Raw genomic sequence first — 461373 nt, forward strand, 5'->3', positions numbered from 1 at the left:
GTTCGGCTGGCGAGCCCTGGAGATCGACGGCCACGATCCAGCCGCCATCTCCGGCGCCTACGCCGAAGCGCTCGGCGCCTCGGACGCGCCCGCGCTGATCGTCGCGCGCACGGTGAAGGGAAAGGGCGTGTCCCTCGTCGAGGACAAGGACGGCTGGCACGGAAAGGCGCTCGACGAGGCGCAGTGCGCGAAGGCGATCGAGGAGCTGGGGGGCACGCGCGACATCGTCATCGAGCCAGAGGCGCCTGCGCCGGGTGAGCCTGCTCCGCGGCCCACCGCCGGGCCGCTGAGGCTCCCCGTCTACGAGCGCTCCACGGCCGTCGCGACGCGGAAAGCCTACGGCGACGCGCTCAAGGCGCTCGGCGCCGCGCGCGCGGAACTCGTCGCCGTGGACGCCGAGGTCAACAACTCGACCTTTGCCGAGGAGTTCGCGAAGGCTCATCCAGACCGCTATTTCGAGATGTTCATCAGCGAACAGCAGATGGTGGCCGCCGCCGTCGGGCTGAGCGTCCGGCGCTGGTCGCCCTTCGCGTCGACGTTCGCGGCTTTCCTCACGCGCGCCCACGATTTCCTCCGGATGGCCGCGGTGTCGAGGGCCGATATCCGCGTCTGCGGCTCGCACGCGGGCGTATCCATCGGCGAGGACGGCCCGTCGCAGATGGGGCTCGAGGATCTGGCCATGATGCGCGCCGTCCACGGCAGCACCGTGCTCTATCCTTGCTGCGCCAATCAGGCCGCTCGGCTGGTGGCCGCCATGGCCGACCAGAAGGGCATCGTCTATCTCCGAACGACGCGCGAGAAGACGCCCATCCTGTACGATGCGACCGAAGCGTTCCCCATCGGCGGGAGCAAGGTGCTGCGCGAGACACCCCACGATCGCGTGACGATCATCGCCGCCGGCATCACCGTGCACGAGGCGTTGAAGGCCCACGCAGAGCTCGAGGCGAGCGGGCTCTCCGCTCGAGTCCTCGACGCGTATGGCATCAAGCCGATCGACGCCGCCGGCATCCGCGCGGCGGTGCAGGCCACGGCGGGAAACGCCGTCGTCGTCGAGGATCACTGGGCCGAGGGCGGCCTGGGCGACGCCGTGCTCGAGGCCCTGGCCGGCGAAGAGCCCGTCGTCGCGCGCGTCATCCACCTCGCCGTGAGGGAGATGCCCGGCTCGGGCACCCCGGCCGAGCTCCTGCGTGCGGCGGGGTTGGACGCTTCCTCCATCGCTGGCGCGGCGAAGCGGCTCCTCTCCGGCGACGCACGCCGCGCGCGATAGCCCTGGCCTCGCGCGCTGTTCGCCGAGCTGGCGTGATGCACCACCTGGGCAGAGCGTGCCACGCAGCTCGTCTTCGGTGACAGAGGCGTGCCCTGCGTCTCGCGGTGACCCGCCTCGGCACCCGCGCGAGTGCCGAGGCCGAGGCGCGGACAAAAAGAAAAAAGAGCGCCCGTCCGACGGTGTGGGGGGGGAAACCGTCCCTCAGGCGCTCCGGGGGCAGGGCTATGCAGGAGCTGGGCCAGGAATCTCCTGACGTGGATCCGTGAATTTACGTAGGCGCCGTACGGGTGAAGCTTTCGTTTTTGGTATGGCGGATTTCGTTGGTGAAGCGTCGGGGCGCCATCTTCCGCGCAGGCGGCGGCACGGTGGCGCTCGCCCGAGCGCGAGGCGAACCGCCTGGGCAGCCAGGCGAGCGCTGCGCCTAGGCAGGGCGGTGGGGCGTGCCGGCGATGGCTCCGACGCGGCGCGTCTTCGCAACGCGCCTCGCCTGCTGCCGGATGTGCTCCACGGCCTTCTCGAAGAAGGGCTCGGGGGAAGCCTTGCTGACGGTGATCTGATCTCCGCCGATGAGGACGACGAGGAGGCCCCTGTCGGTCCTGCCCACCGCGAAGAAGTCGACGGTGAACGGCAGCTCTTCCTCGACGGTGAGGGACAGCTGGCACTTCAGGACCTCGCCGACGCCGGGCTGATTCTCGACGACGAACCGCTGCAAGAGCCCGTTGGCGTGGGCGTCTCCGGTGATCCGGTTGAGCGCCCACTTGTCCCTCGGCCAGGCCATGTGGTCACGGAGCTCGTATATCCACTGCAAGAGCTCCTCGGCGACCTGGCCGATCGCCGCCTTGGACGCCTCGTAGGACAGCTTGATCTGCTCGTATTTCGTCATCGGGGCTCCATCGCTCTCCGGCGCGCGCCCTCGAGGCTACCAGATCGCCGCGCCTCGCCGCACGCGGATCGGGCCCCTCGGCCTCGCCGACGCCGCGGGATTCGTCGGCGCAGCGCGCGGCGCGCGGCGTCGCGGACGGCCTCGAGGCGCTCGCGCCCCCTGGTCTCCGCGCGCCGCGGCCGACGGGACCGGCCGGGCTCGCTCAGGCGTATTGTTGCAGCAGCGCGCCGCGCATGGGGTTATCGCAGGCCTTCACCGCCGCGCGGAGCGCGTCCCTGTCGACCGGCACCCTGTGCAGGCTGACGTTCACCGCGCCGCCTTGCGCCTCCACGGTCGCGTACTCGGCGTGGTGCAGCAGCGTCGGCGGCCCGCCGTTCGCGTACTCCTTGAAGGGGAGCCCGACGCTCCCCGGATTCACGAGGAGCGTGCCGCGGTGCTGGCGGAGCATCTGGAGGTGCGTGTGCCCCCCGGCCATCACCGTCGCAGCGTGGCCCGCGAGGCGGCGATCGAGCTCCTCCGGCGGGGTGTTCGCGAGGAGGTCCTCCATGTGAGACCGCGGCGAGCCGTGGAACACGAGGAGCGTCGAGTGAGCGTCGAGCGGGATCTCGAGGCGCGCCTGGAACGTGCGCAGGAAGGCGAGCTCGTCTCTCGACAGCCGATCACGGCACCAGTCCACCGCGTCGACGACGATGGGGGCCTCGGTGTAGGTGCGGATCAGCTCCGGATCCAGCATGAACTCGTCGTGGTTCCCGAGGATGCACGGGCACTTGAGCTCCTGCAGCATGTCCAGGATGGCCGAGGGCCGCGGTCCCAGCGTCGCGACGTCGCCGAGGCAGATCACCTGATCGACGCCCGTCGCCCGGATGCTGGCCAGCACGGCCCTGAGCGCCACTTCATTGCCGTGAATGTCGGATATAAGCGCGATCCGCATGGCAAGACCCCCTTCAGCAGCCATCGAGACGTTGGAGCGGCTCTCGGCGCCTCGCGGCGTCCGATCGGCGGACTCGTGACGATAGACCATGTCCGCCGGCGCCTCCAGCCCTTCGCGCCCGGCCCGGTAAGGCGGCGCGGCGGCGCAGCGGCGTGGCCGCTGGCGGCGATGGACACGCGCGTCACGGCCGCGAAGTTTCCCCAGTCTCCCTGCACGCTCCCTGCACGCGCCGGACCACGAGCGGGTAGGATCGGCGCGTGCGCGCGCTCTGGCCCGTGGACATCGTCGCCTTGAACCCCGTGTCGTGCGGTGCGGTCCTGTGGCGCATCGGCGGCGTGCTGCGCGTCACGATCCTCGTGAAGGCGACGTTCACCCTCGGCGCGGGTGACGACGCGGATCTCGTGGCGCCCGAGCCCGTCGAGCGCGAGGACCGCTTTCACGACGACGACCCCTCGCGGAGCCTGCGCACCGCGAGCGACACCGCGCCGTACCTCCCCGGCGCCGGCGTCGTGCTCACCGGGCACGCGCATGCGCCGGACGCCACCGGGCCGGTGATCGGCCTCTCGGCGAGGCTCGCGCTCTTCCGCGATCGGCCGCTGCTCGACAAGACGATCCACGTCTTCGGGGACCCCACGCCGGGCAGCATCGCGCCCACGCCGTTCCAGAGGATGCCGCTGGTGTACGAGCGCGCGGCGGGCGGGCCCAGCCATCCGTGGAACCCGGTCGGCGTCTCCGAGGCCGGCGAGGGCGCGCGCGCCGACGCGCTGGATCCAGCGATGGGCGCAAGGCGAGCGCGCCCGAACCTGGTCAATCCGACGAGCCCCCGCCGGCCCGCGTGCTTCGGGCCGATCGCGCCTCACTGGGCCTTGCGGAAGCGGCTCTTCAACGGCTTCGAGCCAGGCGCCACGCGGCGTGCGGCGCAGCTCGGCTCGCCCGGCGCGGACCCCGCCGCCGCGGGGCGCGCGGAGGTGCTCGACATCCCGGCAGACTTCGACTTTCGCGCCTTCAACCCGGCGCCGTTCGATCAGCAGATCCCCTTTCTGCAAGGCGATGAGCGCATCCTCCTGGAGAACCTGAGCGCGGAGAGGGCGTTCGTCTGGACGCGCCTCCCCTCGGCGCGCGCCCGTGTGCGCCGCTACCGCATCGACGCCGCGCGAGCGGGCGCATCGCAGGAGATCCCGCTGGTGGCCGACACGCTCGTCATCGACGGTGATCGACAGATCGCCTCGCTCGTGTGGCGGGGCAACTTCGCGATGGAGAGCGAGGAGGCGCTTCAGGGCATCCGCCTGTTCGCGGGTGTCGAGACGCTCAAAGGGACCATTTCGTGGCCGGAACACGGCGCGCCGCTCCCCGGGGACCCTGCGGCGACGCACCGGAGTTCGGCGCCGGCGGTGCTGCTTGCAAGGCCGATCGTGGCGCCCGCCGGGCTGGTGGAGACAGGCCCGCTCTCGAAGAGGAAGATGGAGATGCCGGTGCTCCCCTTTCGTGATTTGCCTGCCGCGCCGCAGGCTCCTGCTCCTGTCGCCGTGAGCGGAGGCGTCACGGGACCGCTGGGCCAGAGGATGCCGATCCCCGAGGACAGGCTCGCGGAGGTCGGGGCAGAGCGGGCGCAGTTCCCGGTGGCAGCGCCGGGGACGAGCGCGTCGCGCGGGGAGGACCCCATCCCGGGCGCGCCGTGGAGCCTGATGGCCGCGCCTCCGGTCGTCAGCCCCGCTGGCGCCGGGGGCTCGCGGGCCGGGCGCACGCTGGTCGACTCGGGAGATCCTGAGAGCGGTGTCGTGGAATCGACGCCGCCGCCGGAGCCGCATCCCGTGGCGGCTCCTCGGGCGGAGTCGTCCGGGTCGACGCTCGCGGCGCGAGAGCCATCGAGGCGGGAAGCGGCCTATCCGGCGGTGGAGGTGGCACCGCCGGAGAAGGTGAGTCTGCTGTTCGAGGTGGCGCCGCCGGCGCTGGCCGAGGCGGCAGCGCCGGAGAGGGTGAGTCGGCCGCCCGAGGTGGAGTCGCCGGCAGCCGTATCGCCGCCTGTGACGAGCGAGCCGCTCGCCGGGTTGGAGGCGCGAAAGCACGCCGAGGTGAGGCTCGCCGAAGGCGGCGATTTCGATGGAGACGACCTGTCGGGCGGCGACCTGTCGGGGCTCGACTTCAGCGGGCGCTCGCTCGCGCGGTGCGCGCTCCGCGGCGCGAGGCTCCGTGGTGCCCGCCTCGCGGGGGCCAGCCTCGCCGAGGCGACGCTCGACGAGGCCGACCTCCGCGGCGCGGACCTGTCTCGCGCCGATCTCACGAACGCGCGCGCCGACCGCGCGGAGCTCGTCGAGGCTTCGCTCGAAGAGGCGGACCTCCGAGGCGCCTCGCTGCGCGGGGCGAACCTGGAGCGAGCGCGGCTCGCTCGTGCCCGCGGCGACGGCGCGATCCTCTCCGCGGCGAACCTGGCAGGCGCCGACCTGGAGGATGCGCGCTTCGTGGGCGCGTCGTTCGCCGGCGCCAACCTGCGTGATGCGAAGGCCGATCGCGGCGATTTCATGTCGGCGCGGTTCGACCGCGCCGACCTCGGCGCAGCCTCGTTCTGCAAGACCCGCCTCGTCGCCGCGGTGCTGGCGCACGCGAAGCTCGATCTGACCGATCTCCGCGGCGCCAATCTGGAGCGTGCCAATCTGCATGGGGCCTCGCGGAGGCGGGCGAAGATCGCGGGCGCCAACATGAAGGAGATCGACGAGACGGCGCCGGTGAGCCCGGAAGATCCGGAAGGCTCGTGAGCGATGGGGAGGCGACTGGCACGCCGTACCGGTGACTGCGACGGGGCCGGGCCGGGTGACGGTTCGAGGCGCGCCGGCACCGGCACCTCCCTTGGCCAACGCCCTCAGGGCGCCAGAACGAGCACGTTGGTGACGCTGGGCACGATCTTGGCGCCTGGCGCATTGGTGTTGTTCTGGATGGTCATGCTGGTGAGCCGCGCCAGCGGCATCCCCCCGACCACCACGGTGAACGCCCCGGTCACCGTGCGTGCAGGGCCCATCACGGTGCCAGACGCGACGCCGGTCGCCAGGCCCGCGTTATCGCCGTTCGTGAGCATGGGCATCGTGGCCATGTTGTGCGCCGGCGTGCACGTCATGAGGACGTTCGGCACGAACCCCACGTCGGTGGGCTCCATCGCGATGTTCGGATAAGGCACCGGGACCGGAGCTGGCGCAGGTGGGGCCGGGGTGAGGCACACGTCGGGAAACGCCAGGCACATGCCGCCAGCGCTCGTCTTTGCCAACATATCGGGCTCTCCTCTCTTCGCGTAGCGGTCAGCCGAGGTGGATCTGCTCGCCATCGACCTTAGCAAGGACACGGGCCGAGATGATCGCGTTCTCTCCGCGAATGCCGATCATGTTCTGGGCGCGTAGATCGACGGTCCCCGCGCGTGTCTGATCGATCTCCTCCACGAAGCGGAACACGCGCTTGGCGCGCTGGGTCAAGCGGGTGAGGATTGTGTCGGCCTCCTGCGCCACGAGCGCGATCTTCGTCACCTCGGCTTGCACGAGCCTGCCGAAGAAGCCGAGCTCATCGATCGCGATGGCTCCCTTCTTGGCGCGCACGTGCACCTCGGCGCCCGTCATGGCCACCTCGCGGGCGCCCACGATGTCGACGCGTTCCGACGCGCACACCGCGATCCGCCCGCCCCGCGCCTGGACCTCCAGGTCGCCGTCGGTCGCCAGCTTCGTCGGCGCTCCGTCGCGACCGTCCAGCACGGCCAGCACATAGACCCCCTCCGGCTCGATGGCGCAGAGCACCTTGTCCCCGGCCTCGGGGGCGACGAGGCAGCTCTTGGCGCGCCGTGCCTCGCAGCTCGACGAGGCGAGGCGCACCAGGAGCGTCGCGCCGACCCGCTCAACGCTCCCCGTCTCGAGATAGGCCTCCGGCCTCGCAAGCTTCTTTACGGCTGTCACGGTATCAACCCTTTCTCCACGTCGTCTGTGCTGTCCCTTGCGGAACGTCTCCTGAACGACCTGCTCCTCGCCTCGATTGCAACCTGCTTCACGTCTTCACAGGGGGCGCCGCGCCGTGCGTCGGCTGCCATCGTTCCACCCTGGCCAGCTCCTCGTCGTCGCCAAGCCACCCCGAGAGCCGCGGCAACACCGCGCCGTCGCGCTTCGCGAGGTGGAACCGGGTTCGATACAGGCCCGCTCCCGAGAAGTCGGCGGCCGACACATCGGCGTGCGAGAAGTCCGCCTCCCGGAGCCTGGCATCGACGAACCGCGCTCCAGCTGCCAGCGCGCGACCAAAGTAAGCTTCCTCGAGGAACGCGCCGGAGAGGTCCGCTTTCAGCAGCTCGGCCTTGTCGAACACCGCCTGGGGGAACTGGCCGTTCGAGAGGCGCGCCCCATGCAGCTTCGCCTCGCCGAAGAAGCACTGCGGCCCCCTCGCGCCTTCCAGCCGGGCCTCGCGCAGGTCGGCGCCCATGAAGTTGCACTGCGCGCAGTCTGCCCCGGCGAAGCTCGCGCCGGCGAGATCGCTCTTCATGAACTGCGTGCGAAAGAGCTTCGTGTCGGCGAAGGTCTTCGGCCCGAGTCTGGCCTCGATGAGCGTCGTCAGCGCGAGGTTCGCGGCGGCGAGATCGGCCGTGCGGAGATCGGCCCGGAACAGCGTCGACTTCTCGAGGTTCGCCCCGGTGAAGCTCGTCCGGTCTGCGTCGATGTCGACGAGGTTCGCGCGGTCAAGATTTGCGCCCGCGAACGACGCTCCCCGGAGCGAGGTCTTCACCCAGCTCGCGATGGGCGCCTCGACGAGCGCGAACGACGCGCCGTCCGCGGCGCACTCGACGAAGGCCGCCGCGATGTGCCTGCCGCCGTCGAGGCGCGCCCCTTCCAGCCGCGATCGGTAGAAGCTCGCGTGGCGCAAGTCCGCGTCGCGCAGATCGCACCCGGTGAGATCGCACGCGATGAAGCTCGACTCTTTGAGGAGCGCCGCGCGCATCGCCGCGGGGAAGCGCACCTCTTCGAAGCTCGCGCCTGACAGATCCGCCCCGTCGAGCGCGAGGTGCGACAGGTCGACGTGGCGCACCGGCTCGCCGTGCCGGAGCTTGTCGAGGAGCTCATCGCGGTTCATGAGCCACCTCGCTGGGCGTCCGCTCTCGGGAGGAAGCGCACGTGGCCGACCTCTGCCTCGGCGAACGTGGTCCGCTCGTCGCCGGCGACCCGCGACAGATCGGCGCGGAACAGGTTGGCTCCGGTGAAGTCGGCGCCCGCCAGCCGGGCCTTCGAGGCGAGCGCGTCCATCAGATTGGCCCCTTGCAGCGACGCGTTGACGAGATCGGTGCGGATGAGCAGGCCGCCCTGGAGAACGGCGCGCTCCAGGCTGGCCTCGGAGGCGTCGCATCCGGAGAGATCGGCGCCGCGCAGGTTCGCCCGATCGAGCCGTGCGCCTGCGAGGACGGTGCCGCGCAGGTTGGCCCTCTCCATGTCGGCGTCGCTGAAGTCGGCCTCGGGAAAGGACGACCCGTGGACGACGACGCCCTGCTGAAGACACGCTGATCGAAACGACACACGCTCTCCGTGACAGGCGACGAAGGTCGTTTTCCGGAGCGTGGCGCTCGAGAAATCGGCCCCGTCGAGCGTGCTCTCCACGAGGTTCGCCTCGGACAGGTCGGCGCCCGTGAAGCGGACTCCGGACAGGTCGACCTTCAGCAGGTTGCATTGCCCGAGCGTGGCGCCCGTGAAGTCCGCGCCGCCCGGCTTCGTCTCGAACCAGTCGGCGCCTGTGAGATCCGCGCCGGAGAAGCGCGCCCGCTCAAGCTCGGCGCGGCTCAGCACCGCCTCCTTCAGGTCGGCGCGATCGAGCGATGCGCCGCGCAGCGCCGCGCCGCCCAGGTTCGCGCCGCGGAGCCGAGCGTCGGCGAGGTTTGCGCCAGCCAGGTTCGCCCTGGCGAGCACTGCGCCCTCGAGGTTGGTCCGGGAGAGATCGCAGCCCGAGAGGTCGGCCGACTCGAGGAAAGCGCCGGAGAGGTCCACGCCGGACAGGCACATTCCCGCGAGGTTCGCGCCCGTGAAGTCGCGGTTCGCCAGGGACTCGCCCACCTCCAGGGCGAGCCCGATGACCACGCGCGCGCGCTCCGAGGCCTCCGGCTCCATCGCCGCGGCCGCGGGCTGCAGGTGCCCCATCCGCCGGTACATCTCGACCAGACCCCGCTCCTGCTCCTCGATCTGGGCGTGATATCCCGGGTCCGCGAGCGTCTGTTCCACGTCGTCCAGCACGACGCCCGCCTCGCGCGCCTCCGCCGCCATCGAGCGCAGCGCCGTGAGGTGCGCCTTTGCCGAGAACTTGGGCGGCCCTGCGCCCTCCTTGGCCGCCTTCTCCATCGCAGCATCGAAGTCCTCGCCCCTCTCGGCCCAGGCTCGTCTCGCCTCCTGGCGGGCCTGCGCCTCCGTTGCTCTGGCTCGCTCCATCAGCTCGTCGGTCCTCAGGGACGCGGCCTCGACATAGGCGGCGAGGGCATCGAGGTCGTCTGGCGGCGGCTCGGGCAGGGCGGGTAGCTCCTCGAGGCCGTGGTCCTTCGGGTCGAGCCCTTCGGCCACGATCCTAGCGCGCGCCTCGGCGAAGCTTCGCTCCTGGCCCCGACGCAGGTTCTGGGCGGCCAGGTTCTCGCTCTTGACCCAGCGTCCCATGTCGCCAAGGTCGATGTTGGGCGCGACGCCCGACGCGCGCGGCGGCATGAGGTCGCCGTCGGAGATCTCCGCGACCGCGCCCTTGTCCTTGTCGAGGCGCCGCGCGAGGGCTACCTGGTAGTGCTCGATTGGCCGCGGCGACCCTGACTCCTCGCAGGCGCCGACCAGGTGCACGATGTCGGCCGCGTCGTCCTCGGCGATCGCGAGCACGCCGTGGAAGACGACGACGCCGAGCTCCTCGGCCGGAAACACCCAGACGGTGTCGGGGCGCATCGGGACCTCGACGAAGCGATCGCCTTCCGACGTGCGGTGCGTGACGAACGATCGCGTCACGAGGTCGGGCAGCCGCGCTTCGAGGCGAGGCTTCTCTGGGTGCATGTTCTCGATGAGGAGCTCTTCGTCCCCGCGGAAGAGCCCGTCGAGCCACTGGTCCTCGGGTGCCACGTTGAAGAATGTCGGATCCGTGTCGGCGGGTATGCCGGGGAAGTTCTCGTCGAGCCAGCGTTTGTCGTAGGTGCCGGCGCGCCTCCTGCGCTGCGCGAACGTGATGTCCATCGGCAGGAAGCCGGCGGGCTCCGGGCGCTCCGACGGCGTGCGGATCATCGCGCCGTAGAGCTCGACGTTGGGCAGCGGGTGGACGGCGCGACCGCCGAGGTCGAGCGGCTGGGCGCCTTTGCCGTGAGGGTTCCTGTCGTAGCCGGCCCCTCCGAAGGCGTGTGCCCAGTCGATGCGCAGGGTGGTCATCGGCGCGGGCTCGGTCGGCACGCCGTCGCGCCACGTCCGGTCGCCGACCACGGCGAGGCGCTTGTCGACGCTTCCGATCTGCGCCCTCACGTACGAAGCGCGGGTGGGCACGCCGCCCGGGGCGTGGAAGCTGCCCGCGACGAGCAGCTCGCCGCGCGTCTTGGCGAAGCCTTCGTCGATGGCCCCCTGCTCACCGAGCGCGCCGGTGACGGTGCGCCAGAACGACAGCTCGTCGACGAGCGCGCGAGGGCTCGCGAGCGGGAAGCCCAGCATGGAGGTCACGTGGAAGTAGCAGCGGCGCCGGAACTCCAGCACGCGGGTGAGCATGGGGACCTTCATGGGCTTGACGATCTTCACAGGACCTCTCGTCGAACGTGGGGCCAAGAGCCACGATGACCTGTCGAGCGTTGCAGCGGTTTCATCGATCAACTGCGATAGGGCGGGCCCTGAGGGCGCCGCAGATCGTGGATGTGCTTGAAATCGACGGCGAGGCGCTCCTTCAGGTAGAACTCGACGTAGCCGCACTGCTGGCAGGCGTACGCCTCAATCTTCCCGCTGCGGGCGTAGGGGCCATTTCCGGTAACCGCGAGCTGAAACGTGGGCTGCTGCTGAGACGTGCCGGTATCCTCATTCGCTGCCACGTTCTCCACGTGCCATAGAACATTACATTGGCATTTCGGACAGATTCCCGATGATTTCATGTTGATCTCGACCGACGATGGAAGTAGCTCCGGCGCCGGAACTCCAGTACGCGGGTGAGCATGGGGACCTTCATGGGCTTGACGATCTTCACGGGACCTCTTGTCGAGCGTGGGTCTGAGAGAGACGATGACCTGTCGAGCCCCTCTGCGCCTGCATCGATCAGCCGCGGTAGGGCGGGCCCTGCGGGCGCCGCAGCTCGCGGATGTGCTTGCCGTCGACGGGGAGGCGCTCCTTCAGGTACAGCTCGACGTAGCCACACTGCTGGCACGCGTACGCTTCGAGCCTTCCGCTGGTGCCGTCTAGGCCTAGCTTACCGGTGACCGCGAGCTGAAATTGGGTTGCTTTATTCTGGGTACCGGGGTTCGGATCGTTGTTCGCGACGTACTCCACGTACCAGAGGGCCGTGCAGAGACATTTGGGGCATGTTCCCGTCGCTTTCATGAAGACCTCCGTCGCGAGCTGTTTCAGGTGACTTCCGGCTCTCTTAGCCTAGCTTCGTGATCGCAGCGTTCAACATTCGCGCTGCCGAATTCCAGGCTTCCGTTCCGGATTTTCTCATGTTGGCGCCTAATGTCTCGAAGAGTGTTGCGAACTTCAGTTGGTTGTTGATCCAGATTTCTCCCTTGTAACCACCCTTCGCTGCCGCGTATGCGGTGAATTCAACCTTGAGGTTATTGCGGGCAAAGTTGACCCCGGTGAAGTCCGCCTTCTGAATACCGAAGGAGTTCTTGGAGCCGAACGTCTCAATGTAGAGGTTCGTGTGCTTGTGCACCTTGCTAGGCGCGTCAAGGGTCACCTCCTGGGCCTTGAGTGTGATCTTCGTCGGGCTCTCCACGTGGATGGTCCCGCTCGTGCTCTCGATCCTGATGTCGCCCTTCACGGTGTGCGACCACGCCCCCTTGATGTCCGCCGTCCACCCCAGCTTGACGTCGGTCTTCCACGAACCGTAGTCGTCGTGGTTCTGGCCGCTGATCTTTTGCAACCAGCTTCCCAGCACATCCTGCTTGCCGCCGGCCTCGATGGTCTGGGTGAACCCGCCGTGGATGTCCTGCGTCATGCCGCCGCTCTCGACCTTGTCGGTCCGGCCCGAGCGCACCTTGATGTTCTGGTGGCTGTTGTAGAACTCGTTCGAGTCGCCGTCGACGTTGATCGTGTGGACGCCGGCGTAGTGGATGGTCGCGTCGTCGCTGACGTCGACGTGGTACTTGCCGCCGACGTTCTGCCACCACTCGCCGCACACGTTGAAGCCGGCGTTGCCCTCCGTGGAAACGTAGAACATGCAGTCGACGGGCTGCATGTCGGGGTTCGCGTCCGGCGTCTTCGGGGGCACGACGAACGCCTGGTGGGTGGGGCCGCCCATGTGGACGTTGGTCGCGCCGACGGGAGTGAACAGGTCGATGTGCTGCTTGCCCTCGAGGTCCTCGACGACCATGTGGTTGCTGCCGCCCGTGCGCAGCACGTTCTGGGTCAGGTTGCGGCTCGTGACCGTGCTCGGCCGGTGGGCGTTCGGCACCACGCCGGCGATGAACGGCCGGTCCGGGTCGCCGCCCTGGAACGACACCATGACCTCGGTCCCCTTGCGCAGCGGGAAGTGCCAGCCCTCGACCGTGCCGCCGTGCGGCTGCATCATGCGCAGGTACGTCGACGTGGCGCCGTCGGGCAGGTCGCTCGCGTCGAACTTGAGGCGGAGCAGGTAACGACCCATGTCGTCGATCTGGGCATACTGGCTGTCGCCTGGCCCGTCGACGACGCCGTTCTCGAAGCCGTAGATGCGTGGCCACGGCGTCGCCTGAGCCGCCCTGAACTGCACGTCGGCCGGGATCGCCACCACCTCGACGCGGTACGTCTCGTTCACGGCCATCCCCGTGAAGCGCGTGATGTCGAACGAGCCGCCCGTGATCGCGGCCGCGTGCCGCACCTCGACGGCCAGGTAGCGGGTTGGCATGTCCGAAGGCCCGTCCTCCAGCTCGAAGACGTAGCCGGCCCGCAGCCCTGTCGCGTTGCCGGTCGCATGCAGGGTGAGCTCACGGCATGCCATCGACTCCGCCTTGACCTGGGCCAGCCGCGTCGCCTCGTCCTGCGTGAAGACGCGGTAGCCGTACTCGCGCACCTCACCGTGCCCGCTCTTGGACACGGCGTGCTCTCCCGACACCGAGGCGGCCGGGTTCGCGTAGTTGTAATCGTTGATCCGCACCGCGGCCGGCAGCGCGCTGAGATCGACGTGCACCTCCCGGAAGCACTCGCCCGCCGACACGTCGTGGCTCGAGGTCGGGTGGTAACGAACCCGGCCGTTGCCGCTCAGCGGCTCGTGCTGATCCTTGCTGTCGACGATGACCATGACCTCGGCGCCCCCGTCGTCGACCGGGTGCTCGAAGTGGTAGTAGAGCCCCTCGCGCTCGAGCCATCGATGGGTGAAGTCGAGGTGGCTCTCCCGGTATTGACAGACGAACTCCTCTTCCGGATAGCGGTCCGTGTCGACGCTGAACCGGAAGTCGCTCGTCGTGAGGCCGCCGTGCGTGAGCGTCTTTGTCAGGAAGGCGTCGATCTTGCTCTTCGTATGGACGAAGCTGCGCACCGAGTGGCGCTGAAGCCACAGCCTGGGCACGAGCGACCCATGGTAGAGCGCGCGGTCGGCCGACTCGCGCAGCAGCCGGAGGCGCACGAACACGCCGTGCCAGCACATCGGCGGCGCGTCGGCGCCGCGCTGGAGCGTGAGCGTCGCCCGGGCGTTGATCGCGGCGCGGACGTCGGTGCCTGCCGGCACGGTGAACAGGACGTCGAACTCGAACGGTCGGCACAGCGCCTCGGTGCCCTTGAAGCCGACGGCACGGGCGGCCGGCAGCGCTGCGCAGTGCATGGCAAGAACGTCCACGCTCATGAGCTCCCCACCAGGTTGTGGTCCACCCGAGGCCCCCTTGAACGCAGCGGCCGCGCGCGGACGGTGTCGCGACCGCGAACCATACACAGAAGCGCGCCCGACGTGCAAGGTCGTGGATGTCACCGCACGACACCGTCGCGTGCTGGTACCCTGGCCGAGCGAGGAGGCGACGCCGATGGACGCGGATCCCGAGTCTGAGCTCGTTGGGCACCCTCGTCCGCGCGACGAGTCCCGGCATCGATGGACGTTGGCCCAGCACGCCTTCCACGTTAACGTGATCCCAGCGCTGTCACGTTCACGGGGAACCAGGACAGCGTCTCGCTCCGGGGGCCATCGAACCCGGAGCGGTGGCGTCGAACGAGCGAGATGCTCACCAACACCGTATCGTCATCCGCACATGAAATGCCTTCGCTGCCAAGCTGCCCTCGACCTCTCCAAGACGCAGTGCGCCGCCTGCGGTGCGCCGGTCGACGCCGACGGCGACGGCGTGCCCGACGTCCTCGCGAAGATGATCGAGGACAAGGCGCGCGCCCTCCTCGCGACGGAGAAGCAGCGCGAGGAGGAAGCCGCGCGCGAGGCGTTCCGCATCCAAGCCGATGCGGCGGAGGCCGCGGCGCGGCGCGCAGATGAAGCACAGCTCGCGTACCTCCGCGGCAGGCGCGACGCGAGCCTCAGCACCGTTCCCAGGCTGTGGTACGCGAGTTCCGGCATGCTCGTCCTGTTCGCCCTTGTCGCCGTGGTGATCGGTGGGTGTATGTTGCCCTTCGGCCTGGAGACCACGATCGGCCGCTCGATCGTGGCGGCGCACGTCTTCTGTCCGAGCGTGTGCCGTGGGTGCCGCGGCCCGGGGCGAGTCGTCGCATGGCGCGAGTCGGGCAGCTGGTATGAGGCGGATGTTTCGGCAGAGATCTGTCACAACCGCGCTGTCGACATCGACCGCCTCACGTGGAACGACATTACCGATCGTGAAGACAAGGATCTTGCGCCCTACCGCCTCACCCGCTGGGCGAGCGTGCTGATGGATTTCGGGCTCGTATTCCTCCCCTTGCTCCTCGTTGGTCCCCTCGTCGCGGCGCCCCGCCGCCGGCGCCAGATCGAGCGCGACTGCTCCTGCTGGGAGGTCGAGATCGACGAGCTCGAGCGTAAGCTCCACCATGGCGGCACGCGGAGCCCAGGCGACTCACCATAATCTGGGGCCTGTCTGCTCACGTCGGGAAATGAGAAATCATGCAGCGCTGGTCGCGCCCGACCCCGAGAGCGCCTTCGGATGTAAGGCATCATGCAGATCTGCCTGCGAGAACCGATTCGAGAGTAATGCAGTATACATCGCTGCCTGCTGGAATCGACTTGATAGTAGTTCATCACACGGAATTGCCTGCGAGAGGAGGCACCCTATGTAGCGCGATATACAGACCTGTCTTCTGCGGCGCTCCTACGCCCCCTCTGGAGGCAAGGCTGCCTGATTTTCCACCGCCCGGGTCCAGCGCCGCTGGGCTGCCGCGCAAGGGGCTGCCGCACCCGATCACGGCGCGCGGCGGAGCGCGCCGCGCTGCCAGACGTACCGGCCGCGGGTGTCGCAGATACGCCGGTCGGTGGCACGCGCGCGCTGCCAGGAGGCGCTGTTCCAGCCGGAGGCGCCCGGGAGGGGCTTGTTCGCGGCGATCGAGGGGTGGTCGCACGCGGAGGTCGTCCTGTTGGCTGTCTCCTCGAATCGGACCGCGTCTCCCTCGACGCGGACGTCGAGCGCGACGGAGCAGGGGATCGGGGACCTCGGCCCGCAGTCGTCGAGCGTCACGCTGGTGGGCACGTCGAGCACAGTCCGGATCGCGCCGCCGCGCGCTGCGTAGAGCACCGTGTGCGTCACGAAAGGCACCGCCGTGGAATCCTGCTCGCGTGCGCGCGAGCACTCGATCAACTCGACCTCGGGCAGGCTGAGCGCCCCGTGGCACGAGCACATTCGCTGCGATGATCGCCGCGAGCACGACGAGGGTGTGCGATGCGACGGCGCGTTTCACGAGCGCCGCCCCCGCTCAGGGCTCGAACTTGACCGCGACCGGCGAAGGCTGGTCTCCGACCCCCTGGCCCACGCCGAGCTGCCCCTCGGCGTTCTCGCCCCAGCAGAGGATCTCGCCGGTCGCCTTGAGCGCGCACGTGTGCTGGTAGCCCCCGGCGAGCTGCGCCACGCCGTCGATGGGCACGTCGACCGGCTGCGTGGACAGCATCCCGTTGCCGTTGCCCAGGAAGGCGACTCCCCACATCTTGAGCGCCCGCGCGTCGCCGGACACCGCGCCGCTCCGCTCGCGGCCCACGTCGATGCGCGTCGCGCGCGGCACGGCGACGAGCGTGGGCTCGGGCACGGGCCCGTAGCGATTGGCGCCCACCGCGCCGTTGTAGTCGTTGCCGAAACAGTAGACCTCGGCGCCCTTGCGCGCGCACGTGTGCCGGTCGCCCGCGGCCACCTCGTCGACGCCTGCGGCGAGCGGCGCGAGGACGTTCACCGGAGAGGGCGAGCTCGTCTGTCCGCCGTTGCCGAGCTGTCCATCGAAGTTCCTGCCCCAGCAGAGCACGCCCCCGTCGGAGGCCTTGATGGCGCAGGTGTGATCCTGGCCGGCCGCGACCTGCCGGATATCGCTCCGGACGAGGAGCGGCGTCGCATAGCCCGACTGCTCCGCCGCGCCATTGCCGATCTGGCCTTCCTCGTCGGAGCCCCAGCAGTACAGCTCATCGCCCGTCTTCACGGCGCACGAGTGCGCCGCGCCCAGCGAGATCTGCACGACGTTGATGAGGCTCGTCACCCGCGTCGGTCCGACGGAATCGAGGTACGAGCCGTTGCCGATCTGCCCGCGCACGCCGTGTCCCCAGCAGACGACCGTCGTGTCCTCCATCACCGCGCAGGAGTGCCCAGGGGCAATGTTGTCCGTGCGCGAGAATCCGCCGCCCGCGGCCACGTGGATCGCCTTGCCGGGCAGCGACACCCGCGCGGGCCAGGGCAAGGTCGGCTGATCCACCGGCGCTCCGGCCTCCCCGAACGTGTTCCTCCCCCAGCACCAGACGCTGCCGTCCCCTCGCAGCACGCAGGTGTGGGCGAACCCGGCCGAGATCTCGACCGGGTCGTTGCAGAAGGCCCCTTCGGCCCCGTCCACGCACTCCATCGCGCAGCGGCGGCCGCAGGCGCCGCAGTGCTGGGGATCGCGCGCGCTCGTCTCGCAGCCCGGGGTCGCGGCGTCGCAGTCGAGGAAGCCCGCGTCGCACGCGAGGGCGCAGACGCCGTCCTCGCACGTGGGCGCCGCGTTCTCCCCGGCGGGGCAGTCCTTCGGCGAGGTGCAGGCGACGCCCTGCCCGCCGGCGCCGCCCTGGCCGCCGGCGCTGCCCTGGCCGCTGGCCCCACCCTCGCCCCCGGCGCTGGCGCTGCCGTGGCCGGCGCCGCCGCCCTGACCGCCTCCGGCCGACGCGAAGTTGCGCTCGGAGGGCGAGCAGCCGGCGCAGAGGGCGATTGTGGCGATCGTGAGGAATCCCAGCGCGGTCATCGGCAGGCGAAGCCTGTGCATGATCGAAGCTCCCGAAGCGGCAGGTGTCCCGGAGCAGCGAGTTGCTCCTTGGTCAGCTTTTTACGCTGCTGCTCTCCGCGCGGAAAGCCGCTCCCGCCGGCGGGCGCGGTGGTCCCGTCCTGCGGGCGTGGGCGCCGGGCGTTGGCTCGATGCGCTCGCGGCGCGGGGCGCGGCGTTCGCCGTGCGCTGCTGGGACCTGCTCCGGCGGCCGACATGAAGTAACCTTTCCCCCAGCGCGGATCGACGCGGTGCGCCGCGCCCGCGCGACGCCGAGAGCCCCCTTCGAGATGAGATGCAGCGCATGAGCCCCGACGGCCGGGATCCCGGCGCCGCGGCCCCCTTCGACTGGAACCGCGCCGAGCCGGCGCCCGGGGAGCACCCGCCGCGCCCCGGCGGGCGGCTGTCGCCCCCTGGCGGGCAGCTGTCGCCCCCCGGCGTGCAGCCGCGCCCCGGCGGGCTGCAGCCGCCCCGCGGTGGCCTGCAGGCGCCCCGCGGTGGCCTGCAGGCGCCCCGCGGTGGCCTGCAGCCGCCCCCCGGCAGCCTGGCCCCCGACGCGTGGGGCGCCGCGCCCGCCGAGGGCGAGGCGTGGCTGCCCTTCGACCGGGGAGCCCGGCCCGTCGAGGTGCTCGACGAGACGCTGCGCGACGGCATCCAGGGCGTCTCCATCGTCAACCCGCCGCGCGCGCGCAAGATCGAGCTCCTCCATGCGATGGCGAGCGTCGGCGTCGACGTCGTGAACCTCGGCATGCCGGCGACCGGGCCGCGCCAGTTCGACGACGCGTGCCTGCTCGCCCGGGAGATCGTCGCCTCCCGCCTGCCGCTCGGCCTGACCGCGGCCGCGCGCACCCTGGCCGCGGACGTCGACGAGGTCGCCCGCGTGGCCGAGCGCGCCGGGGCGCCGATCATGGTCTACGCGTTCATCGGCAGCTCGCCGATCCGGCACTTCGTCGAGGGGTGGGGGCCTGATTTCCTGGCCCGCAGCGTCGACGAGGCCGGGCGGGCGGCCGCGGCGGCTGGCCTGCCCTTCTGCCTCGTCGCGGAGGACGCGACCCGCTCGCCGCCCGACATGCTCCGCACGCTCTTCCGCGCCGCCGTCGACGCCGGCGCGGCGCGCCTCTGCCTTTGCGACACGACCGGCCATGTCACGCCGCCGGGGGTCGAGGCGCTCGTCGCGTTCGCCCGGCGCGAGCTGGGCGCGCTGGGGGCGACCGGGATCGAGCTCGACTGGCACGGCCACAACGATCGTGGGCTCGGCCTCGCGGCCGCGCTCTGGGCGGTGGCGAGCGGCGTCGAGCGGGTCCACGCCACGGCGCTCGGCGTCGGGGAGCGGACGGGCAACACCTGCCTCGAGCTGCTCGTCGACAACCTCGGCCGCCTCGGCGCGCGCCCCCCGGTGCCGCGCGAGCGCCTGGTTGCGTACTGCGCGGCCGCGTCGCGCGCGCTCGCCTGGCCCGTCGCGCCGGACCATCCGATCGCGGGGGCGCTCACCCGCCAGGGGTGACGCTGCCCCCGCCGACGCGCGCCAGGGCGGCGCGGACGATGGGCGCAGCGGGCGCGAGCGCGTCCGCGAGCTCGCCGACGCGGCCCGCCGCGCGCTCGGCGCGGGCCCACGCCGACGAGAAGCCGAGCGTGCCGGGCGGATGGGCCTCGGCGAGGGCGATCGCTTGCCGGAGGTCGTCGCCGACCGCCGCGATGGCGTGGAGATCTGCCACGCTCGCCCCGCGGGTGCGCGCCTCGGCGTAGAGCGCGCGCACGATGCCGAGCAGGTCGCGGGCGGCCTCCAGCGGGAAGGGGTCGTGGCGGATCGAGAGCACGCAGGCTGCAGATCAGGGATACCGGGCGGGGGCGTCAAGCTGGGGAGCGTGCGGGTGATGCGGTTTGAAAATTGCAGCGAAAGGTCGTCATGAACCACAGCACGCATGAGCTCGCAAAGACGGACATTCCCGGCGATGACGAGGATGCCCCGCTGCCGCCGAACCCGGGGGATCCGGGGCCGGAGCAGCCGGAGCCACCGTCGCCCGATCCGACGGAGGACCCGCGCTTCCCGCCGCTGGGCGACTTCCCGCGAGGGGTTTGAGGCGAGGTGAGGGCGGTACCTGGTCGCGTGAGCGAGTGTGAAATAAGCTCGGACAGGCCGCAGTAGGTGGTTCTCTCGTCAAGCCATTCAGCGACGCCAAAATTCCTCGGGTCACACCCAGGTCACAGAGGCAAAAAGGACACGGCTCTCGCCGTTTCTCCGTGGCGGAGGCGCTGGGAATCGAACCCGGAGATGAACTGATGGACAGCATGCGTAAGAGACACGGCAGACGCCACGTCGGACGCGTCGGAGCGGTGTCAGAGGCCATCGAGGGCTCGATCCTATCGTATACCCGAGTGCCCTCTCGTGGAGCCCCGTGCCCTGGAGTCGGGGCACACGGAGGTCACACGGCGGCAAACAAGCCCAGCCGACGCCAGGAACGGGACGGAGAGCCGTCGAGCGATCCGCATCGGACGTGGTGAACGGGACGGTGCCGAACTCGCTGACGCACACCTTGACCATCCACGTTGCCGGTCGCGCTCTGGCCCTCGTGTGCAAGGACCGCCTGGACGTAATGTGGCCCAGGTCGCCTGTTGACGCCGCCTTCCGTTAGGAGAAGCATCCGGGATCGGGGGAGGGCATGGGGCATGGGCTGAAGGCAAAGGCGCGCGTGCTCGTGCTGTGCGGCTGTGCCTGCGCGCTCGCCAGTAGTGCTCCGGTGCCGGCACACGCACTCGAGTTCAGCGGCGGCGTCAGCGTGGGCGGGATCCAGATCGGGATCGAGCCCAGGCTGGCCGTGAGCCCCTTCGCCGGGTGGCTCTGGCGCAGCGAGGGAGACTTCAGGCTCGAAGCCCACAACATGCTCAGCATCGTTCCAGGCGCTGGTGTCGGGCTCTACGACCGAACGGCCGTCACTCTTGGGTATGCTACGAAGACAACGACCGTCAGCCTCGGGCCGTCCCTTGCGATTTACTCAATGCCGGTGTGTTGGTGCCGTGATCTGTGACCGCGTGGTGGGGGTTGCTCCAGGTGGCCGCGCTCAGTCCGAGTGGTACTTCGCCGGGCCCTTGGGCGTGTCCTCCAGCGTCCATGTGGACTGGGCTGGCGGCAGTAGTCGCGTTCTCCCCGGAAGTCTGGTTGTGATGGTGACCGCTGGACCTGTTTGGAGATTCAGGGCGAAGTCAAAATGAACAAGCTATATATTATTCTCTGCTTCGGTCTCACGGCATGCAACTACGATGTGGGAGAGTGCTATGTCCGCGGTGAGGGGAACGAAGGCGCCGGCGGTAGCATCATCACCCCGACAGGAGGGGATGGGGCCTTCGGCTATGTGCCGGCAAGGCCGCAGAACGCACCGGTGGGAAGCGGATCCTCGGAGGCGATGGCAGGGTGCACCCCCGACTGCCTAGAGGCGTGCAAGGAAAAGTGTGACAAGATATGGGAACTCTGCCGTGACAACTGCCCAAGGGGCGACACGAGCTGCCTAAAACGGTGTACTGATGAATATAGTCAATGCCTCAAAGACTGCGACAGGAGATGTAAGTGATGCTCGAGCTGACCTTTAAGCTGACCCCAGAAGAGGGCGAGCCGCGCGACATCGTGGTTCGCATCCACGAGCCGACGCGAAACCCTCCGGAAAAAAAATGGCCTTGGGCTGTCACTGTTGACATCGATGGGCGCCCATCTACTACATACGGGGTAGACCCTCTCGATGCGGTTGAAAACGGAGCCCAGCACGCCGCGATCGTGTTGCGCGGGGTCCATGGCGATGCGCTCGATCCGCCCATCGAGCCGCGGATGAAGGAGGGCCAATAATCGACTCACAGATGCGCCAAGCCTGCCCATAGCCGGGACCGAGGCGTACTCGGCTTCGGCTCCCTGGGTGCTGCTCGAAGGCGGCCGGCTCGATCGGCTGTGAGGGTTAGCCTCCGGCAGGGGACCGGCCTGCGTCGCGTCGCCTGGGGTTGGGGATCTCCGCGGGCCCGCGGCAGCGCGGGAGCGCGTCCTCGCGAGCACCGACCTGGCGGAGCTGGATCGCTGGATCGGCCGAGCGTAACCGCCCGGCCATCGCCATGGGCACGGCCCCTTGCGGCTCTCGCCGGGGTCGACGATGCTGGGCGCGGGGCGCCGTCGGCCCACGACTCGGCGCGGGCACAGGCGGTCCTGAGAGAAGGCCCGGCGAGGTGGCCTCCGCCTGCGTCGCCGGCCGAAGCTCGCGTTGTTCAGGTCGCGTCGGCGTCGCCGGCGCTCGGAGCAGCGCGCGACGATCTCGTCCATGCGTCGGGCAGCAACTCGTCTAGCCGGTCACGCGGCCAGCCCGCCTGCAGCTTGCCGATGACGTCTGTCGCCCAGGCGAGCGGGTTGACTCCGTGCATCCGACACGAGCCGAAGATCGTGTAGCCGATGGCCAGGCGCTGAGCGCCCTTATCGGAGCCCGCGAACAAATAGTTCTTTCTTCCGAGGGCTACACGTCTTAGCTGCCGCTCGACCTCGCCGTTATCTATCTCGAATCGTCCATCCGTGAAGCAGCGCCGCCACGCAGCCTCCTGATTGATGGCGTACTGGGTAGCAGTATAGAGCGGCGTGCCCGGCACGAGCCGCATGTGCAGCTCGTGAATCCACTGATACAGCTCGTCGACGATGGGGAGCGACCGCTCCTGCCGGCGCGCCAGGCGCGCGTCCGTGGACATCGCCTCGTCTTTGCTGCTCGCCTCGATTCGGTAGATGGCCTTGAAGTACGAGAGCGCCACTGCCGCTCGCGCGTCGCCGCCCTTGGCCGCCTTCTCGAACTTGGCGCGGATGTGCATCCCGCAGCCAAGCCGGCGCTCCTCGGGCACGATCATCTCGCCGTCGTCGCCTCCGCGGAGCATCGCGCCATAGCCCGCGTACCCATCGCCCTGCAAGTAGCCGGTAAAGCCATGCAGCAGCGCGGCTGGATGCTTCGCCTTCCAGTCCGGTGCGTACAGGAACGCCACGAGATCCGCGCCGACGAAGGCCCAGATGTGGCCTCGCTTCACCCCCGCAGGATGATCTCGATCCAGCACCCGCATCCCCGTGTCGTCGGCGCGCAGATAGGACGAGTCCAGCACCCGCTCCCCGATCCTCTCGGCCACGGGAGCGAGCACAACGCGAGCGCGAACGCGGACCAGTCTCCCAGCGTCGACGGCGACAGCGACACGCCGAAGCGCGCGTACTGCTGCGTCTGCCGGTACAGCGGCATCGAGTCCTCGAACTTCTCAACAAGGATGCTGGCGAGCAGCCCCGGTCCCGGACGCCCTCGGTCCATCACCTTCTTGCTGTCCGCCGTCGTTACGCCCTGCTCCGGGCAGCGCGGGCAGGCGAGCTTCTCCCGCTTCTCCTCGATGATCTTGAACTGCGCCGGCACGAACTCGAGCACTTCGCTCGTACGATGGCCAATGCACTTCTTGTCCGCGCCGCACTGCGGGCACGTCCGCTCCGCCTCGGGGACGGGCACCACGCGCGTCTCAAGCGGCAGGTGCTCGGGGAGCGGCGCGCGCCCGCCTCGTCCTCGCGGCGGCTTCGGCGGCTCAGGGGGGCTGCGGCACCAGCCCCTGCTCCGGCTGCGGCGGAGCGTCGATGCCGAGCTCCGAGCCCGCCGCCCCCGGCGGCGCTTCCGCCCCGAGCTCGGCGAACATCAGCATCAGCTGCTCGGTCGAGACCTGCTGGCTCTTGCGGCCGTACAGCTCGCGCAGCGCGCTCGCGAGCCGCGCCAAGCGCGCACCCGCTCCGTCGGAGACGCGCGCAGCCACGCAATCGACCAGGCGCCGGACCGTACAATAAATCGATAACCGCAGCAAACGTCCTCGCTGTGACAATACCGATCAGCGGGCCCTACTGTCCCCACTGTGACGGTATTCCTGCCGAGATTGATGCTGTCTAAGGCGTCCCTTCAGGTGTAGCGTCGCTGGTGGAGGCGAGGTGTCCACCGTCGCCGCCTGACCTTTGCCAGCAGCCAGCATCGGGGGAAATCGATGGAACCTCACGAGACGGTTCTCCAAACGCACCATGGCGAGCTTGCCGCCCTGCGCGCTCGTGTGTCCAGGCTCGAGCAGATCGAACGGGACCTGCGTGCCGAGCTCGGCCGTACGAACGCCGTGCTACAGGCAATTCCGTACCTGCTCTGCGTCCACGATCCGGTCGAGCAGCGCAAGCTCTACGAGAACCGCTCGCTGGCCGGCGAGCTCGGATATGCGGCGGACGAAGCGGGCCTCGCCGGCCTCGATGCGTTCGTGACGCTCGCGCACCCCGACGACCAGACCCGGGCTCGCGAGCAGCTCGACCACGCCGGAGAAGGCCAGGCGAGCGACTCGGAGGAGCTCGCGTATCGGCTGCGCAAGGCCGACGGGTCCTGGTGCTGGGTCACGAGGCGCGAGATCGTCCTCGCGCGGGATGGTGCCGGCAAGCCGCGCCAGGTCATGAGTGTAGTCCAGGACATCACAGGTCGAAGGGACATGGAGGTGGAGCAGCGCCGCCAGGCCGAAGAGCTCGGCGTGTCGAAGACGTTGATTGACAATGCGCTAGATGGCATCACATTGACGTCCATGAGCGGGCAGGTCGTCTACGCCAACGCCGCCTTCAAGGCGATGAGCGGCTTCGGCGACGGCGCGGTCGGCTGCGGGCTGACCGACTTCTATGCTCCCGAGAGCTTCCACGTGCTCTCCAACGAGGTCTTGCCAGCCCTGATGAAGGACGGCGCATGGCGCGGCGTCCTCAAGATCCGGCGCCCCGACGGGAGCGAGTGGATGGGGCAGACCAGCGCCTTCGTGGTCGTGGGCCCGGCGGGCGAGCCGACGGGCATGGCGGCGTTCTTCAGGGACATCACCGAGCAGCTCCGGTACGAGGAGGAGACGCTCGCCCAGATGCGGGTGATCCAGGCGCAGCAGGCGGCGCTCCGGGAGCTCGGCACGCCGCTCATCCCGATCGCCGACGGCGTGATCGCGATGCCCCTCATCGGGGCGATCGACAGGGAGCGCGCGCAGCAGATCCTGGAGACGCTCCTGAACGCCCTCGGCGAGAAGCAATCGGCCGTGGCGATACTCGATATCACCGGCGTGAAGGCCGTGGACGGAGAGGTGGCGGCTGCGCTGGTCCGCGTCGCGCAGGCGGCGAGGCTGCTCGGCGCCGACGTCGTGCTGTCAGGCGTCCGCCCCGTCGTCGCGCAGGCGCTCGTCGATCTTGGCACCGAGCTCAGAGGGCTCGTCACCTGCGGCACCCTGCAAAGTGGTATCGCCTACGCGCTGAAGCGCAAGGCACGCTCGATGACCGTCTGAGCTCCCACGCATCGTCCTCTGCAGTTCAACGGGGAGGTTCGATCATGCGCGCTCACGCGACACAGGCACGTCTGTCCCACGCGCCGGGGGAGCTCCCGCGCGAGCTCCCCGCGCTCGATCTCGCGACCGATCGCCCACGCCCGCCCGCGCCTTCGCGATGTCGCGCGTCGGCGTCGCGAGAGCTGCCGCCTCGGCTCGCCCTGGAGCTCGACCGCGTGCGCCGGGGCTCGGGCGCGACGCTCTTCGTCACCCTGCTCTCCGCTTATGCGGCGCTGCTCTACCGCCATACCGTTCAGAGCGAGATCCTGATCGGGACACCCTGGCCTCGCCGCGGCGGCCGGTGGGGCCGGCGCGCCGCGCCAGGGCCTCGCCATCCGCTCGTCCTCGGCGCCCGCATCGACGAGGAGCTCGGCTTTCGAGACCTCCTCGCGCAGATCGGCGCGCAGATCGCCTCGGCCGAGGCCCGCCGCCACGTGCCTCTGGACCAGCCGCTCGCGGGGCTCGGGGCGGCGGAGGACACAAGCGATCACCCGACGTTCCAGACCACCTTCGAGCTCGTGCGACCTGGGGATGTCCTGCGCCGCGCCGCGATCAGGGCGGCGGCCGCGGCGCGGCGCTCGCGCGCCCGCCGCCCGGCCGTGCCGGTCGATCTGTCGCTGTCCGTCAGGGCGCGGGAGCGAGGGCTCGTCGCGACGATGACGTACAGCACCGACGTGTTCGATCGCGGGACGATCGAGCGGATGCTGGACCACCTCGGTCTCCTGCTCGCGGGCGTCGCGGAGGACGCCGAGCGGCCGATCGCCGAGATTCCGTTGCTCACGCCGGAGGAGCGGCGCCGGATGACCGTCGTCTGGAACGCGACGCGGACCGCCTATCCGCGCGACGCGTGCATTCATGCGCTCTTCGAGGAGCACGTCGCGCGGGCGCCCGACGCCATCGCCATCATCGAGGGTAATGAGGCGCTCACCTACCGCGAGCTGAACCGCCGCGCCAACCGGCTCGCCCATCGGATCTCCGCGCGCCGCGCCGGCCCCGACCTGCGCGTGGCCGTCCTCGCCGAGCGGTCGTCGCGCGCGCTCGTCGCCCTGCTCGGCGTCCTCAAGGCCGGCGGCGCCTACGTGCCCCTGGATCCGAGCATGCCAGACGAGCGGCTGCGCTTCATGCTCGAGGACGCGGCGGTGAGCCTCGTGCTCGGGCGGCGAGCGCTGGTGACGCGGCTCGACTTCCGCGGGGACGTCATGTGCCTCGACGAGGACGACGGGACGCCCGGCGACGACAGGAACCCGGCCATCCCTGCTGCCGCGACGGATCTCGCCTACGTGATGTTCACCTCGGGCTCGACCGGCCGGCCCAAGGGCGTCGCTGTCCCGCACCGAGGGGTCGTCCGCCTCGTACGGGACACAGGCTATGTCGCGTTCGGGCCGTCGGATCGCGTGGCGCACGCATCCAGCCTCTCGTTCGACGCGTCGACGTTCGAGATCTGGGGCGCGCTGCTCAACGGCGCTTGCCTCGTCATCGTGTCTCACGAGACGCTGCTGTCGCCGGAAGCGATGCCCGCGCTCCTTCGCCGCGAAGGCATCTCCGTCCTGTTCCTGACCACGGCGCTCTTCCACCACCTCGCGCGGGTGAGCCCGGACGCCTTCCAGGGGCTCTCCTACCTCGTCGTCGGCGGCGACGTGCTCAATCCGACGCTGTCGAGAGAGGTGCTCCTGAAAGGCGCCCCGAAGCACCTCGTGAACGGCTATGGTCCGACCGAGAACACGACGTTCTCCACGGCTCACCTCGTGCGCGCGATCCCGGAGGGCGCCTCCCGCGTGCCGATCGGACGGCCCATCGCGAACACGCGCGCCTATGTCCTGGACCGCCGGCACCAGCCGGTGCCCGTGGGCGTGCCCGGCGAGCTCTACGTCGCCGGCGACGGGCTGGCCCGAGGCTACCTGAACCGACCCGATCTGACCGCCGCGGCGTTCGTCCAGAACCCCTTGCCCGAGGAGCCGGGAGAGCGCCTGTACAAGACGGGCGATCAGGTCCGTTATCTGGCCGATGGGTCGCTCGAGTTCCTGGGCCGAATCGACTGCCAGGTGAAGATCCGTGGCTTCCGCGTCGAGCTCGCGGAAATCGAGGCGGCGCTGTGCGCGTGCCCCACCGTGCGCGAGGCCGTGGTCGTGCTCCACGAGCACGCGCCCGGCGACATGCGCCTCGTGGCGTACGTCGTCTCGGACTTCGGCCTGAGCGGCCCTCCGTCGCGCCCTCCGTGCGAAGCTCGGTGGCAGGGAGCGGAGGCCGGCGTGGACAGCTGCGGCCCCGCGAGCAGCGGCCCCGCGTCCCGCGACCTGTCGAGGAGCCTGCGCCGGTCTCTGCAGGAGAAGCTGCCCGACTACATGATCCCGGCCGCGTTCGTCGTGCTGCCATCGCTGCCGCTCGCCGCGACAGGGAAGGTCGATCGCCGGGCGCTGCCGCCGCCCGACGCCGGCCGGCTGCACACCGGAGAGCCGGAGAGCGCCCGCTCTCCGATCGAGCGCCGGGTGGCCGAGATCTGGGCGTCCGTCCTCCATACCGACCGCCCGGAGGTGGACGATGACTTCTTCGAGATCGGCGGAAACTCCCTGCTGGCGGCGCAGGTGCTCCTCCAGGTGCGGACGGTCTTCCAGGTCGATGTGCCCGCGCGCCGGCTGTTCGAGTCGCCCACCCTGGCGGGGCTCGCCCGCGCGGTCGAGGAGGCACGGCGCTGGAAGGCGCGCGGCGCCGCGGCGTCGATGGGCGCGATCGACCTCCGCGCGGAGGCCGCCCTCTCTCCCGACATCCGCCCTTGCGGCGCGTTCGTCGACACGGGCGCTCCGCCTCGCCACGTCTTCCTCACCGGCGCCACGGGGTTCCTGGGCGCCTTTCTCGTGCGCGAGCTCCTCACGCAGACGCGCGCCACGGTCCATTGCCTTGTCCGCGCTCCCGACGCCGCCGCAGGCCTGGCGAGGCTCCGGCGGAGCCTCTCGGCCTATTCGCTCTGGGATCCCGCGGCGAGCGCGAGGATCGTCGCCGTGCCCGGCGACCTGAGGGAGCCGCTGCTCGGGCTCACCCCGGCTTGCTTCGAGGCGCTCGCGCGGCGCGTCGACGCGATCTACCACGCCGGCGCCGAGGTCAATTACATCAAGCCGTACGCGTCCCACAAGGCGGCGAACGTGCTGGGGACACAGGAGATCTTGCGGCTCGCTTGCCTGGGCCGGACGAAGCCGGTGCACCACGTCTCGACGATCGGGGTCATCGGCCAGATCGGCTATTTCACCGGCGCCCAGACCGCGCGGGAGAGCGATGATCTCGATCGCTGGGTGGACCACCTCCACACGGACATGGGGTATTCCCAGAGCAAGTGGGTCGCCGAGAAGCTCGTGTGGATCGCGCGCTCGCGCGGGGTGCCCGTCACCGTCTTCCGCCCTGGGTCCATCCTGGGTCACAGCCAGACGGGCGCCGCCAGCGTGACCGACTTCGTAAGCAGGATGATCAAAGGCTGCGTCGAGATGCGCTGCGCCCCCGACTTGCCCGCGCAAAGCAAGGAGCTCGTGACGGTCGACTACGCCAGCCGGGCGATCGTGCGCCTGTCCTGCCGGCCGGGCTCGCTGGGGAAGGCGTTCCACCTGGTGCCCCCGCCACGTCGGCGGCTCGATCTGAACGGCTTCTTCGATCTGCTTGTCTCCCGCGGCTATCCGCTGGCGCGGCTGCCGTACGCGCAATGGTGCGAGCAGCTGCTGGCGCGGGTACGGCGATCGGGCGACAGCCCGTTCCTTCCCCTCTTGCCGATGCTGACCGAGAAGGTCCACGGCGACCTGACCCGATGGGAGCTGTACGCGCGGATGCCCGCCTTCGACTGCCAGAACACGATCGACGGGCTGGCCGGCACGGGGATCGCGTGTCCCCCCATGAACGCCCGGCTGCTGGACACGCTCCTGGAGTATTATCTGCACAGCGGGCACCTGAGCGCCCCGGCGCCGGCCGAGAGCGGCGTGCGCCACGCCGCGCGGAGGGCCCGCAGCCCGCTGCGATGGCAAGACGTCGCGCGCCTGCCGCGGCGGAGCGCGCACGGCTGAGCGCGCCTCCCACGCGCGCCACGCGCCCCTCGCGGAGGCCGCGCGGCGCTACCCGCGATCCTCTTCCCGACGCACCTTCACCGCGCAGGCCTTGTACGACGGCTGCCGGGAGTACTGGTCGAAGGCCGGGAACGTGAGCTTGTTCGTGATCTCGTAGTGCATCGGTACGAAGATCTCCCCGGGCTTCACCGAGTTCGTGACGAACGCGCGCGCCTTGATCTCCGCGCGGCGGGACGCGATGACCACCCACTCGTTCATCTCGATACCGATCCTCTTCGCGTCGACAGGGCTCAGCTCGACGTAGATCTCCTTCGGATAGAGCCGCTGCAGCACCGCCGACTTCTTGGTCCGCGTCTGGGTGTGCCACTGGCTGGAGCTCCCTCGCCCCGTGAGCAGCGTGAGCGGATACTGCTCGTCGGTCGGCTCCGGCAGCTGGCGGGGCGCCTGGAAGGCGAACTTCGCCTTCTGATCCGGGCGGTAGTACTGGCCATCCTCGAAAAGCCGCCGCTCGTTCGTCTCGAAGGCCGCTCCCTCGGGGTAGGGCCACTGGATGCCGCCGCGCTCGTCGAGCATCGTGTAGCCGTCGATGCCCGTGATGTCGCACGGCTGCCCCTTCGAGAGCCGCTTCAGGATCTGGAAGACCGCCTCCGGGCTCTTCCACTCCTTGAACAGCTCGCCGCAGCCCCAGTACTGGGCGACCAGCTGGAAGATGTGAAAGTCCGCCAGCGCCTGTCCCGGGGCCCGCGCGACCTTCTTGACGAGGCCGATGCGCCGCTCCGAGTTGATGAACGTGCCCTCCTTCTCGGCCCACGAGGCCGCCGGGAGGACGAGGTGGGCGCGCTCCGCCGTCTCCGTCGTGGCGTACATGTCCTGCACCACGAGGAACTCCAGGCGGCCGAGGAGCTCGTGCAGATCCTCCTGGTTGATCCAGGAGTGGGCCGGGTTCGTCGCGATGATCCAGAGGCCCTTGATCTTCCCCTTCAAGATGCCTTCGATGATCTGGTCGTAGGCCAGGCTGTTCCGGGTCGGGATGACCTCCTCCGGAATACCGAGGATCCCGGCGATCTTCTTCCGGTGCTCCTCCTTCGTGAAATCATGGCCGGCGAACAGGCCCGTCGTGTTGCTGAACATCCGCGAGCCCATCGCGTTGCACTGGCCCGTGATGGAGTTCGCCCCGGTGCCGGGGCGGCCGATGTTGCCCGTCATCAGCGCGAGGTTGATGAGGGACTGCGCGACCCGCACGCCCTCGTGGCTCTGGTTGACGCCCATGGTCCACCAGAACGACACCCGCTTCCCGTGATGGATCTTCTCCGCGAACGACGCGAGCTGCGCCTCGCTGAGCCCCGTCGCCTCGGAGACGCGCGCCGGCGTGAAATCCGCGACGTGCGCCTTGAACGCCTCGAAATCGACCGTGTGCGCCTCGATGTACCCCGGGTCGATCCACCCGCGCTGGATGAGGATGTGGGCGATCCCGTAGAACAGCGTCAGATCCGACTTCGGCTTGAGCGCATAGTGCGCCGTCGCCGCCATCGCCGTCTCGGTCTTGCGCGGATCCACGACGAGGATCTCGGGGCGGTTCTTGTTCTTGCAGAGCCGCTCCCACATGATCGGGTGGGCGATGCAGAGGTTCGAGCCGACGAGCACCACGACGTCGGACTCCTCGAAATCGCGGTACGTGTAGGGCGGCGCGTCGAACCCGAACGCCTCCTTGTACGCGACCACCGCCGTCGCCATGCATTGCCGGGTGTTGCCGTCCCCGTGCAGCATGCCCATCCCGAACTTCGCGAGCGCCCCGAGGAAGGCCATCTCCTCGGTGACGATCTGCCCGGTGCTGATGAAGGCGATCGACTCCTTGCCGTGCGCCTCCTGGATCGCCTTGAACCGATCGACGAACGTGCGGAGCGCGACGTCCCACTCCACGCGCTCCAGCTTGCCGCGCGCGTTCCTGAGGAGCGGCGTTGTCGCGCGATCGGTCGCGCGGAGCGGCGTGAGCGCCTCCCAGCCCTTCGGGCACGCCATCCCGAGGTTCACGGGATAGTCCGTGTTGGGCGAGAGGTTGATCGCCTCTCCGTCCTTGAGGTGCACGTTCAGCCCGCACCCGGTCGAGCAGAACCCGCACACGACCGTCGTCGTCTGGTCGGGCTTGAGCCGCGCAGGCACCCTCCCGAGGCCGAACTCGCCGGGCGTGAGCAGCAGCTCGCGCGTCAGCGGCCCGTTGCGCTGCAAGAGGAGGTTGTCCGCCTGCTTGGGCGCCGGAGACGTCTTCTTCGCATCGCTCGCATCGCTCGCATCGCTCGCATCGCTCGCATCGCTTGCATCGCTGGTCGTCATCAGGAGAGCCCTCCGGGCATCTTGGAGGCGGGCGCCGCTGCGAAGAAGAGATACCGCTCGAGGAACTCGCCCGCGAGGCAGAACAGGAACGCCACGACCGCCATCGCCATCAGGACTTCAGAGCTCACGCCGCTGTTCGGCGCCGAGAAGAGGCTGAGCGCCGGCAGGACGATCCCGCCGAGCACCCCGCAAGCGAAGCGCCACCCCGTCGCGCCCTTCAGCTCCCCCGTCATCAGGATCGCGCTCCGCTTGAGCGTCGAGTGGCTCCGCTTCCGGAGGTGCCGGAACATCGAGAGCTCGACGAGCAGCTTGAGCGCCGTCGTCACGCACAGGAATGCGCTCAGCGCGCGGAAGCCCCGCGTCAGGAGCAGCGCCGCGTGCTCGGCGCTCAGCAGCAGCCCGATCATCAGGACCGTCGAGCTCCCGAGGATGGCCGCCGTCGTCGCGAACTTGAAGCCCGTCAGGGCCCCGCGCCAGTGCTCCCGCTGCGTCGCGGCGTACACCATCACGGAGCAGAAGACCCCGAGGATGCCGCTCAGCGCGACCGCATACGAGAGCGGCGCCTGCGCGAGGTCGACCGGGGGCAGCGCCGAGACCACCGGGGCGAGCGCCGGGATGGCGGGCACCCAGAAGGACGCCGCGTACAGCGTCGCGGCCCCGGCGAAGAGCGAGAACCCCAGGATCTCCCGGCTGAGCCACGACGTCTTGAGCCCCAGGAAGGCCCGGAACGCGAACTGCGGCCGGCCGAGGTGAAAGAGGCTCGCCTTCAGCGCGGCGATCCCGAAGACGAGCGCGAACGTGGCGCTGTGGCCGCCGAAATCCCGCGTCGCCTGCGCGCCGAGCAGCTCGTTGAGGGCCAGGCTCACGCAGAACGCGCCCACCGAGAGCTGCGTCAGCACCAGCATCGCGACGAGCGGAGGGTGGGAGTGCTCCCGGCTCACCTGGTAGAAGTCCGCGGGGAGCATGTTGCGCGGGAGCGACCTCTGCGTCTTGTAGGTCGTCGTCGGGATCGTGATCTCCGGCGCCGCCGCCCCCGGCAAGAACAGGCTCGTCTGGCTCTCTTGCACGGCCTGCTGCTGGTCGACCATCGTGATCCGGATGGCGCCGTTCGGGCACGACTGCACGCACGCCGGGGCCTCGTCGTTGGCCAGCCGATCGCTGCACATGTCGCACTTGCGCACGATCCCCCGCTCCGCGTTGAACTTCGGAGCGTCGTAGGGGCACATCAGGATGCAGTACTGGCAGCCGATGCACTGGTCATCGAGGTGCTTGACGATGCCGGTGATCGGGTCCTTCTCGTAGGCCTTGACCGGGCACCCCGACATGCACGCCGGGTCCAGGCAGTGGTGGCACGCCGTCGTCACGCTCTGCTGCGCCGGCGTCTGGGGCGTGCCGCCGTGGAGGAGCCCGACCGAGCGCCACACCTCGTTGTCGTCGAGGCCGTTCAGGCTGTGGCAGGCGGTGACGCACGCCTTGCAGGCCGTGCACGCGTCGAGGTCGACCTCGAAGCCGTACTGCTGGCCGGGCTTCGGCTTCTCGAGCGGGATCAGGTCGCGGTAGTACTTGGACTGAGCCGGGAGCGCGTGCTCCTCGTGCATCTTGGAGAACTTCTCGACCGCCGTGAGCTTCTGCTGGTCGGCCAGGAGCGAGTCCAGCAGGCTCTTGTTGTTGTCGTGGATCTTCGGCGCCGAGTTGACGATGGGTAAGCGAAAGTGAGTGTCCGAGACCTTTGCAACGCTCATCGAAATTCCCTGTTTACCCGGCGCGGAAGCCCAGCCCCGAGAACTCCAAGAGAGACACCGCGAACGGCGGCGCTTCCGCCGCACGGGAGCGCCTGGCGCTGGCTCGCCAGGTCATCCCGTCAGCTCGCCGCCGCGAGCGGCTCCGCCGCGGCCTGGATCTCGACACGCCCGTCCCGGATCCGGAGGGGATACACGGGGATGCTCACGCCCGGGTCGTCCAGGCACCGACCCGACCGCAGATCGAAGTTCTGCTTGTAGATCGGCGAGGCGATCTTGGGGACACCCCCCTTGTCCCCGACGATCCCGCGGGAGAGGACGAACGCCTTGCTGAACGGGTCGAAGTTGCTGATGGCGTAGACCTCCTCGCCCTCGCCGACCCGGACCAGCGCGATCTGACGCTTCCCGACGAGCGCGCAGACGCCCGTGTTCGGGATGATGTCCTCTACCCCGCAGACGTCGACCCAGACCTGGGCCGTGGTCTCGCTCCGAGGCGCTTTCGAAGTGTGCAGCTCGCTCATGACGGTTTCCCTCAGACAAGGCCCCTCGGCCCTGCCGTCAGATCATCTCCTCGACGAGGTTCGACTTCTCCTGCCACGCCGCGGGGCGGTGCTGCGCGCGCTCGCTGACGAACACGATGCTCCGGTCGGGCTCCCCGACGTTCACGAACTGGCGGAACTGCTTGAGCTTCTCGGGGTCGTTGACCGCGGCCTTCCACTCGCACTCGTACGTGGCGATGAGGTGGGCCATCTCCTTCTCGAGCTCATCGCAGATCCCGAGCGAGTCCTCGATGATCACCTGGCGGAGGTAATCCATGCCGCCCTCGAGGTTGTTGAACCACACCGACGTGCGCTGGAGCCGGTCCGCCGTGCGGATGTAGAACATCAGGAACCGGTCGAGGTACTTGATGAGCGTCGCCTCGTCGAGATCCGAGGCGAAGAGCTGGGCGTGCTGCGGCTTCATCCCGCCGTTGCCGCAGAGGTAGAGGTTGTAGCCCTTCTCCGTGGCGATGATGCCGAAGTCCTTGCCCTGCGCCTCGGCGCACTCGCGCGCGCAGCCGGACACCGCGGATTTCAGCTTGTGGGGGCTGCGCAGCCCCTTGTAGCGGTTCTCGACCGCGACCGCGAAGCCCACCGAGTCCTGCACGCCGTAGCGGCACCAGGTGCTGCCCACGCACGACTTCACGGTGCGCAGCGCCTTGCCGTACGCGTGCCCCGACTCGAAGCCGGCGGCGATGAGCTCGCGCCAGATGTCGGGCAGCTGCTCCAGCCGCGCGCCGAACAGGTCCACGCGCTGGCCGCCGGTGATCTTCGAGTACAGGTTGTACTTCTTCGCGACCACCCCGAGGGCGATGAGCTGATCCGGCGTGATCTCGCCGCCCGCCACGCGCGGGACCACCGAGTAGGTGCCGTCCCGCTGGACGTTGGCCAGGTAGCGATCGTTCGTGTCCTGCAGCGGGAGGTGCTTCTTGCTCAGGATGTGCTCGTTCCACGTCGACGCGAGGATCGACGCCACCGCGGGCTTGCAGATCTCGCAGCCCTTGCCCTGGCCGTGGCGGGCGACCAGGTCGTCGAACGTCTTGATCTGGTGGATCCGGACGAGGTGATAGAGCTCCTGGCGCGAGTGGTTGAAGTGCTCGCAGATGTAGTTGTTGACCGCGACGCCGGCCTTCTTGAGCTCCTTCTTCAGGATGTCGGAGATCAGCGTGGTGCACGAGCCGCAGCCCGTGCCGGCCTTCGTGTGCGCCTTGATGCCGGCGACCGTGACGTGCTTGTCGTCGCAGATGGCCGAGCAGATGGCCTTCTTCGTGACGTTCAGGCACGAGCAGATCATGGCGGTGTCGGGCAGCGCGTCGACGCCGAGGCCCGCCGGCTTCGCGCCGTCCCGCGCCGTGACGATGAGGTCCTCCGGGTGCGGCGGGAGGACGATCTTGTTCTGCACGAGCTGGAGCAGCTGGCCGTAGTTCGCGGCGTCGCCGACCAGGATGCCGCCGAGGAGGAGCTTGCCGTCCCCGCTGACGACGAGCTTCTTGTAGACGTTCGACGTCGCGTTCATGAAGCTGAGCACGCGCGCGCCCTGCTGGGTCGCGAACGCGTCGCCGAAGCTCGCGACGTCCACGCCCATCAGCTTGAGCTTCGTGCTCATGTCGAAGCCGCTGAAGGTCTCCTTCCCGCCGGTGAGGGCGTCGACCGCGACCTTGGCCATGTGGTAGCCGGGCGCAACCAGGCCGTAGAGCTGGCTGTTATAGCTGGCGCACTCGCCGATGGCATAGATGTCCGGATCCGACGTCTGACAGCGCTCGTTGATGGCGACGCCGCCGCGGTTCCCGAGCGCGAGATCACACGCCCTCGCGAGCTCGTCCCTCGGGCGGATGCCGGCGGAGAAGACGATCATGTCGGTCTCGAGCTCGCTCTGGTCGGCGAAGACCATCCTCGCCACGCGGCCGTGCGCCGCGACGATCTCCGTCGTCGACTTGCTCGTGTGCACGTTCACGCCGAGCGACTCGATCTTCGCCCGGAGGATCGCGCCGCCGGCGTCGTCGACCTGGAGGGCCATCAGGCGCGGCGCGAACTCCACGACGTGGACCTGGAGGCCCATGTTCTTGAGCGCGTTGGCCGCCTCCAGCCCGAGCAGGCCGCCGCCGATGACCGTGCCGACCTTCGCGACCTTGGCGTAGGCGTCCATGGCCTCGAGGTCGTCGATCGTGCGGTAGACGAAGCAGCCCTTCGCGTCTTTGCCCTTGATCGGCGGGACGAACGGATACGAGCCGGTGGCGAGGATGAGCTTGTCGTAATAGACCGTCTTCCCCTTCGCCGACGTCACCGCCTTCTTCCGCCGATCGATCGAGACGGCCTTGTCGTTGAGGTGGACCTGAATGCCCGCCTCCTCGTAGAGGCCGGGCTTGACCATCGACAGATCCTCGGCCGATTTGCCGTTGAAGAAGGCGGACAGGTTCACCCGGTCGTAGGCGAGCCGCGGCTCCTCGCAGAAGGTCGTGATGTTCCACTCGCGCAGGAAGCCGCCGAGAACCATGTTCTCGATGAACTTGTGCCCGACCATGCCGTTGCCGATGACGAGGAGGTCCTTCTTCTTGCTCATGAAACCCACCTTTGGACCCGGTGAGTCCTTCTCACCGTCACTGCCGCGCTGCCGTCCGAACCAGGCGTCAGCCACAGTCCCGGACCAAAAACTGTGTACTGTGGGCTCTGTTTCGCAACTGTTTCGCAGGAATAAATTGTCGGCCCGGCGCGCGCTCGGCCTCTTACGCAAAGGCCTCTGCCATCTCTGTTTCATGCATGTTTCGCGGTCATCAACAGGCACAACAAGGCCCGGAGCGAGCCTGGACGCGACAGCGCCGATGAAAGGAAATGGGCGCAACGTTCAGAACTGGAAGAGTCTGTTTCAGCGACGTATCGCGCGCCTGGCGGGAGGCGCGGCTGCATTGCACTTCTGAAATGGAGCGCGGGCCGATCAGCCGCGCGGGGCGGCTTCGGCGAGCAGGGACAGGAGCTGCTCCGTCGCGACCGGCTTGGTGAGGTGCGCGTCGAAGCCGGCTTCGCGCGAGCGGCGGCGGTCCTGGTCTTGTCCGTAGCCGGACAGGGCGGCGATGTAGGGGCGCGTGAGCTCGGGCTCGGCGCGCAGGCGCCGGACGACCTCGTAACCGTCCATGCCGGGCAGGCCGATATCGAGCAGGACGAGATCGGGCCTCGACGCGCGCGCGGCCTCGAGCGCCGCCGGGCCGTCGTGGGCCATCGAGACGGCGTGGCCGTGGAGCTGGAGGACGCGCCGGAGGCCCTCGGCGGCGTCGACGTTGTCGTCGACGAGGAGGACGTGGAGGGGGCGCGTCGTGGCGCGCGGAGGGCCGGCGCCGGGCGCGGGCGGAGCGGGGGCTTCGGCCGGCGCGCTCGGCGCGCCCGCGAGCGGGAGCCAGACGCTGATGGCCGTCCCCTCGCCGGGGCCCCCGCTCAGCGCTTCGACGCGGCCGCCGTGCAGCTCGGCGAGCCGCTTGACCAGCGTGAGCCCGATCCCGAGGCCGCCCTGGGAGCGGTCCAGCGTGCGCCGGGCCTGCATGAACGGCTCGAAGACGCGCGGGAGCAGCTCGGCGGAGATGCCGACGCCGGTGTCGGTCACCCGGATCCGCGCGTCGCCGGCGATCGCGGCGCAGGCGAGCGAGACGCGGCCGCCGGGGTTCGTGTACTTGATCGCGTTGTTGAGGAGGTTGACGACGACCTGCTCGAGCCGGACGCGGTCGCCGTGCACGAAGACGCCCGGATCCACCGACAGGACGAGATCGTGCCCGCGCTGGACGAGCAGCGGGCGGACCGACTCGACCGCGGCCATGACGACCGAGGCGACGTCGAGCCGCTCCCGCTTCAGCTCGATCTTGCCCCGCGTGATCCTGGAGACGTCGAGGAGATCGTCGACGAGCCGGACGATCGTCTTCACCTGCCGCTCGAGGGTCGCAAGGATCTGCCGGTCGTCGCGATCGGCGCGCTCGCCGGCGCTCATCTGGGCGCTCATCTGGGCGCTCATTTGCAGGAGCTCGAGGCCGGTGGTGAGGGGCGCCAGCGGGTTGCGGAGCTCGTGCGACAGCATCGCGATGAACTCGTCCTTGCGCCGGTCCGCCTCGTGGGCCTCGCGGTAGAGCCGGGCGTTCTCGAGGGCGACGCGCCGCTCGCGCTCGACGAAGGCGGCGCGCTCCTCGTGCAGGCGGGCGCGCTCCATGGCCTGCGCGCACTGGCGCGACACCGCGACCAGGAACTCCTGCTCTTCCTGGTCGAACGGGCGCGGCTCCGCGAAGCTCAGCCCGAGCACGCCGATGGGCCGCTCCTGGACGACGAGCGGGAGACAGCAGAGCGACACGGTCGCGCCGGACAGCACGGCGCTCGCGATGAGCGGGTAACGGGCGGAGCACTCCTCGCGCGAGCGCAGCCAGACGGGCGCGCCGGTCCGCAGCGCGTCGGTGAGCGGGAGGGCGGCGTCGAGGGGCATCTGCCGGAAGCGCTCGACGGTCTCGCGCCCGTAGCCGACCTCCTTGAGGCACTCGAGCTCGTCGCCCGCCGTCACGACGATGGTCCCGGCGTACGCGCCCGCGGCGGCGACGCCGATGTCGACGACGACCTGCGCCACGGCCTCGCTGGTGAGCGCGTCGGCGAGCGCCGCCGTGATCCGCTGGAGGCCGGCCATGCGCTGCGCCGCGCGCTCGGCGGCCCGGCGCGCCTCCTGCTCGGCCAGGAAGCGCCGCCGCGCCTCGGACTCGGCGTCGCGGGCCATGTCGTAGAGGCGCACGCGCTGCAAGGCGACCTCGATGCGCTGCGAGAGCTCCTCGGCGAAGGCGAGATCGGCGGCGTCGAACGTGCGCTCCGCCTCTGCGGACGCGAGCGTGAGCGCCGCGAGGACGCACCCGTCGCCGCGGATGGGCACGATCACCGCGGAGCGGCAGCCGAGCTCGCGCAGGACGGCGAGGTGGTCCTCGCCGGCCAGCGCGTGGCCGGCGAGGTCGGGGAGGAGCCGGCCGTGGCCGCCGTGGAGCACCTCGCGCAGCGGCGATGGCGGCGTCCCCGGCGCCGGCAGGGGGTGGCCGCGCCGGGCCAGACGGGCGGCGAGCTCCGCCTTGGCCGGATCGGCGTGCGCGACGACCCGCGCGTGGACGGAGCCGTCCGGTTCGAGCGTGTGGACGGCGCACAGATCGGCCACCGAGGCGACCGCGAGGGCCGCGACGCGCCGGAAGCCCGCGTCGCGGCCCTGCGCCGGATCGAGCGCGGCCGACGCGTCGGCCAGGAAGCGCCGCGCGTCCTCGGCGCGCTTCTGCTCGCTGACGTCCGCGACGAGCGCGAAGAAGCCGCGCACGTCGCCGCTCGCGCCGAGGTGGGGGATGTACTGGATGCGCACGTGGCGCCGGCGGCCCTCCCGGTAGGTGAGCCGCGACTCGAAGTCCTGCGGCCGTCCGGCGAGCACCGCGGTGATGTGCGGCTTCACGGCGGCGTAGGCGGCGTCGCCGATCACCTCGCGCACCTGCCGGCCGACGACCGAGCCGCTGTCTTCGCCGAACCAGCGCTCGTAGGCCCGGTTGACGACGCCGTAGCGCTCGTCGCTGCCGATATACGAGATGAGCGCCGGCAGGGCGTCCAGCAAGCGCTGGAGCTGCTCGGCTTCCATCGTCACGCTCGGCTCGCCGGCGCTCATGAGGCCGCTCTCGCGCGCCGTGGCGGGGGCTTCCGGCCTACGCATCTCGGCGTAGGCATATCCGCAATCCTCGCGGGTCGCCACTCGTCGGTTCGCTGCGGTCCGGCTCGAGCGTGCTATGGTCGCCGCCGATGCGGATCCTCGTCGTCGGCGCGGGCGCGGTGGGCGGCTATTTCGGGGCGCGGCTGACGCTCGCCGGGGAAGACGTCACCTTCGTCGCGCGCGGCGCGCACGCCGAGGTGATGCGGTCCCGCGGGCTCATCGTCCGCACGCCGTCCGGCGAGCTGCGCACTCCGCCGCTCCGCGTCGCCCCGCTCGACGGGGCGCGCGGGCCGTTCGATCTCGCGCTCATCGCCGTGAAATCGCCGTCGCTCGCCGCGGTGAGCGCGAAGCTCGCCGGGCTGCTCGCCGCGGACGGCCTCGCCGCGCCCCTCCTGAACGGGCTCGACTCCGAGGACGTGGTCGCGCGCGACGTCGGCGCGGCGCGCGTGATCGCCGCGATCGCGTACATGTCCTCGGGCGTCGCCGGGCCTGGCGAGATCGAGACGCTCGCGCCGACGCGCGCCGGGCTCGCGCCCTACCGGCCCGGGCAGGAGGCGCGGGTCGAGGCGACCGCCGCGCTGCTCGAGCGCGCGGGCATCCCGGTCCGCCGCGGGGCGGACCACCGCGCCATGCTCTGGGAGAAGATGGTCTGGAACGCCCCCTTCAATGCGATCTGCGCGCTGACCGGCCAGCGCGCCGGCGTGGTCGCGGAGCGGATGGAGGACCTCACCCGGGCGGCGATGCTCGAGGTGATCGCGGTCGCGCGGGCGGAAGGGGCGGAGATCTCCGAGGCGACCGCGGACGCGATGCTCGCCCTCACGCGCTCCGAGTTCCCGCTCACCGAGCCCTCGATGCTGCAGGACGTGCGGGCCGGCCGCGCGACGGAGGTCGATATCCTCCAGGGCGCGGTGGTCGAGCGCGCGCGCCGGGCCGGGATCGACACCCCGGTGCTGCGCACGCTCGCGACCCTCGTCCGCGGCCTGTCGCCGCGGGCGAACGCGCCGTCCGCGGGCCGATAGACAGATCTCGCGCTCGCGACGGAGAGGGGATGGCGACGGCGGCGCGCGCCGCTCGCTGGGCGCGTGGGAGCCCTGGGAAGCGCGTCGTCGCGACCGCCACCGCGGTGTCTCGGGTGCTTCGAAGAAGGGGAGTGGAACGCGAGGCGCTCATCTCACCTCCTGGAGTCGAGAGGAGATGAGATGAGTGCCTGTCTTGAGACTCAGCGATCAGGCGCCGCCAGCGCCGCCGGTGCCGCCAGCGCCGCCGGTGCCGCCCGTGCCGCCCGTGCCGCCCGCGCCGCCGGTGCCGCCCGTGCCGCCCGCGCCGCTGGTGCTGGCCGCGCTGCTGGTGCTGGCCGCGCTGCTGGTGCTGGCCGCGCCGCCGGTGCCGCCGCCCGCGCCGCCGTCGCTGCCGCCCGCGCCGCCGGTGCCGCCGCCCGCGCCGCCCGCGCCGCCGGTGCCGCCGCCCGCGCCGCCGTCGCCGCCGCCCGCGCCGCCGCTGCCGCCCGCGCCGCCCGTGCCCTCGTTGCTCAGCGGGTACAGCGGGTCGAGGCAGAAGAAGCCATCAGGCGTCTCGGCGCACTCGTCCGGATCATCGCAATCGCTGTTGTCCTCGCACGGCAGCTTCGTGAAGATGCAGAAGCCGTTGTCCGGAAGGCGGAAGTCCTCGCAGCGGGCGTTCGGCAACAGGCAATCGTCGTGCGCCTTGCACGCCCTGGTGCAGGCGCCGAAGTCGCCGGCGCCGACGACGTCCGCGAACTGGTAGAGGCAGAGACCGTTCTCGAACCCGCCGCAGTCGGACTCGAACACATCGCCGCCGAAGCCGCAGAACTCGGTGCATGCGCCGACGTCGCCGGGGAAGCCCACGCAGTATCCGGCGCACGGATCCTCGTCGGCGTCGCGGTCGCACGCGGCCCCCATCGGAAGACCCTCGTGCGGCGTGTCGACGCACGCGTTCTGCCTGGGATCGCAGCTGCGGCCGGACTCGGAGCACTGGGAGTCGGATCCGCAGTTCGGCATGCAGACCGACACGCCGTCATCCACCTCCTCACAGCGCAGCTCGTCGCGGCCGTGGCACTTGAACGGATCGAGCTCCTCGTCGAGGGCCGTGATCTCGGGCTCTCCGAGGACGCAGCCCAGGTAACAGATGTCATTGATGCAGGCGCTGCCCTCGCCTTCACAATCGCCGTCGTCGATGCACTCCATCGTGCAGTACCCGCCCGCAGGACCGGCGTCCCCCTCCGACTCCAGGGCGCACACGCCGCCCGGCCCGCAGTCGGCGTCGGCCGTGCAGCGGGTGCCGAGGAACTCGACCCTGCTCCCGCCCCCGCCCGTGCTCGCGGCGACTCCCGATGACGAGCTCGTGGTCGAAGAGGAAGAGCCGCCGCCTGCGCCCCCGACCGAATCGTCGTCGCCGCAACCGATGAAGCCTGCAGAGAAGGCGACCGAGGTGAGCAGGATCGCCGAAACGCGTTGCACTTTCATTACTGTCTCCCGAGCCAGGAGGCCCTGCCCACATCGGGCGCGCCTTCGTGTGATTTCGGGACGGTAACGGAATCGGTGCGGCTCCGCCATACCGGACGGGCGGGGGCGCGCTCGATCTCGCGCTCCGCGGAAAGCCTCCGTGGGAGCGGATGGCGCTCCAGGTGGGCCGGGATCAGGACGTCAGTGAGACGACTGATGGTCTATTTTTCAGGTGATACCCGACTGGACCGCTACGCGGACTTCGTGATTTTTGACACGTACCGTACGGCCCTCCCGTCGGCGCCGGTGAGCGCGCCAGCGATACCTCAGGTCGATCGCGGGCTCCCGTGCCAATCGCCGTCCGCAGGAATGCGACGCGCTTCTGCGGCGGCTCGCCTGCGGCCCGCGGCCACCAGGCTGGCCGGGATCACCGCGCGCGTCGCGGGCGCACAGGCTCGCGCCGCGCGGGCCCGCGCTCCGCGCCGGCGTCGCCGAGCGGCAGCGCGCGCTGCGCGCCGACGTCGTAGATCAGGTGGCCGGCGCCGTCGGGCCGGGCGGCGGGGTTCAGCGCGTGCGGGGCCCGCGCGCCGGGGCCGAGCAGGTGGACGACCGCCAGCCCGCGCGCGACGAGGGCGTCGGCGATGAGGCGGCGGTGGCACCGCCACCAGAGCGTCTCGGCGCACAGGAGGGCCATTCGCCGTCCAGCGCGCGCTTCCGCCTCGAGCTCGGAGAGCGCGCGCTGGAACACGGCGGTCTCCATGTGATCGGCGTAGGCCCGGAAGCTCGCGTTCTCCCAGGCGACGTGCGGCGAGTCGGCCCGCCCGGTCCGCCGTCCGCCGAGGGCGTCGCCGCGGAAGACGTAGGTCACCCCGAGCCGGGGCAGCGCCTCGGCGAGCGCAGCGCGGCCGAGGTGAGGGGAGCGGCTCGATCCCGGGAACCTCCGGACGTCGATCAGCGTGTCGGCCGGCCCCTCGCCGAGCAGCTCGACGAGCTCCTCCACGCTGCGGGTGCCGTGGCCGACGGTGAAGACGGTGTCCACGGGGAAGAGCTTTGCGCCCCGGCGGCGCGCGGGCAACGCCGGCGGCGCGGCGCCCGCGCGCGCTACCCGATGGAGCGCAGCAGATGATCGAGCGCCCGGCGCTCCTCCGCGTCGGTGACCGACTGGAGCGCCCGGTTCACCTCGCCGACGGCGGCCGCCGCCAGCAGCGCGACGGCCGCCGGGTCGGGCGCCCCGCGCGCGCGCAGCCACGCGAGCGCTTCGTGCTCGGTGTTGACGACGATGTGGCCCCGGCTGGCGTCGTAACGGATCGGCCGCCCCGAGCGGCCCTCGACGACGGCGCGCACCGGGGACCCCTCGAGGTTCATCCGGACGATGGCCTCGTGGAGCGCGGCCGCGAGCGGGCTCCCGGCCGCCGCCTCCTGCCCCTCGGGCGTGGCGCCGGGCACCGGCGCCGCCTCGCCGCCGAGCAGGCCGAGCACGCTGCGCCACAGCGCGATCGCCCAGGCCCGCGCGCCGCTCGAGTCGGGCGGCGCCTCCGCGGCGGGCGCCTCCGCGTCACGCATGGCCGCGGGGGCCTCCGCGCCGCGGGCGCCCGCCGCGGGAGGGCCCGCGCTCGCGGCGGGGAGGCCCGTCCCGGAGGCGGGCCCGCTCTCCGCCGCGATCGCCACGGCCGGGGCGGGCGTCGCCGCGAGGGCGCCGAGCTCGCGCAGCGCGCCGGGGGCGGCGCGGTGGCGCAGCACCTCGACGAGCGGCGAGCCGTCGTCGAGCAGCACGAATGGCGGCGAGCCGTCCGGGAAATCGCCGTCCGCGCTCCCCCGGCGATCGGTGATCCACAGGCAGCCGCTCGCCGCGAGCTCGGCGCGGACCGCCGCCGGGCCGACGCTCTCCCCGGAGGCGGTCCGCGCCGCGAGCTTGCCGCCGGAGAGGCGGCCGAGCAGGTGCAAGTTCCACAGGTACGGCGCCGCGGCCGCCTGATCCGAGAGCTCGGCCGCCATGGAGGCCGCGGCCTCCATGGCGAGCTCCGCGATGGCGTCCCAGCGCGCCTCGCGCAGCGGCCACACGAGGAGCCTCCCCTCGACCGGCGCGAGCGGGGCCACGCCGGTCGTCCCGGAGCCCACGCCCGCCCTGCAGCGCAGCGCGCGCGGGGTGAAGCCGCCGCCGTCGCGCTCCTCGCCGCCCTCGCCGAGGATCGCCGCGGAGGGCGCGGCGACGAGCACCTCGGGCGCGCGCGGCCACCGCGCGGGCAGCCACAGCGCGCCGGTCACGAACAGCGGACGGGGCCAGGTGGTGGCGACGTCGATCCACCGCGTCGCGAGCGCGTCGCCGGGCGGCGCGAGCCGGGCGCGCAGCCACCGCGCGGCGGCGTCGCGCACCGCCTGCCGGAGCCTCGACGCGTCCCCGCGGGCCTTGAGCCCGTCGAAGGCGCGGTTCGGCTCGAGCGCGTCGTCGTTGACGGCCGCGCACAGGGGCCACCCGTCGCCGGCGTCGAGCGCGCAGAGCGGGCGGCGCCCCACGTGCACCGCGATGCCCGCCGCCCCGGCGTGCTCCGGGGCGAGCAGGCCGATCTCGCCGTGCGCGGCCGGCGCGCCCTCCTGCGCGCCGGCCGGCCGCTCGAAGGGCAGGATCGCGAAGCACGCCGCGCGCGCGGCCGCGTCGAGGCCGACGGCGGCGAGCGGCGGCGCCGTGAGGCGCTCCTCGGCCGCGCGATCGCGCGCGACCGCGTCGGTGATGTCCTTGACGAGCACGGCGGCCGCGAGCTGCAGCCGCTCGGGCCTGCTCAGCGCGAGGACCGGCCGCTCGTAGCGCTGCTTCGGGTAGGGCGGCGGCGTCGAGGTGCACAGCCACTCGGCGCGCGGGTCGCGCCGGAGGTCGTCGAGCGAGAAGAGGTTCCCCTCGATGTCGTGGAAGAGCCGCGCGCGCGCCGCCTCCGCGACGACGCGCTTGCCCTGGGCCAGCGTCTTCAGGACGGCGCGGCGCGCGTGGCCCCGCGCGAACGGCGGCAGCTCGTCGAAGCGCGGCGCCAGCGCGATCAGGTGGCGGCCAGCGGCCTTCGCGAGGCGCGTCAGGATCGCGCGCGAGGCGTCCCTCGACGGGTCCGCCGCGCCGGCCCGCACGAGGAGGCGGAGCGGGATCGGCAGCTCCACCTCCACGCGCCGCTCCGCGCCGTCGGGGCCGACGAAGCGGGCGTCCGACACCGGCCCCTCGACGATCTCGATCTCGCCCTCGAGCCCCTGCACGCCGAGCGCGGCGGCGCTCACCCGCAGCAGCGGGTGCGAGGGCGCGCCTGGCAGCGCGAGCGGCGCGCGCGGCGGGCCGGCGGCTCCGCGCGGGCCATGCTCCTGCTGCGCCTTGCCGGCGGACGCGCGGCGCTCCTGCTCGGCGGCGGCGCGCTGCCGCCGCGCCGGCACCCCGCTCTGCGCCAGGAGGGCGCGCCCGCCGGCCCACCGCATCAGGGCCGCGCGCTCTCGCGGGTCGCGGGCGACGAGGGGGTGCCAGGAGAGCGTCTCGAAGCCGGGCGCCGCGTCGAGCACCGGGATCGGCGCGGGCGCCGGGTGCGTCGCGTCGAGGGTCTCGAGCGAGCACGCGACCTCCTGGCCGCGCGCGTCCAGCATCCCGAGCAGCGGCAGGCGCCGGATGCGGGCGGCGAGCTCGCTCGGGGCCGCCTTGAAGGGCGCGCTTCCGAGCGCCCGCGCGCGCGCCTCGAGCGCGTGCGCGCTGTCGAGGAGGTAGGCGCTCACGCGGGCGTCCGGCCTGCCGCGCTCGCGGCGCGGATCGCCCCGCAGGCCGAGCCGCGCGCGCGCCGCGGCGTCGCCCTCCAGCGCCGCCACGAGCGCCTCGCAGAGCGCGCGCTCGACCGCGTGGACGGCGGCGTTGTTGCGTGGCGACAGGAGGCCGTCCCAGCCGCTGTTCGGCGCCGCCGCGTCGTCGTCGATCGCGATGGCGGCGGGGCCGAACAGCGGCGCGGCCTCCAGGGTGGCGAGGGGCCGCGACGCGTGGTGCCACACCTCCACCGTCGCGTCGCTCGGCGTGGCGAGCGCGAGGAAGCCGGGGCCGCTGACCTCGAGGACCGGCGCGCCGGCGGGGAGCGCCCCGAGCCTCTCCAGGGACGCCGCGAGCGCGCGCCGCCGCGCCGGCCCTCGCGCCGCGAGCTCGTCCTCGGTGAAGAGCCCCGGGCCGTAGGGGACGAGCTCGCGCTCCGGGAGCGCGGCGGCGAGCCAGTCGAGCTCGCGCTGCGAGACGGCGAGCACCGGCCTCCGGTCGGCCGCGCGCCCCCGCGCCTCGGGCGGCGCCGCGCAGAGGCCGCGCGTCGTCCGGGAGAGCGCGGAGAGGCCGTTCAGGCTGACGAACCACCCCGCCGTGAGCGTGGGCCAGATCCGCGCGTCCAGGAGGCCTTCGAAGCTCGAGGGCGCGAGGCCGTCGTCCGGGGCCGGCGCCGCGCCGCCTCCGCGCCCGGAGCCGCCGTCCCCGGCGCCGAGGCGCCGAGGCGCGCAGAACACCGCGCCGATCGCGGCGCGCAGTGCGGGCCTCACGCGCGCGAGCTCGCTCTCGGGCGCAGGCGCGGGCGCCGTCGAGCGCGCGCCTCGCCGAGCGTCCCCCGGGCCGAAGAGCCGCCTCGCCTCGCGGTCGGCCGCGGCGATCGCGAGCTTCAGCGCATGGCGGACGGCGCGCCAGAAGCGCGCGTCGCGCTCGACCCCGTCGTACGCGAACCGCGGCCGCACGCGCCCCTTCCACGCGAGCGCGATCTCGACGGGCAAGGGGACGGCGGCGGGATCGAGCTCCACGGTCTCGAGGTGCCGCCCGTCCACGAACACCCGGACCTCCGCGCCGCGCGGGGGCTCGCGGGCGTCGGCGAAGACCGCGAGCTCGCCGCGGAGGCCGGCGAGCGGCCCTTCGTCCACCTGGAAGGCGTCGCGGAACGCGTGCTCCGGGGAGGGCGGCACGACGGGATCGCCGGTCGCGTGCAGGAGGAACGCCCTGCGGCGCTCGGCGCCGAGCTTCGCTTGCTCGATCATGGCCTCGGCGTCGGCGAGCGGGAGCCCGGCGAGCGCGCGCTCGACGAGGCCCCCCGGGCTCCACACCACGTCGCCGGCCCAGGGGGCGAGCTCCTTCGGGAGCCTCCCGTCGCCGCGGAACAGGAAGAGCCGCGGCGCATCGTGCGCCTCGAGCGCCGCGAGCGACGTCGGCCGCCCGCGCCCGTCGCGGAGCAGCGGGAGCTCGCGCACGGCCCGCGCCTCGGCGGGCAGCTCGGCGCCCGCCCGCGCCGCCCCGGTCGCGACGCAGGCGAAGGCCGCGAGCGCGTCCGCGAGCCGGCCGCGGTCCTCGTCGACGACGAGCGCGCCGTCGGGGACCGCGCCCTCGCCGCAGACGAGCGCGGCGAGGGCCTGGATGGCGTCGAGCAGCGCGCCGGCCGCCGCCTCGCGGAGCCGCGCGCGGAGGGGCGCGTCCTCGCGCACCGCCGAGCGCGACGCGTTGGTGGGCAGCGCGTCCGCGTCGACGACGACGCGGACCGGGAGCTCGACGCCCTGGTAGGGCGCCGACGGGAACCGCGGGGCGAAGCTCCAGCGCTCGCGGACGAGCCGCACGCCGTGCTCGAGGTAGTCGACGGCGGGGAGGCCCGAGGGCAGGGGAGCGGAGATGGGCGCGGCGAGGGGGCGCGAGCGGGGCGCCGAGCTGACCGGCCCTCCTGCGGGCTCGGGGGGCGCGACGATCTCCAGCGCGGCGCGGCGCGCGCCGCGCACGTGGAACGGCACGCGCACGAGCACCTGAAGATCGCCGCCCGGGAGAGCGCGGCGCAGCGGCTCGCCGGCGAGCGCGATCGGGATCGGGAAATCGCCGGTGGCCGCGGCGAGGTGCGCGAGCTCGGGCGGGCTATCGCCCGTGATCGCCCGCCGGAGCACCGACCAGCCGAGCCTCCGCCGCACCTCGATGCGCAGGCCGGCCGCGGGCATTCCGGGCGGCCTCGGGACCTCGTCGCAGGCGGGGCCGGCGGCCGGCGCGGGGGCCTCGGCGGGCGCCTCGATCAGGGCGGGCGTGAAGCGCACGCGCGTGCAGCTCGCGCCGCTGGCCTCGCTGGACGGCCCGGTCGTGAGCAGGTCGACGCGCGCCGGGCGCAGCCCGAGCGCCGCGTTCACGCCGAGCGCGAGCAGGCGGAGCCTCCGGGACGCGGCGTCGGGCGCGGCGTTGAGCACGTGGTCGAGGAGGCGCGCCAGGGCGGGCCCGTCGGGCGGCTCTCCGTCGAACGTCACGACGACGTCGTCGGCGTCGTAGCGGAGATCGATCTGCGTCGCGCCCCCGGCCGCCGCGGCGCGGACGAGCTCGAGCAGGTAGAGGTCCAGGTCGACGAGCAGGTGCTCCCGGAGCTTCTGGACGGCGCGGCGGGCATCGACGCGGATCGCGCCGCGGGCGACGACCCGGCTCACCGCAGGGGCCCCCTCGGCGCGGGGCGCGCGCCGCCTGCGGGCGCCCTCTCGCCGCGCGCCGCCCCCGCGCGCGGCGGCGGGCTCGCCGAGAGGTCGAGGAGCCGGTCGCTGTCCTCGGGATCGAGCGACCCCTTGGCCTCGACGAGCAGCGCGCGGGCGAGCAGGTTGCCGGCGGTCACCGCGTCGACGGCGGCGCGCCTGCGCGCGAGGGCCACCGTGTCGCTCTCGACGTTGAGGTAGAGGGCGTGTCCGGGCGGGAAGCGCGCCGCGCGGCGCACGACCTCGCGCGCCGCGTGGCAGCTCTGCTCGGACCCGGCGCGCTCCCCGCTCCCGGGCAGGAGGAACCCGCTGCGCTGGCGGAGGGCGCCCTCGACCCGGCAGAGGCTCACCCGGGCGACCCCGTGCCGGGCGCGCGCGAGCGCCTCGGCGATCACCTGGAGGAGCGCGGCGTCGGCGGCGCGGGCGCGTTTCGGCTCCTCGCGCTCCTCGCGCACGAGCAGGTAGGCGGCGTGCGCCTTCTCGACGCGCGCCGCCGGGAAGCACCGCTTCAGCAGCGCCCTGGTCGCCGGGTGGTTGCACAGCACGACGGGCAGCCCGCCGCGGGCCATGGCCGCGGTCAGCGCGTCGGAGCGCCTGGCCACGAGCAGCGGCTCGCGCCCCGGCGCGAGCGCCCGGAGCCCCGCGCGGCTCCGGTCGCCTGCGACGGGGCTCGCGAGCGGGAACGGGATCTCGTCCGGATCGAGCGCTGTCGGCGGCGACAGCGCCGCCTCGAGCATCGCCGCGTAGGCGGCGGCGCCCTCGGCCTCGCCGGCGGCTGCCGCGGCCGCGGCCTGCGGGAGGCGGGCGGCGAGCTCGCGCCGGAGCGGACCTTTGACGAGCTCCCGCACGCGCGCGATCGCGTCCCAGAAGGCGTCGTCGCGGCGCACGTTATCGCGGCTCAGGGTGTGCTGGAGGTGGGGGCTCATCACCTTGAACCGCACGCCCGAGAGCCCGCCGAAGAGCTCGTCCGCGGTCTCGAACAGCGTGAGCCCGCGGTTGTAGAACCCGGCGAAGCTCTGGCCGTGCTCGACGGCGGGGTCCCCGCTCCTCGGCTGTGCGAGGTGCTGAGCGCCGGCGGAGGGGCCGACGACGACGGTGGTCTCTTCCTCGACGGCGGTCACGGAGACGGGCGCTGCGACGGCGAGCGGGGCGTCGATGCGCACGGCGCCCGTCCGGGAGCCGCCTTCGTGGTCTGCGATGCTCAGGGTGATCTCGCGGTCGGCGTGGCGGCACCAGCGGCGGAGCGCGGCGTGCGCGCGCCGCGCGTGCTCCACGAACGCCTCCCGGTCGAGCCGCTGGATCAGGGTCACGCGGGTGCCGCTGCCCTGGCGCGGTCCGGCGTCCTCGAGCTCGTAGCTCGTGTCGCTGTGCAGCCGGAGGAGCCATGCTTTTCCGTCGCGCCACGTCTCCACGTCGACGTGCTCTGGCTGGAGGGCGAACACGGAGACGAAGCCGACGCCGTATTTCCCGATCTTCGTCGGGTCGCCTTCCTTCGACGAGCTGAAGAGGGTGAGCAGCGGGCCCTCGATGTCCTCGCGGCTCATGCCGCACCCGTCGTCGGTGACCGAGGTAGCGCACGCGCCGGGCAGCGTCTCGACGCGCACGGCGATCTTCCGCGCGCCGGCGTCCATGCCGTTCTGCACGAGCTCGCGCAGGAAGGCGTACGGGTCGGCGAACTGCTGCACCATGTCGGCGACCGGGCCCGGGGGCGGCGGCGGGGGCGCGGCGCGGTCCTCGCGAGAGGAGCGGTAGGGTGCCATGCGTCCTGCGAGGCTATCACACGGTGGGAGCCGCGGTTGGAGGGGGCCTGCGGGGGCTGGAGGGTGGAGTCGCCGCGAGCGGAGACCGGCCCTATGGCCGGCGCAGGTGCGACCGGTGCAAAGCTCAAAGTGGAGAGAGCGGGGGAGACCTGCGTCAGGACATGAGACCGAGTACGAAGAGAGCGTCGGACCAGAGCGGCCAAAGCGTGCGGAAGGGGTGGGTGGCCAGCAGCAGGCCGCCGTTCGGAAGGCGCCGGACGTAGTAGGGCGAGTGGCGCTCGATGAAACGGACGTGTTTTCCCGTGGCGACGTTCACCTCGTAGGAGGCCTTGCCCTCCCTGGGCTCTTCGATGATCTCCTGAACGAGCTCGCGCGCGCGAGGCTCCACGGAACGCCATGCTTCGCCCGGCACCGCCGAGGCTTCGAGCGCGTCGACCAGCGTGGCCGGCGGCATGGAGAGCGCCGCGAGCACCTGTTCGCGCGTGAGATCCTCGTCGCCTACGAGGCGGGCGCGTGGGACATGCCGAATGGCGTCGGGGCGAGTCGGGCGGTCTGCCCGCGATCGGGACGCATCGCGGTCGAGGTCGTCGTGCTCGTCGACGCGCTCGACGGTGCTTGCGACCCCGACGCGCGCCCCTCTGGGAGCCGCTTCGACGCGCGCATGCAGCGCGTCCAGGGATAAGCCCGCAGCGCGCCGCACGATGTCGCCGTCGTGGATGTGCAACCACGACAGGGCGAGATCCCGCGCGACACTCGCGGCATCGGCGTGATAAGTCGCGCACGCCTCGACAGGCGCGGGCCAGCTGAAGACCGCCGAGCACGCGCCCGTCGTCACGCGGGGACGCGCGTCCGGCGCGCACAGGCCGAGCAGGATCTCCTCCATGTCCTGCTCGAACTGCATCGAGATCATCGCCGCCTCGGCCTCCACGGAGCGCGCATCGTTGCCGATGGCGATCTCGAGGCGATACGGATAGAGCCCCTTCCACTCGTAGGTGTGTACGCGCAGAGGGCCGCTGGCCCACCGGCGTTCGTGTTCTTCACCATAGCAGTCCAGGCTCAGGCCATACCTGGCCAGCCATCTCCACTTCGTGCCGAAATCCACACATATCTGCGAGCGTGCCTTGAAGGCGGGACGTGTCACCGCGATGACCTCGTCGAGGGGAACCCTGCTGCGCCACAGGTGTTCGGAGGATTCAGGCGTGGAGAGGCTGACGTCGCAGAGTCCCCCCGGGTAGACGAGCGCGGAGAGGGCCGCCGCGAAGGCGTCGAACCGGTCCGCCTCGTCACACCACGCATAGAAATCGGGTCCCCGTTCACTCCGCGCTTGGTTCATATCCCGACGCATCGAGAGCACCTATCTGATTTCCAGAGCTCCGACCACCGCTCTTCGCACGCCGCACCGCGAGACCACGCTGCGCGTCTCTTGCCGCGAAGAATAGCACAAGCTCCGCGCCTGGAGCATGTCACGGTGAGCGGCCCGCCCGTGTACCGCCGAGCCCGTAGGCACAAGGTTGCCGCTCCCCGTGAGAAATTTCGGCACAACAACGCAATACGTCCGCACGAACCCGGTGATCCGGTTCTGCGCCTTCAGGAACGCGTTGGTCTCCGCGAGCGAGACGCCCATCCGGTCGCGCAGCGCGATCTCCAGCGCCGCGCTGTTCGCCCGCCACGCTCGCACGTTCGCCACGAAATCGGCCCGCGCCCCCACCGCGCCCCCGCTCACGTCCTTCTCCAGCGCCGCGATCACGCCGTCCGCGTACGCCGCGTACGGGTCTCTCCCCTCGTCGAACGCACCGTCCACCTCCGCGATGTCCGGCACCTCGACCCACGGCACCTCGCTCTCCCCGAGCGCATACGCCCACGGGTCGTCCGGGTCCTACCGTGCAGTGTTGATCGATGAGGATGGCTCCGAAAGAGCGGAGAACGGCTGAGAGAGAGTGGATGCCCACCCCCGGTCCGTGCTCGGCGCTGCGCGCCTGCGCGCGGCCCGCCCCTCCCAAATCGCGCGCTCTGCGCGCTCAAGGGAGGGGTGCGCCGTCTGGCACCTGCGGCCGGGGTGCGAAGTCCGGAGAAGGGAGCGCGTGCACGAACTGCGTCAGGACATCAGGCCGAGCGAGGAGAGCGCGTCGACCCAGAGCGGCCAGAGCGTGCGGTACGGGTGGGTCGCGAGCACCACGCCGCTGCTCGGCAGGCGCCGTACGTAGAACCGGGCGTGGTGGACCAGGAACTCGAAGTGATCGATGGTGATCTCGACCTGCGAGAGGGGCGAGCCGTTGCCCGTCTCCGTGCCCTGCTCGTCGCGCCCCCTGAATGGGAGCGTCCGCTCGTAGATCTCGCGCGCGCGCGGCTCTGCGGCGCGCCACGCGCCGTCGGGCGCCTCCGCCGCCGCTTCGAGCGCCTCGATCAAGGCGGAAGGCGGAGTTTCCAGCGCCTTGAGGACGGCTTCACGGGAGAGCGAGCTCGAATGCGCGCTGGCATGTCTCAACGCGACGCACGCGCCGGGCGGCGCGGCTTCCACCCGCGCGCGGAGCGCTTCCAGCGACAGCCCCGCGGTGCGCGACACCCTGTCCTTGTCGTGGAGGCAGATCCACGAGAGGGCGAGATCACGCGCGATGTCGCGGGCGTCCGCGTGGTACGTCGCGCACAGGGCGACCGGCGCGAGCCAGGTCCGCGCCGTCGTGCAGCCGCCGGTCGGGACGCGCCCACTCGCGTCCGGCGCGCAGAGGCGGAGCAGGACATCCTCGATGTCTTCCAGCGCCATGTGCCACGCGAGCACGGCCTCGGTCTGCACGGAGCGCGGGCCGCGGTCCAAGGCGAGGTCCATGTGCGTGGGGGAAAAATCCTCGATCTCGCGGGCGTGCATGTGGAGGGGGCCCATCGGCTTGAGACGTTCGCTCCTGTCGGTGAAGCAGCGAAGGATGCAATGGACGAAGTGTTCGTAGCTCAACGATGCGACGAAGTAGGCTTCGGCGTCGGTGCGCCCGAAGTGGGTGCGGAGCATCGTGACCACCTCGTCAACGGAGGTCGTGTTGCATTCCGTGTCACGGTTCATGATCGCGCGGATGCTGTACTGTGGCTCCTTGATGAGGGCCGACAGCGCCGCGCCGAACGCATCGACCCTCTCTGCCTCGTCACACCAGGCGAAGAAAAACGGCCCTTCTCTCATCGATCGATCATCCTCATGAGGTAGCCTGCGTCAGGACAGGAGGCCGAGCACGAAGAGCGCATCGGCCCAGAGCGGCCAGAGCGTGCGGTACGGGTGCGTGGCCAGCACCACGCCGCCCCTCGGGAGGCGGCGGACGTGGAAGGGGGCGTGCTCCTCGAGGAAGCGGGTGTGCTCGCGCGTCGTGACGTCCACCCAGAAGGCGGGGGGGACCTCCCCCGCGTCTTCGTCGTCGAGCTGGCGGCGTAGCTCCAGGAGCTCGCGCGCCTGGGGCTCGGCCGCGCGCCACGCGTCGTCGGGCACCGCCGCGGCCTCGAGCGCATCGAGCAGGGGGGCCGGCGGCGTCGCGAGCGCCTTGAGCACGGTCTCGCGCGAGAGCGAGCCCGTGAGCTCGCTCGTGCTTTTCATGGGCACGCGTGCGCCGCGCGGCGCGGCTTCCACCCGCGCGCGGAGCGCCCCCAGCGACGTGCCTGCGATGCGCGAGACGCTCTCCTTGTCGTGGAGGCTGACCCACGACAGGGCGAGGTCGCGCGCGAGCTCCGCGGCGTTCGCGCTGTAGGTCGCGCACATCTCGACCGGGGCGATCCAGTCCTCCTCGCCCGTGCAGGCGCCGGTCGGCACGCGCCCGCTCGCGTCCGGCGCGCAGAGGCGGAGCAGGAGGTCCTCGATGTCGCCTTGGACCATGTGGTAGGCGGCCGCGGCCTCGGCCTCCACGGAGCGGGGGCGCCTGCCCACGGGGATCTCGTACGGGTAGAAATCCCACTTGCGCTCGCCCGCCTTGGCCTCAAGAGGGCCGAAAGGATGGTCATCTTCGCTGTCTTCGGGGTAGCAAGCGAGGCTGAACACCATAACGCGCTTTGATCCCCGCAGTATCACGCCGGATGATACGTGAGCGCTATTCCGTCCTCCGAAGTTAGCGCGGACCGTGGCAAGGACGTCTTCGGCGGAGCGTGTCCTGCACGTTATGGTAGCGCTCATACCCAGGCTGATGAGATCCCCCGGAATCATCAGCGCAGACAATGACGCCGCGAGCGCATCGATCCGTTCTGGCTCGTCGCACCAGGCGAAGAATCGAGGTCCTGAGTAGCTCATAGCCGGATCACCATGATGGGTATATTGAAGCCATCGAGGGTAAGGGGCATGCCAGCGTCCGAATCGAACAGGTAGCCGTCCTTGACTGTGAACTTCTTCGGTTTGAACTTCGCCCCCTGCTCCATGATGAGCTCGACCCGCTGCACGTCGCCAGCGAGCCCCCACTTGTCCTTCAGCGCCCTCATCGCATTCAATAGCTGATCGCGCACATCAAAGGCGTCGATCGTTCCGCCGCCCTTCGCCTCGCTCAGGATGAGCTTGTGCCCGCTGGACACCGACAGGAAATCGGGCGCCTTCCCCTCGATGGTACCTGTCCGTGACTCCCTCGGAATGTCGAGCACCGTGCGCACCCCGTCGTCGCCGACCCCGACGAGCGACCTGCCGTCGTCCACCAGGAACTTGGCCGCTTTCTTCTCGAAAATGTCGATTTTTTCTGCTTGGTGATCGCGCCGCGGAGGTTCTTGTACCCCCGGACGCGTTTCGTTTTCACGATCTTGGCGAAAACCTCCTCGATCTCGGCGATCTCCCCGGCCACCCGGATCGCGGACGGCCGCAGCCCGCTGCTGATCTTGACCGCGCGCCACATCGGCCCGACCGCGCCGAGCCCGAACCCCATCCCCGAGAAGATCCGCTCCTCGTCGCTCAGCTCCTCGCCCGACGGCAGGCACCACGCCTTCCCCGTCACCGCCTCGCACAGGTCGAGCGCCGGCCCGACCACGGGCACGAACCCCACCCCGATGCGCGTCGTCGCGTGCACCAGCGTCTGCATCACCTCCGCGTACGCCTCGAAGCCCTCGGCGACGGTCGACATCGCCCCCGCGAACGCGCTGATCGTCTGGTAGAGCTGCGTCTGCTCCAGATCGAGCCCGTCCCCCGTCCACTGGTTCAGGCTGTCCTTCATCTGGTCGGCGAGCGCGTCGAACCGCGGCTTGAGCACCGTGTCGACCTGCGCCCGCAGGTCCGGCGGCACAGGCGTCTCGATGAACCAGTCCGACGCATCCATGAACTTCCGCACGAAGCCGGTGATCCGGTTCTGCGCCTTCAGGAACGCGTTGGTCTCCGCGAGCGACACGCCCATCCGGTCGCGCAGCGCGATCTCCAGCGCCGCGCTGTTCGCCCGCCACGCCCGCACGTTCGCCACGAAGTCCGCCCGCGCGACGACCACCCCGCCGCTCACGTCGGCCTCCAGCGCCGCGATCACCGCGTCCGCGTACGCCGCGTACGGGTCCCTCCCCTCGTCGAACGCCCCCTCCACCTCCGCGATGTCCGGCACTTCGACCCACGGCACCTCGCTCTCCCCGAGCGCATACGCCCACGGATCGTCCGGGTTCCATCCCTCGGCGCGCGCGTCCTGCGTCGCGAGGTCCGCCACCTCGTCGGCCTGCGCGCCGAACTCGTCCATCAGTCGCGCGAGCTCGTCCTCCAGGTCGCTGACGCTCTTCTTCAGGTCGTCGACGAGCTGCTCCATCGCCGCCCGCGTCGCCGGGTCGACAACGTCCTTGTAGCGGTCGAGGATTGCGTCGAGCTCGGTCCGCGAGATCTCGTCCAGCGGCCGCGTCACCAGGTCGTGCAGCTCGGTGTCGAGCTGCCGCAGCAGATCCATCCGCGCCCGGAGGTCCGCTATCTTGGCGGCGTTCCGGAGGATCGCCTCCATCAGCTTGCCGATCGCGACCTCCAGCTCCGCGATGTCGCGCGCGAGCGCGGGGTTGATCTCAGCGAGGCTCAGGTCGACGTCCGTGTCGCCCTCGAAGCCGGTCCCGTCGCGGCGGATGTCGAAGAGCGGTTTGTTCAGCCCGAGCGGCTCCGAGACGATGTGCACCACGTCGTGCGCATGGGTACACCAGTCGCCGCCGTTCACGTGGACCCCGAAGTGGAAGTCGTTCGCGCCCATGCGCAGCAGCACCGAGTCGAACTCCGCCTCGAGCGTGTTGCTCGCGGAACCGTCGCCGTAAATCTCCACCGCGCCCGGGATCCCATAGGTGGGCAGCGGCGTCTGGTTCACCTCGAAGATGGCGGCGCCCTCCGTCTCCAGCTCGGGGTCCGCGCACGAGGTGGCGTCCTGGCGGCTCATCCACAGCACGGTGTATGGCGTGGTGGCCCAAGCGAACGACGGCGCCAGCACCGCCAGCGCCGTGATCAGCGCGACCAGCTTGTGGAACACGGCAGCGCTCCGGCCGCGCAGCGCGACGTCCTTCGAGCTTCTCATGTCCCCTCCGCCCCGCGCACGGCGGCGTCATACGCGATCGCGGCGCCCTTCACGTCGCCCGCGTCGAGCCTCGCCTGCGCGGCGTCGAGCTCCGCCGCGCCCATCCCCTGCTCCCGCAGCGCCGCGAGGCCCGCGGCGATCTTCTGCGGCAAGCCCGTCCTGAGCTCGGCCTCCGCGGCGTCGAACTGCCCTCGGAGCGCCGCGCATCCGGCCTCTCGCCACGAGGACGGCGCCGCCTCGCAGAGCGGCCGCATCTGCACCAGCGCCACGAGCTCCCCGCACCGCTCGGCCAAGAGCGGCAGCCCGAGCTTCTCGCTCACCGGCGGCGCCGCCGACAGCGCCGCCGCCCGCGCGCGCGCTCCCTCGCTGAACGCCTCCGAGGCCCGGCGGATCCGCGACCGCGCGCTCGCCTCGCGCGCTCCCTCATCCATCTGCAGCGCGCCGAGCGCCTGCCGGCGCAGCGCAATGCCGCCGAGCAGCGCCGTCGCCGTCGCGTCGCTCCGGGCGACCCGCCGCCGCACATACCCCAGCATCGCGCTCAGCGAGCGCAGCGCCCCCGACGTCATGTCAGGCACCACCGCGCCGTGCGTCGCGAGGAATTCCTTGTGCGGCGCGATCGCCTCCTCGAACGAGACCGCGAACGCCCGGAGCTCCGCCGACAGCGTCATCAGCTCCGCGGCGAGCTCGCTCGGCGCGCGGCTCGCCTCGCGCCCCGCCGCGAGCACCGCCTGCTCCACGCCGTCGAGCTCGTCGATCGCCGCTCGCGACGCCTGCGCCGAGAGCGCCGCGTACGCCGCCGTTTCCGCCGCCTCGGTCGCGCGGTAGGCGGCGAAGCGCGCCGCCGCGCCCGCGTACCTGGATCGCAGCGGCGCGCCCTCGTCCCGGGCTCGATCGAGGATGGCCTGCACGGCGGCCATCGCCTGCTTGTCCGCCGCGATCGCGGCGACGAGCGGCTCCCTCTCGGCGCTCGCCTTGCCGGTCATCGCCTCCTTGAAGGTGTCGGCCGCATGGATCGGCTCGGCCTGGAGGGCCTCCTCCTGCCTATCCCTGATCAGCCGGAGCAGCTTACCGAGCTCGCCGTGGAGCGTCGCCCGGAGCGACTCGGCGTGCTTCTGTTCGTCGCGCACATAGGACACGACACGATCGACGGTGTCGAACCAGGCCCCGAGCTCCGCCTCGCTCGCGATGAGCTCGTCGGGCGTCACGCGACCCGACCACCGCGCCCACATGAAGATCGGCAGCTCGCCGTCCGCCTCGGCCTTGCTCCACGCGCTGGCCGGGCCCTCGCTCGCATCGACGCAGCGCTCGACGACGCCGGTGTTCGGAATCGCGCAGATCCTCCCGCTTAGCGGTTCGTCGTCGCGATCCCACAGGCACCCGGGCGCCGTCGCACCAAGCACCAGGGCGGCAAGGACCGCCGCAACGATCGTCGCCAATCGCACCGCTCTCATCTCATTGCCTCCACCCCGCGATTTTTCTCGCCCAAGCACGCTCGCGCGCTCGTTCTCCAGGGGCAAGCGTGCTCACGAAAGCGGTGGGACATTGCTCGGCCGAGGAGCACGCCGCTCCACAGGCGACGAGCCCGGGGCGAGACGACGCTGGAGCCGCTCCACAAGCGACGAGCCCGGGGCGAGACGACGCTGGAGCCGCTCCACAAGCGACGAGCCCGGGGCGAGACGACGCTGGAGCCGTCAGAAAGGCGAGCTCCGGCGGCCCCGAGGCCGCCGATCGCTTCGGAAGGGTTGCGCCAGCGGCGACGCCCGAGGGGAACGGTTCAGAGCGCGCTTTGCCGCGGGATCATCGCGTTTCCCGGCCGTGGCAGCGCGAGTTGGGGAGCGGAGGGGCCGCTTTCAGGCTCGGCCGGCGCGGACGGCCGTCAGTCGCCTTCGAGCGCTGGAGGCGATCCGGGCGAGGCGGGCGCCTCGGGGGGCAGCGCGTCGTCCTCCTCGGCCGCGGTCCGGCCGGGCCTGCGGCCGGAAGGGCGCACCTTGGCGGCGAGATCCTCGAGGCCGGCGAACGTGAAGCTCGCGGCGAGCAGCGCGGCGCCCTGGCCGAAGCTCCTGTCGCTCTTGCGCATGGCGCTCTGCTTCGCGCGCAGCGTGGCCTCCTTCTCGCGCTCCTCGGTCGCGACCTTCGCGAGCGCCTTCTTCAGCGCCGGCAGCTCGGCCGCGATCTCGTCGGCGAGCGCGGCGCGATCGAGCTTCATCGACGCGCGCCTCGGCTTCGGGAGCTTGATCTCCGCGTCCCGCAGGGCGCTCGCGACCCCTTCGCCGGTCGTGACGAGCACGGAAGGGTCCTCGGCGACGGCCCCGTCCAGCCGCAGCTTGCGCAGGCCCGCCGGCCCGAACGCCGCGTCGACGGCGGCGCGCCCGTCGACGAGCACCGAGCGCAGCCGGGCGGCCGCCTCGTCGCGCGCCTCGCGGGGCGCGGCGTCGTCGGCGAGCTCGCGCTCGTGCGCGTCGTCGGCCGCCACGAGCGCGGCCGTGTCCGTGGCGAGCCGGCGCGCGACGAGGCGCATGAGCAACGCCACGTCGGGCATCTTCTCGCCGGACCTCAGGCAGGGCGCGAGCTCGCCCGCAATCCCCTTCGCGATCTCGTCGGCGTGCGTCTCGGCCGACGCGGCCACGGCGCGGCTGGACTTGTCCCTGTCGGTCACCAATTTCGACGCCATCCATCCCTCCTTGTCGGGGAACGCGGCCAGAACGGCCGCAATATGGCCCGACAGGCTCGTTGATCCCTGGGCGCATCGCAAGAGCCGGCGAGCGCCGGATCGATGCTCACCGCTGCCGGCTGGAGCTCCTCGGAGCGCGCGGCGCCGGGAGGTTCCGCGATAGCGACTCGCGGCTCGAGCTCTCTCCACCTTTGCACCGGCGCTGGGTTCACCTTCCTTCGCCCGTTCCCCACCTGCTCCGGCGTCGATATCCTACCCGGCGCTTCCGGGTGGAATGGCTCCCCCTCCACGCCTCGGTATCGACGACAACCCGCTGCTTTCGTTACGCTTCCTCAACCTGCTCCTCCACGGCATCGGGCCGAGCGCCGACGAAGGGCAGCCGCCCATCGAGACCCGGGACAGCCTCGCCGCCGATCCGGGCGCCCGCTACTCCATGGTCCTGACCAACCCGCCGTTCGGGAAGAAGTCGAGCGTGATGGTCCTCACGGAGGAGGGCGATGAGTCCCGCGAGGCGCTCACCGTCATGCGCGAGGACTTCTGGGCGACGGCGAGCAACAAGCAGCTCAACTTCGTCCAGCACGTGAAAACGATCCTCGCGATCCACGGGCGCGCGGCCGTCGTCGTGCCCGACAACGTGCTCTTCGAGGGCGGGGCAGGGGAGACGATCCGCCGCAAGCTGCTCCACGACTGCGACGTCCACACGCTGCTCCGGCTCCCCACGGGCATCTTCTATGCGCAGGGCGTGAAGGCGAACGTGCTGTTCTTCGACAAGAAGCCCGCCAGCGAGAAGCCGTGGACCAGGAAGCTCTGCTCTCTGTGTGACCGCTCGCGACCGCTGAGCTACCCTGCCGCCGTCGCCGTCCTGCACCGTCAACGAGAGTGTGCTTGGGGTGCGTGGCGCCACGGGCTACGGACCGGCCTCGGGGTCGAGGTGGACGCCGGCGAGCGCGCGATCGCGGCACCTCGCGGGCTTCACCTCAGTCACGCCTGGTTGGTCGGCTTCAACGGGGCCGCCGCCTGCGCGGCGGAAGGTGGCCGACTTGAGGAAAGGGAAGCGTCCGGACAGGTAGGCCCCTACCGCCGCGCCCCGCGACAGGGCAGGCTGATCTCGGCATCACGCGGCGTTACACTCCCCGGTCAAAGCCGCATCGACAAGCGAGTTCATCCATGGAATCCAGCCCGAACAACGATCTCTATGTTGCCGTTATCCTCTACGAGTCTTGGTCACCGGACCCGTCGTACACACCCATGTACGAAGAGTGCTTCGCGCTGGTGCGCGCCGAAAGTGAGGAGCAGGCACGCGCGCGCGCCGAGCAACACAGCCGTGCGCACGAAACGTGCTTCAACAATGTTCTAGGGCAGGAGATTCACTGGAGGCTGAAGCACGTTGTGGATGTAAGCCGTGTTCTTTCGGACACTCTTGATGACGGCGCGGACATCTACGCGCGGCACTTCAAGAGCTACGAGGCTTACCACGCGTTCGAGCCGTTGCTCGGCGGCAGCATCGACTGACAGATGAATTGGAAGGGGGTGGAGCGTGCGCAGGGCCGTCATCGTCGGGATTGTGCTCTCAAGCCTATTTGGGATTCTTGCGCCGATTCCGCCCTTGTTTGGTTCCTCGCTCGCGCTGGCTCAGAGCTGCAACGCGAACGAAAACCTCGACGATATTGCGATGTTGTTCATCGGCAGATGTTGCAAGGGATCCATTCTTCGTGAGTTCCCAGGCCAGCTGCTGTGGACAACGATCCGAGAGATCCGACGTGGAACAACAGCGGACCACAAGAAGGCTTGGAAGCTGCTGAACGACCGTCGTTTCAGGAGGTAGCTCGAGGGGCGAAGGCTAGCGCACCGAAGCGTCGGCGATCACCGGCGCGACCAGGACGATCGCAGCCACGGCGGCAAGCGCCCACGGCAGGGAGATAGCGTGGTGACCTGATTCAGGAGACCTCCGAGAACCTGCCGGCGCCGGACGTGATCGCCGGAGAGATCGTGGAGGACCTGCGGTCCGCCCTCGAGCACCGCACCTCTCACCACCTCTCCCGCCCCGGTCCACGCAAGCGGCGCCTCCCCGTCCTCGGCCCACCTCGCCGTAGCTCATTCAGCGGCGAGCCGGCTCACCTTCTTGCCGCGCAACGCTCGCCACGCTAGCGCTAGCGCCCCCACGTCGTGGCGCGTTTCTCCCGGATCAATCGCATGACGGCCGCCAGGGAGCTCTTTCGCAGCCTGCTCCGTTCACGCTACACTTATCCTTCTTTGCTCTCTGAGGAGTCGTGAGACTGATGGAATCTGCCTCCAGTGTGTTGCTCGGCGAGCTCTTCGCCCGCTCTCCCGATCTGCTCTTCATCGCCTCGGCCGACGGAGCGCTGCTCCACGGGAGCGGCGGGCTCCGCGAGGCGCTGGGCCCCGGCGTCGAGGGGGGCGCGCGCCTCGCGGATCTCGCGCACCCGGACGATCGCGCCGCGCTCTCGGCGGCCTGGTCGTCGCTCCTTCAGAGGGACGAGCCCGTCTCGTTCAGCGTGCGCCTGCGCGACGGCGGCGGCGCCTACCGGCCGCTGTCATGCAGCGCCAGCCGGTCGTCCGACCGGAGCGCCGTCCTCGGCTCGCTCCGCCCCGCGCCCGCGGCCGCCGCTGCGACCCCGATGACCGAGGACGAGCTGAGCACGCTCCGGCTCAAGGCGCGCATCCTCGACGGCCTCGCCGAGCACGTGGATCCCCTGACGATATGGGCGCTCGACGGCGACGGGATCTACCTCTATCACGACGGCAAGGCGGTCGCGAAGGCCGGGTTCACACGAGGGCAGCACGTCGGGCGCAGCGTGTACGACCTCTATGCGGCCTCCCCGGAAGCCGCCGCCGAGATGCGGAAATGGTACGACGGCCAGGTGCGCCGCGGTCGCGGCGAGGCGCACGGCGCCGACTGGGACACCTGGCTCATCCCGCTCCGCAGCGAGCCCGGCGGCCGCGTCGACGGCGTGCTCGGGGTCTCGCTCGACGTGTCGGACTCCAGGCTCGTCGAGAAGGAGCTGCGCATCCAGCTCGACCAGATCGCGGCGCAGCAGAAGGTGATCCGCGATCTCTCGACGCCGATCATCGAGGTCTGGGACGGCGTGCTCACGCTCCCCATGGTCGGCACGGTCGACAGCGTCCGCACGGCCGAGGTCATGGACAGCCTGCTCGCGCAGATCGTGGAGAAGCGGGCGCGCTTCGCCATCCTCGACCTCACCGGCGTCGAGGTCGTCGACACCCGGGTCGCGAGCCACCTCATCCAGCTCATCACCGCCATCCGCCTCCTCGGCGCGGACGGCATCGTCGCCGGCATCAAGCCGACGGTCGCCCAGACCATGGTCGCGCTCGGCCTCGACCTCACCCAGCTCAACACGCAGCGCAACCTGCGCGCCGCCCTCAACTACGCCATCCGGGCCATGACAGGCGCCCAGGGCGCCTCCCCCGCCGCGAGCCCGACGCCTGGCAAGAAGCCAGCTCCCTGAGCGGCGTCATCGAGGCGGCTCACTCGTCCACGAGATCGAAGACGATGCCTCCCTGCGTCTTGATCCGGTGAGTCGACCGGTTCGCGCTGTTGACCGGAGAGGGCGTCAGCGGGTTGGGCGCGGCGCCCACGATGACCGGCCGATCCGGGTCGCCGTTCACGAAGGCGATGAGCACCTCGGTCCCCGGCTTGAGCGGGAAATGCGTGCCGTAGTTCGCTCCAGCGTGGTTCTGGAGCATGCGCACCGGCCTGGACGACACGCCGCCGGCCGCCCCCGTGTCGAACAGGAACCGGACCATGTACCTGCCCTGATCGTCGATCTGCGCGTTGTTGCCCCCGCCCCCCGGCCCGGCGTCGACGATCCCCGTGACGACGCCGGCGATCCGGGGCGTCGGCGTGACGCGCGGCGGCCGGTACGTGTTCTTGCCCGGGATCGCGCGGAAGGTGTTCACGTAGCGCCGCGGCTCGTCTCTGCCGGTCAGCAGCGTCGCGCGGTGCTCCACCTCGACGAAGAGCAGGTCGAGCGACTCCAGGTTCGGGTGCCCTTCCAGCGTTGATCGCGCGCCCGCGCCGAGCCCGCACACCGCGCTCCTGCCCGCGTACACGAGCTGCGTCGCCTGCCGCTCCTCGGCCCGGACCTGCGCCAGCGCCTTCCCCTCCGCCGGCGTCTTGTAATGGCCGCCGTACTCGATCACGCCCCCCGCGTACCCCGTGGGGAGGACGTGCTCCGACGTCAGATCGAGCATCGGTTGCCGGTAGTTGTAGTCGCGGGCGACATACACGCTCGGCACCAGCCGCGATCTCGCCTCGAGCTCGAAGACGTCGCGCGTGTCGCTGTTCTCGCGGAACTGGACGGACTCGGCGCCGGCCGCGGGCTCGAAGCCGGCGCCGTCGGTGAAGACCATCGTGTCCTGCCCGTCCTGGTGCTCGAAGAAGAAGCTGATCCCGGCGTGCTCGGCCAGGCGGCTGATGAAGGCGAGATCGGTCTCCTGGTACTGCACCACGAACTCCCGCGGCGCGTACGTGCCCGTCAGCCTGAGCTCCACGTCGCTCCCGCTCAGGCCCACGAGCTCGAGCTTTTGCTTGATGAGATCCGGCACCGCCTTGTTCATCGAGATCTCCGTGGTCTCGACCAGCGCCAGCCGGTAGGCGCGCGGGACGATGTGCAGGCGGTACGCCCGGTGGTCGCGCAGGTTCGCGAGCATGTCGTGGACCTCCGCGACCATCCCGTGGACGCGCCGCACCTCGACCCTGTTCTGCTCGAAGACGATCGCGACGCTCTCTCCCGTGAAGGTCTGTCCGTCGACCCCGGCGTCGCTCGGACAGATCACCTCGACGTCGAACGTGAAGAGCTGGGAGATCGCTTCGCGCCCCGACAGCCTGCTCACCTGGAGGAGGTCGGACGAGAAGCCGGAGAGCTCGAGTCGAATGTTCAGCAAATCGGCGAGCCCGCTCGCCGTCCCCGTCGATCCCTCCTTCGTGACCTGGGAGAGGGTCTCCTGCCGAGGGGCGCTTGAAACGGCGAGCCTGCTCATCGTCGTCGTCGAACCATCGTTCGTGACGGGGGAGGGGGTCTCCTGCCGAGGGGCGTCTGAATCGGCGAGCCTACTCACCGTCTTCGTCGGTTCAACGTTCGTGACGGGGGAGGGGGTCTCCTGCCGAGGGGCGTCTGAATCGGCGAGCCTGCGCACCGACCTCGTCGGTTCAAGTTTCGTGACGGGGGAGGGGGTCTCCTGCTGAGGGGCGTGTGAATCGGCGAGCCTGCGCACCGACCTCGTCGGTTCAAGTTTCGTGACGGGGGAGGGGGTCTCCTGCTGAGGGGCGTGTGAATCGGCGAGCCTGCGCACCGACCTCGTCGGTTCAAGTTTCGTGACGGGGGAGGGGGTCTCCTGCTGAGGGGCGTCTGAATCGGCGAGCCTGCGCACCGACCTCGTCGGTTCAAGTTTCGTGACGGGGGAGGGGGTCTCCTGCCGAGGGGCGCCTGAATCGCCGAGCCTACTCACCGTCTTCGTCGGTTCATCATTCGTGACGTGGGAGAGGGTCTCCTGCTGAGGGGCGCCTGAATCGCCGAGCCTACTCACCGTCTTCGTCGGTTCATCATTCGTGACGTGGGAGGGGGTCTCCTGCTGAGGGGCGTCTGAATCGGCGAGCCTACTCACCGTCTTCGTCGGTTCAACGTTCGTGACGTGGGAGAGGGTCTCCTGCTGAGGGGCGTCTGAATCGGCGAGCCTGCTCGCGGTCCTCGTCGAATCATCGTCCGTGACGTGGGAGAGGGTCTCCTGCTGAGGGGCATCTGAATCGGAGGGGCTGCGCGTCGTCATCGTCGATCCATCCTTCGTGACGTGGGGGAGGGGCTCCTGCTGAGGGGCGCCTCGCCCGCGGGCGCCCCTCACGCATCATCGATGCGGGCTCGGCGAGCTACCGTTTGCGATCGAAGCGTTCGTAAAGGCTCCTCCTCAAGGCGGGGGAAGGGGTCGGCAGCGCGGGGCGCTCGGGCGGTGGAGGCGGCGGCCTGCGGGGCGGCGGGGCCGGCGGCGGCTCGTCCGCCTCGGGGGAGCGCGCAGGCGAGGCGCTCAGCGTTGGCCTCGGCGGGGGAGGCGGCTCCGGCAGCAGCGGCTCCGGAGGTGGCGCCGCCGGCTCAGGAGCCGGGAGCGGCGCTGCCGCCGTTTCTGGCGCTTCCACGGCGGCTGGCACGAGCGCAGGGGGGGCCGCGAGCGCGCCGGCGCCGGAGGGGCCGGGCGCGCCGGCGACCGGCTCCCAGTCGTCTTCCATCGCGAGCGCGAGCGTGCCAGAGCCCGCGCGCTCCTCCGCCGTGACCGGCTCCCGGCTGATCATCGAGGGAGGCAGCGCGCCGCCCGGGGGCGCCGGCTGGAACGGGAGCGCCGGCTGGTCCGTCGCGCCGGCGTCCTCCTCGGGCAGCAGCGCCAGCGTCGCGGCGGGAGACCCCTTCGGCCCTTCTTCCACCGAGGAGATCGAGAGGGTCCCCGTGTCGACCCGCGGCCCGTGCGCGCCCTCGGCCGGCCCGGCGATGTCGCCGGGAGCCGACCCGGGGCGGAACGGCGTCGCCGCCGCCGAGGCGAGGGCAGCGGCCACCGCGCCAGCGTCCGAGAGGCTCACCGTGCGCGCCCCGGCGGCCGGCGCGGCCTGGGTCGCGCCCAGGGGGTCGCCGCCGTCGCCGTCGCCTCCCACGCCGCGCGCGCGGCCAGCCGCGTCGGCTGCCTTCGCGGGATCCTGGGCCGCGGCGCCCTGCTCCGCCGGCCGGTCGGGCCACTCGAGCGGCTCGCCGGGGAGCTCGACCCCCGCCACGAGGGTGGCCGCCGCGAGCGCGGCCTCGCCGGGGACGACCAGGTTGCCCCGGAAGACGAGGGTGCAGCGCTGCTCGTCGCCGTCGATGCGCAGGATGTCCGCGTTCAGCTCGAGCGGGTGGCCCTCGCCCACGCCGAAGGCCGAGAGGCCGTGGACGCGCGCTCGGCCGCGCGCCTCGGGCAGCCGCGTCCGGAAGCGCGGCAGCGTGGGGTGGAGCCCGTGGAGCTCGATCCACTCGCCGCCGCGCAGGTAACGTGTCCGCTGATCGGGTGGCGCCGCCTGGTAATAGGCCCACTCGAAGGGATCGGGGATCTCGGCGATGGCGGCGTCGAGCGCCTTGCGGGGCGTGGCCCCGAGCAGCCGCCTGCGCGCGGGCCAGGCGCGCGCGATGGGCCCGAAGCCGGCCGCGCGCGCCGGCTGGAGGGGATCGACGATGTTCGCCTCGGGCTCGGACGCGTCGCCCGTCCCCTGCACGCCGAGGAAGTTCTCCTGGTCGTTCTCGCCGCGGAGCGCCCGCTCGTACACGAGCGGCATCCGCTGGAACCCGGCCCTGTCCTTGACCAGCAGCTCCTTGTCCAGGAGGGGCCCGTCCTCATCGGAGATCGCGAGTCGCACGGGCAAGGCGTGCACGGGCGCGCCGGGCGGAGGCGCGTGCGCGTGGCCGGTAAAGAGCACGTCGGCGCGCTCCAGGTGCGGCGCCAGATCGCTCGTGAGCCGGACGCTTCGCCCAGGGTTGTTGCCGTGATGGACCTCGCCCTGGACGACCTGCTGCGGCTCGACCCTGGGCATCTCCGCGTCCGCCGCGAAGGCGAAGGTGGCCTTGACGATGACGGTGATGTGGAGCTCGCCCCGGCTGCGCCACGCGACGGCGGCGGCGGCTGCTCCGTTCAGCGGCATGACCCTCACGGGCCCGGTCGCGCCGCTCGTCCCACGGTTCATCGCGCTCTTCGCCGCGTCCTTCGCCGCACCGTTCGCCATTCCGCGGCGTTATAGCACGGCTCTCGTCACGAACTTGCCGCCGCACTGCGCCCATGCCACCCACGGCGATCATGAAGCCGGCTGGAAACGCTCGTGCGCTGGGATCGGCGCTCGCCCTCCTCGTCATGATTGCCTCGTTCGGCTGCGACACGGTGGCGACGCTCGTCGCGCCCGCGGTGCCGGTGGTCATCGAGAAGGCGACCGCGCCCGGGGAGCCGGCCGCGCCCGAGGATCCCGCCGCGCCCGAGACGCCCGAGAGCCGGAAGTGCTGCTTCCGGAGCGGCGAGGGCGCCGCGAAGGTGTGCGAGAGCCAGGAGCGCTGCTGCTCTGGCAGGTACGACCGCAGCGCGTGCGAGGACTCGGGCGGTCTCTGGTTCAACAGCGCCGACGGCTGCGCCGGCGCCTGCTGAGCGTCTGACTCGCTCCTGCACCGGGTGCGCGACCTCGACACCGACGCCCTGCTCCGGCTCGTCCAGCGGGCCACGGGCCATGTCCCGTCGTCGATGGTCCCGCTGCGCGGGGGCGCGTCGTGCCGGCGCTATCTGCGCGTCGTGACGCCGGCCGGGACGGCGGTCGCGATGTTCGCGCCGGGCGCGGGGGCCGACGGCGTCGCGGTCGGCGCCGCTCCCCCGCGGTGGCCGTTCCTGGAGGTGCACGCGCTCCTCCGGGAGCGCGGCGTCCGGGTGCCGGCGCTGCTCGCCGAGGACTGCGAGCACGGCCTGCTCCTCCTGGAGGATCTCGGGGACGCGACGCTCTCGGCCTTCGTCGAGCGCGCGCCCGCCCGCCGCGCCGAGGTCTACGCGCTGGCCGCGCGCGATCTCGCCCGGGCGCAGCGGGCGCTCGCGGCGCTCCCGAGCGGCTCGATCGTCGACTCGTGCGCGCTCGACGAGACGCTCCTGCGCTGGGAGCTCGACCATTTCCGCGCGTGGGCGCTCGACGCGCGCGGGCTCCGGCTGGGCGACGCCGCCCGGGCCGAGCTCGACGCCGTCTCGGAGCGCCTCGCCCGGCGCATCGCCGCGTGGCCGCGGGGCTTCGTTCACCGCGATTACCAGAGCCAGAACCTCATGGTCGTGGACGCGGCGGGCGGGGGCCTCGAGATCGCCTGGCTCGACTTCCAGGACGCCCTCCTCGGCCCGCGCGCCTACGATCTCGCGGCGCTCCTCAACGACAGCGCCCAGGACCTGGATCGCTCCTTCGTCGAGGCCCGGCTGGACGACTATGCAGCCGCCGCCTCGCTCGATCGGCCGGCGCGCGACGCGCTCGGCCGGGAGTTCGATGTGCTCACGGTCCAGCGCAAGCTGAAGGACGCCGGCCGTTTCGTCTTTCTCGACCGCATCGGCGTGGATCCTACGTGCCTGCGCTACGTCGAGCCCGCGCTCGCGAGGGCGCGCGCCGCGCTCGCGAGGATGGGCGACGACGAGGACATGCGGGTGCTGGCGCGGCTCATCGCGTGGTGAGAGAATTTACATGCCCGGTCGTCGGCCGGCCGGATCTCGGCCTCGGTGCGGCTCAGAGATCCGACTCCTCCAGAAAGCGCTGGAGGAACGTGACGGCGGCTTGCCCTCCAGCCTCCGGGAAGCCCCCGAACATCGCGAACTGGTGCCATACCCAGCCGGCGTTCAGATAGGTATCCTTCTCGCTCGCCTCGAGCGAGGAGCACACGTGATCCCAGCGCGGGTTCGCCCCGGGGAGATAGCCGCTCTTGTCGGGCGGCAGGCTGGTCAGGCGCGCTTCCTTCGAGGGGCCGGGGAGCTTCTGCTGGAGGGCGGCGTTCGCCTCGAGCTGGTGGCCGCCGGTCATCCGCAGGCGGCGCGAGGCGTCGCCGCCGAGCCAGCGCACGAGCAAGGCCTCGTTCTTGGCGATGCCGCGGGCGTCGAACGCGAACACCTCGCTCACGCGGTCCTTGTTGGCCGCGAGCGCCTGCCACAGGGCCAGTCCGCCGGCGCTGAAGCCCGCGAGGCCGAGCTTCCCGAGCCGCGGCCCGCCCTGCCCGAACCCGATCTTCTGCGCGCCGCAGAGGAAGCGGAGCGCCGCCTCGGCGAGGCCGGGCAGGCTCGCTGTCGTGGCGGCGCCGAAGCTCGCCCCGCTCGGCCACGGGTGCAGCATGACCACCGCCCTGCCGCTCGCGGCGAGCGCCTCCTCGAAGCCGCAGCGGACATAGACCCAGCGGGACTGGTCGCGCGGATCGCGCTCGAACACGTCGCGCGCCCAGAACGACGCGCCGGGAGACGGGTCGGGCGCGAGCAGGTATCGATTCAGCCCGAACATCTCGTGGCGCTGGTCGACCCGGGTATAGGCGTACCCTTCCGGCCGGTAGAACACGAGGGCCGAGATCCCGCCGTCCGGCGGCGCCTTGCAGGCCTCCGGGACGCTCGCGAACCAGATCTTCGGATCTCCCGCGGTGGCGCCGAGGGCCACGAGCTCGGTCCCGGGACGGTGCTCGCGCCGGTACTCGTCCGCATACCCGGCGTAGGCCATCCAGAACGGGGTGATATCGACGAAATCCGTCCTGATCTGGGCGAGCGCGAGGCCGGGCGCCGATTGCACGTCGACGAGCGGGTGAGCCTGCCCGAGCTCCGGGTCCGGGGCGGGGCTGAGCGCCGTCCCGCCGCTCGCCACGTCGAACGCCTGGTCGATCGACAGGACCTCTTCCTCCAGGGCGGGGACGTCCTCGAAGGCGTCGAACGCCGCCGAGAAGCGCGCGCTGAGCGCGACGCGCGCCGCCCCGGCGGGGATCACGAACTCGCGCCGCCCCGGGCCCGAGCCGGCGAGCGGCAGCGGCGCGTCGTCGGCCGTCGCCTGCACGTCGGCGAGCGCGTCGGGCAGAAGCGGGCTGCCCGCATTGCGCCAGGTGACCCGGAGCCTCAGCGCCATGCGGCGCCCCGGATCGGACGGCGCGTCCGGCGAGGAGGGAGCGCGGCGGCGTGGAGGGGGTCGACCGGGCCATTGCCGGCGAAGGGGGAGCGCTGCGGGGCGGAGGGCACGGGGCGCCCACGGTACCAGAGGGCGCGGGCCGCGGGCGAGCGCGACCGGGCGCGGAGGCCGCGCGGGGAGCCGCGAGATGGGCGCTTCCCGTGTCGTTCGGCCGATCCTGCCGGCCGGCGCGCCGCGCCGCCGGGGGCTGTCTGGCCCCCTCGGCTGGCGCGGCGCCAATCGACTGGAGCTCAGCGGTTGCCGTTCGCGCAGTATCCGAACTCGACGTTCGTTCCAGGTCTGATCTTCGCGTTCCAGCTCACGCCGGTGAACACGAAGTCGGTGCCTTGCTTGACGGCGTTGGTGTTCCAGAAGTCACGGAGCGTCGCGCCGTTCGAGGGCACGTAGAGCTTCCACGTGGTCTCGCCGCTGTCGGTCTTCGTCAGCTTGATGTTGTTGCAGTAGCCGCCCGTCCACGTCGAGTTGGGGGTGATGCTGACGGTGATGTTGCCGCCCTCCACGCGCACGCCGGTCCCGGGGTTGCCCCCGCCGCTGCCGCCGCCGGTGCTGCTGCTGCTGCTGCTGCTCGACGAGGACGTGGTGGTGCCGCCGCCGCCGCCACCGCTGCCGGAGGTGCTCGAGCTGGAGCTGGAGGTGGTGCTGCTGGAGCTGGAGGTGGTGCTGCTGGAGCTGGAGGTGGTGCTGCTGGAGCTGGAGCTGCTGGAGCTGGAGCTGCTGCTGCCCTTCACCCGGGCGATGAAGCTGTCATAGCCGGCGACGTCGCCCGTCTGGGAGAGCATGACGATCGCGACGCCCATATCGACGGCCTTGGCGACGTTGCTCTCGTTCAGCCAGGTGGAATCGACGTTGATCGGGCCGCCGCCGAACGTGTACGCGTCCACGATGACGAGCGGCAGGCTGAGCGCGGTGGTGATCTCCTTGTAGGTGAAGTTGTCGATCTTGCCCGTGGTGAACGGGAATTGCTTGCCCGTGAGGCCGACGTACTTGACCACGCTGCGATCCCAGCCGTCGTAGAAGTCGCCGACCGACGACGCCCATTTTGTGGCCGACGGGCTGAACCACGGGCTGAAGTCGATGACCACCTTGCACGAGGGGCAGCCCGACTTGATGGCGCCGAGGATCTGGTTGATGTAGCTGTCGGACTCCGTCTCCGTGAGCGCGTTCTGCTGCGCCGTCTGCGAGAACTGGTACCAGTCCGGCTCGATGTGGATCAGCGCCTCGCGCCCTCCGAGGGCCGCGCCGATCCCTGCCGCCGCCTTCTGGTAGGCGCTCGCCATCGAGCCGATGTTGGCGCGCACGTACGCCGCGCCCCTCTGGCACAGCGGTGCGCCGCTGTTGCCGTCGCAATCGTTCTCGGATCCGAGCCCCTTCTTCGTCATGTCCGTGGCGATGTAGCCGAAGAAGTAGGGGGTCTTCCCCGCGTTGACGATCTGCTGAAGCTTGGTCTTATGTGTGCTGGTGAAGCCGCCAGATTGCAGCCAGTCCCCGACGGCGACCACATCGACGTTGGCGGGTCCGGACTGGGGCGGCGACCAGGTCTGGCTCCACTGCGGAGCGACGCCGAAGCGCATCTGCGATGCCGCCGCGGCCGCCGCTGCCTCATCGGCGAAAATCTCGTCCTCTTCGGAGGCGCTGGAACCATCGTCCGCGACAACGATGCACCCGCCGACAGCGGCGAGCAGGCACAGAGCTGCCCCAGCACCGAAAAGCGAACCCTTGATCTTCGTCATTGTCAATCTCCAAGTGTCCGAGCGGCTCCGCGCCGCATCGGATTTTTCCACTCCCGAGTGCCAGCATCGGCTTGGCACGGGGCGCTTGTTGAAAGGAAGGTTCGGAGAGCGTTGCAACGGTCGGGCCACCGTCTCTCCAGAGCGGAGAACGCCGGTTCACGGGCGCATTCCGACGGTGCCTGTCCGCGAGAGATGGAGAGTGGGCCGATGGAGTGGATCGCCGAACCGGGGCACGGATGATCCACCGCGAACGGCCTGATTTCTCGGTGCGGGACGCCGGCAAGCGGGTAGTCTGCGCGCGATGAACCAGGACCGTGGAGTGGAGCGATGAGCGCGCCCGCGCTCATCGAGATCGAGGACGCCGAGGTCTTCCGCGGCGACACGCGCGTCTTCGAGGGGCTGTCGCTGCGCATCGAGCAGGGCGAGAACACCGCGATCCTCGGGCCCAACGGCGCCGGGAAGTCGACCCTGCTGAGGCTGCTCTCACGGGAAATCTATCCGGTCCACCGTGAAGGCTCGCATGTGCGGATACTCGGTCGCGAAAGGTGGGAGGTGTCCGCACTGCGGCGCAGGTTAGGGCTCGTGTCGTACGAGCTGCAGATGGCCTATCCCCGGGGTGTGCGGGGCTCCGACATGGTGCTCTCCGGCTACTTCGCGAGCGCCGGGCTGCACGAGCACGAGCCGGCGACGGACGCGCAGCGCCGGCGCGCCGAGGAGGTGCTCCGCGATCTCGGCGTCGCGCACCTCGGCGACAAGGCCATCGCGGAGATGTCGGCCGGCGAGCAGCGGCGCTGTCTGCTCGGGCGCGCCCTCGTGCACGACCCGGAGGCGCTGGTGTTCGACGAGCCGACGACGAGCCTCGATCTGAAGGCCGCGTTCGAGCTCATCGATCTGCTCAGGCGCCTCGCGCGGCGGGGCAAGACGCTGATCCTGGTGACGCACCATGTGCAGGAGATCCCGCCGGAGATCGGGCGGGTCGTCCTGCTGCGGAGGGGCCGCGTCTTCGCCGATGGCCCGAAGCGCGCGGTGCTGACCGACGACAACCTGTCGCGCCTGTTCGACGTGCCGCTCACCGTGGTCGAGCGCGACGGCTTCTTTCAGGTCTTCCCCCGCTCGCCCTGAGCGGCGTCTCGAGGCGTCTATCGCTGGGACGCGCGGCGCGAGCGGGAGCCGCTCGTCGCGCGTCAGTCAAATGGCTCACCCTGAATCGCGAGGACAGGTCATGACCATCGTGGCCTGGTACGGCGTGCTCCGATCGGAGGGCTCCGGGAGCAGGATCTCTCGATTGCAGCTGACTTCGTAGTTGTGCTCCACGGCGGTCGACCAATTGTTGACCGCTTCGTCGTAATTCTTCCACTCCAAGACGGCGGCGCAGGTGTTGGTCCGACAATCTACGTCGCGCACGTCAAAGCTCCCCGAGCCGACGGTGCGTATCTCCTTCAGCAGGGAGGCTCGTGCTTGGGGAGCCCACGTGGCATCCTCGGCCGCACGCTGATGCGCCGCGATGATCTCGCGATGGTGACTTTCTTTCTGGGCTTTCCACTCCACGGGGTCGGGCATCTCGGTACGCTCGTGGGAGTCCTTTTGATCCGAGTCTTGCTGCTCGTCTCGCTCTTCCAGCGCCGATAGACGCTGCTTCAGCTCCCTCAGGTCCGTCGCGCCGATCCCCGGGTTCACGCTGCTGATAGATCGAGGAACATAGTGCGTTCTGGATTCGCCGGCGACGGCCGTGCTCTTTCGCGACTTTTCGTCCGTGGCTTCACGGGAGACAATCACTGTCGCTATCGCTCCGGCGAGAGCGCCCGCCAGAATGGGCATCATGGCCGAGATGACGCTACGAAAAGAAATCACGGACATCTCCTGTTGTTGGGATGCGGTCGACGAGGTCGAGCGCATCCGCTTCAGTAAACGGCGCGCCTGCTCGAATGGCGCCCGGCGCTGGGCTTCGCTGTTTGATTGTAATGAATAGAAGGGGGCAACTCGGCGTTCCCTCTCGCGATACGCAGCTCGTCGCCCCCTTCTGGTGTTATCGCAGATCTTGTCTGCTAGTCCGCGGTGTAGTAGCCCCTGACGGTGCTCGCGTTGGTCCCCTTCGGCGGCAGTTTGATACGAATGTATCCGAAGTCCGCGTAGTTGGAGCTCGTCCAGTACGTCAGCGGCGGGCTGAGCGTGTAGTTTCCGTTCCCCGACGTGCTCACCGGCGTGGTGCAGGCTCCACCCGTGGATCCATAGTACTGCACGCAAGTGGACGCGTCGACCTCGGCCGATTGACCCGAGATGCTGATGCCGCCATTGTAGCCGTGAATGTTCAGCGTAGCGATGTCCTGCTTACGGAAGCGATCATCGTCGGTGACCGGGCAAGAGACGCTCTCCGCGCCGCTCGTTGAACTGTTGGAGATGGCGCCCCCGATGGCAATCAAATTGCCGGTCGAGGTTCCATTTCCGTAGGCGCAGTTGGTCCCCGAGACGCGCTCGTGCAGCGCCGCCGCGTCGGAGGAATTGGCCAGAGCTGCGCTTACGACCGCGCCGACGATGAAGAGGGGAATCGACTTGTACATTTAGCGTTCCTTCGAGGTTGTTATGTGCAATGTGAAGTGATGGTGATTGGAGCGCAAACCGAAGAGTCCTGGCAGATTTACGGCAGAACTCCTCAGCGTCAGCATGGACTCCGAGCTCGGCCTGCAGCGCGACGATCTTCCGGTCTTTGCCTGTGTGAGCGGCCGCCATGGTTCCATGAGCGGAGACCTTTCGTGTCACGCCGAGCACCGGCACAGCGCCAAGCGACACGCTATGTTCTTACAATTGGTGTGCCAGGCTCGTGGGCGCCCCGCCTCGGCCACGAGGGGAACCATCAGCCTCCCCAGGGCCTGCAAATGGCGCAGCAGGAAGCCCTCGAGGTGCCGGTGCGGATGGTTGAGGGGCGGGCCCGCCACACTTCCATGTCACGGTGGCGGCGTGACATGTCACGCGACATGTCACGATGGCGGCGTGACATGCCATGGTGGCGGCGTGAGATGTCGGCACGAGCGGAGTCCCGCTAGCACGTGAGCCGGCGAGGTCGCGCGCAGATCACCGCGTCTTCGAGGAATGCAGCTGAGCAGCTCGCCGAGGGGGCGGCTTCAACGTCGTTATCCGATCTCCACCTTGCTCCACATGTCGCGCCGCATCCGCTCCTTCCGCCGGTCGGTCCGGGTGACGAGCCTCGCTGCGCCCCAGGCGGCGAGCAGCTGGCCCTCCTGGCCGAGGCCGGGCAGCACGCTCCGGCCGACGAGCAGCGTGCGCTCGATCGGCCCGCGGATCGGCTCGCCCGCGAGCCCGAGGTAGCCGGGCGGGTCGACCTCGAGCTGCCGCACCATGGGCTCGGCGCCCGGGGCGGCGCCCTTCAGCGCGGCGCGCTCGATGAGGCGGCGGCGCTGGCCGTCGTAGAGCCACACGGGCAGCCCGTCGTGCACCGAGTCGACGAGCACGAGGTGGCGCTCGAGGAAGGGGAGCTCGGCCGCGAGCGCGTCGAGCACCGCCTGGCGCGCCTCGAGCAGCGACAGCGGGCCCCGATCGGGAAGCAGGATCTCCGCCACGAGCAGCGTGTCGGTCGAGGGAGCCGGCAGATCGCAGCGCTGGAGGTGGACCACGGGGCGCCCGGACCCGGTCGGCCGCGTCTGCCGCGGCGAGCTCGGACGGCCCCCGGAGGCGCCGTCGCTCGACACGCGCGGCGGCGCGGGCGAGCGGCCCGCCGACGCGGACGGGAAGGGGAACAGCAGCGCCTCGGGGCCGAGCGGCTCGGGCAAGCCCTCGCGGCGCACGATGAGCGACACGACGAAGCGGCCCACCGAGGAGGTGATCCGCGGCCACTCGCGCAGCGCGCGCTTGTGGATGCCCTCGCCGCCCGAGAGGCTCGCGAGCGTCTCGCCGTCCATGTCGGTGATGACGAAGCTGCTGCCGTTCGGGTGATCGTCGCCGTCGAGGACGACCCCCGCGGCGGTGCCGCGGCGGACGTGGACCGACGCGGCGCGCTCGTCGAGCAGGCAGCGGCCGCCGTGGGCGAGGATGCGCTCGACGAGGAACTCCTCGAGCTCCTCCTCGCCGCGCGGCAGCATCATCAGCCCGCGCGTCCACGCCCCGTGCAGGCGCGCGACCGCGAAGGGAGGCGGGAGCGCCGAGAGGTCCGTGGCGAAGAGGACGGACTGCGTGACGATCGAGCGGAACAGGTGGCCGCGCGGGAACTCGACGAGCAGGTCGGCGTCGGGCTCGGCGCGCGCGTACGGCAGCATGCCGGCGTAGCGCGCGGTCTCGCGCCGCTCCCAGAAGGTGCCCGGCGGCCAGAGGGCGTCGTGCGAGAAGGCGTCGTCCGCGGCGCCGTTGACGTGGGCGAGCTCGGCGTAGAGCTCGTCGACGACCCGCCGGAGCTCGGGGAACTCGCGGTCGATCTCGCGGCCGAAGAGGACCATGTCGGGCGGCACGTCGAGGCGTCGGCGCGGCGCGACGGCCTGCAGCATGGGCATGGCCGGGACGATGCGGCGCTTCCAGGTCTGCGACTGGGCGAGCTCGACGAGGAAGCGGCGCCACGCGGGCGAGGGCTCGGCGAGCATCGTGAAGGCGCGCCGGCGGAGGACGTGCTGGTCGAGGCGGTAGGTGGGCGGGCGCTCGCCGTGCCCGACGACCATCACGGTGAAGTCGCGGCGCGCGAGGAGCGCCGCGGCCGTGAGCGCGCCGATGGACCGGCCGAGGACGATGACGTCGTAGTGCTTGTGGATCACGCCCCTTCCCCGACTTCCCCGACTTCCCCGACCTCCCCGACGTTTCCGCGAGCGCGGTCGCTCTGGGCGAGCCCGAGCGCGGTCTCGACGCCGGCGAGCGTCGCGCGCGCTCGCCCGCCCGGCACGTCAGGCGGCGCGATCTGGAGGCGCCCCTCGGCGATCCACGAGAGCGCGCGGATGAGCAGGGCGTGCTCCTGGACGAGGATACGCGCGGCGAGCGCGTCGCGGTCGTCCCCGTCGAGCACGGGCACGGCGGCCTGCGCGAGGATGGGCCCCGTGTCGGTGCCGGCGTCCACGAGGTGGACCGTGCAGCCGGTGACGCGCACGCCGTGATCGAGCGCCTGCTGCTGGGCGTCGACGCCGGGGAACGAGGGCAGGAGCGACGGGTGGATGTTCACGACCCGGTGCGGGAAGGCGTCGAGGAAGGTCGTCGTGAGCAGGCGCATGAAGCCCGCGAGGACGACCCAGGTCGCGCCCGCCCCGCGGAGGGCGTCGACGACGGCGGCGTCGAAGCTGTCACGATCGGCGAAGTCCCGGTGCGCGATGACGCGCGTGGGGACCCCGGCGCGCTCGGCGCGCGCGAGGCCCTCCACGTCGGGCCGGTTGGACAGGACGAGCCGCACGCGGGCGTCGAGGTGGCCGGCGGCGATCGCGTCGAGGATCGCCTGGAGGTTCGAGCCGCGGCCGGAGATGAGGACGCCGAGATCGAGGGGGGGCATGGGGGGCAGATACTACGGCGGAGGCGGGCGCGGGAGAGATCCGGGGCGGAAGCGGCCGCCCGGGTCCTACGACCGCGCCGCGGGGCCCGTTTCCATGGCCGCCGAGCGCGCGCCGCGTGACGCGCCGGGCCATCGCGCGAGCAGGGCAGGCGCGAGGGCTCGGGTGGGACGGCGGGCGTGGATCCGCCGCGTCGCCTCGGCCGCCCGGGCTCGGCCTCGCGACCCGCGCCCCTCGGCACCCCGCTGTTCGCGAAGACTTCGGCGATGTCTGGAGAGCGATGCTTCCGGGGGCGCGCCCTGGTCACCCGGTCGCGACGATCGCTCTCGAGCGGTCTTCGCGTGGCATGTCACGGTGAAAGCGTGACAGCGACCGTGACATGTCACGCCCTCGATCGTGACATGTCACGGTCACGACCCTCCGCTTCGGTAGCTATCCACCGCATCTCCGCCCATGGCCGTCACGGAAGCGAACGCTCACAAGGCGGCATGCGCCTTGCTCGACCGAGCTGGCTCGCCACACACACGAGCTTCTCATTGCTTGGAGGGTAGACAGATGGTCAAAAAACTCTTGATGAACGGGCTCTTGGCCCTCGTTGCGATCGGCGCCAGCGGCTGTGTCGCGGGGGCTGCCGAGGAGGACGATGACAGCGAGGAGACCGGCGTCGCCGATCTGCCCCTGGGGTGGGTGAGCGGGGGCGTCTGGGCGGCCGGCAGCGGGCCGGTGGACATGGGCGACGCCTCGAACAGGACCTGTTTTCTGACAGGGATCCTGGGGGACTTCGAGTCAGGCAACGAGTGGGTGCACGCGTACATCTCGGATGGGCGATGGTACCTCCACGGCAACAACACGCATGGAAGCGCCCGCGTTTTGGCCACCTGCGTCTCCTCGACCCTCGGCAGAACGGCCGAATTTTCGTGGTCGCAAGGCGATCCGGGCGTCGATCTCGGGTCGGACAAGACGCCTGCCGGCCTTCCGCGGGCGTGCTTCCTCACACGGATGGGCGGCGATTTCAACGGCATGAGCGAGAGCGTGTCGGTGTCCTCGTCTTTCGGCCACTATTGGCTGACCGGCCTCTCGAGCAGCACAGGGGTACACGCCAGGGCGCGCTGCATCACCGTCTCAGCGATGTCCACTCGAGCGACGCTCGCGCACCAGTTCGGTGTTCCTGCAGAAGACGACCCGATCTCCATGGCGATGACGCCGGCGAACACCTTCGACACCCAATGCATGCTGACGGGAGTCGCGGGCGAGTTCAGCAGCGACAACCAGAATGACCACAGCATCATCGTCTGGCGCCACCAGCAGCTACAGGCCCAATATTTCAACGTATGGACGACGAGGAGCCGGATCCAGGGCAACGCGCTCTGCGTCAAGTAGGTTGACCGAGCCCCGTTGCGGCTTCTGCACGCGAAGCGTGTACCTCCGCTCACGGCCGGTGTCGTTGACGTGCTGCATGCCGCGGCGCAGGCCACCCGGCGTCTCGTGGCGCGTCGTCGCCCCGTGAGGCGCCCCGAGCGGTCCGGCGACCTACCAATGCCGCGCCGCTCGGGGTAGGGTGGCGCCGCCACGATGTCGGAACGCCCGCCCCAGCCGCCCCTTACCGCCGACGAGGCCGCGAAGCACCGGGCGAGGTCCTACCTCGGGCGGGTGATCTCGAAGCGCTACCGCATCGACGAGGTCATCGCGATGGGCGGCATGGGCGCGGTCTACCGCGGCGAGCACGTGCACATGCACAAGCGCGTCGCGATCAAGATCCTGCACCCCGACACCGAGCGGCTCCCCGAGCTCGTGCAGCGCTTCGAGCGCGAGGCCATCGCCGGCGCCCACATCCAGCACCGGAACGTCGCGACCGCGACCGATTTCGGCGAGGCGGAGGACGGCTCGTTCTTCCTGGTCCTCGAGTACGTGCGCGGCACGACGCTCCACGAGATCATCCGGCGGGGGCCGGTGCCCGCCGCGCGCGCCGCCCTGATCGCCAGGCAGCTCGCGGCCGCGCTCGACGCGACCCACGCGATGGGCATCGTCCATCGCGACGTGAAGCCGCGCAACGTGATGGTCGTCGAGCCGCAGGGCGACCTCGTGAAGCTCATCGACTTCGGCCTCGCGAAGGTGAGCGTCGATCAGCTGCGCCGGTCCGTCGCGTCGCCGGAGTCCGCGCGGGCGGGGGCCGACTCGCTCCCGGTCCGGCTCACCACGGCCGGCGTGATCTTCGGAACCATCGCCTACCTCGCCCCGGAGTCGGCGCTGGGGATGGATTTCGTCGACGAGCGCGCGGACCTCTACGCCCTGGGCCTGATCTTCTACGAGATGCTGGCCGGCAAGCACCCGTTCCTCGCCAAGGATCCGGTCGAGCTCTTCAACCAGCAGCGGAGCGCGCCCGTGCCGGCGATCGCCGCGCACTCGCCCGGCGTCGTGGTCCCGCCTGCCCTCGAGGCGGTCGTGCGGCTCCTCCTCGAGAAGAATCCGCGCGCCCGCTTCGGCACCGCGGAGGAGCTGATCGCGGCGCTCGACGACGCGTGCGCCGCGTCGGGGATCGCGGTGCACGAGCCCCGGGCGGAGATGTCGTCGAGGGGGGAGATGTCCTCGAGGGCGGAGATGACATCGGTGCCCGCGATCGCGGACGCGGCGCGCGTGCCGAGCAACCGGCCGCCCGTGCCCAGCGCGCCGTCGCGTGAGCTCGAGGCGGGCTCCGGCGGCTCCTCGGCGATCCTCCTCGGCGATTCGTGCCTGGTCTCGCTGGAGGACGTCGCGGATGCGCTGGCGCCGGCCGGGAGCGGCGCGGGCGCGCCGGAGGCAGCGCGAGCGCGCGCGTCGAGCGAGCCGGGGGAGGGCCGCGCGGGCAGCGTGGAGCTGGCGGGGATGACGGCGGGCGTGGAGCCGGCGGGGGCGGCGGCCTCGGAGCCGCCGGAGGGCGACGAAGATGACGAGGACGCCCTCAGCCACTCGCGGCCGACGCCGGTGCGCAACACGCCGACCCTCGTCGCTGAGCTGACGCGCGACTCGCGCCCGACGGCGATCGGCGGAGCGGCGTTCATGGCGCAGATCGCCTTCGCGCAGGAGGCCGCCAGGGCCGACGCTGCCGCCGCGGCCGACGACTCGAGCGTGCCGGAGGACGCGCGCCCGACGACGGTGGGCGGCGCGGCGCTCATCGCCCAGGCGGCTTTCGCTCGCGAAGCCGCCGGCGGTGGCGCTTCTTCCGAGACCGATGAACCGCGGCCGCCGCGCGAGTCGTGGCAGCTGCTCGACGCGGCGGCGCCGTCGCCGGAGCCGGCGGCACCGCAGGAGCCGGCGCTGCCGGTCTCGACGGATCCAGCGCCTGGGGACGCAGCGCGGTCCGTCGAAGCGCCTGTGGCGACGGCGGCAACGGGACTCAGCTCCCTACGGCTGTCGCTGGACGATCTCTTGTCGTCGCCGGGTCAGCCGGAGCGTCGTCCGGTAGAGCCCTCGGCGAAGAGGCCGTCGCCGTCGGGCGTGGAGGAGCCGTCGTCGCCTGAAGCGGAGAAGGCGCCATCGAAGCCGCCGTCGTCGCCTGCGGCGGAGCGTGCGCCGTCGAAGCCGCCGTCGTCGCCTGCGGCGGAGCGTGCGCCATCGAGGCCGCCGTCGTCGCCTGCGGCGGAGCGTGCGCCATCGAGGCCGCCGTCGTCGCCTGCGGCGGAGCGTGCGTCATCGAAGCCGCCGTCAGCGGAGCGTGCATCATCGAAGCCGCCGTCCACGTCCGCTGTGGAGCCGGCGTCCGTCGCGAAGCCGGCGTCGTCGAAGCCGCCGTCGTCGCCTGAAGCAGAGCAGGCGCCATCGAAGCCGCCGTCGTCGCCTGCGGCAGAGCGTGCGTCATCGAAGCCGCCGTCGTCGCCTGCGGCGGAGCGTGCGTCATCGAAGCCGCCGTCCACGTCCGCTGTGGAGCCGGCGTCCGCCGCGAAGCCCGCGTCGTCGAAGCCGCCGTCCACGTCCGCTGTGGAGCCGGCGTCCGTCGCGAAGCCGGCGCCATCGAAGCCGCCGTCATCGTCTGCGGCGGAGAGTTCGCCATCGAAGCCGCCGTCATCGTCTGCGGCGGAGAGTTCGCCATCGAAGCCGCCGTCATCGTCTGCGGCGGAGAGTTCGCCATCGAAGCCGCCGTCATCGTCTGCGGCGGAGAGTTCGCCATCGGAGCCGCTGTCCGCATCCGCTGTGGAGCCGGCATCCGTCGCGAAGCCGGCATCGTCGAGGCCGCCGTCCGGGGCCGTCGCGAAGCCCGCGTCGTCGAAGCCGCCGTCCGGGGCCGTCGCGGAGCCCGCGCCATCGCCGTCACCCGCGCCGTCCGTGACGGCGCAGCCGCCGCAGAACGAGCCGGCTCCCGTGGCGCCCGCGTCCCCGCCGCCGGACGAGCCGCCCGCAGAGGATGCGGCGCCCGTCTCGGAGCCGACGTCCGAGCGGATGAGCGGCTCGCGGCCAGCGTTCGCCCCGACGCTGCTGCGGGAGCTGGAGGCCGCCGAGGCAGAGCGCGTCGCCCGCGAGCGCGAGGAAGAGGCCAAGCGGAAGCTCGCCGAGGAGGCAGAGCGCGCCGCGCGCGAGCGCGAGGAGAAGGCCAGGCGAAAGCGCGAAGCCCGGGAGGCTCGCGCGTCGCGGCTGGGCCCCGAAGGCCTCGGCGGCCGCGTGGGCCGGCTGGCCCCGTACCTGGGCGGCGGTATCCTCGCGGCGGCCGTCATCGCGGCGCTCGCCGGCGGTGGGCGCGCCCCGCCCGAGCCGGAGCCTCAGCTCGGCTCCGCGAGGCCTCCCGCGAGCGCGCTCGCCACGAGCGAGCCGGCCCCGGCCGACGTCGCCGCCGTCCCCGAGACCCCCGCGCCCACAGCGCCGGCGCCCGAGGCCGCTGCGCCGGCGGCGCCCGACGCGCCGGCCGAACCCCCGCCCGATGAAGCGGCCCGGAAGGCGCTCACCGACGCCGTCAGGGCGCGCCGCTGGGTGAAGGCCGCCGACGCGATCCAGCAGCTCGCGGAGCGCGATCCGGCGGCGCTCCGCGAGCGCGCGATCGCGATCGCGGCGCGCAACGTCGCCATCGCCATCGCGAAGACGGGCGAGGAGCACGCCGACAAGGTCTTCGACGCGCTCTCGAGCCGCTTCGGGGCGGCGGGCATCGACGTGCTCTACGAGATCGTCGAGACCCGCGGCCGCTCCACGCCGGCCACCCGGGCCGCGAAGCTGCTCCGCGATCCGGAGATCGCGGCCCGCGGGACCCCCGCGGTCCGGATCTCCTTCGAGCTGCGCGACGCTACGTGCGGCGAGAAGCTCCCGTTCCTCGAGCGCGCCGTCTCCGAGGGCGACGAGCGCACCCTCGTCGTGCTCGAGACGACGGTGAGGCCCTGTTACAAGAAGAGCCGGGCGATCGACGAGGCGATCAAGAACCTGCGATCGCGGCTCGAAGGCGGCTGAGCTCGCGCCGCGCGGCCCGCGCGGGCCGCTCGGCGCACCCGGGCCCGCGCGCCGCGCATCGCCCTCACCGGCGCCGGCGCCGGGCCGCTCATCCGAACAGCACGCGCTCCTCGAACGGCACGTCGCCGACCGACACCACCTCGCCGAGCACCCAGGCCTGCTCGCCGCTCTTTGCGAACGCCTCGATGGCCCGGTCCGCGGCGCCCTTCTCCACGACCGCGACCAGCCCGACGCCGAGGTTGAACGTGCGCCGCATCTCGGCCTCCTCCACGGGGCCGCCGCGCTGGAGCACCTGGAACACCGCCGGCCGCTGGTAGGAGCCGAGGTCGAGCCGCGCGCCCAGCCCGTCCGGCAGCACGCGCGGCAGGTTCCCCGGCAGGCCGCCGCCCGTGATGTGCGACAGCCCCCGGACCGCATCGCCGCAGGCCGCGAGGAGCGCCGTGATCGCGCGGGCGTAGATCCGGGTCGGCGTCAGCAGCGCCTCGCCCACGGTGCCGCCGAGGTCGGCCACGCGGTCGCTCATCGTGAGGCCCATCTCCTTCTCGAGCACGCGCCGCGCGAGCGAGAAGCCGTTCGAGTGCAGCCCGCTCGACGCCACGCCGATGACCGCATCGCCGGCCGCGATCCGCTTGCCGTCGAGGATGCGCGACCGCTCGACGACGCCGACGGCGAACCCGGCGAGGTCGTACTCGCCGTCCGCGTACATGCCCGGCAGCTCGGCCGTCTCGCCGCCGATCAGCGCGCAGCCGGCCTGCTTGCAGCCCTCGGCGATGCCGCGGACGACGGCCTCGCCCACGTCGACGTCGAGCTTGCCCGTCGCGAAGTAGTCGAGGAAGAACAGCGGCCGCGCGCCGACGGTCAGCACGTCGTTCACGCACATCGCGACGAGATCGATGCCCACCGTGTCGTGGACGCCCGTCGCGAACGCCACCTTCAGCTTGGTGCCGACCCCGTCCGTGCCGCTGACCAGCACCGGCTCGGACAGCCCGCCCGGCAGCGCGCACAGCCCGGCGAAGCCGCCCACGTCGGCGAGCACCTCGGGGATGCGCGTCGGCTTCGCGAGCCGCTTGATGCGCTCGACGAGCGCGTCCCCTGCATCGATATCGACCCCGGCTTCCCGGTACGTGACGCTCATGGCAGGCGCATCCCACACCTCGGCGGCAAAGGGAAGCGGGCTCGCTCTCCGGCTCTGGCCTCCGGGCGGCTCCGGGGCCGGCGGGCGGCCGGGCTCCCCGTGCCGCGGGGCCGCCGCCGGCAGGCGCGCCACCGCTTGGCCGGGCGAGCGCTCGTGCTTCCCCCAACGTACGGCGAAAGCCCGCTCTACCAGCGCACGACGAGCGGCACTTCTGCGGGGAACTGGTGAGATTGCCCCTCGTGACCGTGATCCCACTCCAGCTCGAGAGAGCAGGTCGCCCCACGATCGATCGAGAGCATGCCCTGGTCCACGAACCAGCGCACGCCCGACGAGAGCGGCGGGTCCTCCGCTGGCAGTTGCAGCCGTACACGCGTCAGCGTCCGGCGCGCGCCACGATGCGACCGCGACTCGATCGGGGTGATCCGCCTGATCGTCTGTGGGGCCACGAATATCATGGGCTCCGCCAGGGACCCTCGCGGCGTCACGATGGGCATGCTCATGCCCGTCGGCATGTATTTCGGCTTGTAGTCCCAGGTCTCGAAGGGCCAGCCCCCGGCGCCTCCGGCATCGATGGTCCTGAAACAGATGCCAAACGGGCATGCGCCGGTCTCGGCCCAATGAATGCGTTCGTGTAGCCCCAGCGGCCGAACGATCTCGGTCTGCAGCTCCTCCAGATCGTGGACGCCGAGGACCTCGAAGAACGCGTTCTCGAAGGCCGCGCACGCATTCGCGGTCCCCTGCCCCTCGTGCACCGCGTGGCGGCTGAAGCTCAGGCCGAACTCGGCGAGCATCCGCTCGGCGATGCCAACGTCGGGCGTCGCAAGGAACACATGATCGATTTCCCAGCCCATCGGCCGCCTCCGGCGAGTGGAGCCGGCGTCCCTGGCTCGCACGAGACTGTAGCGTGAAAAGCGACGCCATATCAACAGCACCACATCTGATCAGGCTGTGTCGCGACCGGGACAGCTGGCGGGTTTGCAGACCGTCGCGTACGCCTGACGTTGCTTCGGGGTATGGGGCTGTCTACGATCCCGATCCCTGCGGCAAGGACGGCATCGGGCTCCTCGTCAACATGGGATCTCGCGGAAGCCACCTCGAAGGTGGTCATCGGTCCGGAGACGGGGTGGTCCTATCCCCCGACGCGACGGGCCGCGCTGGCCTGCCGGAGGTGCTCCCGGTCCTGCCGCTGCTGCCGATCGCGCCCCCGCTCCCGCCGCCACCGGCGCACGAGTCCGAGGGTGAGAAATCCCAGCCGCGCAAGGCAATGGAGACGCCGGAGGGATGTGCCGCGTCGAGCGCGCCGTTCGCCCTTGTCTTGCGCGCCACGACCGACATCCTACGCGCCCATGTCCGCCACGCCCGTCCCCGCTCCTCCCCCGGTCCTCGTCGCCGCCGCCGTCATCATCGAGCGCGGCCGCGTCCTGCTCACGCAGCGCAAGGCGGGCGCGCACCTCGAGGGCGCCTGGGAGTTCCCCGGCGGCAAGGTCGAGGCCGACGAGGATCCGCGGGACGCCCTGATCCGCGAGCTGCGCGAGGAGATCGGCGTCGAGGCCCAGGTCGGCGACATCGTCGAGGTGACCTACCACCGCTATCCGAAGAAGCCGGTGCTCCTCCTCTTCTACGCCGCCGCCCTCGCCGAGGGCTCGCCCGCGCCTGCAGCGCTCGACGTCGCTGCCGTGCGCTGGGCCGAGGCGGCCGATCTCCGGGACGAGCTCTTCCCGCCCGCCGACGTCGCGGTGCTCGCCAAGGTGCGCGCGCGGCTCGCGGCGACGTAGCCAGTCGTGGAACGATGTCTCCCGCCTGAGCGCTGGTACACGGCGCTCCGCGAGGCTCGGGCGGCCTCCGGGATGAAGGGGGCAGCGAGCCCCGCCGTCGGGGCTCACATGGCAGGGGGGCACGCCTCGCCGCGGACGTCGCCGATGAGGCTCGCGAGCCGCTGGGCGGGCAGCTCGCCGACGGCGCGCTCCACCTCCTGCCCGGCGGCGTCGACGCTGAGGAACGTCGGCACGAAGCGCACGCCGTAGCGGGCGGCGAGGGCCCGCCCGCGCGGATCGTCGACCTGGATGCGCAGGACGGTGCCGGCCTCCTTGGCGCAGCGCCCCTCGAGCTCCTTCACGAGCGGCGCCATGCGCTCGCACACCGGGCACTGCGCGCTCTCGAACTCGAGCAGCCGAGGCATCCCCTCGGGCAGCGCGACGTCGCCCTGCGCCACCGCGCCCTCCGGGGCCGCGCACGCGCCGGCGGGGCCGACCTCGCAGGGCGCGCCCGCATCCACGGCCGTCGCGGGCGCCGGCGAGAGGGCGTCCAGGCGGCCGTCGGCGACCGCGATCCCGGCGGCCACGAGCAGCGCCCCCGTCACGCGCTGGAGGGCCGGCGTGGCCGGCATCAGGCGGCGCGCGAGCGCGACGGCCGCCGGCCCGACGAAGGCCGCGGCGACGAGCGGCGCGGCGAGGCCCGCGGCGTAAGCGCCGAGCTGGATCGCGCCGGTGAGCGGGCTCGCGCCCGCGCTGGCCGCGTAGGTCAACGCCGCGCCGAGCACCGGGCCGACGCACGGCGTCCACCCCGCCGCGAAGGCGATCCCGAAGAGCATGCCCCCCCAGAAGCCGCCCGCGGCCGGGAGGCGGGAGAGGAGCGGGCGCGCCTCGCGCTCGAGCCACGGGAGGCGCAGCACGCCCAGGAGCTTCGCGCCGAAGAGCGCCAGGAGCACGCCGGACGCGACGGTGAACGCGCGCCGGTGGGGCGCGAGGACCGCGGCGATCGCCGAGGCGCCGGCGCCGAGCGCGACGAGCACGATCGCGAGGCCGATCGCGAAGCCGATGCCGGCGAGGCGCACGCCGCGCCTCGCCGCCGCCGGGTCCGGGCCGCCGAGCGCCCCGGCGCCGCCGAGGGCCGACAGGTAGACGGGGAGCATGGGGAGCACGCAGGGCGACGCGAACGTCAGGAGCCCCGCGCCGAAGAGCGCCAGCAATGAACCGATCGTCATGGGTCCTCGTGATCGACGGGCTCAGCGCCCGAAGAGCGCCGGCGCGAGCGCCGCTGTGTCCACTTCAGCCACCGCGAGCACCGGCTGCTCCACGCTCCTCGCGCAGATCGCGTTGCCGAGCGGCCCCCGGGTGCACCCCACGCCGCGCCCCGCGAGCGCGCGCGCCGCCGTCGCGGCGCCGGACCCGGGCGGCGGCACGAACACCGTGAGCGGCTTGTCCCCGCTCGCGTACATGAGCGCCGCCGTGCGCGTGCCGCCGATCTGGCAGAGGCGCGCCCCGAGCAGCCGGGCGCCGGACACCGCCGGGACGCTCACCGCGTAGCCGAGCTTCCCCTCGAGCCACCCGGCGACGGCGCCCGGATCGGAGGACTCGAGGTCGCACGGGCGCTCTCGCGCGAAGCCGCGCACGTGGTGGCTCACGAGCTCGTCGGCCATCGCCGCGCTCACGCCCCGGCTCGGGCTGCCGACGAGCAGCGCGGCGGCCGCCGCGGCCGCGGCGAGGGCGGCCGTGATCGCCCAGGGGCCGCGCCGCCGCGCGCGCGCGTTCCGCGCCGCGGCCTCCGCCCGATCGCGCAGGCGCTCCGGGACCTCCCCGTCCGCCTTCGCGACGAGCGCGCGCCGCACGCCGCCGAGGACCTCGGCTGCGCGCCGGCAGGGCGCGCAGCCGGCGACGTGCGCCTCGATCCGCGCCGCGTCTTCGGGCGTCACCTCGCCGTCGTGCCACGCCGAAATGTTCTCGAACCACTCGCGGTTGCAGCCTGCCATGACGCCTCCTCGCATCGTTCGGAGAGGCCCTCGACGAGCGCGAGCCGCGCCCTCGAGAGCCGTGATCGCACCGTGCCCACCGGGCACGCCTGGAGATCGGCGATCTCCTCGTAGGAGAGCTCCTCGACCTCCCGCAGGAGCAGCGCCTCGCGCCACTCCGGGGGCAAGCGCGCGAGCGCGCGCTCGACCTCGTCGGCGAAGCCGCGCTCGAGCAGCTCCGCCTCCAGATTGCCCTGCGGCTCCGGCACCGACTCGGCGCCGCGGCCGCCCTCGATCACCTCGAGCCGCTGCCGCGCGCCGCGCGTCGCGTTGAGCAGCACCGATCGCTCGATGCGGAGCAGCCACGCGCGCATGCGATCCTCTTCGCGCAGGTCGGCGTGACGCTCGATCGCGCGCACGATCGTCGCCTGCGCCAGATCCTCGGCGTCCTGCTCCGAGCGCGTCAGGCGGCGCGCCGCGCGCAGGAGGCACGGGAGCTCGGCGAGGAGCCGATCGAGGAACGAGGCGTGGGGAGACGTGGGCATGGGCTGGACCGGGAGCGGGAGGGCCGTGCGCCGCCTCGCTCTCCGGACACTCTCAGGACACGGCGAGCCCCGAGAAAAGTTCCTGACGCGCGGGATCTCGGCGGTGATGAGGCCCGGCTCACATCGACGGTGGCGGGCGACGGCGCAGGGGGCTCCCGCGGCGCGAGGGAGCCCGTGCTCGGGACGACCGGGGTCGGGGGCGGCTAGGGCGCGCCCGCGTGCGTCAGCGTCTCCCAGCCGATGTGGTTGCCGACCCGGGTCCCGGCGCTGCTCATCGCCCTGACGCGTGTGATGAGCTCCTCGGTCTTCGGCATGCCGATCCCGCGCCGATTGCGGAATTCGTTGTACCCGATCTCCCAGCCCATGACCGCCGAGCCGCCGCCGGCGGTCTCGGCGAAGCTGCTGCACGGCCAGTTTCGCGCCGGCATCCAGCCCGCGGGCGTCACCTTCACGCCGACCCGATTGCCCGTGTTGTCAAGGTATTGCAGCACGTAATCGGCGTTCAGCTCGAGCGCCGCCCGCAGGCGGTTCTCGTGATGGACCGGGTCGTCGCCGTAGGCGCTGCGAGCGTCGCCCTGGATGCGGAGGGTCTCTGCCATGTTCGCCAGCGAGCTCGTGCCCATCTGCATGTGCCCGAGGTCGCGGCAGGTCTCCTGCTCCAGGCCGGCGATGTAGCGCGTCGGCTTGCTCCAGATCCCCGCGAGATCGCCCTTCGCGTCGTTGGTGTAGCGCGGCCGGCCCTGATACATGGGATAGAGCGGCTGGCCGCCGTCGCTCGGCATGTAGATCATGGCCTTGCTGGAGTGCTCTACCTGGCTCACGACGTACTCGTACTTCTCGCGATCGTTCGTGAAGATCGCGATGCCCAGCGCCGTCTCGTTCATCACGGAGGTCCGGTTCGCGCCGCCCGTCCAGCCGTCTTTCACCAGGTCCCAGTAGACGGTCTTGAAGTGGTTCTCTTGCAGCGCCGTGTCTTCGGCCGTCCAGCCGCTGTACGTGTAACGCAAGATCTCCGCGGCCCGCAGGAAGTTGGTGCCTCCCCAGCCAGCGACGAAATGGCCGTTGGCGTAGACCTGACCGTTGGTGTCCGGGAAGCGGGGCTGATCGAACAGGATGGCGGTCATCGTGCGCGCCCAGGCGTTGAGGATGCGCCGCGCGTTCTCGGCATACTGTGCGTCGCCGCTGTAGTACCAGAGCAGCGCCTGCGTATAGGCGGCGTTCGCGTCGTCGACGATCTCGCTGCAGCCCGCTTGCTCGTAGCCCATATCGATGGCTTTTTGCTTCGAGCCGGGCGTGGAGCACTTCACGATCGGCACCGGGCTGGCGACGTAGTCCCGCTTCGCGTGCCTCGAGCCCCTGGCGAGCTGGTACTCCTTGGTCCAGGGCTGCGCACCGCCGCCGATCTTCGTCTTGACGAAATCCAGCTGTCCCTTGCTGACCAGGATGCCCGGATGGACGAAGGCGCTGGCGGGGGCCGCGCTGGCGGTGATCTGAAGCTCCGTCACGCTGGCGTAGTCGTTGACGGTATTCCCGTTGACGGTGAGGCGGACGTACCGCGCGTCGACGGCCTCGAATTCGATCGGCTGGAGCGAGGTGCTCGGCAGGCTCTTCCCCGCGGAGAGCGGCGAGAAGGTGCTGCCGTCCGTGGACGTCGAGAGCGCGTAGTCGTAGATGCGCCCATCGACCCCGCTGTTGTACCAGCCGAGAGAGATGCCGCAGATGCGCTGGGTCGCGCCCAGGTCCGCCGTCACGTAGGCGCCCTTGCCGCGGCCCGACCAGCGGGTGGCCAGGCTGCCATCGCCGACGTTCGCCGCCGGGTTCTCGGCCTGCGCGACGCTCGCGACGAGGCTCGCCGGCGTGAGGAGAACCGTGCAACCCGCAGAGAGCGACGATGATTGCTGGCCGCCGACTTCATCGCTGCCTGTCACAGAGCCCTCGACAGCGCCTGTGTCGGCGCCTACGACGCAGCCCGCGAGAACAGCCGCCATGGCGACGCACAGTGTGGGAACGGCAGTGCGTAAGTTCAAGGTGTTCTCCTTTCGGTGGATCATTTCACCGACCTCAAGGCAGTGTGCGTGATGATGCCACCAAGCAAGATCAAAGTTCTGAAGGAGATGAGATACGATATTCCCCGGCGATGTCAAGCCGGTGCTGGGGAGCCTGCTCCTGGTCGACGGCTCATTGCCTTGCTTGTCTGGCCGCCCTCCTGGAAAGAGGATGTCTGTCAGCATCTTGTCTGCTGTCCGAATGGGCTGTGGTCGATTCACGGCTGGCGAACGAGGCTCCTCGATGAGCGTTTGCCTCGCGAGGGAGCTCAGCGGGGTACCACCCTCACGCTGGCGTCGTTCCCATCGGGCAGAGTGTCCAGCGGGCTCAGGCGCTGTCGCGCCGAGCAATCACGAGGGTCTCCGCGCATCAATGCTTGCGCGGACGACCTTCAGCTCGCCGCGCCAGGTGCGCACACCTCGCCGTCGCGCTCAGCCGGTGATGCCGGCTCGCCTGGCGGAGAAGGGCGACAGATCGAGCGGCGGCTCCTCTCCCGCGATCAGCGCCGCCACGATCTTCGCGGTCACCGGGGCGAGCAGGACGCCGTTGCGGAAGTGCCCTGTCGCGAAGATCAGATTCGCGATCTCCCCCTCGCCGAGGATCGGCAGCGCGTCCTTCGGGTGGGGCCGGAGGCCGGCCCACGTCCTGCCGATCGGCGCGTCGCCGAGCGCGGGCGCGAGCCGGAGCGCCGCGGTCAGGAGGTCGCGCACGGCGCGCGACGTCACCGCGGTGACGTAGCCGGCGAACTCCATGGTCGCGCCGACGAGCACGCGCCCGTCGTCGCGCGGCGACAGGTAGCAGCCGGGGCCGTAGACCACCTGCGAGAGCACCGGCGACGCCGGCGTGAGCTCGACGATCTGCCCGCGCACCGGGCGCACCGCCGAGGGCGCGAGGCCCGACGCCTCGAGGAGGGACGACCAGCTCCCGGCGGCGAGCACCGTCCAGCCCGCCTCGATCTTCGTGCCGTCCTCGAGCTGCGCGCCGCGCGCGTGCTCCCGCTCGACCACGATGCGCCGGACGGTCGCCCCGGTGCTGAACAACACGCCCGCGCGCTCCGCCGCGATGCGCAGCGCGCGCATGAGCGACGGCGGATCGATGCGCGCCTCGTCGGCGAGCCACGCGCCGCCGGCGACCTCGTCGCAGAGCGCCGGCGCGCGCGCGCGGGCCCCGTCGCCGTCGCAGATCTCCACGGTGAGGCCGGCTTCCCGCTGCCACGCGAGCTCGCGCGCGATCTCCTCGCGTCCTTCGGCGGTGAACGCCACGCGCAGGGCGCCGCTCTGCCGGTACCCGACGTCGATCCCCGTCGCCTCGACGAGCGAGGCGGCGAGCTCCGCGTACAGGGCGCGGCTCGCGAGGCAGAGCCGCGCGAGGGGGCCGTCGCCCGCGGCCTCGAGCTGGGGCCCGATGATCCCCGCCGCCGCCCACGAAGCGCCTTCGCCCTGGTTGCGCTCGAGGACGCGGACGGACAGCCCGCGCCGCGCCAGGGCCAGCGCCGAGGCGCACCCGGCCACGCCGCCGCCGATCACCACCACGTCGCTCATCGGCGCGTGCATAGCACGCCGGGCGCCGGGGGCAGCCACACAACCTGGAGCGCGGCCCCGCGTCGACCGCGGCGCACTGCGACATGGGAGCGGGGGCTGGGGCGCGGGATGCGCCGGCGCAGGGGACGGTTGTCGACGAGCGACCGGGGCGGCGTCGGGGCGTGCGCGTTCCGGAGCACCCGTGCTGGGGAGACCCGGCAGGGGTGGGCGAAGCGTTGCCGAGACCGGGGAGGCGCAGGGGGAGGCGCTGCGGAGGGTTCGGCACAGGGGCAGGAGGAAGCGCTGCCGGGGCTCGGCGCTGACTGGACGACGTGCTTGCGGGGAAGATAGGGCTAGGGAACTACCGCATCCTCATCTCGTTTGGTGGGCGCAACCTGCCAGTCACTCAGGAGATCGCAAGAACCTGAGGCCGCCTGTCCGTGCCCGACAGACTGCCAATCGCCGATGGTCTCTTCGCCCCCCCCACGGCCCTTGTGCACAACCTCATCCTGGTCAACCGCAACATCTGTGACGTCGCGTGTACCGGCGTGTAGCTCCTCAATCCTTTCGACGAAGCCGCTTCAACGCCTTAAGAACATACTCACGCCCTGATACAAGGCGTCAGAGGCGCGAGGAGCTTCGAGCCAACAGGCCCGTCGACCTCTCCGCCTCCGCTCGCGTCAGCGCTGCGTGTACGCGCAACGATCGCTATTCCGACGCCCCTCCGCCGGTCTCCTTGGCTGCCGTTGCAGGTTCGGGCGCCTTTGCCGCGGCCTCGGGTTCCGGGGCTTCTGGCGCCTTTGCGGCGTCGAGGGTCGCGATCTCCATCGCATTCGCAGCAGGGTCCGTCACCGCGCCCTCCGGCGTCGTCGCCACGGCGTCGGGTGTCTTCGCCGCGGCCTCCGGCGCCTTGGCGGCAGGCTCCGGCAGCGTGGCCTCTGGCGCCTTGGCGGCGTCGGGCGCCGCTTCCTTCGGCGCCTTCGCAGCAGCCTTCGGCGCCTTTACGGCCGCGGAGGCCGCGCCCTCCGCCGCCGCCTCCGGCGCCGCGCCCTCCGCCGCCTTCGCCGGGGCTGCCTTCGCCTTCTTCTCCTTCGCGGCCTTTGCCTCGAGCGCGCCCGCCGCGATCGGCTCTCGCTTGCCGTGGCCGACCGCGCGCGGATCGCCGTACGGGAACGCCGCGCTGCCGCTCGCGTCGATCGGCTTGCGCGGGGCCTCCGGATCCGTCGCCGGGCTCGGCGGCGGCGCGATCGGCCGCGGCGCGCGCAGCCGGTTGCCAGGGCCGGCCTGGGTCCACACCTGCACGTCGCCGAGCACGCGCGTCCTGTTCGCCATCCGGCGCTGGCCCCGCGCGCCGAGCAGCTTCTCGAGGAACGTCGGGGGCGACGTCGCGCCAGGCTCCCCCTTCACCCAGCACGTGTAATCGCCGATGCCGGTGCCCCGGAACGCCTCGCGGCAGACCGCTATCCCGAGCTCGGCCGCGATGTCGCTGAGGAGACGACCCGGCGCGGCCTCGACCGTCCTGTGCTCGTTGACGAAGGTGACCTTGGGCATCGGTGGGCAGGGAGCGTCCTGCTCCCCTGCCGCGAGCGCGTCAAGAAGCGCGGCGCGCGTCGTCCCGCACGCGGTGCAGCACCCGCGCGATGCCGAACAGGTTCCAGCCCGCGAAGCCCAGGAACAGCGCCACGAGCGCGACCGCCCAGCGCGACGCGCGCGGCGAGCTGCCGTCGATGAGCAGCCAGGCGTCGTCCGTCACGGCCATCCCCGCCTGCTCCTCCACCTCGGCGGCCAGCCGCGCGTGCCGGATGCCCGCCCTCTCGAACGGCACGAGCCGCCCCGCGAACGTGCTCGGCGGGACGAAGCGCGGGCCCTCGAAGCCCTCCGGCACCCGGATCTCCACCCACAGCCCCGGGTTGCCCGCCACCGGCGCCAGCCGGAACGAGTCGCCCTCCGCGGCGCGCCCGTACCGGATCGCGCCGCGCGTCCCGAGCAGGCCGACAGCCCGCACGTAACGGTTCGCGAGGTCCGCCTGCGGCCGCAGCGACGCGAGCTCTCCCACGTCCGCCGGCTGGCCCGGCGACAGCGCGTAACGCGCCTCCCCGAGCAGCGCGACGGCCATCCACAGCGCGGCGATCGCGGTCGCCGCCATCAGCGCCACCGTGACCGTGCGCTCCTGCTTCGGCGGCGACGGCAGCGCGAGCAGCTCCGGATCGGGCCCCGCCACGTCGAGGCCATCGCCGCCCGGGCCGCGCGGGCCGGACGTCATGGATTCCAGGGTCGAGGTCGGGTCGGTGGGCACGCTTCATCGAGTATATAGCCGGAGCGCCGGCCGCGGTGCACCCGCCGTCTCGCCGGTCCTCGGGCGAGGGGAGGAGCGGGCTCGGGCGTGGCGGACCCGGGCGCGCAGGACGTCGGGCGCGGCGCGCGAGGCACGGGCGAACGACACGCTCCCGGCGCGCGTGCGCGGGCTCAGCACCAGCACACCGGGTTGCCCGTGGCCACCGAGGCCTCGAAGACCCGGCGCAGGGAGCCGAGGATCTGCTCGAAATCGGCGACGCCCAGCGCGCGCTGCGCCACGTGGAAGGAGCGCGGATACGCGGACCGGACGCGCCCCCTGTCGTCCTGCATTCGACCGTCGGGCCAGGGAATGCACCCGCCGGGAACGGCGACCCTGGACTCGAACTCGCGTCCCGTGTCGAGGTCCCGGAGCAGCACGCGGCCGCCCTCGTGGGCCTCGGTGCGCTCGGGCTCAAGCAGGATCTGCTCGACGCGCAGGGCGCGGAACAGCTCGCGGGGAGGCGCTCCGCGGCTCCGCACGAAGAAGCCATTCACGTCGAAGCCGAGGTTGACCTGCTCCGAGCCGCTCATGACGAAGATGCCTTCGTACTGCGGAACGAAGTCATAGAGCTCATCACCGGTCCCGGAGTCGACCAGGAAGGCCGAGCGGACGGAGGCGACGAGCTCGGCGAACCGCGCGAGCTCTCCCAGCGCGCGCGCGCTGGCTTCGGCCGGCATCATGCCGCCGTTCGCCGCCGGCAGCTCGGCCTGCAGCGTCGGGAAGTGCTGCCAGCCGATCCGATCGAGCGCCGCCTGGAACGCCCTGAGACCTGCCCAGTTCGAGATCCACTCGGAGGCGAGCCACATGCGTGGGTGCGGGCAGCAGTCCTCCATCCATGCGTAGAACGCGTCGTGCGCGTCCTGACGCTCCTCTGGGAGCGTCAGGCAGAGCTGCCCCTCTTCATCGAACCCCACGTGCTCCGCGTGCGGGGGCGGCGTGCGCGTCGTCCCGTCGAGCCAACACCTGCACATCACGGTCGCGTCCAGGCCCATTCGTGCGCCTCTTGCGTGGCTCGCGGCAGCCGGCGGGATCCCCGCCGCGCGAGCGTCCATCGGCGGGGCGCCGAGTCTAGCCCGTGCCTTCGCCCGTCAGGAGCCGCGCGACGCGATCGCCGGGCCGGCGCCCGAACACGCCTCGGGGGGCGGCGCGTGGCGGCACCCTCCACGCGCCCGTGTGTCTGCCGCCGGCCCGCGAGCCTCGTACCGCCCGCCTCCGGGCGACCGGTCGCGGCCCCGCCCATCGTTCTCGCGGGCCGCCCCTGAGCTCGCCGCGCGCTCGCCCGGCCGCGGCGCGGGGGGCCGCGTCGCGCGCTTGCCCGCACGCGGCGCCTTGCCTAGCCTAGCCGCGATGCCCTCGAAGAACGACAGCTCCATCGTGTGCCCGTCGTGCGGCGCGAACAACGCCTCCGTGACGGCGAGCGGGCGCTGCATCGCGTGCGGCGCCAGGATGGGCTCGCTCGCGCCTTTCCGCGACTCCGAGCTCGACCGCCACCGCCGCTACCAGCAGGAGGGCTTCTCGATCCTCTGGTGCCTCATCGCCCTCGTCCTGCAGAGCGTGCTCACCGCGGCCCTCGTCGGCGGCCTCCCCATGATCGTGCAGCAGCTCGACTTCGAGGGGTCGAACGGGATGATCGTCGCCATCCCCGTCTGGTTCATCGGCGGCGTCCTCCTCGGCATGATCTCGCCCGGAAAGACGTTCCTCGAGCCGGTCGTCGCGTCGTTCCTCGTCGCGATCCCGACCGTCTTCTACCTCCTGCACAGCCAGACCGTCCGGACGATGCCGCTGTTCATGTACGTGATCATGGCGCTCATCGGCGTGCTCTTCACGCTGATCGGCTCCTACCTCGGCGAGCGCATCCAGATGGGCCCGCCCGCGAAGCCGGCCGACTGAGGGCGCCCAGCGTGACGACGAGGCCCGGCGCGACGGGCAGCGCAGGGGCGGCCGGCGCAGCAGGGGCGGCGAGGGCGGCGAGGGCGGCAGCGGTGGCGGGCGCAGCAGGGACGGCGGGCGCAGCAGGGACGGCCGTCCGGCGGATCGCCGCGGCGAAGCGGATCGCCGCGGCGCTCGCCGCCGTCGCCATCGTCCAGGCGGCGCCCGGGTGCGGCCGATCGGCCGAGCAGCAGGAGGCGGACGCGCTCCTGCACGCGATCGACGTCCTCCGCGACGCCCCGAGCGAGCCGCGCGAGGCGCGCGAGGCGCTGCTCGCGGAGCTCGAGCGCCAGCCCGCATCGACGCCGCCCGCCGCGAGCGCCAAGGACACGTGCGCGCGGGCCTACCGCCTGCTGCTCGACGCGACGGCCGCCGAGGCGCGCGTCCGCGCCCTGCTCGAGGCGCCCGACGGGGCCGCCGGGCCCGGCGCGCTGGCGGATCTCGTCGCGGCGGACGCCAAGGTCAAGGAGAGCGCCGAGGTCATGCCGAGGTGCGCCGAGGCGCTCGCGATCCTCCGCCGCTCGGGCCGGCGCGGGATGTGACGTCCCGCGTCGTCCGCGCCCGCGCCCGCGGCGTCCGCGCCGGTCGAGGCGCCCGCGCCGCGCGCCCCCGGGGAGGGGCGCCGGCCGCGCCCGCGCCGCGCGTCGCGCGGCGTTGAAGAGGGCAAGGGGATCCGCGCTCGCGGTCCCCTGTGCTAAGACCCGCCCTGCCATGTTCGACACGCTGACACGGGGCTTTCGTCAGGCCAGAAACCGCCTCGCCGGGCTCACGGAGCTCACCGCGGGCAACATCGACGCCGCGCTCCGCGAGGTAAGGCTCAGCCTGCTCGAGGCCGACGTCGAGATCGGGGTGGTCAAGGCGTTCCTTGCCCGGGTCAAGGAGGCCGCGGTCGGCCGCACCCTGGAGACGCGCGTGAAGCACGCCGGCGAGGTCCACCAGGTCTCGGCGAGCGACCACTTCATCAAGATCTGCCACGACGAGCTCGAGGCGATGATGACCCACGAGGGCGACGAGATCGCCTGGGCCGACAGCGGGCCCACGGGCATCATGATGGTCGGCCTCCAGGGCTCCGGGAAGACGACGAGCTGCGCGAAGCTCTCGCGCTACCTCGAGAAGCAGGGGAAGAAGCCGCTGCTCGTCGCGGCCGACATGCAGCGCCCCGCGGCCGTCGAGCAGCTCAAGGTCCTCGGCGAGTCGCTCAAGATCCCCGTGTTCAACATCCCGGGCGAGTCGCCGGTCGCCATCTGCGCCGCGGCCCGCGGCGAGGCGAAGCGGCTCGGCCGCGACGTCATCATCTACGACACCGCCGGCCGCCTCGCGATCGACGAGCCGCTCATGCAGGAGCTCGCGCAGATCAAGGACGCGACCAAGCCGGAGAACGTCTTCCTCGTGGTCGACGCGATGATCGGCCAGGACGCCGTGAAGACGGCGCGCGGCTTCAACGAGCGGCTGTCGATCGGCGGCGTCGTGCTGACGAAGCTCGACGGCGACGCCCGCGGCGGCGCGGCGCTCAGCATCAAGGAGGTGACGGGCGCGCCCGTCCTCTTCACCGGCATCGGCGAGACGACGGACAAGTTCGAGCCGTTCCGCGCCGACGGCATGGCGAGCCGCATCCTCGGCATGGGCGACGTCGTCGGCCTCATGCAGGACTTCGAGGAGGTCGTCGACCAGAAGAAGGCCGAGAAGGACGCCGCGCGGATGCTCCAGGGCGACTTCACGCTCGAGGACTTCCTCGATCAGGTGCGGATGATCCAGAAGATGGGATCGCTGAAGGATCTCGTCGACAAGCTGCCCCTCGGCGGCATGTTCCCGGGCGGCCTGCCCCAGGACGTGAACCTCGACGACCGGGAGCTCGTCCGCATCGAGGCGATCATCCAGTCGATGACCCGCCTCGAGAAGAGCGACCCGTACGCGCTGGTCCGCGAGCCGAAGCGGGTGGAGCGCATCGCGAAGGGCTCGGGCTCGAAGCCCGAGGCGGTGAGCGAGCTCGTCCAGAAGTTCCTGTTCATGCGCCAGATGATGAGCGGCCTCGGCCAGAACATGGGCCTCATGGGCAAGATCCCCGGCATGAAGCAGATGGCCATGGCCAAGAACATGCGGGAGATGCAGAAGCAGATGATGGCCGGCGGCGGCCTGCCCGGGATGGGGATGCCGGGCATGGGCTTTCCGGGCATGGGCTTCCCGGGGATGGGGATGCCCGGGCTGGGGATGCCGGGCATGGGCGGCTTCCCGGGCGCCGGCGCCGGGGGCCCGAACATGACGAAGATGAAGACGCTCAGCGCCTCCGAGCGCAACGCGAAGAAGGCGCAGCGCAAGCGCGAGCGCGACGCCCGCAAGAAGGGGCGCAAGTAGCGGCGGCCGCGTGCGAGGGCCCTGCTGCCGGCGGCGCGTTGCTGACGGTGCGCACGGCGCGCACGGCGCGCATGCTCGCGTGCGGGCGCTCGCGTTTGCCGCCGTGGCCTTCGCCACCGCGTGCTCCCGGGGCGGCGGGGGCGAGCAGGAGGCGGCGCCGTCCGGGGCGACGGGTCGCGCGCCGGCGAGCAGCGGCGCGGGGGCCGGACAGAGCCAGAGACGACCGCCTGCCGTCGTGAAAGAGCTCTCGGTGCGCAAGCTCGCGCCCGGCGCGGCGATCGTCATCGACGGCCGCCTCGACGAGCCGGCGTGGCAGGCGGCGGCGACGACAGGTCCGTTCGTCAACGTGGGCACGGGCCGCGAGGATCGGTCGCTGCCGACGCAGGGCGAGGCGCGGCTGCTCTGGGACGATGGGTTTCTCTACGTCGGATTCGACGTCAGCGACAGAACGATCACCGGCGGGTTCCCCGAGGGCGCGCGCGACCCGCACCTCTGGGAGCGGGACACCGTCGAGGTGATGATCGATCCCGACGGCGACGGAGATAATAAAGACTACTACGAAATTCAGATCAACCCTCAGAACCTCGTCTTCGACTCGCAGTTCGACGACTACAACGCTCCAAGGGGCGGCCCGAGCGGGCCTTTCGGTCATGAGGCGTGGAGCGCGGGGCTCGCGAGCGCGGTCGCGCTGAGAGGGACGCTCGACGACGACTCGGACGAGGACCGGGGGTACGTTGTCGAGGCGAAGATCCCGTGGAGCTCGTTCACGAAGGCGAAGGCGGCGCCGCCGTCGCCGGGGGACGCGTGGCGGATGAACTTCTACGCCATGCAGAACAACGGCGGGGCGGCGTGGTCGCCGATCCTGGGCGAGGGGAACTTCCACCGGGCGCGGCGGTTCGGGCGGGTCCGGTTCGTCGCGGCCGAAGGTGACGCGGGCGGCGCGGGGGCGCCCGCGCGCGACGCGGGCCCGGCGCCCGCGACGGCGCCCTCCGCGCCGGCCGGTCCGAAGCCGGGCGACCGGGCCGATCCGCTGGACCGCTGAGCCGCGTCCGGCGTTTCGAGCGACAGAACAGCGAACCCCGTTGCGGCGCGAGCCCTCCGTGGAAAGGGAAACAGAGGATGTTCACGAAGCTCGGACTCCGGAATTTCAAGTCCTGGCGTGGCGCACATGCGTTCGACCTCAGGCCGCTCACGCTGGTGCTCGGCGTCAACTCGGCCGGAAAGACGAGCCTGCTCCAGCCGCTCTTGCTCCTGAAGCAAACCATCGAGTCGCCCGACCGGCTCCTTTCGCTCAACCTGGGCGGGCAGCCCGGTGAGATGCTGGACCTCGGCAGGCTCTCCGACGTCGTCTCCGGGGGCGACGTGCGCGCCGGGCTCGGCTTCCACCTGACGTTCGGCCCCGTGAGCATCGGGAAGGGGGCCGCGCCGCGCACGCTCGGCTCCGTGGACTACGAGGTGGAGGTTGGCGCCGGCGAGGACGAGAATCCCTACGTGGAGCGGCTCTCGTACGCCACCGTCGAGGGCGCCTATGCCGTCGCGCGCCAGCGAGACGGCGCCTACGCGCTCTCCGCGCCGGGCGGCCCTTTGCCCGACGACCGGCGAGCTCGGCGGACCTACGAGCCCGAGCGGTCCGTCGGCTTCTCGGCCGATGCGGTCGCCGCCCTCGGCGCCGCGGGGGCGGACGCGCAGGATCTCGCGCTCGCGCTGACGCGGGAGCTCCAGCGGCTCGCCTACCTCGGGCCCCACCGGAGCGTGCCCACGCGCCATTACGCCTGGACGGGGCGCTCGATAGGACAGCTCGGATCGAGCGGCGAGCACGCGATCCCGGCGCTGATCGCGAGCCTCGTCGGCCGCCACGCCGACGGGTCCGAGCGGGGTCGCCTCGTCGAGCAGGTCTCCGCGGGGCTCGCGCGGCTCGGGGTCGCGGACAGGATGGAGATCGAGCGCCAGGCGACGACGTTCTTCCAGGTCATGATCACCTTCCAGGGCCACCGGACGAACCTGCTCGACGTCGGCTTCGGGGTCTCCCAGGTCCTGCCCGTGGTCACCGCGGCGTACTTCGCGCCCGAGGGCTCGACGGTGATCATGTCGGAGCCCGAGCTTCACCTGCACCCGCTGGCGCAATCCGCGCTCGGCGATCTGCTCATCGAGGCCGTGCGAGAGCGCGGGGTGCAGCTCCTCGTCGAGACGCACTCGGAGCACCTCTTCCGGCGGATCCAGACGTTGATGGCCGAGGAGCGCATCACGCCGGACGAGTGCGCCATGTACTTTGCCCGGTGCAGCGGAGGGGATTCGGTGCTCGAGCCGCTCCAGGTGAACGAGTACGGGCGGGTCGCGAACTGGCCCGACAAGTTCTTCGGTGACACGGTGGGCGAGGTCGAGCGGCAGATGGAGCGGATGCTCGACCGCATGGAGAAGGACGAGCAACGTGGCTGATCATGTCGTCGACACCAACGTGCTCATCGTCGCGAGCGCCGCCGATCCTGCCTCGCCGTTCAAGGACACCCACGTGCCGACGAGCGAGCGGAGGATCGTCTTCGCGTGGCTCAAGGATTTCCGCGCCGATGACGGGCGCCGCCTGATCATCGACAGGGCCCGCGGCATCCTGCGCGAGTACAGGAAGAAGCTGACGGCCCAGGACTACGGCATCGTCGTGGCGATGGAGAAGCTCCGGACGGCGGCGTTCGTCTCCGTGCAGTACGACGGCGAGTATGCCGTCGTGCCCGAGCGGCTCGCTCGCTTCGACAACTCCGACAAGAAGCTCGTGGCGGCGCACCTCGCGCACCGGGCGGAAGGCGGTCAAAGCACCATCGTGAACGCGTGCGACACCGACTGGCACGAGCACGAAGAGGCGCTCTCCGCAGAAGGGGTGATCGTGGAGCAGCTCCTCCCGGCGTGGTGCCAGAGAGAGTTCTGGCGCAAGAACCCCGAGAAGATGCCTCCCGGCGCTCGATGATGCGCTTGCGGTGGCGCCGGCGCACCGTGACCTCGTTGTTCTCCACCCGGACCGTGACGTCGCTCCCCATGGGGTCGCGGTGCGTCGTGGGGCGATGCGTCGTGGGCTCGTACGAGGCGAGCTCAAGGTGGGCGTGCTTCCTGAAAGCGAAACGCTACATCAACAGCATTCGTGAGGTCCGCGGCTTCCTGAAAACGAAACGTTATATCAACAGCATTTGTGGCCCGTGATGCTGTACATTTCGCGCGGCGGGGTGGCGTCGCCGTGCAATGACACGACGCCTGCTGTCAGTAGCCTCCATGCGAGAGCGCGATCGAGCTATTGCGTCGACGCGAAAGATCGTTGAGAGTCGTGACATGCAATTGCATGCCTCGGATCGTGGCTCATCCCGACATACCGGGATGAGCGCCCGTGGGCAGGCTGGATGGATGGAGGTTCATGCGATGACACGGTTCTTCACTCTTGTTGGAGCGATCCTTTTGGTGGCCTGCGGCGGTGCGGGGGAGGGCACCGGCGCGGAGAGCGGGACGGGCTCGGCGGGCGGAGACGATACGAGCTCGAGCGGCGAGGGGCCGACCACGTCGGGCACCACGACGAACACGACGGGCACGGGGATCGAGGACCCGATGAGCGGGTCGGGCAGCACGAGCGGTTCAGGCGACGCGACCGGCTCGGGCGGCTCGGGTGGCTCCGGTGGCTCGGGCGCCGCGAGCGGCTCCGGCGGCACGGGGGGCACGGGCGGCGATGATCCGTTCGCGCACGCTCCGGTGTGCAGCAGCGACGAGCACTGGACGATGGGCGATCACGAATCGCCGCTCATGCACCCAGGCATGGCGTGCCGGACCTGTCACTCGACGAAGGAGCCGCGGGTCGCGACGCGCCTGCCGATCGTCGGCACCGTCTACCCGACCGGGCACGAGCCCGACGACTGCCTCGGCGTCGACGGGGAGGCCGAGGACGTGGTTGTCGAGATCACGACCGCCGACGCTCGGGTGATCCAGCTGCCGGTCAACGCGTCAGGCAACTTCCTCTTCGATACCGCACGAGATCGCACGCCCATCAAGTTCCCGATCACCGCACGGGTGGTGAAGGGCGACAAGGAGCGCAAGATGCTCGCCGCGCAGATGAGCGGCGATTGCAACAGCTGCCACTCCCAGAACGGCGCCGAGGGGGCGCCCGGACGGATCGTCGCGCCCTGACGCTGTCGCTGGCGCCCGCCGGCCGAGAGCATCTCGTGGATCACGAAGGTGGGTCGCGCCGGCGCCCTCGGCGACCGGAGAGAACCCTTCGCCTCGTGCTGGGGTGATCCCGAACATGGTGATTCATCGGATCGACACAGAAGAGCCTGCTTCGACCGCCTTCTGCCTCCCGTCGCGGAACACCGCACATCCAGCGTCCCATCAGGGCTGCGGCGGCGCCGCGCCCCTCGGGGCATCCGGCCCTGGACCCAGCCCCCGGCCCAGCAAAGCCGGCCCACACCCCGCCGGCTGCGCTAAGCTCCGCGCCCTGTGCCCGTCCTCACCGCTCACGATCTCCACAAATCCTTCGGTCCGCAGACCATCCTCGACGGCGTCTCGGTCAACATCCGCACGGGCGAGCGGGTGGGCCTCGTCGGCGTCAACGGCTCCGGCAAGAGCACGCTCGCCCGCATCCTCGCCGGGGTCGAGCAGGCCGACAGCGGCACCATCGCGCGCCGCCGCGGCGCGGAGATCGGCGTCCTCTCGCAGGATCCGGTCTTCGAGCCGACCGACACCGCGCGCGACGTGGTGCTCGCCGGGCTCTCCGCCTGGCACGCCGCCAAGGCCCGCCACGACGAGGTGAGCCGGGCGCTCGCGGCCGGCTCGGGGGACGCCGAGGCGCTCCTCGCCGAGCAGGCCGAGGCCGGGGCCGACGTCGAGCGGCTCGGCGGGTGGGACATGATGCACCAGGTCGACGCCATCATCGGCCACGTCGGCGTCACCCGGCCCGACGCGCCCATGAGCGTGCTCAGCGGCGGCGATCGCAGGCGCGTCGCGCTCGCCCGCCTCCTCGTGTCGCGGCCCGCCCTCGCCGTGCTCGACGAGCCCAGCAACCACCTCGACGTCGAGACCGTCGAGTGGCTCGAGCGCTACCTCGTCGAGGAGCACCCCGGCGCGCTCCTCCTCATCACCCACGATCGCTACCTGCTCGACCGCGTCGCGGAGCGCACGCTCGAGATCGACAAGGGCAAGGTCTACAGCTACGACGGCGGCTACGAGGAGTACCTCGAGCAGAAGGCCGAGCGCCTCGCGCTCGAGGCGCGCACCGAGTCGAACCGGCAGAACTTCCTGCGCACCGAGCTAGAGTGGCTCCGGCGGCAGCCGAAGGCGCGCACCGGAAAGCAGAAGGCCCGCATCCAGCGCGCCGAGGCGACCAAGAGCGCGCCGCCGCCCAAGGCCGAGCGGACCGCGCAGCTCTCGGTGGAGTCGGTGCGCACCGGCAAGACCATCCTCGAGCTGAAGAAGCTCGGCCTCTCGCTCGACGGAAAGTGGCTCGTGCGCGGCCTCGACTTCACCCTGACCAAGGGCGAGCGCGTCGGCATCGTCGGCCGCAACGGCACGGGCAAGACCACGATGCTCCGCGCGATCCTCGGCCAGCTCGGCGCCGAAGGCGACGGCGCGGCCGCCGAGGGGCCCCGCATGGAAGGCGAGGTCGTGCTCGGAAAGAACTCGAGCGTCGCGTACTTCGACCAGCACAGGAGCGGGCTCGACCTCGACAAGTCGATCTTCGAGAACATCGCGGGCTCGCACACGCGCGTCGAGGTGGGCGGCCGATCCATGGACGTGCGCAGCTACCTGGAGCGGTTCCTGTTCGATCCGAACAAGGCGCGGCAGCCTGTGGGCTCGCTCTCCGGCGGCGAGCGGGCGCGGGTCGCCCTGGCGAAGATGCTGACCCAGAGCGTCAACGTGATCATCCTCGACGAGCCCACGAACGATCTCGACGTGATGACCCTCGCCGCGCTCGAGGAGATGCTCATCGAGCTCGACGGCTCGGCGCTCGTCGTGACCCACGACCGCTGGTTCCTGAACCGGGTGGCGACCTCGATCCTCGCGTTCGAGGGCGACGGCCGGGTCGTGCGGTACGCGGGCAACTACGACGCCTACCGCGAGCAGCGCGCGAACGCCGCGCTCGAGACGGAGGCCGAGGCGCGGGCCGCGAAGGCCCAGGCGGAGGCCCGGCCGGCGGCGGCGCCGGCGAAGGCCGCCGCGCGGGCCAGCGACAAGCCGAAGCTCACGTTCGCGGAGCGGACCGAGCTCGACGGCATCGTGGGGCGGATCGACGTGGCCGAGCAGAAGGTCGCCGAGCTCGAGGCGAAGCTCGCCGACCCGACGCTCTACGCGAGCCGCGGCGCGGACGTGGCGGGGCTGCTCTCGGAGCTCGAGCGCGCCAAGCAGGAGGCGGCGCGCCTGGTCAGCCGCTGGGAGGAGCTCGAGACGAAGCGCGAGGCCGCCGGCAAGGCGTGACCGGGCGCGGCGGAGCGCGAGGCCGGCGGCAATCGGTCCAGGGGCGCAGGGGCGACCTGTCTCGCACGACGACCTTGTCGGCGCGGCGCCGCCCGGCGACCATGGCCTCATGATGACCGTGTTCGAGGTGCACCTCGCCGAGGGATCCGACGGCGCCGGCCTGCTCAGCGACGAGGTCCTGAGCGAGACAGGCGCGCAGGTGATGACGCTCCAGGAAGCAGCGCTGGTCGGCTTCCAGGGCCTCCAGGCGCTCGACGGCTCCGGCAACGTCCGGCTCATCGCCGTGCGCGCGCGTGACGCCGCCTGGATCCACCGCTGCCTGGAGACCCACGGGGCCGTCGCCGGGTTCCGGGCTCACCAGGTCGACTGAGCCACATCGCCCCCGCTGCTCGACCGACACCCGCGCCGCTCTGGCGCGGCGTCCCTCCTGCGTGCTGTGGCGGGGGACTTCGGCCGAAGGTGGAAGGCTTTGGAGCCGCCAAGGCGCCAAAAGACGCCAAAGGACGCCAGATTTTTTTTGTATTTTTCTTGGCGTCTTATGGCGCCTTGGCGGTTCCATTCTCTCTTCCATCCTTCCGTCAGGGTGGGGGAATTCCCTCACCACCCCGCGCGCCTTGTCCAGAATGCCGTGGATGCCAGTCCCGCCGCCCGGCGCACGGAACATGAAGTCCCGACAAGCCCGCTGAAGCAGGCGAAGCTCGCCTCCACGAACATCGATGAGATCCGGTGTCCATCACCACGCATGGCACGCCTCGCGCGCCGCCTTCGCGCGTCCCTGGCCCGCAGGAGGCTCGTTCTACTGTATCTCGTATCACTAGAAAGTTGGCGTGTGGTTGCACTGTCTACCGACGATGGTAACAACACCGCATGTCTCACTCCTCTCTACGTAGTCATACGCTCCTGGCGTTGTTCGCGGTCTCCGCGTTCGCGCCGGGTTGCGGCTCGGAGCGGCCGCAAGCGGGCGATACCAGGCCGCCGGGCTCCGAGCCCGGTCAGGGGGCGCCCTTCGAGAACCCCGGCGGGATGTGGATGCCGGAGCAGATGCGGCAGCACAAGGACCAGCTCAAGGCGCTCGGGCTCGAGATCGATCCCGAGTCGCTCGCCGATCCCACGGCGTCCCCGCTCGGCGCGGTGGTGAGCCTGGGCGGCTGCTCGGCCTCGTTCGTCTCTCCCGATGGGCTCATCGCCACGAACCATCACTGTTCGACCAGGGCGCTCCAGTACAACTCCACCCCGGAGCAGGACCTCCTGACGAACGGATACCTCGCGAAATCCCGCGCCGAGGAGCGATGGGCCGGCCCCACCGCGCGCGTGCTCGTGACCCGCGCCTTCCGCGACGTCACCGCCGAGGTGCGGCGCGGCATCGAGGCGATCCAGGGCGATCTCGAGCGCTACGAGGAGATCGAGAAGCGCAAGAAGCAGCTCGTGACCGCGTGCGAGGAGGGGCGCCCCGAGATCCGCTGCTCCATCGCCGAGTACTTCGGCGGTGGCCAGGTCTCGTTGATCGAGCAGCTGGAGATCAAGGACGTTCGCATCGTCTATGTCCCGCAGGAGGCGATCGGCAACTTCGGCGGGGACATCGACAACTGGCGCTGGCCGCGCCACACCGGCGATTTCGCCTTCTTCAGGGCCTATGTCGGCAAGGACAACCGGCCTGCGGCCCACGCCGAGGACAACGTGCCTTACCGGCCGGCGCACCACCTGAAGCTCGCGTCGTCGCCGCTCCGCCAGGGCGACCTGGTGATGGTCGCCGGCTACCCCGGCACGACGAACCGGCTCCGGACCGCGGCAGAGGTCGAGTCCGCGGTCTCATGGCTGTACCCGAAGCGGGTGTCGTTCTACGAGCAGTCGATCGCCCTCCTGGAGGAGCTCGGCAAGAACGACCCGGCCCTACGGATCAAGGCGGAGCCGACCATCCAGGGCTACGCCAACTACCTGCTCAAGACGCGCGGCCTGCTCGACGGGCTGGTCCAGGGCGGCCTGGCCAAGGAGAAGGCCAAGCAGGAGGGCGACCTCAAGGCCTGGATCGACGCCGACCCGGAGCGCAAAACGGCCTACGGCGGCGCGATCGAGCGGATCGCCGCGCTGCACGCCGAGCAGCGGGCGACGCGCGACCATGACGCGGCCGTGTCGGAGATCGCCTCGTCGGCGAGGCTCCTCGACGCCGCGGTCACCATCGTGCGCATGGCGGAGGAGCGGCCGAAGGCCGACGCCGAGCGCGAGGCCGAGTACCAGCAGCGCAACTGGGAGCGCCTCGAGCAGGCGCAGGCGTCGCTGCAGAAATCGTACGACCGCGCGATCGATCGGAGCACCTTCAAGCTGGCCACGCGGCGCGCGCTGCAGCTCGATCCGAAGGACAGGCCCGCGCTGCTCGCGGCCCTCGCGGGCGGGCAGGCACAGACGGAGGCGGGCATCGCCGCGGCGATCGACGCGATCTACGAGAAGACGGCGCTCGAGGACGCGGCGACCCGGGTCCAGCTGCTCAAGACGGCGACGCTCGAGGAGCTCCAGGCGAGCCGGGATCCGATGATCCGCCTGGCGCTCGAGCTCGCGCCGGTCGACAAGGCCATCGAGGCGCGGGACAAGGCCTACGCCGGGGCGATGGCCCTCGTGAAGCCGCGCTTCGTCGAGGCGCTCCGCGCGCACCGGGGCGGCCTCCTGGCGCCCGACGCGAACGGCACGCTCCGCGTCACGTACGGCACCGTGCGGGGGTACCGTCCGGAGGCCGACAAGCCGGTGGTTCGCCCGTTCACCACCCTCAGCGAGGTCGTGAAGAAGAGCACCGGCGAGGCGCCGTTCGACACCCCGGGGACCCTGCTCGAGGCCGCGCGCGAGAAGCGGTTCGGCCCGTACGTCGACAAGGACCTCGGCGAGGTGCCGGTCTGCTTCCTGAGCGATCTCGACATCACGAACGGCAACTCCGGCTCTGCCACGCTGAACGCGCGCGGCGAGCTCGTGGGCCTCGCCTTCGACGGCAACTACGAGGCGATGGCGTCCGACTGGCTGTTCATGCCGTCGATCACCCGGACCATCCACGTCGATCACCGCTACATGGAGTGGGTGATGGACGCGGTGTCGGGCGCGGACGCCGTGCTGAAGGAGATGGGCGGCAAGCCGGCCATCGACTGAGCGCGACGTAACCTCGAGAGCACGATCGCGAGGACGCCGGCGCGGGTCACGCGCCGGCGTCGTCGGACGAGACCCGCACCTCTCCCTCGGCCACCGTCCAGAGGATCGACGTGCAGCTCCGCCCGAACGCCCTGTCGTGCGTGACGAGGAGCAGCGCGCCCGGGTAGTCGGCGAGGGCGCGCTCCAGCCGCTCGATCGAGGGCAGGTCGAGGTGGTTGGTCGGCTCGTCCAGCACGAGCGCCCACGCGTGTTGCCCGAGGCCCAGCGCGATCATCAGCTTGCGCGCCTCGCCGGGCGACGGCCGCGCCGACCCGAGCAGCGGCCCAGGCTCCACCCCGAGCGCGGCCACCAGCGACATCACCCGCCCGCGCTCCTCCGGAGGCAGGCGCCGCGCCCTCGCGAGCAGCGCCTGCTGCTCTGCCTCGCCGAGCTCCTGCGGCACATGAAGCACCTTGTCCGCCGGCACGCGCGCGCCGGCGAGCAGCGCGTTCACCAGCGTGGTCTTCCCAGCGCCGTTCGGGCCCGCGATCCGGATGCGGTCCTCGCGGCCGACCGAGAGCCGCACGTCCCGCAGCAGGGGCCGCCCCTCGCGCTCGCCGCCGGCGTGGATCCGGGGCGCGTCGAGCACGAAGAGCCACGGCGCGGGCGATCGCTCGTAACCGACGAACACGCTGCGGCCCACCGCCTTCTCGAGCTCGAGCTCTCCCGCCTCGGCCGACACCTTCTCGAGCTTGCGCCGGGTCACGCTGACGTTGCGCGACAGCCGCGCTTCGGCCGACGACACGCGGAAGTCCGCGAGCAGGCCCCGGGCGTCGCTGTCGCGCGGGCCCTTCATCCGCCGCTTCGTGCTCCGGTCCGCGTCGGCCGAGGCCTGCGCCCGCCGCTCGTCGCCGAGGCGGCGCCGGAGCTGCCGCTCCTCGGCGCGCAGCCGCTGGTGCGCCTCCTCGCGCCCGCGCGCCTCGGCCTCCCAGAGCGCTTTTGCCGCGCTGTACCCGCCGGGATAGAGCCTCGCCGCGGCCCGCTCGACCCGGATCGTGCCGGTGGTCAGCGCGTCGAGGAGCTCGCGATCGTGCGAGACGCACGCCCCGATCCCCTGGAACCCCGCGAGCGCGCCGGCGAGCAGCGCCCGCGCGTCCGCGTCGATGTGGTTCGTCGGCTCGTCGAGCAGGAGCAGGTCCGGCGCCGCGGCGAGCGCCGCGCCGATCTGCCACCGCTTGCGCTCGCCGGGCGACAGCGTGGCCCAGCGCCCGAGCTCCGCCGGATCCAGCAAGAGCTCGCCGCGCAACCTGCGCGCGGCGCCGTCCTCGGCGTCGGCCAGCGCGTGGATGGCCGCGTCGGCGTGCTCCACGGCCTGCGGGCAGACCGCGACGGTCGCGCCCCGCGGCTCGAGCCGCAAGCTCCCCGCCTCGGGCGTGAGCTCGCCGGCGAAGAGCCGGAGGAGCGTCGTCTTGCCGGCGCCGTTCGGCCCGACGATCCCGTACCACCCGGGGGTCAGGCACAGATCGACGTCCGCGAGGATCGTGGACGCGTCGGAATAAGAGAAGGAGAGGCGCTGCGCGCGCAACAACGACATACGAGCTCCTGAATCCTGAGGGCCACATGGCCCGGTCACGGGACGGGCAGGCTGCCTCGCGCGGCCAGGGAGCAGGGATGCCACCTGTCGCGCTCGCGACCTGCGACGGAGACCGATTCAGGAGCTGATCTTCACCGGAGCACTCTCCTCTTGCGTCAGCCGTGCTCTCTAACAGACGGCCGAGGCCCACGCAACCGCCGCTCCGCGGTCGCGCTCGTGGTCGCCTTCGTCATGCCCTCGCGCCCCGCGCCGGCAGGGCCTCAGGGAAGCGGCTTTGCAGCGCGCTCGGGCTCTCCGGCGAGGGTGCCTCTCGGCGCGCTCACGCGGCCAGGAAGCCGCCGTCGACCGGGATCGCGCCGCCGGTCACGTAGCCCGCGCCCTCGGAGCACAGCCACAGCGCGGCGCCGGCGATCTCGTCCTCGGTGGCCATCCGCGCCATCGGATGCTGCGCCACCAGCGCCTGGACCAGCTCGGGCGCGAACGCCTCGGCCTGTTGCATGGCGGGCGTGCGGGTGACGCCGGCGCAGAGGGCGTTCACGCGGATCCCGAGCGGCGCCACCTCGAGCGCCACCGAGCGCGTCATCCCGACGACCGCGTGCTTGGACGCGACGTAGGCGTGGTGCGCCGGCTTCCCGGCGACGCCGTAGATGGAGCTCATGTTGACGATGGCGCCCCCGCCCGACGCCAGCATGGCCGGGATCTCGTGCCGCATGGCCAGCCAGATCCCGCGGGCGTTGGTCGCCATGACGTCGTCCCACACCGCCTGATCGGCGCGCTCGAGGCGGGCCATGTCGCCCCCGATGCCCGCGCAGTTCGCCGCGAAATCGAGCCGCTCGAAGCGCCTCATCGTCTCTTCCACGGCGCGCTTCATCGAGGCGTCGTCCCGCACGTCGGTCTGGACGAACAGCGCCGGCGCGCCCTCTCGCACGAGCGCGGCGCAGGCCCGCTGTCCGGCGTCGCCGTCGCGCGCGGCCACGGCGACGCGCGCCCCTCCTCGCGCGAACGCGCGCGCGGTCGCGAGGCCGATGCCCGAGGTGCCCCCGGTGATGAGGGCGACCCGTCCGGCGAAGTCGTAGGTGATCATGAAGCTCCCTTTCCTGGTGGAATCACGCAGTGCTCGCGCCAAGGCCGCGCTGGATGAACTGGACCGCCTGCTGGGCGAGGCGACGGCGGCGCTTCGGGCCGAGCTGCTTTCGCAGCGCGTCGGAGGCCAGCACGTCGTGGAGCTCGGCCCCGAGCTCCTGGAGCACCGCCTCGGTGAGCCCGGGGCCGATGACGGCGGCGACCAGCCGGGTCGCCACCTCGAGGCTCGTGTCGGTGGAACGGACGGCGCCGCTCGCGACGCCCTCCTCGAGCAGGGCCCGGAGCTCCGCGGCGCCGGCCTCGCAGATGGCCTTGTGGAGGCCGCGGACCTCGACCGTGGCGCTCGGGTCGGCGGCCGCGGCCGACAGGCGGGCGAGGCGCGGGTGCTCCACGAGGAACGCCATGCCGCGCTCGATGTGGACCTCCAGGCGAGCCCAGAAGTCGCCCTCCAGGCACGCGGCGCCGAGGAACGCGCGCTTCTGCCGCGGCACCTCCTCGGTCAGGAGCCACCGGTAGAGATCGAGCTTGTCCTCGAAGTACTGGTAGAAGCTCCCCTTGGGGATGCGCGCGCGGCGCGCGATCTGCGAGAGCGAGGCCTCGGCGTACGGGTGATCCCCGAACTCGGCGATCGCCTCGCGCACGAGGCGGTCCCGCCGCTCCTCGGGCAACCCAAAGAACGTGCTCTTCGGCATGCGACCGGTCAGTCATATGACCGATCGGTCGCATCGTCAAGGCGGGGCCGTGCGCGCCTCCTCGCCGCTGCTCAGCGGTTCAGCACCGGGCACGCCCTGAGCACGACGAAGGAGATCCCTGAGCGCAACCCGGCAGTGCCCAGAGCGTGACCCCGATCCCGAACGGGCCTCGTCCCAAACGCGCCTCCGGCGTGGGTCGGCGCGCGTCCGGAGAAGGTGTGGTTCCAGGGAGAGGCCCCCTCTTTCGAGGTCACGAGATCGAGCCGAGCGTGACATCGAGCGACGCGCATCATGGCCGGCGACGCTGGGAAGCGTGACCGCGCTCCGCTCGAGCGAGGCGTTCATTTTGCATAGCGGGCCGGCGCACTCTCGTGCGGCCGTGCATTCCTGCAATGCCCGTCACATCGATGGCGAAAACCTTCGCCGTCAGCATTCCAGGCCGACGCCTCGGGCGTTCGCGCCGACGCACGCCTGCAGCGTTCTCGTCATCCACGGCTCGCTCCATCCGGAGCGCAGCGCGGCGGCTCCGGGTCACGCGCCATGCCTTCACGGATGAAACCCGAGTCGACTGCATCTTGCATTGCTGCACAGCCGCTCGCGATAGACGACGTCGATCATCCAGAGATCATTGCGCTCATCGATCGCAACGCATCTCTATCGGAGGACCATCGAGGTGTCGCTCGGGGGCAGTCGATGTTCTCGGCGCCTGCTGGCGCGGCGGGGGCCGCAGGCTCTGAAATGTATTTTTATTCACGCGGCATGTCGTGGCGGCTCGGCCATCGCATTGAAGCGTTGGAAGATTCGTTGTCCGCGGTGTTTCGATCACGACGAGGTCGTCGTGTGAAGTCCGCAAATAAGAATACAGTTGCGCATTCGTCCGCATGGTATAGGATGCTGTCATCAGATGGAGGAGCACCCACAAACCATCGGACCCCTGCAGCCATGAAGAGAGCCTAGCGGCTCTCTCGCTTGCTCTGGTCTCATGATGCACCGGGAGATGCCCTGGAAGCAGTCCAGGCGCTCGTGAGTCGCATGCTCGCATCCTGGCGGGCGTAGCGACGACCGAGGAGTGCAGCCGTGTCGTGCGGATGCCGAGCGTTGGCTCGGGCCGCGTGGCGGCTGTTCAGCGCCCTGCTCGCGGGAGAAGCGCCCAGGTGACCACGCGCTGGAGCATCGCGGAAACGCGGCTTGCGGGTTCCGTTTCGTCCTCCTTTCAGCGCTAGGGGCCAGCTGCCTCTGGGCAGCACCGAATCGACGCCGTCGCGTCGCCCAGCGCGCCATCCGAGGCAACACCACACTCCAGGCTTATCGACGTGTGCCGCCATGGCGTTGCGGCTGCGTCCTGCCTTCGCCACAGGAAGAGCGCAATGACTCGACTTAATCTGTTCGCCCCCGAGGTCCGAGAGAACCCGTACCCCTTCTACGCGGCGCTGCGCCGCGAGTCGCCCGTGTGTCAGGTGGACCCCAACGGGATGTGGGTGGTCACCCGGTACGATGACATCGTGGCGGCGTTCAAGAACACGCAGGTGTTCTCGTCCGCGGGGCTGCGCATGGCCACCGAGCCTCCTTACCTGCGGCGTCAAAATCCATTGTCCGGATCCATGATCCTCGCGGACCCGCCGCGGCACGGACAGCTGCGCAGCATCAGCAGCCGTGCGTTCACCGCCAACATGGTGAGCACGCTGGAGCACCACATGCGAACCATGGCCGTGCGGCTCACGGACGACCTGGTGCACCGTCGCGTCGTCGAGTTTATCTCCGAGTTCGCGAGCCGCGCGCAGGTCAGCGTCCTCGCCAAGTTGATCGGATTTGATCCAGGACTAGAGGGGCACTTCAAGCGATGGGCGACTGACCTGGTCATCGTTGGCGTCATACCTCCGGAGGATCATGCGCGGATCGCCGAGGTGCGCAGGACCATCGATGAGATGGAGCAGTACATGCTGGGCCTGCTGGCGAGCCGCCGGCGTCAGTTGGAGAACGATCTGGTAAGTGAGCTGCTCCGGTCTCGGAGGGACGACGATGGCATCACGGACCAGGACCTCGTGTCCCTCCTCTCGCTGCTCCTCGTGGCAGGGCTCGAAACGTCGACATCGCTGATGACCCATATGGTCTTGATCCTCGCCCAGCGGCCGATGTGGATGGATCGCCTACGTGCGGAGCCCGCGCTCATCCCGCATTTCATCGAGGAGGTGATGCGTTTCGAGGCGCCTGTGCATGCCACGATGCGACTGACCGTCACCGAGACGGAGCTCGGCGGTACGCGTCTGCCCGCCCACGCCGTGGTCGCGCTGCTCATCAGTTCGGGTCTGCGCGATGAGGCGAGGTTCCAGGAGCCGGACCGCTTCAACCCAGAGCGTGGCGATCAGGCCAACCTGGCATTCGGCCATGGTGCCCACTTCTGCCTCGGGGTCTTCCTGGCCCGGGTGCAGGCCCGCATCGTGCTGGAGGAGCTCCTCCGTCGGTGCCACCGCATCGTGCTTCGTACCGACCGTCTCGAGTGGCAAGCGGCTCTCAACACGCGCTCGCCGGTGGCGCTGCCCATCGAGGTGATCCCCGTCTCAACTACCGCCGCACGTGAGTCGCCGGTCGTCCAGGGCATCTGGTAGGGCCATGCTCTCGTCGCGAGGATGTCTCTATTCTATGGAATCGTCTTGTGGCGGAGTGCGTCATGTCATCTGATCGAACTAGCGTTGTCGTCAGCAAGCGCGACGCTGGTGGATTCGAATATCCGTTTGCTGCGTCGTGTCACCCCGGGAGAGAGGTCACGGAGCAAAGGACCCTGGCGTGGGTTCGCCGGTTGCGTCTGGTGCCAGACGGTCGGTCGCTTTCACGTCTCAAGGCGACGAACTTCTCCCACCTGGCGGCATGGCTCTTACCGTCTGCGAGCACGCAGACGCTCCAGCTGGCATCGGACTTCACGGCCGTGCTGTTCCTCCTGGATGATGCGTACGACGAGGGGCAGCTCAGCACGGACCCGGAATCCGTCGAGTGGCTCAATGAGAAGTACCTGGGTGAGCTCTTCGGGTACACCGAAGCGGACATGAGCGACCCCCTGACGCGCGGGATGCTCGATGTACGTGAGCGCATCCGACGCAGCCATCCGCACTTCTTCCTGAATCGCTGGCTCTCGCACTTTCAGTACTACTACGAGGCCAACCTGTGGGAGGCGAATAACCGAAAGCAGATGAGGGTGCCGCATCTTGAAGAATATTTGATGATGCGGCGCTACAGCGGCGCTGTCTATACCTACTGTGACCTGCTCGAGCTGATGCTCGAACGGCCGCTGCCGCTCGAGGTCGTCCAGCACCCGTTGATTCAGACGGTTCGAGACATCTGTAATGACATCCTCTGCTGGACGAACGACTACTTCTCGCTCGGGAAGGAGCTGACCAACGGCGAGACGCACAACCTGATCGTCGTTCTACGGAACGAATGCGTGAGCACGCTGGAAGAGGCGATCGACCGGCTCAAGGACATGCACGACCGCCGGGTCGCGGAGTACCAAGGCGTGAAGGAGAAGGTGCTCGCGCTCTGGGCGGACGACGAGATCCGCCTCTACCTGGACGCGGTCGAGGCCATGATCGCCGGGAATCAGCGCTGGGCGCTCGAGGCCGGTCGCTATTCTGGACTAGAAAGTTTGATCGTGCGCGCTGGATGAAGGCAAGACGGCCTACCGGGCGCGTGCCTTGCGAGGGTCTCGCCCGGTGTCACTGGGCGCGCTGCGAGAAAGGGGGCTCCCTACGCGTGCAATCTCGTCGCCGTCCGACGCATCGCGTACGCGATACCTGCCTTGAGATTGGAGCGGGTCTCTATCGAGCCGAGGTCCACGCCGAGCGCGACCAAGCTCTGCGCCACCGCAGGGCGGAGCCCCGTCAGAATAGCCTTGCTTCCGAGCAGTCCCACCGCCTGGGCCAAGCTCATCAGCCTGCTCGCGACGCTCGTGTCCACGCTCTTGACCCCCGTGACATCGACGATCACGACCTTCGCGGAGCTGGACGCGACCCCTTGCATCGCGGTTTCAATCATCTGCGCCGCGCGTCTTTCATCGATGGTCCCGATGATCGGCATCACCATGACCTGATCGGTGATCGGTATGCAGGGCGTCGATAGCTCGAAGAGCCGATCCCGCTGCGTCTGAATGATGGCTTCCTGCATCTGGACGCGCTCTTCCTGCAGCCGGACCCGCTCGCCCAGCTCCACCTGCAGCTGGTCGTTGACGTCGCGGAGCTGCTCGTTGGACAGCCGGAGCTCCTCCGTGCGCGCGGCGACCTCCTGCTCGAGCCTCTCATAGAGCTTTGCGTTCTCGATGGAGATCGCGATCTGCGTGGAGAGGAGCTTCAGGAGATCGAGGCGATTCTGCGTGAATACGCCGGTGGACAGGTTGTTCTCGAGATAGAGCACGCCGACGAGCCGATTCTGACGGATGATCGGAGCGCAGATGACCGACTTCGGACGCATCTCTCGGATGTAAGGGTCGGCAGAGAATCTGGCCTCCTCCGCCGCGTTGTCCAGCAGGATGGCTTTCTGGGTACGCTGCACGTAGCTGATGATCGACAGCGGTGCTCTGCTGAACGAGACGACTGGCGCGGACTTGAGGACGTAAACTTGCTTTGGCTGAAAGGTCCCTTCCACCTCGACGAAGAGGGCATCGCCACGCGCCACAGCCAGCATGCCGGACTGCGCGCCGACGTTCTCCAGCACGATCGTCATGAGGTTTTCCAGGAGCCTCTCCAGGACGATCTCGCTCGCCACGGCCTGCGACGCCTTGACCACGCTGAGCAGATCCAGGACCGCGTCATCGTGGGTGGAGGTCACCGTCACCGACGTCGATTGATCTGGCCTTCCCTCGAGCCTCAGATGAGGGAACGCGGCGACGAGGCTCTGGCACTTCGCATCAGCGCCCCACAGCGCATAGCCACGGTAGGCCATCGTCATGTAGTGCTGGGCGATCTCGCTCCGACCCATTCCCCGATAGAACGACGACGCAAGCTCGCACCCTAGCGCCTCTTCCTGGATGTATCCGTGCTGTCGAGCTCCCTCGATCGCGCGATCGTAGAGGGCCATCGCCTCGATCATCGAGCGGCCCACGCGGGCCAGCTCCGCGCTCACCAGGTCGTGCTTGTGCTGGCTGTTCTCCGGAGCGTGGCGTGCCCACATCCCGAGCTTCTGCTGATTCGCGTCCACCTTGGCGAGCGCCGCGTCTTGCTCCTCCTTCGTGAGGCGATCGAACGCAGCGAGAACCGAGAGCGAGCTGTAGAGGTTCTGTTCCACGACGGTGGCAAACCCCACCGCATCCTGGTACTCCTCTCCGGCGCGAAGGCACTCGTAGGCGAGCTTTGGCTCGGCGAAATAGTAGAGCATCATGCCCTTCGCGAGGTGCAGGCAAAACAGCGATGTCCTGTTGTGCTCGAGACAAGGGATCATCGACGTTTCATCGAAGCTCTCGCCGACCAGCCGCAGCTTCTCTGCAGACGGATCTCGAAGGCTGCGCACGAGCTGTTTCCAGATTTTTACATAATACAGCGGATACTGCTGCTTGAGCTTCATCGCTAGCTCGATAGCATGTGTCATTCGCTGCTCGGTCGTTCCCAGATCCTCCCCAGCAAATAAGGAGTATGTGGGGTGCTGGCAGGAGCTGTATCCAGCGTATTCGATGTCTCCTGTCTCCAGCCCGACCTGGACCGCGTGGCGCGCCGGTTCGATGGTCTCCTTCAGGTGCCGCTTCCAGTGATGAATCGCGATGTAATGGAGGGTGTAGATCTTGGGTTCGAGCTCGATCGCCCCGAAGCGATGCGTGAGCTCAATCGCGAGCTGGCCGAGCGCGAACCCATGATCTATATTGTTCATCACGCTGCACTGAATATGGCCGTAGATCGCAAAGGCGTATGCCGCGGAAGGTGAAATTCCGTGCTGTGCGCATATTTCCATCATGGTGAATGCGATCAATGGAACGACGTGGGGCTTTGTCAGGACAGCCGCTGGAAAGGCAGAGACGAGGATCCGGTTCGCGGCGAGCATCCTCCGATCGGCGAGCACCGGCAGTTCCGCCAGCCGAGGTATGTCGATGTCAGCCGGCGGCGCCTCGCAGAGCGGCACCTCCAACATGGCGAGCACAGCCAGGGCGATGTCGAGAGCATCCGCCAGTCGATGCTGCGACATGTGGAATTGAATACGGGTCTCGTAGACCCGGATCTTCTCCAGTACGTCCCTCGCATGGTCCACGACGATCTTCGCGCACGCCTCTGCGCGGTCGAAGTTGATCGTCAGGTACTCCAGCTCGACGAGATCCGTGTAGATGGCGAGCGACAGCTCGTGGTTCGTCTCCCACGAGTCCTCGGGCAAGAACGCCGCGGCCGCGCGGAGGCACTGCACCCCGGGGCCGTACGCCGTGGAGCGCCTCGCCTTCTGTCCGGCTCTCAGGTTGAGCGTCGCGGCCTCCTCGCGCTCCTTCCTGTCCACGATCATCTTTGCCCCCATGTTGAGGTGCATCACGATGTCGTAGATCCGGTCCTCGACGGACGCGGGAGGGCTCTCTCCGAGCATGAGCCGCCCCAGCTCCAGGTGGATCCGCTCCTGCTCGCCCTCCGTGAGCAGCTTGTAGGCCGCCTGCTGCACGCGGTCGTGGAGGAACTTGAACGTGACCGCGTCCTCGTCCGCGTCGTCGAGGAAGCGCGCGATGCCGTACTCACCGTCGACGGGCACGACGAGCCCCGCGTCGAGCGCGCCCCAGAGGTCCTCGTCGGTCGCGCGCCGGTTCTTCTGGTGGATGAGGGCGAGCATCCTCAAATCGAACTGGTTGCCGATGCACGCGGCGAGCTTCAAGACCCGCTGCGTCGCCTCGCCCAGGCCCTGTATCCGGCGGACCATCAGGTCGACGACGTTGTCCGCGACCGTCATTCGCTGGATGTCGGCGATGTTCCATCGCCAGGCGCCCGTCTCCGAGCTGAAGCGCAGGTGGCCTTCGCGGCAAACGCTCTCGAGGTACTGGATGGTGAAGAACGGGTTCCCGTGCGTCTTGGCGAAGATGACACCCGAGAGCTCGCGACACTCCTCCCGAGGCGCGTCGAGCGTGTCCGACACGAGCTGGTTGACGTGATCGGGCCCGAGCGGCTCCAGCGTGATCGTGCGCACGCGGGCGTCGCTCTTCCGGAGCGCGCCCAGCATCATCGTCAGCGGGTGCGCGTCGTCGACCTCGTTGTCGCGGTACGACCCGATCAGCAAGAGGTGGCGGATGTCCGGGTCCTCCAGGAGCACGCTGAGGAGGTTCAAGGACCCCGTGTCGGCCCACTGGAGATCATCGAGGAACAGCACGAGCGCCCGCGTCTTCAGCGCGATCGCGCCGATGAAGTTCCGGAACGTCAGGTTGAAGCGGTTCCGCGTCTCCATCGAGCCCAGCGCCGGGGCGGGCGGCTGCTCGCCGATGACGAGCTCGATCTCCGGGATCACCTCGGCGATGACCCGCCCGTTCGGAGAGACCGCCGCGAGGATCCTGGCCCTCCAGTCGGCGAGCTCATTCCTGCTCTCCGTGAGGATCTGCCGGACGATCTCCCGCAGCGCCGCGAGGATGGCCGCATACGGAACGTTGCGCGTGAACTGGTCGAACTTGCCAGCGGCGAAGTAGCCCGCCTCCTTCGCGATCGGCTTGTGGATCTCGTTGACGACCGCCGACTTGCCCACGCCGGAGTAGCCGGCCACGAGCACGAGCTCCGAACGGCCGCCCTCCGCCGCCTCCGGACCCGACCCGCTGATGTCCCTGAAGGCCGCCATCAACGCGCCGACCTCGCCCTGCCGGCCATACAGCTTCTGCGAGATCTGGAGCCGCGTGGGCTTGTCCCGCCTCCCCGGCACGAAGTCCGCCGCCGGCGCTCCGTGCTCCAGCATGTCGAGGCAGGCCTTCAGATCGGCCTTCAGGCCGAAGGTGCTCTGATACCGATCCTCCGCTGTCTTCGAGAGCAGCTTCATGATCACCCGGGAGAGCGCCTCCGGGATCGCCGGCCGGATGAGGTGCGGCGCGACAGGCGTCTTCGCGATGTGATGGTGCACGAGCTCGAGCGGATCCGTCGTCTCGAACGGGAGGCGCCGCGTCGTGAGCTCGTAGAGCGTGACCCCGAGGGAGTAATAATCCGAGCGGAAGTCGATCGACCGGTTCATCCGGCCCGTCTGCTCGGGCGAGATGTACTGCAGCGTGCCCTCGCCGACCGACCACGGGTCGACCACCGCCGCGCGCTCCCCAGGCAGGAGCGAGGCGATGGAGAAATCCGTGAGCTTCGACGTGCGCACGTCGCTGTCGACGATGATGTTGCTCGGCTTGATGTCCTTGTGGACGATGTTCCGCTCATGGATCGCCCCGAGCGTGTCCGCGAGCTGGAGCGCTATCCTCACCGCCTGCGCGAGCCCGACGCCCTCCCCATTGCCGTCGAGGATCGCCCGCAGCGAGCGACCGGCGAAGTACTCCATGACGAGCGCGGCGTAATCGAGCCGGACCTCGAGCTCGTGGACCCGCACGACCCCATCGAGGTCGAGGTGCTTCGTGATCTCGTACTGGCGCTTCAGGATCGCCACGTTGCGGGTGCCATTGACGCCCTTCCGCGCGACCTTGATGACGCACATCTTGCCCGTGCTCTTCTTCCGGCCGAGATAGACGCTGCTGCGGGCACCATCGTGCAGCGTCTCGAGCAACTCGTGATTCAACAGCTCCACCATGACGGCGACCCCCTGGAGTGACAGGGCTATTTACCCAGCGCGGCGTTCAGTCGGTATCTCGGTCCGCGTCAAGCTGCAGTCCCCCGCTTCACGGCAGCTCCTCGGGGCGCTGAGCTCAAGGACGGCGACAGGCGACCGCGCGATCCGTCGAGGGAGCGAACGTGCTCGGCGGGGCGCATCGCCCTACGCAATCGAAACGGACGGGTTGTGTCAAGGTCGAACCGCCGCGGCGCCGCGCGCGGATCGAGCGCTCCCGGCTGGCTCCGCCGCCGAGACGCCGCGCGCGGATCGAGCGCTCCCGGCTGGCTCCGCCGCCGAGACGCCGCGCGTCAGGCGCCTCCCTGAGGCGCGGCGCTTTTCCTCATCGATAAGCAAGATTGAAATGAGCAACGATCGGCCCCTGACAGAGAAGTAAGGAGACGCCTGACCGAGTGACCGTTGCCATGTCGACCCGACAACATGCGTCGCCCGGCGGGCGACAACGGGGTCGGGTGGGTCGGTCGACGCGGGCGTGGCGCGCTGTCGAGGCCGCCACCCGGCGGCGCTCCCGAGCGCGCCGCGGCGTCGGTCTGCCGGTCCGGCCATGGAGTCCGCCCTGTTGTGGGATGGGCTGGTGTCGCGTGAGCCGATGTGGGGAGCGGCGCCCCGCCGGCGCTACTTCCCGGCGGCCGCCTCGGAGCCGGGTCGCCGAGGCTCCCGCGCGCCGGCGAACGCGGCGCCCTCGCGGCCGATCGACGGGGCGTCGGCGATGTGCCCGCGGTCGTCGAGGGTGTGGCCCATTGCGCCGAGCGCGCTCCTCAGCTCGTCGGGGAAGCCGCCCTGCTCGACGAACAGCTTGTCGGGGTAGTCCTGGTGGTGGAAGCGCGGCGCGTTCACGCCCGTGGTCACGTCGAAGCCGAAGTCGACGACGTTCGAGAGGATCTGGAACACCGCAGTGAGGATCGTCGGGCCGCCCGCGGCGCCGAGCACGAGCTCCACGCGCCCGTCCTTCCCGGTCACGATCGTCGGCGACATCGACGAGAGCATGCGCTTGCCGGGCGCGATGGAGTTGGCCTCCCCCTGCACCAGACCGAACTGGTTCGGGGTGCCGGGCACGGTGGCGAAGTCATCCATCTCGTTGTTCAGCACGAATCCGGCGCCGGTCACCGTCACCCCCGAGCCGTACCAGCCGTTCAGCGTCGTGGTCAGCGCGACGGCGTTGCCCTGCGCGTCGACCACCGAGAAATGCGTCGTGTGCGGGCCGCGCCCGCCCGAGTCCTTGACCGCCGCGCCGCGGGCGAGCTCGTCGGTCGGCGTCGCGCGGTCGGCCGCAATCGTGGCGCGCTGCTTCTCGGCCCACGCGACCGAGAGCAGCTCCTCCACCGGGTTCTTCACGAAATCGGGATCCCCGAGGACCTCGTTGCGCGCGAGGAACACCCGCCGCATCGCCTCGGCGACCACGTGCACGTGCGACGGCGAGTGCCAGCCGAGCTTGGCGACGTCGAGCCCCTCCAGCTGGTGCGCGATCATCGCGAGGGCGAGGCCGCCCGACGACGGGAGCGGCATCGAAGCGACGCGGCGCCCGCGGTACTCGAACACGATGGGCTCGCGCCACTTCGCCTTGTAACCCTTGAGGTCCGCGGCCGTGATGATGCCCTTGCCCCGCCGCATCTCGGCCACGAAGAGCTCGGCGGTCTTGCCCTCGTAAAAGCCCGCGGGCCCCTTCTCCGCGATGCGCTCGAGCGTCGCCGCGAGCTCGGGCGATTTCCACGTGGCGCCGATCTCGATGGGCGCGCCGCCCGGCAGGAACAGCGCGACCGACGCCGGGAAGCGCTTGAGCTTGCCCGACGCGGCCTTGACCGTCGTCGCGAAGTTCTCGTCGACCGAGAAGCCCTCCTTCGCGAGCCGGATCGCGGGCGCGACGAGCTCGGCCCAGGTCTTCTTCTTGGAGCCGAGCTTGTCGTACGCTTCCCAGAGCCCCGCCACGCTGCCGGGCACGCCGACCGCGAGGTGGCCGACGCGCGCGCCCTCCGTGGCCTTGCCGTCCTTGCCCCGGTACATGTCGTGGGTCGCCTTGCCCGGCGCGGTCTCGCGGAAGTCGAGCGCGTGCTCCTTGTCGCCGACGCGCGCGACCATGAACCCGCCGCCGCCGAGGTTGCCGGCCGTCGGGTGCACGACGGCCAGCGCGAACGCCGTCGCGACCGCCGCGTCGACGGCGTTGCCGCCCGCGGCGAGGACCTCCGCGCCCACCTTCGTGGCGAGGGCGGCGTCGCTCGTGACCATCGAGGGGCCCCGCACCGGCGGCGCGCCCTCGGGGTAAGGCCACCCGGCGGGGAACCGCGACGCCGGCGTGGCCGGCGCGGCCGGCGCGGGCGCAGGCGCCGAGGCGGGGGCGGCGTTCGGCGACGGGGGCGGGGGAGGCGCGGGCGGAGGGGGCGGGACGGCGGCCTCGCAGCCCGCGAGGAGGACGACGGCGAGCAATCGATGCCAGGCACGGAGCTTCATCGCGGCGGCTTATAGCCCAGGCTCCGCGCCGCTCGAAGGCCAGAGGCGCGGCCGCGCGAGCGCGACCGGAGGGTTCTCCACGGTGATCCGTCACAGCTGTTCGGGCATCTGCTGATCAGCTGTACCGCTCTCTGGCGAACGGGAGAGCGACGCGCCGTACAGGGCGCGTGGAGCATGGGCTCGTACCGAGGCGCCCGGGGGCGCCTCCCGGCGCCGCGAAGTGATCGGTCTTGGTCGTTGGCTTGGGGGCTTCGCCCCGCTTGGGTATGATCGGCCCCGGATGTTTCCGACGGAGCCCGCTCCCGAGACGATTGGGGCCTACAAGATTCTCCGGCGCCTGTCCGGTTCTGGGCCTACCAGCGTCTATCTCGGGCGACTGGATGGGCCGCTCGGGTTTCGCCGCGTCTGCGTGCTGAAGCTCGTCCCGAACACCGCCGAGGGGGATCCGCGCTTCGCCGACGAGCTCGCCCGCGAGGCGTCGATCTGCGCGACGATGAACCACCCGGCGATCGTGCGGATGTTCGACTTCTTCGAGCACGCCGGCCGGCTCGTCCTCGTGCTCGAGCACGTCGAGGGCGTGAACCTCAATCGGCTGCACCAGCACCTCGCGGCGCGGCAGCAGAAGCTCGCCGACGCGGCGGTCTACTACCTGGTCCACTGCATCGCCGGGGCGCTCGCGCACGCGCACGGGTCCGTCGACGAGCACGGCAGCCCCACGCCGATCGTCCATCGCAACCTCCACCCGGAGAACATCGTGATCGGGTGGGACGGGCAGGTGCGGCTGACGGGGTTCGGCATCGGCAAGATCCTCGGGCGCACGCCGGATACGATCGCGGGCGTGGTCAAGGGCGCGCCGGGCTACATGGCGCCCGAGCAGGCGCGCGCCGAGCGGGTCACGGTGAAGGCCGATATCTATGGCGTGGGGCTCCTGCTCTGGTCGTTGCTCACGGGGCGGCGGCCGCCCGCGGACGGCACGCGGCCGCAGGCGATCGCCACGATCCGGCCGGAGATCCCGCGCCCGATCGTGGCGCTGCTCGACACGGCCCTCGCGCCGGCCCCGGACGATCGGAAGATCACCGTGCACGAGATCGAGCAGGCGCTCGCGAAGGTCGCTCGCCCGGAGAAGGGGAAGGCCGAGCTCGTGACGCGCGTGCAATCGGCGCACGCGACGATCGAGATCGAGGACGCGGATCACGAGGAGGACCGGCGGCCGACGATCCCGGTCAAGGGCAAGGGAGGTCAGACCTCGAGGCCCGCGGCGGACGCGGCGAAGCGGCTCGCGAAGGATCTCTTCGCCAAAGATCAGGCGGCCAGGGACGGCGGCGCCGCGAGGCTGCGGACCCCGGGCGCGCAGGCGAAGACCGCGCCTCCCTCGGCGGGGGCGTCCGAGGCGCTGATCGGGTCGGCTCGGCAGGACGGCAAGGCGTCGATCGGCGCGCCCGAGCCGATCACGATCCCGGTGCCGGCCTCGTCCGAGGTGAGGGCCGACGGCGCGAAGGGCGTCGAGGGACGGAGGCCCGCGCTGCCGGATCGCGAGACGTTCGGCCGCCTGTTCGAGGCATCGAAGCGCGCGGCGGAGCGCGACGCGGCGGCGGCCGACGAGGGGCCGCCGGAGGGCGGGCCGCCGACGTTGACCGAGGTCGACCCGATATTCGAGGAGGACGGCACGACGATGCCTGGCACGGGCGCGGAGGCGGCCCGCTTCGTGCCGGCCCCCTCGGTGATCCCGGAGGCGATCCGGTTCGGTCCGCCGCCGGCCCTGCCGGCGGATCTCGCGCCCGCGTTCCTGGGGGCGCCGCCCAAGCCGCCTTCCGGCTCGCCGGTGACCCCCTCTGGCGTGACCGTGCCGATGAGCGCAACGGGCCTGACGCCGCCCGGGGTGACGGTGCCAGTGGACGGCTCATCGGGCCTGACGCCGCCCGGGGGCGTGCCGTACCCGAGGCCGAGCGCGGCGGGCCGCGGCGGCTCTCCGGGGGAGTCGTCGCCCCCGGCGGGCGCGTCGTCGCGGCGCCCGCGGCTGCCCGGGCTGCCATGGCAAGTGCCGCGTTCGCTGTCGCCTATCGGGACGATCGCGGTGTCGGCGATCACGGCGACGGTGGTGGCGGGGCTCTGGATCTACGTGGCGCGGCGGGATCGGCCCGAGCCGGCTGCCCCTGCCGCGGTGGAGCTGGCGCCCGCGCTCGTCGAGCCCGTCGCCGCCGCGGCGTCCGCGGCGAGCGAGCCGCCCCCCGTGAAGAAGGCTCCTGCCGGGAAGGCGCAGGCGGCGAAGACGCTTTCAGCAAAGGAGGCGGCGGCGGCGAAGGAAGCCGCGGCAAAGGAGGCGGCGGCGGCGAAGGAGGCTGCCGCGAAGGAGGCGGCGGCGGCGAAGGAGGCTGCCGCGAAGGAGGCCGCGGCGGCGAAGGAGGCTGCCGCGAAGGAGGCGGCGGCGGCGAAGGAGGCTGCCGCGAAGGAGGCCGCGGCGGCGAAGGAAGCCGCGGCGAAAGAGGCGGCGGCGGCGAAGGAGGCCGCGGCGGCGGCGAAGGAGGCCGCGAGCCAGGCGCGGCAGGGGGGCAATCCTGCGTCGCTGCCCAAGGATCAGGGCCTGATCACGGTGGGGTTTCCGCAGCCGGGGGGCGTCTACATGACCGGCAAGTACGCGGGGGACGTGAACCAGGCGCTGGCCGTGCGCTGCGGCCGCTTCTTCGTGCGCGTCGGCCGGGCCGGGAAGACGAAGTTCCCCGAGTGGCTCAGCGCGGGTGTGACAGCGCAGGTGCCGTGCCAGGGGGCCACGAGCATCGATATCAAGCCGAGCGCACCGCCGAAAGCGAAGAAGAAGCGGTAGCCCCGGGGCTCGGCGCCCAGGCCGCCTCGGCGCGGCGGCCGGAGCCCTCCGCGGCGATGGCGCGATGGCCGCGCGCCCCTATCTCCTACAGACCGCCTCCAGGTTGTTGCCGTCGGGGTCGTGCAGGAAAGCGGCGTAATACGTCGGGCCGTAATCCGCGCGCACGCCGGGCTTGGAGTGAGGGATGCCCTGGCGCTCTTGGAGAATCTTGCGGTGACGCGCGCCGCGCCTCCACGACGCTCGGGGAGGCGCGCGCGGCTCAGGCGGCGTCGATCGTCCTGAGCAGGGCGTCGAGCTCGAAGGGCTTGCTGAGCACCTCGCGCGCGTGCGCCGGCATCGGCTGCTTGATGTTCGACGCCGCGGTCATGATGACGACGGGGATCTCCTCCAGCGCGGGGATCGCGCAGAGCTCGTCGCACACCTTCCAGCCGTTCATCTTCGGCATCATCAGGTCGAGCAGGATCACTCCGGGCCGCTCGCCGTCGAGGAGCCGCTCGAGCGCCTCTCGCCCGCTGAAGAAAGGCGTCGCCTCATAACCGAGGTCGCGCAGCGTCTCGGCCAGGGTCGTCGCCAGATCCACGTCGTCATCGATGATCAGGACAGACTTGTTCATGTAGGAAGAGGGCGTTCGCTGGTGAATGTGGGCCGACGTCGAGGCCGCTCGGCGCGGAGATGCGGCCTCGCTGCCACAACATTGCATGGGCTCCCATGGCATTTGCTAGTAGGACGCCGCGCGGCCGCAAGGAGAAACGCGGCAGAGCCAGGCACGTGCGCTCGCCTTGCGCGCTTGCCCGGCTGCTTCAGCGCGGCCTTGCTCTATGCTGTGGCGCCATGCTCGACACGCGGGAGTTGCCGCTCCTCCGGGCCCTCGCGGGCCGATACCCGACGACCGAGGCCGCGCTCTCGGAGATCGGCCATCTGCGGGCGATCCTGTCGCTCCCGAAGGGGACGGTGCACGTGGTCAGCGACGTCCACGGCGAGCACAGGAAGCTGAAGCACATCATCAACAACGCCTCGGGGAGCCTGCGGCCGCTGGTCGAGCGGGTCTTCGGCGACCGGCTCACGGCGGCCGAGGAACGCGCGCTGCTCTCGGCCGTCTACTACCCTCGCGAGAGGTACGCCCGCGTCGCGTCCCACAGCGAGGGGGCGCGGTGGGCCTTCCTGATCTGGACGCTCGCGCGCGAGGTCGAGGTCATCCGCGCGCTGTCGCTGCGCTACACGCTCCGCCAGGTGGAGGCGGCGTTCCCGGAGGACATGCGGGGCCTGCTCCGCGAGCTCGTGTCGGCGCGCGCCACCCTCGGCGAGGGCGGCTACCTCGACGCGCTCCTCGATCCGTTCGTGCAGCACGGCCGCGAGATCGAGATCTTGCGCGCCACGGCGCGCGCCATCCGGAACCTGACGGTCTTCGAGCTCGTGGTGGCCGGCGATCTCGGCGATCGCGGTCCCCGGCTCGACAAGGTGATCGAGTACCTGATGCGCCAGCCGCGCGTGCGGGTCGTGTGGGGCAACCACGACGTGAGCTGGATGGGCGCGAGCCTCGGCCAGGAGGCGCTCATCGCCACGGTCGTCCGGCTCTCGCTGCGGTACGGGCGCCTGTCGCAGCTGGAAGAGGGCTTTGGCATCTCCGTGGCGCCGCTCGATCGGCTCGCGCGCACGGCCTACGCCGACGATCCGGCGGAGCGCTTCGCGGTCCGGGGCGAGGGGCTGCGCGACGCCCTGCTGATGGCGCGGATGCAGAAGGCCGCGGCCGTCCTCCAGTTCAAGCTGGAGGGGCAGCTCTGCCGGCGCCGCCCGGAGTACGCGCTCGAGCACCGCTGCCTGCTCCATCGCATCGACGCGCGCGCGGGCACGGTCGCGATCGACGGCGAGGTGTTCCCGCTGCTCGACGCGCGCTTCCCGACGCTCGACCCCGGCGATCCGTACGCGCTGACGCCGGACGAGGCGGCGTGCGTCGCCCTTCTGAAGGAGTCTTTCCTGAGGAGCCCGGCGCTGTCCCGCCAGATGCGCTGGATGGTGCAGCAGGGGACGACGTGGCTCAGGCGCGACCGGGCGCTCATCTTCCACGGCTGTGTCCCGGTGGACGGCGAGGGCGAGCTCCTTCCTTTCGTGGTGGACGGCGAGGTTCGCCGCGGCAGGGCGCTGTTCGACGCGCTGGAGCGGACGGTGCGCCGGGCCTTCCGGGCGGGCGCGCAGGAGGACGTCGACATGCTCTGGTACCTCTGGACCGGGCCGCTCTCGCCCATGTTCGGCAAGGACCGGATGACGACGTTCGAGTCGTATTTCGTCGCCGACGAGAGGACGCACAGGGAGACGAAGAACCCTTATTTCCACCTGATCCACGACGCCGCGTTCTGCGGCCGGGTGTGCCGCGAGTTCGGTGTGGACGAGGAGCGCGGGCTCATCGTGAACGGGCACGTGCCGGTCCGGGTCGAGCGGGGGGAGTCGCCGATCAAGGCGTCGCGCCGCGCGGTGACGATCGACGGGGCGTTCTCGGAGGCGTACGGCGACAAGGGGTACACGCTCGTGCTCGAGGCGAGCGGGGCGCGGCTCGCGCAGCACCACCATTTCACGTCGGTCGAGCAGGCCGTCGAGGCGGGGGAGGACATCATCCCCGTGATCTCCGACGTGGAGGTCTACGAGGCCGAGCGCCGGGTGGGAGACACCGAGAAGGGGGAGGAGATCGAGCGGGAGATCGAGCTCCTGGAGCGGCTCATCGAGGCGTATCGAGACGGAGCGCTCCTCGAGCAGCCGAGGTGACGTGAGGCGCGGCGGGGGCCGCGCCTCCTCGGATCAGTCGAGCTGGCCGTCCAGGATCCAGTCCTCGAGGGTCTTCTGCTCCTCCGCGGTCAGGCAGCGCGCGTTGTCGGCGTCCTCCACCGGGTCGCCGGTGCATCCACGGGTGCGCGGCATGCGGGTGGCTGAGTCGAGGTCGTGGATGCGGATGATGGTGCACGCCCCCTGCGTCCTCGGAAGCTCACCCGCGTCCACGGCGCACTGGGTCGAGCTCGAGGCAAGCTGCGAGGACTCGTAGGTGATGGCGAAGCCGCTGGCCGGCGCGGGATCCGTGCGGGTGTGGCAGGGCGAGCACTTCGCCAGCAGGATCGGCTCCACGTCGGCCCACCGTACCGGCTCGCCGCCGGCGCCGCCGGCGCCGCTCGTGCCGCCCTCGCCGCCTGCGCCGCCGGTGCCTGGAGCGCCGCCGGTGCCGCCCTCGCCGCCTGCGCCGCCCTCGCCGCCGGTGCCTGGAGCGCCGCCTGCGCCGCCCTCGCCGCCCTCGCCGCCCTCGCCGCCGGTGCCTGGAGCGCCGCCGGTGCCGCCCTCGCCGCCTGCGCCGCCCTCGCCGCCGGTGCCTGGAGCGCCGCCGGTGCCGCCCTCGCCGCCGGTGCCTGGAGCGCCGCCGGTGCCGCCCTCGCCGCCGCTGCCGCTGGTGGTGCCGCCGCCAGTTCCTGCGCTGGTGCTGGTGGAGGTGCCGCCGCCGGCCTCTCCGCCTGCGCCGCCTGCGCCAAAGTCGACCTCGTCGTCACCGCACGCGGCGAGCGCGAGGAGCAGCGTACCGGTGGTCATGAAGAGACGAATGGAAGTACGCGGGATAGAGACCATGCGCGGAGAATAGGCACGTGCAGTCTCCCGGGTAAATACTGCCGCACAGACGCCACGATTCTATCATTGTTCCCTTGACGGAATATGCTTCCGCTGAATCGCGACGGTAGAAGCTCCGGCCCGCCCGTCGGCTCGTGCTGCGTGAGCCCATGGCTCTGTCCGGTGGTCCCGTTCGACGGCGCCGATAGCGCCGCGCCCGGCTGGAATCGGCATTGCGGGGGGTCGACCGCGCGTGGGCGGCCTCGACGAGCTGACGCTCGCGCGCGGCGTGGTGCCGCGTTTGCCTCGTATCCCCGAGGTGCCACGGCTCATGATAGCTGTTCGTCGTCCTCTTCATGATGGATCGTCGAGCGCAGGCTCCCTCGACGCCGACGGCATGCAGGTAATGTCAACTCCTCTGAGCGTCTCTCGTCCTCGCGCGAACGCCAGCGCTCCTCCTTGTCTACCTCGCGCGGTCTCTCGATCCTCGGATCGGAGATGATGTGCTCGACCCCGGTGAGCCCGCATCCATCGATGAGCCCGTCGCGTGCTCGCTCGTGCACGGGTTGTCGCGTTATGCCACGGGTGGATTACCGCGCCGCGCCATCGGGTTTGTATATTGCGGCCCGACTCGGACTATGGTTAACCGGTGGCGTCCCAGGACGCACCGTGTCATCCGGCGCGCCACGAGGCACGAGGGAGGCCTGGCTCGGGCTCATGGCGACGGCGCGGCGGCGACGCACGCGCGGTCACGTGGTCGCGCGGGCGAACCCTCGTTCGCGGCGTGAGGGGGGCTTGCGTGCGGGGGGAGTCATGGATTAGAACGTTCCCTCTCTGTCTTATATTTCTTACACGTCCCGATCGACGCTTTACTCGACTGTCACGGTTCACCTTAAAGCCCATCCTTCATCTCATCGACAAGAGAGGGGAGCACCCATGCGCCTCACACGGTATGCAACATGGATCATGGCGGCGGCTGTCGTTCTCGCGCCGGCCGCCTGCGGTGACGACACGTCCGACAACCCGACCGGCTCCGGAGCCAGCTCCGGCGCTGGTGCTGGCTCCGGCGCTAGCTCCGGCGCCGGCGCCGGCTCCGGAAGCGGCTCTGGCTCCGGAAGCGGCTCTGGCGCTGGCGCTGGCTCCTCCGGCAGCGGCTCCGGGACCGGAGGCAGCGGCACCGGCGGCAGCGACAGCACCGGCGGCGGCGGCAGCGGCGCCGGCGACAGCGTCGGCCTCCTGCCCTGCGACAACGGCTGGCCCGAGGTGCGGAGCGCGATCGCGCAGGATCCGGCGATCGAGGCGGCCATCGCCGAGCTGCTCGGCAAGATGAAGGTGGAGGAGAAGGTCGGCCAGATGGTGCAGGCCGAGATCCAGAAGATCACGCCGGCCGAGGTGAAGCAGTACAACATCGGCTCCGTGCTGAACGGCGGCGGCTCCTGGCCGGGGAAGAACAAGAACGCGACGGCGGCGGACTGGGTGAAGCTCGCCGACGACTTCTACAACGCCTCGGTGGACACCAGCGGTGGCCGCGTGGGCATCCCGATCATCTGGGGCATCGACGCGGTGCACGGGAACAACAATGTCCGCGGCGCCACGCTCTTCCCGCACAACATCGGCCTCGGCGCGGCCCACGACCCCGATCTGCTCGAGCGCATCGGCGCCGCGACGGCCAAGGAGGTCCTCGCGACCGGGCTCGACTGGACCTTCGCGCCGACGCTCGCGACCGTGCGCGACGACCGCTGGGGCCGCACGTACGAGGGCTACTCCGAGGATCCCGAGATCGTGAACGCCTATGGGGGCCGGATCGTGCAGGGCATCCAGGGCGCCGCGAACAGCCCTGATCTCCTCGGCGCGACGCGCGTCATCGCGACGGCCAAACACTTCATCGGTGACGGCGGCACGGACAAGGGCGATGACCAGGGGAACAACCTCGCCTCCGACACCGAGCTGTGCACGATCCACGCGCAGGGCTACCTGTCTGCCATCCCGGCGGGCGCGCAGACGGTCATGGCGTCGTACAACAGCATCCGCGGCCAGAAGATGCACGGGAAGGGTGATCTGCTCACCGGGGTGCTGAAGGACAAATTCCACTTCGACGGGTTCGTCATCGGCGACTGGAACGGTCATGGGCAGGTGTCGGGCTGCACCAATTCCTCGTGCGCCGCCTCGATCAACGCCGGTGTGGACATGATCATGGTCCCGGACGACTGGAAGGCGTTCTACGAGAACACCCTCAGCCAGGTGAAGGGGGGCCAGATCTCGATGGCGCGGGTCGACGACGCCGTGACGAGGATCTTGCGGGTCAAGATGCGGGCGGGGCTCCTCGGCCCGAAGAAGACCAAGCAGGCGCCGTCGAAGCGGATGTTCGCGGGAGATCAGTCCGTGCTCGGGCAAGCGGAGCACCGGGCCCTCGCGCGCGAGGCGGTCCGGAAGTCTCTTGTCCTCCTCAAGAACGCCCGCGGGGTCCTGCCCCTCGCCGCCTCGGCCAAGGTGCTCGTCGCGGGCAAGTCCGCGGACAGCATCTCGAACCAGTCCGGCGGCTGGTCGAGGACGTGGCAGGGCACCGAACTGACGAACGCCGACTTCCCGGGCGCGACGTCGATCTTCAAGGGGATCCAGGACCTCGTGTCGGCCGGCGGCGGCCAGGCGACGCTGAGCGCCGACGGCTCCGGCGCCAGTTCGGGGAGCTTCGACGCGGCGATCGTGGTGATCGGCGAGACGCCTTATGCCGAGATGCAGGGGGACATCCAGGTCGCGACGGACGACACCCCGCACGCGAAGACGCTGGAGCACGCGGCCTACCACCCCGAGGATCTGCAGGTCCTCCAGGCGATCCGCACGGCCAAGTCGGATCTGCCGATCGTGACGGTGTTTCTGTCGGGCCGTCCGCTCTACGTCAACAAGGAGCTGAACCGCTCGGACGCCTTCGTGGCCGCGTGGCTCCCGGGCTCCGAGGGCGGCGGCGTGGCCGACGTGCTGTTCGGCAAGCAGCAGTTCCAGGGCAAGCTCTCGTTCTCCTGGCCTGCGACCGAGTGCCAGCGGGTCAACCGCGGGGATGACGGCGCGCTGTTCCCGTACGGCTTCGGCCTGACGACGGAGAACAAGGAGACGCCCGCGGCGCTCCCGGAGCCGTCCTCCGGCGGCGGCTGCAACTGAATCCATCCTCCGCGCCGCTGCCGCTCTCCTGAGCGGCGGCGGCGTTCGTGAGATAGGCCGAGGACCCAGCCCGCCGCGCGGCGGGCCGGGTCTCCGTGAACAGCGCCTCAGCGCGTCACGCGCCGCCGTCTCGCGCGGTCGTGAGCACCACCTTGCCCGTGGTCGCGCGGGGCGCGACCGCCGTCATGGCCGCCGTCGTCGAGCTCGACGGAGCTCCAGGCTCCTACACTTCCACTTCGCGCACGTGCTGCCCGCTCAATGCGAGCGTCGCCTATCAATCGACATCCGGTGCACTCTTAGCGACGGCTACCTCGCCGCGTAGGCGCGCCCCTCTGGTACACGCTCTGACTACACCCCATTCATCTCCTCTTCAGCAGACGTCGCCCCTCATGACGAAGCTTCTGCGTGGGACCAGAATCGGCGAGCGCTGCAAGCGCTCGTGCTACCTTCGGCGAGCGCTCGATGAGTTTAGCCCAATCCAGCGCAAGAGAGGCCCAACGCAGGGACTCGCTCGCAAGACCCGTAGCGACGACATCTTCGAACGGAAATAGTTCTATGAACTCCTCCGGTATTCCTTTCATTCGCAGCCCTTCCAGAAGACGTTGGCGCGCCTCGGCCGGCGTAACCTCCAGGATTGGCAACAGAAATACGCATTGATGTCCCAGTGGGAACTCGCTCGCGAATTTTTTTTCCTATTATGACCCACCAGCCATCCGAAGAGATGCCCAAATCGAGTCGTGCGGTCTCGAGCGATGCGACGGGAGTCAACCGTATCACGGGTCCATTGTTCGGCCCATGCAGAACTCTCCAAGGGATCGACAACTCGGCCAGACTTGCCACGAGCTGACGGTGCCGTTCCGTATCCATCAATTCTCCTACGGTATGCGTGTAGCTTTCCCCGGTGTGTGTGACTTGAACCCCATGCTTGCTCATGAAGTCGACGAACTGTTGCCGAATCTCGGGGTTCTGGCGCCACCGGCGCCGACTGCGACTGAGCCCTTGCTCTGCGCCGCTGCCGATCTCCCGGGCGGCGGCGGCCCTCATCGCCGGTTCGTGAGCACGATCTTGCCGGTGGTCGCGCGGGACGCGACCGCCTTCATGGCCGCCTTCGCCTCCGCCATCGGCGGCGCGGCCGAGACGAGCGGCTTGATCGCGCCCTGGCCGTAGAGCGCGTAGAGCGCGTCTTGGGCCCTCCGCGTGAGATCGGGCCGGGCGCGGCTGTAGGTGCCCCAGTAGAGGCCGACGACCGAATAGTTCTTCACGAGCAGGTGGTTCGCGCGCGCCGCGGGGATGCGACCGGAGGCGAAGCCGATCACCACGATGCGTCCCTCGAAGGCGACGCATTTCGTCGACTGATCGAAGACGTCGCCGCCGACGGGGTCGAAGACGATATCGGCGCCCCGGCCCGAGGTCCGCTCCTTCACGACGGCGACGAAGTCCTCGCGCCGGTAGTCGATCGCGACGTCCGCCCCGAGGGCGCGGCAGACCGCCGTCTTCTCCTCGCCGCCGGCGGTCGCGATGACGGTCGCGCCGGCCGCCTTGGCGAGCTGGATCGCCGCGCTGCCGACGCCGCCCGCGCCGGCGTGCACGAGGACCGTGTCGCCCGGCTGGACGCCGGCGCGCCGGTGGAGCGCGAAATAGCCTGTCTGGTAGGTGATGGTCATCGCCGCGGCGTCCTCGAACGGCATCGCGTCCGGGAGCGCATAGGTGGTGCGCGGCCCCGCGATCGCGCGCGTCGCGTACCCCCCCGAGCCGGGGAGCGTCGCGGCCACGCGGGCGCCCGGCGGGAGCGACGGCTCCCGGCTCTCGACGACGACGCCGGCGACCTCGAAGCCGGGGATGAACGGCGGAGTCGGCTTGACCTGGTGCGCGCCCGCCGTGAAGAGCACGTCGGGGAAGTTGATCGCGGCGGCGGCCACCTCGATCCGGACCTCCCCCTCGGCGAGCGGGGGGTCGTCCACCTCTTCCCAGACGAGGATCTCGGGGGGACCGAAGGCGTGTCCGCGCCAGGCATGCATGCCCGCGGACCTTAGCAGAAAGCCCGGGCGGCCCGGCGGCGCCGCCTCGCGCGCCGGGGATCCCCCGCGGGATCGCCGGCGCGCGCGAGATCAGCGGACGATCTCGATCGGCAGCTTCGCCGTCACGGAGCCCTGCTCCTGCCCGTCGAACGTCACCTCGACATCGTAGGTCCCCGGCGCGAAGAACTCGTCTTCCGGGTTGTCCGTGTCCGATGGCCCGCTCCACTGCCGCCCCGACCAGGAGATCGTGTGCGTCGCCGCCGTCGCGTCGACCTGCACGGTCGCCGCGGCGTCGGGAGCGCAACACCCGGTGTCACAGAGGCAGTACTGCTGTGGATCCCCCGCCGTCGACAGCCCGGTGATCTGGTACGTGACGAACGAGCGCGGATCCGCGCTCGGCACGACGCAGTGCCCGCACCCGTCCGAGGCCGCGATCTCGATCGGAGGCACGCTCGAGTCGGTCGTGACCGTGTAGACGAACTCCGCTGGCTCGCCCCTCCAGTAGACGCAGCGGCTGGACTCGATCGATATCGTCACGCCCGGGATCGTGCCCTGGATGTCGCGCACCGCGCACGGCTCGGCCCCCGGCGGCAGTCCGCGGTCGCCGCCGCTGCTGCTGCTCTCGCCGTCGCCGCCGCTCCCGGCGCCCTCCTTGCCGCCGCCGCATCCGGTCGCGCACGCGGCGGACAGCAAGGCTATCGCCAGAGCTCGAAGCATGTCGTTTGCCATTCCCTCACCTCTCCCTCCTTCGCGCCACGCCGCCTGTTTGCGGCGGCGCGCGATCGGCAGCAAGGGAGATGCTCCGCGAAGCGCGCGCGGGCTCCGGAGGGACAGGCCGTGGTGCGCGCCACCCCGGGCCGCCGACTGTGCCACCCTGGGCCGCGGCCTGCTTGCGGGCGTCGCGTCAGCCGTGCTTCAGGGGTAGATCTCGATCCCCAGCTTTGCCGTGACGACGCCCTGCTCCTTGCCATCGAACGTCACCTCGACTTCGTAGCTCCCCGGCGCGAACGGGGCGCCCTCCGGATTGCTCGTGTCGGACGGCCCGGTCCACTGCCGCCCGGACCAGCGGATCGTCTGCGTCGCCGTGGTCGCGTCGACCTGCACGGTCACCGCCTCGTCGGGAGCGCAGCAGCCCACGTCGCACAGGCAGTAGAGCTGCGGCTGCGGATCAGCACCCCACGAGAGGCCGCTGATCTTGTAGGAGACGAGCGAGAGGGGATCGCTCGTCGGCTCGACGCAGCGCCCGCAGCCGGTGGAGGCCGCGACGTCGATCGGGGGGACGCTCGAGTCGGTCGTGACCGTGTAGATGAACTCGGCCGGCTCTCCCTGGCGGTAGTTGCAGCGGCTCGACTCGATCGAGATCTTCACGCCGGGGATCGTGCCCTCCCATCAGGCACGCACCGGACAGCAGGGCTGCCGCCAGCACGCGAAGAACGTCGCTCGTCATCGCATCACCTCGTGGCTCCGCCACCGAACCTCACGCGCGACGGCGCGGGGCGTGCAGCAAAAGGGATGCCTCGCGCGGCAAGCGCAGCTTCCCGCAGGCGCGCCTCTGGTTCGCGGCACCCCGGATCTTCGCTTGTGCCAGTTTGGGCCGTGGTGGGCTGTGAGCTGCTCCGCTCCCAGGGCGCCATTCCCGGCGAGCCAGCTATTCCGGGGCATCCCGGCGACATTTCAACGCACGAACCAGCGGCCGGCCCGGCTCATCCAGCGACGCGCCGGCGTGCCGCGGTCACTCGATCTCGGGGTACCAGCACGCCACGCGGTGGCCGCTGCCGGGGACGAGCTCCTCGAGCGGCGGGATCTCGACGTCGCATTTGCCCTCTTCGGACCTCCGGCAGCGAGGGTGGAACACGCAGCCGTCGGGCGGGTTGATCGCGCTCCCGGGCGCGCCCGGCAGCAGGCGGCGCGCCTTGCTTCCCCGCTCGATCGACGGCGTCGCCTCGAAGAGCGCGCGCGTGTACGGGTGGTGCCGCCGCCCGGCCACGCCCTGCGTGGGGCCGATCTCCACGATGCGGCCGAGGTACATCACGGCGACGCGGTGGCTCACGTGCTCGACGACGCGCAGGTCGTGCGAGATGAACAGCAGGCCGAGCGACAGCTCGTCCTGGAGCTCCTCCAGCAGGTTGACGATCTGGGCCTGCACCGAGAGGTCGAGCGCGCTCACGGGCTCGTCGCAGACGATGAAGTCGGGGCGCACGGCGAGGGCGCGGGCGATCGCGACCCGCTGCCGCTGCCCGCCCGAGAGCTCGTGGGGGAAGCGCTCCATCATGTCCGGCCGCAGGCCGACCTTCTGGAGCGCGCCCTCGACCATCGCGCTCTCCTCGTCGCGGCTCCTCGCGAGGCGGTGGATGACGATGCCCTCGCCGACGATCTCGCGCAGCGTCATGCGCGGGTTGAGCGAGCCGTAGGGGTCCTGGAAGACGATCTGCATCCGCCGGCGCATGGCCCTCAGCGCGCGGCTCGACAGGGCGCTCAGGTCGTGGCCGTCGAAGAGGACCCGGCCGACCGTGGGCTCGATGAGCCGGAGCACGAGGCGCCCGAGGGTGCTCTTGCCGGAGCCCGACTCGCCGACCAGGCCGAGCGTCTCGCCCCGGTAAACGTGGAAGGTCGCCTCGACGACGGCCTGCACGAACGACGGCTTCGCGAGGGCGCCGCGCTGCACCGGGTAGAACTTCGAGAGCCCCTCCGCCTGGACGAGCGGCCGCTCGCCCGGCGCGCTCTCCGCGCCCCCCGGGTGCGCCGCGGCTGCAGGGTGCGGGTGCGGCGCGGGGGGCTCGTCGCGCTGCGTGGGCGGCGGGGATCCGCTGTCGCGCGTCACGAGGCGCCCTCGTTGCCCGCGCGCCCCGGGCCCGTGAGGAGGAAGCAGCGCGCCGCGTGGTGCCCCGCGCCGGGCGGGACGGCGTACAGGTCCGGCGGCTCGGCGCGGCAGCGGTCGAACACGGCCTCGCAGCGGTCCTGGAAGCGGCAGCCGCGCGGCGGATCGCGCAGATCGGGCAGCGCGCCCGGGATGGTCGGCAGGCGGAGCGAGCGCTCGCCGCGCACGCGGTGCGGGCGGAGCCCGCGCGCCGGGATGCTCCTGAGGAGCGCGCGCGTGTACGGGTGCGAGGGCCCCGCGAGCACGTCGCGCGCCGGCCCTTGCTCGACGACGACGCCGGCGTAGAGGACGACGATCTCGTCCGCGAGCTCGCCGACGACGGCGAGGTCGTGCGCGATGAGCAGGAGGCTCATCGACGTCTCTGCCTTGAGCCGCTCGAGGAGGTCGAGGATCTGCGCCTGCGTCGTCGTGTCGAGCGCGGTGGTGGGCTCGTCGGCGATGAGCAGCGAGGGCTCCGGCGCGAGGGCCATGGCGATCATGACGCGCTGGCGCATCCCGCCGGACAGCTCGTGCGGGTAGCTGTTCGCGCGGACCTCGGGCTCGGGGAAGCCGACCTTGCGCAGGAGGTTCACGGCGTAGAGCCGGGCGTCGCCGCGGGACATGGGCCGGTGCAGCCGGATGGCCTCGGCGATCTGGGCGCTGACCGTGTACACGGGGTTCAGCGAGGTCATCGGCTCCTGGAAGATCATGCCGATCTTCCCGCCGCGCACGGCGCGCATCTCGCGCTCGCTCAGCGCGAGGAGGTCCTGGCCGTCGAGCTCGATCGAGCCGCCGTCGATGGACGCGTAGGGCGCGGGCAGGAGCCGCAGGATGCTCAGCGCGGTCACGGTCTTGCCGCAGCCCGACTCACCGACGAGCGCCACGGTGCGCCCGCGCGGCACCGTGAACGAGACGCGGTCGAGGGCGCGCGTGACGCGGCCGTCGGCGGCGAACGACACGCGGAGGTCGCTCACCCGGAGCAGCATGGGCGGCGGGGCCTCCTCGGGCGAGAGGGGCGGCACGGTGCGGGGGAGGGCGGAGAGGCGCCCGCTCGCCGTCGAGCGCTGGGTGACGGCGGGCTCGTCGTCGTCGAGCGGGCCGCGCGCGAGGGCGCCGTGGGGGACGGCGGGGGCGCCGGGGGCGGGGAGAGCGCCCGCGGTCGGCGTGGCGGGCGCGGGAAGAGCGCCCGCGCTCGAGGCGCCGGGTGTGGCCGGGGCGCTGGGCAGGCAAGGCGCGCTGGGCACGGGCGGCCTTCTCTCGCCGAGGTCGTGGCGGATCAGGGGAAGCGGGAGCGAGTTCCGCGCGCCGAGGTCGTCGTCCTCGTCGTCCTGGCCGTTGCTCACCGTACGTACACCTCGAGGCGGGGGCCGACGCCCTGGGAGATGCCCATCGAGTAGGCGGCCCCGACGGCGTCGCTCCCCGCCGCGAGGATGGCGATGCCGTGGTCGTCCTTGCGCCGCCTGGCCCAGTCGCGCACGAGCGAGGTGACGTCGATCCGCAGCGGCGTCGCCGGGCGGGGCCGCGCGATGGCGGCGGCCTCCGGGATCGACAGCCGCGGCTGCCGGCCCCACGTCGCCGTCTCGGAGCGCCACGGCTCGAGGATGCGCGCGACCTCCAGGGTGAGCGCGCGCTCGGCGGGGGGCGCCATCGGGGCCGGCTCCAGCACGACGAAGGCGCTCGCGATGTCGGCGCCGACGCCGAAGGTCGGCGAGAACCGGAGCAGCAGGACGACTTCACCGCCCCCGGCGCGCCCGAGCGCGACGGCGTCGGGGACGCGCGGCGTGGCCGCGGCGTCGTCCTCGACGAGGACGGCGAGGTCCTCGGGCGGGAGCAGCACGCGGCGCGCGTCGAGGGGCGCGGGGAGGGCGCTCGCCGGCCGGCAGCGCCCGGCGACGCAGTAGCCGGCGCCGCAGACGCCCGCGCCCGCGCACACGCCCGCGTCCTTCGCGGGGCCGCCGCCGCAGCCCAGGAGCGGCGGCGCCGCGACGAGCAGGGCCACGGGCGCGAGGGCGGCGAGCAGACGCACAGCGGGGGCGACCATAGCAGAGGGCGGCCCGGGTAGGGCGGCCCCGGTGGCGGGGCGGGTCGTGGCGGGGGTTGGTGGCGGGCGCGGCGCGCAGGGGGGCGGCGCATCGGAAGCGGGGGCGCGCGCTCGGGCGTGGAGGGCGGCGGCGCGCCCGGGAGGGGCGGTGGCGAGCGCGCGCGGGCCGCTGCCCGAACGGCGTGGTCGGCGAGGACGCGGGGAGCGCGGGCGTCTCTAGAGGCGTTGCCGGTCGGGAGCGTCGCGATCCCTGTTGTCGGGCCGCGGCCGCTCTGATGGGATGCCGTGTCGTGCGCGTTCGAGCCATTACCTTCCTGAGAGCGCTGTTGATCGTGGCCGCCGTGCCTGGGGCGCTCGCCGCGTGCGGAAAGAAGGCGCCGCTCGGGTCTCCGTGCCGTGCGGACGAGGACTGCGCCTCCGGCCTCGCCTGCCACCGCGAGCAATGCCTGCACGAGGGGAGCGCCCGGCGCCTGCGCGACGAGGAGCAGCGCGCCTCGGGCGAGGGGGCCGCGCGGAAGGTCGGCGACCGCATCGAGGTCGAGTGGAAGGGCTCGTACAAGCCCGCCATCATCACCGGCGTCGTCGCCCCCGGCTCCTACCGGGTCCACTTCGACGGGTACGACGCGCAGTGGGACGAGGTCGTGACGGAAGCGCGCATCAAGGGCGGCGCGCGCTTGGGCTCGGGACAGAGGACCGCGGTGCCGGCGGCGAGCAGCACGCCGCGCTGAGCGGCGGAAGGCGGCGCCCGGAGCGCCTGCAGAGCGGCCGCGAGGACCGGGAGCGGTGGTGCGGGGGCAGCTGAGCTGCTTCTGAGAACTGTGATCGGTGTGGCGAGGGCAGCTGAGCGGTGATGGCTCAGATACCACATTACGTCACCCGTAGTGGCCTGGACTCAACAATGTAATGGCTCAGCGACATCGTGTCGCCGTTCCTTTCTTTGATTTGGGGGTACGGGTTCGACGGTCGAATTGCGTGGAGCCTGGTGAGACGCAGCGTGGATGAGGGCTCGGCGCTCGCCAACGGCGAGCACGCCTGGCATCTGCCACGAGTGCGATCTCGATCCGACGTCGCGGGATGGGGCGAATTTGTCTTACCCGCGAGGCCGCGCAAACCACGAAGGGATCAGCCATGAAATCTGAGATTCGCAGGTGGATCGTCGTAAGCGTCGTAGGCTCGCTGGCCGGTGCAAACGAGGCGAGTGCGCCAGCGCCGCCTCCACCTCCACCTAGAGCGACAAACGGGTTGAAGCTGCCTGAAAAGCGCAGAATTTCAACCGCCAAGACGCCATAAGACGCCAAGATTTTTTTGTGGTTCTTGGCGTCTTATGGCGTCTTGGCGGTTAATTCTCGCTTGATTAACGTGATCGATGTTCTAGCCGGCTGGACCGACAGGGCGATCTCTCGCTTCTATAATCGCAACATGGTGGACGCCATCACAACGATCGGGAGCTACTTCGGCGAGTCGCGAGCCGGTGGAACGATCATCAACGGCGACCTTACGGAGTTCGGGGAGCAGGGCGATGCCCTCGAGGACTATCGCTCGATCTGGGATAAAGGCCTCGGGATGAACGTTTATCCCGGCCTCGGCAACCACGACTACTTCGCCAACGTTGTCGACAAATGCCATGAGAACGGGTGCGCGATTGGAATGATCAATTACTTCCGCAATCAGGTAAGCAATCTCAATCCATCAAGCTTCGATTTCCTGGAATCCACCGGCTACGAGTTCCCTCACGCCTGTCTCTATTTGGATGGAAGTTTCGGGTATTCGTGGACCATCGGGGACGTTCTCTTCATCCAGCTCAACAACTATTCGTCGTACGAAAAGTCATTCGGAGGATATAGGGTCGATGAGGCGCGATGGTGGAAGGTGACGGTTCAGAAGTCTCACACATGGATTGAGGGTCAACTCGAAGCCGCGCGGAAAGCTGGGAAGTCGGTCGTCCTCAACATGCACAGCGCCGGCACGCCGGCTCGGGCGCCGAACTGAATCCGTTCGGCCACCTCGACGAGCCCATGCCCAGCAGGGACAGCTTGGATATCTTGTTCTCGTCAGCGACGTGGACGTACGAGTTTCCGCTGCGTCGCTGACGCGCTCGCCGCGACGTCTCTGCGCGCAAGCTCACGTGGAGCGTACCGAACACCGCACGCGAACACACGCGTTGCCGTCGTTCGCACACCCCTTGGAAGGGCGAGGGCACGAATGGTCGGATATCGCGAACGTATCACGGACGCCTTTTGCCTCGTGGTCGGAGGCGTCCTGCTCTCGAGCGGCATGCACGCGCACTTGCCGCCGACCGGACCCGTCGGTGCGATCTTCGGACTCGCAGTCCTCCTGCGAATCGTACGCCGCTCGAAGACGGTGCTCGGTGTGGTCGCGAAGCTCGCCATCTTCTCGGCGCCGATCGCCGCCTTGCTCATCCATCGGTGGATCATCGCCTCGATCTGGCTCGCGTACACGCTCGCGCAATGGCACGAGACGCCTCGCGCGGAGCTCGTGACGCTCGCCGTGTTCCTCACGGTGTTCGGCGCGTGGTCGATCACGAGGCCGCTCTCCCCTTCGCAGGGCCAGACGACAGCGGTGGGCATCGCCAGCCTCGACTACGACCCCGGTGGCACCGTCGACTAACTGATGCTGGACGCGAAGCGATCGCAGCTCCTCCGAACGATGGGCGGTGAGCGCCTCGGAGCGCTCCGTGTTCTCGCGTTTCGTATACGCTCCGTTCCTCGGCGTTCTCCTCGCGCTTTCGCTCGTGGTTCGAGCGGCGCGATCCGGCTCGATTTTCCTGCGCGCCCCCGTCGCGACGCGCGCGTCCGCCCGCCACGTCGGTTCGCCGAGCTGACGGGCGACACCATCGCGCTTCGCTTCGATCCGGGCGACGAAGGCGCTCGCCCGCGCGTCATTTGCTGCCTGCGCGGATGAAGTCCACGAACGCGCGAAGCGCGGCGGGCATGTGGCGGCGGCTCGGATAATAGAGAAAGGGGCCGGAGAGACGCGACCACCAGCGCTCCAGGACCGGCTTCAGGGCGCCGCTCTCGAGGTGCGGGCGCAGCCAGTCCTCGAACCAGTAGACGAGACCGGTGCCCGCGATCGCGGCGTCCACGAGGAGGTCCGTCGCATTCCCGAGGCTGCCGACGAGCGGGCCGGTCGGGTCGACCTTCACGACCTCGCCGTCGCGCTCGAATTCCCACGGGCACAGCGCGCCGCTCGGGAAGCGGCCGCGCAGGCATGCGTGATCGAGGAGCTTGCGCGGATGGGTCGGGCGCCCGTGCCGCTCGAGGTAGGCGCCCGACGCCGCGAGCGCCAGGCGCTGCTCGCGCTGGCCGATCGGGACCGCGATCATGTCTTTCTCCAGCGTCTCTTCGTAACGAATGCCTGCGTCGCAGCCCGCGGCGAGGATGTCGACGAGCTTGTCGTCCGCCGTCACCTCGACGCGGATATCGGGATATGCGGCGAGGAACGGCGGCAAGATCCGCGGGAGCACGAGCCGCGCGGCGACGACGGGGACGTTCAACCGGAGCGTGCCGGCTGGCTTTTCGCTCGTGCTCTTCACGACGTCGAGCGCCGCTGCGATCTCGGCGAGCGCAGGACCGAGCCGCTCGAGGAGACGCGCGCCTGCCTCGGTCGGCGCGACGCTGCGGGTCGTCCGATGAAGAAGCCGAACGCCGAGCTCGCCCTCCAGCCGGCGCACCGCCTCGCTCGCGCTCGACGCGCTCGTGCGGCTCGTGCGGCTCGCCTCGCGGAAGCCGCCGGCGCGCGCCACCGCGGCGAAGACTCGGACGTCGTCGAGATCCACTGCCATTGTTCGCCTTTCCGTACGGGCCGTGCTGATTCCAGGCTCTTATCATACACCCCGTCGCGGCCTACCGTCGACAGCCATGACGAATCTAGCCAAGGTCGGGACGTTCAAGATGGGCAGTCGCACGGTGAAGCGCTTCGGGTACGGAGCCATGCAGCTCGCCGGGCCGGGCGTGTTCGGACCGCCGAGAGACCGCGGTGCCGCGCTCGCCGTGCTGCGCGAGGCGGTGAAGCGCGGCGTCGATCACATCGACACGAGCGACGTGTACGGGCCGCACGTCACGAATCAGATCATCCGCGAGGCGCTGCACCCGTATCCGAGGGATCTGGTGATCGCCACGAAGGTCGGCGCGAGACGCGGCCCACAGGGATCCTGGGAGCCGGCGTTCGCCGTCGAGGACATCGCGAGCGCGGTCCACGACAACCTCCGGAATCTCGGCGTCGACGCGCTCGACGTCGTGAACCTGCGCGTCCTGTTCGACGCGCAGGGACCCGCGGAAGGCTCGATCGAGGCGCCGCTCTCGGCGCTCATGAAGCTGCAGCGCGAGGGCAAGGTCCGCCACATCGGTCTCAGCAACGTGACCGCGAAGCAGGTGGAAGAGGGGCGCGCGATGACCGAGATCGTGTGCGTGCAGAACCTGTACAACCTCGCGCACCGGCAGGACGACGCGCTGATCGACAGCCTCGCCGCGGCGGGCATCGCGTACGTGCCGTTCTTCCCGCTCGGCGGCTTCTCGCCGCTCCAGTCCTCGACGCTGTCCGACGTCGCACGCCAGCTCGGCGCGACGCCGATGCAGGTCGCGCTCGCGTGGCTGCTGCGGCGCTCGCCGAACATCCTTCTCATTCCCGGGACGTCGAGCGTCGAGCACCTGCGCGAGAACCTCGCGGCGGCAGATCTCGAGCTGTCCGACGACGCGATGAAGGCGCTCGACCGTATCTAGATCTCTCTCGAGTCGCATTGTCCCGCTCACCTCGGGTGGTCGAAGGGGAGGGGGCGCACAACAACGTCGATTGTGCAGACTCGATCCCTGCGACGCCCCTGGCGCTGCCTTGGCGATGAATGGCCAGGGGATCGGCGGCATCGAAGGCGCCATGCACACGAGATCCACCCAGATTGTCGCGGTGTCGTTCGTCGCTCTCCTCGGCTGCTCCGACGCAGGTGGCGGAAACCTCGGCGGAGGCGGAGCTGCTCCTGGAACGACGACCGGCGCGGAGGGCGGCTCCGGGGGCGGAGGCGGAGGCTCCGGCGGCGAGAGTTCCACCCCCGGCTCTGGAGGCCACGGCGGCGCCGGGGGCTCTGGCGGCGAGAGCGCCACGTCGGGCACCGGCGGCGCCGGGGGCTCTGGCGGCGAGAGCGCCACGTCGGGCACCGGCGGCGCCGGGGGCTCTGGCGGCGAGAGCGCCACGTCGGGCACCGGCGGCGCCGGGGGCTCTGGCGGCGAGAGCGCCACGTCGGGCACCGGCGGCGCCGGGGGCTCTGGCGGCGAGAGCTCCGCGTCGGGCACCGGCGGCGCCGGGGGCTCTGGCGGCGAGAGCGCCACGTCGGGCACCGGCGGCGCCGGGGGCTCTGGCGGCGAGAGCGCCACGTCGGGCACCGGCGGCGCCGGGGGCTCGGGCGGCGAGAGCTCCACGTCAGGCGCCGGCGGCGAAGGGGGCAGCGCCGCCTTCGGGCCGTGCGGCACCGCAGGCACCTCGTTCGGCCCTCCGGGGGCCTTTCTCGATCTCGGTCACCAGAAAGGCCTCAGCCGGCTCTTCGTCTCCGGAAGCCGCGTGCTGAGCTGGGACTACGATCGCTGGATGCTCTGGGACACCGACTCCAGCGCTGCGATCGCCGACGGACACGCGCCGGGCGGCTTCGACCCCGGCAGTCCGAACCTCGGGATTTTGCCGTTCGAGCTGCCGGGCGGCGTGGTCCTCCGCGGCGACATCGTGCTGATCCAGACGGACCCCGAGCACGCCTTCGAGCTGCGCAGCGCCATCGACGGCTCCGTCCTGGCCTCCGTGACCACCGAGTACGACCAGGCGGGGCTCGCGAGCGACGGCAGCTATGCGTGGACGCGCCGCCAGTCCACCAGCACGATCACGCTCTGGAGCACCGCGGGGGTCGAGCGCTGGTCCGCAGCGGTGAACCACCAGGGCGATGTCCACGCGGCGCCGGACGCGCTCCGGATCGCACCGCTGCCCCCTGTTCCCCTGCAAAATAGCATCGCCGTGCTCCCCGCTGACGGCTCGCCTCCCACGGTCACCCCCGAGCTCTCGGGCACATTCCACTCCTGGTTCCAGGATGGCGAGCGATTTCTCACCACCGTCGGCACGACGGTGCGCGTGTACTCGAAGGCGGGGATCCAGGAGGGCATCGTCAACCTGCCGTCGACCAAGCAACTCGCGGGGACGCGCGACTATTTTTGGATGCTCGCGGACAACAGAGCGGACTCTCCGCTCATGGTCTATCGCGTCGGAGGCGGAGCCGTCCCCGTCGCCGAGTACCCTGACCGAGCCGACTTTCGCTACACGTTCGCGCCGACCGAGCGTGCGCTCGCCTTGCTCCGCAAGCAAACGTCGAGGCTCGACATCATCGATCTCGACGGCCCCGAGGTGACCCTGACCGAACACGCGCCGCCGCTGGTCGAGAACGCCAGCGTCCACATCGACCAGGACCTGCGCCTGGCGGTCTCGAACGTGTACGGCGCGATCTCGTACAAAGGCACCCTCACCGATCCGGGAGGTTCGGGGCTGCTCGGCTGCGGCACGCTCCACTCCGTCGCAGGCGCTCCCTCGGGGCACGTGGCCCTCGCGACGGGTTCGGGGAAGACGCTCGTCTATGATACGGCGGCGCTCGACGCCGGGCCCTCGGCGGTCGTTCCGTTCCACAGCAACAAGGTGCTGCTCTCGGCGGACGGCGGCCTGCTCGCGGCGCGCGCCGCCCTCGATCCGATGGTCACGGACAAATCACTCCGTCTCTTCTCGCTGCCGGACGGCGCGCAGCTCGCCTCGCTCTTGCGCGAGGAGGTGATTCAAGACTTCTCGATGTCCTTCGACGGCAGCACGGTCGGCCGCACCTACCGCGTCGACTCGAGCAGGACGGAGCGCGTCGTGAGCGACTGGGCGGGCAGCGCGCCGCTCTTCCAGGACACCGGGCACCGGCCGGCGCCGCTCGTCTCCCCCGACGGTCACCACGTCGTCGTCACGGACTCCGCCCCCTCGGAAGGCTGCGGGTTCACGCAGCTCTACGAGGATGGCGCGCTCGTCAACGTGGTGCCCGGCTGCGCGATCGGCTGGCTCGACGACACCCACGTTCTCGTCCAGTCGTACAACCGCTTCCCCCAAAGCAGCCGCTGGACGTACCAGGCCTCCACGATCTACGACGAGCTCGGCAACCCGGTCGCCGCGCCGCCGCTGCCGAGGATCCCCATCCGCACCGACTCCACGGATGTGCGCGACAACTACGGGATCCAGCCGGTCTCGGCGACGGCGCTCTACTCGCGCTACGACGGCGTCCTCTACGACATCGAGACGGGGGCGGCGCTCGCGACCTTCCCGGGCTTGCGAAGCGCCGTCGCCGGCGCCTTCATGGTCCATCCGTGCGGATACGGCGTTTGCGCAGAGACCTACTGAGCCGGCGTGCGGCGCCCGGTTCGACCTCCGCCGGATTCCAGCAAAACTCGAACTCAAAAATCGACATCGGCCCGTGCCCAGACTGGCCCCGCCACGTTCTTCCTAGGGCGAAGGGGCCGGCAACAACGGCGGGCCGCTTCCGGGGCGCCGCGCTGCATGGGCCGGCCGGCTCCCCTCCATCCACACGTTGCGAGCTGCAGGGCTGGACCATGCGCAAGACTTATCTCATGGCGTCGATTTTCGTTGCGACCGCGCTCCTCGCGGCCGGCTGCAAGACGGGGACATGCGCGGATGCCGTCGAGCACGCCGAGGCCTGCGGGGTCGACGATCTCGAGCTCGACGACGACCTCACCGGCTGCTCCGAACACGAGGCGTGTCGCGCGTCGTGCGTGCTCGACGCGCCCTGCGACGAGATCAAGGCGTCTTTCGCCGGCGGCACGGACCGCAGCACGGAGGTCTGGCGCTGCTACGAGCAGTGCCCCATCTCAGACTGATGGCCGATTCTACCGATCGGCTTTCACTCCATGGCCTGCGGGGCTTCACGGACGAGCGGGGGGCTGCTCGCGGTCGTTGATGCCCACGAGCGAGCCGGCGGCGCCGCGGTGGTTGTGGTGCGGGACGCCGGCTCGCTCGTGGGCATCAACGACCGCGCGCAGATCGCCGCCGCCGCATCGCCGACCGGCGCCGCGAACGCCGCGACCCCTCCCACCTTTTGGCTGAAACCGGGGCGGTCGGCAAGTACACTCGCGCGCCATGCCTGTGGTCGCCCTGCTCCTCTTGCCATTTCTCGGAAGCGTGCTCACCGCGCTCCTGCCGACGCGGGCACGATCCGAGCTCGCGGCTTGCGCAGGGCTCGTGTCGGCCGGCGCGGCGGCCTGGGTCATCAGCCTGTTCCCGCGGGTGCGCGACGGGGGCGTGATCCGCGAGACGATCTCGTGGGTGCCTTCGATCGGTCTCGATCTGGTCCTTCGGATCGACGGGTTCGCGTGGATGTTCGCCGTGCTCATCACCGTCATCGGCGCCCTCGTCTGTCTGTACGCGCGCTACTACATGTCCCCCGAGGATCCGGTGGCGCGCCTGTACGCGCTCTTCCTCGCGTTCATGGGCGCGATGCTGGGCGTCGTGGTCTCGGGCAACCTCGTTCAGCTCGTCGTCTTCTGGGAGCTCACGAGCCTCGTTTCGTTCCTGCTCATCGGCTACTGGCATCACCGGGTGGACGCGCAGCGGGGCGCGCGCATGGCGCTCACCGTGACCGGCGCGGGCGGGCTCGCGCTCCTCGGAGGCGTGATCGTCCTCGGCCACATCGTCGGCAGCTACGAGCTCGATGTGGCCCTCGCCTCGGGCGACCGCGTGCGGGCACACCCGCTCTACCCGGTCGCGCTCGTCCTCATCTTGCTTGGTGCGCTCACCAAGAGCGCTCAATTCCCGTTTCACTTCTGGCTGCCGCGGGCGATGGCCGCGCCGACGCCGGTGTCCGCCTACCTGCACTCGGCGACCATGGTGAAGGCGGGCGTATTCCTGCTCGCGCGGCTCTGGCCGGCGCTGTCGGGGACCGAGCTGTGGTTCTGGATCGTCAGCGGCGCGGGCATGACGACGCTCCTGCTCGGCGCGTACATCGCGATGTTCCAGAACGATCTGAAGCGCGTGCTCGCCTACTCGACCGTCAGCCACCTCGGCCTCATCACGCTCCTCTTCGGGCTCAACAGCTCGCTCGCCGCCGTCGCCGGCGTGTTCCACATCATGAACCACGCGACGTTCAAGGCCTCGCTGTTCATGGCCGCGGGCGTCGTCGACCACGAGACCGGGACGCGCGACATCCGTCGCTTGAATGGCCTGATTCGCGCCATGCCTCGCACCGGCACGCTGGCGCTCGTGGCGAGCGGCGCGATGGCCGGCGTGCCGCTGCTCAACGGCTTTCTGTCGAAGGAGATGTTCTTCGCCGAGACGATGTTCTTGTCCGCGCACCCCTCGGTGGAAGTGGGGCTCCCGGCGCTGGCGACGCTCGCGGCGATCTTCGCGGTCGTGTACTCGCTGCGCTTTGGCTATGACATCTTCTTCGGCCCGCCGTCGACCGATCTCCCTCGCCAGCCGGAGGAAGCCCCGCGGTGGATGCGGACACCGATCGAGCTCCTGGTGCTCAGCTGCCTCATCGTCGGCATCGCGCCGACGATCTCCATCGGGCCATCGCTCGCGGCCGCCGCCCGCCCCGTGGTCGGCGGGACGCTCCCGGACTACAGCCTCGCCATCTGGCACGGCTTCAACCCGCCTTTCGTCATGAGCCTCGTCGCCATCTCAGGCGGCGTCGCTGGGTACCTCTGGCTGCGCAAGCATCAGGAGCAGGGGCGGCTCCAGGATACGCCCTTCATCGAACGGCTCAACGGAAGGCGGCTGTTCGAGGGCGCGCTGCTCGGGCTCACGCGCCTCTCGCGGAGGGTGCTCGGGCTCGTCGGAACTCGACGGCTTCAGACGCAGATGTTCGCCATCATCGCGGTCGCGCTCCTCCTCGCGCTCCTCGCGGCGCAGGGCGTCCCGCTGGAGTGGGGCGACCGCGACAGGCTCCCCGCGTCGCCTGCGTTCGTGATCTTGTGGGGCATCGGCGCGGTCTGCGCGGTCGGCGCTGCCGTGATGGCAAAGTTCCACAGGCTGATCGCGATCACGTTGATGGGCGGCGCAGGCCTCGTCACCTGCCTGACGTTCATGTGGTTCTCGGCGCCCGACCTCGCCCTCACGCAGGTCGTCGTGGAGGTCGTCACCACCATCCTGTTCCTGCTCGGGCTGCGCTGGTTGCCGATGCGCATCGAAGGAATTTCGAGGCCTGTCACGGCCCGCGACAGGGTGCGGCGCGCGCGCGATCTGCTGCTCGCGATCGGCGCCGGCAGCGGTCTCGCCGCGCTCTCCTATGCGATGCTGACCCGGCCGGCGCCGCACAGCATCTCACCGTTCTTCCTCGGCCGCGCGCTGCCGGAGGGAGGAGGCGCCAACGTCGTCAACGTCATGCTCGTCGACTTTCGCGCCTTCGACACGCTCGGCGAGATCACGGTCCTCGGCGCGGTCGCGCTCACGGTCTACGCCCTCCTGCGCCGCTTTCGACCGCCGCCGGAGAGCGTCGAGCAGCCCCAGCAACAGAGAGCTTTGCCGGCCGACATCGTCACCGACCTCATGAAGCCGCGCACGGCCGAGGACGCCGAGCGCGGATACATGATGGTGCCGGCGGTCATCGCGCGCGTGCTCCTGCCGGTCTCCGTCCTCGTCGCAGCGCACTTCCTCCTTCGTGGGCACAACGAGCCAGGCGGCGGCTTCGTGGCCGGCCTCATCGTCGCGATCGCGATGCTCATGCAGTACATGGTCTCGGGGGCGCTCTGGCTGGAGGCGCGCGCGCGCCTCCGTCCGGCGCGCTGGATCGCCGCTGGACTGCTGCTCGGGGCGACCACCGGCCTCGGCGCGCTCGCCGTCGGCTATCCCTTCCTTACGACGCACACGGCCCATGTCAGGCTGCCGCTGGTCGGCGAAGCACACCTGCCGAGCGCCAGCTTCTTCGACCTCGGCGTGTTCGCGGCCGTCGTGGGAGCGACGCTCCTCACCCTCACGGCGCTCGCTCACCAGTCGCTGCGCGCACACCGGCGATCGACGCAGGGTCCAGCGCCGTCGACGAGAAAGGGCACGAGCTAGATGGAAGCTTTGCTCGCGCTCGTCATCGGCGTGCTCGGCGGAGCCGGGGTCTGGCTCGTGCTGCGTCCGCGGACCTTCCAGGTGATCATGGGGCTCACGTTGCTCTCGTACGCGGTGAACCTCTTCATCTTCAGCATGGGGAGCATCTTCATCGACAAGCCGCCGATCGTGCGACCTGGAGCGCCTGCCGATCTCCAGCACTACACGGATCCGATGCCGCAGTCCCTCGTGCTCACGGCCATCGTGATCGGCTTCGCGACCACGGCGCTCTTCCTCGTCGTGCTCCTCGCCTCGCGCGGCCTCAGCGGCACCGACCACGTGGATGGAACGAGGGAGGAGCCATGATCGAGCGCTTCCCGCACATCCTCGTCGCGCCCGTCGTGCTGCCGCTGATGACGGCGGCCCTGCTGCTCCTGCTCGGTGAGAAGCGCAAGCGCGCCAAGTCGATCGTCAACATCGGCGCGGCCCTGGCGGGCCTCCTCGTGGCGCTGGAGATCATGCGCGGCGCCGACGCCGGCGGCTCGTCCGGCGCCGCCGGTGTGTATCTCATGTCGAACTGGGAGGCGCCTTTCGGGATCGTGCTCGTCGCGGACCGGCTCTCGGCGCTCATGCTGGTGCTGGTCGGTGTGGTGAGCCTCTGCGCCGCCCTCTACGCCGAAGCCGCGTGGGGCCGCGCGGGCGCGTACTTCCATGCGCTCTTCCAGATCCAATTGATGGGGCTCAACGGCGCCTTTCTCACGGGGGACCTCTTCAACCTCTTCGTGTTCTTCGAGGTGATGCTCGCGGCGTCGTATGGCCTGCATCTTCATGGGTCGGGGTGGCCGCGGGTGCGCTCGGGGCTCCACTACATCGCGGTGAACCTGCTCGCGTCGTCGCTCTTCCTCGTCGGCCTCGCGGTGCTCTACGGCGTCATGGGCACGCTTTCCATGGCCGACATCGCCGAGAAGCTCGCGCTCGTCCCGGCGCGCGATCGCGGGCTCTTGCATGCAGGCGCGGCGGTCCTCGCCGTGGCGTTCCTCATCAAGGCGGCGATCTGGCCCCTCAACTCCTGGCTGGTGCCGGCGTACGCGGCCACGAGCGCGCCTGTCGCGGCGCTCTTCGCGCTGATGACCAAGGTGGGCATCTACGCGCTCGTGCGCTCGTGGACGCTGTTCTTCTCCGCGGGCGCTTCAGCGCAGTTCGGGGGGACAGTCCTGCTCTACGCAGGGCTCGCGACCATCGCCTTCGGCGCGATCGGCCTCATGGCGTCCATGTCCCTCGGGCGCATCGCGGGCTTCTCGGTGATCGTGTCGTCCGGGACGCTCCTCGCGGCGCTCGGGACGGGGACCCCCGCGGTGACGTCGGCGGCGCTGTTCTACATGCTGAGCGCCACGCTGGCGGTGAGCGCTCTCTTCCTCCTCGTCGAGCTGGTGGAGCGCATCGGCTCCGATGGACAGCGGCGGGTGCCGGACCTCGACGTGGAGCCGGGCGAGGACACCAACCTCGATGAAGAGGAGGCGCCGCTCGTCGGCCAAGCGTTTCCGGTGTCCATCGCGTTGCTCGGCCTGGCGTTCATGGTCTGCGCGCTGCTCGTCGCGGGGCTGCCGCCGCTCTCGGGTTTCGTCGCGAAGACCTCGTTGCTGACCGCCCTCCTGTCGCTCCGAGGGGACGGCCACGCGAGCACCAGCGCCCCCGCCTCGTCCGCCGCGTGGATCCTCTTTGGGCTGCTGCTCCTCTCGGGGCTCGCGGCCACCATCTCCCTCGCGAGGGCGGGCATTCGACACTTCTGGGTGACGGGTGGGCGGCTCCCGCCCCGCTTGAAGGTCGTCGAGGCCGCCTCCGTCATCGGCCTCCTTCTCTGCTGCATCTTGCTCACGCTGTACGCTGAGCCGGTCATGCGCGCCACGCGCGCGACGGCCGCGGGACTGCACGCGCCGAAGGCGTACATCGAGGCTGTCTTGTCGGCGAGGCCTCGCCCGGGACCGACGCGTCCCGTGATCGAAGAGGGGGAGGCACCGTGACCTTCCTCAAGAAGATCGTGCCCGCGCCGCTGTTGTCCGCCGCTCTGTTCGCGTTGTGGCTCGTGCTCTCGCGCTCCACGAGCGCGGGCCAGATCGTCCTGGGGCTAGGGCTCGCGCTGGCGGTGCCGCTCCTCACCTCGGCCCTGCGGCTCACGAACGTCCGGGCGCGGCGACCGCTGGTCGTCGTGCGCTTCATCCTGAGGGTCGGCTACGACGTCTTGCTCTCGAATTTCGAGGTCGCCTGGGGCGTGGTCACATGGCAATGGCGGCGACCGCGGTCGAGGTTCGTGATCGTGCCCCTCGACCTGCGTGACCCCGTCGGGCTGGCCGCGTTATCCATGGTGACGACCGTGGTTCCGGGCACCGTGTGGTCGGAGCTCGCGCTCGATCGCCGCGCGCTCTTGCTGCACGTGTGGGATGTCGGTGATGAAGGCGCCTTCGTCGCCCGCTTCAAGGCTCGCTACGAGGAGCCTCTCAGGGAGATCTTCGAATGAGCGCACTTCTGTCTGGCGCAATTGCCTTCGCGCTCGGCTGCTACGCCGTCGCGTCGGTGCTGGTGGTCATCCGGTTGATCCGGGGGCCGCGGGCACAGGATCGCGTGTTCGCGCTCGACCTGCTCTACTTCCACGCGATGCTGGTCATGCTGGTGCTTGGTATTCGTCACCGGAGCGACACGTACTTCGACGCCGCGTTGCTGATCGCGCTCTTCAGCTTCGTGAGCTCGTCCGCGATGGCGAAGTTCATCCTGCGCGGGGAGGTGATTGAATGAACCAGCTTCCCCTCTGGGTCGAGGCGGCGGTCGCTGCGCTGCTCGTGCTGAGCGGCCTGTTCGTTGTCATCTCCGCGTTCGGGTTCCTGCGCCTGCCAGACTTCTTCCTGCGCATGCATCCCCCAGCGCTGGCGTACACCTTCGGCAGCTGGTGCGTGACGCTGGCAGGCATCCTCTACTTTTCGATGATCGAGTCCCGGCCCGTGCTGCACCCGTGGCTCATCATCATCATGCTCTCCATCACGGTCCCCGTGACCACGCTGCTCTTGGCACGTGTGGCGCTGTTCCGCCGCCGCGCCGCGGGGGCAGCCGACGCTCCACCTCCGCTCACTCCACACCGCGACCCCTAGTGAACGGCAGGGCGCAGCCTCATTCGGGCTCCTCGGCGCGTGGCCGAGCAGGCACGATCAGCACGTCGCTGGCGACCTGACGCAGCACGTCTCCAGCGACCGTTCCGAGGAAGGCGTGAGCGACCCCGGAATAGCCGTGGGTGCCGAGCACCAGCAGGTCGCTGTCTGCCTTCTTGACTGCCTTCTCGATCACGAGCCGCGCGGAGCCGCATCGAACATGCATCTTCCAGGGCGGCGCCTCTGTTGGCCGCACCTTCGCCTGCGCGAGCGAGGTCGCGAGCAGCTTCACGATCTGCTGTGTAGCCGATTGCTCGAGCTCGCTGCTCCATGCCTCTGCGTCCTCCTCCGAGAGGCTGCGATAGATGGCTCCGCGATAGGGCGTGTCGAACGCGTGGATCACCGTGACACGCGGCCGCGGGGTCGGAATCAACCGGAGCATCAGCGCGAGCACATCCGTGGATCCTTGCTCGAGATCGAGGGCGACCGCGGGCCGGCCGTACGCCGCGCGAGGAGCCAGCCGGACCGCCAGGACCGGGAGCTGCCCGCGGCGGATGACACGCTCCGCGGTCGAGCCGAGGAAGGTGTCCCGGAGCGCGCTGCTGCCGCCGCGACCCATGACGATGAGCTCGGCGCTCGTCGAGGTCGCGCAGCCTGCGATCTCCGCGGCCGGGCTGCCGAACTTCACCACCGGTTCGACGTCGACGCCCTTGGGCAGCATCTTTGCGAGATGCCGCGCCTCGCTCACGAGTGATTTTCTGGCATCCCGCTCGGCGCGGTCCTGGGCCTTGGCGGGGAGGTTGCCGGGAACGACGTGAAGCAGCGTGACGCGAGCTCCATCGGCCAGAGGCAGAAGCGCGACCCGGCCGAGGACGCGGTCCGAAATGGCCGTCAGGTCGACGGGGACGAGCAGCGAATGGAAGCGCTCGGCCTCGTCCATCTCGGGCTGCCCGTTGCCTGCCCCCGGTTTCTTCAGATGCTCGGTCACTGGTGGCCTCCTCTCTATGAAGCAGGTCCCTTCTCGGAGAACGCCCTTCACCGCGCCTGCAACAGCCGATCTAGGCGCGACGACCGCCTCGGGAGAACGCGACCAGGCCCCTGGCGAGCGCCCTCGTCACGAGCGCCGCGGCGAGGCCAAGGATCCCGAGATCAGCGAGGCCGTGGTTCCGTAGCGCGACCGTCCCGACGATGCAATCGCCCGCGAGCAGGACCACGAGCGAAAGGCCGAGGTAAAAGCGGCGCGCGTCGTCGTGCGGCCACCCGGGCGCGGGCTCGGCCCTGGCTCCTCCGAACGCCCGGATCCCGGCGGCGATCCCCAGGAGAAGCACCGCATATCCGGCGCCGAGCAGCGCCTCCGGCGCGACGCTCACGAGAGCTCGCCCTGCCCCGCGCCCGAGGGCGCTGCCCTCCCGGCGCTGTCCGGCGGCGCCTCGATCTCGGTGAAGAGGTTGTCCTGGGCTTCCGGTCCCGCGAGCTGCGGGACGCGATGGCGGACGCCGCGGTAGGCGAGGAGGAGGAGCGGCAGGGTGCCGCCGAGGATGAAGAGCGCATCGCCCGGCAGGCGCATCCACTCCATGAGGCGGTTCGTGGGGTTCGTCAGGTACTGGAGCTCTCGAGCCTCGAAATACCCGTAGCTCACCGCGTGGTGGAGCTGCATGAGCCCGAGCGGGAACAGCGTGGCAAAGACCATCCACGCGAGCCCGACGTTCAGCGACCAGAAGCTGATCTTGGCCGCCCTGTCGGACCACCGCGCGGCGGGCATCAGGTAGCGCAGCGCGAAGAGCGCGAGCCCGGCGGCCAGCATTCCATAGACGCCCATCATGGAGGCGTGCCCGTGGTTGGCGGTCAGCGCGGTGCCGATCTCGTAATAGGACACGATCGGCAAGTTGATCAGGAACCCGAAGATCCCGGCCCCCAGGAAGTTCCAGAACCCCACGGCCACCAGGAACATGATCGCCCAGCGATGCGGGAAGGGCTTCGTCGACTGTCCTCCTTGCGCGATGCCCAGGCGGAGGAAACTCCACGCCTCCACCGTGAGGAAGGTCAACGGGATCACCTCCGCGGCCGAGAAGAAGGCGCCGAGCGCCATGTGCTCCACGGGCGTGCCGGAGAAGTACAGATGGTGCATGGTGCCGATCACCCCGCCCGCCGAATAGAGGATGACCTCCAGGTAGACGAGCCGCAGCGCGATCGCCTCGGCCACCACCCCGAGCAGGACGAAGAGATAGGCCACCATGATCGTGGTGAACAGCTCGAGGAAGTCCTCCACCCAGAGGTGCACCACCCAGAAGCGCCAGAAGTCGGTGCTCGTGAAGTTCGCGCGCGGGTGCGCGAGGAGGCCTACGGCGTAGAAGGCCGGGATGGCCAGCGCGGCGAAGAAGAAGAGCCAGGGCATGTTGCCCCGGTGCTCGACGGCGAGCCGGCCCCGGAGCGCGCGGAAGAGCAGCGCCACCCAGGCGAACAGGCCGAGCGTCAGGAGCACCTGCCAGAAGCGGCCCAGATCGAGGTACTCGAACCCTTGGAGCGCGAACCAGATGCTGTCCGACGCGCCGTGGATGGCGAGGAGCTCGCCGAGGAGGCTGCCCGCGACGACGATGACGAGCGCCCCGAGCAGACCATAGGCGAGCCAGCTCTGGCCTCTCGGCTCGCGCCCGCTGATCATGGGCGCGATGAAGATGCCCGCGCCGAGATAGGAGACCGCGACCCAGAAGATGGCGAGCTGCAGGTGCCACGTGCGCACCAGGTTGAAGGGGAAGGCCCCGGCCAGGTTGATGCCGAAGAAGCTGGACAGCTCGGCGCGATAATGCTGCGTGGCGCCTCCGAGGATGGACTGGAGGGTGAACAGCAACGCCATGACCAGGAAGAACCACGCCGTCGCGCGCTGGGCTGGGGTCAAGGCGACCTCGCCCGGCTGGCGGAAGCTGAGCCGGTGCCCTTCCCGCCCGTGCCAACCGAGGAAGCGCCATCGCCCGAAGGCCGCGAAGAGCAGGCCTGTCCCGCCGAGGAGCGCGATGAGCGAGAGCACGCTCCAGACCACCAGCTCGCCCGTGGGCTGGTTCCGGACGAGCGGCTCTGGAGGCCAGTTGTTGGTGTACGAGTAGGCCTCTCCGGGCCGCTCCGCCGCGGCGGTCCAGGCCGTCCAGGCGAAGAACGAGGTGAGCTGCGAGAGCTCGCGCGCGTCCGAGAAGAGGCCGGAGCGCAGGCCGTGTTTGCCGCTGGGCTGGGCGAAGAAACGGCGATAGTGATCCTTCAGCAGCTCGAAGGCCTCTGCCTGGGCATCGGTGAAGACCAGCGTCCCTGTCGCGGGATCATAGCGGTTTTGACGAAAATCGCCGACGGTGCGCGCGAGCGCCTCCGCCGAGTCCATGCCGCCGTGGCGAGAGGCGGCGTGGGAGGCGGCCCGGCGGAGGTAATCGGCGGTGAAATCCGGGCCGAGGTAGGCGCCGTGGCCGAAGACGGATCCGTATTCCATGAGCCCGTTGCGCAGGAACAGCTCCTGACCCGTGAGCACGTCGTCGCCCGTGAACAGAACGCGCCCCGCGGGGTCGACCACCTGGGCGGGGATGGGCGGCTGTGCCGCGTAGGTGCGGTAGGCGAGCAGGCCGAGCACGAAGAACCCGAGCAGGAAAACGAGGGCCGTCGCCTGGACCCAGCCGCGCGAGATGAGGAGGTTTCGCCGTCCGGAGGAGCGCGCCATGGGAATCCCGGGAGCAAGCCGAGGAGGGCTCACCCGTTCTCCGAGATGACGACCGAGGAGGCTGCGTTGCGCGGCGTTCGTGCCGGGTACGATGATCTGGACGAGGAAGCGGGGGCCTTCCGCGGATTCCTCCTGGCCGCTCCGGGCGAGCTCGCCCGCTGACGCCGCGGCCAAGGTGATCGCCCACCCTGACTATTTGCTGTCCGCGCGGAGGAAGTCCACGAACGCGCGAAGCGCCGCGGGCATGTGGCGGCGGCTCGGATAATAGAGAAAGGGGCCGGAGAGACGCGACCACCAGCGCTCCAGGACCGGCTTCAGGGCGCCGCTCTCGAGGTGCGGGTGCAGCCAGTCCTCGAACCAGTAGACGAGACCGGTGCCCGCGATCGCTGCGTCCACGAGCAGGTCCGTCGCGCTCCCGAGGCTGCCGACGAGCGGGCCGGTCGGGTCGACCTTCACGACCTCGCCGTCGCGCTCGAATTCCCACGGGCACAGCGCGCCGTTCGGGAAGCGGCCGCGCAGACATGCGTGATCGAGGAGCTTGCGCGGGTGGGTCGGGCGCCCGTGCCGCTCGAGGTAGGCGCCCGACGCCGCGAGCGCCAGGCGCTGCTCGCGCTGGCCGATCGGGACCGCGATCATGTCTTTCTCCAGCGTCTCTTCGTAACGAATGCCCGCGTCGCAGCCCGCGGCGCTCGACGCGCTCGTGCGGCTCGTGCGGCTCGCCTCGCGGAAGCCGCCGGCGCGCGCCACCGCGGCGAAGACTCGGACGTCGTCGAGATCCACTGCCATTGTTCGCCTTTCCGTACGGGCCGTGCTGATTCGAGCCTCTTATCATACACCCCGTCGTGGCCTACCGTCGACAGCCATGACGGATCGAGTCCGCTCTCGCGATCCATGCACCGAGTTCGTGATCTCGAGGAGCGACCGCACGAGCGGGTCCTCGTCGTCCGTGGCGCGCCACACCGAGCGGCCAAGGATGACGACGTCGAGGTCCCGAACCCGCTTGAACACCGCTCCGGCAAGGAGCGTCGACGCGGCGCTCTCGGGGAACAAGCTGAGACCTTCGCCGCTCGCCACGAGCATGAGGATCACGTCGCTGCTGGCCTCCTCGTGGGCGAGCTCGAGCGGTTGATCATGCGCTCGGAAGGCGGCGATGATGTCGTCCTGGAGGCGCGGGCCCTCCTTGCGCGGAGGCCAGAGAAAGCGCTCCTGCTTCAGGTCCGCGACCCTCAGCGTGCGCCGTGAAGCGAGGCGATGGCTCTTCGCCATCACAACGCCGACGCGCTCGCGATACAGCACGCGGAAGCGGAAGAGCGGGTTATCCTCCGGCGAATGATAGCCGTACCCGACGGAGATCTTGCCATCGCGCAGCGCGGCGACCTGCTCCTCGCTCGGCAGCGGGCGAAGGCGTACCTCGACGCGCGGATGACGCGCGCGGAACGTCTGCACGATCTCCGGCAGCAGGAGGGTGTCGGCCAGGGCGCCGTCGAATCCGACCACGACCGTCCCGATACGGCCTTGCGCCGTCGCGCGGGCGTCCTCGACCGCGAGCGCGGCGCGAGCCAGGGTCGCGCGCGCGCCTTCGAGGAAGCTCCGGCCGGCGGCGGACAGCTTCACCCCGCGTCCCGAGGGCACGAAGAGCTCGACGCCGATCTCCTCTTCGAGCTGAGCGATTTGCCGGCTCAAGGGCGACTGCGAGACGTGAAGCTGCTCGGCCGCCCTTCCGAAGTGCTCCGCTTCCGCGACGGCGATGAAGTACCGCAGGTGGCGTAGCTCCATGATTTCAGACCTATAGGGTCTGAAACCGTTGCGATCAATGTCTTGGTAGTCTTGAACGCGACGGTGCAGGCTGTTCGGAGGCCATCGACCTGTTTCTGTTTCGCTGAGCCTCGCGCCCGACAACCGAGAGGACCCGACCATGACCGAGAACAACCCCGTTTCCAGCTCCGAACGACAGGAGCGCGCGAGGCTCGCCCCCGAGGCGAACCCGACGATGCAACGTCGCCCCGCTGGCGCGGTGCTCGTCGCCGGGGCAGTGATCTTCTTCCTCGCCGAGTTCATCGCCGCCGCGGCATGGACGGATCCTCCCTACAGCTACACGCATCACTACATCAGCAACCTGGGAGTCCGTGGCCCCCTCGAGGGTCTTGGGCAGTTCATGAACTCGCCACTCGCGTGGGTCATGAACACCGGGTTCTTCCTCTTCGGGATCATGTTCTTCATCGGTGTCGCCGCGCTCGAGGGCCTGCGAAGCTGGCGCCGCTGGGCAGCGCTCATCCTGGGAGCCCTCGTAGCGCTTGGCGGCGTCTTGCTGGCGTTCAACCCCGGTTCCGGAGAGCCGCTCGACGGCGCAGTCGACTATCACGGCCTAGGCGCCTTCGCGTCCATCGTCGGAGGCAACGTGCTCGTGATCCTTCTTGGACGCCAGCGCCAACGAATCGGAGTCACTCCGAAAGCCGGGAGGGCCATGGTCGTCCTCGGCGTGTTCGGGCTCGCCTCGATGGTGGCCTTCCTCGCGGTCGCCAGCTCGGGGGCCAACATCCTCGTCGGCCTCGTCGAACGCTGCGCCGTCTATCCCATCCTGGTCGGCTTCATCTGTGCGGGGGCGTCGATCTGGAATCGTCGGACCTGCGCTCGCTCGAGCGGCGAGGACGAGGCGCCCCGACCACAGATGCTGGAGCAGCAGCCAGCCTCCAGCCTCCATCATCGAGATGCGCGCCAAGCCTGGAGCGAGTGAGCCGATACGAAGCAGCAGCTCATGCAGCTTCGCGACCTCCGCCTTCGAGAGCGCAGCGAACGCGCGGGCAGCGACGTCGCGTTCGACCGCGGTGCCGGCGACGAGCGGAGAGCTCGGGAAAGCGCCGCAGCATGCGACGACGCATCAGGTCGATGCGCGCGCGAAGTACGTGCCGTGCTCGATGTCGGCGAGCAGCCCCGCCTTCTCGGGCTTCCAGCCGAACCGCGCCTGCGTGAGCGCGCTCGACGCGGGGGTGTCGAGCGCGAAGAACCCGCCGAGCCAGCCGAAGTGCTCCCTGGGGACCGATTCGACCGGCACGCCGAGCTTGCGGCCGATCACACCGGCGATGTCGCGGGTCGGGATCCCCTCCTCGCCGATCGCGTGGAGTCGCGCGCCCGCCGGCGCCTTCTCGAGCGCGAGGACGAACAGCCGCGCAGCGTCGAGCCGATGCACAGCGGGCCACCGGTTCTCGCCGCCACCGACGTACCCGGAGCGCCCGGTCTTGCGCGCGATCTCGATCAGCATCGGGACGAACCCGTGATCGCCATCGCCGTGGACCGATGGCGGCAGCCGCAGCGAGGACACGCGCACGCCGCGGCTCGCGAACGAGAGGGCGAGCTGCTCGGAGGCGGCCCGCAGGCCACCGGCCGACGCGTCGGGCGCCTCGTCCTCGCTGGCGACCCGGCCCGGCGCGAAGCGCGCGATGCCGGAGGCGATGACGAGCGGGCGCCCGGAGCCGGCGAGCGCGGCGCCGAGCGCCTCGATCGCGCCCCGGTCCTTCTCGCAGTTACCGGCGTAATCGGTGAAGTCGTCGTGGGAGAACGCGCAGTGGATCACCCCGTCGCACGCGGCGGCGCCGCGGCGCAGGCTATCGAGATCCGTGAGCGAGCCGCGGTGCACGTCGACGCCGGCGGCGGCGAGCCTCTCGGCGGACGCGTCCGAGCGCGCGAGACCGAGCACGCGGTGGCCTGCGCGGGCGAGCTCGGGGACGATGGCAGATCCGATGAAGCCGCTGGCTCCCGTGAGGAAGATGCGCATAGGAAACCTCTCCTTGGTTCGCGATCCACCATGGCACCGCCGCGGCACCCGCGAAATACACGGCCGTCTCCAGTTCTTGCCCGATCGTCTACGCGAGGCTAGGCTGCCACCGTGAGCCCCGGGCGCGACGAATTGAAGACCCTCATCTCGCGCTGGTGCCCCGGCGACGGCGTGCACGCCTCGCCGGTGCCCGGGATTTCTTGCATCAAAGTCTCGCACTCGCAGCAACGCGCGAAGCGGCACTGGCGCGCGTCGTTCTGCATCGTCGTGCAGGGCACGAAGGAGATCCTGCTCGAGCGGCAGGTCTTTCGCGAGCGGGAGCCGCACTACATCGTCAGCGCGATCGACCTGCCGGTGACGAGCCGGGTGATGGGCGTGTCGCTGGCGCAGCCGCTCCTGGGCCTGAAGATGGACTTCGACGCGGCCCTGCTGCGCGAGGTCGCGGCGCAGCTCGACCGCGCGCGGCCGGAAGGCCTCGAGAACCCGGGGCGCGCGATCTTCATCGGCAAGGCGAGCGACCGCATGCTCGACGCCGCGGTCCGGCTGGGCGCGCTGCTCGCGACGCCCGACGACGCGGTCGTGCTCGCGCCGCTCGTGAGGAAGGAGCTGACCTTTCACCTGCTGAAAGGCCCCGACGGCCCGGCGATCCGCCAGCTCGTGCGCGCGGGCAGCCAGGCGCACCGCATCGCCGAGGCGGTCTATCACCTGCAGGCGTCGCTCGACGAGGATGTCGACATCGCCGCGCTCGCGCGCGCCGCAGGGATGAGCCGGGCGGCGTTCTTCAAGCGGTTCAAGGAGGCCACCGCGATGAGCCCGCTCCAGTACCAGAAGCGCCTGCGCCTGCTGGAGGCGCGCCGTCTGATGGTCGAAGAGGGCGCGGGCGCCGAGGTCTCGGCGTTCCGCGTCGGCTACACGAGCGCCTCGCAGTTCAGCCGCGAGTATTCGCGGATGTTCGGCAACTCGCCGCTGCGCGATGCACGCGCGCTGCAGCAGAAGGCCGCGGTCGTCCAGGACATGTAGTCCGGCCGCTTCCCTCATCGGCGAATACGGCGGGCTCCCCACGGCGATCGATGGCGACAGGGCGCCGGAGGGGCGCTTCGGCCTCGGCGGGAGCCCGGCTGGCATCGGCGTGCTCTGAGCCTCACGGGCCCATTCCGCCGCATCCATCAACGCTCGACTCAAGGAATCGAGCCATGAACAACGCTGCGAAGGACGATCGACGCGCCGTCTACGGCCTTCTCGAGGGTCAAGCGAAGGCATGCCGCAGCCGCCCCTCCACCCTCGCCGCGAACAGCAGGTCGGGACACGACGAGAAGCGCGCCCGAAGCGTATCTATCGGATATTCCAGCCCATCATGTGACCTCCCGCCCTCTGACCGGCGCGGCAACCCCGTCCTCCCCGGCGACCCGCCTCGCACGACGCGCGCGCCCCGCCGCGAGCCCCGCGAACCCGCGTGCCCCTGTCCGCCGGGGCACGGTATGCTTGTCGCACCATGAAGTACTCTCCCTGCCTGCTCCTCTCGGCGTTTCTCGCTGGCGCCTGCGGAGGTGGCGAGGCACACCCATCGGGTCCGACCATGACCGCAAGCTCCCCTCTGCTCCCCACCGCGGCCAGCGCCGCGCCCGCGCCCGCCCCCGAAAACCCGAGCCGCCCCGCGTACCCGCCCACCCGCGTCGCCCCGGTGACGAACGCCGTGCATGGGGTCGAGATCACCGACCCGTACCGCTGGCTCGAGGACGGCGACGCGCCCGAGGTGAAGGAGTGGATGAAGGCTCAGGACGCGTTCACGCGCGCCGAGCTCGCCCGGCTCCCCGAGCGGGACGCGATCGCGTCAAGGCTGAAGCAGCTATTCTACATCGATGCGGTCTCCGCGCCGCGCCACCGCAAGGGCCGGTACTTCCTGAGCCGGCGGCACGCGACGAAGGAGAAGTCGGTCGTCTACTGGAAGGAGGGAAAGAGCGGCGCGGAGCGCGTGCTGTTCGACCCGAATACCTGGTCCGAGGACGGCAGCGTCTCGCTGGGCGGATGGGAGGTGTCGTGGGACGGCAAGAACGTCGCCTACAAGATCCAGCAGAACAACTCGGATGAAGCGACCCTCTATGTGATGGATGTCGCGTCCGGCAAGCGCTCCGAGGTGGACGTCATCGAAGGGGCCAAGTACGCCTTTGCGTCGTGGACGCCCTCCGGCGATGGCTTCTACTACGTCTGGCTCCCCACGGACCCCTCCATCCCGGTCGCCGAGCGGCCGGGTTACGCCGAGGTGCGCTTCCACCGGCTCGGCCAGGATCCGAAGCAGGATCGCGTGGTGCGCGGCAGGACGGGCGATCCAAGGACCTTCCTGAACGCGTCCCTCTCCAAGGATGGCCGCTTCCTGGTGCTCACCGTCTCTCACGGGTGGACCTCGGCTGACGTCTACTTTCGCGATCTCCGCAGGCCGGGCGGCCACGCCGTGGACAAGCCGCTCGCGGTCGGGCGCGACGCCCACTACAACGTCGAGGTCTACAAGGACCGTCTCTACGTCCACACCGACGAGGGCGCGCCGCATTACCGCGTCTTCGAGGTCGATCCGGACAGGCCCGATCGCGCCGCATGGAAGGAGATCGTCCCGGAGCGCCCCGACGCCACGCTGGACAGCGTCTCCATCGTGGGTGGGCACCTCGCGCTGAGCTATCTCAAGGACGCTTCGAGCCGGGTCGAGGTGCGCGCGCTCGACGGCAAGCTGGTCCGCGAGGTCCCGCTGCCGGGCATCGGCACCGTCGGCGGCCCTTCCGGGCTGCCCGACGAGGACGAGGCGTATTTCTCGTTCGAGTCCTACACCTCGCCTCACGAGATCCACGCGACCTCGATCAAGACGGGTCGGACCGAGCTCTACGCGCGCATCGAGGTGCCCATCGATCCGTCGCCCTTCAGCGTCGAGCAGACGTTCTTCCCCTCCAAGGACGGCACGAAGATCTCGATGTTCATCGTCCGCCGCAAGGACATGAAGAAGGACGGGAGCTCCCGCGCGCTGCTCTACGGCTACGGCGGGTTCCAGATGTCGCAGACCCCCGCGTTCACCTCCTCGATGTACCCCTGGCTCGAGCGGGGCGGCGTGTACGCGGTGGCGAACCTGCGCGGCGGCGGCGAGTACGGAGAGGCGTGGCACCGGGACGGGATGCTGCTCAAGAAGCAGAACGTCTTCGACGACTTCATCGCCGCCGCGGAGCACCTGGTCGGCGAGGGGTACACGCGGCCCGAGCGGCTCGCCATCCTGGGCGGCTCGAACGGCGGCCTGCTCGTCGGCGCCGCGCTCACGCAGCGGCCCGACCTGTTCGGGGCCGTCCTCTGCGGCGTCCCCCTGCTCGACATGGTGCGATACCACCTGTTCGGCTCCGGCAAGACGTGGATCAGCGAGTATGGCTCCGCCGACGATCCGGAGCAGTTCAAGGCGCTCTACGCCTACTCCCCCTATCACCACGTCCAGTCGGGGAAGCGGTATCCGCCGGTCCTCCTGCTCTCGGCCGACAGCGACGATCGGGTCGACCCCATGCACGCGCGCAAGTTCGCCGCCGCGCTGCAGTCCGCGAGCGCGGGCGGTCCGGTCCTGCTCCGCATCGAGCGGAACGCCGGGCACGGCGGCGCGGATCTCATCAAGTCGGCGGTCGCGAAGGGCGCCGACCAGATCTCGTTCGCGCTGTGGGCCACGAGCGCGCAGGCGCCGGCGATCAAGCGGTGAGGCGTCGAGGCGGGGCGGGGCGACGGACAGGCTTGCGGCTCCGCGCCGCGACGGCTAACAACGCGCCGCTGTGCGAACGCTTCACCCCGTAGCCGGGGCTTCCCGCCGCGGGCCTTTGATCTCGCGCCCCCTCGCGGCCGCCGTCTCGGCGCTCGCGGAGGGCCCGCGCGCGCCGCTCGCGGACCTCGCCGATCCTGCGGCGGTGCTGGCCGGGCTCATGGACCTGCACGGGAGCGTCTCGCTCGCGCGCGAGCTCTCGCTCCTCGACCGCCACGCAGCGCCCCCGCCGGCGTCCGAGGGCGCTCGCGCCGAGGTCCGGGCGCTCGCCGCCGATCGCCTCGGGGAGCTCGCGGAGGCGCTCGACCACGTGTTCGCCGCCCCGTTCCACCGGCGGAACAAGCTCCCCGACGCGGCGGCGGTGCACGCGACGCTGGAGCAGACCGGGGTGCTGCCCGCCCGCGACCGCGCGGGGCGCCCGCTCGCGTCCGCGGCAGGGCAGATCTGGGAGCCGTTCGGAGAGCTCATGGGCCGCCTCCTCGGCCGCATCCGGCTCGAGACGCGCGCGCTGCGCGAGGAGCTCGCGCCTTCGCTGCGGGCGCTCGGCCCGGAGGCGGCGCGGCTCGAGCGGCTCGACGCCGCGATCTCCGCCGCCACCCAGAAGCGGCGCGAGCGCGCGCTCGCCGAGCTCGTCCCCGGGCTCTCGCGCGCCTTCGCGCGGGCCTTCCGCGCGGCCGTGGGCGCGCTGCCGGAGGGGGCCGGGCTCGAGGACGTCGCGGGCTGGTTCGGGCAGGAGCAGTGGCTCCTGCGGGAGCTCCAGCGCATGGAGCTCGTGGTCCAGGCGGTGCTCGCGCACGAGGCGGGCCGGCTCCTCTCGCTGGTGGACGGGGCGGCGGCGGCGGGCGCGCCCGCGTAGCTCGCGGGGGGCTTCACGATGCGGCTCGCGACGGCGCGGCAGTGGACGACGCGGATCCTGGTGCTCCTCACCGGCGGGGTCGGCCTCGCCCTGGTGGGGCGGGCGGCGCTCGTCTACCGCGGGGCGGACCCGCTCGCATACCGCCTCGTGCAGCTCATCGCGCTGGGGCTGGCGCTCGGCACGCTCGAGCTGTTCGCGCGCGCGGGCCGGGCTGCCCGGATCGAGCGCGAGCTCGGCGCGCTGCCGCGACCGGCGACGCGGGCGGCGATCGAGCAGAGCGGCGCGCCGCTGCGATCGATGCTCGAGGCGCGGATCGCCGGCGCGGCGCTGCCCCCGGCGAGCGCGACGTTCGCGTCGTACCTCGTCGGCCTGCTCGTGATGATCGGGCTGCTCGGCACGTTCCTCGGCCTGTTCGAGACGCTGCGGGGGGCCCGCGAGGCGCTGACGCTGAGCGCCGACGTCGACGCGCTGCGGGAGAGCCTGGCCGCGCCCATGCAGGGCCTCTCGCGCGCGTTCGGCACGTCGGCGGCGGGCGTCGCGGCGTCGGGGATGCTCGGGCTCGCCGGCGTGCTCCTGCGCCGGGCCGAGGCGCGAGCCGCGGCGGCGCTCCAGGCCTACGCGTCGGGCCCGCTCGCGGCGCTCACGGTGGCGGGGCGGCAGCTCGCGGCGCTGGAGGCGCTCGCGCGGCAGGGCGAGGCGCTCCCCGCCGCGGCGGCGTCGCTCCGCGAGGCGACGGGCCGGCTCGAGCGCCTCGAGGAGCGGCTGCTCGCGGTCCAGGTGGAGGGCGCGCGCCAGGCCGCCGCCTCGTTCGCGGCCGCCGCGGCCGAGGTCCGCGGCGACATCGCCGCGGGCCTCCGGCAGACCGCCGACGTCGCGGCGAGCGTGGTCAGGCCGATCCTGGCGGAGGCGGTGGAGCGCGCTGGCGCGGTCGCGGGCGGCGCGCTGCAGGCGGTCGAGCGGCGCCTCGACGAGGAGGCGCGCGCGCGGCGGGAGGCGGACGTCGCGTCGGCGTCGAGGCTGGCGGGCCAGGCGGAGCGGCTGTCGTCGGTGGTGGGGGAGGCGATCGAGCGGCTGGAGCGAGCGCACGCGGCGCGCGCTGCGGAAGCGGCGGAGCGGCAGGCGGAGCTGGACGCGGAGCGTGCGGCGCACCTGACGGCGCTGGGCGAGGCGCTGTCGGGCGCGCTGTCGGAGGCGGCGCGGGCGGCGCAGGCTGCGCCGGAGGCGGCGTCGCGGCTGATCGGGGAGGCGTCGGAGCGGCTGTCGGCGCGCGCGGAGGCGGACGCAGCGCGGGACGCGCGGCTGGACGCGCTGCTGGAGAAGCTGTCGGAGGCGACGGCGGGGATGGCCGGGAGCGCGCGGGAGCAGGCGGAGCGGGTGGCTGCGCTGGCGGAGGCGGCGGAGCGCAGCGGTGCGGAGCGCGAGGCGCGCGCGGAGGCGCGCGTGGCGGCGCTGGGCGAGGCGGCGCGTGCGCAGCTGGCGGAGCAGGCGGCGCGGCTGCTGGCGTTCGAGGAGCGGCTGGACGGAGCGCGGCGGGAGGCGGCCGACGGGCTCGCCGAGCGGCTCAGCGCCCACGCCCGCGGCCTGGGCGAGAGCCTGGCGCAGCTGGAAGGGGGCGTGGCGTCGCGGCTGGAGCGGCTGGAAGGGGGCGTGGCGTCGCGGCTGGAGCAGATGGAAGGGGGCGTGGCGTCGCGGCTGGAGCGGATGGAAGAAGGCGCAGCGAAGCGGCTCGCGCGCCTCGACCAGGAGGCCGCCGCGCGCCGGCACGAGCTGGAGACGGCGTCGGCGTCGAGGCTGGAAGGCCAGGCGGAGCGGCTGTCGTCGGTGGTGGGGGAGGCGATCGAGCGGCTGGAGCGAGCGCACGCGGCGCGCGCTGCGGAAGCGGCGGAGCGGCAGGCGGAGCTGGACGCGGAGCGTGCGGCGCACCTGACGGCGCTGGGCGAGGCGCTGTCGGGCGCGCTGTCGGAGGCGGCGCGGGCGGCGCAGGCTGCGCCGGAGGCGGCGTCGCGGCTGATCGGGGAGGCGTCGGAGCGGCTGTCGGCGCGCGCGGAGGCGGACGCAGCGCGGGACGCGCGGCTGGACGCGCTGCTGGAGAAGCTGTCGGAGGCGACGGCGGGGATGGCCGGGAGCGCGCGGGAGCAGGCGGAGCGGGTGGCTGCGCTGGCGGAGGCGGCGGAGCGCAGCGGGGCGGAGCGCGAGGCGCGCGCGGAGGCGCGCGTGGCGGCGCTGGGCGAGGCGGCGCGTGCGCAGCTGGCGGAGCAGGCGGCGCGGCTGCTGGCGTTCGAGGAGCGGCTGGACGGAGCGCGGCGGGAGGCGGCCGACGGGCTCGCCGAGCGGCTCAGCGCCCACGCCCGCGGCCTGGGCGAGAGCCTGGCGCAGCTGGAAGGGGGCGTGGCGTCGCGGCTGGAGCAGATGGAAGGGGGCGTGGCGTCGCGGCTGGAGCGGATGGAAGAGGGCGCTGCGAAGCGGCTCGCGCGCCTCGACCAGGAGGCCGCCGCGCGCCGGCACGAGCTGGAGACGGCGTCGGCGTCGAGGCTGGCGGGCCAGGCGGAGCGGCTGTCGTCGGTGGTGGGGGAGGCGATCGAGCGGCTGGAGCGAGCGCACGCGGCGCGCGCTGCGGAAGCGGCGGAGCGGCAGGCGGAGCTGGACGCGGAGCGTGCGGCGCACCTGACGGCGCTGGGCGAGGCGCTGTCGGGCGCGCTGTCGGAGGCGGCGCGGGCGGCGCAGGCTGCGCCGGAGGCGGCGTCGCGGCTGATCGGGGAGGCGTCGGAGCGGCTGTCGGCGCGCGCGGAGGCGGACGCAGCGCGGGACGCGCGGCTGGACGCGCTGCTGGAGAAGCTGTCGGAGGCGACGGCGGGGATGGCCGGGAGCGCGCGGGAGCAGGCGGAGCGCGTGGCTGCGCTGGCGGAGGCGGCGGAGCGCAGCGGGGCGGAGCGCGAGGCGCGCGCGGAGGCGCGCGTGGCGGCGCTGGGCGAGGCGGCGCGTGCGCAGCTGGCGGAGCAGGCGGCGCGGCTGCTGGCGTTCGAGGAGCGGCTGGACGGAGCGCGGCGGGAGGTGGCCGACGGGCTCGCCGAGCGGCTCAGCGCCCACGCCCGCGGCCTCGGCGAGAGCCTCGAGGCAACCGCAGCGGTGGTGCGGGAGGCCTCGGAGCTCGTGCGGGCCGGCGGTGCCGAGATGACGTCTGTGGCGGAAATGTTTACCGTTGCGGTTGATCGTTACCGCGACGCGAGCGATCGCTGGCTGAACAGCCTGGGGGCGATCGAGGACGCGATCGAGCGCCGGGAGCACGGCGAGGCGACGGACCTCCTCGGCGCTTACCTCGACCAGACCCGTGAGGTCTTCGATCACTCGCTGCAGTTCCAGCGCGAGCTCTTCTCCGAGCTGCGGGCGCTGAGGAGCAAGACGAGCTGATGCGCCGCGCCTCGCGTGCGTCAGGCGCTGGTCTCTCGCGCCTTGAGATCGTGGGCTCCGCGGATCGTGGCGAGAGCTCACCGCGTTTGCTGACGTCAGCCGCGAGAGCGAGGCGATGTCCCTGACGCCGGCCGAAGACGATGTCCCCGAGCAGGCGGCGGTCTGGCCGGTTTTCGGCGACCTCATGGCCTGTCTCTTCGGCCTCTTCGTGCTCTTTTTCGTCTGGGCGATCTCGTTTCAGGTCGATCTGGCCCGCGATCTCGCCGCCGAGCGCGCCACCCGCGCGACGGAGCGCGCGCGTCTGGAGGCGCTCGAGAGCGCCCTGGCCGGACCGCTGGCCGAGGGAAGGATCACCCTGACGGAGGGGCGCATCGGGATCCGCGGCAGCATCCTGTTCGAGCTCAACTCGGCCGAGCTTCAGCCGGCGGGCATCGCGCTGCTCCGCGCGCTGGCCGACCCGCTCAAGGCGTACCTCGAGCATCATGACGAGCTCATCATGGTGAGCGGCTTCACGGACGACCGCCCGCTCACGAGCTCGTCCCGCGGTTATGCCGACAACTGGGAGCTCTCGGCGCAGCGAGCGCTCACGGTGACGCGGGCGCTCGCCGCGGCGGGGGTCCCCGACACGTCGCTGTTCGCGGCCGGCTTCGGGGAGCGGCACCCGGTGGCGCCCAACGACACGAGCGAGAACCGGGCGAAGAACCGCCGGGTGGAGATCTCGCCGATCCCGCGGCGAGGGGCGCCCTGATGACATCCACGTCGGATTTTTCTCCGACAAGAATACCCTCCCAACCCGGGTTGGCCGCGCCCGCGCCCTCCCAACCCGGGTTGGCCGCGCCCTCCCAACCCGGGTTGGCCGCGCCCTCCCGACCCGGGTTGGCCGCGCCCTCCCGACCCGGGTTGGCCGCGCCCTCCCAACCCGGGTTGGCCGCGGCGCCCTCCCAACCCGGGTTGGCCGCGGCGCCCTCCCAACCCGGGTCGGCCGCGCCCCCCCAACCCGGGTCGCCCCCGGCCGACGCGCGCCTCGCCGCCCTGCGGGCGGCCGGCGCCCACCGCTTCGACCCCGCGGGCTACCGCCTCGTCGAGGCGCTCCTCGAGCGCGCTCGCGCCCTCGACGGCGGCGCCCGCGCGCGCCTCGCCGCCCGCGCCTCCGCGCGGCTCGCGGCGCTCGACGCCGCCTTCCACCGCGCTCGCGCCGACGCCGAGGCTCACCTCCGCGCCCTCGCCGACGCCGGCCTCCCTCACGACGGCGCCCTGGCCGCGGCGCTCGCGCTCGGTGATTTCCCCGCCGTCGTGAGGACAGCGCGCCGCCGCCTGCGCGCGCTCGCCGCCGAGCGGAAGACGACCGCCGTCCCCTCGCTCGCGCGCCTCCGCGGCGAGGTGGCCGCGCGCGACGTGCGCCTCCCCGGGCCGCTCGCGCGCGATCTCGCGGAGCTCCCGTGCGACGGCGACGTCGTCGAGCGCCGGGTGAAGCGGCAGGCCCAGGCCCTCAGCAGCGCGCTGTCCACCGCGCTGTTCCACGAGTCGCTGGTGAGCGCGCGCGCCACGCTCGCCGTCGCGCGCGCGGCCGACAACGTGCCGGAGGACGCCGGCCCCTACAACGCCCAGGTGCTCGCCTCCCGGGCGCTCTGCGCCGCCGAGCGGCTCTCGGAGCACTACCTGCGCGCGCTCGTGGCCAGCCTCCAGGACCTCGGCGCCCTGGCCGCCGCGCTCGAGCCGCAGCCCGAGAAGCCAGCGCGGAAAAAAGCCGCCCCTCGGAACACGAGCGACGCCGCACCTCGCCGGCGGCCGGCCCGGTCCGCCCGAAAAAAAGAATCCCTTTTTCGCGGATCGCGTTAGGTAAGTAGTCCCCATGCTTCGCTCGCCAGGCCGATCGCTCGCTTCCCTCGCGCTCTTCCTGCTCGCCAGCTCCTGCTCGTCCTCGCCCGACAAGGTGCAGAGCGGGCCGCTCACGCCGCCGCTCAAGCAGTGCGGCACCGAGGTGGTCAAGCGCGGCGACGGCTACAACGGCGCGGCGCGCGAGTGCATCTGGCAGGCGTACAGGAACCACGACCCGTCCGAGTTCACGACCACGCGGTACACCATCGAAGGCGATCCCGTCACCTACCGCCTCGAGGTCACGCTCACGGGCGTCGTGGTCGTCGTGAACAGCAAGGATCGCTACGCGCTCCGGGGCGTCTTCCGCCACGAGTGCCGCAACCTCGAGCGCATCATGCAGGAGGGCGCCGACGACGGGCGGTTCGGCTTCGCGCTGAGCGCGTGCTCCGGCGGCGGCGCCGAGCGGTTCGCGGTCCCGTGACGAGGCCGCCGCGCGCCGGCATCCCCGGCTCGGCCCGGCGGCCCGGTCGGCTCGCTGGCGCGGCGGGAGGCCGCCCCGAAGCCGCGGCAAATCAAGACGTTGGAAACGGAACGGCGACGGGCGCGCGGCGTGAGGCGCAATCGCGCACCGTGCCGAGCTCTGCGCGGACGGCCGCGGGCGGGCGCGCCCCGAGGCCTGATCTGGTGGACGCGACCGATCCTTGGCGCGTAGGCTCGCTAGGAGCAGTCGGAGCGGGCGGCAAGATGAGCAGACGAAGCACCCCGTGTCGCGCGATCGGTCCGAGGAAGGCGCCGGAAGGGTGTGGATGACGCGATGACGGAAGACGCGCGCCCGCCGTCCGGCAGTCCGGCAGAGCGTGCCTGCGAGCACGCTGGAGGGAAGCGCCGTGCAGCGTCACCTCATTTTTGAAGCCGCCGGGATCAGCCATCCTGGCATGGTCCGAGACACGAACGAGGACAGCTTCGCGATCCTCGAGCCCCGGGGGCTGTTCCTCCTGGCCGACGGCATGGGAGGGCGCGCCGCCGGGGAGGTCGCCTCGCGCATGGCGATCGATACTGTGCGTGATTTCTTCGACGACCCGGACTCCACCTGGCCCGTCGCGGTCGGCGTCGGGCCGCCCACGACGCGGGGCTCGGAGGCGCGCTACGTCGATCAGGGGCTCCCCCTGCTCGTCGCGGGCATCCAGCTCGCGAACGGCCGCATCTTCTCCGCCGCGCGGCGCGACCGGGAGAAGCGCGGCATGGGCACCACGATCGCGGCCGTGCTGGCGCGCGACGGCTTCATCGCCGTCGCGCACGTGGGCGATAGCCGCGTATACCGCCTCCGCGATCATCGCCTCGAGCAGCTCACGCGCGATCACTCGCTGGTCAACGAGTGCATCCGGCTCGGCCACCTCCTCCCCGAGCAGGCCAGCTCGTTCCCGCTCCAGCACGTGATCACCCGCGCCCTCGGCACCGACGAAACGGTCGACGTCGAGACGCGGATCGACGCCATCGAGGGAGGGGATGTCCTCCTGCTCTGCTCAGACGGCCTGTCCGGCGTGGTGCCGGCGCAAGATATCGCAAGTATCCTGGCGACCCACACCGATCTGGCCGGTATCGCGTCCCGGCTCGTCAAGCGCGCCAACGAGAACGGTGGCCCCGATAACGTCACCTGCGTTGTCGTGCGCTGGCGCGCTTCGCCCGGCGGCCCGACCAGGCGCTGATCCGCGCGCCCGCGCTGCCGCTCCGGCGGTGTGCGGGCGAGAGCATTGCGCTCAGCCCGCCAGTTTTTCCACGGAACATCGCGTGCCTGGAGGTGCCAGAGAGCGCGCCACCGTGTTAATGGCGGTGGGGAATCCCAATGGGCGCGCGAACGAACGGATCCTCACACCCGCAATCCATCGAATCCCCGTCCCGGAGCGCGGCGCTGAGCAAGCCGGGGAAGGGCGGCTCCTCGGGCGCGCGGCGCGCCGGCCCGGCGGCGGCGGAGCTCGATCCTGCGGAGCACCACCGGCCGGCGCTCAAGCTCCTCGACGCCGCGCGCGAGCCGGATTTCATCGAGGTGCTCGGATCGCGGGAGCACAACCTCCGCATCGATCGGCTGGAGGTGCCGAAGCGGAAGCTCGTGGTGTTCACGGGGGTGAGCGGCTCGGGCAAGTCGAGCCTGGCGTTCGACACGCTCTACGCCGAGGGGCAGCGGCGTTACGTCGAGACGCTGAGCTCTTACGCGCGTCAGTTCCTGGGTCAGCTCGAGCGCCCGCAGGTCGAGCACCTGCGCGGCCTGTCGCCGACCATTGCCATCGAGCAGAAGAGCGCGTCGAGCAACCCGCGCTCCACGGTCGGCACGATCACGGAGGTCTACGATTACCTGCGCGTGCTCTATGCGCGCGCCGGCGAGCAGCATTGCCACCTCTGCGGCAAGCCGGTGAAGGCGCAGAGCTCGGAGCAGATCGTCGACGAGCTCCTCGGGATGCCGGAGGGGACGAAGTTCGTGCTGCTCGCGCCGCTCGTGACCCACCGGAAGGGGGAGTTCAAGGACCTGTTCGAGGAGCTCCGGGGCCGCGGCTTCGTGCGGGTCGAGATCGACGGGGCGCAGCACCGGCTCGACGAGCTGCCGAAGCTCGACAAGAAGCTCAAGCACACCATCGCGCTCGTGGTGGACCGGCTGGTCGTGCGGGCGGACGAGCGCCAGCGCATCACGGAGGGGGTCGAGGTCGCGCTCCAGGAGGGGCGCGGCGAGCTCCGGGTCGAGCTCCAGGCCGACGAGGGGGCGTCCGGGCGGCGGCGTCGCCCCGACGCGCCGCTGCTGTTCAGCGCCGCGCGCTCCTGCTGCGGCCAGAGCTTCCCCGAGCTCTCGCCGCAGAGCTTCTCCTTCAACAGCCCGCTCGGCATGTGCGGCGCCTGCAACGGCCTCGGCACCCGCCTCGAGATCGATCCGGCCCTCGTGATCCCGGATCCTGCGCTGTCGATCCGGGAGGGCGCCATCGCCCCCTGGGCGTCGGCCATGGCGCGCGGGGAGGGCTGGACGTTCCGCATCATCGACGCCGTGGCCAAGGCGTGCTCCGTCGACCTCGACGTGCCCTGGCGCAAGCTCGGGGCGAAGAAGCAGGAGATGGTGCTCCATGGCCTCTCCGGCAAGCGCATCGCGGTGACGTGGGGGAAGGAGGGGACCGAGACGCACGGCACCTGGGGCATGAAGTTCGAGGGCGTGATCCCGAGCCTGATGCGCCGGTTCCAGCAGTCGTCGTCCGAGTCGGCGCGGGACGCTTACCGCAAGTTCATGAGCGAGCGCCCGTGCGACGCCTGCGGCTCCCGGCGGATGCGCCCCGAGTCGCTCGCCGTGCGCGTCGCTGGCAAGGGGATCGCCGACGTCACCGCGATGACGGTGAGGGACGCCTACGAGCATTTTGCCCGGCTCGAGCTGCCGGGCAACCGGCAGAAGATCACGGAGGGGGTGCGGCGCGAGATCACGAGCCGGCTCAGCTTTCTCCTGAACGTGGGGCTCGACTACCTGACGCTCGACCGCTCGGGGCCGACGCTGAGCGGCGGCGAGGCGCAGCGCATCCGGCTGGCGAGCCAGCTCGGCAGCGAGCTCTCCGGGGTGATGTACGTGCTCGACGAGCCGAGCATCGGCCTGCACCAGCGGGACAACCAGCGCCTCATCGAGACGCTGCGGCGCCTCAGGGATCTCGGCAACACGGTGCTCGTGGTGGAGCACGACGAGGAGACGATCCGGGCCGCCGACTACGTCGTGGATTTCGGTCCCGGGGCCGGGCACCTCGGCGGCCGGGTGATGGCCGCGGGGACGCCCGAGGAGATCGCGCGTGACCCCGAGAGCGTGACCGGGGCGTACCTGGCGGGGCGCGCGCGCATCGAGGTGCCCGGGGCGCGGCGCGCGCCGCGCGGGTGGCTGGAGATCCTGGGCGCGGCCGAGCACAACCTGAGGAGCATCGACGTCCGCTTCCCGCTCGGGGTGCTGCTCGCGGTGACCGGGGTGAGCGGCGCCGGCAAGAGCTCGCTGGTGAACGGCATCCTCCTGCCGGCGCTGGGCCGGGCGCTTCACCACAGCACCGAGCCGGTCGGCGCGCACCGCGCGATCCAGGGGCTCGAGGCGCTCGACAAGGTCATCGCGATCGACCAGAAGCCGATCGGCCGCACGCCGCGCTCGAACCCGGGGACCTACACGAAGGCGTTCGACCAGATCCGCGAGATCTTCGCCGAGCTGCCGGAGTCGCGCGCGCGCGGCTATGGCCCGGGGCGGTTCAGCTTCAACGTGAAGGGCGGGCGCTGCGAGGCGTGCAGCGGCGACGGCATGGTGAAGGTGGAGATGCACTTCCTCGCCGACGTCTATGTCCCGTGCGAGGTGTGCGCCGGCAAGCGGTACAGCGCGCAGACGCTCGCGGTGCGGTTCAAGGGCAAGAGCATCGCGGATATCCTCGACACCAGCATCGAGGATTGCCTGCGTCTCTTCGAGCACCACGTCGCGCTGCGCCGCGTCCTCGAGACGCTGGTCGAGGTCGGACTCGGGTACATGAAGATCGGCCAGAGCGCGCCGACGATGAGCGGCGGCGAGGCGCAGCGCGTGAAGCTGAGCCGAGAGCTCGGCAAGAGCCAGACGGGGCGAACGCTCTACGTCCTCGACGAGCCCACGACGGGCCTGCATTTCGAGGACATCCGCAAGCTGCTCGGCGTGCTCCACCGGCTGGTCGACGCGGGGAACACGGTGGTGGTGATCGAGCACAGCCTCGACGTCATCAAGTGCGCGGACTGGGTGATCGATCTCGGGCCCGAGGGCGGCGCCGGCGGCGGCCGGGTCATCGCCGAGGGGACGCCGGAGCATGTCGCGAAGGTGAAGGGCTCGTACACAGGACAGTTCCTTAGCCCCCTTCTCCCCCCTGGGCGTTAACCAAGCTCGCGCCGCGTTCTCCTACATTCGAACGTGGTCGTGAACGTGGTCGTGGTCGTCAACGTTGGACCGTGAACGACCACGACCACGACCACGTCCACGTCCACGTTCACGTTCACGTTCACGTTGGTGAGCGATGGGGCGGGCTCGTGCGCTGGGGGCAACGGAACGAGCTCGGTCAACGCCTATGCCCTCTTCTCCTGTGCAGGCGCTGGCCGCTCAGCGATGGATCATCCGGGGCAGAGCGGGGCAGAGGACGTCTGCGACGGCTCATTCCGACGCGCCTGAGACAGACGCGTTTGTGATTTGTGTCGCTTGCCGACCATCCATTTCAGATAAGCGCGATATTCATTGGTGGCGCCCATAACGTATTTATTCGATCGGCTTGCACCGGGCTGCAAAAGCGCGTAGCCGGGATCGATGGACACCAACGTGTCCAGGAGTGCGCGAGCACCCGACAAGCAACTTCAGCAAAAAAAGCACCATGATATCTCGCGCCAGCGGGGCTGTCGTACAGGCCTCTGCGCTCGAGATCCGTTGACGGGAGGGCCCATGCAGATCTCGAAGCATGCTCTATTTCTCGGCGTAGGACTCTGGGTGGGCGCCGCCTCGGCGGCGGCGTGCTCCGCCAGCGGCTCGTCGGCGGGCGCCCCTCGGCCGGGGACCACCGCCAGCGGCGGCGGCTCGAGCGGCGACGCCGTCGGGTCGATGAGCTCCGGCGGCTTCGGCGATGACATCGGCGCCGGCACCGGGGGCGGCGACGTCGGGCCCGAGCTGGTCGGCGACCCGAGGACGTGCGCGGAGGCCGCCGCGAGCAAGTCCTATATCGGCTGCGACTTCTGGCCCACGGTCACCGCGAACATCGTCTGGTCGATCTTCGACTACGCGGTCGTCGTCGCGAACGCCGGCGACGAGATCGCCGAGGTCGAGGTGACGCGCGCCGGCGCCGCGGTGGCGCGCGCCGAGGTCAAGCCCAACAGCCTGAGCAAGATCTACCTCCCCTGGGTGCGCGAGCTGAAGGGGCCCGACGCCACCCATTGCACCGGGGGCGACTCGATCACGAGCTCCGTCCGCGTCGACGGAGGCGCTTACCACCTCGTCTCGACAAGGCCGGTCACGGTCTATCAGTTCAACGCGCTCGAGTACAAGGGAGAGGGCGGCCCGTCCGGGAAGGACTGGTCGTCCTGCCCTGGCAACGAGGCGTGCGCGGTCAACGACGGGGAGCCCTTCGGCTGCTTCTCCTTCACCAACGACGCGTCGCTGCTCCTGCCGAGCACCGCGATGACAGGCAACTACCGCATCACGGGCCAGCGCGGCTGGGCGGCGGCGGACTTCGGCGGCTACATCGTCATCAGCGGGATCCAGGACGGCACGAGCGTCACCGTGAACGTCGCCCAGGGAGGCTCGGTGGTCGCGGGCGGCGGCATCCCCCGGACGAGCGGCGGCGGCAGCTTCACCGTCCAGCTCGACGAGGGGGATGTCGTCGAGGTCCTCGGGCACCCGAGGAGCGACCTCAGCGGCAGCCTCGTCACCGCGACCCGCCCTGTCCAGGTGCTGACGGGCATACCGTGCGTGCAGGCGCCGGTCGGCCGCCAGGCCTGCGACCACCTCGAGGAGTCCGTGTTCCCCGCCGAGACGCTGGGCAAGCGGTACTTCGTGACGGTCCCGACGTCGCCCGGCGGCCGCGTCATCGGCCACATCGTGCGCCTCTACGGCAACGTCGATGGCACGGCGCTCACGTACCCATCCGGCAAGCCGGACGGCGCGCCGACCACCATCGACGCTGGCCAGGTCGTCGACCTCGACGTGGTGAGGCGGGATTTCGAGGTCGTGGGAGACCACGAGTTCGCGGTCAGCACGTTCATGCTGGGCGCCGCGATCGTCGACGCGGACACCGAGTCTCGCCAGAAGGGCGATCCGTCGCAGAGCCACCCCACCGCGGTCGAGCAATACCGCTCCAAGTACGTCTTCCTCGCGCCGAGCGACTACGATGAGAGCTACGTCGACATCATCCAGCCGCTCGACGCCACGATCACGCTCGACGACGCCGCCGTCGACGTCGCCCCGACCCCGATCGGCAACGGCTCCGGCTTCGGTGTCGCGCGTGTCCGGCTCGGCCCCGGCAACGGCGGCGCGCACGTGCTGACCGCCTCGGCGCCCGTCGGCATCCAGGTGCTCGGCTACGGCGCCTACACGAGCTACCAGTACCCTGGCGGGCTCAACCTCGTCGCCATCGCGCCCCCGCCGCCCCCGCCCCGCTGACCCCGCGCTGGTTGTCTTTCCCGGTCTCCTGAACTAGCACCCTCGCATGACGGACGAGCCGCGCTCCTCGGCGCGTCGCGCCCGCCGCGCCGCGCTCTTCGTCGTCCTGGCCAGCCTCGCCTTCGCCACGAGCGGCCCGCTCGCCCGCTATGCGCGCCCGGTCCACCCGCTCGCCATCGCCTTCGGCCGGGTCGCCCTCGCCGCCATCGCGCTCTCCCTGCTCGACTTGCGCGCGATCGCCCGCTCGGCTGCCCGCCTCTCGCCGCGCCAGGGCGCCGCCGTCCTCTGCGCCGGCCTCCTGCTCGCCGTCCACTTCGCGCTCTTCCTCTGGGGGCTCGACCGCACGTCCCTCGCCGCGGCCCTCTCGCTCGTCTCGCTCGAGCCGCTCGCCGTCGTGCTCTGCGCGTGGGCGTTCTTCGGCGTCCGCCCCACGCGCTCCGAGCAGGCGGGCGTGCTCCTCGCCACCGTCGGCGCGCTCGTCGTCGCGCGCTCGGCCGGCGCCGGCGATCACCGGCTCTCGGGCGACCTCCTGGTCGTCGGCGCCACCCTCCTCTACGGCCTCTACGTGTCCTTCGCCCGCGGGCTCCGGGACGCGCTGCCGGCGCGGAGCTACGCCGCCCTCGTCTACGGCAGCGCCGCCGTCTTCCTCGCCGTGGCGCTCCCGTTCGCGCCCGGCGCGCTCGAGGGCGTCACCCCGCCGCCGGCCCACGCCGCCGTCGCCATCGTCGCGCTCGCGCTCGTCCCCACCGTCGTCGGCCACACCGCGGTCCAGATCGCGGCGCGCCGCATGTCCCCGTCCATCGTCGCGCTCGTGTCTCCCGGCGAGACGCTCGGCGGGATCGTCATCGGCGCCCTGTGGCTCCACGCCACCCCGACCGCGCTCGAGATCGCGGGCGCCGCGATCATCCTCGCCGGCGCCACCGTCGCGATCCTCGGGTCGAGCTCGTCCGCGGCCGCGAGCGCAGGCTGACGCGCCCCTCCGGCGCGGCGTGAAGGCGTAACAGCGTGTGTCCGTGCAGCGGTCGCGCCGAGCGCTCACCCGCTCTGCTGGGACGGAGTTTGCCCTGAGGGATCCCCTTCGTGCAGCGCTTCTCTGCGGGGAAATTGAACGGGGAGGCGGGGAGACAGGGGGTGTTTTGAAGATTTTCTCCCCGTCTCCCTGCCTCCCTGTGAATTCCCGACGAATTCGAGTGGATGCCTCAGGAGTTTGCCCGCGCGCGCCGCTCCGGTCGGACTCCGCGCCACGAACACAGGGATTTTGCGGGAGAGTCGCCCGCGCGCGCTTGACGGTCGATGATTCGAAAGAACGCTTCGCCCATGTACGGTGGGCTGTTTCGAAACATCCTGTTTCCGTTCTACGAGACCCGTTTGAGGGGCAGGGAGACCCTGAAAGACCTGGAGCGGCTAGAGCGCTCCCAGTGGCGATCGGAGAATGAGATTCGCGATCTCGGCTTCCGGCGGATGCTCGCCGCCCTCCAGTTCGCCGAGCAGCACGTCCCGTTCTACCGGGCTCGCTTCGCCGAGCACGGCGTGCGCGCCGCCTCGGTGAAGGCGCCGGAGGACCTCCTGCGGTTCCCCGTCCTCACGAGGGCCGACCTCCGCGCCCACGGGCAGGACCTCCTCGCCGAGGGCTTCGTCGGCCGGCTCTACGCGAGCGGCACGGGCGGGTCGACGGGCGAGCCGGTGCAGTTCCGCTTCGACCACCGCACCTACGAGCGCCGCATCGCGGCCGCCATGCGGTCCGACGGGTGGGCGGGCGCCCGGCTCGGCGACCGGGAGCTCCACCTGTGGAGCACCGTGCTGGTCAGCGAGACGCTCGCGAAGAAGGCCAAGCGCTCCCTTCACGAGGCCATCCTCCGCAAGAAGATGATCTCCGCCTTCGACCTGTCCGACCGGCGCCTCGCCGCGTTGCTCGACGAGATCGCGCGGTACCGGCCGCAGCTCATCGTCGGGTACGCGAGCGCGCTGTACCACGCGGCGCGCTACGCGCTCTCCGATGGCCGCGCGCTCCCCGCGCCGCGCGGCATCGTCACCAGCGCCGAGCGGCTGTTCGCGCACCAGCGCGAGGCCATCGAGCGCGCGTTCGGCGCGCCGGTGTTCGATCGGTACGGCTGCCGGGAGCTGATGCTGATCGCCGCCGAGTGCGAGCGGCACGCCGGCAAGCACATCAACATGGAGAACGTGTTCGTCGAGCTGCTCCGCGACGGGCGCCACGCCCTCCCCGGCGAGCCCGGCGAGGTCGTCGTGACCGACCTCGTCTGCCGCTCGATGCCGCTCATCCGCTACAAGAACCAGGACGTCGCGATCGCCGCCGGCGCGCCGTGCGCGTGCGGCCGCGGGCTGCCGATGCTCGCCTCCGTCGAGGGCCGCGTCCTCGACCTGCTCGTCGGCCCCGACGGCGAGCTGCTCGCCGGGGAGTTCTTCCCGCACCTCATCAAGGACCAGCCGACGATCGCCCGCTACCAGGTCCACCAGGACCGGCGGCGCGCGCTCACGGTCAAGCTCGTGCCGGGCAAGGGCTTCCAGCCCGAGACCGCGAGGCTCATCGAGCGCCTCGTCCGGCAGCACCTGGGCGAGCGCGCGGAAATCTGCGTCCAGATCGTCGACGAGATCCCCCTCACGAGCGGCGGCAAGCACCGGGTCACCCTCTCCGAGGTCCCCGTCCAGCTGGGCCGGGGGCGCGCGGCGTGAGCGTCGCCGGGGCTGCCGGGAATCTCGAGTGGCGCCGGCGCCGGCGCCGGCGCCGGCCGCGCCGCGCGCTGCGCTCACAGCGCGTTTTCTACAGATCTGCTGGAGCGCCTGGTGCCGGGGGCGCGGCGGCCTGCTCACCCGGCACACTGCTCGGCGCGTGGCCTCCCCGAAGCGCTGGCGGAGCCGCGCGGTCCGGGGTATTGGGCAGAGCAGTACGATGTCCGACGTGCAGAGACCGCTCCCGCCGAAAAAGGACGTCGCGCTGGCCCTCCTCGAGCGAGAGCCGAGCGTGTTCATCCACCTCGATCCGCGCCGGCCCGGTGTCTCCGTCCCCAAGTGGTTCACGGGACAGCCGCAGCTGATCCTCCAGGTCGGCATGAACATGGCGATCGCCATCCCCGACCTCAAGGTGGACGACGACGGGATCAGCTGCACCCTGTCGTTCAACCGCGCGCCGTTCTGGTGCCGCTTGCCGTGGCACGCGATCTGGGCGCTCGTGAGCGAGGACCAGCGCGGCATGGTGTGGCCCGAGGACATCCCGGCCGATCTCGCGGCGCAGAAGCAGCAGCGCCCCGCCGTCGCCCCGCCGCAGAAGCCCGCCAAGAGGCCGCGCCCCCGGCTCGCCGCCGTCGCGCCCCCCAGCGGCGACGACGAGCGGAGCGACGAGGCGGCGGACGAGGCGCGGGCGCGCGACAGGGCGCGCCCCCAGCTCGAGTCTGTGGAGGCCGGCGAGCGCCTCGGCGCGGGCGAGGCCCCGGCGCGGGACGCCGGCGCGCCCGTGAGGCCGCTCGCGCCGGTGCCGGCGCCGGCCCTCGCGCCGGTGCGGTCCACCGAGGAGCGCGAAGACGACGAATCGGGTGGCTCCGGTGAGCCCGAGCCCAAGCCTCGCCAAGGGGCGGGCAAGCCGAAGCGGGAACTGCCCCCCTATTTGCGGGTCATCAAGTAACGCTACTGACGCTACTGCTTGACGGTGCGGCTCGGCCATTCCAACTCTGGCCGGCCATGCCTCGACCGTTGCAGCGCGTCCTGACTGCGCTCCTGCTCCTCGGCGTCGTCGTCGCCCTCGAGTTCGGCTTCGAGACCCTCTTGCCGGACGCTGCCTGGCGTCAGCTCGCCCTGTTCGCGATGGTCAACGTCATCGCGGCGCTCTCGCTCAACGTCATCAACGGCATGGCCGGCCAGTTCTCGATCGGCCACGCCGGCTTCGTCGGGATCGGCGCGTACACCGGGGCGGTCGTGGCCGGCAACCTGCACCAGCACCTCGGCGGCGGCGACCCGCTCTTCGGCAACTCGTTCGTCGTGATGCCCGCGGCGCTGCTCGCGTCCGGGCTCGTCGCGGCCCTCTTCGGCCTCGTGGTCGGCCTGCCGAGCCTCCGGCTGCGCGGCGACTACCTCGCCATCGTGACCCTCGGGTTCGCCGAGATCTTCCGCCTGACGATCGCGACGGCGACGACCGGAGGCCCCGACCAGGGGGCGATCGGCAAGCTCCTCGGGGCGCTCGGCGGCCCGATCGGCTACGCCGGCCCCGACGACACCGGCGTGCCGCAGTACGCCGGCCCGTTCTGGATCTTCGGCGCCGTCGTGCTCGCGACGATCCTCGCCTGGCGGCTGAAGTTCTCCGGCTGGGGCCGCGCGCTGCGCGCCCTCCGCGAGGACGAGATCGCCTCCGCCGCGGTGGGCGTCGATCCGACGCGCTACAAGGTCACGTCGTTCGTCATCTCCGCCGCCGGCGGCGGCATCGCCGGCGCCCTGCTCTCGTCGATGCGCGACGGCAACCCCACGGTCCAGCCGGACCAGTTCACGTTCAACTACTCGTTCGACGCCATCACGATGGTGATCCTCGGCGGCTCGGGCAGCGTCTCCGGGGCGATCCTCGGCGGCGTGTTCGTGACCTTCACGGTGAAGCTCATCGAGCAGCTGCAGGGCCTCGACAGCGTCCTCGCGCTGAAGGCGGCCTACCCCGCGCTCGATCTGAACGCCCTCAGGATGGTGCTCTACGCGGCCATCCTCATCGGCCTGATGGTCCTCCGCCCCGAGGGGCTGTTCGGCGAGCGCGAGCTCTTCGGCCGTCGCTGGTCGCGCAGGAAGCGCTTCCCGGTGGGCCCGGCCGAGCCCGTCCCCGCCACGACCGGCGTGGAGGCGGGCGCCGGGCACGAGGGCGCGCCGCCCGGCCCGGGCGCGCCGCCCGATGAGCCGCCGCCCGGCATCACCGTCGGCCGCGAGCGCACGCCGGCCGGGAGGGAGCTCGAGTGAACCTCGATCTGAAGCACGTGACCAAGCGGTTCGGCGGCCTGCGGGCGGTCGGCGACGTCTCCTTCACCGTGCCCGAGCGCTCGATCTTCGGGCTCATCGGCCCGAACGGCGCGGGCAAGACGACGGTGTTCAACCTGATCACCGGCGTCTACAAGCACGACGAGGGCGCGATCCGCTTCGGCGGGACCGACCTCGCGCCGCTCCGGCCGAGCCAGATCGCGCGCCTCGGCATCGCCCGCACGTTCCAGAACATCCGCCTCTTCGGCCAGCTCACGGTGCTCGAGAACGTGCTCGTCGCCTGCGAGAACCTGCGGAGATCCACGCTCGCCGCCGCCCTCGTGCGCTCGCCGTTCTTCTACAAGGACGAGCAGGAGATGACCGAGCGCGCCCTCTCGCTGCTCTCGGTGTTCAAGCTGGAGGACATGGCCGACGAGATCTCGACGTCGCTCTCGTACGGCAACCAGCGCCGCCTCGAGATCGCGCGGGCGATGATGCTCAAGCCGAGGCTGCTCCTGCTCGACGAGCCGGCGGCGGGCATGAACTACGGCGAGGCCGAGGGGCTCAAGCAGCAGATCCGCTGGCTGCGCGACACCTTCGACATCACGGTCGTGCTGGTCGAGCACAACATGCAGGTCGTGATGGGGGTGTGCGAGGAGATCCACGTCCTCGATCACGGCGAGACCATCTCGCACGGCACCCCGGAGGTCGTGCGCAGGGACCCGAAGGTCCTCGCCGCGTACCTCGGCGAGGAGATCGACGACGAGGCGGCCGTCGCGGCGGCGGAGGAGCCCGCATGAAGACATCGCATCCGACGCGGCAGCCCCCCTCGGTGGCCCCCGGCGACCCCCTGCTCGTCGTCGAGGATCTCGCGGTCAGCTACGGCGGCATCAAGGCCCTCAAGGGCGTCAGCCTCGAGGTGCGGCGCGGCGAGATCGTGGCGATGATCGGCGCGAACGGCGCCGGCAAGACGACCACGCTGAAGACGATCGTCCGCCTCCTCCCGATCGCCTCCGGCCGCGTCCGCTACGACGGCAAGGACCTCGCGTCCGTCTCGACGGAGGAGCTCGTCGCTGCCGGCGTCTCGCTCGTCCCGGAGGGGCGCGCGATCTTCTCGAACCTCAGCGTCCGCGAGAACCTCGAGCTCGGCGCGTGGTGCCACAAGCACGGCCCCACCATGGCGGAGACCGTCGACGACGTGGTGAAGCTCTTCCCCCGGCTGGGCGAGCGCATGCACCAGCACGGCGGAACGCTCTCCGGCGGCGAGCAGCAGATGCTCGCAATCGGTCGGGCCATGATGGCGCGCCCCGCCATGCTGCTCCTCGACGAGCCCTCGCTCGGCATCGCGCCGCGGCTCGTCGCGGACATCTTCGAGTCGATCGCCAAGATCGCGGCGTCGGGAACAACCGTACTCCTCGTCGAGCAGAATACCCGACTGGCGCTCAAGTACTCGACGCGCGCCTACGTGCTCCGTACTGGGCAGATCGCCATGAGCGGCGAGTCGAAGGACCTCGCGGCGAACGAAGAGATCCGCGCGGCCTACCTCGGCGGCTGATCCTGCCGTCCCCGCGCCGGTGCTCGTCGGCGCTTCGCGATTCCCCGAGCGGGTCGCAGACGGGCCATCGCGGATCACGGCGGATCGCAGCGGAGCACAAGCGGATCACAAAAGAAACAGGCAGAGAGCGCTGGTGTTTCAAGCGCGTATCAACGCATCGCGTGATGCGCTGAGGCGCGATTGATATCGCTCTTTGCCGAATATGGAGTATGGTCACTGTGAGCCAGGCCATGAAGACCTGGTTTTCACAGCGGCGGCCAGAGCCGGCCGCTGACGGGGGATACCCATGGAGATTGAGAGCACGACCCGCGTCCTGGTGATCGATGACGACGCCAGCAACTCCCAGCCGCTCGTCCACTTCCTCTCATCCCGGGACTACACGGTGGAGACGTGCTGCGGGCTCGGCCATGCGCGTGACGTGCTTGCCCGCTGGCGTCCTCATGTGATGGTGCTCGTGCCCCGGGAGGAAGCGGAGCTCCACAGCGAGATGGAGGAGCTCCGCCGCATGTCGCCGCGCGTGCCCGTCGTGGTGCTCACGCCCGCGGTCGGCCCCGAGCTCATCCTGGACATGGAGGCGTTTGCGCCCACGGTGCCCGCGTGCCCGTCGCGCGGCCTCGCGTACATCGAGTCTGCGGTGGCCGACGCCTCGGCGATGGGTTGACCGCGCTGACCGCGGCCGGCCTCGGATCGGGGCCCGCGCGCGCCGCGGGCCGGGTCCCACCCGGGGCAGGCGCCCACCGCATCGGCTCGCCTCAGGCGGACGGCTCGAGCCCGTCCGGCAACCCGTCGAAGAACTCGTCCACCACGGACGCGAGCCAGGCGCGCACCGGTCCGGTCGCGCACATGCTCCTCACGACGGGCCAGAGCGCGTCCGCGAGCGCGCCGACGTCGAGCTCGGGCGCGATCCCGAGCCGCCCCAGCGCGTCGCCGAGCGGCTCGCGCGCGTGCGCCGCGACGAACGCCGCGATCGCCTCGCTGGTCCGCGCCCGGACGGGCCGATCCCGGAGCAGCTGCGCGGCGATGTCGGCGCCGAGCTCCTCGGCGATCGTCGAGCTCTTCGCGTCGAGCTGACCGACGAGCGCGCAGATCTCCTGCTCCAGCACCCACGTGGCGACCTGCTTGCGCAGGCCGACGAACTCGGGGGTGTCGCCCTTGGCGACGAGGAGGTCGTGCACCTGGCGCATCGCTGTGCGCGAGAACCCCTGCAAGAACCGGCGGATCTCCGGCTCGAGCCGCCGCTCGAACTCGCCCCGCATCGCGCCCATCGTCTTGCCGACGCCGCCGAGGCCGAAGGGGGCGACCCGCTTGAGGAGCGCGGGCAGGCCCCACTCGGCGAAGAACGGGTTCACCTTCTCGGAGAACTCCATCAGCGTGTCGTAGAGGACGTCGCGCATCACCGCGTCGAGCGCCGCGCTCTCCAGCACCTCGCGCACGAGCCGCTCCGGTACGATCTTCGGCTGCTCGAGGATGCGGTCGAGCTTGTCGCGGGCGCCCTCCGGCAGGAGCTCCTTCGCGCTCCGCCGCTCGGCGCGCGCCGCCTCGACGAGCGCCGCGAGCGCCGCGGCGGCCGCCGGCCGGACCGCCCGCCGGAGCGGCTCCTCCGCCGCCAGCGCCTCGAGCGCGCGCCCGATCGCCCCCGCGTCCACGAGCTCGCCGAGCGGCGTCGCGAGCAGCGCCGCGAAGCCGGCAGGCAGCCGCTCCCGGAAGTCGCGCGCCGCCGCCTCCGAGACGAGCCGCGCCTCGAGGAACGCGATCTGACGAGCCTTCAGTTCATTAAGTAGCGCGCGATCCATCCGGGAACCGATAGCCTTGAGCCCCCGCTGGTGCCAGGCGCAGATGACCCCGGGCCTCCGCCGACGTGGCGCGCGGCGCCCGGCGCGCGGCCCCTGGCCTCCGCTCGGCCCCCGAAATCGCGTAGTACTGTGAATCTGCCCAGCGGGTGAGCACCTTACTCCTTGAACGTGGTTTCGGAGGAGCCTTACCAAAAACACCTTACTTGGAGCTCCAGTATCCGGGGACCCCCTGAGTCGGCGCGCCGCTCGCGCACGTGCGTTCGTGCGGCGGACCTGCGGGCAGCGCCGCGCGCCCGGGCGAAGCGGGATTGTCGGTGATTGTCATTTCCCGCGGGGCGCGACTCGGGCCGAAGTCAACTTTGCGGGCCTCGCGACAGAGAGTTGCAACGAATTACAAGTGCCTGACAACTTCGGATCCGGCGGATGGTACGCGTTCGTTGTCTGTCGGCGCCTGCAGGGGTGGAGAACGGCGCTCTCGCCCGTCCCCACGGCTGCACGGCAACCCGCCGGCGGTAGGTGCTCGCGATGCTCTCCCTGCTGCTCTGTGTCCTCTACTTCGGCGTGCTGATCGGCCTCAGCGGCTACGGCCTGCACCGGCTGCACCTCGTGGTCCTCTGTCGCCTGAACCGCGCGAAGATCACCCGCGCGCAGGAGGTCGCGGCCCTGACCGATCGCGACCTCCCGCCGGTGACGATCCAGCTCCCGCTCTTCAACGAGTCGACGGTCGCGGCGCGGCTGCTCGATGCCGTCGCGAAGATGGACTACCCGCGCGACAAGCTGGAGATCCAGGTGCTCGACGACTCGACGGACGAGACGCAGGGCCTCGTCCGCGCGCACGTCGAGCGGCTGCGCGCGCTGGGCCTCGACGCGGTGTACCTGCACCGGGTGGACCGCGTCGGCTACAAGGCGGGGGCGCTCGACGCGGGGCTCAAGATCGCGAAGGGCGAGCTGGTCGCGATCTTCGACGCCGACTTCATCCCGCAGCCGGACTTCGTGCGGTCCATCGTCGGCCACTTCGAGGACCCGACGGTCGGCATGGTGCAGACGCGGTGGGGCCACCTGAACCGCGACGTCTCGATCCTCACGCAGGTGCAGGCGCTCATGCTCGACGGCCACCACCTCGTCGAGAACCGCGCGCGCTTCGGCGCGGGCCTCCTGTTCAACTTCTCCGGCACCGGGGGGATGTGGCGCAAGGACGCCATCCGCGAGGCGGGCGGCTGGCAGCACGACACGCTGACCGAGGACCTCGACCTGTCGTACAGGGCGCAGCTCGCGGGCTACCGCTTCGTCTACCGCGAGGATGTCGTCTCGCCGGCGGAGCTCCCCGAGGACATCTCGGCGCTGCGCGCGCAGCAGTACCGCTGGGCCAAGGGGACGGTGCAGACGGCGCGCAAGCTGATGGCGACCGTGCTGAGCGCCAAGCTCTCGCTCGGGCAGCGGATCGAGGCGTTCTTCCACCTCACGCCGCACTTCGCCTACCCGCTGCTGGTGCTGCTGAGCGTCCTCTTGCTGCCGGCGCTCGTGCTGTTCCCCGCGGCCGACACGCTGACGATGATCGCCATCGACCTGCCGCTCTGCACGGCGACGACGGGGTCGCTCGCGGCGTTCTACATGCTGGCCGAGACGGCGCAGGGCCGCTCGCGCTGGGGCGCGGTCAGGCGCTTGCCGATGCTCATCGCGCTCGGGACGGGGCTCGCGCCGTACCTGTCGAAGGCCGTGATCGAGGGGCTCCGCAGCATGTCCGGCGAGTTCGTCCGGACGCCGAAGCAGGGCGACAACAAGGGCCGGTACAAGGTCCGCACGGACCTGCCGATCACCGAGGCGATGCTCGCGGTGCTGTCGTGCGGCGCGGTTGTCGCGTCCGTGGAGACGGGGCACTACTTCGCCACGCCGTTCGCGGTGCTCTTCGCCGTCGGCTACCTCTACGTGGCGTTCCTGGTCATCCAGGAGCAGATCGTGCGCCGCCGCGACGTGGCCTCGAGCGCGCCGGTCGTCGGCTGGAGCGACGCGCGGCCGGGCGAGGCGGCCGTCGTCGGCGCCTGGTCCCGGCAGTCGACGAAGGAACGCCACCTCGGCGATCTTGCCGTCTGAGCGGATCGTCGCCGCCGAGCCCATCCTGCGCCCGTGGTCGCGCCGGTGAGCCTGCCGGGTTCCTGGCCGCCGGACCGAGGGTGCGAGGTGTGGGGCGCTGCTCGTGGGGTCGCGGGTTCGCTCCGAGCGCTGCGTTGCTCGGGGGGGCTCCACGAAGCGTGCCTGGTGCACCTCGGGCGAAGCCTGCGTAACCCCCTAGACCTTACCGACGCACGCTGGCATTCTGCCCTCCAGGCCGGTCGGGGGACCGCACGCGGCTTCCTGAACGGTCTTCAGGGGTTGCGGCGCGTCCCCCCTTCTGCAAGGGCGATGGGGGTGTCATGACGAAAGCCGAAATCGTTCAGGCGGTCTACTCCCGCCTTGGGGGCTTCTCGAAGAAGGAATCTGCCGATCTGGTGGACCTCGTGTTCGAGACCATGAAGGAAACCCTGGGTCGCGGGGAGAAGATCAAGATCTCTGGATTCGGCAACTTCGTGCTGCGCGACAAGCGCCAGCGGCAGGGTCGCAACCCCCAGACCGGCGACCCCATCCTGATCACGGAGCGCCGGGTCCTGAACTTCAAGGCGAGCCAGATCTTGAAGCAGGCCCTCAACCCGCGTGAGACGGCCTCGGCGGCCGAGGAGTAGACCGCTTGGCGGTGCGCGCGCAGCTTCCGGCGAAGCTGTACTACCGGATCGGCGAGGTGGCCGGCATCGTGGGGGTCGAGCCGCACGTGCTCCGGTACTGGGAGACCGAGTTCCGCTCCATCCGCCCGCAGAAGTCGGCGAAGGGGCAGCGGGTCTACAGCCGGCGCGACGTCGAGACGCTCCTCAAGGTCAAGGAGCTGCTCTACTCGCACCGCTTCACGATCGCGGGCGCGCGGCGCAAGCTGCGCGAGGGCGGCATCGAGCCGCCGGCGCCGGACGCGGGCGCGAGCAACGAGGAGGTGCAGCGGATGCGCACGGCCCTCGTCGAGATCCGGACCGAGGTGATCGCGCTGATGGATGAGCTCGAGCGCGTCTGAGCTCCACGGCGTGGCGCCGGGCCTCGGGTTGCGCCTTGCGTTGCCGGCCGGAGCGAGCGACACGCCGGAGGAGGCGCTCCCCGCGATCGACGTCTCCGCGATCGCCGGCGCGAAGGTGACGCTCCTGCGGGGCGTCGAGGCGGACGGGCTCTCGCTGCGCGCGGTGTGCGTGACGGCCCCGTCGCGGCAATGGGTGACCGGCCTGGAGGAGCTCGTGCTCGATCGCGCCTCGGGGCTCGTGCGGGGGGGCCTCGGGGTGGCGATCGAGCGGTGGGAAGCAGGGCCGATCCACGCGCGGTCGCAGCGGTTCGAGCAGGCGTTCGAGGGAGCCGGGAGGGCAGGCGCGCGCGCGGTGGTGATCCGCGGGCAGCACGTGCTCGGCTTCGCCGGGAGCGAGCACGACGCGGCGCTCTGCAGCCTGGCCTGCCTGGAGCCTGCGCAGGGGACGGGCGACCGGTGCGGCGCGCTGCTCGGCGCGACCGCGTTCGAGGGCGCCTTCGTGGCGCCACCTGAGCCGGGGCTGCTCGTGCGGACGATCTTCCTCGCCGCGGAGCAGCCCCTCGCCATGACCGCGGCGCTCGGAGTGCTCGCGGCGGCGGGGGTGACCGTCCTGCTGGCGCGGCGGCCGCGGCCGCGGCCCTAGGGCGGGGAAGAGGGGCTCGTGGAGAGCTGCCCGGCCCTCGGAGAGGGCCTGTCGCGTGGATGCGAGATGTTGAAGGGAGAGGGGGACGCGAGGCGGATGACTCGACCGGGCAGGGGGAGCGATCAGAACGGGATGTCGTCGTCGTTGCCGCCGCCGTAACCGCCGCCGCCGAAATCGTCGGGCGGAGGACCGGGATCCTGCGCAGCCGGCGCGGGGCGACCGCCTCCGCCGCGGTTGTAGCCGCCGCCCGCCGGGCGGCCGCCACCACCGCCACCGCCACCGTAACCGCCGCCGCCACCACCGCCGCCGCTATAGCCACCGCCGCCGCCCCCGCCGCCGTAGCCACCGCCGGGATCAGCGCCGAACGCGCCCGCGTCGTCGCCGACAGCGCCGCGACCGCGGCCCCCGCCCGTCAGCAGGACGTTGTTCGCGATCACCTCGGTCTTGTAGCGCTTGTTGCCATCCCGGTCGTCGTAGCTCGACGTGCGGAGCGAGCCCTCGATGAAGATCGAGGAACCCTTGCTGAGGATCTTGCCCAAGGCCTCGGCGCGCTTGCCCCAGATCACGACATTGTGCCAGTCCGTCCGTTCTTTCCGGACCTTGTCGCGGTCCAGGTACGACTCGGTCGTCGCGAGCCGCAGGTTCAAGACGGCCTGACCCCCCTGGGTGAACCGGAGCTCTGGGTCGGCGCCCAGGTTGCCGAGCAGCATTACGCGATTCAAGCCTTCGGCCATCGTCACTCCTTCCCTAGGAGGGGCTCAGCGCACGCTGCGCTGAACGAACGTCGCCTGCTTCACTCCCCCATGGGGGCCGACGCGTCAAGGGTCGTGGCGCGCCGAAAAGCACGCGGCGCGCCCGCGCGGGGGGGACCGGCGTGGGCCTCGGCACGGGCGGCGCGGCGTCGCTCGATCGCCGTCCGGTAACCGTCGGATAACCGTCCGGTCGCCGTCCAATTCCGCCAGGTGCCGCGCAATTCCGCGTGATTCCGCTCACCCGCCCGCTCCGGCCTGCGCGAGGAGGTCGGCCAGGAAGAGCCGGGCGATCGTGAAGTAGAGGAGGATCCCGAGGACGTCCACGAGGCTCGCGATGAACGGCGTGGAGCTGGTCGCCGGATCGAGGCCGAGGCGCCGGAGCAGGAGGGGGAGCATGGCGCCGACGGTGCAGCCCATGAGGACGATCGCCATCAGCGTCGCGCCGATCGTCAGGACGAAGCCGGTGCCGTCGCCCCAGAGCCAGACGCGGAGCATGCCGATGACGGAGAGGATGAGGCCGAGCACGACCGCCTGCCCGAGCTCGCGGACGAGGACGCTCGCCCAGTCGCCGACGCGCACATCGCCGACGGCGAGGCCGCGGATGATGAGCGACGACGACTGCGAGCCGGAGTTGCCGCCCGTGGAGATGAGCAGCGGCACGTAGTAGGCGAGCGTCGCGACGACCTCGAGCTCGTGCTCGAAGCGCCGGAGCACCTCGCCGGTCATGAACTCGCCGACGAACAGCACGGCGAGCCACGGGGCTCGCTTCTGGATGAACGTCCAGAAGCTCGTCTTGAAGTAGCTGTCCTCGATGGGGCCGACCGCGCCGAGCCGCTGCATGTCCTCGGACTGCTCCTCCGTGAGGACGTCCATCACGTCGTCGACGGTGATGACGCCGAGCAGCTTGCGGTCCGCGGAGAGCACGGGCAGCGCGTTGAAATCGTACTTGGCCATGGTCCGCGCGACCTCTTCCTGGTCGGTCTCGGGGCTGACGGCGAAGACGTTCTCGGTCATCACGTCCGCGAGCTTCTCGGACGGCGAGGCGAGCAGCAGATCGCGCAGCGACACGACGCCGATGAGGTGCCCGCGATCGGAGACGATGTACACGTAGTAGATGGTCTCGGCGTCCTCACCGACGGCGCGGATGCGCTCGATCACGTCGGCGACCGTGAGGTGGATGCCCACCGACACGTAGTCGGTGGTCATGAGGCCGCCGGCGCTGTCCTCGGGCCACTTGGCGAGCTCCTCGACCTCGGCCGCCGCCTCGGGGTCGACCTTCTCCAGCGTGGAGAGCAGCGTGCCGCTGACCTGGTCCGGGAGGGCCTCGATGAGGTCCGTGCGGTCGTCGGCCGCCATCTCGGAGACGATCGGCGCGATGCTCTCGACGCCCATCTGCTCGACGAGCGCCTCCTGGGTCTCGCCGTCGAGGCGCTCGAAGATGGGCGCGGCCTCCTCGGCCCTGAGCGCCATCAGGACCTTCGCCGCTTCGGCGTCGTCCAGCAGGCCGATGAGGTCGGCGAGGTCCTCGTCGTGGATCTCGTCCAGCAGGTCGGAGAGCTGCGCCGGATCCTCGGTGAGCAGCTGCCGTACCTCCGGGACCATGGCGAGGGCGACGCGCAACATGCCCGGGCACTGACCACAACTCGGCCCTGCTGGGAAGCGGCAAACCCCACCGGCGCCAGGCCCGCGGCCCACCCAGCTCCCCGCACCGACAGCTCTCCGCACCGACCGAGGTTGGGCTGCGGCGCCGCCGCGGCCGACCGAGGTTGGCCCTCCCACGACCGCCCGTCGCGCGCGATGGAGGCTGGGCTCCCGCGACCTGGGAAGGGGTGGTTTGCAATACAGTGATAAGTGAACTTTCTCGATTGGCCGACCCAGGTTGAGGACCAGGCTGGAGGAGCCAGGTCGACCCAGGTTGAGGGCGGGTCGCCTACTGCGTTGGCTGTCGCGCAATCAGGTTGACGTCGCGGCGGCGCGCGGGGCATGGAGGGCACGGGTCCGCGGCGGCGGCATCTCGTTTGCTATGGCACCCCTTCGTGGGCTCGTGCGGGGCCGGCCGGGTCGAATTGACAGCCTTCCGGTCGGGTCCCTAGCATCGGGCTCCCGTCGAGCCGTGGATCGCCTGCGGAAGTCGGTCATGGGCCCGTGGACGGCGGGCCTTTTCGGTGGCTTGACCGCCGCGCAACTGGATCGGTGGTCGAAAGGAAAGTCGAATATGACGCGGATAGAGCGTGAGAGCAGGCGCCCGTGGAGGGGCGCGGTGAGGTTCGCCATGGCGGGCCTGCTGATCGCGGGCACAGGCAGCGCCTTCGGATGTCTGAGCCGCCCCATCGCCGAGAACAGGCCCCGGTCGACGTCGACGATCGTCGAGCGGCTGACGCAGAGCTCGGTCGACAAGATCGACCTCCTCCTGGCGATCGACAACTCGGGCTCGATGGCCGACAAGCAGGCCATCCTCGCCACCGCGATCCCCGACCTCGTCCAGGGTCTCGTCAACCCGCGCTGCATCCACAGGGACGGCGTGATGACGACCACGGTCGCCTCGCCCAACACGCCCTGTCCGCAGGACTACAAGCGTGAGTTCGAGCCGGTCAAGGACATCCACATCGGCATCATCAGCTCGAGCCTCGGCGGCCACGGGTCGGGCGCCTGCCAGGGGACGACGAGCGCCTCGAACGTGGACATGGCGCACCTCCTCGCGCGCACCGACGAGAACTCCAACGTCAACGACATTCCGACCTACCTCAACCGGGGCTTCCTGGCCTGGGATCCGGATCAGAAGCTCGACGGTGAGCCGGAGACGCCGGATCCGAACGACGGCGAGGCGGACATCGGCCCCAATGATTCGAACGCCGACCTCAACGACACGACGCTGGTCGGGCAGCTCACCGCGATGGTCAAGGGCACGGGGCAGACCGGCTGCGGCTTCGAGGCGCAGCTCGAGAGCGTGTACCGCTTCCTCGTCGACCCGGAGCCCTACGCGACGATCAGCATTGACCCGGCCACCGAAAACATCGTCGTCACCGGCGAGGATGCCGACGTCAAGAGGCAGCGCGCCGACTTCCTGCGGCCGAGCTCGCTCCTCGCGATCATCATGCTCACCGACGAGAACGACTGCTCGATCCGCGAGGAGGGCAAGAACTACCTCGTGGCAGAGACCTCGCCAGGCTTCCGCCTGTGGCGGCCGCGCGTCGAGTGCGCCACCGATCCGGGCAACAAGTGCTGCAGGTCGTGCAGCCAGAAACAGGACGACTGCCCCAAGGACGACACGTGCAAGGGCACGGACGGCAACACCGCCAGGCTGACCAAGGAGGAGGACCCGGTCAACTCGCGCTGCTGGGATCAGAAGCGCCGGTTCGGCTTCGACTTCCTCTACCCGATCGACCGCTACCGGCGCGCCTTCACCGAGGCGCAGATCCCGAACCGCAGGGGCGAGCTGGTCCCGAACCCGATCTTCAGCGATCCGAACCCGGACGACCTCGACTCCAACGTCCGCGATCCCGGGCTCGTCTTCTTCGCCGGTATCGTCGGCGTGCCGTGGCAGGACATCGCGCGTCAGAATGCGGATGGCCAGCCCGACCTGCTGAACGGCCTCAACCAGGACGGCGAGCCGGTCGGTGGGTTCAAGAACTCCGACGAGCTCAGCGCTCCGGTGGCCGGCGCCGCCAGCACCTGGGAGCTCATCCTCGGCGATCCCGCGAAGTACCAGGCGCCGAAGGATCCCTTCATGGTCGAGTCGATGAAGCCTCGCTCGGGCACGAACCCGATCACGGGTGATGCGATCGTCGGGCCGCAGGCGACGGGCTGGAACAGCATCAACGGCCGCGAGTACACGATCCCGGAGGACAGCACGGGGGACCTCCAGTACGCGTGCATCTTCGATCTCCCCCGGGACGCGGTGAAGACCTGCGACGGGGCGGCTCAGAGCTGCGACTGCAGAGCGGTGGGGACTCAGGCGATCGACAACCCGCTGTGCAGGCCTGATGCGGGGAACGATCAGGCGGATCCGGCGCCCAGGTCGACGACGCAGATCAAGGCGAAGGCCTACCCGGGTCTCCGCGAGCTGCAGCTCATCCGGGAGCTCGGCCCCCAGGGCATCGTCGGCTCGGTGTGCCCGCGCCAGCTCGAGAACTCCGGCGCGGCCGACTACGGCTACCGGCCGGCGATCGGCGCCATCATCGACCGCCTGAAGACGGTGCTCGGCGGCCAGTGCCTGCCGCGCACCTTGACGCCGGACACGGAGCAGCAGGTCTCCTGCCTGATCCTCGAGGCGCGCAACTCGCAGGGCCAGTGCAACTGCAACGATCCGAGGAAGCTGGGGCGCCTCGACGTGACGGGTGCTCATACGGCGGCGAAGGACGAGGTGCTCTCGCTCGACATCGCGAAGGCGTCCGGCTGGGACTGCGTGTGCGAGATCCAGCAGCTCGAGGGCGACGGGGCCATCGCGTGCAGGACCAGCGTCAGCGACGACATCGACGTGCATGGATGGTGCTACGTCGACCCGGCGATCCGGCTCGGCGAAGCCAGCCTCGTGGCCGACTGCCCGTCGACCGAGCAGCGCAAGATCCGGTTCACGGGCCAGGGCGAAGCCCAGCAAGGGGCCACGCTGTTCATCACCTGCTCCGGCGAGTAGGCGGCGTCAGCGGACGTCAGCTAGCGCCAGCTAGCGTCAGCTAACGTCAGCTAACGTCTGATTGAGCCCGGCGCGCGGGGTGCGATCGTGAGATCGCGCCCCGCGGCGCTTTTGTGGCGCTTCGCGGCTCCAGAGCGGCTCCAGCGAGCCGGCCGGAGGAGCGCCGGGAGGGACCTGCCCGGTTTTGTGCTAAGACCGGACTCCGTCGTGGTGGCACGCAAGAAGATTCTCATCATCGAGGACGAGCCCCACATCGTGCTGGGGCTGACGGACGCCCTCGAGTTCGAGGGCTTCTCGGTGGCGTCGGCCTCGAAGGGGAAGGACGGCGTGCTGCTCGCGCGGCAGGAGAAGCCGGACGCCATCCTCCTCGACCTCATGCTCCCCGACACCAACGGCTTCAAGGTCTGCGAGGATCTGCGGCGCTGGGACGCGTTCGTGCCGATCATCATGCTGACGGCCCGCGGCCAGGAGATCGACAAGATCCGCGGCCTCGACGCGGGCGCCGACGACTACGTGACCAAGCCGTTCAGCGTGGGCGAGCTCATCGCCCGCCTGCGCGCCCTCTTCCGCCGCGCCGCCCGGCCGGCCGAGGCGCCCGTCGAGGTGTTCTCCATCGGCAACGTGCAGATCAACATGACCGCCCACACGGTCTCGCGGGGCTCGCGCTCGGATCAGCTGTCGTTCTACGAGGTCGAGCTCCTTCGCCTGCTGCACGAGCGCCTGGGCCAGCCGGTCTCGCGCGAGGAGATCCTCCAGAAGATCTGGGGGATCGAGGCCGGGCCGTCGAACCGCACGGTCGACAACTTCATCGTCAAGCTGCGCAAGAAGATCGAGCGCTCGCCCGACAAGCCGGAGCACATCCTCACGGTCTACGGCTTCGGCTACAAGCTCGCTCCCTGACGGAGCGGCAGGACGTTGCGGAGGTCGCAAGGCACCGTCACCGCGGCGTCGGTGATGCGCTTCGGATCGAGCTCTTCGATGCGCGCGCCCTCGCGGATCTGCCGCGCCTCGAGGCGGAGCCGGACGAGACCCGGGCTGCCCGTCTCGCCGGCGTACCCGACCACGTCGCCCGCGTCGAGGCGCGCGCCCGCCACGACGCCGGGGCCAGGGCGATCGAGGTGGCCATGGAGCAGGAGGTACCTGCGCACGCGATCCGCGTCGCGCGCCTCGCGCACGTCGTGCGCCGTGGCCACCGTGATCCCGGACAGCGCGCCGACGAAGACGACCTCGGCCTTCCCCTCCTGGCCCTCGAGCTTGAGCGCTGCCACCCGCTCGCCGCGCGTCGCGGCGATGTCGATCCCGCCGATCCACGACGGCGGCTCGGGCCGCGCCGCGCCGATCGCGGCGACGGAGCCCGCCGCAGGCAGCGCGCCCGCCCCGGCTGGAGCCTCCTCGACAAGGAGGAACCCCGGCGGCGCGTCCGGCGCGCCGATCGGGAACATGTACGCGGCGGCGCTCGCCGGACGTTCCGGGCGGCGGGGGATGTGCTCGTGGGCCTGGCCGCGCGTGCCCGCTCTTGCGGGGCGCGCGCCGGCAGGGTCAGAGAGTGCCGCAGCGCCGCCTTCGGGGAGCGGCGCGCCCGGAGCAGGCAGCGGGACGCAGGCGGCGCCCTCCGGCACGGTGCGCGGGCCGCAGAGCGCCGCCGCGCCCGCGGCGCCGCGCGCCGCGGCCGCCGGAGGGACGACCGCGGGCGGCGGCGGCTCGGGATCGTCGATGCCGCCGAGCGCGAGGACCAGCGCCGACGCCGCGGCGCCGCGCACCAGCGGGGAAGGGGAGAGCGCTGCCCTCGCCGGGCGGGCTTGCAATGAGCCGGACACACGCATGCCACGAACGGTCTACCGCATCGCGCGCGGCGGGCGAGCTCGATGCAGCGGGGCGCGCTCGTCCCGCCCGGCTTGCGCGCGCGGCCCCGGCGTGGGCGGCGCCGGGCACGCGCGGCCGCGCCCGCCGTGGACGGGAATTCGCGGGGAACAGGCCCTTGTTGCCTGCCGGCTTGCGGAGACGACGCGCTGTTGATAGCTCCTCTTCGTGCAAAATCGTCAAGCCATCGAGACGACCCTGAACAAGCTGTTCGACGCGGAGCGCACGGCTCGCCGGCTCCACGACGAGCTGACGGCCATGCCCGGCGATGGGCTGCTGGATGTCCTCACGGACGCGATCGCGGCCGCGACGCGCGAGAACGACGAGGACGAGGCGGCGCTCCGGCTGGTGCGTATCGCGTCGCTGCTCGGCGAGCACGAGGGGCCGCGCGCGCTCGACGCGCTCATCGATGTGCTCGCGTCGGAGCACCCCGAGGCGCGGCAGGCCGCGGGCGAGGAGATCGAAACGCTGGCCTACGATCGGTTCAAGGAGGTCGCGCAGGCGATCGAGCGCGCGCTGAAGCGGCTGCCGGTGGGCTCGTCGGCGCTCCCGGAGCTGCCGTACCTCATCGCCGAGGTGCCGGAGCCGGGCGTGCCGAAGCTGCTCAGCCAGTTCCTGAGCCACAAGGATCCGGACGCGGTCGCGGCGGCGATCGAGACGCTGGTCGAGATCGGTGACCCGGCGCATGCGCCGCTCATCCAGCCGCTGCTCGACGACAAGCGCACGGTCGAGCTCGCGGACGACGGCGGCGACGACGCGACGTCGGAGGTCACGATCGGCGAGCTCGCCGAAGAAGCGCTCAGCCTCCTCGCGCCCTACGACGACGAGGAGGACGGGGTCGCCTGATGATCGGCCCGCCGCTGAGCGCGGCGGACGCCGTGTTGTTCGAGCACGCGGTCGTCCCGCGCTACCTCTCGTTCTTCGCCTCGCTGGCGGTCGAGATGCTGCTGCCCTCCGAGGCGGCGCGCATCGTCCACCTCGGCTGCCGGAGCGGCTTCCCCGACGCGATCGTGGCCGACAAGCTGCCCGGCGCGACCCTCGTGGGCGTCGACGGCTCCGCCGCCGCGCTCGAGCTCGCGCGCGACAAGGCCGCGCTGTTCTCCGGGATGAACGCGAGCTACGTGCTCGCCAACGCCCTGCCGACGCCGCTGCCGGACGCGAGCTTCTCCCACGCGTTCACGCTGCACCCGGTCTGCCGCCCGAGCGAGCGGGCGCAGCTCCTCGCCGAGCTGCGCCGGGTCCTCGTCCCCGGCGGCCAGGCGCTCATCGCGCTGCCGCTCCGCGGTTCGTTCCCGGAGATCGCGGACATCGCGCGGGAGTGCGCGCTCAAGCAAGACCTCTCGGAGCTCGGCGCCGCGGTGGACGCCGCCGCCGTCAGCCGCCCCACGATCGAGACCATCGCCGAGGAGATCGAGGGCGCGGGGCTCGACGAGGTCGAGGTCGACGTCCAGCTCATCGCCGTGTCGTTCGAGAGCGGGCGTGAGTTCCTCGAGGATCCCATCTCGAGGTTGATGGTGATCCCCGAGTCCACGGCGATGCTCGACGTCGAGCCGCAGATCATCGACTCGATGCTCAAGTACCTGCACCACGCGGTCTCGAAGTACTGGTCCGAAGGGGTCTTCGAGCTGACCGTGAACGTCGGGTGCGCGAGCGCTCGGCGCCCCCTCGTCTGATCACGGTCGACGATCGGGCCAGGGCGCTGGTCGCGCGGAGCGCGGCCAGCGCTAGCGCTAGCGCCCGCCGCCGCGGAGGCCGAGCTCGTCGAGCCCGGCGAGCGCCGCGAGCGAGACCGGGTGGTACGGCGGCCGCGGGGTGATCGGCTTCCGGACGTCGCCCCCGCGCTCCTCGATGAGCCGCGCGCAGAGCGCGAGGCACCACTTGCCCTGGCACCAGCCGGTGCCGAAGCCCGTGTAGCGCTTGACGGACTCGATGTCCTTGTAGCCGCGATCCATCGCGGCCTCGAGCTCGTGCAGCGTGACGTCCTCGCAGCGGCAAACGAGCGTCTTCATCGATCTAATCGCCCTCGTACTCGCAGCGGGCGTCGCAGGTCTCGAAGATGGTGACCCGGTTCAAGGACGGCAGCGACGGCGCGAGGCGGGTCCAGATCCACCGTGCGAGCACCTCGCTCGTCGGGTTCTCCAGCCCGGGGACCTCGTTCAGGTAGTGGTGATCGAGCAGGTCGTGGAGGGGAGCCCAGGCCTCGTAGAGGTGGCTGTAATCGATGAACCACCCCGTCTCCTCGTTCACCGGGCCGCGGATCGCGACCTCGACCTTGAAGCTGTGACCGTGGAGGCGCGCGCACTTGTGCCCCTGCGGCACCTTGGGAAGGCGGTGGGCGGCTTCGAAGCGGAACTCGTGTACGAGACGGACGTTCATCGGAGCAGCGGTCATGGGGCGATCGCCGTGGGGCGTCAACGCCCCGTGGCCTGAACAGGGGGCGGCGTGAGGTACGGGGTTCCCTCGAGGGGCTCGAGCGGCTATACCGCCGGCCATGCCGCAGAAGCCCGCAGTGAGAGCCAAGAAGAAGCGTCGCGATACGAAGCGCCTGGCGAACTGGCGCGCCAAGAAGGAGCTGCAGAGCGCCCAGGGGACGCCGGCCGAGCCGGCCGCCGCCGCGCGGTCCGGCAGCTGAGCCGCGAGCACCGGCCCCGGCCGGTGCTCAGCTCGCCGGCTCGTCCTCTTCGCCGTCGTCTTCGTCGGATTCCGGCGACGCGGGTCCCCTGCGTCGCGCCGCGCGAACGGTCGCGACCTCGGCCCGGGACGGGTTGATCACCAGGAAGCCGTGGTCCGCGTCGAGGAGCGCGACGTCTCCTGGCGACGCCCAGCGGAACGCCCCCGCCACATCCACGATCGACGGCACGCCGAGCAGCTGGAGGAGCACGAGCGAGCGCGGCCCGGACCGGTCGCTGAGCGCGACGCCCACCGGGTGGGCCCGGGCGGAGATCAAGAGGTCGAAGACCGTCAGCTGGTCTCCCACGAGGACCGCCTTCGACGGGAGCTCGGCCCGGGCATCCGGGGTCGCCAGCATCAGGATCGCATCGCAGAGATCCTCGATGTCACGGGCGCGATCCTGCAAGAACGGGTCACCGACGATCCCGTTGGCGGCCCGCGCCACCTCGCGAGCGACCGTCCCGAGCGCCTGCGCGACGTTGCGCCCGCCGGCCGCGAGCTCGAAGGCGCGCGCGCGCAGGCGGCCGTCGCCGATCATCAGGAGGTAGGTCGAGAGGAACGCCGCCTCCTGCGCGAGCCCTCGCTTGGCCGCGCGGGCGTTGAGGTCGAGGAGCGCCTTCTCCGCGATGTCGAACGCGAGCCGCAGGAGCTTCGGATCGCCGCTGCCCTGCCGCGCGCCGAGCGATGAGGTCGCCGGCCGCCGCAGGGCCGCGATGGCGCCGAGCGCGCGCCCGGCGACGACGGGCAACCCCGGCAGCGTCACCTTGCGCGTGCCGCCGCCCGTGCGCCGCCGCCGCTCGCGCAGCTCGTCGAGCACCTGCGCGTGGCGAGCGCCGGCCGCGATCGGCGCGGTCAGCGCCATGACGAGCTCGACGTCCCGCGCCGTAAAGGCGCGATCGCCCGCCCGCTGCACGACCAGGGCGCCGAGCGGGCGGCCGCTGCCGAGGATGGGCGCCGCGAGGAAGACCGGGAAGCGCTCTTCACGGAGCTCGGGGAACGCTCGATAGCGCTCGTGCTCGGTCGCCTGGACGACCGAGATCGGCCGCAGGCACTCGACCGCCATGCCCGTGATGCCCTGCCCGACCGAGAGCCGCACCGTGCCGCGCGCCTCGCGCGGAAAGCCGACGTTGCCGCGCAGCACGAGCTCGTCGCCGTCGCCCTCGAGGAGGTACAGCGAGGCCACGTCGGCGCCGAGGATCGCGGCGATCCGCTGCGGCGCCTCGTCGAGGAGGAGCGACAGCGGCATCGGCTTCGCCACGAAGGCCAGGTACTCGATCACGAGATCCAGGCGCTCGTCGCGGCGCACCTGGATCCTCGCGGAGGCGACCGACGGCGGCGCGCCCTCGTCGTCGGCACCCGCGGCGCGGGCCGAGCTGCTGGCCGGATCGCTCGAGAGGGACGCGCCCTCCTCGTCGGGGCGGCGCTCGTCCAGCGCGCGGTCCACGAGGCTGTCCCGTGATCCCTCCACGCCGGACGGCGTCGCCGACGGGCTCGCGATCGCTTCGAGCTCCGTGGGCGGATGGGTCGCCTTCGGATCGGTGCGCGACGACATGCCATGATCGCTATCACACACCGTCGCTCGAGCGCACCTTGCTCCCACCACGTCCCGATCGTGTCGCGGTCTGGACGGCGCGGCCGCGCGACGTGCGCGCTCGCCGCGAGCCGCCCGCGCGGGCCGCCGGAGGTCAGGGCGTCCGCAGATCGACGGGGCCGTCGAGGGGCGGGCGCTGCATCCGCCCGAGCGCGGAGAGCCGGGCGCGCGGGGCTGCCGCGGCCGCCGCGCGCGCGAGCGTCCCGCCTCCGCCCGCGCCGATCGCGGTGATCGCGCCGCGGATCGGCGCGAGCAGCGCCGGAGCGGCCTCGGCGCTGCTCGCCGCCACGTGGACCACGCGCGCCGCCGGCGGCAGCAGCAGCGATCGCGGCGCCGGATCCAGGCCGATCCCATGTCCTCGCCCTTCCCAGAACGAGCCCACGGCCTCGAGCGTGGCCCGGTACATGGTCACCTCCGCGCGGGCGGGGCCGTCGAGCGGCCCGCGCGGGACGCGCGCGCCTGCCTCCTCGAGCGCCTCGTGCAGGCCGCGCGCGAGCGCCTCCGCGCGCTCGGCCGGGCCTTCCACCAGCGCGAAGCGCGGCGACAGGCAGCCGCGCTGATCGAACGGCACGACGTCCGCGGCGATGTCCCGCGCCGCCTCGACGAGGTCCGCGTCCAGGCCGACGACGGCGAGCCCCAGGCCGGCGCCGTGCCCGCGCACGAGCACGCCCGGGCCGGCCTGGGCCCGCAGCGTCGCCACGGTCTGGTCCGAGCCGTAGACGTGCAGCTCGGCGTGCGGCAGATCCCCGGGAACCCGCTCGCCGGCCGCCGCCCCGGCGTCCCCGAGCGCGACGTCCGCGACCAGCGCGATGGCCCCGCCGGCGCGGCGGAAGCCTTCGTCGGCCTGCAGCGCGCGCACGAGGAGCTCCGCGACGACGGGATCGCGGCGGGACGGGCGCACGAGGACCTCCGGCGCTGTCGCCGTCGCGACGGCGATGGCCCGCAGCGGCGCCGTGCAGACGTTGGCCGCCAGGACCACGTGACAGCGGCGCGCGCGCCCCGAGGCCGCCACGAGCGCGTCGAGCTCGCCGTGGCTCGGCGCGACCTCGAGGTGGCGGCCGAGCGCGAGCTCCACGCCCTCGGGCGAGAGGCCGCTCGTGGAAGGCAGCCGCTGGCGCGCCTCCTCGCCCAGCGGATCGCGCGCGTCCGCGATCCGCGCCGCCGCGGCGACCGCGCGCTCGACCCGGAGGCGCCGCGCCGCGCCGTCGTCCATCGTCACGCCCCGCCGCCGAGCATCTGGTCCATCGCGATCGAGCAGCCGCGCGGCGGCGCCCCGGACGCGCGGCCCAGGAGCTCGACGCCCTCCGCGGTGACGCGCACGCGGTCGGCGGTCTGGATGGCGACCGCCGAGTCGACATTCGCGAGATCGACGATCCGCGCGAGCCCGATCTCCCCCGCGGGGAGCGGCGCGAGCGTCTCGGGGTCCACCGCGGTGACGCGCGTCCAGGGAGGCGCGAGGTACAGCCCCGGCGCCGCGCCCGGTGCGCCGGAGAGCGCCGCCGCGAGCGTGCCCTCGTAGAGCTGGCTGGAGAGCTCGGTCATGCCGTACTCGCTCACCACGTGCGAGAGGGGCACCCCCAGCGCCCGCGCGATCGACGCCCGCAGCTCGTCCGCGGGCACCTCGCGCGAGCGGCCCTTGTAGCCGCCCGTCTGCATGACCCGGCTCCCTTCGGGCAGCAGCGCCGCGCCCTCGGGCAGCCGCGCCTCGAGAAGATGCTCGATCAGATGCTCGATCAAATGCACGAAAGCGAACGACGTGCCGAGCACGAGCGCCGGCTCTCCCGAGGCGCGCGCCTCGGCGCACGCGCGGGCGAACCCCGCGGCGTCGAGCTCGCCGCCGCGAACGTGCCAGCTCGCCGGCCCCGAGAGGCGCGCCGCGAAGCGGTCGATCATGAACCCGAGCGACGAGTCCGGCGCCTCGTGGAGCGGCGGCGCGAGGACGATCGCCCGGAGTCGCGCGCCGTCGGGCCACAGCAGGCGCTCCCCCCACGCGAGCGCGGCGAGCTCGTACGTGGCGGTCGTGCGGAACGGGTGCTCGCCGCGGGACGCCGCGCCGAGGGAAGTCCCGCTCGTGCGGAAGACGCGCTCGTCCGCCTCCGGCGGGTGGGCCGCGACGCGCGCGAACCGGAACACGTCGCACGGCACGGCGGGGATCTGCGCCGCGTGATCCATCGCGGCGACGTCCGCGCCGCGCGCCTCGAAGAGGCGGGCCACCGGCGCGCAATGCGCGGCCTGGTGCCGGGCGAGGGCGATCGCGAGCGCATCGAAGGTCTCCGGGAGCGCCCCGCGCTCGCCCTGGTCCTGCGGAGGAGAGGCGGCCGCCGCTCGGCCGGCGCCTGTCGAGCCCGCCCTGTCCACGCCGAGCGACGCCTCGATGAACGCCCGCGCGCGGCGGTGCAGCGCCTCGCTCTGGTCTATCGGTCCCACGGGCACCGGGATAGCACGCGCGTCCTGCTCCGCTCGCGCGCTAGGCCGTCAACACGCGCGCAGCACGCGCGCGAGCGCGCCGGCCGCGGCCGAGAGCAGCGCCTCGGGGATGGTGAGCGCCGGCGTCAACGTCAGCGTCTCGCCGCGCACCCCGCCCGTGAGGACCAGGTACCCTTCGGCCAGCATCCCGCGCATGGCCCGGAGCCCCATCTCGGCGCTCTCGAGCTCGACGCCGACCATGAGCCCCGCGCCCCGCACGTCGACGACGCCTGCCCTGCGCGGGAGCGCCTCTCGCAGCGTCGCCTGGAAGCGAGCGCCCACGTCGCGCGAGCGCGCGGCCAGCCGGCCTTCGTCGAGGGCGTCGAGCGTCGCGAGCGCGGCGCTCGACGCGAGGGGCGATCCGGAGTGCGTCGACGTGTGGACCACCTCGCCCTCGCGCGCCCACGCCCGCATGATCGGCTCGGGCGCCACGCACGCGGAGATGGGCAGCCCGCCGCCGAGCCCCTTGCCGAAGCAGAGGATATCGACCGGCGCCCCGAGCTCTCCTGTGCGCGTCATCGCCCCCGAACGACCGAGGCCGGTCCAGATCTCGTCCGCGATCACGAGCGCCCCGTGCCGGTGCGCCGCCTCGCAGACCGCGGGCAGGAACGCGTCGGGCGGGACGACGCAGCCGCCCCGCCCGAGGATCGGCTCGAGGAGGACCGCGCCGACGTCGCCCCTGCGCAGCGCGAGCTCGACGGCGTCGACCGAGCGCGCGGCGCCCGCCTCATCGCGCGGGTAGGGCGCGAACGTCACGCGCCGGTTGAGCTGCTCCGCGAAGGGCGCCCGGTAGCTCTCGCGCAGCCCGCACGCCGCGAGCGGCGCGTACCCGAGCCCGTGGTACGCGCCCTCGAACGCGACGAGCCCCGGCCGCCCCGTCGCGAGCGCCGCCGTCTTGACGGCCGCGGTGATCGCGTCGCTGCCGCTCTGGCCGAGCAGCGCCATGGGCGAGGGCCCGGGGTGCAGCGCCGCGAGGCGCTCCAGCAGGGTGATCTTCACGTCGGCCGAGTACACGTCGCCGAGCGCGAGGGTCAGCCGCGACAGCTGCTCCTCCGCCGCGCGCCGCACCGGCGCGGCCGCGTGGCCGAGCAGCAGCGCGCCGAAGCCGGCGCACAGGTCGACGTAGCGGTTCCCGTCGACGTCGCAGACGTTCGCGCCGCGCCCGTGCGACAGCACGATCGGCAGCATGTCGGCGCCGCTCTTCTGCGCCCGCGCCTCGCGCCGCCGGCCGAACGCCGGGCACTCGACGCGCTCGAGGCGCTCGAGGGCGCTCCGCGACAGGGGACCAGGCGGCGGCGACAGGATCGCGGGCAGCTCCGCGCCGCTGCCCGCGTCCGGCGCCGCCGGCAGCGGCAGATCGCTGTTCGGCATCGTCCTTCCTCCGCCGGAAGCTAGCGCGCCCGCGGGCGGCTGCTCAGGCGCACACCCGGTTTCTCCCGCTGTTCTTCGCGTGGTAGAGGCGCTCGTCCGCGCGCTTGATGAGGTCGTTCGCGGTGCGATCGCCCTCCTGGAGGAGCGCCACGCCGACGCTGATCGTCACGCGGATGCTGTCGGCCTGGAACACGAACAGGTGCTCCGCGACCTTTTGACGCAGGGTCTCGCCGAGGGCCGCCGCGCCCTCGATGGACGTCTCCGGCAGGATGATGGCGAACTCCTCGCCGCCGTAGCGCGCGAAGACCTCGTCGCGGCGAATGCGGCTCTGCACGATGCGCGCGACCTCCTTCAGCACGAAGTCGCCGGCCAGGTGGCCGTGGACGTCGTTGATGCGCTTGAAGTGATCGATGTCGAACAGGAGGATCGCGAGGTCCCGCTCGTGGCGGCGGCCGCGGATGATCTCGCGCTCGAGCGCCTCGTAGAGGTAGCGCTTGTTGTGGATCTGCGTGAGACCATCGATGATGGTCATCCGGTAGATCTCTTCGTGGTATTGCGCCTCCACGTCGGCGCCGGACAGGAACTTGAAGATCGTGGGGCCGATCTTCACCCGGTCTCCGTTCTTCAGCACCACCTCGCGGGAGATCTGCTCATCGTTGCAGTACGTCCCGTTGGTGCTCCCATCGTCGACGACCATCCAGGCGCTCGGCCGCTGCTCGAAATGGGCGTGCCTTCGTGACACGGAGTCGCCGTCGAGCACGATGTGGTTGTCCGCGCCGCGACCGACCCGCGTCGGGTTGTTCTCCAGCACGAACCGCTTGCCGAGCAGCGTGGGCTCCTTCGTGTAGATCACGACCAGGCAGTCGGTCGTGTTCTTGCTGCCGCCGCCCGGTGGGGGCTGGACCACCTGCGTTACACGAGTCTTTTCGTCGAAGTCACTCACGCGCGCTCAGCCCAACCCGTCGTGCGACCTAGCCTCGACATCGTTCGAGCTCTTCCCGAGACGGAACCTACCCGGGCGTGGCTCTTCGGTCGCGATGCAACGGTTCGATATGCCCTAGCTCGCCCAACGTCAAAGCGTACTGACATGCCCCGACTCCCGTCAAGACGGCCATCCGGGCGGAGCCGTCTTCAGTGCTTCCTCCGCCTTCCCGACCCGACAACGGCCTACGTCGCCCTCTGCGCTGCGTCGCGCTCGTTGCGCTCGTCGCGTCCGTTGTGCCCTTCCACGTTCTCGGCTTGTTCCCCGCACGCCGTCCGCCCCTCGCCGCCGTTTGCCGCCGCTCACGCCGCGCCGCACCGCCGGTGCTCGCCGATGCGCCTTGTGGGGCGCTGTGCGCTGCTATCGCAGTTGACGCCCCATCTCTTTCCTCTTGTGCAGCCCGAGCTGCCGAGGACGCGGGTCTCTCTATGCGTTTCCCGAGCGCGCCGCCACCCGTCCGGCGAGCGATTGAGCCGGCAAGGGAGAGAATGGTTCGCTGGAACACGATGTGTCTGTTCGCCTGGCATGTCCGCGTTCTGCGGGGACGAGGCTCTGTGAGTTCTGCCTCAAAACCAGGGCGCATCACAACGCTGAACTGAGCGAAGCGGAACGCAGCGGACCGGAACCGTGCGAAGCGGAACGGAGCGAAGCGGCACGCAACGGAGCGGAACGGAACGGAGCGGAGCGGAACCGAGCGGCACGGAACGGAGCTGCTCCGGAGCGGAACGGAGCGGAACCGAGCGGAACCGAGCGAAGCCGAGCAGAACGGAGCGGAACGGAGCGGAACCGAGCGGAACCGAGCGGAACGGAGCGGAGCGGAACCGAGCGGAACCGCGTGGACCCGCGTGCGTCGCGACCGCGCAGCGGCCGCGCCAGCGTGCCGGTTAGTTGACTTGGCATACAGGGTGCGTAGGATAGACCTGCGTCGCGGCGGAGACCTTCCCCCCCCAGGTCCGTCGCGGCGTTTTTCTTTTCGGGCTGCCGTGCCCATCTCCAGGCCGCGGCTCGACAGCGCGCGAGGGGTGGACACCGCGCTGGCGCGCCGGTCAGGCGAGCGACGACAGCGTCGCGCGTAGCTCACCGCCGTCGAATACCCAGAGCTCGCCCGGTCGTCCCATGGTCCAGGTCTCGTTCGCGGTGAGCGGGCTCGTCGCGACCACCGCGATCCGATCCTTCGGGGTCGTGACGGCCGAGAAGTCGACGCGGACATCGTCGTCGAGGAGCGTCGCGACGCCGAAGGGGGCCTTGCGGATGATGTGACAGAGCCGGGTTGCGCAGCGGGCGAAGAGGTGGCGCCCGTCGCCGAGCAGGAAGTTGAACGTGCCATCCTGGCCGAGCTCGCCGCCGAGCGCCGCGATCGCTTCCCAGAGCTCGCTGGGCCGGCGCGGATAGCCGGGGAACGAGCTGCGGAGGCCCTCCAGCAGGTAACAGAAGGCGTGCTCGCTGTCGGTCGTTCCGATGGGGTTGAAGCGGCCCAGCGCGCGGCGCCGGACGCGAGGGAGCGTGCCGTTGTGCGCGAAGACCCAGTGGCGTCCCCAGAGCTCGCGCATGAACGGGTGCGTGTTGGCGAGGAGCACGTCGCCGCGGGTGCGGCGCCGGATGTGGCCGATCGCGAGCAGCGTCTTGATGGGCGTCTCGCTGAGGAATCGCGCCAGCGGGCTCTGCGCGGCGGGGCTCGGATCGAGGAACACGCGCGCGGCGCGCCCCTCGAAGAACGCGAGACCCCAGCCGTCAGCGTGGGGACCGGTGCGGCCGCCCCGGTGCCGGAGGCCGTTGAACGAAAAGACGATGTCTGTGGGGACGTTGCACTCCATCCCGAGGAGCTCGCACATGCTCGCGGCTGGACCATATCACCCCGGGAGGGTGTCTGAGATCTCGACGGTGAGGCGCCGATGCGGCTTCTTCATCGGGGCCAGGCGGCGGCGCGGCCTCGCTCCTCGCCGCCCGATCCTGGTCAGCGACGCGGCGCGATGCGCTGGCGCGGCGCGACGCGGCGGCGCGGCCTGGCGCCCGCCCCAGATCCCGGTCGACGCCGCGGCGCGATGCGCGGCGTCAGCGATCCGGCTCGCCCTGGAGCGACGCGCGCGGGATGGAGTGGACGAGATCGATGACCGCCTTGACCGTATCGACCGGCGTCTCCGGGATGATGCCGTGGCCGAGGTTGAAGATGTGCCCTGCGCGCCCGCCGGCCTCCTCGAGCACCGCGCGCGCGCGGCGCTCGGCGACGGCGCGCGGCGCGCAGAGCAGCAGCGGATCGAGGTTGCCCTGCACCGCACGATCGTACCCGACGCGCTGCCACGCCTTGTCGAGCGGCGTGCGCCAGTCGACGCCGATGACCGTGCCACCGGCGTCGCGCTGCGCCTCCAGGAGCGCCCCCGTGTTCGTGCCGAAGTGGATGACCGGGACCCCGGTCGCCTCGAGATCGCGGAGGATGTACCGCACGTGCGGCTGCACGTGCTCGCGGTAGTCGTCGATCGAGAGCGAGCCGACCCACGAGTCGAACAGCTGCACCGCCTGGGCGCCCGCGGCGACCTGCGCGCGCAGCAGGCGGCGGACGACCTCCGAGATCTTGCCCATCAGCGCCGACCACGCCTCGGGGTCGCTCCACATCAGCTGCTTCGTGAGCCGGTAGTCGCTCGACTTGCCCCCCTCGACCAGGTAGCTCGCCATGGTGAACGGCGCGCCGGCGAAGCCGATGAGCGGCGTCTTGCCGTCCAGCTCTTTGCGGATGAGGCGCACGGCGTCGAGCACGTAGCCGAGGCCCTCCTCGGGCTCGAACACCCGCAGCCGCTCGATGCCGGCCCGATCGCGCACGGGCTCGTGGATCACCGGGCCCTCGCCCTTCGCGAACTCGAAGGGGGCGCCCATCGGCTCGAGCGGCAGCAAAATGTCCGCGAAGAGGATCGCCGCGTCCATCCCGAGCCGCAGCGGCTGGAGCGTCACCTCGAGCGCGAGCTCGGGCGTCTTGCAGATCTCGAGGAGCGTGTACTTCTTCCTGAGCTCCCGGTACTCGGCCATGTACCGGCCGGCCTGGCGCATGAACCACACGGGCGTGACATCGGTCGGCTCTCGCCGGCAGGCGCGCAGGAAGCGATCGTGCATGGAAGGCTCCAGGAGGGGTCGACGGGACGCCGTCGGGACGCCCCTTCATGTCCGTTCAGCCATCGCCCGGCAATGGGTTTCAGCCCATCGCCCGAACGTGGGTCGCCGGGAGCGCGGCGCGGCAGGGCCCGAGGCGGCCGGTCGAGGGGGCGGACCCAAGCGTCGGCTCCCCCTCCGTGTAGACTACGAGTCTATGGCGCGTCCCTCCAGACCTCCCGGCTTTGACATGACGTACAGGCCCGAGAAGCGCATCGCGTTCGGGCCGCCGCTGAAGGAGCGCCTCCCGGCGCTGCTTTACCTGACCTTCGCCCTCGGCGTCTCGGCGGTGATCTTCTACGGCCAGAACGCCCCCTCGAGCTCCCGGATCTTCCAGTACGTCGTCGAGGGCGATCGCCACCGGCTCGTCTCCTCCAGCGTGTGCGCCATCGTCCTGTGCGTGAGCGCGCTGGCGATGGTGCTGCGCGAGCAGATGCGGGGGGTCGTCGTGCACCCGGAAGGGATCGAGCTGCGCGAGCTGCTCACCTTCGGCGTGCCGCGCGTGCGGCGCTTCGCCTGGTCGCAGATCGACCGGATGGCGGTGCCCTCCGCGCAGGCGGGCGCCGGCGCCGCGGCGGCGGTCAGCGGGACCGTGCCGTCGAGCAACATCCGGCTCGATCTCTGGGATGGGTCCCGCACCTGGCTGCCGGACGTCGGAGACAAGATCGCGCTGTCGGTGATGCTGGAGCGGGTCGCCCTGGCGCGGGCGATCCCGATCGAGGGGGGGACCGGGCTGATGGACGACCTCGGGAACCCCCTTCAGGACGACGGCTGAAGGGAGCTAGCGCGCGCTCGCCCCGGCCTTCCGCTGCGCGAACTCCTCGCGCACGCCCTGCCGCAGCTCGGGATCGAGCAGGAGATCCGCGCACGTCATCGCCATGGCCTTGGCGGCGATCAGCATCGAGTCCTGGCCGGCGGGGCTCGCGGCGCGCTCGGCGAACGCGTGCTGGTGGCAGGTCGTCTCTCCCTTGCCGCAGATCGCGATCCACGGATGGATGGCGGGCAGCGCGTGGGACACGTCGCCCATGTCGGTCGAGCCGGTGCCGACGGCGGGGTCCATCTCGAGCGGCGAGCGGCCGAGGGCGCGCAGGTGCTCGCCGAAGCGGCGCGCCATCTTCCGGTTGTTGACCATGTTCTTGTAGCCGCCCTGATCGACGAGCGTGAGCTCGGCCCCGCTCGCCATGGCCGCGCCGCGGGCGCAGCGCTCCACGATCGCCCGCACGCGGGCGAGCTCCTCGGTGTCGAGGGCGCGGACCGAGAACTCGGCGACGGCGAGCTCCGGGATGATGTTGACCGCCTGACCGCCGCTCTTGATGAACCCGTGCACCCGGACGCCGTCGCGGAAGTGGACGCGCTGGCCGTCGATCAGCCGGAAGGTGTCGAGGCAGGCCGTGAGCGCGCTATTGCCGTCCCACGGCGCGAGCGCGGCGTGCGACGGCTTGCCGCGGAACTGGAGCTCGAGCCAGGCGCTGGCCAGCGTGTCGTGCGCGAGCAGGTCGCGGTCGAACGGGTGGAACATCATCGCGGCGTCGACGCCCTCGAAGGCGCCCGCCTCGAGCAGCCTGATCTTGCCGCCGCCCCCCTCCTCGGCGGGCGTCCCGACCAGATCGATGGTGCCGGCCACGGCGTCCTTCTGCCGCGCCAGCGCGAGGAACGCGCCGAGCGCGCCCGCCGCGATCAGGTTGTGCCCGCAAGCGTGGCCGATCTCCGGGAGCGCGTCGTACTCCGCGAGGATGGCGAGGTGGGGACCCCCGCCGCGCCCGATGCGCGCGCGGAGCGAGGTGGGCATGCCGGCGAGCCCCCGCTCGACCTGGATGCCGCGCTTCTCGACGGCCTCGGCGAGCCAGGCCGCGGCCCTGTGCTCCTCGAAGCGGAGCTCGGGGTTCGCGTGGATGCGCGCGGCGATCTCGCGGAGGTCCGGGGAGAGGTCGTCGATGTCACGCTGGATGCGGCTCGGGTCGAGGTTCATGGCGGCGAGCGATACTACTCTGGATCCGCGCGGCTCGCCCGGGCCATGGTGGCGCTGGCGGAGGAGCTCCGCCGACGCCGCCCGGTGGTGCTCGCGCATTCGCGCGCTCGCACGCTCGCACGCCGCCACGCTGTCGGGCCTTCTCACGGAGCCAGGACCCTCGAATGCACGGACCGCGCTGTTCTCCGCTCCTCTTCTGCTTCTTCCCCTGCCTCGCGGCGGCGCTCGCGCTCGCTGCCTGTGACGCGCGCCCACGCGCGCGCCAAGAGGCCGGGCCGGACGCCTCGAGCGCGAGCGCGGCGCCTCTGCCGGCGCAGGCCGCTCCGGCGCAGGCCGGGCCCGCCCGCGTCGCGGTCGAGGCGAGGGCGATGGGCACGAGCCTGCTCCTCGCCGCCTACACGAGCGAGGCGATGGATGAGGCGGCGATCAGGGCCCGGCTCGACAAGGCGATCGCCGAGATCCGCAGGCTCGAGGGGCTCATGACGACCTGGCGGCCGGACAGCGAGCTGTCGCGGGTCAACGCGGCGGCCGGGAAGGGCGCGGTGGAGGTGAGCCCGGAGTCGCTCGCCGTGATCGAGAAGAGCCTCTGGATCAGCGAGCGCTCGGAGGGCGTCTTCGACGTCACCTTCGAGGCCATGCACGGGCTCTGGAAGTTCGACGAGGACATCGACGACAACGTGCCGCGCAAGGAAGACGTCGAGCGAGCGCGCGCGCTCATCGATCACAGGCAGATCAAGATCGATCGCGCGCGGCGCACGGTGATGCTCGGGAAGCCCGGGATGCGGATGAGCCTCGGCGGGATCGCGAAGGGCTACGCCGTCGACGCCGCGGCGCGCGTGCTGCGCGGGGAGGGGCTGACGTCGTTCTTCGTGCAGGCCGGCGGTGACCTGTACATCGCCGGAAAGAAGCCGGACGGGTCGCCGTGGAGGGCAGGGGTGCGGGACCCGCGCGGCAAGGACGCGAACGACTACTTCGCGATGATCGAGGTGGAGGACCACGCCTTCTCCACGGCGGGCGACTACGAGCGGAGCTTCATCAAGGACGGCAGGCGCTATCACCACATCATCGATCCGCGGACCGGCTTCCCGGCGTCCGAGAGCCGGAGCGTGACCATCTGGGCAAAGGACGCGCTGACAGCGGACGCCGTCGATGATGCGGCGTTCATCCTGGGGGCCGAGAAGGGGCTCGCGCTCGTCGAGTCGATCGACGACTGCGGCGCGGTGATCGTCGACCGGAACAACAAGGTGTGGGTGTCGAAGCGGCTGGAGGGCAAGGTCGAGGTGCTGCGGCAGCCGACGGAGGGGCTGTAGTGGTCTCGGCCCTGAGGCTAGGTTTCACGTGTTGCGCTTTGCGTGTGGAGCCAATCGTGCTCTCGGGAACTTGCGGCGTCCGCGCGCTTTCCGAGGAGCTTCGGGCCATCGAACATCAAGACGAGTTCAATGTTGAAATTGCCATTCTTGGCGAGGGAGATGTCGAGGCATCTGCTGGAGATCTCATTTGCAGAGTCCAGCGCGCGGGCGACCTCGCGCTCGGCCGCCGCGCCGTCACCGCCGCCCGCCGCCCGCCGCCCTCACCGCCCCTTGTAGACCGGCTTCCGCTTCTCGGCGAACGCGCGCAGCGCCTCCAGCCGATCCTCGCTGCGCAGCGTCTCGTCGTAGTGGACCCGCTCGATCTCGAGCCCGAGCGAGAGCGGCACGTCATAGCCGTCGTCGATCGCCCCGAGCGCCGCGGCCTGCGCGATGGGCGCGCCGCTCGCGATCGGCTCGATCCACGCGATCGCGTCGTCGACCACCGGCGTCCCCTCGGGCGACACCCGGTTCACGAGGCCCCAGGCGAGCGCCTCGGGCGCGGTGAGCCTCCTGCCGAGCAGGATCATCTCCTTCGCCCGCGCCTCGCCGACGACCCGCGGCAGCCGCTGCGTGCCGCCCGCGCCCGGGATGATGCCGAGCGACGTCTCCGGCAGCGCGAGCTCGGCGTGCGGCGCCGCCACCCGGAGATCGCAGATCAGCGCGAGCTCCAGCCCCCCGCCGAACGCGACGCCGTTGATCGCCGCGATCACCGGCTTCGGGCTCCGCGCGAGCACCCCGAGGTCGGTCCGGTACAGGCCCACCTGGCGACGGACGTCGTCGGGGCTCATGCCCTGCCGCTCCTTCAGATCGGCGCCCGCGCAGAACGCCTTGTCACCGGCGCCCGTGATCACGATCGCGCGCACCTCCGGGTCGTCCACGAGCTCGCGCCCGAGGCGGCCGAAGGCGAGCAGCGCGTCCCGGGAGAGCGCGTTGCGGCGATCCGCCCGATCGATGGTGAGCACCGCGACCGCGCCGCGCCGGTCGAGCTTCACGGGAGTGGCTTCCGACATGGAGCTTGCCTAGCCGACCGCGGCGGCGCGGCAAAGAGGCTCGCTCACTTGGCGTCGGCCGCCTTCTTGACCTTGGCGCTCGCCGCCTCGAGCTTGCCCAGCCGCGCCCTGATCTCCGCGTTGTCGCGCCGCAGCGCCTCGAGCTCGTCCCGCAGCCGATCCAGCTCGCGCTTGCCCGCCCCGCCGAGATCGCGCAAGACCTCGCGGATCCGACGCCGCACCCGCCCGTCGAGATCGCGGTCGAGCTGCCGCTGGAGCGCGCCCCGCGCCCGGCCATCGCCGAGATCGCCCAGCGCGCGCGCGACGTCGACCCGGAGGTACGGATCCGGCTGATCGAGGAGCTCCTCGAGGAGCTCGCGCGTCCGCCGATCGCTGGAGAGCTTCGGCAGCGCCATGATCGCCGCCCGCCGCCCCCGCGTCGGGACGCCGTAGCGCGTGCGGGCCGTCAGGTGCGGCACGGCGCGCTCGTCCCGCAGGTTGGCCAGCCCGTCGATCACGCCGCAGCGGATGACCTCGCCCCACGAGGGGCGATCCAGGAGATCGACCAGCGTCTCGAACCCCGAGCTCTGCCGCGTGGCCCCGAGCGCGCGCGCCGCCTCGGCCTGCACCAGGTAGCTCGCGTCGCGCAGGGCGAGCTTGCCGAGGACCTCCGCCGCCTTGGCCGACCGGAAGCTGCCGAGCGCGCTCGCGACCGCCCGGCGCACCTTCGGGTGCTCCACGCCCGCGCTGCCCTCGAGCAGCGCGAACGCCGCGCTCGACTGCAGCGCGCCGAGCGCGGCCGCGGCGGCGGCGCGCACCCCCCAGAACTCGCTCGCGTCCGAGAGCGACTGCCCGAGCGCCCGCGCCGTCGGCGGGTCGTCGCGCCGCGAGAGCGGCTTCGCGGCGAGCATGCGGCCGCGCGCCGTGGGCGCGTGGGCGAGCTGCGCCCGCAGGAGATCGCCGGGCGCGTCGACCCTGACCTCGCCCAGGATCCTGAGGTCCGGATCCACCACCACGAAGCGAGGCCGCCGCGGGAGCGGGATGACGAAGGTGTGCGCCGCCTGATCCACGCGCCGCACCTCGCGCCGCGTGACCGAGCCCTTGCCCTCCGTGAAGCCGAAATCGAGCACCAGGTCGAGCGCGAAGACGGGCGGCGTCGAGGCGTCCGGCTGGAGCGCGTGCTCCCGGCTGGGCTGCCCGGCCGCCTGCGCCTGCTTCACCGTCACGGTGCACTGGTCGCCCTCGATCTCGATCTTCACGTCGAGCTCGGGGTGCCCGGCGCGGAAGACCCACTGCTCGAAGAAGCGCTCCAGCGACTTGCCGCTCACGTCCTCGAGCGCGCGGGCGAGATCCCGTGTCTCCACGACCCCGCGCGCGTGCCGCGTCAGGTAGGTGCTCACCCCGCGCCAGAAGAGCTCGTCCCCGAGCTCCCGGCGGAGCAGGTGGAGCACGAGCCCGCCCTTCTCGTAGAGGTGGCGATCGAAGACGTCGAGCGGCGCGTCGTAGTCCTGACAGACGATGGGCCGCCGGTAACGCCCGCGCGCCTCGCCAAGGTACGAGTCGAGATCGGCCTTCAGGCCGTGATCGTACTCGTCGGCGCCGAGGTGGTGCTCTCGATAGACGTGCTCCATGAACGTGGCGAATCCCTCGTTGAGCCAGCCGTGCGACCAGTCGCGGCAGGTCACCAGATCGCCGAACCACTGGTGCGCGAGCTCGTGGGCGATGAGATCGTCCGACGAGATGTCGAGCGCCGCCCGCTCGTCGAGCAGGATGTGCTCGTACATCGTGGTGGCGGTCGTGTTCTCCATCCCCCCGAAGATGAAGTCGCTCACCACCACCTGCGCGTAGCGGCGGAAGGGATATTTGACGCCGAGCTTCTCGCTGAAGTGGCGGATCATGTCCGGCGTGCGCGCGAACGTGCGGCGGCCGTCCTCCTCGCGCCCCTTCGGCACGAAGTACGCGAGCGGGATGTCGAGCGCCGCGTCGTCGATGCGGGCGAACTCGCCCGTCACGAGCGTGAACAGGTAGCTCGGGTGAGGCTCGTCCAGCCGGTAGTGATAGACGCCCTCCTTCTGCGATCTCGCGTCGCTCTCGAGCTCGCCGTTCGACAGGCAGTACCAGCCCGGCGGCACCTGCGCGCGGAGCTCGGTCGTCTGCTTGATATGGGGCTTGTCGATGCACGGGAAGATGTGGCGCGCGTCCTCGTCCTGACACTGCGTCCAGACCTGGCGCGGGCGGTCGGGGACGTGCTCGTCCGGCTGGAGGAAATAGATCCCCCGGCGCGGCGTCGCCCGGTACCGGACCAGGATCGACACCTCGGCCTCGTCGAGCGGCACGGCGACGCGGAGCGTCTCGCCGTCGTACGTGTGCTCGGCCGGGTGGAGCGCGCCGCTCGCCGCCTTGCCCGCGCCGCGCTTGGGCTTCGCGGCGCGGCCGGCCCCGGCGCTGATCTCGACCGCCTCGAGGTCGAAGCCGATCGCGTCGAGCGCGATCTCGCGCGCGCCGGGGTCGACGCGGACCGCGTCGAGCCGCGCCGTGCCGCGGATCGAGCGCGCCTCGACGTCGAGGGCGAGATCGAGGGCGATGTGCCGGATCGTGAAGGGGCGCGAGCGCTCGTAGACGCGCTTCGTCCCGGCCAGCGTGAAGGGCCGCGACGCGGCGGCGAACTCGGACGACGACAGCACGGAGCCGCAGGCGCAGCGCGAGTGGAGCCGGTACTCGATGGACATCTCCGCGGAGTTTCCACGCGCGGCGCCCGGCGCTGCAAGCAAGAACTCGTGCGCGGGGGCGGGCCGCCGGGCGGATCAGCCCGTCTTGAGGCCGTCGAGCACCTCGAGCGCCAGCTCGTACTTGCCGAGGGGCGGCATCAGGTAGGCCCCCTGCACCCGGTCGCGCACCGAGAAGAGCATCTCGCGGGCGATCTTCACCCCCTCCTTGCGCGCCTCGGGGCCGGCCGGCACCTTGCGCATGCGCTCGCGGATCTCCTCCGGGATCTGCATGCCGGGCACCTCGTTGTGGAGGAACTCGGCGTTCTTGTGGCTGACCAGCGGCAGCACGCCGACGAGCACCGGCATCCCCAGGTGCTCGATGCGCCGCAGCACCTTCTCGAGCAGATCCTGGTGGAAGACCGGCTGGGTCATGATGATGTCGGCCCCCGCCGCGCGCTTCCGTTCCAGACGCGCGATCTCCTTGTCGAGGTCCTGGGCGCCGGGCTCGAGCCCCGTGGCGAGCAGGAACGACGTCTTGCCGCCCGGGATCGGCTTGCCGGCCGGGTCGAGGCCGCGGTTCATCGTGCTCGCCATGTGGAGCAGCCCGATGGAGTCGAGGTCGTAGACGGCGGTCGCCTCCGGGTAGTCGCCGACCTTCGGCGGATCGCCCGTGATGATGACGAGGTTCTTGATGCCGATCGCGTGGGCGCCGAGCAGGTGCGCCATCTGGCCGATGAGGTTCCGGTCGCGGCCGCAGACGTGCAGGATCGGCTCGATGCCGTAGCGCTGGACCAGGAGCGAGCAGAAGGCGAGGTTCGTCATCCGCGCCGTGGCGCGCGGGCCGTCGGCGACGTTCACGACGTCGACGCCGCTGTCGATGAGCATCTTCGCGGCGCTCAGCGCGCTCTCGGGGTTCAGGCCCGGCGCCGGGTTCACCTCGACGGAGACCACGAACTTGCCCGCGGCGATCTTCGCCGCGAGGGGGCTCCGCTCGCCGAGCGGCGTGGGCTCGAGCCCCGTGGGCGCGTCCATCGTGATGTGCGGGCGCGCGGCGGCCTCGGGCGCGGCGCCGCCCCGGAGCATGCGGGCCGACTTGGCCATCCACCGGACGTGCTCCGGCGTGGTCCCGCAGCAGCCGCCGATCATCGCCGCGCCGGCCTGGATCATGCGGCGGGCGAAGACGTCGAAGTACTCGGGCGTCGCCATGTAGAGCTGGCGGCCGTCGACCGTGCGGGGCAGGCCCGCGTTCGGCTGCACGCAGAGCGGGAGCCCCGCGGTCGCCATCCGCTCCGCCATCGCGAGCGACAGCTGCGGGCCGTCGCCGCAGTTGACGCCGAGCAGCTCGACCCCCCAGTCCCGCAGCGTCCGCGCGACGCGCTCCGGCTCGCTGCCGTCCGCCGCGACGCCGCTCGTGTCGAACGTCATCGACGCGAGGACCGGGAGCCCCGGCGCGGCCGACCGCGCCGCGTCGATGGCGAGCTTGATCTCGTCGAGATGGCGAAATGTTTCGAGGATCAGGAGGTCCGCGCCGCCCTCGGCGAGCGCGCCGGCCTGCTCGGCGAACGTGGCGGACGCGGCGGCGAGGTCGTCGCGCGTGGCGACGCCGGGCACGAGCCCCGTCGGGCCGATCGAGCCGGCGACGTACGCGTCGCCGCCCGCGATCTCGCGCGCGAGGCGCGCGCCCGCGAGGTTGAAGTTGCGCACCTCGTTGACGAGCCCGTACCGCTCGAGCCGGAACCTGTTCGCGCCGAAGGTGTTCGTCTCGATGACGTTCGCGCCCGCCGCGACGTACTCGGCGTGGATCTTCTTCACGAGATCGGGGCGCGCGACGTTCAGCTGCTCGAAGTTCTGGGTGACGAACACCCCGCGCTCGTAGAGCAGCGAGCCCATCGCGCCGTCGAACACGAGGATCGAACGCCGGAGCGCGTCGAGGAATGGGGCCTCTGGTCTCGTGCGGGACATGGTGCGCATCGTAGGGGCGCTCCGGCTTCTCAGGAAGGGGGAGCGCGACGCGGTTGACGGCGCGGGGAGGATCTCGGTAGGGCAGTTCTCGAGATGAGCACGCCCCGATGGCTTCAAGCATTCGCCCTGGCGGTCTCCGCCGCTGCTCCGCTCCTCGCCGCCCCTTCCGAGGCGCACGCCTGGCATCCGCCGGTGCACCGCTCGGACGCGGGCGTGGATCTCTACCTGTGGAGCGCCCGTGATTTCGGCACATCGCTCGCCGCCGTCCCGTTCGTGCAGTTCGAGCCGTCGCCGGATCTGTTCATCAACCTGAAGTTCCCGCTGGCGCTCTCCTTCGACGGCCCGGGGGACTTCGAGGATCCGGGCCGCCAGTCGCGCGCCGCGCTCGGCAACCCGACGTTCACGCTCTACTACTCGGACGCGGACCGCAAGCTCACGTGGTACGCGGGCGGCCGCGCCGGGCTGCCGCTCGGCGCGGTCGACGGCTACGACTGGCACGCCGCCAGGGGCTTCAGCGCGGCGGCGATGGCCTATTACGATCTGCACCTCTGGGCGGCGAACGCGCTCCCGGTCGGCGGCCTGGGCGGCATCGAGTACCGCTTCGGGAGGTCCTTCGTGCTCCGGGCGGGCGGGGACCTCACGTTCTTCATCCCGGTGGGGGGCGGCGTCGCGCGCGATTTCCTCGACGACTCCGACGATCTCGAGGCGGTGTTCCAGGCGAAGGTCGAGCCCGAGCTCCAGAGCCGCTCCGGCTTCGGCGGCGGCGTGGCGCTCCAGACGGTGTGGGTGCCGTCGGTCGACGGCGATCAGGGGCAGGTCTCGCTGCTGCCGTATTTCGTGTACGACAGCCAGAAGACCTTCTTCATGCGGGCCGGCCTGCTCCTCGCGCTGGACAGGCCGCTCGGGCCCGCGTTCGACCGGGGGCGGGTAACGTCCCTCTATCTGCAGTTCGGCGGGCACATCGACTAGCGTGCCGGGCGGTTCGGGAGAGCGAGAGATGAGCCGGACATGACCCGCCGCCGTGCCATCGCCTGGGGCGCCGCCATCGTCGGCGCGCTGGCCCTCGTGCTCGTCGTGGTCAAGCTCGGCCGATTTCCGCCGGACACGACGCCCGAGGGCGCCTATCTCCGCATCGCGAACAGCATCGGCGTCAACGATCCGCGCGCGTGCTTCGCGTACCTCGAGGACCAGGCGCAGCACGCGGCGTACACCATCCGCGACTACCGGCGGAAGGCGAGCGAGCGGATCGAGGCGAGCTACCCGGAGCCGGAGCGCGCGCGCCTGCTGGAGCAGTACCGCGCGCACGCGATGGCCGAGGACGGGGCGGATGTGTGGGTCGACATGGCCACGAAGCAGGGCTTCGTCGCGCGCCTCCGGCGCGACCTGTCCGGCATCGAAAAGGTGGAGGTGACGGGCGAGCGGGCCACGGTCGAGACGGCGCGCGGCACGCGGTACCCGTTCCGGCGGCGAGACAACGGCATCTGGGGGCTCACGCTGTTCACCGCGGACCTCGTGGCCGAGGCCGAGCGGGCCGCGCGGGACTGGGACGTCGTGGAGAAGGCCGCGCTCGACTACGAGCGGGGGCGGTGAGCGAGGTCAGCGGACGAGCCGCCCGATCGCGTGGGGCCGCGCGCCGGATTGCGGGAAGTACGCGGAGCCCGACGTGAGGCTCCAGCTGTACCCGGTGAGGTTCCCGGCGTTCGCCTGGCCCGGGGAGACGGCGTAAAGACGCATGGTGCCCCTGCCCGCCCCCCCATCCGTGCTCCCGCCGCGGCACGGCTTGGTGGGATCGGCCGGCACCCATCGCGTGTCTCCCGTGCTCGGGTCCGTGGCGCATCCGTGGGCGGTGCTCGTCGAGTCGATGACCCGGAGCGAATACTGGGTCGTGCCGGAGACGACGGGCTCGATGGCCGGCGCGATGGCGGTCGGGTACGCATCGACGATCGCCGTGTGTCCCGAGCCGCCGTCCGTGTAGTTGATGACCAGCAGATCGCCAGGCAGAATGTCGCCGATCTTCGAGATCCGCTTGAAGTGGTTCCCGGCGACCACGTGGCCGTACAGGCTAGCGGACGTGGGGCTCGTGGATCCCCACCAGCCGCGGAGGATCGAGGTCGTCAGCGTGGGATCCTCGTGCAGGAGGGACAGGGTGAACAGCGACGCGCCCTGCGTGGTCCCGGTGAAGTTCGCCCAGTTGATGCTGCTCGGCGTCCCGAACCTGTTGGTGTCGGGGTTGTCGAGCACAAATGGCTTGTCGGCGGCACGATCGACGAAGGCGCGGGCGCCCACGAGGTGAGGCGGCGGACCCTCTCGCAGCTGGATGACATGAGCAGCGCCGGCGCTGGAGCCGCGAGCGTCGTCGGTCCAGGTGCCGGCGATCAGCGTGTCTCCCGAGAGCGCCACGCGAACATCCCGCCTGTTCCATGTGGAGCTCTCGGCCGCGCCCTGCGGCGTCCACACATCGCCGATCCTGGCGAAGATGCTCGGTCCCTGTTCACCGTCGTCGCTTCCGCCGAGGACCAGCCTGTCCCCGGACACGGCGACGCTGGCGTTGCGATACCAGCCGCCCCAGCCCGGAGCATCGACGTCGCTGGAGTGCAGCATGGCCTGCTGCTTCCACGCGCCCTCGCCGCGCGCGAAGACCACGGCGGCGAGCCTGTCAGGGCCATACTCATTGTAGACGATGGTGCCTACCGCCAGCGTCTCCGAGCTCAACGAGAGCGAGCCGCCGAACCTGTAATGCGGTGTCGCTCCGACCGGCGGGTAAAGGATGGCCTGTTCGGACCAGGCGTCGCCGGCGCGGGTAAACACGTAGACTTGACACGAACGCGCTCTTGAACCGTCGTCGCAGTCGCTGCCCATGACCGCGGTGTCGCCGTGCAGGGCGACGGCGTAGCCCTGGTTGCGTCCGTCGCGGCCGGGGGCGAGCTTGGCCTGCTGCTCCCACGCGGCGCCGCTCCGGACGAAGATGTACGCGCCGCCCGGGCCATGATCGTTGGGCGCCCCGACCATGATCGTGTCGCCCGATATCGCGGCGGTGTATCCGAACCGGCTGTCGCCGCCTGGGCTGTCCTTCGCGACGAGCTTTTGCTGCTCATGCCACGCGTCGCCGCTGCGCACGAACACGTACGCGGCGCGGCGCTCGGCGGCGCGAGCCGACGTGCTGTTTCCGACGACGATCGTGTCCCCGTCGATGGCCACGGAAACGCCGAAGAAATCGCCAGGCAGACCATCGCTGGGGGTGAGCACGGCCGCCTGGGACCACGACGCGCCGTCGCGCACGAACACGTACGCTGCTTCGGCGCCCATGGCGCCGACCACCGCGGTGTCCCCCGAGGCGGCCACCGACCACCCGAAATAGTCGTCGCTCGAGGCATCGCTGGCATAGAGCACGTGTTGCTCCGTGGCGATGAGCGGGTCGACCTCGAGCGGATAGGTCGCGCCGGCGTCGTCCACCACGATCGAGAGGCTCGCGTCGCTCAGCTTGATCTCCGCCGGAAGCACGCTCCCGCGCGCGTCCTGAACGACGAGATCGGCATACCGAAGCACGGCCGCGCCGGCCTCGTCCAAGAGCGCCACCGACTGGCCGTCCTCCGAGAGCTCCGGCGAGAGATCGCCCCCGAGCGCGATCTCGAGCTCCACCTTGCCTTCGCCGTCGAGACGGCATGGAGGCGGCGAATCCAGGGAGAAGCCCTGCTCCAGCCCGAGGGGGCCGTTCAGGTACCACTCCGTGACGCTCAGGCCCCCGGACCGGGCTAGGTGCCTGAGCTCGACGCGGTTGTTTGATCCGCGCGGTTCGGCCGCGACGTCCAGGGGGACGAGCTCCCCCTCGCAGCCATAACGCGCGAGCTTCATCGTGATTCGACCCGAGCTCTCGCGGGTCACGGCGACGCCGGCCGACGTGAACTCGGAGACTAGGCCGTGCGCCGGATTCAGAGCGCTCACCGCGGCGCGCGCGCCCGCCGTGTTGAGGCTCACATTGTACGCAGAAGACGCCTGTCTCTGAACTGTCGCGATGAACGCCGCGCGGCGCTCCAGGGACGCGGCGTCGGGCCCCTGTTGCCCGTGAGGCCGAGTCTCCTCGGCGCTGTCCGTGCTCGCTGGATCGACCTCCGCGATGCAGGACGTGACGGCGGTGATGCAAAACCAGAGTGCATGAATGGATGTTCTATGACGCGGCATGTGGCTCTCCCTGTCGGTGGTAAACCCTGACGGACCGGCGGCGTGTGCGGCGCCGGAGCCAATGACCCGAGCTTGGATTGAAAGGCGGTCCACAGCGGCTCGCTGCTGTCGAGCGCCTTGCGGAGCCCCCCAGCGCACGAGCGCACGCGGATGGTTAGGTCACGTGAAGGACGATCCCGTCCTTATTTGCCGTTCTCATCGTCCTCTTCGGTTTCGCGCGTGTCAAGGAGGGTGAACATCGATGGCGTTGAGGGAGGGCGCTGCCTCGATAGGCCTTGGTGTGAAGGTGGGTCCTGCAATGCGTGGATGTCAGACAGCCGCAGCACGGAATGCGACATGTCGACAGAACGCATAACGACATCCCCGAGCGGGACGGCGCGGGTGAGGGGCTCGGCGAGCAGCGGCGGATAGCGCCGCTTCGTCACCGCAAATTCGTTCTTGGGAGACGAGGACGCTCGCGCCGCAGCGCCCTCTGTCGCGAGCGAGGAGTCCAGCTAGCAGCGAGTCGTCGCGGCGGTGCTGGGCGAGAGAGACGTCTTCCGCCGCCGCAGCCAGTCAGTCCAGGAGAGCATGTCGAGGATGTCCCGACCGAACTCATCGCAATGGATCCGTGGACAGCCATGCATCGCGGAGTCTCCGTGCATCGCTCTCTCAGGTTTCATCGCGACGGCATCGCTCGATGCGCCGCGCGCGGGGCCGACTCACCTCGTCGCGATCCGCCCCAGCGCCTCGTCGACCGACAGCAGCACCTGCTCCCACTCGTCGAGCGCGTTGGGCCAGTGCGGCGAGAAGCGCAGCACGCCGTCCGGGATCGCGCAGGCGATGCCGAGGCGGGTGAGCTCGCGGTACAGCTCGACCACCGAGGCGCCGCCCGGCGGCCTCACCCCGAGCGAGCAACCCCGCAGCGCCGGATCTCCCGGCCGCAGGCTCTCCCATCCGCGCTCCCGGAGCGCCTCCTCGAGCGGGTCGAGGAACCGGTTCGCATGCTCGTGGATCCGCTCGACCCCGATCTGCAGGATCAGGTCCACCGCTGCCTCGAGCCCGGCGAAGCCCGCGGCGTTGAGGTTGCCGCCCTCGACGAAGTCGGCGCGCTGCCGGATCGGCCGGTCGTACCGGAGCTTGCCCGGGCCCTGGAGCAGGAAGCTCACGGCGTCCTCGTGGCTCAGCCAGCCCGCCACCGCGGGCCGCAGCGACGGCAGGCGCTCGCGGCGGATGTAGAGGAAGCCCGTGCCCTCCAGGCCCATCAGCCACTTGTGGCCGCCGCACGCGAGGTAATCGACCCCGGCCGCCTCCACGTCCACCGGCGTCGCGCCGGCCGCCTGCACGGCGTCCACGCAGAGCTCGGCGCCGTGCGCGCGGCAGAGCGCGCCGATCGCCGCGAGCGGCATCCTGAGCCCGGTCTGGAACTGCACGGCGCTCACGGCGACGAGCCGCGCCCCGCGCTCGAGCTCGCCCTCCAGCCGGGCGAGGCCCGAGCCGCTGCCGTCCGCGAAGCCGCCGAGCGGCAGGAAGACGACCTCCAGGTCGAAGATCGCGGCCGCGCGCTGCCACGGGGTCACGTTGGCCGGGAACTCCCCCTCGAAGAGGATCACCCGGTCGCGCGGCCGCCAGGGGAAGCACAGCGCGATGTCCGTGAGCCCGCGCGTCGTGCTCTGGACCAGCGCGATGTCGTCAGCCGCCGCGGCGCCGATGAGCCGGCCGAGCTTCTCCCGCAGCCGGAGCCGCTGCGCGTACCACGCCGGGAACGCGGCCGCCCCCTGCGCGGCGTAGTCGTCGAGCAGCGCCATCATCGCGAGGCGCACCGGCCGCGACGGCGGCGAGATCCCCGCGTGGTTCACGTAGACGAGCGGCGCGAGGTGCGGGAACAGCCCGCGATCGCCGAGCTTCGCGGTGAACGCCCGATCCCTATCGATTTCGGCGGTGTGTCGCATCGGCTGGCTTCCCCCGGCGCTCCCCGCGGACCTTGGCGAGGTAGCGCGGCGGCGCCCCCTTGCCGGCCGCCGGCGGCACGAGGCAGTGCGGCTTCGTGCCGATGAGATCCCCGCGGCCCGCCTTGATCAAGGCCTCCCGCGCCTCGTCGTGGTGCGCCGGGTCCCAGTAGAGGAGCAGCGCCTTCTGGAGCTTCTTCTCGCGCAGGTCCTTCGCCGTGTACACCGGCTCCCGCGTGAGCGGGTCGATCCCCGTGTGGTACATGCAGGCCGCCATCGACATCGGCGTCGGGATGAAATCCTGCACCTGGCGCGGCCGCATCCCGCTCTTCTTCAGGTAGATCGCGAGGTCTACCATGTCCCGCAGCGTCGAGCCGGGGTGCCCCGAGATGAAGTAGGGCACGAGGAACTGGTTCTTGCCGGCCTCCTCGCTCGCGCACCGGAACTGCTCGGCGAAGCGCTCGTAGCTCTCGATGCCCGGCTTCTTCATCTTGTCGAGCACGTCCTTCTTGTTGTGCTCCGGGGCGACCGAGAGCTGGCCGCCCGTGTGGTGCGCGGCGAGCTCCTCGATGAACTCGGGCGACCGCTCCGCGAGGTCGTAGCGCACGCCGGAGGCGATGAAGACCTTCTTGATCCCCTGCTCCTCGCGCACCGCCTTCATCAGCTTGAGCAGCGGGCCGTGGTCGGTGTTCAGGTTCTCGCAGACCTCCGGGAAGACGCACGAGAGCCGCCGGCAGGCGTTCTCGATCGCCTCGTCCTTGCACCGCATCTGGTACATGTTCGCGGTCGGTCCGCCGAGGTCGCTGAGCACGCCGCGGAAGCCGTCCATGCGCCGCAGCGCCCGCACCTCGCGCAGGATGCTGTCCGCCGAGCGCGACTGGATGACCCGGCCCTCGTGCTCGGTGATCGAGCAGAACGTGCAGCCGCCGAAGCAGCCGCGCATCGTGACGACCGAGTGCTTCACCGTCTCGTACGCGGGGATCGGCGCGTCGTACGACCAGTGCGGCACCCGCGTGAACGGCAGGTCGTAGAGCGCGTCCATCTGGCCCGTCTCCAGCGGGAACGCGGGCGGGTTGAAGTACACCGCCTCGGCGCCGTGCGCCTGGAGCAGCGGGCGGGCGTTGCCGGGGTTCGTCTCGAACTGGAACGCGCGCGACATCTCCGCGAAGGCGCTCCTGTCCGCGGCCACCTCCTCGTAGCTCGGGAGGATCACCGCCTTGCCGTCGGCGACGTAGCGCGAGCCCTCGATGTGCTCCCACTCGCCCTTGCGCAGGGGGACGGCGGTGCCCCTGACGTCGCGGATCGACCGGACGGGCTCGCCGCGCCGGAGGCGATCGGCGACCTCCCAGACGGCCTTCTCGCCCATGCCGAAGATGAGCATGTCGGCCTTGGCGTCGAGCAGGACCGAGCGGCGGACCTGGTCGGACCAGTAGTCGTAGTGCGCGATGCGCCGGAGCGACGCCTCGATGCCGCCGAGGACGATGGGGACGCCGGGGAACGCCTGGCGGCAGAGGTTCGCGTAGACGATCGAGGCCCGGTTGGGGCGGAGGCCCACCTGCCCGCCCGGCGAGTACTGGTCCTCGCTGCGGACCTTCTTCTGCGCGGTGAGCTTGTTCAGCATCGAGTCCAGGTTGCCGGCGGTGACCCCGACCATGAGCCGGGGTACGCCCATCCGCAGGAGGTCGCTCGTGTCCTGGTAGCGGGGCTGGGAGACGACGCCGACCCGGAAGCCACGCCCCTCGAGGAAGCGGCCGATGATCGCGGCGCCGAACGCGGGGTGGTCGACGTAGGCGTCGCCGTTGACGAGCAGGATGTCGAGCGCGTCCCAGCCCCGCGCGCGCATCTCCTCCCGGGTCGTCGGCAGGAAGGCGGTCAGGTCGCGGGGGGCGGCGCCGGCGCTTCGGCGGAGCTGGGTGAGGGGCACGGCGCCGTCACCCTACGGGCCGGGAGAGCGGGCGGCAAGGGGGCGGCCCCGGCGGGAAGCGACGGGTGGGCGGCGGGTGGACGGGTGACGGCGTGACGGCGTGACCGCGTGACGGCGCCGGGGGAGCCCCGCGGGGCCGCGGCGGAGGCCGGCGCGCGGGGGGCCGGCGGGAGGGCGCGGCCCGCGTTTTCCCTGGAGAAACGCACAAATTGCACGATACCCGGCCAGCAGGTCACGGCTTCTGGTCACGGCGCATCGGATCTCCGGACGCGACATGAAGGCTGGCGCGCGCCACGCACCACCGCGGCGGGCCGCTGCGTTTCACTCCGCGTCAGTCGCTGGTGAGCTCGTCACAAAATGCTTCAAAACAAGTGATTTTGGCGCGTGGAGGAGGGTTCCAAAACGACCCGGAAAGAGGGTCAGTAAAAATAATATGTGGAATCACGATCAGATGATGACCTCCGCGCCAAACATCTCAGCTTCGCTGTGGTGCACGAGGTGGGCGTTCCCTTCCTTCGCGGGTTGCTCCGGGGGGTTGGCGTGGGGGCGAACGATCGCGAGGACGTGCTGCACGACGTCCTCCTCGCCGCTTATCGCAATCTGGAGACCTTCGACGCGAGCCGCCTGCTGCGCGCGTTGCAGGGGCGGCGCGACGAGGACGACTTCTTCGAGGACGACTTCGAGGACGAGGACCACGAGCCGGTGCCGCTCAGCGCGGTGCTCCCGTGGATCGGGGAGGGGCAGCCGCGGCGGGTGTGGGACTCGCTCTACCGGTGGCTCTACGGGATCGCGTGGCGGCAGGTCAGCCACTACCGCGACCGGGCCTATCGGCGCCGCGAGATCCCGGACGGCCTGCGGCTCACCGCGATCTCCGCCGGCGCCGACAGCCGGCCCCGTCTGGAGCAGCGGCTGGAGGCGATGGAGCGGGCGGAGGTGATCGACGCGCTGCTCGCCAGCCTCGACCCGCAGCGGCGGGTCATGCTGGTGATGCACGACATGCTGGACATCCCGGTCGTGGACATCGCCCGGGAGCTCCAGATCAACGAGAACACGGGGCAGAACCGGCTACGGCTGGCCCGCGAGGACTTCCGGGCGGCGGTGAAGCGGCTCGACCCGGAGCAGCGGAGCGCGCTGCGCCTCGGCGACAGGCCGTTCGCCGCGGAGTCGACGACGCGCCGCCGGCCGGCCCCCCAGCGGCGCAGGCGGGGGAAGTGAGCCGGCGCAGCGCGGGCCCCCGCCGCTCGTCAATGAGGGCACGCCAGCACTTCCGGCGCGCTCGTGCCGTAGGTGCTCACGTCCGAGATGACGTTCTCTTCCGGAGGAAAGAGCACCTGCGCGCCGGCCGGCCCCGACAGCCAGCATTGCTGCTGGATGGATCGCGACTGCATCCCGCGCCAGGGCTCGCAGCGAGCCACCGTGCCGCCGCGGATCGTGACGTCACTGGCCTCTATCCGGATGCCGGGAAAGGAGCCCGACGCGAAGCGCAGGGCGTTGTCGAAGACGAGCAGGTTCTCCAGGGTCACATCCTCTACCCGGGCCGAGGTCGCGGGCAGCGTCGTCCGCGAGCTCAGGAGCACGCCGTAGAGCGCATTTCCCCAGGACCAGACGTCCAGGAACGCCACGCCGGCGCCTGCCTGCACGTGGACGCCATGGCTCCCGTTGTAAGCGAACTTGACCTTCTTGATCAGGATCCCCGTCGGACGTTCGTCCTCGATGGGGCTCGCGAGCACGACGCCGGCGCCGCCGTTGTGATGAAAGTAGCTGTCCTTGACCACGACGTTCTCCGGCACCGGGCTCGGGATCCCGGGCCCAGGGGCGATCTGGGTGGAGATCCAGAGGCCATGCCCGCCGCTGACCGTGGTGGAGCCGTCGCCGGGGTGGATCATGTTGTGGTGGACATGGCAGTTTCGCACGGTCACGTTGGCGGTGACGATCTTGATCCCGCTGGCGCCGACCGGGCCGTTGATGTTCCTGATCTCGCAGTTCTCCACGAGGATGGGCGGCGTGTCGTGGTACCCGGCGATGGAGGACAGGTAGATGCCGCTCTTCGAGAAGCCATCCACGAGCACGTTCCGGATGACGCCCCCGGAGCCCCAGGTGAAGCTGATGCCCTCCAGGTTGCTCGGCTTGCAGGAAGGTAGCTGGGGAACGAGGGGCGAGTAGCGCATGATGACGTTCTCCACCTTGCAGTCCGAGCAGGTGTTCAGCTGGATGCCGCTGTTCGCCGTCCTGCGTGGCCCCTCCGTGGCCGCGATCTGCAGATTGCGGATCCAGAGCCCCCGGACCGCGCTGATGGTGGTCCCGTCCGGCTTGACGACCCTGGTGACCTGGATGGCCCCGGGGTACTGCTCCGGATTGCAGGGGATCGCCACGAGGGTCGCGGTCCGGGGATCGCCCGGGCTGGCCTCGGGAGACAGCTCCGGCCCCTCCAGGGTGAGCGCGTCATGGTGCGGCCGCAGCGGGGTGCGCAGCACGTAACGCCCGGCAGCGAAAGCCACGGTGCGCCTGCTGGCGCTCAGCGACGCCGCGCACTCGATGGCCGTCGCGATGCCCGGGCTGTCGTCGACGTTCGTGCTGCGGTCGATGCCTGCGTCGGCGGAGAACGGCCATTCCGCCGGCCTCGCCAGGTAGGGCAGGACGTTGACCACGCCGTCCGGGTCGACGGAGCCTGGCAGGCAGCAGGCCGCCCCCTGGCAAGCATTCAGGTCCTCGTGCAGCGCCCTCGTCCCCGGGCAAACGCCGTTGGCTGGGCAGAAAGGCCCCGTGCAGATCGGCGATAGCGTGGCGTAACCGGGGCAGGCGATGCCGGTCGTCTGGTCTGCCAGGAAGGGCGGCTCGGTGTAGGGCAGATCGAGGCTGCAGAAACCCTGGGAGGACACCGCGCGCTCGTCCGGAGGAGGGTGATATCCCCAGCCCGCCTCGGAGCGGGCGGTGCTGGCCGGGGGCTGCGTCGCTCCGGCTGGAGCGGAGGCGAGCGCGAGCAGGGCTCCGATCCAGATCTGCACAAACCGCTGGTCGAATAACACACATACCTCCTCTCGGACGAGGGTCGATCCGTCGCTGTCAGTCGCGGTCAGGAGCAAGGAGCGAGCGCAGAAGTCGAGCGGAGCACCGCTGTGCCAGGGAGAGAGTCACCCCCTCCGGGGTCGCCGCGACGCGAGCACACCGATGTCCCGCTCTCCGCGTCCGGCCTGAGCGATTTCATGAGCGGGCGCGCCGCGCGCGGCGCGGCGGTCCGCCCCGGCGGGCGCGGAGAGGGCACGTCAACGCCAGGGACGCTGGGTGCCGGGGCGCGCTGGCTCGCCGTCAACGGCTAGCGAGGCTGTCCGTGACAGTTACTTTCGAGAGCGGGTTGCCCCTTGCGGTGAACGCGCCGGAGGCACCGCCGCACGTGCCCGCGGGAGTGTGGTCGCGCCCACGATATGCCACGTGGCTTGTCATGCTGAACGCCTCTGCGCAAGCGCCGCGTCCGAGCGCTTCGCGGCGGCACGCCGGGGGCGATCGGGGGAGAAGAGCCCGCGACGGCCGGGCGGGTTTCGTGATGGACGGGCGCGCGCTCCTGCTCGTGGTCACTCGTAGTGGACCGACTCCGCCGCGTTGCTCCGCCCCGCGCTCCGCGCGGGGTAGAGCGACGCCAAGAGCGCCACCGCGGTCGCGCCGAGCGCCGTGAACAGGCCGTACTCCGGCGGGATATGAAACTCGACCTCGAAGGTCGACACCGTGCGCAGCGCGCCGAGCGCCGCGGAGCCCAGCGGGATCCCGAGCAGCACGGCCAGCGCGCCGCCCAGCGCGCCCACCAGCGCGCCCTCCATCAGCACCATCCGGCGGACCTGCCCCGCCGTCATGCCGAGCACGCGGTGCAGCGCGAGCTCCCGGCGCCGCGCGTGCAGCGCCAGGACCATCTGGTTCGCGACGCCGATCGCCGCGAGCACGGTCGTGAAGCCGAGGATCATGTCGAAGATCACGAAGTCGCGCCCCGTCGCCTTCCGGCGGATGGCCTCGATCTCGACCCCCGTCTGCATCCGGACGTCGCGCGCGCGCGGCACGTCGGCGAGGAGCTCGGCCCAGGGCGGCGTCGCGGAGCCGCCGCGCGCCGCCGCGGCGCCGGTCTGGGGATCGGCGAGGGCGATCGTGTGGCCGATCGCGGTCGCGTACGGGGAGATGACCGGGAAGTCGGATGCGTCGATGACCGCGTACGTGCGCAGGTTGCGGTACGCGCCGGCCGCGTGGACGTAGCCGAGCTCGTCGGTGATGCCGACGACCTCGAGGCGGCGCGTGCCGGCGCGGCCGCCCACCTCGAGCTGGTCGCCGGGGCCGACGCCGAAGCGGCGGGCCATCATCGTGGAGACGAGCGCCTTGCCCGGGCCGAAGCGGCGGGCGAGCGCGATCGATTCCTCGCGGCCCGTGGCCTCGGCGAGCGCGAGGAGCTCGTCGGCCGGGACGGCGTAGGCGACGTTGGGCCACGGGGTGCGGCTCGAGAAGCGCGCCGCGACGAGGCGCTCCGGCAACCGCGGCAGGAGGCGTTCGGCGTGGCCGAGCGGCTCGTCCGGGTAGAGGAACGCGTAGGGCGCGAGGGCGCGGCCGGCCCAGGCCGTGACCTCCTGCTTCAGCGCCGCCGTGGCGATGTGCAGCGCGAGCAGGAGCGCGAACACCATCATCACGCCGCCGACGCTCCAGGCGAGCTCGTGGCCGCTGTGCTCGACCCGGCGCCGCAACAGCAGGCGCTCGGCGGCCCAGCGGCGCGGCGCGAGGCGGACGGCGAGCGCGCCGAGGCGCGCGACGAGGTCCGGGACGAAGACGATGGCGGCGAGGAACGCCGCGCACGCGAGGCCCGCCTCGAGCACGAAGAAGGCGAACAGCGGGACGGACTCCTGGAAGAACGGGCGCAAGAGGCCGTAGACGAGCACCATGAACGGCAGCGCGAGCAGCGTGACGCCGCGCATGCGCCGCCGCTGCTCGGCCCCGCCCTCGACGAAGCGCGGGCGCAGGGCGCGCGCGATGTCGAGGCGGAGCGCGTCGCGCACCGGGCGCAGGACGCCGAGCAGCGCGGTCAGGGCGCCGGTGCCGCAGACGAGCAGCATCGCGCTCCAGGGCAGGACGATGGCGTTGAGCGGGATGCGCGCGCGGCCCGTCGTCGTGATGCCCGCCTTCGCGGCGAGGTACGCGAGCGGGATCGACCCGAGCAGGCCGAGCGCGGCGCCGCCGATGCCGAGCAGCAGGGCCTCCAGGACGAAGACCGCCGCGACCTGCGGCGGCAGCGCGCCGGCGCTGCGCAGCAGGGCGATCTCGCGGCGGCGGCGCTCGACGGCGACGTTGAAGGTGAAGAAGACGATGAGCGCGCCGACGAGGAACGCGGAGAGCGAGCCGAGGCGGATCGCGGACCGCATGATCTCGTAGTCCTCGTGGGTCTCCTCCTGGGCGTCCTCGGCGTCGATGGGCTGCCCGTCGGGGCGGAGGCCGCGCAGGGTGATGGTCTGATCGGTGAAGACGGGGAGGTCGGGGTTGGTGACGGCGCTCCTCGCCTCGACGGCGCGCGTCCCGACGTCGAGGATGAGGACGACGTTGACCGTGGCCGTGCCGAGGGCGACGCCGAGCACGGCGGCCATGGCGCCGAAGCGGTCGGCGCGCAGGTTGCGGAGGGCGAGGATCCGGACGAGCGGCTGGAAGAGGGCGCGGAGGAGGAGGAGCATTCAGATGCCGAGCTCTTTCAGCCGATCGTGGACGGCGGCCGAGGTGACGGCGGGGCCCGCGAGGGCGGCGTCGTGCAGGAGCAGGCCGTCGCGCATGAAGACGACGCGGTGGGCGCGGGCGGCGTCCTCGGCGTTGTGCGTGACGAGGAGCATGGCGCTGCCGGCGTCGCGGAGGGCGTCGGCGAGCAGCGCCATGATGCGGCGGCCGGTCGCGACGTTGACGTTGCCGGTCGGCTCGTCGGCGAGCACGAGCGCGGGGCGGCGGACGAGGGCGCGGGCGATGGAGATGAGCTGCATCTCGCCGCCGGACATCTGCGACGGCAGGTGCTCGGCGCGGGCGCGCATGCCGACGCGATCGAGCATGCGCGACGCGGCGTCGTGGTCGGGCGCGGCGCCGTCGATGAGGTAGGGCAGGACGATGTTCTCGTAGCCCGTGAGGGTCGGGACGAGGTTGAAGAACTGGTAGACGATGCCGACGCGGCGGCGCCGCAGGAGGGTCCGCCCGTGCTCGTCGAGGGCGGCCATGTCCTCGCCGAGCACGCGGATCTCGCCGCGATCGGGCGACTCGAGGCCCGCGACGCACGAGAGCAGCGTGCTCTTGCCGACGCCGGAGGGGCCCATGATCGCGCACATCTCGCCGGCGTGGATGTCGAGGTCGACGCCGCGGAGCACCTCGATGGGCGTCGCGCCGAGCGCGTGGGACTTGTGGAGGTTGCGGACGCGGAGGACGGCCTCGTCGGAGGCGGGGGTCGAGGGGGTGCTCATGGGCTGCGCGGTGCCGGGCTCGTCACGTCCCGGGTGTCAGCGCCTATTCTATCTCTGTGGTGTTCGGCGGCGCGCGTTCCTCGGCTCAGGGAGAGAACATTTCCTGAAGGACGGCCAGGACGCGCGTCAGGGTCGCCGGCGAGTTGCGACCAAGATGGCGGACGAGACGCTCCCGATCGACGGTGCGGAGCTGAACGATGACGACATGCCCGCTCTTGTTCGAGGAGCGGCACGCGACGCGGCGTGCAAGCGCTGTGCGGCTTCCGCCCAGCCGCTTCGAGGCGACTTTCGTGCGGCAATGATGATGGTATTGCCACGCACCTGGAGCTCGACCTCCTCGGTCAAGCCTGCTTGCTCGATGAGGGGCTCCGGGAGCCGGACTCCCTTGGAGTTGCCGATGCGGACCAGGCGGGTTTTCAGGTTCAGCCTACGTGATCACAACAACGCGCGCGGCGTCGCGGTAGACGGCCGGGGGAACACGTGCAGGGGGCCGCGGACGAGCTCTGCCACCTTGTTCGGTGGGACGGCGCCGAGGTCGGCGTACGTGGCGCGGCGCTGCTTCTCGGCAAGCTGGCCCATGGGCGAATGCGCCCAAGCGCTCGGGTGGCGTGATCCGGAGCCTCGGTGACGCGCACTGGCAGGAGCCCCGTCGAGCCTCTTAAGGATCATCTCGACAAGGATGTGAGGGGGGGTCGATGCGGACGATCAAACAGATCATCGCGGCGCGCGCATCAGAGATCGTCGAAGCGTGGGCCCGCGAAGCGAACAGGGCAGCGGCGGCGCGGGGGCTGGCGAGCCCCGAGCTGACGAACATGATGCCCAAGTACGTGCGGACGCTCGCCCGTGGATGGGACGGGGAGGAAGTGCGCCGCGAGCGAGACGAGCTCATCGAGAGCCATATGTCCTCACGCTTGCGTGCTGGCTTCAGCCTCGAGGAGGCGCTTGAAGAGTTCGCCATCCTCGGGCGCGCGATCGTTCGCACCTGGGCCATCGCAGCCGCCGAAGAGCAGCCGAGCTTGGAGGAGATCGATCGCCTCTTCGCCGAGATCCACGCCCGTTCCGTGTTCATAGCGCGAGCGTTCCGGCAACACCTCCTGGAGGACGAGCAAACAGAGAAGCGCTACCTGCGGCTGCTCCATGACCCGTTCTTGCAGCCTTTCGGCGGAGAGGCGCCCCTGTCGCCGGGGCGCTTGAGGAAGGTCCTCGAGATCGTCATGGAGTCGATGGACGCCGATACGGCTGCGCTGCTGTTGCACGACATCAGGACCGGGAAGCTGGAGATGGTCGCTTCGGTGGGCCTGGCCGATGAGCCGTTCGTCGAGTACGTGCGAGCCGTCGACGCATCGTCCTTCGCAGGCGTCGTCGCCTTGCAGGACTATGCGATATCGATGCGCGACGTGGAGACCACGTTGCTCGACGTGCCGGATAGACTCCGGCACAGCGGCATCCATTCGCTGCTCGGCATCCGTCTTCCGCCGCAGCGTTCTCTCATGGGTGTCCTGTACATCGGCCTCCGTGAAAAGCGGACGTTCACCGCCCGTGAGACGCGGCGCATCGCGGCGGTCGGCGAGCGGCTCGCGCTCCACCTCGACAACGCCAGACTCTACGCCGAGCTGCTCGACCAGCTCGGCGCCCTCCGCGTCGCGCGCGAGGTACGAAACCAGTTCGTCGCGGTCCTGGCGCACGATCTCCGCGGTCCGCTGTCGGCCGCGAGGCTGGCTGCGACGCTGCTCGCCGCGCAGCCGGACGCGGACGGGCCGAGCATCGCGAAGCGGGTCGAGATCGTCGTCCGCAACCTGGATCGGGCGGACCGCATGGTGACCGATCTGCTCGACGCCGATCGGATTCACGCCGGCCGGCGTCTCTCGGTCACGCTCGAGGAGTGCAACCTGAGCGAGATCGGCCGCGAGCTCGTCAACGATCTCGCGGCCGATCACCCTGACCGCATCGTGCTGCATGCAGACGAGGGCGTCCGAGGGATCTGGGGTGCCTCGGAGCTGCGACGCGCGCTCTGGAACCTGATCTCGAACGCGCTGAAGTACGGCGCGAAGGACGCGCCGATCACCGTCGCGATCACGAAGCTGCGGGACGGCGTCGAGATGAGCGTGCACAACGAGGGCGCGCCGATCCCGCCGGAGGCGCAAGAGACGCTGTTCGATCCGTTCACGCGCGCCGCAGGCGAGCACCGCGCGCGCGGATGGGGCCTCGGTCTGATGCTGGTACGCGCCTGCGCCGAAGCCCACGGCGGGAGCGTCCATGTGGACAGCGCTCCCGGTCGCGGCACGACGTTCACGATGCGGCTGCCAGCGGACGCGCGGCCGGCCCAGGGCGGGACGTGAGGCGTTCTGCTCGTCGCCATCGGCCACGTTGCAGAGGCAACCAGCTACGCCGGCTCTCGGAGGTGGAGCCGGGGCATGTCTTCGCCGAGCGAGCACGAGAGGGCCGGTCTGGTTAGCTTGATTTCTGAGTGATTTATCTGGATCCAGGGCGCGTCGAGCTGGTTGTTTGAGTCGATTCTCTGGATGTGGCTCTCGATCGTCTGGTTGTGAGAGTTGATTCTCTGGATGTGGCTCTCGATAGTCTTGTTGTGAGAGCGGATTCTCTGGATGTGGCTCTCGATAGTCTTGTTGTGAGAGCGGATTCTCTGGATATGGCTCTCGGTAGTCAAGATACGAGAGCGGATTCTCTGGATGTGGCTCTCGATAATCTAGGTACGAGAGCGGATTCTCTGGATGTGGCCTGAGTTTACCCGGATAGCTGAGACGTTTTTCTATATTCCAGCGGATTTTGTCTTGTTTCTGGACCAGGATGTCTCGGCTCCTGGTGCCAACGTCCCCGTCGCACCTCGCCGACAGCCGTCGGGCTACCGCGCGCCGCCGGCATGAGCAGCGGGGCGGTCAGGCGCTACTGTATCCTGGGACGAACCCAGCGCGCCTGGTGATCGCAGGAGGGGACCCATGGGGGACAGCGGGAACACAGGGCTCGGCGCCCCCGAGCTCGCGTCGAACGAGGTGTTGAGAGCGGTCGCGGCGGGCGCGGCGACGCTCGCGCAGGGGGCGCACGGCGACGGCGTGCGCGCCCTGCAAGAGGCGCTCGGCACGCTCGGCGACGCGATGAAGGCCGACGGCTCGTTCGGGCCGAAGACGCACGCCGCCATCGTCGCTCTGCAAGGCGCGGAGGGCCTGCCGCAGACGGGCATCGTGGACGCCGCGACGATAGCCGCGCTCGACAGGCGCCTCGGGGCCCGGCGAAGGCAGCCGCTCGAGGAGGCCATGGCCAGGGCCGCGGGGCTCAGCCCGGAGGAGGTGGCGGCGCTCGGCCGCAAGCCGTCCGCGGTCCAGGCGTCCGCTGCGGCCTCGCGCCACGATCAAGGCTATTTCACGGACGCGAGGAGGCTCCCGCGGGTCGTGCCCGGGGCCGAGCCGGACCCGGACTCGCCGCCGCCCGCCGTGGACTCCGTCGGCGACCGGCCCGCGACCACCGCCCTCGGCGCGCTCGCCGCCGATCGGAGCGCGCGCCTCGACGAGGTCCGGCGCGCGCTCGGGGGCGACGCGCGGGCGCTGGCGGCGCTCGACAGGCTGCTCGCCGCGGGCCGGCTGCACGCGGGGGCGCTCCTGCCGAACCTCGCGACCATGGCGGGCGTCCGGCGCGACGGCAGGCTCGTGCTCGAGGGCGGCATCGATCCGCACCTCGTGCTCGCGCAGGCGATCCGGCACGTGGACAACCCGCTGCGCGTCAAGCAGGGGGCGCGCCACGGCACCTGCGGCGCGGGGACGATGGAGTACGTCCTGCTGCGCGCCGATCCGGCCGAGTTCACACGGCTCCTCGACGGGATCACGCGGGAGACGGGCGAGGTGACGCTCCGCTCCGGCCGCGTGCTCAGGATGCCGCGCAACGCGATCTCGCGCGACGCCTCGGGCCGCATCGACATCGACCGGCTGTTCCAGTCGGCGCTCATGAACCACGCGACCCTGATGAGCTGGATATTCGATTACGACAACCCCGAGGACAACGACTCGTTCTGGGCTGCTCTGGGCGGCGACTCGCGCGTCCCGCTCGGCAATTTCACGAGCCTGTTCCAGGACATCATGGGCGGCAGCTACACGAGCGTCTCGGCGCTGCTGCGCAGCGGCGCGTCCGTCGCTGACGATGTCGCCGGGGCCCTGGGGCGCGGGGAGAAGGTGCCTGTTCTCATGAAATGGGAGGGTGGCTATCACTGGGTCGCGGGCGAGAAGATCGAGAGGGGGGCGGACGGCTCGCCTGCGTCGGTGATCCTGCGCAATCCTGCGGGGTGGGACAGCTGCCAGGGCGTCCCGCCCCGCGCGCCGCTGCCGGAGGGGTGCGGGCGGTTTCGCATGAAGTACGCCGATCTCGCGGCGCATATCCATGGCGCGACCATCAGGGGATGAGCCTCTCGGGGACGCCGGACGCTACGAATTCGCCGAAGCGTGAACGTCAAGGATCTTGTTTTTTTTTGAGGGCTCGGACGGCGGCCCTGCCGCGCTTTGCGGCGGGGCCGACGTCGAGCATCGCGTGCTGGGCCAATGATTGGCCGCCGGGACGCCGGGACGCCGGCCGGTCCGGGGCATCGCCACGGAGCGCCCTTCACCTTGGGGGGTTGATTTTGGAGAACGACAAGACCTCGGTCGTCGTCAACACGCCCAAGCCTGCGTTGTCGCGAGTCCTGCCGCCGACCACGTAAAGCATGTATTTGTCTTCTTGATTGTTGCCCTTCATTCTCCTCAAGCTCGTTGCGGGGGATTGTCTCGGGCTATTGAGCTCCGGGATCACATAATCGTCGGAGGAGATGAACCTGGGATCTCGATGCCGGATATCGATGATATCGATCCGGCGGAGCGGCTGATCAGGCTGGCATGCGCCGCCCGTGCAATTCGCGTCGCCGCCGATCAGCAAGAGATACTTGTCGTCCACGTTCCGTACGCCGAACCGGGTTCGACCCACGCCAAAATTGTCATACAGCGTCCACTTGTCTCGCGCGATGTCATACACCTCCATGGACCGGAGCGACTGGCCGATGGATGAATCGCCGCCGGATATCGCATAGATGGACGTTTTCCCGCCCCGCGCGGCAGCGGCACAGCCCAGGTGCCTCCGCTCCACGTTCATGCTCGCCACCTGCTCCCATCTGTCATGCGTGATCGAATAGTAACGGACGAACGAGAGGGAGCCTTCGGCGTTAGGGTCTTGTCCGCCCATGATATAGATTCTCTTTTCGGCCTTGCCGCCGCATGCGTTGCGTTCGCGTATCTCCACTCCGACCGCGCAGCAATCCTCCGCGCTGATCTCCGAGAGGGGTGACGTGGACAGGTGTTTGAATCTGTACGTGTCCGCGTTGAAGGAATACACCGAATCGGTGCCGGAATCATCGCATGCAAGATAGTATTCGTCGTCGAACTGGACGAATCCGTTCGTGGTTGTGAACCACGGTTCCGCCACGACGGCGTCGGCCCCTCGGTTCTTCCACTCCTGCTGGGACGGCCGTTTCGTCAGATCCAGCGTGTACACATTGTGGTTCATCGGCGTCGGCGGCGACGGAGGGCCATTGCCCAGGCCGCCGAAAAGGATCAATTCGTTCTTTTCTTCGTCGATGATCGATGTGAGATGCCGATACCCTTGACCGTTCGGCAATACGTAGGGTTGGATCCGGAATTCACCGTCGATCACGGCGCGCCTGTCGGCATGACCAGGAGATGCTGTTGCCGTAACGAGCGCCAGAAAGGTCGCCGGAACAAGATTTTTGAAGAACATGATCGATCCCCCCACTCGTATGACAGGGACGAAGAGCCGAGCCTCCGGCGTCCTGCCTTTGTAAGTGTTCGCAATGCGCATGCCAGGAAATAAGGGCAGATAAGGGCGCAAGCGAGATGCGGCCAGTGGTTGGGATATTCGCTCTCGTCGCGCCGCGTGTATCTGGACATTCGGGGGATGTGCATTTGCGTGACAATGATTGCAGCATGCTCCCGGAATGTGAGCAAACTCGCGCCCCGATGCGCGGGCCGGCGCCGCCCCTGTCAACCAGGGAACGCCCCGGCCGGCCTGTGCAACCAAGCACCGCAATTGTGGTGGCACGGCGCCCCAGACGGCCTTTCAATGCACCTTGTTGCGCCGAGCACGGAGGGCAGGACCAGGGGCCCGCACTCTGTTCTCCGCGCTCTCTCTCCACGGAGTTCCAGGGGAAGCCTGTCTCACCCGACATTGGCACAGAGGGACGTGCCGATGGCGGGCGCTGACCCCGCGATCTCTGGTCGGCCGGACGATTCCGTGACGCTTCCGGCATTTCCCTCGGTGCGTACCGCAGGAGGCAGCGGAAGCCGACCCCTCCCCGACCCGATGCAGCCCGGACCACGCCCCCGGCAGCGACCGGTGCCAGATCAGTGCGCGCGCGGGCGACCAGCCATTGGCCGCGACGCTCCCCGGCGACACCACGACGGACCCGCCGACGCCACGGGGGAATCGCTTTGTGTTCCCTTCCCCCCTCATCGTACCCTGAGCGCTGCGGCCATGGATCTCTACCCCTCACTCCTTCAGATCGTCAGGATCCTCCTCTCCGAGGACGATGACGCGAAGGCTCCCGAGCTCGTCCTCCGCCGCGTCCTCGAGGCGACGGGCGCCGACCGCGGCTTCATCGTCGTCCGTGAGGACGGCTCCTACGAGCAGAAGTTCGCGGTCCACTTCGACAAGGCGAAGATTTCCGACAAGGAGCGCAAGTTCAGCCGCGGCCTCGTGCGGCAGGCCATCGAGACCCGGCAGATCGTCCACCTCTCCAGGGACGCCGGCGAGCCGCGGTCCTCGCTCCTCAAGAGCCTCGAGGAGTCGGGCGCGTCCGCCGCGCTCGTGGCGCCCCTCGCCCACGGCGCCGACGTCTACGGCGCGGTCTACGTGGAGTACAAATCCCGGGCCGCCAGCGATGAGGCGCTCCGCTTCGTCGCCGAGTTCGCCGAGCTCGCAGGGCTCTTCCTCAAGCGGGCCCTCGAGCGCGAGGCGCTGCGCCGACGGAGCCAGCGCCTCGAGCGCGATCTCTTCGCCCGCTACGATTTCGAGGGCATCGTCACGCAGGACGCCAGGATGCTCGCCCTCCTCAAGACGGTCGCGCAGGTGGCCGACTCGGACGCGACCGTGCTCGTGCGCGGGGAGACGGGCACCGGCAAGGAGCTCATCGCCCGCGCGCTCCACGTGAACAGCCCGCGGCGCAGCAAGGCCTGCGTCACGCTGCACACCTCGGCGCTGCCGGGCACCATCCTCGAGTCGGAGCTCTTCGGGCACGTCAAAGGCGCGTTCACCGGGGCCGACAGGGACCGCGTCGGGCGGGTCGCGTCGGCGCAGGGAGGCACGCTCTTCCTCGATGAGGTCGCGGAGATCGCGCCCGACGTGCAGGCGAAGCTCCTGCGCTTCCTGCAGTTCGGAGAGATCCAGCGCGTGGGCTCCGACCGGACCGACAAGGTCGATGTCCGCGTGATCGCGGCGACGCACCAGGATCTGCCGGCGCTCGTCGAAGCAGGGAAGTTCCGGCGCGACCTGTACTTCCGGCTCAAGGTGATCGAGATCGAGATTCCGCCGCTGCGCGAGCGCGCGGGCGATGTCCCGCTCCTCGTCGAGCATTTCCTCCGCACCTGCTGGAAACGCCCCGGCGAGCGGCCCCGCTTCACGGAGCGCGCCGCGCGGGCGCTCCGCGAGCACGCTTATCCGGGCAACGTGCGCGAGCTCGCCCACGTGGTGGAGCGCGCGTGCATCCTGGCGGCGGGGCCGGAGCTCGACGTGGATCTGCTCCCGTCCGATGTGGCTCAGCCGGCAGGCCCCGGGCCGCTGGCGCCGCGCTTCTCGCGGCTCTCCGCCGACGAGCTCGATGCGGCGCGCGAGGCGGGCGTCGCCGAGCTGGAGCGCGCGTTCCTCGTGGCGCTGATGGATCGGCACGGGGGGAACGTGTCGCAGGCGGCGCGGGAGTCCGGGTTCAACCGGACCTACCTGCAGAAGCTCCTGGCGAAGCACCGGGTCGCCGGCGCAGGCGGCCGGCGCCCTGCCTTCGATGGGTGACGGACGCCGCCGGCTTTTGAACCGCCAAGCCGCCAAGGACGCCAAGGGGAGAGGGGGAAGGTGGCCGTCCGGGCATCCCCCCTATTCCCCGGTTCTCTTGGCGCCCTTGGCGGCTTGGCGGTTCGCTTCCCCGGCCGACTTCCCGCAGTAGAGCTACCGTACGCTCGGGAACCTGCTGGAGCCCGAATGGCTCACCCACGAATTCTTCTGAGGAGGCACTTACCCATGCATCGAAGGGGCCGCCTTCACTCCACAGCCTGCGAGCGCCTTCTCGCGTTTCAGCGCCTGCGGCGGCGCGCGAAGAGGGCGCCCAGGGCCACGAGGGCCGCGAAGCCGCTCGCGCTATTCTCCGCGGATCCGCGTGCGGCGCGGCAGCCGTCGCCCGGCTCTTCGCCGTCGCCGGAGCCGCCGGTGCCGCTCACGCCACCCATACCGCCCTGACCGCCGGAGCCGGCCATTCCACCGGCGCCGCCTGCGCTTCCGCCCTCGCCTGCGCTTCCGCCGGAGCCGCCGGAGCCGCCCATTCCGCCGGACCCGCCCTCTCCTGCGCTCCCGCCGGCGCCGCCTGCGCTTCCGCCCGTGCCTGCGCTTCCGCCGGAGCCGGCCATTCCACCGGACCCGCCCGCGCCTGCGCTTCCGCCGGAGCCGCCCATTCCGCCGGAGCCGCCCATTCCACCGGACCCGCCCGCGCCTGCGCTTTCGCCGGAGCCGCCCATTCCGCCGGAGCCGCCCGCGCCTGCGCTTCCGCCGCTGCCCTCCGGGGTGACGCCGCCCTCGTAAATCTCCGTGCTTGCATGCGCCTCGGGGTCGCCGTCGCCGGACGAGCAACCTCCCAGCAACCCCCCGAAGACCAGGACGCGATTGCCATCGAGCAGCACGGACGACGGAGAGCTGCGTTGCCTGCTCAGGTTCGGCACCATCGACCAGCCATTCGTCACGGGGTCGTACACCGCGGCGCTCCGGAGGTCGCACTGGCTGCCGCCCGTCCATTCCGTGCCGCCCGCGATGAGCACCATTCCGTTTCCGAGCAGCGTGGCCGTATGACGTCGGCGCGCGACGTCCAGGGGCCCGGTCACCGTCCAGTCATTCGTCGCCGGCTCGTAGACCTGCGCGTGCGGGACGTGCGGCGCGCCCATGACAAGCACCCGACCATCACCGAGCAGCGTCGCCGTGAAATCGGCGGGCGGCATGAGCAACGCCTGCGTCGGCGTCCAGGTGTTCGTGGCCGGGTCATACCGATCGGCGCCATTGCCGCTCACCACGAGCACGCCGCCGTCGAGCAGCCTCGTCGCCTGGTGCCCGGAATGCGCGAAGGTCAGCGTCCCCGCCGGGGAGAACGTCCCCGTGGCCGGATCGTAGAGCTCCGCCGTCGCCGGATTGCCAGCGCCGCCGCTCACCAGCACCTTCCCGTCTTGCAAGAGGACCGCCGAGTGCCCCGAGCGCGAGACACCGAGCGAGCCCGTCGCGTCCCAGGATCTCGTCGCCGGATCGTAGAGCTCGGCGACCGCCGTCCCGCCGCCCACGACGAGGATACGATCGTCGGGGAGCCGCGAGAGAGCGACGCTCCGATCGTGGTGCGCGACCATGGCGCCGGTGAGCGTCCACGTATTGCTCGCCGGATCGTATGCCTCGGCCGTCGACGGAGAATCACCACCCACGACGAGGATCTCGCCGGTCGAGACCCGGATCGACGCGGGCTTGCGGCGCGCCTGCGAGAGCGACGCGACGCCGCTCCAGGCGTTCGTCGCCGGATCGTAGAGGTCCACGGACAGGGTATCGTTCCAGTCGTTGTCGTACCCGCCGGCCACGAGCACGCGGCCATCGGCGAGCTCGGCCCACGTGCCGTCTTGCCGCGGCACGGGCATGTTCCCGGCCGGCGTCCACGGGGACTGGCAGCCGACCGGCAACGCCCCGACGCAAGCGCCCGCCTGGCAGACGCCGTTCGCCGTGCAGCCGTCGGCGCTGCCGCAAACGGCTCCGCTCAGCGGCGTGCAGGTGCCATTCGCCGACGCGCCCGCGCTCACCGCGCACGCGTCACACGAGCCCGCGTCACACGCGGCATCGCAGCAGACACCGTCGACGCAGAAGCCGCTCGCGCATTCGCCCGCGAAGAGGCAGGAATCGCCCGGGGCCGCGAGGGTGAGCCTCTCGACGGTCGCGCTCCCGCCGCCGGCCACGAGCACCCGCCCGTCCGCGAGCTCCGTGGCGGTGTGGCGGCTCCGGTCCATGTTCAGGTACTTGCCGAGCGACCACCTCCCGCTCGCCGGATCGTAGACCTCCGTGAGCGCGCCGCCGCCGGCGACCAGCACCCGGCCATCGGCGAGCGGCGTGGCCGTGTGGTTGTGGTGGGGGACGTTCATCGGCGTCGCGGTCGTCCAGGTATCGCTCGCCGGATCGTAGAGCGCCGCGCTGCGGTTCGTGGACGAGAACCCCTCACCACCGTAATCGGTGTAGCCGCCGGCGACGAGCACCTTGCCGTTCGCGAGGAGCGTCGCGGTGTGCCCTTCCCGATTCTGGATCGAGCCCGCGGCGGTCCACGTGCCCGTGCCCGGATCGTAGATCTCCGCGCTGCCGATGGGGTCACCGGATGCGTCCACCCCGGCCACCACGAGGACCTTGCCGTTCGGCAGGAGCGTGGCCGTGTGGGAGGAGCGCACGTGCGCCAACGGGCCCGCGGCGGTCCACGTATTCGTGAGGGGATCGTAGATCTCGCTCGAGCCCATCACCCACTCTTCGAACTCGCCGGCGGCCACGAGGATCCGGCCGTCGGGCAGGAGCGTCGCGGTGTGGCGTTCGCGCGGCGTGAGGAGCGGCGCGGCGAGCGTCCATGCATCCCTGGCGGGGTCGTAGATCTCCACGACCTCGGTCACGCCGCCGGCCACGACGACCCTGCCGTCCGGAAGGAGCGTCGCGGTGTGGCCGGTGTGCCGCGTGCTCATCGGCGCGACGAGCACCCATGTATTCATGGCGGGGTCGTACACCTCGGCCGTCTCGCTCGCTCCGCCGGCCACGAGGACCCTCCCGTCGAGCAAGCGTGTCGCCGTGTGCCTGCTCCGGGCGACGTTCATCGGCGGCGCCATGTCCCAGCGTGGCGCCGTGAGCGCGGCGACCGCCGCCCCGATGCCTTGCTCCTTCACGCGGCTTCGCGCGGGATCGGCGTCATCGCATCCGAGCGCCGCAGCGAGCGGCGCGACGAGGAGGACGGGGGCGAAGCGGCGCAAGAACGAGGCAGAACGCATGCTCGACGATAGCAATCTCGATGTTCCAGCTGTCAAGAAAAATGGGCTCCTCCGTGGAAGCTGTGAGTGCATGGTCCGAACAAGGGCATAACGAGTTGCGACCACGCGATGGATACCTTGCCTCACGCTCACCTCACCAAAGTCGATGACGATCGCGAGATCGAGATTCGAGAGCCGCGGGCAGGTGAGGGCCGTCTTGGCGGTTCCCTCATTCCGGCAGGGTGGGGGAGCTCTCCTGCCACCCGCTCGGGAGCTCCTCCCCGAGCGCGGCCCCTCTTCACCGCGCGCCGCCGTGCTCCGCGAGCCACCCGTTCACCGTCGTGAGCGCGCGCTTCGCGTACTCCCCCTCTTCGGCCGCATAGGCGTCGCGCGCCTGGGTCGCGAGCTTCATCGCCCGCGCCCGGTCCCGCGCCGATCCCCAGAGCGCCCGGGCCGCGTGGAAGCGCGTATCCGCGAGCTCGATCGGAGAGACGCCCTCGCCCTTCGCCGCATAGATGGCGAGCGCCCGCTCGGCGAACGGGCGCGCCTTTTCCGGCTCGCCCTTCTCGTTGTAGGCGCTGGCGATCCCGGTGAGCATCGATGCGACCGCATGCGAGCTCGGGCCCACGGCCTTCTCCTGGATCGCCGCGGCGCGCTCGAGGCGCACAAGGCCCTCGGCGTACCTCTTCTGCGCGACGAGCGCGCTCCCCAGGTTGCCGAGCGAGGCGGCCACGCTCGCGTGATCGGGGCCGAGCGCCTTCTCGCGGATCGCGAGCGACCGTTCGTAATAGGGCGTCGCCTCCGCGAACTTCTGCTGCATCTCCAGGACGGCCCCGATGTTGTTGAGCGATGACGCGACGTCGGCGTGATCGGGGCCGAGCGCCTTCTCCCGGATGGCGAGCACCCGCTCGTGAGCGCGCCTGGCCGCGTCGGTCTCTCCGAGCATGACGAGCGCATTGCCGAGGTTGTTGACGGAGGCCGCCAGGAACGGGTGATCGGGGCCGAGCGCCGTCTCCTGGATGGCGATGGCGCGCTCGATCCGGGGCAACGCATCTCGGTATTTGCCCTGGGTGTTGAAGAGGCGACCCAGGCTGTTGAGCGTGAGCGCGACGCTCGGATGAGAGGCGCCCAGCGTCTCCTCTCGGATGGCGAGCGCCCGGGTGTAGGCGCGCTCCGCGTCGTCGAACCGCTCGAGGTGGAGGAGGACGGTGCCCAGGCGGCTCCACGTCGCGCCGACCTCGGGATGCTTCGGGCCGAGGGCCTTCTCGAGGCCGGCCAGCGCGCGCTCGACGTGCTGCGCTGCCTCGCCGTACTTCCCCTGCTCGTCGAGGACGCTGCCCAGCGTGCCGAGCAGCCGCGCGCTCGCCAGCGTGTCGCCCCCCGTCCGCTCGACCGCGCCCTCGGCGGCCAGCTGCAGCGCGAGCGCGTCGGCGTGCCGGCCCTGCAGATAGCCCACCACGTAGATGAGCTGCGGCCAGGCCTCCGCCGCGAGGGCGTCGTCCCTGGCCCGCGCCGCGGCGCGCAGCGCCTCGCGGAGCGCCGCCTCCGCGGCCGGGGCGTCGTGCGCGTCCCGCGCCGCGCGCCCGAGCATCAACAGCGCCTCCGCCTCGATCTGGGCGTAATCCGCCGCGCGGGCCTCGTCGGCGAGCGGCCGCGCGAGCGCGAGCGCGTCGCCGAACTTGCCGGCCTCATCGAGGGCCCTGACCTCGGCCAGGCGAGCCCGCAGCGCGTCGATGCGCGCCCGCGCCGCGGCGTCCGCGGGCGGCGGGATCGCCGCTGTCAGCGCGCCCGCGTCCGCGCAGCGCTCGAGGCCCGGGAGCGCGAGCGACGCCTCGATCGATCGATCGAGCACCGCGGCGTCCGCTCGTTGCGCGAAGAGCGCCGTGAGCGCCCCCATCTCCTGGCGGCGGCGCTCCAGGCACAGCGTCCGGAGATCGAGCAGCCCGGCCGACTGATCGCCCCGCACATGCGTGGCCTCGCACGAGTCGGCGTACATCGCGACCCACGCGCGCGCCCGATCGCCCAGCGCCTTCTCCACGCGCCGGTACGTGTCCTCCGCGTACGGCCGCCCGGTGCCGGCGAACGCTGCCCGCACCTTCGCCATCGTCGCCTCGTCCCAGACGCCCGCGAGCCTCGCCTCGCCGCCCTTGCAGAGTCCGCCCGCGGGCTGCCGCGCGAACGCGAACACGAGGAGGCCCGCGAGCGCGAGCCCCGACGCCGCGACGAGCCCGCGCCTCCACGCCGCCGCCGGATCCTTCGAGAGATCGGCGAGCAGCGCGTCCATGTCGGGGTATCGAGCGTCCCGGTCGACGGAGAGCCCGCGCTCGAGACAGCGGCGGATCCGCGCCGGCATCTCGGCCCCTCGCGGCGGCTCTCGCATCCGCCCGAGCGCCACGTTCTCGCGCAGCTCGTCGTAGGTCTTGCCGGCGAACGGACGCTCGCCCGCGAGCGCCTCCCACAGCGACACGCAGAAAGCATACTGATCGGCCCGCGCATCCGCGGCCTCTCGCCGGTGCTGCTCCGGCGCCATGTAGACCGGCGTCCCCAGGAACGAGCCCGAACGCGTGAGCGCGGCCTCGATCCCCGCCTCCGCGCCGCCGCCGCCGGCCTCGCCCTCCGCGAGCCCCGCGAGCCCGAAATCGGTGACGCGCACGCGGCCGTCGGCGCCGACAAGGACGTTGTCGGGCTTGAAATCGCGGTGCACGAGGCCCGCGTGGTGCACCTGCGACAGCCCTTTGCCCGCCTGGAGGAAGGCCGCCACGACCTCCGAGGCGGGCCGCCGCTTCTCCGCGCAGAACGCGCGCAGCGTCCGGCCCTCGACGTGCTCCATCACCACGCGCACCTGCCCGGCCGAGACGTCGACCTCGTGCACCGTGACGACGTTGGGGTGCTTGATCCTCGCCATGGCCTGCGCCTCGCGGACGAGCCGCGCGAGCGCCGTCGCCGCGCCCGAGCGCCCCAGCACCTCGGGCCGAAGCACCTTGATCGCCACGTCGCGGCCGAGCACGTGATCGCGCGCTCGCACCACCACGCCCATGGCGCCCTCGCCGAGGCGATCGAGCACCTCGAACCGACCGAGCTTCGTCCCCGGGCGCAGATCGAGCGACGCCTCGGCCTCGGGCGGAGCCGGAGGCCCGGACGCTCCCCCGTCCGGGACGACAACCGTGCTTGCGAGCGGATCGATCGTGACGCTCGAGGACACGTGCTCGTCTCGGGAGGTCGAGTGCCTCGCCGGGTGCTCCTCGGCGGTCGTGGAGCGCGACCGCGGCTCCTCCGAGAGCAGCGCGTCGCAGCGGGTGCAACGCGGGTTGAACGGCGAGTTCTCCGCGCTGCACCCCGGGCAGACGATCACGCTCTCGCCCAGGCTCACAGGAGGCTGTGTAGCATGTCCCGTCGCGGCTGCGGTTCCTGCGTCCCTCTCCAGGGGGGGTACTTTGATTGAAGGTGCGGTCTTTTGAACCGCCAAGGCGCCAAGGGCGCCAAGAAAATCTCAATCATCTTGGCGTCTTATGGCGTCTTGGCGGTTCCATCATCCCGGCAGGGCGGGGGAGAGGCGGCTACCAGCAGGTCGGCTGACCCTGGCAGCAACCGGGCTCCCCGGGCTCGCAGGTCCGCTCGTCGCAGTCCGCCATGCAGGCATCCCGGTCGGCGGCGCAAAACTCGTAGTCTTCGCCCGCCCGGGTGCAGGCCAGGAAGACCCTGGCGCACTGGCCCTTGCAGTTGATCAGCTCCTGGCTCGCCTCGCCCACCTCGACGTCGGGGGACGGCTCCTCGGCGATCTCGACCTGACAGCCGAACAGGGTGAAGCTCGCCAGCAGCGACGCGGAAAGGACGAACATGGATCGTTGGGTGACGCGAGTGAACATTGGACTCTCCTCCATGGTGACCGGACAGGTGGAACAGCGATACGGTTTTGCAGGCGCCATGCCACGGCCAACGGGCCGGGCGTCCGTCGGCGAGCTCCCGCGCTTACGCCGAAAACGAGGCCTATCGCTCCCCGGATCTCCGGAGCTGAGCACGAGGCTGCCGAGCCCCCTGTCTCTCTGGAGGAGACACCTGTTCCTCGCGGAGAACAGCGTGCCGGCTCGCGGCGAACAGCCACGACGTGAGCTCATCATCCGATGAGAGCGTCCTGAGCTCCACTCCCTCCACCAGGAGGGAAACGCCTTGTACGGCGAGGATCAGCCGCCGAGCCACCGCCGTGCGAGCTCGAGCGTGCGGGCGTTGTCGGGGACGTGCTGGAGAAAGCGCTCGCGCCAGGCCGGGTCGCCGAGCTTCTCGGCGCGCGCGAGCAGGGCCGTCCTGGCCGCGCCGATCGCGGCGGCGGCCTCGTCGTGCCTACCGCTCGCGGCGAGCACCTCGGCGCAGGTGAGGCGGACGAACGACTCGCCCTCTTCGATGGTTCCGAACGACTCCAGCGTGGCGTTGGCGTCGGCTGCTGTCCGGACTGCCTCGTCGATGCGGCCGAGCCCGAGCAGCACGCGCGCGAGGACCGCAAAGGCCTGCACGCCGAGCGTCGGTATGCCGGGAGCGAGCGAGACGGCAGCGCGCGCTTCGCGCTCCGCGGTCTCGAGATCGCCGGCGGCGAGGGCGATCCTCCCGAGGCAGCAGCGGGACATCATCTCCACACGCGCGCCGCTCGCTTCCCGGCTCGGCGTGACGCTCGCTTCTGCGAGCCTCCGCGCCTCGGCCAGCTGCCCGCGATGCGTGAGGATCTGCGCGAGGTTCGACTCCACGACGATCTTGAGATCCCAGAGCTGCAACCGGTCGGTCTCGTCCCTGGATGCGCGCAGCAACGACTCCGCCCTCTCGAAGTCGCCGAGCTCCGCGTAGAAAAATCCGAGATTTGCTCGGGCGCTGCAGGTATTGCGACGATCGCCAGCCTGGTCAAAGGCGGACAGCGCGGTCTCCAGGCGGTTCGCGGCGGCGCTGAGGTCACCCGTGCACATCGCGTAGCACGCGCGCGCGTCGTGGAGGCGTCCAATCACCCCGATGTCTTGTATCCCTGATTCTGCGAGAGCGCGCTCGACGGTCTCCATCAGAGCGTCCCCTTCGGCATAACGCCCCCACATGGTCACCACCATCGAACCGGCGATGAGACAGGTGAGCTTGACGCACTGAGCGTTGCCCGCGGCTCGTGTATCCGCCGCCATGGCGAGCCATCGCTCCAGCGCGTCGAACGATCCCTGCTTGGACGAGGCCAGGCACATCTGCTCGATGGCTGAGAACCATGTGGTCGAGCCTCGCTCGACCCGCTCGATCGCCTCCAGGCCTCGCTCCACGGCGAGGGCGGAATCGCCGCTCCATACATGCGCTTCGGCTTGAACTCGGCGGAGCCTGCCCGCGGTCTCTCCGGCGGCGCCGCAGCCGATGCCGCGATCGGCCCGCTCCAGCGCCGTGCGCAGATCGTTGCCGCGAAGCGCCTCTTCCGCGGCGCGCAGGTACGCCTCTGCCGCCCGCGCCGGCGCGCCGCCAAGCTCGAAGTGCTCCGCGAGCGCCATCGCGTCTGCGCCGCCGGTCCGTTCCAGCCAGTCGCCCGCGAGCGCGTGGCCGACACGGCGGTCGCGCTCGGTGAGCATGCCATAGGCGGCATCCCGGACCAGCGCATGGTGGAACCCGTACTCCACCTCGCCTGCGACCCGCGCCTCGTGGCGCCGCAGGATGAGCTCCCGCCGCGCGAGCTCGCCCAGCCGCGGCGCCACCGGCGCGCCGCCCACGAGGGCGGCGATTCCACCCTCCCAGAACGTCTCACCGAAGACGCTCGCCGCGCGCAGCACGCGCCGCTCTTCGACGTCCAGCGCCTCGAGCCGCGCCTGCACCATGGCGAGCGCCGTCTCGGGCATGCCCGCGCTCCTGCCCTCGGCGACCGCGCGGATCTGCTCCTCCAGCATGAACGCGTTGCCCTCGGCGCAGGAGAGGAGCCTCTCGATCTGCTCGGCGCCGATGCCATCCCCGAGCACCTCCCGCACGAGCCGCTCACCCGCGCGCCGGGGCAGCGGCGCGAGGCTGAGACGGAGGCCGTGGCGCTCGCTCCAGAGCGCCGGGAAGAGCTCGTCGACCTCTGGACGAGCGAGCGCCAGGACGAACAAGGGCAGGTCCCTGGCGTGCCGGAGCGCGGCGTCGATCAAGGTCACCGTGGGCAGATCGCCCCAGTGGAGGTCCTCCAGCACCACGAGCACCGGCTGCCGCTGGCACTCGGCCTTGACGAAGTCCACGAACGCCTCGCGGAGGCGATCGCCCATCAGCATCGGGTTCTGCCGCGCCGCGCTGAGCTGCACGTCGCCTTCGTCGGGGAACGCCGTCCCGACGAGCTCGCCGAGGAACGCCGCGACGTGCGGGCGCTTGGCCCCGAGCCCCTCGAGCTGCTCGACCCGGTCGCGCACCTTGCTCCGCCGCACCTCCAGCGGCTCGCCGTCGAGGATACGCATGGCGCGGCGGAGCGCCTGGGACAGCAGGCCGAACGCGGAGCCGGCCGCCATCGGATCGGCCCTGCCGATCCAGATCTCGGCGGCCTCGCGCCGCTCCTCGAGGGCGCGGAGGAACTCCCAGGCGAGGCGCGACTTGCCAAGACCGGGGGCACCCACGACGACCACGGCGCTCGCGGAGCCCTCGTCCACGCAGTTGCGCCACTCGGCCGCGAGCTGAGAGAGCTCGCGCTCGCGCCCTACACAGGGCGTCGGCTTCCCGAGCAACCTGGGGACGGTGTCCGGCTCCGCCTTGGGGCCGCGAAGCCAGCATCCTCCGGGCTCGCGCGCCGTATCGAAGCGGCTCGCGAGCAGGCTCGCCGTCGCTTCGTCGAGCCGGATGCCCGAGGGCAGCGGGCCGTCACGCCCGGCGATGAGCTGCGCCACGCGATCGACGAGCGCGCCGACAGGCAACCTCCCCTCGATCTCCGCCAGCCCCGTGGCGACGGCCATCGGTGCGCGGCCAAGCTCCGTCCGGAGCGCGAGCGCGCAGTGGGCCGCTCGCACCGCGAGGTCGGTCGGAGACTCGGCGCCCGACAGCGCGACGAGCAGCCAGCGCGATTGGAGCACATCGAGGCTCCCGCCGTGGCGCGCCACGATGTCCCGCAGCGCCTGGGTCTGCGCGGCGCCCTCGGCGTCCGAGAGCGTGGCGTCTGTCTCGTCTGTGCCGTTGGCGGTCAGGATGACACACATGACCCTGCGCTCGGCCGTCGTGATCGCCTCGCTCGACGCGGACGGCGCCGAGACGGCGCCCGCTCCGCCGTGGCGCCCGTCGGCCAGCACGGCGAGCTCCGCTGCGACGGCGGCGCCGTCGCGCGGCCGCTGCGCTGCCTCCTTCGACAGCATCCGCGTCACCAGGCGCTCGAACGGCTCGGGGATGTCGCCGCGGAGCTCCCCGAGCCGCGGTGGATCTTCCAGGACGACCTTCACGAGCAGCGCGAGCACGCTGCCGCCCAGGAACGGCGGGCGCCCGGCGAGGCACTGGAACAGCACGCATCCGAGCGCGAACACGTCGGCGCGGGCGTCGACGGCCAGGTCGCCGCGCGCCTGCTCGGGGGAAAGGTACCCGGGCGTTCCAAGGATCGCTCCGGGCGACGTGAGGCTCAGATCGAGCCGGAGATTGCGCGCGATACCGAAGTCGAGCAGCGTGACTCGCTCGACGTCGCCATCGACGAGCATCAGGTTGCTCGGCTTGAGGTCGCGGTGAACGATGCCGAGGCCATGGACGGCGCCAAGCGTCGCCGCCACGCGCGCGGCCAGCGTCACGCTCTCGTCGAACGTCAGCGGTCCTTCGGCGAGCCGCTCCTCCAGGGTGACGCCTTCGAGCCACTCCATGGCCAGGTACGGCTGCCCCGCGCCGGTCACGCCGTGCGCGACATACTGCACGACGCCGGGCAACCGCAGCGTGACGAGCGCCTGCGCCTCTCGCGCGAACCGGCGCAGATCGCGCTCGCTCGCGCCCCGCAGGACCTTGAGCGCGATCGCCGCTCCCGAGAGCCGATCGCGCGCGCGGTACACGTCCCCCATCCCGCCGGAGGCGGCCAGACGCTCGACTTCGAACCGATCCTCGACGAGGTCCAGCACGTGCATGGCGCTTCCTATGTACTCGCGCCGGGCACCCGACGGCGGTTCGGCGCCGCAGAGCCGTTGCCCAACGATGTCGTGCCGCCGGCGGCCGGCAAATCGCGGTCAGAACACGAACTTGAGGTGTCCGCCCACCGTCGCGAGCACCAGCGAGTACTCCCCGTTGCCGAGGTCGTAATCCGAGCCGGTCACCGTGCGCGGCAGGATGCCCTGCACGCGGACGTCGCCCGAGAGCGACACGCGATCGCTGAGCTTCAAGACACCCCCGACGTCCCCGATCAGCCGGTGGTTGTCGGGCGAGGCCACGTCGATCGTGCTGTCCGGCGAGGCCGCCGACTGATACCCGACCGACGCCGTCGCCAGGAACGCCTCGCTCAGCTTGTACTTGGCGCCGATCTCCGCCCACACCGTGTCGTTCCACCTGCGCGGCAGCGTCACGGTGACGCGATCGGTGATCCCGAGCTTCGGCTGGGCGAGGTCCGGAGAGGAGGCCTCGACGACGAACGCCTCGATGTCCGAATAGAGCACGTACGAGAGGAGCCCATCGAGGCTGAGCTTGTCGTTCACCCGGTAGCCGACGCCGGCGGTGAGCCGCTTGGGGAGCGTGAACGAGAGCTCCACGTCGCCCTCGACCAGCGGCTTGTAACGCAGGCCCTGCTCGGCGAGGTCCTGCGTGAAGAACGGGTGGTCCATGTCGATCGCGAACTTGCCCTTGTACCGCATCGCGGCGCTGTGCTGGTACGTGAGGCCGAAGCGAAGGTCCTTGTTGGGATTGAAGGCGAGCCCGAGGTGGAAGGAGGCGCCGTGCGACAGGGCCTCCTTGATCGAGATGGAGCGCGCGAGGACGTCGAGCTCGCGCAGCTCGGACGGCGTGTTCGGGCCGAAGTCGTTGTCCTGCTTGAGGTAGTCGAGGCCGTCGTGGAACTCCTTGAGGCTCCCGAAGTCCTGCACCTTCGAGAGCTCCGCGAGGCCGCTGACGTAGGACAGGCCGGCGCCGAGCGAGACCTGGTCGGTCAGCTTGAGCCCGGCGGCCGCCGTGAGCGACGTGGAGACGATGAACGCCTGCCGGAGCTGCCAGCGCTGCGCGCCGTCCTGGAAGCTGAGCGCCGCGGCATAAGGGACATACAGGCCGACGCCCACGGTCAGGCGGTTCGGCAGGGCCGGGATCGCCAGGAAGGCGTTGCCCGTCGGCGCGATCGGCGTCGTCGACACCTCCTCGGCGCGGCCGCGCTTGCTGGCGTCGACGTTCGCCGGATCGAGCGGGAGCTTGAACTGGAGCGTGTCCGGCGTCTGGTACGTGCCGCGCCGCTCGCGCTGGTAGGTCGCGTGGCCGACGATGAGGCCCGCGCCCAGGACGAGCTCCGGCCGCTGGACCCCCGCGAGCTCGGCCGGGTTCCAGTAGACGGCCGCGGCGTCGGACGTCGTGGGGCCCGAGAGGCCGCTCGTCACCCAGGGCGCGTCGATGCCCGAGGCGTGCGCGTCCCGCGCCGTCAGGCAGGCGAGGCCTGTCGCGAGCGAGAGCGCGGCGAGCTCACGTCCTGTTCGTTGACGCGCACGGGCGCGGGCGCGGGGCCGCGGGGGCGGCAGAGCTCCTTGCATGAGACGGGTCCTCACGGTGGGGGGGCCGATCACTGGATCCGGGTGAGGGTGAGCGAGAGGCGATGGGGGCTCGGCTTGTCGCCGATCCTGATCTCGTAGCGGCGCCCCTCGTCGTCCGCGAAGTACAGCGTATCTCCCGCCTTGACCTCCACCTTCTCGTGGAGCGCGTCGCCGTCGATCTCCTCGGTCGTCGACACCTTCTTCTCGAGCGCGGGGTCGGAGAAGAAGCCAGGGCTCTCGTAGGCATAGTCGCGCACGCGCACGCCGTCCGCGTCCTTGCGGATGTCGTCGGGCGCGACGAAGTAGAGGTAATCCCGCCGGCCGGCGACGCCGCTCTCGGTGCTCGGCTGGTAGAGGTAGAAGTCCGCGTCGCCGGCGGCGTTGTCGTTGAGCTCGAGCGCCATGTCCTTGAGGACCGCTGGATCGCTCGCGAGGTTTTTCTTGATGCTCGCGACGAGATCCTCGGTCTTCACGCCGACCGGCACGTCGCGCAGGGTCACCTCGAGGTCGGCCTCCCCCTCGGCGAGGCCGCCGTCATGGAGGCGCGCCTGGGCGACGTCGAGGAGGATGTCCCAGAAGTAGGACGGCGCCGGAGGCGGGTCTTCGAGAATGACGCTCTCGTCGACGCTGATCTCGGTCCATCCGCTCTCGTCGATGCAGACCTTCACGGCCTCGAAGTCGCTCATCGACGTGCCCGCGGGCCCGTAGCTCGAGCAGTGATCCTCGATCTTGGCTGCCCTGAGCTCACCCGCGCGGGCGAGGATGTGCTCGAACTCCCAGAGCGGCTGTTCCCACACGGGCGAGTTGCCGCGCGGCGCGGGCTCCTTGCTCGTGCCGCCCGGCAGGAGCATCGCGCTCTCGGGGATGGCCAGCGTCAGCTCGCCGATGCTCAGGTTCCTGGCGAGGTTGTCCAGGACGAGCCAGTCCTCCTGGCTGAAGTCGAACAGGGTGTCGATCTGGCCCGGCGTGCTGTTGACGCTCGCGACATCGGCCATCGTGGCGTCGACCCCCTTGTACGGCAGGGCATTGACGTCGACCCGGACCGTCATCGTGAAGTCGTCGAGGGCCGCCTTCACCCCCGACGCGGCCTTGATGAAGCCGGGGTGCTTCGCGCCGTCCGGGTCGTCCGGATGGAGCGGCGTCGGGCCGAACTGCGCGGCGAGGCCGGCGAAATCGGTGACGACATCGTACAGCGTGACAGGGATGGAGTGGGGCGCGACGGGGTAGACGCCGTCCGGGTGCTCGTCGTTCGTCGGCCCTCTCCGGTGCTGGGTGTTCGGGTGGGTGCTGACGAGGTTCTCCAGGACGGCCTGTGAGGTGATCTGGACGGGGATGAGCCGCTCGTTGCCGGCCGCGCCCGTGAGGTCCGAGAGGATCTTCGACGTCGAGAGCCCCACGGCGTTGCCGACCCCGAGCAGGCCCTCGAGGCTCGTGCCGCGGAGGTCGGCGTTCTCCGGCGTCATGTTCAGGAGCCCGACGAGGTTCCGTGACGCGGGCGGGAGCGCCGCGATCTCCGCGGGGGGCATGTACATGACCTTGAGCAGCGCGTTCTCGATGAGCGTCGAGATGTCGAGATCGAGCAGCCATATCCCCTCGAGGGTGGGCCGCGGGATGGCCTTGAGCTCGTCGAGCGTGAGCGTCTTGGCGAAGCCCCTCGCGTCGAACCGCAGGAACTCGAGCGTGAGGGTGCGGCTCTGGCGCACGCCGAGCGCCGGCGGGGGCGGCGCCTGCTCCACCGTGACGGCCTCGACGCAGCCGGGCAGCGCAGAGAGCGCGGCGGCGAGCAGGGGGCCGAGCCGGGAGAGCTGGCGGGCGGCGGGGCGGGTGAGAACTCGCGCTTCCATGATCAGAGCTTCTCCACGTCGGCGGTGATCTCCACCGGATCGTCGCTCTCGGGCACGTAGAAGCGGACCTCGTAGACGGCGCCCTCGTCGTCCTGCATGTACAGCGTGGTCTCGCCCGGCGGCAGCCTGTATTTCTCGTGCGTCGTGTCGTCGACGCCGTCGAGCTCCTTGCTGGAGACCTTGCTCGCCTCGCTGAGATCCGGGCTCGTGAAGAAGCCGGGACTTTCGTAAGTGTAGGCGCGAGGGGCCTCCGAGCTTTGATCCGAAGGCCGGAGGTCGTCCTCGGCGACGAAGAACAAGGTGGGCGCGCCGTCGGGCGCGCCGCGGCCGTAGAAGAAGTCGAGCGCGTCGTTGTTGATCCAGTAACGGCCCAGGATGATCTCGGCGATCTCGCTGGCCTGGCTCTGCAGGGTCGGGCGGAGCTCGGCCACGATCTCGTCGGCCGTCAGGCCGATGCCGACGTTGTGGAGCGCGAAGACCGGCTGGGCGGCGCCTTCGGGGATCTCGGGGTTGCCGTCGCCGGTGGGATCGTGGATGGCGACCTGGCCGACCTCGGTGAGCAGCTCCCAGAAGAGCTGCGACGGCGGTATCGGGGGAGGTTGGTCGGAAACCAGGTCGGTGAAGGCCGTCCAGCCGCGCGGGTCGCCGTTCTGGCCGATGGTCACGCCCACCCGGCACGTCCCGCTCAGGCGGAAGTAGCACCCTGTGAAGGGCACGCGCTCGCTATACGTAAGATAAGCCGCCTTGCCCACGATGTGCTCCATCATGAATGGAGGGGTGGACCATACCGTGTTGGAGCCGACCGGCATGTCTGGACGGTTCTCCTTGCAGGCGGGCGCGTCGGCCTCGATGCACGCCTTCACCTTGGTGGGCAGCTCGCGCAGCGAGATGCGCATATCGATCGTCGGTGAAGGGGCGATGCCGCTGATCTGGAGCTTCTCCGGGTCGGTGAAGTCGAACCGGAGCGGCGCGTCGCCGTCCCGGAGGAACATGTCACCGCCGCCCTTCGAGAGATCGACCCCCGAGACCCTGCGTAGGCCGGACTCGGCGACGACGCGCATCTGGAAGTCGGGCAGGAGGACATCGCTCTTCGTCGTGAACGTCTCATCGTCCCGCACGAGCACGCCTGGATGATCCCCGCTGGGTCCGAGCTTCTCGGACAGCGGCTGGAGATCGACCAGGGCCTCGTAGAGGCTGACAGGTATCCTCAAGCCATCTGGACTGGCGATGGCCGGGTGTGTGCCGAGCAGCTGCTGCTGGAGGGCGAGGATGAGCTTGGGTATCGGCACGAAGGGGGCCGTCCGGTTGCTGCGCACGGCCGTCGGATCCGGCTGGACCGCCAGATCGAGGGTGATGCTGTCGGCGAGGACGTCCGCGAAGTCGAACCCGAATGTGCCGGGGGGGTTCTCCTCGAAGATCGCCTGCAGCCCCTCGAGCGACGTCCCCGTCACATTGGCGTTGGCTGGCGTCATGCTGAGCAGCCGCACCAGCGCGAACTCCGGGGACGTCTGCCACTCATCCCCGAAGCTCTGGCCGAGCTCGGTGAGCGAGCAGTTATGGCCCGGGTCCGGGCTGTCGTTCTGCCACGAGGTCCCACACGCGTTCTGGATCTGCTCGAGCGCGTTCCGGAGCAGCCCGGTCGTGTCCACGTCGAGGATCGTGATCTGCTTGGCGCCGTCCTCGCCGAAGACCTGGAGCGCCTTCTGCTTGTCGAGCTCCAGCACGACCGACGGGAGCTCGGCGTCGTCGATGCGCAGGCGGAACCGGTTCGGCTCGACGATGACCGAGCCGCCGCCTTCGCCGCCTTCGCCGCCGCCCCCTCCGCCGCCGGCGGCGCCGCTGCCGCCGCCTCCGTCGTCGCCGCACGCGGCGAGCGCGGCGAGCAGCACGAGGGAAACGCCGCGGAGCGCGGCGCCGCGCCGGGAGGAGAGGGCGAGCGAGAAGTGCGTCATGCGAGGGTTCCTCGTCGAGGGATCTGTTGGGATCCGCAGGAAGAGACGCCCGATGCTACCGAACTTCGACGCCACGGCGCGACAAAGAGTTCGTGCAGCGACGGCGCGGTGAGCTCGATCCGCAACGACGCCAGGAGCGCCAGGACACGTGTCGGTGTCCTCCGGCTGCTCGCCCGCTTGTCGGTCTTCTGTCGCCGAGCTGCTCGGCGCCAGTCTATGCGTCCCTGAGATCGCTCTGGACGTTCGCTGCTGGCAGGGACGGCTCGCCCGATGCGTCCGCCTGTGCGTTCGTCGCGGTCGTCGGCGGCTCGTGCGGCGGCGCCGCGGGCGGCTCAACCGGCGGGGCCGCGGGCGGCTCGGCCGGCGTCGCCGGCGGCGGGGGCCGCATGGACGACGGCGCGCCCACGAGCTCGCGCGTCCGGTCGAAGAACGCGCGCAGCAGCGCGAGGCTCGGCTTGCGCTTGCCCGCCGCGATCGCGAGCACCTCCTCGCGGATCGCGGCGTTGATCGGCGTCGCGATGCCGAGCGCCGCGCCGCGCTCGATGACCTCGCCGTTCAGGAAGTCGACGGCGGGCGGGCGGCCTCGCTCGATGGCGGCGAGCATCGAGGAGCGCATGCGGCGGAAGCGCGCGCCCACCGCGAGCAGCAGCGCGTGCTTCGCGAAGAGCCCCGGCGAGCCCACGGCGGAGCGCTCGGCGTCCGTGAGCGCGATCCAGTCGAGGTCGAGCGTCCCTGCGACCTTCTCGAGGCGCACGCCGAGCGCGCGCGAGACCTGCACGGTCTCGGTCATGATCTCCAGCGCGAGGCGGCGGACGAAGCGGTGCCTGAGCAGCACGCCCAGGCGATCGCCGCCGACGGTGCCGAGCGACGAGATGGCGCAGTTGATGGCGAGCTTCGACCAGCGCGCGCCGGCGAGGTTGTCCGTCACGGTCGTCGGTCCGATCGCCTCGAGGATGCGCGCGAGCTCGTCGAGGCGCGGGTCGCTCGCCCCGTCGAGCCGGCCGAGGACGAAGCCGCCGCTCGAGGTGCGGTCGTACACGCCGGGCTCCACCATCGAGGCGCCCCACGCGACGATCCCCCCGAAGGTGCGCTCCGGGCCGGCGATGCGCGCGATGCGCTCCTCGCAGAGGCCGTTCTGGAGGCAGATCATGGCGCCCGTCGGGGCGAGGTGCGCGACCGCGTCCCGCGCGGCCTCCTCGACCTGCGGCGGCTGCGTCGCGAGGAGGATGTAGTCGAAGGGGCGGGTGTCCGGGCCGAGCTCCCGCACCGCGCGGCCGCCGACCGTGCCAGGGCTCGCGTCGCCGCGCACCCGGAAGCCGATGGCGTTGATGGCGTCCGCGATGAGCGCGTTCGTCGTGAAGGCGGTGACGTCGTGGCCCTGCTCGAACAGGTACGCGGCGACGATGCCGCCGATCCCGCCGCAGCCGACGACGAGCAGCCGGGGGGCGGAGGAAGCGGGGGCCACGGGGGTGCCCGGGGCAAGCTCGGCAGGTGAATCGGTGAAGCTCATGAAAGATCCATTACCACCGCTGCGGCGCGGGCTCGATGGGCTCGAGGGGAGCGGCAGGGGGGACAGGCTGCTCCGACGCGCTGCCGCGGAAGCGGCGGGAGCGACCGTCGGGGGGCTCCGCAGGAGCGCGATGACGGGACGCGTCGAATTGTGCCGCCTCTGCCGGCGCTCGCGCTGGTGATGTCCCGCCGAGCGGCGTACAAACACGCCATGTCGACCGAGCGATCAGCGCCCGGCTTGCGGCTCACGAGGCTGGACGTCCGCAACTTCCGCGGCATCGACGAGATCAGCCTCGATCTGCGCGACGCACAGGGGGCGGCGATCGATCTCGTCGTGCTCGCGGGGGCCAACGGCTCTGGCAAGACGGCGCTGCTGGAGGCGATCCTCCTGCTGCTGCACAGGCCGGAGAAGCTGCCGCGCGATGCGGCGCCCCTCCGGGAGCAGATCCGCTTCGGAGCCGAGGCCCTGGAGCTCCGGGGGGAGTTTCGTTTCCAGGAGCGCGACGAGCTCGTGGACTTCCATACCGAGCTGCGCGTCGCGCACGATACACCTGCACGATCGGGAAATTTCCTCAGAGCTCACGGCCTCGAGCCTCAGGAGACCCTCCCGGGTTACGGCTGGAGCAGGGATGCTCGGTTCGACGCGAATGTGGAGTACTTCTCCGCCCGGCGTGAGCCCGAGGCGCTCGGCGAAGTGGTCAATCCGGGCGGCGCGCGCTCCGACGTCGAGGCGCACCGGCTGCGCGAGCTGAAGAGGCGCCTCATCAGCGCCTACTATCGCGATCTTCGCGCCCAGGCGCGGCGCGCGAAGCCTGTCACGGAGGCGCCCGCCAACGGGGGAGCGCGAGCCGCCCAGGACGACGGCCCCTTCGCCCGCCTGCAGCGCCTGTGGGAGCGCTTCAACGGTGCCGGGCAGACGCTCGACGTGATCCCGGTGAGCAATGATCCCGGCTCCGGCGACGAGGTGGTCCTCCGCGACGACCGCCCCGTTCCCGAGGACGTGACCAGCCTCGAGATGGCGCGCCGGCTCGCCCCGGCCCGCCCCGATATCCCGCGCATGGTGCCGCTGGATCGTCTGAGCTCCGGCCAGGTATCCTTGCTCGCGTTCGCTGGTCCGCTTGTCTTCCGGGACGCGCCGACCGACGTTCTGCTGATCGACGAGCCCGAGCAGCACCTGCACGTCCAGTGGCAGCGCCTGCTCATACCCGCCTTGCGGGAGCTCTCCCCGACGACGCAGATCCTCGTCGCGACGCACTCGGAGTCCATCCTGGACTCGGCCTTGAGCTACGAGCGCTTCATCCTCGTCGAGCACGAGGATCCGCGGGCCCATCTGGACGATGACGGGGAAGAAGAGCTGCTCGCGGCGACCCCGCCCTCATGAAGACCACGCTGCGCGAACTGTACCGGGGTCCGCTCACGGTCTGGGTCGAGGATCGCGTCATCCACGCGGTGCTCACCGATGTGTGGGGCGATCCGCAGATCAACGTGCTCGTTGGCGATGGCAAGGCGGGCGTGACGCACATGGTTAACGCAAGCCCGCCCGGGCTGCATGTCTATGGCGTGGTGGATCGCGATTTCGAGGACGACAACGCGGCCAAGTGGACATCGCCGGGCTGCCGTGTGCTCCGGTTGCCAGCTCACGAGATCGAGAATCTGCTGCTCGACTTCGATGTCCTGGCATCGCTGTCCGGCAGCGAGCCGGCGGCCCGCATCCGGAAGCTCGCACACGACCACGCGCAGAAGATGCGGTTCTGGATGATCTGCTGTCGCGTGCTCTGGGACATGCAACGAGATCTGGGCAAGGGCTTCCCCGAGCGTCCGCCGAATCCCACGGGGCTGCAGAGCCTCGATGAGGTAAAGCGATACCTCGAAAACAGCGCCTACTGGTCCGAGCACGGCGTTGCCTGGCAGCGCTGGCGCCAGGGCGGCGTGCGCTCGCCGTGGATTGATGCCGCTTGCAACGAGCTCCAGAAACACCTCGACAATGACGAGTGGATCCGTTCGTTCTCGGGCAAGGAGATCTTCCGCTTCCTCCGGTCGAATGTCTCGGGTCTCGATCGCACGCCGGCGCGACCCCCGCAGCCGAGCTCATCCGAGCGAGACCTGAACCTGGCCAAGGCGATCGCCCGCATGATGCGGGAGGTTGGCAGTAGCCCGCCTGTGTTCGTCGAGCTCCGGCAGGTGCTGCGGAAAAAGGCGGGCCTTACCTGAGGACCTCGCGGGCTCCCGTGCCCCTCGACCGCCGCTGCGGCAGCCCACGGCCCCGCCCGATCCGCGTGACTTGCGACCCCCTCAATCGACCGGCGCCAGCACCTCGATCGCCTTCGGCTCCAGCGTGACCGTGATGGGCAGCTTCCCGAGCGGCTCGCCGTCCACGTCGAGGAAGAACGCTTGCTCGACGTCGCGGTTCAGGAGCGTGAGCTCGATGCTGTCGCACTGGAAGTGGCGCACGTCCGGGTGGCGGATGTGCGAGCCCGTGTACATCCCGGTCGACACGGCCGCGAAGCGGAGGTGGGGCGCGGCGCCCAGGTCGATGACGTCGAACACGCCGTCGTCGAGCTTCGCCATCGGCGCGAGCTGCATGCCCGCGCCGAAGAAGCGGCCGTTGCAGATGCCCAGCATGCGCGTCGAGATCTCCTCTTCGCGCCGCTCCCCGCGCAGCGTCGTCACGCAGCGCACCCGGCCGACGCGGCTGCGGACGAGGCCCTGGAGCGAGGCCAGCGTGTAGGCGAGGGTGTTGCCGAGCACCCGCGACGACTCGTTGACCAGCGAGACCACGATGCCGCTCATCCCCGTGGAGAGGATGTTGACGAAGAACGCGTCGGCCCGCTGGCCGTCGCGCGTCTCGTAGGAGAGGCGGCCCACGTCGATCTGGCGCGTGTGGCCGCTCGCGATCGCGGTGCAAAAGTTGTCGAGCCGGCGGGTGAGCTTCAGCGTCTTGCAGAGATCGCTGCCGGTGCCCGCGCCGATGATCCCGAGCCGCGTGCCGGTGGCGCCCCGGTCCCTCGCCTGCATGAGGCCGTTCACCACCTCGCTGATGCTGCCGTCCCCGCCGACCGCCACGACGGTCTCGCGCCCGCCGAGCGCGGCTTCGCGCGCGAGATCGACGGCGTGGCGCGGGCGATCTGTGCGCACGATGTCGACGTCGCCGAGGATGCGGCGGATGGGCGTCAGCATCTCGTCGAAGAGCCTGCCCGTCTTTCCGCCGCTGGACCGGGGGTTCACGATGAGGAGGGGGCGCATGCTGGCACCGATGCTAGATGCCGCAGGCCGCCCAGGGCGAGGTGTTTTTGTCGCGAGCCGCGCGCCGGCGGTCACTGCTTCGTGCAGCCGCAGCCGCAGTCGTCGCTGAAGTAGCTCCAGCCGGGCTCGCACACGAAGCGGATCCGAGCGCACTCGTCATGGCTCTGCCCGACGTACTTGAGCATCGGGCTGTCGGTCCCGCAGCCTGACGGGCCGCTCGTGCCCGGCGCGCCGCCGGCGCCGGTCGGCTCGCCCTCCGGGCCCCGCACGCTCCCCGTCTCCGCGCCCTTCGCGCCGTCGGCCGGCGGAGCTGCCACGGGCGCGCCGCTCGGGGCGCCGCGGCAACCCGTGACGAGCGAGCCGATCAGCACGAGCAGCGATGGCGAGGAGGGGAGGTGTCGAGTTGGCATGAAGGTGGCTCCAGTGGCAGAGACAGGCCCGCTGCGCGGGGCTCGGCGGTGAAGGGGCACCGCCTATGCCCTCCCTCGATGGAGCTCCGAGCGGCGCGTGCCGGCGGGGTGGGAGAGCGCCGCGTCGCTGCCCGTGCTCTCGTCGCGCGGGGCGCGCGCGGCGCCGGCCGGGAGCGCGGCGCCCTGGGCCTCCTCCTTCTCGGTCTTGGGCAGATCCGCCCCCGTATCGCTGGCATCCTTGGCGCCCGTGCGCTTCCCCTCGGGCGAGCGGTGCTCGATGATGGCGTTGATCTCGGCCCCGAGGAGCACCGCCAGCGAGGAGATCCACATCCAGAGGAGGAGGATGATCACGCCGCCCAGCGCGCCGTAGCTCACCTCGTAGCTGCCGAACCGGCTCACATAAAAGGAGAAGCCGAGGGACGCGAGGACCCAGATCACGACCGCCACGACCGAGCCCGGGGTGATGAACTTGAACTGCTGCTCGACGTCGGGGAGCAAGTAATAGAGGGTTGCCAGGACCACCATCACGATGAGCGCCGACACCGGCATGCGCAGCCAGAGGACGAGCGTCGCGAAGGGGCCGAGGTGCGCGGCGAGCGCCGGCGTGGCGACCGCGAGCGCCGAGGCGATCGTCAGCAGGACGGCGCCGCCGAGCGTGACCAGGAGGGCGATCCCGCGGCGCTTGAGGTACGACCGCTTGTCCTCGACGCCATAGGCAGAGTTGAGCGCGTCCATCAGCGCGGTGACGCCGCCCGAGGCGGCCCAGACCGCGCCGAGGGCGCCGACCGTCAGGAGCGCCGGGCTCTGCCCCCCGGTGAGCGCCTGAAGGCGCTCGCCCAGGATGTTGGCCACGGCGGGCGGGGCCACCTGGTACAATTCGCTCATCAGCTGCGCGGACTCGGCAGGATCGATGACCAGGCCGGCGAGGGCGACCGCGAAGAGCAGGAACGGGAAGATCGCGAGGACACCGAAGAACGCCAGCGAAGCAGCGATGGTGTCGATCTTGTCCTTGATACATTCCTGCTTGATGTCGTTCAGGAAATCCTTCCAGGGGATCTCTCTTCCGGGCAGGTGCATGATGGACCTTCGGTGGGCGCATGGAGCGCTGCTGGGTTCTTCCTGGGGCGGCTCGCGCAGGAGGCGCTGTACGCTGTCATGAAAAGCAACGCGGGTGCCAGGCCTTCGGCTGCAGCTCCCCGGACAGGTCGGCGATTTTCGCGCGCGGGGCCCCGGCCGAGCGCGGGGGCGGCTCGATCCTCGCGCGTGGCGCGAATTGCCCCACACGGCAGAACGGCCACGGCGCGAGCGCCCGAGGCCACCTGCCCGGGCGCTCGCGCGTGGCCTCCGGCCGGCGGCGCGGGCGCTCCGCCCCGCGCGGCCGGGCGCTCCGCCGGCGGCCTGCCGGCGCCGCGAGCTAGCTCATCGCCTTGCCGATGAACTCGTGCAGCTCCGGATCCATCCCGTGCTGGGTCCTCACCGACGGCTCCTGCCTGTACATCGTGTTGAGCGATCGCTCGATCCCGGGGTTCTTCCCCGTGAACGCGTCGATGAGCTCCCGCATGCGCTTCACGATCTGCTGCACCGGCTCGCCCTTCGGGTCGGAGCCCTTCTGCATCTCCGCCCGCATGTCGTCGTAGATCTGCTTCCACGCCGACTCGGCCTCACGCATCTTCTCGGGGCCCATCGCGTCCGCGCGCTGCTTGAGCTCCTCGAGCTGCTCTGGGGTGTAGTATTTCTCGATCATGGTCATCACCTCGATGGTTTGAAGGAGCTGCTCCACAGAGACGTCCTCTCCCGACCGCAGGACGTGGGCCAGGCCCTCGAGCCGCGCGCAGAGCCGCTGCTCCAGCGCGATCTGCTCGCGCAGCCGCGACAGGTGGAGCTCGACGGTCTGGAGCGGAGAGAACCCCGGCTGGTCCAGGCACGCGGCGATCTGCTCCAGGCTGAAGCCGAGCTCGCGCAACGACTTGATCTGCTGGAGCCGGGCGACGTCGCCCGCCGAGTACATCCGGTGTCCCGACGCGGTGCGATGCGACGGGGCGAGCAGGCCGATCTCCTCGTAATAGTGGAGCGTGCGGACGGAGAGGCCGGTCTGCCGGGCGAGATCGCCGACTTTCAACGGTGCTGAACGCATGGCGTTACCCCTGTTTCCAGGGCGGGTGAGCACGTCCATGCCCCGGAGGCTAGGTCCTCACGTAGCGTGAGGATCAAGGGCCCGCCTTCACTTTTTGTCGCTCGACCGGGGCGCCGCGCGGAGCGGCCCGGTCGGGACAGGCCTCTCCCTCGCCCCGCGCAGGGTCACCGCATGCGGAGCGTGTATCTCTCGACCGACCTGTACTGAGGTGGCCAGTCGATGTCGAAGCCCTGCTCCGCGGCGGCGTGCCGGGTCCAGTACGGGTCGTAGAGGTGCGCCCGCGCGAGCGCGCACAGGTCGGCTCTCCCGGCCGCGACGATGCTGTTCACGTCCGCGTAGCTCTGGATGTTGCCCACCGTGATCGTCGGCACGCTGGCTTCCAGCCGCACGAGCTCCGAGAGCGGCGTCTGGAACAGCCGGCCATGCTCCGGTTTGCTGGACGGGTCCGTCTGGCCTGCCGAGACGTGGATGATGTCGGCGCCGTGCTCGCGCAGCATCGCCGAGAGCGCGATCAGATCGTCCGTCGTGAGCCCGCCAGGCGCCCAGTCGGTGGCGGAGATGCGCACGCTCATGGGCTTCTCCGCCGGCCACGCGGCCCGCACCGCGTCGAACACCTCCAGCGGGTAGCGCATCCGGTTCTCGATCGGGCCGCCGTACGCGTCGTCGCGCCTGTTCGTGAGCGGCGAGATGAAGCTCGCGAGCAGGTAGCCGTGCGCGCAGTGCAGCTCGATCAGGTCGAACCCGGCCTCGTCCGCCCGCCTCGCCGCCTGCACGAAGTCCGAGGTCACCTGGTCCATGTCCCCGCGATCCATCGCCTTCGGGACCTGGCTCTCCGCCAGGTACGGGATGGCGGAGGCGCTGAGCAGCGGCCAGGCGCCGCGCTCGAGCGGCACATCCATGCCCTCCCAGAGCAGCTTCGTCGCGCCCTTGCGCCCGGCGTGGGCCAGCTGGACGCCGATCTTGGCCCGGGAGCGCGCGTGGACGAAGTCGACGACGCGCCGCCACCCCTCGACGTGGCCGGGGCGATAGAGCCCCGCGCAGCCCGGCGTGATGCGCGCTTCGGCGCTGACGTCGGTCATCTCCGTGATGACGAGCCCTGCGCCTCCGAGCGCCCGGCTGCCGAGGTGGACGAGGTGCCAGTCGTCGATCTGCCCGTCCTCGGCCGAGTACTGGCACATGGGCGACACGACGACCCGGTTCTCCAGCACGAGCGATCGCAGCCGGAACGGCGTGAACATCGGCGGCGGGGGCGCCCCATCCCCGGCGAGGAGGCGCGCCCCCGCCTGCGCCTCGGCCTTGCGCGCCACGTGCGCGTCGATCTCGCGCACGAACGCCGGGTCGCGCGCCTTCAGGCCCTCGTGCGTCACCCGCAGGCTCCGCGTCAGCAGGCTGAACATGAACTCCACCGGGTCGAGCGCCATGTAGCGCTCGGTGTTCTCGAACCACAGCAGGCTCACCTGCGCGGCCCGCTGGAGCGCGAGCACCTTGGGCTTGCGCTCCGCCTCGTACGCGGCGAGCGCCTCGGGCACGCGCCGGTGCCGCTCCAGGCTGTCGACGAGCGCGATCGCGTCCTCGAGCGCGAGCTTCGTCCCCGAGCCGATCGAGAAGTGCGCCGTGTGCGCGGCGTCCCCGAGCAGCACCACGTTGCCCGCGCTCCAGCGCTCGTTGTGCACCGTGGGGAAGCTCCGCCAGACGCTCCGGTTCTTCAGCAGCCGGTGTCCCTGGAGCTTCTCGGCGAAGAGCTCCTCGAAGTACGCGATCGTCTCGTCCTCGCCGGCGCGATCGAGGCCCGCGCGCCGGAAGGTCTCCTCCCGGCACTCGACGATGAAGGTCGAGCGCTCCGGCTCGTAGCGGTACGCGTGGACCCGGAAGAGGCCGTGGCGGTTCTCCTCGAAGTAGAAGGTGAAGGCGTCGAACGGGAACGTCGTGCCGAGCCACACGAACCGGTTCGGGCGGACGTCGATGCGCGGCCCGAACCGGTCGGCGAACCGCTCGCGGATCCGGCTGTTCACCCCGTCGGCCGCGACGACGAGATCGCTCCCGGCGAGGGCCTCCTCCGGATCCGTCACCTCCTCCTCGAAGCGCAGGACGACGCCGAGCTCGCGCGCGCGGTCCCCCAGGATCGCGAGCAGCTTCCGGCGCGAGAGGCCGCTGAAGCCGTGCCCCCTCGACACGAGGACGCGCCCGCCGAAGTGCGCGTGGAGCTCGTCCCAGTGCGCGAGGCTGCTCCGGATCGCGTCGTAGCTCGGGCGATCCGCGTCGGCGAGGCCGTCGAGCGTCGCGTCCGAGAACACGACCCCGAAGCCGAAGGTGTCATCGGGCCGATTCCGCTCCACCACGACGACCTCGCGCCGGGGGTCTGCCTGCTTCGCCAGGAGGGCGAAATAGAGGCCCGCCGGCCCGCCGCCCACGCATGTGATCCTCAATGCCCTGCTCCTCTGCTCCCGCGTCTGCGCCCGCGCCGGAGCCTACACGAGAACGTCGAGGTACAGCGCCGCTCCGGTGGAAATCAAGGGTGGACAGGATCGAAGAACGGGATTTCCGGGACGTGCAAGAGCTGGTTCGCATCATCGCGCGATCGAGCGCGGCAGTCCGTGCCGTCGCTCGGATCACACAGGCGGCCGGCGACGCCGTTATCAGAGACGACCACCCCACCCGATTTCATGGAGGCTCCGAGAGCGCCGCGAGCATCGGTGTCGAGCCTGACGCTCAGAGAGCGAATGTCGGCGCGCTGGAGCTGACGGGTCTGCCTGACCTGACAATTCCCCTCATGGATTGGCATTGGGGGGCGGAAAATTGAACAGAGAGACGAGGTGACGGGGAGGGAGAACGGTGGGATTTTTTCCTCCCCGTCTCCCCGTCTCCCTGTTCAATTTCTCCGGAAAATTCGAGGGAATGCTCCTTCTGCCCTGAATGCCTCTGCATGAGCGCCTCCGGGCGACAGACGAAGGGGTTGGTCGGCGGGCGGAAGTAGGGTAAGCCTGGATCAGAAGAGCGATCGCCGGGAATAATGTAGACCGAGCCCCGAGGTGACGCCGGGGCGCACGTACCGCTCTGCTTCAAATATTCTCCTTAGCCACGATGCGGCTCATCGCCGGGGCACGCCTCGGCATGGGCCAGGTGAATTCCACCCGAACGGCTGGTCACTCCATGAGCAAGACAGCGCCGCCCGACGCCGATCGATCGGTACCATTCCTCCGCCGTTCCATCGCGGCGGGCATGTTCGCGATGGGGCTCGTCGGCCTGACGGCGGCTGCCTGCACCGGGCAGCTCGGCGATGGGAGCCCGGGCAGCTCCAACGACGACAGGCCCATCGACCCGGTCACCGGGAAGCCGGCCGCGTACGACTGCAGAGAGGCCCGAACGAGCCCCGGCGTGCTGCGCCGTCTGTCCAAGGTCGAGGTCCAGCTGACCCTTCAGGACCTGTTCCAGCTCGACGAGCCGCCCGCCGTGGAGAGCATCCCGGAGGACACCGGGCAGGGCGGCTTCCGGACGATCGCCGCCCTCCAGAACGTGTCGGATCAGCACCTGCGCGCCTACCTGGCGATCGCGGAGACGCTCGGGCAGGAGCTCATGGCGGACGAGGCGCGCCGGACATCGGTGCTCGGCTGCGAGCCGGAGGCCGACGATTGCCTCGAGCGCTTCGTGCAGCGCTTCGGCAAGCTGGCGTATCGAAGGCCGCTCTCGGCCGAGGAGGCGAGCGATCTGGTCGCGCGGGCGAGCGAGGTCGCGCGGGACAGGGAGGACGCGTTCCGCTTCGTCATCGAGGCGCTGCTGACCTCGCCGAGCTTCCTGTTCAGGATCGAGGTCGGCGCGGCCGGCTCGGAGACGTCGACCTTGACGCCGCTGGAGCTCGCGTCGCGGCTGTCGTTCACGCTGTGGGGCCGGTCCCCGAGCGCGGCGCTGCTCGAGCGGGCGGAGTCCGGCGAGCTCGACAGCGACGAGGGCCTCCGCGCGGTCGCGGAGGAGATGGTCGGAGACGAGCGGACGCAGGTCTTCTTCAACGCCTTCTTCAAGCAGTGGCTGACCTTCGAGCAGCTCCGCGCGCCGGTCAACCCGGACGCGTCGTTCACGCCCGCCCTGCTCGAGGACATGATCGCCGAGAGCGAGCTCGTCCTCGGCGAGCACGCGTTCACCCCAGACGTCGACTTCTTCGACGCGCTCACCGCGAATCACACGTATGTCACGCCGGCGCTCGGCAAGTTCTACGGCCTCGAGGTGCCGGGGGACGGCGTGAGCCGCGTGGAGTTCCCGGCCGGCCACCACCGCGCGAACACGGGGTTGCTCACCCACGCGAGCCTCATCAGCGCCAAGAACGACGGTGATCTCATCGCCGTGCGCGGCCAGTGGCTCCGGGCGGCCTTCCTCTGCGAGAAGATCTCGATCCCCGCCGGGCTCCTCGAGCAGCTGGAGAGCGAGCTCTCGGGCCTGACGTATCTCGAGGTCCTCCAGAAGCGCAACACCCAGGAAGGGTGCGCTGGCTGCCATGCGCTCATCGATCCCATCGGCGTCGGCTTCGCCCAGTACGACAAGCTGGGGAAGTACGATGGGAGCATCGGTATCGACGAGTTCGGGCTGGAGCCGCGCCTGGAGGGCGCGGCCAACGAGTCGTTCGACTCGCTCGCTGCCCTGGCGGCGGAGCTGCGGCGGAGCCCCGATCTGGCCGCCTGCGTCGCGGAGAAGCTGTTCATCTACACCCAGGGGCGCGAGCCTGCGGCCGAGGACCGCTGCGCGATCGACGCCTCCGCGGGGAGCTTCACGCAGGACGGCAACCGGTTCCGCTCCTTCCTGACCGCCATCGTGCGCTCGCCGGAGTTCCGGCTGCGGAGGGCGCCAGAGTGATGTGCTCGCACACGGTTCGACCGACGGAAGAGGAGTGTCGCCAGTGAAGATCTCGAGAAGAGCTCTGCTCCGCGGGGCGGGTGTCGCGGTCGCCCTGCCGTTCCTCGACGTGATGCGGCCCCAGCGCGCCAGCGCCGCACCGGCGGATCCGAAGCGCTTCGTGGCGTTCTTCGTCCCGAACGGCACGGATCCCGGGGCGTGGCACCCGAAGACGGAGGGCCCGCTCTCGGCGGAGGGGCTGCCGCCGTGCCTCGTCGACATGAACGGCTTCGACGCCGAGCGCGAGTGGCCGGCGGGGGACGCGATCTGGCGCGACGTCACCATGGTGTCCGGCGTCGACCACCAGGTGATCTGCTCCGACATCCACAGCCCGGCCATGGCGCTGTGCGCCCACACCGACGGCGGCGGGACGGCCGTCCCGCGCAAGGCCACGCTCGACCAGTACCTCGCCAACCACATCGCGGCCGAGACCCCGTTCCGCAGCCTCAACCTGTCCCCCACGGGCGACACGGCGGTCACGCAGGGCTTCATCTCGTTCAGGGACGGCGGTCAGGTCGAGGATGCCTTCCGCGATCCGGCGAAGGTGTTCGACACGCTCTTCAGCAACATGGGCAACCCCAGCGAGGAGATGGACGACATCCGGCGGCGCCGCGCCAGCGTCCTCGACTGGGTGCGAGAGGACGCGAGGCGCCTGAACCTGCGCCTCGGCGCGGCGGACCGGGCGCGCGTGGAGCAGCACCTCGAGTCGGTGTTCGAGCTGGAGAAGCAGATCCAGTCCACGACGCAGTCGGGCTGCGCCGTCCCCGGCGCGCCCACGAAGGGGCAGAGCTTGCACGGCAAGTTCAAGCAGATGATCGATCTCGGGCTCCTCGCCCTCACCTGCGACCTGACGCGGGTGCTCGTCCTGCAGTACTCGAACAGCTGGGGCCTCGACTTCGCCGGGTACGATCTGCCCGACGGCGTGGGGGACTGGAGCGACCACTTCATCTCGCACAAGCTCGGCGATCGCGACCGCGCGACCGATCTCGACGGGCTGCCGCAGGCGGAGGCGATGCGCATCGCGAACGCCCGCGTCGTCCAGACCTCGCGGTTCAAGGTGCGCCGCTTCGCCTACCTGCTCAACGCGATGAAGGCCGCCCAGACGGCGACGGGCAACCTGCTCGACGAGTCGCTCGTGCTCTACACGTCAGAGAACGGCGACGGGGACTCCCACGGTCGGACCAACATGCCCATCATGCTCGCCGGCCACGTCGGGGGGTTCCAGACAGGCCGCGCCATCAAGGCCAACAAGCCCCCGACCGGCGCGCTCCATTGCTCCATCATCAACTACTTCGGCGTCGAGCTGTCGGAGTACGGCGACCCGGCGGGCAAGCCGATCGCCGGCCTGTGAGCCTCGCGCGCCGCGAGGCCTGCCCGTGACACCTACCAGCGCTCGACCTTCGATGGGCCCGCCTGCCCGACGCTGCTGAGCAGCTCGCTCGCCGCGGTCGGGCAGGGGACGTGCATCCAGCCCGGGCAGTGTGACGCCGCGCGGGCATGAGCGGCACAGCGCTCCGCACACGAGCGGCGGAGACGCCGTGCGCTCAGGCCGCGCGCGTCCGCCGGGTGTGCGCGACGTGGATGCCAGAGAAGGGGGAGAGGCATGGAATCGCTGGGACGGTATTGGTGGCTGCTGGCCCTGAGGGGCGTGGTCGGGATCCTGTTCGGGATCTTGTTCTTCGTGTGGCCGATCCCATCGCTGGCCACGCTCGTGCTGCTGTTCGGCGTGTGGGCGTTGTTCGACGGCTGCGCCGCGTTCGCGTCCGCGATCAGCGGCCGCGGCGGCGTGTATTCCGTGGTCGAGGGCATCTTCGGCGTCGGGATCGCGGTGCTGACGTTCTGGCGGCCCATGATCACCGCGCTCACGCTCTACGGCGTGGTCGCCGCGTGGGCCGTCGTGATGGGCATCTTCAAGATCGTCAGCGCGGTGAAGCTCCGGCACGTGATCGACAACGAGATCTGGCTCGGGCTGAGCGGCGCTGTCTTCCTGATCTTCGGCGTCCTCATGGTGGCGCTCCCGGCGGCCGGCGTGCTGGCGCTCGTCTGGTTCATCGGAGCGTTCGCGATCGCCGAGGGAGCGATGCTCATCGCGCTCTCGCTGCGCCTGCGCCGCGTGCCGAGCGTGGTCGCGCCGCTGCGCATGCCCTGACGCCCGGCGGACGGCGGCCGGCGGGACGCCATGGACCCGAGCGCGCCCGTCAATCGATCTGCAGGTGGTAGTGCGCGGGCGTCGTCTCCTCGATCACCAGGACGCCCCCAACCTCCGCGGTGCTCTCGAGGAACGCGCGCTTTTCCTTGGGCGACATGGTCCTGTTGCGCACGTCGACGGCGCCTTTGCGCAGGTGCGCGGAGACGTAGACCCCCCGGTCGATCTGGTCCTGGATCACGGCCTCCATGGCGGCCACCACCTGCTCCGGCCGCTTGCGGGAGTTCGCCTGATAAGCCTTCTTGATCTCCTGGACTGCCGCCTTGTTGCGGTAGAGCTGGAGGAGGTCCTCGCCGAGCCTGAGCTTCGTGAACATCGCCCTGGCCTGGCGGTTCGCGTCGCGTGTCCCGCTCGTGATCACGAGGTGCTCGCGCGTGCGTCGCGCGTAGCCCTTGTCGATCTGCTCGACCTTCGCGGCGATCTTCGCCGGGAGCGTCACGCCCGGGAGCACCTCGTACGGCGGCGGGGCCCACGGCTCCGTGGGCACGGCCTTCCCGAGCGCCGTCAGGGGCGGCAGCTGCGCGCGCCGCTCCTCTTCCTCCGTCGGCAGCTCGTCGCACTCGGGTCGGGTCGCCGGCGCGGCGGCGCGCGGCGCGGCGCTGGCTGTCCCGGCGGCGCGCGGCGCGCTCGGGGCCCGCGGCGCGGCGCTCGCCGGCGCCGCGGGGGCGCTCGCGCCGGGCGGATCGAGGCCCGGCAGGCCGATGCTGGGCAGATCGATCGACTCGAGCCGCTCCCTGCATCCAGCCGCGCAAAGCAGCGCCGCGGCGAGGGCGCGCAGGCGGCGCGGCGGCTCCAGGGAGCGTTCCTGTGCGGCTGCTCGGCGTGTCGGAGGCGTCGGCAAAGCCGGTCCAGCGTGCCATGGCGCGCGGCGCGGGCGAAAAAAACGGCGGCGCGCGACGTGCGATGTACACCGGCTCGACGCGCGGGGCCCCGCATCGACTACACAGCTCCCCATGCCCCATGCTCCCCTGACCGGCCGTATCGCCCTCGTGACCGGCGCCGGCACCCGCCTCGGCGCCGCGACGGCCCGCGCGCTCGCGGCCGCCGGCGCCGACCTGGCCGTGCACTACGCCACGAGCGCCGCCGGCGCGGAGGTCGTCGTCGACGAGGCGCGCTCCCTCGGCCGCCGCGCCGCCGCGTTCCAGGCGGACCTCCACGACCGGGGGGCGCTCGCCGCGCTCGCTCGTGCGGTGCTCGACTGGTCGTCTGGCCGGCTCGACCTCCTGGTCCACAACGCGGCGAACTTCGAACGGGTCCCGCCGGCCGAGCTCTCCGCCGACGCGTGGGATCACGCCATGGCGCTCAACGCGACGGCGCCGTACCTGCTCACGCTCGAGCTCGCCCCGGCGCTCCGCGCCTGCCGTGGCAGCGTCGTCGCGATGGTCTGCGTGAGCGCCGAGCGCCCCTGGAAAAATTACATTCCGTACTCCGTGTCGAAGGCCGCGCTCGCGCACCTGGTCCGCGGCCTCGCCGTGGGGCTGGCGCCGGAGGTGCGCGTGAACGGCGTCTCACCCGGGACGGTGCTGCCGCCGTCCTCCTACGACGAGGCCACGCTCGCTCGCCTCCGCGAGCGCATCCCGCTCCAGCGCATCGGCGAGGCGGAAGACGTCGCCCGCGCCGTGGTGTTCCTTGCTGAAAACGACTTCATCACCGGTCAGATCCTCGCGGTCGACGGCGGCGTCTCGGTCGCGTGACGCGCCGCCCTGCCGCGCGGGTCGATCCGCCCCAGCGTGAACAGGCGCGCGCTTTGGCTTGAACGACCTCACCTGATCGACCCATAGTTCGAGCCTCATGAGCCACACGCCCGAGACCAGCGCCGCCCCCCTCCAGGCAGATCCTGCCCACAGCGCGCCCGCCGGCGGCGCCCCGGCCGAGGCGCCCGCGGCTGCGGCTCCCGGCGCGGAGGCCAAGCCGGCGAGCCACGACTCGACGCTGCCGGAGGCGCTTGTCGCGTTCATGCTGGAGCGCTGGGCGCCGGCGTCCGGCGAGCTCCCGCAGGCGATCGCGCACGCGGAGGTGTTCGCTGCCCGCCGCCGCGCCCTGTCGAAGCTCTTCCCGGCGGAGACGCTCATCATCCCCACCGGGCACGAGAAGGTGCGCGCCAACGACACGCACTACCGCTTTCGCCCGGGCTCGGACTTCTTCTACCTGACGGGCAACCTCGAGCCTGACTGCGTGCTCGTGCTGCAGCCGCAGGAGGGGGGCGGGCACCGGGACATCCTCTTCGTCGAGCCGAACCCCGGGCGCAGCGACAAGACGTTCTTCACCGATCGCGCCAAGGGCGAGCTCTGGGTCGGCCCTCGCCTCGGCGTCGAGCAGAGCCGCGCGCACTTCGGCGTCGACGAGTGCCGCGGGCTCCCCGAGCTGGACGCGTACCTGAGCGGCCTCGTCGGCACGGTGACGCGCCCCCACCGCGTGCTCCGCGGCATGTCCGAGCGCGTCGACAAGCTCCTCGCCCGGCACGATCGCGACAAGCAGCTCGGCGAGGCGCTCTCGGAGATGCGCCTCCTCAAGGACGCCCTCGAGGTGCAGGAGCTCGAGGCGGTCGTCGCGTCGACGAAGCGGGGCTTCGAGGACGTCATCCGCGCGCTCCCCCGCGCGCGGAGCGAGCGAGAGGTGGAGGGCACCTTCAACCTGCGCGCCCGGGTCGAGGGCAACGACGTCGGTTACGGGACGATCGCCGCGTCGGGCCACCACGCGTGCATCCTGCACTGGACGAGGAACGACGGCGCGCTGGAGCCGGGCAAGCTCCTCCTGGTCGACGCCGGCGTCGAGGGCAACGCGCTCTACACGGCCGACATCACCCGGACCCTGCCGATCAACGGGAAGTTCTCCAGGGAGCAGCGCGAGATCTACGAGCTCGTGCTCGAGGCGCAGGAGGCGGCGATCCGCGAGGTGAAGCCGGGCAACGACTTCATGGAGCCGAACCGGGCAGCGATGCGGGTGCTCGCCCGGGGGCTCGAGCGGCTCGGCATCCTCCACGTCTCCGCCGAGGAGGCGCTCAAGGAAGACAGGCAGCTCTACCGGCGGTATTCGCTCCACAACGTGAGCCACATGCTGGGCCTCGACGTGCACGACTGCGCGCAGGCGCGGCAGCAGGTCTACAAGTTCGGCAAGCTCAAGGCGGGCATGGTGCTCACGGTCGAGCCAGGGCTTTATTTCCAGCTCGATGACGAGACCGTCCCGGCCAGGTACCGCGGGATCGGGGTGCGCATCGAGGACGATATCCTCGTCACCGAGACGGGGTATCGGAACCTGTCGAGCGATATCCCGAGGTCCGTGAGCGACGTGGAAGCGTGGATGGCGGGACTCTGGGCCACGCCGCAATGAACTGAACGGCGGGCGGGGGAACGGCCCAGGCGAGCGAGGTGGAGGGCGTGCCCAGACGCGGGGGCCGCCGGTGGAGGGTGGGGCCGCGCGGGAGGGCGGCGGGGGTCCCCCCACAAACTCGCGCCTTTTGGGGGGCTGTTGCCACACAGGAGGGTGGGGTGGGGCTGGGGGCGACTCGCTTCGATGCGGGCCGGCGCTCGGGTTTGTGGGGCCCACCCCCGCCGCCCTCCCGCGCGGCCCCACCCTCCACCGGCGGCTCTGCCGGGGGGAGCGGTGAGCGGGGGATTGGGCAGTCGAGCTCGGCGTTGAGGATGGGGTGGTGTTCCAGGAAGTCCGTGGTTGCGGTTGGCGGTGGATGCCATCGGAAACGGCGACGGGGCGAGCGGGCTGGCGCACGGACGCAACGGGCGCGGCGCGAGGATGCTGGAGCGATGGCTGCTCGCGGGCGGCGGCGCTACCCTGGCGATGAGGAGACCCGCATGCACACGTCTCGCCTTCTGCGTTGGCCAGGGACCGCAAATCTCCGAACCGGACGCGCGCTCGCGACGTCGCTGCTCGCTGCGACCGCGCTGGTCGCCGTGTCGAGCGCGGTCAGGGCCGAGGACGGGACGGACAGCCGAGGCGCCGGGGCCGCCCTCGCGGCGCGCTCGCCGGGGATGCTCGAGCCTCGCCTCCCCGGGTACGTCAACCCTGCGCTGCCCGTCGACGTCAGCCCGTCGCTGCGCGGCCCGGACCTCCTGCTCGAACCGGTCGCGACCGCGGGCGAGCCGCTGCACGGCATGGCCTCCGAGCTCGACGAGACCAGCTACGATATCCCAGGGCAGATCGTCGTCGACGCGCGCGATGACCTCGACGACGCCTCGCTCGCGGACCTCGTGCGCGACTTCTCGCTGCGCGTGTCGCCGACGGCGCTCACGTCACAGACCAGGATCCAGATCGCCACGGTGGACGGGCCGGTCAGCGCGACGCTGGAGCGGCTCGCGCGCGATCCGCGCGTGGAGGCGGCGGAGCCGCTCGCCTGGGTGCGCGCCTCGTTCGTCGCGAACGACCCGCTGATGAAGGACCAGTGGCACATGGCGCGCGTGGGCGCCGAGCGCGCGTGGGACTTCGCCTCCGGCCGCGGCGTCACCGTCGCCGTTGTCGATACGGGCATCGCGTGCGAGGACCACGGGCCCTTCACCAAGGGGACCGACCTGGCCTCGACCGAGTGCGTGGAGGGATGGAACTTCGTCACCAAGACGAACCACGCGAACGACGACCAGGGCCACGGCACGCACGTCGCCGGGACGATCGCGCAGTCGACCAACAACGGCCTCGGCGCCGTGGGGCTCGCGTTCCACGCGCGGCTCATGCCGGTCAAGGTGCTGAACGAGAGCGGCTGGGGCACGACAGCCGACGTCGCCGACGGCATCCGGTGGGCGGCCGAGCACGGCGCCCAGGTCATCAACCTGAGCCTCGGCGGCCCCCGCAACTCCAAGGTGCTCCAGAGCGCGATCGACGACGCGGTCGCGCGCGGCGCGGTCGTCGTCGCGGCGGCCGGCAACACCGGCGGGCGCGTGCAGTTCCCCGGCGCCTCCGATGGCGTCATCGGCGTGAGCGCCACCGACGCGAACGACAAGATCGCGCGGTTCTCCTCGCGCGGCCAGGGCGTCGACGTCGCCGCGCCCGGGGTGAACGTCACCCAGCAGACCATCTGCAACCGCGGGCGCGACAAGTGCCAGAATTTCTACGCGTACAGCGGCACCTCGATGGCCGCGCCCCACGTGGCCGGCGCGGCGGCGCTGCTCGTGAGCCTCGGCGTGACGGACCCGCGCGCTGTCGAGGACGCGCTCCGCGCAGGCGCGCGCGTCGTCGACGACTCCGACGGCGGCAAGCTCCTCTACGGGGCAGGCATCCTCGACGCAGCGAGCTCGGTCGTGCGCGTGACGCAGAGCCACATCGTCGTGCGGCTGCTCGCGCTGCTGGTGCTCGCGACGTGGGTCGCGCGCCGCGCCCGCAAGAAGGACGCGACCGCCACGAGCCCGTGGCGGGCGAGCTTCCTCCTCCCGGCGCTCGCGGCGGGGCCGGGGCTGTTCTTCTTCGCGCCGTGGCTCCTGCCGCGCGTGGAGCTCGCCGTCGACGTGCTGGCCCGGCCGATCGCCGACCTCGACCTGCTGATCGGCGCGTCGGTCCACCGCTGGCTGCCGCTCGCCAACGCGCTCGTCCCGCTCGGCCTCACGGCGCTCTTCTTCGGCGTGAAGAGGCTCCGGCCGGCGATCGCGGGCTTCGCCGTCGGCACGGCGGCCTACCTCACGTCGGTCGTCCTGCTCGGCGAGGCCGCCGGTCCCTTCGGCAAGATGGCCCTCATCGTGTGGTGCGCGGTCAACGCCGCAGCCTGCCTCTGGATCGCCCGGACGAACCTGTCCACGCGCTGAGCCGGCGCCTGCCGCGCTCGCTCCGTGGCCGGGCGGTGCGCCCGGCCATCATGACCACCCTGCAAAAACGAGCTAGGATGCCGGCGATGCGGTCCGGCACCTTGCTCCTACCTTTCACGCTGCTCCTCGGGGCGTGCGGCGGCTCCTCCAGCGAGACGCCGTGGCCCGCCGAGCCACGGGGCCCCGCGCTCGGTCCCACGGACGAGGCGTCGCCGGACGGGCCGGCCAACTCGAGCGCGGCCCCTCGAGGCGCGGGCGAAGGCTCGGCGGGCGAGGCCGACGCCGGCCGGTGAACCGGCGGCGGAGGATGGCATGGCGGACATCCGGACGGCAGGCGCGCAGCGGAGGGCCTGGCTCTCCGCCGCGCTGCTCTCCGTCGCGCTGCTGGTCATGCCGCTCCTCGTCTGGCTGCTCCTGCCGCGCCCCAGCCCCGTGATGCCGGTCCGGCGCGAGCCGGCCGCCGCGCTGCTCCCTCCACCGCAGCCGGAGCTCACGGCGCCGCGCGAGGTCGAGGCGCCGCCGGCACCGTCCGCGCCGCCAGCGCCCTCACCGCCGCCACGCGAGGTCACGGCCGCGAGCGTGGGGCCGGTCCGCGGCGTCGTGCTGGATCCGGAAGGCCACCCCAGCGCCGGCGCCGTGGTCAGCTGCCGCGAACCGCCGGGCAACTCTGCGAGCGCCGACGCCGAGGGGCGCTTCGAGCTGCCGGCCGAGGCCGACGGTTGTACCGCCACCGCCGCGCAGCCGCCGTACGGCGACGCCGAGCCCACGCGCGTCGCCGCGGGCCGCGACAACGTCCTTCGCCTGCTCGCCGCGGGCGCGATCGTGGGCGAGGTCGTGGATCCATCGGGCAGGCCCGTCGAGGCGTACCTCCTGGCGATCGAGTCGTTCACGCCGGCCGGGTCCGGCGCGCACGCGGGCGTGAACGGCCGCGCGCGCAAGGTGTCGGATCCGGGCGGCGCGTTCCGATGGGACGCGCTCGCCCCGGGCCGCTACGTGCTGACGGCGAGCTCGGCCGGACGCCCGCCCGCGCGGAGCCGGCCCGTCGACGTCGAGGCGGGCCGCGCCGCCGAACGCGTGCGGATCGTGCTGCCGCAGGGCGCGACGCTGAGGGGCAGGGTCGTCGACGCCGCGTCGCGCGCGCCGGTCGTCGAGGCCCAGGTCGAGCTCGACTCCGCGACCTCGTCGGGCGCGAACGCGATCTCGCTCGCGCTTACCGACGCGAACGGCGACTACGAGCTCGAAGGCGTGCCGGCCAGCGGCCCGTTCTCGGTGCGCGTGCGCCACCAGCAGTACATGGCCAAGATCGTGTCCGGCCTCGACGCGCGCGGCGCGCAGTCGACGCGCGTCGACGTCGAGCTCCGCCAGCTGGACGACGGCGGGGCGCGCGAGGAGCTCACGGGCATCGGCGCGATGCTCTCGCTCTCCTCGGGGCGCGTGATCATCGCGGGCGTCGTCGAGGGAGGGCCCGCGGCGTCCGCCGGGCTCCTGGCGGGCGACGTCATCGCCCGCATCGACGGCCGGCCCACGACGGAGCTCCCGCTCGCCGACTGCATCCAGCTCCTCCGCGGCCCGGCGGGGACGGTCGTCTCCGTCGGCGTGGAGCGGGAAGGGCGCACCCTCGACGTGACGATACGGCGCGACGTCGTGGTTCGGTGAACGGCCGCGCGCCGAGGTGCTAAGGGTCGGTCCATGTCCACGCGCCCTACCGCGCTTCCCCCGGCCGGAGCTCCGGACGTCCTCTACCTCGTCGACCTGTCGGGCTACGTCTTCCGCGCCTACCACGCGATCAGCCCGCTCTCGAGCCCGAGCGGCGAGCCGACCCACGCGACGTACGGCACCGTCGCGATGCTCACGAAGCTCGTGGACGAGCGGAAGCCCGCGTACCTGGGCGTCGCGATGGACTCCCCGGGCAAGACGTTCCGCGACGAGCTCGACCCCCGCTACAAGGCGCACCGGCCGCCGCCGCCACCCGATCTCGGGGTGCAGATGAGCCGGTGCCGGGAGATCGTCGAGGCGTACCGCATCCCGATCTTCATCCAGGAGGGGCTCGAGGCGGACGATCTCGTCGCCGTCGCCGTCGCGCGGGCCAAGGAGCGGGGGCTGCGCGTCGTCATCGCGTCGAGCGACAAGGATCTGATGCAGCTCGTCGACGGCGAGCAGGTGATGCTCTGGGACGCGATGCGCGACAAGGTCTACGGGCACCCCGAGGTCGTCGCGAAGTTCGGGGTGCCGCCGGAGCAGGTGCGCGACCTGCTCGCGCTCGTCGGCGACACCTCGGACAACGTCCCTGGTGTCCCCGGCGTGGGCCTCAAGACGGCCGCCGAGCTGCTCGCGCAGTTCGGCTCGCTCTCGGCGATCTACGAGCGCATCGGCGAGGTCAAGAAGCCCCGCATCCGGGAGTCGCTCCAGCAGAACGAGGCCGACGCGCGCCTCTCGCAGAAGCTCGTGACGCTCGACGGCGGCGCGCCCGTGTCGCTCGACCTCGAGACGCTGCGCTACGGCGGCGCGGACACCGGCAGGCTCCGCGAGCTCTTCACCGAGCTCGGCTTCTCGCGCTTCCTGAAGGCGGTCCGCGCGCCCGAGCCGACCGCGCGCGCGGCGACCTACCGGGTCCTGACGACGCGCGAGGAGCTCGAGGCCTTCGCCAGGTCGGCGCGCGCGGCCGGCCGCCTCGCCCTCGACGTGCTCGCGACGAGCCGCGAGCCGATGAGCGCCCACGTCTGCGGCGTCGCGCTCGCCTGCGAACCGGGGCAAGCCGTGTACGTCCCGCTGGGCCACCGCTACCTCGGCGCGCCGGCCCAGCTCTCGATGAGCGACATCGACGCGGTGATGGGCCCGCTGCTCGCCGACCCCGAGCTCCCGAAGGTCGGCCACGACGTCAAGTTCTGCGAGGTGATCCTCCTGCGGCACCGCATCGGGCTCGTGGGCGTCTCCTTCGACACGATGCTGGCGAGCTACCTGCTCGATCCCGAGGGGAAGAACCAGCTCCACGAGCTCGCCGAGCGCGAGCTCGGCGCCAAGATGCAGACCCTCGACGAGGTGGCCCCGAAGCGCCGCGGTCAGGCGCAGCGCGCCCTCGACGAGATCGAGCTCGGCGAGGCGTCGAGCTACGGGGCCGCGTTCGCCGACGTCGCGCTGTCGCTCACCGACCGGCTGCGCCCTCGGCTCCGCGCCGAGAAGCTCGAGGACCTGCTCGTGCAGATCGAGCTGCCCCTCTCCGCCGTGCTCGCGGAGATGGAGCTCACGGGCGTCCTCGTCGACCCGAGCGCGCTCGCGCAGCTCGGCGCGCAGATGACGACCGAGCTCGCCGCGCTGGAGCAGAAGGCGCGCGAGATCGTGGGGCACGACATCAACCTGGCGTCGCCGAAGCAGCTCGAGGCGGTGCTGTTCGACGAGCTCAAGCTGCGCTCCCAGCGCAAGACGAAGACCGGCCGCTCGACCGACGCCGACGTGCTCGAGGCGCTCTCGGAGGAGCACCCGTTCCCCGGGGTGGTGCTCGAGCACCGCGCCATCGCCAAGCTCAAGGGCACGTACGTCGACGCGCTGCCGCGCCTGGTGCACCCGGGCACGGGCCGGATCCACACGCGCTGGGGCCAGGCCGTGGCCGCGACCGGGCGGCTCTCGTCGCAGGACCCGAACCTGCAGAACATCCCGATCCGCACGGAGCTCGGCCGGATGATCCGGCGTGCGTTCGTGGCGCCGCCCGGGAGCGTGATCGTGAGCGCCGACTACTCCCAGATCGAGCTGCGCGTCCTCGCGCACCTCTCGAAGGACCCGGTGCTCGTCGACGCCTTCCGCGCCGGGCAGGACGTGCACGTGCGCACGGCCATGGAGATCTTCGGCGTGGACCAGGCAGGGGTCACCGCCGAGATGCGCCGCCGGAGCAAGACGATCAACTTCGGCGTGATCTACGGCATGGGCGAGTCGGCGCTCGCCAAGCGGCTCGACATCTCGCGGGCGGAGGCGGCGCGCTTCATCGACGCCTACTTCGCGCGCTACCGCGGCGTGCACGAGTTCATGGAGGGGACGATGGCCGAGGCGAAGCGCTCCGAGTCGGTGCGGACGCTGCTCGGCCGGCGCCGCTTGCTCCCGGATCTGCGCAGCAGCGACCGCATGCGCCGCGCGCAGGCGGAGCGCATCGCGCAGAACACCCCCATCCAGGGGACGGCGGCGGATCTCCTGAAGCTCGCGATGGTGCGCGTCCCGCGCCCCGTCGTCCCCGGCGCGCGCATGGTGCTCACGGTGCACGACGAGCTCGCGTTCGAGGTGCCGGCCGCGGCCGTGGACGAGGCCAAGGCGAAGGTGCGGGAGGCCATGGAGTCGGTCTTCCCGCTCGACGTCCCGCTCGTCGTCGACGTCGGTCACGGCCCCACCTGGGCCGACGCCCATTGATGGGGCGGGCACCCGCTTCGGATACGGGCCCATCTCGGCGTTTTCGGTGCTCAGCGTACCGGAGTACACTTCCGCGCCGAAAACGCCGATCTGGGCCCGTCTCCTGTGCGGGTGCCCGCCGCTGGCGTCATGGGGGGGAGAGGGGCGGGGAGAAGAGACGCGCTCTTCGGGGCCGTGACGGCGGCAGCGGGGGGCTACGGTGCTCCGGGGAGACAAAACGACGACGCCCGCTTCACCTTGCGGTGAGCGGGGCGTACGTGCGGAAGGGTTGTTCTCAGCTCGCGGCGGTCTTGGCAGCGACGCTTGCCTTGTGAAGGGCGAGGGCGAGGCGGCTCTTCACGCGCGACGCGCGCTTGGCGGGGATCGTCCCCTTCGACGCGGCACGATCGAGCGCGCTCACCGCGGCGGTCACCGGCGCAGCGGACTCTTGCGGAACGCCCTTCAGCGCGGTGCGCGCCTTCTTGACGGTCGTGCGGAGCTCCGACTTGATGGCGCGATTGCGCGCGGTCCTCGTGATGCGCTGGCGGTTGCGCTTGTCGGCAGATGCGTGATTGGCCATGAGAAAAGCTCTCCTACTTCTTCGCCTGCGCCTCGGCGGGCGTGGCAGCGCGCAGGGCGTCCGGCGCGTTCTGGTCGTAACCCGCCGGATGGATCGGGAACGCGGGGGTGCCGTGTGCGCGCTCGAAGCGCTTGCGGCGGGTGCCCGCCGTGCGCGCCTTGCGCCGGCGGATGCGCTGGGTTTGCTGAGTCGCGGAAACCATGGGGGCGCGCATTCTACCCACGGGGGGGGCTGTGTCAACCGGGAGGTTTGGCTGCCCTCCGCGAGGGCGTGCTGGCGTGTCGGCGCGTGGTCAGGGCTAGGGTCGGATCGTCGCGCTGACCGAGAAGGACGGCTTGGAGAAAGGACCCACGTTGGCGCCCTTGAGCGCGGACTGCACGCAGCTCGACTGGCCGTTCGACGCTGCCCACCCGCTGACGCTGACCTTGCTCACCTGGCCTGTCGACGAGAACGTGATCTGCGCGCGCGACACGTCGTTCGCGCCCGCGACGCACGCCTTGGCGCTGCCCATGACCGAGCCGAGCGCGGCCTGCACCGAGCCCTGTGACGGCTGCTCGGGGATGTTCTGCTGCCGGAGCGGACCCGACGCCGGCACCGGCGCCTCCGAGACGACCGAGGGCTGCCGCTCCGCGTTGTCGCCCACGGCCGCCTGCATGGCCGAGGGGAGGTCCCCCGGCTTGCCAGCCGCCGCCGGCGCAGCCGCCGTCTTTCCCTGCTCGGGCTTCGGCGACACGACAGGCGTGGCCGGCACCTCGACGGCCGCCGGCGCAGGAGTGCCGGCGGGGGCGGCTTGCGCCTTGGGCGCCGCGACGAGCTTCTCCTCCGCTTGCACGGGCTGCTCGACCACGGCGCGCTCCTCCGGCGCCGCGGCGACCGGAGCCGCCGGCTCCACCCGCGTGTCGCCGCGCGGCGCGGCGGGCGCCGCGACGGTGGTCGGCGCGGGCGCCGCGGTCGCCGCGATCTCCCGCTGCGGCGGCGCCGTCGTCTTCACCATGACGGTGACCGCCGCGGCCAGCCCCAGGGCCGCGACGGCCGCGCCGGCGATCATCCCGCCGGAGCGCTTCTTCGCTGGAGCCGAGTCCACGGGCGCGGACGGGGCGCGGCGCGCCGCCACCGGCATGACCGCTGCCGCCTTCGCGTCCCCGGACCGATCCGCCGCGCCGTGCCGCGCCGTCTCGGAGGCCTCCACCTCCGAGGGCGCCGACGCGTTGAGCCGGTTCAGATCGATGACGCCGGAGTCCTCCAGCACCCCCTCCGCCGGCCGCAGGGACGGCGACGACGCGCGGGCGCCGCCGGAGAGCGAGCCGCGCCCCGGCAGCGGGGACACACGCCCTGGCGGCGCCGAGCTACGTCCCGAAGCCGGCAGCGGCGTCGAGAGCGCAGCGCCGCTCATCGCGGGCATGCCGCTCGCGCGACCCGGCGCCTGGCTGACCCGCTCGGCGATCTCCTTCAGCGACTGGCGTCTCTTCTCCGGCGGCCGCGACAAGGTGCCGCCCGACAGGCTCTCAGGCTTCGAGGCCCTGGCTGCTTGTGATCCGTCCCCCATGGTGCTGCGTTCTCCTGACGCGCGTGCTTCGCGCGAAGGGTCCTCCGTCTGCTCCTCGCCTGGCGCTGCGGTGAGGTCGGGGGGGGCGAGGAGATCGGCTGCCGCCGCGGTGTCCTCCGAGCGCCGGGAGATGGCGGCCTCGACGATGTGAGCGGCCCGCGCCTCCCACGCCTCCTCGTCGTTCGTCGAGGGCGCGGGGGCAGGCCAATCGTTGAGCATCCCGTCGAGGTCGAGCTTGTCGGTGACGTTCATTCGGCGTCCCCTCCGAAACCGCGCTCCGCGAGGTATGCACGGAGCTTGCGGCGCGCCTCGTGGACGCGCCAGGCGACTGTTCCTTCCGGACAACCCAGGATCCTGGAGGCGTCCTCGTGGGGCACGCCGTCGATGCACACGAGGATGAGCGTCGTCCGCAGCGTGTCCGAGAGCGCGTCGATGCCGTCGCAGAGCGCGGCCGCGAGCTCGCGCCGCTGGGTCGACGCGGCCGGATCGACGCCGTGGCTCGGGCGCGTCTCGAGCAGCAGCGCCTCGATGCGCGGATCGTCCGCGGGGGTCGAGTTCTTGCTCGGCTTGCGGGCCCGGATCATGTTGAGCGAGAGGTTCACGGCGATCCGGTAGAGCCAGGTGAACGGCTCGCTCCGGCCGTCGAACCGGTCGAGCGCCTGGTAGGCCCGGACGAAGGTCTCCTGCGTCACGTCCTCTGCCTCCGCGCCCGAGCGGACAAGGTGGAACGCCAGCCGGAAGATGCGCTTCTGATATCGACGAACCAGCACCCCGAACGCCTGGGCGTCTCCGCTCCGGGCTTGATCGACGAGCTCACGATCGGTGGGTTTGGCCATCCTAGCCGCCTCGGGGTGCGAGTTGTCTCCCGCGCACGGACGACAGCGCAGCCGCGGACACCTCCTCGCGACGGCCCCCGACCGTCTCGGCGAGAGAAGCCCCTCGCGGCGAGCCCCGCTTCGCGAACGCGAAGCCGGGCGATGAGGAGGCAAGTTCCACGTTCAGGCGCGCGAAGATAGCCGAACACTCCTCTTAGGACAAACCATGCGCCCGGAGCTTGGGCGCCGTGATGACCTCGTCGACTGGCGGGCGATACGCCCGCGCTGGCACATCGAAAGCCTGCGCGGCGCCCCGCCGCCCGGCCCACCGCGCGGCGCGCAGGCGCGTGCCACCGCGCGGCGCGCAGGCGTGTGCCACCGCGCGCCGCGCAGGCGCGTGGACGAGCGCGGCCGTCGCCGGCGCACCGCGCCGCCGCCCGTTCCGCTGCTATGGTCGGCGGATGCAACGCTTCTCGAGCTGGATGCGCACCCTGGGGCTCATCGCTGCGGCCTTCGCAGGAGGGGCGGCGACTTCCCACCTCGCGGGCGCGAGCACACAGGCGCAGAGCCCCTACGCTCCGCTCGAGCAGCTCGCGCGCGTGCTCGTGCTCGTGGAGAACAACTACGTCGAGCCGGCGCAGCGCAGCAAGATCCTCGACGGCGCCATCAAGGGGATGGTCGCGGAGCTCGACCCGCACTCGGCGTACATGAACCCCTCGGAGTTCGCCCAGTTCCAGGAAGAGACGGGGGGGACGTTCGGCGGCGTCGGCATCGAGGTCGACGCCAAGGACGACAACATCACCGTCATCGCGCCGATCGAGGGCTCGCCGGCGGCGCGGGCGGGAATCCGCTCCGGCGATCAGATCCTCGCGATCGACGGCCGCCCCGTCCGCGGCGAGCGCCTCGACAAGCTCGTGAAGATCATGCGCGGGGCGCCCGGCTCCCGGGTGAAGCTCACGATCCGCCGGCAGGGCGTGCCCGAGCCCCTCTCGTTCGACCTCACGCGGGAGCAGATCCACGTCACGAGCATCGCGGCGAAGCGCCTCGACCGGGACATCGCGTACGTCCGCGTGAAGCAGTTCCAGGACGGCACCCACGAAGAGATGCTCCGCGCCGCGGCGAAGCTGCGCGCCGCATCGAAGGCGCCGCTGGCCGGCGTCATCCTGGACCTGCGCAACAACCCCGGAGGCCTCGTCAACGAGGCGGAGGCCGTGGCCGACGAGCTCCTCTCCTCGGGGACGATCTACTCGACGCGCCAGCGCAACCACGTCGTCGACGAGGCGAAGGCGCACGACGGCGGCGCGTTCGCCTCGCTGCCCATCGTCGCGCTCGTGAACGAGTACTCCGCGAGCGCCGCCGAGCTCGTCGCGGGCGCCCTGCAGGACAGCGGGCGCGCCGTGCTCGTCGGCGCGAGGACCTTCGGCAAGGGGTCGGTGCAGACCATCTACGAGCTGCCCGGCGGCGCCGGGGTGAGGCTCACGACGATGCGCTACTACACGCCGAACGGGCGCTCGATCCAGGCCCAGGGCATCCGGCCGGATGTCGTCATCGAGAGCGCGGCGCAGCAGGTCCCGGCCGCCATCCTCCGCGAGCAGGATCTCGAGGGACACCTCCCCGCCGAAGGGGCGATCGGCGACCGTTCGCCGAGGGCCGTGCTCGTGGAGAAGCGCGCCGAGACGGCCGCGGCGGCCGGCCCCGAGGGCGACATCCCCTCCGATCCCACCCGCGGGAGCGACTTCGCGCTCGCCGTCGGGTACCAGCAGCTCCTCCGCGCCATCCCCGCGATCCGCCAGCGCTGAGGATCGCGCGGCGAGCGACCTGCGCCGGGCGCCGCTCGACGCGCGTCAGGCCTCGGCGCCGGCGCGGAGCCCGGTCGTCACCGCGTCGAGCACGGTGCGCGCCCTCCCCGCGATGGTCGCCCCGGCCGCGAGGATCCCGGGTGCGGCGCGGACGCCCTCGCACCGCACCCCCACCGCCTCCAGCGCGCCGAGGCGCTCGCCGCGGGGCCACGCGACGACGTCGAGCTCCGGGCCCTGCATGGAGCTCACCACGCCGAACGCGCCGCGATCGTCGCCCATCGTGACGGGCGCCGCGATCGAGAGCGCGAACGGCGCGGCGCCGCGCGCCGGGAAATCGGCGCCGGCGCCGCTCTCGGGCGGCGTGTACGCGATCCCGCCGCCGGCGAGGCCGCCGATCGCCAGGATCACCCCGTCCGCCGCGAGCGGCACGTCCTCCCCCTCGACGTGGATCGTGACGCCTTCGTCGGGCGCCCCTGGTCCCGGGTGCCCGCCGCCCACCGCGCGCACGCGGCCGTGGCGCTGAGCCGCCCCGATCGCCGCGAGCAGCGCGTCGCGCGCCGCCTCGAAGCGCAGCCCCGCCGGCGAGCCGGCGCCCATCAGCGCCTCGCCCACCGGGACGCCGAGGCGGGCCGCGAGCGCCTCGGCCCGCGGAGCGCTCGCGCCGAGCCACGGGCCGAGCAGGATCGCCCCCGCGCCGCCCGCGCCCTCGAGCGCCTGGCGGAGCCGATCGAGGAGCCAGGAGAGCCGCGCCGGGTCGTCGTGCCGGGCCGCGAGATCGCCGTCGGCGATGTGCCGCTCGTCGTCGAAGCGCAGGACCGGCGCGTCGACCGGCAGGAAGCGGAGCCCCCGCGCCCGGGCGAACGGCTCGTCCGTGAGCGCCTCCGCGAGCGCGTCCGCGTCCCACGCGGCGCGCGCCGCGCGCGGGACGAGGACGCGCGTGCGGCGGAGCGGGCCGAGGTCGAGCAGCGCGCGATCCCTGCCGCGGGCGGGGCGGATCCGCCCCGCGACGGTCGCGAGGCGCACGCCCGCCGCCTGCGGCAGCTCCCACAGGCCGAGCTCCGCCGCGAACTGCCTCGCCGCCGGCGCGAGATCGCTCGCGGGCAGGTCGCCGCCGAGCAGCCGCGACGCCCGCTCGATCTGCTCCCACGGCACGTCGTCCACCGCGCCGCCCGCGAGCGCCGTCTCGCCGACGCCCGCGGAGATCACCGCGACCCGGGCCCCGCGCCGCCGCGCGCTCCACGCGGCGGCGAGCCCGGCGACGCCGGCGCCGATCACGAGGATCGATCGCGCCACGCCCTCTCCTCCGGCTCCCGCGCGGCGCGCTGCGCGCGACGATCGGCGTCCTCGCACGCCGCCGCCGCCTCGTCGTCCGCGGGCGCGCCGAGCTCCGACCGGACGCTGGCGATCGCGAGGGCCTCCTGCCGCGCCTGCTCCGGGCCGAGCGCGACCGCGCGGGTCACCGCCTGCCTCGAGAGGAAATTCGCCGCCTGCCGCATCCCCTCGCGCGGCGGGAGCGAGAGCTCCTGCGCCACGATCTGCCCGCACCGCGCCGCGCAGCGCATGCCGCCGCACGCGCCCAGGCCGAGGCGCGTTCGGCGCGCGACATCGGCGACGCTCCGGGCGAGCTCGTGCCGGAGGACATAACGCACCTCGGCCTCGATCACGGGCTCGCAGGGGCACACCGTCGCGGCCTCGCGCGGCCGCTGCCGCACGCGCTCCTCGATCCGGAGCGCGCGCGAGCCGTGCCGGTACACGAGCCGCCGGGCGGCCACCGCGTCGATCTCCATCCGCCGCGAGAGCGCGAGCGCGTCCACCGCGCGATCGCCGCCGGGCAGCGCGGTCGTGTGCGTCACGCAGCGGGCGCCGAGGTCGAAGCGCCGCGAGAGCACGTCGGTCATCTCCTCGGCGAAGAGCCGGAAGCTGGCCAGCTTGCCGCCGATCATCGAGTAGAGGCCCGGCGCGCCGTGCGCCGCGTGATCGACGATCTGGTGCTCGCGCGAGAGCGCGTCCTCGGTGGGCCCGAACGCGTAGAGCGTGGGCCGCACGCCCGCGAACGTGCCGATCGCGCGCGCCTCGTGGATCTGCGGGAACACGCGGGCGATGCCCTGGACCAGGTACCTGACCTCCTCGCTCGTCGCGCGGACCTGATCGAGATCGCCGTAAAAGTCGTCGTCGGTCGTGCCGATGACGCTCATGTTCTCCCACGGCTCGAGGAAGATCTGACGGCCGTCGATCGTCCTCGCCATGATCGCGTAATTGGTGAGACGCCGGTCGAACACGACGTGCACGCCCTTGCCGGGCCGCACGCGCGAGCTCGCGGCGGGCAGGCCGGCGAGGGACGATGTGATCGGCGACCACGCGCCCGTCGCGTTCACGACCGTGCTCGTGCGGAGCCGCCCGCCTTCCCCCGTCGTGCGGTCCCGGTAACGGACGGCGACGACCTCGCCGGTGTCCTCCCGGCGCTCGATCCGCTCGACCGTGTGCCCCACGTAGACCTTGGCCCCGCGCTCGATCGCGTCGACCGCGTTGGCGACGCAGAGCCGCGCGCCGTCGATCCCCCACTCGTCGAAGCTGAAGCCGCCCACCAGGTCGCCGTGCAGCCCCGGCTCGAGCCGGCGGAGCTCGTCGGGCGTGAGGCGCGCGTGCGGCTTGCCGCGCTTGAGCGGCTGGTAGTTGTCATACGCCTCGAAGAAGGCGTCCGCGAGCGGGTAGAGGAGGCGCCCGTGCCGCGCGTTCTCGAACGGGACGAGGAAGGGGATCCGGAAGAGCAGGTGCGGCGCGATCGCCTGGATGTGGCCCGAGTCGCGGCACGATTTCTCGGTCACCTGCGGATCGCTGGTCAGGTACCTGAGCCCGCCGTGGATCATGCCGCTCGAGTTGCCGCTCGCGCCGAACGCGAGATCGTTGCGCTCGAAGAGGGCGACCCGCAGGCCCCGCTGTGAAGCGTCCCGCGCGACCCCCACGCCGTTCACGCCGCCGCCGATGACCACGACGTCCACGTCGGTGTCCGCGCGGCGAGCCGGTCTTGCGGCGCTCGAGAGGAGGATCGTCACCTGCGGCGTATAGCATGCCAGAATTTTTCCACGAGCGGGCCCGGCCTCGCGCGCGGCGCTGCGAATGCTGCGCGAAGGCTGGAGGGGCCGGCCGTCAGCCGCGGACCCGGATGGCCCAGGTCAGCTTCGCGAGGCTGCGCAGCACGTTCGGGACGCGGCGGGTGAGGTTGATCGAGGGGCGCCGCTTCTCCAGCACGCGGACGGGGATCTCCTCGATCCGCAGGCCAGCGCGGTAGGCGCGGATGACGAGCTCGCTGGCGAAGACGTCCTTGTCCACGACGCAGTCGCGCGCGACCCCGAGGAGCGGCTCGCGCAGGAACGCCTTGAGCCCGTGCGTGTCCGTCCCACGGAAGCCGAGCGTGGCGCGGAGGAGCCCGTTGTACACCTGGCTCGCCGCGTGCCGCGCCCACGGGCGATCGTCGCGCGCCCCCTGGATGAGCTTGGACCCGATCACCATGTCGACGCCGCCTGTCCGCAGCATCGCGATGGCGCGGCGGTGGAAATCCACGTCGCAGAGGTCGATCTCGTCGCAGAGCACGAAGCGCCCGCGCGCCCGCTCGATGCCCGCGCGGAGCGCGGCCCCGTAGTTCGGCTCGCCGATCGAGAAATGCCGCACTTCCGGGTACTTCTGCGCGAGCTCGCCGGCGATGCCGAGGGTCCCGTCGCGCGAGCCGTTCTCGGCGAGCACGAGCTCCCAGCGCCAGCCGAACGGCGAGAGCCGCTCGCGCAGATCCACGACGGCGGCGTGGAGGATCGCCTCCTCGTTGTACACGGGGATGACGATGGAGATCTCCGGCGATCCGCCCGCATCCCCGCGATCAGGCTCGGCGGTGCTCACGGCGCGCCTCCGAGGAGCGCCTGCGCGCGGTGCGCCGCGTCGCGCCCGAAGTGGAGCGCGTCCTCCATCGAGGAGTAGTTCCAGCCGCCGTAGCGCCCGCACGAGAGGATGCGCTGGCCCTCGAGGAACGGCCGCACCGCCTCCAGCGAGCCGAAGTAGCTGTGATCGAACACGACGTACGCGTGATCGATGCGGCGCAGGCGGGCGAAGCGGATGGCGCTCGGGGCGGGGATGAGGCCCATCTCGACGAGGCCCTCGGCGACGCGGGGGAGCAGCGCCGCGAGATCGGGCTCGGCGCGATCGGCGAGCTCGACGTAGAGGCCGGCCTTGCCCGGCGGGGCCATGGCGGCGGAGAAGTGGGAGTAGCAGCCCACGCGGTAGAACGGGTACTTCGCCTCCGGGACGTACACCCAGTGCAGCGGCTGCCCGCACGGGGTGTCGAGCGCCACGTCGAGGTAGTAGAGGTGCGTGCAGCGCAGCCGGGAGGCCGCCTCGCCGACGGCGCGAGGCGCGTCCGAGAGGAGCCTGACGAGCGCGGGCAGCGGCGCGGACGAGACGAGCACGTCGTACCGGACGATCTCGTCGTCGAACACGAGCTCGCGCGCGCGCCAGTCGATCGACCTGGGAGAGCGGCTGAGCTCGATCGCCGGCGTTCCCGCGTCCCGCGGCCGCTGCTCGGCGAGCGCGCGCGCGAGCCCGTGCGTCAGCTGCCCGATGCCGAGCCGCGGGTAGAGGAACCTCGCGTTGTAGCCGAGCTCCCGGTCGTTCAGCCCGACCGCCCCGGCGAGCACGTCCTCCAGCTTCGGTATCGGGACGAAGCGGGAGCACCAGTCGGCGGTGATCTCGCTCGGGTGCACGCCCCAGAGGCGGCTGTTGTAGGGGATCATGAAGTGGCGGCTGATCCCCTCGCCGAAGTGCGCCAGACAGAACTCCTCGAAGTTCCTCGGCTGGGGTCTGTCCTTGGCGAAGTGCGCCTCGATGAAGCCGCGGAGGCAGTCGTAGGCCACGGCGGGCGGCAGGCCGAAGGTGTTCGCCTGGAACGGATAGCGGGTGTACGTGCCATTCGACCAGATCATCGAACGTCGCTCGATCTCGAGCGGGTCGGGGCCCAGCCAGCTCAGCGCGAGCTCCCGGGTCGCGGGGTCGCGCAGGTGGAGGAGGTGCCCTGTCCGGTCGAAGCGGAAGCCGGCGTCCTCGAGCGTGATCGCGTGGCCGCCCGGGCGCGGCAGGCGCTCGAACACCCGGTGCGGCACGCCGGCCCGTCCCAGGTGATAGGCCGCTGCCATGCCCGTCAGGCCGGCGCCGAGGATCGCGACGGGAACGCTGGAGATCGTGGGTCGGGTCATCGCTCGCGGCCCGGCCGCGGCCGCGAAGACACCATCTCCCCGGTGCGTCGTCAAGGCACGCTGCCGTCCAGGCGCTCCTCGGCTCATGCTGGATTTCCTGCCTTCGACGTAATTCGACGTAAGCCGCGCGGAGCTCCGCGCGCGCCGGCAAAGACCGCCGTTGGCGCCTCCGCCCAGAGCGACTAGGTGTGGAGAGGTCCCAGCGCGCGCCGCGCGTCCCGGGGCGTCCGAGGTGCAGATGCCGATCCCCCGCCGGAAGTCCGTTCAAGTCACCGGGAGGACCCTCTACCTGACCGAGGACCCGGCGCTCCTGAAGCAGCAGCTGGCGGGCGGCGAGCTTCGCTTCGATCCCGAGCAGCACGCGCTGATCGACAACATCTCGACCGACGAGCTCACGCCGGGCTGGGTCTGTTACTACTACGACGAGACGCTCGCCCGTTACTGCCTGGTCGGGCTGCGCGGCGGGCACATCGAGCGCGACGCCATCAAGAACGGCGGCTTCGGCGTCATCGTCAGCGGGCGCTCGAAGGGCTGCGGCAGCTCGCGCGAGACGGCGCCGTACTCGGAGCGCGAGGCGGGGATCCAGATCGTCGTCGCGCGCAGCATCGAGAAGATCTACGGCCAGAACTGCCAGAACATCGGGCTGCTCACGACGACCGATTTCTCGCTCCTCGACCGGATCGCGCGAGGCGACGAGATCCCGATCGGCGAGTTCACCCGCGGGCTCGACCCGATCAGCGCCGACGTCGTCGAGTACGGTGGCCTCTTCGCCTACAACAAGGCGCGGATGGCCGGCGAGGTCTCGCCGCCCACCCTGGCCACGCCGCCGCGGCCGATGACGCTGTGCGAGAAGATCATCGCGGCGCACGCGATCGTGGACGCCCGGGCAGGGAAGAACGGCGTCCCCGCGGTGAAGCCTGGAGACGCGCTCTTCGCCCGCATCGACGTGCGCTTCTCGCACGAGTACGTCACGCCGATGGCCGAGTCGCTCTTCCGGGCGGGCGTCGGGCCGGAGGCGGTCGTGACCGAGCCGGAGAGCGTCTTCGCCTTCCGGGATCACCTGACGTTCCTCGATCGCGTGATGCCGGAGGCGCACCTCAGGCTCGGCTTGCGGGAGCAGGCGGCCTCGCTCGCGACGGTGCAGCAGGCCTTCACCGAGCGGCACGGGATCAAGCTGTACGGCGAGGTCGAGCGCGACGGCAGGACCGTGGGCTCGGAGGCCATCTGCCACAACAAGGTGATCGAGGAGCTCGCGCTGCCAGGGCAGATCGTGGCCGGGACCGACTCGCACACCTGCATGGCGGGGGCGCTCGGGTGCTTCGCGTTCGGCGTCGGCTCGACGGACATGGCGAACGCGTGGCTCACGCGCGACGTCCGCGTCGCGGTGCCGCAGTCGGTGCGCTTCAACCTGATCGGGCGGCTCGGGCCGGGCGTCACGGCGAAGGACGTGATGCTGTTCCTGCTCTCGCGGCCGTTCTGGAAGACGGGCCAGGGCATCGGCAAGGTGCTCGAGTTCGCGGGCGATGGCGTCCGGGCGATGGGGCTCGACGAGCGGGCGACGCTCACCAACATGGCGGTCGAGGCGGGCGGCTTCACGGGGATCATCGAGGCCGACGAGGAGATCGTGCGCTACCTCGTCGAGCAGCGCGGGCTCGCCGCGGAGGACGTGCGCGCGCGCATCGTGCGCGCGGATCCCGGCGCGGAGTACATGGCGACGTTCGACGTCGATCTCGCGTCGGTCGAGCCGATGGTCGCGACGCCGGGCGATCCGCGGAACGGCGTGCCGCTGCGGTCGCTCGATGAGGCCGCCGGCGGTCCGGTGAAGATCGACATCGCGTACGGAGGCTCGTGCACGGGCGGCAAGAAGGCCGACATGGACATGTACGCGTCCGTGCTGCGCCAGGCGGTCGAGCGGGGCAAGCGCGTCGCTGACGGCGTGCACCTCTACATCCAGTTCGGCTCGCAGGACATCCGCCGCTACGCGGAGGCCAAGGGCTACCTCGAGATCTTCGAGAAAGCCGGCGCCGAGCTCGTCGACCCCTCCTGCGGCGCGTGCATCAAGGCCGGTCCCGGTGTATCCGACCGCAAGGAACAGGTCACGGTCTCGGCCATCAACCGGAACTTCCCGGGGCGAAGCGGGCCCGGCCAGGTCTACCTGGCCAGTCCCCTCATCGTCGCGGCGAGCGCGATCGCGGGGAAGATCGCATTCCCGGAATCATGACGCAGAGCGCCTATCGCGGTAATACACACATGGTGGCCGCAATCGGCAGCATGGAAAAACGAATGCTTTCCACGGAAGTGCACCGTACGCTAAGGTGCTCTTCTGTGGCGGATCGGGAGGAGCCCCAAGAGCGTATGACCGACAAGGACACGCTGGCGAAAAACAACGAAGCCTCGAAGACGGACAAGCGGAAGCAGAGCCTCTACTTTCCGGAGTCGATGCTGCAGGAAATCAAGGAGGAAGCGGCGCGGCGCGGCTCGATCGCTTTCTTGGGTTGTGCAGCGCGCGTGGAAGCTGGCGCGGATAGACATCAAAAAGCTTCCGAGTGTCAATGACGTGGCTGACGACGAGGACAGCGGCGACTAACATCGCCGCGAGCCTCGCGTAAGCCGCGTCGCTCGGGGATCGATGGGTCGAGAGCTTTTCGCCGCCGGGAAGGACGGTACGCGGATTTACGTCCGCTACCGGGAAGGTCCCGGCGGCAGCGGAAGCTTGGCCAGCGGGGTCGGGGCGGGCTCGGGACGCCTCACCGCGGTGCTCTGCGACGGCATCGCGTGCGACGGCTTCATCTGGAAGTACCTGTGGGACGACCTGGCCCGTACGGTCAACGTCGCCCACTGGAACTATCGCGGCCACGGTCGCAGCAGCTTGCCTGGTGATCCGCAGGCGGTCGAGCTGCGCGATCACGCCAGCGATCTGGCTGCAGTGCGCGCGTCGATCGGCGACGGCCCTGTTGTGCTCTTCGGGCACTCGATGGGCTGCCAGGTCGTCCTGGAGCACCTGCGGACCCACCGCGAGGGGGTGCGCGGGCTCGTGCTGATCTGCGGCTCGTCCGGCAGGATCACGCACCATTTCAAGGGCACGGACGTGCTCGCGCAGCTCCTGCCGCGGCTGATCGAGCAGGTCGACGCGTACCCGCACATCGCGCGCGCGATCTGGAGCCGCGTGCCCGCGCCGATGGCGCTGCGGATCGCGCTGCTCACGCGGGAGGTCGACGCGAGCGCGGTCACGCCGGCGGATCTGCTGCCGTACATGCGGCACATGGTCGACATCGATTTCTCGATGTTCCTCCACATGCTGCGCAGCGCCGGCGAGCACTCGACGCTCGATCTGCTCCCGCAGATCGACGTGCCCGCGCTCGTGATCGCGGGCGATCGCGACACGTTCACCCCGCCTCGGCTCGCGGAGGAGATGGCGGCGGCGCTGCCGCGCGGAGAGCTGATGATGGTGAGCGGCGGCACGCACGTCGTCCCGCTGGAGCGCAAGAAGATGGTCATCGAGCGCGTGGAGCAGTTCCTCCTGGAGCGCGTCATCGGCGGCGCGTCGCTCGGGGCGAGCGCGCGGGCGTCAGGCTCGCAGGCTGCGACGGATGACGGGCGCTCGCGGTCGCTGGCCGAGGAGGCGTCGCCGCAGCGTCTCGCCGAGGGCGGGTCCTCGCCGGACCATCCGCGCGGGCTCGCGAAAGACGGATGAGCCGGTGCGCGCGCGACCTGCGCGCACCCGGATCGGCGCGCGGATCGCTGCGGCGCCTCGGCGGCGCGGGGGCGCCGCGCATGCTCGCCGCGGCGGCGCTGCTCGCGGCCTCGTGCGCGCGACCGCCGTCCGAGCGCAGCGACGGGTCCGTCGGCGCGATCGCTGCGCTCGTCGACGAGGAGAGCGCGCCTGCGATCGGCGCGCCCACGGCGCTCTCGCCGGCCGACGCGCGCCCGGCAGCCGATGCGCGCCCGGCAGCCGATGCGCGCCCGCCGGCCGAGCAGCGCCCGCCTCCCGCGTCGAGCGCCTGGACCGCGGGGGAAGCGCGCGTCGCGCGCGCCCTCCAGCGCTCTCCCCTGCGCGCGCTGCGGCTCACGGGCAAGCTGGCGGACGGCCGGTTCGAGGCGACGCTCTCGCTGAGCGCGCCCGCGGAAGGAGCGGCCCCGCGCGAGGTGAAGGTGAAGCTCGCGCCGGCGCAGAAGAAGGCCCCGCTCGCGTTCCGGCGCCCGCTCGCGTTCTACCGCATGGCGCGGGCGCTCGGCGCGCATGTCGTGCCCGCGGCAGCGGCGCGACGCATCGGCATCGGCGAGCTCGCGGCGCTCATCGGCCGAGAGCCGAACGCACGCAAGCTGCTGCGTCGCCTCGCCGTCATGAACGACGGGACGGTCGACGCGCTGGTCCTCGCGCCCGCTCCCGGTCCGCCCGGCCCGCGCTGGCTCTCGCCTCGCCGGCGGTCCGTACGCTTCGACGACGCGCCCGAGCTCGACGTGTGGGCGCGCTGGGCTCGGTCGCCGTCGCCCGTGCGCGGCGAGCGCACGGTCATCCTCCGCGACTACCTGGAGGTGCTGGTGCTCGATTACCTGGCGGGCAACGGGCTCCGGAAGGAGATCGTCATCGACGTGCACGCGGGAGCGCTCAGCCTGGAGGCCAACGCGAGCGCCTTCCCGCTGCACGTGAAGGCGCACGAGCTCGATCGGCAGCTCGAGCGCCTCGTGGAAGCGGCGCGGTTCCCCCGGGCCCTCCGCGATGCGCTCGCGCGCTTCGGCCCCGAGGAGGCCGCCGCGGCGCTGCGCCCCGGCGGCATCGAGGAGGAGCTGGTGCCGCCGCGCGCGCTCGTCGAGCTCGAGGAGCGGAGGCAAGCGCTGCTCAGCCTGATCGCGGCGAAGCTCGCCGACCGGGGAGAGGACGCCGTCCTCAGCCTCTAGCGCCCCTCGCCTCCGTCGCTCCCCCCTGCGAGGGGGCTCCCAGCGCGCCGCATCTTGATCTCCGGCGGCGGCAGGGCGATCACGTCACACGTGATCGACGTGGCGACCCTGCAGCGCTGGACGGAGGAGATCGGCTACAGCGCCGAGCTGACGAAGCCGTCGACCCTGCGCATCCGTCCGCGCGAGGAAGGGGTCGTCGAGCTCCCTCCGTTCTACGTCCAGTGCACCGAGAACTGGGTCGTGCTCTCGATGTTCGGCGTGCTCGATCTGCTCGACGCGCAAGGCGACGCCGGCGCTGCGACGCCGACCCTCGCCGAGGACACCGGCCACGTGCTCGGCTTGCTCCGTCATCTGCTCGAGGCCAACCGCGACATGCGCGTCGCCAAGTTCGCCCTCGATGATCGGAACGAGATCCTGCTGTGCGCCGAGCTGCCCACCGAGTCGCTCGACCGCTCGGAGTTCGTCGACGCGGTCGAGCGGATCATCGAATACGGCACGACCTACCAGCAGACCCTGCTCGGCGCCGACACCTGAGGCGCCGGGGCGCGCCGGTGTCCGGTCCGCGCCGCGGCGGGGTCACTTCTGCGTGATCACCACGCGGTTGTCGTCCCGGTAGGTGATGTTGCCGGACTCGCCGCGGCAGTCCCAGCAGGTCGCCCACGCGAGCCGTCGCCGCACGTAGCCGTTGAACCCGAGCGCGAGCGGCCCCGGGTCGTCCTTGAGCAGCAGCGACGACGCGATGCGGTAGCGATCTCCAGGGAGCTTCAGGAACGCGACGATGAACGCGTCGTCGTCGGCCTTTCCCGTCACGACGAGCACCTCCTCGCCCGGGACCGGGTTCCAGAGCAGCGGAGACGTCGTGAGCGTGGTGTTCGGGGGCGGGCTCGCCGCGGGCTGGCTCGCCGGAGCGCCGCTCGGCGCGAGCCGCGTCCGGCCCCGGTTGAGCACGGCGTTCGCGTCGTCGGGCTCCTTGAAGAAGGAGATCTGCCCGCCGAGGTCGCGCAGCTGCGGCACGGACGCGAGCAGCTCTGCGACCTGCTGCGGCCCGATCTCCGCGCGCCGGAACGTCTGCTGCCACTGCGGCGACGGGATCGACGCCGCGTTCGGCGCGCCGTGGCAGCACCGGAAGCCGATGTCGTCGCCCGACACCGCCGGATCGACCGCCGCGCGGCGCGCGCACCGATGATCCACGGCGCTCGCGCTCGCCGTGGCCCCGCGCACGGCGGCGGCCTTGGGCTGGAGGTTCTCGATCGGCGCGATGTCGCTCGCGGTCCACTCGCGCAGCGCGGCGCCCATCCCGACGACGCCGAACCCGGATGCGCACGACGCGGGCGCCTTGGCGCACGCCGGGTCCCACGCCGCGCCGCCCGCGTAGGGCGTCCCCTCGGGGCCCTTGCACGCGCGCTCCCACTCGAGCTCGGTGCACAGCCTCCCGCCGGCCTGCTGGCAGAGCTCCGAGGCGCGCGCCCGCGTCACCCCGGTGAGCGGAGCCTGCGCGGGATCGTTCGGGTACAGGTGGCGATCGACGGTGAAGCCGCCCAGCTCGACGTCGAGCAGCGCCGGCTCGAGCGTCGGATCGCGCCCCTTGTCCCCGGGCGTGCTGCCCGCGACGAGCTTTCCAGCGGGGATCTCGATCCGCGCGGGCCCGGCCGCCGCGGCGCCGGCCCGCGGCGTCGCGCGCGCGGCGGGCGACTCGTTCTCGGCCGCCTCGAGCACCTTCCCCTGGGGCGCGGGCGCCTGCGGGGCGCCTCCGTCCGCGCGCTTCTCCCCGGGCTCTCGCTGCTCGGCGCGGCTGCAGCCAGCCCCTCCGGCGATGCCGGCGGCCAGCAGGATCAGGGCAACGGCAGGCGTCCTCGTCGGCACGGTTCCTCGTGAGCGCCTCGCCTTATGTCGCAGGACCCCTCGCCCGTCAAAGTGCCCGCGCTATGCTGGCCGGGATGGGGCAGGGCGTGAGCGGCGCACCGGATCCGATGGCCTCGCAGATGGCGCAGCTCCTCGCTGGCAGCGATCTCGACGAGCTGCGCGAGATCGTGAGGCGGTGGGTCGCCGAGGCGCCGACCGAGGGTGTGCGCCGTCACTACCAGGAGCTCGGCGGCCGCCTCGTCGACCTCAAGGCGGCGCTCGCCGAGAACCCCGTGCAGCCCACGATCGCGGAGCTCGAGCAGGCGCTCACGATGATGCTCCGGCTCGCCGCGTCGAGCCCGAGGACATGAGCCCCAGGTGATGCTCGCCGATTTCCCGCCGTGGTTCCTGCGCGCCTTCGGGCTCTGCTTCGGCCTGCTCTGGGGGAGCTTCCTCAACGTCGTCATCCACCGCGTCCCGCGCGAGCTCAGCGTCGTCCGTCCGGGCTCGTGCTGCCCGGCGTGCGGCGCGCCGATCCGCGCCTACGACAACATCCCCGTCCTCAGCTACCTGCTGCTGCGCGGCCGCGCTCGCTGCTGCGGGGCGCCCGTGTCGCCGCGGTATCCCCTGGTGGAGGCGGCGGGCGGCTTGCTCTCGCTCGCGATCATCGAGGTCATCATCCTCCGGCTCCCCGGGACGACGCCGGCCCTCCACGCGCTCGCCACGTACACCGCCGGCCTGGCGCTCGCGCTCGGGCTGCTCGCGGCGACGTTCATCGACCTCGAGCACATGTTCATCCCCGACTCGATCACCATCGGCGGCGCGGTGCTCGGCGTCGCGACCGCATCGCTGCGATCGATGAGCTTCGTCGACGCCCTCGTCGGCGCAGCGGTCGGCTTCGGCATCGTCTGGCTCCCGTTCGTCGTGATCTACCCGCGGATCCGCGGCGGCCGCGTCGGCATGGGCCTCGGCGACGCCAAGCTCCTCATGCTGGCGGGCGCGTGGTTCGGCTGGGGGGGCGCCCTGTTCGTGCTCGGCGCCGGCGCCGTCCAGGGATCGATCATCGCGATCGCCATGCTGATCCTGCGCGGGAGCATCGAGGAGCCCGAGGCGGTGCGCCTCGAGCGGGAGCAGATCCGCGCCGAGCTCGCGGCCATGTCCCCCGACGAGCGGGCCGCCGCCGAGGAAGAGCTGGCGCAAGATCCGCTCGCGGAGGAGCCTCGCGAAGGGTTCGGTCAGGCCCGCATGGCGTTCGGCCCGTTCCTCGCGCTCGCGACGCTGGAGTGCCTGCTCGTCGGCCGCGACGTCCTCGACGCGTACCTCTCCTGGATCGACGCAGGATGAGCGCCGCCCTGCGCCGCGCGCTCGGGATCCCGCTCGTCTCGCTCCTCGCGCTCGCGGGCTGTGGCAGCTCGCTCCCGCTGCCTCCGACCGGCCCGCACCTGCCGAGCGAGACGACGGTGGTCGTGCCGTACCCTCCGCCGCCTGCGCGGGTCGAGATCATCTCGCCGTCCGAGCGGCCGGGCGACGTGTGGATCGACGGCGAGTGGCAGTGGCGGAGCCGCCGCTGGGCGTGGCAGCAGGGACGATGGGAGCCCGTCCCGCCGGGCGCGTACTTCGCGCCTGCCACCACCGTGCGCCGCGCAGACGGATCCCTTGTGTGGTTCGCCGGCGTGTGGCACCTCCCCGGCAAGAAGTGATCGACACCGCGGCCGAGCGATGGGAATTCACCTCGTGCCGAGGTGCCCGCCGCCCTACCTGCATCGGCGAGCCAGCTCGGCGTGCCATCCCCTGCACGGATCGATGAGCCTTGCCCCATGATGCTTGCCTGGTCGTTCGCAGCGCGCACACCCGACGAAATCGCCCGACTCCTCCGCGCCCTCGGCAAGCACCGGTACGTGCGCGAGGTCGATCATCGGCTCCACTGGTCCGTCGATCACGCCCTGGCCGAGCTGCCGGAGTTCGCGCCGCACGCGTCGGCCTTCCAGGCGCGCCTCAAGAAGGAGCGCGCGCTCGAGCTCGGCTCGCGCGACCCTTCGCTGTGGCGCGAGGCGAAGACCGAGGACGTGATCGCGGCCCTCACGGCGTTCTGGACCCCGGATGACGCGGCCCTGCGCTACCGGAGCCGCCTGCTCGAGGCGCTCGCGCGGACGGGCCTCCCCGAGGCCGCGCACGCCCCCTTCGCGTCGGCCCCGAACGAGCCCCCGCACCCGGAGCTCGTGATGCTCGACTGGGAGCTCTACCCCGTCGACGAGCTCGACGCCGACCGGCACGCCGGCGCGCTGGCCGCCATGGAAGAGGCCGAGGAGGCGGTCAACGCGTCGGCGCCGATCTACAACGAAGGGCCCGTCATGGCGGCGCCGGAGCTCTGCGAGGGAGCGCCCAACGGGGTGCTCGCGGACGACTTCCTCGTGTGGTCGGACGGGCCTTACAGCTACTCCGACTACGTGTTCCGCGGCGTCGCCAAGGCGGCGAAGCTCGTCGAGCCGCCGATCGGTTACCAGGATCTGTAACGGCCGCCCGTGGGCCCCGCGCGTCAGTAGGGATCGGGCTTCGGCGGCGGGACGGTGGGATCCGCCTCGGCGGGGGGCTTGACGATCTTCGGGGTCGCCGTGGCCGCGGGGGCCGGTCCTCTCTGCGCGTGGGAGAGCGTCACCTCGAGCTCGATGTCCCGGTCGAACACGAGCATCCGTCGTTGCGTGGCGTGGCCTGGCGCGGAGACCTCGATCCGGTGCGCCGCGCCGTCCTTGATGAGCTTGCCGTCGAACGGGTTCGAGGGGAGCTCCACCCCGTCGACGAAGATCTTTGCGCTGGCGGGGCTCGCCTTGATCGAGGCGCGGAGGAGCGACGCGTCGGTCTGCTCGCGTGGCGCGCTGCTCGCGGCGGATGGCGGCGAGGGCTCCGGCGCGGGCAGCGCGCTCTCGGCCGGCGGCGGGGCCACGCGGAGGCTCTGCTGGACCGGATCGCGAAGCTTCAGGTACAGCGTCGCGGCCCCGACGAGCGCGATGACCGCTGCGAACGCGACGAGCGGCAACCGGGAGCGCCGCGGCGCCGGCGCGGGCTGAACGGCCGTGGCCGGCTCGGTCCGCACGACGGCGTGGAGCGTCGCTTGCGGGGGGCTCGATCGGTGGAGGGCGCGCGTGGGCGCCGACGGCGAAGAGCCCGTGGTCGCGCCCTCCTCCTGCGCGGGAGGATCCGAGTCGAGCGCATCGCGCCCTGGCAGCGACGGCAGCCTCGGCGCGCGGCCGGCGAGCCACGCGCCCCCCGCCTCCGCGCCGTGCTCCTGCAGCTGCTTAAGCTGGCGATCGATGATCGCCCGGATCTCGGCTCGCTCGCCGGCGAACAGCTCGCGCATGAGCGCGCCGAGCTGCTCGGCCGTCACCTGCTCTTCGAGGCGTTCCGTGTAGCGAGCGAGCTCCGTGCGGAAGGCGGCGGCCGTCGCGTAGCGCTGGTCGGGCGAGTGCGCGAGCGCCTTGCCGCAGATGCGCGCGAGCTCGACGGGCACCTCGGGGCGCGCGGACCGCAGGTCCGGGATGTCCCGCATCAGGCGCGAGATGATCTGCGGATCGGACAGCCCACGCCAGAGGCGGCGGCCGGCGAGCATCTCCCAGAGGATGACGCCGGCCGAGAAGACGTCCGCGCGCCGATCGATCTGGGAAGAGTGCGAGAACGCCTGCTCCGGCGCCATGTACGCGACCTTGCCCTTCATCGTGCCGGTCTGCGTCTCGACGAGGCGGTGCGCTGCGAGCGCGATCCCGAAATCGACGATCTTCACCTGCCCGTCGTAGGTGACGAAGATGTTGTGGGGGCTGATGTCGCGGTGAACGACGTTGAGCGGCGCCCCGTCGTAGTCGACGAGCTCGTGGGCGTAGTGGAGGCCGGCCAGCACCTCGCTGAGGATCCAGAACTGGATGGCGAACGGGATCGCCCGCGCTTGCTCTCGCGCGCGGGAGATCACCCGGCTCAGCGGCTGCCCGTCGAGGTACTCCATCGCGATGAAGTACTCGCCGTCCGCGAGGCCGACCTCGTTGGTCTGCACCACGTTGCGGTGGTTCAGGCGGGCGGCGAGGCGGGCCTCGTCGAGCAGCATGTCCCGGAACTCGGGCTCGTCGGCGATGTTGGGCCGGAGGCGCTTGATGACCTGCAGCTTGCTGAAGCCCGCCGGCCCCACCGCGACCGCCAGGTGCACGTCCGCCATGCCCCCGTGCCCGAGCGTCGCGATGAACCGGTATTTTCCGAAGCTCCGCGCGTGCCGATCCGAGGGCGACGGCGGCGCGTCAGGCGGCGCATCCCGGCCGACCGTGGTCGGCGCGTCGCGATCCGCGCGCCGCACCTGGACGGTGGGCGGGGGCTCGGGCGCGGGGACGAGCCCCTGCCTGGAGACCAGGGTCCCGCCGTCGATCGCTGCCCGCACGCGCTCCGGCGGGCCCGAGGCGGCGAGCTCGTTGCTGCGGGCGGAGTCCGCCGCCCACTCAGCTTCCTCGATCGTCCCTTTGCGCTCGCCCACCGCCGAATGGTCCTGATCCAAAGACGTGCAGTCAAGCTGACGACAGCGCGGGCCAGCAACCCCGCGGCGTCTGCTGCTACTGTGCGGGACGCCACTCCCCCAGGCGGTCCCGGACCCCGGGCGGGTGCAGTAAAATTCGCCTGTGATTGCGCACCCTTGCCCGTGAACGAGGTAGCCCGATGCCCTGTGACTCGATACCGCGGCGCCTGCTAGGCCAGGCGAAGGCGCGTCCCGAGGCTCCTGCCCACTACGTCAAGGAGGGGGGCTTCTGGAGGATGACCAGCTTCCGGGAGTACGCGGGCGAGGTGCGGCGCGCCGGCAAGGCGCTCCTCGCGCTCGGCCTCGAGCCCGGCGCCACGGTCAGCCTCCTCGGCTTCAACCGGCCCGAGTGGGTGGTGCTCCACGTGGCCTGCATGGCGATCGGAGGCGCTCCCGCGGGCATCTACACGACGTGCTCGCCCGAGGAGGTGCGCCACGTCGTGCGCCATGCGGGGTCGCAGGTGGTGCTGGTCGAGGACAGGGCCCAGCTGGAGAAGGTGCTGAGCCAGTGGGATCGGCTGCCGCGGCTCTCGTGGGTGGTGCTGATGCGGGGCGCGGAGTTCGCGGGCGATCCGCGCGATCCGCGCGATCCGCGCGATCCGCGGATCCTGGCCTGGGATGAGCTCCTCGCGCGGGGCGACCGCGTCTCGGACGAGCTGCTCGAGCAGCGGCTCGACGCGCTCGAGCCGAACGGCCTCGCGACGCTGCTCTACACCTCCGGGACGGTGGGGCCGCCGAAGGGGGTCATGCTGAGCCATGAGAACCTCACGCGCTCGGCGGACATGGGGGCGCGCCTCATCCCGTGCTCGTCCCGGGACATCGCGCTCTCCTACCTGCCTCTTTCGCACGTCGCCGAGCAGATGTTCACGATCCACATCCCGGCCTCGGTCGGCGCGGCCGTGTACTTCGCCGAGTCGATGGCGGCGCTCGCCGACAACCTCAAGGAGGTGCGGCCTACCGCCTTCTTCGGGGTCCCGCGCGTCTGGGAGAAGCTGAGGGCCGGGATCGACGCGAAGCTCTCCGGCGCGAAGGGTTTGCAGAAAATCATGCTCGATCAAGCGAGGCGCGTCGGGCTCCAGCACAGCGAGCTCCGCGCCCGAGGCGAGCCGCCGGGGCCGCTGCTCGCGCTCCAGCACCGCGCCTTCGACACGCTGGTCTACGCGAAGGTGAAGGCGGCCGTGGGGCTCGGCCGGGCGCACGCGTTCAGCAGCGGCGCGGCCCCCATCGCGAAGGAGGTCCTCGAGTTCTTCGCGTCGCTCGACGTCCTGATCACCGAGGTCTACGGCCAGTCCGAGGTGACCGGCGCGACGAGCTACAACGTCCCGGGCCGGACGAAGCTCGGCTCCGTGGGGCCGTCGGTGCCAGGCATGGACGTGAAGATCGCGGACGACGGCGAGATCCTCGTGAAGGGGCCGACCGTGTTCCTCGGCTACTACGAGGATCCAGAGGCGACCGCGCAGGCCCTGGTCGACGGCTGGCTCCACTCGGGGGATCTCGGCCGATTCGACGAGGAAGGGTTCCTCCACCTCACCGGGCGGAAGAAGGAGATCCTCATCACGGCCGGCGGAAAGAACATCTCGCCCAAGAACATCGAGGAGGCGCTCAAGCGCCACGACCTCATCGCCGAGGCAGTGGTCGTCGGCGATGGGCGCAAGTTCCTCACGGCCCTGCTCGTGCTGGCCCCCGACGCGGTGAAGCGCCTCTCGGCCGAGCGCGGGCTCGGCCGCGAGCTCTCGCACGCGTCGCCCGAGATCAGGGAGGCCGTGCAGCGGGCCGTCGACGAGGTGAACGGCGAGCTCGCGCAGGTCGAGACGATCAAGAAGTTCTCGATCCTGCCGCGCGGCTTCACCATCGAGGACGGCGAGCTGACGCCGACGCTCAAGATCAAGCGGCGCAATGTGAGCCAGAATTTTGCGCGCGAGATCGAGGCGATGTACGCCGAGTAATTCATGCGCAACGAGCCTGCTACAGCCGTCTCCTTCGACTTCGGCCAGACCCTGGTGGAGCTCGACACCGGGCTGCTCTCCGCCCGCCTCGCCGAGCGGGGCATCGCCGCGCCTCGGGAGCGGCTGGACGGGGCGGTGGACGAGGGCTGGCGCGCGTACAACGAGGCGATCCAGCGCGGGTTCGGCGGCCACCCGTGGAAGATCATGATGCGCCGCCTGCTCGAGGCGGGCGGCGTCGAGGCCAGCGCGCTCGACGCGGCGGTCGACTGGCTCTGGACGGAGCAGCCGCGGAAGAACCTCTGGCGCCGGCCGATCGCGGGGATGATCGACGTCGTGATCGAGCTCCGGCAGGCCGGCGTGCCGGTCGCGGTGCTGTCGAACTCGGAGGGCCGGCTCGAGGAGCTGATCGAAGAGCTCGGCTGGTCGGCGCACTTCGTGGCGGTGGCGGACTCGGGGCGGCTCGGGTTCGAGAAGCCGGGCAGGGAGATCTTCGCGTGGACGGCCGAGCGCCTCGGCGCGCCGCTCGCCGCGGTGGTCCACGTCGGCGATTCCTTCGCCGCCGACGTCGGCGGCGCCCTCGCGGCAGGGATGCGGGCCGTCTGGTTCAAGGGGGACCCGACGCGGGCCGCGGAGCTGTCCCAGGCCGAGCGGGTGGCGGTGTGCGACGGCGCGGAGGCGCTGCGCCGCGCGCTCCGGGCGTTCGGCATCCGCTTCTAGCCGTGCGCTGCCGCGCGCCGTCGTGCGGCCAGCGATCTCCAGGAGCCCGTCACCTGGCGAGCGCGGCCCGTCGGCGCGGCGCTCGCGCGCGAGGTCGCGAGGTCCACACGCGCGTCGCGCGCTCGCCCTTCCGTCCGTGAGCACGAACGTCCCGGAAGGCGCTCCGCCCCGCGCTCGTCGCGCGCGCTTCTCCGCTGGCTCTCCTCGTCCTGCTGCCCCGCGCCGGTGGGTCGGTCTCCGGATCGTGCAGCCGATGCACGTCGCGCGGTGGTTCGGGCATTGCTGGAGACCGGTTCACGATGATCGCCAACGATGCAGACATCGAACAAGAGTCCGGACGCCGGGAGCGGCGAGCGAACGTTCCCGCCGCCGTCCCTCGCCTCTTCGGCGAGGTCCGCCGCGCGGACGAGCGGCTCGTCTCGCTCGTGCAAGAGCGCCCTGTGGCCACGCTCCTCGCGGTGGCCGCCGTGGGCTACCTGATCGGACGGGTCGTTACACGGCTGAGTTGAGGAGGTCATCATGACGGCAGGTGAGGTCGAGGCCGAAGGGGAGCGCGACGCGCGGGAGATGGTGAACGACGCGCTCAGCCGGCTCGACGCGGCGGAGGTCAAGCGGGCGGTCTCGGCGTTCGCGCGGGACAACCCGCACGTGGCGATCGCAGCGGCGGCCGGGCTGGGGTTTCTGCTCGGCGGGGGCCTGACGCCGCGCGTGCTCAGCAGGCTCGGGTCGCTCGCGACGCGCAGCTACGTCAAGAGCGCGCTGGCCCAGGCGGTCGAGCTCGTCCTCGATGAGCAGACGCGGTCCCAGAGCCATCTCGGCGCGTCGCCCTGATCCAGCAGGCACCTGCCGCGCGTCACCGCGTCACCTTGGCTGAAGGTGGGGTCGTTTGAACCGCCAACGACGCCAAGCTCGCCAAGATTTTTGAGGTTTTCTCGGCGCCCTTCGCGGGTTGGCGGCTTCATCACGGGCGCGTCCGGCCGCGTCCGCACGTGGATCGCGGCTCGCCCGTCGCTCGTTCGCAAGATCGCTGGGCCACGCCGGGCGCAGGTCCTCCTTCAGGCCCTGCGGTTGCAGGTCTTGCGGATGCGGCGACCGCCGCTCTCGCTCAGCACCTCTTCAACGCTGCGGGAAACATCGGGCAAGCACCGCACGGAGAGCAACGCGCCGCCGCCGGCGCCGCCGTCGTCGAGACGGCGCGCCTCGTACTCGGGCAGGCGCGCGCCGAGGACGGCGCCGAGCAGTGTGCCGGCAGCGCCGGCGGCGCCCGCTCCCGCGAGGCACGCGACGATGGGCCCCGCCAGGAACGCGTCGAGCCGCGGAATGATCAGCGCGCCTCCTGCCGTGATCGCCGCGAGCGTACCGCCGACGAGCCCTCCGATCACAGCGCCCAGGGCGGCCCCTTCGGACGCCTTGCTGTGGATCGTGAGCTCGATCTCGTCCAGACGGGAGTGCTGCCTGGGTACCATGCTGATGTCCTCGGCCGCGACGCCCAGGGCGAGGAGGCGGCCAAGTGCGCCCGCGGCTTCCGTGCGACCTGGGAAGAATGCAGTGAGCGTCCGGTAATACATCATTCGACGAGTGCCCCTGTGCCGCGGTTCGCGAGGTGTCTCGTTCAATCCATCTGCTCTCGGAAAAGCATCGCTTGTGCCGCTCCGGCTGCGCAGATGTCGCTCGGCTGCTGGAGCACATCCCGGGAAATGATGGAAGGCGCCGCTCCGCGCGTGGGCGGTGCGGCGCCTTCGCGCCCCCTGGAGCTCGCTCAGCGGGCGCCGAGCTCGTTGGAGTACGAGCCGGTGCTCTCCTGGAGCTTCTCCTGGATCTGGTCCTGGGTCCGCTGCGCAGCGCCCAGGGCGCGCTCCTTGGCCCTCTCCGCGCGCTCGCGCAGCCGGCTCGTGCTGTCGCGCAGCCGGCGGCGCGCCTCGTCACCTGACGTCGGCGCGACCAGGACGCCAACCCCGACGCCCATGGCGACGCCGAGGCCGAGCCCGAGCGACAGGGGAACGATCCAATCGAGTGAGCTCCTTTTCCTGTAGGGGAACATGTCGGCCATGTAATGGACGAGATCGTCTGCCTTCATTGTGGCTCCGTCGGTTCGTATCGCGTGGGGGCGCGTAACGCGTATCCCTCAGCGTGGATTCACGTGGCTGGAACAGTGACCGGCGGGACGTGAGGCAGCGCGCATGCCAAGGGCATATTGCGCACGGAGGGGGCAGGGCAGGGGGCTGCCCCGCCCCGAGGAGCGATCGCGGCGGAGGAGCGCCGCGGCGTTACCGGCAGAAGCCGTCGATGCAGATCTTGCCTTCGCTGCAGGGCGTCTCGGGATCGCAGTCGCCGCCGAGGTTCTCGCTCGATCCGCAGACCTGGTGCTCGCCGGAGAACGTCGCCACCGTCCTGCACTCGCTCAGCGAGGGCGACTGGTTGTCGCAGGCGTTCGGGTTCGGCTGGCCGCACGAGATGTAGCAGCTGTGGTGCAGACAGATCGACCCCGGCGCGCAGACGTCCTGCGCTCCATCCTCGCCGCACACGAAGTTGCTCGACTGATTCGGGATGCAGCCGTTCTCGACCCAGACGTCGCCCTCGGGGCAGGTGGCGCCGTCGCTCCTCGGAACACAGGCGCCGTCGACGCAGACGGCGGAGGGGCCGCCGCAGTCGTCGGTGATGACGCAGGGCTGCGCAGGGCGGGAGCAGATGCCGAGGGTCGCGTCGCAACGGTAGCTGCTGGGGCAGTCCGCGTCCTCGCTGCAGGCGGGCGTGCATTTGCCCTCGACGCACTTGTCGTTGACCGGACACTGCGTCTGATCGAAGCACTGGTCCTGAGGCGCGGTGCAGATGCCGCTGACGCAGAGGTAGTCAGCGCCGAGGCGGGCGCAGTCGGCGTCGGCGCCGCACGCGGCCGGGGTCGCCGGCACGCAGGTCGCATCGTCCTCGTCGCCCTCGCAGACATAGCCGTGGATGCAGCCGAGCGGCTCGCCGCTCGGAAGGACCTGATCGCAGCTGCCGGGCTGACACGTGCCATCCGGCGCGCAGGTCTCGCCATCGGCGCAGTCGTCCGGGTTGCCGCAGTACACGACGCCGCCCGGGGCCCCGCCGCTGCCCCCCTCCCCGGAGGAGCCGCTCGCGACGCAGGCGGCGGTGTGGTCGTCGGCGATGACGCACTCGAAGCCCCGGCTACATCCCCAGGTCGTGCAGTCGCCGATGTGGCATTGGTTGTCCTCGCCACAGGTCTCGTTGATCCAGCAGTCGGCTGGCCCGTCACAGCCGCTCGGGATGCCGGGCGTGCAGTCCTCGACGACTGCATCACAGAAGGGGCTGTCGGCGTCGTCGTCGTAGATGGGGCAACCCGCGAGGAGGGGCGCCAGCACGCTCGCGAGACCCAGCAGAGTAAGTCGCTTCATTCACCGTCTCCCGAAAGCATTCGGCCGCCCGGCGTCGAGGAGCCGCGCCCTCGCGCGTGACGGTCGCGACCGGACGAGCGTAGCAAGCGACATGCCCCACACAAGCCTGGCAAGTCGCGGCGTATTTCGGCCGATCGCGCGCTCGCCGTGAAGCCGCGTTCACGTCGGCATGTGGCTCGCGCGTGGCGAGGCGAAGCGCGGCCCTGCCCCGATGTGCCGTGCCTCGCGGAGGTCACGCGGCGGCCGCCGCGACATCGGGGGGCAGGGGGGACCGCAGGGGAGGGGGGACCGCAGGGGAGGGGGAATCGCAGGGAACCGTGAACCCTGAACCGCGGAGGAAAGCGGAGGACGGCGCGGCGCGGCGCGACCCTTTGGGGCGCGCAGGGGAACCCGTGCTACCGTTCCGCCGAGTTCCGGGCGGCTACCTCCGAACGAGGAAACCCGGCAGGCTCGCGCCTGGGGGGCCAGCCGTTCGCGAGGACACGGGGACCGGTCGAGCAGATGGATGTCACCTGCGAGCGTTGCAGCACCGAGTACGAGTTCGACGACGCGCTCGTGTCGGAGCGCGGCACGACGGTCAAGTGCACGAACTGCGGCTTCCAGTTCAAGGTCCGCCGCACCGACGGCGCGCTCCCCGAGAAGTGGGTGGTGCGCACGCTCGGCGGCCGGGAGCTCGAGTTCAAGATGCTCCGGGAGCTCCAGGCGGCGATCACCCAGGGCCAGATCACCCGCGATGACGTGATCTCGCGCGGCAACGCGAGGCCGCGGCGGCTCGGGTCGATCGCGGAGCTGGAGCCGTTCTTCAAGGGGCCCGGCAGCATCGTGATGGCCGGGACCGCGCTGGGCATCGGCGGGCCCTCGCCGTTCCCTGGCCGCTCGAGGTCGCTGACGCCTCCAGGGCTCGGCGGTCCGGCGCCGGCGCAGACCGAGCACTCGGTCGCGATCCCGCTCCCGCGGGCGGAGAGCGACGCGGACATCGCCCCCGAGTCCATCCACGACGCAGAGACGGTCGTTCGGGACGTGCGGGAGGTCCAGTCGGGCAGGGAGCGCCCGTCGCCGCGCCGCGGGGCGCAGACCGCGGCCTACGACTCCGAGGCCAGCGTCCCTGCGCGGGTGATGACGAAGCCGGGCGCGCTGCCCGGGGTCGTGGTGCCGCCGGAAGAGGCGCCGCCGCTGCCGGACGGGCACCCCGCGCGCCGGCAGGAGCCGCGGACCCTCCGCGGCGCGGGGGTCGCCGAGGCGCGCCAGGGCGGCGTCAAGCCCGGGCCCGCGGACGCCGGCGGCGAGGGGCAGGGGCGCGCCGCAGGCGTCGTTCCGCTGCGGATGCCGAACAGCGTCCCACCGCCGCGCATCGAGCGCGCCGACAGCGCGGGAGAAGAAGCCCCCGTGGCGAGGCGCGGGGCGCCGCGCGCGGCGAGCGAGGATCACGCGTCGCGGCGGGCAGCGACGTCGGGGTCGCCGACCGCACCCGCGGAGCCCGAGGGGCGTCCCTCCTACGTCGACGAGGGGGACGGCGACGCGGGGATCACGTCGCTGCCCTCGAGGAGGACGGGGATCGCGCGGTGGGTGGTCGGCCTCATCGTCGTCGGCCTCATGGTGGTGAGCGCGGCGACCCTCGGGCCGAAGTACCTCAAGCCGGCCGTCCAGGCCCGGCCTGCGGCGAGCGACGATCGCGTCTCGGCGCTGCTCGCCGATGGCGAGAAGAGCCTGGCCGAAGGGGATCCGGAGACGGCGAGGGACAAGCTCGTCAAGGCGAGCGCGCTCGCCGAGGACGACCCGCGCGTCGCGGCGGCGCTGGCCCGGGTCGAGACGGTGAACGCGGACGTGCGGTGGCTCCGGCTGCAGCTGCTCGCCGCAGGGGACGCGGATCTGGACACGGCGCGGCACGAGCTCGACACCGCGATCGAGCGCGCCCGCAAGGCGGTCGAGCACGCGCGGCGCGTCGCGCCGGCGAACGCCGAGGTGACCCGCGCGGCGATCGATCTGCTCCGCATGCAGGGCGACCTCGCCTCCGCGCGGAAGCTCGTCGGCGCGATCTCGGCCGAGAGCGCGCAGCCGGAGAGCGCGCTGACGCTGGCCGCGCTCGATCTCGCCGAGGCTCATCCGAGCTGGGCCGCCGTGGTCGAGCGGCTCCGGACGGCGGGGAGCATCGAGCAGAGCCCCGGGCGAGCGCGGGCGCTCCTCGTCTATGCGCTCGCGAGGTCCGGCGATATCGCGGCCGCGCGCGCCGAGAACGAGCGCCTGCTGGCGACGAGCCGGCAGCACCCGCTCGCGCGCCCGCTCCGGGCCTTCATCGACCGGCTCGAGAAGGCGCAGGGCGAGACGGGAGGCGTCGCCGAGCCGGCGTCGAGCGCGCGCGCGGAGAGCCCGCAGCCGGGCGCTCCTCCGCCGAGCCCGTCGGCCGCGGCGAGCGCTCCTCCCGCGAGCCCGCCGGCCGCGCCGGCGCGCGTTCGCCGCGCGCCGGAGCCGGACGACGGCCGCGTGCCAGACGACTACGTCGCCCCGGGCGGCACCATCGACACGAGCGATCTGCCCGGCGTGCATCCGCCGCCGACCGCCGCGCCTGGAGCGACGGCGCCGACGATCGACACCTCGGATCTGCCTGGAATGAAGCATGAGTAAGCGCCGAGCTCGAGGGGTGCGGTGGACCGGCGTCGGCGCCCTCGCCGTGGCGGCGTCGATGGCCGGGTGCACCGGGAGAGAGCGGGCGGCGGCGCTGCCGGCGCCCGCCGCGGCGGGCCTCGACGAGCCGGCGGTCATCGAGATCGATCTCACGCGCGGGCTCCCCGAGAGCGCGTCGGCGTCGCTCTTCGGCCCGCCGAGCGGCAGGACCCACGCGCAGCTCGTGCAGTCGTTGCGAGCGCTGTCCGAGTCCGCGAGCGCGAAGGGGTTCCTCGTGCGGCTCGGGAGCGCGCGCCTCGCGTTCGCGCGGGCCCACGAGATCGGCCGGATCCTCGGCGATGTCCGCGCGGCGGGGCGACCTGTCGTGTGCCACGCGGACGAGTACAACAACGCGACCATGCTGCTGGCGTCCATCGCCTGCAGCAAGCTCTGGCTCAGCCCTGCCGGGCAGGTCGACACGGTGGGGATCGCGGCGCAGCTGGTGTTCGCGAAGGGGCTCCTCGACAAGCTCAACGTGGATGTCGACTTCCTCCAGGTGGGGAAGTTCAAGGGCGCGAGCGAGCCGTTCACGCGGGAAGGGGCGAGCCCCGAGGCGCGTCGATCGCTCGAGTCCGCGCTCGGCGGGGTCCGCGAGGTGTGGCTGTCGGCCATCGTGGAGGGGCGCGGCAAGGAGGAGCTCCGGGAGGCCCTCGAGGACGGCCCGTTCGCGCCCGAGGAGGCGAAGGCGAGGGCGCTCGTGGACGAGATCGGCGATCTCGAGTCCGCGACCGAGGACGCGAAGAAGCTCGCTGGCACCGAGCGCTCCGTGCCTCGGTTCGGCGGCGCCCCGCGCGATGCGAGCTTCTCCCGGAGCCTCGTGGACGTGTTCCGCTCGGTCTCCGGGGCGAGCTCGCTGGGGGCGCCGCACGTGGCGGTCGTCCCGGCGATCGGCGGCATCACCATGAGCGCCAAGGGCATGCCCATCGGCTCGTCGGACGGGATCGGCGAGCGCGAGCTCGGGAAAACGATCACGCGCCTCACCGAGGATCAGAGCGCGAAGGCGGTCGTGCTCCGGATCGACTCGCCCGGCGGCTCGGCGCTGGCCTCGGATCTGCTCTGGCAGAAGCTGATGCGGCTGCGGCAGCAGAAGCCGCTGGTCGTCTCGATCGGCGGGATGGCCGCGAGCGGCGGCTACTATCTCGCCTGCGCTGGCACCAAGATCGTCGCCGAGCGGACGAGCATCATCGGCTCGATAGGCGTCGTGGGCGGCAAGTTCGCCGTAGGGAAGGCGCTTGCGGACATCGGGATCAACGCGGAGACGGTCGCGGCCAACCCGGATCCTCAGCGGGCAGCGCGCGCCGCGTACATGTCGGCGCTCACACCCTGGGACGAGCCCACACGCGCCCGTGTGCTCGCCTCCATGGAGGCGGTTTACGATCTGTTCCTGAAGCGCATCACGGCGGGACGGAACCTCCCGTTGGAGACGATCGCGCCGTCGGCGGAGGGACGGATCTTCGGCGGGGTCGAGGCCGCAGGGCGCTCGCTCGTCGATGAGCTCGGCGGCCTGGAGCGGGCGATCGCGCTCGCGCGCGAGCTGGCGGAGCTGCCGACGGACGCGCCGGTCGAGATCGAGCAGGACGACGGCGGGCTGCTGGAGCTCCTGGCGACCGGCGACGAAGCCAACGAGGGCAGCGCTCGGGCTCCCGACCGCGCGGCGCTCAAGGAGCGCGCGCGGGAGGCGATGGCTTCCGTCCTCCTGCCGGAGTGGCTCGGCGTCGCGCCGGAGGTCGGGACCTTCGCCGCCTCCATGGCGCCTCTCCTGGCCGGAGAGAGGGCGCTCACGGTGTTACCGTTCGCGGTGACGCTCCGGTAAAGCGCGAGATTGCACCGGAAGATTGGCCTTGTACCTCGGTCGTTCTGGTAGGCTGAGCGGGTTCAGCATACCCGAAGCGGGTCGCCGAAATGAGCTCTTCACCTCCGGATCGGGCAGCATCAGCGTCGGGCGCGAGGAGGTCGCTGCAGTCGCCGGAGCTGATGGATCCTGCCGGGCCCGCCTCTGCGGGGCAGCTGGTCCTCGCAGGGGCCCGGGCGATCGCGCCGGTGTCGCGCCACCGCGGCCCGCGGGCTGAAGAGGCCTACTGGCGCGCGCGGATGGACGAGCGCCGCGCCGCCGGCGACGCGCAAGGGGAGCGCGAGGCAGCCCTCGCCCTCGCGAGGATCCTCGCCGCGCGCGGCGTCGAGCTGGACCAGGCGACGACGCTGGCGCGCCGGGCGCTCTCGCTGGGCGACGACCCGGCGATGAGGAGCGAGCTCGCCGGATGGCTGGCCGGGCTGGGCGAGCCAGCCCTGGCCGCCGCGGCGCTGCGCGGCCTCCGCGACGACGCGCAGCCGCCCGGCGCGACGGCGCGGATGCTGGTGAAGATCGCCGTGCTCCTCGCGCGCGCCAGCGACGTCGCGGGCGCGGTCGACGCGCTCGAAGAGGCGAGCGAGCTCGCCCCGGACGACGCGATGGCGAGCGAGCTGCTCGGCACCATCGCGGCCTGGGCGTCGGACGAGGTGTTCCCCGCGGCCGCGGCGAAGGCGTACCTGGAGGCGGCCAAGCGGCGCGAAGCCGCGCGGGAGCGGGAGGCGGCGTTCGAGGATCGCCTGCGCGCCTTCGAGATCGCGCCTCACGACGACATGGCCGCCAAGGCGATGGCGGCCGCGCTGTTCCTGCGCGGCCGGCAGGGCGCGGCCGACGAGGTGCTCCGGACGCACGCCGACGCGCTCGCGGCGCGGGCGCCTCGCGGCGAGGGCGAGGCCCCTGGCCCCTCCGCCCTGCGACGCGCGCTGGAGGTGCACGGCCACCGGCTCCAGGGCGCGACGAACGAGGGCGACTGGGCGCGCGCCGTCGGGTGCGTGCTCGACGCGGGCCTCGACGGGGCGATCGACGGCGACGCCGCCCGCGCGATCGACGAGGTGCTCGAGCAGGCGGGGCTCTACGAGCTCGTGGCCGCGCGGATCGAGCTCAGGGCGGAGCAGCGGGTCGGGGCGTCGAGGGCCGAGGCGTACGTGGCGCTCGCGCGGCTCCACGCTGGCCCGCTCGCGAGCCCCGATCGCGCCGTGGAGGCCTGGATCGAGGCCGCGGCGAGCGACTCCGGCAGCGCCGCCGCGCGCTCCGCGCTGCGCGACCACGCGGCGACGCTGCACGACATGGCGCCCCTCGTCGAGGCGCTCATCCGCATCGGCGAGGGCTCGGACGCGCGGGCGACGGAGGACGCGGCGGGGCGGATCGACGCGCTCTCGGAGCTCGCGCGCCTCGCGGAAGAGAAGATCGGCGACCCCGGCCTCGCGCGCTGGGCGCTCGAGGCGCTGAGAGACATCGGCGGCGACCCGACGCCCGCCGAGGCAGGGCTCCAGCGGATCGCCGATCGGCTCAAGGGGCAGGACGAGGCGCTCGCCGCGGCGCAGCGCGCGCTCCGCGGCGCGGACACCGCCGAGGGGCGGATCGACGCGCTCCGCCGGCTCGTCGTGATCTACCGCGGCCGCCCGAAGGAGCGCGCGGCCTACGAGGAGGCGCTCGTGGGGCTCTCGCGGGCGCTGCCGGCCGACCGCGGCTGCCTGCTGGCGCTCGATCGGCTGAGCCGGCGGACCGGGGGAGGCGCCGCGCTCGACGCCCTGCTCCGCGCGCGGCTGGCCGAGGCGACGCGGGCGCCCTCGGAGGCCGAGGGCGCGCGCTCCGCGAGGTCCGAGGCGCTCCGCGCGGCCTCGCTGACGCGGGTCGAGCTGGTGCGCGCAAGGCTCCTCCTGTCGGCGATCGCCCGGCGGCAAGGCCAGGACGCCCGCGCCCTCGACGAGGTGTTGCCGCTGCTCGGCGAGGCCCCGGGGCACCGCGGCGCGGCGAGCGCCGCGCTCGTGCTGGCCACGCGGACCGGGCGCCTGCGGGAGCGCGCCGACGCGCTCGTGCAGCTCGCCGCGCCGGTCTGGCCGGCGCTGCGCGCGGTGCTGCTCTCGAGCGCCGCGGCGCTCTACCACCGGACGCAGCGGGCGCGCGAGGCGGCGCTCTCGCGCGAGGTCGCGCTGCTCGCCTGCGAGGCCGATCCGTCGTCCGCGCGCGCCGTGGCCACGCTCGCCTCCATCCTCACGGCAGATCTCGCCGCCGCCGCGGAGGCCGGCGAGGCGCCTCCGTTCGAGGTCGATCGGGCGGTGGCGGCCGCGATCGAGCGCTCCATCACCACGGTGTTCCCGCGCGGCGCGCTCTGCGACGGCCTCGCGAGGGCGCTGGAGGCGCTGGGCGAGCTGCCGCTCGCGCTCGCGTGGACCCAGCGCTGGCTCGCGCTGCGGCCAGGGTGCCCCCAGGCGACCGCGGAGCTCATCCGCCGCGCGGCGGCCGCCGGCGACGCGGCCCGGCTCTCGGACGCGCTCGCGTGGATCCTGGCGCAGCCCAAGCCGCTCGGCGAGATGGCGGCGGCGCTGGCGAGCGCGCTGCACGCCCTCTACGACCTCGATCCCGAGCGCGGAACGGCGCTCGCGAGGCGCTCGCTCGACGTCTTCGGCCCGCAGAACCCGCTCTTGCGCGAGCGGCTGCTGGAGCTCGCGCGCCGGGCGGGCGACCCTCACCTCGCGGTGACCGTGCTCGAGCGGTGGCTGGCCGTCGAGATCACGGCAGCGCACGCCCCCGAGCTGATGTTCATGCTCACCGATTGCCGGCTCGACGGCGGCGATCCGGACGGGGCAGCGCAGGAGCTCGCGCGCGCAGCCGCGGCGCAGGCGGATGCTCACGAGATCCTCGCGCGGGTCCAGCGCCTCGAGTCGTCGCTGCTCGACGCGAAGGGGCTCGGCTCCGACGGCGCCATCGCGCTGGCCGAGGCGAAGGCCCGGGCGTTCACCGCGCAGGGCGCCGGCGCGGCGGCGGAGGCCGCGGCCGCGTGGCGTGAGCTCGGCAGCCTGCGCTGGGACCTGGCGGAGGATCACCGGGGCGCCGAGGAGGCGTTCTTCCGCGCGAGCGAGCTCGCGCCGAGCGGCGGCACCGAGCGTTACGCGCGGGACATGTGCGAGTTCGCGGGCGTCGAGGCGGCGATCGAGGCGATCGTCGCGCGCGCCGCGGAGGCGCGGAGCGAGCGGGGAGCGCAGCCCGCCGCGGACGAGAACAGGTGGTCGGGCGACGTCGGGCCCGAGCGGCGCAGGCGCGCCAACCTGCTGATCGAGGCCGCCAACCTGGCGCACGAGCACGGCCTGCCCGAGCGCGCTCTCTCCGCGGCGGCGAGCGCGATCGAGCTCGATCCCCTCCGCGCGGACGCCGTCGCGCTGGTCGAGAAATCGGCGGACGCCGACGGCGGCATCGTCGTCCTCGACAAGACCTACCGGCTGCTCGCCGACGCGGCCCTGGGCTGCTACGGCCGCCGCGCCGCCCATTACCGCGCGGCGCGGCAGCTGGAGAGGCGCGGCGCGTTCGAGCTCGCGCTCGCGCACGCCGTGGCCAGCTTCGAGGCGGTCCCGACCGAGGGCACCTCGTACGTGCTGCTCGCTCGGCTCGCCGAGCACGTCGGCGAGCCGTCGGACGCCGTGCGCGCGCTCGAGCGGGTGGCGACGACGGCCGATCCGGCGTCGCGCAACGCGTGGTTGAAGCGCGCCGCGGCCCTCACCGGCCGCACGGAGGAGGGCCTCCGGCTGCGCCTCGACATCCTGCTCCGCGCGATGGTCGTACGCCCGGACGCGGCGCTCGTCGAGGACGTCGGCGCGGCCATCCGCGATCTCATCGCGTGCACGGGGCAGCCGGAGGTCGAGGCCATCCGCTTCGACCGCGCGGTCAAGGCGAGCATCGCGAAGCTCGACGGCCCCGAGGGGGCCCGCGCGGGGCTCGCGATGGCGCGCATCGCCGTCGCCGTCCTCGACTCGCCCGCGCTCGCGCTCGCCGCGATCGAGCGCGCGATGCTCGCCGACGGCGACGTCGACGAGTTCCAGACGCTCCTCGACATCGTCGGCGAGCTCGCGCGGCAGACCGAGCCGGCGTCGCACCTCGTCGCGGCGGTGTACGCCGCGGCGATGAGGCCGCACTCGAGCGTCGGTCCCGGCCTGCTCAGGTGGGCGAGCAAGCTCGCGGGCGCCCTGAACGTGCCGCCGGTCGCCGCGGCGCTGCTCGTGGAGGCCGCCCGGCGCGCGCCGGAGGACGACGCGCTCGCGTACGAGGCGGAGGGGGCCGTCGAGGCCAGCGGGGACGAGGCGCTGAAGCGCTCGCTGGACGACGCGTTGCCGGTCGCGCGGCGCCTCGAGGCGCTGCTGCACCTCGCCGACAAACACGAGCGCGAGGGCCAGCGCGCCGAGGCCACCGTCGCCCTGGAGCGGGCGCTCGCCGGCGGGCAGCTCGTGGGCGAGACGCGCGACGAGGTCGTCACCCGGCTGCGCCGGCTGTACGCGGCCGAACGTCGCAGCGCCGATCTCGAGACGCTCGTCCAGTCCGAGCTCGCGCGCGTCGACCTGCCGGATGCCGTCCGCCTCGGGTTGACGCGCGAGCACGCCGGCATCCTCGCCGCCGGCGGCGATCTCCATGGCGCGGTGGAGCTCCTCCTGGAGGCCGCCCAGAGGACGCCGTTCGACAAGGCGCACATCGACGAGCTCATCCGGCTCGCGCGGAGCACCGACGATCGCCAGCGGCTCTTCGACGTGCTCACGCGCCTCCAGGGCATCCTGAGCGGCGACGAGGAGCGGCTGGTCGTGCTCCGCGAGCTCGCGCCGCTGGCCCAGGAGCTCGGCGATCGCGGCGCCGCGGTGGCGCTCTACGAGGCGATCGCCCGGCTGGATCTCTCCGACATGCACGCCGTCGAGGTCGTCGAGCAGGACGCGAGCGACCGCGGCGATCACGCCGCGGTCGCCGCCCTCCTCGCGCGCCGCATCGAGGCGGCTCCGCTGCCGGACACGCGGCGCGCGCTGCGGCTCCGGCGCGCCGCCCTGCTCGAGCAGCGCCTCGGCCTCCTCGACGAGGCGTGCGCCGAGCTGGAGGCCCTGCTCGCGGCGTCACCGGACGACGTGAGCGCGCTCAGGTTCCTCGCGGACATCCACGAGCGGCTCGGGACGCCGCTGCGCGCCGCGCCGCTCTGGTGCAGGCTGGGCGATCTCGCGACGACCACCGACGAGCGGGCCGAGTACAGCCTCCGCGCGTGCAGCAGCTACCTCGGCGGCGGGGACGTCGAGTCCGCGAAGGACACGCTGGAGAGCGTCGCTCGCATCGCGCCGCGCGAGGCCGTGATCGAGCTCCGCGTCGAGATCGCCCGCCGGGAGGGGGACGGCCACGCGCTCGCCGCGGCGCTCGATCAGCTCGCCAGCGCGTCGCGCGACGCCCCCGAGCGGCGCGCGCAGCTGCTGGTCGAGGCGGCGCGCGCCACCTCGACGCTCGGGGACGACGCGACGGCGCTCGAGCGCGCTCGCCGCGCCGTGAAGCTCGCCCCGGAGTCGCCCGACGCCGTCCTCGAGGCGCGCCGCATCGAGTATCGCCTGCGCGGGACCGGGACGCCGCGCGACGCGCAGGCCGCGGTGGAGGAGCTCGGCCGCATCGCGCCGCGCCTGCGCCCGGCGCATGTCGACCTGCACGCGTTCCTGCTCGCCGAGACGCTCGACGTCATCCAGGGCCACGGCGCCGGCATGCGGGAGCTGACCCGGCGCCACGCCGAGGTCGGCCCGAGCACGCTGGTCGCGCTCGGCATGGCGGAGCGCCTGGCCCTGAAGCGAAACTTCTCCGCCGCCCTCCCGCTGTTCGATCGCGCGCTCGGCGGCGATCTCCAGGGGATGCGCGCGCGCGGTCGGGTCGCGCTCGCCGCCGCCGAGACCGCTCAGAGCGCCGGCGATCTCGAGGCGGCCGCGCGCCTGCTCGAGGAGGCCGCGGCGGAGCCGGAGACGCGCACGCTGGCGCTGCGCCGCCAGCTGGAGCTCACGGCCGCGCGAGGTGAGCCCGAGGCCGCCCGGAAGGCGCTCGAGGAGCTCGCCGCGCAGAGCTCGGGGATCGATCGCGCGCGCGCGCTGATGCAGCTCGCGCGCCTGCATGTGTCGAGCGACCCGGATCGCGCAGCGAAGATCCTCTCGCAGGCCACGGTGCTCGCGGGCTCGGATCGCTCGCTGGGGCTGAAGATCGCCGAGCTGAACGCCGAGCTGGCCAGCGAGCGCGCGACCCTGCCTCCCGAGGAGGTGCTCCAGGCTGCGTCGCTCCGGGCAGCCGCGGCGGAGCCGGTCCAGGCGGCGCCAGAGGCGCCGCCCAGCGCTGCGTCGGCGGCGAGCGGCGCCGGACCCGCGAGCAGCCGTACGCCGTCGAGCGGGGTCGGGCCGGCGAGCAGCCGCGCGCCGTCGAGCGGGGTCGGGCCGGCGAGCAGCCGCGCGCCGTCGAGCGGGGTCGGGCCGGCGAGCAGCCGCGCGCCGTCGAGCGGGGTCGGGCCAGCGAGCAGCCGCGCGCCGTCGAGCGGGGTCGGACCGGCGAGCAGCCGCGCGCCGTCGAGCGGGGTCGGGCCGGCGAGCAGCCGCGCGCCGTCGAGCGGCGGCGCGCCGGCCTCGAGCAACCCGCACATCGATCTCGTCGAGCTCAACGATCCGCTCGACGAGGGGTTGATCGCCGACGACCCGTCGCAATCCACCTCTCCCGCGGTGTCGGACGACGATCTGCTCGACGGGACGGCGAGCACCGCCGCCTCGCCGGCGCCGTCACCGAGCGCCGTGTCAGGCGTCGCGGAGAGCAACGCCGCGCGCGGCGGCGCCGCGTCCGTCCGCTCCAGCGCCGGCGCGCCGCAGCCCGGGCCCCCGGTCTCCGCCCCGGCGTCGATCCAGCCGCCCTCCTCCGCGACGCGGCTCGTGGCCGCGTGGTCGCCGTCCGCGGCCGAGAGCTTCGAGGAGGCAGCGCTCTTCCGCGAGCTCGCCGCGGGCTCGTACGACGCTGGCGAGCGGCTCATCAAGAGCTTCGCTCCGCGCGACGATCGCTCCCGGGAGGCGCTGGCGGTCCGACGGATGCAGGCCCACCTGCGCCTCGGCGATCGGGGCACCCTGGAGCGCCTCCAGGCGGCCGCGATCGCCGACAAGAACATGACCTACGCCCGCGCCATCGAGCACGTGCTGCGCGCCTTCGACGGTGACGAGCCGTCCGACCGGCCCGGCGAGGGCGTCGTCACGCCGCCGCCCCTCGCCGCGCAGCGCGACGCGCCGGAGCTCGTGAGCGCGCTGCTCTTCCGCGATCTGGAGTCGCCGGTCAACGAGGCGCTCGCGATCGTCTGGGAGACGGGCCTCTACCGCCGCGACGCAGGCCAGTCCGGGCTCGTCCCCTCCGAGCGGATCCAGCCGACATCGCCTACCCTCCTCGGGGAGATCTACGGCGTCATGGCCGCTCACCTCGGCCTCTTGCGCACCGCGCTCTTCCACCAGCGCGCTCCCTCGCCTGCTCCATCGCGGCCGGAGGGGCAGATCGTCCGGGTCAACCCGCCGGCCGTGCTGCTGCGGGGCGAGGTCCGCGAGGACACCCCCGAGCTGCGTTACCTGCTCGGCGCTCAGCTCGCTGGCGCCATGCCCGACCATGTCCTGGTGAACACCAGCTCGGAGGATGAGCTCCGCACGCTGCTCTCCGCCATCGTCGCCGCGTTCGGGCCCCTGGAGGCCACCGCGCACAGCGCCCGCGGCAATCCGGCCGTGGTGCGGCTCGAGCAGAACCTCTGGCAGCTCATCCCCCCGCGCGCAGAGCGTCGCCTCCGCGAGATCTGCGACAGCGCCGACAAGATCACCTACGAGGGGGCCGTCAAGACGACCCGCACCGCGATGCGCCGCGCTGGCCTCTTCGCCGCGGGCAACGTCGCCACGGCCGTGCGCGCGACCCTCAAGGAGCGCGGCGTGGAGCTGGCGGTCCCGCTCTCCGACCCCGAAGGGCTCGCCGCGGCCTGCGCGGCGGTCCCCGAGGTCGCCGATCTCGTACGCCTCGCGACGCGGATGGAGTACGCCGAAGCGCGATGGCAGCCCGGTACCGTGCCTTCACTCCGGCGGGTCGACACGGGAAGCTCGCGCTTCCGTGCAGGCACGTAGGCGTCGCGGCACCCGCTGCGCGGACGTCGGTGGCGTCATGTTCCTCGCAGACCTCGCGCCCCCGCAGCGCCGACCGGAGCCCGGTCGTATCCCGTCTCACCCGAGCTTTCCCGTGTGCATGTCCGAGCTTCGCCTGGTTGCGATGAGTGCGGGGTGGCCGCATCGGCGCATCCGTCTCGACGCGACAGCGCTGTCACAGCGCCGCCGCGGGTTGCGCGGCGCCCTGTCGAGCGGATGCTCGCCCCACGCTGCCCGGAACGCCGTCTGTCGGTTGGCACGAACATCGCCTTCTCGTTCGGGTGTGATTTTCCCCTGCGCCTGCTCGGGTGCGGACCCGTTCGGGCTCCGCGCGTCGCTCTCATCCGCTCGGCGGCCACCGGTCGCCGGCGCCTCCGCGGGACCGCGGCGCTCTCCCGCCGCACCGCCACGGGGGCGGTCTCTGCTCCGCGCCGCGCGCGCTGCGTCGGTGGCGAGGAGGGCGTCGTGAGCGCGCGACACGTCGTGTGCGCCGCGCTGCTCGCCTGCCTACCGACCTCGGTGGCCTGCGGCATTCCCCTCGAAATGGCGGAATCCGCCCCGATGAACGCCTGCGACGGGTCGGTCGAGTGCGGCCCGGGGGCGACCTGCGCCGATGTCAGCGGGCAACGCGCGTGCGTCTCGACGAGCGCGAACCTCGACGGGCTCATCCTCGAGATCCGGCCGCGCGCCTTGCCCGAGCAGGGCGCGGAGGTTTCCCATCTCCTCGCCATCGATGCAGCGAGCGGTTTCCCTCCTCAGGACCCTGGCGGGCAGGTGCATTCCGTCGATCTCACGCTCCCCATGTCCGCGAGCGTGAAGGCCACCGTGCGCCTCGGCGGCTCCTATTGCGAGAACCGCACCGGCGGGCTGCCTCCCCTGAGCGGCGGGCAGTTCCCCGTGAAGGTCGAGTTCCGGAGCATCTCGCCGATCCTGGGCCTGCCCACCCAGAGCTACTCGACGCTCTCGGAGCCGGACGGCACCGACGGCCAGAGATTCCAGCTCTCGATCCCCGCTGGCGACTACCATATCTCGTTGATTCCGCAGGCGCGCGCCGACTGCCTCGACGACATCCCCCCCCCGATCGTCCTGCCGAACCAGGTGGTCCCCGAGCAGTGGACGCTCGGCATCAACGCCGAGGCGCCCGCCGTGCTCCAGGGCAGCTTGCAGGTGCCCGAGCGCGTGCGCGTCGACGGGTGGAAGCTCGATCTCGTCGACCCGGTGACCGGCAGCGTCCTCTCCCAGGTAGGCCTCCTCGAGCAGGCCGAGCCCGACCCGCAGGCGACCGCGACGCAGGTCGGGTTCAGCGTGAAGTTCTACTGGACCGACAAGGCCAGGAGCCCGCTCATCCGGCTGCGTCCGAAGGACGGCGTGCCGAGGCCCACGGTCTACTGGGAGCTCGCTGCGGTCGCGCTCCAGGGCTCCACGGGGAACCTGGACCTGTCGCTCCTCCAGCTCGACGCGGCGGCGCGCCGCGTGGAAGGTCAGACGCTCGACGTGAACGGCAACCCGGTGCTCACCGCCGTCCGTATCCAGAGCGCCATCATCGACAGGGCGCCCACCGCCGCCTACAAGCTGGACACCGAGACGGACGCGAACGGCCTCTTCCGTGCCGATCTCCCGCCGGGCGAGTACGTCCTCTTCGCGCAGCCGATCAACGACACCGCCAAGGCGGCCGTCAAGCAGCCGCTCAAGTTCGCCGCCGGCGACGACTGCTACTGCGGTCAGTCGGTCGTCATCCCCGAGGCCGGGACGCTTCGCGGCCGCGTCCAGGGGCCCATGGGCGAGCTGATGGACGGCGCCGGCGTGTTCGCGGTCCCTGCCCGCGGCCAGGTCACGCCCTACTTCGGCCAGGTCCTGACGCCCGGGCCGCTGCTGCCCCGGCAAGCGTCCGGGGTCCTCCGTAACGGCGCGTTCTCGATCGGCATCGACCCAGGGGAGTTCGACTTCTCGGTCCGCCCGACGCCCGGCTCCGCCTTCCCGTGGCTCGTCAGGCCGCGCCTGACGATCTCTGCGATGGACGCCGCGGTCACCGACCTCGAGCTCGCCATCTCGTTCCCGGCCGTGCTCCAGGGCGTCGTCCGCGACGCGTCGGGCGCCCCGCTCGGCGACGCCACGGTCGTGGCCTGGCTGCCGGTCCAGGGCGCGACCGCGCAGGAGACGAGGGGCATCCAGATCGGCGAGACCCGGTCGGCGGCCGATGGCTCCTATGTACTGCCGCTCCCCCCATCGATGTCCCGGTGAAGTCGGAGCGAAAAAGGGCGGTACCAGCTCAGCGCGGAGCGAGATAGGCTAACGCCCGTGGCGCAGCCGACGCGCGGTGGGACATCGGAGCCTTCAACCGAGGATGGCCTGACCCTCGCGCCTCCTCTGCGCGGCGACCTCGGCCAGCGCGCCGACGAGGAGCGCGCGATCGGGACCTCGCTTCCGTCTGCGCAGGAGCTCGCGATCGCGCTGCACGAGGTCTCCAACGCGCTCACGGTCATCGTGGGGTGCATCGAGCGCGCGCAGGGCGAGCAAGGCCCCGAGCTGGGCCGCGCGCTCGGCGTCGCCGCGTCCCGCGCGCGCGACGCTCGCCGCCTGATCCGGCGGGCCATCGGCGCCGAGGGGCGTCCGGCCGGCGACGGCGAGGTCGCGTCGAGGCCGCTGGGGGAGCCGGCGCGCCTGATCGCCGACGTCATCGACGACGCCGTCATGGGGCTCGAGCCCGAGGCGCGCCGCTCGGCGATCGCGCTCCGCGCGGTGATCGAGCCCGCGGTCGCGCGCACCGGCGTGAGCAACGGCGCTGCGGTCGTGCAGATCTTGACGAACCTCCTGCTCAACGCCGTGGCGCTGTCGCCCCGCGGCTCGTCCGTCCGTGTCGATGCCAGGCTGGAGGACGCCGTGGTCGTCATCGGCGTCGCGGACCAGGGGCCCGGGGTCCCGCCGTCGCGCCGAGCGACGCTGCTGAGCTCCGGCGTCTCGACGCGGCCTGGCGGAGCGGGCATCGGCCTCCGCCACTCCGCGGCGCTGGCGAGCGCTGCCGGCGGCGCGCTCGCGCTCGTGCCTTCGGAGGAAGGCGCTCGCTTCGAGCTGCGCTGGCCCGTCGAGGACACGCCGCCGGCCGACGCCCCGCCCGGCGAAGCAGGAGCCGAGGAAAAGCCGCCTGTGCCGCGGAACATGACGTCGCCGCCGCAGCACGGGACGATCCTCGATGGCGTCAGGATCCTGGTGGTCGAGGACGACGACGCGGTGGTGGATCTGCTCGACACGGCGCTCACCGCCCGCGGCGCGAGCATCGTCAGCGTGCAGAGCGCGGTCGAGCTCCCGGGGGCCCTCGCCTCCGGGCCGTTCCAGGCCGCGCTGCTCGACATCTCGCCGATCCAGCAGGACGTCCTCGGCACCGTCTCCGCCGTGCGCAGGGCCAACCCGGACGTGCGGCTCGTGGTCATGTCCGGCAGCGCCGGCGCCGATCCTCTCCCCGCGAACTCCGGCGTCTCCTGGGTGCGCAAGCCGTTCGAGATCCGCGAGATCGTCGAGGCGCTCGTCCGCTGAAGAGCCCGCGGGCGAGGTGCGCGCAGCGCTCCGCGCGGTGCGGGCGTGCTCCTCTGGCGCGCGCTCCGGTCGCGCGCGCAGCCGTGGCAGCCCGGTGATCGGCCGAGGCCGCGAGGCCGCCGCGCCGGGCTGACCAGCGCGGGCGCTGCGCCGTGGGACGACGTTGTGAGGATTAGCTTGACTTCCCCGGCCAGCTGGGTAGGTTCCGTCCCGCAACCGCACTCGCGAAGGTGGCGGAATTGGCAGACGCACTAGCTTGAGGTGCTAGCGGGTAACACCGTGGGGGTTCAAGTCCCCCCCTTCGCACTCCCTGTCTCTCTCTCGACGCCTCGTTCTCCACTCCTTGTGCACACCTGGCTGAGCGCATTCCCTCGGCTCCTGTGCGGTACCGGTGACGCTGCCCTTGTGTCTTGACGGGGCCGCCCGGCTTCGGAGCGCGCGTCTGAGTCTCGACGGCTTGCCGTGGCACCGCTGAGCGCTCGTCTGCGCCCAGCTGGACGCACGGCGATGCTCGCGGGCAGCACATGCCGCGTGGGAGTGGCGCTCCGGGGGCGTGCGACAGACCGCCTGTTCGGGGCGGATGTCACACGAGCTCGCGCCGGGGATGCACAGGAGATGCGCGCCTGGGAGCCCTCAGGGCTCTTCCGAGGGGTTGGCCGACGTGCTGTTTCGGCGGCTGCCTCCGAGGCTCCTCGCTGGCTCTCCGGTCCAGGTGATCCCCGCAGACTCGCGCGATACGGACGATGGTTCATGTCCCTAGCGCACTGGCGTTGACGCCAATCGAGCCATCGGTCGTGCGCGAGGTGTCCGCGGCGGGGACGCTTTGAACGCGGACCCATGCTGTTCGTGGAGGGTCCACTCCGCATGTTCCAGCGTGGAGTCCGGGGTGCCACGATGACCGTGTCGTGCGCATTCCTGCTCAATCCTCCGTCCGGGCGCGCGTCGGCGGCGTGCACAGGCTTGCGTCGGTCGCCGAGCGGCGTGGTCGGGCTCGGCCGAACGCCTTCCTTGACGCCCGTCTCGTCCTCCCCCACGCTCGCATCGGATGTCCCGCCTCCGGCGACCCCATCGTGACCGCAGCGCGATCCTTCGCTGGATCCGCGCCGCGCTCCCGGTGCTGCTCGTCGTCGGTCTCATGGCGCAGGGCCACACCCTCCAGGCGCTCGGCATGACGATCGCTTGCGAGCACCCGATGCTCGAGGCGTCGTCGGCCCATCACGAGGAGGACGCGGCGCCGGACAGCTCCCACGAGGACTGTCCGCCCAGCTGCAGCGACTGCGCTTGTGGCCGTATCCCCATGACGCTGTCCGTCGGCGCCGCGCTGCCCTACATCCTCCTGGAGGCGTACGAGATCGCCGCGTCGACGCTGCCGGAAATGCCAGGGCGCAGCCTCCCTCACCGCCTCGAACGGCCACCCCGACACCCGCGCGCCTGAGGCGCCCTCGTCAGGTGTCGCACCCGCGAGCACGGCAGCAGCGCACAGGCGTTTGAGCGCCCCTGCGCCGCGCCGCCGTGAGCTCGGCCCTCTCACGCGATCCTGACCGGGCACAACCGCGGTTCTTCGCGCGAGCGCTCCACGCGCTCGAGGGCTGTCGTCCATGTTCCATCCCCCCGTGCGTCGTCTGTTCGTCGCTTCCTCGCTCGCCCTTCACCTCCTGTCGATCGCGCCCCCGGCGGCCCTCGCCGCAGAGCCGCCCCTCACCCGCGCCCGCGTCGCCGACCTCGCCCGCGCAGCCCCGAGCGCGCGCGTGGCCACGGCGGAGGTCGGCGTCGCCCGCGCCGCGACCTCGGCCGCAGGCGCGCTCTCCCTCGAGAACCCCGTGCTGACCGGCATGGGCGGCGTTCGGCTCAACCCCGACGGGAGCAAGCCGGCGGCCGCTTCGGCGTCCCTCGCGTGGCCGATCGAGCTCGGCGGCCAGCGAGGCGAGCGCATCGCAGCCGCGAAGGCCGAGCAGCGCGCCGCCGAGATCGGCGCCGAGGACGGCCGGCGCCGCGTCCTGCTCGCCGCCCTGCTCCAGCACGCCCTCGTGCTCCGGGGCGAGCGGCAGGTGCAGCTCGCCCGCGCCCGCGTCGCGCTCGCAGAGCGGCTCCACGCCGCCGCGGAGCGCCAGCGCAAGGCAGGCGAGGTGCCGGAGGTCGATGTCGCCCTGGCGTCGCTCCAGAGAGGGCGCGACCAGGCGGCCGCGAAGGCGGCGGAAGGCACGCGCGACGCCGACGAGGCGGCGCTCCTCGGCCTGCTCGGCCTCCCCTTGCGAGCGGCGCAGCAGCTGCCCCCGGTGGAGGGGCCCCTCGTGCCGCCTGACGATCCGCCGCCGCTGGCGTCGATCCTCGGCGACCTGGGGCGGCGCCCCGATGTCGGGGCCGCCGAGGCTTCGGTCGACGCCGCGCGGGCCAGGGCGGAGCGCGAGCGGGCGGCCGGGTGGCCCACCGTCAACGTCGTCGCCCAGGTCGAGCGCGACGACGGCGCGAACATCGGCATGCTCGGCCTCGCGATCCCGCTGCCGATCCTCAACGCCAACCGCGCCGGCGCCGCGACCGCCGCCGCGGAGATCGAGGTCGCCCAGGCCCGCGCCGAGGCCGCGCGGACCGGCGCCGCGGGCCACATCACCCAGCTCTACGCGCGTTACAAGGCGACGAAGGAGGCCCTCCAGGCGCTGACACCGACGGCCACCCTGATGGAACAGGCGGCCGCGATCTCGGCGCGAGGGTACGAGCTCGGCGAGAAGGATCTCGCGAGCGTCCTCCTGGTGCGGCGTGAGGTCATCGACGCCGAGGCGGCGCTGCTGGAGGCCGAGCACGCCCACGCGGCGGCCAAGATCGAGCTCCTCGTCGCCGCGGGGAGGGCACCCCGATGAGCGCTCCTCCGTGGAAGATAGAGCTCTCCCCGAAGGTGATCGCCGCGATCGCGGCCGCCGTCCTGGCGCTCGTCGTCGCGGCCGTCGCCATCACGGTGCGCGTCGAGCATCGACGCCACGGGCACGACCGCGAGGCCGGCCATGAGGAGCACGACGGGCATCAGCACGGCGAGAAGGAGGGAGCGCACGGCGATGGCCACGAGCACGACCGCGGCGATGGCCACGACCACGGCGACGATCACGACCACGACCACGCGGAGAAGCGCGCGCCGGACGAGCCCGGGGAAGCGCACGCCCACGGCGACAGGCTCAAGCTGTCGCCGGCGATGATCCAGAACGCCGGGCTGGAGATGCTCACCGCCGGACCGGGCAACGTCGCGGTGACGGTCACCCTCCCCGGCGAGGTCGCGCTCAACGCGGAGGCCATCGCGCACGTCACGCCCCGCGTGCCGGGGACGGCGCGGGAGGTGAAGAAGCAGCTGGGCGACACGGTCACGCGAGGAGAGGTGCTCGCCGTGCTCGACAGCCGCGAGCTCGCCGAGCTCCAGCGCGAGCTCCTGGCGGCCAAGGAGCGCCTCTCCCTCGCCGAGGCGAGCTTCACGCGCCACGAGGCGCTCTGGAAGGAGCGCATCTCGGCCGAGAAGGAGTACCTCGCGGCCAGGCAGGCGGTCGCCGAGGCGCGGATCGAGCACCGCAGCGCCGCCCAGAAGCTCAGCGCCGCCGCGGGCTCGGGCGCGGGCAAGGGCAGCGGCTACGCGCTGGTCGCCCCCATCGACGGCACCATCATCGAGAAGCACATCGCCATCGGCGAGGTGCTCAAGGAAGACACCCAGGTCTTCGTGATCGCCGACCTGTCGACCATCTGGGTCAACGTCACCGTCTACGCCAAGGACCTCAGCCGCGCGCGGATCGGCCAGACGGCCTGGGTCAAGGCCGAGGGGATCGAGCAGAGCGCGCAGGGCACGCTGGCGTACCTGGGGCAGGTCGTCGACGAGCAGAGCCGCTCCGCCGTGGCCCGCGTCGTCCTCCAGAGCCCGGGCGCTGCGTGGCGCCCCGGGCTCTTCGCGACCGCCGACATCGCCGTCGAGGAGGCGGCCGCGCCCGTGGTCGTCTCCGAGGAGGCCATCCAGCGGGTCGAGGGCAAGGACGTCGTCTTCGTCGAGGAGGGCGACGCCTTCGAGGCCCGCCCGGTGAAGATCGGGCGCCGTGGCACGAGCGGCGTGGCGCTCGGGGCAGGCGCGGGCGGGCCACCCGGCGCTCCCGCCGCCGAACCGCGGCGCGGCGCGCCGGTCGTCGAGATCGAGGCAGGCGTGGCCGCCGGCGAGCGCTACGTCGGCAAGAACAGCTTCATCCTCAAGGCGGAGCTCGGCAAATCCGAGGCCGGACACCAGCACTGAGGAGCGCGAGGACCCCATGCTCACCTTGCTCTCGCGGCTCCTGTCCGTCTCGATCCGCCATCGCTTCCTCGTCGTCGCCATCACCCTCGCGGTCGGCGCGCTCGGGGCCTACAACTTCACCCGCCTGCCGATCGACGCGGTCCCGGACATCACCAACGTCCAGGTGCAGATCAACACATCGGTCAAGGCGCTCTCCCCCGTGGAGGTCGAGCGCCAGATCACCTTCCCCATCGAGTGGGCCATGGGCGGGATCCCGGGCGTCCAGCAGGTGCGCTCGCTGTCCCGTTACGGGCTCTCCCAGGTGACGGTGATCTTCGAGGACGGCACCGACATCTACTGGGCGAGGCAGCTCGTGGCCGAGCGCCTGGGCGCCGCGAAGGAGAGCCTGCCGCCAGGGCTCGGCGAGCCGCAGCTGGGCCCCATCGCGACCGGCCTCGGCGAGATCTACATGTGGACCCTCGAGGCCGCGCCGGACGCCAGGCGGCCCGACGGCAAGCCGTACGACCTGACCGATCTACGCACGATCCAGGACTGGATCGTGCGGCCCCAGGTCCGGACCGTGCCGGGGGTGACGGAGGTCAACTCGATCGGCGGCCACGAGCGGCTGTACCAGGTCTCGCCCGATCCGGCGAAGCTCGTCGGCTACGGGCTCTCGTTCCGCGACGTGCTCGAGGCCCTCGCGGGCAACAACGCCAACGCGGGCGGGGGGTACATCGAGCACAAGGGCGAGCAGTACCTCGTCCGCGCCACGGGCCTCGTGCAGAGCGAGGACGACATCCGGGGCATCGTCGTCGGCAACCACCGCGAGGCGCCGATCCGGATCGAGGACGTCGCCGAGGTCAGCGTCGGCCAGGAGCTCCGCACGGGGGCGGCCACCGAGGACGGAGAAGAAGCGGTCATCGGCACGGCCATCATGCTCGTCGGGGAGAACGGCCGCGCCGTCTCCAGGCGGGTGGACGACCAGATCAAGGCGGTCAACAAGTCGCTGCCCGCGGGCGTGACGGTCAAGACCGTCTACGACCGCACCTACCTCGTCGACGCCACCCTGAGCACCGTCAGGAACAGCCTTCTCGAAGGGGCGGCGCTCGTCGTCGTGGTGCTCTTCCTCCTGCTCGGCAACCTCCGGGCCGCGCTCATCGCCGCGCTCGCGATCCCGTTCTCGATGCTGATCGCCGTCACCGGCATGGTCGAGGGCAAGATCAGCGGCAACCTGATGAGCCTCGGCGCCATCGACTTCGGGCTCATCGTCGACGGCTCGGTGATCATCGTCGAGAACTGCGTGCGGCGCTTCGCCGAGGAGCAGCGCCGGCTCGGGCGGGTGCTCACCCGCGAAGAGCGGCTCGGCCTCGCCTACGAGGCGTCCCAGGAGGTCCGCCAGGCGACGATCTTCGGTGAGCTCATCATCGCGATCGTCTACCTGCCCATCCTCACGCTGACCGGCATCGAGGGGAAGATGTTCCGGCCGATGGCGCAGACCGTCGTCCTGGCGCTCGCGGGGGCGACGATCCTGTCGATGACGTTCATCCCGGCGCTCGTGGCGCTGCTCCTCAGGGGCAACGTGTCGGAGAAGGAGAACCTCCTCTTTCGCCACGCGAAGAACGCCTACGGGAGGGCGCTCGCCTGGGCGCTGTCCCACAGGCCGATCGTGGTCGCGATCGCGGGCGTCGCCCTCGCCGCCTCCGGCCTGGTCGCCGCGGGGCTCGGCAGCGAGTTCGCCCCCAAGCTGAGCGAGGGGGCGCTCGCGCTCCAGCCGGCGCGCATCCCGTCGATCAGCCTCACGACGAGCGTGGCCATGCAGGCGCAGCTCGAGCGCCTCCTCAGGGAGCGGTTCCCGGACGAGATCGAGCACGTCTTCGCCAGGACCGGGACGGCCGAGGTCGCGACCGATCCGATGGGCCCGAACGTCTCCGACACCTACCTGATGCTGCGGCCGCGGAGCGCGTGGAAGAAGGCGAAGACGCAGGAGGAGCTCGCCGAGGCGATCGAGGCGGTGATCCACGAGCTGCCGGGGCAGAACTACGAGTTCAGCCAGCCCATCGAGCTCCGGTTCAATGAGCTCATCAGCGGCGTGCGGAGCGACGTCGCGGTCAAGGTCTTCGGCGACGACCTCGACGTGATGCTCAAGGAGGCCAGCAGGATCGGCGCGCTCCTCAAGGCGACGCCGGGCGCCGCCGACGTCAAGGTGGAGCAGGTCACGGGCCTGCCGGTGCTGACCATCGACGTGGATCGGCGCATGGTGGCCCGCTACGGGCTCAACGTCGCCGACGTGCAGGAGGTCGTCGAGGCCGCGATCGGGGGCGTGAGCGCCGGCGAGGTCTTCGAGGGGGACAAGCGCTTCGATCTGGTGCTCCGGCTGCCCGACTCCATCCGCCGCGACATCGGGGCGCTCGAGCGGCTCCCGATCCCGCTCCGGAGCAAGGGGGGCCACGCGACCGGGCCGAGCGGCCCCACCATCGCCGCGGCGGCCGGCGCGCCCGAGCGGGCGGCGTTCGTGCCGCTCGGCGCGGTGGCGAAGATCGGCGTGGAAGAGGGCCCGAACCAAGTCAGCCGGGAGAGCGGCAAGCGCCGCGTCGTCGTCCAGTGCAACGTGCGCGGGCGCGACCTCGGCGGCTTCGTCGCCGACGCCGAGGCGCGGATCGACGCCGAGATCAAGCTCCCGCCGGGCTACTGGATGTCCTGGGGCGGCCAGTTCGAGAACATGCTCGCCGCCCAGCGGCGCCTCGCCGTGGTCGTCCCTGTGGCGCTCGGGCTGATCTTCGGGCTGCTCTTCCTCTCCGTCGGGACGCTCAGGAACGCCGCGCTGATCTTCACCGGCGTCCCGCTCGCGCTCACCGGCGGCGTCCTCGCGCTCTGGGGCCGCGGGCTCCCGCTCTCGATCTCGGCGGCCGTGGGCTTCATCGCGCTCTCGGGCGTCGCCGTGCTGAACGGGCTCGTGATGGTGACGTTCATCGAGAACCTGCGGCAGCGCGGCGAGGCGCTCGACGACGCCGTGCTCCACGGCTCGATCGCGCGGCTCCGCCCCGTGCTCATGACGGCGCTCGTCGCGGCGCTCGGCTTCGTCCCGATGGCGCTCGCCACCGGCACCGGCTCCGAGGTGCAGCGCCCGCTCGCGACCGTCGTCATCGGCGGGATCCTCTCGTCCACCACGCTCACGCTCGTCGTCCTGCCGGTCCTCTACCGGCTGACCCATCGACAGGAGAGCTCGACATGAACCGACCCTGGCTCGCCCTCGTTCTCTACGGGATCTACCTTGCGCTCGCGTTCGGGTGGCGCTCGCTCAGGCAGCTCCGCGCGACGGGATCGGCGGGCTTCCGCGGCATCTCGGGGCCACCCGGGTCGCTGCCGTGGCTCGGCGGCGTGCTCTTCGTGATCGCGCTCGTCCTGGGAGCGCTGGCCCCCGTCGCGGAGCTCGCGGCCTGGATCGGGCCCCTCGCCGATCCAGGCCCGCCCCTCGTCGGCCTCGGCGCGGCCATGACGATCTCGGGGACGCTCGGCACGCTCTGGTCCCAGGGCGCGATGGGCGCGTCCTGGCGCATCGGCGTCCGCGAGGCGGAGCGCACGGGCCTCGTCACCGGAGGCCCGTTCGCGGTGGTGCGGAACCCTGTCTTCAGCTTCATGATGCTGGCCGCGCTCGGGCTGCTGCTGATCCTCCCGAACGCGGCCGCGCTCGCCTCGCTCGTCGCGCTGGTCATCGCGATCGAGCTGCAGGTCCGCCTGGTCGAGGAGCCGTACCTCCTGCGCACCCACGGCGGCGCGTACGCGGCCTACTGCGCGAAGGTCGGCCGCTTCGTGCCCGGGATCGGCCGAGGGAGCTCACCGCCCGTTGACTGAAGGAGGGGCTTTTGAACCGCCAAGACGCCACAAGAGGCCAGGTTTACTGAGTTTTTTCTTCTTCGTGGCGTCTCATGGCGCCTTGGCGGTCCCCTCATTCCGGCAGGGTGGGGGAATCAGCTCGCCAGGGGCAGCGAGAAGTGGATCGTCGTCCCCTGGCCCGGGGCGCTCTCGACCGCCATGGTCCCGTGGTGCGCCTCGACGATGCCGCGGGCGATGTAGAGGCCCAGCCCCGCCCCGGTGCGCGACTCCTGCGCGGCCTTCCAGTAGCGATCGAAGAGGTGCGGCTGGTGCTCGGGCGGGATGCCCGGGCCCGTATCGGCCACCGAGAAGCGCGCGCCGTCGGCGACCCGGCAGAGCGACACGCTCACGACGCCGCCCCTCGGCGTGAACTTCAGCGCGTTGCCGAGCAGGTTCGAGAAGACCTGGAGCACGCGATCCCGGTCGGCGAGGACCTCCAGGCCCGCGTCGAGCGGCCCCTGCGTCACCCGGCAGCCCTTCGCCTCCGCGAGCGACGTGGCGGCGTCGAGGGCCTCGCGGACGAGCGTCCCGCCCCGCTCCACCCTCGGCGACACGACGAGCCGCCCCGCCTCGATGCGCGACGCGTCGAGCAGATCCTCGATGAGCCGCGTCATGCTCTGGATGCCGCGGTCCATGCGGTCGACGAGCTGGACGGCGTCGTCGTCGTCGCCGTCCTTCCGCTGGAGCAGATCGCTCCGCAGCAGCGACGCCGTGATCGCGATCGTGTTGAGCGGGTTCCGGAGATCGTGCGACACGATCGCCAGGAGGTCGTCCCGGGCGCGCGTCGCGGCCTGCGCCTCGTTGTAGAGCCGCGCGTTCTCCAGGGCGACGGACGCCGACTGCGCGAGCTGGGTGAGCAGCACCTCGTCGCTCTCCACGAAGGGCCCGTCGCGCCGGTCGAGCAGCTGGATGCTCCCGATGCACTGGCCGTCCCGGCCGCGCAGCGGCGCCGCGAGGAGCGAGCGCGGGTGGAGCTCCGCCGGCGCGCGCGAGAGCACGTCGGCGCACGTCGGATCGCTCGCGATCTCGTCGCCCGTCAGCCGGACGCTGGTGCTCCTCCGCTCGATCAGGCCGAGCGCGACCTCGCGGACGCCGTCGCGGTCCTCCCGCGCGGCGTACTCCTCGGACAGCGAGATGCCCGTCAAGGGCCGCTGATCCACGCCCCGCGCCGAGAGCCGCGAGGCCGCGACGCCCGCGTCGAGCAGCGCGCGCGCCTCGTCGGTGGTGCGCTGGATCAGCTCGTTCAGCGAGAGCGACCGGTGGATGCGCAGCGTCGCCTCGGTGAGCTGCGCGAGCTGGTTCGCATGGCGGGCGAGCGCCCTGCGCGCCTCCTCCTCGCGGCGCTCCGCCTCGCTCAGCCGCAGGACATGGCGCAGGCTCTGCACCAGCCGCTCGGGCGTCAGCAGGTTCTTCGGCACGTAGTCCGCCGCGCCCCGCTTCATCAGATCGACCGCGAGCGACTCGTCGCCCTGCCCGGTCAGCATGATGAACGGCGCCGTGAGCTTCGCCTTGCGCGCCGCCTCGATCACCGCGAGCCCGTCGCCCCCGGGGAGGTAATAGTCGAGCAGCACGCAGTCGACCTGCTGCTCGTACAGCACCGCGAGCGCCGAATCGACGGAATCGGCCTCCCTGATCTCGGCGTCGACGCGGCCGCTCCGCAGCGCGCGCAAGATCGCGATCCGATCGACCGTGTCGTCGTCGACGACGAGGAGGCGAACCGACCTCGGGCTCAAGGCATCTCCACGAGCGTCCAGTACCGGTTCAGCGCCGTCATGAGCTCGACGAAGCTCATGAACGTCACCGGCTTCAGCAGGTAGCCCGCGACGTTCAGATCGTACGCGTCCACCTTGTCCCGATCGTCGTTCGAGGTCGTCAGCACGACGACGGGCGTCGCCCGGAGCGAGACGTCGGCCCGGAGCTCGCGGAGGAACTCGATGCCGTTCATCCTGGGCATGTTCAGGTCGAGCAGGACGAGGCGCCGATCCCTGGGCACCTGGTTGCCGCGCAGCAGATCGAGCCCCTCCACGCCGTCGCCCGCCACCCAGAGCGGGTTCGTGATCTTGCCCCTCTCGAACGCCCTCCGGACGTTCATCACGTCGACGGTGTCGTCCTCGACCAGGATAATATTCAGGATTTTACCGTCCATCCTCGTCCTCATGGAGGGGCAAAGCGGAGCTCGTTGATAGCATCAACCGCAGCCCGCGCGCAGGGGCTACGGCGCTACGGCCAGCTACCACGCTTGCCCGCGCGGCCGACGAGGTGCGCGACCGCGGTCACCAGGCTGTTCGGCTCGATGGGCTTGGCCAGGTGCATCTGGAAGCCGGCGGCGATCGCCTGGCGGCGGTCCTCCATGCGCGTGTACGCGGTGAGCGCGAGCGCCGGTATGCCGCTCGCGGGGACGTCGGCCCCCAGGGCGCGCAGCCGCCGCATCATCGCGTAACCGTCCTCGCCCGGCATGCCGATGTCGCTCACGAGCACGTCGAACTCGCCCATGCGGAGCGCCTCGAGCGCCGCGCCTGCTGAGGCCGCCTCGCTCACCGTCGCGCCGGCGCGCACGAAGATGATGCCGAGCAGCTCGCGGGCGTCGGTCTCGTCGTCGACGACGAGGACCCGGATGCCCTCGAGCACGCGCGCGGCGCCCCCCGGCGCCTCGCCGCCCCGGCGCTGCGGGGACGGCGGCGCCGCGGGCGCGTCGGCGCGGATCGGCAGCCGGACCCGGAAGCGCGCGCCCTTGCCCTCTCCGTCGCTCTCGGCGTGTACGCTGCCGCCCTGCGCCTCCGCCAGGTGACGCACGATGGCGAGGCCGAGCCCGAGCCCGCCGTGGGCCCGGGTCATCCCCCCGTCCGCCTGCCGGAACCGCTCGAACAGGAACGGCAGGAAGCTCTTCGGGATGCCCTCGCCGTTGTCCTCCACCTCGACCTCGAGCGTCGCCTCGACGCGCCGGGCGAGGGCCCGCACCTGGCCCCCGGACGGCGTGAACTTCACCGCGTTCGCGAGCAGGTTCCAGACGACCTGCTGGAGCCTCTCCGCGTCGCCGAGGAAGATGCCCACGTCGTCGGCGACGGAGGTGTCGACCGCGACGCCCTTCGCCAGCGCCGCCGGGCGCACCAGGTCGAGCGCCGTGGCGAGCACCTGCCGCACGTCGACCGGATCGGTCCGGAGCTGCAGCTTCCCCGCGAGGATCGTCGAGGCGTCGAGGACGTCCTCGATGAGCTGCGACTGCGCCTTCGCGTTGCGCTCGATCGTGGCGAGCCCCCGCTCGAGCGACTCGGCGTCCACCTCGCCCGTCCGGAGGATCCGCGCCCAGCCCAGGATCGACTGGAGCGGCGTCCTGAGCTCGTGCGACACCGTCGCGAGGAACTCGTCCTTGAGCCGGTTCAGCTGCTCGGCGTGCTGGCGCGCGCGCTGCTCCTGATCGAGGAGCTGGGCGCGCTCGGCGTCGGCGCGCTTCTGCTCCGTGATGTCGTGGAACGAGAGGCCGACGCCGTCGCCCAGCGCCACCGCGATGGCGCGGAACGTCCGCGGGGCGCCCTCGTGCGCGCAGGAGAGCTCGATCCGGGCGGGCTCCCCTGTCTCCACGACGCGCGCGTACGCGTCGAACGCGCTCGCGAGCGCGCTGCCCGGGACCTCGACGAGGAGCCGCTTGCCCTCCAGATCCTTGCCCCGGCCCCCGACGATCGGCCCCGTGGCCGGGTTCACGTAGACCCACTCGAAGTCGGAGATCGCCCCGGACGCGTCGCGCACGCTGCGCAGCATCATGAACCCGTCGGGCGACGCCTCCTGCACGGTGCGGAACCTCGCCTCGCTCGCCCGCAGCGCCTGCTCGATCGACTTCCGCTCCGTGATGTCCGTCGCCGTGCAGGTGATGCCGATGATCTCGCCCGTGTCATCGGCCAGCGGCTCGATCGAGACGTCGATGTGCTGGGTGCGCCCGCCGGCGCGCACCGCGATCTCGCGCCGCTGGCCGACGCCGCTGGCGAGCACGTCGCGCTTCGTCCGATCGAGCGACCTCGCGGCCTCCGGGTCCTCCAGCACCTCCCCGTCGGTCTTCCCGAGCACCTCGCGCTCGGACTTGCCGAACGAGTTGTGCATCCACGTGTAGCGCAGGTCCCGGTCCTGGGTGAACACCATGACCGGCGACCCCCGGAGCGCCTTGCGGAAGCGCTCCTCGTTCACGCGGAGCGCCTGCTCCGCGCGCAGGCGCTGGGCCACGCTCTGCTGGAGCTCGAGCGCGAGCCGCTCCGCCTTCCGGCGCGCGCCGATCTGCTCGGTCACGTCGAACGCCGTCACCATGACGCCCTCCACGGCGCCGCCCACGTCGTGCACCGGCTTGCACAGGACGTTGTACAGCCGCTCGACCGTCTCGCCGGTCCAGCGCGTGATCCGCACCGGGATCTCGCTCGCCACGCTCGGCTCGCCGCTCGCCAGGACGGCCTCGAGCTGCGCGTGCAGCGGCTGCCCGCGCAGCTCCGGGACCGCGTCGACGAGCGGCTTGCCGAGGAGATCGTCGCGGCCGACCATGCGGCAGAAGAGCGGGTTCGCGAGCTCGAACACGAGCGCCGCGCCCTTGAGGAAGCAGATCGGCGCGGGCGCCTGCGAGAGCAGCGAGCCGCTCCTGCCTCGCTCGATCTCGGTGCGCCTGCGCTCGGTCTCGATCGCCTCCAGCTGGAGGCGTGTGTGCTCGCTTACTGCCTGGGCGATGCCCGCGTCCACGCGCTCGGAGAGCGCCTCGATCTCCCGCAGATCCGGCGTGATCCCCGCCTCCTCCATCTCGCGGAGGATGGATTGCCGGAGGACGCCGTACTCGCGGACCATCACGCCCAGGTCGAGCCCGTGCTCCCAGCGCATCTCGCCGTGCTCGCGCGCGGCCTCCTTGCTGCCGGCCGTCGATGCGCGCTGCTCCAGGCTGGCGGCCACCTCGTCGAGGAAGCTCGGCAGCGAGTTGATGATGAGCGGCTTCGGCATGTCGCGCACCGCCGCGCTTCGCTTGCGCAGCTCGCCCACGAACCGCTCGATGATGGCCTCGCGGCGGGTCCTGATGAGCGTTGAGAGCGGGATCGTCATGATCGGATCGTTCGCGTCGGGAGCCCGACCTCGGCAGACGTCGCCGTCAGGGGGCCTGGGCAGCGAGCGGCGAGCGACGGTGGGCCATCGGCGGCGCGGGTGGCATCGGCGAGCACTGTATCTTCGGAGAGCTGACCGAGCGCCACAAGGCGCACTGTCGCCAGCGCGGCTCACCCGGCCTCGGGCGGCCGGCCGCCACCCTCCTGAGACAGCCGCGGCCGGCTCTCCGTCGGCGTCGATCGCGACACCGGCCTTGAGCTGAGCCTGACTTCCACCGCGCCAGCACAAGCCCAGGCGCGAGCAAGCGTTGTGCCGAGATCGGCCAGCCGATGAACGAGATGATGCGCGGTGCGCGACGTCACGAGTGAGGCAATTTGCCGCAGCTACGCCGCCCGCCCGTGTCGTGCGGCGGCATCTGCAACGATCCGCCGGGGCGCCCGGGCGCTCCGCGGATCCGGGGAACTCGCGACGTCGCGGCACGTCGGCTGCAACGACGTAACGCCGTAATGCGGTAACGACGTAACCGCTGCAATCGCTGCAACAACGCAGCATCGAAGCGCTGGAACACCGATCCACCCGTGATTCACCCGGTGATTCACCCGGTCATTCACCCAATGAGGAGGTTATCATGCTCAGTTGGAGTGTCGCGTTCTTCGTCGTGGCGATCATCGCCGCGATCCTCGGCTTCGGCGGCCTCGCGGCGAGCGCCGCCTCGGTGGCGAAGTTGCTCTTCGTCATCTTCCTCGTCCTGGCGGTCGTCTCCCTCGCGCTCGGCCGACGCGCCCCGACCTGACGCCAGGCGGATCGCACGTGCTCGGAGGCCACGATCGGGGCGACATGCCTCGCCAGGCCGAGCGGTATCCATGCTTCTGCATGGCACGTCTGTCGCAGTACCCGTGGATCGACCCAGCTATCGCGCCATGAGGCCCATCCCGGGCGGCGTCGATAGGGCGTCCGTGACGCGCCGGGCGCTCGCCCGGACGCGAGGTCGCGCGTCGACCCCAGACCAGAGGAGATCATCATGTTGACCGTCCGAACATTCCTGCCTATCGCCATCGTCATGAGCGCCGTCGTGGGCTGCGAGTCTCCCACGGCGGACGCGCAAACCAAGGCCGAGCGCGCGCAGCGCGAGGCGCAGCAGAAGGCGGCGGAGGTCGCCACCGAGCTCGACAAGAAGGTCGCCGAGATCGACCAGAAGGCCGAGCGGGCCACCGACGACGCGCTCCGCGAGGCCGCGGAGAAGCTCAACAACGCCGCCGCCGAGGCCCAGGAGAAGACCGCGGAGGCCGAGGCGGAGCTGGCGAAGGCGCGCGCGGACGTGCGCGCGTCCACGTCGCGCAGGATCGAGGACCTCGAGAAGGATGCCGTCGAGCTCCGCGAAAAGGCAGAGAAGAAGCTGCCCAAGGACGAGGTCGGCAGGCTGATGAAGGACGTGGAGGACAAGTCGGAGGCGGTCCGCAGGAGCCTGCGCGACCTCGACGCGGCGACCGGCGAGACCCTCGACCGGGTGAAACAAGGCGTCTACCAGCGCGTGGAGGAGCTGGATCGCGCGATCCAGGCGGTGAAACGGCGCGTTTGATGCAAGCTCGCCTGGGCCCAGCAAGGCTCGGCACGAGGAGGACATGATGGCGAATCAGAAGGCGACTCAGCAGACCCCTCCGGCGGACATCGAGGGAGAGGGCAACCGCACGGCCGATCGGCGTTACCGAGAAGGGGTGGAGAAGTCGGTGAAGGCCGGCAAGATCAAGGAGCACGCCGAGGAGGCCGCCCGCGCGCTCGACGGACCCGAGGGCGACGAGCTGCGCGAAGCCGAGGAAGCGGCGCGGCGAGGTCAACCCAGCTGAACCGGGTGAGCCTCGATGATCCGCGAGCTCCGATGCAAAGCCTGTGGCCGCCGGTACGTCTTCGTATCGACGGCGGCCACGCCCTGCCGGGCCTGCGGCTCGGCCCTCGACGAGGTGGAGCTCGAGCGCGGCGTTTACGAGCTCGTCACGAACGACGCGCGGAGCCCCGCCTCGACCGCTCCGTCGAGCCCGGCGGACCCCATGGTCCCCGAGGATCTCGGCTACGGCGAGTCCCATGGATACGGACCCGCGCACGGCGGCCCGACCGGCCCCGGCGACGCGCCCGCGACCGGCCCCTGATCCACCGCCGCCCGCCGGAGGAGGGCGCCGGCCGTCAGGCCGCCCTCGCCGTGCGGAGCGGGGCGTGGCTCGAGGCGTGGTGGCGGCGGGAGTGGGCGATGAGCGCCTCGAAGAGCTCCAGCATCTGCCGGCCGAGGCGCTCGTTCGTGTCCTCGGTCAGCTCCGCCTCGATCCTCGGCAAGAGGTCCCGCTCCTCTTCCTCGGCGTGGCGCGTGACGAGCTCCCTCAGGGTGGCCAGCCTGGCCTTGAAGCTCGGGTCCTCCGGCGCCGTGCCGACGACGCGGCGGATCTCGAACCGCGTGACCGTATGCTCCTCGCAGGCTCCGCCGATGAGGTCCGGCTCGATGGCGAGCAGCTCCGGGAAGAGGACCACCTGCTCGGCGAGCATGTGGGCGAGGAGGTGCTTGGTCAGCTCGTCCGTCGCTCCCCGGACATCGCCTGTGGTCGAGAGGGCCAGATCGAACAGCCTCTCGGCTTCGCGGTGTTGCCCCTTCAAGAGCTGTGTCGCCTTCATGCATTCTCCTCTCAAGGACCGGACGTCAGGTTGTTGTTCATCGAGGTGGCTGGGCTGCCGTTCATCGAGGTGGAAAGGAGCTCGTCGCGCTCGCTCGCTCGCGACCAGCTCACGCGGCGGCCTCGGCCGAGGGCCCGCGGCGGCGCGCCGAGCTTCAGCGGGGTGACATCGCGCCGTCGCGCAGCGCGCGCAGCGTCAGCGGCAAAGCCCGCGAGCGCGCGAGCTCCCCTCCCGCCCCCTCTTCTGCACGAGGCGCACTAAAGCAATCACCGTGCCGATTAGGTTCATTCCGGATGCGAAGAGACGCTGGACGCCGGACAGGGAATATCGATGTGGAATTTCGCCTCTCACCATGGCTTCCGGAGCCCGGGCGAACTCGGCTGTTGCCGGCAGGCGGCGCCGTCTGATCGAGAGAGGCGCCGGGCGCCCGCGCGGGACCGCGGTGATGCCTCGGTAGCGGCCCGTCGCCCCCGCGTGACCCGTCGGCGGCGCGACACGCGCCCCGACGAGGCGCGCTGCCGGCCCGCGCCGATCCGTGGAGGAACGGCGGGTCGGTGAGCCCCCTACCGGCCGTGCGCTTCCAGCGCAGCGGCGCTGGCTGGCCCCCGTCGGCGGCGGACCGCTCGGCCGCTGCGCGCGGCCGGTGCCATCCAGGATGGGGCAAGAACGCGCACCTGTGGCGAAACGTCACGTTTGGGAGCACGCCGGCGAGGAGCGGACTGGGCTTGATGGCGCGAACTCTCCGTGGCACGTTCCCTGCAAGTGCAGGCAGCGGTCGACCTTTAGAAGAGCTGCCGGGGAAGGACACGCGATGAGCGGCAGGATACTCGTCGTCGACGACGACGAAGCGACGTGTGATCTGGTCGAAGCCCTCCTCAAGAGGCAGGAGTTCTCCGTCGCGGCGCGCACCTCGGCCAAGAGCGCGCTCGAGCTGGTGAGCGAGGACGATTTCGACGTCGTGTTGACCGACGTCGGCATGAGCGAGATGAGCGGCCTGGAGCTCTGCGAGCGCATCCTCGGCGCCCGCCCCGACATGCTCGTCATCGTCATGACGGCGCTCGGGAGCATGGAGACCGCCATCTCCTCCATGCGCGCCGGGGCGTTCGACTTCGTCACGAAGCCGCTCGACGCGAACCTCCTCGGCCTGACGGTCTCGCGCGCCGTCCAGCACCGGCGCCTCCGCTCGGAGGTGAAGCGCCTGCGCGAGGCGGCCCACGACGTCCAGCAGACCAAGGGCCTCGTCGGGCGCAGCCCTGCGATGAAGCGCGTCTACGATCTGATCGGCCGCGTCGCGCGGAGCGACGCCTCGGTCCTCGTGCACGGCGAGACGGGCACCGGCAAGGAGCTCATCGCGCGGGCGATCCACGAGGCCAGCGGCCGGTCCGGCCCCTTCGTGGCGGTCAACTGCGCCGCGGTGCCCCAGGCGCTCCTCGAGAGCGAGCTCTTCGGCCACGCGCGCGGCGCCTTCACCGACGCCAAGACCCAGCGCACCGGCCTGTTCCTGGAGGCCAGCGGCGGCACCATCTTCCTCGACGAGATCGGCGAGATGCCGCTCGAGGTCCAGCCGAAGCTGCTCCGCGCGCTGCAGGAGCGCAAGGTGCGGCCGGTGGGCTCGAACGCCGAGATCCCCTTCGACGCCCGCATCGTGACGGCGACGAACCGCGACCTCGAGACCGAGGTGTACGAGAAGCGGTTCCGCGAGGACCTCTACTACCGGGTCAACGTCGTGAAGATCGACCTGCCGCCCCTGCGGGAGCGCGGCACCGACGTGCTCCACCTCGCGATGCACTTCCTCGAGAAGTTCTCGTCCCGCAGCAGCAAGGGCGTGCTCTCGCTCTCGACCGCGGCCGCGGAGAAGCTCACGGCGTACAACTGGCCGGGCAACGTGCGCGAGCTCGAGAACAGCATCGAGCGCGCGGTGGCGCTGGCTCGCTTCGAGCAGATCACGGTCGAGGATCTGCCGGAGAAGGTCCAGGCCTACCGGCCCGACCGCTTCGTCGTCGCCGTCGACGAGCCGGCGGAGATCATGACGATGGACGAGCTCGAGAAGCGCTACATCAAGCGCGTGCTCGCGCTCGTCGGCGGCAACAAATCGCGCGCCGCCCAGATGCTCGGGTTCGACCGGCGGACGCTCTACCGCAAGCTGGAGCGCTACGGGGAGCAGGACGGTTCGGGCGGGGACGAGGGTCCAGACAAGGCGGCCTCTTCGCCGGGCTCGGCGAGCTCCTCGTTGAGCTGAGGCGGGGCGCGAGGCGAGGCGAGGCGTAAGGAATGAGCGACAAGGCGCTGTCCGACTCGATTTACAGGCTGTTCGCGCGCGCGGGGCACGACGTGCGCGGGCCCGCCGGGGTGGTGGCCACGGCGCTCAACGAGCTGGAGAGCGTCCTCGGGGGCGAGGCCACCGCCCAGAACGCGGCGTACTTCACCATGGCGCGGCGGGGCGTGCGCCGCCTGCTGCGCCTCGCCGACCGCTACACCGCCGCGTCCGAGCTGTCGCGGCAGCTCGACGCCCCGGCGCAGCCGCTCGACCTCGAGGCGCTCGTCCAGAAGGCCGTCGCGGAGGCGTCGTTCGTCTACGGGCGGCGCGACGTCACGGTGACGCTCGACCTCGCCCCCCTGCGCGGCTTCGCGCACGCCGCGTCGATGACCGCGGCGCTCTCGGACGCGCTCATGCTCGCCCTGAACGTCGCCCGCGCGCGGGTCGTCGTGGCGCTCGCGGCCCACGGGGATCGCGCGCGGGTGGTGCTGACGAGCGACTCGAACGCGGCCTCGGTGGAGAAGCTCTTCGAGTCGGCGCTCGCGCCGGACGCGGATCCGCTCGCCGACGGCGGGCTGCCCGTCCGGGTGATCGACGGCGTGCTCAAGGCGCACGGCGGCGAGGCGCGGGCCGACCGCGTCGGCGCGGAGACGCAGATCACCCTGGAGTGGCCGCTGAACGCGGCCGACCGCAAGGCGGGGGCCTGATGAGCGCGGAGCTGCCGCAGGTGCTGGTGCTCGACGACGACGACGACACGGCGGCGCTGCTCGGCATGGCGCTCCGCCGCCGCGGCTTCCGCGTGCTCGTGGCGCGCTCGTGCGAGGAAGGGCGCTCGACGCTCGCCGCGAGCGCGGTCGACGCCCTGGTGACGGACGTGTCGCTCCCCGACGGCAGCGGCGTCGAGCTCGTCGCGTCGCTCGCGGACAGGCCACGGGCGGTGATCGTGGTGAGCGGATTCGGCGGGGACGACGATCGTGCGAGGAGCCGGACGGCCGGCGCTCACGAGCACATGGTCAAGCCCATCGACGTGGCCCGGCTCGTGGCCACGCTCAACCAGCTGCTCGGGCGGCCCAGCTGAGCGGGCCGCCGGCGATCCCGCGCCGCGCGCCGGCCACCCCGGCGCGCGGAGCAGGGCGGCCGCGGGCTCGCCTCACTTGTCGCCTCACTTGTCGACTGACGCGTAGAACGAGACGCCCCGCCGGTTCTCGTCGAGGCGGAGCGGGTGCTGCAGCGCCGGCAGCGCGCGCTGGGCGCAGTCGAGGCGCTCGCAGGTCCGGCACGTGACGCCGACGGGCACGGCCGCGCCGATGTTGTCCAGGTCGATCCCGTCGGCATAGACGAGCTCGCGGGCATAGCGGACGTCGCAGCCCATGCCGATCGACTGCACCGTGTGGGGGACGTGGTAGCCGCCGCGGTCGCTGCGCACGGTGCGCGCGATGCAGAAGTAGACGGCGCCGTCGGGCATCTGCGAGAGCTGGATCCGGATCATGCCGGGCGTCATCAGGGCGGCGTGGACGTTCCAGCGGGGGCACGCGCCGCTGAACCGCGCGAACCGTATGCCGGAGCCGCTGAAGCGCTTCGAGATGTTGCCCGCGATGTCGATGCGGACCATGTGCATCGGCACCCCCTCGGCGCCCGGCCGGCGGAGCGTCGTCAGCCGGTGGCACACCTGCTCGAAGCTCGTGCCGAACCGGTGCGCGAGGAGCTCGATGTCGTAGCGCTCGGCGCGCGCCGCCTCCAGGAACGGCTGGTACGGCATGAGGATCGCGGCGGCGAAGTAGTTGGCCAGCGCGACGCGGGCGAGCGCGCGGGACTCCGGGGTCGTGAGGTTCTCGTCGCGCAGGATGCGATCGATGGCCGTCGATTGCGTCAGGAGGCCGAGCTGGTGCGCGAGCTGGAACCTGCGGCTCCGGGGCGGCAGCACCTCGGAGATGCTCAGCACGCGCCTGTCGGGGTCGTACCGCCGCATCGCCTGGCGCTCGTCCGCGACCCGGACGATGCGCACCTCGATGCCGCGCGTCGCGTGGAGGTACCGGACGAGCCCGCGGTAGACGTCGTCCGCGTCGAGCTCCGCCTCGCGCCAGAGCGCCTCGGCGCCTTCCTCGAGCTCCGCGAAATGGTTCATCCGGCGCTGGATGAGATCGCTGACCTCCTCGGACGGTAGCCGCGAGTTGTCGACCCCGACGAACCCGTCCCCCGCCAGCCGCTCTCCCAGCGTATCCAGCGATTCGCGCGTCGTCGCGTAGGTCCGGTAGAGCGTGAGCACCGCGCGCGCGACGTTCGGGGACGCCGCGACGAGCTCGCGCAGATCCGCGTTCGTCAGCCCGTGGCTCTCGAAGATGGGATCGCCGAACACCTCGTGGAGATCGGCCGTGAGCCGGACGTCCTCTTCCGACGCGAAGTTCTGGAGGTCGAGCTGGAATATCTGGGCGAGCCGGATGAGCAGCGGCGCAGTCAGCGGACGCCGGTTGTTCTCTATCAAGTTCAGATAGCTCGCCGAGACACCGAGGCGCTCCGCCAGATCGACCTGCGTCATGTGCTCGCGACGCCGGAGCGCGCGGACCTTGGCTCCGAGAAGAGGTGTATCGGCCATGGGACCCTCCCGACGTGACCAGGACAACCTGGATGAAATGTAGGCGCAGCTCGCCTGGTGGAAATTTACAATAGTTTACACGTTAACACGCTGTAAAGCCCTTTCGTCTACATCGTTATCCGCCTGCATTTCAGAGCGAAGTTGACGCTGAAACCTCGTCGACAAACATAGGTTGCTTGTAACGACGCGCAGCGTTGCAGGAGATGTGGATGAGCCAGAATCATGAGACCGCAAGCGTCCGCTTGCTCGCTCCTCGGGTCGGGGGCGACGAGTCCGTCCTCACGCCAGAGGCCCTTCGTTTCGTCTCCGGTCTTGGGCGCAAGTTCGCTGACCGGGTGCCCGCCCTGCTCGCCCGGCGGCGCGCCGTGCAAGAGCGGCTGGACGCGGGCGAGCGGTTCGATTTTCTCCCCGAGACGCGGGATGTGCGCGAGGGCGACTGGACGGTGGCGCCGCTGCCCGAGGACCTCCTCGACCGGCGCGTGGAGATCACGGGTCCGGTCGATCCCAAGATGATCATCAACGCGCTGAACTCGGGCGCGAGCGTGTTCATGGCCGACTTCGAGGACGCCACGTCGCCCACGTGGAAGAACCTCATCGAGGGGCAAGCGGCGCTGAGGCTCGCGGCGCGGCGCGAGCTCCGGTACGACGATCCGGCGACCGGCAAGCGTTACGCCCTCGGAGACAGGCTGGCGACGCTGCTCGTGCGCCCGCGCGGCTGGCACCTCCCCGAGAGGCACGTCGAGCTCGACGGCAAGCCGCTGCCAGGCGGGCTCTTCGATTTCGGACTCTATTTCTTCCACAACGCGCGTGAGCTCGTCCGCCGCGGTACCGGGCCTTACTTCTATCTGCCGAAGATGGAGAGTCACCTGGAGGCGCGCCTCTGGAACGACGTCTTCGTGTTCGCGCAGGAGGCGCTCGGCCTCCCCATCGGCACGATCAAGGCCACGGTCCTCATCGAGACGCTGCCCGCGGCGTTCGAGATGGACGAGATCCTCCACGAGCTCCGGCAGCACTCGGCCGGCCTCAACTGCGGTCGCTGGGACTACATCTTCAGCTTCATCAAGAAGCTCCGGAACGACCCCGCCTGCGTGATGCCGGACCGCTCGCAGGTGACGATGGAGCAGCATTTCCTGCGCTCGTACACGCAGCTGCTCGTGAAGACGTGCCACCGCCGCGGCGTCCACGCGATGGGCGGCATGGCGGCGCAGATCCCGATCAAGAGCGACCCGGAGGCGAACCGCGCGGCGCTCGACAAGGTGCGCGCCGACAAGCTGCGCGAGGTGAAGGACGGACACGACGGCACCTGGGTCGCGCACCCGGGGCTCGTGCCGCTCGCGCGCGAGGTGTTCGACGCGCACATGCCGGCTGCGAACCAGATCGAGCGCAAGCGCGAGGACGTCCGCGTCTCGGCGGCCGACCTGCTGCGCGTCCCGGAGGGTGCGCGCACCGAGGCCGGCCTGCGCCACAACATCCGGGTCGGCGTCCAGTACCTCGAGGCGTGGATCAGCGGGCTCGGCTGCGTCCCGCTCTACAACCTGATGGAGGACGCGGCCACCGCGGAGATCTCCCGCACCCAGGTCTGGCAATGGATCCGCCACGGGGCGACGCTCGACGACGGCCAGCCGCTCACCGTGGAGCGCTTCCGCGCGGCGGTGGACGGCGAGATGTCCGCCCTCCGCGGCGCGCTCGGCCCGGCGCGCTTCGACGGCGGCCGCTTCGCCGAGGCGCGCGCGCTGTTCGAGCGGCTGTCGATCGGAGAGACCTTCGAGGAGTTCCTCACGCTGCCTGCTTACGAGCTCTTGATCTCCAGCGCCGGAGAGCGGCGCTCGTGACGCCCGGCGCGCTTCGTTTGACGTCGACACAGCGGCCGCTGCCGCCCCCAACCCCAACGCATTAGGAGCCCAGTCATGTCCGCTGCTTTCCCGCTGAACACGCCGATCTCCGCCGACTCCCTGCACGCGCCGCCGAGCGACACCGTCCCGGGCCGGTGGAGCGGCGTCGTCCGCCCGTACTCCGAGGCGGACGTCGCGCGCCTCCGCGGCACCGTCCGTATCGACTACACGCTCGCGACCCTCGGCGCCAAGCGGCTCTGGAACCTGATGCACGCCGAGCCCTACGTGGCGGCGCTCGGCGCCCTCACCGGCAACCAGGCGATGCAGCAGGTCCGGGCCGGGCTCAAGGCCATCTACCTGAGCGGGTGGCAGGTGGCGGCCGACAACAACGAGGCCGGGACCATGTACCCCGACCAGAGCCTGTACCCGGCGAACAGCGTCCCGACGCTCGTGCGCCGCATCAACCAGGCGCTCCTCCGCGCCGACCAGATCGAGAACGCCGAGGGCAAGGCGGGGCGCTACTGGCTCGCGCCCATCATGGCCGACGCGGAGGCGGGCTTCGGCGGGCCGCTCAACGCCTTCGAGCTGATGAAGGCCATGATCGAGGCGGGCGCCTCGGGCGTTCACTTCGAGGACCAGCTCGCCTCCGAGAAGAAGTGCGGGCACATGGGCGGCAAGGTCCTCGTCCCGACTAGCCAGTTCATCCGCACCCTGATCGCGGCCCGCCTCGCCAGCGACGTCATGGGCGTACCGACCGTCCTCGTGGCCCGCACGGACGCCGACAGCGCCAAGCTGATCACGTCCGACGTCGACCCGCGCGACAAGCCGTTCGTCACGGGCGAGCGCACCCCCGAGGGCTTCTTCGTGCTGAAGGGCGGCCTCGAGGCGGCCATCGCGCGCGGGCTCGCGTACGCGCCCTACGCGGACCTCGTCTGGTGCGAGACCTCGACGCCGGACCTCGATCAGGCGAAGCGCTTCGCGGAGGGGATCCACAAGCAGTTCCCGGGCAAGCTGCTCGCCTACAACTGCTCGCCTTCGTTCAACTGGAAGAAGCACCTCGACGACGCGACGATCGCCCGGTTCCAGCGCGAGCTCGGCGCGATGGGGTACAAGTTCCAGTTCGTGACCCTCGCCGGGTTCCACTCGCTGAATCACAGCATGTTCGAGCTCGCCCGCCAGTACCAGCGCCGGGGGATGGCGGCGTACTCCGAGCTCCAGCAGGCCGAGTTCGCCGGCGAGCAGTTCGGCTACAGCGCGACCCGCCACCAGCGCGAGGTCGGGACGGGCTACTTCGACGAGGTCGCTCAGGTGATCTCGGGCGGCGCTGCGTCCACGCTGGCCCTCCACGAGTCCACCGAGGCCGCCCAGTTCTGAGCGCCCGCGCGGGCGTGCGCCGTCCGTCGCGCACGCCCGCGCCTGCCCGCCGCGGCGCCTCGGCTACGCCGGGTTCGTCACCTGTCGCGACGTGGTGAGAGACGAGGCCACAGGAGAGGTCGTCGAGCTCCGCCGCACGTACGATCGCCCCACGAAGAGCGGTGACGCGCCCGACGGCCGCAAGCCGGAGGGAACGTTGCTCTGGATCTCGGCCGCCCATGCGCTCGCCGCCGAGGTCCGGCTCCACGACCGGCTCTTCGCGGCCGACCGGCCCGACGCGGTCGAAGGGGGGACGGATTTCTGGAGAACTTGAATCCTGGTTGGCTGGTTGCCCTGAGCGGGTGTCAGGTGGAACCGAGCCTGTCCATGACCTCCCCCGGCGCTTCGAGGAGACGGCCGCCGTGCACGACGACCCCCGGGGCGCCGCCAACTGGGTCATCCACGCGCTCGCCCGCGGGCTGAAGGACAGGAGGACAGGCGACCTCCCCGTCTCGGGCGCGCAGCTCGGTGAGCTCCCGGCGCGGATCGATGACGGGACGGTTTCCGGGAAGATTGGAAAAGATGTCCTCGCTGAGATAATGCAGCAGGGCGGTAGTCCGAAGGCGATTCGTCGCGCAGAGAGGGCTCCGGCAGGTCGCCGGCGAAGGCGCCCTGGAGCGCGTCGTCGACCCGATCATCGCCGGCCATCCAGGCGAGGTTTCCCGCTTCCGCGCGGGGAATTCGGGGCTGATCGGGCGCTTCGTCGGTCAGGTCATGAAGGCTCCGGCGGCAAGGCGAACCCCGACCTGGTCACTCCGCTGCTGGCCAGGAAGCTGGCGTAAATCTCCCACCCACGCGCTGTTTCGCTTCCCCCCCGACGCGGGGTGCGCCCGAGTGCTGCGCTCTGCGTTATCCCACTCCCGGCACCTGACTACGTAACGCCTGTCGTGGTGGTGTGGAGAAAGATGTCCAGCAAAATGTCCATAAATTAATTGAGCTTGATAGCTGGAGTGGTGTAGATCTGATTGGTACTATGGAATCTGCACGCCAGTTCGCTCTCCTCGCTTGCGTGGCTGTGTCGTTCTCGCAGGCCGCTTGCGTCGCGTCTGCCGAGCTCGAAGGGGACGATGAGGCGGTGGAGGAGGTCCAGCAGGCGGCCATAACGGTCAACGCGCTGACCGTCAATGCGCTGACCGTCAACGCGCTGACCGTCAATGCGCTGACCGTCAACGCGCTGACCGTCAACGCGCTGACCGTCAATTCGTTGATGGGGAATTCGCGGTTGAAAGACGCGCTCCGCACCCCCGAGTCGAGGGAGCTCCTCAGCTTCATCGTGGGCTGCGCGCTCCCCGAGGAGGCCCGCCTCGACGTCAAGATCGATGGGGTGCCCTACAGCTTCGCCGGGGATCTCGGCCTCGCGCCCGAGTGGGGCTCGAAGCGCGGCTCGTGTGATGAAGACTGCCAGGAGTGGGTCTCCGCGTGCCTGCTCGCGCGCGTCAACTACCGGGGCGAACACGTCATGATCTCGCTCCGCGGACAGCACGAAGCGCTCTCGTCCACGAAGCGGGAGCGGGCGAGGTACGACGAGGCGGAGGCGACCTACTTCGGCAACGTCTTCCAGAAGCCGCAGCGCCTCTTCGCCTGCCTCGCGCCGGGCAAGAAGCAGATCCCGCGCGTCTGCGGGCCCTCGATCAAGAACTGCCCGATCGATGTCGTGGGCAAATGTGAGGACTTGTGCGATGGTCCGCGGTCGGACGGCAGCTTCTTGAACTGCCACGATCGTGAGCCGCTCGACCTTCCGTGCGGCCCCCCCGTCTTTCCGCGCGGCACCGACCGCTACAAGGCTTCGGTGTCCGTCTTCCTCGAGTAGCATCGGGCGGCGTGGATTCCGGCGCCGTCCTCGCGAACCGCTTCGTCGTTGGGCAGCAGGTTGCGGCCGGGGGGATGGGGACGGTCTATAGCGCGCACGACCGCCTCGACGACCGCCCGGTCGCCCTCAAGGTCCTGCACAGCCGCGAGGCCTTCGACGTCGAGCGGTTCGAGCGCGAGGCGCAGATCCTCGCCGAGCTGAGCCACCCGGGAATCGTGCGGTACGTGGCGCACGGGCGGACCGGCGCCGGGGACCACTACCTCGCCATGGAGTGGCTGGAGGGCGAGGACCTGGCGGCGTGCCTCGCGCGCCGGCAGCTCGCGCTCGCCGAGAGCCTGGCGGTGCTGCGCAGGACCGCGGACGCGCTCGCCTTCGCGCACTCGCGCGGGATCGTCCACCGCGACGTCAAGCCGAGCAACATCTTCCTCGTCGCCGGCGATGTCGGCCAGCTCAGGCTCGTCGACTTCGGGATCGCGCGCCCGGACGGGGAGTCTCGGCGGCTCACCTACACGGGCGGGATCCTCGGGACCCCGGGGTACATCGCGCCCGAGCAGATCGAGGGCGGGGGCGCGCTCGACGCGCGGGCGGACGTGTTCTCGCTCGCGTGCGTCTTCTACGAGTGCGTCGCGGGCCGCCCGGCCTTCGAGGGGGCGCACGTCATGGCGGCGCTCGCCAAGCTCCTGTTCCAGACGACCCCCCGGCTGCGCGAGGTCCGCGCGGACGTGCCGGAGCCGCTGGAGCAGCTCATGGACCGGATGATGGCGAAGAACCCCGAGGACCGGCCGCGCGACTGCGGCGACGTCGGGGTACAGCTCGCGCAGATCGCGGAGGTGCTCGACACCTGGGCGACGCCGCGACCCGCCACGCTGGCCTCCCCGCGCGACGCGACCATGCGCTCGGCGCGGCCCGACGGCTTCCTCACGCGCAGCGAGCAGCGGCTCGTGTCCCTCGTGCTCGCCGGCGAGCCGGACGACGTGCAGATGAGCGTCGCGGCGGCCGGCGGCGTGCCCAGCGCCTCGGACGTCTCGAGCGTGCTGCAGGAGCTCTCGAGCGAGGGCCCGGGCTCCGCGGTGCCGCGCTCGGAGGTGCGGGCCGCGGTGGAGCCCTACGGCGCCCACATCACGGAGATCTCGCGAGGTTCGCTCATCGCGATCCTCGCCGGCGCCGGGAGCGCCGTGGACCGGGCCGAGCGGGCGGCGCGGTGCGCGCTCGCGCTGCGCGCGCGGTTCCCCGGCATCCCGCTCGCCGTCGCCACGGGGCGCGGGGTGTCGTCGGCGAAGCTCATCGAGGGCGACGTCATCGACCGGGGGGTGCGCGCCCTGCGGGCCGCGCACGCCGGGGCGGTCCGGCTCGACGACGTGACGGCCAGCGTGGTCGGCGGCCGGCTCAAGGTGGAGACCGACGAGAACGGGCCGTTCCTCGCGACCGAGACGGCGGCCGACGAGAGCGTCCCCGTGCTCCTCGGCAAGCCGAGCGTCTGGGTCGGCCGCATCCGCGAGCTGTCCATGCTGGAGGGCGTGTTCTCCGGGTGCGTGAGCGAGTCGCTGGCGAGCGCGGTGCTCGTGATCGGCGCGGCGGGGTCCGGGAAGTCGCGGCTCCGCCTGGAGTTCCTCACCCGGGTGCGGCGCCAGTTCGGGTCGGTGGAGATCCTCTCCGGGCGGGCCGAGTCGATGGCCGCGGGGTCCCCGTTCGGCCTCATCGCCGACGCGATCCACAAGGCGGCGGGGATGCGCGAGGGCGAGCCGGTGGAGGCCCGGCGGCGCAAGCTGACGCGCCGGCTAGGGCGCCACCTGAGCGGCGAGTCGCTGAGCCGGATCGCGGCCTTCCTGGGCGAGCTCTCGCGGACGCCGTTCCCCGACGGCGAGACGAGCGGGCTGCGCGCGGCGCGCGACAACGCGATGCTCATGGCCGACGCGACGCGCGCGGCGTGGGAGGACTGGCTCGCCGCCGAGTGCGCGGCGCAGCCGGTGCTGCTCGTGCTCGAGGACCTGCACTTCGGCGATCCGGCGACCGTGCGCCTCATCGATCAGACGCTCCGGAACCTCCGGGACCTGCCGCTCATGCTGCTCGCGCTGGCCCGGCCCGAGGTGAGCAAGCAGTTCCCCGGGCTGTGGACCGACCGGGAGGTGCAGACGATCAAGCTCGGGCCGCTGCCCGCCAAGGCGAGCGAGCGCATGGTGCGGAGCGCGCTCGGCGAGGACACGCCCGCCGAGACGGTGGCCCGGGTCGTGGAGCGGGCCGACGGCAACCCGTTCTACCTGGAGGAGCTCATCCGCGCGGTCGCGACGGGCAAGGGGGACGTGCTGCCCGACTCGGTGCTCGGCACGGTCGAGGCGCGGCTCGACGCCGAGGGGCACGAGGCGAAGCGCGTGCTGCGGGCCGCGAGCATCTTCGGCGACCGCTTCTCGAAGCTCGCGGTCGCGGCGCTGCTCGGCGGCGCGACGCGCGTGAAGGAGACCGAGACGTGGCTCGACGCGCTCGCGGCGCGGGAGCTCATCGCCCCGGTCTCGACGCCGGGGTGGCTCATCCCGACGGACTACGTGTTCCGCCACGCGATCGTGCGCGAGGCGGCGTACGCGATGCTCACGGAGCCGGACCGCGCCCTCGGCCACAAGCTGGCCGGCGAGTGGCTCGAGCGCAGCGGGCACACCGACGCGATGGCGCTCGCGGAGCACTTCCGCCGCGGCGGCGAGCCGGCGCGCGCGGTGCGGTGGTTCCGGAGGGCCGCGGAGCAGGCGCTCGAGGCGAACGATCTGGCGAGCGCGCTCGCGCGCGCCGAGATGGGCGTCCAGTGCGGGGCGGCCGACGAGGAGCTCGGGCGGCTGCGGCTCGTGGAGGCCGAGATCGCCCTGTGGCAACAGGAGACGGCGCTCGCCGTGCAGCGCGGCACCGAGGCGGCGAGCCTCGTGCGGACCGGGAGCTCGCCGTGGTTCCGCGCCATCGGGCAGGTGATCATCGCGGAGGGGAAGCTCGGCCACTTCGATCGCGTCGAGGCCTGGGCCACGCGGGCGGCCGAGGCGGCCGGCGCGATCAGCGCGCGGATCATATGCCTGTGCGAGGCCGCGATGTACCTGATCTTCGGCGGTCGCTACACGGCGGCCGACGCGCTGATCCAGATGCTCGAGGCGGCCGCGAGCGAGCCCGCCGGCCTCGAGCCGCAGGCGGCGGGGCAATACCAGCAAGCGCGCGCGATCCGGGCGCACACGAGGGGCGACATCGGGGCCGCGCTGAGCGGGTTCACGGCGGCGAGCGCGGCGTTCGAGCAGGCCGGCGACCGCCGGAACGCCTGCGCGGCGCGCTCGAACCTGGGCTTCTTGTACGGCGAGCTCGGCGACTTCGAGGTGGCCGAGTCCGAGCTCCGGACGGCGGTGGCCGGGGCGCAGCGCATGGGCCTCGACGACCTGGAGACGGCCGCGCTCCAGAACCTCGGCTACGTCATCGCCCACCTGGGGCAGCTCGAGGAGGCGAAGCTCCTCGAGCAGCGCGCCGCCGCGGCGTTCCAGCAGCAGGGCGACCGGCGCATGGAGGGCGTGACGCTGACGTACATGGCGAAGATCATGCTCCTGTCGGGCGATCCCGTGGCCGCCGAGCGCGAGGCGCGCGCCGCGGTCGAGGCGCTGGTGGTGGCGCCTCCGCTCCGCGCCGCCGCCGTGGCGGTGCTCTCGCGCGCGCTGCTCGCGCAGGGCCGCCCGGAAGAGGCGCTGCCGGCCGCGCGCGAGGCGTTCGTGCAGCTCGAGGAGGCGGGCTCGCTCGAGGAGGGCGAGTCGCTCGTGCGGCTCGCCTACGCCGAGGCGCTCGCGGCGGCGGGCGCCGCGAGCGAGGCGGCGGAGGCGCTCGCCGTCGCGCGCCAGCACCTGCTCGACCGCGCGGCGAAGATCAGCGACGCGTCCTTCCGGGCGCGGTTCTTGACGTGCGTGCCCGACAACGCGAAGACCCTCGCGCTCGCCGCCGCCGAGTGACATTTCACGGAGCGTCGGCGCGGCTCGCCTACGCCGGCTGCGTCGGCTGATCCAGGGCGGCCTCCGCCGCTTCGCGCTCGGCGATGGCGGCGGCGTGGCGGCGCAGCCGGTCGCCCATCACGTTCGGGATGCGTTCCGCGGCCGCGAGCGCGGCCGAGAGCGCGCCGCGCGCGGCGGCGAGCCGGCCGCGGCGCAGCGCGGTCACCGCGCGGATCTCGAGGACCTCGATGTGCTCCTGGCCCACGGAGCTCTGGGCCGAGCGGTCCACGAGCGCGTCCCACGCGGCGTCGTCCGCGGCGCCCCGGTCCTGCGTGGCCAGATCGATCATGGCGCAGAGCACCTCCTCCGAGGGGACCATCAGCGCGTCGGCCTGGCCCTCGTCGCGGGCGCGCTCCTGCATCTCGCGCATCTGCTCGAACAGCGCGCGCGCCTCGGCCTGCTCGCCGCAAAAGAAGAGGAACCGGGTCTTGAGGAGCAAGGCGACGGGCCGGCACACCCCGCAGAAGCGGTGCCGCTCGATCTCGAGCGCGCGATCGATGTGCGGCCTCGCCGCCGCGAGGTCGTCCATGAGGTAGAGGTACTCGCCGAGGTTGTACTCGCCGACCCGCTCCAGCGCGCCCTGGCCGAGGTCGCGCGCGAGCGCGAGCACCCGCTCGAGGTCGGCGATCATCCGGGCCTTGTCGCCGCGGCACGCCCAGAGGAGCGCGCGGTTGTTCGTCACGACGCAGAGGTGCAGCGTGTCGTGGTGCGCCTCGCAGAGCGCGATCGCCCGGCCGAGCGCGTCCTCGGCGTCGTCGAGCCGGCCGAGCCCCTGGAGGACGAAGCCGAGCATGAGCAGCGAGATGACGAGCGTCTCGTACCCCTCGTCGCCGAGCGAGGCGGCCGACGCCGCGGCGCGCTCGAGCGCGGTGGCCGCCTCTTCCTCCCGGCTGAAGCGGTGGAGCGTGCGCCCGGCGCCGAGCGCGAGGCGCGCGGTGAGCGCCGGCGACAGCGTGACCTCGTCGGCGAGCACGCCCGCCTCCTCGACGCGCTCCTCGGAGCTCTTGAACTCGTCCATCCAGTCGAGCGCCGTGGCCTCGTCGAGCAGGATGTCGATCTGCGCCCGGATGTCGCCGCGCGCCCGCGCGATGGCCCGCGCGCTGGCGAAATCGGCGAGCGCGTCGTGGTAGCGGCCCAGGCGGTAGCGCATGAGGCCGCGGCCCCGGTGCGCGGCCGCGCGGTCGGGGCGCGCCCCGCCCGGCGCGCGGCGGCTGGGCGGGCCTCCGCCCGGGGCCGTCGGCTCGATCGGCTGCTCCAGGGCGCGGCTGTAGAGCGTCTCCGCGTCGAGGTAGGCGTGCCGGGCGCGCGCGCGCTCCGCCAGGGTGAGGTAGGCGATCTCCGCGATCTCGCCGAGGCCCGCCTGGGCGGCGTGGTACGCGAACGGGATGAGGCGCTCGTTCTTGAGGTGCGGCGCGTCGCGCTCGCCGGCCTCGTCGCCCGCGGCGTCGCGGTGCAGCTTGAAGGCCGCGAGGTGGACGCGCCGGCGGAGCGGCTCGGGCGCGCCGCGGGCCACCGCCTCGCGGACCAGCGCGTGGCGGAAGCCGATGCGCCCCCGCCGGTCCTGGACGAGGAGGCCCGCGGCGATCAGGCGCTTCACGGCGACCGCGGCGTCGAGCGGCAGGTCGTCGGCCTCGCCGTGCTCGTCGAGCCGGTGGAGCACGCCGGCCACCTCGGCGACCGCGACGTCGGGGCCGAGCAGCGCGATGAGCCGCGCGTGCGCCTGGAGCGCGGGCGGGAGCGCGTCGATCTCGCCGAGGGCCAGCCAGTCGAGGAGCGGCATGTCGGGGAGCCGATCGAGCTCGTCGGTGGCGAGGTACCACGCGTCGCCCCGCGGGTGCCGGCGCACGACGCCCCCCCGCTTGAGGCCGCGCACGAGCTCGATGAGCAGGAGCGGGACGCCCTGCGCGCGCTCGACGAGGTGCGCGACCGCGGGCTCGGGCACGTCCTCCGCGGGCAGGAGCAGCCGCCGGCACAGGGCGATCGCGCTCTCGCGATCGAGCGCCTCGAGCCTATAGGTCTCGCGGCGCGCGGCGCGCTCGCCGAAGGAGGGGCGCGCGCTCTCGAAGCTCGGCCGCCCGAACGCGCAGATGAAGAGCGGCGCCTGCGCCTCGGCGAGCGCCGCGTACTCTAGCGCGGCGAGCGCCGCGTCGTCGGCGACGTGCGCGTCGTCGAGCACCACGAAGAGCGGCGTCCGGCGCGATCGCCGGCGGAGGGCCTCGCCGGCGGCCACGGAGAGCGCGGCGCGGAGCGCGCCGGGCGCCGCGGAGAGCGCGCGGAGCTCCGGGTAGCGCTCCTCGGCGAGCGGGTCGTCGCTGATCCAGCCGAGCGCGAGCGCCACGGCGGCCCCGAGCCGCGCCTGCTGCGCGCCCGCGAGGCGGCGCCGGAGGAGCGCGCTGCCGCCGTCCGCGGGAGGGGACGACGGCAGCGCGAGCGCCCGCTGCAGGATCTCCCGGACGACGCGATCGGCCCCGCCCGCGACCGGCTCGCCGGTCCGGAGCTCGATCACCTCGGCGCGCCCCTCGATCGCGCGCAGCCGCTGCGCGAGCGCGCCGGCGAGGCGGCTCTTGCCGTGGCCGGCCACGCCGATGACGCTGGCGATGGTGGGCGTCGCGGTCGCCACGGCGTCGCGCGCGCCCGCGACCAGCGCGTCGAGCACGTCGCTCCGGCCGAACAGCGGCTGGGAGCTCGAGTCGAACGCGGTGTCGGCGTCGGGCAGGGCGGCGGCCAGCCCGGGCCGGCCGGAGGCCGGTCCTGGCGGGGGGAGGCCGTCGCCCGGGACCTGGGAGGCGTCGTCGCCGAGCGCCGCCGCGGCCGCCGGCGACAGGGTGAGGCCGAGAGGGCCGCCCGCCGCGAGGCGATCCTCGCGGTGGAAGAGCGGGCTCAGGAACCGCCGCGTGCCGTCGGGCCGCGGCTGGACGGACACGGTCGCGAGGTCGAGCAGCCCGCGGGAGAGGACGCGCTGCTGCTCGAGCTCGCGGCCGGCGTGCGCCGCACGGCGCAGCGGGCTCGCGCCGTCCGCGTGATCGAAGACGGCAACGAAGCGGCCGCCCGCGGCGTGGGCGAGCTCGCCGCCCAGCGCGCTGAGCCTCCGCTGGAGGGCCACGACGTCGAGCTGGGCCTCGAAGAAGAGGAGCGCGACGGCGCGCCGCTCGACGTTGCGGCCGCTCGGCGGCGGCGGATCGGTGGTGGGGCCGCTGACGCGCGCGGGGCGGCGCTCCTGGCCGCGCTCGAAGCTCTCCAGGGCGGCGCCGAGCGCCGCGGCGCTCGCGAAGCGCTGGCCCCTGTCCTTCGCGAGGCACCGGAGCACGATCTCCTCGAGCGAGCGCGAGATCGGCGCGATCAGGGAGGGCCGCGGGGGGCGGCGGCTGAGGTGGTCCTGCCGCACCAGGGCGGGCGGTCCCCAGAAGGGCGGCTTGCCGGTGAGCAGCTCGAACAGCACGGCGCCGAGGGCGTACACGTCCGCGCGCGCGTCGACGTCGCCGCGGCCGTCGCACTGCTCGGGGGCCATGTACTCGGCGGTGCCGGGCGCGTCGCTCTCGGCGGTGAGGCGGGGCGACGGCTCGCGGTGCCCCGCGGCGAGGCCGAGATCGATGATGGTGGCGCGGTGCCCGGCGTCGCCGGCGCGCGCGGCGAGCGGCGCGCCGGCGACGAAGATGTTCTCCGGTTTCACGTCGCGGTGCACGTAGCCGCGCGCGTGGATCGCCTCGAGGGCCCGGAGCGCGGCGCGCGCGAGGGCGCACGCCTCGCGCGCCGGCATCGGCCCGGCGACCCCGCGCGCCACGAGGCGGTCGGCGAGCGTGGGGCCGTCGAGGTACTCCATGACGAAGTACGGCGCGCCCGAGGCGAGCTGGCCGCACCCGTAGACGGCGGGCACGTGGGGCGGCCCGACGTCGTAGAGGGCCCGCATCTCCTTGACGAGGCGCGCGCTCGCGTCCGGCTGGTCGACGCGCGCGACCTTGATCGCCACGGTCGGGCCGCCCTCCTCGGGCTCGGCCGCGAACACGGCCCCGAACCCGCCTGCGCCGGCGAGCCGGACGCCCCGGTAGCCTTCGATGCTGGGCAGCGCGGTCGCGCCGAGCCAGCTGCCGCTGGGCTCGTCCGCGCCGCCGGCCGCGCCGGGCTCGGGGCTCGCCTGCCGCACCACGGGGCCGTGCTCCGGACACCCCGGATCCGCGTGCGCCACGCGCCTGCCGCACTCCCTGCACCGCGCGGTGGGCGCCCCGGAGCGAGCCGCGCTTCCGCCTCGACGAGCATCGGGCAACATGGGGGCCTCATGGCAGGAACGTCGTAATCACCGCGGACCACGACTCGCCTCGATCGTCGGTGCAGCTCGGGCGATAGCCGTCGGCCGCGCCGGGCGCGTCACACGCGAGATCGCATGAGCCCACGATGTGAATGTTCGGGCACTCTCGGACGCCCCCTCCGGGCTCGGGGAGCCCCGCGGCGCAGTCCCTGCTGAGGGCCCGAGCGCTCTCCACGTTGGATTCGTTGTAGCAGGCATAGAGGCGGGGCGGGGTCGCGAACAGATTGCCCCAGAACGCGCCTTCCTCCATCGGATACGACTCGACCTCACTCGCGTCCGGGTGCCTGAGGGCGAGGTGCGCCGCGCGCGACGAGATCATCACGGAGACGCCGGCCCGGTTGGCGCGCGACGCCACGCAGGCCGAGACCCATTGCTCCCGGGACTCGCTCAGCGGCGCGATGGCCCAGCTCGCCGCGAGCCCGAGGTAACCCCGGTAGACCTCCTCGCGCAGCTCGCCGCGCTCGTCGCGCCACGAGAACCTGAACGACTGCGACGGGGTCAGCGCGCAGCTGACGATGTATTGAAGGAGCTGCCTGGACATCGCGCCGAGCTCCCCTGGGCGGGTGATGGCGGCGCGGACCGCCGCCGAGAGGGCGTTCGAGGCGAGTCTGTTCGGGGCGAGCGCAATCGGGTCGAGGGCGTTCGGGTTGAGGGCGTTCGGGTTCAGCGCGTTCGGGTTCAGCGCGTTGTGATTCACGAGCGCACTTGAGACCTCGTCGACCGACCCCCACTCCGCGGGAAATCCGTCGCTGCCACCGCAGCACGGCACTGAAGCCAACAGGAATGTGTGTGCGCACAGCGCTCGGATTCGCCTCTTCATCTGTCCCCCCTCCGCGTCCGTTCTGCTAGCAGATGGAATAGGCTACCGTAAGGATAACGATGGATTTACTGTACCACTTGGCGAAGCGGCGTGTAGCGCCAACCCGGCCGTCTGGCGCGGAGAAAATCCTCGCTCGGGTGAGTCCTTAGTCGCATCGGGGGGGGTATGACGATGGATGTTTTGGCGACACGAGATAACGAGACGCGGGCATTTTCGCTGGAGGAGAGATCCTTTTCCCGAGGCGAGCTGCCGTGCGGCACGCGGGCGGGTGAGTACACCGTTGTGTCGCCTATCGCCCGGGGCGGATGCGGGGCCGTGTACGAGGCCATTCACCTCCGGACCGGCGAGCGCGTGGCGATGAAGGTGCTCCACGGGACGCTCGCCGCGTCGCCGAAGATGGTGAAGCGCTTCCTGCGCGAGATCGAGGTGGTGCGGCTGCTCAACCACCCCGGGATCGTCGAGATTCATGACGCCGGCGAGCTCGCGGACGGCCGGCCATTTTATATGATGGAGCACCTCGACGGGGTGACGCTCGACGTGCTCCTCCGGCAGGAGGGGCGGCTCTCGCCGGAGCAGGCGCTCGAGCTGCTCGAGCCGGTCTGCTCGGCGCTCGACGCGGCGCACGCGGCCGGGATCATCCATCGCGACGTGAAGGGCAGCAACATCTTCGTCTCGCGGGGCGCCCCGCGGGCGATCAAGCTCCTCGATTTCGGGATCGCCAAGCTGATGGAGCCGGACGAGGGGGCGAGCGGCTTCACCACGGCGGGCAGGGCGCCTGGCACCCTCACGATCATGGCGCCCGAGCAGATCCTCGGCGGCGTCCTCGACGCGCGCGTGGACGTGTATGCGCTCGGCGTCCTCTTGCACAGGCTCCTCACGGGCAAGCTCCCGTTCTACTCGCCGGACGCGACCGAGCTGCTCCGGCAGCACCTGGAGGAGCCCGCGCCGCGCCCGAGCCGGCGGACCCCGCTGCCGCCCGCGCTCGACGCGGTGGTGCTGCGCTGCATGGAGAAGCAGCCGGAGCACCGCTATCCTTCGGTGAAGAGCTTCCTCCACACGCTGCGCGAGGCGGTCGGCGAGCCGACGTCGGGGCGGAGCAGCATGCCGGAGCTCCAGACCGACGCGATCGCGATCTACCTCGATCTCCGGGTGCGCACCGACGCCGAGGATCTCGACGACGCGCTCGCCGAGGAGCTCGGCCTCGTGCTCGACCTCGCGGAGGAGCGCCTCCGCGACGCCGGGCTCACGCTGGTCTCCGTGACCGGCAGCGAGATCCTCGCCGTGCGCCTCCTCTCCAGCGAGCTGCGGGAGTCGCTGCTCGAGCGCGCGGCGGTGATCGAGATCGCCGCCTCGCTCCACGAGGAGATCGCGCTGAGGAGCGGCCCGGACACGCGCGTGCACACGAACCTGTGCCTGCACGCCGGGCAGGTCGTGGTGCGCTCGGCGAACCACCCGGAGATCATCGGCGGCGACCTGGCCCGGGTCGGGGCGTGGGCGCCCGTCGACGCGGTGCACGCGCTCTGCGCGACGGAGGCGGCGGTCCGCGGGATCGGCGGACTCGAGCTCTCCGCGGGGCCGCCCGGGCTCCTGCTGATCGGCGAGCTCTCCGGGCACTGCTCCTCGCCGGCGCCGACGCTGCGGTGCCGCGCGCTCTGACGCGGCCAGCGTCGGCCCTTCAGCGACGCGCGCCGCGCCCCCGCGACGCGCGATGTCAGGTCGGCGACGGGCGCGCGCTCGGCGTGGACCCCCTGGCCGACTCGGGAGCTCCCGGAGTCGATATGACGACGTAAAAACGAGCGAGGGGCGATTGCCGCTCGATGATAGGTGCCATTATAAGGGCCGCCCGCGGGTCGCTCGGCCTCGCGCCAGCGCCTCGCCGCTCCGGAAAGCTCTCATGTCCATGCGCCTTCAGCAAGCACTCCAGACCCTCCTCGATTCCGCCCCTCTCCTTCGCGACGCGTCGAGCAGCGGTAACGTCCGTGTGCTCGCCTCGCTCCTCGGGCCCGCCTTCCGCGGCTTCGTCCAGCGGCGGGGCAAGGGCGTGGTCTCGACCGATATCTCGGTTGGATACGAGGCCAGCTTTAACTGGAGTTACGGGCGGGACGACCCCGACATGGCGAGGCTCTACCACCTCGCCAAGACGTCCCAGTGGGACGCTGCGACAGACCTCGACTGGTCGCGGAGCGTCGACTGGCTCGACCCGGCAATGCCGCTCTTGCCCGACGGCTGGATGCCGCCGTCCAAGCTGCCCGCCTGGGGCAGGCTCTCCGAGCGGGAGCGCGCGACGCAGCGCCACGGGCTGCTCTCCTGGATGCTGAGCCAGTTCCTGCACGGCGAGCAGGGCGCCTTGTTCGCGGCGTCGCAGATCACGGAGTGCGTGCCGTCGCTCGACGCGAAGCTCTACGGGAGCACGCAGGTCGCCGACGAGGGGCGCCACGTCGAGGTGTTCCACGCCTACCTGACGCAGAAGCTGGAGAAGCTCTACGAGATCAACGACAACCTCTATGTCGTCATCGACGCGATCATGAGCGACGGCCGGTGGGACATGAAGTTCCTCGGCATGCAGATCATGATCGAGGGCCTGGCGCTCGGCGCGTTCGGCTCGATTCGACAGGTGACGAGCGAGCCGCTCCTCAAGGACGTCCTCCGGTCGGTGATCACCGACGAGGCGCGCCACGTCCACTACGGGGTGCTCGCGCTGAGCAGGTTCTACCGCGAGGGCATCGACGAGCGGGCGCGGAGGGAGCGTGAGGACTGGGCGTTCGACCTGTCGGTGCTCCTGCGCAACCGCTTCCTGGCGCACGAGTTCTATGACGAGTTCTACGCTCACCGCATGACGCGCTGCGCGTGGGACGAGCTCATGCTCCAGAGCGACCTGATGGGGTTCTTCCGCCGGACGATGTTCAGGCGGATCGTGCCGAACCTGAAGCGGATCGGCCTTTTGTCCGCGCGGATGCGGCCGCGCTACGCCTCGCTCGGCCTGCTCGAGTACGAGCACGGGCGGGCGGCCAGCGAGCTGACGGCCAAGGAGCTGCTCGACGACGCGTGAGGCGAGGGCGGCCGAGGGCGGCCAGGGGCGAGAGAAGCGGACGCCCGCGCCGGCCCCGGGGAGAGATCAGCAGGTGGACCGGGCGCAGGCCGAGAGCTCGACGCCGCACCGCTTCTGGATGCAGGCGAAGTCGCCGTTGCAGACGGCGAGCGACCTGAAGGCGCACGAGAGGGCCTGATCGGCGAAAAACTGAGCGTTGGGGCAGCCCCGCGAGACGCAGCTGGAGACGCACGCGACGCTGAACTCCGGCGGCATCCGCTCGCTGTCGATGCACCGGGCGGCGCAGGTGACCACCTCCTGGCAGTCCACGGGCTCGCACGCGCCGCAGTCCTGGGGGCAGATGCCGCAGGTCTCGAAGCTCTCGCAGACGCCGTTCGAGCACACCGAGCACACGCCGCAGTCGCGCCGGCAGGACGCGCACGTCTCCGTCCCCGAGCAGATGCCGTCGCCGCACGTGGCGCAGGCGCCGCAGTCGTCCGGGCAAGAGAAGCAGCTCTCGATCCCGCCGTTGCACACGCCGTTGCCGCAGGCCTCGCAGACGCCGCAGTCGGGGGCGCACGAGCGGCAGTCCTCCCGCGGCGAGCAGACGCCGTCGCCGCAGCCCTGGCAGACGCCGCAGTCGCCCGCGCACGTCGCGCACGTCTCGGCGCCGCTGCACACGCCGTCGCCGCAGTTCGGACACACCCCGCAGTCGCCCGGGCACGTCGAGCACGACTCGCTCGCCGGATCGCAGGCGGCGTCGCCGCAGCGCGGACAGAGGCCGCAGTCCTCGGCGCAGCTGCTGCAGTCCTCGGCGCCATTGCAGGCGCCGTCGCCGCACCCCCCGCACGGGCCGCAGTCGATCGCGCAGATCGAGCACGTCTCCGTCCCCGAGCAGACGCCGTCGCCGCACCCCTGGCCCTGGCACGGGCCGCAGTCGGGGGCGCAGGAGCGGCAGTCCTCGGCGCCGTTGCAGGCGCCGTCGCCGCATGCCGGGGGCTCGGCGCCGGACGAGCTGTCGTACTCCCACGTCTCGGTGCGGCCGCAGCCCGCCCCGAGCGAGGCCCCCGCGAGGGCGACGAGCGCAGACCAGGCGAAGGCGCGCGTGGAGAGGAAGCCAGGGCGATGCCGCCCGGACCGCAGCAGGAAGCTCAGCCGGCTTGTGGTACCCATACGATCAGCCCCGGGGACACGAGAGGTCGGGTTGTCAGAAGGAGCGGGACCGGCTCGCGGGCTGCAGCGGCACCGCGATGAGCCGTCCACGGGAACGCGCGCGGACGGAACATACATGGAGACGCCCCGCGGGTGGCGCGAAAGCACGGGCGCGCCGGCGCCGGCGCCGGCGCCGCGGGCCGGGAGCGCATGCCGGACGGGGGGTACAAAATAAAAGAGGGCGGCGCCTCCGGAGAGGCGTCGCCCAAAGCGCTCCGCGGTGCGCGCTTCACCCAGGAAGCGACGTGCCGCGCAGAGAGCTCACTTGGGGGCGTCGGCCGGCGCCGCCGCCGGGTCAGCCGCGGGGGCCGCCGCCGGGTCGGCCGCGGGGGCCGCCGCCGGGTCAGCCGCCGGAGCCGCCGCCGGGTCAGCCGCCGGAGCCGCGCCCGGGTCGGTCGGGGCCGGGGCGCTGCCGCCGCAGGCGACGACGAGGGACGAGACGGCGGCGAGCGCAAGAACGAGCTTCTTCATGGAATCCTCCGAAAAAGAGGGCGGTCAGGCCACCCTCACAACCAACAGGCGTGTGAACCGCACGCAAATCCGGCGGCCACCACCCAGACGCCGGGGGGAGCCAGAACGGCTCACAGTTTTTTCGATGAGCCGCTCGGGCCCGACCAGGCGTCTAGAAAAGTGTGGGAACTTCGGGGCGCTCCTGATGCCGCTCTGGACAGGAGCCCGGGGCGCGGCGCTCCGCCCGGGCCGACGCTCCGCCTCCCGCGAGGGCATCGCGATCACCGTCAGCTGTACATTTCCAGTCATGTCCCCTGGTACGAACGCATGGCTCTGAGACCTCAGCGAGGGCGCTTGCGCCTTGTCGAACCGGCTGCCCCGGCTGCCCCGGCTGCGGAGGCCCAGGAGGACATGGGCGACGCCGGGCCCGCGTTCGCTCCGGAGGAGCGCGGCCGCGGCGACGGCCGGTTCGGGGGGGCGCGCGCGCAGGACCGGCGGTCCGCCGCCGCGACCGGGCCGGCCGAGCGCGGAACGGGCCTCGCGGAGCTGCCGGACGCGCAGCTCGTGATGCTCGGCGCCCGCGGGGACGTGGGCGCGCTCGAGCAGCTCTACCGGCGGCACGTCGCCTTCGCCATCCACCTCGCGACGCGCATCGAGGGCTCGGCGCGCGACGTGGAGGACATCGTCCACGACGCGTTCCTCCGCGCCTACGAGCGCCTCGACGATCTCGTGGATCCCGCCGCGTTCCGCGCCTGGCTCGGGTCGATCATCGTCCACAAGGTCCGCTCGCGGATGCGGCGCGCGCGGCTGCTCGGCGTGCTCGGGATGGGCAAATCGAGCGAGCCGGTCGATCTCGACGCCCTGGCGAGCCCGGCCGCGTCGCCCCACGCGCGCGCGCAGATCGCGCAGATCTACGCCCTGCTCCAGACGTTGCCGGCGGACGACCGGATCGCGTGGATCCTCCGCTCGGTGGAGGGGCACGATCTCGAGACGGTCGCGCAGATGACGGACTGCTCGCTCGCGACCGTCAAGCGGCGGATTTCGCGGGCGCAACACTTCCTCGACGGTCATTTTGTAGATTCAACCAGCAGCGAGGCCTCATCATGAGCCGGCGAGGGCTACCCCGGATCGCCCCGGCAGATCTGCGCGACCACGCGACCGAGGAGCGGATCGCGCGCGTCTGGGACCGCATCGAGCACGACCTCGGGGCGCGCGAGCGCTCGTCGCCGCGGCGCGCGGGCATGGCCGCGATGCTCGCGGCGGCGACGTTCGCGGCGTTCGGCGGCGGCCTGTGGCTCGGCAAGGCGATCTGGAGCGACGAGCGCGCGGCGCCCGCGCCCACCGCCGTGGCGCCGGCCGACGACGCGCCGTCGTTTGTCGACGTGTTCGCCGCGGGCTCGCAGGGGCGCACCTTCCAGCTGCCGGGCGGCGGCAGGATCTCGCTGACGGCGGGCACGACCGTCGAGGTCGAGCAGGCGGACGGCGGCGCGCTGACGCTGCGGCTCGTGCAGGGCGAGGCGTGGCTCGACACCGTGAGCGGGACGCGCACGGCGGCGCTCGCGATCGTCGCCGGCGAGGCCCGCCTCGCGGCGGCGGCGGGCAGCGTGCTGCGCGTGAAGCACAACGTCGACGCGATCGACGTCAACGTCGCGGACGGCTCGGTCAAGCTCACGTCGCCGGCCGGCTCGCGGGAGCTCGGGCGCGGCGACGCCGAGGAGGGCGTGCCGATCCGGCAGCGGATCGCGGTCGTGGCGCCGCCGGAGCCCCGGCGCGCCCGCGCCTCGTCGCTGCCGCGCTCGAGCGCGGAGGTGGCGCCGATCGAGCCGCCGGTGGCCGCCGCGCCGGCCGCCTCCGCCGCCGCGCCGGACTGGCGCGCGCGGTACAACGCGGGCAACGTCGCCGAGGCGCTGCAGAGCCTGCAGCAGCAGAGCGGCGGCATCGACGGCGCCATCGCCTCCGCGAAGACGGCGAGGGAGCTGATGGACCTCAGCGACCTCTTGCGCGGGAAGGGCGGCGATCGCGCCGCGGCGATGCGCGCGTTCGCGCGCGTGGTCGAGGGCTTCCCGAGCGACGCGAACGCGCCGATCGCGGCCTACAAGCTCGGCGACATGCACGCGAGCATGGGCGAGCAGGCGCTGGCGGCGAGGTACTACGAGCAGGCGCGCTCGCTGTCGCCCGAGGGCAACCTCGCGGAGGACTCGTTCTGCAAGCGCATCCGCGCCGAGGTGGTCGCCGGCCACAAGGAAGAGGCCTCTCAGATGGCCAAGGAGTACGTGGCCAAGTACCCGGACGGCCGGTGCGAGGACGTCCAGCGGATCGTCTCCGGCGAGTCCGGTGAAGAGGCGGCCGAGCAAGAGGAGCACGCGGTCCCGCCGCCCCAGCCTCCGCCGGCCCCGGACGCGAGCCCGACCCCGTAGCGCGGGGGGCGCCCGTCCACGTCGATCGCGCTCCGCCGAGCGCGGCGGACACGCTTGACATCCCCCAGCGGTTCTGCGCTTGCTTGCTCGCCGCGCCGGAGAACCGCTCAGGATGACCACCGCCGTCCGCACCAGCTCTCTACCCGCTCGCAACGACGTTCAATCGCTCCCGTCGTGGAAGTTGGTGTTGCCCCGGGGCGGCTATGTGTCCTCGATGGAGGCGTTCACCACGGCGATGGGCGTCCCTGGCTTCGTGCTGCTCGATCTGGGCACGCTGGCCGGCGGCAAGGACGCGCACCGCCTCCTCGGGCTGCGGTACCTCATCGCGAACGGCGAGGTGTGGAGGACGCACTTCGGCTGGCAGCGCCCCCTGGAAGCGGCGCTGCGCAGGGCGCTCCTCGACGAGGAGCGGGTGCTGGAGCTCCTCGCGGCGGCGGAGGGCCTGCTCGCGCGGATCCGGGACACGCGCGCGGCGATCACGGCCGCGGATCGCGACGGGTTCGCTCGCTACCTGGAGGGCGGGCTGCTCCGGGCGCTGAAGCGCCGTGAATTCGACGACGAGCGGTTCCTCAAGTTCCTGATCCTGGAGCAGGACGAGCCCTCGCTCCGCGACCAGGCGGCGGAGCTGCTGCGCTCCAGGGCCGGCGACCTCCTGCGGGAGGACGCGCAGGTGCTGGATCTCCTGTACGCCGCCGTGCATCGCCTGGACAGCTACCCCGCCACGACGGTGAGCGCGGGCCAGCTCAAGTACGTCCTCGTGGCGGACAAGGGCGAGATGGGCGTGCGGGCGACGCGGGAGGCGATCGCGCTCGGCAAGATCCCCGTGGTCCTCTACAGCCTGCAGGACGACGCGAACGCGCTGCAGCTGCGGATCGCGCGGGAGGGCGGCGGGTTCGGGGTGGGGCTCGAGGGGAGCTTCCGCGAGAGCTACGCGAACTTCACCCAGATCGCGGACAAGGTGAGGGCCGAGTTCGAGCGGCGCTTCGGCGACGGCTGGCAGGACGAGCTGTCGCGCGCGGGGCTCTATCCCGGGTACGGCCCGCTGGCGGAGAACGCCGCGGCCATCCGGCACTTCCGCCAGAAGAACATCGTCTTCGTCGGCCCGATGCAGGACGTGGTGGAGAGCGCCGGCGACAAGCGCAAATTCCGCCTGATGGCCCAGGATTTCGACCCGACCGCGGTGACGCCGGGCATCGTCATCGACAGCGACGATCCGGGCGAGATCCAGCGGATCGTCCTGGAGGCCCATGCGGCTGGGCGCTTCACGTTCCCGGGGCGGCTGAAGGCCGCCAACGGCGGCGGCGGCCGCGGGCAGGCCGTCATCCCGACCGTGGAGCAGGTGCCTCAGGCCATCCAGAAGGTCCTTGGCGAGATCAAGGCGTACAACTGGCAGCCGGGCGTGATGTTCGAGCAGAACATCCCGGAGACGATCCACCTGGAGGTGCAGGTGCTGCGGGATCGTTACGGCAACGCGCGGCACTTCGGCATGCGCGACTGCAGCGAGCAGCGCGCGAGCCAGAAGATCCAGGAGGAGGCGCCGCCGGCCCTGCTCCGGCGGTACCCGGGCCTGGAAGAGCGCATCTGCGGGCTCGCCGTGCAGATCGCGGACCGCGTGGGCTACGTGGGCGCGGGCACCGTCGAGCTGATGTTCAAGGAAGGGAAGTTCTACTTCCTGGAGATGAACACGCGGATCCAGGTGGAGCACCCCGTCAGCGAGGAGAGCTACGCCATCAAGCGGAAGCGCAGCCGCGTCCCCGTGAACCTCGTCGCGTGGCAGATGCGCATCGCGGACGGGCAACCCATCGATTTCGAGCAGGACCACGTGGTGCAGACCCACTGTAGCCGCGAGTTCCGCATCAACGCGGAGAGCTGGAATCCCGATCTCAGGGACTCGCGGGACGGCGGCAAAGGGCTGTTCTTGCCCAACGCGGGTATCTTCGATCGCATCGCGCTCCCCGACACCGACCCGATCCGCGAGGCGCTCGAGGAGAAGGGCCTCACCGACCTGAAGGTCCGCTTCGACTGCGGCTTCGAGGCGGGGGACGTCCTCGTGAACAAGGACCCCACGTTCGGCAAGCTCATCGTCTCCGTGAGCTGCAAGGACCCGGACAGGGCCTATGAGCTCCTGCGGCTCGCGTCCCTCGAGGTGCTGAAGAAGATGAAGATCGAGGGGCGGCAGGTGCGGCCCGACGGGACGCCCATCCAGGGCTCGCCCTTCAAGACGAACCTCCAGGATCACGTGCGCATCCTGAGGATGCCGCTGTTCAAGCGCCATTCGAGCGACGACGACACCGGACGTCACGTCAACTGGCTCGTGGCCGCGTTCCGCCAGGAGGCGTGAGCCGGGGAGACCGCGCGCTCCGGGGATGGGCGGCGCGGGGCCGCTTGGCCGCCCGGACTGGAGGGGTGCTGCTTACGGGTCGATGGGCATGGTGCGGGGCAGCCCGATCGTGTTGCCCTCGGTTCTGGACGTGTTGAACAGCAGCAGAGACTTGTCGAACCGGTCGCTGGCCTGTTTCGCCGAGTCGCAGAAAGGGATCTCTTTTTCACACATAGGTGACCGATCTGGCCAGCGTGGGTGATGCATGCATAGCGCCCCTTCCGCGGTCCACGCCGCCTCGAACTCGAAGCCCGGAGCCTGCGGCGGATACGCTTCTTCTGCGCCCGCCACAGTCGCACTGTCCCAGAACCCGATCGTCGTGCTGTCGCGCGTCCACGTGCCACCGGTGCCGCAGTAATCGGCGCGCGCCATCCGGGTGCACGCCTCGTGGACGCGCATCTCCGAGACATCGACCGCTCGGATGCCCGCGTGCCCGTAGCCCCAATCGTCGCATTTGGCCGCGGCGGACGTCACGCAGGCGAACGTGAAGGCGTCGAGGTCGTGTTCGAGGTTCCCGTGCTCGTTCCAGACGCCGGGGAGCGCGATCGCCAGATGGCCACGGGTCCGGTCCTCCGGGTTGCGACACGCCGGGAACGAGGCGCCGCTCCGTGGATCGATGAGCATCACGCGGTACTTGTCAAGCCGATAGGCGCGCTCGAAATGGCTCGCGCCGGGGAGCACCTCCGTGATGACGGCGGTCACAGGGAGAGTCCCCGCGCCGCCGGCGCAGCGGACGCTCGCCTGGAAACGCGCTCCTTTCCACTCCACAGCGCCGCTGCTGCTGACGAGCCTGCCCTGATGGACCTGGACATCGGGGATGTGCGCCCCAGCCGCGTCGGCTGCGCTGCTCAGGGAAAAGCTCCTGGGCACCTCCATGGCCTCGCAATCGCCGCCGTCCATGATGCCATGGAGCGTCCTCCCTTGCTGTCCCCAGCGATTTCTCAGCTCGTCGGCGGACAGGATATCATTGAACTCCATGCACGACACGCACGCCTTGAGCGACGGCGGCACGATCGTCACATCCAGCTCCACGTCGATCTCGACGACCTGCGCCTCGCTCGCCGGCGATCCGGCCTCGTCGACGAGGGAGAGCTCATCGGCCGGCTCCTCGCCAACGCACGCCGCGCCCAGCAGGATGGCCGCGCCCCGCAGTGCGACGACCGCGGCGCGCCCCGCCCGCCGCAACTGCGACGCGCCGCCCGCTGCGCCGCACACGCCGGCCCGCCGTGTCTCCACCCTGGATCCCGTGAAAAGCGTCATCTTGAAGCCTGCCTCTCGTTTGCTCATCCGGCGCTCGCGCCTCGCCTCACGCGCGGGCCCGCGCCGCGCACCGTGTCTGGCAATCGGCGTGCCGCCCCAGCCGCCTCGCCGGCGGCGCGCTCGCGGCAGGTCGAGCAAACCTTGCTCTCCGGGCACACGCTCCAGCACGCAAGTACTGCCGAGCAAGCAAGGGTGGCTCAGCGTCCAGGACCTGAGCCCGCCGGAGCCGGAGGCGTCGCGCAGAGCCGTAGTCCGATGAGCGGGTTGCGGAGCGTCGGCTCGGCCACCTCGCGGTTGCTGCTCGCGCTCGACGCCGCGTCCTGATACCAGCTGCCGCCGCGGAGCACAGGCGCGCCGTCGCGCCCGGCAGATACCGTCCACTCCCACACGTTGCCCGCGAGATCCTGGACGCCAAAGGGGCTGTCGGAGGCCGGGTGCGCGCCCACCTCGTCGGGCCCGAAGCCGAGCGGCTCGCGCCCGTAGGTCACGTCGTGGTTGGCGTCGTCGGGCTCCAGCCGGTCTCCGCCGGGATAGACCCGGTCGTCGGCGCCGCGGGCGGCGCGCTCCCATTCGAGCTCCGTGCACAGCCGCGCGCCGGGCACACGCCCGGTGCCGGCCAGCCAGGCCACATAGGCCAGCGCGTCCTCGAACGAGACAGCGGCGACGGGGAAGAGGCGCCAGTCCTGGACGGCGCGCCGCGCTCGCCCGGGGTAGCGGAGCAGCTCGCCCTCGCGCGCGCGGTACTCCTGCGCCGTGGGCCGCATCGAGAGCTCGAAGCCGCCGCCCTCCGCCTGGCGCAGCTCCAGCGCGTGCCAGTCCTTCTGCGCCGCGGGCGTGCGCCGCGCGCGCTCCTCCGGCGGCAGCGCGCGCAGGTACGCCATCCAGTCGGCCAGCGTGACCTCGCGCCGCGCGATGAGGTAAGCGCCCGTCTCGGCCGCGTGGAGCGGCTGGCAGTTGAGCATGCGCCGCAGCTCTCCCTCCTCCATCCCGAAGAGGAAGCGCCCGGGAGGCACGTAGACGAAGCCCTCGGGGACGGCGCCCGCGTCCGGAAGCGCGACGTCGACGCGCTCGACCTGGGCCCGCTCGAGCACGAGGGGCAGCGTGACCGGCGCGCGCCCCGGCGCCGTGAAGGAGAGCGCGAACGATCCGCGCTCGATCTCGAGGCCCTCGAGGGGCGTCCTGCCGAGCGCGCGCGGAGCCGACAGGACGCGGCGTCCGCCCGCCACCTCGAACCGCCGCAGCGTCACCTCGGCGCCGGCCGGCGCGGTGCCCACGGCGAGCCGCGCCGGCGCGCCCCAGCGGCGCCGGCGCTCGCCCCCGTCGTCGTAGGCGGCGAGCCGGCTGATGAGCTCGTCGCGCTGCTCGAAGCGCCGCTCGCGCTCCGAGAGCGCGGCGCGCTCGACCAGGGCGTCGCCGAGGAGCGCGCGCACGTCGGCCCGGCCCGCGTCGCCGAGGCGGAGCGCGACCTCGAGCTCCTGCGACGCGCGCGCGTAGGCGCGATCGGCCTCCGCGGCGGCGGCGCGCGCGCTCTGCCACGTCGACTCGCCGCCCGCTGTGTCCTCTCCGGCGAACCGGGCGCGCGCGTCCTGTCCGAGGGCGCTCGACCGCTCCGACCCGGCCCGCGCCTCGGCCAGCGCGAGCGACGCCTGGCCGACGTGCGCGTCGACCCGCCGGTCGAGCGCCCGCGCGGCGCTCAGGCGCGCGGCGACCACGGCCGCGCCGACGAGCAGAGGAACGCCGAGCGCCGCCGCCCAGCGCGCCGCCGTGCGCCGGCGCGCCATGCGGCGAGACGCCGACAGGAACGCCCGCTCCCGCGGCCCGAGCGCCTCGTCCGCGACGCCGCGCAGCTCGCGGAGCTGCCGGTCTCCCCAGAGCGCGTCGGCGGGGCGGCCGAGCCGCTCCCACTCGGCGGCCGCGCGCTCGATCCGGTGGACCACCGCGCGGCGCTCCGCGTCGCCGCTGAGCCAGCCGTGCAGCGTGTCCCAGCCCCGGATCAGCGCCTCGTGCGCGATCTCGTAGGCGCTCTGCGCCCCGGCCTCCGCCTCGCGGGCGACGAGCAGCCGCCCTCGCACGAGCGCGTCGAGCGCCGCCCGCGCGGCCGTCCTCGCCCCGGGCCCGCGCGCCGCGGTGGCGAGCTCGGGCCCGAGCAACTCGGCGTCGGTCCGGTGCGCGCGCGTGCCCTCCGGGCTCACGAGCGCGAGCAGGATCCTCCGCGCGGCCGCGCGCTGCTCGGGGGAGAGCGCGCGGAGGACGCCGTCGGCGTGGCGCGCGAGCGCGCCCGTGACGCCGCCGAGCGCCGCGAGCGCCGCCGCAGGGATCTCGCGGCGCGCCTCGTCGCGGGCGTCCCAGAGCTCGGCGAGGGTGAACTGGAGGAGCGCGAGGCCGCCGTCCGCGCGCGCGGCCTCCGCGACCAGCGCCTCCACCACGCCTGCGGCGAAGCGGAACCCCTTCGCCGCGGCAGGGCCGACGATCGCGTCCCGCAGCCGCTCGGGGGAGAGCGGGCGCAGGAGGTAGAGCGCCGGCGACAGCTCGTCGCCGAGGCCCGGCAGCGCGCCGAGGCGACCGAGGAAATCGCTGCGCGCCGTCGCGAGCACGCGCACGCCGCCGCCCCAGCGCAGCAGCCCGGCGAGGATCTCGGCCGCGAGGGCCGCCTCGGGGGCGCTCGCGAGCGCGCAGAGCTCCTCGAGCTGGTCGAGGAAGAGCAGCACCGGGGTCCCGCGCCGGCGGAGCTCCCGGCCGAGGGCCGCCGGCTCCGCGCGCAGCCGCTCGGCGAGCTCGCGCTCGCCTTCGCCCGCGAGCGGGCCGAGCGCCGCCGCGAGCGCCTCGACGGGGCGCGGGCCGAGCTGCGCCGAGGCGATCGCCCACGCGCCGCCCTCGCCGAGCGCGCCCTCCGCGACGGCGGGGAGCACGCCGGCGCGGCAGAGCGACGACTTGCCCGCGCCGGAGTCGCCCGTGACCAGGACGAACGGCTGCGCCCGCAGCCGGTCGAGGATCGACCGGACCTCCGCGTCGCGGCCGAAGAAGAGCCCGCGGTGCTCCGCCTCGAAGGCGAGCAGCCCGCGGTAGGGGTTGCCCTCCGGCGCGGCTGCCTCGGCGCGGCGGGCGACGAGCTGCTCGAGCGCCTCCCGGAGATCGTCGCCGGAGCCGAAGCGCCGCGCGGGATCGCGCTCGAGGCAGCGATCGATGACGGCGGCGAACCGCGGATCGAGATCCGGCGCGAGCCGCGCGATCGGCTGCGGCGCGACCTCCTGCGCCAGGCGAGGCAGGTCGGCCAGCGCGGCGCCGTGGTGGGGCGCCCTCCCGGCGCAGAGCTCGTAGAGGAGCACGCCGAGGGCATAGACGTCCGCGCGCGGGCTCGGGGGCTCATCGCGCCACACCTCGGGCGCCATGTACAGCGGCGTGCCGACGACATCCTCGCCGCCGCAGCGGGCGACCCCGGCGCGCGCGGCGCCCGGCGCGCGAGGGACCGTCGTCTCCGCGGCCGGGGGGCGCGCGGCCCCGGGCTCCTCGGACACGGTCGCGCCGCCGTCGCCGGCGCGGGGGCCCTCCGCCGGCAGCGACGTGGTGGCGTCCACCGCGCCGGGGCGCGCGCGTCCCGGCGCGTGCGATCTCGTCGTCTCCAGAAGATCGCCGGTCGTCGCTCCCGTGTCCCCGCCGCTCCCGGCGGCGGCGCCGCTGTCCACGGCCATGGCGTCGCGGTCCGCGGCCCGCGCATCGAGGAGCGCCGCCGCTTCGCCCGCCTCGGGCAGGAGCTTCGCCAGGCCGAAATCGAGCAGCTTCACCTCGCCCTCGTCCGAGATGATCGCGTTCGCCGGCTTGATGTCGCGGTGGAGCACCCCGCTCCGGTGCGCGGCGGCGAGGCCCCGCGCGAGCGCGACGCCGATGGCGAGCGCCTCCTGCCAGCGGACGGGCTTGTCGAGCCGGTCCAGGCTCCGGCCGCGCACGTACTCGGAGACGAGGAACGGCCGCTGTCGCACCTCGCCCACGCGGTGCACGGCCACCACGTTCGGGTGCGAGAGCCGCGCGATCGCCCGGGCCTCGGCGAAGAAGCGCTCGCGGGCCGCGTCGGACGGGGACTCGGTCGCGATGAACTTGATGGCGACGCGCCGCGCCAGCAGCCGGTCCTCGGCGAGGTAGACGCGACCCATCGCGCCGCGCCCGAGGGGGCTCACGATCCGGTACTCCTCGAACTCCTCGGGGGGATCCCACGCTTCGCGCTCGGCTGGCCCTCTCGCGCTCACGGCTGCGCCGTCGCGCCGCGAGGCGGGGGGACTCCGGACCCGAGCTCCGCCGCGAAGCTGTGGGGCGGCGCGCTCACGATCTCGGCTTCGCCCCTCGCTGCGAGAGGCCGTATTGCTTCACCTTGAACACGAAGGTGCGGACCGGCATGCCGATGAGCTCCGCCGCGCGGGTCTGCACGCCGCCCGTGGCCTCGAGCGCCTCCGCCATGCGCCGGCGCTCGAGCTGCCGCAGCTCCTCGGCGATGGGCGTGAAGCGCCGGAGCTCGGCCGCAGGCGGCGGCGCGCTGCCCGGCGGCGCCGCCGCCCCGGGAGAGGGCTGCTCCTCGGCGGCCCGCCCAGCCGTGCGCGAGGGGAGATCCCAGACCTCGACCCGGTCGCCCTGCATCGTCGCGGCCGCGAACTCCATGGCGTTCTTCAGCTCCCGGACGTTGCCCGGCCACGCGTGGGCGGCGAGCAGGCGGAGCACCGCGTCGGAGAGCTCGGCCGGCGGCGCGCCGAGCCGCTCGCGCGCCTCCGCCAGGAACGCGCGCGCAAGGATGGGGACCTCGCGGGGCCGCTGCCGGAGCGGCGGCAGGTCGACCGTGGCGGCGCCGAGGCGGAAGAGCAGGTCCTGCCGGAAGCGCCCCGCCTTGCACTCGGCCTCGAGGTCGCGGTTGGTCGCGGCGACGACGCGGATGTCGACCTCGCGCTCGCGCACGTCGCCGAGGCGCGTGATGCGCTTCGCCTCGAGCGCCCGCAGGAGCTTCGCCTGGGCGCCGAGGGGGAGCTCGCCGACCTCGTCGAGGAAGACGGTGCCGCCGCTGGCGCGCTCGAGGAGCCCCGGCTTCGCGGCGGCCGCGCCGGAGAAGGCCCCCTTCTCGTGGCCGAACAGCTCGCTCTCGACGAGGGCCTCGGGCAAGGTGGCGCAGTTGAGCGGGACGAACGGCCCGCCGCCCCGCCGCGACCAGTGGTGGACGGCGGCGGCGGCGTTCTCCTTGCCGGCGCCCGTCTCGCCGAGCACGAGGACGGGCAGGTCGCTCTGGGCGAGCCGCCGGATGAGATCGTAGAGCCGGATCATCGCGGGATCCGCGAGGAGCAGCGTCTGCTCCCCGAGCCGGTGCCGCACCGTGGCGGCCGCCGCGGAGGCGACGCCGCCCGGGGTCGCGGCCTCGGCGGCCGCCCGGGCGATGGAGAGCAGCGTGTCGGCGTCGCAGCCGTCCGCAGGGAGGCAGGCGACGCCCGCGCGCAGCGCCGGCGCGACCGGGGCGAGCGCCGCCACGAGGTCGGTCGCGGCGGCGAGCGCGGCGTCGCCGGTGAGCTCCGGAAAGACCGCGGCGAGCTGCGCGGCGCCGCCCAGGCCGACCGTGTCCATGAGCCGCACGGAGGCGATGGCCCGCTGGCCCGCCTCGGGCCGCGCGCCGTCGCCGAGCAGGACGGCGATCACGGCGAGCGGAGAGCCGTAGTCGGCGGCGCGCTCGATCTCCTCCTCGAGCCGCTGGCGCAGCTGCGCGGCGTCCGCCAGCCGCCGGCTCACCCGCGCCTCGCAGCGCAGGATCAGCGCGATCTCGCCGAGCGTGATCACGTCCCCGGAGCGGAGCGCCCGCGCCCCCTCGATCCGCTCGCCGTTCACGCGCACGCCGTTGTGGCTCTCGAGATCGGCGACCCGCACCTCGCCGTCGGCCACCATCAGCCGCGCGTGACGCCGGGAGATCGCGCTGCTCTCGATGCGGAGATCGGCCTCTGCGGCGCGCCCGACGAGCACCGCGCCGCTCGCCGGCAGGGAGAAGCGCGACGAGGATCCGCCCTGGATCACGAGCAGGTGCGGGCGCGCTCCGGCCGGCGTCGCGGACGCGGCCGCGAAGGATTTCGTCTCCTCGGTCGGGTCGGGGGGCAGACGCATCGACGGGTCAGTATCGTCCCAGGCCGCACGCCGCACAACGCGCTCGGCTCTCCGGGTGGGGCGAGGCGCCGCCGCGGTTGCGCGCCGTGACCCGAGAGCCTCGCCCGCGAGATCACGATCCGGGAAGCGTGGGCCGCGAAGCACGGCGGGGCCGTGGAGGCTCCGCGGATCCCGGGGCTCCGGTATCCGAGCTCGGATGAGCTCGAGGCGCGCTGGGATCCGAGCGCGAGGAGATGGAGGCCAGTCTGATCCGAAAGGGCTGAAACACCGGGCCCGGGGGACCATCACACCGGCTGGGGTGGGGATCCCGGAGGCTCGGCGCGGGACGCGGCGTGACGAAAGCGCTAGCAGCGAAATATTACGAGCACGCGCGGCCGCTCTCGCTCGACGGGCGTGTCGCGGTGGAATCGTCCGGCCAGCGAGGCCTCGGCGACGTGGTCGCGGACCACAAGAAAGAGGCAATTCAGGTGGCAACGGGGTATGTGGCCAAGCACCCCGATGGCCCGTGCGACGATGCCCAGCGGATCATCTCCGGCGCGGAAGCCGGCGCAGCGGACGGGCCTCTGCCGCCTGCGCTCGGCGCGCTCCCCGCGCTGGGAGCCGCCTGCGCTCGCCCTCGCCGCATTCGTCCCCCTGCTGGGCGCTGCCCTCCCGGCCGCGGCCGCCGAGCCGCGCGCCGTCGTGGCGATCACCGGCCGCGCCGCCGCGCCCGTCGCGCCGCGGTTGCCCGAGGGGGCGGCGCCCATCGAGGTGCGCGTCGCCCTGTCGCGCGGCGCGTCGGAGGAGGTCTCGAGCGTCCGCGTGCGGCGCCTGCTCGAGATCGAGCTCCCGGACGGCGCGGCGCTGGCCGCCGAGCCGGTCGGCCCGCTCGGCGACCGCGTCGCGAGCGTGTGGGTCGACCGGCCCACCGCGGCGCGCCTCGAGATCCAGGTGCGCCTCGACGGCCGCGCCGTCGTGCGGCGGCAGATCGCCGTCTCCGGCCTCACCTCGGACGTGGCCGCGCGGCTCGTCGCGATCGCCGCCTCCGAGATGATCCTCGCCGAGATGCGCCGCGCGCGCGCCCCGCGGCGGCCGCCGTCGCCGCGGCGCCCAACGCAGGACGAGATCGAGCTCGCCTCGCGCGATCTCGACACCCTGTCCGTCTCGGCCGGCCCCTACGGGGCGATCGTCTCGGGCGGGCCGCGGGTGCTCGGCGGGGCCGGCCTCGCGCTCGGCCTGCGGCGCCTGCGGCTCACGGAGTCGCTGTTCGCCCGCCTGCTGGCCGCGCCGTCCGGCGGCGAGCCGCTGCGCTGGATCGAGGCGGGCTTCTCGGGCGACTACCGCTTCTGGCTGGCGGCCTCGTGGCGCCTCTCGATCGGCGCCAACGCCTCCGTCGCATCGCTCAGGCTGCCCGCCGCCGCCTCCGTCGATGGCATCGCGGGCGAGCGCGATACGTGGTCCGCACGCGCCGGCCTCGGGCTCGGCGTGGAGACCCGGCTGGGCGGCCCGGTGTGGCTCGGGCTCACGCTGGACCCGGGGATCGTGCTCCGGCCTGCGCCCTACGAGGGCGCTCGCGGGGAGGCGGGCGCCGTCGAGGGGGCCTGGCTGGGGGTCGGCCTCTCGCTCTCCACCGAGCGGCGCTCCGCGCCGCCGCGGTGAGGGTGTGGTGCGGTGAGGGTGCGGCGCGGTGAGGGTGCGGCGCCGCCCGCTGGCGCAGATCCGCGGTATCGTGATCGTTGATGGATGAAGAGATCCTCGAGCAGCTGCGTGAGCGCTACACGTCAGGGAATCTGATCGTCTTCGCTGGCGCCGGCGTCTCGGCGGCCGCGGGCATGCCCACCTGGAAGCAGCTCGCCGAGAAGCTGCGCGACCGCGCGCGGCGGCGGAGCGCGGACCCGGCGGTCATCGACGAGATCCAGCAGTACATCTCCTCGAACCAGCTCATCAACGCGCTCTCCGCCGCGAGGCTCGCGCTCGGGCCGCAGGACTTCAACTGGACCGTCGACAAGGAGCTCGACGACACCGGCCGCGACGTGCCGGAGCTGGCGCGGGCGATCGCCGCGCTCAAGCCGAAGCTCAAGGCCGTGCTCACCACGAACATCGACCGCTTCCTGGAGCGCGCGTTCCAGGGCGAGTGGCGCATGATCGATCGGCCGGCGGGCGACGTCGCCATGGACAGGTGCTTCATCCTGAAGCTGCACGGCACGCTGCGGGCGTGGGACACCTGGGTGTTCTCGCGCGACCAGTACGACCGGGCGATCTTCGGCTCGCCCCTGCTGCAGGACGCGTTCGGGGCCCTCTACCGCACGCACTCCATCCTGTTCGTGGGCTTCGGCCTCGCCGACGACAACATCGACCAGACGCTCGCCCGCGTGCGCGCTCTCTCCGGCGGGCAGCCGCCGATGCACTTCGCGCTGCTCCCGAAGGGGGTGCCGCCGTTCCGCCGCAGGTTGCTCGAGGAGTCGGGCGTCCGGCTCATCGTCTACGAGAACCAGGCGGGCGATCACGCGGAGGTCGCCCAGGTCCTCCTCGGCCTGGAGCCTGGCGCGGCGCCGCCGCCGCACGCCGCCGCGCCGCCGCCGGACGTCGCCGCGCCGCCGCGCGCCGCGCCGCGGGCCGCGCAGCCGTCGTCGCCCACGTTGCCGTCCTCGCCCGTGGCGCCACACGCGCCGGGCGCGACGACGGCGGCGCCGCGGCCGGTGCGCGTCTTCTTCTCCTACGCCTCGCGCGACGAGGAGCTCCTCGCGCGCCTCGAGGCGCACATGACCCCGCTCCGGCGGGAGGGGCTGATCGCGCCGTGGCACAGCGGGGAGATCGGCGCCGGCGAGGACACCGCGCGCGCGATCGGCGAGCAGCTCGAGGCCGCCGACCTCGTCCTCCTCCTGGTGAGCGCGAGCTACCTCGCGTCCGAGCAGGGCGACGCGCAGGTGGCGCGCGCGATGGATCGGCGCGCCGCGGGGCAGGCCGTGGTCGTGCCGATCCTGCTCCGCCCCTGCGACTGGGAGACGACGCGCTTCGCCGAGCTCCAGGCGGTGCCGCGGGACAAGAAGCCCGTGACCAGGTGGCCCGACGAGGACGAGGCGCTCCTCCAGGTGGTGCGGGAGATCCGCGCGGTCGTGACGAAGCTGCGCCCGTCGCTGAGGTGAATCTGCGCGCCCTCGCCCGAGCGGCGGCCCTGCCGCGCTCGGGCGGCGGCTCCGTGATGCGCGCGCATGGGCGCGCATGCGCGAGCGGCGGCACGGCCGGCGCCGGGCGTATTCCGTACTCTTCCGCCTCATCGGCCCGTGAAGGATCGCCGCTCCGCGTGATCGGCGCCGGGCAACCCGGCGCGCCCGGAGGGCTGTCTGGATTTTCTCGCGCTCTTCCGGGCCTCTGGCCTTGTCGCGCTGCGCGCGCCGCAGCGGGCGCGGATGCACATCGAGACGCGCATGCGGCTTGCTATGCCCGCTGGGCGCACAGTGCGAACGAGCGGAGAGGTGGCCATCGTGAGCCCATTGCACAGAGAACGGATGGTGACGGCGCGCGAGAGCAGCCAGTCCGAGGCGCGGTTCGCCGACGAAGAGATCCCGCCCGAGTCGGGCCGCCAGCCGGCCGTCTACACGGCGCGCGGCGGGCCCACCGGAGAGCCCTGGCCGGAGCGCGCGCCCGTGCTCACGCCGGAAGAGGCGCGCGAGCTCTCCGAGCGCTGGAGCGCGATCCAGGCGGGCTTCATCGAAGCGCCCCGCCTCTCGGTCGAGCAGGCCGACGCGCTCGTGAACGAGGTGATCCATCGGGTCGCGCAGAGCTTCCGGGAGGAGCGCGCCGCGCTGCAGCGCCTCGTCGACGGCGAGCCCGGGCGAGGGGAGGCGTCGACGGAGGAGCTCCGGCTCGCGCTGCGCAGGTACAGAACGCTGCTCGGGCGCCTGCTAGCGCTTTAGCGCTCACTCCGCCCGCGCGTGAGGCGACACGTTCGCCGGGCTGCCGTCGCCGACCGACGCGAGGACGCGCTCCACCACCGGCGCCTGTTGCGCGAGCAGCCGGGACGGCGCGACGCCCAGGGTCACGATGAGCGCCAGGATCGACAGCAGGACGGCCCGCTCGCGGAACAGGAGCGGCGTGATCGCGGCGGCGCTCGCCCGGCCGCGCGGGATCGGGCCCAGGAAGGTGCGCTGGAACGCGCGGAACATCGTGATCCCGTTGAGCGCCGTCGCGCCCAGCATCATCACCGCGGGCACGGCGTGCACGTGCAGGATCCCGTGCAGCAGCAGATCCTCGCCGATGAACGTGAGCGCCCCCGGGAAGCCGATCGCCGCGAACGCGAGCAGAAAGAAGAAGGCGGCCATGCGCGGCGTCCTCGCCACGAGGCCGCCGAGCTCCCTCATGTCCGCCGTGCCCGTCCGCGCCTCGATCGCCCAGACGACCATCGCCACCCCGGTGACCGCGATCGAGAGGCCGAAGCTCTGGATCAGCGCGCCGCTCACGCTCTGCGGGTTCATCGACGCGATCCCGAGGAGCACGAGCCCCTTCTGGCTCGCCACGAGGTACCCGATCATCCGACGGAGATCCGTCTGCGTGAGCGCGAGGATCGCGCCGTGCACGGCGCTGATGAGCCCCAGCACGGCGAGGAACGGCATGTGCTCGGCGCAGGCATCGGGCAGGAGCGGCACCGCCACGCGGACCAGCACGCAGACGCCGACCTGCATCTCGGCGAGCAGGACGGTCACGCCGATCGGCCCGCGCTCGAGCAGCACCGGCAGCCAGCCGTGGAACGGCACGGCGGCCATGCGCATCAGCACGGAGATGCCGACGAGCGCGAGCAGCGGCGACTGCCACGCCTCTGGGATGCCGGCGCGGGCGACCTCCTGGATGTCGAACGGCAGCGCCGCGCCGCGGCGCGCCGCGAGCGCGGCCATGATGCCGATCCCGAGGACGAGCGGCGCCGCGCCGCCGATCAAGAAGATGCGGTAGGTCCGCCGGAGGAGCTGATCGGACGCGCCCTTCCCGGAGGTGAGGCGCGCGCCCGGCAGGAGCGCGGCGACCCACGCCACGGCGAGCACCGCGAGGTCGGTCGCGCAGTAGACGCCGAGGATGGCGCTGCCCGTGGCGAGCAGCGCCGCGAGGTTCGGCCGGTCGAGCGCGGCGCGCGGCCCCGAGGCGATCAGGGCGAGCAGCATGAAGCCGAGCAGCGGCAGCAGCGAGGCGCTGAAGCCGTCGAGGCCGAGCCGGAGGCGCACGCCGAGCAGCGGCATCGCCGGGCCCATCGCGTCGAGGGCGACGCCGCCGCCTGCGTGGAACACCGCGAGCGCCGCGAGCGCGAGCAGCAGGGTGAGCGCCGCGCCGGCGAGGGCCACGCGGCGGGCGGCATCGTCGCCGCGCGCGCGGGAGGCGGCCAGCGCGGCGAGCGCAGGCGCGAGGACGAGCGCCGAGAGGAGGAGGAACGTTGTCATGATCGCGCCCCCTTCGCGCCGGCCGCGGAGGCCGTGACGGCCGCGGGAGCCGCCGCCCCCGCGCGCTCGCCGCGCGCGCTCCCGGCGACCGCGCCGCCGGGCTCACGCTCGGCGACGCCGCTCAGCGCGGCGACCCAGCGGCGCTCGAGCCTATCGAACGCCTGCCCGAGGCGCATGCACGGCGCCGCGATGAACCGCTGCTGCAGCGCCTCCACGTGGAAGCGTTCGAGGGCGAGCCAGTACACGCGCCGCACGAGCGGCGCCGGCAGCAGGCGGGAGGCGATCCCGAGGTGCGGCAGCGGGTCGCCCGCGTGCGCGGCCCGGATCTCCTGCGCGTCGCGGAGCGCCGAGGGCGCGCGCAGCATCTGCAGGCACCGCAGGCACGCGTGCGCGAACAGGTGCAGGAGCGCGAGCCTGTAATACCCGAGCCCGATCTCCACGAAGATGATCCCGACCTGGGACATCGTCGCGTACGCGAGCGCGCTCTTCACGTCCGCCTGCACGCGACCCACCAGCGTCCCGTGGACGGCCGTGAGCGCGCCGACGACGGCCACCGCCGCGCTCGCCGCGGGCGAGCGCTCGAGCACGGGCGCCGCGCGCAGCATCAGGTACACGCCCGCGTGGATCGAGATCGCGCCGTAGAAGAGCGCGCTCGAGGGCGTCGGGCCCTCCATCGCCCTCGGCAGCCAGCTGCCGAGGGGGAACTGCGCGCTCTTGCCCATCGCGGCGAGGAAGAGGCACAGCGCGAGCGCCGTCGCCCCGGAGGCGCTGATCGCGGCGGCGGGCCCGGGCCAGGCGGCCCCGCCGAACACCTCGCCGAAGCGGGAGGAGCCCGCGATCTCGTGCGTCAGCACCACGCCCACGAGCAGCCCCACGTCGCAGAGCCGGTAGGTGATGTAGACCCTGAGCGCCGCCCGCGCCGGCGCCGCGCGCTCGTGGAAGAAGGCCACGAGGAGCACGCTCGTCACGCCCACGAGCTCCCAGCCGACGAAGAGCAGGTCGAGGCTCCCTGCGGACACGAGCGCGAGCATGCCCACCGAGGACAGGGCGAGGAGCAGGAAGAACCGCGCGAACCCCGCCTCGCGGTGCAGGTACGCGACCGAGAACCTGCCGGCGACGAGCGCGATCAGCGAGACGAGCACCATCATCGTCGCCGACAGCCGGTCGACGAGCAGGACGACGTCGAACGCGTAGCCCGACGCCTCGAACCAGTGCCCGAGCTCCACCGGGAGGAAGGCGTAGGGCGAGAGGACGGACGAGCCCCAGACGACGAGCGAGGCGGCGAGCGAGATCGAGAGCGAGGACAGGACGACGCCCGACACGACCCGCTCGCTCGGCGTGCGCAGGAGGAGCAGGAAGGCGCCGAGCGCGGCGAAGGCCGCCGCCGGAGAGAGCACAGCGAGCGCGGTGAGCTTGCCGAGGACGAGGTCAGGCAGCATGGTCGGCGATCTCCAGGGAGGGCCGCGAGGGCGTGGCGCGGATGATGGCGGGCGGGACGAAGCCGCTCTTGCCCGCGTACCAGTCGAGCGACCGCGCCACCTCGGGCAGCGGGCGCTCCGGGGGCGTGAACGGCGCGAAGGCGCCGCGGGTGAAGCGCGCGATCTGGCCCGTCGCCGGATCGAGGCAGGCGAGCTGGATCCAGCCGTTGTGGATGAGCTCGCGGAGCGCCGGCTGCCGCGCACAGATCGCCGCGGCCGTCTCCGTGCTCGTCTCCACGACGGTGAGCATGCGCACCGGCTCGTGGATCTCGATCATCTGCTTCGGCAGGCCGGTGCGCAGATCGCTCAGCGCGCCGTCCATGACCCCGAGCAGCGAGGCGAGGTTGTGCGGGAGCTTGGTGCCGGCGCCGTAGCGGAGGTTGTCGACGCGGGAGAAGTAGTACTCCAGGTTGATCCCGGCCCCGACCGGCCCGGCCGAGAGCAGGACGCGCTCGAGGATCGCGCCGGAGGGGTCCTGCGTCGGGTCGTACGAGACGAGGAACACCCGGCGGTCGAGGAACAACCCGCGGGTGAGCTCGCGGCGGCCGATCACGCAGACGGCGTTGGTGGCGTGGCCGAGCTCGGGCCGCGCCTCGCTGAGGTCCACGGCGCGCGCCTCGACGTGCGCGAGCGCCTGCTCGGGGCTCAGGCGCGCCGGGGCCGACGCGAAGCGACGGCAGCGCTCGTGCGCGTGCCGCTTGCGCGCCTCGCCGAGGGCGTCCTTGAGCGCGGCGATCTCGCCGCGGTGCGACGCCGGCGCGAGGTGATCGTCGTAGAGGACGATCTCCTCCGTCGTCGTGTTGTTCATCCCGCCGAGGAAGAAGGTCCCGTCCGGGATGTCGATGCCGCGCTCGCGGAGCTGGGCGCGCACCTCCCGGTCGTTGGCCATGGCGGCGAACAGCCGCGCGTTCGGGCCGCCGTGGCGGCCGCCGCACGCGCCGCAGTCGTACGCGGATTGGTGCGGGTTGTTCACGCTGATCGAGCCGTGGCCGAGCATCACCACGAGCGGCGCGAAGCGCCGGGTGAGCCCCATGATCTCGAGCGTCGCCGCCACCCGCGCGGCCTTCTCGGAGGCCGTGAAGGCCGCGCCTCCGCGGCCCTGCGCCGTCCCCTCCTCGTGCGGGCTGTGGAGCTGGGTCGGCACCGCCGGAAGGAGGCGGCGCTCGAACGCGCGGCGCAGCCGCGCGTACGCCCGCGGGAAGAGGGTGCGGCCGACGAGCGGGATCGTGGAGAACAGCCCGAGGGTCGGCGTGAGCAAGACGCCGCGCGAGAGGGTCCGGGTCCCGTGCCCGAGCGCATGGACGAAGCGCGCCCAGCGCCTGCGCCGCGCCTTCCGGACGAGCGCGGCGCCCTCCTCGCGGGGTCGCTCGACGATCTCGTGCGCCGGCGCGACGTTGACAGGGCAGAGGCTCGCGTGGCCTGCGTCGTCGAGCCCGCGGTAGCGGATGGGCACGCCGAAGAACCCGGCGATGCCGAGGGTCTCGTGCCGCGGGGAGAGCTCCTCGAAGTGCCGCCGGAGCCCCTCGCAGCGGTCATCGATGCAGAGCGCGACCTGGAACCGGGGCGAGCGGACCGCGCGCTCGTCCTCCGGACGGCGCAGGTTCGCCGCGATGCCGTGCAGCACCTCGACCCGGTGGTGGTGCTCGTAGGCCTCGTGCAGGAGGCGCCGCCGCGCCATCTCGTCGAGCCCCTCGAGCACCTCGAGCGCCCAGACGCGATCCGCCGCCGAGAGCGGCTGGATCTGGGCGACCGACAGCCCAGCGAGCTGGGCGAGCTGGAACAGGCGGAAGGGCCTGTCGCCGTCGGGCGAGCGCGGCGGCGGCTCGATGGGCCTCGCGGCGCGCCGGGCGTGCTCGACGAGCCCCGCGAGGGGCCCCCGGTACCCGAGCCTCCGGCGCGCCACGTCGCGCAGCGCGTACCGGGCGAGCGTCAGGCGCACGGCGAGGTACTCGAGCAGCGACGCCGGCGGCGCGCCCGCGGGCCGGTCGCTCGGCGTGTGCTCGAAGCGGTGGACCATGCCCGCCCAGCCCGGCAGCTCGAGCAGCACGCGCGTCACGTAGCCCTCCCAGCGCTGCTCCGCGACGCCGAGGTCGCGCAGGGCGGCGACGGCCACGGCGGCTGGCGGCATGTTCGCCCCGATCGCGCGGAGCTCCGCGTCGAGCCCGGCGAAGTGCGCGCCGGCCGGCCTCGACCCCTCCAGCACGAGGCCGCGGAACGCGCGGAAGAGCCCCTGCGCGCGGTCCGGCATCGCCCAGTGCGCGACGCCCTCGTCGAGGTAGGCGCCGAGGAGCCGGATGAAGGGCGGATCGATGAGCTCGGCCGGATCCTCCCCCGTGATCGCGAGCAGGAGATCGCGGTGCGATCGATCGACGCCCACGCGATCGACGAGCGGCGGCTCGGCGGGCTCCGTCGGCGGCAGCGGCACGCCGCGGCAGGCGTCCCAGAGGGCGAGCGCGGCGCGGGACTCCGGGTCGCGGCCGCCCTGGTCCAGGAGGCGCGCGGCGGCGTGGGGACGCTCGGCGAGCCAGCGCTCCGTGTAGACGAGGAGGCGGTGGTACGGCCCGGACGGCAGATCGGGCCGGAGCTCGCGCGTCGCTCCCGTCTCGGCGATGCGCCACCCCAGCCCCGCCTGGGTGGCGGTCTCGATGGGGAAGCGCAGCGCGAGGCGCTCGATCTCGATGCGTGACAGCGGGCCTCGGCGCTCGTCAGGCGTCTCGGCGAAGCGCTCGGCGAGCGCCGCCTCGATGTCCTGGTCGTCGATGCGGCCCGACGCGATGTGCGCGCGGAATTCCGCCTCGGAGAGGTACGGCTCTGCCTCGAACAGCGCGCTCGCCGCGGCGAGCGCGTCGTGGAACGGCAGGTGTTGAAACGCGTGCAGCGTGTTGTGGTGGACGAACACGCCGATCGGCCCCTGTGCTGGCAGGAAATGACCGACGTGCTGGAGGAGGGCGCGCAGTCGCTCTTCTGGAGCTTCGCCTGCGCCGAACGTCGAACCTGGTTCGTTCATATCAATCGTGGAGTGGAATTGTCGTTCAAAGTTGCCTCATGCTCGCCGCGCAAGCTCAGCGGCTCATCACGGGTGCGAGCACGACCTTCTTCCGCGCGGAGAGCGGGTGCGACGACATCGGACCGTGGTCGTCGAGGCCCGAGAGCGTCAGCCTCCGTCCCTCGCGCTCGAGGGTGGCCTTGAGATCGTGCAGGTTGGCCATGACCGTGTGATCCACCAGGCGGGTGTCGGCGAAGTCGATCTCGACGGCCGTGGCGTCGGGGTGCCGCGCGAGCCTCCGCTTGATCGAGAGGTAGTTGCTGAAGACGGCGGCCTGCTTGACGCGCAGCACCAGCCGCCCGCCGTCGACGCGCTCCTCGATGTCGGGCCGAAAGAGGCTCCGGATCGGCGCGCCGTTGAGCACGTGGATGAACATCTCCACGGCGATGCCGGCCGCGACGCCCACGAGCAGATCGGTCGCGATGGTGATCACGGCGGTGGCGACGAAGACCACGAGTTGCTCCTTGCCGATGCGGAGCGTGTGCACGAACTCCCTGGGAGACGCGAGGCGGACGCCCGTGAAGGTGAGCATCGCGGCCAGCGCGGCGAGCGGGATCCTGTGGATGAGACCCGGCGCGAAGGCGACGAAGACCAGGAGGAACGCGCCATGAAAGAAGTTCGAGAGCCGGCTCCTCGCTCCGTAGCCGATGTTGGCGGAGCTGCGGACGATCTCCGAGATCATCGGCAGCCCTCCCAGCATGCCCGCGACGAGGTTGCCGACGCCGGTGGCGAGCAGGTCCTTGTCGAGATCAGCGCTGCGCCGCTCGGGATCGAGGGAGCTGACCGCCTTCGCGGACAGCAGCGACTCGATGCTTCCCACCAGGGAGAACATGAGGATATACTTGAGGGACGCGGACGAGGCGACCTGGCTGAAGTCCGGGAAGGCGATCGCCTGCACCAGGCTCCCCGGCAGGTTGACGAGGAACTTTGGCCCGATCGTGTAGATCGAGTCCGTCACCGAGAAGGTGTACGTGTGCCTGTGCTCGAGGTCGAAGACCAGCGCGAGCGGCATCGAGGCCGCGAGCACCAGGAGCGGCGCGGGGATCTTCTGCATCCATCGTGTTCTCCTGGCCAGCGCCGGATAACCGAACAGGAGGACGAGCGACAGGACGCCTATCAGGGCGATCGCGGGGTTCAGCCGGACGACGCTCGCCGGGATCTCCAGCAGCAGGGGGAGCGGCTCCTTGGCTGTCGGGGTGATGCCGAGGAGCGTGTGGATCTGCTTCGAGCAGATGATGATCCCGATGGCCGCGAGCATGCCGTGCACCACCGAGGTGGGGAAGAAGTCGCCGAGGGTGCCGGCGCGCGCGAGCGCGAAGGCGATCTGCACCACGGCGGCGACGACGATGCACGCGAGCGCGCGGCGGTAGCCCGTCGCGTTGTCCCCGCCGCCGAGCTCCTGGACCGCGCCGAGCGCGATGACGATGAGCCCCGCTGCCGGGCCTTTGATGGTGAGCTGCGCGCTGCCGAGCCAGGTGGCGATCACGCCGCCGACGACGGCGGTGAGCACGCCTGCGATGGGGGGGAATCCGCTCGCCATGGCGATGCCGAGGGAGAGCGGGAGCGCTATCAAGAAGACGAGGAACCCCGAGACGAGATCGCTCTTCCACGTGGATAGAGCAGGTTCTGGTGGTGGGTCCGGGATCTTGGGTACGGGCATGGTGGTTTTCGACCTTCGGATGCGCGGGCAGGACGAAAGTCCCGCAGTCGTCGTTCCGACCGCTGGTGGGTTGTCGCCCAGGTTCGTTCCAGGCTCGTCGCACACGTGGCCAGCGCGCCGGCGAGCCGCTGTCGCGGCTCGTCTCCACGCCGGTCCTTCGCGGCGGACCTCGGACGATCTCGGGCGACGCGTTCCTAGGAAACGGTGCGGCTCGTGTCCAGCACCGGATCAAACGAAATTCGGGGTTGCCGCCCCGACGCACCCGCGCCAGATCATTTCACCACAAACGAATCGGCGCGCCGCGCCTGGGCGCGAATGCCTTTCCCCTACCCAGATACCCAGATACCCAGATCGCCGGTACACCGAGTCCGCTCTGGCGCGGGCACCACGGCACTCCGGCGCTTCGCATGGGGCGCAAATACTCCCTGATACCGGCCAAGGACGGCGCCGGTGTCGCGCTCCCCCTTCTGGTCGTGCTCTCCCTTCTGAACGAGCCGCACGACCCGCCCTCCACGCAGCGCTGCCTCGGCGCGAGCATCGAGCGCGCTCAGCTCTCCTACCGAGGGGTACCGCTCCTCGAAGGGGCGCTCCTTGAGTCTACCGCCCGGGCCCGTCGGTTCGCGGATCGGGCCGTTCGACCAGCGCAGCCCGACCAGCGCAGCCGAGCCTCGGAGTGGCCTGCGCGCGGCGCCCTGTAGCGGGGGCTCTTCGCTTCTGGCATGGTCGCCGCCATGCTCGTCCGCAGCGCTCTCCCCTCGGTTCCACGCGGTCCGCGGCGCGACGCACGCCGCCTGACCGGCCCCGCGCTCGGGCGCCGCGCGCCGGCGCTGCTCGGCGCCGCGCTCGCCCTCTCGCTCGGGTGCTCCGGCGCCGCGCCGGCCCCCGTCGCGCGCCCGGCGCGGGTCGTGAAGACGCCGCCCGCGCAGCCGAAGGCGCCGGAAGGGCCGCCGCTCCTGCCCGCCCGCGTGATCGCGGAGCTCGACGACGAGGACACGACGCCCTACTTCGTCCGGCGCGGCGACGAGGCGCTGCTGCTCTACGCCGCGGGAGGGCGCCTCCGGACGCGCCTCCTCGGCGCGGACGGCGCGCCGCGCGGGGACGCCGTGGACGCGGGGCCGGTCGCCGCCGACGTGCCCGTCGCCGCGGTGCGCGCCACGCCGCAGGGCTACCTCGCCGCCTGGATCGAGCAGATCGACGGGAGCCGCGCGGTGCGCGTGCTCGCGCTCGACCCCGCCGGCAAGCCGAGCGCCCCGGCGAGCCTCGTCGCGCAGACGGCCGAGGAGATCTCGTGGCTCGACGTGCTCCCGAACGCGCAGGGCGCGCTCGTGCTCTGGGAGATGCCGCGCGAGGCCCAGGGCGACGCGGCGCGCGCCGGCGTCGCCCACCCCGGCGTTGACCGCGTCGACGTGGTCATGACGGTCGTGGCGCAGGGCAAGGGCGCCGCGATCAAGCCGACGGCGCCCGCGTCGGTCGCGCGCGAGGTGCTCGGGTGGCACGCGGTCGCCACCGAGCGGGGCGCGGCGGTCGCCCTCGTGCTCCCGCCGGCCGCGCCGCGCGGCCGAGGCGAGGGCAAGCCCGCGCGCAAGGCGGAGGCGGAGGACGCCGCGGAGGACGGGAAGCTCGGATCCATCGCGCTCCTGGAGATCGACGCGGCCGGGAAGGTGTCGGCGCCGGTGGTCGTCAGCCCCGAGCCGACGGCGCAGATCGATCTCGAAATCGCCTCCCTCGGTGGGCGTTACCTGCTCACCTGGACCGACGAGCGGGACATCGACGGCGCCGTCTATCTCGCGGCGGTCGAGCCGGGCGGCAAGGTGGTGGTGGCGCCGCGGCAGGCGACGCCGCCGTCCGGCGAGCAGGCGCTCGTGTCGCTCGTCGCGCCCTCCCAGGGCGGAGGCGGACGGGCGCTGCTCGCGTGGGAGGACCTGCTGCGCGCCCGCGGCGGCGAGGCCGGCGGCGCGAGCGCGCGCGGGCCGGGGCGCCTCATCCACCTCGCGTCGGTCGGCCCGGACGGGACGCTCGGCGCCGAGCGGGCGGCGCTCGTCTTCAGCGCGAGCGGACCGCCCGACATCGCGGCCGACGGTGACGGCTTCGCCGCGGTGACGCTCGCGCCCGCCACGCTCAAGATGGCGCGCGACGGGGCGGCCGCGCCGCCGGTCTGGCCGACGTTCGTGCGGTTCGGCCCGGATCTCTCGGTGCGTGCGGCAGAGCCGGTGCGCGCCGCGCCGTTCGCGGCGACGGACGGCGTGCCGTACCTCGTGCGCGGGCTGACGTGCCACGCGGGCGCGTGCGCGACGCTGGCGAGCGCCGCGCCCGGCGCGCCGTCTGGCGGCGCTGGCGGCGCGGCGGGCGCGCGGGCGCCGCTCGCGCTGGTGTCGCTCCCGGTGCGCGAGAGCGCGTGGCGCGCGCCCGCGTTCCGGGAGGACAAGGACCCGCCGCCGCGCGCGACCGCGGTGCGCGCCCTCGCCGAGGGCGACCCCATCGCCAAGGTTGCGGCGGTCGAGCTCGACGGCGGCGCGGCGCTCTCGGCGTGGGTCACGTACTTCGTCGAGGGCGCGTCGGACGCCGCGCCCCGCGGGCAGGAGGTCTCCGCGACGCTCGCGGTGCGCGCCGTGTCCCCGGGCGGCCTCGGCAAGCTGAGCGTCCTCTCGCAGAAGGCGTCGTCGCTCGGCGGCGTCGCGATCGCGGCCGCGCCGCCGCTCCCGGCCGACGCGAAGGGCAAGGGCGCGGCGCAGGGCGAGAGCGTGATCGCGTGGGTCGCGCGCGAGCGGGGCGAGACGCAGGTGTACCTGACCAAGGTCGACGCGACGGGCGCGAAGGTCGCGCAGAAGAAGCTCACCACGGCGCCGCGGAAGAAGCAGGGCGGCGCCGCGAGCGAGGCGTCCGACGTGGCGATCGCCTACGACGGCGCGGGGGGCTTCATCGTCGCGTGGATCGACACCCGCGACGGCAACGCCGAGGTGTACGCGGCGCGGGTGGACCGCGCGCTGAACCGGACGGTGCCGGACCGCCGCATCACGAACGCGCCGCTCGACGCGGCCGAGGTGCAGATCGCGGTGCGCGGCCAGGAGGTGTGGCTCGTGTGGTCCGACGCGCGCGCGGCCGCGGGCGGCGGCGCGGCTGCGAGCGGCGGTGCGGCTGCGGGAGCCGGAGCGGCTCGCCAGGGCGGCGCGGCCGCGGGCGGCGGCGCGGCTGCGGGCGGTGCGGCTGGCCAGGGCGACGAGCCCGGCGGCGACATCTTCCTCGCGCGGCTCGACGCGAAGACGCTGCAGCGGATCGGCGACGAATCGCGCCTCCATGCATCCTCGGAGCACTCGCGCAGCCCGGTGCTCGCGCCGCTCGAAGGCGGGCTCTTCGTCGGCTGGATCGACGAGCCGGCTGACGAGTCCGGCGGGGGCGCGGGGGCCGGCGGGCGCGCGCGGCTCGTGCGGGTCGACGGCAACGGCGCGGTGCAGGGCCCGCCCGTCGTGGTGAGCGGCCCGGACGGCGCGGCGGTCTCGTCGCTCGCGCTCGCGTGCGACAAGATCTGCCGCGGCGTGCTCGCGTCGGCCCCGGGGGACTCGGTGGAGCTGAACGCGTTCACGCTGGCGCCCGGCGACGTGTCGGCGCCCTCCCTGAAGCCGCTGGCGTGGCTGACCGGCGGCGCGTCGCAGGACGTGTCGCCGGCGTTCGCGGGGCGGTCCGGCGCCTCGCTGTTCTTCGCGGACGATGCGGTGAGCGGCTCGGGGCGCGTCCGGTGGATGACGATCGCATGGCCGTGAGCGGCGCAGCTCGCGCTCGCCGGCGGCGCGCCGCGCCGCTGCGCGCGGGCGGGCTCCTCCTCGGGGCGCTGGCCTCCGCGCTCGGCTGCCCCGGGCCGCCGGAGGTGCCGGTCCCGCCGCCGCGCAAGCCGGCCGGCGCGGCGGCGTTGCCGGCCTGCAAGGACAGCGGCTGCTCGCAGGCCGGGGCGCTGCTCGCCGCCGCGCGGGCGTTCAGCGACGTGCGGCACGACTACCTCCTCGACACGTCGAGCGCGATGGTGCCGGGCCGCGGGCTGTCGAGGAGCGCGGCGGGCGCGTTCTCGCCGGTCGGCGTGGCTTGCGCCCGTCCGAAGGCGGAGCCGGCGACGGGCGCGCCCGGGGCGGCGCCCGCGGCGCAGGCGGTGGCCGCGATCACGGCGGCGCCCGCGGCGACGGCGGCGCCGGGCGCACCCGCGCCGGCGCCGGGCGCACCCGCGCCGGCGCCGGGCGAGCGCGCGATCGACTTCCGCTACGTGGGCATCGCCGTCGACTCGGTCCTCGTCGGCGCCGACGTCGATCTGCCGGCGTACTTCAGCGCCGGAGGGACGCTCGACCGGCGCCGGCTGCGGCTGGTCGCGATGGCGCTGGTCGCGGACGAGGATCCGCAGTTCTTCGAGCCGACCGAGAGCGTGGTGCCGGCGGCGGCCGGCGGCTGCGCCTGCGGTCGCGCGACGCACTTCATCGGGGCCGTGAAGCGCGGCGCGATGGTCGCCTACGAGACGGACGTGACGGCCGGCGAGGCGCACGGCACGGCGCTCGGCCTGTTCAAGGCCCGGCTCGAGGCGGGCGACCGCCGGGTGACGATGACCTCGGTCGGGGAGCTGGCCATCGAGGGCGTCGAGGGCGCGCCGGTCGCGGGCGCCAAGGGAGGCGGGCAGGCGTTCGGCGCGCTGCGGATGGAGGTCAAGAAGGCGGTGCCGCTGGCGTACGCGATCTACCCGGTGGCGGACGTGTGCCGCTTCTCGCTCGCCGAGCCCGAGATCGCGCCCCTGCCCGTCGACCTCGGCGTGGTGCCGTACGGCGCCACGGGGACGGCGCAGGCGCTCATCACGAACCGGGCGCAGGTCGACGTCCGGGTGACCCACGGCGAGCGCACGGTCGAGGTGCCCGCGCACGGCAGCGCGGAGCTCACGTTCTCGTGGACGCCGGAGGGCGCGACGGCCGGGTGCGAGCGGCAGACGCGGCGGGACACGTTCGTCGTGCAGCCGAAGGACGCGTCCGCCCCGGTGGTGCCGCGCGAGCGGGCCGTCGTGGTGCCGCTCCAGGTCACGACGGGGATGCCGACCTTCTCGAAGCACGAGCCCATCGCGACCGAGACGGGGCGGTCGCCGGACTACGGCCGGGCGAGCGTGGACTGGACGTGCCCGGCCGGCTACGTGGTCGAGCAGTGCGAGCCGCAGCTGGCGAGCTGCCTGTCGTCGACGGGGAGCTGCAACGCCGAGGGATACCGGCTGACCGCCGAGGCGACCGCGGACGGGCGGGGGTGCGCGTTCCGGTGCACGGGGCCGAGCTCGTCGTTGTGGGGCGATCACGGGTGCTCCTACACGGCGGCCATGGTGTGCCGGCTGGGGTGCAACTAGCTGGCTCGCCCCCACCTGCCGCCATCAGAACCGCCCGCGATCCAGGAGACGTTGGCTTCGCGGGCGCGAGCCTGAATGGGTAGAGTCGCGGCCGCGATGGGGCGCGTCACCTGGGGCGTCGGCAACGTGATCGACCTCGAGACCCGCCGGGGGCTCTTCGTCCTCGCGCAGATGAGCAGGTCTCCCTACCTCGTCTTCTTCCGCCACTTCCGCCGCGATCGCGATTGGCAGGGGACACGGCTCGCTCCGGCGGACGTCCTCTTCTGCGCGGGCGTCACCCGGCAGCTCCTCAGGTCGAGCGCGATCGGCCGGGTCAAGGGCGTGGAGCCGCTGAACGTCGACCTCCCGACCGCGTGGATCCACCCCGACGCGACGAGCCGGCGGGTGACGGTCTGGGAGGGCACGCCTCATGAGCGCTCGTTCATCACGATCGGCCGCGGCGGGGCGCTCGTGCGCAAGGACGTGAACCATCACGCCGGAGGTCCCTTCAAGCATCCGAGCGGCGTGTTCGATGAGATCCTCGAGCCGTCGATCGCCGACATCGAGACGATCGAGCGGCACGAGCTCACCTCGCTCGCCGTCTTCCCGCTCCTCCAGGAGCGGCTGTTCCTCTGTCATGGCGCGGGGAAGAGCGTCGACCCGGAGAAGCACCTGCTCTTCGATCTCCCCATGCCGCTCGCCTTCGAGCCCTACATCGAGCTCATCACCGCATCGACGGAAGCGGAGCGCCGCGCGTTGCAGCGGCGATACGGCGCCGCGATGCCTCGCGCGTGACGACCGGACCGGACAACCGGAGGCGATGCCGCCGCTTGACGAGAAGTACGACGAGTTCGTGAAGTACGTCGGCTCGATCCCCGAGGCGCCGCGCTGCCGCGACGACGGCCGCATGCTCGGCGAGACCGCGAGCCGCGCTCTCGCCGACCTCAAGGGCTGCGTCGCGACCGCGGCGCAGGGCAAGGACGCGCTGCTGTTCCGCCTGCTGCCGCCGCCCGGCCAACCAGCTGGAGCGTAGGCGATCGCGCGATCAGCGCGCTCACGCACACGCCGGAGCTCGTGCCCGCGCTGCTCCGGCCGTTCGTGTGGACGCCGACCAGGCGGCCGTCGGAGATCCGCAGCACGCCCGAGCCCGAGCTGCCCTCGAACGTCTCCGCGCCGAGATAGCGGAGCGCGGTGCCGGACGCGGCCACGCACCGGCCCGCGACAAGGTGCTTCGTGAAGCCGAGCGGGTGGCCGATCAGGCACACCGCCTCGCCCGGGCGCGCGCCGGTCGGCGCGAGCTCGGCGACGCCCCACGCGGCGCCGGGCGCGCCGGCGAGCCGCACGATCGCGACGTCGAGCTCGCCCGGGCGGTGCTCGACGAGCTCGACGATCCGGTAGCAGTGCGTCGGCCGCAGCTCGCCGGCGGGATCGAGCTGGTAGTTGAACGCGACGTGCATGTTCGTGGCGATCTCGGCGGAGCCGATCACGTCGCCGGTGCGGTCGTCGAGCGGGCGCAGCCAGCGGCCGCCGGTGCGGTCGAAGCAGTGCCCCGCGGTGAGGAACAGGTCGCGCGCGATCAGCGTGCCCGAGCCCCACGCGACGCCGCTCGCGGTGCCGGGCCGGGCGTAGCGGCGTGCGAGGTCGGCGTTCCAGCGCAGCTGGCCGACCGCACCCTCGTGCGCGGCCGCGAACGTGCGCAGCGGCGGCGGGCAGTGCTCGACCGGCTCACTCCGCACCGCGGCTCCGGCGCACGCGCCCGTAGCAGCTCATCGCGCGCAGCTGATCGGCGAGGTGGTGATCGAGCCCGGGCTCGGTCGCGGCCTGCGCGCAGCGCAGGACCGCCTCGCGGCGCATCAGCTCGAGGAACGCGGCCGGGTCGAGCTCTTGCTCGGCGAGCCACGCCTGGGTCTCGGCGGCGGTGTACAGGCCGCGCTCGCGGCGGAACTGCAGCGCGGTGCGCTCGACGAGGTCGGCGCTGACCGACAGGCCCTGGCGCGCCGCCGCGTCCTCGGCGAGCGCGCGGGCGAGCGCGCCGTGGACCGCGCTCGCGTACAGCGACGTGTCGCCGAGCGCGCGCAGGCCGTCGAGCAGCGGCGCCGCGGTCGCGCCGCGCGCCGCGCGCATCCGTGGCAGCGCGTGGTCCCACGCGTCGGTGCGCTCGAACGCGTAGTCGACGCGCTTCGGTGCGGCGCCGGCGGTGCGCGCGGCCTGCATCGCGTCGACGAGCGCGAGCGCATCGCGGCGCTTCTGGTCGACGCGGCCGCCGGGCAGCCAGCGCTCGAGCGCGGCGACGTCGCAGCCGGCGGCGCGCGCCTCGGCGAGCAGCTCGGGCCACCGGCGGTCGGGATAGAACCGCTGCTTCGCGAGCGCGACCAGCCGATCGGCCGCCGCGCGGGTGCACGCGCCGGCGGCGACCGCCGCGTCGAGCGTGGCGCGGATGTCGACCAGCGCCTCCGAGACATGGCGATAGCCGCGGTCGGCCGCGAGGTGCGTCAGCGCGACCTCGTCGTCGGCGTCGAGCGCGCCCGAGCGAAACTGCTCGAACACCCAGCCGACGCCGACCATGCCGAAGTCGGCGAGCTCGGCCGCGCGCAGCGCGCCCATGCTCGACGCTCCGAACACGTGCACGCCCTCGGCCATCGCCCACAGGATCTCCTTGTGCCACACCGCCGGCACGTGCTCGAAGAACCCGTCGACGAGGCCGATGCCCCACGGCCGCTCGCGCGCGGCCCGGTAGACGTCGCCCTGGGCCGCCGGCGGCAGCACGCGCAGGTCGGCCGCCGCCGGCACGTCGGCCGGCGGCAGGCTCGGTCCGGTGAACAGCACGATCACGATGGCCTCGCTCGCTGCGCCCGCGGACCGGGCGCGTAGCCGGGTGCGTTCCACATGCTCTCGAGCCCCGGCACGACGACGCGGACCACCGCGACGCCGAGCTCGGGCCGGGACAGATCGACCGCGACGGCCTGGGCGAGCCCCGCGCCGCGCAGCGCGCCGAGCACCGCGGCGAGGTCGTCGTCGAACGAGTCGCTCACCGCATCGGGCAGCTCTGCGAACGAGCGCGCGGCGGGCGCCTCGAGCTCGGCGAGCGCCGCCGCGATCCGGTCCGCCTCGCGGACGCGCTGGAGCGACGGCTCCACGATGTCGTCGCGCGCGCCGGAGATCGCGGTCAGCCGGCTCTGCGCGGCCTCGGTGAGCGCGCGGGCGAGCGCGATCGCGCGCGATCGGTGACAGCCCTGGCCGCCGCTCACGCACAGCGCGTGGCACGGGTCCGGATCGCGATCCGCGATCTCGGCGACCACGACCGGCAGCCCGATGTCGCTGGTCGCGTCCCACGCGCCGACCGCGACGCCGGCGCGCTCGAACCGCCGGAGCAGCGCGCGGCAGTCGAGGTCGTCGACGGTGTCGAGCGCGATCCGGGTGCGCCGCCGGACCTCGGCGCCGCCGGCGCGCCAGATCGCGACCGCGTCGCGCTCGATCACCTCGTACAGCCCGTGCAGCGTCGCCTCGAGCGCGTCGTTGCCCGACGCGAGCCCGGTCGACGTGGTCAAGAAGCAGCCGCTGCCCGGCGGGCGCGGCGAGGTGTAGTCGGTGGTGACCACCTCGAGCGGCAGCGCGCGCGGCGCACCGTCGAACAGGTCGACACCGTCGAGCCACAGCAGCTTGCGATGAGGCTGGAACGCCCCGATCGCGAGCCGCGGCAGCCCGGCGAGATCGACGAGACGGCGCGTCGCGGCGAGCTCGGCAGCGGTGCCGAACACCATCGGTCGCAGGATGTGCTCGGCATGCCACTGCTCGATCGACTCCATCACGCCCGACGCGCGCGCCGCCTCGAGGTCGAGCCCCTTGCCCTGCGAGACCGAGATCGAGCGCGCGTTCGGCCGGCACACCATCACGACCGGGATGCCGATCGAGTCGAGCCCGGTGACATCCGCGATCCGCGTGATGCCGAGTCGCCGCAGCAGCGGCCGGACCCGGGCGAGCGTGTCGGCCGGACTGATCCGGCGCTGCGTGCCGCGCCAGTACGCCTTCTCGGTGCAGGGCACGGCGCTAGTCCTGCGGCTTGAACGCGTTCAGGTTGAAGTAGAACGTGCCGCAGAACTCGGCGGGCCCGACCTCCTCGGCGGCTCCGCCGCGCGCCAGCTCCTGCTCGACGAGGCGGTGGGCCAGCGGCGCATCCGCGTACGGCACGTGCTGGGTCGCGACGCGCTGCTCGACGAGCTCCTTGCAGATCGGCTCGAGCGGCCGCTTCGGCGGCCCGAGGTCTCTGCTGTCGATCACGTAGTAGCCATCTCCATTGCCGTTGATCACGACGAGCGTGAACGGATCATCCGTCATCTTCTTCATGTCACCTCTCCTGAGAAACGCGTTGGAACGTCTCCACATCGCTCGGCGATGGCGCAGAGCTCGCGCCACCGCCGGCGCACCGACTCGACCGCACGAGATGGACCGGTTTGTCGTCCCAGGTCCGCTCGGAGCGGTCAACGCACGCCGTGTGCCAGGGGCAGGGGGCGCTCGATGTCTCGAGATGTCGCGCTCCACGCGCCGGCAGAATCAGCCGTTCGCCGCGAAATGCGGCCCATTTCTCTGTGACATGTCACGGACTGCAACGCCGCATGTCACGGATCGCAGCGTGACATGTCACGAATCGCGGCGTGACATGTCACGAATCGCGGCGTGACATGACCCACGCCGCGCATCGGCCGATGGGCGCACGCCGAAAGCGAAGCCGCGGCGTCCCTGGTCGAGGGTGGAGCCCTGGTAGTCCACCGGCGTAGATGGGCCACGATCTACCGGAGGAGGTGCGAATCGACCGCGAGGAGGCGTGTTTCGTAGCCGCGCTGCGGCGACTTCTGCATAGGAGGAAAGTAAAAAGAATGATATGCGATAACCATGGGGCTGCGGTACGAGCCTGAGTGCACGCGACCTCGTGAAGTAATTTAATAATATTCCGGTATCAAGAGACTCGTCTCGCTTGTCGGAAACCGCCATGCCACCGACCCGAAACTCGCAACTGCTGGAGCGTGTCCCCCCGTCGGGCGCGCGAGCGCCTGCCCCGGGAATCGGTGCTGTGAGCGCTGCGCCTCCATCGGATCGGACGGGATCGCAATCCTTGCTCGATGCGCTGCTCGCCGCCGGCGTCGACACCTTCTTCGGTGTCCCCGGTGGGCCGATCATCCCGCTGTTTGATGCCATCCTCCGATCGCCCAGGGCGCGCCTCGTCGAGTCGCGGCAAGAGACGCACGCTGCCTTCGCGGCCGTGGGGTACTGGCGCGCGACGGGCAAGGTGCCCGCGGTCGTCGTCACCGCAGGACCGGGCGCCACCAACGTCGTGACCGGCACGGTCTCGGCCCATCTGGAGGGCGTGCCCATGCTGATCATCTGCGGCGACGTGGCCTGGGAGGGCTCAGGGGCGAGGCTCTTGCAGTCGATGGGCAGAGAGGGAGTCGGGATCGAGGAGATGCTGCGCAACGTGACGCGCGCCATGGTGCGCGTCACGTCGGCCCGGGCTGCCGCGTCCCAGGCCATGGCCGCGCTCAGGGCGGCGAGGAACCCAGGCCATCCGGGCCCGTCCTTCATCGTCCTGCCGATGAACCACGGGGTCGCCACGACCGGGCCGGCGCAGATCGCGTGGAATCCGGTCTCGACCGCGGAGCACGTCGAAGAGTCGGTCATCATCGACGCCGCGGAGCGGCTCGCGCGCGCGCGCCGCCCCCTCGTGGTGATCGGCGCCGCGTGCCGTCCCCACGCGGAGGCAGTGGAGCGGATGGTCGAGGCGCTGAACATCCCTTTCATGACGACGCCGCAGGCCAAGGGCATCCTCAGTGAGGAGCACCCGCTCTCCCTCCGCAATGCCGGCATGGCGGCCTCCTGGTGGGCGCGCCGCTACACGGCCGGGGGCGTCGACACGGCGCTCGTGCTCGGGACCGACCTGGACGACTGCTCGATCGGACCCACGCACCCCATCGGCCCGGGCGGCGTCCTCATCCATGTGGACACGGACGCACGGGTCTTCAACCGCAACATCCCGACGGAGCTCATGATCGCCGGCGATCTCGCGACCTTCGCGCGGCAGCTCCATGACGTCGCGAAGCGACTCAATCTCCGGAGCCTGAACGCCGCGGCGCCACTCGCCGAGGCGAAGCGGTGCTCGCCGTTCGACGCCGAGGGATTCCGGGAAGACGCGTCGCCGCGCGTCGCGCCCCACCGCGTCATCGCCGACCTGGAGAGGGCCGCGCCCGGCGCCACTTTCATCACCGACATCGGCGAGCACATGCTCTTTGCGCTTCATTACCTGACGGCGCGGGGACCGGATCGCTTCCTCATCCACCTCGGCCTCGGGAGCATGGCGTCGGGCATCTGCTCTGCGATCGGATACGCGCTCGGCGATCGCTCGCGGAAGGTCGTCTGCATCTGCGGCGACGGCGGCATGCAGATGGCGGGGAGCGAGCTCCTCGTGGCGATCAAGCTGGGCCTGCGAATCGTGTATGCCGTCTTCAACGATGCTCGATACAACATGGTATATCACGGCTATCGCCAGCTCTTCGGCCGCGACGCGAGCTGGGACACGCCGTGCGTCGACCTGGTCGCGTGGGCGCGTTCGTTCGGCGCCACGGCCGCGCTCATCGAACGACCCGGCGAGATCACCGCCGAGTTGCTCGATCGGCTTACCGCGAGGGGGGGGCCCGTCGTGCTCGACATCCGGCATGACGCGGACATCAGGATCCAAGGCGCCGGCCGGGTCGAGGCGCTCCAGCAGATGTCGTCCCTGTCGAGCCCCGCGTAGAGTGGGGCGGCCGGCGAGCACACCAATGCACGGAGGACTGCACCGTGATACGAGGCAGCACGATACTCGGGCTCGGGGCCTACATCCCCGACGAGGTCAGGACCAACGCCTTCTGGCCGGACTCCATCGTGAAGACGTGGCACCGGTGGGAGAAGAGGATCGTCACCCCAGGCGTCGATCCAGGGGACGCCCCGGCGATGCACCCCGTGCTCGCGGAGGAGACCGCGAAGATCGAGGGTGATCCCTTCGCGGGCATGCGAGAGCGCCGGGTGGCCTCGCCGGAGATGCGCCCTAGCGAGATGGAGATCCTCGCCGCCAGACGGGCGCTGGAGGCAGCGAAGGTCAGGCCGGAGGACATCGACCTACTCCTCACCTTCTCTTTGCCCGCGGACACGGTCTCGGTGTCCACCTGCTTCCGGGTCCAGCACGCGCTGGGTCTCAAGAACGCTCGGAGCATGGGGATCAACGCGTTCTGTCACAGCTTCATGACGATGATGGATATGGCCCATCAGTACATCGCGAGCGGCGCGCTCCAGCGCGTGCTCTTGGTCGTCTCGACGAAATACAGCGACATCATGGACTACACCTCGTCGATCTCGGTCGCCGCGGGCGACGGGGCGGCTGCGGCGGTGATGGGGCCCTGTCCGGAAGGCAAGGGGGTCCTGCTCTCGCGGCAGTTCACGGACAGCTTCTTCCATGACTCGATGCTCGTGCTGCGCAGGGCGCCCCTGCGCCCGAAGGCGCGCGCATACGCATTCGGGGAGACCCAGACGGAGGAGCGATTCTATTTCACGATGCATCAGCCGGAGGTCGCCCGCGCGGCCGTGGCGGCCGTCCCGCTCTGGGGAGAGCGGCTCCGGGCCGAGTTCTTCGGAGGAGGCCGCTTCGCGCCCGGGCAGGTCAATCTCCTGGTGACCAACGCAGCCATGGTCTGGTACTCGCCGGTGATCGCCAGGATCTTCGGCATTCCACTGGAGCGGATCGAGGACAACATCCTCACGCTGTCGAACATGGGAGCAGCGAACTTGCCCATCAGCCTGTTCACGGCGCTGGAGAAGCGCCGGATCGGGGACGGGGACCTCGTGATGCTCATGAGCCATGGAGGCGGGGCCTCCTTCGGGGGCATCATGCTGAGATGGCACGCGTGAGCGAGCCGGAGGGCTCGGCGTCGCGCGCGCCGCGCAGCCGAGCTCGCTGAGCGGGTTGTTTCGGACAAGCTGGCCGAGGAGTATCCGGAACATGTGAAGGTGATTCGCCGCCCGGATCTTTATCGCGGGAGGCTAAAGCATTTACTCGACGTACTCGGCCCTGCTCCTCTCGTGCGCCTCACGCTCGACCATGCGGACCGTGCGATGTCCCTGTTGCCAAGGCATCTGGGGACTGGATCGCATCGAAATAATGCAGGTTTCACTCGCCGCATCCTGGCGCTGGCTGCGTATCCGGCGCGCCTCATCGGCAGTAGCCCCTTGCAGATCTCGAGCGCGGCGCAGTTGTTCTCGACGAGAAAGCGGCCGGTTGGGCCACGCCGGAAGCTAGCGCGGTCGAGCATCGACCCGAACCAATTGAAATCATTAACCTTCATGCCCATTGCTTCGCGGCACCAGGGAAGTCTTGGAGGCACGTCCAGCGGGAGACGAGTGCGACTCATGTTTTTGTGGAGGCACGTCCAGCGGGAGACGAGTGCGACTCATGTTTTTGTGGAGGCACGTCCAGCGGGAGACGAGTGCGACTCATCTTTTTGTTGGAGAGGGGCCAGCGGGAGACGGGTCGACCCGTGTTTTGTTGGAAGCACATCCACCGGGAGACGGCTGCGACCCGTCTCCATGCTGGCGAGGGGCCAGCCGGAGACGGCTGCGACCCGTCTTCATGCTCGAGGCGCATCCACCCGGACACGGGTGCCACCCATCTCCCGCATGGGCGAGCCAGCTCCTGCCCACGGCCGGCGCCCTCATCGCGCCGCCCAGATGGCGAGGAGCGCGTACGCGATCGCCACGGCCTGGATGATCGCGAAGCTCAGGAGCCCGGTCGGCAGGAAATCGAAGAAGCCGAACCGGATGGGCCTGCCGTCGACGTCCCGCAGGTCGGCTCGCTCGGTGAGCGCCTGCGCGAGCGGGCCCGACGTCGCGGCGGTCAGGAAGAGCGAGCTGCCCGCGCAGACGGACAGGGCGAGGCCGACGTACACGGCGGGCGCGGGCAGCCGCTCGGCGAGCGACTCGGCCACGTCGAGCAGCGCCGCCATGCTGGGGCCCGCCGAGAACAGCCCCGTGAGCACGCCGGCGAGGACGAGGAACGCGACGAGCTGCAGCGACGGGGCGACCGGGAGCCGCGCCAGCGAGCGCGAGACCTCCTCGAACAGGCCGGTGCGCCGCACCGCCGCGACCATCACGAAGAGCGAGAGCAGGAAGAGCACCGCCTCGATGTCGAGCCCCGTCCGCGCGAGCCGCTCGCCGAGCCTGCGCGACGCGAGCAGCGCCGCGCCGGTGCCGAGCCAGCACACGAGCTCGGGGCCGACGCCGAGCTCCGCGGGCAGGAACAGCCACGCGACGACCATCGCGCCGAGCGATACCGCCGCCGGCACGAGGAGGCGCCGGTCGGTCCGCACCCGCCGGTGCAGCGCCTCCATGGCCGCGCGCGTGAGCCGCGCCGAGACCGGATCGCGCGGCACGCCCGCGGTCGGGCGCACCACGGCGCGCACGACGAGGAGCAGCGCGGCGAGCGCGCAGAGCGTCGCCGGGGCGGCGCGCGAGAGGTAGCCCCCGAACGTCATGCTGCCCCGGCCGAGCAGCAGGATGGCCGGGAAATCGCCGATCGGCGTGGCGGCGCCGCCGAGGTTGCACGCGACGAGCAGCAGGCCGAGCAGCCAGGAGACGTACCGCTGGCGCGTGCCCATCAGCTTGAGCAGCACGTGCAGCACCGGGAGGACGAGCACGAGCGCCGTGAGGTTGTTGACGACGCCGCTCACGACGTACATCGCGATCGAGAACACCAGGAGGACGCGGAAGGGCTCGGCGCCGCTCAGCCGCGTCGCCGCGACGGCGAGGCGGTCGAAGAGCCGCGAGGCGGCGAAGAGCTGGGACAGGAGCCCCAGCGTCACGAGGATGACGAGCACGTCCCACGGCACCTCGGCGAGCAGGAGCGGCGTGGTCGCGACCCCGAGCAGCGTCGACGCGAGGCAGGCGAGGCCCGCGCCGCCCGTCACGATGAGCACGCGGCGCGACGGCAGGAGCGCCTGGAGCAGCAGCGCGCCGAGCAGGACGGCGAAGAGCGCGGCCTGGGGGGCCGTCACGTCGCCTCGATCGCCGGCGCGATCGCGCGCAAGTCGCCCGCGCCGGCGGCGGCGCCCTCGGGCGCGGGGCCGCGCGGGGCCGGCCCGACGAGGCAGGAGAAATCGGCCGAGCTCGTCTCGACCATCCAGCGCGGGTACACCGTCATGGGCCGGCCGAGGATGTCCCAGCCGATCAGCGAGCGGAACTGGGTCCGCACGTCGGGGCCCGAGACGCGCAGCCACGAGGGGCTCACGTGCGCCGCGTGCCCGTCGGTGCCGTAGACGAACGTGAGCAGCGCGCTCCTCCGCCCAGCCCAGCGGTGGAGCTCGGACAGACCCACCGGCTCGATGAGCCCGTCGTAGTTCGCGAGCACACGGCCGAAGTCCGTGTCGAGCCCGCCCGCGTCGGTGACGAGGCCCGCCTCGACCCCGGAGAGCCGCGGCACGAGCGCGTCGAGGCAGTCGGCCTCCAGCCCCACGACGAGCAGCCGGGTCACGCCGCGGAGCGCGTCGAGGACGCCTGCGACGTCGAGCGGCGCCTCGGCGCCGCCGGAGAGCCACTGCTCGGCGACGAAGTCGAGGACGGGGAACTCGCGCCCGAGCTGGTCGCGGGCCTCGCGCGCGAGCGGGGCGCCGCCTTCGCCCATCAGCTCGCGCAGGAACAGCCGCGCCGCCGAGCGCATGCCCAGCTCGGCGGCCACCATCCGGAACGCCTGTCCGAGCGCCGGCGGCAGCGCCATCAGGCCGGCTCCGCCCCGGCGCGGGCGCGCTCGGCGCGCGCGAAGAGGGCGTCGAGCAGGCAGACCATCGCGGCGTTGGCGAGCGCGTGGTGCGGCGGGCCGTCGGTGAGGCAGTCGACGAGCGCCGCGAGCTCCGGCGAGCCCTTCGGGGCGAGGCGCGTCAGCGGCGCGAGCGGGATGGCCAGCGGGTAGTCGTGCTCGCTGCCGCGCGCGAGGTGCGGCGGCAGGCGGATCGGGACGGGCAGCGACTCGCCGCTCGGCGCGCCGCCCTCCGGCGGGCCGAGCTCCTCGAGCAGCAGACCGAGCAGGCAGACCAGGGTGTAGCTCGCGCCGCGGTGATGGACCGGGCCCTCCCCGACGATGCACCGGACGACGAAGGCGCGCTCCTCCGCGTCGGGCATCCAGGGGGCGAGCAGCGCGTCGAGCCTCGCGGGGCGGAGGAACGCGGACACCACGGAGGAGGGCAATGAAGGGTAGCGATGGCCGGGCTCGCGAGGCGGTCGGGGCGGAGGCATGAGGGCACTTCAGCGTAGCTGCCCGGAAGGGCCTGGATCCAGGCCTGATCTCGCGCGCCGGCGCCCCGTGCGCCCGGGCGCACGGGCCGCCTCGCGCTGGCCTTCCGCCGTGTCGCACAACCAGAGCGGCGGCGCTCGCACCTAACCGCTCACATGGCCACGCGACCTCCTCGACAGCCGCTCTCGACCCTCCTCGCCCTCTGCACGCTCGCGGCGATCCTGGGATCCAGCCACGCGTACAGCGGCGGCGTTGCGGAGCAGGACGCGAATGCTTCCGTTCACGCAGAGCGCGACCACGCGCAGGCGCCTCCGCCGAGCTGCGCGGGCGGCACACCCGGCGCCGACGACCGCTGCGGCCTCGGCCACGACGACGACTGCTGCGCCAGCCTGCCCGTGCCCGGCGGGACGTTCAACCGGCTCAACGATCCCCGGTATCCGGCGAGCGTGAGCAGCTTTCACCTCGACAAGTACATGGTCACGGTCGGGCGGTTTCGCCGCTACCTGGAAGAGACCGGCGGCCCGACGCAGGCGAGCCCGCCGCCGGCTGGCGCGGGGGCGCACCCGAAGATCCCGGACAGCGGATGGGACCCGGCCTGGAACACGATGCTCCAGGTGACCACGGCCGAGATGAAGCGGGCGCTCGTCTGCGATCCTTACGGCTGGCCGACGTGGACCGACGCCCCGGCCGCGAACGAGGACAAACCCATCGTGTGCGCGACATGGCTCGAGCTGTTCGCGTTCTGCGCGTGGGACGGCGGGCGCCTGCCGACCCAGGCCGAGATGAACTACGCGGCTGCAGGCGGCGACGAGCAACGGCTTTATCCGTGGGGCTCTTCCCCCATCACCTCCGAAGACGCCGCCTTTTGCTGCCAGGGCGAAGGCACGACGTCGCTGCCCTGCGAGGACGCGTTTCCCCCGTGGAGCCTCATCCACTGCACAACGGACGATCTCGCGCCCGTCGGCTCCTTTCCCAGGGGAGCGGGGCGCTGGGGCCAGCTCGATCTCGCCGGCGAGGCCTACAAGGTCACGCGCGACGCCGCCGACGACGACCGCCCGCTCGTACCGTGCGACGACTGCTCCCGCCTGGACAACCACGCTGCCCTGCGCGTCGCGCACGGCGGGAGCTTCGTCGCCGCCGGATACCGGCAGACGACGACCTACCGCGCACCCTACGAGACCGATGGCCGCCACTACTATGTATCGGCGATGTGCGCGCGTGACCTGCCAGGGCCGTGAGCCCTCCGCGCAGCCATGGCTGGCAGCACGGAGGGCCTCGGCTACCTCGTTTCGTCGCGGCCGCGAGGGAGCGCCCTCGCGCTCTCCGCGCGCCGCGCCCTCGGCGGTGGCCGCTGGCGGCGCCCGGGGCGCTCATGTGCTTCAGTGCTCACGGCCGGGCGCGGTCGCCGGTGCCTCCGCCGGTGGCGCTGTGGCAAACTGCCCCGCTGCGCGGGGCCTTGCGGCATGAACTCCGGCGGCCGGCGAGTGCTAGAGTTGCCGCCACCCATGCTCGACAAGCTCGACATCGCCCGCGCCCTCCGCGAGACGGGCACGCTCCTCCTGATCAAGGGGGAGAACCCGTTCAGAGCGCGCGCTTACGAGACGGGGGCCGAGGCGCTGGAGCAGCTCACGGACGACCTCGGCGCGCTCGTCACGAGCAAGAAGCTCACCGGCATCAAGGGCATCGGCCCGGCGCTCGCCGCCCAGATCGCCGAGCTCTACCAGACGGGGCGCTCCGCGCAGCTCGAGGAGCTCCGCGCCGAGCTGCCCAGCGGCGTGCTGGAGCTCGCCCAGGTGCCGGGCATGAGCCTCAAGCGGATGAAGGCGCTCCACGAGGCGCTCGGCATCGGCAGCGTGGAGGAGCTGAAGAGGGCCTGTCTCGCCGGGAAGGTCCGTGCGGTGAAGGGCTTCGGGGCGAAGACCGAAGCGAGCCTGCTCGAGGGGATAGCCCGCCACGAGGCGCGCGACGAGCGCGTCCTCCTCGTCGACGCGCTCGAGGCGGCCGAGCCGCTCCTCGCCCACGTGCGCGGCTGCGAGGCGACCGAGCAGGCCGATCTCGCGGGCTCGATCCGGCGCTGGGAAGAGACGGTGGCCGGCATCGATCTCGTGGCCGCGGCGGACGACGCCGCGCAGGTGATCGACTGCTTCGTCCGGTCCCCGCAGGTCGCCGAGGTCGAGGAGCGCGGCGACGCGCGCTGCAGGGTGAGGCTCTCGGGCGGCCTGCGCGGCGAGCTCCTCTGCGTGCCGCCCCGGGACTACGCGGCCGCGCTTCACCACCGGACGGGGGCGCCCGAGTACCTCTCGGCGCTCGGCGCGCTCGCGCGCGAGCTGGGGCTCACGCTCGACGAGAGAGGGCTCTCGCGGGGCAAGAAGCGCCTCTCCGTGAAGACGGAAGAGGACCTTTACGAGCACCTCGGCGTCCCGTACATCGCGCCCGAGCTCCGCGAGAGCGCGGAGGACATCGTCGCCGCCATCGAGCGCGCCGCGCGGGCGGGCCGCGAGGGCGAGCTCGTCGAGCAGGGCGATATCCAGGGGATGGTGCATTGCCACACGGTGTACTCGGACGGCAAGAACACGATCGAGGAGATGGCCCTGGAGGCCGAGGCGATGGGGATGAAATACCTCACCATCACCGATCACTCGCCCGCCGCCCATTACGCGAACGGCGTCGGCCTCGACCGGCTGAAGCAGCAGTGGGACGAGATCGCCCGCGTCCAGGAGCGCGTGAGCGTGAAGCTCCTCCGAGGCACCGAGTCGGATATCCTCGAGTCGGGGAGGCTCGATTATCCGGACGCGATCCTGGAGCAGCTCGACGTGGTCATCGCGAGCATCCACTCGCGCATGAAGATGGACGCGGACCAGATGACGCGCAGGCTCGTCAGCGCCATGCGGCTGCCGGTCTTCAAGATCTGGGGGCACGCGCTCGGCCGGCTCATCCAGCGGCGCGAGCCGTTCGCGTGCCGCGTCGAGGAGGTGCTCGACGCCGTGGCCGAGTCGAGGGCCGCCGTCGAGGTGAACGGGGACCCGTACCGCCTCGACATGGAGCCCCGGTGGATCAAGGAGGCGCGCAAGCGCGGTATCCGCTTCGTCATCTCGACGGACGCACACTCGACGCGCGCGCTCCACAACCTGCGGTTCGGTGTGGGGACCGCGCGGCGAGGCGGCCTCCGCCGGGGCGAGGTGCTGAACGCGCTCGGCCCGGCCGCGTTCCAGAAGGCGGTCCAGCCCGCCTGATCGCCTCCCGGATCGCGCCTCTGAGCGTGGCAGCGTGCGGCCCGGACGCCGCGAAGGACGCTTCGGTCCAGAGGTCGGCCGTCCGCGGCAACCCTGCGCGGCCCACGTCGCCCATGCGACGCGCGTGACGCGCGCGTCATCGCTGGCACCACCTCGACAGACGGTGCGCGTCGTGTGACCGTTGAGCTGTCATGCCAATGCCCCTGCCGACCCCCGCGCCCGCAGAGAACATCGTCGCTCTCATCGGGCACACCCCGATGATCCAGGTGACTCAGCTCGACGCCGGCCCGTGCGAGCTCTTCCTCAAGATGGAGAGCCAGAACCCGGGCGGTAGCATCAAGGATCGCATCGGCCTGTCGATGATCGAGGCGGCCGAGCGCGCCGGTCAGCTCGGGGGCGAGCGGCGCCACGTGGTCGAGGCGACGGCGGGCAACACCGGGCTCGGCCTGGCGCTCGTCGCGGCGCAGAAGGGCTACCGGCTCACGCTCGTGATCCCGGACAAGATGAGCCAGGAGAAGGTGTTCCACCTGAAGGCGCTCGGCGCGCAGGTGGTGATGACGCGCTCCGACGTCGAGAAGGGCCACCCGAGCTATTACCAGGACCTCGCCGCCCGCATCGCGCGCGAGGAGGGCGCGTTCTACGTGAACCAGTTCGAGAACCCGGCGAACGCGCTCGCCCACGAGACCGGGACGGGCCCCGAGATCGACGCGCAGCTCGATCGAAGGATCGACGCGATGGTGTGCGGCGTCGGCTCCGGCGGCACCATGACAGGGCTCTCGCGCTACTTCGCCAAAGCGCAGCCGCGCTGCGAGATGGTGCTCGCCGATCCGGAGGGCTCGGTGCTGGCGGGTTACGTCAAGACCGGCAAGCTCGGCAAGGCGGGCTCGTGGCTCGTGGAGGGCATCGGGGAGGACTTCCTCCCTCCGATCCTCGACCTCTCCCATGTCAAGCGCGCTTACACGATCTCCGACCGGGAGAGCCTGGAGACGGCGCGGCTGCTGCTCTCCAGGACGGGCATCCTCGCCGGCTCGTCGTCCGGGACGCTGCTCGCGGCGGCCCTGCGTTATTGCCGCGAGCAGTCGTCGCCGAAGCGCGTCTGTACCCTCGTCTGCGACAGCGGCAACAAGTACCTGTCGAAGATGTACAACGATTTCTGGATGGCCGATCAGGGCTTCACCGATCGCGCGCCGACAGGGGATCTGCGCGACGTGATCACGCGCCGCCACGCCGACAGGGCGGTGGTCACGGTGCAGCGGTCGGACGCGCTCCTCGTGGCCTATGCGAGGATGAAGCTCTACGACGTGTCGCAGCTGCCCGTCCTGGAGGACGGCAAGATCATCGGCATCCTGGACGAGTCCGACCTCCTCCTCGCGGCCGTCGACGACGTGACGCGCTTCCGCCAGCCGGTCGAGGCCGCGATGACGACGCGGCTCCGGACGGTCGACGTGCGGACGCCGATCCGGGAGCTCCTTCCGATGTTCGACGCGGGGCTCGTGCCGATCGTGACCGATGGTGACGAGTTCGTCGGGCTGGTCACCCGCATCGACCTGATCAACTACCTGCGACGCCGGGTGAAGCTGCACGAGGTGTGAGCCGCGCGCGCAGGCGATTCCCGCTTTGGCCGTCGCGCCGGGCGGGCGCAGCGCGAGCGCCCGTCGGCGTGCCTTGTGCGGGCGGCGGGCTCGTGGTGAGCTGTGCGCCATGCAGGTGGCGCACGGAGCTCTCGTGATCGACCTCGCCACGGCGCGGGTGGTCGATCTGACGCACCCGATCACCCCGGAGATGCCGCTGTTTCCCGGCGACGAGCCCTATGCGCCGGAGGCGCTCAGCACCATCGAGGAGGACGCGTATTGCTCCAATCGGTTCTCGATGGCCGAGCACGCGGGCACCCACGTGGACGCCCCGGCGCATTTCACGGCCGGGGCGGCGACCGTCGAGCAGATCGCGCCGGAGCAGCTCGTCGGAGCGGCGGCGGTCGTGGACGTGACGGCGGCCGTGGCGGCCAGCCCGGACCACCGGGTCACCGTGGACGATCTCCGGAGCTGGGAGGCGCGGCACGGCGCGCTCGGCGCGAGGCATATCGTGCTGATCCGGACGGGCTGGGGGGCTCGCTGGTCCGATCCGGCGAGGTACCTGAACCAGGACCCCCAGGGTGTCATGCACTTTCCCGGGGTGTCCGTGGAGGCGAGCCGCTACCTGCGCGAGCGCGGCGTGCGCTGCATCGGTATCGATACGCTGTCGACCGACCCGGGGCAGAGCGAGACATTCGAGCAGCACAGGGCCTTCCTGGGCGCCGGCGGCTACCACATCGAGAACCTGGCCAATCTGGAGCAGCTGCCCGAGGCCGGGGCGGTCGTCGTGGTCGCGCCGCTCCCGCTCGCGCGCGGCAGCGGCGCGCCGGCCCGGGTGCTGGCGCTGGTGCCGGCCTCCGGCGGCACGGCGAGCTAGCGCGGCGCGCATCCCCGGGCAGGATCGGGCGGCGGCCGTGGCGTTGCGCATTGCAGCGCGCCAGCACCCCTGGCTGCTTTCTGACCTGCCGCACGCGCCGCCTCACTTCCGCCCGGGGTACGGATCGGCGCAGGCACGCCCGCGGGCGCAGCGCGCGTCGTCCTGGCCCGCGCCGTGTCGCCTGTTTGCATACCGCCCCCCGTGACGGTCGTACGAGGTGCTGCTCGCCGCGCCGGAGCGACCACACGGAGCTTCGCGTCCTGCCCGGGATTCGGTATCCTCTCGACTCCCCCCTCGGGAGGTGTCCGGGCGTATGAAGTTCGAAAAAGACGTCCTTCTGGCCGGCAAATTCCGCCTGGAGCGAGAGCTATCGCACGGCGGGATGGGCTCGATCTGGGTGGCGCAGCACGTCCAGCTCGGCACTTTCGTCGCGATCAAGTTCATGCGCGACTCGTTTTCGCGGCTGCCGGTGCTCCGGGCCCGCTTCGAGCGGGAGGCCCGCGCCGCCGCGCAGCTCAAGAGCCCTCATATCGTGCAGGTCCACGATTTCGGCTTCGAGGAGGACGACGAGGTGCCCTACCTCGTCATGGAGCTCCTGCAAGGCGAGGATCTCAGCAAGCGCCTCCAGCGGTGCGGCCGCCTCTCGCTCCCGGAGACGCTGCACATCGTCGCCCAGGCCGGGAAGGCGCTCCGCAGCGTCCACGAAGCGGGGTTCGTGCACCGCGACCTCAAGCCCGCCAACTTCTTCCTCGCGCGCGTCGACGGCGAGGACGGCGAGATCGTGAAGCTGCTCGACTTCGGGATCGCGAAGGACGTCTCGGCGGTGCTCGCGGCCGATATCTCGGCCACGGGCGAGGTGATGGGCTCGCCCAACTACATGAGCCCGGAGCAGTTCTATGGCGAGCGGGACGTGGACGCGCGCAGCGATCTCTGGTCGCTCGGGGTCATCGTGTTCAAGATGCTCACGGGGCAGCTGCCGTTCCCGGGCGACGCGATCGGGCGCGTGGTCACGAAGGTGATCCTCGGCACGGTGCCGTCGGCGCGCGAGCTCGCCCCCGATCTGCCGAGCGGCATCGACGCGTTCTTCGAGCGGGCGCTGGCGCGCGATCGGGACAAGCGGTTCCAGAACGTGCGCGACATGGTCAATGACCTCGCGCGCGTCGCGGGCGCGCCGCCGTTCTTCTCGCTCGTGGGGGAGACCTCGCCGGGCGCCGGGTGGTCATCGCGGGGCTCCGGCGGGGAGCCCGGGCTCGCCGAGCCCGGCACGCCGCCGGTGGCGCAGCTGACGACGATGCCCATCCAGCGGCGCTCGGACCCGAACGATGTCCGCGCCTCGACGCCGAACCCGCAATCGCTGCCGGGCACCTTGACCGGCGCGATCAACCTGTCGGCGCCGCACCCGGCGCGCGGTGCCATCGCGCGGGTCGCGGGGCGCGTCGCCGTCGGGGCGACGATCGTCGCCGTGGGGGGCGGCCTGTTCGTCGCCACGCTCAGGGGCGCATCGACCGACGGCGACCAGACCACGACCCAGGCGTCCGCGGCCGCCGCGGCGCTCGCGCCCGCCGCGCCGTCGAGCGGCGCGCCGGCCGGGCTCGCCGCGGTCCCCGCCATCGCGAGCGCTCCCGAGGCGCGCGCCGCGGCGACGCCCGCGGTGGTGCCGGCGCCGCTGCCGCTCGACCCGGGCGCGGGCGCGCCGGGCGCCGCCTCCCTGGTGCCGGCACAGGCATCCGCCGTCCCCTCCGCGGCGGCGGCGCCGAGCGCCGCGCCCGCGCGCCCCACGTCTCCGGCCACCGCTCGGACCGCGTCGACGGCGGCGCCGCGCAAGGCGCCGGCTCCTCGCAAGAAGTCCGGCGGGAGCAGGCCGGACTGGGGGCTCTAGCCGGGTGGCTCCGCGTCCCCAGAGAGCAGGAATGCGCTTCCGAGCGGCGGTGATGGGCACGTTTCTCCTTGTCACGCTCGCCGGCGCGGAGGCGTCCGCGCAGGCGCCGCCCCCGTCGGCGAAGGCGCGGCAGGCGGCCGTCGCGTACGCCAACCAGGGGTGGACGGCCTACCGGGCACACCGGTACCGGGACGCGCTCCAGGCCTTCCGCCGAGCCGAGGCCACGGTGCATGCGCCGACCTTCCTGATCATGGTCGCGCGCTCCTGCCACAAGCTCGGCCGCCTGACCGAGGCGCGCTCGGTCTACCAGGTCATCGTCGACGAACAGCTCCCGGCCGACGCCTCGCAGGCGTTCCGGCAGGCGCAGGCCGAGGCGAGGACGGAGCTCGAGGCCGTCTCGTCGCGCATCCCGACCGTGGAGATCACCGTGACGGGCGCGGGCTCGGGGGGCGCGCAGGTGGCGCTCGGCGGGCTCGACGTGCCCCTGTCGACGCCCGTCGCGCGCGATCCGGGAAGCCACACGCTCGCCGTGGCGGCGCCTGGACGGCGCGGGCTGACGAAGGAGATCGTCCTCAAGGAGGGGATGAGGACCAAGGTCGAGGTCGATCTCGCGGCCGGCAAGGTGCGGGTCGAGAGCGACAGGACCGGGCGCGAGTCGGGCGGCGAGCCGCTGGCGCTCGGCCCTGGGCAGGGTGCGGCCGACGGCAGCGCCCAGGAGGGCGGCGGGCCGCTCGGCCCTGGGCAGGGTGCGGCCGACGGCGGCGCCCAGGAGGGCGGCGACGCGGCGGATGGCCGCCCGGGCCCGCGCAGCACCGCGGTCGTGTTCACGGGGCTCGCCGCGACCGCCGTGGGGACGGGGCTGGGCGTCGCGTTCGTGTTCCTCTCGAACGGGAAGGCGAGCTCGCAGCAGCGCCTCCTGGAGCCGGCCTGCACGGACCCTGCGCGCTGCCCCGGGCTCGACCTGCGCCAGTACAACGAGCTGGGACACGCCAAGGCAGACCTCGCGAACGCGGCGGTCTGGAGCTTCCTGGCCGCGGGCGCGGCGGGGCTCGGCACGGCGGCGTACGTCCTCCTGACAGGGCAGCCCGACGCGCGGGACGCGACGGCGATCGGCCTTTCGGTGAGCCCCATGCCGGGCGGGCTCGTGATCAGCAAGCGCTGGTGAGGTTTCCGGAGAGAGGGATCGTCCCGATGGTGCGCATCGTATCTTGGACGTGGATGGGCCGGGCGCTCTCGACGATCGTCCCGCTGGCCGCGCTTACCGGGGGTAGCTGCGTCTTTTACAGCTACGAGGATGTCGTCCCCGGCACGGGCGGCGCAGGCGGAACGAGCGGAACGAGCGGCAGCGCCGGTGGCACCGTGGAGCCTTGTGGGCAAGGGGGCGGCGGCTGCGGCGGGGCGCCCCCGGAGGGTTGCGATGGGCCGGGGAGCCATATCTCGACCTGCCTTGTCGATGATGGCTTGCTCGCGCGGTACTTCCTCGACGCGTACGGCACGGATGGCAAGCTCGTCGACTCGGGACCGGAGCCGGGGCTCTCGCTCGACGTGGTGTCGGACGGAGAGACGCTCAACCTGGAAGGCGAGGCGGGGCGCGTGGGCATCCGCTGGAACAACCTCGGCGGCAACGCGCGCGTGGAGGCCGCGTTTTCTTCGACCGCCACGCCCCCGAGCAAGCTCCTCGTCTCGAAGGCGGCGCTCACGCTCGAGACCGTGGTGAGCGTGACGGCCGCCGCGGTCGAGGGCGTGCCGGCGCGCATCCTGTACCTCGGGACCGATACCGGAGAGTTCGGGAAATACTCGCTGAGCGCGGGCGACCCCGACGGGATGGGCAACCGAGAGCTGCTGTTCCACATCTACGCCGACTCCAAGACGCAGTTCGTGGGGCAGTGGTTCATTCCGCTCGAGGAGCTGGAGCAGCCGTGCGTCCTGCACCTCGTGCTGAACGCCGCCGAGGGGGTCGTCGATCTCTACGTGAACGGCGACGTGCGAACGAACGCGATCCCGGATCGGCCACCCGCCGACTTCGTCTTCACGTGGGCGGAGCCGACGTGGTATCTCGTGCTCGGAAACTCGCGGAAGGCCGGGCGCTCTCTTCGCGGCTCGATCCAGTATGCCGCGCTGTACGGCGAGCCGTTGACCCCCGAGCAGGTGAAGGCCAACGCCGCGACGCTGGCGAAGAGCGACGATGGCCCCGGGATGTGAGCTAGTGCGCGCCGCGCCCGCTCCGGGTTCGCGCCGGCGCCCGCGCCCCCTCGTGGCCGGAGAGCGCATAGGTCACCCCGCGCTCCAGCGTCCCCCGCGTCACGATCCCCCCCAGATCGGCCCCTAGCTGCACGAGCGCCTGCGCCACGCTCGGCCGGATCCCGGTGAGCACCACCTCGGCCCCGAGCAGCCGCGCGCTCCGCGCCGCCCGGATCAGCGCGTCCGTCACCTCCGGCCCCGCCTGCGGCACCCCCGTCACGTCGAGGATGGTGATCCGGGCGTGCTGGCGGGAGATCCCGTCCAGCAGCGTCTCGGTGAACTGCGCGCCCCGCTCGCGGGTCAGCTCGCCGACCAGCGGCGCCACCAGCACCCCGTCCGCGATGGGCAGCAGCGGCGTCGAGATCGCCCGTATCGTCTCCTGCTGCACGAGCAGCATCTTCTCTTGCAGCTGCCGGGTCCTCGCCTCGGCCCGCACCCGCTCGGTGATGTCCACCGCGATTGCCCCGCATCCAGAGACCCTGCCCTCCTCGTCGCGGAGCGCGAACCTGGTGCTCATGTACACGTGCGTCCCGTCGGCCAGCTCCATCTCGTCCTCGGAGGTGATGGGCTCGGACGACGCCATCGCCGCCCGGTCCTGCGTCACGAACCGGTCGGCGATCTCCGCGGGGAACAGGTCGTGCTGGGTCTTTCCCATCAGCTCCTCGCGCGGCTTGCCGAGGAGCGCCTCGACCGGCGGGTTCAGCAGCGTGTGGCGGCCCTCGCTGTCCCGCGCGAACATGAGCATCGGCGCGTTCTGAATGAAGGCCTCCAGCAGCGCGGCGCCCCGGCGCCTCTGCGCCTCGGACTCCACGCGCGCGGTGACGTCGATGCTCACCACCGCCACGAAGCGGTTCCCGCTCGCGTCCTCGAACGCAACGTAGCTCGGCTCGGTCCAGAGCCGACGCCGCTCCTTGTAAAGCTCGCCCGGCTCGGTGTCGTACGGGACTGGGGGCAGCGTGACCACCTCCCCGGCGAGCGCTCGGCGGAAGGCCTCGGCGTGGCCGGTTTTCACCGCCTGCGGATCCTCGAGAGCGTTGTACTTGCCGATGATCTGCTCGGGCCTGATGCGCCACCGCGCGCAGTCGGCCCGGTTGATGGCGACGAGGAGCCCGTCCGCGCGATGCACCACCAGCGGTATGGTCACCGCCTCGAAGAGCGCGCGGTAAGGCACGCTGTCCGCGAGCTCGCGCTGCGCGTCGCGCGGCGCCGCGCCCGAGCCGAGCCTTCGCTCCAGCTCCTCCACGCGAGCCCGGAGCCGCGCGTTCTCTGCATTGATTCGCTCGTCGCTCTGCCGGTCCATCTCCATCGTTCCCCCTGAGCCCTGCGCGCCGCTCTCCGCCCGCGGCCGTCCCGGAGTCTTCTGCGCTGAAATGGTGCACCATCAGGCTGGCCCCGTGAAGTACTGAATCGGCCGGGGCTGGCTCGTTCTCTCGGGCTGGCGCGTCGACAGCGGTACTCCCACGCACGACCGACTCGCCCTCATCGCAGCCCCGCGCACCACCGACCGGGACCTGCCCTTCGCGCTCGCCGCCTCGTACATGGGAGCATCTCGGAGGTGCTATCGACACGGCGAAAGACACATCCGATCCGGACGGACGCCGCTTCGTGTTTGCGTGGCTCCTGTTCCCGGAGAATGTCCTGTCGACCAGGGGCAGGTTCCGCGGCTCGGGCTCGCCGTCCGTGGCTAGGGAAGAAAGACGGTGATCACACGGGTGGTCGACTCCGGGATGCCGGTGAGGTTGTTGACGCAGCTCGGGTAGTACATGCCGTTCGTGTTGAGCTGCTGGCAGTAGGCGGTGCACGACCCGCGGATGCTGAGCATCCCGCCGACCAAAAACGCCAGCAAAAGCGATGCGACATCAGCGATGCTGATCCGGTACATCGTCGTTCCCCCCCCGGGGTTCGTCCCTTCGTGCCCTCGTCGAAGGTCACATGGGGTGTGCCGATGACTAGAACACCGATTACGTCGAAACCCGGAGAATTTTCACAGGGAGGCGGGGAGTCGGGGAGGAAGAAGAAAAATGAGTTTCTCCCTCTTGCCGTCTCTCGCTCCCCGCCTCCCCGTCTCCCTGTGGAATTCCTGCTTTTCTTATGGTTTCAGCCCGTTGGTCGCTCTAGTCATCATGTCCAGTGCTCGACTGGCGATCGGTGATCGAGCTGCTCGGGGCTGCGAGCCGGCTCACCCGGGGCCGATCTCGCCGTCGCCGCGCGGGCCCTGCGCCGGAGGCGGCGAGGTCGGTTCCGGGGAAGGCTGCGCGCCCTGCACCGGCGGCGCGCCGCTCGGGTAAGCGTGCATCGGGCCCGCCTGGAAGGGCGGACGGAAGCTGGCTGTCGTGCGCCGCTGCCGCCGGACGATCGCGCGAAGGGCGTAGTAGAGCGCCCCGAAGAACGCCGCCAGGAGCAGCAACGTGGGGCCGATCGAGGCGGCGAGGACCGCGGTTTTCACGGCGACGACCCCCGCGTTCTCGATTCCCTCGCTGGCCGCGCGGGCGATCTTGCCGCCGGCGCCCAACGTCTGCTCCTCGCCGCGCGCCGTGATCGACATCTTCACGGTCGCATAGGCGATCTGCCCCTCCAGCAATCGTTCCTGCGCCTCGATCTGCTCGATCGTCTCACGCACGCTCCCGAGCTGCTTCTCGACGGCGACCACGTCCGCGAGGCTCCCCGTCCTGTCGGAGAGCAGGTCGAGCAGCCGCTTCTCCTGGGCGCGGGCGTTCCGCAGCCGTGCGCCGATGTCCGCGCGCTGCTCGGTCACGTCCTCGGCCTTCTCCGCGTCGTCGACCACCTCGCCGACCGACGCCACCGCGGCGCGGAACGCGCCGACCTTCGCCGAGGGGACCCGCGCCTCGAGCGACGCGCTCCGGTGCGGGCCGCCGTGCACCCGGGCCTCGCTCACGTAGCCGCCGTGCTCCTCGACCGCGGTCCGCAGCCGCTGCATCGCCGGCTCGAAGGCGTCGACGAGGATCGCGGTCTCGACGGTGATCCGCATCGCCCGCCCGGCGAGCGGCGCCGACGCGGGTGATGGCCCCGGCGCTCGCTGATCCAGCGCCGCGGCCTGCGCGGGCGGGGCCGACCCGGAATGGTCCCCTCTGGCGCAGGCGCTCGTCAGCGTCACCGCCAGGAGCAGCACGGCAGGCAGCCTCATGCAGGAGCGCATGCGGTGACCATAGCGGTTCGAGCGAACGCCCGCGAGCCCACCTCGGGTGAGGACGCGGGCGCGCCGTGCAGCGCGCCCTCGCCGGCGCTGTCCTGACAGGCGCTCAGTCGCCCCGACCGCCCGGCCCGCGCCCGCGGCCGGGCCCCGGCCCGAACGGCGGCGGGCCCGGGCGCCGCCGCCGCTCGGCCTCGAGCTCCTCGTAGCGGGTGAGCTGCTCGGGCGTGAGCACGCCCTTCACGCGCGCGTCGGTGCGATCGCGGAGGGCGTCGAGCGCGGGGCGGCACTCGGAGAGGAGCCTGTCCCGCTCGGCCTCGGCCTCGGCGAGGGTCGCCCTGAGCTCGCGCACCTGGCGGTCGGTGAGGTCGAGGTGGCGGCGCATCGCCTTGAGGCGGAACTGGGCGCGCGCCTCGGTCGGAGGGCCCCGGAAGGTGGCCTCGAGGTCGCGCAACGCCGTGACGCGGCCGATGGCCGCGCCGGCGACGCCGCCGAAGAGGAAGACCGCGGCGAGCACGGCCAGCGGCTTCCAGCGGGCGAGGGCGGGCGGGGACGCGGTGCGCTCTGTCATTCGCTCGCCTCGAGGGCCTCCACGGAGGCCATGATCGCGCTGTCGACGTCGCGCTGCGTCTGCAGGAAGAAGAGGACGCTCGCGGCCGCCGCGAGGGCGGTCACGACGAGGGCGGGGCGACCCGAGCGGACGATGCCGTCGGCGATCGCGGGCCGCGCGGGCACGGCAGAGGCCGTCGCGGCGCGGACCATGGCGTCGGTGAAGCCGGCGTCCGGCTCGAGGCCGTCGGTCGCGGCCGCGAGGCGCGCGAGCGGATCGCTGGCCGTCGCAGCGCGCAGCACGGCCGCCGTGAAGCGGTCGTCGGCGTCGATGCGAGCGGTCGCGGCCGCGAGGCGCGCGAGGTCCCGATCGGGTCCGGTCCGGTCGTCGTCGCGGTCAGACATGCGGCGCCTCCTTCTCGATCTGCCGGGCGCGGAGCGCGGCGCGGGCGCGCACCAGGCGTTGCTCGACGGCGCCCTCGGAGCAGCCGAGCGCCGCCGCGGCCTCCTTCGCGGGCAGGCCCTCGACGGCGACGAGGACGAGCGCGGCGCGCTCCTGGGGCGGGAGCGCGGCGAGCAGGGCGTCGAGCTCGCGCAGCGCGACGCGCGCCTCGGCGGAGACGAGGCCGTCGAAGCGCGGCTCGGTCGACGCCTCGCGCGGGGTGTCGCGGCGGCGCCGGAGGGCGTCGAGGCAGGCGTTCGTCACGATGCGGTACAGCCAGGTCTCCACCTTCGATCTCCCGTCGTAGCGCCCCTCGCGCAGGGCGCGGTAGGCATCGACGAACGCCTCCTGAAGGGCGTCCTCGGCCTCCGCGAGGTCGCCGACCAGGCGCGCGGCCAGGCGGTACATCGGCGCGCGCGTGTGCTCGACGATCTGCCGGAAGGCCGCATCATCGCCCCTGGCGACGCGCGCTGCGACGAGCCTGAGGTCGACGATCACGTTCCCCCGCGATTCTGCGCCCATGGCACCGCGCGCGCTACCGGGACGGGCGCTCAGCGGCGCTCGGGGCCGCGCCCGCCGGGCCCGAAGCCGCGCTCGAAGCCGGGCCCGCCAGGCCCGGGGCCGCGCATGCCGTGCCCGGGGCCGTGCTCGCGGCCGTGCCTGCCAGGCCCGGGGCCGCGCTCGCCGCGCTCGGGCCTGACCGCGGCCGGCCCCTTCTCGATGCGCTCGGCGAGCGCATTGCGCTGCGCCTCGTCGAGGATCGGGACGATCGCGGCCAGCGCGCCGACCATGCGGTCCAGGTGCGCCGCAGGGCCCATCTTCTCGCCCGCCGGCGGCCGCGGCAGGAACGCGTTCGCGTCGAAGCGATCCGCGGCGAACGTCTCGAGCCGCGCGCGCATCTCGGCGCGCCTCGCCGCGTGATCTTCCTTCCGCCCGACCCGGTCGGCGTCGCCCGGGCGCGCGGCCTCGAGGGCCTTGTCGATCTGCGCGCGCTGCTCGTCGCGCAGATCGAGGCCGGCGAGGAGGTAACCCAGCGGACCGCCGCGCATCCCGGGGCCGCCCATGCCGCCGCGGTGGTGCTCGCCGCCGCGCGGGCCGCGGTGGTGCTCGCCGCCGCGCGGGCCGTGGTGGTGCTCGCCGCCGCGCGGGCCGCGCTTTCCTCGCTCGTCCATCTTCGCGGCGATCCCGTCGACGAGCTGCCTGCGCTGCTCCTTCGTGAGCGTGGCGTGCAGGGTGCTCAGCGCCCCGGCGACGCGGGCGCGGCGCTCCTCGGCCGCGCGGCCGGCGTCGGGGAGCTTCGCCTCGATCGCCGCCCGATCGATCTTGCCGGCGCGCACGCCCTCGGCGAGCGCCGCGAAGACGGCCCCGTCCTTCGGGCGCTCCTTCGCGCCGTCGCGCAGCCCCTCGAGGGCGCCCTCGATCGTCGCTTCCTGCGCGTCCGAGAGGTCGAGTTCGTGGAGCGCCGCGCGAAGGAGGTGCTCGGGGCCGCGCGGCCCGCCGCGATGGCCGCCGAAGCCCTCCCGGGGACCGCCCGCCCCGCGCGGGCCCTTGGCGAGCGCCGCCTCGGCGGCCTCGTCGCTCGGGGACGTGTCGCCCTGCCCCGTCTCCGCCGTGCAACCGGCCGCGCCGACGAGCGCGCCGACGAGCGGCAATATCCCACCAAGCCTCCACCAACGAGACTGCGTCATGGACTCTTCTCCTGCGTCGCCCGCGTCGTGCCGAGCGGGTCGTTCATCCCTGTGACGCCGGCGGGGAGGGGGGCCCTACGAGGGCGAGCTACTTTTTCCGGAGGCAAGCTCCGCGGGGAGCCGGGAGAGGCCAACGCGGGCTGGATCGGGCCCGGCTTACCGGACGCTGGCGATCAGGTGGGTGCGCGTCCCCTGCGGTGTGGCGACCTCGGCCTCGTCGCCCTCCGACAGGCCCAGCAGAGACGCGCCGAGGGGGCTCGTCGTGGCGAGGGTCTGCAGCTCGACCCCCTGGAACTGGATGCGCTCGCCGCCCGCGGCCGGCAGGAGGAAGTAGAGCGCGCGCCGCTTTCCGCTCTCCAGCTCCACCAGCGCCGAGCTCTCGATGCCCGCGCCAGGGCCGAAGTCGCGCACCGTGACGGCGCCCAGCCTGGCGAGCGCCTGCTCGATCTGGAGCACGCGCTCGCTGTGACCTCGCGCCACGTAGGACGCCTCGGTGGCGCGCATGTCCTTGTCGCCCTCGGCGCGGTTCTCCTCGTGCGTCACGGCGCTCGCGGCGTCGCGCGCCCGCTCGGTGGAGCGCTCGAGCTCACGGGCGAGCTGGTCCTTCAGGGCCGCGAGCAATGCGCGTTTGTCGATGGCCGGTGGCATAGACACGCACATCTTACCAGACGGGATCGCGGCGGTCACTCCACGGTCGTCAGGCGCCGCGCGGCGCGGAGGACAGCCGAGGGGCGCAGCCGTCCTCGGCGCCGCCCGGCGCGAGTCCGTCTCCGCCGGTCGCAGAGGAGGAAACGGGAGGCGGCCCGGCTCCTCCGGGAACGCCGCGCGCCGCGCGCCTGCCCGCCGGCGAGCGGCGCCGAGCGCACACCTGCGCTGATGGCAGCTCTGTGATGGATGCCTCTCGCACAGAGTCGCAGCTCATGGCGCCTTTTCGGGGCGAGATCTCCCCGCTCCTTGCAGATATGCAATCCATGCGCGTCGCGCGCGGCGGACTGCCGGCGCGCTTATCGTTCGTGTGAATCGAATGTTTCAAGACGGTGACTTGGAAGCACGAAGACGCTCGAAGACGCTCGAAGACGCTCGAAGACGCCCTACGGCGGCGAGCGGGAGAACCGCTCAGGAATCGTTCAGGAATCTCTTTGCCGGGATAGGGTGAGTAGTGTAGATTCCTAATCTGCTGCGCCGCTGCTCCGGGCTGGAACGCATCGACACGAGAGCATGGGTGTCGTGCGGCGCCACCGCACAGCCTGGAGCGCGCGGGCCGAGCGCGCGCGACATGACGCGAGGCGTCCTGCCGCCGCTCGCCCGGGCTGCGTCCAGATCACTGCACCAGCACACAAGAGGAGAATCGTGAGCCTGTATGCCCAGGAGCGGCTGCGCGTGCTCGTCGTCGACGACGAGCGGAGGATGCTGGACAGCATCGCGGCCATCCTCGACGACGACGTCGAGGTCGAGACCTGCACGTCCGCCCACCGGGCCCTCGAGCTGCTGCAGACAGGCCAGTTCCACGTGGTCTGCTCCGACTACAAGATGCCCGGGATGAACGGAGACGAGCTCCTCAAGCGGGTCGCCGGCCTGCCGTTCTACACGAGCTGCCTGCTGATCACCGGCGACGAGGAGTACATCCGCTCCGGCGAGGCGGGCCGCCACTACGTCATCCTCAAGCCGTTCGAGCCCGCCCGGGTCACCCGGATCGTCCTGGAGCTCGCGCGCCTCGCCCGCGCGCGGCGGTCCGCGGACGCCGGCGCGGGCGCCGCCTCGGCGCGCGAGGCCGCCGCGCCCGCCTCGAAGACGAGGAGGGCCGCGCCGTCGCTCAGGCCGCGGGAGGCCCAGGACGCGCCGGCGTCCTCGCAGCGCGAGCGGGTGAGCTCGTACCCGCCCCCGTCCTCCCGCGCGGCGTCGAGCTACCTGGACACGGTGCGGCTCGGAGACGCCGGGCTCCCGGCCCGGACCCTCAAGTGATCGACCGCGGCGGCGAACGCGGCACCCGAGGAGGCCATCCCCCACGATGACGAGCCGAGATCCGCTCGGCGCGGTGGAGCAGACCGCGACGGCCGAGGAGATCGTGGCCGCGCTGCGCCACGATCTGCGCAACTGCTTCGGGACGATCCGCAATGCGGCGTTCTTCATCCGGCGCAAGGTCGCCCGGGAGCAGGCCTTTCGGGACGACCCGCGGGTGGCGCAGTTCCTCGACGTCATCGACGAGGAGGCGATCGCGGCGAGTGCGCTCGTCGACGGCGCCGTCGACGCGAACCCGAGCCTCAGGCGGCGGCCGGTGAGCGCGAGCGCCCGCGAGTGCGTCCTCACGGCGGCGGCCTGCGCGCGCATCGCCGAGCCGGCGATCCGCGTCGACGTCGACGCGGCGGAGGGCGTTGTCGAGCTCGATCCGGCCGAGCTCGCGCTGGCGATCCGGTGCCTCGTCGAGAACGCGGCGGAGTCGATGCCCGGGGGCGGGGTGGTCACGCTGCGCGGGAGCGTGGTGGGCGCGCGTTACCGCATCGAGGTCGGCGACGCGGGGACGGGCGTGCCCGAGGAGGAGCGGGAGGCGATCACGCGCCCGTTCTACACCACCAAGCCGGGCCGCCTCGGGCTCGGGCTCAACATCGCCGGGCGCGTGGCGCGCCGCTATTTCGGGGCGCTCACCCTGGGCCGCGGCGCGCCCTCGGGCACGGTGGCCTGCATCGAGCTGCCCCTCGCTCTGGCGCCCGAGCCGCCCGGCGCGGGCGCCGAGGAGCGGCTGTGACGGCGCGCGCGGCCGAGGCGCCGCGATGAGCATCCGGGCCGCCCTCTCGCTGATCTTCGCCGTGGCGGCGGCCGTCGTGCTGCTCGCGACCGGCGCGCTCTACGTCACGTCCGCCAGCATGACGCGGCTCCAGCGGCGCGCCGAGCTGTCCTACGAGGACCTCACCCGCCACGTCACGCTCGCCAACCACGCCGGCCGCTACATGCGGGAAGCCGCGGAGATCTCCCTCGGCGGCGGCGACACCGAGGAGCTCCACCACCTGGCCGGGCTCGTCGCGCGGGACCTGGCCGCGGCGGAGGCGATCGAGCGGGCGCGGAGGCCGTTCGAGCGAGCGCGGGAGCCGCTCGAGCGGGCGTGGGAGCCGCTCGAGCGGGCGCTGATCGAGGGCGAGCGCGCCCCCGAGGCGCTGCGCGAGGCGCAGGAGGGCGACGAGCGCCTGCGCCGGATGCGCGCGAGCTTCGCGGCGATCGGCGGGGGCGTCGACCACGTGTCCCGCATGGCGAGCGCCGGGGATCCGGCGGCCTACCGGAGGTTCGTGGAGCGCCCCGAGGCCGAGTACGAGGAGGGGTTCGTGCCCCAGATCGACGCGGCCATCGCCGACGCGCGGCGCGACGTCGCGCGGAACGCGGAGGAGGCGGGCCGCGCGGGCGCCAGGATCAGGATCGCGAGCATCGCCCTGATGACGGCGGCGCTCGTGCTCCTCGTCGTCCTCCTCGGCGGGCTCCTGCGCTCGATGGCGCGCGGGTTCGGCGCGCTCGCGGAGTGCTCGCGGCGCATCGCCGGAGGCGACCTCGACTACCCGCTGCCCGACCTGGGAAGACACGAGTTCGGGCGCATGGGCACGGCGCTCCGCCACATGGCCGAGAGCCTGCGCGAGGCCCAGGCGTCGAGCGTGCGCGTCGAGCGGCTCGCGGCGATAGGGCAGCTCGCGGCGAGCGTCGGGCACGAGCTGCGCAACCCGCTCGGCGCCATCCGGAACGCGACGCACTACCTCAAGAAGCGCCTCGCCGGGACCGAGGTCGGCGCGGAGCCGCGCGTCGCCCAGCTCCTCGGTCTGATGGAGAAGGAGCTGCTCTCGTGCAACCGGATCATCGGTGATCTCCTGGACTTCGCGCGTGAGCGCAGGCTCCGCCGCACCGCCTGCCCGCTCGCGCCCCTCGTGGACGACGCCATGTCGGTCGTCGAGCCGCCCGCGCACGTGCGCCTGGAGAACCTCGTGCCGGCGGCGCTGCCGGTGCCGAGCCTCGACAAGGACCAGTTCCGGCAGGTGCTCGTGAACCTGATCCAGAACGCGGCCGAGGCGATACCGGTCGAACGCGAAGGGTGGGTGCGTGTGGTCGGACGTGTATGCGACGAGGCCGTGAGCCTCGAGGTGGCCGACAACGGGGAGGGGATCGAGGAGGAGCACCTCGCGAAGATCTTCGAGCCGCTCTTCAGCACGAAGCTGAAGGGGACGGGCCTCGGGCTCGCCATCACCGCCGGGATAGTCCGCCTGCACGGCGGCACGATCGCGGTGGAGAGCGCGCCCGGCGCGGGGACGACGTTCACCATCCGGTTACCGCGCGCCGCGGCGCCGGAGGTACACTCCTCCGTGCAGCCCGCGTGACAGCGGAGGGAGACGGCCGTCGATGCAAGGGACCGGACCGGTGCTCGTGGTGGACGACGAGGAGGGGATGCGCGCCACGCTCGCCGCGAACCTCGAGCTCGAGGGGTACGAGGTCGTCGAGGCGCGGGACGGGGCGCACGCGCTCGAGCTCGTGAGGCAGCGGCGCTTCGCGCTCGTGCTGACCGACGTGAGGATGCCCGGCCTCGACGGCGTCGCGACGTTCCGGGAGATCAAGCGGCTCCAGCCGGAGCTCACGGTGGTGCTGATGACCGGCTTCGCGCGCGAGCAGCTCATCGAGCAGGGCATCGGCGAGGGCGTCTATGCGGTCATCTACAAGCCCTTCTCGATGGAGCACCTCATGCGGATCATCGCGCGGGCCCTCTCGTCGCGCGGCGTGCTCGTGGTGGACGATCTCCCCGCGGTCGCGGAGTCGATCGTGGCGGGGCTCACGGCGGCCGGGCTGCGCGCCGAGGCCGCGTACGACGGGCACACGGCCATCCAGCGCGCGCGGGATGCGGCGGTCGACGTGTGCGTGCTCGACCTCCGGATGCCGTCCCTGGACGGCGTGAGGACCCACGAGCAGATCCGGCGGTTGAGCCGCGGGATCACGGTGATCGCGATGACCGGCCACGCGACGCCGGAGATGATCCACGCGTTCACGAGCCAGGGCGGGTACGCCTGCCTCCACAAACCGTTCGAGGTGCGCGAGCTGATGCACACGATCGCGCGCGCCAGGAGCGACCCGGGGACGTGCTGAGGGCCGCGGGACATGGCGCCGGGCGGCGGCGTCCACTGCGCCCTGCCCGGCCGCGACAGCGCCGGCCGCGCGGGCGGAGGAGGGCGGCGTGAGCGTGACCGTGCTCCTCGTCGACGACGACGCGTCGTCCCGGTTCGTGCTCGCGACGCTCCTGGAGGACGAGGGCTTCCAGGTGGAGGAGGCCGGCTCGTTCGCCGAGGCCGGGCGGAAGATCGCGGCGGAGGGCGCGCGGTACGACCTCGCGCTGCTCGATCAGAACCTCGGCGACGGCCACGGCACCGATCTCGTGGCGGTGCTGCGGGCGCGCCTGCCGCGCGCGAAGGCGGTGCTGATCAGCGGCAGCGGCGACGAGGCCCTCGGCGACGCGCCCCCGCCGGACGCGGTGCTCTCGAAGGGGATCGGCTTTCCGGATCTGCTCGATCGGATCCGGCAGCTGCTCGGCTGACGCGCGCCGGCGCCGCGCGCGCCGGCGCGGCGCGCTCCGACGCCGTGCGCGGCGTCAGGCGACGCCGAGCAGGGCCTTGCCCACGATGTCGCGGATCGCGGGGCCGGACAGGGCCATGATGGGGCCGCTCATCGCGTCGCGCAGGTGGCGCTCGATGGGGCGGCTGCGCATGTACCCGGCGCCGCCGGCGATCTCCAGGGCCGAGGTGGCGATGGCCACCGCGGCCTCGTTGGCCACCACCTTGGACTGCAGCTGCAGGAGGCCGTAGCTCGGGTCGCCCGCGTCCAGGGCGGCGGCGGTGCGCATGGCGAGGGCGCGCGCGGCCTCGAGGCGCAGGCTCATGTCGGCCACGGCGAACTGCACCCATTGCAGCTCGGCGATGGGCCGGTCGCTCGGCGGCAGGACACGCTCCTTGGCGTAGGCCACGGCCGCGGCCATGGCGGCCTCGGCGATGCCCACGGAGAGCCAGCCGAGGCCGTTGGGGATGGGGTTGGGCGCAGTGGGATCGACCGCGAGCCGCCGCGACTCGGGCAGGAGCGTGCCCTGGAAGCGGACGATCTGGCTGCGCGTGGCCCGCATGCCGAGCGTGTCCCAGACGGGCTCGATGGCGATCGAGTCGTCCTTATCGAGGAGGAAGAACGCGGGCTGGCCGTCGCAGACCGCAGCCGTGAAGAAGAAGTCCGCGTGCTCGCACCCGGTGACGAAGCGCTTCTCGCCGGTCAGGCGATAGCCGCCGTCGGCCTTCCGGGCCACCTGGCGCGGCACGAGGAACATGTTGCCGCTGGTGGGCTCGGAGAGCGCGTTGCCGACCCACGCGCCGCGGCGGATCGCCTGCTCGAAGCGGGACCGCTCGCCGGGGTCGACCAGGGCGCGGTACACCGACATGGCGCCCTGGTGCATGAGCCACGCCGTGGCGAACGACGCGTCGCCCCGCGCGAGGAGGGCGACGACGCGGCCGAAGGTCAGCCACGAGCAGGGCGCGCGGGCGGCGTCGTCGCCCGCGGCCCCGCCGAGCAGCGCCGTGTTGATCGGTGAGCGGATCGTGGCGGCCAGGCCCTCGATCGGGAAGGTGGCGTCCCGGTCGTGCCGGGCCGCGTGCTCGGCGAGGATCGCCGAGATCCGCTCGGCCTCGGCGAGGAGCTCGTCGGCCTGCCTCGCGTCGTCTTTCTGTGCATTCATGGGGTCGCTCCTCCGGGGCGCTGCGATCACCGTCCGTCCGGCGGCTGCACGTCGCGCGGGTGGAGCGGGGCCGTCCCGGTTTCCGCACAATCGCAGATCTGGCAGCCGTTCTTGTCGGTCACGCAGCGGATGTTGGAGCAAATGGGGCGATACTCGGTCGGGCAGGCGCCCTGCGCGTCCGTCGAGCCCGGCACGGAGGTCGCGGGGGACACCGCCGAGCACGACGAGAAGCCGTAGTTGCAGGCGTGTCCGCACCCGATGGCGCCGCCCGCGGCGAGCGCGGCGAGCAGCACGAGCAACATGTCGGAGCGGACGGCGCGCGCCGTGACGCAGCGCCGCGCGGGGGCCGGCCTGATGCGGCCCTCGTCCGGCTCGGCGGCGTCACGCGGGCTGGAGGGCCACTCCCGCTCTCGACGGGCCGAAGGGCGCGCCTCGGCGCCGCCCGGCGACAGGTCCTCCACCGCGCCAGTCTGTGCGTGGTTGATACTTAGCATTATCCGCTCTTTCCCTCGGAGCGTGGAGCCCCGGAGCCCGCAATATGATCATGCTATGAAGGTCCGGCCTCGCTGGCAATCGGGCGCCTCTCCCACTCCCGGCGCCGCCGGCGGCGCGCGCTGGCCGATGTGGATGAGCCTGGGCGGCGGCAGGGGCGCCTTCCTCGTCTATGTTTCCTTCTTGATGGCAGGCCTCACCCCTGGGCGTGCTGCTGATAGAACGGATGTCCTGGCACGTTGAGGTTCAGGAAGGTGACCTTCTCGTTCAACCAGTGATCCCGCCGGGCGGCGTCACCGCGCTCCTCGTGATAGCGCGCGAGCAGGTCGTAGCTCGACAGGGAGCCCAGGTCGTGAGCGTGGAACGCCTTCCGGAACAGGTCCTCTGCGGCGCCCTGGCGGCCGCCGCTCACCAGCGCGTCCGCGGCGCGGCAGAGCTCCGCGAAGCGCTCCTCCGAGAGACGCGCCTTGTCCCTCAGCGCGTCCGGATCGAGGAACTCCCGGGAGACGAGCGCTTCCAGCGTTCCGCTCATGTAGCAGTCGAGGATCAGGTGGATACGGACCTCCGAGCCGCGGTTGCAGGCGCCATGGCGCGTCTCGTGAGGAGACAGCTTCCAGAGAAAGCCGCTCTTCATGTGGACCGAGCGCGACGGCAGGACGATGAGCGCGTCCAGGTTCGTCTTCAGGGGAACGTGGAGCCGAAGCCTCGGGATGCGGCGCAGGTTGTGAGCCCCGTAGTCGGTGTGCTCCCAGAGGAATGCGTCGGGGTCGAGCCGCAGCAGCCTGACCCACATCAGCTGGAGGCCTGACCCCTCGATGAAGGCGCGGACCCGGGGCAGCCGCCGGACGACCTCGGTGGGGACGGGCGTGCAGTCGGCGAGATCGTTCTCCTGCGAGTCTCCGCTCGCGTTGTAGAGCGCGGCCGTCTTCCACCCGCCGGACTGATACCGCGAGTAGTTCTCGGTCCATGGGATGTCGGCGCGCGCCACGTCGTCGAGCATGCCGTCGACGACGGCGCGGGGGATCTCTCGGAGCTGGGACGTGTACTTCAGCATGAGTCCTCCATTCTGCGGAGCCCGGCGGAGGGGGGATGACGGGCGAGCCACGCCTGTCCGCGTGGATGGGCCGCCGCGGCGATCTGGCTTTGATCCCGGGTGCGCCCCTGTTACTTATATGGCAACTTGATTGCAAATGAAATCAGGCGCGCGGACAGGTGCCCGGGCGGCGAGAGAGGTGTGCGAGGCCTCGCCGGGAGGGCTGCTGTCGCTCTTCCCGGAGCGGGCGCGCGGGGCGCCGCGCCTCAGACCCGGCGCAGCCTCTCGGCCGCGCGCTCGAGCGTCTCGTCCCGCTTGGCGAAGCAGAACCGCAGGACGGGCCCGGGCTCCACGCCGGACAGGAACGGGGAGATCGGGATCGAGGCGACGCCGTGCTCGCGGAGGAGGCTCCGCGCGAAATCGGCGTCTCGCTCCGTCGTGATCGCGGAATAGTCGACGAGCTGGAAATACGTGCCCTCGCACGTCAAGGGCCGCAGCCGAGAGCCCTCGATGAGCTTCAGGAACCGGTCGCGCTTTGCCTGGTAGAAGGGGGCGAGATCGGCGGCGAGCGGATCGCGCGCCACGATCTCGGCGTAGGCGAGCTGGATGGCCGCGTTCACCGCGAAGGTCACGAATTGATGCACCCGCTGGATCTCGGCCGAGAGCGGCTGCGGCGCCGCGCAGTAGCCGACCTTCCAGCCGGTCGTGTGGTACGTCTTCCCGAACGAGCTGATGACCACGGAGCGGTCGGCCAGCTCCGGATACCGCGCGAGGCTCTCGTGCCGGCGCCCGTCGAAGAGGATGTGCTCGTACACCTCGTCGCCGACGACGAGGGCGTCGGTCCCCTCGAGCACCCGCGCGAGCTCGCGCATGTCGTCGGCCGACAGCATCGTTCCGGTGGGGTTGTGCGGCGAATTGATGAGCAGGAGCCGGGTCCGCGGCGTGAGCGCGCGCCGCACCTCGTCCCAGTCCACGCGGTAGTCCGGAAAGCGGAGCGTGACGAACACGGGCGTGCCGCCGTTCAGCAGCACGGCCGGCGCGTACGAGTCGTAACAAGGCTGGAACAGGATGACCTCGTCCCCGGGCCGGACGAACGCGGTCAGCGTGCTGAAGATGCCCTCGGTCGCCCCCGAGGTGATCGTGATCTCGGTCGCCGGGTCGTAGCGGCGGCCGTAGAGCCGCTCGATCTTCGCGGACAGCGCCTCGCGCAGCGCCAGGACGCCCTGCATGGGGGCATACTGGTTGTGGCCGGCGCGCATGTGGCGCGCGACCGCCTCGACGAGCTCGGGCGCGCAGTCGAAATCCGGGAAGCCCTGCGACAGGTTGATGGCGCTGTGCTCGTTCGCGAGGCGCGTCATCACGGTGAAGATGCTGACGCCGGTCGACGGCAGCTTCGACGGGATCGCAGGTGGGGTCATGATGGGCTCCTCGGCCGGGTCCTGACGGGCCGGGACCTTAGCATGTCACCGCGTCAGCCGGTGATCCGGTCGCGCCCGGCCGCTCCGCGATGATGGCCGAGTTGATCACCTCGTCGTGCGGATGGAGCTCCAGGAGCGGCTCGAACGGCGCCATTCCATGGATGTCGACCTCGGGGTAGAGCAGCGTGCGTAGTCGCTGCGAGCTGCGGACGAGGAGCAGCGCGCCCGGGCGCATCACCCCGTGGAGGTGGTGGAGCAGGCGGCTCTTCTCGCGCCGGTTCATGCCGACGAGCGCGGCGAGGAACACGCAGTCGAACTCCGAGAGGTCGGAGCAGGACAGGGCGTCGGCGCAGATGAACCCGAGCTTCTCCGAGAGCCCGAGCCGGCGCGCGAGCGCGCGGGCGTCGGCGCACGCGTCCTCGTCGGCGTCGATGTTGCTGACCGGGACGCCGAGGCGCTCGGCGAGCAGGATCGAGGTGAAGGGCAGCGGACCGGAGCCGATGAACAGCACGCGCCGCGGCGGCTCGTCGCGCACGCCCCGCAGGCCGGAGAGCTCGAGCCGGGTCAGCTTCTCGTAATTCACGGCGTACGGGAAGCTCCGGAGCTCGGCCGCCGGGTCGTCCGCGGCGGCGATGCGCCGCGCCCAGTGGCGCTCCAGCTCGTACTCGCCGCGCGAGCAGACGCGCCACAGGCCCTCCCGGATCGCGCTCACGGCCGGATCTCCGAGCACCTCATCGGCCTCGCCGCGCGAGCGCGACATGGAGATGCTCACGAGCTCGCTGAACAGGTGGTTCACCCGCTGGCTCGGCTCGAGGGAGCCCATGCTCGCGAGCTCGTTGTAGATGCGGTGAATGCGTGTCGGAAGCGAAGGATCGATGATCGTGTTCATGAGGCCCTCCAGAACAGCGGATCTGTTCGTCAGGATCGGTGTGTGGGACCCCCGGCGGCCTCACCGACGCTGGCAGGCCACTTATGCGTCGTGAACCCTGAAATGTCAATTGCAAATGAATTGCATTTAACGGGCGCGGGCGCCGCGTCGGGGCCGTCATTCCCCGCCCCGATGCGCCTGGGATCAGGCGGCCCGCGACGGCGCGAGGTGCGGCGCCTGGCGACGGAGGATGCCCTCGGCCGTGTACAGGCGCGAGAACAGGTTGCGCGTGGCCGGGTCCGGATCTTCCCAGAGCCTCCTCAGGTAGCTCGGGTCGACGAGGCCAGCGCCGCTCAGCACGCAGCCCTTGTCGAAGAGGATGGCGGCCCTGTCCGCGAACGGCCTCGAGAACCACATCTCCGCGGGGATGGGGAACCCTTGCTTCTTGCGCGAGGCGATCGCCGGAGGGACGAGATCGACGAGGGCCTGCTTGTAGATCCCCTTCTCGGAGCCGCCCTGCTGCTTCAGCTCGCTCTGGAAATCGAAGGCGACGCGGGCGAGCCCGGCGCTTGCGAGGGGCGAGCGGGCCTCGACGCCGTGGCGCATGCTGATGAGATCCATCTGCCGGAACTCGTAGACGACGAGCCGGCCGTGGAAGTGCAGGAGCTGGACGGCCTGCAGGCTGTCGAGCGGCCAGTCGCTGTAGAGCGAGAGGATCTGGCGGTATTTGCGGGTCGTCAGGCGCGCGGCGTCGTGGCGCGGCATGAGCTGCCTCAGGTCGGCCTTGCCGGACCAGTGAAAGGCGGCGAAGTAGCGCTCGGCGAGCTCGGCGAGGGGCACGTCCGCCATCGCCCGACCGTAGGAGTACCCGTCGAAGATCTCGTCAGGCCCGCTCCCGGAGAAGATCACGCGCGCCTCTCGCCCGGCCTCCTCGAAGAGCCGGATGAGGCAGGGCGCCTCCTGGGACCCGAGCGGCTCGCCGGCGGTCTCGATCCACCGGTCGAGGTAAGCGCAGTAGTCGGTGTCCGACAGGGTGATCTCGGTGTGCTGCGTTTCGTGCTCGCGGGCGAGCGCCCTCGAATAGGCGAACTCGTCGAAGACGCTGGTGCTCCTCGGGAGGAGCTGACCCGTCGGCTGAAAGCCGATGGAGAACGTCCTCATCGGCAGGCCGGCGCGGCGGGCCGCGGCGAGGACCGCCGTGGAGTCGATGCCGCCGCTCAGCAGGAGACCGTAGGGGACCTCGAGGTCGAACGTCCTCTGGCATCCGTCGATGACCGCGTCCCTGATCTCCTGCCGGATCGCGGGGACGTCGGTCCTCGCCAGGTCGCCGCGCGGGATCCGGTAGAAGCGCCCCGTCTCTTGCCGCTCGGGCGTCCTGGTCAGCCAGGTGCCGGACTCGAGCTTGCGGATCTGCCGGACGTGTGTGGCGCTGCCCAGGATGAAGCGGTGCGCGGTGAACTCCGCGAGGCCGTCGAGGTCCCAGTCCTTCCTGCGGTAAGGGTCCTTGATGAGCGGGTCGATCTCCGAGGCGAAGACCAGGGCGTCGCCGTCCTCCCACAGGTAAACGGTCTTCTGTCCGGTGGGGTCGCAGGCGATGAGCCCCGTCTGCGTCGCGCTGTCGAACAGGGCGAAGGCGAACATGCCCTCGAGGTGCTCCACGCAGGCGAGCCCCCATGCCTCGTACGCCGCGAGGATGACCTCGGTGTCCGAGGCGGTCCTGAACGGGAACCCCGACAGCCGCGCGCGCAGGTCACGGTGGTTGTAGATCTCGCCGTTGAAGACGATGGCGAGGCGCTGATCGGCCGAGGTGAGCGGCATGTCCGCGCCGGGGTTCCCGGCGTCGGTGATGCGCAGCCGGTTGCTGCCGAGCAGGGCCCAGCTCGCGCATTGCAGGGCGCCCCGCGCGTCCGGTCCCCGGTGGTGCATCGCCTCGAGGAGCGACGCCATCTCGTCGCGCTGCGCGGCGCCGATGGGATGCTTCTTGTTGAAGATGCCAGCGATCGAACACATCGAGCACTCTCCTGGAGCTGGGACCGGAACGTGACGTGGCGTGACGTGGCGTGACGTGGAGCGCCGCGACGCGGCGCGCGGCCCAGCGGCGCGCGTCAGGCGGTGACGGGCTCCCGATGGCGCGCCGGGAACGCCAGGGGCATGAGCCTCGGCAGCGCCAGATGGAGATAGACGGAGCGCGTCAGGCTGAACAGGAGGAAGGCCATCCAGAGCCCGTGGTTGCCCCAGCGGGCCGAGGCGACAGGCCAGATGGCGAAGAAGACCAGGGTCGCGGCGAGCAGCGAGTTGCGGACGGGACCGGCCCGCGTCGCGCCCGTGAAGACGCACTCGAGGATCATGCTCCAGAAGATCGCGAGGGGGAACAGGACCATCCAGATGAAGTAGCGGCCCGTCGCCTGCGCGATCGACGCAAGCGGCGTGAACAGCGCGAGGATGGCCGGCTGCGCGGCGAGGCACGCGAGGCTGATGGCGAGCGCGGACAGCGATGCCGTCCAGAACGAGAGCCGGATCGCGCCGTGGAAGCGCTCCCGGGACTGGGCCCCTATCGCCTGGCCTGCGAGCATGCCCGCTGTGTTGCCGAGCCCGCCCAGCGCGCTGGAGATGACGAGCTGCATGTGCATCAGGATCGCGTTGACCGCCAGGGCCTCGGGGCCGAGGAGCGCGCTCTGGCGGGTGATCCAGCCGAAGACGCCGAGCAGGCAGGTCGTGCGCACGAGGACATCGCTGTTCACGCGCCACATGCGGGTGATGGCGTGGAGATCGGCGAGGTGCTGCCACCTCGGCTGGACGCCGCGCAGGTGGCCCTTGCGCCAGATCACCAGGAAGCCGACGACGACCTTCGTCACCTCGGCCAGCACGGTGGCCCAGGCGACGCCGCTCACCCCGAGGTCGAGCGCCGTGACGAAGGTGACGGTGAGGACCAGGTTGAGCAGGTCCATTCCGACATAGAGCAGCGTCACCCAGCGCACCTCGGCCATGCCGATGAGCCAGCCCGCGACCACGTAGCCCATCAGCACCGCGGGAGCCCCCCAGATGCGCGCCTCGTAATAGGCCGCCGCGTGGGACTCGACCTGTCCGCGGGCCCCCATCAGATCGATGCCGGCGGCCCCGAGGGGGCCCTGCAGCAGCACGAAGGCGCAGCCGACCAGGCCCGCGAAGACCAGCGGACGAAACAGCTGCAACGCGGCCTCCTGGCGATCCTCGGCGCCGCGCGCCTGGGCAGCGAAGCCGCTCGTGCTCGTCCGGAAGAAGCCGAGGAGCCAGTAAAGGGTGTTGAAGATCTGGCCGCCGACGGCGACTCCCCCCATCGTGGCCGCGTCGCCGAAGTGCCCCATGACCGCGGTGTCGGTGGCGTTCATGAGGGGTCCCGACAGGCCGGCGAGGGTCAGGGGGAGGGCGAGCTTCCAGTACGATCCGAAGCTCAAGGCCTCCTTTCGGGGCTGCGTGCGGTGCTGGGCCATCGGTCGGGCTCTCGTCACAACGTGAGGTTCAGCGTGAATCCAGCGTGAAGGAGAGGAGGTGTGTCAGGATCTTGTCGTAGGGAGCGGACCAGGTCTTCCGCCTCAGGAGCTCGGGCTTGAAGCCCCGGCGGAGCGCGTGCCCCGTGATGCCCTGGAGGTTGCTTGCGTTCGAGAGCACGGTGATGACCTTTCCTCCCGGCGCGAGCAGCTCTCGAGAGGCGATCTCGTCGAAGAAGCGCGCCATGATCGCGGAGCCCGAGAAGTTCACCCGCGTGAGATCGGGATCGTCGGAGCGCAGCGGGTTGGCGGGCGGATTGAAGGCGATCACGTCGGCGCGCCGCCCGGGCGGAAGCGCGGAGAAGAGATCCGAGACCAGGAAGTGGTGCTTTCCGGGGTCGCGCGCGCCCGTGTGCCGCTCGAAGCTCGCGAGGCTCGACGCGACGCTCGCTTGATGGATGTCCATCGCGTAGATCTCGCGGGCGCCGCGCTGCCGCGCGAGGATGGGCTCGACGCCCGCCCCGCACCCCATCACGACGACCGAGGCGCCCTGCGTCTCGACGAGCCCGTCGTGGAGGGCGTCGAAGATCACCTCGCTCGTCCCGCCCGGCACGAGGACGCCGGACGGGACCGTGAACCTCAGCCCGCGGTACACGTAATCGCCGCCCAGGACCTTGGTGCCCCGGTTGACCTGCTCGATCTCCTCGGCGGAGAGCATGGGCGGCAGCGAGAGATAGAATCGTCGGATCGGCTCGGCGAGCGCGGCGATCTCGCGAGGGTCCAGCGCCAGCCCGTGAACGTCCTCGATCCGCGCCGTTCGATTGTCCATGGCTCAGGTCTCCCGTGCTTCCCCGTCGCGGGTCAGCAGCGTGCAAGGTTCGCTCGACGGTCCCTGGTCGGCGGTCGGCCGGGCACTGGCCTCGCGCGAGGCGCTCGCCTCTTCCAGCCACGGCGTCGCGTCGATGCGGCGGACGGCCAGCGGGATCGCGGCGCCGAGCAGCGCGAGGACGCCGAGCAGGCCGGCGAGGCCGGAGAGGTGCAAGGGCCGCGGGCCGCCACCTTCGCGGTGGCGCGGGACGTCGTCGATGCCGAACGCGGCGAGGCCCTTGTGATTGAAGACGAGCGGATAGAAGTACTGCTTCAGCTGCTCGTGGTAGGCCACCATGCTGTCCCTGAAGGCGAGCTCCGTGGCCATGTCCGTGTCCGCCATCCGGTCGAGCACGAGCTCCAGCGCGAGCGGCGGCAGGGCGAGCGCGGCCCGCGCGGTCCACTGCTCACGGCGCGCGAGCGCAGCGTGGTAGTCCTCGACCTGCCGGGCGACGTGCGCGTCGCCCACCTCGTGCATGGCGTAGTACCAGGGCCAGGAGAAGCGGTCTTCCGGGACAGGGGTCTGGGCCCACTCGGGCCGACGCGCGAAGAACGGGTCGAGGGTCGCGCGCTTCGGCCGGTCCCAGCCGGCGTTCATCTCCTGCCGCTGCGCGAGCGTGAGCTCGACGCCGCCGCGCGCGGGAGAGGCGGTGATGATCGCGAGGTTGACGAGCGCGGGGAGCAGGACGCACCAGGCGATCCAGACGCCCACGAGCGAGATCGCGTTCCACGCGGACGAGCGGCGCAGCGAGGCCACGAGGAAGACGAGGACGAACCAGAGCGCGATGTACGCGAGCGACGCGAGCGCGAAGGCGCCGGCGCGCGCGTCGAGCGGGAGGCCGAGCCAGGCGACGGCGAAGGCGAGCAGCGCGAGCGCGACGGCGGAGACCAGCCCGGCGCGCAGCGCGAGCCGGAGGGCGAGCACGCGTGACAGGCGCGTCGGCTGGGAGCAGACGAGCGGCTCGGTGCCGAGGTCGTCGTCGCGCGAGCGGACGTCGTAGCTCACGCCGATGATGAAGAGCGGGACGAGGAAGATGAGGACGAACCCGTAATCGAAGCTGCCGGAGAGCTGCTTCAGCGGGTTGGCGATGTCGGTCTTGTAGAGCTGCGGCACGAGGCCGGTGAAGCGCAGGTGACGGCTGTACGGGTGTACGTCGCGCAGCCCGGTCGAGAGCGCCGTCCACTCGTTCGGCTCGTGCGCGACCGGCATCGCGAGGTAGTAGAGGACGAGGCCGAGATCGTCCTCCTGCGCGTGCGTCTCGCGGAGGTAGCTCTCCTCCTCCCTGAGCGCCGGCTCGAGCGCCGCGATGACCTCACGCTCGCGGGCGACGCGGGCCGCGCCGTCGACGATGGCGGCGACGCCGGCGACGAGCAGCAGCGCGGCGGCGACGAGGACCATCCGCGCGCGGAGCACCTGGCGGAGCTCCAGGCGCGCGCGTGAGGGAACACGTACGAGGAGACGTGCGGGAAACGAGCTCATGACGCCTCTCCCTGGCGGCGGGTGAAGAGCGCGACGGCGAGCGAGAGCGCCGCCGCCCACGCGAGCACCGCGAGGCCGGCGGGCGCCACGCGGGACAGCGCCCACGCCGCGGGAGGCCTCCTGTGCTGGAAGGGGTCGAATTCGCTCCACTCCGCCCGATCGACCCGCTGCGCCTTGTCGTCGTGCCAGCGGATCTTCGTGACGTGCAGGTGGTTCAGGTGCTGGATGAAGGCATAGCGGTGCGCCTCGGCCTGCTCCTCGAAGTCGACGAGGTGGTGGGCGTCGGTGCCGGCGATCCCCATCGAGAACGACCGGATCGCGAGCAGCGGCGTGAACAGGCCGGCGCGGAGCGCGAGCGCGTCCTGGGCGCGGTGCGCCTCGAACAGCCGCGTGGTGTAGTCGTTGAACACCGCCGTCGTGACCTTCTCCCCCTCGCGCATCACCACGCCGCCGTAGTTGACCGGGAGGTCCTCGACGCGCGACGCGCCGTGCTCGGCCAGGGTGCGGCGCCGGAGCTCCTGGAAATGGGGGTTGTTCGGGTCGTGGCTGTCTCCGACCTCGCGGATCGCGCGCGCGAGGTCGAGCTCGACCTGGGCGCGCGACGGCGTGGGGTGGAGGCGGCTCGCGGCCTGGGTGGCGAGCCGCGGCACGACGATCCAGAGCGCGACCCAGAGGCCGAGGAGCGTCAGGAGCGCGCCCTGCGCGCGGCGGTGGAACGACGAGACGAGCACGCCGAGCGCCGTACAGGCCGTCAGATAGACGGCGTAGCCGCCCGCGAGCGCGGCGGCGCGGACGAGCGTGTCCCGGGACGCGTCGAGCGCGCCCGTGAGCAGCGCGCCCGCGAGCGCGAGGGCGAGGAGCGGCGCGAGGCACAGCGCGACGGCGAGCAGCGCGCCGAGGACCTTCCCGGCGACGAGGACGCGCGCGTCGACGCCCTGGGAGACGGCGATGCGCCATGTCCCCGACTCGCGCTCTCCGGCGACGCTCGCGAACGTCATGCAGAAGATGAGCAGCGGCAGCAGCACCTGGAGGACGAAGGCGGCGCTCGGGGTCCCGAAGCGCGCGAGCTCGCTCGACTGCCCGGCCTCGCTGAAGCTCAGCGAGTTGCGCTGGTGCGGCTCCAGGAAGATCGACGTGCCGGCGAAGGACTCGAGGCCTGGATCGAAGAAGCCGAGCGGGCTCGGGGCGCGGAAGGCGAAGGTGCCGTAATGGGCGGCGCGGTGCGGGTGGCGATCGGGCTGGTCGACCCACTGGCGATGGACCAGCTCCTGGAAGGCCGCGCGCTGGCGGGCCTCCTGGGTGTGCCGCGCCGCCTCGAGCAGGAAGGCGGCGACGAGGAGCGCCGCGGCGAGCGCGGCGGCGATGCGGACGGTGCGGCTGCGCAGCGCGCGGATCGCCTCGTGCCGCGCCGCTGTGAAGAGGGCTCTCATGCGCTGACTCCCTGAGGGGCTCGCCGGACCGCGGCAGCGTCAGAAGCTCAAGGTGCCAGTCACGTACGCCGAGCGAGCGTTGCCCGGGTTGTGCTGGGCCCCTGTGGCGCCGAAGTCCTTGTACCAGATGGACGTGTCGTAGGACTGGTCGAGCAGGTTGCTCACCTCGGCGCCGACCGAGATGGCCTCCGTGACGTCGTAGGCCGCGCTCGCGTTGACGACGACGTAGTCGCCGACCTTCCGCGCGCCTTGCTCGGGGGTGAAGTTCTCCTTGTTCAGGTGGTAATCGCCCTGCGCGTGGAAGAAGAGCGAGACGAGCAGGTCCCGCGCGGGGTGAACGTCGATCCCGCCCTTGGCGCTGAAGCTCGGGACGTGATTGAGCTCCTTGCCCTTGTTCGCGGCGAGCGCCGGCCCGGGCTCGACCTGCTCGGAGAAGGTGCGGCTGAACGCGCCCCACACCGAGAGGAAATCGTACGGCCGGAGCGTGAGCTCGACGTCGAAGCCGCGGCGCACCGTCTCACCGACGTTCTCGAGGTCGCCGGAGCCGTCGCCCTTGTCCCGCACCTCGCCGCTCGCGCGCTGCTCCCAGAAGGCGAGGTGGCTCGTGATCCACGGAAAGACGCTCGACCGATAGCCGATCTCCCAGCCGTCGTTGATCGAGGGATCGAGCGGCGTGCCCTGAACGGCATAAGCACCCTTGCCCGTGCCGATCTGGAACGTGCGCCCGTAGTTGGCATACAGGCTCTGTCCCTTCACCGGCGTGACCATGACACTCGCCTTCGGCTGCCAGATGAAGCCGTAGTCGTTGAGGTCGTAATCGACCCTGCGGGCCGCCTCGCCGCCGGGCTGCTCCAGGAAGCTGCCGGCGCCGGCCAGGCGGTCGGCCCGCAGCGCGGCGACCAGCTTGATCGGCTTGATCGGGCTCGCGCTCGCCTGCACGTAGGAGCCGGCGGCGTGGAGCATGAAGTCCTCGTCGCGGAACGCGGGGCCTCGCCGCTCGCGAGCGACCGTGGGGATGCGCTGGTACCGGTTGTCCTGGAGCTGGTAGTCGACGCCCCACTCGACGGTGAGGTCGAGCGCCCGGGGGTCGCGCGTGCGGTACGTGAGCACCGAGATCGCGCCGTACTGCCGATCGTCCTCGATCCGCAGCTGCTGATCGAGGTCGGGATCGAACTTCACCCACCGATCCCTCAGGAACGCCTGCCCGTAGCCCTTCAGCTGCCACGAGAGGCCCCGGGCGAGCTCGTGATCGAGGTGGACGCTCGCGTGGAGGGTCGTCTGCCGGCCGCCGTCGGTCGCCGACTGGGCGGGCGACGCCGTGGGGCGCGAGCGCGCGTCCTCGGCGGACAGGTAGCCTGGGGCGTCGGCGTCGAGGAGCATGCCGCGCAGGATGAGCCCGACCCGGAGCTCCCTGGACGGCTCGTAGAACCACTTGGCCGAGCCTGCGACCTTGTCGGTCCTGGCGTGATCGCGGTGGTTGTCCGAGCCGCGGTAGCCGGCGAAATAGGTCTGGCTCAGCGTGTCGCTCTCCGAGGCGACGAGCACCTGGGGCTCGACGGTCCAGAAGCTCCCGGTGAGGAGCCGGGCGATGCGCTCATTGCCTGTCTTGCGGGTGATGACATGGATGTTGCCCGCGACGTTGTTCAGGCCGTAGCGCGGGTCGTTCGTACCCTTGACGACCTCCATCCGCTCGATCTCGAGCGGGAAGACGGCCTTCATGTCGGGGAGGCCGACGTGGTGGTTGCTGGGGATGCCGTCGATGAGGAGCTTCGTGTGGGCGACGTCGCCCTGCGTGTTGAAGCCGCGGAGCCCCACGTCGGCGTTGATGATTCCCTGGTTGAACGACTCGACGGTGACCGCCGGCGCGCGCCGGAGCAGCTCGAGCGGCTCGGCCGCGCTCTGCTTCTGGAGCTCCTCGGCGCCGAGGACATCGACCGAGGCCACGATGTCGGCGCTGTCGAGGGGGCCGATCCGCTGGCCGATGACGAGGATCTCCTCGCCGGCAGCGGCGGCGGTCGAGAGGAGCGCGGCGAGGGCGGTGGCGAGGCCGGAGGTGCGCGCGCGCGGGGTCATGACAGGACCTCGGGCGCGGGGGCGGCGGCCGCGCTGCTGCGCGAGGGGAGCGGGGGAGCCGCGTCGCCCGGGGGGTCGAAGTGCCGGCGGTACAGCGCGATGACCTCGGCCTCGGACACGCCGGCGGCGCTCGTGACCTCGACGAGCCGGCCGGCCTTCATGACGCCGATCCGGCGCGCGATGCTCGCGACGGCGCCGAGGTCGTGGGTCACCATCAGCACGGCGGCGCCGCGGTCGCTCTCGCGCCGGATCGCGCTGCAGAGCTCGCGGACGGCGCCTGGATCCAGCCCGGAGGTCGGCTCGTCGAGGAGCAGGGCGGCGGCGCGCTTCGCCTGCGAGAGGGCGAGCACGACCTTCTGCCGCATGCCTTTGGAGTAGCCGCTCGCCGGGCGGTGCACTGCGCCTTCCGGCAGCCCAGCCGCGGTGAGCAGCCGCGAGAGCTCCGCGGAGGAAAGCGCGCGCGCCTGCGACAGGCCGAGGAAATACGCGAGGTTCTCGCAGCCGCTGAGGTGCGGGTAGAGCCGCACCTGCTCGGGGACGTAGGCGATCTTCCGCCGCGCCCCGAGCGGATCGGCCTCCACGTGGGCGGCGCCCACGTACGCGGCGCCGGAGGAAGGCCGCGTGAAGCCGAGGAAGAGGTTCAGCGTGGTGGTCTTGCCCGCCCCGTTGGGGCCGAGGAGGCAGAACACCTCTCCGGCCGGGACCTCGAGATCGAGCGCGTCGAGCGCGGGCGCGCCCCCGTAGGACTTCGAAAGCTTGTTCGCCGTGAGCATGGCTGGTCCGCCGGGACATCGCCGCCGGCGGCGCACCGTATGCGATCGATGTATCGAAAAGTCAATTGCAAACTAGATGCAATTGTATCTGTAGTGCCGGGGGTAGACCGGTCGGCGGCGTGGAGGCCGAACGCCGCCCCTCCCTGGACGACGTGGCGCGGGGCTTGTTCGCAGGCGCGTCGCGGCGTGTCCGTGCGCTCCGGACGATCGTGTGGGTCAACCCGGGGGGCGAGGGCGGCTGCGCCATGGCCTGGGTCGAGGCCGGCGCTCCGGCTGAGGTCGGGTATCGGCTCCGCGCCGGCGGGCCGCGCCCGTGATAGCGTGCTTGCCGCCAGCGCGGGGGGGCGGCGCTCCGTTCCTTTCCTCTGCGCGCGGCGGAGAGAGGGGGACACCGTGCGGCTGAAGGACAAGATCGCGCTCATCACCGGGGCGAGCAGGGGAATCGGCAAGGCCAGCGCGCTCGCGCTGAGCCGGGAGGGGGCCGTCGTGGTCGGCGTGGCGCGCACCGCGGCCGATCTGGCGGCGCTCGAGCGGGAGATCCGCGATGCGGGCGGCCGCGGGCTGATGATCGAGGCCGACGTCACCCGCGCCGCGTCCGTCGCCGCGTGCGTGGAGCGGGCGGTCCGCGAGCTCGGGCGGGTCGACATCCTCGTCAACAACGCGGGCATCGGCGGGTACCGGCCCTTCCTCGAGTGGTCGGAGGACGACTACGACCGCATCATGGCGACGAACGTGAAGGGGACCTGGCTTTTCTGCCGCGAGGTGATCCCGCACATGCGCCGCCAGGGCGGCGGCCACATCATCAACGTCGCCAGCGTCGCCGGCCTGCAGGGCTATCCGAGCGAGGCCATCTACTGCGCCTCCAAGTTCGCGCAGATGGGCCTGACCCAGGCGCTCGATCGCGAGTTCTGGCAGGACAACATCAAGGTGAGCGCCGTCTGTCCGGGCGGCGTCGAGACCCACTTCGCCCTCGGCGACGGGCGCACCGCCGGCTCGGAGCGCATGCGCGGCTTCTCCACGCCGGAGGACGTGGCCGAGGCCGTGGTGCTCGCCGCGCTGCCGCGGGACCGCTCGCGCATCGTGCAGATCGTCATGCGGCCCATGAACGAAGCCACGTAGAGCGTGGGCTCGGCGCGCGCGCTCAGACCGCGGCGCGCGGCCTCGCCAGCGTCTCCCATGCTGCCATCGCGCAGTCGACGATCGCCTGGAGCGCCTCGCGCGAGGCGCCGTCGCGGGCTTGCAGGGAGAGGCCCTGGAGCACGGTGGTGTAGAAGGCGGCGAGCGCCGCCGTGTCGGTGCCCGCCGGCACGTCGCCCTCGACGACGCCGCGATCCAGCCGGCGCCGGAGCGCGTCGAGCGCCGCCCGCCGGCACCCGGCGAGGTAGGCGCGCACGCGCTCGTTCTCCGGCGTGCCGAGCGTCGCGGCGAGCACGATCATGCAGCCGCTCGGCTTGCCCGGCGCCGCGTACCCCTCCACGTTGCCTCGCAGCATCGCCTCGACCGCCCTGCGCGCCGTCGGCTCGTCGCTCATGGCCCGGTTCGTCGCCGCGCCCTCGACCTCGCTGTAGAGCGCCACGGCCTCGCGAAACAGCGCCTCCTTGCAGCCGAACGCGGCGTAGAGGCTCGGCGAATTGATGCCCATCGCGGCCGTGAGATCGCTGAGCGAGGTGCCCTCGTAGCCCCGCTCCCAGAACACCTCCATCGCCCGCCGCAAGGCGGCGTCCCGATCGAAGCTGCGAGGGCGACCCCGTCCGACCATCATCGAGACCTTTCTGTATTTCTGTGACGATCGATAAAAAATTGATTGACCACCGGTCACGGGACAACGTATATATTCTGTGTCGATCTGTACAGAAAAGAGGTAGCGATGGCGGAGTTTGCAGGCAAGGTGGCGCTGGTGACCGGGGGTAGCCGTGGGATTGGCGCGGCGATCGTCAAGCGGCTGGCGCGGGGCGGGGCGGATGTGGCGCTGACGTACGTGAGCGCCGCGGACAAGGGGCGCTCGGTGATCGCCGACGTCGAGGCGGCGGGCCGGCGGGGGATGGCGATCGCGGCGGACACCGCGGATCCGGCTGCGATCGTCGGCGCGGTCGAGCGGACGGTGGCCGAGCTCGGCAGGCTGGACATCCTCGTCAACAACGCCGGTGTCGCCATCATGGCGCCGATCGAGGCCGTGACGCTCGCGGATCTGGACAAGACGCTGGGGATCCATGTGCGGGGCGTCTTCCTCGCCTCGCAGGCCGCGGCGCGGCACATGGGCGCCGGCGGGCGCATCATCAGCATCGGCAGCTGCCTCGCCGACCGGGTGCCGGGGCCGGGAATCGCGCTGTACTCCATGAGCAAGTCCGCGCTGGTCGGCCTCACGAAGGGCCTCGCCCGCGATCTCGGGCCGCGCGGCATCACCGCCAACCTCATCCAGCCCGGCCCGATCGACACGGACATGAACCCGGCCAACGGCGCTGGAGCGGAGTTGCAGCGGAGCATGCTCGCGCTAGGTCACTACGGCAACACCGACGACATCGCCGCCACGGTCGCTCACCTTGCCGGCGAGGGCGGGCGCTTCATCACCGGAGCGACGATCACCATCGACGGCGGGTTCACGGCCTGAGGGGGGCCGCGCGGCCCGCCATGGCGCCGCCACCCGCTCGACGTGCATGACTCACGCGGGCATCGCGTAATCTCGGCCTTCTCCTCGCTGGCACGCGATCTGCCGTGGGTGCCATGCATGGGAGACGCGGACATCACCTTGCGCCACCTCGCCCGCAGGCGCCCCGGGGACCTGGCGCGCGCCTTCGTCCCGGAGGGCCATCGCACCGAGGTCGTCGGCTGGGTGGACAGCCAGGTCACGAACATCGAGCGCCGCCTCGACAAGGCGCTTCGCCTGCAGGTCGACGGCGAGCCGCGGGTGCTGCATGTCGAGTTCTGCTTCGCGCTCCGTGACGACATACCGGATCGCGTCCTCGAATACCTCGGCTTCCTCTTCACCGCGCTCCGGCTCGAAGCCCCCGGTGAGCCTGTGCCGCCGATCGAGAGCGTCGTCGTGGTCCTCTCGGGCAGAAAGCGACGCTTACGTGCAACGGGCCAACGCTGCACCGCATGGCCAGGTCGGCCGTTCAGCGGGACCCACTTCCGCGTAGATGCCGTCTACCAGCGCACGGTCGCCGAGCTACGGGCGCGCGGCAGCGTGCTCTGGCTGGTGTTCGCCCCGCTGGCGCGGGACGCGACCGCGGTGGCGTTGCGGGAGGTCGTCGCGGAGATCCACGCGGGGGCAAAGGCCGCGACGGAGCGGGCCGAGCTGTACACGGCGCTGCTGGTGATGGCCGCCATCGATCCCTGGGGGCATAATCTGCGGAAGGAGCTCATCGACATGGTGGAGGACAAGGAAGAGGGGCTGCTGCGGCGCACGCCGATCATCGGAGAGATGATCATCGAGGCCGAGCGACGAGGCGAGCTGCGGGGCGAGCTGCGAGGCGAGCTTCGTGGCGAAGAACGAGCACAGGAGGCGATTGCAGAGCTGCTCGGTCGCCTCTTCGCGCGGCGGATCGGGCGACGGCCGACGGCTGACGAAGCGCGTTCGATCCTCGAGCGAGCCCGCGCGAACGGACCGGGTGAGGTCACGGATGCCATGCTCGATCTCGAGGGCGAGGCGCTGGTCCGCTGGCTCGCGGAGCCGATTCGCCACTCGTGAGCTCCCGCGAGAGGCGTGGAGATCGGGCGCGTGGCCGTCGAGCGTCGCCCCGCTCGGGACGAGGCGTATCAGGCCGGCCGCGCCACCCTCAGAGCGACTCCAGGTAAGCGACCAGGGCGCGCCGATCCCCGGCCGACAGGTGGGCCGTGTGGCCCATGGAGCCGTCCACCCCCTCGACCAGCGCGAGCAGCGTCGGGTAGCGGCCGTCGTGGTAGTACGGCGCGGACCGGCCGACGAAGCGCAGCGAGGGCGTCTCGAAGGAGCGCTCCGTCTCGAAGCGCGTCGCGCTCCGCACGTCGTGCCGCGCGCCGTCGGTGGTCAGCTCGTCGCCGACATGGCAGCTCGAGCAGCCCGCCTCGCGGGCGTGGAAGAGCTCCTCGCCGCGCGCGGCGAGGGCCGCGCGGGCGCCGGCCGCCGCGGCTGTCGGCTCTGCGGCTGCCGCTTCTACGGCGCCGGCCGGCGCCGCCGCGAGCGCGGCGCGCTCCTCGGCCGTGAGGACCGCCGCCTCGGCCGGCGGCTCCATGCCGCGGAGGTACGCGAAGATGGCGTCGCGCTCCTTCGCGCTCAGGCCGGTGCCCGCGAGCCGGGACATGGTCCGCGCGAAATGGCTCTCCAGGTCCTTCTTGCTGCCCTCCCAGCCGTACGGCGCGGTGCCGTCGAGCCGCCCCATGAGCATCGGCGTCTGGCGCGGCCCCTCCGGCGTCGACCAGGTGAGCGCGTCGTCGCGGCCGTCGGGGTGGCAGCTGGCGCAGGCGCGGCCGTCGAACGCGACGCGACGGCCGCCGGCCGCGTGGAAGAGCCGCTGGCCCTCCGCGCGCTGCTCGTCGAGGCGCGACGCGCGGGGCAGGGCGATGACCGGCAGCTCGCCCGCGAGCTCCTTGCCGCTGGCGCCGATCGCGGTCGGCCCCGGGTCGCGCGCGGCAGGAAGGATCGTGAGCGCGCCGTCGAACCGGGAGAAGACCACGGCGCGCCGGCGTGCGCCGTCGACCGCGATGGCGGTGGGCCCGGCGCCCACGCGGGCGCGGAAGAGCTCGCGATCCCGCACCGATCCGGTCCGCTGCGGCTTGCCGGGGATCTGGGCGCGGGCGTCGTAGGCGATCACCTCGTCGTGGCCGAGGCACGCGACGAGCAGCACCTCGTCCCCGGGCTCGATCGCCGCCGCCCGCGGGAGCCGGCAGCCGCCGAGCCCGAGGTGGGTCGAGACCGGCGGGACGTCCGCGCGTTCACCCATCGCGTCGACGACCGCGATGTGCTCGATCACGGTGTGGACGAGCGCGCTGCCGTAACCGCCGGCGCCCGTCGCGGGCCCCGGATCGACGAGCGCGATGGGCGCGAAGACCGCGCCGCTCGCGGCGCGCGCCAGCGCGAATCCCTGGGAGCCGCGGCGCTCCACGCTCACCGTCGGGCGGCGCATCTGGAACGGCGTCCCGTCTTCCAGATCGAAGGACACTTTCCGCGACGGTCCGCTCGAGCTGCGGGGGAAAGGCTTGGCGAGCTTCGACGTCGATCTCGGGGCGCGCCGCTCCGCCCCGTCGGTCGACAGCTCCCGCGCGCCGGTCGGCGCGCCGCCTTCGCCGAGCGTCACGACGCTGATGCGGCCGCCGACCGCGTGGGAGACGAACGCGCGCCGGCCGTCGCTCGACGCGACGACCGCGCTGGGATCGCGGGCGAGCGGGAGCTCGCCGGTGCGCCGGAGGTCGGCTGTCGCGAGGCTGGTGAGCGCGTGGCCCCAGCGGCTCGCGACGAGCAGCGTGGCGCGATCCGGCGTCATCGCGAGGCCCACCGGCTCGCTCGCCACGGGCACCAGGCACCTTCGCTCGAGCGGGGCGGCAGGGCTCACCGGCTCCAGCACCTCGAGCAGGGCGCGGTCGCGCAGCGAGGCCACGACACGGCCGTCGCCCAGCACGATCACCTGGGCGGGCCGGCCCGCGAGCGGCGTGCGCGCGAGCGCGGCGCGGGCGTCGATGTCGACGGTGTGGAGGGCGGCGTCGTCCTCGTCGGCGACGAAGGCGAGGGTGCGCCCGCCGAGCTCCGCGAGGGCGACGCCGGAGCCGGCGTGGGTCGCGTCGAGGGGCGCGGGCGCGGGGCCCGCCGCGCGCCGGGCGCAGATGGGCGGCGGCGCCTCCGCCGCGGCAGGGGGGCTGGGCGGCGGCGCGGGGGCCGGGTCGCGCGGGGAGGGGGCGCAGGCGAGGGCGAGGAGGGCGAGGGCGGTCGGAGCGGCGGCTCTCATGCCTGGACCATCGGCCCAGCGGGCGAGAGTGTGACAGGGGCATCGCGGCGGGATGGTCGCTCGCCTGGCCTGGCCGGGCTGGAGCGCCGGAGGATGAACCTGCCTGCTCTCGCGAAGGGTTTCCACCGGGATGCATGCCCCTCAGCGACGACATCCCCGCTGCGAGGATGCGCGTTCCATAGAGCTGATGAGCGCGTGGACATCGTGGAACCGGGGACACGGGTGGCCAACTGGGATGCTGCCTGGGACGCTTGACAGCGCGGGTCCGGCGTCGGATACGCTATCTATCCACGATGCATTTGAGCGGCGCGACGGGGCTGGGTTGGAGCTCAAGGCGCTCCACGCGCCAGGCCCGCGTCGAAACAGAACGGTTCCCGGATCGGAGAAGCAAGCATGTCAGAGGCTCTAGGAGAGCTCGTCAAGCCCGTCATCGTCGGCCGTTCCAGCTCGCACTTCACGCGTGTCACGCGGATCTTCGCCGCGGAGATGGGGGTCGACTGTTCGCTCGAGGTCGTCCGGGACCTCATGTCGTCCAACGCGGCGGACTACGGGGGCAACCCCGCGCTCAAGATGCCGGCTCTCCGGACATCCCGCGGCGTGTGGTTCGGCGCGCTCAATATCTGCCGCGAGCTGTCGCGGCAGTCGAAGCGCGCGGTACGCACGGTATGGCCGGAGGACCTCAACCAACCCCTCCTCGCGAACGCCCAGGAGCTCGTCGTTCATGCCATGGCGACGGAGGTCGGGCTGATCATGGCCGGCGCCGCCGGGGCCGGCGACGGAAGCGCGCACCATGCCAAGCAGAGAACGAGCCTCATGAACACCATGTCATGGCTGGAGGACAACGCGAGTCACGCGCTCGCCGCGCTCCCGTCGGACAGGGATCTGAGCTACCTGGAAGTCGCGCTGTTCTGCCTCGTCACGCATCTGGAGTTCCGGCGCGTCCTGCCGACCGAGCCCTATCCGGCGCTGAACGGCTTCTGTCGAGAGTTCGCGGCGCGGGCGTCCGCCGGCGAGACCACCTACCGGTTCGACCCCTGAGCGCAGCCCGCCTGCGGCAGATCGCAACGACGTTGGGCAGCTGGCGACCTGCGCAGATCCATCTCGCACCTTCCCGGATCGATGCCGTCTACCAGCACACGATCGGCGAGCTGCGGGCGCGCGGCAGCGTCCTCTGGCTGGTGTTCACCCCCCTCGCACGGAACGCGACCGCGGCGGCGCTGCGGGACGTCGTCGCGGAGATTCACGCCGGGGCGGCGACGGCTGCGGAGCGGGCCGAGCTGTACACGGCGCTGCTGGTGATGGCGGCCATCGATCCCTGGGGGCATAATCTGATGAAGGAGCTCGTCAACATGGTGGAGGACAAGGAAGAGGGGCTGCTCCGGCGCACACCGATCATCGGGGAGCTGATCACCGAGGCCGAGCAGCGTGGAGAGGAGAAGGCGATCGCTGAGCTGCTCGGTCGCCTCTTCGCGCGGCGGACCGGCCGACGGCCGACGGCGGAAGAAGAGCGCTCGATCCTCGATCGAGCCCGCGCGAGCGGTCCGGGCGAGGTCGAGGATGCCTTGCTCGATCTCGAGAGCGAGGCGCTGATTCGCTGGCTCGCTGAGCCCGTGCGGAGCTCGTGAGCTCGCGCGGGAGCATGGCACGTTTGGCGCGCGACCGTCGTTCTGCAGGCACGTCATGCAGCAGCCGAATCGGCGCGGCGCAACGACGCGACGTCATCCTGCGCACGCGCTCCACCCGCGTCCACACGGGCAATTGGCTCGTGATTCCGGGTGGTTGAGCGCGCAGAAACAGCCCGGGGCGTCGAGGAGACGTGCGGCGCTGCCTCCCGCGGCGTCAGCCGCGTAGCATCCCTCCATGGCGACGTTCCTCGATGTGCTCATGGGCCTCGGTCTCATCGTGATGGTCGCGGGCCAGATCTGGCTCTGTATCAGCGCGTTCAAGACGAACGCTGCCTGGGGCGTCGTCGTCCTGCTCCTGCCGTGCTGGGGCGCCCTCCTCTTCGTCGTCGTTCATCGGAAGGGCGACGAGGCGCAGCCCTTCATCATCGTGATGGCCGGCGCGCTGCTCGCCGCCGGGGCCGGAGGTGCCAAGCGGGTGTTCGGGCAAGGGGGTCGACCCGCGGAGGCCGGATCCTCTCTGCCAGCGTCGGTGCCACCACCGAGCGTGACGGCGGACACACCGAGAGCGCAGGAGCTGCCGCGGGTCGAGGCGCTCCGCCGCGCGTGCGAGGCCGCGCGGAGCCAGATCTACAGGGGAGCCCCGTTTCCACCGCTCGCGACCGAGGGCTGGCAGGTCACGCTGTGGTTGGCCAGCGCGAAAGGCGAGAGCTTGCACGACCACCCGGCGCTCGTCGCCGCGGTGTCCAGAGGCCAATTGACGGCGGATGCGGACGAGGAGCTCGCGACCGTGACGGACGGCACCGCGGAGCTCGCCGATGGGCTCGCGCCCGAGGCGGTGACGGCCGCGCCGGCCTTCCGCGCCGCGGCGATCCGGATGGGGGGAGGATACGCGCGGGCCTACCTCGAAGATGCCTCTCGAAGGCGCTTCGTCGCGCTCGCCGACCGGCTGCTCACCGCCACGGGCGCCGAGATGGGCGCGCTCTATGGACAGTGCGCGCACCTGAAGACGCACGAGCTCGGGTCGTGGTTCCGCGGCGCCGACGCGGCCGGCGCGGCGGCGGCGCTCGTCTACCAGATGGGCATGTTCAGCGAGCGATCGGCGGTGAACCGGGCAGTCCTCGCCAACATCGACCACCACGACGAGCTCGCGGCGCTCCAGAAGGCCGCCGCGAGGATGCCTGCGACCGACCTCGCCGCCCTCGTCGCGCGGCACGGCGGCGCGCTGAGGAAGGCGCCGGGCGTGACCATCACGTTCGGCCTCGGCGCGCCGATGCGCGCGACCTCCGCGAGCCGGGCCGTCGCCGGGAAGATGGGAGTCGGGGCGGATCCGAACTGAATACTGGAGAAGCGGGCGCTCCTCGATCGCGCTCGCGCGTCAGGGCGACGCGAGATCGAGAATGCCTCGTTCGCGCGTCGGGGCCGGGCAGACCACCCGACGACACCGGCGAAGGCGCCCGCTCAGATGCCGTGGCCGATCTCCACGCCGAGGACTCCGCTGAACCCGAGGTAATCGTCTCGCACCACCGTGTCGAAGCCGGGGACCGCCGTGAAGCTCGCGCCCACGTAGGGCCTGAACCACGGCGCGTCGTCCGGCTGGTACCCGAGGCGCAGCCCCGTATCGACGACCAGGCCGAGGGAGGAGTCCTTGCCTGCGAAGAGCTCGTCCTCCCACGCGCTCACGCGGCGTCCGTCGGGCGTCTTGCGATCGCTGCCCTGCAAGTAGAAGCCGAACCCGCCGTAGCCGACCGTGATCGGGATCTGGACCGCCAGCGCTTCCGCGAAGGGCAGCCGGAACGAGAGCCCCACGTGCGCGCCCAGCATGGATCCGTCGGACTTGAGCTCGAGCGTGCGTTGCCCCTTGTAGGTCTGCCCTCCGGGCAGCGCGACCTCGAAGGTGGCCGGATTCATGGGCCCCGGTCGCCCGAGCCCACCCAGGCCGAGGCGCACCAGGCCGCTGGCGAAGGTCACGCCGGCGGCGAACGCCGGCCCATGCGACACGTGTCCTCCAAGGCCCATCACGCGCCACTCGAGGTCGACGAAGCCGCCCACCGGGACGTCCGGCGCGCGCCGGCGCGCGCCGCGCGCGTCCGCGTCCGCGGTCTGCCCGGCATCGAAGGCGCCCGCGCCGGCGCGCACGGCGGCCCCGGACCCGGCGCCCGGAGCCTGCGCGTCGGCCCGCGCGGCCCCGAGCAGGAGCGCGAGGCACGCGCTCGACGCGAGCGTCATGAGGTGAAGGCCGCGGCCGCGGCGGTCAGTGAGCGACACGCGAGCCTCCTTGGCCGAAAGCGAAGCGCGCTCCGAAGGAGCCCTCGAGCAGGAACTTGCCGTTGTCGCCGTTGAATCCAAAGCTGCCTCCCGCGCTGGCGTCGAGGGTGAGGAGAACGTGCTCGGACACGGCGTAGCCGGCGCCCGCCGTCAGGACCTGCACCAGGTCGGCCAGCTCCGTGGTCGGATCGAGCTCCAGCTCGAAGCCGACGGTGGCCCCGGCGCGGAGCAGCCACGCCTCGCCGAGCGCGACGTGAGCGACCATCGATAGCTCGTCGACGTGCCGGAGCGCCGACGCGGGCGCGTCGCGGCCTCCCCCGGCGCTGCTTCCCCCGTCGCCGCCTCCGACATCCCGGAGCGCCAGGAACCCCGTCTTGAGGCGTAGATCGAGCTCGATCGGGCCGTGCGTCACGAGCGGCATCAGGAAGACCGCAGCGCCCGAGGCGCCGCTCGCGCCTGTCACCGTTCGCCCCCCCATGTACGCTCGCTCGAGGGCCCAGAAGGAGGCAGCGGCTCCGAGCTGCGCCCCACCCGCGAGGCGCACGCGGCCGTCGAGCTCCAGGCCGCCGCCCGTGTCCCTGCCCACGAGGCGTGATCCAAGGACGAGGCGAGCCTCCGCGGGCACCGAACCCGCGGAATCGGCGCCGCGGGGCGCGGCCTCCGGCGGCGGGGATGCCCCCGTGGCCTCGGCCGCGCGGGCGCCCAGAGGCGGCAGCAGCGCGCTCAAGAACGCGAGGAGGCGGAGCAGACGGCCCCGCCTCGGCCCATCGAACGTGTGGCGTACGAGCATGCACGCAGGATGGTCAGCGCCCGCTCATGCCGGTAGCGATAGAATACGGCTTAAAGTTATTTCAATTCAGAATAAATTGAGCCATGGATCGGTTCCTCGCGCTGCGCGTGTTCTGCAAGGTGGCGGACAGCGGCAGCTTCTCGCGGGCGGCGCGCGAGCTCTCCATGACGCAATCGGCCGCGAGCCGCGGGATCGCCGATCTGGAGTCGCGCCTCGGTCTCCGGCTGTTCGAGCGCACCACCCGGCGCGTCGCGCTCACCCTGGAGGGGCGCGCGTACTACGAGCAGATCGAGGAGCACGTGCGCGCGCTCGAGGACGCGGAGCTCCGCGCCGCGTCCGGCTTCGGGGACCTCGCGGGCCGCGTGAAGCTCTCGGCGCCCGGGGCGCTCGGCCGCCGCCTCCTCTTGCCGGAGCTCGTGCGGATCATGCATGAGTCGCCGGGGCTCGTCGTGGACGCCGCGCTCACCGATCAGCGGGTCGACCTCGTGGCAGGCGCGTTCGATTTCGCGCTTCGCGTCGGCGTCCGCAGCGAGCCGTCGTTCATCGAGCGAACGCTGGGGACCTCGCCCCAGTGGCTCGTCGGCAGCGCCGGCCTGTTCGCGGCCAAGCCGGCGCCGACCTCCATGTCGGAGCTCGCCGCGGTGCGGGTCGTGGCGAGCGGCGGGGTGCGCGATCTCGAGAAGCTGGGGCTCACCGTCAGGCTCACGACCGACGACATCGAGACGAACCTCAGGGCGGTGGAGGCAGGGCTCGGCGTGAGCGTGCTCCCGCGCTGGCTGGTCGCGCGCCGGGTCCAGGAGGGGCGCCTGATCCGGCTCTTGCCCAGGCTCCCGCTGCCGAGCCCGCCCCTCGTCGCCGTCTACCCCCGGCGGCTCCGGCGCGTGGCGCGCCAGGTGCTGGAGCGGCTGGAGCGGCACCTCCAGAAGGAGCTCACCTCCGACGGATGAGCGCCCGCCGGGAAGGGCCGGCGCTCACAGCGACTGGTGCCCGAGGCGCACCTGCATCGACGGGTGGCGGGCGGCGAGGGCGCGGAGGAAGGCGAGGCTCTCGGCGCTCCCGGCGGGGTCGGACGAGAAATTCCCGGGCTCGACGTCGTTCCGCCAGCCCCAGGCCGTGTGGCACACATCGCCGGTGAAGAGCACCGGGCCCTCGGGCGTCCGCGCGACGTAGGCGACCGAGCCCGGCGTGTGCCCCGGCGCCGAGAGCGCGAAGAGCGAGGCGTCGCCGAGCACGTCGATCACGCCCTCGCCGCCGAAGGCCCACTCCTCGAGGGGCGCGCGGCCCTCGAGGAGCTGGTCCACCGTGGACTGGGTGAGCGCATGGAACGGGCTCTCGAACGTGGACTCGCCGGGCCCGACGAAGATCGGGACGTCGCGCGCGACGTCGGGCAGGCCGAGCACGTGGTCGATGTGCAGGTGCGTGAGGAGCACGCCGGCCAGCGCCCGCTCGCCGCGAAAGGCGCCGAGGCCGGCCTCCACCCGCAAGGCGCCGAAGTTGAGCGCCTGTCCGACGGGGCCGGCGCGGAGGGGATGGTCGCTCGCCGCGAGCGCCTGCGACGCGCCCGTGTCGATGAGGTACAGGCCCCGGGCCGGGTGCGCGAGCGCGTGAAAGGTGATGTCGACCGGCTCGGCGCCGTCGGTCAGGCCGGCGGCGCGCTCGTGGGCCAGGTTGATGAGCCCGGCGCGGCTGGTCTCCCACCGCGCGCTGACGACGGTCTCGACGGTGATGGGACCGGCCTTTTCGAGGAGCGCTTCCATCGCCTGCAGCCGGATCGGCGTGCCGAGCGTGGCCCTCACCGCGCGGTGCGTCGACGCCGGAGGGTCCTTGGGCGCCGGGAGCGGCTCGGCGCACGCGCCGAGCAGGAGCGCGGAGGCGAGGAGAGCGCGGGATACGAAGCGGAAGGTGTGGTTTGACATGCCGCCAGTGTGTTCTTCGAAAAATGAATGGGTAACTGGCGAAAGTCGCATGTAGTCATACGCAGATGGATATCTCGTGGGACGACGCGCGGCTGTTCCTCGCGGTGGCGGAGGCAGGCAGCCTGAGCGCCGCCGCGCGCAAGCTGCAGATGACCCAGCCCACGGTGAGCCGGCGGCTCGCGGAGCTGGAGGCGCTCCTCGGCGAGCCCCTCTTCGACCGCGGCGTGGCCGGCACGGCGCTGACGGCGTACGGGGCCGGCCTCGTCGAGCCCGCGCAGCGGATGGCCGACTGGGCCGCCGAGCTGACCCGCGCGGCGGAGCGGCGGCACGCGCCCACGGGCGTGGTCCGGGTGACGGCGCCCCCCGGCATCGCGCACGGCTTCCTCGTCCCGTTCGCGGCGGCCTTCTGGCGGTGCGCGCCGGCGATCGAGCTGCACGTCGTGTCCACGGTGCGCCCGCTCGACCTGACGAGGCGGGAGGCGGATCTGGCGCTGCGGCTGGGCGTCCCCGTCGACGAGGACAGCGTCGCCTCGGTCGACATCGAGCTGCGCGCCTTCGCGTCGGAGCAGTACGCGGCGCGGGCGGCGGGCAAGGCCGATCCCGCGGAGCTCGCCTGGATCGGCTGGGCGCCGCCGCTCGACGACCTCTCGCCGAACAGCGCGCTCGGCCGCCTGATCCCGGGGTGGCGCCCGTCGTTCGCGTCCGACGACTACCTCGTCCAGATCCGCGCGTGCGAGCTGGGGCTCGGCGCGATGATGCTCGCGCGCGAGCACCCGCGCTTCCCGAGGCACCCGCCGCTCGTGGAGCTGAAGGTGGACCTGCCGCCCGCGCGGCGCTCGCTCGTCCTGCTCTGCCCGCGCAGCGCCCGCGCCATTCCGCGGGTGCGCGCCGTGCTCGAGCCGCTCGCGGAGAGCCTGCGCGCGTGGCGCCCGCCGAAGGCGAGGGGCGCTCGGCGCTGACGGCCTCGCGCGCCCGCGGGCTGGGCTATCTTCGATGGCCATGACCGCCGCCGCACACGCCCTGCCCGGAGGCCCCTCTCTGCGGATCGTCTGCGTGAACGACGTGTACTTGCTCGACAACCTGCCGCGTCTCGCGACCCTCGTGCGGCGCCACGCCGAAGGGCCCGCGGATCGCTTCCTGGTGGTGATGGCCGGCGACTTCCTCGCGCCGAGCCTGCTGTCGAGCCTCGATCACGGCAGGGGCATGGTCGACTGCATGAACGCGCTGCCGATCACCCACACCATCTTCGGCAACCACGAGGCCGACGTCGAGCTGCCGGAGCTCAGGGCGCGGGTGCAGGAGTTCCGGGGCACGTGGCTCAACACCAACATGCCCTCGTTCACCCCGGCGCTGCCGACGCACGAGATCCTCGACGTCTCGAGCCCCGGCGGGCGCGCTGTCCGGATCGGCCTCCTCGGCCTGCTCGTGCACGTGAAGGGCCTGTACCGGCGGGATGCGTTCGGGGGGATCGACATCGAGCCGGCGAACGAGGCGGCCCTCCGCTGGACCCGCCGGCTCCTCCGCGACGAGGGGTGCGCGTGCGTGATCCCGATCACGCACCAGAGCCGCGACCAGGACCTCGCGCTCGCGCGGGCGCAGCGCGATCCGCGCTTTCCCGTGATCCTCGGCGGCCACGAGCACGAGGTGACCCTCGACGACGTGGACGGCTGCTGGGTCGTGAAGGCCGGCACGGACGCGGAGAGCGCCGCCATCATCGACCTCGTGTGGCCGGCCTTGGCGCCGCCTGCCGGGGTGCCCGACCTGCCCGCGGTCACCGTCCGGATCGAGGAGGTCGGCGCCTATCCCGAGGATCCGGCGATGCGCGCGCGCGTCGACCGCCACATGCAGATCGTGCGGGACCTCGACGCGGCCACCCTCCTCCGGCTCCCGCCGGGCAGCGAGCTCTCGTCCGTCGGGACGCGGGCCCAGCAGACGTCGCTCGGCGCGCTGCTCTGCTCGAGGATCCGCGACGCCTTCGGGGCGGACGGGTGCCTCTTCAACGGCGGCGGCATCCGCGGCGGCCGCGTGTACCGGGAGCGCTTCACGTACGGGGATCTCAAGGCCGAGGTGCCCTTCAGCAACGAGGTGGTGGTGACCCTCCTGCCTGGCCGCGTCGTCCGCGAGGCCGTCGCAGCGTCGCGGTCGCGCGCCCCCGCCCAGCACGGCGGTTACCTCCAGATCGACGACCGAATGGCGACGGACGCCCGAGGCGCCCTGATCGCGATCGACGGCCTCCCGCTGGTCGACGATCGCGCGTACCGGATCGCCCTCCCGCGCGGGCTCCTCGGCGGCATGGATGACATCGCGCCGCTGGTCCGCTTCGCGCAGGAGCACCCGGAGAAGGTGCCGCCGGCGGACAGCGGGCGCGATCCGAAGCTCGTCCTCGTCGAGTCGTTCGCCGCGGACCTCGTCCGCCAGCTCGGGGCCTTCGAGGCGATCGACGCCGACGGGGATGGCCGCGTCTCGGCCGAGGAGCTGAGGGACGCCGTCTCGAGGACGACCTCCGAGACGCCGTCCGAGGTGGTCGTCGGCGAGATGATGAAGGCGCTCGACCGCGACGGCGACAAGCGCGTCACGCGCGGCGAGGTCGACGCGCTGTCCTCCCCGCCGGACGCGGGGGAGCGCGGTCGATCCGACCCGTGAGGGGTCTCCTTTTTTTAAGGCAGATCAGCTCACCGCGAGCGGCGCAGGCCGTCCGGCACCGCGCGCACAGCGCTCTGGATGGCGGCCCGGAGGGCGTCGCGCTGGGCGCGCTCGCTGGCCGCCGCGCCGTCCTCGACCCGCGCGCGGCCCTCGACCACGAAGAGGATGTTGCCCGTGTCGAGCTCGCGCACGGCCGCCGACACCACGCAGGCCGCCGTCAGGGTTCGCTCCCCGGTGCGCTTCGTGTCCAGGCGCACCACGGTGGCGGCGACCCCGTAGCGGCGGGTGAGCCGGAGCGGGCTCCAGTCGATCGCCGAGATCTCGGCGGACGCGTCCTGCCGCAGGAGAGGGACCACGTCGCCGAGCCGCGTGGCGGCGGGATGCACGCGGCTCCGCGCCTCGGCGAGCGTGACGCCGGCGCGGGCGCGCGGCGCCTCGGCGACGCCGCTCCGCGGGGCCGGACGGGCGTCAGCGGAGAGCGTGAGTAGCGCGACGGCGAGCGCCCAGCGTCCGATCTGCATCATCGATCCCGACCACCTCGATCGGGGGGCTATCAGGATGCGCGCGGATGGCCAACAAACCACCCGTCCAGGTCTGGCCGGTGTGCAGAGAGGGTCAGTCGATCCCGGTCTTCCCCGCGATCCAGTAGGCCTTGGCGCGCACCTCCCGCACCCCGGCCGCCCGGAGCACCTCCCGGGCCCGCTGGATCCACGCGCCGCCGCCGCAGGCCACCGCGGTGGCGACGCCCGCCGCGCGCTCGCGGAGCAAAGCGGCGGCCTCCTCGTCGGACCCCGCGAGGTCCACGGAGACGTCGAGCGATCGCGCCGCCGCCTCCGCCGCGGGGACGTTCGCCACCCGGAGCACGGCGTGGGCGCCGAGGCGGCGCGCCGAGGCCGCCACGCCGAGCGAGGTCTCGTCGCCGGTCAGGAGGCCCGCGCCTCCCAGACGGAGGGAGCGTTGCGGGCCGACGAACCGCACGACGTCGCCCGGGCGGACGGCCTCCGTCCACCGCGCGCCCGGCGCGCTCCCGTGCGCGTGGAGGAGCAGCGTGGTCCGACCGTCCGCCCAGTCGATCGGGGTGTACGTCCGCACGTCGTTCGAGGGGAGGAGCACCTGGATCTTGTCGCCGGGCTGCCAGCTGCGCGCGCGCAGCCCCTCGCCCTCGAGCACCACGCGCCGGTAGAGCGGGTGGGGCGTGTCCACGGCCTGCACTTTCGCCTCGGTCAGCACCAGCCCGCCGAGGAGCCCGAACAAGCGACCTTTTCCGGATGCCATGCGGGTCAGCGTAGTCAGCGCGACCGCGCCGCTGCGTGAAAAAGCGTGAAGGCTGCCTGGCGTGCGCCAGGGCAGCAGGGCTGCCGCTCCTACCAGGGTGGTTGCGACGGCCAGCGGCGCAGCCGGCGCGCCGCTGCGAGCCCCGTGGTGCAAGACGGGGAACCCCATGGCATCCATGCTGGCGAGCGCTGGGCGGGGCACGGCTCGGCGTCTCGAGCCGCCAGCACGCCGTCGCGAAAGCGATGCTGCTCGGGCTCTTGCGGAGCCCTCTGTCCGATCTGACAGCTGGTCGAGCGCTGGCGTCTCCACTAACCTCCGTCAGATGATCTCATCCTCCCATGGCATGAACCCCGCTCGACGGCGCTCTTACCTGGCTTTCGTTCCCGTGCTCACCCTCGGCCTGGTGGTGGCCTGCGGAGGCGACGACGACGGGTCGGGCGACTCGAGCTCGGGCTCGGGCGGCTCGAGCCCCTCGGCGCTCGAAGAGCGCCTCGCCGCCTGTCCCGACCTCTCCCTGACGAGCGATCCCAGCGCGAGCGCCTGCCTGGTCGGCACCTACGAGGGGACCACGCCTTCGGGCGAGGCCTGCAGCCTCGAGCTCGGCGAGGCCGGCGCCTACGAGTTCACGAGCCCCTCGCTCTCCGTCTCGCACACCGCGCCCGACGACACGATCTTCGTCTTCGATCACACGTCGATCGGCGGCTACGAGCTGCTCGCGTGGAAGGTGTCCGATCCGATCTCGACCGAGACCTGGTACGAGCTGGACTTCGAGGCTCACTTCGGCGCCGGAGTGGACGAGGCAACCTCGAAGATCCAGATCGAGGTCACGGAGTACGGCGAGGACACGACCACGAGCGTCGCCTGCGTCGTCGACCTGTGACGGCTCCCTCCGGCGGCACGGACACGGACGCCGAGAGGACGCCTCAGGCGAACGTGCCCGCGTGATCGCGCGGGGTGCCGTCCGCGGGACCCGGATCGAACGCGAACGGCGGGTACTGGTCGACCAGCGACGCATGATGGGCGAGGAGCCGCGCCTGCCACCGGAGCACGCCGCACTGGAAATCGTAAATGGCTGTCGGGACGCGCTCGGTGAAGAGGACCGCGACCGCCGAGACGAGCCACGCCAGGTAGGCGACGCAGGAGAGCAGCGCGAGGACGATGGCCGAGGGGAGGCTCGTGAAGAGGCGCAGGAGCGCGTCCTTCGCTGTCGGCGCGCCGGTCGGATCGATGTCGAGGCGCGCGGTCTCGGCGGGGCGATCGAGCGGGAGCCTGTCGGTGAGCAGGAAGAGATAAGCGAACGCGGCCTGTAGCCACACGAGCGCGCGCGTCAGCCTCGGGCCGTCCTCGGCCAGGAACCGGGCCGACCCCTTCTGAGCTATCAGCGCGGCCGCCACGGCGGGCAGGGCCAGATAGACAAGCATCATGACGAACCCCACCGTGACGCCGGCAATCGAGAGCGCCGCGAGCAGGAGGACACGCGCGAGGAGCTGGACGCGATCGAGCTTCCAGGGGCGCGTGACGGTGAAGGTGACAGGATACGATGTCATCTCGAGATCTCCCAGGTTCACGGCGCTTCACGCGCGCGCCGGGTAACTCCCCGCGATCTTCTTGGTGAATCGGTGGAGCCGGTGGACGAAGCCCGCGTCCGGGAGGAACATCAGCGGGCACTCGCCCGCGACCACGCGGATCCCGAGCTCCTGACAGGCTTGCACGGCAGGCGCGCTCACCGCACCCTGACCGACCCCCCGGTGCAGCCACACGCGCTGGATGCCGGCAGCGGCGCACGCCCGCACGATCTGCTCGGTGACCTGGGGCGGGGTCATCACGATCGCCGCCTCGACCGGGGGATCGATCGCGCCGACCTCGGCGTACGCTACGCGGCCTTCGATCACGCCGCCCCCCGGGTTCACCGGAACGACGTCGTAACCCCGATCGATGAGCTCCCGCATCACCATCCGGCTGAAGTCCTTGTCGTCATGCGATGCGCCCACCAGGGCCACCCGACGGTGGGAGAGGAATTCATTGACGTCTTCCATCCTGTTCCGCATTGGGGCCTCCCGCGCTCCGCTCGTGCGCTCGTCACGATCGACGATCGACGATTGCACGGCTCGTGCCGGCCGGCGCAGGCGCGGCGCAGGCCGGAGAGCCTGTCCTCTGCCGCGCAACACGTGCGCCTGCGGTGCAGGTCGTGCTGAGCGCGCGCCGCGCGCCTCTGCCTCGAAGTCCCGGACAGCGGGGAGCGCTGCGACGGTCCTCCGCTCCGGCGTCCGTGGTTCGCGCGCGCGTCTCGAAGAGCGCGACCCTCCGTCCGCCGAAGGTCCACGAGTGCAGCAGATCAGCGCGACGTCTGTGGGGACGACCAACTTACGGCGCGCTGCCGCGATCCCCGTGGTGTAAGATGGGGATCCCCATGGCATCGATGTTTGCGAGCGCTGGGCGGGGCACGGCGGCGCGTATCGCGCCGTCGCGGGGATCGACCTTGGACGTCATCTGCGCCGGCGAGGCCCTCTGGGATCTCGCGCCTCCGGGCGGGGCCTCGCTGCGGTTCCGGCCGGGCGGCGGCGCGGTGAACGCCGCGGTCGCGCTGGCGCGGAGCGGGCTGCGCGTCGGGCTCGCGGCGGCGCTCGGCGACGACGCCCCGGGCCGGGCGCTCCTGGCGAGGGTCGCGGCCGCCGGCGTCGACGTCGCGGGCGTGGCGCTGATCCCGACCCGCCAGGGGCTCCTCGTGCTGGAGGACACCGGCGGGGCGCGGCACATGGTCGCCCACCGCGCAGAGGACGATCTGCCCCTCTCGGTGCCCGAGGGGTGGGCGGCGCCGGTGCTGCTGCTCTCGGGGATCTCTCCGGCGCTCGCGCCGATCGCCGCGCTCTGCCGGGCCGCGCGGGCCGCGCGCCGCACGGGCACCGTCGTCGTCATCGATCTCAACGCGCGGTGGCGCCTCTGGGCCGGGCGCGATCCGCGCGTGCTCCACGCCCTGCTCCGCGAGGCCGACGTGGTGCGGTGCAGCGCGGCGGACCTCGCCGGGCTCGGGCTCGACGACGCCCAGGTGCGCGCCGCCATGCGGCCGAGCGCGACCCTGGTGCTCACCCAGGGCGCAGGCGCAGCGCGCGCCGCCGGCCCCTTCGGCGAGATCGCGCTCGCCCCGCCCGTCGTGGCCGGGACCCGCGCGGCTGGCGCGGGCGACGCGTTCACCGCCGCGATCTGCGCCGAGATCGCCCGCGCCGGCGACCACGGCCCGGAGCGCCCCGACCTCTGGACCCGCGCGATCCAGCGCGGTCACGCAGCGGCGAGCGCGAAGGTCGGCCGGCGCTGAGGCCGGGCTCCCCTGGGCGGAGCGCGCGGTCACGGGCCCTTCGGCCCGCGCACCAGCGCCCCCGTCGCGGGCCCGCCGTTCCACGCGAGGCTGAAGTAGACGTTCGTCCCGTCCACGGCGATGCCCCACGGGTAGCTCAGGTTGCGCGCGTGCGTCGCGAGATCGCTCCCGTCGAGCCGCGCGCTCTGCACCTGACCGTCGGCCTCCCGCGCGGTCGTCCAGAAGACGCGCGCGTCGTCGAACGCGAGCTGCGCGGGGATCTGCGGCAGATCCGGGACGACCCTGCGAAGCGGGCCCCCGGGCGAGAACGTGGCGATCCCGCGCCCCTCGATGAGCCACAGCGCGCCGCCGCGCGCCACGAGCGCGCGCGGGGCGGCCAGCGCCTCGTGCAGCCTCTCCGGCGCGCTCGGCGGCGCCGCGTCGCGCGTCACCCGGTAGATCGCGCCGTCGGCCGCGCCGGTGCCCCGCGCGGTCACGTAGACGTGGCCGGCGTCGAGCGCCACCCCGCTGGCGGCGCCCGGG

333 protein-coding genes, 1 tRNA gene and 11 pseudogenes (2 of these 345 cut by a window edge) are annotated in these 461373 nt (G+C 71.8%); 169 read left to right on the forward strand and 176 right to left on the reverse strand.

Features of this window, described 5'->3' with window-relative positions; translation table 11 throughout:
- A pseudogene (locus tag WMF34_RS43360) lies at positions 1–1267 on the forward strand (transketolase) (its annotated part extends 602 nt beyond the left edge of the window); the annotation flags it as partial.
- Positions 1268–1688: 421 nt separating this feature from the next.
- Here the strand turns inward: WMF34_RS43360 and WMF34_RS43365 are convergent.
- A complete protein-coding gene (locus WMF34_RS43365) occupies positions 1689–2150 on the reverse strand; it encodes a hypothetical protein (RefSeq protein WP_012241077.1) in 462 nt (153 codons plus the stop codon).
- Positions 2151–2352: 202 nt separating this feature from the next.
- On the reverse strand, positions 2353–3081 hold the full coding sequence (locus WMF34_RS43370; protein WP_044967190.1) for a metallophosphoesterase family protein: 729 nt from the start codon (positions 3079–3081) through the stop codon (positions 2353–2355).
- Positions 3082–3338: 257 nt separating this feature from the next.
- On the opposite strand from WMF34_RS43370, the gene WMF34_RS43375 reads away from it, so the two are divergent.
- A complete protein-coding gene (locus tag WMF34_RS43375) occupies positions 3339–5834 on the forward strand; it encodes a DUF2169 domain-containing protein (protein ID WP_437991494.1) in 2496 nt (831 codons plus the stop codon).
- 104 nt (positions 5835–5938) lie between these two features.
- Here the strand turns inward: WMF34_RS43375 and WMF34_RS43380 are convergent, their stop codons facing one another.
- From WMF34_RS43380 to WMF34_RS43410, 7 genes are all read right to left on the reverse strand, one after another.
- Entirely contained in the window at positions 5939–6340 is a 402-nt protein-coding gene (locus WMF34_RS43380) for a DUF4150 domain-containing protein (protein WP_012241080.1), read from the reverse strand.
- 28 nt (positions 6341–6368) lie between these two features.
- On the reverse strand, positions 6369–7010 hold the full coding sequence (locus tag WMF34_RS43385) for a DUF3540 domain-containing protein (protein ID WP_437991495.1): 642 nt from the start codon (positions 7008–7010) through the stop codon (positions 6369–6371).
- 88 nt (positions 7011–7098) lie between these two features.
- Positions 7099–8169, reverse strand: a complete 1071-nt coding sequence (locus WMF34_RS43390; RefSeq protein ID WP_012241082.1) for a pentapeptide repeat-containing protein — start codon at positions 8167–8169, stop codon at positions 7099–7101.
- The gene (locus tag WMF34_RS43395) at positions 8166–10826 is read right to left on the reverse strand and encodes a DUF2169 domain-containing protein (RefSeq protein WP_437991496.1); all 2661 of its coding nucleotides are present in this window, start codon (positions 10824–10826) and stop codon (positions 8166–8168) included. The genes WMF34_RS43390 and WMF34_RS43395 overlap by 4 nt, the downstream gene beginning before the upstream one ends.
- A 68-nt stretch (positions 10827–10894) precedes the next feature.
- A complete protein-coding gene (locus WMF34_RS43400) occupies positions 10895–11110 on the reverse strand; it encodes a hypothetical protein (protein ID WP_231864550.1) in 216 nt (71 codons plus the stop codon).
- A gap of 220 nt (positions 11111–11330) precedes the next feature.
- Positions 11331–11612 (reverse strand): hypothetical protein, encoded by a 282-nt coding sequence (locus WMF34_RS43405; RefSeq protein ID WP_012241085.1) that lies wholly within the window; start codon positions 11610–11612, stop codon positions 11331–11333.
- Positions 11613–11655: 43 nt separating this feature from the next.
- On the reverse strand, positions 11656–14049 hold the full coding sequence (locus WMF34_RS43410) for a type VI secretion system Vgr family protein (protein WP_437991497.1): 2394 nt from the start codon (positions 14047–14049) through the stop codon (positions 11656–11658).
- A gap of 175 nt (positions 14050–14224) precedes the next feature.
- Here WMF34_RS43410 and WMF34_RS43415 point away from each other — a divergent pair, with 175 nt between their 5' ends.
- Entirely contained in the window at positions 14225–15238 is a 1014-nt protein-coding gene (locus WMF34_RS43415; protein WP_437991498.1) for a hypothetical protein, read from the forward strand.
- A 333-nt stretch (positions 15239–15571) separates the two neighbouring features.
- Here the strand turns inward: WMF34_RS43415 and WMF34_RS43420 are convergent, their stop codons facing one another.
- Together WMF34_RS43420 and WMF34_RS43425 are read right to left on the reverse strand one after the other, a co-directional pair.
- A complete protein-coding gene (locus WMF34_RS43420) occupies positions 15572–16006 on the reverse strand; it encodes a hypothetical protein (protein ID WP_012241088.1) in 435 nt (144 codons plus the stop codon).
- 73 nt (positions 16007–16079) lie between these two features.
- Positions 16080–17597: a hypothetical protein gene (locus WMF34_RS43425; protein WP_437991499.1), complete on the reverse strand. Its 1518-nt coding sequence runs from the start codon at positions 17595–17597 to the stop codon at positions 16080–16082.
- 301 nt (positions 17598–17898) lie between these two features.
- On the opposite strand from WMF34_RS43425, the gene WMF34_RS43430 reads away from it, so the two are divergent.
- The gene (locus WMF34_RS43430) at positions 17899–19098 is read left to right on the forward strand and encodes a 2-isopropylmalate synthase (protein ID WP_437991500.1); all 1200 of its coding nucleotides are present in this window, start codon (positions 17899–17901) and stop codon (positions 19096–19098) included.
- On the opposite strand, the gene WMF34_RS43435 is transcribed toward WMF34_RS43430, so the two are convergent.
- Entirely contained in the window at positions 19082–19411 is a 330-nt protein-coding gene (locus WMF34_RS43435; RefSeq protein WP_437991501.1) for a hypothetical protein, read from the reverse strand. The genes WMF34_RS43430 and WMF34_RS43435 overlap by 17 nt on opposite strands.
- Before the next feature lie 89 nt (positions 19412–19500).
- Here WMF34_RS43435 and WMF34_RS43440 point away from each other — a divergent pair, with 89 nt between their 5' ends.
- The 3 genes from WMF34_RS43440 to WMF34_RS43450 all read left to right on the forward strand — a co-directional run bounded on the left by WMF34_RS43440 (position 19501) and on the right by WMF34_RS43450 (position 21429).
- Positions 19501–19674, forward strand: a complete 174-nt coding sequence (locus WMF34_RS43440) for a hypothetical protein (protein ID WP_157907316.1) — start codon at positions 19501–19503, stop codon at positions 19672–19674.
- A gap of 580 nt (positions 19675–20254) precedes the next feature.
- On the forward strand, positions 20255–20620 hold the full coding sequence (locus WMF34_RS43445; RefSeq protein ID WP_437991502.1) for a hypothetical protein: 366 nt from the start codon (positions 20255–20257) through the stop codon (positions 20618–20620).
- Positions 20621–21159: 539 nt separating this feature from the next.
- Complete coding sequence (locus WMF34_RS43450; RefSeq protein WP_437684157.1) at positions 21160–21429, forward strand: hypothetical protein; 270 nt, start codon at positions 21160–21162, stop codon at positions 21427–21429.
- A gap of 407 nt (positions 21430–21836) precedes the next feature.
- Here WMF34_RS43450 and tnpC read toward each other — a convergent pair.
- Positions 21837–23354: pseudogene (tnpC, locus tag WMF34_RS43455) on the reverse strand (IS66 family transposase); the annotation flags it as partial.
- 375 nt (positions 23355–23729) lie between these two features.
- On the opposite strand from tnpC, the gene WMF34_RS43460 reads away from it, so the two are divergent.
- Both WMF34_RS43460 and WMF34_RS43465 read left to right on the forward strand, forming a co-directional pair.
- Entirely contained in the window at positions 23730–24905 is a 1176-nt protein-coding gene (locus WMF34_RS43460; protein ID WP_437991503.1) for a PAS domain S-box protein, read from the forward strand.
- A 44-nt stretch (positions 24906–24949) separates the two neighbouring features.
- Positions 24950–28984, forward strand: a complete 4035-nt coding sequence (locus tag WMF34_RS43465; RefSeq protein WP_437991504.1) for a non-ribosomal peptide synthetase — start codon at positions 24950–24952, stop codon at positions 28982–28984.
- Between the two features lie 48 nt (positions 28985–29032).
- Here the strand turns inward: WMF34_RS43465 and WMF34_RS43470 are convergent, their stop codons facing one another.
- The 5 genes from WMF34_RS43470 to WMF34_RS43490 form a co-directional block, all read right to left on the reverse strand.
- A complete protein-coding gene (locus tag WMF34_RS43470; protein ID WP_437991505.1) occupies positions 29033–31315 on the reverse strand; it encodes a molybdopterin oxidoreductase family protein in 2283 nt (760 codons plus the stop codon).
- Positions 31315–33057 (reverse strand): DmsC/YnfH family molybdoenzyme membrane anchor subunit, encoded by a 1743-nt coding sequence (locus tag WMF34_RS43475; RefSeq protein ID WP_437991506.1) that lies wholly within the window; start codon positions 33055–33057, stop codon positions 31315–31317. The genes WMF34_RS43470 and WMF34_RS43475 overlap by 1 nt, the downstream gene beginning before the upstream one ends.
- A gap of 119 nt (positions 33058–33176) precedes the next feature.
- The gene (nirD, locus tag WMF34_RS43480; protein WP_012241102.1) at positions 33177–33575 is read right to left on the reverse strand and encodes a nitrite reductase small subunit NirD; all 399 of its coding nucleotides are present in this window, start codon (positions 33573–33575) and stop codon (positions 33177–33179) included.
- 37 nt (positions 33576–33612) lie between these two features.
- Complete coding sequence (nirB, locus tag WMF34_RS43485) at positions 33613–36153, reverse strand: nitrite reductase large subunit NirB (RefSeq protein ID WP_437991507.1); 2541 nt, start codon at positions 36151–36153, stop codon at positions 33613–33615.
- 372 nt (positions 36154–36525) lie between these two features.
- Entirely contained in the window at positions 36526–39285 is a 2760-nt protein-coding gene (locus WMF34_RS43490) for an ATP-binding protein (protein WP_437991508.1), read from the reverse strand.
- Positions 39286–39371: 86 nt separating this feature from the next.
- On the opposite strand from WMF34_RS43490, the gene WMF34_RS43495 reads away from it, so the two are divergent.
- Positions 39372–40301 (forward strand): ketopantoate reductase family protein, encoded by a 930-nt coding sequence (locus WMF34_RS43495; RefSeq protein WP_012241105.1) that lies wholly within the window; start codon positions 39372–39374, stop codon positions 40299–40301.
- A gap of 207 nt (positions 40302–40508) precedes the next feature.
- Here WMF34_RS43495 and WMF34_RS43500 read toward each other — a convergent pair whose 3' ends face one another.
- The 11 genes and pseudogenes from WMF34_RS43500 to WMF34_RS43550 all read right to left on the reverse strand — a co-directional run bounded on the left by WMF34_RS43500 (position 40509) and on the right by WMF34_RS43550 (position 59095).
- Entirely contained in the window at positions 40509–41765 is a 1257-nt protein-coding gene (locus WMF34_RS43500; RefSeq protein ID WP_437991509.1) for a hypothetical protein, read from the reverse strand.
- Between the two features lie 406 nt (positions 41766–42171).
- Positions 42172–42783 carry a DUF488 domain-containing protein gene (locus tag WMF34_RS43505; protein ID WP_437991510.1) on the reverse strand — a complete coding sequence of 204 codons (612 nt, stop codon included), beginning with the start codon at positions 42781–42783 and terminating at the stop codon, positions 42172–42174.
- Positions 42784–42845: 62 nt separating this feature from the next.
- Complete coding sequence (locus WMF34_RS43510) at positions 42846–48164, reverse strand: hypothetical protein (RefSeq protein ID WP_437991511.1); 5319 nt, start codon at positions 48162–48164, stop codon at positions 42846–42848.
- Positions 48161–49963 carry an ATP-binding protein gene (locus WMF34_RS43515; protein WP_437991512.1) on the reverse strand — a complete coding sequence of 601 codons (1803 nt, stop codon included), beginning with the start codon at positions 49961–49963 and terminating at the stop codon, positions 48161–48163. Before WMF34_RS43515 ends, WMF34_RS43510 begins: the two co-directional genes overlap by 4 nt.
- A 154-nt stretch (positions 49964–50117) precedes the next feature.
- Positions 50118–51296, reverse strand: coding sequence for a hypothetical protein (locus WMF34_RS43520; RefSeq protein WP_437991513.1), 1179 nt, complete (start codon positions 51294–51296; stop codon positions 50118–50120).
- 216 nt (positions 51297–51512) lie between these two features.
- Positions 51513–52050 (reverse strand): annotated as a pseudogene (locus tag WMF34_RS43525) (hypothetical protein); the annotation flags it as partial.
- A gap of 8 nt (positions 52051–52058) precedes the next feature.
- Positions 52059–53129, reverse strand: coding sequence for a hypothetical protein (locus WMF34_RS43530; RefSeq protein ID WP_437991514.1), 1071 nt, complete (start codon positions 53127–53129; stop codon positions 52059–52061).
- A 30-nt stretch (positions 53130–53159) separates the two neighbouring features.
- Complete coding sequence (locus WMF34_RS43535) at positions 53160–53975, reverse strand: hypothetical protein (protein ID WP_437991515.1); 816 nt, start codon at positions 53973–53975, stop codon at positions 53160–53162.
- Between the two features lie 239 nt (positions 53976–54214).
- A pseudogene (locus WMF34_RS43540) lies at positions 54215–56424 on the reverse strand (hypothetical protein).
- Positions 56421–57866 carry a hypothetical protein gene (locus WMF34_RS43545; RefSeq protein ID WP_437991516.1) on the reverse strand — a complete coding sequence of 482 codons (1446 nt, stop codon included), beginning with the start codon at positions 57864–57866 and terminating at the stop codon, positions 56421–56423. Before WMF34_RS43545 ends, WMF34_RS43540 begins: the two are co-directional and overlap by 4 nt.
- A 434-nt stretch (positions 57867–58300) precedes the next feature.
- Entirely contained in the window at positions 58301–59095 is a 795-nt protein-coding gene (locus tag WMF34_RS43550) for a hypothetical protein (protein ID WP_437991517.1), read from the reverse strand.
- Between the two features lie 331 nt (positions 59096–59426).
- Between WMF34_RS43550 and WMF34_RS43555 the strand changes: the two are divergent.
- The 4 genes and pseudogenes from WMF34_RS43555 to WMF34_RS43570 all read left to right on the forward strand — a co-directional run.
- Positions 59427–59903 (forward strand): annotated as a pseudogene (locus WMF34_RS43555) (HsdM family class I SAM-dependent methyltransferase); the annotation flags it as partial.
- Between the two features lie 440 nt (positions 59904–60343).
- A pseudogene (locus tag WMF34_RS43560) lies at positions 60344–60478 on the forward strand (DUF4288 domain-containing protein); the annotation flags it as partial.
- Positions 60479–60484: 6 nt separating this feature from the next.
- Positions 60485–60607, forward strand: a complete 123-nt coding sequence (locus WMF34_RS43565; protein ID WP_269454216.1) for a hypothetical protein — start codon at positions 60485–60487, stop codon at positions 60605–60607.
- A gap of 767 nt (positions 60608–61374) precedes the next feature.
- Positions 61375–62583, forward strand: coding sequence for an STAS domain-containing protein (locus WMF34_RS43570; RefSeq protein ID WP_437991518.1), 1209 nt, complete (start codon positions 61375–61377; stop codon positions 62581–62583).
- A 19-nt stretch (positions 62584–62602) separates the two neighbouring features.
- On the opposite strand, the gene WMF34_RS43575 is transcribed toward WMF34_RS43570, so the two are convergent.
- Positions 62603–64117, reverse strand: a complete 1515-nt coding sequence (locus tag WMF34_RS43575; protein WP_437991519.1) for a type VI secretion system Vgr family protein — start codon at positions 64115–64117, stop codon at positions 62603–62605.
- Between the two features lie 883 nt (positions 64118–65000).
- Complete coding sequence (locus tag WMF34_RS43580; protein ID WP_437991520.1) at positions 65001–66866, reverse strand: DUF2169 family type VI secretion system accessory protein; 1866 nt, start codon at positions 66864–66866, stop codon at positions 65001–65003.
- A gap of 71 nt (positions 66867–66937) precedes the next feature.
- Between WMF34_RS43580 and WMF34_RS43585 the strand changes: the two genes are divergently transcribed.
- Both WMF34_RS43585 and WMF34_RS43590 read left to right on the forward strand, forming a co-directional pair.
- Positions 66938–67276, forward strand: coding sequence for a hypothetical protein (locus WMF34_RS43585; RefSeq protein WP_157907324.1), 339 nt, complete (start codon positions 66938–66940; stop codon positions 67274–67276).
- A gap of 24 nt (positions 67277–67300) precedes the next feature.
- Positions 67301–68323: an aminoglycoside phosphotransferase family protein gene (locus WMF34_RS43590; RefSeq protein WP_437991521.1), complete on the forward strand. Its 1023-nt coding sequence runs from the start codon at positions 67301–67303 to the stop codon at positions 68321–68323.
- 52 nt (positions 68324–68375) lie between these two features.
- Here WMF34_RS43590 and WMF34_RS43595 read toward each other — a convergent pair whose 3' ends face one another.
- Positions 68376–69740, reverse strand: a complete 1365-nt coding sequence (locus WMF34_RS43595) for a hypothetical protein (protein ID WP_437991522.1) — start codon at positions 69738–69740, stop codon at positions 68376–68378.
- A 290-nt stretch (positions 69741–70030) separates the two neighbouring features.
- Entirely contained in the window at positions 70031–71530 is a 1500-nt protein-coding gene (locus tag WMF34_RS43600) for a cellulose binding domain-containing protein (protein WP_437991523.1), read from the reverse strand.
- A gap of 327 nt (positions 71531–71857) precedes the next feature.
- On the opposite strand from WMF34_RS43600, the gene WMF34_RS43605 reads away from it, so the two are divergent.
- Positions 71858–72652 (forward strand): ABC transporter ATP-binding protein, encoded by a 795-nt coding sequence (locus tag WMF34_RS43605; RefSeq protein WP_012241126.1) that lies wholly within the window; start codon positions 71858–71860, stop codon positions 72650–72652.
- A 75-nt stretch (positions 72653–72727) separates the two neighbouring features.
- Here WMF34_RS43605 and WMF34_RS43610 read toward each other — a convergent pair whose 3' ends face one another.
- From WMF34_RS43610 to purN, 4 genes are all read right to left on the reverse strand, one after another.
- Complete coding sequence (locus WMF34_RS43610; RefSeq protein ID WP_157907325.1) at positions 72728–73381, reverse strand: hypothetical protein; 654 nt, start codon at positions 73379–73381, stop codon at positions 72728–72730.
- Positions 73382–73575: 194 nt separating this feature from the next.
- Complete coding sequence (locus WMF34_RS43615; RefSeq protein WP_012241128.1) at positions 73576–74088, reverse strand: hypothetical protein; 513 nt, start codon at positions 74086–74088, stop codon at positions 73576–73578.
- Positions 74089–74658: 570 nt separating this feature from the next.
- Positions 74659–76284 (reverse strand): NAD(P)-binding protein, encoded by a 1626-nt coding sequence (locus WMF34_RS43620; protein WP_012241129.1) that lies wholly within the window; start codon positions 76282–76284, stop codon positions 74659–74661.
- Positions 76281–77003 carry a phosphoribosylglycinamide formyltransferase gene (purN, locus tag WMF34_RS43625; RefSeq protein WP_012241130.1) on the reverse strand — a complete coding sequence of 241 codons (723 nt, stop codon included), beginning with the start codon at positions 77001–77003 and terminating at the stop codon, positions 76281–76283. Before purN ends, WMF34_RS43620 begins: the two co-directional genes overlap by 4 nt.
- 583 nt (positions 77004–77586) lie before the next feature.
- Between purN and WMF34_RS43630 the strand changes: the two genes are divergently transcribed.
- Entirely contained in the window at positions 77587–78381 is a 795-nt protein-coding gene (locus tag WMF34_RS43630; RefSeq protein WP_157907326.1) for a hypothetical protein, read from the forward strand.
- A gap of 192 nt (positions 78382–78573) precedes the next feature.
- Positions 78574–82407, forward strand: a complete 3834-nt coding sequence (locus WMF34_RS43635; protein ID WP_437991524.1) for a protein kinase domain-containing protein — start codon at positions 78574–78576, stop codon at positions 82405–82407.
- An 88-nt stretch (positions 82408–82495) separates the two neighbouring features.
- Here WMF34_RS43635 and purM read toward each other — a convergent pair whose 3' ends face one another.
- A complete protein-coding gene (purM, locus tag WMF34_RS43640) occupies positions 82496–83542 on the reverse strand; it encodes a phosphoribosylformylglycinamidine cyclo-ligase (RefSeq protein WP_012241133.1) in 1047 nt (348 codons plus the stop codon).
- A 185-nt stretch (positions 83543–83727) separates the two neighbouring features.
- A complete protein-coding gene (locus WMF34_RS43645; RefSeq protein WP_437991525.1) occupies positions 83728–84393 on the reverse strand; it encodes a VOC family protein in 666 nt (221 codons plus the stop codon).
- 495 nt (positions 84394–84888) lie between these two features.
- Here WMF34_RS43645 and WMF34_RS43650 point away from each other — a divergent pair, with 495 nt between their 5' ends.
- Positions 84889–85317, forward strand: coding sequence for a (deoxy)nucleoside triphosphate pyrophosphohydrolase (locus WMF34_RS43650; protein ID WP_044967210.1), 429 nt, complete (start codon positions 84889–84891; stop codon positions 85315–85317).
- A gap of 104 nt (positions 85318–85421) precedes the next feature.
- Here the strand turns inward: WMF34_RS43650 and WMF34_RS43655 are convergent, their stop codons facing one another.
- The 8 genes from WMF34_RS43655 to WMF34_RS43690 all read right to left on the reverse strand — a co-directional run bounded on the left by WMF34_RS43655 (position 85422) and on the right by WMF34_RS43690 (position 94707).
- Entirely contained in the window at positions 85422–86525 is a 1104-nt protein-coding gene (locus WMF34_RS43655) for a cytochrome c biogenesis protein/redoxin (protein WP_437991526.1), read from the reverse strand.
- 21 nt (positions 86526–86546) lie between these two features.
- A complete protein-coding gene (locus tag WMF34_RS43660) occupies positions 86547–87290 on the reverse strand; it encodes a zf-HC2 domain-containing protein (RefSeq protein WP_012241140.1) in 744 nt (247 codons plus the stop codon).
- Positions 87230–87814 carry an RNA polymerase sigma factor gene (locus WMF34_RS43665; protein ID WP_012241141.1) on the reverse strand — a complete coding sequence of 195 codons (585 nt, stop codon included), beginning with the start codon at positions 87812–87814 and terminating at the stop codon, positions 87230–87232. The genes WMF34_RS43660 and WMF34_RS43665 overlap by 61 nt, the downstream gene beginning before the upstream one ends.
- A gap of 203 nt (positions 87815–88017) precedes the next feature.
- Positions 88018–89742, reverse strand: coding sequence for a discoidin domain-containing protein (locus tag WMF34_RS43670; protein ID WP_437991527.1), 1725 nt, complete (start codon positions 89740–89742; stop codon positions 88018–88020).
- 549 nt (positions 89743–90291) lie between these two features.
- Positions 90292–91401, reverse strand: coding sequence for a glycine oxidase ThiO (gene thiO / locus WMF34_RS43675; RefSeq protein ID WP_231864554.1), 1110 nt, complete (start codon positions 91399–91401; stop codon positions 90292–90294).
- Between the two features lie 687 nt (positions 91402–92088).
- Entirely contained in the window at positions 92089–92931 is an 843-nt protein-coding gene (locus tag WMF34_RS43680; RefSeq protein WP_437991528.1) for a hypothetical protein, read from the reverse strand.
- Between the two features lie 40 nt (positions 92932–92971).
- A complete protein-coding gene (locus WMF34_RS43685; protein ID WP_437991529.1) occupies positions 92972–93676 on the reverse strand; it encodes a hypothetical protein in 705 nt (234 codons plus the stop codon).
- A 170-nt stretch (positions 93677–93846) separates the two neighbouring features.
- A complete protein-coding gene (locus WMF34_RS43690; protein WP_012241146.1) occupies positions 93847–94707 on the reverse strand; it encodes a hypothetical protein in 861 nt (286 codons plus the stop codon).
- Positions 94708–95062: 355 nt separating this feature from the next.
- On the opposite strand from WMF34_RS43690, the gene WMF34_RS43695 reads away from it, so the two are divergent.
- The 10 genes from WMF34_RS43695 to WMF34_RS43740 all read left to right on the forward strand — a co-directional run bounded on the left by WMF34_RS43695 (position 95063) and on the right by WMF34_RS43740 (position 107563).
- A complete protein-coding gene (locus WMF34_RS43695) occupies positions 95063–95605 on the forward strand; it encodes a hypothetical protein (protein WP_044967211.1) in 543 nt (180 codons plus the stop codon).
- 11 nt (positions 95606–95616) lie between these two features.
- Positions 95617–96186 (forward strand): hypothetical protein, encoded by a 570-nt coding sequence (locus WMF34_RS43700; RefSeq protein ID WP_437991530.1) that lies wholly within the window; start codon positions 95617–95619, stop codon positions 96184–96186.
- A 169-nt stretch (positions 96187–96355) separates the two neighbouring features.
- Positions 96356–97996 (forward strand): signal recognition particle protein, encoded by a 1641-nt coding sequence (gene ffh / locus WMF34_RS43705; RefSeq protein ID WP_437991531.1) that lies wholly within the window; start codon positions 96356–96358, stop codon positions 97994–97996.
- A 79-nt stretch (positions 97997–98075) separates the two neighbouring features.
- Positions 98076–99038 (forward strand): carbohydrate-binding family 9-like protein, encoded by a 963-nt coding sequence (locus tag WMF34_RS43710; protein ID WP_437991532.1) that lies wholly within the window; start codon positions 98076–98078, stop codon positions 99036–99038.
- Positions 99039–99115: 77 nt separating this feature from the next.
- A complete protein-coding gene (locus WMF34_RS43715; protein ID WP_012241151.1) occupies positions 99116–100432 on the forward strand; it encodes an AAA family ATPase in 1317 nt (438 codons plus the stop codon).
- Positions 100425–100952 (forward strand): hypothetical protein, encoded by a 528-nt coding sequence (locus WMF34_RS43720; protein ID WP_012241152.1) that lies wholly within the window; start codon positions 100425–100427, stop codon positions 100950–100952. The genes WMF34_RS43715 and WMF34_RS43720 overlap by 8 nt, the downstream gene beginning before the upstream one ends.
- A 443-nt stretch (positions 100953–101395) precedes the next feature.
- A complete protein-coding gene (locus WMF34_RS43725; protein ID WP_437991533.1) occupies positions 101396–102151 on the forward strand; it encodes a hypothetical protein in 756 nt (251 codons plus the stop codon).
- Between the two features lie 309 nt (positions 102152–102460).
- Complete coding sequence (locus WMF34_RS43730) at positions 102461–104434, forward strand: ABC-F family ATP-binding cassette domain-containing protein (RefSeq protein WP_437991534.1); 1974 nt, start codon at positions 102461–102463, stop codon at positions 104432–104434.
- 109 nt (positions 104435–104543) lie between these two features.
- Positions 104544–104804: a hypothetical protein gene (locus WMF34_RS43735; protein WP_012241155.1), complete on the forward strand. Its 261-nt coding sequence runs from the start codon at positions 104544–104546 to the stop codon at positions 104802–104804.
- A gap of 536 nt (positions 104805–105340) precedes the next feature.
- Complete coding sequence (locus tag WMF34_RS43740) at positions 105341–107563, forward strand: S46 family peptidase (protein WP_437991535.1); 2223 nt, start codon at positions 105341–105343, stop codon at positions 107561–107563.
- A gap of 46 nt (positions 107564–107609) precedes the next feature.
- On the opposite strand, the gene WMF34_RS43745 is transcribed toward WMF34_RS43740, so the two are convergent.
- The 3 genes from WMF34_RS43745 to WMF34_RS43755 form a co-directional block, all read right to left on the reverse strand.
- A complete protein-coding gene (locus WMF34_RS43745; RefSeq protein ID WP_012241157.1) occupies positions 107610–109136 on the reverse strand; it encodes an ATP-binding cassette domain-containing protein in 1527 nt (508 codons plus the stop codon).
- 319 nt (positions 109137–109455) lie between these two features.
- Positions 109456–110220, reverse strand: coding sequence for an SDR family NAD(P)-dependent oxidoreductase (locus WMF34_RS43750; RefSeq protein WP_437991536.1), 765 nt, complete (start codon positions 110218–110220; stop codon positions 109456–109458).
- A 22-nt stretch (positions 110221–110242) separates the two neighbouring features.
- Entirely contained in the window at positions 110243–110911 is a 669-nt protein-coding gene (locus WMF34_RS43755; RefSeq protein ID WP_437991537.1) for a TetR/AcrR family transcriptional regulator, read from the reverse strand.
- A 1367-nt stretch (positions 110912–112278) separates the two neighbouring features.
- Between WMF34_RS43755 and WMF34_RS43760 the strand changes: the two genes are divergently transcribed.
- Both WMF34_RS43760 and WMF34_RS43765 read left to right on the forward strand, forming a co-directional pair.
- Positions 112279–113517, forward strand: coding sequence for a cytochrome P450 (locus tag WMF34_RS43760; protein ID WP_437991538.1), 1239 nt, complete (start codon positions 112279–112281; stop codon positions 113515–113517).
- 317 nt (positions 113518–113834) lie between these two features.
- Positions 113835–114569 (forward strand): terpene synthase family protein, encoded by a 735-nt coding sequence (locus WMF34_RS43765; protein ID WP_437991539.1) that lies wholly within the window; start codon positions 113835–113837, stop codon positions 114567–114569.
- An 80-nt stretch (positions 114570–114649) separates the two neighbouring features.
- On the opposite strand, the gene WMF34_RS43770 is transcribed toward WMF34_RS43765, so the two are convergent.
- Positions 114650–119614 carry an AAA family ATPase gene (locus WMF34_RS43770; RefSeq protein WP_437991540.1) on the reverse strand — a complete coding sequence of 1655 codons (4965 nt, stop codon included), beginning with the start codon at positions 119612–119614 and terminating at the stop codon, positions 114650–114652.
- Between the two features lie 654 nt (positions 119615–120268).
- The gene (gene ggt, locus WMF34_RS43775; protein WP_012241163.1) at positions 120269–122098 is read right to left on the reverse strand and encodes a gamma-glutamyltransferase; all 1830 of its coding nucleotides are present in this window, start codon (positions 122096–122098) and stop codon (positions 120269–120271) included.
- A 280-nt stretch (positions 122099–122378) separates the two neighbouring features.
- Between ggt and WMF34_RS43780 the strand changes: the two genes are divergently transcribed.
- Positions 122379–124919 (forward strand): protein kinase domain-containing protein, encoded by a 2541-nt coding sequence (locus WMF34_RS43780; RefSeq protein WP_437991541.1) that lies wholly within the window; start codon positions 122379–122381, stop codon positions 124917–124919.
- A gap of 78 nt (positions 124920–124997) precedes the next feature.
- On the opposite strand, the pseudogene WMF34_RS43785 reads toward WMF34_RS43780, so the two are convergent.
- Positions 124998–125090, reverse strand: a pseudogene (locus WMF34_RS43785) (VOC family protein); the annotation flags it as partial.
- A gap of 88 nt (positions 125091–125178) precedes the next feature.
- The gene (locus WMF34_RS43790; RefSeq protein ID WP_012241165.1) at positions 125179–125532 is read right to left on the reverse strand and encodes a response regulator; all 354 of its coding nucleotides are present in this window, start codon (positions 125530–125532) and stop codon (positions 125179–125181) included.
- Positions 125533–125750: 218 nt separating this feature from the next.
- On the opposite strand from WMF34_RS43790, the gene WMF34_RS43795 reads away from it, so the two are divergent.
- Positions 125751–127676 carry a fructose-bisphosphatase class III gene (locus WMF34_RS43795; protein WP_012241166.1) on the forward strand — a complete coding sequence of 642 codons (1926 nt, stop codon included), beginning with the start codon at positions 125751–125753 and terminating at the stop codon, positions 127674–127676.
- 33 nt (positions 127677–127709) lie between these two features.
- Here the strand turns inward: WMF34_RS43795 and WMF34_RS43800 are convergent, their stop codons facing one another.
- Positions 127710–128483: a hypothetical protein gene (locus tag WMF34_RS43800; protein WP_437991542.1), complete on the reverse strand. Its 774-nt coding sequence runs from the start codon at positions 128481–128483 to the stop codon at positions 127710–127712.
- Positions 128484–129434: 951 nt separating this feature from the next.
- Between WMF34_RS43800 and WMF34_RS43805 the strand changes: the two genes are divergently transcribed.
- Positions 129435–131654 carry a glycoside hydrolase family 3 protein gene (locus WMF34_RS43805; RefSeq protein ID WP_437991543.1) on the forward strand — a complete coding sequence of 740 codons (2220 nt, stop codon included), beginning with the start codon at positions 129435–129437 and terminating at the stop codon, positions 131652–131654.
- 1040 nt (positions 131655–132694) lie between these two features.
- Here the strand turns inward: WMF34_RS43805 and WMF34_RS43810 are convergent.
- From WMF34_RS43810 to WMF34_RS43835, 6 genes are all read right to left on the reverse strand, one after another.
- Positions 132695–133672, reverse strand: coding sequence for an NADPH:quinone oxidoreductase family protein (locus WMF34_RS43810; protein WP_012241171.1), 978 nt, complete (start codon positions 133670–133672; stop codon positions 132695–132697).
- A 90-nt stretch (positions 133673–133762) separates the two neighbouring features.
- Complete coding sequence (locus WMF34_RS43815) at positions 133763–134389, reverse strand: hypothetical protein (protein ID WP_437991544.1); 627 nt, start codon at positions 134387–134389, stop codon at positions 133763–133765.
- Positions 134390–134587: 198 nt separating this feature from the next.
- Entirely contained in the window at positions 134588–135040 is a 453-nt protein-coding gene (locus tag WMF34_RS43820; protein WP_437991545.1) for a hypothetical protein, read from the reverse strand.
- Positions 135041–135404: 364 nt separating this feature from the next.
- Positions 135405–136493, reverse strand: coding sequence for an ABC transporter ATP-binding protein (locus WMF34_RS43825; RefSeq protein ID WP_437991546.1), 1089 nt, complete (start codon positions 136491–136493; stop codon positions 135405–135407).
- The gene (locus WMF34_RS43830) at positions 136490–137872 is read right to left on the reverse strand and encodes an oligopeptide/dipeptide ABC transporter ATP-binding protein (RefSeq protein ID WP_437991547.1); all 1383 of its coding nucleotides are present in this window, start codon (positions 137870–137872) and stop codon (positions 136490–136492) included. Before WMF34_RS43830 ends, WMF34_RS43825 begins: the two co-directional genes overlap by 4 nt.
- Positions 137869–138555 (reverse strand): DNRLRE domain-containing protein, encoded by a 687-nt coding sequence (locus WMF34_RS43835; protein WP_437991548.1) that lies wholly within the window; start codon positions 138553–138555, stop codon positions 137869–137871. Before WMF34_RS43835 ends, WMF34_RS43830 begins: the two co-directional genes overlap by 4 nt.
- Positions 138556–138860: 305 nt before the next feature.
- Between WMF34_RS43835 and WMF34_RS43840 the strand changes: the two genes are divergently transcribed.
- From WMF34_RS43840 to WMF34_RS43850, 3 genes are all read left to right on the forward strand, one after another.
- The gene (locus tag WMF34_RS43840) at positions 138861–139298 is read left to right on the forward strand and encodes a hypothetical protein (RefSeq protein ID WP_437991549.1); all 438 of its coding nucleotides are present in this window, start codon (positions 138861–138863) and stop codon (positions 139296–139298) included.
- Between the two features lie 691 nt (positions 139299–139989).
- The gene (locus tag WMF34_RS43845) at positions 139990–140559 is read left to right on the forward strand and encodes a hypothetical protein (RefSeq protein ID WP_437991550.1); all 570 of its coding nucleotides are present in this window, start codon (positions 139990–139992) and stop codon (positions 140557–140559) included.
- A 213-nt stretch (positions 140560–140772) separates the two neighbouring features.
- The gene (locus tag WMF34_RS43850) at positions 140773–141198 is read left to right on the forward strand and encodes a hypothetical protein (protein WP_437991551.1); all 426 of its coding nucleotides are present in this window, start codon (positions 140773–140775) and stop codon (positions 141196–141198) included.
- 271 nt (positions 141199–141469) lie between these two features.
- On the opposite strand, the gene WMF34_RS43855 is transcribed toward WMF34_RS43850, so the two are convergent.
- Positions 141470–142372, reverse strand: a complete 903-nt coding sequence (locus WMF34_RS43855; RefSeq protein ID WP_012241182.1) for a LysR family transcriptional regulator — start codon at positions 142370–142372, stop codon at positions 141470–141472.
- Between the two features lie 76 nt (positions 142373–142448).
- On the opposite strand from WMF34_RS43855, the gene WMF34_RS43860 reads away from it, so the two are divergent.
- The 9 genes from WMF34_RS43860 (at position 142449) to WMF34_RS43900 (ending at position 152771) form a co-directional block, all read left to right on the forward strand.
- Entirely contained in the window at positions 142449–143309 is an 861-nt protein-coding gene (locus WMF34_RS43860; RefSeq protein ID WP_437991552.1) for an aldo/keto reductase family oxidoreductase, read from the forward strand.
- 151 nt (positions 143310–143460) lie between these two features.
- Positions 143461–145983 (forward strand): hypothetical protein, encoded by a 2523-nt coding sequence (locus tag WMF34_RS43865; protein ID WP_437991553.1) that lies wholly within the window; start codon positions 143461–143463, stop codon positions 145981–145983.
- 227 nt (positions 145984–146210) lie between these two features.
- Complete coding sequence (locus WMF34_RS43870; protein WP_044967225.1) at positions 146211–146477, forward strand: hypothetical protein; 267 nt, start codon at positions 146211–146213, stop codon at positions 146475–146477.
- Positions 146478–146736: 259 nt separating this feature from the next.
- On the forward strand, positions 146737–149652 hold the full coding sequence (locus WMF34_RS43875; protein WP_012241186.1) for a monovalent cation/H+ antiporter subunit A: 2916 nt from the start codon (positions 146737–146739) through the stop codon (positions 149650–149652).
- Complete coding sequence (locus WMF34_RS43880) at positions 149653–149997, forward strand: Na+/H+ antiporter subunit C (protein ID WP_012241187.1); 345 nt, start codon at positions 149653–149655, stop codon at positions 149995–149997.
- Positions 149994–151652 carry a monovalent cation/H+ antiporter subunit D gene (locus WMF34_RS43885; RefSeq protein WP_012241188.1) on the forward strand — a complete coding sequence of 553 codons (1659 nt, stop codon included), beginning with the start codon at positions 149994–149996 and terminating at the stop codon, positions 151650–151652. Before WMF34_RS43880 ends, WMF34_RS43885 begins: the two co-directional genes overlap by 4 nt.
- Positions 151649–152146 (forward strand): Na+/H+ antiporter subunit E, encoded by a 498-nt coding sequence (locus tag WMF34_RS43890; RefSeq protein ID WP_012241189.1) that lies wholly within the window; start codon positions 151649–151651, stop codon positions 152144–152146. The genes WMF34_RS43885 and WMF34_RS43890 overlap by 4 nt, the downstream gene beginning before the upstream one ends.
- Positions 152143–152421: a K+/H+ antiporter subunit F gene (locus WMF34_RS43895; RefSeq protein WP_012241190.1), complete on the forward strand. Its 279-nt coding sequence runs from the start codon at positions 152143–152145 to the stop codon at positions 152419–152421. The genes WMF34_RS43890 and WMF34_RS43895 overlap by 4 nt, the downstream gene beginning before the upstream one ends.
- Positions 152418–152771 carry a Na+/H+ antiporter subunit G gene (locus WMF34_RS43900; protein ID WP_012241191.1) on the forward strand — a complete coding sequence of 118 codons (354 nt, stop codon included), beginning with the start codon at positions 152418–152420 and terminating at the stop codon, positions 152769–152771. Before WMF34_RS43895 ends, WMF34_RS43900 begins: the two co-directional genes overlap by 4 nt.
- 19 nt (positions 152772–152790) lie before the next feature.
- On the opposite strand, the gene WMF34_RS43905 is transcribed toward WMF34_RS43900, so the two are convergent.
- The 5 genes and pseudogenes from WMF34_RS43905 to WMF34_RS43925 form a co-directional block, all read right to left on the reverse strand.
- Complete coding sequence (locus WMF34_RS43905) at positions 152791–153756, reverse strand: universal stress protein (protein WP_437991554.1); 966 nt, start codon at positions 153754–153756, stop codon at positions 152791–152793.
- Positions 153757–153826: 70 nt separating this feature from the next.
- A complete protein-coding gene (locus WMF34_RS43910) occupies positions 153827–154138 on the reverse strand; it encodes a hypothetical protein (RefSeq protein WP_044967228.1) in 312 nt (103 codons plus the stop codon).
- Entirely contained in the window at positions 154135–156465 is a 2331-nt protein-coding gene (locus tag WMF34_RS43915) for a nitric-oxide reductase large subunit (RefSeq protein WP_437991555.1), read from the reverse strand. Before WMF34_RS43915 ends, WMF34_RS43910 begins: the two co-directional genes overlap by 4 nt.
- A gap of 192 nt (positions 156466–156657) precedes the next feature.
- A pseudogene (locus WMF34_RS43920) lies at positions 156658–157152 on the reverse strand (LysR substrate-binding domain-containing protein); the annotation flags it as partial.
- A gap of 141 nt (positions 157153–157293) precedes the next feature.
- Positions 157294–158241 (reverse strand): LysR family transcriptional regulator, encoded by a 948-nt coding sequence (locus tag WMF34_RS43925; RefSeq protein WP_044967232.1) that lies wholly within the window; start codon positions 158239–158241, stop codon positions 157294–157296.
- Between the two features lie 139 nt (positions 158242–158380).
- Between WMF34_RS43925 and WMF34_RS43930 the strand changes: the two genes are divergently transcribed.
- The gene (locus WMF34_RS43930) at positions 158381–159199 is read left to right on the forward strand and encodes a DUF998 domain-containing protein (RefSeq protein ID WP_012241195.1); all 819 of its coding nucleotides are present in this window, start codon (positions 158381–158383) and stop codon (positions 159197–159199) included.
- Positions 159200–159343: 144 nt separating this feature from the next.
- Here WMF34_RS43930 and WMF34_RS43935 read toward each other — a convergent pair whose 3' ends face one another.
- Entirely contained in the window at positions 159344–160237 is an 894-nt protein-coding gene (locus tag WMF34_RS43935) for an SDR family oxidoreductase (RefSeq protein WP_437991556.1), read from the reverse strand.
- A 111-nt stretch (positions 160238–160348) separates the two neighbouring features.
- On the opposite strand from WMF34_RS43935, the gene WMF34_RS43940 reads away from it, so the two are divergent.
- From WMF34_RS43940 to WMF34_RS44020, 17 genes are all read left to right on the forward strand, one after another.
- A complete protein-coding gene (locus WMF34_RS43940) occupies positions 160349–161257 on the forward strand; it encodes an AraC family transcriptional regulator N-terminal domain-containing protein (protein WP_437991557.1) in 909 nt (302 codons plus the stop codon).
- 556 nt (positions 161258–161813) lie between these two features.
- Positions 161814–163952 (forward strand): prolyl oligopeptidase family serine peptidase, encoded by a 2139-nt coding sequence (locus WMF34_RS43945; protein ID WP_437991558.1) that lies wholly within the window; start codon positions 161814–161816, stop codon positions 163950–163952.
- Positions 163953–164067: 115 nt separating this feature from the next.
- Positions 164068–164865 (forward strand): hypothetical protein, encoded by a 798-nt coding sequence (locus WMF34_RS43950; RefSeq protein ID WP_157907335.1) that lies wholly within the window; start codon positions 164068–164070, stop codon positions 164863–164865.
- A gap of 18 nt (positions 164866–164883) precedes the next feature.
- Complete coding sequence (locus WMF34_RS43955; RefSeq protein ID WP_437991559.1) at positions 164884–168273, forward strand: hypothetical protein; 3390 nt, start codon at positions 164884–164886, stop codon at positions 168271–168273.
- 115 nt (positions 168274–168388) lie between these two features.
- Positions 168389–169021 carry an OmpA family protein gene (locus WMF34_RS43960; RefSeq protein WP_012241202.1) on the forward strand — a complete coding sequence of 211 codons (633 nt, stop codon included), beginning with the start codon at positions 168389–168391 and terminating at the stop codon, positions 169019–169021.
- A 203-nt stretch (positions 169022–169224) separates the two neighbouring features.
- On the forward strand, positions 169225–170112 hold the full coding sequence (locus WMF34_RS43965; RefSeq protein WP_044967236.1) for a DUF2894 domain-containing protein: 888 nt from the start codon (positions 169225–169227) through the stop codon (positions 170110–170112).
- 13 nt (positions 170113–170125) lie between these two features.
- Entirely contained in the window at positions 170126–170572 is a 447-nt protein-coding gene (locus tag WMF34_RS43970; RefSeq protein WP_012241204.1) for a hypothetical protein, read from the forward strand.
- Between the two features lie 406 nt (positions 170573–170978).
- On the forward strand, positions 170979–171797 hold the full coding sequence (locus WMF34_RS43975; protein ID WP_437991560.1) for a Stp1/IreP family PP2C-type Ser/Thr phosphatase: 819 nt from the start codon (positions 170979–170981) through the stop codon (positions 171795–171797).
- Between the two features lie 137 nt (positions 171798–171934).
- A complete protein-coding gene (gene uvrA / locus WMF34_RS43980; RefSeq protein WP_012241206.1) occupies positions 171935–174979 on the forward strand; it encodes an excinuclease ABC subunit UvrA in 3045 nt (1014 codons plus the stop codon).
- A gap of 552 nt (positions 174980–175531) precedes the next feature.
- A complete protein-coding gene (locus tag WMF34_RS43985) occupies positions 175532–177241 on the forward strand; it encodes an IgGFc-binding protein (RefSeq protein ID WP_012241208.1) in 1710 nt (569 codons plus the stop codon).
- A gap of 46 nt (positions 177242–177287) precedes the next feature.
- Positions 177288–178211, forward strand: a complete 924-nt coding sequence (locus WMF34_RS43990; RefSeq protein WP_437991561.1) for a DMT family transporter — start codon at positions 177288–177290, stop codon at positions 178209–178211.
- 347 nt (positions 178212–178558) lie between these two features.
- A complete protein-coding gene (locus WMF34_RS43995) occupies positions 178559–179932 on the forward strand; it encodes a phenylacetate--CoA ligase family protein (protein WP_437991562.1) in 1374 nt (457 codons plus the stop codon).
- Positions 179933–180149: 217 nt separating this feature from the next.
- Positions 180150–180878: a ClpXP protease specificity-enhancing factor SspB gene (locus WMF34_RS44000; RefSeq protein ID WP_437991563.1), complete on the forward strand. Its 729-nt coding sequence runs from the start codon at positions 180150–180152 to the stop codon at positions 180876–180878.
- A gap of 56 nt (positions 180879–180934) precedes the next feature.
- On the forward strand, positions 180935–182185 hold the full coding sequence (locus WMF34_RS44005; RefSeq protein ID WP_437991564.1) for a branched-chain amino acid ABC transporter permease: 1251 nt from the start codon (positions 180935–180937) through the stop codon (positions 182183–182185).
- Entirely contained in the window at positions 182182–182982 is an 801-nt protein-coding gene (locus tag WMF34_RS44010; RefSeq protein WP_012241213.1) for an ABC transporter ATP-binding protein, read from the forward strand. Before WMF34_RS44005 ends, WMF34_RS44010 begins: the two co-directional genes overlap by 4 nt.
- A complete protein-coding gene (locus WMF34_RS44015) occupies positions 182979–183737 on the forward strand; it encodes an ABC transporter ATP-binding protein (RefSeq protein ID WP_437991565.1) in 759 nt (252 codons plus the stop codon). Before WMF34_RS44010 ends, WMF34_RS44015 begins: the two co-directional genes overlap by 4 nt.
- 286 nt (positions 183738–184023) lie before the next feature.
- Positions 184024–184398, forward strand: coding sequence for a response regulator (locus WMF34_RS44020; protein WP_012241215.1), 375 nt, complete (start codon positions 184024–184026; stop codon positions 184396–184398).
- A gap of 91 nt (positions 184399–184489) precedes the next feature.
- Here WMF34_RS44020 and WMF34_RS44025 read toward each other — a convergent pair whose 3' ends face one another.
- Complete coding sequence (locus WMF34_RS44025) at positions 184490–185530, reverse strand: hypothetical protein (protein WP_012241216.1); 1041 nt, start codon at positions 185528–185530, stop codon at positions 184490–184492.
- Positions 185531–186055: 525 nt separating this feature from the next.
- Here WMF34_RS44025 and WMF34_RS44030 point away from each other — a divergent pair.
- From WMF34_RS44030 to WMF34_RS44045, 4 genes are all read left to right on the forward strand, one after another.
- The gene (locus tag WMF34_RS44030; protein ID WP_012241217.1) at positions 186056–187621 is read left to right on the forward strand and encodes a glycosyltransferase family 2 protein; all 1566 of its coding nucleotides are present in this window, start codon (positions 186056–186058) and stop codon (positions 187619–187621) included.
- Positions 187622–187941: 320 nt separating this feature from the next.
- Positions 187942–188247, forward strand: a complete 306-nt coding sequence (locus tag WMF34_RS44035) for an integration host factor subunit alpha (protein WP_012241218.1) — start codon at positions 187942–187944, stop codon at positions 188245–188247.
- An 11-nt stretch (positions 188248–188258) separates the two neighbouring features.
- On the forward strand, positions 188259–188624 hold the full coding sequence (locus tag WMF34_RS44040) for a MerR family transcriptional regulator (protein WP_437994706.1): 366 nt from the start codon (positions 188259–188261) through the stop codon (positions 188622–188624).
- Positions 188605–189267: a hypothetical protein gene (locus tag WMF34_RS44045; RefSeq protein ID WP_437991566.1), complete on the forward strand. Its 663-nt coding sequence runs from the start codon at positions 188605–188607 to the stop codon at positions 189265–189267. Before WMF34_RS44040 ends, WMF34_RS44045 begins: the two co-directional genes overlap by 20 nt.
- A 122-nt stretch (positions 189268–189389) precedes the next feature.
- Here the strand turns inward: WMF34_RS44045 and WMF34_RS44050 are convergent, their stop codons facing one another.
- Complete coding sequence (locus WMF34_RS44050; RefSeq protein ID WP_012241221.1) at positions 189390–190001, reverse strand: single-stranded DNA-binding protein; 612 nt, start codon at positions 189999–190001, stop codon at positions 189390–189392.
- Between the two features lie 255 nt (positions 190002–190256).
- Positions 190257–191642 carry a magnesium transporter gene (gene mgtE / locus WMF34_RS44055; RefSeq protein ID WP_012241222.1) on the reverse strand — a complete coding sequence of 462 codons (1386 nt, stop codon included), beginning with the start codon at positions 191640–191642 and terminating at the stop codon, positions 190257–190259.
- Positions 191643–192291: 649 nt separating this feature from the next.
- Here mgtE and WMF34_RS44060 point away from each other — a divergent pair.
- Entirely contained in the window at positions 192292–194652 is a 2361-nt protein-coding gene (locus tag WMF34_RS44060; protein ID WP_437991567.1) for a hypothetical protein, read from the forward strand.
- Between the two features lie 207 nt (positions 194653–194859).
- A complete protein-coding gene (locus WMF34_RS44065; protein ID WP_044967244.1) occupies positions 194860–195552 on the forward strand; it encodes a response regulator transcription factor in 693 nt (230 codons plus the stop codon).
- On the opposite strand, the gene WMF34_RS44070 is transcribed toward WMF34_RS44065, so the two are convergent.
- The gene (locus tag WMF34_RS44070) at positions 195534–196475 is read right to left on the reverse strand and encodes a M23 family metallopeptidase (protein ID WP_437991568.1); all 942 of its coding nucleotides are present in this window, start codon (positions 196473–196475) and stop codon (positions 195534–195536) included. The two genes, WMF34_RS44065 and WMF34_RS44070, sit on opposite strands and share 19 nt — an antisense overlap.
- Positions 196476–196680: 205 nt before the next feature.
- On the opposite strand from WMF34_RS44070, the gene WMF34_RS44075 reads away from it, so the two are divergent.
- Positions 196681–197358, forward strand: coding sequence for a HEAT repeat domain-containing protein (locus WMF34_RS44075; RefSeq protein WP_012241226.1), 678 nt, complete (start codon positions 196681–196683; stop codon positions 197356–197358).
- Positions 197358–198185 carry a class I SAM-dependent methyltransferase gene (locus WMF34_RS44080; RefSeq protein ID WP_437991569.1) on the forward strand — a complete coding sequence of 276 codons (828 nt, stop codon included), beginning with the start codon at positions 197358–197360 and terminating at the stop codon, positions 198183–198185. Before WMF34_RS44075 ends, WMF34_RS44080 begins: the two co-directional genes overlap by 1 nt.
- A gap of 57 nt (positions 198186–198242) precedes the next feature.
- Here WMF34_RS44080 and WMF34_RS44085 read toward each other — a convergent pair whose 3' ends face one another.
- Both WMF34_RS44085 and queD read right to left on the reverse strand, forming a co-directional pair.
- Positions 198243–198521, reverse strand: a complete 279-nt coding sequence (locus WMF34_RS44085) for a (2Fe-2S)-binding protein (RefSeq protein WP_012241228.1) — start codon at positions 198519–198521, stop codon at positions 198243–198245.
- A 4-nt stretch (positions 198522–198525) separates the two neighbouring features.
- The gene (queD, locus tag WMF34_RS44090; protein ID WP_012241229.1) at positions 198526–198888 is read right to left on the reverse strand and encodes a 6-carboxytetrahydropterin synthase QueD; all 363 of its coding nucleotides are present in this window, start codon (positions 198886–198888) and stop codon (positions 198526–198528) included.
- Positions 198889–199021: 133 nt separating this feature from the next.
- On the opposite strand from queD, the gene WMF34_RS44095 reads away from it, so the two are divergent.
- Positions 199022–199144 (forward strand): hypothetical protein, encoded by a 123-nt coding sequence (locus WMF34_RS44095; protein ID WP_272096326.1) that lies wholly within the window; start codon positions 199022–199024, stop codon positions 199142–199144.
- A gap of 27 nt (positions 199145–199171) precedes the next feature.
- Here the strand turns inward: WMF34_RS44095 and WMF34_RS44100 are convergent, their stop codons facing one another.
- From WMF34_RS44100 to hemE, 7 genes are all read right to left on the reverse strand, one after another.
- On the reverse strand, positions 199172–200734 hold the full coding sequence (locus WMF34_RS44100) for a GAF domain-containing protein (protein WP_437991570.1): 1563 nt from the start codon (positions 200732–200734) through the stop codon (positions 199172–199174).
- Between the two features lie 133 nt (positions 200735–200867).
- The gene (locus WMF34_RS44105; protein WP_012241232.1) at positions 200868–201986 is read right to left on the reverse strand and encodes an acyl-CoA reductase; all 1119 of its coding nucleotides are present in this window, start codon (positions 201984–201986) and stop codon (positions 200868–200870) included.
- 2 nt (positions 201987–201988) lie between these two features.
- Positions 201989–203200, reverse strand: coding sequence for an acyl-protein synthetase (locus WMF34_RS44110; RefSeq protein ID WP_437991571.1), 1212 nt, complete (start codon positions 203198–203200; stop codon positions 201989–201991).
- 48 nt (positions 203201–203248) lie between these two features.
- On the reverse strand, positions 203249–204610 hold the full coding sequence (locus tag WMF34_RS44115; protein WP_437991572.1) for an aspartate aminotransferase family protein: 1362 nt from the start codon (positions 204608–204610) through the stop codon (positions 203249–203251).
- 43 nt (positions 204611–204653) lie between these two features.
- Positions 204654–205553 (reverse strand): GGDEF domain-containing protein, encoded by a 900-nt coding sequence (locus WMF34_RS44120; protein ID WP_012241235.1) that lies wholly within the window; start codon positions 205551–205553, stop codon positions 204654–204656.
- Between the two features lie 1085 nt (positions 205554–206638).
- Entirely contained in the window at positions 206639–207424 is a 786-nt protein-coding gene (locus WMF34_RS44125; RefSeq protein WP_437991573.1) for a class II glutamine amidotransferase, read from the reverse strand.
- A gap of 220 nt (positions 207425–207644) precedes the next feature.
- Positions 207645–208694, reverse strand: coding sequence for a uroporphyrinogen decarboxylase (hemE, locus tag WMF34_RS44130; protein ID WP_012241237.1), 1050 nt, complete (start codon positions 208692–208694; stop codon positions 207645–207647).
- A 226-nt stretch (positions 208695–208920) separates the two neighbouring features.
- On the opposite strand from hemE, the gene WMF34_RS44135 reads away from it, so the two are divergent.
- Complete coding sequence (locus tag WMF34_RS44135; RefSeq protein WP_437991574.1) at positions 208921–209505, forward strand: hypothetical protein; 585 nt, start codon at positions 208921–208923, stop codon at positions 209503–209505.
- 6 nt (positions 209506–209511) lie between these two features.
- Here WMF34_RS44135 and WMF34_RS44140 read toward each other — a convergent pair whose 3' ends face one another.
- Positions 209512–210798 carry a M20 family metallopeptidase gene (locus WMF34_RS44140; RefSeq protein ID WP_437991575.1) on the reverse strand — a complete coding sequence of 429 codons (1287 nt, stop codon included), beginning with the start codon at positions 210796–210798 and terminating at the stop codon, positions 209512–209514.
- Positions 210799–210863: 65 nt separating this feature from the next.
- On the opposite strand from WMF34_RS44140, the gene WMF34_RS44145 reads away from it, so the two are divergent.
- Positions 210864–212009: an FAD:protein FMN transferase gene (locus WMF34_RS44145; RefSeq protein ID WP_012241240.1), complete on the forward strand. Its 1146-nt coding sequence runs from the start codon at positions 210864–210866 to the stop codon at positions 212007–212009.
- A gap of 260 nt (positions 212010–212269) precedes the next feature.
- On the opposite strand, the gene WMF34_RS44150 is transcribed toward WMF34_RS44145, so the two are convergent.
- The 3 genes from WMF34_RS44150 to WMF34_RS44160 form a co-directional block, all read right to left on the reverse strand.
- Complete coding sequence (locus WMF34_RS44150) at positions 212270–213058, reverse strand: enoyl-CoA hydratase-related protein (RefSeq protein WP_012241241.1); 789 nt, start codon at positions 213056–213058, stop codon at positions 212270–212272.
- Positions 213059–213102: 44 nt separating this feature from the next.
- The gene (locus WMF34_RS44155) at positions 213103–215766 is read right to left on the reverse strand and encodes a M1 family aminopeptidase (protein WP_437991576.1); all 2664 of its coding nucleotides are present in this window, start codon (positions 215764–215766) and stop codon (positions 213103–213105) included.
- A gap of 75 nt (positions 215767–215841) precedes the next feature.
- On the reverse strand, positions 215842–217707 hold the full coding sequence (locus WMF34_RS44160) for a bifunctional homocysteine S-methyltransferase/methylenetetrahydrofolate reductase (protein WP_437991577.1): 1866 nt from the start codon (positions 217705–217707) through the stop codon (positions 215842–215844).
- Positions 217708–217800: 93 nt separating this feature from the next.
- On the opposite strand from WMF34_RS44160, the gene WMF34_RS44165 reads away from it, so the two are divergent.
- Both WMF34_RS44165 and WMF34_RS44170 read left to right on the forward strand, forming a co-directional pair.
- Positions 217801–218676, forward strand: coding sequence for a hypothetical protein (locus WMF34_RS44165; protein ID WP_437991578.1), 876 nt, complete (start codon positions 217801–217803; stop codon positions 218674–218676).
- Positions 218677–218715: 39 nt separating this feature from the next.
- Positions 218716–219297: a hypothetical protein gene (locus WMF34_RS44170; RefSeq protein ID WP_437991579.1), complete on the forward strand. Its 582-nt coding sequence runs from the start codon at positions 218716–218718 to the stop codon at positions 219295–219297.
- A gap of 6 nt (positions 219298–219303) precedes the next feature.
- Here WMF34_RS44170 and WMF34_RS44175 read toward each other — a convergent pair whose 3' ends face one another.
- The 4 genes from WMF34_RS44175 to WMF34_RS44190 form a co-directional block, all read right to left on the reverse strand.
- On the reverse strand, positions 219304–221682 hold the full coding sequence (locus WMF34_RS44175) for a hypothetical protein (protein WP_437991580.1): 2379 nt from the start codon (positions 221680–221682) through the stop codon (positions 219304–219306).
- Positions 221683–222587: 905 nt separating this feature from the next.
- Complete coding sequence (locus tag WMF34_RS44180; protein ID WP_437991581.1) at positions 222588–223817, reverse strand: aminotransferase class V-fold PLP-dependent enzyme; 1230 nt, start codon at positions 223815–223817, stop codon at positions 222588–222590.
- Positions 223792–225738 (reverse strand): YgiQ family radical SAM protein, encoded by a 1947-nt coding sequence (locus WMF34_RS44185; RefSeq protein WP_437991582.1) that lies wholly within the window; start codon positions 225736–225738, stop codon positions 223792–223794. Before WMF34_RS44185 ends, WMF34_RS44180 begins: the two co-directional genes overlap by 26 nt.
- Positions 225739–226185: 447 nt before the next feature.
- Complete coding sequence (locus WMF34_RS44190) at positions 226186–226311, reverse strand: hypothetical protein (protein WP_269454217.1); 126 nt, start codon at positions 226309–226311, stop codon at positions 226186–226188.
- Between WMF34_RS44190 and WMF34_RS44195 the strand changes: the two genes are divergently transcribed.
- Entirely contained in the window at positions 226303–226953 is a 651-nt protein-coding gene (locus WMF34_RS44195) for an RNA polymerase sigma factor (protein ID WP_231864563.1), read from the forward strand. The two genes, WMF34_RS44190 and WMF34_RS44195, sit on opposite strands and share 9 nt — an antisense overlap.
- Before the next feature lie 29 nt (positions 226954–226982).
- Here the strand turns inward: WMF34_RS44195 and WMF34_RS44200 are convergent, their stop codons facing one another.
- From WMF34_RS44200 to WMF34_RS44225, 6 genes and pseudogenes are all read right to left on the reverse strand, one after another.
- A complete protein-coding gene (locus WMF34_RS44200) occupies positions 226983–228764 on the reverse strand; it encodes a right-handed parallel beta-helix repeat-containing protein (protein ID WP_437991583.1) in 1782 nt (593 codons plus the stop codon).
- A 543-nt stretch (positions 228765–229307) separates the two neighbouring features.
- Positions 229308–231428, reverse strand: a complete 2121-nt coding sequence (locus WMF34_RS44205) for an FtsX-like permease family protein (RefSeq protein ID WP_437991584.1) — start codon at positions 231426–231428, stop codon at positions 229308–229310.
- Positions 231429–232193 carry an ABC transporter ATP-binding protein gene (locus WMF34_RS44210; RefSeq protein ID WP_012241252.1) on the reverse strand — a complete coding sequence of 255 codons (765 nt, stop codon included), beginning with the start codon at positions 232191–232193 and terminating at the stop codon, positions 231429–231431. It lies immediately after the preceding gene.
- Positions 232194–232278: 85 nt separating this feature from the next.
- Positions 232279–232464 (reverse strand): type II toxin-antitoxin system PemK/MazF family toxin, encoded by a 186-nt coding sequence (locus tag WMF34_RS44215; RefSeq protein WP_420877286.1) that lies wholly within the window; start codon positions 232462–232464, stop codon positions 232279–232281.
- A 17-nt stretch (positions 232465–232481) separates the two neighbouring features.
- Positions 232482–232619, reverse strand: a pseudogene (locus WMF34_RS44220) (AbrB/MazE/SpoVT family DNA-binding domain-containing protein); the annotation flags it as partial.
- A gap of 9 nt (positions 232620–232628) precedes the next feature.
- A complete protein-coding gene (locus tag WMF34_RS44225) occupies positions 232629–232772 on the reverse strand; it encodes a hypothetical protein (RefSeq protein WP_231864565.1) in 144 nt (47 codons plus the stop codon).
- A gap of 116 nt (positions 232773–232888) precedes the next feature.
- Between WMF34_RS44225 and WMF34_RS44230 the strand changes: the two genes are divergently transcribed.
- Together WMF34_RS44230 and WMF34_RS44235 are read left to right on the forward strand one after the other, a co-directional pair.
- A complete protein-coding gene (locus WMF34_RS44230; RefSeq protein ID WP_437991585.1) occupies positions 232889–234532 on the forward strand; it encodes an ATP-binding protein in 1644 nt (547 codons plus the stop codon).
- Positions 234533–235150: 618 nt separating this feature from the next.
- Positions 235151–236602, forward strand: a complete 1452-nt coding sequence (locus tag WMF34_RS44235; RefSeq protein ID WP_437991586.1) for a peptidoglycan-binding domain-containing protein — start codon at positions 235151–235153, stop codon at positions 236600–236602.
- A gap of 196 nt (positions 236603–236798) precedes the next feature.
- Here WMF34_RS44235 and WMF34_RS44240 read toward each other — a convergent pair whose 3' ends face one another.
- Complete coding sequence (locus WMF34_RS44240; protein WP_437991587.1) at positions 236799–237962, reverse strand: hypothetical protein; 1164 nt, start codon at positions 237960–237962, stop codon at positions 236799–236801.
- A gap of 753 nt (positions 237963–238715) precedes the next feature.
- On the opposite strand from WMF34_RS44240, the gene WMF34_RS44245 reads away from it, so the two are divergent.
- Entirely contained in the window at positions 238716–240245 is a 1530-nt protein-coding gene (locus tag WMF34_RS44245; protein ID WP_437991588.1) for a sigma-54-dependent Fis family transcriptional regulator, read from the forward strand.
- Between the two features lie 278 nt (positions 240246–240523).
- On the opposite strand, the gene WMF34_RS44250 is transcribed toward WMF34_RS44245, so the two are convergent.
- The 8 genes from WMF34_RS44250 to WMF34_RS44285 form a co-directional block, all read right to left on the reverse strand.
- Positions 240524–243484 carry a Kelch repeat-containing protein gene (locus tag WMF34_RS44250; RefSeq protein ID WP_437991589.1) on the reverse strand — a complete coding sequence of 987 codons (2961 nt, stop codon included), beginning with the start codon at positions 243482–243484 and terminating at the stop codon, positions 240524–240526.
- Between the two features lie 277 nt (positions 243485–243761).
- Positions 243762–246833 carry a tetratricopeptide repeat protein gene (locus WMF34_RS44255; RefSeq protein ID WP_437991590.1) on the reverse strand — a complete coding sequence of 1024 codons (3072 nt, stop codon included), beginning with the start codon at positions 246831–246833 and terminating at the stop codon, positions 243762–243764.
- Between the two features lie 187 nt (positions 246834–247020).
- Positions 247021–247302 carry a hypothetical protein gene (locus WMF34_RS44260; RefSeq protein WP_437991591.1) on the reverse strand — a complete coding sequence of 94 codons (282 nt, stop codon included), beginning with the start codon at positions 247300–247302 and terminating at the stop codon, positions 247021–247023.
- Between the two features lie 342 nt (positions 247303–247644).
- Positions 247645–251517, reverse strand: a complete 3873-nt coding sequence (locus WMF34_RS44265; protein ID WP_437991592.1) for a protein kinase domain-containing protein — start codon at positions 251515–251517, stop codon at positions 247645–247647.
- Between the two features lie 99 nt (positions 251518–251616).
- Positions 251617–253110 carry an OmpP1/FadL family transporter gene (locus WMF34_RS44270; protein WP_437991593.1) on the reverse strand — a complete coding sequence of 498 codons (1494 nt, stop codon included), beginning with the start codon at positions 253108–253110 and terminating at the stop codon, positions 251617–251619.
- A gap of 29 nt (positions 253111–253139) precedes the next feature.
- Positions 253140–254954, reverse strand: a complete 1815-nt coding sequence (locus WMF34_RS44275) for an acetyltransferase (protein ID WP_437991594.1) — start codon at positions 254952–254954, stop codon at positions 253140–253142.
- 2 nt (positions 254955–254956) lie between these two features.
- Complete coding sequence (locus tag WMF34_RS44280; RefSeq protein WP_012241262.1) at positions 254957–256906, reverse strand: hypothetical protein; 1950 nt, start codon at positions 256904–256906, stop codon at positions 254957–254959.
- A gap of 214 nt (positions 256907–257120) precedes the next feature.
- Positions 257121–258416: a ketopantoate reductase family protein gene (locus WMF34_RS44285; RefSeq protein WP_437991595.1), complete on the reverse strand. Its 1296-nt coding sequence runs from the start codon at positions 258414–258416 to the stop codon at positions 257121–257123.
- 210 nt (positions 258417–258626) lie between these two features.
- Between WMF34_RS44285 and WMF34_RS44290 the strand changes: the two genes are divergently transcribed.
- Both WMF34_RS44290 and WMF34_RS44295 read left to right on the forward strand, forming a co-directional pair.
- Positions 258627–259796, forward strand: coding sequence for an AAA family ATPase (locus WMF34_RS44290; RefSeq protein WP_437991596.1), 1170 nt, complete (start codon positions 258627–258629; stop codon positions 259794–259796).
- Entirely contained in the window at positions 259793–260626 is an 834-nt protein-coding gene (locus WMF34_RS44295; protein ID WP_437991597.1) for a hypothetical protein, read from the forward strand. The genes WMF34_RS44290 and WMF34_RS44295 overlap by 4 nt, the downstream gene beginning before the upstream one ends.
- Positions 260627–260707: 81 nt before the next feature.
- Here the strand turns inward: WMF34_RS44295 and WMF34_RS44300 are convergent, their stop codons facing one another.
- From WMF34_RS44300 to WMF34_RS44320, 5 genes are all read right to left on the reverse strand, one after another.
- A complete protein-coding gene (locus WMF34_RS44300) occupies positions 260708–261658 on the reverse strand; it encodes a diacylglycerol/lipid kinase family protein (protein WP_044967255.1) in 951 nt (316 codons plus the stop codon).
- A gap of 71 nt (positions 261659–261729) precedes the next feature.
- Positions 261730–262068 (reverse strand): hypothetical protein, encoded by a 339-nt coding sequence (locus WMF34_RS44305; RefSeq protein ID WP_012241267.1) that lies wholly within the window; start codon positions 262066–262068, stop codon positions 261730–261732.
- A gap of 63 nt (positions 262069–262131) precedes the next feature.
- Positions 262132–263145 (reverse strand): YihY/virulence factor BrkB family protein, encoded by a 1014-nt coding sequence (locus WMF34_RS44310; protein WP_012241268.1) that lies wholly within the window; start codon positions 263143–263145, stop codon positions 262132–262134.
- Positions 263146–263482: 337 nt separating this feature from the next.
- Positions 263483–264202, reverse strand: a complete 720-nt coding sequence (locus WMF34_RS44315; RefSeq protein ID WP_437991598.1) for a MerR family transcriptional regulator — start codon at positions 264200–264202, stop codon at positions 263483–263485.
- Between the two features lie 164 nt (positions 264203–264366).
- Positions 264367–266628 carry a bifunctional salicylyl-CoA 5-hydroxylase/oxidoreductase gene (locus WMF34_RS44320; RefSeq protein WP_437991599.1) on the reverse strand — a complete coding sequence of 754 codons (2262 nt, stop codon included), beginning with the start codon at positions 266626–266628 and terminating at the stop codon, positions 264367–264369.
- A gap of 89 nt (positions 266629–266717) precedes the next feature.
- Between WMF34_RS44320 and WMF34_RS44325 the strand changes: the two genes are divergently transcribed.
- The 4 genes from WMF34_RS44325 (at position 266718) to WMF34_RS44340 (ending at position 271232) form a co-directional block, all read left to right on the forward strand.
- Positions 266718–267002, forward strand: coding sequence for a hypothetical protein (locus tag WMF34_RS44325; RefSeq protein ID WP_437991600.1), 285 nt, complete (start codon positions 266718–266720; stop codon positions 267000–267002).
- Positions 267003–267352: 350 nt separating this feature from the next.
- Entirely contained in the window at positions 267353–269044 is a 1692-nt protein-coding gene (locus tag WMF34_RS44330) for a DUF1592 domain-containing protein (protein WP_437991601.1), read from the forward strand.
- Positions 269045–269087: 43 nt separating this feature from the next.
- On the forward strand, positions 269088–270434 hold the full coding sequence (locus WMF34_RS44335; RefSeq protein ID WP_012241272.1) for a DUF1552 domain-containing protein: 1347 nt from the start codon (positions 269088–269090) through the stop codon (positions 270432–270434).
- Positions 270435–270686: 252 nt separating this feature from the next.
- Positions 270687–271232, forward strand: coding sequence for an HdeD family acid-resistance protein (locus tag WMF34_RS44340; protein WP_437991602.1), 546 nt, complete (start codon positions 270687–270689; stop codon positions 271230–271232).
- Positions 271233–271281: 49 nt separating this feature from the next.
- Here WMF34_RS44340 and WMF34_RS44345 read toward each other — a convergent pair whose 3' ends face one another.
- Positions 271282–272130, reverse strand: a complete 849-nt coding sequence (locus tag WMF34_RS44345; RefSeq protein ID WP_437991603.1) for a hypothetical protein — start codon at positions 272128–272130, stop codon at positions 271282–271284.
- Positions 272131–272242: 112 nt separating this feature from the next.
- Between WMF34_RS44345 and WMF34_RS44350 the strand changes: the two genes are divergently transcribed.
- The 6 genes from WMF34_RS44350 (at position 272243) to polA (ending at position 281425) form a co-directional block, all read left to right on the forward strand.
- Positions 272243–272983 (forward strand): SDR family oxidoreductase, encoded by a 741-nt coding sequence (locus WMF34_RS44350; RefSeq protein ID WP_437991604.1) that lies wholly within the window; start codon positions 272243–272245, stop codon positions 272981–272983.
- A 97-nt stretch (positions 272984–273080) separates the two neighbouring features.
- Complete coding sequence (locus tag WMF34_RS44355; protein ID WP_437991605.1) at positions 273081–274619, forward strand: aminopeptidase P family protein; 1539 nt, start codon at positions 273081–273083, stop codon at positions 274617–274619.
- Between the two features lie 479 nt (positions 274620–275098).
- Positions 275099–277033: a S8 family serine peptidase gene (locus tag WMF34_RS44360; protein WP_437991606.1), complete on the forward strand. Its 1935-nt coding sequence runs from the start codon at positions 275099–275101 to the stop codon at positions 277031–277033.
- 86 nt (positions 277034–277119) lie between these two features.
- Complete coding sequence (locus WMF34_RS44365; RefSeq protein WP_231864568.1) at positions 277120–277326, forward strand: hypothetical protein; 207 nt, start codon at positions 277120–277122, stop codon at positions 277324–277326.
- 19 nt (positions 277327–277345) lie between these two features.
- A complete protein-coding gene (locus tag WMF34_RS44370) occupies positions 277346–278689 on the forward strand; it encodes a carboxypeptidase regulatory-like domain-containing protein (protein ID WP_437991607.1) in 1344 nt (447 codons plus the stop codon).
- Between the two features lie 33 nt (positions 278690–278722).
- Positions 278723–281425 (forward strand): DNA polymerase I, encoded by a 2703-nt coding sequence (polA, locus tag WMF34_RS44375; RefSeq protein WP_437991608.1) that lies wholly within the window; start codon positions 278723–278725, stop codon positions 281423–281425.
- A gap of 274 nt (positions 281426–281699) precedes the next feature.
- Here polA and rpsT read toward each other — a convergent pair whose 3' ends face one another.
- The 4 genes from rpsT to WMF34_RS44395 all read right to left on the reverse strand — a co-directional run bounded on the left by rpsT (position 281700) and on the right by WMF34_RS44395 (position 284366).
- Positions 281700–281984, reverse strand: coding sequence for a 30S ribosomal protein S20 (gene rpsT, locus WMF34_RS44380; protein ID WP_012241287.1), 285 nt, complete (start codon positions 281982–281984; stop codon positions 281700–281702).
- A gap of 13 nt (positions 281985–281997) precedes the next feature.
- Positions 281998–282186: a hypothetical protein gene (locus tag WMF34_RS44385; RefSeq protein WP_044967265.1), complete on the reverse strand. Its 189-nt coding sequence runs from the start codon at positions 282184–282186 to the stop codon at positions 281998–282000.
- Positions 282187–282282: 96 nt separating this feature from the next.
- Positions 282283–283782: a hypothetical protein gene (locus WMF34_RS44390; protein ID WP_437991609.1), complete on the reverse strand. Its 1500-nt coding sequence runs from the start codon at positions 283780–283782 to the stop codon at positions 282283–282285.
- Positions 283779–284366, reverse strand: coding sequence for an RNA polymerase sigma factor (locus WMF34_RS44395; RefSeq protein WP_012241290.1), 588 nt, complete (start codon positions 284364–284366; stop codon positions 283779–283781). Before WMF34_RS44395 ends, WMF34_RS44390 begins: the two co-directional genes overlap by 4 nt.
- Positions 284367–284806: 440 nt before the next feature.
- On the opposite strand from WMF34_RS44395, the gene WMF34_RS44400 reads away from it, so the two are divergent.
- On the forward strand, positions 284807–286144 hold the full coding sequence (locus tag WMF34_RS44400) for a S41 family peptidase (RefSeq protein WP_437991610.1): 1338 nt from the start codon (positions 284807–284809) through the stop codon (positions 286142–286144).
- Between the two features lie 45 nt (positions 286145–286189).
- Here WMF34_RS44400 and WMF34_RS44405 read toward each other — a convergent pair whose 3' ends face one another.
- From WMF34_RS44405 to WMF34_RS44420, 4 genes are all read right to left on the reverse strand, one after another.
- Positions 286190–287437, reverse strand: a complete 1248-nt coding sequence (locus tag WMF34_RS44405; RefSeq protein WP_231864570.1) for an FAD-binding protein — start codon at positions 287435–287437, stop codon at positions 286190–286192.
- Positions 287416–289197 carry a glycerol-3-phosphate dehydrogenase/oxidase gene (locus WMF34_RS44410; protein ID WP_012241293.1) on the reverse strand — a complete coding sequence of 594 codons (1782 nt, stop codon included), beginning with the start codon at positions 289195–289197 and terminating at the stop codon, positions 287416–287418. Before WMF34_RS44410 ends, WMF34_RS44405 begins: the two co-directional genes overlap by 22 nt.
- 94 nt (positions 289198–289291) lie before the next feature.
- A complete protein-coding gene (locus WMF34_RS44415) occupies positions 289292–290035 on the reverse strand; it encodes a glycosyltransferase (protein ID WP_044967267.1) in 744 nt (247 codons plus the stop codon).
- Entirely contained in the window at positions 290032–291381 is a 1350-nt protein-coding gene (locus WMF34_RS44420) for a protoporphyrinogen/coproporphyrinogen oxidase (RefSeq protein ID WP_437991611.1), read from the reverse strand. Before WMF34_RS44420 ends, WMF34_RS44415 begins: the two co-directional genes overlap by 4 nt.
- A gap of 238 nt (positions 291382–291619) precedes the next feature.
- Between WMF34_RS44420 and WMF34_RS44425 the strand changes: the two genes are divergently transcribed.
- The 5 genes and pseudogenes from WMF34_RS44425 (at position 291620) to WMF34_RS44445 (ending at position 296814) form a co-directional block, all read left to right on the forward strand.
- Positions 291620–293602 carry an aconitase family protein gene (locus WMF34_RS44425; protein WP_437991612.1) on the forward strand — a complete coding sequence of 661 codons (1983 nt, stop codon included), beginning with the start codon at positions 291620–291622 and terminating at the stop codon, positions 293600–293602.
- A gap of 134 nt (positions 293603–293736) precedes the next feature.
- Positions 293737–293968 (forward strand): annotated as a pseudogene (locus tag WMF34_RS44430) (TIGR04563 family protein).
- 42 nt (positions 293969–294010) lie between these two features.
- Positions 294011–295075: an alpha/beta fold hydrolase gene (locus WMF34_RS44435; RefSeq protein ID WP_012241297.1), complete on the forward strand. Its 1065-nt coding sequence runs from the start codon at positions 294011–294013 to the stop codon at positions 295073–295075.
- Positions 295072–296280 (forward strand): hypothetical protein, encoded by a 1209-nt coding sequence (locus WMF34_RS44440; protein ID WP_437991613.1) that lies wholly within the window; start codon positions 295072–295074, stop codon positions 296278–296280. Before WMF34_RS44435 ends, WMF34_RS44440 begins: the two co-directional genes overlap by 4 nt.
- 90 nt (positions 296281–296370) lie before the next feature.
- The gene (locus WMF34_RS44445; RefSeq protein ID WP_437991614.1) at positions 296371–296814 is read left to right on the forward strand and encodes a YbjN domain-containing protein; all 444 of its coding nucleotides are present in this window, start codon (positions 296371–296373) and stop codon (positions 296812–296814) included.
- Positions 296815–296856: 42 nt separating this feature from the next.
- Here the strand turns inward: WMF34_RS44445 and WMF34_RS44450 are convergent, their stop codons facing one another.
- Positions 296857–298143 carry a formylglycine-generating enzyme family protein gene (locus tag WMF34_RS44450; RefSeq protein ID WP_437991615.1) on the reverse strand — a complete coding sequence of 429 codons (1287 nt, stop codon included), beginning with the start codon at positions 298141–298143 and terminating at the stop codon, positions 296857–296859.
- A gap of 86 nt (positions 298144–298229) precedes the next feature.
- On the opposite strand from WMF34_RS44450, the gene WMF34_RS44455 reads away from it, so the two are divergent.
- The 4 genes from WMF34_RS44455 to WMF34_RS44470 all read left to right on the forward strand — a co-directional run bounded on the left by WMF34_RS44455 (position 298230) and on the right by WMF34_RS44470 (position 300635).
- Positions 298230–298493 carry a hypothetical protein gene (locus WMF34_RS44455; RefSeq protein WP_437991616.1) on the forward strand — a complete coding sequence of 88 codons (264 nt, stop codon included), beginning with the start codon at positions 298230–298232 and terminating at the stop codon, positions 298491–298493.
- Between the two features lie 10 nt (positions 298494–298503).
- On the forward strand, positions 298504–299466 hold the full coding sequence (locus tag WMF34_RS44460; protein WP_437994707.1) for a prepilin peptidase: 963 nt from the start codon (positions 298504–298506) through the stop codon (positions 299464–299466).
- On the forward strand, positions 299463–299822 hold the full coding sequence (locus WMF34_RS44465; RefSeq protein ID WP_012241303.1) for a YXWGXW repeat-containing protein: 360 nt from the start codon (positions 299463–299465) through the stop codon (positions 299820–299822). The genes WMF34_RS44460 and WMF34_RS44465 overlap by 4 nt, the downstream gene beginning before the upstream one ends.
- Before the next feature lie 117 nt (positions 299823–299939).
- Positions 299940–300635 carry a hypothetical protein gene (locus WMF34_RS44470; protein ID WP_012241304.1) on the forward strand — a complete coding sequence of 232 codons (696 nt, stop codon included), beginning with the start codon at positions 299940–299942 and terminating at the stop codon, positions 300633–300635.
- Positions 300636–300658: 23 nt separating this feature from the next.
- Here WMF34_RS44470 and WMF34_RS44475 read toward each other — a convergent pair whose 3' ends face one another.
- The gene (locus WMF34_RS44475; RefSeq protein ID WP_012241305.1) at positions 300659–302629 is read right to left on the reverse strand and encodes a serine/threonine protein kinase; all 1971 of its coding nucleotides are present in this window, start codon (positions 302627–302629) and stop codon (positions 300659–300661) included.
- A gap of 179 nt (positions 302630–302808) precedes the next feature.
- Between WMF34_RS44475 and WMF34_RS44480 the strand changes: the two genes are divergently transcribed.
- From WMF34_RS44480 to WMF34_RS44495, 4 genes are all read left to right on the forward strand, one after another.
- Positions 302809–304614: an AMP-dependent synthetase/ligase gene (locus WMF34_RS44480; protein WP_437991617.1), complete on the forward strand. Its 1806-nt coding sequence runs from the start codon at positions 302809–302811 to the stop codon at positions 304612–304614.
- Between the two features lie 3 nt (positions 304615–304617).
- Positions 304618–305331, forward strand: a complete 714-nt coding sequence (locus WMF34_RS44485) for an HAD family hydrolase (protein ID WP_437991618.1) — start codon at positions 304618–304620, stop codon at positions 305329–305331.
- Positions 305332–305630: 299 nt separating this feature from the next.
- The gene (locus tag WMF34_RS44490; protein WP_012241308.1) at positions 305631–305840 is read left to right on the forward strand and encodes a hypothetical protein; all 210 of its coding nucleotides are present in this window, start codon (positions 305631–305633) and stop codon (positions 305838–305840) included.
- A 10-nt stretch (positions 305841–305850) separates the two neighbouring features.
- Positions 305851–306162 (forward strand): hypothetical protein, encoded by a 312-nt coding sequence (locus WMF34_RS44495; protein WP_012241309.1) that lies wholly within the window; start codon positions 305851–305853, stop codon positions 306160–306162.
- A gap of 224 nt (positions 306163–306386) precedes the next feature.
- On the opposite strand, the gene WMF34_RS44500 is transcribed toward WMF34_RS44495, so the two are convergent.
- The 3 genes from WMF34_RS44500 to WMF34_RS44510 form a co-directional block, all read right to left on the reverse strand.
- On the reverse strand, positions 306387–306797 hold the full coding sequence (locus tag WMF34_RS44500) for a hypothetical protein (RefSeq protein ID WP_231864571.1): 411 nt from the start codon (positions 306795–306797) through the stop codon (positions 306387–306389).
- Positions 306798–307090: 293 nt separating this feature from the next.
- Positions 307091–307408, reverse strand: coding sequence for a YtxH domain-containing protein (locus WMF34_RS44505; RefSeq protein ID WP_012241311.1), 318 nt, complete (start codon positions 307406–307408; stop codon positions 307091–307093).
- 190 nt (positions 307409–307598) lie between these two features.
- Positions 307599–308726, reverse strand: a complete 1128-nt coding sequence (locus tag WMF34_RS44510; RefSeq protein ID WP_437991619.1) for a hypothetical protein — start codon at positions 308724–308726, stop codon at positions 307599–307601.
- A gap of 501 nt (positions 308727–309227) precedes the next feature.
- Here WMF34_RS44510 and WMF34_RS44515 point away from each other — a divergent pair.
- The 11 genes from WMF34_RS44515 (at position 309228) to WMF34_RS44565 (ending at position 332982) form a co-directional block, all read left to right on the forward strand.
- A complete protein-coding gene (locus tag WMF34_RS44515) occupies positions 309228–311348 on the forward strand; it encodes a zinc-ribbon domain-containing protein (RefSeq protein WP_012241313.1) in 2121 nt (706 codons plus the stop codon).
- Entirely contained in the window at positions 311341–313200 is a 1860-nt protein-coding gene (locus WMF34_RS44520) for a S49 family peptidase (RefSeq protein WP_437991620.1), read from the forward strand. Before WMF34_RS44515 ends, WMF34_RS44520 begins: the two co-directional genes overlap by 8 nt.
- Positions 313201–313289: 89 nt before the next feature.
- A complete protein-coding gene (locus WMF34_RS44525; protein WP_437991621.1) occupies positions 313290–321350 on the forward strand; it encodes a hypothetical protein in 8061 nt (2686 codons plus the stop codon).
- A gap of 483 nt (positions 321351–321833) precedes the next feature.
- Entirely contained in the window at positions 321834–323609 is a 1776-nt protein-coding gene (locus WMF34_RS44530; RefSeq protein WP_437991622.1) for a carboxypeptidase-like regulatory domain-containing protein, read from the forward strand.
- 57 nt (positions 323610–323666) lie between these two features.
- On the forward strand, positions 323667–324899 hold the full coding sequence (locus WMF34_RS44535; RefSeq protein ID WP_437991623.1) for an ATP-binding protein: 1233 nt from the start codon (positions 323667–323669) through the stop codon (positions 324897–324899).
- A gap of 224 nt (positions 324900–325123) precedes the next feature.
- Positions 325124–325205, forward strand: a tRNA-Leu gene (locus WMF34_RS44540).
- 739 nt (positions 325206–325944) lie between these two features.
- A complete protein-coding gene (locus tag WMF34_RS44545) occupies positions 325945–326334 on the forward strand; it encodes a hypothetical protein (protein WP_012241318.1) in 390 nt (129 codons plus the stop codon).
- 163 nt (positions 326335–326497) lie between these two features.
- Positions 326498–327754 carry a TolC family protein gene (locus WMF34_RS44550; RefSeq protein WP_012241319.1) on the forward strand — a complete coding sequence of 419 codons (1257 nt, stop codon included), beginning with the start codon at positions 326498–326500 and terminating at the stop codon, positions 327752–327754.
- A complete protein-coding gene (locus WMF34_RS44555; protein WP_437991624.1) occupies positions 327751–329151 on the forward strand; it encodes an efflux RND transporter periplasmic adaptor subunit in 1401 nt (466 codons plus the stop codon). The genes WMF34_RS44550 and WMF34_RS44555 overlap by 4 nt, the downstream gene beginning before the upstream one ends.
- 16 nt (positions 329152–329167) lie before the next feature.
- Positions 329168–332362 carry an efflux RND transporter permease subunit gene (locus WMF34_RS44560; RefSeq protein WP_012241321.1) on the forward strand — a complete coding sequence of 1065 codons (3195 nt, stop codon included), beginning with the start codon at positions 329168–329170 and terminating at the stop codon, positions 332360–332362.
- Complete coding sequence (locus tag WMF34_RS44565) at positions 332359–332982, forward strand: methyltransferase (RefSeq protein WP_437991625.1); 624 nt, start codon at positions 332359–332361, stop codon at positions 332980–332982. Before WMF34_RS44560 ends, WMF34_RS44565 begins: the two co-directional genes overlap by 4 nt.
- Before the next feature lie 116 nt (positions 332983–333098).
- Here the strand turns inward: WMF34_RS44565 and WMF34_RS44570 are convergent, their stop codons facing one another.
- From WMF34_RS44570 to WMF34_RS44580, 3 genes are all read right to left on the reverse strand, one after another.
- Positions 333099–334736, reverse strand: a complete 1638-nt coding sequence (locus WMF34_RS44570) for an ATP-binding protein (RefSeq protein ID WP_437991626.1) — start codon at positions 334734–334736, stop codon at positions 333099–333101.
- Complete coding sequence (locus WMF34_RS44575) at positions 334733–335149, reverse strand: response regulator (protein ID WP_012241324.1); 417 nt, start codon at positions 335147–335149, stop codon at positions 334733–334735. The genes WMF34_RS44570 and WMF34_RS44575 overlap by 4 nt, the downstream gene beginning before the upstream one ends.
- Positions 335150–335223: 74 nt before the next feature.
- Positions 335224–338067 carry a hybrid sensor histidine kinase/response regulator gene (locus tag WMF34_RS44580; RefSeq protein ID WP_012241325.1) on the reverse strand — a complete coding sequence of 948 codons (2844 nt, stop codon included), beginning with the start codon at positions 338065–338067 and terminating at the stop codon, positions 335224–335226.
- 628 nt (positions 338068–338695) lie between these two features.
- Here WMF34_RS44580 and WMF34_RS44585 point away from each other — a divergent pair.
- The 4 genes from WMF34_RS44585 to WMF34_RS44600 all read left to right on the forward strand — a co-directional run bounded on the left by WMF34_RS44585 (position 338696) and on the right by WMF34_RS44600 (position 340211).
- Positions 338696–338860 carry a DUF1328 domain-containing protein gene (locus WMF34_RS44585; RefSeq protein ID WP_012241326.1) on the forward strand — a complete coding sequence of 55 codons (165 nt, stop codon included), beginning with the start codon at positions 338696–338698 and terminating at the stop codon, positions 338858–338860.
- A 228-nt stretch (positions 338861–339088) separates the two neighbouring features.
- Positions 339089–339646 carry a hypothetical protein gene (locus WMF34_RS44590; RefSeq protein WP_012241327.1) on the forward strand — a complete coding sequence of 186 codons (558 nt, stop codon included), beginning with the start codon at positions 339089–339091 and terminating at the stop codon, positions 339644–339646.
- Between the two features lie 43 nt (positions 339647–339689).
- Complete coding sequence (locus WMF34_RS44595) at positions 339690–339911, forward strand: hypothetical protein (protein WP_012241328.1); 222 nt, start codon at positions 339690–339692, stop codon at positions 339909–339911.
- Between the two features lie 15 nt (positions 339912–339926).
- Complete coding sequence (locus WMF34_RS44600) at positions 339927–340211, forward strand: hypothetical protein (RefSeq protein ID WP_012241329.1); 285 nt, start codon at positions 339927–339929, stop codon at positions 340209–340211.
- 34 nt (positions 340212–340245) lie between these two features.
- On the opposite strand, the gene WMF34_RS44605 is transcribed toward WMF34_RS44600, so the two are convergent.
- Entirely contained in the window at positions 340246–340725 is a 480-nt protein-coding gene (locus WMF34_RS44605) for a hemerythrin domain-containing protein (protein WP_437991627.1), read from the reverse strand.
- 811 nt (positions 340726–341536) lie between these two features.
- On the opposite strand from WMF34_RS44605, the gene WMF34_RS44610 reads away from it, so the two are divergent.
- From WMF34_RS44610 to WMF34_RS44620, 3 genes are read left to right on the forward strand one after another with little or no spacing between them, the layout of a single operon-like run.
- On the forward strand, positions 341537–342964 hold the full coding sequence (locus WMF34_RS44610) for a sigma-54-dependent transcriptional regulator (protein ID WP_012241331.1): 1428 nt from the start codon (positions 341537–341539) through the stop codon (positions 342962–342964).
- A 32-nt stretch (positions 342965–342996) separates the two neighbouring features.
- Entirely contained in the window at positions 342997–343689 is a 693-nt protein-coding gene (locus WMF34_RS44615; RefSeq protein ID WP_437991628.1) for a histidine kinase, read from the forward strand.
- A complete protein-coding gene (locus WMF34_RS44620) occupies positions 343689–344060 on the forward strand; it encodes a response regulator (protein ID WP_012241333.1) in 372 nt (123 codons plus the stop codon). The genes WMF34_RS44615 and WMF34_RS44620 overlap by 1 nt, the downstream gene beginning before the upstream one ends.
- An 84-nt stretch (positions 344061–344144) precedes the next feature.
- Here WMF34_RS44620 and WMF34_RS44625 read toward each other — a convergent pair whose 3' ends face one another.
- Positions 344145–345575 carry a helix-turn-helix domain-containing protein gene (locus WMF34_RS44625; protein ID WP_012241334.1) on the reverse strand — a complete coding sequence of 477 codons (1431 nt, stop codon included), beginning with the start codon at positions 345573–345575 and terminating at the stop codon, positions 344145–344147.
- A 209-nt stretch (positions 345576–345784) separates the two neighbouring features.
- Between WMF34_RS44625 and aceB the strand changes: the two genes are divergently transcribed.
- The 7 genes and pseudogenes from aceB (at position 345785) to WMF34_RS44660 (ending at position 354589) form a co-directional block, all read left to right on the forward strand.
- Positions 345785–347407, forward strand: a complete 1623-nt coding sequence (aceB, locus tag WMF34_RS44630) for a malate synthase A (protein WP_437991629.1) — start codon at positions 345785–345787, stop codon at positions 347405–347407.
- A gap of 75 nt (positions 347408–347482) precedes the next feature.
- Positions 347483–348781, forward strand: coding sequence for an isocitrate lyase (aceA, locus tag WMF34_RS44635; RefSeq protein ID WP_012241336.1), 1299 nt, complete (start codon positions 347483–347485; stop codon positions 348779–348781).
- A gap of 91 nt (positions 348782–348872) precedes the next feature.
- A complete protein-coding gene (locus WMF34_RS44640) occupies positions 348873–349094 on the forward strand; it encodes a hypothetical protein (protein ID WP_437994723.1) in 222 nt (73 codons plus the stop codon).
- Positions 349000–349326: pseudogene (locus tag WMF34_RS44645) on the forward strand (hypothetical protein); the annotation flags it as partial. The gene WMF34_RS44640 and the pseudogene WMF34_RS44645, both read left to right, overlap by 95 nt.
- 106 nt (positions 349327–349432) lie before the next feature.
- Complete coding sequence (locus WMF34_RS44650; RefSeq protein WP_269454259.1) at positions 349433–349699, forward strand: hypothetical protein; 267 nt, start codon at positions 349433–349435, stop codon at positions 349697–349699.
- A gap of 16 nt (positions 349700–349715) precedes the next feature.
- A complete protein-coding gene (locus WMF34_RS44655) occupies positions 349716–350630 on the forward strand; it encodes a hypothetical protein (protein ID WP_231864573.1) in 915 nt (304 codons plus the stop codon).
- An 11-nt stretch (positions 350631–350641) separates the two neighbouring features.
- Entirely contained in the window at positions 350642–354589 is a 3948-nt protein-coding gene (locus WMF34_RS44660) for a serine/threonine-protein kinase (protein ID WP_437991630.1), read from the forward strand.
- A gap of 28 nt (positions 354590–354617) precedes the next feature.
- On the opposite strand, the gene WMF34_RS44665 is transcribed toward WMF34_RS44660, so the two are convergent.
- Both WMF34_RS44665 and WMF34_RS44670 read right to left on the reverse strand, forming a co-directional pair.
- Positions 354618–358811 carry a serine/threonine-protein kinase gene (locus tag WMF34_RS44665; protein ID WP_437991631.1) on the reverse strand — a complete coding sequence of 1398 codons (4194 nt, stop codon included), beginning with the start codon at positions 358809–358811 and terminating at the stop codon, positions 354618–354620.
- Between the two features lie 88 nt (positions 358812–358899).
- A complete protein-coding gene (locus WMF34_RS44670) occupies positions 358900–359628 on the reverse strand; it encodes a hypothetical protein (RefSeq protein ID WP_044967279.1) in 729 nt (242 codons plus the stop codon).
- 294 nt (positions 359629–359922) lie between these two features.
- Between WMF34_RS44670 and WMF34_RS44675 the strand changes: the two genes are divergently transcribed.
- Positions 359923–361407, forward strand: coding sequence for a serine/threonine protein kinase (locus tag WMF34_RS44675; protein ID WP_437991632.1), 1485 nt, complete (start codon positions 359923–359925; stop codon positions 361405–361407).
- Positions 361408–361645: 238 nt separating this feature from the next.
- Positions 361646–362800: a ferritin-like domain-containing protein gene (locus tag WMF34_RS44680; RefSeq protein WP_044967281.1), complete on the forward strand. Its 1155-nt coding sequence runs from the start codon at positions 361646–361648 to the stop codon at positions 362798–362800.
- Between the two features lie 66 nt (positions 362801–362866).
- Here the strand turns inward: WMF34_RS44680 and WMF34_RS44685 are convergent, their stop codons facing one another.
- Together WMF34_RS44685 and WMF34_RS44690 are read right to left on the reverse strand one after the other, a co-directional pair.
- Positions 362867–363952 carry a hypothetical protein gene (locus WMF34_RS44685; protein WP_437991633.1) on the reverse strand — a complete coding sequence of 362 codons (1086 nt, stop codon included), beginning with the start codon at positions 363950–363952 and terminating at the stop codon, positions 362867–362869.
- Between the two features lie 300 nt (positions 363953–364252).
- Entirely contained in the window at positions 364253–364462 is a 210-nt protein-coding gene (locus tag WMF34_RS44690) for a hypothetical protein (RefSeq protein ID WP_044967283.1), read from the reverse strand.
- A gap of 333 nt (positions 364463–364795) precedes the next feature.
- Here WMF34_RS44690 and WMF34_RS44695 point away from each other — a divergent pair, with 333 nt between their 5' ends.
- From WMF34_RS44695 to WMF34_RS44705, 3 genes are all read left to right on the forward strand, one after another.
- Entirely contained in the window at positions 364796–365548 is a 753-nt protein-coding gene (locus WMF34_RS44695) for an RNA polymerase sigma factor (protein ID WP_437991634.1), read from the forward strand.
- Positions 365545–366858, forward strand: a complete 1314-nt coding sequence (locus tag WMF34_RS44700; protein WP_437991635.1) for a FecR domain-containing protein — start codon at positions 365545–365547, stop codon at positions 366856–366858. The genes WMF34_RS44695 and WMF34_RS44700 overlap by 4 nt, the downstream gene beginning before the upstream one ends.
- Before the next feature lie 214 nt (positions 366859–367072).
- A complete protein-coding gene (locus tag WMF34_RS44705; protein WP_231864576.1) occupies positions 367073–369199 on the forward strand; it encodes a biotin carboxylase N-terminal domain-containing protein in 2127 nt (708 codons plus the stop codon).
- 72 nt (positions 369200–369271) lie between these two features.
- Here WMF34_RS44705 and WMF34_RS44710 read toward each other — a convergent pair whose 3' ends face one another.
- The 3 genes from WMF34_RS44710 to WMF34_RS44720 all read right to left on the reverse strand — a co-directional run bounded on the left by WMF34_RS44710 (position 369272) and on the right by WMF34_RS44720 (position 376618).
- Positions 369272–370636: an ADYC domain-containing protein gene (locus WMF34_RS44710; RefSeq protein WP_437991636.1), complete on the reverse strand. Its 1365-nt coding sequence runs from the start codon at positions 370634–370636 to the stop codon at positions 369272–369274.
- Between the two features lie 59 nt (positions 370637–370695).
- Positions 370696–374739, reverse strand: a complete 4044-nt coding sequence (locus WMF34_RS44715; RefSeq protein ID WP_437991637.1) for an nSTAND1 domain-containing NTPase — start codon at positions 374737–374739, stop codon at positions 370696–370698.
- A gap of 73 nt (positions 374740–374812) precedes the next feature.
- The gene (locus WMF34_RS44720) at positions 374813–376618 is read right to left on the reverse strand and encodes a sigma 54-interacting transcriptional regulator (RefSeq protein WP_437991638.1); all 1806 of its coding nucleotides are present in this window, start codon (positions 376616–376618) and stop codon (positions 374813–374815) included.
- Positions 376619–377131: 513 nt separating this feature from the next.
- Here WMF34_RS44720 and WMF34_RS44725 point away from each other — a divergent pair.
- From WMF34_RS44725 to WMF34_RS44735, 3 genes are all read left to right on the forward strand, one after another.
- On the forward strand, positions 377132–378256 hold the full coding sequence (locus WMF34_RS44725) for a hypothetical protein (RefSeq protein WP_437991639.1): 1125 nt from the start codon (positions 377132–377134) through the stop codon (positions 378254–378256).
- Between the two features lie 80 nt (positions 378257–378336).
- Complete coding sequence (locus WMF34_RS44730) at positions 378337–379743, forward strand: SIR2 family protein (RefSeq protein ID WP_437991640.1); 1407 nt, start codon at positions 378337–378339, stop codon at positions 379741–379743.
- Between the two features lie 339 nt (positions 379744–380082).
- Positions 380083–380514 carry a hypothetical protein gene (locus WMF34_RS44735; RefSeq protein ID WP_231864578.1) on the forward strand — a complete coding sequence of 144 codons (432 nt, stop codon included), beginning with the start codon at positions 380083–380085 and terminating at the stop codon, positions 380512–380514.
- Between the two features lie 3 nt (positions 380515–380517).
- On the opposite strand, the gene WMF34_RS44740 is transcribed toward WMF34_RS44735, so the two are convergent.
- Genes WMF34_RS44740 through WMF34_RS44755 form a run of 4 tightly spaced genes read right to left on the reverse strand, consistent with a single transcriptional unit; the run spans position 380518 to position 388207 of the window.
- On the reverse strand, positions 380518–382023 hold the full coding sequence (locus WMF34_RS44740; protein WP_437991641.1) for a complex I subunit 4 family protein: 1506 nt from the start codon (positions 382021–382023) through the stop codon (positions 380518–380520).
- The gene (locus tag WMF34_RS44745; RefSeq protein WP_012241355.1) at positions 382020–383462 is read right to left on the reverse strand and encodes a proton-conducting transporter transmembrane domain-containing protein; all 1443 of its coding nucleotides are present in this window, start codon (positions 383460–383462) and stop codon (positions 382020–382022) included. The genes WMF34_RS44740 and WMF34_RS44745 overlap by 4 nt, the downstream gene beginning before the upstream one ends.
- Positions 383452–386508, reverse strand: coding sequence for a YbcC family protein (locus WMF34_RS44750; RefSeq protein WP_437991642.1), 3057 nt, complete (start codon positions 386506–386508; stop codon positions 383452–383454). The genes WMF34_RS44745 and WMF34_RS44750 overlap by 11 nt, the downstream gene beginning before the upstream one ends.
- 55 nt (positions 386509–386563) lie before the next feature.
- Complete coding sequence (locus tag WMF34_RS44755) at positions 386564–388207, reverse strand: SulP family inorganic anion transporter (protein WP_437991643.1); 1644 nt, start codon at positions 388205–388207, stop codon at positions 386564–386566.
- Positions 388208–388926: 719 nt separating this feature from the next.
- Here WMF34_RS44755 and WMF34_RS44760 point away from each other — a divergent pair.
- The 3 genes from WMF34_RS44760 (at position 388927) to WMF34_RS44770 (ending at position 394337) form a co-directional block, all read left to right on the forward strand.
- Entirely contained in the window at positions 388927–391965 is a 3039-nt protein-coding gene (locus WMF34_RS44760; RefSeq protein ID WP_437991644.1) for a hypothetical protein, read from the forward strand.
- On the forward strand, positions 391962–393563 hold the full coding sequence (locus tag WMF34_RS44765) for a hypothetical protein (protein WP_437991645.1): 1602 nt from the start codon (positions 391962–391964) through the stop codon (positions 393561–393563). Before WMF34_RS44760 ends, WMF34_RS44765 begins: the two co-directional genes overlap by 4 nt.
- A 75-nt stretch (positions 393564–393638) precedes the next feature.
- The gene (locus tag WMF34_RS44770) at positions 393639–394337 is read left to right on the forward strand and encodes a hypothetical protein (protein WP_437991646.1); all 699 of its coding nucleotides are present in this window, start codon (positions 393639–393641) and stop codon (positions 394335–394337) included.
- Between the two features lie 149 nt (positions 394338–394486).
- Here WMF34_RS44770 and WMF34_RS44775 read toward each other — a convergent pair whose 3' ends face one another.
- From WMF34_RS44775 to WMF34_RS44790, 4 genes are read right to left on the reverse strand one after another with little or no spacing between them, the layout of a single operon-like run.
- Positions 394487–395278, reverse strand: coding sequence for a trypsin-like serine peptidase (locus tag WMF34_RS44775; RefSeq protein ID WP_012241362.1), 792 nt, complete (start codon positions 395276–395278; stop codon positions 394487–394489).
- Entirely contained in the window at positions 395268–396374 is a 1107-nt protein-coding gene (locus WMF34_RS44780; protein ID WP_437991647.1) for a TfuA-like protein, read from the reverse strand. Before WMF34_RS44780 ends, WMF34_RS44775 begins: the two co-directional genes overlap by 11 nt.
- Positions 396371–397585, reverse strand: a complete 1215-nt coding sequence (locus WMF34_RS44785) for a YcaO-like family protein (RefSeq protein ID WP_437991648.1) — start codon at positions 397583–397585, stop codon at positions 396371–396373. Before WMF34_RS44785 ends, WMF34_RS44780 begins: the two co-directional genes overlap by 4 nt.
- A gap of 4 nt (positions 397586–397589) precedes the next feature.
- The gene (locus WMF34_RS44790) at positions 397590–397886 is read right to left on the reverse strand and encodes a hypothetical protein (RefSeq protein ID WP_044967295.1); all 297 of its coding nucleotides are present in this window, start codon (positions 397884–397886) and stop codon (positions 397590–397592) included.
- Between the two features lie 643 nt (positions 397887–398529).
- Between WMF34_RS44790 and WMF34_RS44795 the strand changes: the two genes are divergently transcribed.
- Both WMF34_RS44795 and WMF34_RS44800 read left to right on the forward strand, forming a co-directional pair.
- Positions 398530–400326: a thiamine pyrophosphate-binding protein gene (locus WMF34_RS44795; protein WP_437991649.1), complete on the forward strand. Its 1797-nt coding sequence runs from the start codon at positions 398530–398532 to the stop codon at positions 400324–400326.
- Between the two features lie 44 nt (positions 400327–400370).
- Positions 400371–401474 (forward strand): 3-oxoacyl-ACP synthase III family protein, encoded by a 1104-nt coding sequence (locus WMF34_RS44800; protein ID WP_012241367.1) that lies wholly within the window; start codon positions 400371–400373, stop codon positions 401472–401474.
- An 800-nt stretch (positions 401475–402274) separates the two neighbouring features.
- On the opposite strand, the gene WMF34_RS44805 is transcribed toward WMF34_RS44800, so the two are convergent.
- From WMF34_RS44805 to WMF34_RS44815, 3 genes are read right to left on the reverse strand one after another with little or no spacing between them, the layout of a single operon-like run.
- On the reverse strand, positions 402275–403612 hold the full coding sequence (locus tag WMF34_RS44805; protein ID WP_012241389.1) for an SLC13 family permease: 1338 nt from the start codon (positions 403610–403612) through the stop codon (positions 402275–402277).
- Positions 403609–404331: a hypothetical protein gene (locus tag WMF34_RS44810; protein WP_437991650.1), complete on the reverse strand. Its 723-nt coding sequence runs from the start codon at positions 404329–404331 to the stop codon at positions 403609–403611. Before WMF34_RS44810 ends, WMF34_RS44805 begins: the two co-directional genes overlap by 4 nt.
- Positions 404331–404846 (reverse strand): hypothetical protein, encoded by a 516-nt coding sequence (locus WMF34_RS44815; protein WP_437991651.1) that lies wholly within the window; start codon positions 404844–404846, stop codon positions 404331–404333. Before WMF34_RS44815 ends, WMF34_RS44810 begins: the two co-directional genes overlap by 1 nt.
- Before the next feature lie 153 nt (positions 404847–404999).
- Between WMF34_RS44815 and WMF34_RS44820 the strand changes: the two genes are divergently transcribed.
- From WMF34_RS44820 to WMF34_RS44850, 7 genes are all read left to right on the forward strand, one after another.
- The gene (locus WMF34_RS44820) at positions 405000–406082 is read left to right on the forward strand and encodes a formylglycine-generating enzyme family protein (protein ID WP_437991652.1); all 1083 of its coding nucleotides are present in this window, start codon (positions 405000–405002) and stop codon (positions 406080–406082) included.
- A gap of 267 nt (positions 406083–406349) precedes the next feature.
- The gene (locus WMF34_RS44825) at positions 406350–408077 is read left to right on the forward strand and encodes a helix-hairpin-helix domain-containing protein (protein ID WP_437991653.1); all 1728 of its coding nucleotides are present in this window, start codon (positions 406350–406352) and stop codon (positions 408075–408077) included.
- 197 nt (positions 408078–408274) lie between these two features.
- Positions 408275–409669, forward strand: coding sequence for a pyridoxal-phosphate dependent enzyme (locus tag WMF34_RS44830; RefSeq protein ID WP_437994708.1), 1395 nt, complete (start codon positions 408275–408277; stop codon positions 409667–409669).
- A gap of 109 nt (positions 409670–409778) precedes the next feature.
- Complete coding sequence (locus tag WMF34_RS44835) at positions 409779–410525, forward strand: cyclase family protein (protein ID WP_437991654.1); 747 nt, start codon at positions 409779–409781, stop codon at positions 410523–410525.
- A 313-nt stretch (positions 410526–410838) separates the two neighbouring features.
- Positions 410839–412404, forward strand: coding sequence for a serine/threonine-protein kinase (locus tag WMF34_RS44840; protein WP_437991655.1), 1566 nt, complete (start codon positions 410839–410841; stop codon positions 412402–412404).
- A gap of 31 nt (positions 412405–412435) precedes the next feature.
- Positions 412436–413569 (forward strand): tetratricopeptide repeat protein, encoded by a 1134-nt coding sequence (locus WMF34_RS44845; RefSeq protein WP_437991656.1) that lies wholly within the window; start codon positions 412436–412438, stop codon positions 413567–413569.
- A gap of 26 nt (positions 413570–413595) precedes the next feature.
- A complete protein-coding gene (locus WMF34_RS44850; RefSeq protein ID WP_437991657.1) occupies positions 413596–414606 on the forward strand; it encodes a hypothetical protein in 1011 nt (336 codons plus the stop codon).
- 1 nt (position 414607) lies between these two features.
- On the opposite strand, the gene WMF34_RS44855 is transcribed toward WMF34_RS44850, so the two are convergent.
- The 8 genes from WMF34_RS44855 to WMF34_RS44890 form a co-directional block, all read right to left on the reverse strand.
- Positions 414608–415945, reverse strand: coding sequence for a PAS domain-containing protein (locus tag WMF34_RS44855; RefSeq protein ID WP_049876555.1), 1338 nt, complete (start codon positions 415943–415945; stop codon positions 414608–414610).
- A 384-nt stretch (positions 415946–416329) separates the two neighbouring features.
- Positions 416330–416467 carry a hypothetical protein gene (locus WMF34_RS44860; protein ID WP_437991658.1) on the reverse strand — a complete coding sequence of 46 codons (138 nt, stop codon included), beginning with the start codon at positions 416465–416467 and terminating at the stop codon, positions 416330–416332.
- A 357-nt stretch (positions 416468–416824) separates the two neighbouring features.
- Entirely contained in the window at positions 416825–417790 is a 966-nt protein-coding gene (locus tag WMF34_RS44865) for a DUF4349 domain-containing protein (protein WP_437991659.1), read from the reverse strand.
- Between the two features lie 115 nt (positions 417791–417905).
- On the reverse strand, positions 417906–418367 hold the full coding sequence (locus WMF34_RS44870; protein WP_012241402.1) for a hypothetical protein: 462 nt from the start codon (positions 418365–418367) through the stop codon (positions 417906–417908).
- Entirely contained in the window at positions 418364–418750 is a 387-nt protein-coding gene (locus WMF34_RS44875) for a hypothetical protein (RefSeq protein WP_437991660.1), read from the reverse strand. The genes WMF34_RS44870 and WMF34_RS44875 overlap by 4 nt, the downstream gene beginning before the upstream one ends.
- Entirely contained in the window at positions 418743–419285 is a 543-nt protein-coding gene (locus WMF34_RS44880; RefSeq protein WP_012241404.1) for an RNA polymerase sigma factor, read from the reverse strand. Before WMF34_RS44880 ends, WMF34_RS44875 begins: the two co-directional genes overlap by 8 nt.
- A 53-nt stretch (positions 419286–419338) precedes the next feature.
- Positions 419339–420475, reverse strand: coding sequence for a Spy/CpxP family protein refolding chaperone (locus WMF34_RS44885; RefSeq protein WP_437991661.1), 1137 nt, complete (start codon positions 420473–420475; stop codon positions 419339–419341).
- Positions 420476–420631: 156 nt separating this feature from the next.
- Positions 420632–421135 carry a GreA/GreB family elongation factor gene (locus tag WMF34_RS44890; protein ID WP_437555635.1) on the reverse strand — a complete coding sequence of 168 codons (504 nt, stop codon included), beginning with the start codon at positions 421133–421135 and terminating at the stop codon, positions 420632–420634.
- Positions 421136–421825: 690 nt separating this feature from the next.
- On the opposite strand from WMF34_RS44890, the gene WMF34_RS44895 reads away from it, so the two are divergent.
- The 5 genes from WMF34_RS44895 (at position 421826) to WMF34_RS44915 (ending at position 426026) form a co-directional block, all read left to right on the forward strand.
- Positions 421826–422437 carry a response regulator transcription factor gene (locus tag WMF34_RS44895; protein ID WP_012241407.1) on the forward strand — a complete coding sequence of 204 codons (612 nt, stop codon included), beginning with the start codon at positions 421826–421828 and terminating at the stop codon, positions 422435–422437.
- Between the two features lie 46 nt (positions 422438–422483).
- Positions 422484–423218, forward strand: coding sequence for a sensor histidine kinase (locus WMF34_RS44900; protein WP_437991662.1), 735 nt, complete (start codon positions 422484–422486; stop codon positions 423216–423218).
- A gap of 25 nt (positions 423219–423243) precedes the next feature.
- Complete coding sequence (locus WMF34_RS44905) at positions 423244–424824, forward strand: sensor histidine kinase (protein ID WP_437991663.1); 1581 nt, start codon at positions 423244–423246, stop codon at positions 424822–424824.
- Positions 424825–424846: 22 nt separating this feature from the next.
- Positions 424847–425581, forward strand: coding sequence for a response regulator (locus WMF34_RS44910; protein WP_012241410.1), 735 nt, complete (start codon positions 424847–424849; stop codon positions 425579–425581).
- An 88-nt stretch (positions 425582–425669) separates the two neighbouring features.
- Entirely contained in the window at positions 425670–426026 is a 357-nt protein-coding gene (locus WMF34_RS44915) for a response regulator (RefSeq protein WP_437743048.1), read from the forward strand.
- 54 nt (positions 426027–426080) lie between these two features.
- Here WMF34_RS44915 and WMF34_RS44920 read toward each other — a convergent pair whose 3' ends face one another.
- The 12 genes from WMF34_RS44920 to WMF34_RS44975 all read right to left on the reverse strand — a co-directional run bounded on the left by WMF34_RS44920 (position 426081) and on the right by WMF34_RS44975 (position 441106).
- Positions 426081–427205, reverse strand: coding sequence for an acyl-CoA dehydrogenase family protein (locus WMF34_RS44920; protein ID WP_437991664.1), 1125 nt, complete (start codon positions 427203–427205; stop codon positions 426081–426083).
- Positions 427206–427231: 26 nt separating this feature from the next.
- Complete coding sequence (locus tag WMF34_RS44925) at positions 427232–427699, reverse strand: hypothetical protein (RefSeq protein WP_437991665.1); 468 nt, start codon at positions 427697–427699, stop codon at positions 427232–427234.
- 194 nt (positions 427700–427893) lie between these two features.
- Entirely contained in the window at positions 427894–428751 is an 858-nt protein-coding gene (locus WMF34_RS44930) for an aspartyl/asparaginyl beta-hydroxylase domain-containing protein (protein ID WP_437991666.1), read from the reverse strand.
- 245 nt (positions 428752–428996) lie between these two features.
- Complete coding sequence (locus WMF34_RS44935; RefSeq protein ID WP_437991667.1) at positions 428997–430148, reverse strand: methionine aminotransferase; 1152 nt, start codon at positions 430146–430148, stop codon at positions 428997–428999.
- A gap of 37 nt (positions 430149–430185) precedes the next feature.
- Entirely contained in the window at positions 430186–431037 is an 852-nt protein-coding gene (locus tag WMF34_RS44940) for a nicotianamine synthase family protein (RefSeq protein WP_012241414.1), read from the reverse strand.
- Between the two features lie 183 nt (positions 431038–431220).
- Complete coding sequence (gene asnB, locus WMF34_RS44945; RefSeq protein WP_437991668.1) at positions 431221–433026, reverse strand: asparagine synthase (glutamine-hydrolyzing); 1806 nt, start codon at positions 433024–433026, stop codon at positions 431221–431223.
- Between the two features lie 95 nt (positions 433027–433121).
- On the reverse strand, positions 433122–434450 hold the full coding sequence (locus WMF34_RS44950; protein ID WP_437991669.1) for an MATE family efflux transporter: 1329 nt from the start codon (positions 434448–434450) through the stop codon (positions 433122–433124).
- 64 nt (positions 434451–434514) lie between these two features.
- Positions 434515–435312 carry a methyltransferase gene (locus WMF34_RS44955; RefSeq protein ID WP_437991670.1) on the reverse strand — a complete coding sequence of 266 codons (798 nt, stop codon included), beginning with the start codon at positions 435310–435312 and terminating at the stop codon, positions 434515–434517.
- Between the two features lie 3 nt (positions 435313–435315).
- The gene (locus tag WMF34_RS44960; RefSeq protein WP_437991671.1) at positions 435316–436830 is read right to left on the reverse strand and encodes a DUF3526 domain-containing protein; all 1515 of its coding nucleotides are present in this window, start codon (positions 436828–436830) and stop codon (positions 435316–435318) included.
- The gene (locus WMF34_RS44965; RefSeq protein ID WP_437991672.1) at positions 436827–438260 is read right to left on the reverse strand and encodes a DUF3526 domain-containing protein; all 1434 of its coding nucleotides are present in this window, start codon (positions 438258–438260) and stop codon (positions 436827–436829) included. Before WMF34_RS44965 ends, WMF34_RS44960 begins: the two co-directional genes overlap by 4 nt.
- A gap of 39 nt (positions 438261–438299) precedes the next feature.
- Positions 438300–440333: a TonB-dependent receptor gene (locus WMF34_RS44970; protein ID WP_437991673.1), complete on the reverse strand. Its 2034-nt coding sequence runs from the start codon at positions 440331–440333 to the stop codon at positions 438300–438302.
- A complete protein-coding gene (locus tag WMF34_RS44975; protein ID WP_437991674.1) occupies positions 440330–441106 on the reverse strand; it encodes an ABC transporter ATP-binding protein in 777 nt (258 codons plus the stop codon). Before WMF34_RS44975 ends, WMF34_RS44970 begins: the two co-directional genes overlap by 4 nt.
- A gap of 393 nt (positions 441107–441499) precedes the next feature.
- On the opposite strand from WMF34_RS44975, the gene WMF34_RS44980 reads away from it, so the two are divergent.
- Positions 441500–442225, forward strand: a complete 726-nt coding sequence (locus WMF34_RS44980) for an SDR family oxidoreductase (protein ID WP_437991675.1) — start codon at positions 441500–441502, stop codon at positions 442223–442225.
- Between the two features lie 22 nt (positions 442226–442247).
- Here the strand turns inward: WMF34_RS44980 and WMF34_RS44985 are convergent, their stop codons facing one another.
- Positions 442248–442865: a TetR/AcrR family transcriptional regulator gene (locus tag WMF34_RS44985; protein WP_044970424.1), complete on the reverse strand. Its 618-nt coding sequence runs from the start codon at positions 442863–442865 to the stop codon at positions 442248–442250.
- Between the two features lie 108 nt (positions 442866–442973).
- Between WMF34_RS44985 and WMF34_RS44990 the strand changes: the two genes are divergently transcribed.
- Positions 442974–443714 carry an SDR family NAD(P)-dependent oxidoreductase gene (locus WMF34_RS44990; RefSeq protein WP_012241423.1) on the forward strand — a complete coding sequence of 247 codons (741 nt, stop codon included), beginning with the start codon at positions 442974–442976 and terminating at the stop codon, positions 443712–443714.
- 117 nt (positions 443715–443831) lie between these two features.
- A complete protein-coding gene (locus tag WMF34_RS44995) occupies positions 443832–444794 on the forward strand; it encodes a hypothetical protein (RefSeq protein ID WP_012241424.1) in 963 nt (320 codons plus the stop codon).
- A gap of 88 nt (positions 444795–444882) precedes the next feature.
- Here the strand turns inward: WMF34_RS44995 and WMF34_RS45000 are convergent, their stop codons facing one another.
- On the reverse strand, positions 444883–447024 hold the full coding sequence (locus tag WMF34_RS45000; RefSeq protein WP_437991676.1) for a cytochrome C peroxidase: 2142 nt from the start codon (positions 447022–447024) through the stop codon (positions 444883–444885).
- Positions 447025–447417: 393 nt separating this feature from the next.
- Here WMF34_RS45000 and WMF34_RS45005 point away from each other — a divergent pair, with 393 nt between their 5' ends.
- The 3 genes from WMF34_RS45005 to WMF34_RS45015 all read left to right on the forward strand — a co-directional run bounded on the left by WMF34_RS45005 (position 447418) and on the right by WMF34_RS45015 (position 449985).
- Positions 447418–448062, forward strand: a complete 645-nt coding sequence (locus tag WMF34_RS45005) for a glutathione S-transferase N-terminal domain-containing protein (protein WP_437991677.1) — start codon at positions 447418–447420, stop codon at positions 448060–448062.
- A 32-nt stretch (positions 448063–448094) separates the two neighbouring features.
- Positions 448095–448649, forward strand: a complete 555-nt coding sequence (locus tag WMF34_RS45010) for a hypothetical protein (protein WP_437991678.1) — start codon at positions 448095–448097, stop codon at positions 448647–448649.
- Positions 448650–448884: 235 nt separating this feature from the next.
- A complete protein-coding gene (locus WMF34_RS45015; RefSeq protein ID WP_437991679.1) occupies positions 448885–449985 on the forward strand; it encodes a hypothetical protein in 1101 nt (366 codons plus the stop codon).
- A gap of 122 nt (positions 449986–450107) precedes the next feature.
- On the opposite strand, the gene WMF34_RS45020 is transcribed toward WMF34_RS45015, so the two are convergent.
- Positions 450108–450914, reverse strand: coding sequence for a hypothetical protein (locus tag WMF34_RS45020; protein ID WP_437991680.1), 807 nt, complete (start codon positions 450912–450914; stop codon positions 450108–450110).
- Complete coding sequence (locus WMF34_RS45025; RefSeq protein ID WP_437991681.1) at positions 450901–451704, reverse strand: hypothetical protein; 804 nt, start codon at positions 451702–451704, stop codon at positions 450901–450903. The genes WMF34_RS45020 and WMF34_RS45025 overlap by 14 nt, the downstream gene beginning before the upstream one ends.
- A gap of 83 nt (positions 451705–451787) precedes the next feature.
- Here WMF34_RS45025 and WMF34_RS45030 point away from each other — a divergent pair, with 83 nt between their 5' ends.
- On the forward strand, positions 451788–452651 hold the full coding sequence (locus WMF34_RS45030) for a LysR family transcriptional regulator (protein ID WP_437991682.1): 864 nt from the start codon (positions 451788–451790) through the stop codon (positions 452649–452651).
- A gap of 24 nt (positions 452652–452675) precedes the next feature.
- On the opposite strand, the gene WMF34_RS45035 is transcribed toward WMF34_RS45030, so the two are convergent.
- Positions 452676–453620, reverse strand: a complete 945-nt coding sequence (locus WMF34_RS45035; RefSeq protein ID WP_437991683.1) for an MBL fold metallo-hydrolase — start codon at positions 453618–453620, stop codon at positions 452676–452678.
- 65 nt (positions 453621–453685) lie between these two features.
- Here WMF34_RS45035 and WMF34_RS45040 point away from each other — a divergent pair, with 65 nt between their 5' ends.
- Both WMF34_RS45040 and WMF34_RS45045 read left to right on the forward strand, forming a co-directional pair.
- Complete coding sequence (locus tag WMF34_RS45040) at positions 453686–454579, forward strand: LysR family transcriptional regulator (protein WP_437991684.1); 894 nt, start codon at positions 453686–453688, stop codon at positions 454577–454579.
- A gap of 40 nt (positions 454580–454619) precedes the next feature.
- Positions 454620–456263 carry a 5'-nucleotidase C-terminal domain-containing protein gene (locus tag WMF34_RS45045; RefSeq protein ID WP_437991685.1) on the forward strand — a complete coding sequence of 548 codons (1644 nt, stop codon included), beginning with the start codon at positions 454620–454622 and terminating at the stop codon, positions 456261–456263.
- Between the two features lie 29 nt (positions 456264–456292).
- Here the strand turns inward: WMF34_RS45045 and WMF34_RS45050 are convergent, their stop codons facing one another.
- A complete protein-coding gene (locus WMF34_RS45050; protein ID WP_044967331.1) occupies positions 456293–456787 on the reverse strand; it encodes a hypothetical protein in 495 nt (164 codons plus the stop codon).
- 91 nt (positions 456788–456878) lie between these two features.
- Positions 456879–457538 (reverse strand): siderophore-interacting protein, encoded by a 660-nt coding sequence (locus WMF34_RS45055; protein ID WP_437991686.1) that lies wholly within the window; start codon positions 457536–457538, stop codon positions 456879–456881.
- A gap of 343 nt (positions 457539–457881) precedes the next feature.
- Here WMF34_RS45055 and WMF34_RS45060 point away from each other — a divergent pair, with 343 nt between their 5' ends.
- Positions 457882–458418: a hypothetical protein gene (locus WMF34_RS45060; RefSeq protein ID WP_162144053.1), complete on the forward strand. Its 537-nt coding sequence runs from the start codon at positions 457882–457884 to the stop codon at positions 458416–458418.
- Positions 458419–458461: 43 nt separating this feature from the next.
- Here the strand turns inward: WMF34_RS45060 and WMF34_RS45065 are convergent, their stop codons facing one another.
- Positions 458462–459085, reverse strand: a complete 624-nt coding sequence (locus tag WMF34_RS45065; protein ID WP_012241434.1) for a DUF4389 domain-containing protein — start codon at positions 459083–459085, stop codon at positions 458462–458464.
- A 27-nt stretch (positions 459086–459112) separates the two neighbouring features.
- On the reverse strand, positions 459113–459574 hold the full coding sequence (locus WMF34_RS45070; RefSeq protein WP_231864584.1) for a CoA-binding protein: 462 nt from the start codon (positions 459572–459574) through the stop codon (positions 459113–459115).
- Between the two features lie 374 nt (positions 459575–459948).
- On the opposite strand from WMF34_RS45070, the gene WMF34_RS45075 reads away from it, so the two are divergent.
- Positions 459949–460851 (forward strand): PfkB family carbohydrate kinase, encoded by a 903-nt coding sequence (locus tag WMF34_RS45075; RefSeq protein WP_437991687.1) that lies wholly within the window; start codon positions 459949–459951, stop codon positions 460849–460851.
- Between the two features lie 29 nt (positions 460852–460880).
- Here the strand turns inward: WMF34_RS45075 and WMF34_RS45080 are convergent, their stop codons facing one another.
- On the reverse strand, positions 460881–461373 hold the end of the coding sequence (locus tag WMF34_RS45080; protein ID WP_437991688.1) for a hypothetical protein. 818 nt of this gene lie beyond the right edge of the window; the window shows 493 of its 1311 coding nt (coding positions 819–1311); its start codon lies beyond the right edge, outside the window; it ends in the stop codon at positions 460881–460883.

Source organism: Sorangium sp. So ce145 (genome assembly GCF_051525985.1).
In the GTDB taxonomy this organism is placed as follows: domain Bacteria; phylum Myxococcota_A; class Polyangia; order Polyangiales; family Polyangiaceae; genus Sorangium; species Sorangium cellulosum_B.

What these genes read in the sequence shown, in the direction of transcription:
- WMF34_RS43365 (WP_012241077.1), bottom strand. Translation starts at nt 2,150, where the DNA reads ATGACGAAATACGAGCAGATCAAGCTGTCCTACGAGGCGTCCAAGGCG.
- WMF34_RS43370 (WP_044967190.1), bottom strand. Translation starts at nt 3,081, where the DNA reads ATGCGGATCGCGCTTATATCCGACATTCACGGCAATGAAGTGGCGCTC.
- WMF34_RS43380 (WP_012241080.1), bottom strand. Translation starts at nt 6,340, where the DNA reads ATGTTGGCAAAGACGAGCGCTGGCGGCATGTGCCTGGCGTTTCCCGAC.
- WMF34_RS43390 (WP_012241082.1), bottom strand. Translation starts at nt 8,169, where the DNA reads ATGAACCGCGATGAGCTCCTCGACAAGCTCCGGCACGGCGAGCCGGTG.
- WMF34_RS43405 (WP_012241085.1), bottom strand. Translation starts at nt 11,612, where the DNA reads ATGAAAGCGACGGGAACATGCCCCAAATGTCTCTGCACGGCCCTCTGG.
- WMF34_RS43410 (WP_437991497.1), bottom strand. Translation starts at nt 14,049, where the DNA reads ATGAGCGTGGACGTTCTTGCCATGCACTGCGCAGCGCTGCCGGCCGCC.
- WMF34_RS43415 (WP_437991498.1), top strand. Translation starts at nt 14,225, where the DNA reads ATGGACGCGGATCCCGAGTCTGAGCTCGTTGGGCACCCTCGTCCGCGC.
- WMF34_RS43420 (WP_012241088.1), bottom strand. Translation starts at nt 16,006, where the DNA reads ATGTGCTCGTGCCACGGGGCGCTCAGCCTGCCCGAGGTCGAGTTGATC.
- WMF34_RS43425 (WP_437991499.1), bottom strand. Translation starts at nt 17,597, where the DNA reads ATGCACAGGCTTCGCCTGCCGATGACCGCGCTGGGATTCCTCACGATC.
- WMF34_RS43430 (WP_437991500.1), top strand. Translation starts at nt 17,899, where the DNA reads ATGAGCCCCGACGGCCGGGATCCCGGCGCCGCGGCCCCCTTCGACTGG.
- WMF34_RS43440 (WP_157907316.1), top strand. Translation starts at nt 19,501, where the DNA reads ATGAACCACAGCACGCATGAGCTCGCAAAGACGGACATTCCCGGCGAT.
- WMF34_RS43445 (WP_437991502.1), top strand. Translation starts at nt 20,255, where the DNA reads ATGGGGCATGGGCTGAAGGCAAAGGCGCGCGTGCTCGTGCTGTGCGGC.
- WMF34_RS43450 (WP_437684157.1), top strand. Translation starts at nt 21,160, where the DNA reads ATGCTCGAGCTGACCTTTAAGCTGACCCCAGAAGAGGGCGAGCCGCGC.
- WMF34_RS43465 (WP_437991504.1), top strand. Translation starts at nt 24,950, where the DNA reads ATGCGCGCTCACGCGACACAGGCACGTCTGTCCCACGCGCCGGGGGAG.
- WMF34_RS43470 (WP_437991505.1), bottom strand. Translation starts at nt 31,315, where the DNA reads ATGACGACCAGCGATGCAAGCGATGCGAGCGATGCGAGCGATGCGAGC.
- WMF34_RS43475 (WP_437991506.1), bottom strand. Translation starts at nt 33,057, where the DNA reads ATGAGCGTTGCAAAGGTCTCGGACACTCACTTTCGCTTACCCATCGTC.
- nirD (WP_012241102.1), bottom strand. Translation starts at nt 33,575, where the DNA reads ATGAGCGAGCTGCACACTTCGAAAGCGCCTCGGAGCGAGACCACGGCC.
- nirB (WP_437991507.1), bottom strand. Translation starts at nt 36,153, where the DNA reads ATGAGCAAGAAGAAGGACCTCCTCGTCATCGGCAACGGCATGGTCGGG.
- WMF34_RS43490 (WP_437991508.1), bottom strand. Translation starts at nt 39,285, where the DNA reads ATGCGTAGGCCGGAAGCCCCCGCCACGGCGCGCGAGAGCGGCCTCATG.
- WMF34_RS43495 (WP_012241105.1), top strand. Translation starts at nt 39,372, where the DNA reads ATGCGGATCCTCGTCGTCGGCGCGGGCGCGGTGGGCGGCTATTTCGGG.
- WMF34_RS43500 (WP_437991509.1), bottom strand. Translation starts at nt 41,765, where the DNA reads ATGAAAGTGCAACGCGTTTCGGCGATCCTGCTCACCTCGGTCGCCTTC.
- WMF34_RS43515 (WP_437991512.1), bottom strand. Translation starts at nt 49,963, where the DNA reads ATGGCACCCTACCGCTCCTCTCGCGAGGACCGCGCCGCGCCCCCGCCG.
- WMF34_RS43520 (WP_437991513.1), bottom strand. Translation starts at nt 51,296, where the DNA reads ATGAACCAAGCGCGGAGTGAACGGGGACCCGATTTCTATGCGTGGTGT.
- WMF34_RS43530 (WP_437991514.1), bottom strand. Translation starts at nt 53,129, where the DNA reads ATGAGAGAAGGGCCGTTTTTCTTCGCCTGGTGTGACGAGGCAGAGAGG.
- WMF34_RS43535 (WP_437991515.1), bottom strand. Translation starts at nt 53,975, where the DNA reads ATGGTGTTCAGCCTCGCTTGCTACCCCGAAGACAGCGAAGATGACCAT.
- WMF34_RS43550 (WP_437991517.1), bottom strand. Translation starts at nt 59,095, where the DNA reads ATGGCGTCGAAATTGGTGACCGACAGGGACAAGTCCAGCCGCGCCGTG.
- WMF34_RS43570 (WP_437991518.1), top strand. Translation starts at nt 61,375, where the DNA reads ATGGAATCTGCCTCCAGTGTGTTGCTCGGCGAGCTCTTCGCCCGCTCT.
- WMF34_RS43575 (WP_437991519.1), bottom strand. Translation starts at nt 64,117, where the DNA reads ATGAGCAGGCTCGCCGTTTCAAGCGCCCCTCGGCAGGAGACCCTCTCC.
- WMF34_RS43580 (WP_437991520.1), bottom strand. Translation starts at nt 66,866, where the DNA reads ATGGCGAACGGTGCGGCGAAGGACGCGGCGAAGAGCGCGATGAACCGT.
- WMF34_RS43585 (WP_157907324.1), top strand. Translation starts at nt 66,938, where the DNA reads ATGAAGCCGGCTGGAAACGCTCGTGCGCTGGGATCGGCGCTCGCCCTC.
- WMF34_RS43595 (WP_437991522.1), bottom strand. Translation starts at nt 69,740, where the DNA reads ATGGCGCTGAGGCTCCGGGTCACCTGGCGCAATGCGGGCAGCCCGCTT.
- WMF34_RS43600 (WP_437991523.1), bottom strand. Translation starts at nt 71,530, where the DNA reads ATGACGAAGATCAAGGGTTCGCTTTTCGGTGCTGGGGCAGCTCTGTGC.
- WMF34_RS43605 (WP_012241126.1), top strand. Translation starts at nt 71,858, where the DNA reads ATGAGCGCGCCCGCGCTCATCGAGATCGAGGACGCCGAGGTCTTCCGC.
- WMF34_RS43615 (WP_012241128.1), bottom strand. Translation starts at nt 74,088, where the DNA reads ATGTACAAGTCGATTCCCCTCTTCATCGTCGGCGCGGTCGTAAGCGCA.
- purN (WP_012241130.1), bottom strand. Translation starts at nt 77,003, where the DNA reads ATGCCCCCCCTCGATCTCGGCGTCCTCATCTCCGGCCGCGGCTCGAAC.
- WMF34_RS43635 (WP_437991524.1), top strand. Translation starts at nt 78,574, where the DNA reads ATGTCGGAACGCCCGCCCCAGCCGCCCCTTACCGCCGACGAGGCCGCG.
- purM (WP_012241133.1), bottom strand. Translation starts at nt 83,542, where the DNA reads ATGAGCGTCACGTACCGGGAAGCCGGGGTCGATATCGATGCAGGGGAC.
- WMF34_RS43645 (WP_437991525.1), bottom strand. Translation starts at nt 84,393, where the DNA reads ATGGGCTGGGAAATCGATCATGTGTTCCTTGCGACGCCCGACGTTGGC.
- WMF34_RS43650 (WP_044967210.1), top strand. Translation starts at nt 84,889, where the DNA reads ATGTCCGCCACGCCCGTCCCCGCTCCTCCCCCGGTCCTCGTCGCCGCC.
- WMF34_RS43655 (WP_437991526.1), bottom strand. Translation starts at nt 86,525, where the DNA reads ATGACGATCGGTTCATTGCTGGCGCTCTTCGGCGCGGGGCTCCTGACG.
- WMF34_RS43660 (WP_012241140.1), bottom strand. Translation starts at nt 87,290, where the DNA reads ATGGCAGGCTGCAACCGCGAGTGGTTCGAGAACATTTCGGCGTGGCAC.
- WMF34_RS43665 (WP_012241141.1), bottom strand. Translation starts at nt 87,814, where the DNA reads ATGCCCACGTCTCCCCACGCCTCGTTCCTCGATCGGCTCCTCGCCGAG.
- thiO (WP_231864554.1), bottom strand. Translation starts at nt 91,401, where the DNA reads ATGAGCGACGTGGTGGTGATCGGCGGCGGCGTGGCCGGGTGCGCCTCG.
- WMF34_RS43680 (WP_437991528.1), bottom strand. Translation starts at nt 92,931, where the DNA reads ATGCCCAAGGTCACCTTCGTCAACGAGCACAGGACGGTCGAGGCCGCG.
- WMF34_RS43690 (WP_012241146.1), bottom strand. Translation starts at nt 94,707, where the DNA reads ATGGGCCTGGACGCGACCGTGATGTGCAGGTGTTGGCTCGACGGGACG.
- WMF34_RS43695 (WP_044967211.1), top strand. Translation starts at nt 95,063, where the DNA reads ATGCCCTCGAAGAACGACAGCTCCATCGTGTGCCCGTCGTGCGGCGCG.
- ffh (WP_437991531.1), top strand. Translation starts at nt 96,356, where the DNA reads ATGTTCGACACGCTGACACGGGGCTTTCGTCAGGCCAGAAACCGCCTC.
- WMF34_RS43715 (WP_012241151.1), top strand. Translation starts at nt 99,116, where the DNA reads ATGTTCACGAAGCTCGGACTCCGGAATTTCAAGTCCTGGCGTGGCGCA.
- WMF34_RS43725 (WP_437991533.1), top strand. Translation starts at nt 101,396, where the DNA reads ATGACACGGTTCTTCACTCTTGTTGGAGCGATCCTTTTGGTGGCCTGC.
- WMF34_RS43735 (WP_012241155.1), top strand. Translation starts at nt 104,544, where the DNA reads ATGATGACCGTGTTCGAGGTGCACCTCGCCGAGGGATCCGACGGCGCC.
- WMF34_RS43745 (WP_012241157.1), bottom strand. Translation starts at nt 109,136, where the DNA reads ATGTCGTTGTTGCGCGCGCAGCGCCTCTCCTTCTCTTATTCCGACGCG.
- WMF34_RS43750 (WP_437991536.1), bottom strand. Translation starts at nt 110,220, where the DNA reads ATGATCACCTACGACTTCGCCGGACGGGTCGCCCTCATCACCGGGGGC.
- WMF34_RS43755 (WP_437991537.1), bottom strand. Translation starts at nt 110,911, where the DNA reads ATGCCGAAGAGCACGTTCTTTGGGTTGCCCGAGGAGCGGCGGGACCGC.
- WMF34_RS43760 (WP_437991538.1), top strand. Translation starts at nt 112,279, where the DNA reads ATGACTCGACTTAATCTGTTCGCCCCCGAGGTCCGAGAGAACCCGTAC.
- WMF34_RS43770 (WP_437991540.1), bottom strand. Translation starts at nt 119,614, where the DNA reads ATGGTGGAGCTGTTGAATCACGAGTTGCTCGAGACGCTGCACGATGGT.
- ggt (WP_012241163.1), bottom strand. Translation starts at nt 122,098, where the DNA reads ATGAAGCTCCGTGCCTGGCATCGATTGCTCGCCGTCGTCCTCCTCGCG.
- WMF34_RS43780 (WP_437991541.1), top strand. Translation starts at nt 122,379, where the DNA reads ATGTTTCCGACGGAGCCCGCTCCCGAGACGATTGGGGCCTACAAGATT.
- WMF34_RS43790 (WP_012241165.1), bottom strand. Translation starts at nt 125,532, where the DNA reads ATGAACAAGTCTGTCCTGATCATCGATGACGACGTGGATCTGGCGACG.
- WMF34_RS43795 (WP_012241166.1), top strand. Translation starts at nt 125,751, where the DNA reads ATGCTCGACACGCGGGAGTTGCCGCTCCTCCGGGCCCTCGCGGGCCGA.
- WMF34_RS43800 (WP_437991542.1), bottom strand. Translation starts at nt 128,483, where the DNA reads ATGACCACCGGTACGCTGCTCCTCGCGCTCGCCGCGTGCGGTGACGAC.
- WMF34_RS43805 (WP_437991543.1), top strand. Translation starts at nt 129,435, where the DNA reads ATGCGCCTCACACGGTATGCAACATGGATCATGGCGGCGGCTGTCGTT.
- WMF34_RS43810 (WP_012241171.1), bottom strand. Translation starts at nt 133,672, where the DNA reads ATGCATGCCTGGCGCGGACACGCCTTCGGTCCCCCCGAGATCCTCGTC.
- WMF34_RS43815 (WP_437991544.1), bottom strand. Translation starts at nt 134,389, where the DNA reads ATGCTTCGAGCTCTGGCGATAGCCTTGCTGTCCGCCGCGTGCGCGACC.
- WMF34_RS43845 (WP_437991550.1), top strand. Translation starts at nt 139,990, where the DNA reads ATGGTGGACGCCATCACAACGATCGGGAGCTACTTCGGCGAGTCGCGA.
- WMF34_RS43850 (WP_437991551.1), top strand. Translation starts at nt 140,773, where the DNA reads ATGGTCGGATATCGCGAACGTATCACGGACGCCTTTTGCCTCGTGGTC.
- WMF34_RS43855 (WP_012241182.1), bottom strand. Translation starts at nt 142,372, where the DNA reads ATGGCAGTGGATCTCGACGACGTCCGAGTCTTCGCCGCGGTGGCGCGC.
- WMF34_RS43860 (WP_437991552.1), top strand. Translation starts at nt 142,449, where the DNA reads ATGACGAATCTAGCCAAGGTCGGGACGTTCAAGATGGGCAGTCGCACG.
- WMF34_RS43865 (WP_437991553.1), top strand. Translation starts at nt 143,461, where the DNA reads ATGCACACGAGATCCACCCAGATTGTCGCGGTGTCGTTCGTCGCTCTC.
- WMF34_RS43870 (WP_044967225.1), top strand. Translation starts at nt 146,211, where the DNA reads ATGGCGTCGATTTTCGTTGCGACCGCGCTCCTCGCGGCCGGCTGCAAG.
- WMF34_RS43875 (WP_012241186.1), top strand. Translation starts at nt 146,737, where the DNA reads ATGCCTGTGGTCGCCCTGCTCCTCTTGCCATTTCTCGGAAGCGTGCTC.
- WMF34_RS43880 (WP_012241187.1), top strand. Translation starts at nt 149,653, where the DNA reads ATGGAAGCTTTGCTCGCGCTCGTCATCGGCGTGCTCGGCGGAGCCGGG.
- WMF34_RS43885 (WP_012241188.1), top strand. Translation starts at nt 149,994, where the DNA reads ATGATCGAGCGCTTCCCGCACATCCTCGTCGCGCCCGTCGTGCTGCCG.
- WMF34_RS43895 (WP_012241190.1), top strand. Translation starts at nt 152,143, where the DNA reads ATGAGCGCACTTCTGTCTGGCGCAATTGCCTTCGCGCTCGGCTGCTAC.
- WMF34_RS43900 (WP_012241191.1), top strand. Translation starts at nt 152,418, where the DNA reads ATGAACCAGCTTCCCCTCTGGGTCGAGGCGGCGGTCGCTGCGCTGCTC.
- WMF34_RS43915 (WP_437991555.1), bottom strand. Translation starts at nt 156,465, where the DNA reads ATGGCGCGCTCCTCCGGACGGCGAAACCTCCTCATCTCGCGCGGCTGG.
- WMF34_RS43925 (WP_044967232.1), bottom strand. Translation starts at nt 158,241, where the DNA reads ATGGAGCTACGCCACCTGCGGTACTTCATCGCCGTCGCGGAAGCGGAG.
- WMF34_RS43930 (WP_012241195.1), top strand. Translation starts at nt 158,381, where the DNA reads ATGACCGAGAACAACCCCGTTTCCAGCTCCGAACGACAGGAGCGCGCG.
- WMF34_RS43935 (WP_437991556.1), bottom strand. Translation starts at nt 160,237, where the DNA reads ATGCGCATCTTCCTCACGGGAGCCAGCGGCTTCATCGGATCTGCCATC.
- WMF34_RS43945 (WP_437991558.1), top strand. Translation starts at nt 161,814, where the DNA reads ATGACCGCAAGCTCCCCTCTGCTCCCCACCGCGGCCAGCGCCGCGCCC.
- WMF34_RS43955 (WP_437991559.1), top strand. Translation starts at nt 164,884, where the DNA reads ATGCGGCTCGCGACGGCGCGGCAGTGGACGACGCGGATCCTGGTGCTC.
- WMF34_RS43960 (WP_012241202.1), top strand. Translation starts at nt 168,389, where the DNA reads ATGTCCCTGACGCCGGCCGAAGACGATGTCCCCGAGCAGGCGGCGGTC.
- WMF34_RS43970 (WP_012241204.1), top strand. Translation starts at nt 170,126, where the DNA reads ATGCTTCGCTCGCCAGGCCGATCGCTCGCTTCCCTCGCGCTCTTCCTG.
- uvrA (WP_012241206.1), top strand. Translation starts at nt 171,935, where the DNA reads ATGGGCGCGCGAACGAACGGATCCTCACACCCGCAATCCATCGAATCC.
- WMF34_RS43985 (WP_012241208.1), top strand. Translation starts at nt 175,532, where the DNA reads ATGCAGATCTCGAAGCATGCTCTATTTCTCGGCGTAGGACTCTGGGTG.
- WMF34_RS43990 (WP_437991561.1), top strand. Translation starts at nt 177,288, where the DNA reads ATGACGGACGAGCCGCGCTCCTCGGCGCGTCGCGCCCGCCGCGCCGCG.
- WMF34_RS43995 (WP_437991562.1), top strand. Translation starts at nt 178,559, where the DNA reads ATGTACGGTGGGCTGTTTCGAAACATCCTGTTTCCGTTCTACGAGACC.
- WMF34_RS44000 (WP_437991563.1), top strand. Translation starts at nt 180,150, where the DNA reads ATGTCCGACGTGCAGAGACCGCTCCCGCCGAAAAAGGACGTCGCGCTG.
- WMF34_RS44005 (WP_437991564.1), top strand. Translation starts at nt 180,935, where the DNA reads ATGCCTCGACCGTTGCAGCGCGTCCTGACTGCGCTCCTGCTCCTCGGC.
- WMF34_RS44015 (WP_437991565.1), top strand. Translation starts at nt 182,979, where the DNA reads ATGAAGACATCGCATCCGACGCGGCAGCCCCCCTCGGTGGCCCCCGGC.
- WMF34_RS44020 (WP_012241215.1), top strand. Translation starts at nt 184,024, where the DNA reads ATGGAGATTGAGAGCACGACCCGCGTCCTGGTGATCGATGACGACGCC.
- WMF34_RS44025 (WP_012241216.1), bottom strand. Translation starts at nt 185,530, where the DNA reads ATGGATCGCGCGCTACTTAATGAACTGAAGGCTCGTCAGATCGCGTTC.
- WMF34_RS44030 (WP_012241217.1), top strand. Translation starts at nt 186,056, where the DNA reads ATGCTCTCCCTGCTGCTCTGTGTCCTCTACTTCGGCGTGCTGATCGGC.
- WMF34_RS44035 (WP_012241218.1), top strand. Translation starts at nt 187,942, where the DNA reads ATGACGAAAGCCGAAATCGTTCAGGCGGTCTACTCCCGCCTTGGGGGC.
- WMF34_RS44045 (WP_437991566.1), top strand. Translation starts at nt 188,605, where the DNA reads ATGAGCTCGAGCGCGTCTGAGCTCCACGGCGTGGCGCCGGGCCTCGGG.
- WMF34_RS44050 (WP_012241221.1), bottom strand. Translation starts at nt 190,001, where the DNA reads ATGGCCGAAGGCTTGAATCGCGTAATGCTGCTCGGCAACCTGGGCGCC.
- mgtE (WP_012241222.1), bottom strand. Translation starts at nt 191,642, where the DNA reads ATGTTGCGCGTCGCCCTCGCCATGGTCCCGGAGGTACGGCAGCTGCTC.
- WMF34_RS44060 (WP_437991567.1), top strand. Translation starts at nt 192,292, where the DNA reads ATGGCGGGCCTGCTGATCGCGGGCACAGGCAGCGCCTTCGGATGTCTG.
- WMF34_RS44070 (WP_437991568.1), bottom strand. Translation starts at nt 196,475, where the DNA reads ATGCGTGTGTCCGGCTCATTGCAAGCCCGCCCGGCGAGGGCAGCGCTC.
- WMF34_RS44080 (WP_437991569.1), top strand. Translation starts at nt 197,358, where the DNA reads ATGATCGGCCCGCCGCTGAGCGCGGCGGACGCCGTGTTGTTCGAGCAC.
- WMF34_RS44085 (WP_012241228.1), bottom strand. Translation starts at nt 198,521, where the DNA reads ATGAAGACGCTCGTTTGCCGCTGCGAGGACGTCACGCTGCACGAGCTC.
- queD (WP_012241229.1), bottom strand. Translation starts at nt 198,888, where the DNA reads ATGAACGTCCGTCTCGTACACGAGTTCCGCTTCGAAGCCGCCCACCGC.
- WMF34_RS44100 (WP_437991570.1), bottom strand. Translation starts at nt 200,734, where the DNA reads ATGTCGTCGCGCACCGATCCGAAGGCGACCCATCCGCCCACGGAGCTC.
- WMF34_RS44105 (WP_012241232.1), bottom strand. Translation starts at nt 201,986, where the DNA reads ATGGACGACGGCGCGGCGCGGCGCCTCCGGGTCGAGCGCGCGGTCGCC.
- WMF34_RS44115 (WP_437991572.1), bottom strand. Translation starts at nt 204,610, where the DNA reads ATGCCGAACAGCGATCTGCCGCTGCCGGCGGCGCCGGACGCGGGCAGC.
- WMF34_RS44125 (WP_437991573.1), bottom strand. Translation starts at nt 207,424, where the DNA reads ATGTGCGAGCTCCTCGGGATGGAGTGCAACGTCCCCACAGACATCGTC.
- hemE (WP_012241237.1), bottom strand. Translation starts at nt 208,694, where the DNA reads ATGCACGATCGCTTCCTGCGCGCCTGCCGGCGAGAGCCGACCGATGTC.
- WMF34_RS44135 (WP_437991574.1), top strand. Translation starts at nt 208,921, where the DNA reads ATGACGTACAGGCCCGAGAAGCGCATCGCGTTCGGGCCGCCGCTGAAG.
- WMF34_RS44140 (WP_437991575.1), bottom strand. Translation starts at nt 210,798, where the DNA reads ATGCGCGAGCACCACCGGGCGGCGTCGGCGGAGCTCCTCCGCCAGCGC.
- WMF34_RS44145 (WP_012241240.1), top strand. Translation starts at nt 210,864, where the DNA reads ATGCACGGACCGCGCTGTTCTCCGCTCCTCTTCTGCTTCTTCCCCTGC.
- WMF34_RS44150 (WP_012241241.1), bottom strand. Translation starts at nt 213,058, where the DNA reads ATGTCGGAAGCCACTCCCGTGAAGCTCGACCGGCGCGGCGCGGTCGCG.
- WMF34_RS44155 (WP_437991576.1), bottom strand. Translation starts at nt 215,766, where the DNA reads ATGTCCATCGAGTACCGGCTCCACTCGCGCTGCGCCTGCGGCTCCGTG.
- WMF34_RS44160 (WP_437991577.1), bottom strand. Translation starts at nt 217,707, where the DNA reads ATGTCCCGCACGAGACCAGAGGCCCCATTCCTCGACGCGCTCCGGCGT.
- WMF34_RS44165 (WP_437991578.1), top strand. Translation starts at nt 217,801, where the DNA reads ATGAGCACGCCCCGATGGCTTCAAGCATTCGCCCTGGCGGTCTCCGCC.
- WMF34_RS44170 (WP_437991579.1), top strand. Translation starts at nt 218,716, where the DNA reads ATGACCCGCCGCCGTGCCATCGCCTGGGGCGCCGCCATCGTCGGCGCG.
- WMF34_RS44180 (WP_437991581.1), bottom strand. Translation starts at nt 223,817, where the DNA reads ATGCGACACACCGCCGAAATCGATAGGGATCGGGCGTTCACCGCGAAG.
- WMF34_RS44205 (WP_437991584.1), bottom strand. Translation starts at nt 231,428, where the DNA reads ATGCTCCTCCTCCTCCGCGCCCTCTTCCAGCCGCTCGTCCGGATCCTC.
- WMF34_RS44210 (WP_012241252.1), bottom strand. Translation starts at nt 232,193, where the DNA reads ATGAGCACCCCCTCGACCCCCGCCTCCGACGAGGCCGTCCTCCGCGTC.
- WMF34_RS44225 (WP_231864565.1), bottom strand. Translation starts at nt 232,772, where the DNA reads ATGGGCCAGCTTGCCGAGAAGCAGCGCCGCGCCACGTACGCCGACCTC.
- WMF34_RS44230 (WP_437991585.1), top strand. Translation starts at nt 232,889, where the DNA reads ATGCGGACGATCAAACAGATCATCGCGGCGCGCGCATCAGAGATCGTC.
- WMF34_RS44235 (WP_437991586.1), top strand. Translation starts at nt 235,151, where the DNA reads ATGGGGGACAGCGGGAACACAGGGCTCGGCGCCCCCGAGCTCGCGTCG.
- WMF34_RS44240 (WP_437991587.1), bottom strand. Translation starts at nt 237,962, where the DNA reads ATGTTCTTCAAAAATCTTGTTCCGGCGACCTTTCTGGCGCTCGTTACG.
- WMF34_RS44245 (WP_437991588.1), top strand. Translation starts at nt 238,716, where the DNA reads ATGGATCTCTACCCCTCACTCCTTCAGATCGTCAGGATCCTCCTCTCC.
- WMF34_RS44250 (WP_437991589.1), bottom strand. Translation starts at nt 243,484, where the DNA reads ATGCGTTCTGCCTCGTTCTTGCGCCGCTTCGCCCCCGTCCTCCTCGTC.
- WMF34_RS44260 (WP_437991591.1), bottom strand. Translation starts at nt 247,302, where the DNA reads ATGTTCGTCCTTTCCGCGTCGCTGCTGGCGAGCTTCACCCTGTTCGGC.
- WMF34_RS44265 (WP_437991592.1), bottom strand. Translation starts at nt 251,517, where the DNA reads ATGCACGTGCTGGACCTCGTCGAGGATCGGTTCGAAGTCGAGCGTCTG.
- WMF34_RS44270 (WP_437991593.1), bottom strand. Translation starts at nt 253,110, where the DNA reads ATGCAAGGAGCTCTGCCGCCCCCGCGGCCCCGCGCCCGCGCCCGTGCG.
- WMF34_RS44275 (WP_437991594.1), bottom strand. Translation starts at nt 254,954, where the DNA reads ATGGAAGCGCGAGTTCTCACCCGCCCCGCCGCCCGCCAGCTCTCCCGG.
- WMF34_RS44280 (WP_012241262.1), bottom strand. Translation starts at nt 256,906, where the DNA reads ATGACGCACTTCTCGCTCGCCCTCTCCTCCCGGCGCGGCGCCGCGCTC.
- WMF34_RS44285 (WP_437991595.1), bottom strand. Translation starts at nt 258,416, where the DNA reads ATGAGCTTCACCGATTCACCTGCCGAGCTTGCCCCGGGCACCCCCGTG.
- WMF34_RS44290 (WP_437991596.1), top strand. Translation starts at nt 258,627, where the DNA reads ATGTCGACCGAGCGATCAGCGCCCGGCTTGCGGCTCACGAGGCTGGAC.
- WMF34_RS44295 (WP_437991597.1), top strand. Translation starts at nt 259,793, where the DNA reads ATGAAGACCACGCTGCGCGAACTGTACCGGGGTCCGCTCACGGTCTGG.
- WMF34_RS44300 (WP_044967255.1), bottom strand. Translation starts at nt 261,658, where the DNA reads ATGCGCCCCCTCCTCATCGTGAACCCCCGGTCCAGCGGCGGAAAGACG.
- WMF34_RS44305 (WP_012241267.1), bottom strand. Translation starts at nt 262,068, where the DNA reads ATGCCAACTCGACACCTCCCCTCCTCGCCATCGCTGCTCGTGCTGATC.
- WMF34_RS44310 (WP_012241268.1), bottom strand. Translation starts at nt 263,145, where the DNA reads ATGCACCTGCCCGGAAGAGAGATCCCCTGGAAGGATTTCCTGAACGAC.
- WMF34_RS44315 (WP_437991598.1), bottom strand. Translation starts at nt 264,202, where the DNA reads ATGCGTTCAGCACCGTTGAAAGTCGGCGATCTCGCCCGGCAGACCGGC.
- WMF34_RS44330 (WP_437991601.1), top strand. Translation starts at nt 267,353, where the DNA reads ATGAGCAAGACAGCGCCGCCCGACGCCGATCGATCGGTACCATTCCTC.
- WMF34_RS44340 (WP_437991602.1), top strand. Translation starts at nt 270,687, where the DNA reads ATGGAATCGCTGGGACGGTATTGGTGGCTGCTGGCCCTGAGGGGCGTG.
- WMF34_RS44350 (WP_437991604.1), top strand. Translation starts at nt 272,243, where the DNA reads ATGCCCCATGCTCCCCTGACCGGCCGTATCGCCCTCGTGACCGGCGCC.
- WMF34_RS44355 (WP_437991605.1), top strand. Translation starts at nt 273,081, where the DNA reads ATGAGCCACACGCCCGAGACCAGCGCCGCCCCCCTCCAGGCAGATCCT.
- WMF34_RS44360 (WP_437991606.1), top strand. Translation starts at nt 275,099, where the DNA reads ATGCACACGTCTCGCCTTCTGCGTTGGCCAGGGACCGCAAATCTCCGA.
- WMF34_RS44365 (WP_231864568.1), top strand. Translation starts at nt 277,120, where the DNA reads ATGCGGTCCGGCACCTTGCTCCTACCTTTCACGCTGCTCCTCGGGGCG.
- WMF34_RS44370 (WP_437991607.1), top strand. Translation starts at nt 277,346, where the DNA reads ATGGCGGACATCCGGACGGCAGGCGCGCAGCGGAGGGCCTGGCTCTCC.
- polA (WP_437991608.1), top strand. Translation starts at nt 278,723, where the DNA reads ATGTCCACGCGCCCTACCGCGCTTCCCCCGGCCGGAGCTCCGGACGTC.
- rpsT (WP_012241287.1), bottom strand. Translation starts at nt 281,984, where the DNA reads ATGGCCAATCACGCATCTGCCGACAAGCGCAACCGCCAGCGCATCACG.
- WMF34_RS44385 (WP_044967265.1), bottom strand. Translation starts at nt 282,186, where the DNA reads ATGGTTTCCGCGACTCAGCAAACCCAGCGCATCCGCCGGCGCAAGGCG.
- WMF34_RS44390 (WP_437991609.1), bottom strand. Translation starts at nt 283,782, where the DNA reads ATGAACGTCACCGACAAGCTCGACCTCGACGGGATGCTCAACGATTGG.
- WMF34_RS44395 (WP_012241290.1), bottom strand. Translation starts at nt 284,366, where the DNA reads ATGGCCAAACCCACCGATCGTGAGCTCGTCGATCAAGCCCGGAGCGGA.
- WMF34_RS44400 (WP_437991610.1), top strand. Translation starts at nt 284,807, where the DNA reads ATGCAACGCTTCTCGAGCTGGATGCGCACCCTGGGGCTCATCGCTGCG.
- WMF34_RS44420 (WP_437991611.1), bottom strand. Translation starts at nt 291,381, where the DNA reads ATGACCCGACCCACGATCTCCAGCGTTCCCGTCGCGATCCTCGGCGCC.
- WMF34_RS44425 (WP_437991612.1), top strand. Translation starts at nt 291,620, where the DNA reads ATGCCGATCCCCCGCCGGAAGTCCGTTCAAGTCACCGGGAGGACCCTC.
- WMF34_RS44435 (WP_012241297.1), top strand. Translation starts at nt 294,011, where the DNA reads ATGGGTCGAGAGCTTTTCGCCGCCGGGAAGGACGGTACGCGGATTTAC.
- WMF34_RS44440 (WP_437991613.1), top strand. Translation starts at nt 295,072, where the DNA reads ATGAGCCGGTGCGCGCGCGACCTGCGCGCACCCGGATCGGCGCGCGGA.
- WMF34_RS44460 (WP_437994707.1), top strand. Translation starts at nt 298,504, where the DNA reads ATGCTCGCCGATTTCCCGCCGTGGTTCCTGCGCGCCTTCGGGCTCTGC.
- WMF34_RS44465 (WP_012241303.1), top strand. Translation starts at nt 299,463, where the DNA reads ATGAGCGCCGCCCTGCGCCGCGCGCTCGGGATCCCGCTCGTCTCGCTC.
- WMF34_RS44470 (WP_012241304.1), top strand. Translation starts at nt 299,940, where the DNA reads ATGATGCTTGCCTGGTCGTTCGCAGCGCGCACACCCGACGAAATCGCC.
- WMF34_RS44480 (WP_437991617.1), top strand. Translation starts at nt 302,809, where the DNA reads ATGCCCTGTGACTCGATACCGCGGCGCCTGCTAGGCCAGGCGAAGGCG.
- WMF34_RS44485 (WP_437991618.1), top strand. Translation starts at nt 304,618, where the DNA reads ATGCGCAACGAGCCTGCTACAGCCGTCTCCTTCGACTTCGGCCAGACC.
- WMF34_RS44490 (WP_012241308.1), top strand. Translation starts at nt 305,631, where the DNA reads ATGATCGCCAACGATGCAGACATCGAACAAGAGTCCGGACGCCGGGAG.
- WMF34_RS44495 (WP_012241309.1), top strand. Translation starts at nt 305,851, where the DNA reads ATGACGGCAGGTGAGGTCGAGGCCGAAGGGGAGCGCGACGCGCGGGAG.
- WMF34_RS44500 (WP_231864571.1), bottom strand. Translation starts at nt 306,797, where the DNA reads ATGGTACCCAGGCAGCACTCCCGTCTGGACGAGATCGAGCTCACGATC.
- WMF34_RS44505 (WP_012241311.1), bottom strand. Translation starts at nt 307,408, where the DNA reads ATGAAGGCAGACGATCTCGTCCATTACATGGCCGACATGTTCCCCTAC.
- WMF34_RS44510 (WP_437991619.1), bottom strand. Translation starts at nt 308,726, where the DNA reads ATGAAGCGACTTACTCTGCTGGGTCTCGCGAGCGTGCTGGCGCCCCTC.
- WMF34_RS44515 (WP_012241313.1), top strand. Translation starts at nt 309,228, where the DNA reads ATGGATGTCACCTGCGAGCGTTGCAGCACCGAGTACGAGTTCGACGAC.
- WMF34_RS44520 (WP_437991620.1), top strand. Translation starts at nt 311,341, where the DNA reads ATGAGTAAGCGCCGAGCTCGAGGGGTGCGGTGGACCGGCGTCGGCGCC.
- WMF34_RS44525 (WP_437991621.1), top strand. Translation starts at nt 313,290, where the DNA reads ATGAGCTCTTCACCTCCGGATCGGGCAGCATCAGCGTCGGGCGCGAGG.
- WMF34_RS44545 (WP_012241318.1), top strand. Translation starts at nt 325,945, where the DNA reads ATGTCCCGCCTCCGGCGACCCCATCGTGACCGCAGCGCGATCCTTCGC.
- WMF34_RS44550 (WP_012241319.1), top strand. Translation starts at nt 326,498, where the DNA reads ATGTTCCATCCCCCCGTGCGTCGTCTGTTCGTCGCTTCCTCGCTCGCC.
- WMF34_RS44555 (WP_437991624.1), top strand. Translation starts at nt 327,751, where the DNA reads ATGAGCGCTCCTCCGTGGAAGATAGAGCTCTCCCCGAAGGTGATCGCC.
- WMF34_RS44560 (WP_012241321.1), top strand. Translation starts at nt 329,168, where the DNA reads ATGCTCACCTTGCTCTCGCGGCTCCTGTCCGTCTCGATCCGCCATCGC.
- WMF34_RS44565 (WP_437991625.1), top strand. Translation starts at nt 332,359, where the DNA reads ATGAACCGACCCTGGCTCGCCCTCGTTCTCTACGGGATCTACCTTGCG.
- WMF34_RS44575 (WP_012241324.1), bottom strand. Translation starts at nt 335,149, where the DNA reads ATGGACGGTAAAATCCTGAATATTATCCTGGTCGAGGACGACACCGTC.
- WMF34_RS44580 (WP_012241325.1), bottom strand. Translation starts at nt 338,067, where the DNA reads ATGACGATCCCGCTCTCAACGCTCATCAGGACCCGCCGCGAGGCCATC.
- WMF34_RS44585 (WP_012241326.1), top strand. Translation starts at nt 338,696, where the DNA reads ATGCTCAGTTGGAGTGTCGCGTTCTTCGTCGTGGCGATCATCGCCGCG.
- WMF34_RS44590 (WP_012241327.1), top strand. Translation starts at nt 339,089, where the DNA reads ATGTTGACCGTCCGAACATTCCTGCCTATCGCCATCGTCATGAGCGCC.
- WMF34_RS44595 (WP_012241328.1), top strand. Translation starts at nt 339,690, where the DNA reads ATGATGGCGAATCAGAAGGCGACTCAGCAGACCCCTCCGGCGGACATC.
- WMF34_RS44600 (WP_012241329.1), top strand. Translation starts at nt 339,927, where the DNA reads ATGATCCGCGAGCTCCGATGCAAAGCCTGTGGCCGCCGGTACGTCTTC.
- WMF34_RS44605 (WP_437991627.1), bottom strand. Translation starts at nt 340,725, where the DNA reads ATGAAGGCGACACAGCTCTTGAAGGGGCAACACCGCGAAGCCGAGAGG.
- WMF34_RS44610 (WP_012241331.1), top strand. Translation starts at nt 341,537, where the DNA reads ATGAGCGGCAGGATACTCGTCGTCGACGACGACGAAGCGACGTGTGAT.
- WMF34_RS44615 (WP_437991628.1), top strand. Translation starts at nt 342,997, where the DNA reads ATGAGCGACAAGGCGCTGTCCGACTCGATTTACAGGCTGTTCGCGCGC.
- WMF34_RS44620 (WP_012241333.1), top strand. Translation starts at nt 343,689, where the DNA reads ATGAGCGCGGAGCTGCCGCAGGTGCTGGTGCTCGACGACGACGACGAC.
- WMF34_RS44625 (WP_012241334.1), bottom strand. Translation starts at nt 345,575, where the DNA reads ATGGCCGATACACCTCTTCTCGGAGCCAAGGTCCGCGCGCTCCGGCGT.
- aceB (WP_437991629.1), top strand. Translation starts at nt 345,785, where the DNA reads ATGAGCCAGAATCATGAGACCGCAAGCGTCCGCTTGCTCGCTCCTCGG.
- aceA (WP_012241336.1), top strand. Translation starts at nt 347,483, where the DNA reads ATGTCCGCTGCTTTCCCGCTGAACACGCCGATCTCCGCCGACTCCCTG.
- WMF34_RS44675 (WP_437991632.1), top strand. Translation starts at nt 359,923, where the DNA reads ATGGATGTTTTGGCGACACGAGATAACGAGACGCGGGCATTTTCGCTG.
- WMF34_RS44680 (WP_044967281.1), top strand. Translation starts at nt 361,646, where the DNA reads ATGTCCATGCGCCTTCAGCAAGCACTCCAGACCCTCCTCGATTCCGCC.
- WMF34_RS44685 (WP_437991633.1), bottom strand. Translation starts at nt 363,952, where the DNA reads ATGGGTACCACAAGCCGGCTGAGCTTCCTGCTGCGGTCCGGGCGGCAT.
- WMF34_RS44690 (WP_044967283.1), bottom strand. Translation starts at nt 364,462, where the DNA reads ATGAAGAAGCTCGTTCTTGCGCTCGCCGCCGTCTCGTCCCTCGTCGTC.
- WMF34_RS44700 (WP_437991635.1), top strand. Translation starts at nt 365,545, where the DNA reads ATGAGCCGGCGAGGGCTACCCCGGATCGCCCCGGCAGATCTGCGCGAC.
- WMF34_RS44705 (WP_231864576.1), top strand. Translation starts at nt 367,073, where the DNA reads ATGGAGGCGTTCACCACGGCGATGGGCGTCCCTGGCTTCGTGCTGCTC.
- WMF34_RS44720 (WP_437991638.1), bottom strand. Translation starts at nt 376,618, where the DNA reads ATGCGTCTGCCCCCCGACCCGACCGAGGAGACGAAATCCTTCGCGGCC.
- WMF34_RS44725 (WP_437991639.1), top strand. Translation starts at nt 377,132, where the DNA reads ATGCCCAGCGGATCATCTCCGGCGCGGAAGCCGGCGCAGCGGACGGGC.
- WMF34_RS44730 (WP_437991640.1), top strand. Translation starts at nt 378,337, where the DNA reads ATGGATGAAGAGATCCTCGAGCAGCTGCGTGAGCGCTACACGTCAGGG.
- WMF34_RS44740 (WP_437991641.1), bottom strand. Translation starts at nt 382,023, where the DNA reads ATGACAACGTTCCTCCTCCTCTCGGCGCTCGTCCTCGCGCCTGCGCTC.
- WMF34_RS44745 (WP_012241355.1), bottom strand. Translation starts at nt 383,462, where the DNA reads ATGCTGCCTGACCTCGTCCTCGGCAAGCTCACCGCGCTCGCTGTGCTC.
- WMF34_RS44750 (WP_437991642.1), bottom strand. Translation starts at nt 386,508, where the DNA reads ATGAACGAACCAGGTTCGACGTTCGGCGCAGGCGAAGCTCCAGAAGAG.
- WMF34_RS44755 (WP_437991643.1), bottom strand. Translation starts at nt 388,207, where the DNA reads ATGCCCGTACCCAAGATCCCGGACCCACCACCAGAACCTGCTCTATCC.
- WMF34_RS44760 (WP_437991644.1), top strand. Translation starts at nt 388,927, where the DNA reads ATGGTCGCCGCCATGCTCGTCCGCAGCGCTCTCCCCTCGGTTCCACGC.
- WMF34_RS44770 (WP_437991646.1), top strand. Translation starts at nt 393,639, where the DNA reads ATGGGTAGAGTCGCGGCCGCGATGGGGCGCGTCACCTGGGGCGTCGGC.
- WMF34_RS44790 (WP_044967295.1), bottom strand. Translation starts at nt 397,886, where the DNA reads ATGAAGAAGATGACGGATGATCCGTTCACGCTCGTCGTGATCAACGGC.
- WMF34_RS44795 (WP_437991649.1), top strand. Translation starts at nt 398,530, where the DNA reads ATGCCACCGACCCGAAACTCGCAACTGCTGGAGCGTGTCCCCCCGTCG.
- WMF34_RS44810 (WP_437991650.1), bottom strand. Translation starts at nt 404,331, where the DNA reads ATGGCGCTGCCGCCGGCGCTCGGACAGGCGTTCCGGATGGTGGCCGCC.
- WMF34_RS44815 (WP_437991651.1), bottom strand. Translation starts at nt 404,846, where the DNA reads ATGCCTCCGCCCCGACCGCCTCGCGAGCCCGGCCATCGCTACCCTTCA.
- WMF34_RS44820 (WP_437991652.1), top strand. Translation starts at nt 405,000, where the DNA reads ATGGCCACGCGACCTCCTCGACAGCCGCTCTCGACCCTCCTCGCCCTC.
- WMF34_RS44825 (WP_437991653.1), top strand. Translation starts at nt 406,350, where the DNA reads ATGCTCGACAAGCTCGACATCGCCCGCGCCCTCCGCGAGACGGGCACG.
- WMF34_RS44830 (WP_437994708.1), top strand. Translation starts at nt 408,275, where the DNA reads ATGCCCCTGCCGACCCCCGCGCCCGCAGAGAACATCGTCGCTCTCATC.
- WMF34_RS44835 (WP_437991654.1), top strand. Translation starts at nt 409,779, where the DNA reads ATGCAGGTGGCGCACGGAGCTCTCGTGATCGACCTCGCCACGGCGCGG.
- WMF34_RS44840 (WP_437991655.1), top strand. Translation starts at nt 410,839, where the DNA reads ATGAAGTTCGAAAAAGACGTCCTTCTGGCCGGCAAATTCCGCCTGGAG.
- WMF34_RS44845 (WP_437991656.1), top strand. Translation starts at nt 412,436, where the DNA reads ATGCGCTTCCGAGCGGCGGTGATGGGCACGTTTCTCCTTGTCACGCTC.
- WMF34_RS44850 (WP_437991657.1), top strand. Translation starts at nt 413,596, where the DNA reads ATGGTGCGCATCGTATCTTGGACGTGGATGGGCCGGGCGCTCTCGACG.
- WMF34_RS44855 (WP_049876555.1), bottom strand. Translation starts at nt 415,945, where the DNA reads ATGGACCGGCAGAGCGACGAGCGAATCAATGCAGAGAACGCGCGGCTC.
- WMF34_RS44860 (WP_437991658.1), bottom strand. Translation starts at nt 416,467, where the DNA reads ATGCTCAGCATCCGCGGGTCGTGCACCGCCTACTGCCAGCAGCTCAAC.
- WMF34_RS44865 (WP_437991659.1), bottom strand. Translation starts at nt 417,790, where the DNA reads ATGAGGCTGCCTGCCGTGCTGCTCCTGGCGGTGACGCTGACGAGCGCC.
- WMF34_RS44870 (WP_012241402.1), bottom strand. Translation starts at nt 418,367, where the DNA reads ATGACAGAGCGCACCGCGTCCCCGCCCGCCCTCGCCCGCTGGAAGCCG.
- WMF34_RS44875 (WP_437991660.1), bottom strand. Translation starts at nt 418,750, where the DNA reads ATGTCTGACCGCGACGACGACCGGACCGGACCCGATCGGGACCTCGCG.
- WMF34_RS44885 (WP_437991661.1), bottom strand. Translation starts at nt 420,475, where the DNA reads ATGACGCAGTCTCGTTGGTGGAGGCTTGGTGGGATATTGCCGCTCGTC.
- WMF34_RS44890 (WP_437555635.1), bottom strand. Translation starts at nt 421,135, where the DNA reads ATGTGCGTGTCTATGCCACCGGCCATCGACAAACGCGCATTGCTCGCG.
- WMF34_RS44900 (WP_437991662.1), top strand. Translation starts at nt 422,484, where the DNA reads ATGACGAGCCGAGATCCGCTCGGCGCGGTGGAGCAGACCGCGACGGCC.
- WMF34_RS44905 (WP_437991663.1), top strand. Translation starts at nt 423,244, where the DNA reads ATGAGCATCCGGGCCGCCCTCTCGCTGATCTTCGCCGTGGCGGCGGCC.
- WMF34_RS44910 (WP_012241410.1), top strand. Translation starts at nt 424,847, where the DNA reads ATGCAAGGGACCGGACCGGTGCTCGTGGTGGACGACGAGGAGGGGATG.
- WMF34_RS44920 (WP_437991664.1), bottom strand. Translation starts at nt 427,205, where the DNA reads ATGAATGCACAGAAAGACGACGCGAGGCAGGCCGACGAGCTCCTCGCC.
- WMF34_RS44925 (WP_437991665.1), bottom strand. Translation starts at nt 427,699, where the DNA reads ATGCTAAGTATCAACCACGCACAGACTGGCGCGGTGGAGGACCTGTCG.
- WMF34_RS44930 (WP_437991666.1), bottom strand. Translation starts at nt 428,751, where the DNA reads ATGCTGAAGTACACGTCCCAGCTCCGAGAGATCCCCCGCGCCGTCGTC.
- WMF34_RS44935 (WP_437991667.1), bottom strand. Translation starts at nt 430,148, where the DNA reads ATGACCCCACCTGCGATCCCGTCGAAGCTGCCGTCGACCGGCGTCAGC.
- WMF34_RS44940 (WP_012241414.1), bottom strand. Translation starts at nt 431,037, where the DNA reads ATGAACACGATCATCGATCCTTCGCTTCCGACACGCATTCACCGCATC.
- asnB (WP_437991668.1), bottom strand. Translation starts at nt 433,026, where the DNA reads ATGTGTTCGATCGCTGGCATCTTCAACAAGAAGCATCCCATCGGCGCC.
- WMF34_RS44955 (WP_437991670.1), bottom strand. Translation starts at nt 435,312, where the DNA reads ATGGACAATCGAACGGCGCGGATCGAGGACGTTCACGGGCTGGCGCTG.
- WMF34_RS44960 (WP_437991671.1), bottom strand. Translation starts at nt 436,830, where the DNA reads ATGAGCTCGTTTCCCGCACGTCTCCTCGTACGTGTTCCCTCACGCGCG.
- WMF34_RS44965 (WP_437991672.1), bottom strand. Translation starts at nt 438,260, where the DNA reads ATGAGAGCCCTCTTCACAGCGGCGCGGCACGAGGCGATCCGCGCGCTG.
- WMF34_RS44970 (WP_437991673.1), bottom strand. Translation starts at nt 440,333, where the DNA reads ATGACCCCGCGCGCGCGCACCTCCGGCCTCGCCACCGCCCTCGCCGCG.
- WMF34_RS44975 (WP_437991674.1), bottom strand. Translation starts at nt 441,106, where the DNA reads ATGCTCACGGCGAACAAGCTTTCGAAGTCCTACGGGGGCGCGCCCGCG.
- WMF34_RS44985 (WP_044970424.1), bottom strand. Translation starts at nt 442,865, where the DNA reads ATGGTCGGACGGGGTCGCCCTCGCAGCTTCGATCGGGACGCCGCCTTG.
- WMF34_RS44990 (WP_012241423.1), top strand. Translation starts at nt 442,974, where the DNA reads ATGGCGGAGTTTGCAGGCAAGGTGGCGCTGGTGACCGGGGGTAGCCGT.
- WMF34_RS44995 (WP_012241424.1), top strand. Translation starts at nt 443,832, where the DNA reads ATGGGAGACGCGGACATCACCTTGCGCCACCTCGCCCGCAGGCGCCCC.
- WMF34_RS45000 (WP_437991676.1), bottom strand. Translation starts at nt 447,024, where the DNA reads ATGAGAGCCGCCGCTCCGACCGCCCTCGCCCTCCTCGCCCTCGCCTGC.
- WMF34_RS45005 (WP_437991677.1), top strand. Translation starts at nt 447,418, where the DNA reads ATGTCAGAGGCTCTAGGAGAGCTCGTCAAGCCCGTCATCGTCGGCCGT.
- WMF34_RS45015 (WP_437991679.1), top strand. Translation starts at nt 448,885, where the DNA reads ATGGCGACGTTCCTCGATGTGCTCATGGGCCTCGGTCTCATCGTGATG.
- WMF34_RS45025 (WP_437991681.1), bottom strand. Translation starts at nt 451,704, where the DNA reads ATGCTCGTACGCCACACGTTCGATGGGCCGAGGCGGGGCCGTCTGCTC.
- WMF34_RS45030 (WP_437991682.1), top strand. Translation starts at nt 451,788, where the DNA reads ATGGATCGGTTCCTCGCGCTGCGCGTGTTCTGCAAGGTGGCGGACAGC.
- WMF34_RS45035 (WP_437991683.1), bottom strand. Translation starts at nt 453,620, where the DNA reads ATGTCAAACCACACCTTCCGCTTCGTATCCCGCGCTCTCCTCGCCTCC.
- WMF34_RS45040 (WP_437991684.1), top strand. Translation starts at nt 453,686, where the DNA reads ATGGATATCTCGTGGGACGACGCGCGGCTGTTCCTCGCGGTGGCGGAG.
- WMF34_RS45045 (WP_437991685.1), top strand. Translation starts at nt 454,620, where the DNA reads ATGACCGCCGCCGCACACGCCCTGCCCGGAGGCCCCTCTCTGCGGATC.
- WMF34_RS45050 (WP_044967331.1), bottom strand. Translation starts at nt 456,787, where the DNA reads ATGATGCAGATCGGACGCTGGGCGCTCGCCGTCGCGCTACTCACGCTC.
- WMF34_RS45055 (WP_437991686.1), bottom strand. Translation starts at nt 457,538, where the DNA reads ATGGCATCCGGAAAAGGTCGCTTGTTCGGGCTCCTCGGCGGGCTGGTG.
- WMF34_RS45060 (WP_162144053.1), top strand. Translation starts at nt 457,882, where the DNA reads ATGAACCCCGCTCGACGGCGCTCTTACCTGGCTTTCGTTCCCGTGCTC.
- WMF34_RS45065 (WP_012241434.1), bottom strand. Translation starts at nt 459,085, where the DNA reads ATGACATCGTATCCTGTCACCTTCACCGTCACGCGCCCCTGGAAGCTC.
- WMF34_RS45070 (WP_231864584.1), bottom strand. Translation starts at nt 459,574, where the DNA reads ATGGAAGACGTCAATGAATTCCTCTCCCACCGTCGGGTGGCCCTGGTG.
- WMF34_RS45075 (WP_437991687.1), top strand. Translation starts at nt 459,949, where the DNA reads ATGGCATCGATGTTTGCGAGCGCTGGGCGGGGCACGGCGGCGCGTATC.